This is a genomic window from Duganella sp. 1411, assembly GCF_017833525.1.
In the GTDB taxonomy this organism is placed as follows: domain Bacteria; phylum Pseudomonadota; class Gammaproteobacteria; order Burkholderiales; family Burkholderiaceae_D; genus Rugamonas.
In genome coordinates this window covers 340898-802270 of record NZ_JAFICD010000003.1, presented here as the reverse complement: position 1 = coordinate 802270, position 461373 = coordinate 340898, and the positions used below count along the sequence as shown (strand labels likewise).

Below are 461373 nucleotides of genomic sequence, written 5' to 3'. Positions count from 1 at the left end.
CCTTGCTCGACAAATTCGCGTTGGGGCCCTTGTCCCATTCGATGGGCAGGGCGTCCAGCGCCGACTTGGCGCGCCACCACGTATCGGCCACCACCGCCACCGCGCTGTCGCCGACCTTGAACACCTTCTTCACGCCGGGACGTTTTTCGATCGCGGCCGCGTCGAAGCTCTTGACCGTGCCGCCGAACACCGGGCAATCCTTGATCGCGGCGTTGAGCAGGCCTGGCATCTTGATATCCATGCCGTAGATTTGCGCGCCGGTGGTCTTGTCCACCGTGTCGAGGCGGGCCAGGCGCTTGCCGACCAGCTTCCAGTCCTTCGGGTCCTTGAGCATGACCTCGGCCGGCGGCGTCAGCTTCGACGCCGCCTCCGCCACCTTGCCGTAGCTGATCGAGCGTCCGCTCGCCTCGTGCGTGATCACGCTGACGGCGGCCACGCATTCGGACGACGGCACCTTCCACGCGTCGGCCGCCGCCTGCACCAGCAAGGTGCGCGCGGTGGCGCCGCCCTTGCGCACCAAGTCGTGCGATTCGCGGATGCCCCGGCTGCCGCCGGTGGAGAAGCTGCCCCACACGCGCTTGCGCGCCAGGTTCTGGCCCGGCGTCGGATACTCGGTGGTGACTTTGCTCCAGTCGGCGTCCAGCTCCTCGGCCACCAGCTGCGCCAGGCCGGTCAGCGTGCCCTGCCCCATCTCGGAGCGGGCGATGCGGATGATGATGGTGTCGTCCGGCTTGACGACCACCCACGCGTTCACCTCGGGAATGCCCTTGGAGGCGGGAGCGCCCTGCGCCGCCGCCTCGAACGGGATATGGAACGCCACCACCAGGCTGCCGGCGGCCGCGCCTTTCAAAAAGCCCCGGCGCGATACTGAATGGACCGCGGCGCTCATGCCTTGGCCCCTTCCACGTGCTGGATATTGAGGCCGGCGCTGTTCGGATCACCGCCCTTGACCACCACATGGATCGCCGCCCGCACCCGGTTGTAGGTGCCGCATCGGCAGATGTTGGTCATGGCCGCATCGATGTCGGCGTCGGTGGCCTTCGGCTTTTCGCGTATCAGCGCGGCGGCGGCCATGATCATGCCGGACTGGCAGAAGCCGCACTGCGGCACGTCCAGCGCGGCCCAGGCCTTCTGGATCGCGTGCGAGCCGTCCTTGGACAAGCCCTCGATGGTGGTGATCTTTTGTTCGGCGGTGACGGTGGACACGGGCCGCACGCAGCTGCGGGTTGGCTCGCCGTCGATATGCACGGTGCAGGCGCCGCACTGCGCCACGCCGCAACCGTACTTGGTGCCGGTCAGTCCCAGTTGTTCGCGTATGACCCACAACAGCGGCGTGTCCTCCTCCGCCTCGAATTCGCGTACCACGCCGTTGACGTTCAACTTGGCCATGCACTTCTCCCTGGATTTTCTTGGTTGCCCGAATACACCTGCGGTGATACTACACCCACTACATTAACTCTGCAGCAAGCACGGAATATTTCCATTTTTGACTTGGATCAAAGATTTTCATGCTCCGGATCAATAGACTTTGAAGCGTTACTTAACGACGACATCAAAGAGGAAGTGAAATGAGCAAGTCCAAGGCAATCGCAGCAGCAGTACTGGCCACCCTGAGCCTGACGGGTGTCGCAATGAGCAGCGCCGTGGCGCAGGAATCGCCGTGGCTGGTGCGCGTTCGCGCCGTCAATCTGAACACGGCCGACAAATCGGATCCTGTCGGCGGCGTCGGCGCCTCCGACCGCCTCACAGTCAGCGACAAGACCATTCCCGAAGTCGACGTATCGTACTTCTTCACGCCGAACCTGGCGGCGGAACTGGTGCTGACCTATCCGCAAAAGCACAACGTCTATCTGGACGGCGCCAACATCGGCTCCTTCAAGCACCTGCCGCCGTCGCTGCTGGTGCAGTACCACTTCACGCCGGATGCGCCGCTCAAGCCGTATGTCGGCGCGGGTATCAATTACACCACGCTTTCCAAGGTGCGTTTGCTCAATGGCCAGGGCAGCCTGGAACATGACAGCGTCGGGCTGGTGCTGCAGGCCGGTGTCGATTACGCCGTCGCCAAACAGTGGTCGATCAACTTCGACGTCAAGAAGGCGCAGATCCGCAGCGACGTGATGGTCGGCGGCGCCAAGGTCAGCCGCGTCAAGGTCGATCCGTTGATGATCGGGGTGGGTGTCGGTTACCGGTTCTAATGGTGTCGTGGGCGGCGCATGCATGGCCGATTACGCTACGCTAATCCGCCCTACGTGATTCCAGATTCATTCACATTCTCCGGTCCGCATTGGAGACACGTAGGGCGGATTAGGCGGTACGCCGTAATCGGCCATGATCCGCCAGCGGCCCATAACGTGATCACCGCCGCTCGCGAAACGCGGCGGTCATAAAATCCACAAATGCCCGCGTTTTCGCGGGCATCAGCTTTTGGCTCGTGAAATACAGCGAGATCACGCCGATATCCACATACCAATCGGGCAGCACGCGCCGCAACGCACCCGTCTCCAAATGCGACTCCAGATCGGTCGTCGCCAGCAACGCCACTCCCATGCCCATCAACGCCGCGCCGCAAATCCCATCCGGATCGTTGAGCACCACGCGCGCGCGCAAATCCGCCGGCATCGTATCCCCGCGCCGGTTGCGCATCTGCCACGGCTTGACCCTTCCACTTTGCGGCGAGCGCATGACGATGGCGTCGAACGCCGCCAGATCGGCCGGCGTGGCCGGCACCCCGCGCCCCTCCAGATACGCCGGCGACGCCACCGCCACGCCATGCACCGGCATCAACTCGCGCGCCACCACGCCGGGCGCGAGCTCGAAGCCGCCGCCGATCGCCGCGTCGAAGCCACCGGCCACCAGATCGACGCGGTGGTTGTCCATATTGACGTCCAGCGTCACGGACGGATAGCGCGCCATAAACGCCGGCATCAGCGGCAGCACGCACTTGCGGCCGAAGCCCGGCGCCATGCTCAGTTTCAGCACGCCGGCCGGTTCGCCCGCCTTGGCCGTCACCTCCGCGATCGCGCCCTGGATGCCGTCCAGCCCCGGGCCGACGGAATTCAAAAACCGTTCGCCGGCCTCGGTCAAGGTCAGGCCGCGCGTGGTGCGCTGGAACAGCCGCACACCCAGGTTGCGCTCCAGCTGCGCCACATTGCGGCTGACGGCGGCCGGCGTCAGCGCGAGGCGCCGCGCCGCCGCCGAAAAACTGGCCGATTCCGCGCTGCGGACGAAGGATTCAAGGTTGGACAGGGTTTCCATGGCGATACTTTCAACGTTTGGTTGAAGCTGATACTAACAAGCTACTACTACCGATAGCAAGTGGCGAAGGCCATACTGAACTCATCGAAACCAAACATTGAAGGGAAACACATCATGAACATCGCTATCATCGGCGCGGGCGCCATCGGTTCCGCCATCGCACGCAGCCTGTCCCGCGCCGGCATCGCCGCCAGCATCGCCAACAGCCGCGGTCCCGAGTCGCTGGCCGCGCTGCACCAGGAGCTGCCCGGCATCCGTCCGGTGACGATCGAGGAGGCCGCGCGGGCCGACGTGGTCTTCCTGGCCGTGCAGTGGGGCCGTATCCCGGAAGCGGTGCGCAATCTGCCGGCGTGGAACGGCCGCATCGTCATCGACGCCAACAACGCCCTCGAGGTGCCGTCGTTCCAGGCGGTCGATCTGGGCGGCCGCGCTTCGAGCCTGGTGCTGGCCGACCTGCTGCCCGGTGCCCGCGTGGTCAAGGCCTTCAACCATCTGGCGGCGGCGCTGCTGCAAAGCGATCCGCAAGCCGAGGGCGGACGCCGCGTGCTGTTCTACTCGGGCGACGACGCCGACGCCAAGAAGACCGTCGCCCAGTTGATCGAGCGGCTTGGTTTTGCCGGCGTCGATCTCGGCACGCTCGACGGCGGCGGACGCCTGGCGCAGTTCCCCGGCGGCCCGCTGCCGGTCCTCAACCTGGTCAAATTCGGCTAACGTTGCTGCACCACGACAGCGCATTCCTTTAAACGGCAAGGACGGGGTATATTGAAGACCATTGCCCCTGTGAACTAAAGGAATGCCGCCATGATGCTCGATCACCTCAAAATCGGCACGCGCCTCGGCGCCGGCTTCGCCATCGTCCTGGCGCTGCTGGTGGCCGTCGTCGTCCTCGGACTCAGCTCCATGGGCCGCATCGGCAGCCGCACCCACGACATCATCGAAGACAAGAACGTCAAGCTGGAAGCGGCCAACCACATGGTCAACAACGTGCGCAACATCACGCTGCATCTGACGAACGCCCTGGTGGTACCCGGCACGCCGGAGATGAACGCCGAGCTGCAGAAGATGGCCGAGGCGCGCAAGAGGTATGGCGATGCCAAAAAAATCCTGTCCGACCGCGCCACCGACGACAAGGAAAAAGCCATGCTGGCCAATCTGGACACGCTGATCAACGACGGCGCGGCCAAGAACAACAAGGTCATCGAACTGCGCAAGGACGGCGAGATCCAGGACGCCACCACCTATCTGACGCAGACGGCCGCACCCGCCATGCAGGGGGTGCTCAAGGCGCTCGACGAGATCCTGGCCTACGAAAGCGCGCAGGCCAAACAGGCCGGCCAGGAGGTCGAGGCGGTGCTGGGCACATCGAAGGCGCTGATCGTGGGCCTCGGCCTGCTGGCGGTGGCGCTGGGCGGCGCGGTGGCGTGGTTCATCACGCGCTCGATCACGGTGCCGCTCAACGCCGCCGTCGACCTGGCCGAGACGGTGGCCGCCGGCGATCTGTCGACCCGCATCGAGGTGCATGCCACCGACGAAACCGGGCGTCTGCTGGGCGCCCTCAAGGCCATGAACGACAGCCTGCTCAACGTCGTCGGCCAGGTGCGGCAAGGCACGGACACCATCACCGTGGCCTCCAACGAAATCGCCGCCGGCAATATGGACCTGTCCTCGCGCACCGAGCACCAGGCCAGCTCGCTGGAGGAAACCGCGTCGTCGATGGAGGAGTTGACGTCGACCGTCAAGCAGAACGCCGACAACGCGCGCCAGGCCAACACGCTGGCGCGCAGCGCGTCGGAGGTGGCCAGCAAGGGCGGCGCCATCGTCGCCCAGGTGGTCGACACCATGGGTTCGATCAACGCCTCGTCGCGCAAGATCGTCGACATCATCTCGGTCATCGACGGCATCGCCTTCCAGACCAACATCCTCGCGCTCAACGCCGCCGTAGAGGCGGCGCGCGCCGGCGAGCAGGGTCGCGGCTTCGCGGTGGTGGCGTCGGAGGTGCGCAACCTGGCGCAGCGCTCGGCGGCGGCGGCCAAGGAGATCAAGCAATTGATCTCGGCCTCGGTGGCCAACGTCGACGACGGCTCCAAGCTGGTCAACGAGGCCGGCCAGACCATGGGCGACATCGTGGACAGCATCCGCCGCGTGACCGACATCATGGGCGAGATCACTTCCGCCAGCCTGGAACAGACCACGGGCATCGAGCAGATCAACATCGCCATCACGCAGATGGACGAGGTCACGCAACAGAACGCCGCGCTGGTCGAGCAGGCGGCGGCCGCGTCGCAAAGCATGCAGGAGCAGGCCGAGGCGTTGGCCAGGGTGGTGGGCTTCTTCAAAACCGGCGCCGGGGCGGCGGTGGCGCGCTTGGAGGCGCCGGGGACGGCTATAATGTTGCACACTCGATAGCAGACCGGAAGCCAGCCCATGCGCAAGATACTGATCGTACTGATGTCCCTGATGCTGACGGCATGCGTCGACGATTCGGTGTCCTATTATCCGGAAAGCGGCAACCCGGAGCATGCGCTGACGGTGCATCGGACGCAGAAGTATTTTTGGAGCAGCGCCAGCAGCGTGGAGTTGATCATGCAGCATTTGCCCCAGTGTTTGCGGCGCATCGAGCTCGAGGACATGCCGGCCGACGATGTCGAGATCGAATTGCTGTCGGGCGGGGATAACGTCTGGACGTTGCGCTCGGGGAAGGACATGTGGCAGGTCGAGACGCAAACCTGCACGCAGTATCCGGATGTCAAAGGCGACGGCGGGGAATTGATCGGCGTGTTCCGCGTGGACGGGGGCAAGCTGGTGTTCGAGGCGGCGGTGCTGGAGCCGGCGCAGTAACACTATCCCCCGTTACATGCCGTTCTTGGGCCGCTGACGGCGCATACATTGGCGGATTACGCTGCGCTAATCCGCCCTACGTGTTTCCCGGAGGGATAAACATGTTTGCCCGAGGGTGAACATGTATCCCGCCGTGGTACTTACCGCGACAACGCCGCGCGGCGCGGCGCCGCTTTGAGCGCCGGGCGCGCCGCCGGACGGCCAATCACCGCGGCCTGCGGATCCTCGTTCAGCTTGAACCGGCTCACCAACTCGGCCAGATTGCCGGCCTGCTCCTGCATGCTGCCGGCCGCCGCCGCCGCTTGCTCGACCAGCGCGGCGTTCTGCTGCGTGACCGAATCCATCTCCGTGATCGCCGTGTTGACGTGGCCGATACCCGTGCTCTGCTCGCTCGAGGCGGCGGTGATCGCCGACATGATCTGCGTCACGCGCGAGACGCTGGCCACCACCTGGTCCATCGTCGTGCCGGCCTCCGCCACCAGCGCGCTGCCGGCGCTGATGCTGTCGACCGAGGCGTTGATCAGCTCCTTGATCTCCTTGGCCGCGCCGGCCGAGCGCTGCGCCAGGTTGCGCACCTCGGAGGCGACCACCGCGAAGCCGCGGCCCTGCTCGCCCGCGCGCGCCGCCTCGACGGCCGCGTTCAGCGCCAAGATGTTGGTCTGGAACGCGATGCCGTCGATCACCGAGATGATGTCGACAATCCGCGTCGCCGAGGCATTGATCGTGTCCATCGTCTGCACCACCTGCGAGACGACCTTGCCGCCCTTTTCCGCCACCGCCGAGGCCGACATGACCAGCTGGTTGGCCTGCACCGCGTTGTCGGCGTTCTGGTTCACGGTCGAGGTCAATTCCTCCATCGACGCCGCCGTCTCCTCCAGCGAACTGGCCTGCGATTCGGTGCGCGCCGACAAGTCCATATTGCCCGAGGCGATCTCGCTCGACGCGGTGGCGATGGTGTCGGCGCTGCGGCGGATCTCGCCGATGGTCTCGGCCAGCCGCGCCTGCATCGATTTCATCGCGTACAGGATGCTGGCGTTGTCGGAGGCGTGGGTCTTGATGGTCGTGCTCAGGTCGCCGCCGGCGATCTGCAGCGCCACCTGGCTGACGTAGTCCGGGTCGCCGCCGATGGTGTGGCGCAGGCTTTTGTTGACCCTGCTGACGATGGCCCACAGCAGCAGACACACGCCGGCCAGCACGCCGGCCGATTGCAGCAGCGAGGTGCGGAAGGCGGCGTCGATGTCATCCATGTACACGCCGGTGGTCAGGTCCCAGTTCCACGGCGCGTAATGCTGCACGCGGCTCATCTTGGGCACCGGCACGGTCGTGTTCGGCCGGATCCACCAGTAGCGCACGAAGCCGGCGCCGTCCGGCGAGGCGCCGGCCGCCTGGATGTCGCGGTACAGATAGGTGCCGTTCGGGTCCTTGAAATCGGCCATGTCCTTGCCGTCGTTTTCCGCCTTGAAAGGATTCATCAGCGAGACGGTGCCGGTGGTGATGGTGATGTAGCCGTCCTTGCCATAGCGCAGGCCCTTGATCAGCGCCATCGCCTGCTTTTGCGCCTCTTCCTTGGGCATGGTGCCGGCGGCGGCCTTGTCGCCGAACTGCTTCACAATGCTCAGGCCGGCGTCGTCGATGTGGCGCAATTCGTTGCTGCGTTCCTCGATGCGCACCGAGCGCATCTGGATCGTCTGGTACAGGAAAATCGCGGTGATGCAGAGCAGGCTGCAAATGAGCGGCACCCAAAGCTTCTGCTGGAAGGACAATTTGTTCATGATAGTCTCCTGTTTTCTACAGGAAACTATACCGAAAAATGTTAAATGCGGGGGCAGGATAGCGCTACCCTGTTGTTTATTTGGGAATGCCACGAGTGCCGGCCGATTTTCATCGCCGCGCACTCGTGTTGGGCGCTTTTTTGTCGGCCGTCGAGGCCGCTTTGGAGGCCGCCTTACTGGGCGCTGGCGCCCTTGACGGTCTTGGCGGCCAGTTGCGCCTTCACGTCGGCGTTTTTGACGCGCGGCGTCATGTAGCTGACGTCGTCGTAGGCCTCGTTGCGGTCCAGCTGGCCGGCGTCGCGGGCGGCGATGGTCTCGGCCACCACCTCGGCACGGCTGCGGGTGCTGGTCGACGCGGCCAGGAACGATTGATTGATGGTCGCCTCGTTCTGGTCCAGCTGGCCGGCGGCGCGCGCGGCGACCGTCTCGGCGATGACTTGTTCGCGGGTCAACTGGCCCGCCGGGCCCTGGGCCACAGCCGCGCCGGCGGCCAGCAGCAGGGAAACGGATGCGAGGATGGATTTGACGTTCATGTTATTGCTCCTTATCTGATTAGCGTAATGCTCCTGAGAGCGCTTATCGGCCGTGTGCTGCTGTGTTTGTCGATAAGTCATCTTAGTATTAAAAATTCGGATAAAAAAGCGCAATTTTCCGGTCAAATCCATCGGCTTATCCGATCAAACGGCGGCCATCAGCGTTTTTCGCTGTCGAGCACGGCCGTCGCGTGGGCGTTGTAGCGCTCGCCCGCGGCGGCGTCGGCCGGCACCGCTTTTTCCAGCCGCGCCAGGTCGGCCGCCGTCAGCCGCAGCGCGGTCGCGCCCAGCGCCTCGGTCAGGCGGGCCCGGGTGCGCGCGCCCACCAGCGGCACGATGTCCTCGCCCTGCGCCGCCACCCAGGCGATCGCCACCTGCGCCACCGACACGCCCAGCTCGTCGGCGATGGCGCGCACCTTTTCCACCAGGCCCAGGTTGTGGTCCAGGTTGTCGCCCTGGAAGCGCGGGCTGGCGCGGCCGCGGAAATCGGCCTCGCCGGCGCGCTGCTTGCTCCAGTGGCCGCTGATCAGGCCGCGCGACAGCACACCGTAGGCGGTCACGCCGATGCCCAGCTCGCGGCAGGTTTGCAGGATGCCGTCCTCGACGCCGCGCGAAATCATCGAATACTCGATCTGCAGATCGGCGATCGGATGGACGGCGTGGGCGCGGCGCAGGGTCTCGCTGCCCACCTCGGACAGGCCGATGTGGCGCACGCGGCCGGCCTTGACCAGCTCGGCGATGGCGCCGACGGTGTCCTCGATCGGCACCGCCGGGTCCAGCCGCGCGGGGCGGTAGATGTCGATATGCTCGACGCCCAGCCGCTTGAGGCTGTACGCGGCGAAGTTTTTGACGGCCGCCGGGCGGGCGTCGTAGCCGATCCAGTTGCCGTCCGGATCGCGCATCGCGCCGAATTTGACGCTGATATTGACGCGCTCGCGGCCGCCGGCGGCCAGCGCCTCGCGCAGCAGCAACTCGTTGTGGCCCATGCCGTAGAAGTCGCCGGTGTCGAGCAGGGTGACGCCGGCGTCGAGCGCGGCGTGGATGGTGGCCAGGCTTTCGGCGCGGTCGGCCGGGCCGTACAGGTCGGACATGCCCATCAGCCCCAGGCCCAGTTGCGAGACTTGCGGGCCGGTGCGGCCAAGTTTGCGTGTTTGCATGATGTAGCTCCAGAGAAGGTCAGCGGAGTAGTCATTATGCTATTATCGATAGCCATAATAAATATGCGCAAATCCATTACTTCATTCGAAAAAACATAACAATCATGGACCAGCTCAAGGGCATGCGCATCTTCCAGGCGGTAGCCGACTGCAAGAGCTTCACGCAGGCCGCCGAGCGCCTGAACCTGCCCAAGCCGACCGTCACCAACGCCGTGCAAGCGATCGAACAGCAGCTCGGCGTGCGCCTGCTCCAGCGCACCACGCGCAAGGTCAGCCTCACGGCCGAGGGCGCGCAGTACCTGGAGCGCTGCACCGCCCTGCTCAACGACCTCGAGGACATCAACGGCCTGTTCGCCGGCGACGGCCGGCTGCTCGGCGGCGCGGTGCGGGTCGAGCTGCCGGAGCGGCTGGCGCACCTGGTCGTCATCCCCGCGCTGCCGGATTTCTTCCGGCGCCACCCGGGCATCCAGGTGCGGCTGGGCTCGGGCGACCGCTACGCCGACCTGGTCGGCGAAGGCATCGACTGCGCGGTGCGCGGCGGCACCTTGCGCGATTCGACCCTGGTGGCGCGCCGCCTCGGCACCATGGAACAGATCAACCTGGCGTCGCCGGCGTATCTGGAGCGCCACGGCAGGCCGCGCACACTGGACGATTTACAACACCACCTCGCGGTGAATTTTTTCTCCAGTCAAACGGGGCGCGACATGGACTGGGAATACGTCGACGCCGACGGCATCGGGCGCACCTTGCCGATGCGCAGCCAGGTCTCCGTCAGCGGCACCGAGGCCTATATCGCCGCCTGCGTGGCGGGTTTGGGACTGATCCAGGTGCCGGGCGAGAGCGTCATGCCGCTGCTGGCGGCCGGCCGGCTGGAGCAGGTGCTGCCCGCGTGGCGGCCGGCGCCGATGCCGCTCAACATCGTTTATTCGCACAATCGCCACCTGTCGCCACGGGTGCGGGTGTTTGTCGACTGGTTAATTAGTGTCATTGGGCAACAAAATGTGTCAGAATGAGGCTATCGTCCCTTAACAAACCTAATTTTCATGAAACTGCCCCTGTCGACGGCGCTGCTGGCGTTGTACTCCTGCACCAGTCTGGCGGCCACGCCCCCCGCGCCGACGCCGGCGCGGATGCTGCAAGGCGCGCTGCAAAAGATCGACGGCGACAGCTGGCTCGAGCATGTGACCACGCTCGCCTCGGACGAATTCGAGGGGCGCGCGCCCGGCACGCGCGGCGAAACGCTCACCATCGACTATCTGCAGCAACAGTTCCGCAAACTGGGGCTGGAACCGGGCAACCCGGACGGCACCTATCTGCAACGGGTGCCGACGGTGGGCATCTCCAGCCACCCGACGATGAGCTACGCCAAGGACGGCCGCAGCACGCAGCTCATCTTCGGCGACGATTATGTGGCGTGGTCGGCGCGGGCCGAGCGGCAAATCGACGTCACCGACTCCGAGCTGGTGTTCGTCGGCTACGGCGTGCAGGCGCCGGAATACCACTGGGACGACTACAAGGGCGCCGATCTGAAGGGCAAGACCCTGCTCATGCTGATCAACGACCCGCCGCTGCCCGACCCCAAGCATCCCAAGCGGCTGGACCCGGCAGTCTTCGGCGGCAACGCGATGACCTACTACGGCCGCTGGGCCTACAAATATGAGATGGCCGCGAAAATGGGCGCGGCCGGCGCGCTGATAGTGCACGAAGCCAAGCCGGCGGCCTACCCGTACGAGGTCGTGCGCAACAGCTGGAGCCGCGAAAACTTCGCCATCTACGACAAGGCGCCGGACCCGGACTTTCCGGCCGTGCCGGGCTGGCTGCAGATCGACCGCGCGCGCGAGCTGTTCAAGGCCGGCGGCTACGATTTCGACGGCCTGAAAAAGCAGGCGCTGTCGCGCGACTTCAAGCCGGTGCCGCTGGGCGTCAAGCTCAGCGTAAGCGAGCTCAACGCCTGGCGCCAGGTCGACTCGCACAATGTCGTCGCCCGCATCGCCGGCTCCGATCCGCAGCTGAAGAACGAAGTGATCGTGTACAGCGCGCACTGGGACCACTTCGGCATCGATGAAACCTTGAACGGCCCGCGCACGCAGCAAATCTTCCATGGCGCGCTGGACAACGCCAGCGGCGTCGCCGCCTTGCTGGAAATCGCCAAGGCGTACAAGGCGCTGCCGGTCGCGCCCAAGCGCACGATCGTGTTCCTGGCGACCACGGGCAAGGAGCGGGGCCAGCTGGGCGCCAAATATTACGCGCGCAACCCGCTGTATCCGATCGACAAAACGCTGGTCAACATCAACCTGCAGGGCATGAATGTCTGGGGCCGCACGCGCACGGTGGAATTGCGCGGCATGGGCCAATCGACGGCGGACGACGTGGTCGTCAAGGTGGCGCGGGGCCAGGGGCGCAGCGTACGGCCGGACAGCAACGGCGAATACGGCAACTTCTACCGTGGCGACCAGATCGAATTCGCCAAGGCCGGCGTGCCGGTGGTGTATCTCAGCGACAGCCTCGACTTCATCGGCAAGCCGGCCGCGTACGGCCGCGAAAAGCTGATGCGTTACAGCACGCAGCAATACCACACGGTCAACGACGTGGTCGATCCGAAGTGGGACACGCGCGGCACGGTGGAGGACATCGCCTTGTTATTCCAGACCGGTTACCAGATCGCGCAAGGCAAGGACGCGCCGCAGTGGAAGCCCAATGCCGAGTTCAGGCGCAAATCCGGCGCCGACTCCGCGCGTTAGCCCTCGTGGGCGGACGCTTCCCTTGAATCCTTATACAAAATTTTGTATATTGGTGGGATGACTGATCCAAAGCCGGTAGAGTTTCGAGGACGTTCATTGGACGATTTGCGCGCCTTCCCTATCGAGGCCAGGCGTGAGGCAGGCTATCAGATAGATCTTCTACAACATGGCCAGGAACCAAACGACTGGAAACCTATGGCGAGCGTCGGGCCAGGTGTGAATGAAATTCGAATTCAAGATGCCGCAGGCGCGTTCCGTGTCGTCTATGTCGCAAAGTTTGCCGATGCCGTCTATGTGCTGCACTGCTTTCAGAAAAAAACACAGCAAACTCGCAAACAAGATATCGATCTGGCTGCGCAGCGCTACCGCGAACTCAAGATGGAGTTGGGGAAATGACCAAACAACAATTTGCCAGCGTTTGGGATGCCATTGAGGACACCCCGGTCGAGGCCGAGAACATGAAGCTGCGCTCTCAATTGATGGCCCAGTTAACAGACCATATCGCACGGACCGGTTTAAGCCAAACTGAGGCCGCCAAGCTCTTTGGCGTCACTCAGCCGCGAGTCTCCGATCTGATGCGCGGGAAGATCAACCTGTTTGGCATCGATGCCCTGGTGAACATGGCCGCCGCAGCGGGCCTAAGGGTTGAAATTCAGCTGCGGGATGCCGCCTGATTCAAACTATCGACTGAGCATGCATGGCCGATTACGCTGCGCTCTCAAGTCCTCCGGCAGGAGGACGCTCGTTCGATGGCCCCCGGGCGGATTGGCGGGCCTCGCCCGCTAATCCGCCCTACGTGATTCCGGTGTCCGCTAACTTAGCGGTCCGGCCAGCCATTTCTCATCGCGCAGCTTTTGGAGCTGCGCCAGATTGCGCTGTTGGTAGGCGTCCGCGCCGGCCGCGGCGATATCGGCCCGCAGGCCCTGCTCCGCCTGCTCGATGCGCTGCGCGTCTTGCGGCGTCAACTCCTGCAAACTATTGAGATACGTGACGCCCCACTGCAAGCGCGTCGCCGGCCCCACCGCCGCGTCCCTCGCCTGCCGATACCAGTCGAGCGCGCCCGCCGTGTCGCCGCGCCGCTTGGCGCCTGCCGCCAGACTCAGCATGAAGTAGTACGGCGAGTGTGAACGCGGCAACTCGGCCAGCAGCACCTGCTCCGCGCGCGCCGCCAAGCCGGCGTCGTTCAGCGCGCTGACCGCCGTGTTGACCAGGGTGTGCCGCTCGTAGGGATCGCTCGCCTCCGCCAGCGCCGCGTCGACCCGCTCCCGCACCTGCTCCTGCAAACCTTGCGACGCCGCGAGCAAGCGCGTCAGCCGCATTTGCAGCCGCGCCGCCGCCAGCCGGTCCGGCGCGCCGAGCCAGAAATCATCAGCCCAGCGCGCGGCCGCGCCGCTCAACACGGCGGCCAGCTCCTCGCGCCGGCTGGCGAACTTGATCAGGTTGACGCCGCTGTTGCTGAGAATATCCATGTTGGCGCGCGCCAGCCGCGCGTCCGAGAAAATCGCCATCAGCACCTCGGCGTTGGCCGCCGCGTCCACGCCCTTGCCGGCCGACGCCAGTTGCCCGTGCAGAGCCAGCCGCGCCGCCGCGTCGGCGTCGACACCATTGCAGGCGCGCGCCAGCGCCAGCAAGGTGGCGGCAAGATCGCGTCCGCCCAGCAGGCGGCCTTCGTCGGTGTCCCAGGAGTAGTGGCTCAGCAACGACCATTCGTCCGCGCCCAGCTTGCGCGCGCCGGACAAGGCGGCCGTCAACGCGGCGGCCGCGCCGGAGCCGGCCGCGTGCACGGCCAGCGCCGTGTCGAAGGCGGCGACGAATGATTCGCCGTCGAGCTCGCACGGCAGCCGCGTGATCTCGCCGCCGTCCGGCGCGAACAGCACCAAGGTCGGATAGCTGCGCAGCCCGTACCGCGCGGCCAGCGCCTGCGCGCCGGGCGTGTCGCCGTCCAGATGGCAGCACAGCGCAAACGCCGAGCGCCGCACGAATTCGTCGCGCGCGAAGATTTCGGCCTTGACGCGATTGCACGGCGGACACCACACCGCGCCCCAATACAGGAACAACGGCTGCCGCCGCGAGCGCGCCAGCGCGAACGCCGCCTCCAGGTCGCCGGCGTGCCGGACTTCATTCCATGCGATGCTCATCGTGTTGGACGGTGAGCGTTCAATAATTTGGCCGCGATCGACACGGTCACCGGCGAGGCGGGCCATTCGTCATCCGGCCCGAACCAGCGCGCGTCGGCGATTTCCGCCTGGTCGACGCGGATCTCGCCGTCCAGATAGTCGGCCGTGTAGGCGATCATCAACGAATGCGGGAACGGCCACGACTGGCTGCCGAAGTAGCGCAGGTTGTGCACCCGCAGTCCGACCTCCTCGTACACCTCGCGGTGGATCGCTTCCTCGATCGATTCGCCGGCCTCGAGAAAGCCGGCCAGCGCCGTGTAACGCCTGGCGGGCGAATTGGTGTGCATCGCCAGCAGCACCGAGTCGCCCTTGCGGATCAGCACCATCATCGCCGGCGAGATGCGCGGATAGGCGCTCATGCCGCAGTTCGGACATTGGTAGCAGCGCTCGCCGGTCAGTTGCCGGGTCGGCGTGCCGCAGGCGCCGCAGTAGCGGTGCGTGCGCGCCCATTCGGCCAGCTGGAACGCCCTTCCCGCCAAGCCCAGAAAACCATCGTCGACGGCGCCGAACAGCGAGCGCAGCCCGTGGTAGCCATGCTCGCCGTCCAGCGCCAGCGGCTGGTCCAGCCATGCCAATTGATAGTAAGCGCCTTCCCACTTGCCCAGCGGGTGCACCCGCTCCGGCGGCAGCCAGAGCGCGGCGACCGTGTCCGGGTCCGGCAAGCCCAAAGTGGCGTTGCGCAATAGCAACTCTCCGCGATGGAACACAAAAGTGCGCGCACGGTCGTGCGCTTCGGGCTGAATCAGGGGAATAAATGTGGCGGGCGTGAGCAGCATAGAGGGCACAAAAAAGGTTACGCGCGAGCCACTATCTTACAGTGTTTCTTATTTGCTTATTTTGCATGCCACGCCGTTCCGGCCGGCTGATGAAGAAAACAACGCTAAGTCATTGTTTTCAGGCCAAGATTTAGAGGACATTTGTGCTTCTTCTCACTCAATCGAGGTAATTGCCGGTAAGATATATTTCCGTAAGGAGATTAAATTATGCCATCGATAGTACCTGGATTGACCACCGACCAAATCGTCAGCCTGCAACCTAACCAGATTGCGCTGCTGACGACTGCGGAAATTGCTTTGCTGACTACAACACATATGTCCGTGTTGTCGACCCTGCAATTGGCCGCCATCGGGACCGCCCAGTTACGGGCGCTGTCGACCCAGAACCTGCAGGCGCTCAGCACCGAGCAGATCGGCTATGGCTTCACCACCCGGCAAATCCAGGCGCTGACCACCGGGCAAATGATCAGCCTGACCACCGATCAGCTGGTCCACGGCTTGACCACCGACCAGTTCGCCGCGCTGGCCACGGCGCAGGTCGCCGCGCTGACGACCGCGCAGGTGGCGCTGATCGAAGCCGATGACATCGCCGCGCTGCAAACCCGCCAGGTGGTCGCGCTGAACACCGCGCAACTGCGCGCGCTCGGCACCGCCCAGATCGCCGCGCTGACCTCCGGCCAGACCGTCGCCTTGCAAACCCGTCAACTGGCCGCGCTGACCAGCGGCCAGCTCGCCAGCATCGACACCGACGACATCGCCGCCCTGACCACGCAGCAGCTGGTCTCGCTCGGCACCGCCGCGCTGGGCGCGCTGACGACCGATCAGATGGCCGCGCTGCGCACCGCGCAGAGCAGCAGCCTGTCGACCGCGCAAATCGGCGCCCTCGGCAGCGACCAGCTGGCCGCGCTCGGCACCGCAGGCTTCGCCGCGCTCAAGACCGCGCAGATCGCCGCACTGACCACCAAGCAATTCACCGCCCTCGGCACCGACCAGATCGTGGCGCTGACGACCGCGCAAACCGCCGCGCTGACCACGCTGCAACTGAGCCAGATGAGCAGCGACCAACTGGCCGCGATGGAAACCCAGGACTTCGCCGCGCTCAAGAGCCAGCAACTGAACGCGCTCGGCACCGCCACCACGAGCGTCCTCAGCACCGACCAGATCGCCGCGCTGACGACCGCCCAGGTCGCGGCCTTGCGCAGCAACCAGTTGCGCGCGCTGAGCACCGACCAGATCGTCGCGCTGAGCACCCAGCAGGTCGCCGCGCTGACCACCGCCCAAGTCGCCGTGCTGACGACCGAGCAGGTCGCCGCGATCGAGACGCGCGACATCGCCGCCATGCGAACGGCGCAGGTCGCCGCGCTGACGACGGCCCAGCTCAATGCGCTGGCCACCGACCAGATCGCCGCGCTGACGACCGCGCAGGCGGCCGGCATGACCACGGCGCAACTGGCGTCGCTGGGCACCGCCTCGCTCGCCGCGCTGGAAACGCAGGACCTGGCCGCGCTGCGCACGCAACAAATCGCCGCGATCTCCAGCGACGGCATCGCCGCGCTGGGCAGCGCCCAGATTGCCGCCATGACGACCGCGCAGATCGCCGCGCTGAAGACGGCGCAACTGTCGGCGCTCGACACCGACCAGATCGCCGCGCTGGGCACGGCCCAGGCCAACGGCCTGACCACGCAGCACATGACGGTGTTGTCGACCTTGCAGCTGGGCGCGCTCAGCGCCGCCAACCTGGCTTCGCTCAAGACCGCGCAGATCGCCGCCATGGGCACCGGCCTGATCGCCGCCCTCGGCACCGACCAGATCGTCGCGCTGAAAACCGCGCAGGCCAGCGCCCTGAGTTCGCTGCAACTGTCCGCCCTGTCCAGCGACCAGCTGAACGCCATGGAAACGCAGGACCTGGCCGCGCTGCGCACCCAGCAGTTGGCCGGACTGAGCACCGCCAACATCGCCGCGCTCGACACCGGCCGGATCGCCGCGCTCACCACCGCCCAGATCGCCGCGCTGTCGACGCAGCAAGCCGCCGCCCTCGGCACCGATCAGATCGTCAGCCTGAGCACCGGCCAGAGCGCCGCGCTGACCAGCCGCCAGATCGCCGCGCTCGGCAGCAACCAGGTCGCCGCCATCGAAACGCGCGACCTGGCCGTCATGAAAACCAGCCAGATCGCCGCCCTGTCCACCGGCCAGTTCGCCGCGCTCACCACCGATCAGGTCGCGGGCCTGACGACGCTGCAAACGGCCTCGCTGCTCACCCAGCAGGTCGCCGCGCTCGGCAGCGACCAGGTCGCCGCCATGGAAACCCAGGATCTGGTCGCGCTCAAATCGCAGCAGGCCGCCGCGCTGTCGAGCACCGCGGTCGCCGCGCTGACGACGACCCAGTTCGCCGCGCTGGCCAGCACCCAGTTGAGCAACTTCACCAATGCCCAGCTCGCCGCGCTGACGACCGACCAGATCGTCGCGCTGACCACCGCCCAGACCGCCGCACTGAGCACGCGCGCCATCGCCGCCCTGTCGACCGACCAGCTCAACGCGCTGCAAACGATCGACTTCGCCGCACTGAAAACCGCGCAGATCGCCGCGCTGACCCCGGCCCAAGTGGCCGCGCTGAACACCGACCTGATCGTCGCGCTGACAACCCAGCAGGCCGGCGCGCTAACCGGCGTCCAGCTGCAGGCGCTCACCACCGACCAGTTGGCCGCGATGGAAACGCAGGACTTCGCCGCGCTCAAAACCAGCCAGTTGCTCAGCCTGGGCACCAAGGCCATCGCCACCCTGACCACCAACCAGATCGCCGCGCTGAAAACCGCACAAATCGCGCAACTGAGCTCGGACCAGATCCAGGTGCTCAGCTCGGCCCAACTGGGCGCGCTGACGACGGCGCAAGTGAACGCCCTCAGCACCGCCCAGGTCGCCTACCTGCTGACCGCGCAAGTGGCCGCGCTGACCACCGCCGACTGGGCGGCGCTCAAATCGACGCAATTGAACGCGCTCACCGCCGGCCAATTCGCCGCCGTCACCACCGACCAGATCATCGCGCTGACGACGGCGCAGGCCGGCGCATTGTCCACCCAACAACTGGCGCTGCTGTCGACCGAGCAACTGGTGGCGATGGAAACGCAGGACCTGGTCGCAATCAAGACGCAACAACTTGTCGGCCTCGGCACGTCCGTCGTGGCGGCGCTGACCACCGACCAGTTGCAATCGCTGAAAACCCAGCAAATCGCCGCGCTCAACAGCAAGCAGCTGGCGGCGCTGACGACCGACCAGATCGTCGCGCTGACCACCGCGCAGGCAAGCAACCTGACCACCGCGCAGATCGCCCAGCTGTCGAACGACCAGCTGCTGGCGATCGAGACCGACGACCTGGCCGCGCTGAAGACGGCGCAACTGGCCGCGCTGGCCACCAACCAGATCGCCCTGCTGAGCACCGACCAGATCGTCGCGCTGGCCACCGCACAAGTCGCCAGCCTGAGCACGCGCCAGTTGCAGGCGCTGCGCAGCGAGCAGATCGCCGCGATGGAAACGCGCGACCTGGCCGCGCTGAAAACCGCGCAACTGGCCGGCCTGAGCACGGCCAACCTGAACGCGCTGAGCGCCGACCAGGTGCAGGCGCTGACCACCGTCCAATTGAACGCGCTAAGCAGCGCGCAGCTGCAAGCGCTGAACAGCACGCAAATCGCCGCGCTGGGCACGGCGCAGGTGACCAGCCTGGCGACCACGCAAGTGGCCCTGCTGAGCAGCGCACAATTGCTGGCCCTGGGCACCGACGGCCTGGCGTTGCTGAAGACGGCGCAAGTGGCCGCCATCAAAACCGCCCAGATCGCCGCCCTCAACAGCGACCAGCTGATCGCGCTGACCACCGCGCAAGTGAGCGGCCTGTCCACGCAGCAAGTCGCCGCCCTCGGCAGCGACCAGTTGAACGCGCTGGAAAGCCAGGATGTCGCCGCCCTGCGGACCTTGCAGATCGCCGCGCTGGGCACCAGCCTGATCGCTAACCTGAGCACCGCCCAGGCGGCCGCGCTGACCAGCGTGCAAGTGGCGGGCCTCAGCACGGCCCAGTTGGTCGCGCTCGGCACCGACCAGTTGCAAACCTTCGCCACCGGCGACATCGCCGCGCTGAGAACGGCGCAAGTCGTGGCGCTGACCACCGCCCAGGTCGGCGCGTTGACCAGCGACCAGTTCCGCTCCATGACGGCCGCCCAGATGGCCGTGCTCACCAGCGAACAGTTCCGCGCGCTCGGCACCGACCAGATCGTCGCGCTAAACACCCTGCAAGCGAGCAACCTGACCACCGTCCAGGTGCGCGCGCTGACCGCCGGCCAGTTGGCCGCGCTGGAAACGCAAGACCTGGCCGCCTTCAAGACCCAGCAAGTGGCGGCCTTGGGCACCGAGCAATTCGTGCTGCTCAACAGCGACCAGATCGCCGGCCTGAGCGTCACGCAAGTGGCCAACCTGACCAGCCAGCAACTCGCCGCGCTGCTCACCGACCAGGTGCGCGCGCTGGAAACGCGCGACCTGGCCGCGCTGCGGACCGTGCAATTGCAGGCGTTCAACAGCGCCCAGCTCGAAGCGATCTCCACCGACCAATTGCAGGGCATGACCGCCGCGCAACTGGCGTCGCTGGGCACCTCGCAATTCCAGAGCCTGCTGACCGCGCAGATCGCCTCGCTGACCACGCAGCAGGTCGCCGCGCTGGCCACCGGCCAGATCGCCAGCCTGACCACCGATCAGCTGGCCGCGCTCAACACCGATGACATCACCGTGCTGAAAACCGCGCAGATCGGCGCGTTCAACACCGGCCACATCGTCCACCTCAGCACCGACCAGGTGACCGCGCTCACCAGCGCCCAAGTCGCCTCGATGTCGACCGCCCAGCTGTCGTCGCTGTCGTCCGACCAGATCCACGCGCTCAGCTCGGAAGACTTCGCCGCGCTCAGCGCCGCCCAGCTGGGCGCGCTCGGCGGCTTGAACAACCTGAGCACCGACCAGATCCAGGCCTTGACGTCGAACCAGATCGCCGGCCTGACCACGGCCCAGATCGCCGCGCTGAGCACCGACCAGATCGTGGCGCTGACCACGCGCCAGATCGGCGCGCTCAGCACCGCCGGCGTCGCCGCCCTCGGCAGCGATCAAGTGCGCGCGATCGAGCTCGAAGACCTGGCCGTCATGAAAACCGCGCAACTGAACGCGCTGAGCACCGAGCGCGTCTCCCAGTTGACCGTCGACCAGATCCAGTCGCTGACCTCGGCGCAGGTCGGCACGCTGGCGACCGCGCAGATCGCCGCGCTGACCACGGCGCAAGTGCAAGCACTGACCAGCGCCGACATACTGGCGTTCAAGACCGCGCAGATCCTCGCGCTCAGCACCGACCAGCTCGGCGCGCTCGTCATCGACCAGGTGCAGAACCTGTCGGCGGCCGTGCTCAACGCCTTGACCAGCACGCAGTTGCAGTCGCTCACCGCCGATCAGATCATCCAACTGACCACGCTGCAATACGCGCAACTGGCCACCGCGCAGGTGGCCGCGCTGAGTACGCTCCAACTGGGCGCCATCGAGCTGGAAGACCTGGCCGCGCTCAAGACCGCGCAGATCGCCGCGCTCGGCACCGGCCAGATCCAGTCCTTGACGGTCGACCGCGTCGCCGCGCTGACCACCTTGCAGACGCAGGCACTGAGCACCAACCAGCTGCTGTCGCTGACCACCGACCAAATCCAGGCGCTGACCAGCGTCGAGTTGCTCGCCCTTAAGACCTCGCAGATCGCCGCACTGGCCACCGACCAGCTCAACGCGCTGCTGGCCGACCAGTTGCAAAGCCTGGGTTCGGCGCAATTGAACGCGTTGACGACGGCCCAGTTCCACGCGCTCAGCAACGACCAGATCGTCCAGCTGACGACGCGCCAAGTCGCCCAGTTGGCGACGGCGCAGATCGCCGCGCTCAGCTCCGCGCAGATCGCCGCGATGGAGTTGGAAGACCTGGCCGCGCTGGTCAGCAACCAGATCGCCGCGCTGAGCACGCTGCAAATCAGCCAGCTCGGCCTCACGCAGATCGACAACCTGACCACCGCGCAAGTGGCCGCGCTCGGCAGCAACCAGCTGATCGCGCTCGGCACCGACCAGATACAGGCGATCGCCACCGACGACCTGCAAGCGCTGAGGACGGCGCAAGTGCAGGCGCTGACCACCACGCAACTGACCGCGCTGACGATCGACCAGCTGCAAAACCTCACCACCGCCCAGCTCAACGCGCTGACGTCGGCGCAGGCGGCCTCGCTGACCACCGACCAGATCGCCGCGCTGACCACGCTGCAGATAAACAACCTGGCCACGCGCCAGCTCGGCGCGCTCGGCAGCGAGCAGATCGCCGCCATCAGCACCGACAACTTCGCCACCTTGTCGAGCACGCAATTGGGCGCGCTCAACAGCGCCCAGTTCGGCGCGATCACGACCGACCAGATGGTCGCGCTGACCAGCCTGCAGACGGCCGCGCTGAGCACCGCGCAACTGGCCGCGCTCAGCAGCGACCAGCTCAACGCGCTGGAAACGGCCGACTTCGCCGTGCTGAAGACGGCGCAAATCGCCGCGCTGACCACCGCCAACGTCGCCGCGCTGACAACCGACCTGGTTAGTACCCTGGGCACCGCGCAAATCGGCGGCCTCGGCACGGCGCAGATCGCCGCCTTCAACACCGACCAGATCATGTCGCTGGGCACGGCGCAGGTTGGCGTGCTGAACACCCAGCAAATCGGCGTGCTCAGCACCGACCAGATCGCCGCGCTCAGCACGATGGACTTCGTCGCCCTGCACAGCAATCAGTTGGCGGCCTTCAACACCGACCAGATCGGCGCGCTGACCGCCGACCAGCTCAACGCGCTGTCGACCAGCGCCGTCACCGGCCTCACCACGCAACTGCTGGGCGCGCTGACGACCTTGCAATTAAGCCTGCTGGAAACCGCCCATGTGGCGGTGCTGACGTCGGCGCAATTGCCGTCGCTCAATTCCGCCCAGCTGGCCGCGTTCAATACCGACCAGTTCGCCGCGATCAACACCAGCGCCATCAAGAACTTGCTGGGTGCGCAATTCGCCGCGCTGACCAGCGACCAGATCGTCGCGTTGACCACCGATCAGGTGCGCGCGCTGACCAGCGTCCAGCTGACCGCGCTGGTCAGCGACCAGGTGGCCGCGTTGGAGACGGTCGACCTGGCCGCGCTGTCCACCGCGCAAGTCACCGCGCTCGGCACGGCCCAGTTGCAAGCGCTGCTGACCGACCAGGTGGCTTCGCTTGCCACCTCGCAAATCGCCGCGCTGACCACCGACCAGCTCGTCGCCGGCCTCAACACCGATCAGATCGCCGCGTTGACCACCGAACAAACCGCGTCGCTGGCCACCAAACAGGTGGCGGCGCTGACGACGGCGCAGATCGTCGCGCTGGAAACGGCCGACCTGTCGTCGTTCACCACGCGCCAGATCGTCGCGCTCACCAGCGGCCAGATCGGCGTGCTGAGCAGCGACCAGCTCAACGGCATGACGACGACCGAACTGGCCGCGCTCACCACCAGCCAGATCAATAGCGGCCTGAGCACGGCCCAGCTGGCCGCTTTGGACGCCGACCACATCGCGGCGCTGACCACCGCGCAACTGGTCTACGGCTTGAGCAGCGACAGCATCGCCGCGCTGACCACCGATCAGTTGGCGGCGCTGCGGACCGCGCAAACGTCAGCACTGGGCAGCGCCCAGGTGCAGGCGCTGACTACCGACCAAATCGTCGCGCTGAGCACCGCCCAGGCATCGACCCTGAGCACGCAGCAAGTGGCCGCGCTGGCGACCCAACAGATCGTCGCGCTGGAAACGGCCGACCTGGCGTCGTTCACCACACGCCAGATGGTGGCGCTGACCAGCGACCAGATCGCCGTGCTGAACAGCGACCAACTGAACAGCCTGACCACGACCGAACTGGCCGCGCTGACCACCAGCCAGATCAATAGCGGCCTGAGCACGGCCCAGCTGGCCGCGTTGGACGCCGACCACATCGCGGCGCTGACCACCGCGCAACTGGTCTACGGCTTGAGCGGCGGCAGCATCGCCGCGCTGACGACCGATCAGTTGGCGGCCCTGCGCACCGCGCAAACGTCGGCACTGGGCAGCGCCCAAGTGCAGTCGCTGACCACCGACCAGATCGTCGCGCTGAGCACCGCGCAGGCGTCGACCCTGACCACGCAGCAAGTCGCCGCGCTGACGACCCAACAGATCGTCGCGCTGGAAACGGCCGACCTGTCGTCGTTCACCACGCGCCAGATGGTGGCGCTGACCAGCGACCAAATCGCCGTGCTGAACAGCGACCAACTCAACAGCTTGACGACGACCGAACTGGCCGCGCTCACCACCAGCCAGATCATCAACGGCCTGAGCACGGCCCAACTGGCCGCGCTGGACGCCGATCACGTCGGCTCGCTGACGACGGCGCAACTGGTCTACGGCCTGAGCAACGACAGCATCGCCGCCTTGACGACCGACCAGATCGTCGCATTGCGCACCGCGCAAACGTCCGCACTAGGCAGCAGCCAAGTCCAGGCGCTGACCACCGACCAGATCGTCGCGCTGAGCACCGCGCAGGCATCGACCCTGACCACGCAGCAAGTGGCCGCGCTGACGACCCAACAGATCGTCGCGCTGGAAACGGCCGACCTGTCGTCGTTCACCACGCGCCAGATGGTGGCGCTGACCAGCGACCAGATCGCCGTGCTGAACAGCGACCAGCTCAACGGCCTGACCACGGCCGATTTGGCCGCGCTGACCACCAGCCAGATCAATAGCGGCCTGAGCACGACCCAACTGGCCGCGCTGGATGCCAACCACATCAGTTCGCTGACCACCGCGCAACTGGTCTACGGCCTGGGCAACGACAGCGTCGCCGCATTGACGACCGACCAGATCGTCGCATTGCGCACCGCGCAAACGTCGGTGCTGGGCAGCAGCCAGGTGCAGTCGCTGACCACCGACCAGATCGTCGCGCTGAGCACCGCACAGGCATCGACCCTGACCACGCAGCAAGTCACCGCGCTGACGACCGATCAGATCGTCGCGCTGGAAACGGCCGACCTGGCCGTCATGAGCACGCGCCAGATCGCCGCCATCAACTCGCTGCAGGTCGCCGCGCTGGCCACGGCGCAGCTCAATTCGCTGACCTTGGCGCAACTGGCCGCCTTCAGCACCAGCCAGCTGTCCAACGGCCTGCAAACGGCGCAGGTGGCCGCGCTCGACACCGCGCACATCGCCGCGCTGAGCACCGCGCAGTTGGCGTACGGCCTGACCATCGACACCCTGCAGGCATTGACCACCGACCAGATCCAGGCGCTTCTTACCGCCCAGATCGCCGCGCTGACGACCGCCCAGGCCTCCAGCCTGAGCACCGATCAGATCGCCGCGCTGGCCACGGCGCAAATGACCGGCCTGTCCACCGCGCAAATGCAATGGCTGACCGCCGACCAGTTGGCCGCGCTGAGCACCGCCCAGGTCGCAGCGCTCGACACGCAGGACGTCGCCGCGCTGACGGCCAGCCAGTTCATCGGCCTGAGCACCGCCCAGACCGTCGCGCTGACCACCAACCAGGTGCGCGGCCTGAAGACGGCGCAGGTCGCCGCCATCGACGGCGTCCAGATCGGCGCCTTCAGCACCGACCAGATCGGCGCGCTGAGCACCGCCCAGGCGGCCGCCCTCAGCGTCACCGCCGTGATGTCGCTGTCGACCGCGCAGATCGGCGCGCTCGCCACGGCCGATGTCGCCGCGCTGGGCACCTTGCAAGTTGCCAGCCTCGACGTCACGCAACTGCCTGGCCTGAACACGGCGCAGGTGCAGGCGCTCACCAGCGCCCAGCTGGGCGCGATGACGGCCGACCAGCTGTTCGCCATGAGCACCAGCCAGATCAGCGCGCTGCGCACGGCGCAGATCGGTTACCTCAACACCACGCAACTGTCCGCGCTGTCGAACGGCCAGATCCAGGCCCTCACGACGGACCAGGTGGCCAGTATCAAACTGAGCCAGGTCACCGCGCTGACGGTCGACCAGGTCGCCGCCTTCGACACCAACCAGTTGCAGGCGCTGACCACGGCGCAAATCCAGACGATGACGTCGACGCAACTGAACGCGCTGACCGGCACCCAGGCCGCCGCCTTGACCACCACGCAGATGGGCGCGCTCAAGAACGCCCAGATCGCCGCGCTGACGATCGACCAGATCAACGCCTTCACCCCGACGCAGCTGGCCGCCTGGACCACCAGCCAGCTCGGTTCGCTGACGGTGACGCAGATCGGCTACCTGTCGACCGCGCAGATCGCCGGCCTGACCAACACGCAGGTGGCCGGCCTCAAGGCGAGCCAGCTGCAGGTCTTCACGACCGACCAGATCGCCGCGTTCACGGCGGGGCAGATCCCGTCGCTGACCACGACCAACCTGACGGCGCTGAGCGTCGCGCAGGCGGACGCCCTCACCGGCGCCCAGGTGGCAGCGATGTCGGTCACGCAAACGATGGCGCTCAACGCCGGCTCGGTCAACTACGCCACGCCGCTGGTGCTGGACCTGGACGGCGACGGCGTGCGCACCTTGAGCATCGCGGCGGGCGTGCAATTCGACATCCGCGGCGACGGCAAGGCCGTCAACACCGGCTGGGTCGACAGTAAAGACGGCCTGCTGGCCCTGGACCGCAACGGCGACGGCCTCATCAACGACGGCGGCGAGCTGTTCGGCAGCGCCACGACGTTGGCCGATGGCAGCAAGGCGGGCGACGGCTACGCCGCGCTGGCCGCGCTCGACGGCAACGGCGACGGCCAGCTCAGCGCCGCCGACGACGCGTTCGGCGCGCTGCGCGTCTGGGTCGACGGCAACTCGGACGGCGTCAGCCAGGCCGACGAGCTCAAGACCTTGGCGCAACTGGGCATCGCCACGATCGCCACCGACGCCGCCAACGCGCTGACGCAGCAAAACGGCAACGTGATCGGCCTGACGTCGAGCTACACCGGCACCGACGGCAGCGTGCACGCCAGCGCCGACGTCTGGTTCCTGGCGCAAAAAGCGACAACTTCGGCAACACCAACTGCCACTTTGCAACAGCAAGTCAGTGGCCTGAGCAACGCCCTGTCCAGCTTCACCGCTGCCAATCCGGCAACAAGTGGCGCCACCAATGCGGCACAAACGCAACAGCTGACCGCGCTCGAAGCGGGGTCGGCGGGCGCGGAAAACAGCGTCCAGGCGATGACTGACGCACTGCGTCAATACCACGCGGGCCAGGGTCTGCAAGGCGCCGCCGGCGCGCTGACGAACACCCGCCGCGAGCCCGGCGGCCACAGCGCCACCAGCTGGTTTAGCGTCCCCAACCGCTAACCCCGCCCTGGGGTCAAGTCTAACATTCATACACGCTCACAGCCGTACCGTCGCGGTACGGCCGAGGCGGTGTCGGATTGTTAGACTTGACCCCAAAGGTTGTGATCGGTCGAGTAGGCGTGGTTTTACATTCTTGCTCCTGAGCCAAAAGTTGCCCCGTATCCAGCGACAAAAGGTATGATAGTGCCTACCTTTTATGGCTCCGCGGGCCGTTCGCCGCGTGCCGGACCGACCCAACTCTAAGCCCAGCCATGACCGCTCAAGCTCCTGCCGCACCCGCTCCTTCCGATACCAGCCCGCTGGGCAACGTGATGGCGCTGGCCACCACGGGCGCGCTTTCCATCGGCGACCTGTTCGGCGCCGCCGCCGTGCTGCAGGAGAGCGGCCAGCTGCCCGCCGCCATCGGCCTGTATCGCGCCTGGATCGCCCACACGCCGTCGCCGCTGGCGTACGCGGCCTGCTTCAACCTGGCCGTGGTGCTGTCCAATAGCGGCGACGACGCCGGCGCCGAGGCGGTGCTGCGCCAGGCGATCGCGCTCAATCCGAACTTCGTCGAGGCGCGCCTGAATCTGGGCACCCTGCTCGAACGCGTCGGCCGCCCCGACGAGGCGCTGGCGATGTGGAACTCGGTGCTGACCGACGTGCAGCCCGATATCAAGACCAATCCCACCCTGCACGTGCAGACGCTGAATAACCTGGGCCGCCTGCTGGAGATCCGCAAGCGCTACCCGGAGGCCGAGAAGATGCTGGCCCTGAGCCTGGGCGTCGATCCGCAGCAGGCCAACGTGATGACCCATTGGGTCCACCTGCGCCAGAAGCAGTGCGAGTGGCCCGTCTACAGCGGCCTGGAACACATCTCGGTCACTACCATGATCGACGGCACCTCCGCGCTGGCGATGCTGAGCGCCTCCGACGATCCTGCCCAGCAGCTGGCCGCCGCCCGCCGCTTCGTCAACGAGAAGGTCAACGCCGCCGTCGCCCCGCTGACCGGCGCCCATGGCTATGGCCACAGCCGCCTGCGCATCGGCTACCTGTCGTCCGACTTCTGCTCGCACGCCGTCTCCATCCTGACCGCCGAACTGTATGAGCTGCACGACCGCGCCAAGTTCGAGGTCTACGCCTTCAGCTGGAGCCGCGAGGACGGCTCGCCGATCCGCGCCCGCGTGGTCAAGGCGATGGACCATTACATCCGCATCGACGCGCTGACCGATGAACAGGCCGCGCGCACCATCCGTGCCCACGAAATCGATATCCTGGTCGACCTGCACGGCCTGACCCTGGGCGCGCGCCCGAACATCCTGGCCTTCCGCCCGGCGCCGGTGCAGCTGACGTATCTGGGCTTCCCCGGCAGCACCGGCCTGCCCGGCGTCGATTACGTGCTGGCCGACGAGTTCCTGATCACGCCGGAGATGGCCAAGCACTTCACCGAGAAGCCGCTGTACCTGCCCGACACCTTCCAGATCAACGATCGCCAGCGCGCCATCGCCCCCAAGCCGACCCGCGCCAGCGTCAACCTGCCGGACGACGCCTTCGTCTTCTGCTCGTTCAACAACAACTTCAAGTTCACGCCGGACATGTTCTCGACGTGGATGAACATCCTGCGCCGGGTGCCGAACAGCGTCCTGTGGCTGGTGGCCGATTATCCGGAGGTGCGCGAGAACCTGTACCGCTACGCCGAGGAGGCGGGCATCGACCGCAACCGCCTGATCTTCAACACCCGCGCCGTGCCGGCCGAGTACCTGGCGCGCTACCAGCTGGCCGACCTGTTCCTCGACACCTTCCCGTTCAACGCCGGCACCACCGCCAGCGACGCGCTGTGGGCCGGCCTGCCGCTGCTCACCTGCGCCGGCCACACCTTCTCGTCGCGCATGGCCGGCAGCCTGCTGCGCGCGGTCGACCTGCCGCAGCTGATCACCCATAACTTCGCCGACTACGAAGAGAAGGCCGTGGCGCTGGCCAACGATCCTAACCGCATCGCTTCGATGAAGCGCCAGCTGGTGGCCAACCGCATGACCTGCGCGCTGTTCGACACGCCGCGCTTCGTGCGCAACCTGGAGACGGTGCTGCAGCAGGTGGCCAAGCCGGCCGCGCCGCGCATGGCCGCGCCGCAGCACGCGGTGCGCCCGTCGGACGAGACGCCGGCGGAGCCGGTGCGCATCGACCAGATCCCGATCGTCAGCGTGTCCTACAATTCGCCGGACCTGATCGAGGCGCTGCTGCGCACCCTGCGCCAGTTCTACACCAACCGCGTCTACATCATCGACGGTTCCAACCCGGACGTGGCCGAGAAGATCCGCGCCATCACCGACGGCTTCGACAACGTCGAGTTCATCCCGTTCGGCTACAACATCCACCACGGTCCGGGCCTGAGCTGGGCGATCAACCATCTCGGCCTGTCGGGCGAGGTGCTGTTCCTCGACTCCGACGTCGAGATCCTCAAGGGCGGTTTCATCGAGTCCTTGCACAGCCATCTGCGTCCCGGCATGTACGGCGTCGGCACCATCCAGCCGGTCAACGAGCAGGGTTACGACCGCGCCGACGGCGCCGTGCGCTACCTGCATCCGGCCTGCATGCTGACCAATATCGAGGTGGTGCGCCAGTGGCCGATGCCGATCAAGCACGGCGCGCCGATGATTTCGACCATGCTGGCGATCCACCAGGCCGGCGCCCATCATCTGATCGAGAGCATCGAGTGGGTGCGCGAGGACTTCGCGCCCAAGCCGCCCAAGCGCAACTACATCAAGCATGACTGGCAGGGCACCGTGATCCGCACCGGCGGCTACCACTACGACCTGCCCAGCGCCACCACCGTGGTCAACACCGATCTGCTGCAGTTCATGCCGCCCGAGGCGCGCAAGATCGTCGAGGTGCATTGCCGCGACGGCGCCTTCGCCAAGGCCTACAAGGCGCGCAACGCGATCGTCGACTACACCGGCATCGAGGCCGATCCGGCACCGGCCCAGGCGGCCCGGCCGCATTGCGATTTCGTCTTCAACGTCGAGATCGAGCACGCCGGCCCCGATCTGTGGGACCACGTGCGCGGCGCCGATTGCTGGGTGCTCGACGAGGCGCTGGAGATGATCGACGATCCGTGGACCTTGCTGCAGAAGATCCGCACCAGCATCGCCCCGGGCGGCAAGATCGTCGCCACCATCCGCAACTTCCAGCACTGGAGCATCCAGGCGCGCATGAACGCCGGCGACCTGCGTTACGGCCCGGCGGGCCTGGAGAAATCGCGCAAGCGCATCTTCACGCGCGGCGCCATGCTGGAGATGTTCCAGCAGGCCGGCTTCCAGATCAGCGGCGGCAGCGCGCGCATCGTCGACGAACCGGCGCGCGAGAAGTACCTGCCGGCGATCCGCCTGATGGCCGGCGCCAGCGGCATCGATCCGGTGGTGGCGGTCGAAGACGCGCTGCCATGGCAGTACATCGTAACCGCAGTCGCCGCCTGAGCAGGGATCCCACAATGAGTTTGCCATTAGTTAGCATCGTCATCCCGTCGTACAAGACCGGCCATTTCGAGACCTGCCTGAAATCGGCGCTGGGCCAGAGCTATCCGAACATCGAGATCCTGGTCAGCGACAACTGCCCGACCGAGGCGATCAAGGACATGTGCGCCAAGTACAGCGGCCACCTGATCTACCAGCGCAATTCCGCGATCCGCGAGCAGAACGTGCTGACGGCGCTGTTCGCGGCCAAGGGCCAGTTGATCAAGCCCCTGTTCGACGACGACGTACTGCATCCGTTCTGCATCGAGCGCATGGTCGCGACCATGAACATGGACCCGGAGATCCAGCTGGTGTTCTCGGCCTCGCAGGTGATCAACGTCGACAACGAGCGCACCGAGACGCGCCGCCCGTATGAGGCCAGCGGCAGCATGCCGGCGCGCGATATGCAGCGCAGCATGGTGCTGGGCATGCGCAACTTCGTCGGCGAATTCAGCTCGATCATGTTCCGCCGCGAGCGGCTGTGGGAAATCGGCCGCCATCTGTTCAAGTATCACAACCACGATTGCACGCTGGGCCTGGCCGACGTCGCCGCCTACTTCAATCTGGCGCGCGACGGCAAGGTGTTCTACATCGACGAGGAGCTGTCCTACTTCCGCCACGACCGCCGCCTGGAATCGAACTCCAACCCCAACGCCAATCCCAACTTCGGCTACTGCTTCTCCGACTACATCGACCTGCTGATCGAGTCGTGCGACATCGGCATCGTCGCGCCCGAGGAGCTGGAGGTGATGGCGCCGACCGTCGACGACGTGGCGACGCGCCTGGGCGGCGTGTTCCCGATGATGGCCACTTCGCAGCAGCGCTTCCACGCCAAGGTGGCGGCCCACAAAGAGGGGGTGCGCCCATGATGGACCAATGCCGGCTGATCGACCTGCCGCCGCACCACGACGTGCGCGGCAACCTGTCGGTGATCGAGGGCGGGGTGCATATCCCGTTCGATATCAAACGCGTCTACTACCTGTACGACGTGCCGGGCGGATCGTCGCGCGCGGGGCACGGCCACATCGAGCTGCAGCAGCTGTTCGTGGCCATGTCGGGCAGCTTCGACGTCATCGTCGACGATGGCTTCGAGCGCAAGAAATTCCAGCTAAACCGGTCTTACTACGGGCTGTACGTGCCGGGCATGATGTGGCGCGAGGTGGAGAACTTCTCCTCCGGCGCGGTGTGCGTGGTGATGGCCTCGACGCTGTACGACCCCAAAGACTACTATCACGACTACGACGAGTTCGTGGCCGCGGCCAACCACCATAAGCGAGTGTCACCATGAGCGTTCCCTTCCTCGACCTGAAAGCCATCAACCTGTCGCAAGCCGAAGAACTGGAAGCGGCGTTCAAGCGCGTGCTGCACTCCGGCTGGTACGTGCTGGGCGCCGAAACGTCGGCCTTCGAAGCCAGCTTCGCCGCCTACTGCAAGAGCAAGCACGCCATCGGCGTGGCCAACGGCCTCGATGCGATCTTCATGATCCTCAAGGCCTACGGCGTCGGTCCCGGCGACGAGGTGATCGTGCCGTCCAACACCTTCATCGCCACCTGGCTGGCGGTCAGCGACTGCGGCGCGACGCCGATCCCGGTGGAGCCGACCGCCGACGGCTTCAATATCGATCCGGCCCGCGTGGAGGCGGCCATCACGCCGCGCACCAAGGCCATCCTGGCGGTGCACCTGTACGGCCAGACCGCCGACATGGCTCCGCTCAAGGCCCTGGCGGACAAGCATAATCTGAAGCTGATCGAGGACGCGGCGCAGGCGCACGGCGCGCTGTATCGCGGCGGCGTTGCCGGCCAGCTGGGCGACGCGGCGGCCTTCAGCTTCTATCCCGGCAAAAACCTGGGCGCGCTGGGCGACGGCGGCGCCGTCACCACCAGCGACGACGACCTGGCCGACAAGATCCGCACCTTGCGCAACTACGGCTCCAAGGTCAAGTATTACAACGAGGTGCCGGGCTATAACTCGCGCCTGGACGAGGTGCAGTCGGCGCTGTTGAGCGTCAAGCTGCCCAAGCTGAACGCCGACAACGCCCGCCGCCGCGCCATCGCCGCCATCTACGACCGCGAGCTGGCCGGCATCGAAGGCCTGGCGCTGCCGTTCGTGCCCGAGTGGGCCGAGCCGGTGTGGCATCTGTACGTGGTGCGCCACGCGCAACGCGACGCGCTGGCCAAGGCGCTGGCCGAACAGGGCATCGGCACCATCGTCCACTATCCGGTGCCGCCGCATCTGCAGCCGGCCTACGCCAGCCTCGGTTACGCCGAGGGCGCGTTCCCGCTGGCGGAGGCGATCCACCGCGAAGTTCTGAGCCTGCCGATCGGCCCGACCATGAGCGACGAGCAGGCGCTTGAAGTGGCGGCCGCCGTGCGTAAGTTCTGCGCCGTATGATCCATCCAAGCGCCTTCATTTCGGCCAAAGCCAAACTGGGCGCCGACGTCAGCGTCGGCCCCTTCACCATCATTCACGACAACGTGGAAATCGGCGACGGCTCCGTCATCGACGGCTACTGCGAGATCGGCTATCCGACCCCGCTGGCCGACGGCCAGCCGCTGGTGATCGGCAAGGGCGCGCGCATCCGCTCGCACTCGGTGTTCTACGAGGGCTCGCGCTTCGGCGACAAGCTGGTGACCGGCCACCGCGTGGTGGTGCGCGAGAAGACCGTGGCCGGCGTCGCCTTCCAGATCGGCACCATGAACGATATCCAGGGCGACTGCCAGATCGGCGACTACGTGCGCTGCCAGTCGAATGTCTTCATCGGCAAAACGTCCAAGGTCGGCAACTTCGTCTGGCTGCTGCCGTACGTGGTGCTGACCAACGATCCCCACCCGCCCAGCAATGTGCTGATGGGCGCCGAGATCGGCGACTACGCCGCCATCGCCGCGATGTCGGTGATCCTGCCCGGCGTGAAGGTGGGCGAGCGCGCGCTGGTGGCGGCGCACAGCAAGGTGCACCGCGACGTCGCCCCCGGCACGGTGGTCGCCGGCAATCCGGCCACCTTCCTGTGCGACGCCAGCAAGATCCGCCTCAAGGACGGCAGCGGCGCGCCGGCCTACCCGTGGACCACCCATTTCAAACGCGGCTACCCGGCGGACATCACCGACGGCTGGGACGCGGCGCCTTCGGCCTAGCCCTCTCCCGAACGCGCCCATGACCCGTCCACTGCACGCCGCCATGGCCGCCGGTAATCTGGCGGAGGCGGGTACGCTGGCGATGGCGCTCGCGGGACTGGGCGAGCTGACCGTCATGGACCTGATCAGCGTGGCCGGCCTGCTGGCCGCGCAGGGCAAGATCGAGCAGACCATCGCGCTGTACACGCTGTGGCTCAAACACTGCGATTCCCCCCTCGAGTATGTGGCCTGGTACAACCTGGCCGTGGTGCGCGCGCAGGGCGAGGACGACGCCGGCGCCGAACGCGCCTACCGCAAATCGCTCGCGCTGCGGCCCGGATTCACCGAGAGCCAGCTCGGTCTCGGCGTGCTGCTGGAGCGCAGGCGCCAGCCGGAAGCGGCGCTGGCCATGTGGCGCGAGGCGCTCGATCTGCTCGAGGCGGCGCCGCCCGGCGCGCCACCGGCGGCGGCCTCGCTGCAGGTGCGCCTGCTCAACCACATCGGCCGGCTGGCGGAGGCGCAAGGCGATCCGGCCCAGGCCGAGGACGCGCTGCTGCGCAGTCTCCAGCTCGATCCCAAACAACGACTGATCGTGCCGCGCTGGCTAGACCTGCGCTTGAAGTTGTGCGCGTGGCCGGTGCATGGCTTCGTGCCGGGCGTGAGCGAGACGGCGCTGCAGCACCACACGTCGGCATCGGCGATGCTCAGCCTGAGCGACGATCCGGCGCGCCAGCTGGCCACCGCGCGGCGCGAGGTGGCGGTCCACTTCCCGCCCGCGCCCAAGGCGTTGTCGGACCAGGATGGCTACGCGCACCGCAAGCTGCGCGTGGGCTACCTGTCGTGCGGCTTCGGCGCGCATCCGACCGGCCGCCAGATCGCCGACCTGCTCGAACTGCACGACCGCGATCAGGTGGAAGTGTATGGCTTTTGCTGGAGCGGCGAGGATCATTCGGCGCTGCGCCAACGCCTGCTGCGCGCCTTCGACCTGCATGTGCCGATCGGCCCATTGAGCGATGCGCAGGCGGCGCAGGCGATCCGCGCCCACGAGATCGACATCCTGGTCGACCTGCACGGCGCGCTGCCGGGAGGGCGGCCGGGCATCCTGGGCCACCGCCCGGCGCCGGTGCAAATCGGCTGGCTCGGACCGGCCGGTTCCAGCGGCAACGGCTGCGTCGATTACATTCTGGCCGACAGTTTCGTGCTGCCACCGGAACTGGCCGGCTACCATTCCGAAAAACCGCTGTATCTTCCGCACTGCTTCCAGCCGCAGGACCGCCGCCGCGCGCTTGCGCCGCCACCGGCGGCCGGCGCGCGCGCCGGGGCGGGGCTGCCCGACGACGCGTTCGTGTTCTGCTGCTTCGGCGCCGCCGCGCAGATCGTCCCCGAACGCTTCGCGACCTGGATGCGGATCCTGCACGCGGTGCCGGGCAGCGTGCTATGGCTGCAAACCGACAGCGAACAGGTACGCGACAACCTGCGCCTGGCCGCGCTGCAGCGCGACATTTCCAGCGACCGCCTGTGCTTTGCCGCGCCCGAATCCGGCGAGCGGCAACTGGCCCGCTACCAGTGCGCCGACCTGTTCCTCGACACCGGCCCGCACAACGCCGGCGCCGTCGCCGGCGACGCGCTGTGGGCCGGCCTGCCGCTGCTCACCCGCGCCGGCCGCACCTTCGCCAGTCGCGTGTGCGGCAGCCTGCTGCTGGCGGCCGGCCTGCCGGAGCTGATCGCGCGCACGGAAAAACAGTACGCGGCCAAGGCGATCCGCCTCGCCACCCATCCGAAGGAACTGGCCCGCCTGCGCAACCGCCTGAAAAAAAACCGCGCCGCCGCGCCATTGTTCGACACCCCGGCGCTGGCGCGCGACCTCGAACAGCTTTACCTGCGCGTGGCGCGCGGCACGCTCAAACGCCGCCGAAAAGCCGCGCGGCCGGCCGCCGGCGCCGCCGCGTCGCTGCCGCTGGTCAGCATCCTGATCCCGGCCGCCGCGCCGCCGCTGCTGGAGGCCACGCTGGCCTCGGCGCTGGCGCAAACCCACGCCAACTGCGAAGTGATCGTCAGCGACAGCAGCCCGCACGGCGCCTGCCACGCGCTGCTCAAGCCCTATCTGAAAGCGCACCGCCGCCTGCGCTACAGCCACGCGCCGGGCCTCGGCGCGCTCGATAACCTCAACCACTGCCTGGCGCTGGCCCTGGGCGAATACATCGCCGTGGCCCCGCCCGGCGACACGCTGGCGCCGGAAAAAATCGCCGTCATGCTGCCCTACTTCGTCGACCACCCGCAAGTGAACGTGGTGGCCTGCTGGCGCCAGCCGCTGGCGCCGGACGGCCAAGCGCTGCCGGCGGCGCCGCTGTTCGCCACCGACATCGTGATCGACGGCGTCTCGCTGGCCAACATGCTGCTCGGCGATGGCGGCGGCGCCGCCGCCGCGATGTGCGCGCCCGGCGCGCTGCTGCTCAAGCGCGGCACGCTGGGACACGCCTTCGGCCGTTATCGCGGAAGCGCCTATCCGCAACGCGCCGACGTCGCCACCACCCTCACCGCGCTGCACGCGGGCCACTGCATCTATCTACCGCGGGCGCTGTCCACCTTCCGGCCGGCGCCACCGGCGCCGGTGCCGGCGGCGGCCGCGCTGGACGCCGCGTTGGAGAGCCTGCGGCTGCTGGTCCAGGCCCGCGAGCAGGGCCACGACTTCGGCGCGCCCGGCGCCTTCCAGCAGCTGCTGTCGGCGCGTCTTTCCGAAATGAACACACTCATTTCCACACATCATCTACAGCTGGCGGCAAGCGCCGCCGACCGGCTCGACGCCCTGCAGCGCGCCATGCGTATCGGCTATCAGCTGCTGTTATCCCCATAGTGTGGTAAATCCCTCATCGCCGAGTCTGCGGCAGCAAAATGGCTGTGCTTTTCCTTTAAAATAGCCCGGGCGCAATAGATAATATGATCTGCGTCAACATCACAATCCGGGGATAGCATGAAAGCAGTCATATTGGCGGGCGGGCTGGGCACACGGCTCAGCGAAGAGACGACTGTCAAGCCGAAGCCGATGGTCGAAGTCGGCGGCAAGCCGATCCTGTGGCACATCCTGAAGAGCTATTCCGCGCACGGCATCAACGACTTCGTCATCTGCTGCGGCTACCGCGGCTACGTGATCAAGGAGTTCTTCGCCAACTACTTCCTGCACACGTCGGACGTCACCTTCGATCTGCAAAAGAACAGCATGGAGGTGCACGAGCGCCACGCCGAGCCGTGGAAGGTCACGCTGATCGACACCGGCGCCGACACCCTGACCGGCGGGCGCCTCAAGCGCGTGCGCCAGCACGTCGAAAACGACGAGGCGTTCTGCTTCACCTACGGCGACGGCGTGTCCGACATCGACATCGGCGCCTCGATCGCCTTCCACAAAAAACACGGCAAGCTGGCCACCATGACGGCGGTGCAGCCGCCGGGCCGCTTCGGCGCCATCGACATCGACGGCCAGCGCATCGTCAGCTTCAAGGAAAAGCCGCAGGGCGACGGCGCCTGGATCAACGGCGGCTACTTCGTGCTCTCGCCGAAGGTGATCGACTACATCGACGGCGACAGCACCACGTGGGAAAAGGAACCGATGGAGCAGTTGGCCGGCGAAGGCCAGCTGGACGCCTTCCACCACCACGGCTTCTGGCAGCCGATGGACACGCTGCGCGACAAGGTGCTGCTCGAAGACCTGTGGCAAAGCGGTAAGGCGCCTTGGAAGCGGTGGCCATGAACCCGTCCTTCTGGCGGGGCAAACGCGTATTCCTGACCGGTCACACCGGCTTCAAAGGCAGCTGGCTAAGCCTGTGGTTGCAGCAACTGGGCGCGCACGTCACCGGCTTCGCGCTGGAGGCGCCGAGCCAACCGAGCCTGTTCGACACCGCGCAAGTGGCCGCCGGCATGACCTCGATCATCGGCGACATCCGCGATGGTGCCGCGCTGCGCGACGCCATGCTCGAGGCCAGGCCGGAGATCGTCATCCACATGGCGGCGCAGGCGCTGGTGCGCTACTCGTACGCCAACCCGGTCGAGACCTACGCCACCAACGTCATGGGCCTGGTGAACTTCTTCGAGGCGGTGCGCAACACGCCCGGCGTCAAGGCGGTGGTCAACGTCACCAGCGACAAGTGCTACGAAAACAAGGAGTGGGCCTGGGGCTACCGCGAGAACGAAGCCTTCGGCGGCTACGACCCATACAGCAACAGCAAGGCCTGCGCCGAGCTGGTGACGGCCGGCTACCGCTCGTCGTTCTTCAATCCGGAAAAATACGCCGAACACGGCGTGGCGCTGGCCTCGGGCCGCGCCGGCAATGTGATCGGCGGCGGCGACTGGGCCGAGGACCGCTTGATCCCCGACATGGTGCGCGCCATCGCCGCCGGCAAGCCGGTGCGCATCCGCAGCCCGCACGCGATCCGCCCGTGGCAGCACGTGCTGGAGCCGCTGTCGGGCTACCTGACCCTGGCCGAGCACCTGTACACGCACGGCGCGGCCTACGCCGAAGGCTTCAACTTCGGCCCGCACGACATCGACGCCCGCCCGGTCGAGTGGATCATCGCGCGCCTGTGCGAGAGCTGGGGCGACGGCGCCGGCTGGGAGCTGGACCAGGCGCCGCAACCGCACGAGGCGCATTACCTGAAGCTCGATTGCTCCAAGGCCCGCAGCCGCCTGCAGTGGCAGCCGCGCTGGCACCTGGGCCACACGATCGACATGATCGTCGCCTGGCACAAGGCGCACGCCGCGAAGGCCGACATGCGCGCCTTCACGCTGGCGCAAATCGACACCTATCAAAACACCGCACATCTTTAAGCGCTTGCATAAGCGCATACAACCAAGGCCGCAATCATGAGTGAAGCACAAAGCAAAGAACAACTCCGCGAACAAATCATCAAGCTGGTGGGCCAGTACGGCGCGCTGGCCAGCGTGCCGAAGGCCTTCGAGCCCGGCGTGACGGTGATCCCGCCGGCCGGCAAGGTGGTCGGCGCGCCGGAAATGGAGCTGATGGTCGAGGCTTCGCTCGACGCCTGGCTCACCACCGGCCGCTTCAACGACCAGTTCGAGGCCAAGCTGGCAAAGCTGATCGGCGTGAACTTCCTCATCACCGTCAATTCCGGTTCGTCGGCCAACCTCGTCGCGTTCAACACGCTGACGTCGCCGAAGCTGGGACCGCGCGCGATCCAGCCGGGCGATGAAGTGATCGGCGTGGCCGCCGGCTTCCCCACCACCGTGAACCCGATCATCCAGTTCGGCGCCGTGCCGGTGTTCGTCGACGTGGAGCTGGGCACCTACAACATCGACGTCACCAAGCTGGAGGCGGCGATCTCGCCCAAGACCAAAGCCATCATGCTGGCCCACACCTTGGGCAACCCGTACAACCTGAAAGCGATCGTCGCGATCTGCAAAAAGTACAATCTGTGGCTGATCGAGGATTGCTGCGACGCCCTGGGCTCGACCTACGACGGCAAGATGGTCGGCACCTTTGGCGATATCGGCACCATGTCGTTCTACCCGGCCCACCACATCACGATGGGCGAAGGCGGCGCCGTGTTCACCAACAGCCCGGAACTGAAGATGATCGCCGAATCGTTCCGCGACTGGGGCCGCGATTGCTACTGCCCGCCGGGCAAGGACAACACCTGCGGCAAGCGTTTCTGCTGGAAGCTCGGCACGCTCCCGGAAGGCTATGACCACAAGTACACCTACAGCCACCTGGGCTACAACCTCAAGATCACCGACATGCAGGCCGCCTGCGGCCTGGCGCAGATCGAGCGCGCGCATGGCTTCATCCAGGCCCGCAAGGACAACTTCGCCTACCTGAAGGAGCGCCTGCAGTCGTGCGCCGAGTTCCTGATCCTGCCGGAAGCGACCGAGAACTCCGACCCCTCGTGGTTCGGCTTCCCGATGACGCTCAAGCCGGAGGCCAACGTCTCGCGCGTCGACCTGCTGACCTATCTGGACCAGAACAAGATCGGCACCCGCCTGCTGTTCGCCGGTAACCTGACGCGCCAGCCGTACATGGTCGGCCGCAACTACCGCATCTCCGGCGATTTGACCAACACCGACCGCGTGATGAACGACACCTTCTGGATCGGCGTCTTCCCCGGCCTGACCCGCGAGATGCTGGACTTCACCATCACCAAGCTGGAGGAATTCTTCGGCGTCGGTTTCTGAGGCGCGCCATGACCCACGCAACCCGCCATCCGATCGAGACAGCCGACATGGCCGCGATCGTGGCCACGCCGGGCCTGGACTGGGAGCCGCTGCGCGGACGCACCGTCTGCGTCACAGGCGCCTCCGGCTTCCTGCCGTCGTACATGGTCGAGACGATGCTGTACCTGAACGAGACGCGCGGCCTCGATATCCGCGTGCTCGCCATGGTGCGCAACCGCGCCGGCTTCGAGCGCCGCTACGCCCACCACCTGGGCGGCGGCGGCCGGCCCGACCTGGTCTGCATCGAACAGGACATCAGCGCGCCGTTCACGCTGGACGAAAAGCCGCACTACATCATCCACGCCGCCAGCCAGGCCAGCCCCAAATACTACGCGACCGATCCGGTCGGCACGCTCAGCGCCAACACGCTCGGCACGGCCGCGCTGCTGCAGCTGGCCCGCGCCAGCGCCAGCCTCGGTTTCCTGTACTTCAGCAGCAGCGAGGTGTATGGCGCCGCCGCCCGCGTGCCGACCGCCGAGGGCGACTACGGCGTGGTCGATCCGACCTCGGTGCGCGCCTGCTACGCCGAGAGCAAACGCATGGGCGAGAACATGTGCGTGTCGTGGAGCCACCAATACGGCGTGCCGGTCAAGATCGTGCGGCCGTTCCACACCTACGGCCCGCGCATGCTGCTCGACGACGGCCGCGTGTACGCCGACTTCGTCGCCTGCATCCTGCGCGGCGAGCCGATCGCCCTCAAAAGCGACGGCCTGGCCACGCGCTCGTTCTGCTACTCGGCCGACGCCGTTGCAGGCTTCTGGAAAGTGCTGTTCGACGGCGCCGACGGCCAGGCCTACAACATCGGCAACCCGGACGGCGAAATCAGCATGCGTGGCCTCGGCCAGCTGCTGGTCGGCCTGTACCCGGAAAAGGGGCTGACCCTGAGCTACGTCGAGCGCCCGCAAGGCGACAACTACCTGGCCAGCGCCGTGCAGCGCGGCGCCCCCGACATCGCCAAGGCCAGGGCGCTGGGCTGGAATCCGGCCACCTCGCTGGCCGACGGCTTCCGCCGCACCATAGAAAGCTATTTGTGATGACCGATACCTTCGACGCCGCCTCCACCACCGCACTGGCGCGCCGCATCCGCCTGCAATGCCTGCACATGTGCCACACCAAGCGCGCCTCGCACCTGGGCGGCGCCTTCTCCGTGGCCGACGTGCTGGCGGTGCTGTACGGCGGCGTGATGACGGCCGACCCGGCGCAACCGAAGTCGCCGCAGCGCGACCGCCTGTTCTACAGCAAGGGCCACGCCTGCACCGCGCTGTACGCGACCCTGGCCGAAACCGGCTACTACGACCGCTCCGCGCTCGACACCTTCACTGACAACGACAGCGACTTCACCTCGCACGTCAACCACAAGGTGCCCGGCGTCGAACTGTCGACCGGCAGCCTGGGACACGCGCTGTCGGTGGCCGCCGGCGTCGCGCTGGCCGGCAAGCGCCGCCAGGCCGCGTGGCACACCTACGCCATCGTCAGCGACGGCGAACTTGACGAGGGTTCGAACTGGGAGGCGATCCTGTTCGCGCCGCACCACCGGCTCGACAACCTGACCCTGGTGGTCGACTACAACAAGATCCAGAGCTTCGGCAGCACCGCCGAGGTGCTCAACCTCGACCCGCTGGCCGACAAGTTCAAGGCCTTCAACTGGGAGACCATCGAAGTCGATGGCCACGACCACGCCGCGCTGGCGGCCGCGCTGTCCAAGCAAGGCCGCAACGGCAAGCCGCGCGTGGTGATCGCCCACACCGTCAAGGGCAAGGGCGTGAGCTTCATGGAAAACCAGCTGGCCTGGCATTACAAGTCGCCGGACGCCGCGCAATTCGCCGCCGCGCGCGCCGAACTGCTGCAAGAGTCGAAGGATCAAGCATGAGAAACAGTTTTATCAAGGCCCTGATGGAGCAGGCGCGCCAGGACGAGCGCATCTTCCTGCTATGCGGCGACTTGGGCTACTCGGTGCTGGAGCCGTTCGCCGAGGCCTTCCCCGACCGCTTCATCAACGTCGGCATCGCCGAACAAAACATGGTCGGCCTGGCGGCTGGCCTGAGCCTCGAAGGCTACACGGTGTTTTGCTACTCGATCGGTAACTTCCCGACCCTGCGGGCGATGGAGCAGATCCGCTACGACGTCGCCTACCACGACACCAACGTCAAGATCATCGCCGTCGGCGGCGGCTACGCCTACGGCCCGCTGAGCACCTCGCACCACACCACCGAGGAGTTGGGCATGCTGCGCACCATCCCGAACATGGTGGTGACGGCGCCCGGCGACCCGGCCGAAGTCGACGCCATGACCGCCTTCATCGCCCAGCACCGCGGCCCATGCTACATGCGCCTGAATAAGGCCGGCGAACCGCGCCTGCACGCGCAGCCGCCGGCGCTGATGTTGGGCGGCATCGTGCCGGTGCGCGTCAATCATGGCGCCACCGCCGCCGTCTTCGCCACCGGCGACATGGTCGGCTACGCCGCGCGCTACCTGGAAAAGTCGGCGCCGCACATCGACCTGTACAGCTTCCCGTTCGTCAATCCGATCGACACCGCGCAGCTGGCGGCGCTGGCGGCCCGCTACACGCAGGTGGCCACGATCGAGGAGCACCAGGCCAACGGCGGCTTCGGCTCGGCCATCCTGGAACGCCTGCACGACCTGCTGTCCGACGGCGCGCTCGCGCGGCTGCCGGCGGTGCGCCGCATCGCCATCCCCAACGCCTTCGTCGGCAGCGCCGGCACGCAGGAATTCCTGCGCGAGAAAATGGGCCTGCGGCTCGACGACTGGCACGCCACCCTGTCCTGAAACCTTATTGAGAGTGCTGACATGATTTCCATCCAAACGACGTTGTCGCAATTCCAGCAAGGCGCGATCGACAAGCCAAGCTTCATCAAGACCATGTACGAGCAGCACCACGCGGTGCTATTCGACTACGCCGCCTACATCGGCCAGACCAACGTGCGCAAGATCGAGATCGAGGACGGCAAGGTCGTCATGACCTCGCGCGACCGCGGCATCCGCATCGCCTGCACGCCCGGCGACTACCGCGTGGCGCCGATGGAAACGCTCAACTTCTTCGACTACGAGAAGGAAGAGGCGACCATGATGGAAAACCTGGTGGCCGACGGCGACAACTTCTTCGACATCGGCGCCAACATCGGCTGGTACGCGCTCAACATCGCCGCCTCGCGCCGCGCCACCACCGTGTACGCGTTCGAGCCGATTCCGACCACCTACGGCCACCTGACCACCAACCTGGCCCTCAACGCCAGCGCCAACATCAAGCCGCACAACTTCGGCCTGTCCGAACAGGCGGGCGAGTTCACCTTCTACTACCCGCCGGAGGGCTCGGGCAACGCTTCGGCCGTCAACCTGACCGGCCGCGACGATGTGCGCACCGCGCAGTGCGAAGTGCGCACGCTGGACGCCTACACCGCCGAAACCGGCGTACGGGTCGACTTCATCAAGTGCGACGTCGAAGGCGCGGAACTGCTGGTGTTCAAGGGCGGCATCGAAACCATCGCCCGCGACAAGCCGATCGTGCTGTCGGAAATCCTGCGCAAGTGGTCGGCCAAGTTCGGCTACAACCCGAACGAGATCTTCGCGCTGTTCCGCGGCGTCGGCTACCAGGTCTTCACGGCCGAAGACGGGCGCCTGGTGGAATTCGGCGAGATGGATGAAAACACCATCCCGACCAACTACTTCTTCCTGCACCCGGAGGCGCACGCCGAACAGCTGCGCCGCTACCGCCGCGGCTAAGCCGGCGGTCTTCCCGAACAGCGCCAACACGGAGCGAAAATCACGCCTATGGAATCCAACCAGATCATCCTGTCGATCTGCATCCCCACCTACAACCGCGCGCCGTTTTTGCTGCAAACGCTGGAGAGCATCGTCAGCCAGCCCGCGTTCGCCGACGGCGACGAAATCGAGATCGTCATCTCCGACAACGGCTCGGAGGACGACACCGAACAGGTGGCGGCGCGCTTCGTCGCCGCCCATCCGGGCAAGATCCAGTACCACCGCCACGCCGAGACCATCTCGCCGGACCTGAACTTCAAGTTCGTCATGGAACAGGGACGCGGGCTGTACCTGAAGCTACACAACGACAACCTGTTGATCAACCCGGGCAGCCTGGCCGAAATGCTCAAGGTGTACCGCGCCACGGCCGACGAGATGCCGATCGTGTTCTTCACCAACGGGAATCACGCGCAGGGCAATGCTATCGAGGTGATCACCAACATGAGCGACTTCGTGCGCCGGGTGTCGTTCATCTCGACCTGGATCGGCGGCTTCGGTATGTGGCGCGCCGAGTTCCACGCCCTGCCCGACTTCGCCCGCAACCAGCACCTGCGGCTGGTGCAGACCGACGTGCTTCTGCGCTTGCTCAGCGTGGGCAAGCGCGCCATCGTGCTGTTCCAGCCGTATTTCAGCGGCGTGCCCACCGGCCGCAAGGGCGGCTACAAAAAGGGCGGCTACAACATCGCCGAGGTGTTCGGCAAAAACTACCTGACCCTGCTCAAACCCTACCTGGCCGCCGGCCAGTTGGACCGCGACACCTACGAGCTCGAAAAAAAGAAGCTGCTGATCCAGCACATCATCCCCTACTACTTCGATCCGGAGAACGATTACCAGAAGACCGGGTTCTTCGAGCATATGCAGGATTACGTCGACGACGATTACTTCTACGAGGCGATCCGGCACCTCGACACCGACGTGCCGCCGCGCGCGGCGCGGGCGCCGGCCCCCGTGCCGGTGCCGCCGGCGCCCGTGCCGGTGCCGCCGGCGCCGCAGCCGTCCTACGAGGAGCAAAAGCGCGCGTACTGGCGCGCGCTCAATGGCCACAACCACACCGACCTGACCTTGTCGGCCGGGCCGTTCGACTTCAGCCGGGTGACGGTGGGACGCCGCAGCTACGGTCCGCTGCGGGTGATCGCCTACGGCCATCCGGACGAGCGCCTGACCATCGGCAGCTTCGTCTCGCTGGCCGACGAGGTGACGTTCATGTTGGGCGGGAATCATCCTTACGAGGGTGTGTCGACGTTCCCGTTCCGGGTCAAGTATTTTGGCGAGTCGCTGGAATCGACCACCAAGGGCGCGATCGTGGTCGGCGACGACGTGTGGATCGGCATGCAGGTGTTGATCATGTCGGGCATCACCATCGGCCAGGGCGCGGTGATCGCGGCCGGCAGCGTGGTGACCAAGGATGTGGCGCCGTACACCATCGTCGGCGGCAATCCGGCGCGGGTGATCAAGCAGCGCTATGAGCCGGCGGTGGTGGAGAAGATGCTGAAGCTGGATTATTCGAAGGTCACCGACGAGGCGATCGTGCGGTGCCGGGAGATGCTGTACCAGCCAGTCACGGTGGAGAATGTCGACGCGGTCATCGCCGCTTTGATGGGCTGTTGAAGCAAGGCAGGTCGGGGAATGCGCACGCCGGCGGCGGCGCATGCATGGCGGATTACGCTTCGCTAATCCGCCCTACGTGTTTTAGAAGGTATTTCAGGTGGCGTTCCCCACCCATGATGTGCCGTCCCGGAGACACGTAGGGCGGATTAGGCGGAACGCCGTAATCCGCCATCACCATCACGGTTCGCGGATCGATTCGTCCAGCGCCCTGGTCAACGGATACAACAGATACGACATCACCGTCCGGTGGCCGACCACGATCTCCGCCGACACCGTCATCCCCGGCAGCAGCCGCGCGCCGTCGGTCATCTTCTTCAACCCGCCCGTGTACTGGATGCGGCTCAAATAATAAGCGTCCATGCCGCCGCCGTTCTTGTCGGCCGCGTCGCGCTTGAACGAATCCTGGCTGATGGTGCGCACCTTCCCCTCCAGCATACCGTGCTGCATGAACGAGAACGCGTCGACCTTCAGGTGCGTCTTGGCGCCCGGCTTGATGTAGCCGATGTCGAGCGAGTCGATCTGCACTTCCGCCTCCAGTTCCGCGCCCAGCGGCACCAAGGTAAACAAGGTCTCGGCCTCGCGCACGATCGAACCCACCGACAGCTTGCCGATCTCCAGCACCACGCCGTCGGCCGGCGCCACCATCTGGATCATCTTCAGGCGCTTGTCGGCCTTGGCCAGCTGCTCGTTGATGCCGTCGCGGTCGCGCGAGGCGCTCAGCAAATCCTCCATCGCCTTCTGCCGCCAGCTCTTGTCGAACGCCGAACGCTCCGCCTCGGCCGAGGCCAGCTCGCTGGCCAGCTCGATCGCCTTGTTGCGCTGCATGTCCATGTCGCGTTCGACGCCCAGGCGGCGGTCGCGCGCCTCCAGCAGGTGCATCTTGGCGCCGAACTGCTCGGCCATCAGCTGCTCCTGCATCGCCTCGACCTCGCGCAGCGCCTTGACGCGCTGCGCCAGGATCACCTGGTCATGCTTGTTGGTTTCCAGGCCGGCGCGCAGGCGCGCGATGTTCTGGTCCATCTTGGCCTTTTGCGCCGCGAAGTTGGCCTTGCGCTCGGCCGACAACTGCGACTGCAGCTGGGCGTCGGCGCTCGAGCCGCCGGTCACGCCAGCGCCGGGCTGACCCGACAATTCGGCGCGCAGGCCGGCGGCCTGGGTGTCCAGGCTTTGCAGGCGCACGCGCAGCTGCGATTCGTCGGCCGCGGTGAAGGTCGGGTCCAGCGTGGCCAGCACCTGGCCCTTCTTGACGATCTGGCCGACGCGCACGTCGATGCTCTGGATGATCGACGTCTCCAGCGGCTGCACCACGATGTTGGGCAGCGGGTTGACCAGGCGGCCGTGGGCGACGACGATCTTCTCCACCGGCGAGAAGCACGCCCACAGGATGAACGAGACGAACGCCAGCAGCATCACGTGCAGGGTGACGCGCACGAACCGGGGCAGCGGACCGCGCTCGATGGCGTCCGCATCCGGCAGGAACTCGATCTCGGTCTCGTCCTTGCCGCGGCGCTTGAAGCTTAAAGGTGACTTGTTTGCTGGTTCCATAGGTGCTGGTAAGTTTCGCTACGTGTAAGCAGTTCTTCGTGACGGCCCGCATCCATCAGGCTACCCTGTTGCATGACCATGATTTTGTCGGCGTTGACGAGGGTCGACAGGCGGTGCGAAATCATCACCACCGTGCGGCCGACGGCGATGCGCGACAGGTTGCTGATGAAAATGGCCTCGCTCTCCGGGTCCAGCGCGCTGGCCGCCTCGTCGAGGATCAGGATGCGCGGCCGCGCCACCAAGGTGCGCGCGATCGACAGGCGCTGCTTTTGGCCGCCCGACAGATTCGACGCGTTCTCCTCCAACACGGTGTCGTAGCCCATCGGCAGGCGTTCGATGAATTCGTCGGCGCCGGCCGCCACCGCCGCTTCGACCAGTTCCTCGAACGTGGCGTCGGGTTTGGTGACGGACAGGTTTTCACGCACGGTGCCTCGGAACAGGAAGTTCTCCTGCAGGACCACGCCGATCTGGCGCCGCAAGTGCGACAGCTCGATCTCGCGGGCGTCGATGCCGTCGAAGCGCACGATGCCCTCCTGCACCGGGTACAGGCCCTGGATCAATTTGGTCAAGGTGGTCTTGCCCGAGCCGCTGCGGCCGACGATGCCGACCACGGTGCCCTGCTCGATCGTGAAGCTGGCCTTGTTCAGCGCCATGGCCTGCGCGCCCGGATAGCGGAAGGTGACGGCGTCGAACTTGATCTCGCCCTCGAGCACCGGGCGCAGGCCGTTGGCGCCGGCGCGGCCTTCCGGCGCGCGGTTCATCACCTCGCCGAGCATCTTGACCGACAGCGCCGTCTCCTGGTACTCGTTGACCAGGCCCACCAGCGAAATCAGCGGTCCCGTGACGCGGCCCGACAGCATCTGGAAGGCGATCAGTCCACCGACCGACAAGGTCTGGTCGAACACGTCGGCGGCGCCGACGACGATCAGCATGACCGGCAGCAGCTTGCCGAGGAAATCGGTGAGCGCATTGCCGGCGATCGAGATCTGGCCGACGCGGAAGTGCATGGTGATCGCCTCGGCCGAGCGCTGGTCCCAGATGCGGCGCTGCGACGGCTCGATCGCCAGCGCCTTGACGGTGCGCATGCCGTGGATGGTTTCGACCAGCATGCCCTGGCGCTGGCCCTCGGCCGAATACAGCGCGTTGAGGCGGCGCTGGAAGGTCGGCACCATCGCCAGCACGATACCGGCGATCATCAGCGCGAACAGCAGCACGATCATCGCCAGCTTGAACGAATAGCTAAATAGAACAGGCACGAACACCAGCAGCGCGATCAGGTCGAGCGCGGTGAAGAACAGGCGTCCGGTCAGGAAGCTGCGGATTTTCTCCAGCTGCTGCATGTGGCGCGTGACCACGCCGGCGCTGGTGGTCTCGAAAAAGTCGATCGGCAGCGACAGCAGGTGGGCGAACACGCGCCGCGTCAGGCGCATGTCGATCTTGTTGGACGCCGCCAGGGTCAGGGTCTGGCGCAGGAAGCCGAAGGTGGCGTCGAACACCAGCGCCATGACGATGCCCACGGCCAGCACCTGCAAGGTCGTCACGCTCTGGTGCGTGAGCACCTTGTCGATCACCAGCTGGAAGAAGATCGGCGAGGCCAGCGCCAGCAGCTGCATGGCGATGGCGGCGATGAAGATGTCGCGGAAGGCGGCCTTCTGCTTGAGGATCTCGGGGATGAACCAGCTCAGCCCGAACGGCTGGTTGGGGTCGCTCAGCTTGTGCTGGCGTTTGATGAACAGCACGTCGCCGCCCCAGCGCTTCTCGAACTCGCCGCGCGCGACCATGACGACGGTGGCGTTGGCGCTGGCCGGGTTGAGCACGGCGACCTGGTCCTCGGCGCCCGGGTGGCCGACCGTGTCGGCCGGCTTGACGCCGACCACGATGATCATGTTGCCGTCGACCAGGCGCGCCATCAGCGGGAAGACGCCGCCCTGCGCCATCAGGCGCGTCCAGTTGAGCTTATCCTTCTTGGCTTTCAAACCGATATCCGCGGCGATGCGCAGCAGCGCGCCGTCGCCCGGTTCCTCCGCGCGCAGCGCGTAGTCATCGATCAGGCGCTCCGGATTGATTTGCAGACCGTGGTGCTGCGCGATGGCGGTCAGACACTGGATCGCGGTATGGGGAAATTTATCGTGCATAGGCCTGATTAATGGGAAAGAACTGGCTGGGCGTCCGGGCAAACCTTGCGTTCGCGCACTATCGTGCCAGCCTTCGGATTCTAACCCAGCGCAGAGCCCGCAAACGGCTTTTGTTGTTTAGAAGCACAAGCGGGTTTACCCCGCTGTTCGGCGCATCAAAAACCCGGCCCCCGCCGCGTCCTGCCGTCGTTGCCGGTTGGGGTCGGACCCCATGGGGTCCGACCCCGGTTGGCGGTGCGGGTTTGCAAAAAAAAACGGCAAGACCCGGAGGTCTTGCCGTCTTGGCGATGCAACTAGTTCGGCTTACTTGGCGGCCAGGATGCCCTGGTGATGCGCGCCTTGCAGGGCCTTCAGTCGCAACGTCTCTTCCGTCGAGGCCGAATTGCTGGTGGCGCTCAGCTTGTTGTCGTAGTTGCTGATCGCGCTGGCCATCGCCGCCGCCGCCGTGTTCGCGCTGGACGGTACTTCCAGCTTGGTCACGGTGGTCGACGCCGTCGCCGCGTTGAAGCTCGACATCGCCGAGGCCAGGCCGCTGACCGAGCTGGTCAGGTTGGTGCTGGCCGCGCCGGCGGCGAACCAGACGTCGGCCGCCGCATGCTTGGCGCCGTCGGTGGTTTCGTAGGTCGACGTGATACCGACGAAGTTGCCGTTGTTGACCGACACGTTCTGCTTGGCGTCGAGGTTCAGCTTGGCGATGTTCAGGTCGGCGAGCGACTTGAGTTCATCGGCCTGGCTGACGCCGTCGGCGTTGCCGTCCACCCAGACGCGCAGGTTGGAGAACTGCGCATCCTTGGCGTCGATGGTGCCGTCGCCGTTGGAGTCGAGCTCGCCCAGGGCCTGGTAGCCGGTGGTGGCTTTGCTGCCGCCGGCCAGCGTCGTGCCCGAGCCGAACAGCTCGGCGCCGCTGTCGATCACGCCGTCGCCGTTGCGATCGAGGGCCAGCAGGCCGTCGCCGCCGCCCACCCAGCCGGTGTTGACCTTCTCACCGGTGGCCAGCATGTCGAACTTGACGCCGGACGACACGCTCAGGGTGTCGATGCCGTTGCCGTTCAGATCGAGCACGATCGGCGTGAAGGTCTTCAGCGCGTTGACCTGGGCCGTGCTCATCGCGGCGACCTGGGCGCTGGTCAGTGCGTGGACCTGCTGCGTCGTGATCGAGGCGAACTGGTTGGTCGTCATCGCCACGATCTGGTCGGTCGTCAGACGCGAGAACTGGGCGGTGCTCAGCGCCGACATCGACGAGGTTTGCAGCGCGGCGATATCGGCCGTTTCCAGCGCCTGGACGCTGTTGGTCGACAGCGCCCGGATCTGCGCGGTGCTCAGCGCGTTGAGCTGGGCGCTCGACAACGCCACGGCCTGGTCGGTCGTCAAGCCGGAGGCGAACGCCGCCGTGCTCAGGGCCGCCACCTGCGCGGTGCTCAGCGCGGTGATCTGGTCGGTGGTCAACGCGGCGACCTGGACGGTGCGCAGCGCGGCCATCGCCGACGATTTCAGACCGACGATGTCTTGCGTCTCGAGCGCGGCCAGGCTGCTGGTGCTCAGCGCCGTCGCCTGCGACGAGTTCAGCGCGGCAACCTGGTTCGACGTCAGCGCCACGATCTGGTCGGTGGTCAAGGCGTTGCCGATCTGCGAGGTCGTCAGCGCCGTGATGCCGGCGGTCGACAGGCTGCTCACCTGGTCGGTGGTCAGCGCGCGGATCTGGGCGGTCGACAGGCCGGCGATCGCGCTCGATTTCAACGCGGCCAGGTCGGCCGTTTCGATCGCGGCGATGCCGTCGCTGGTCAGCGCCACCACTTGCTGGGTGTTCAGCGAAGCGGCTTGGGCCGTGGTCAGCGCGGCGACCTGGTCGGTGCTCAGGGCGCGGAACGACGCGGTGCTCAGCGCCACGGCCTGGCCGGTGGTCAACGTGGCCACCTGGGCGGTGGTCAGCCCGGCGATCTGCGACGAGCGCAGACCGGCGATGCTGGCCGTGGTCAGGGCGCCGATGTCGGCCGTCTCGATGGCGCCGAGGTTGTTGCTCGACAGCGCGCTCACCTGGGCGGTGGTCATGCCGGCGAACTGGCTCGACGTCAGGGCGACGATCTGGTCGGTCGTCAGGCCGTTGGCGATGTTGGCGGTGCTCAGCGCCACCAGCTGGGCCGTTGCCAGGGATTTGACCTGGTCGGTCGTCAGCGCGGCAACCTGGGCCGAGTTCAAGCCGGCGAACGATGCCGTCTTCAGCGCGGCCAGATCGGCCGTCTGCAGGGCGGCCACCGAATCGGTGCTCAGGGCGGCCACTTGCGCGCTGCTCAGGGCGTTCGCTTCGGCGGTCGTCAGCGCGACCACCTGGTCGGTCGTCAGCGCGCGGACCTGGTTGGTCGACAGGCCGGCGACGGCGGCGGTCTTCAGCGCGGCGAAGTCGGCCGTTTCCAGCGCGGCGATCGCGTCGGTGCTGAAGGCGGCCACTTGCTGGGTGCTCAGGGCGCCAGCCTGGGCCGAGGTCAGCGCAACGACCTGGTCGGTCGTCAGGGCGCGCACGCCGGCGGTGGTCAGGGCGCCAACCTGGTTGGTCGACAGGGTCGCGACCTGGTCGGTGGTCAGGGCGGCGATCTGGTTGGTCTTCAGCGCCGAGATGCCGGCGGTGCTGATACCACCGATGTCGGCCGTCTCGATCGCGGCGACGCTGTTGGTCGACAGCGCGCCGATCTGGGCGGTGCTCAGGCTGGCGAACTGGCTCGACGTCATGGCGACGATCTGGTCGGTCGTCAGACCGTTGGCGATGTTACCGGTGCTCATCGCTGCGAACTGGGCGGTCGCCAGGCCTTTGACCTGGTCGGTCGTCAGCGCGGCCACTTGGCTCGAGTTCAGGCCAGCGAACGATGCCGTTTTCAGCGCGGCCAGATCGGCCGTTTGCAGGGCGGCGACAGCGTCGGTGCTCAGGGCGGCCACTTGCGCGCTGCTCAGGGCATTGGCTTCAGAGGTCGTCAGCGCCACAACCTGGTCGGTCGTCAGCGCACGGATCTGGCTGGTCGACAGGCCGGCGACGGCGGCGGTCTTCAGTGCCGCGAAGTCGGCCGTTTCCAGCGCGGCGATCGCGTCGGTGCTGAAGGCGGCCACTTGCTGGGTGCTCAGGGCGCCAGCCTGGGCCGAGGTCAGCGCAACGACCTGGTCGGTCGTCAGGGCGCGGACGCCGGCGGTGGTCAGGGCGACCACCTGGTTGGTCGACAGGGTCGCGACCTGGTCGGTGGTCAGCGCGGCGATCTGCGCCGATTTCAGCGCCGAGATGCCGGCGGTGCTGATACCGCCGATGTCGGCCGTTTCGATCGCGGCGACGCTGTTGGTCGACAGCGCGCCGATCTGAGCGGTGCTCAGGCTGGCGAACTGGCTCGACGTCATGGCGACGATCTGGTCGGTCGTCAGACCGTTGGCGATGTTACCGGTGCTCATCGCTGCGAACTGCGCGGTCGCCAGGCCTTTGACCTGGTCGGTCGTCAGCGCGGCAACTTGGCTCGAGTTCAGGCCGGCGAACGAAGCGGTCTTGAGCGCGGCCAGGTCGGCGGTCTGCAGGGCGGCCACGGAATCGGTGCTCAGGGCGGCGACTTGCGCGCTGCTCAGGGCGTTCGCTTCGGCGGTCGTCAGCGCGACAACCTGGTCGGTCGTCAGGGCGCGAACCTGGTTGGTGGTCAAACCGGCGACGGCGGCGGTCTTCAGTGCGGCGAAGTCGGCCGTTTCCAGCGCGGCGATCGCATTGGTGCTCATCGCAACCACTTGCTGGGTGCTCAGGGCGCCGGCTTGGGCGCTGGTCAGCGCGACAACCTGGTCGGTCGTCAGAGCTGCGACACCGGCGGTGGTCAGCGCGACGACCTGGTTGGTCGACAGCGTACCGACTTGGTCGGTGGTCAGCGCGGCGATCTGCGCCGACTTCAGCGCGGCGATGCCGGCGGTGCTGATACCGCCGATGTCGGCCGTCTCGATCGCGGCGACGCTGTTGGTCGACAGCGCGGCGATCTGGGCGGTGCTCAGGCTGGCGAACTGCGCGGACGTCATGGCGACGATCTGGTCGGTCGTCAGGCCGTTGGCGATGTTACCGGTGCTCATCGCTGCGAACTGGGCGGTCGCCAGGCCTTTGACCTGGTCGGTCGTCAGCGCGGCAACTTGGGCGGAATTCAAGCCGGCGAACGAAGCCGTCTTCAGCGCGGCCAGATCGGCGGTCTGCATGGCGGCGACCGAATCGGTGCTCAGGGCGGCCACTTGCGCGCTGCTCAGGGCATTGGCTTCAGAGGTCGTCAGCGCGACAACCTGGTCGGTCGTCAGGGCGCGAACCTGGTTGGTGGTCAAACCAGCGACGGCGGCGGTCTTCAGTGCGGCGAAGTCGGCCGTTTCCAGCGCGGCGATCGCGTTGGTGCTCATCGCAACAACCTGCTGGGTGCTCAGCGCGGCGGCTTGGGCCGTGGTCAGCGCGACAACCTGGTCGGTGGTCAGGCCAGCGACACCGGCGGTGGTCAGGGCGACAACCTGGTTGGTCGACAGCGTACCGACTTGGTCGGTGGTCAGCGCGGCGATCTGCGCCGATTTCAGCGCGGCGATGCCGGCGGTGCTGATACCGACGATGTCGGCCGTCTCGATGGCGGCGATGCTGTTGCTCGACAGCGCAGCGATCTGGGCGGTGCTCAGGCTGGCGAACTGGCTCGACTTCATCGCGACGATCTGGTCGGTCGTCAGGCCGTTGGCGATGTTGGAAGTGCTCATCGCTGCGAACTGGGCGGTCGCCAAGCCGCTGACCTGGTCGGTCGTCAGCGCGGCAACTTGGGCGGAGTTCAGACCGGCGAACGAAGCGGTCTTCAGCGCGGCCAGGTCGGCGGTCTGCATGGCGGCCACGGAATCGGTGCTCAGGGCGGCAACTTGCGCGCTGCTCAGGGCATTGGCTTCAGAGGTCGTCAGCGCGACAACCTGGTCGGTCGTCAGGGCGCGAACCTGGTTGGTGGTCAAACCAGCGACGGCGGCGGTCTTCAGTGCGGCGAAGTCGGCCGTTTCCAGCGCGGCGATCGCGTTGGTGCTCATCGCAACAACCTGCTGGGTGCTCAGGGCGGCGGCTTGTGCCGTGGTCAGCGCGACAACCTGGTCGGTGGTCAGGCCGGCGACACCGGCGGTGGTCAGGGCGACAACCTGGTTGGTCGACAGCGTACCGACTTGGTCGGTGGTCAGCGCGGCGATCTGCGCCGATTTCAGCGCGGCGATACCGGCGGTGCTGATACCGACGATGTCGGCCGTCTCGATGGCGGCGATGCTGTTGCTCGACAGCGCGGCGATCTGGGCGGTGCTCAGGCTGGCGAACTGGCTCGACTTCATGGCGACGATCTGGTCGGTCGTCAGGCCGTTGGCGATGTTGGAAGTGCTCATCGCTGCGAACTGGGCGGTCGCCAGGCCGCTGACCTGGTCGGTCGTCAGCGCGGCAACCTGGCTCGAGTTCAAGCCGGCGAACGAAGCCGTCTTCAGCGCGGCCAGGTCGGCGGTCTGCATGGCGGCCACGGAATCGGTGCTCAGGGCGGCAACTTGCGCGCTGCTCAGGGCATTGGCTTCAGAGGTCGTCAGCGCGACAACCTGGTCGGTCGTCAGGGCGCGGATCTGGTTGGTGGTCAAACCGGCGACGGCGGCGGTCTTCAGTGCGGCGAAGTCGGCCGTTTCCAGCGCGGCGATCGCGTTGGTGCTCATCGCAACAACCTGCTGGGTGCTCAGGGCGGCGGCTTGGGCCGTGGTCAGCGCGACAACCTGGTCGGTGGTCAGGCCAGCGACACCGGCGGTGGTCAGGGCGACAACCTGGTTGGTCGACAGCGTACCGACTTGGTCGGTGGTCAGCGCGGCGATCTGCGCCGATTTCAGCGCCGAGATACCGGCGGTGCTGATACCGCCGATGTCGGCCGTCTCGATCGCGGCGACGCTGTTGGTCGACAGCGCGGCGATCTGGGCGGTGCTCAGGCTGGCGAACTGCGCGGACGTCATGGCGACGATCTGGTCGGTCGTCAGGCCGTTGGCGATGTTACCGGTGCTCATCGCTGCGAACTGGGCGGTCGCCAGGCCTTTGACTTGGTCGGTCGTCAGCGCGGCAACTTGGGCGGAGTTCAGACCGGCGAACGAAGCGGTCTTCAGCGCGGCCAGGTCGGCGGTCTGCATGGCGGCGACCGAATCGGTGCTCAGGGCGGCAACTTGCGCGCTGCTCAGGGCATTGGCTTCGGCGGTGGTCAGCGCGACAACCTGGTCGGTCGTCAGGGCGCGAACTTGGTTGGTGGTCAAACCGGCGACGGCGGCGGTCTTCAGTGCGGCGAAGTCGGCCGTTTCCAGCGCGGCGATCGCGTTGGTGCTCATCGCGACAACCTGCTGGGTGCTCAGCGCGGCGGCTTGTGCCGTGGTCAGCGCGACAACCTGGTCGGTGGTCAGGCCGGCGACACCAGCGGTGGTCAGGGCGACAACCTGGTTGGTCGACAGCGTACCGACTTGGTCGGTGGTCAGCGCGGCGATCTGCGACGATTTCAGCGCGGCGATGCCGGCGGTGCTGATACCGACGATGTCGGCCGTCTCGATGGCGGCGATGCTGTTGCTCGACAGCGCGGCGATCTGGGCGGTGCTCAGGCTGGCGAACTGGCTCGACTTCATCGCGACGATCTGGTCGGTCGTCAGGCCGTTGGCGATGTTACCGGTGCTCATCGCTGCGAACTGGGCGGTCGCCAAGCCGCTGACCTGGTCGGTCGTCAGCGCGGCAACTTGGGCGGAATTCAGGCCGGCGAACGAAGCGGTCTTCAGCGCGGCCAGGTCGGCGGTCTGCATGGCGGCCACGGAATCGGTGCTCAGGGCGGCAACTTGCGCGCTGCTCAGGGCATTGGCTTCAGAGGTCGTCAGCGCGACAACCTGGTCGGTCGTCAGGGCGCGGATCTGGTTGGTGGTCAAACCGGCGACGGCGGCGGTCTTCAGCGCGGCGAAGTCGGCCGTTTCCAGCGCGGCGATCGCGTTGGTGCTCATCGCAACAACCTGCTGGGTGCTCAGCGCGGCGGCTTGTGCCGTGGTCAGCGCGACAACCTGGTCGGTGGTCAGGCCGGCGACACCGGCGGTGGTCAGGGCGACAACCTGGTTGGTCGACAGCGTACCGACTTGGTCGGTGGTCAGCGCGGCGATCTGCGACGATTTCAGCGCGGCGATACCGGCGGTGCTGATACCGCCGATGTCGGCGGTCTCGATGGCGGCGATGCTGTTGCTCGACAGCGCGGCGATCTGGGCGGTGCTCAGGCTGGCGAACTGGCTCGACTTCATCGCGACGATCTGGTCGGTCGTCAGGCCGGCGGCGATGTTGGCGGTGCTCATCGCTGCGAACTGGGCGGTCGCCAGGCCGCTGACCTGATCGGTCGTCAGCGCGGCAACTTGGGCCGAGTTCAGGCCGGCGAACGAAGCCGTCTTCAACGCGGCCAGGTCGGCGGTCTGCATGGCGGCGACCGAATCGGTGCTCAGGGCGGCAACTTGCGCGCTGCTCAGGGCATTGGCTTCAGAGGTCGTCAGCGCGACAACCTGGTCGGTCGTCAGGGCGCGGATCTGGTTGGTGGTCAAACCAGCGACGGCGGCGGTCTTCAGTGCGGCGAAGTCGGCCGTTTCCAGCGCGGCGATCGCGTTGGTGCTCATCGCGACAACCTGCTGGGTGCTCAGCGCGGCGGCTTGTGCCGTGGTCAGCGCGACAACCTGGTCGGTGGTCAGGCCGGCGACACCTGCGGTGGTCAGCGCGACGACCTGGTTGGTCGACAGCGTACCGACTTGGTCGGTGGTCAGCGCGGCGATCTGCGACGATTTCAGCGCGGCGATGCCGGCGGTGCTGATACCGACGATGTCGGCCGTTTCGATGGCGGCGATGCTGTTGCTCGACAGCGCGGCGATCTGGGCGGTGCTCAGGCTGGCGAACTGGCTCGACTTCATCGCGACGATCTGGTCGGTCGTCAGGCCGTTGGCGATGTTACCGGTGCTCATCGCTGCGAACTGGGCGGTCGCCAGGCCGCTGACCTGATCGGTCGTCAGCGCGGCGACTTGGGCCGAGTTCAGGCCGGCGAAGGAAGCCGTCTTCAACGCGGCCAGGTCGGCGGTCTGCATGGCGGCGACCGAATCGGTGCTCAGGGCGGCCACTTGCGCGCTGCTCAGGGCATTGGCTTCGGCGGTGGTCAGCGCGACGACCTGGTCGGTCGTCAACGCGCGCACCTGGTTGGTGGTCAGGCCGGCGATGGCGGCGGTCTTCAGTGCGGCGAAGTCGGCCGTTTCCAGCGCGGCGACGGCGTCGGTGCTGAAGGCGGCCACTTGCTGGGTGCTCAGCGCGGCGGCTTGGGCCGTGGTCAGCGCGACGACCTGGTCGGTCGTCAGGGCGCGGACGCCGGCGGTGGTCAGCGCGACGACCTGGTTGGTCGACAGCGTGCCGACCTGGTCGGTGGTCAGCGCGGCGATCTGCGACGACTTCAGCGCCGAGATGCCGGCGGTGCTGATGCCGCCGATGTCGGCCGTCTCGATGGCGGCGACGCTGTTGGTCGACAGCGCGGCGATCTGGGCGGTGCTCAGGCTTGCGAACTGGCTCGACGTCATGGCGACGATCTGGTCGGTCGTCAGGCCGTTGGCGATATTACCGGTGCTCATCGCTGCGAACTGGGCGGTCGCCAGGCCTTTGACCTGGTCGGTCGTCAGCGCGGCCACCTGGCTCGAGTTCAGACCGGCGAACGAAGCGGTCTTCAGCGCGGCCAGGTCGGCGGTCTGCAGGGCGGCCACGGAATCGGTGCTCAGGGCCGCCACTTGCGCGCTGCTCAGGGCATTGGCTTCGGCGGTGGTCAGCGCGACAACCTGGTCGGTCGTCAGGGCGCGGATCTGGTTGGTGGTCAGGCCGGCGATGGCGGCGGTCTTCAGTGCGGCGAAGTCGGCCGTTTCCAGCGCGGCGATCGCGTTGGTGCTCATCGCAACGACTTGCTGGGTGCTCAGCGCGCCGGCTTGGGCGGTGCTCAGCGCGACGACCTGGTCGGTGGTCAGGGAGGCGACGCCGGCGGTGGTCAGCGCGACGACCTGGTTGGTCGACAGCGTACCGACTTGGTCGGTGGTCAGCGCGGCGATCTGTGCCGATTTCAGCGCGGCGATGCCGGCGGTGCTGATACCGCCGATGTCGGCGGTCTCGATGGCGGCGATGCTGTTGGTCGACAGCGCGCCGATCTGGGCGGTGCTCAGGCTGGCGAACTGGCTCGACGTCATGGCGACGATCTGGTCGGTCGTCAGGCCGGCGGCGATGTTGGCAGTGCTCATCGCGGCGAACTGGGCGGTGGCCAGGCCTTTGACCTGGTCGGTCGTCAGCGCGGACACTTGGCTCGAGGTCAAACCGGCGAACGACGCCGTCTTCAGCGCGGCCAGGTCGGCGGTCTGCATGGCGGCCACGGAATCGGTGCTCAGCGCGGCCACTTGCGCGCTGCTCAGGGCGTTGGCTTCGGCGGTCGTCAGCGCGACGATCTGGTCGGTCGTCAGCGCGCGCACCTGGTTGGTCGACAGGCCGGCGATGGCGGCCGTCTTCAATGCGGCGAAGTCGGCCGTTTCCAGCGCGGCGGTGGCGTCGGTGCTGAGCGAGGCGACTTGCTGGGTGGTCAGCGCGGCGGCCTGGGCGGTGGTCAGCGCGACGATCTGGTCGGTGCTCAGGGCCTTGATGGTGCCCGTGGTCATGGCGACGATCTGGTTGCTCGACAGCGTACCGACCTGGTCGGTGGTCAAGCCGGCGACCTGGTTCGATTTCAGCGCGGCGATGCCGGCGGTGCTGAGGCCGCCGATGTCGGCGGTCTCGATGGCGGCGATGCTGTTGCTCGACAGCGCGGCGACCTGGGCGGTGCTCAGGCTGGAGAATTGGGCCGACGTCATGGCGACGATCTGGTCGGTCGTCAGGCCGTTGGCGATGTTCGAGGTGCTCAGCGCCACGATGGTGGCGGTGGTCATGGCCTTGACCTGGTCGGTGGTCAGCGCGCCGACCTGGGTCGACGACAGCGAGGCGATCACGCTGGTCTTGAGGGCCGCGATATCGGCCGTTTGCAGCGCGGCGATGGCGTCGGTGCCCAGGTTGGACACTTGCGCGGTGGTCAGCGCGTTGGCGCCGGCGGTGGTCAGCGCGACGATCTGGTCGGTCGTCAGCGCCTTGATCTGGACACTGGTCAGGCTGGCGACGGCGGCGGTCTTGAGCGCGGCGAAATCGGCCGTCTCCAGCGCGACGATGCCGTCGGTCGACAGCGCCGCGACTTGCTGGGTCGACAGGGCGCCGGCCTGGTTGGTGGTCAGCGCGACGACCTGGTCGGTCGCCAGCACCTTGATCTGCGCGGTGCTCAGGCCGGCCAGCGCGTTGGTGCTCAGCGCGGCGATGTCGGCCGTCACCAGCGAGGTGAGCGCGTTGGTGGCGATGGCGCCAAGTTGCGAGGAACTAAGGACGGAAGCCTGGACAGTGGTCAACGCACCGATCTGGTCGGAATTGAGCCCCGCAAAATCGGCTGTTGAGATCGTGCTGAGCTGTTGAGTACTCAGACTTGCGATCTGTTCCGTGGTCAAACTGGTTACGACGCTCATTGCATTTCTCCTAAAGGGCGCTAATTCGATCTGTCCGAAAAAGCGGGATCGACGGCCCTACCCGTCGTGTCCTTGGCTTCCGTCAGTTGGCACATTTGCCGTTTTATAACTATGTATTTACTGCTAATCCGTTACTACAGGCGCAAAAAATCCCGCACACACATTCTTAACGTCAACAAAAGTGTCAACTTTAGCAAACGGTGGCGATTTGCCGCATTTCAACTTAAATTTCGTCAAAATTTGTATCGTGGACCGCCCTGATCAACATTGGATGGGCTTGGCGGACGACGATTCTGCTCCATTCGAGTACAAGGCGACCGGAGCGAATCTTTCACTAAACAAACTTGTTCCTACGGGGAATAAATATCAGGACCTTCTGAGCCAAGTATCTCAAGCGCCCCAAGCACTTGAAATCATTGGCTTTTTTTGTCCACCACCGGAGCTTGGGGGGCATCCGGAGGCAGCGTATTAGGAGCAAGTATAGCCGACTTAATTTCCAAGAAGAATTTATTTCGGCGAATGTATCTTGCCCGCAACCTGCCCAAAAGCAATATTCAGTCGCAATCAAACATATTCTTTTGATCATGTTGACTTGCTGAAAAGATATATAAAGATTGCCTCTGTGCAGGAAAATAGCGCACGATCTTAATTCGCTACGGAAATTTTGTTAAAAATCTTACTGTGGATTCATGACGGCAGCATGACGAGGAACAAGTGGTTACGAAAACGACGACGCCACGCCGCTGGGGTCGCGAACGGACCGTGGTGGGAGGAAGAAAAAAAAGGGGGGCGGCGCCGTCAGCGGGGGCCGGCGGCGCGCATCCGCCATGCCAAAACGGCAACGGTGGCGGCCAGCAGCGCCAGCGCGACCACGTTCAGCACCAGCGTGGCGCCTGAAAAACGCATGACCAGGCCGACGCTGACGCCGGCCTTGACACTGAATTGCGGGCCGCCGTCATGCGGAAAATAGCTGACCAGCTGCAGCGCGTAATAGAGTACGCCGCCGCACGGGCCGGTTTTCCAGCGTTTGAGCGACAGCACGGCGGCCAGAAATCCGAACAGGCCGACGCCGAACAACACCGGCAACTCGGCCGCCTCGCGCGGCCCGCCGAGCAAGCCCAGGGCAACGGCCAGGGTCAGCGCGCTATTGAGCAGCAGCACCCGCGCCACCCATGTTTCAAATTCCCGCATCCGTTTTCCTTGTCCGCTGTCAGCCGAAGCGCGCCTGATAGTCGCTCGGCACCACGCCCAGCTGCGCGGCGAAGGCGCGGCGCAGATTGTACTCGCTGCCGAAGCCGCTTTGGCTGGCGGCGCGCTTGACCGTCATGCCGGGCCGCTCGAGCAGGCCGCAGGCCGCCTCCATGCGCAGCCGCAGCAGCAGCTGCGCCGGCGACACGCCCGCCTCCTGCTGCAGCTTGCGGTGCAGCGAGCGCACCGACAGCGCGAACGCCGCCGCCATCTGCGCGACGTCGATCGGCTGCTTCAGGCGCGGACGCAGCCACGCCGTCAACTGCCCGTGCAAGCCCTGCGGGTCGGCCTGGGCCAGAAGCTCGGAGCTGAACTGGCGCTGGCCGCCGGGGCGCTTGAAGAACACCACCATGCGCTTGGCCACGCCCAGCGCGAACTGGCGGCCCATGTCCTCCCCCACCAGGCTCAGCGCCAGATCGATGCCGGCGGCGATGCCGGCCGAGGTGTAGATCGTGCCGTCCCTGATATAGATGGCGTCTTCCTGCACGGTGATGGCCGGGTGCCGGGCCTGCAGTTGCGCCGCGTCCTGCCAGTGGGTGACGGCGCGGCGCCCGTCAAGCAGCCCGGCGTGCGCCAGCACGAAGGCGCCGGTGCACACCGAGCAGCAGCGCGCGACGGCATCGGCGGCGGCCACCAGCCAGCGCACGGCGGCCGGCGCCAGCGCCGCGCCGGCGTCGTCCTCGACGCCGCGCGCGCCCGCCACGATCAGCGTCGATCCGGCCAGGCCGCCGGCCGGCAGCGGCTCGGTCAGCACCGTCACGCCCGACAGCGACGCGACCAAGCCGCCGTCCGGCGACACCATATGTATACGGTAGGGTGGCGGCAGGCCGGCGTCGCGCGCCTCGTCGTTCGCGGTGGAGAACACCTGGGCGGGGCCGGTGGCGTCGAGCAGCGCGAAGCGCGGCAGCACCAGCAGCCAGACATCGATGGCGGAAGCGGTTTTCATCCTGGCAGATATTCCACCATCAATGTCGTTTGTGTCAAGCGCCGAAGTGGGAAGATGCGCCTTCATCAGGAGGAACCCGCATGACCCGCACCATCGGCATCTATGTTTTCGACGACGTCGAGGTCCTTGACTTCGCCGGACCTTACGAAGTATTCACCTGCGCCACGCGGGTGGGCGGCAAGCTGGCGCCGGACGCGCCGCCGCCGTTCCGCGTGCGCACCATCGGCCGCACCTCGGCGCTGCTGCGCGCGCGCGCCGGCCTGGCCATCTTCCCGGAGGCCGATTTCGGCAGCGGCGGCGACATCGACGTGCTGATCGTGCCCGGCGGCGTGATCGACGCCGAACTGGCCAAGCCGGACGTCGTCGCCTGGATCGCCGCCGCCGCGCGCGACTGCGAACTGGTGGCCTCGGTCTCCACCGGCGCCTTCTTGCTGACGCAGGCCGGGCTGCTCGGCGAGCAGCAGGCCGCCCCGCGCGACGAACCGGCGGCCGGTCCGGAAGCGGCGTTTCCCGAGTTGCGGGTACAGGGCAAGCGGCGCTGGACCGGCAATGGCGCCATCGTCGCCGCCGGCGGTGGCTCGGTCGGCATCGACATGTCGCTGCATCTGGTCGAACGGCTGGCCGGCCGCGAGTTGGCGCTGGCCACCGCGCGGCAGATGGACTACAACTGGAGCTAGATATGCGGATAACGCGAGCGGGCGAGTACACCGGCGCGCTCGCCTGGGACGCGCAACTGATCGCCACGATGGGCGGGGCCACCGTGCGGCTGCACTGGACCGACCAGCCGTATCGCTGGCACGTCAACGACGGCGACGAGGTGTTCGCGGTGCTCGACGGCGAAGTGGCGATGCACTACCGCGAGGACGGCCGCGAACTGGTGGCGCACCTGCGCGCCGGCGATATCTTTTACGCCGGCGAGGGCGACGCCCATTGCGCCCACCCGGTCGGAGCGGCGCGCATCCTCGTCATCGAGCGCGCCGGCAGCGTTTAGCCTTCGCGTTTGCGGTGCGCCAGGCGATACAGCAGCGGCAGCACCAGCAACGTCAGCGCGGTCGACGACAGGATGCCGCCGATCACCACCGTCGCCAGCGGGCGCTGCACCTCGGCGCCGGTGCCGGTGGCGATGGCCATCGGAATGAAGCCCAGCGACGCCACCAGCGCCGTCATCAGCACCGGACGCAATCGTCCCAGCGCGCCCTCGCGTATCGCCTGCTCCACGCTGCGCCCCTGCTCGCGCAGCGCGCGGATGAACGAGATCAGCACCAGGCCGTTGAGCACCGCCACCCCGGACAGCGCGATGAACCCCACCGCCGCCGATATCGACAGCGGTATGCCGCGCAGCGCCAGCGCGGCGATGCCGCCCGTCAGCGCGAACGGAATCCCGCTGAACACCAGCAGCCCGTCCTTCAGGTTGCCGAACATCGCCAGCAGCAGCACCATCACCAGCAGCAGCGCCACCGGCACCACGACCTGCAGCCGCCGCGTGGCCGATTGCAGCTGCTCGAACTGCCCGCCCCACGCCGTCCAGTACCCGGCCGGCACCTTGACCTGGCTTTGCAAGGCCTGCTCCGCCTCGGCGACGAACGAGCCGATGTCGCGCCCGCGCACATTGGCGCTGATGACCACGCGGCGCTTGCCGTCCTCGCGGCTGATCTGGTTCGGTCCCGGCGCCACGCTGAAGGTGGCCACCTCCCCCAGCGGGATGAAGTTGGCGCCGCCGCCGGCTCCCACGCCCCGTTGCGTTGGCAGCGGCACCGGCAACCGCCGCATCACATCCAGGTCCTCACGCAGCGCGTCCGGCAGCCGCACCACGATGTCGAAGCGGCGGTCGCCCTCGAACATCGTGCCCGCCTCCCTGCCGCCGATGGCGGTGGCAATGGTCTCCTGCACGTCGCCCACATTCAGGCCGTAGCGCGCGGTCTTGCTCCGGTCGATCTCCACCGTCAGCATCGGCAGGCCGCTGGTCTGCTCGACCTTGACCTCGGTGGCTCCCGGCACCTTGCCCAGCGCGGCGGCGATGTTGGCGGCGGTATCGTTGAGGACCGCCGTGTCGTCGCCGAACAGCTTGACGGCGACGTCGCTGCGCACCCCGGAAATGAGCTCGTTGAAGCGCAGCTGGATCGGCTGCGAAAACTCGAACGCGTTCCCGGGCAGTTTTTCCACCGTCTCGCGGATCGCCGCCAGCAGCGCATCGCGCGACCTGCGCGGCTCGGGCCAGTCGGCTTCCGGCTTGAGCATGATGTAGCCGTCCGAGATATTCGGCGGCATCGGATCGGAGGCGATTTCCGCCGTGCCGGTGCGCGCGAAGATCCGTTCGATCTCGGGGAACTTTTGCTTTAGCGTTTGCTCGATCTGCTTTTGCATCTCCACCGATTGCGTCAGGCTGGTGCCGGGGATGCGCAGCGCCTGGATCGCGAAGTCGCCCTCGTTCAGGTTCGGCACGAACTCGCTGCCCAGGCGCGTCGCCAGCAGCAGCGACAGCGCCACCGAAATGCCGGCGAACGTCAGCACGACCGGGGTGTTGGCCAGCACCCGTTCCAGGATTCCGCTGTACCACGCGGTGATCTTGCGGTGCTCCTTCTCGACCACGTTGTCGCCGATGAACAGGGCCACGGCGGCGGGGATGAAGGTGATCGACAACAGCATCGCCCCCAGCAGCGCGATCACCACCGTCAGCGCCATCGGGTGGAACATGCGCCCTTCGACGCCGGTCAGCGCGAAGATCGGCAGATACACCACCATGATGATCAACTGGCCGAACAACAGCGGGCGGCGCGCCTCCCTGGCCGCCGCGTGGACCTCGTCGAAGCGCTCGGCGCGGGTCAGCTTGCGCCCCATCGTGGCCTGCGCGTGCGCCAGCCTGCGCACGCAGTTCTCGACGATGACCACCGCGCCGTCGACGATGATGCCGAAGTCCAGCGCCCCGAGGCTGAGCAGGTTGGCGCTGACCTTGTACGTGACCATGCCGGTGAAGGTGAACAGCATCGACAGCGGTATCACCATCGCCGTGATCAGCGCGGCGCGGATATTCCCGAGGAACAGGAACAGCACCGCGACCACCAGCACCGCGCCCTCGAGCAGGTTTTTCTTCACCGTGGCGATGGCCTTGTCGACCAATACCGTGCGGTCGTAGACGGTGATCGCCTGCACGCCGGCCGGCAGGCTGCGGTTGATGTCGACCATCTTCTTGTCCACCGCCTGCGAGACGGCGCGGCTGTTCTGGCCGATCAGCATGAAGACGGTGCCCAGCACCACCTCGCGGCCGTTGTCGGTGGCGGCGCCGGTGCGCAGTTCGCGGCCGATCCGCACCTCGGCCACGTCGCGCACCCGCACCGGCACGCTGTCGACGTTGCTGAGGATGATGTTGCGGATATCCTCCAGCGAGCGCACCTGGCCGGGCGCGCGCACCAGCAGCTGTTCGCCGCGCTTTTCGATATAGCCGGCGCTGGCGTTGCCGTTGTTGCGGTCCAGCGCCGTCACTACGTCCTGCAAGGTCAGGCCGTAGGAGGCCAATCGCTGCGGGTTGGGCGCCACCTGGTATTCCTTGGCGTAGCCGCCGATCGAATTAATCTCGGTCACGCCGGCGACGTTGCGCAGCTGCGGCTTGATGATCCAATCCTGGATCTCGCGCAGGTCGGTCGGCGTGTATGGGGTGCCGTCGGCCTTCTTCGCGCCCGGCTTGGCCTCCACCGTCCACAAATAGATCTCCCCCAGGCCGGTGGAGATCGGCCCCATGGCCGGCGCGATCCCGGCCGGCAGCTGCGCCCTGGCCTCCTGTATGCGCTCGTTGACCATCTGGCGCGCGAAGAAGATGTCGGTGCCGTCCTTGAAGATGACGGTGATCTGCGACAGGCCATAGCGCGACAGCGAGCGTGTCTGCTCCAGGTTCGGCAGGCCGGACATGACGGTCTCGATCGGGAACGTCACGCGCTGCTCGGTCTCCAGCGGCGAGTAGCCGGGGGCCGCCGTGTTGATCTGCACCTGCACGTTGGTGATGTCGGGTACTGCGTCGATGGGCAGCTTTTGATAGCTGTGGATGCCGAATCCGGCCATCCCCGCCACCGCCAGCATGACCAGCCAGCGCTGGACGATGGCAAATCGTATGATGCGTTCGAACATGATGTCGTCCCCCGCCTCAGTGCGCGTGCTCGGCGCTGTCTTTGCCCAGTTCCGCCTTCAGGACGAAACTGCCGGCGGCGGCGTAATGCGCGCCGGCGTCCAGGCCTTGCAGCACCTCGGTCAGTTTGCCGTCGCTGCGGCCCGGCACCACGGTTTGCGGCCGGAAGCCGCCTGCCACTTTGACGAAGACCACGGGCTTTTCCTCCAGCGTCTGGATCGCCTCGGCGCGCACCGCGACGGCGGCGGCGCCGCTCTGCCCGGACGGCACATCGACGTTGACGAACAGGCCGGGACGCCAGGCGCGGTCCGGATTGGCCAGCGCCACGCGCGCCTTGGCGGTGCGGGTCTGCTCGCCGAGCAGCGAGCCGACGTAGGTGATCTTGCCGGTGGCCTGCGCGTCGAAGGCGGAGGCCTTGACGCTCACCGTCTCGCCCACGCGCACCAGGTTCAGGTCTTTCGGCGGCACGGCCAGTTCCGCCCACACGGTCGACAGGTCGGAGATGGTGAAGACGTTGGCGTCCTCCTTGACCGCCTCGCCCAGCGCCAGGTGTTTTTCCATGACGATGCCGTCGAACGGCGCGCGCAGTTCCAGCCGGTTCAGGTCCGGGCCGGAGGCGGCGCCGGTGCCGAACGCGCTCAGTTTCTGGCGCGCGTTGCGCACCGCGATCTCGGCCTCGCTCATCGCCTGTTTGGCCTGCAGATAATCCTGCTCGGCGGAGATCTTGTCCTGCCACAGCCGGCGCTCGCGATCGAGCGTGGTGCCGGCCAGCTCCAGCCGGCGCTGCGCCGACAGCAGCTCGCTGCGCTGCTCGGACAAGCCGCTGCTGGCGATCACCGCCAGCACCTGCCCCTGCTTGACGCTCTGGCCCAGGTCCGCCATCACGGCGGTGACCACGCCGGACAACTTGGGCACCACATGCGCGGTGCGGTCCTCGTTGAAGCGGATCTCCCCCGGCAGCGTGATGGCGACGCTGATGTCGGCCGGCCCGGCGGCGGCGACGACGATGCCGGCCGCTTTGATCTGGGCGTCGTCGAGGGCGATTTTTTCGCGCTTTTCCGGCGCGCCGTGGTCGTCCTTGTGCGGCGCTGCCGCTTCCGAACCATGGGCATCCCGATTTTCCGGCGTTTCGGCGCCGCGTTTCGGCATCAGCATCCACGCCGCCAGCAGCACGCCGATGACCGCCATGACGGCGATCGCGATTTTTTGTTTTCTGGTGATGTTGTTCATATGGTCTTTCATGTCATTGGTCCTCGCCGAGGATGCGCACGATGGCGGAGCTGGCGCGATGCGCCGCCGCCAGGGCGTTCAGGTATTGGGATTTCGCTTCGAGCAGCGTGCGCTGGGCGTCGAGCACGTCGAGGAAGCCGAATTTTCCGTATTCGAAGCCGGTGCTGGCCGCCTCGTAGGCGCTTTGGGCGCCGGGCAGGATTTCGCCGCGCAGCGCCAGCGCCTGTTCTCGGGCGACGTCGAATTCCTCGCGCGCCTGCGCCAATTCCGCGTCCAGCCGCAGCGCGGTCGATGCCAGCTCGTCGCGCGCCTTGTCGACGCGGCGCGCCGTCTCCAGCACGTTGCCCTGGTTACGGTCGAACAACGGCAGCGGCACCGAGATGCCGAACACCGCCTGCGAGCGACCCAGCTCCTCCGAGCGCTTGCTGCCGACATTGAAGGTGACATCGGGCACGCGGCGGGTCAGCTCGACCTTGGCCAGCGCCTCGCGCTTGCCCAGCTCCGAGCGCGCCAGCGCCATGGCCGGCGCCCGCGCCAGCCGGTGGTGCAGCAAGGCCTGGTCGGGCAGCGACGGCAACGCATCGAGCTCGCCGTCGGCCTTCTCGAAGCGCGGCGCCGGATTGCCCCACATCGCCGCCAGCCGCTTGCGCGCGACCGCCAGCGTGCCGCGCGCGCGCAGCAGGTCCAGTTGCACGGTCGACGCGGCGACCTTGGCGCGCGTCTCCTCCACCGGCGACACCTTGCCGGCGACCACGCGCCGTCCGGTGGCCGCCGCCGCGCGCCGCGCCAGCTCGGACGCCTCCTGCGCCAGCCGCAATTGCTCCTGCGCCGCCAGCACCGCGAACCAGCCGTCGATGACATCGGCGCGGATATCCGCCTGGCGCGCGCCCAGCTGCGCCGACGCGCTATCGCGTTCGCGCAGGGCCGCCTGCACGCGCGCCTGCCGTTTGCCGCCCAGCTCCAGCGGCTGACTCAATAAAAAGGTGGTTTCGCGGGTGTCACGGCGGGTATCGACCCGCTCCACCGACAGCGAAGGATTGGGAAGCAAGCCGACCTGCCGGACCGCGCCGTCCACGGCCAGCAGCTCGTGGCGGGCGGCCGACAGGTCGGCGTTGGCGCCGGCGGCCAGCGCCAGCGCCGTCTCCAAGGTCAATGGCCCGGTGGGCTCGGGCACGGGGGATAGGGCCAGCGCGCACGCCGGCCATGCCGCCATAGATAGCGACAAAACATACTTGAACATCGAATTCTCCGGATAAATGGAAAAGAATTCGACGAGACGTCACCGTCGTCCGACAGAAAAATGAGGGGTGGGAGGTCTCGTCGCGCTAGGCGACGAGCGGCCAATTGGGCCGTTGGGGCCCATCGGAGATATAAGACAGATAATCGATCAATAGCGGCGCGGCGTGCGCCTGCGCGGCCGGCTGCACGACCAGGGCGCCGTCTTCCAGCACCGAAGCCTGCACCGCATGATGGCAAACTTCACAATCGCTGTGAACCTTGACAGGCTTGCCATGGTCGGGATCTTCATCCGACTGCGCCTGATGCTGGTGGCCGTGATGGCCGAAGTGGCTCACCTTGGCCGGCTCGTGCTGGCAATAGACGGCCGCCATCGACCAGGCGTACTGGATCGGCAGTATGGTCAGCAGCAGGATGAGCAATAGCTTTTTCACCAAGCTATTGTAGCAGCCCGCCGCCGGCCTTGCCTTGTCAGGCCTTTTTCAGCAGCTCGGGACGCAGCGGCATCTCGCGCACCCGTTTGCCGGTGGCCGCGAAGACCGCGTTGGTCAGCGCCGCGCCCACGCCGGCGGTACCCGGCTCGCCGATGCCGCCCGGCGCCTCGGTGCTGTTGACGATCTCCACCTCGATCGCCGGCGCCTCGCTCAGGCGCAGGATGCGGTAGTCGTGGAAGTTGGACTGCTCGATGCGCCCGTCCTTGAACGTGATGGCGCCGAACAGACCCGCCGTCAGGCCGTAGTTGATGCCGCTCTGGATCTGCGCGACGACCGTGTCCGGATTGACGACATGGCCGCAATCGACCACGCAGACCACGCGCTTGACGGCCACCTCGCCGTCGTCGTTGACGCTGACGTCGACCACCTGCGCCAGATAGGTGCCCCACGCGCGCATCAAGGCGATGCCGCGTCCGGAGCCTGGCGGCGATTTATCGCCCCAGCCGGCGCGTTGCGCTGCCAGTTTCAGCACGCGGGCCGCGCGCGGCTGCTTGTCGAGCATCGCCAGGCGATAGGCCAGCGGGTCCCGGCCGGCTTTGTCCGCCAGTTCGTCGATAAAGCTCTCCAGCACCGCCATGTTGCGGGTCGGGCCCACGCCGCGCCAGAAGCCGCTCGGCACCGGACCATCCTCGCGGGTGTACTCGGTGCGCATGTTCGGGATATCGTAGGAGAAGACATCCGAGCCTTCGACGTTATCGGTATCCAGGCCGTTTTGCAGGAACGACGGCGCGAACGTGGCCAGGTTCGACGGCCCCGCGATCTTGTGCGAAAACGCCACCGGCCTGCCGCTGGCGTCGAGCGACGCCGACACCGAATGCGCGTACAGGCCGCGCACCAGGTCGTGCTGGATATCCTCCTCGCGGCTCCACACCACCTTCAGCGGCCACTTGACCTGTTTGGCCAGCGCCGCGGCCTGCACCACGTAATCGGTGTACAGGCGGCGCCCAAAACCGCCGCCGATCAGGTGATTGTGCAGCGTGACCTTTTCCGGCGCCAGTCCCAGCGCCTTGGCGGCATCGTCGCGCGCGCGTGCCGGCACCTGCGAGCCGACCCAGATCTCGGCGCTGCCCTGCTTCGCGTCGTAATGGACGGTGCAGTTCATCGGCTCCATGGTCGCGTGGGCCAGCATCGGATTGACGTAGACGGCCTCCACCCGCTTGCCGTCGGCGGCGATGACCTTGAGCGCGTCGCCGTCGTTGCGCGCCACCTTGCCGGGCTTTTTCAGCGCCTCGAGCATGATGGTGCGGACGTCGTCGGTGGACAGTTTCGCGTATTGGCCCTCGTCCCAGGCGATGTCCAGCGCGGCCAATCCCTGCTTGGCGTACCAATAGTTATCGGCCACCACGGCCACCGCGTTATCGAGCTTGACGACATCGCGCACGCCGCGCAGCTTGCGCGCCTTCGCATCCTTGACGGATCTAAGCTTGCCGCCGACGACAGGGCTGGCCGCCACCACCGCCACCTTCATGCCCGGCACCACGGTATCGATGCCGAACAGCGCGGTGCCATCGGTTTTGCCCTTGGCGTCGAGGCGTTTGAGCGGCTTGCCGATCAATGTGAAGTCTTTCGGATCCTTCAGCGCGATCTTCTCCGGCACCGGCAGTTTGCCGGCCGCCTGCACCAGCCGGCCGTACTTGATGCGGCGGCCGCTGGCCGGGTGCACCACCTCACCGTGTTCGGCGTGGCAGCTGTCCGGCGCCACCTGCCACTGGTCGGCGGCGGCCTGGATCAGCACCATGCGGGCGGCGGCGCCGGTCTGGCGCATCGGCTCCCACATCAGGCGAATGGTGGTCGAACCGCCGGTGAACTGGTCGCCGAACGGCGCGCCATAGACCTTGGGATTGGGCGGCGCGTGGCGCAGCGCGATCTTATCCATGTCCACCTCCAGCTCCTCGGCGATCAGCATCGGGATGGAAGTATAGGTACCCTGCCCCATCTCGACCTTGGGCATGGTGAGGGTGATGGTATCGTCGGCGCCGATGGCGATGAAGGCATTCAGGTCCGCCGGCGCGCTGACCGCCTTGGCGGCGGTGGCGGCGGACGCCTCGTCCGGCAGGCTCCAAAAGCCTACCATCAGCCCCCCGCCGGCGGCGGCGGCGATTTTCAGGAAGCCGCGGCGCGACTGCTCGATCGACCCGATATTCAACGGTGCGTTCATGTCAGGCCCCCTTCAGCAGCGGTGACTTGGCGGCATCCTTGATCGCCGCGCGGATGCGGGTGTAGGTGCCGCAGCGGCAGATGTTACCGGACATCGCATTATCGATATCGGCGTCGGTCGGCTGCTTGTTGGTGGCCAGCAGCGCGGCGGCCGACATGATCTGGCCGGATTGACAGTAGCCGCACTGCACCACCTCGGCGGCGACCCAGGCCTGCTGCGCCGCCTTGCCGGCGGGGGTGGCGGACACGCCCTCGATGGTGGTGATTTTCTTGCCGGCGACGGCCGACACCGGCAGCACGCACGAACGCGTGGCCTCGCCGTCGACGTGGACGGTGCAGGCGCCGCACAGCGCCATGCCGCAGCCGAACTTGGTGCCCATCATATGCGCCTCATCGCGCAGCACCCACAACAGCGGCATGTCGCCGGGCACGTCGAACTCCCGGGTCTTGCCATTGATTTCGAACTTAACCATGCGCGGCTCCTAAATTGCAAAAGCCACACTATAGGCAGATATGTCCCCCCAACAATACTACCCAAAAGTGATACAAGCAAAAGCAACTCCAGGGTCAGGTCCACCATTTCTACACGAGCGGGTCCGTATCAGCCGAAAACCGTCGATTCGCCGCGATAGTGCTCAGTTCGTGTAGAAATGGTGGACCTGACCCCGGAGTATATTTTGGGGTGGAAGCGATTCCATTGCGAGCAGGTAACAACCTTGTCATATGACGTCATTACTCTATGGCCTTTTTACCTCTGACCATTGGACCTCCCTATGCATCTCGTTCCGTCGCGCCCCCTTATCCTCGCCATCAGCATCGCCGCCGCCCTGAGCGCTTGCGGCGGCTCCAGCAATGATCAGGCTTTGGTCATCCCGGCGGCGCCGGCCGACCAGGGCGCGGCCGACGTGGCGCCAGTGCCCGCCGTTACCGCCTTTGTCGATACCGTCGCCACCAACCAGCGCGGCGACGCCCGCTATGCGACCCTGGACACCAACGCCGGCGTGCGCGTGCTCGGCGGCATGCTGCAGATCTGGAAGCCGTTGACCGAAATCGTCGACGCCGGCCAGACCGCGCCCGCCGTCGCCGGCTTCCCGGCCGTCGTGACCTCGGCCTGGACCGGCGTGCCCAACGACGGCACCAACGGCGGCACCATCGTCAACCAGGCCGTGCACGCGGCCAATATCGATTACGTGGTCAGGGCCACCGCCAACCGCACCCCGGAACAGGCGCTGGCCGCCTATCTGGACGACCGCCGCAACAAGGGCTACAGCGTCAGCGACGCCATGGGCCCGCTGACGACCGCCTGGCGCGCCGCCGCCCAGCAGACCACCACCATCACGTCGATCCCGGCCGACGCCACCACCGTGCTGTATAACGACGGCGGCAACAACAACGGCGTCGGCGGCAGCGCCAATCCGAGCTTCGGCGCCGTCGTCGATTTCGTCAACATGGTCGGCGCCAACGGTTCGACCGAGCCGGCCAAACGCTTCTATAAATATGCGCGCCCTTACCGCTGGAGCAGCGCGGTGCAGGTGTTGCCGGCGCTGAACCCGGCCAAGAGCCCGACCCCGACCACCGACGGCGGCTTCACCAGCGGCCATTCGGCCGAGGGAGTGCGCAACGCGCTGGCGATGGCCTACGCGGTGCCGGAGCGCTTCCAGGAAATCATCAGCCGCGGCCTGGAGCTGGGCGAGTCGCGCATCCTGGCCGGCATGCATTCGCCGCTCGACGTGCTCAGCGGCCGCATCCACGGCGAGGCCGTCGTCGCCGCCAACCTGGTCGATCCGGCCAACGCCGCGAAAAAGGCGGCCGGCTACGCCCAGGCCCACAGCACTTTGATGGCCGCGACCTCGACCACGCCGACCACCTTCACCGCCTTCGCCCAGTCGGGCAGCGACCGCTTCTCGGACTACGCCACCAACAAGGCCAACTATCTGCGCCGCATGACCTATGGTTTCGCGCCGATCGCGCCGACCAACGTCGCCGCGTCCGTGCCGAAGGGCGCCGAGGTGCTGCTGGAGACCCGCCTGCCCTACCTGAGCGATGCCCAGCGCCGCGTGGTGCTGAAAACCACGGCCGTCGCTTCCGGCTATCCGGTGATGGACGATCCGGAAGGCTGGGGCCGGCTTAACCTGTTCGCGGCGGCCGACGGCTACGGCGCCTTCACCGGCAACGTGGTGCTGGTCATGGACGCGGCCAAGGGCGGCTTCAACGCGGCCGACCGCTGGCGCAACGATATCGGCGGCACCGGCAAGCTGGTCAAGCAGGGCAGCGGCGCACTGAAATTGGCTGGCAATAACAGCTGGACCGGCGGCACCGAACTGGCGGCCGGCACGCTCGAAGGTGTGTCGTCGACGGCCTTCGGCGCCGGCGATGTCTACGTCGGCGGCGGCACCCTGATCGCCAACGCGCCAGCCTCGCTGAAACTGGCCGGCAAGTACACGCAGCTGGCCGGCGCCACCACGCTGGAACTGAACGCGCTCGGCGGCGACCGCGGCACCATGACCGTGGCCGGCACCGCCACCATCGCCGGCGGCACCTTGCACATCAAGTTCCCCGGCGGCTACAAGCCGAAGTCGGGCGACAGCCTGATCGCGCTCAGCGCCGGCAGCCTCAAAGGCCACTTCACCACCATCACGGTCGATGGCTTCGCCAACGTGGCGCCGGTGTACGGCGCGACCACGTTGACATTGACGGTCAGTAACTAAACCTTTCGCTCTACCGGTATCATGGGGCATGATTCGTCATGCCCTTTTTTTATCGATTAGCGCGGAACTCCGATGAACGACAACGACCCGACATCGCACCCCCAGGGCGATTTTTTCAACGCCGACCGTTTCCATAACGATCTGCAGAATTTCAGCAAGCAGATCGCCGGCTGCGACAAACTGGTCCGCATGGCGAATATCAGCCTGAACCAGATCGATGCGCGCATCGCCGAGGCGGCGCGCATCGAGGCCAAGGCGGCCGCGATCGTCGACGCCGCCGCCCGGGAGGCGGGCCGGGTGGCGGCCGAATCGGCCAGCATCGCGGTGGCCGACATGATGGGCAAGATGGCGGCGGTGACCAAGGAGGCCGAACAGGTCGTCCAGGCGATCAACCGCAGCCGCGGACAAACCGGCTTGTGGATCGCGTTCTACATCGTTTGCACCTTGGTGATGTGCCTGCTCACGGCGTGGATTACGCAACGCATCGCCAAGTCATCGGCTATCACCCCGGAAATCACCGAGTCCATCGCGCTGGGCGAAAAGCACGAGGCGCTGCTGCGCAAGGCGACCGACAAGGAACGCAAGATGATCAACGAGATCATCGCCCGCAAGCCGAAGTCCAAGGAGCGTTAGATACCCGTCGGATATTTGACCGGGGTGGCGACGCTGGCTATGATTGAAGCATGGAAGAGTGGCTGATCAAGCTAGAAGAATTTGCCAGCGAAACGAGGGAACGGCTCGCGAAGATAGAGCTGCGCCTGGAACAAACGGCCACCAAGGCGGATATCGCGGACATACGCGCGGACATGCACAAATCAAGCATTGAGATTCTTCGGTGGATGGTCGCAACCTCTGTCGGCCTCTTCGTCGGTTTCGGAGGACTGTTTTTCGTCATGAACAACTCCACGAAGAACCCTGTCCCCATCGTCATTTACACACAGCCACCAGCCGTCACAAAATAATATCATTCCCCCGCTTGGTGATTATCAGAATTGCATCGGCACCGCGTCCACGGCACACTGATGCGATGAAAACACTCTTGCAAGCCGTGCTGATCACGGCAATCGGCTGCGCGGGCGCCCACGCGCAGCAAGTGGAAGTGGATGGCGGCAAGGTCGCCGGCATCCCGATGGCCGACGGCAGCAGCATTTTCTACGGCATCCCTTACGCCGCCGCGCCCACCGGCGAATTGCGCTGGAAGCCGCCCGCCCCGCGCGCGCCATGGTCCGGCGTGCTGGACGCCACCAAGGTCGCGCCGGCCTGCGTCCAGGGCGACACCGGCTGGAACAAGGATTTCCTGGCCACGATGCGCGAGGATTGCCTGACGGTGTCGATCCGCACGCCAGCGCCGATGGCGCGCGGCAAGGCCCGGCTGCCGGTGCTGGTCTACATCCACGGCGGCTCGAACGCCTACGCGGGCGCCGGCGACATGGCCGACGACGCCCTGCACCGCGAGGGCATCGTCGTCGTCAAGCTGCAATACCGGCTCGGCGCCTGGGGCTTCCTCGGCCTCGACGCGCTGCGCGACGAGAACCCGCACGGCGCATCCGGCAACTACGCGCTGCTCGACCAGCTCGCCGCGCTGAAGTGGGTGCGCACCAACATCGCCGCGTTCGGCGGCGACGCCGGCAACGTCACCATCACCGGCAACTCGGCCGGCGCGCTCGACGCGCTGCTGCTGACCATGTCGCCGCTGTCGCGGGGCCTGTTCAACCAGGCGATCCTGCAGTCGGCCGCCCCCGGCGCGCCGCGCACCGCGCGCCAGAACGAGGCGATTGGCAACGTCCTGCTCGACCGCCTGAAGCTGCCGCACGGCGCCGAGGGCCTGGCCAAGCTGAGGACGCTGCCGGCGGCGACCGTCGACGCCGCCGCCACCAACCTGCCGACGCCCGACGGCGTCGATCCGAGCTTTATCTGGGAACAGCAAATCGTCGACGGCCACGTGGTGCCGCTGCCGTACGCCGAGGCCTACGCCAAGGGCGCCGGCAAGGATATCCGCGTCATCATCGGCAGCAACAGCCAGGAACTGGGCGCGGACCGCAAGCCGGAAACGGTGCCGGCCTTGCTCGCGGCCGCCTTCGGCAAGCAAGCCCCGGCGGCCGCCGCGCTGTACCATGACGACGCCGCGCTCGGCAGCGTGCCGACGCAGTTGATGACGGACATGTGGTTCCGCTGCCCGGCGGCCTGGATGGCGCGGCGCATGGCCAACCCGGCGCGGGTGTGGCGCTATGAATTCGGGCTGGGCGCGCCCGGTTCGGGCAAGCCGCCGGAGCATACGTCGGAGATGGAGTACGTCTACCGCGCCACGCCGGCCAAGGCCTTGCCGGCCGACTGGCCGCCGCTGCAGCGCTATTGGGCCAACTTCATCCGCAACGGCGATCCGAACGGCGCCGGCCTGCCGCGCTGGCCGGCGGTGGGGCAAACATCGTGGCAGACGGCGGCGTACCTGGATTTCGCGCCGACGGGTATCGAAGCACGCGAGGGTTTGCGCGCCGCGCAGTGCAAGTTGATGTATCAGGAGCGGGATTACCCGCAGTCGGCGACGGTGCCGAATTAAGCGCCGGCGGTGCCGCACGCGGCGCAGGCGGCGCTTGGATGGCGGATTACGCTTCGCTAATCCGCCCTACGGCGCCGGGCTGTCCGCCACGTGCGTCGGACGTTTGCCCAGGCTGTCCTCCTGCGGGCCGGGCGCGTCGAGCACCGGCCGCAGGCGCGGCAGCGAATCCGGATAGTTGGCCGCCACGAAGGCGATGATCGCTTCGCGGATTTCGCAGCGCAGGTCGAAGGCGGTGCCGGAATCCTGCGCGCTGATCAGCAGCCGCAGCTGCATGCCACGGTCGTCGGCGTCCGTCACGTGCAGCACGCACACCCGCTTGTCCCAGCGCGACGACGCGTGCGTGATGCGCTCGAACTCGGCCCGTATCGCCGGCACCGGCACGCTGAAGTCCAGCCACAAAAACACCGTGCCCAGTATCGACGACGAGGTATGCGTCCAGTTCTCGAACGGGTTTTCAATGAACCATTGCAGCGGCACGATCAGGCGCCGTTCGTCCCAGATCCGCACCACGACATAGGTGCCGGTGATGCGCTCGACCCTGCCCCATTCGCCCTTGACGATCAGCACGTCGTCCAGGCGGATCGGTTGCGAAAACGCGATCTGCAGCCCCGCGATGAAGTTGCCCAGCACCGGCCGCGCCGCGATACCGGCCACCAGGCCCGCCACCCCGGCCGAGGCCAGCAGACTGGCGCCGAACTGCCGCGCACCCGGCAAGGTCAGCAACACAAACCCCAACCCCACCAGGCCGATGATGAAGTTGGCGCTGCGGGTGAGCACGGCCGTCTGCGTCAGCAGCCGGCGCGCGCGCAGGTTGTCGGCGGCATCGACCGGATTGACTTCGGTGATCGTGCGTTTAATGGAATTGACGCAGGCGATCGCCAGCCACGTCAGACAGATGATCAGCAGCACGCTGTTGATCCGGGAAATAGGCAGCAGCAACGGCATGTTTTCCGGCGCGCCCGTCAGCACCAGGCGCAGCGCGAACAGCGCCATGCACAGCTGGCTCGGACGGTAGCCGTACTTGATGGCGTTGGTCGTATAAGGGCGGTTACGCGCTATGCGGCGCAGCAGCATAATGCCCGCCCGATGCAACAGTAGAGCCACAGCAACAAAAATCAGCGCGCTGGCGCCCACTACTGCGGCGGCGCGCCACGGCCCTTCATGCATATCAGAAAAATAGTCGAGATCCATGGCGTGATTCTAGGGAACTTTCCAATGTTGCGGCGCGCCATTTGCCCGCATGCGTGCGCTAGCGAACAAAGTTTTTTCCCTCATGAATGAAACAATAGTGGAGCTGAGGTCGATTGCCACGCATCCCGAAAAATTGATGCAGCGGTTGTTTTTCTATCCTGCAATCACACCTTGAGGACTCTTCATGCTTTCACGCTCCGTTAAATTATCATTACGTTTCATGCTGCCCCTGGCAATATTGCTGGGGCTGTTCGCCTACATCGTCGTCCCGCTGATGGACAACCTGACCCTGCGCTGGTCGGTGCGCGATCTCGACAACCGCTCGCAACTGCTGGCCGCCACCCTGCAGGTGCCGCTGCGCGAGGATGTGCTGCTCAACGACAAGGCCCACATCAAAAAACTGTTCGACGGCGCCATCGAGGACGAGCGCCTGTTCGCGCTGGGCTTCTGCGATCCTTCGGGCAAGCTGCTGTACAAAACCTATACCTACCCGCAATCGCTGGGTTGCTGGGACAAGCCGGCCGACGGCAGCAAGCAAAAATCGCTGGTGCAACTGCCACGCGGCCCGGTGCACGTGGCCGACACGCCGATCGAGGACAACGGCACGGCGCTGGGCCGGCTGATCCTGGTGCACGACATGAGCTTCATCGAGCGCCGCAGCGCCGAAACCACCAAGTACGTGCTGATCTTCTTCGCCCTGCTGGGCGTGGCGATCGCCTTCCTGACCTTGCTGGTGTCGCACCTGAGCTGGCGCGGCTGGCTCGCCAGCCTGAACGACGTGCTGCGCGGCCAGCTGCTGCCGCGCGACGTGCAATCGACCGCGCCGGGCGCGCCGCCGCCGGCGCCACCGCCGGAAATGGAGCCGCTGATCGGCGAACTGCGCAGCCTGCTGGAGGAATACCACGAGGAACGCCAGAGCAGCAGCAGCGGCAACAGCGCCGAGTGGGCGCCGGAAAAACTCAAGGCCTTGCTGCAACAGGATCTGGCCGGCGACCAGGTGCTGGTGGTATCGAACCGCGAGCCCTACATCCACGAAAAAAACAAGGACGGCACGATCCGCGTGCGCCGTCCGGCCAGCGGCCTGGTGACCGCCGTCGAGGCGGTGATGAGGGCCTGCTCGGGCACCTGGATCGCGCACGGCGCCGGCAGCGCCGACCGCGAGACGGTCGACCGCAACGACCACGTGCCGGTACCGCCGAAAGATCCGAGCTACACGCTGCGCCGCGTGTGGCTGACGGAGGAAGAGGAAAAGGGTTACTACTACGGCTTCGCCAACGAAGGCCTGTGGCCGCTGTGCCATATCGCCCACGTGCGGCCGGTGTTCCGCTCGTCCGACTGGGACGAGTACGTCAAGGTCAACCGCCGCTTCGCCGACGCCGTCATCAAGGAGGCGCGCACCGACAACCCGGTGGTGCTGGTGCAGGATTACCACTTCGCATTGCTGCCGCGCATGGTGCGCGAGGCGCTGCCGAAGGCGACCATTATCACGTTCTGGCACATCCCCTGGCCTAACTCGGAATCGTTCGGGATTTGCCCATGGCGCGAGGAAATCCTCGAAGGCATGCTGGGCAGCACGATCCTGGGCTTCCACACGCCGTTCCACCGCAAGAACTTCCTCGACACCGTCGACCGCTATCTGGAAACCCGGATCGAGCCGGAGGCGTCGACCATTTCCTACGGCAACGAGCTGACCCAGGTCGAGGACTATCCGATCTCGATCGCCTGGCCCGACTATCCGGACACGCAGCCGGTGGAACAGTGCCGCACCGAGATCCGCCAGTTGCTGGGCGTGCCGGAAGACCACCTGCTGGCGTTCGGCGTCGACCGCCTCGACTACACCAAGGGCATCCTGGAGCGCTTCCAGGCGGTCGAGAGCATGCTGGAGCTGCATCCGGCCATGATCGGCAAGTTCAGCTTCGTGCAGATCGCCGCGCCGAGCCGCTCGGACCTGGAGGAATACATGAACTTCGAGCAGCGTGTGCGCAAGCTGGCCGCGCGCGTCAACGACCGCTTCGGCAGCGACGGCTATCTGCCGATCATCCTGAAGATCGAGCACCACGAGCAGGCCGAGCTGCAGCGCTACTTCCGCGCCTGCGAGGTCTGCATGGTGACCAGCCTGCACGACGGCATGAACCTGGTGGCCAAGGAATTCATCGCCGCGCGCGACGACGAACGCGGCGCGCTGGTGCTGAGCCAGTTCACCGGCGCCGCCCGCGAGTTGCACGAGGCGCTGATCATCAACCCGTACCACATCGAACAGGGCGCCGAGGCGCTGTACCGCGGCCTGACGATGCCGCCGGTCGAGCAGCGCGAACGGATGCGCAGCATGCGCGACCGCGTGCGCCGCTTCAACGTCTACCGTTGGGCCGGCCACATGCTGCTCGACGCCGCCCGTCTGCGCAAACGTGAAAAAGTGATGCAGAAGATCCGTTCCCACAGCCGCGGCAACCTGCGCCGGGTAGGTTAAAGAAAAAGATGATGACACTAGAAACGAATCCGGCGGGCCCTGATACGCTCGCCGACGGGCAAACCTTCGCGCTGGCCGACTGGCCCGATTGCAGCCTGTTCCTGGACTTCGACGGCACCCTGGTCGACCTGGCCGACACGCCCGACACGGTGGTGGTCGCGCCCGGCCTGGTGCAGGCGCTGGCCGCGCTGCGCGACAAGCTGGGCGGCCGCCTGGCCATCGTCAGCGGCCGTCCGATCGAGCAGATCGACGCCATGCTGGCGCCGCTCAAGCTGCCGGCGGCCGGCGTCCACGGCGCCGAGCGGCGCGCCGCCGACGGCGAGCTGCACTACATCACGGTGCTGCCATTGGACAACGCGCGGCGCCACCTGCAACCGCTGGTGGAGCAATATCCCGACCTGCTGCTGGAGGAAAAACGCGGTGCGCTGGCCCTGCACTACCGGCTGGCGCCCGAACTGAAGGCGCTGTGCGAGCAGACCATGCAGGCCGCGCTGGACGACAGCCCCGGCATGGTGCTGTTGCATGGCAAAATGGTGTTGGAGCTCAAACCGGCATCGAGCACCAAGGGCAGCGCGCTGGCCGCGTTCATGCAGGAGGCGCCGTTCAAGGGCCACCGGCCGGTGTTCGCCGGCGACGACACCACCGACGAAGCCGGCATCGCCTACGCCCAGCAAGCGGGCGGCATGGGCGTCAAGATCGGCGCCGGTCCGAGCGCCGCGCTGCGCCGCCTGGCCTCGCCGCAGCACTTGCGCGCGCAGCTGATGCAAGCGGCCACCACCCTGCCCCAAGGAGACGAACAATGACAAGCGAAACAAATTCCGCCGCACACACCAATCCGAACGAGCAGGCGCCCGGCAAACCGGTCACGCCCGAGGCGTCGCTCAACTGCGGCGTCATCGGCAATTGCTCGTACAACGCGCTGGTCGACCGCAGCGGCAACATCGTCTGGTGCTGCCTGCCGCGCTTTGACGGCGACCCGGTGTTCAACGCCCTGCTCGACAATTCCGAGAACGGCAGCGTCTGGAGCATCGAGCTGGAAAACTGCGTCAAGACCGAGCAGTTCTACGATCCCAACACGGCCGTGCTGCGCACCCGCCTGACCGACGCCGACAACCACGGCATCGAGATCACCGACTTCGCGCCGCGCTTCACCAGCCGCGACCGCATGTTCCGGCCGCTGATGCTGATCCGCCGCATCCGCATCCTCAACAGCGCGGTGCGCATCCGCGTGCGGCTGCGCCCGCGCTTCGAATGGGGCCGCGAGGCGCCCGAGATCACGCGCGGCAGCCACCACATCCGCTACGTCGGCCCGGACCAGACCTTGCGCCTGAACACCGACGCCTCGCTCAGCCACCTGCTGTCGGAGACCTGGTTCCTGGCCAACAGCTCGCTCAACTTCATGCTGGGGCCGGACGAAACGCTCAACGACGGCATCGAGGACGTGTGCCGCCGCTTCGAGAAGGAAACCGTCAACTACTGGCGCAACTGGAGCCGCCGCCTGGCGCTGCCGTACGAATGGCAGGACGTGGTGATCCGCGCCGCCATCACGCTCAAGCTGTCGCTGTACGAGGACACCGGCGCCATCATCGCCGCCATGACCACCAGCATCCCGGAAGCGCCCGGCAGCGCGCGCAACTGGGACTACCGCTTCTGCTGGCTGCGCGACGCCTTCTTCGTGGTGCGCGCGCTCAACAGCATTTCCGAGGTCGGCACGATGGAGGAATACCTGCGCTGGCTGAGCAACATCGTCGCCAGCTCCAAGGGCGGCCACATCCAGCCGCTGTACGGCATCGGGCTGGAGGAATTCCTGCCCGAGTCGACCGTCGACCACCTGCCCGGCTATCGCGGCCACCAGCCGGTGCGGGTCGGCAACCAGGCGCAGGAGCACTTCCAGCACGACGTCTACGGCAACGTGGTGCTGGGGGCGGCGCAAGCCTTCCTCGACCACCGGCTGCTGAACCGCGCCGGCGTGGCCGAGTTCGCGCATCTGGAGGCGGTCGGCGAGCAAGCCTTCCGCGTCCACGACCAGCCCGACGCCGGCATGTGGGAGCTGCGCACGCGGGCGCGGGTGCACACCTCGTCGATGCTGATGAGTTGGGCCGCGTGCGACCGCCTGGCCAAGATCGCCACCGTGCTGGAGCTGCCCGAGCGCGCCGCGCACTGGCAGGCGCGCGCCGAGCAGATCAAGGTGCCGCTGCTGCGCGACTCGTGGAGCGAGAAGCGCCAGGCGTTCTGCGAAAGCCTGGGCGGCGAGGACCTGGACGCCAGCGTGCTGCTGATGGCCGAGGTCAATTTCATCGATCCCAAGGACCCGCGCTTCGTCAAGACGGTGGAGGCGCTGGAAAAATCGCTGTGCGACGGCCCGTACATGCGCCGCTACGAGGCGCCGGACGATTTCGGCAAGCCGGAGACGGCGTTCAATATTTGCACGTTCTGGCGCATCGACGCGCTGGCGCGCATCGGCCGCAAGGCCGAGGCGCGCGAGATTTTCGAGACCATGCTCAAGGCGCGCAATCATCTGGGCTTGCTGTCGGAGGACACGCACCCGGTCACCGGCGAAATGTGGGGCAATTTCCCGCAGACGTATTCGATGGTGGGCTTGATCAATTGCGCGATGCGCTTATCGGCGCCTTGGGACAGCGTGGTGTAAGCGGGCGTTCCCGACGGCTCGCCGATGGCGGATTACGGCGTTCCGCCTAATCCGCCCTACGTGTCTCCTGATGTATGCATGCACCGCACACCGCCGAGACACGTAGGGCGGATTAGCGCAGCGTAATCCGCCAAGCGCCGCCAGCGGCCCATCGATGGCCAATCACGTCGCCTTCCCCAGCTTGTCCAGCACCGCCTCGATGGCGTCGAAATCGACCGGCTTGGTCAAATGCTCGACGAAGCCGGCATCCTTCGACATCGTGCGGTCGCTCTCCGCCCCCCACCCGGTCAGCGCCACCAGCGCCATGCCATCCAACGCCGGGTTTTTCCGCAACGCCTGCGCCAGCTCGTAGCCGTTCAAATTGGGCATGCCGATATCGATCAAGCCCACCTCCGGTATCCAATCCTCCACCACCTCCAGCGCCTCCACGCCGTCATTGGCCACGCGGATGCTGTGCCCCTTGAACTCGAGCAGGCTGGCCAGGGTCTGCGCGGCGTCGGCGTTATCGTCCACCACCAGGATCTTGAACGTATCGGTGCGCAGCGGCGCCGCCACGCCGACGGCGGGCAACGCATCCGCCTGCAACGGCACGCTTAACGGCAAACGAATGGTAAAGGTGCTGCCGCCGCTGTGCGTACCGCCGCTGGTGACGCCGATGCTGCCGTCATGCAGCTCCACCAGCCGCTTGACCAGCGACAGCCCGATCCCCAGCCCGCCGTGCGACAAATCCATGTTCCGCCCGACCTGGTTGAACATATCGAAAATGAACGGCAGCGACGCCTCCGGAATGCCGACGCCGTTGTCCTCGACCGAGATGACGATCTGGTCGCCGTCCCGCACCGCGCTCAAATCGATCCTGCCGCCGGCCGGCGTGTACTTGGCGGCGTTGTTCAGCAGGTTGCCCAGCACCTGCACCATGCGGGTCGGATCGACCATGACCTCCACCGCTTCGTCGGGCATGACGACATACAGCCGATGGCGGGCGCTCTCGATCAGCGGCGCGTTGGCCTCGACCGCCGCCGACATGATGCTCTGCAGCGACACGCGCTCCTTCTTCAGATCGATCTTGCCGCCGTTGATGCGGGCGATGTCGAGCAGGTCGTCGACCAGCCGCACCATGTGCGTGACCTGGCGGTCCATCATGTCGCGCATGCGCTCGACCATCTGCGGATTGCTGCCGCTCAATTTAAGGATATCGAGGCCGCTGCGGATCGGCGCCAGCGGATTGCGCAACTCATGCGCGAGCACCGCCAGGAACTCGGTCTTGCGGCGGTCCACCTCGGACAGGTCGGCCGCCAGCCGGCGCAGGCGCGCCTCGTTCTCCTTGCGCACGCTGACGTCGGTGAACAGCAGCGCCACCTTGCGGCTGTCGGCGTCGCCGACCCGGGTCGCGTAACCCTCGAACCAGCGTCCGCTCGACTGCGCCTGGTTCTCGAAGCGCACCGGCCGCCCCGTCAACGCCACCTGGGCGTAGGTGTCGATCCAGTACGAGCCGATGTGCGGCACCACCTGCTTGATGGTCTTGCCGACGACATCGCCCAGGCCGTAGATCGCGATGCCGGCCGGATTCATCTCCAGCACCCGGTAGTCGACCGCCACGCCGGCGTCATTGAAGATGACATCGATCACGCAAAAGCCCTGGTCCATCGAATCGAACAGGTTGCGGTAGCGCTCCTCGCTGCTGCGCACCTGCTGGTAGAGCTGGCGCAGGCGCTCGTCGTCGGCGCGCTCGCGGGCCAGCTTCTCGTTGAGCAGCGCCAGCTCGGCGTCGAGCGCGCGGCCGGCCACCGCCCGCACCTTGCCGCCGACGTACATGAAAAACACGCCGACCACGACGAACAGCCCCAGCGACAACTGATCGCGAAAGCTGCCGGCGTGTAAAGTGTCCAGCGGGAAAAGCGAGCAGCCGTAGAGGAAGCCCGTCAACAGGACGATGGCCGCCGGGCCGGTGCCCAGCACCGCCGCCGCCAGCGCGACCGATGGAATGAACAACAAAAAAGGAATCCGGTTGCCGACGATGGCCGCAACGCCGATCTGCAACATCAAGGCGAACAGCGCCAGGCCCGCGCCGATCAGATAGCGCGACGCGGTCGGAAGTTTCTTTGCGGAAATCAGCATCACGGGTCCTTGGTTACGCCTATCATACCAAGCGACAACCCCGATCAATAGACCGCCGCGACCGATAACACCCACGGGCCGCGTTTCTTCCCACGCATCTTGCGCCAGCACAAAGTTTTAGCGGTTTTAAATTATTGCTTTTTGACAGGTTCGGGCTTGGAGCCGTGCCGGACCTCGGTCGCCTGCTTGAGCGCGGCGGCGCAATCGACCGCCTCCACATTGCCGGGGTTAATCAGCGGCACCACGGCCGCCAGCGGATTGATGATGCCCAGCGCCACCGCCGCGCCGGCCTTGAGCGCCAGCGGGCCCTTGGCCACGCCGACGTCCGGATTGGCGAACGTGCCGCGCGCGTACAACGGCGTGCGCAGCGAGATGATGCGCACACCCTTGGTCTTCGGCTTGACGTCCAGGTTCAGGCGCTCGCTGGCGAGATCGACGGTGCCGGTGACATCGATAACGGCCTCGTCCGTGTCGACGACGAAGCGGCGCGTCTGCGCCTGGCCTTTTTCGACGACGAAATCGCTGGCCACGCAGTTCAGCTGCACCTGCTTGTCGCCGAACAGCTTGACGAAGACGGCGTTGGCGATGTTCAGGCCGGCCGCCTCCAGCACGAACTTGCTGACCGAGCCCTCGCTGACGGTGGCGCCCAGCTCGCCGCTGGCGGTGCCCAGCATCGCCGACACCGAGTTGCCGGTGCCGGCCAGCGCGGCGTCGCCGTTGACCTCGCCCACGCTGGCCTGCATCGATTGCAGTTTCGGGAACAGCTGGCGGATCTGCAGGTGGCGCGCGGCCATCTTCATCTGCGCCTGGATCGGCTGCTTGCCGCCGTCGAGCGTGATATTGGACGTGACGTTGCCGCCGGCCATGCCGAAGTTGAGCGGCGTCAACGTCAACACCTTGTTCTTCATGCGGATGTGGGTCTGGATGTCCTCGAGCGGGATGTCGTGCGTGCGCACCAGCTTTTTGCCGGTGAATTTGACGTCGGCGTCGAGCGCGTCCCACTTGGCGGTGTTGAATTGCTCCACCGGCAAGGCCTTGCCGGCCGGCTGGTTGGGCTTCTTGTCGCGCGCGGCCTTGTCGGCGTTGCTCTCGGCGCCGATGGCCGGCCCCAGGTCGGCCAGCCGCAGCTGGTTGGACGTCAGCGCGCCCGTCAGCAGCGGACGCGGCTTGCGCGGGCTGTAGCTCAGCGTGCCGTGCAGGTCGCTGCCGCCGACGGTGCCCGTGAAGTCGCGGTAGGTCCAGTTCCACACCGCGCCGTCCTTCTTGCCGCCCAGGCGGCCGGTGGTGGCGTAGGGCGGCGTCTCCGGCAGCAGCACGCCGGTCAGCGGGTACAGGTCGGCCATGCTGGCGCCGGCCAGCGACAGCTTCAGGTCGATGCCGGACAGCGAGCGCGGATCGGTCAGGGTGCCCTCGACGGCGATCTTGTTCTTGCCCAGCATGGCGTTGGCCTGGATCGGGAAGATATCGTGTTCGTCGCGCAGCGACAGCACGGCGCCGGTCTTGCCGCCGCCGGTGACCGGCGCGCCGTGATACGACCCGCCCAGTTCCACCCGCATGCCGTAATTCTTGCCGTCGGCGTCGCCGGGGTTGATGGTGGTGGCCGTGGCGCGCAAATCGAGCTTGATACCATCGTCCAGGTAGCGCAGGCTGCCCTCGCGGAACGCCAGGCGCCGGATGTCGACTTCCCATTTCGACGGGCCGTTGTCCTTGAAGGTCCAGGTGTTGCTGCCGTCGGCGCGGCGCTGGGCCGCCACTTGCAGCTTATCGAGTTCCAGATTGGTGATCACCACCTGTTTGTGCAGCAGCGGCAGCGCATGCAGCGCGACGACGACGTTGCCGGCGCTGGCCAGCCGCGGACCGGTGCTGGTCCACGCCGGATTGGCGACGTAGACGTCGCCGGCGCTGATCTCGGGGCGCGGCACGTAGCGGCGCCAGCCCGGCTCGGCGGGATCGCCCCGGCGCAGGCGCACGTCCAGATCGCCCCGGATGGCGAACTCGCGCCCGATCGTCTGCGACACCTTGTCGTTGATGTAGGGCCGGGCGCGGTTCCAGTCGAACGTCAGCACGAAGATGACGAGCGCCACCAGCAACACCAGCAGTGCGGCGAGGAAGTAATACAGGATGGTGAGGGGGCGCGATCTTCTCATGTGACCCATGCTACGCCCCGATCAGGCGGCGTTATGTGAAGTGTTCAACAAAACCGGCAAATCGGACGGCAGAGCGGCGCGGGCGCTGGCGGCGTAGCGCAGCAGGGTGTCGCCGAAGCCGCCGCTGGCCCGGGCGTTGCGGCGCGCGCTGGTCACCACGCGCGGCGCCGAGCTCCAGGCGAAACGCGCGCCGCAGCGCTCCAGCGCCGCCACCAGCGCCACGTCCTCGCTGCAGGCCAGCGGCTCGAAGCCGCCGGCGCGCAGGTAGGCGGCGGCCGCCACGCCCAGGTTGGCGCCGTGGATGTGGCGGTGGCCGTCGGCGTCGGTGTAGCCGCGCTGGAAATAGCGGCGCAACGTCTCGGCGTCGTCCCGATGCGGCGACCAGTCGTCGACGGCGACGGTGCCGCAGACGACGTCCACCTCCAGGCTCAATTGCGCCGCCAGCCAGGCCGGCGCCACGCGCGTGTCGGCGTCGGTGAAGGCCAGCCAGCGGGCGCCCAGGGCCAGCAGGCGCGCGGCGCCGGCGGCGCGGGCCGCGCCGACGTTGCGCGACGCGACCACCAGGCCCTCGATCACGCAGGCGCCGTCAGCGCCCGGGCGCCCGTGGGCCGCGTGGGCCGCGTGGCGCTCGACGATCGCGCGCGAACCGTCGCTGCAGCTGTCGAGCACCACCACCACCCGCACCGCCTCCCCGCCCAGCGCGGGATCGACGGCGGCGGCGCGCACCGCCGCCAGGCAGCGTTCCAGTTCGCGCTCCTCGTTATGGGCCGGGATGACCACGCCGATCATCAGGCCAGGCCCTCCTGCTGCGCCACCGAATCGGCGCTGGCGGACCAGACGTCGAGCAGGAAGTCGTCCTCGCTGTGGCGCAGCAGGCGATGCAGGCCCGGCGTCGCGTCGAACACGGTGTGCACGCTGTCGGTGTTCAGGCGGCGGTCGGCGAACGGCCGGCGCCAGTGGCACATGGCCAGCGTGCCGCCGTCGGCCAAGCCGGCCACGCAGCACTGCCGCAGGCGCAGCAAGGCCTGTTCGTCGAGGTAGTAGGCCATCTCGCTGATGACGATCAGGTCGAACGCGGCGCCGGCCGGCCACTCGTCCGGCATGCACTGCTGGCGGATCGTCACGCGCGCCGCGTCGCCGGGGTCCTCGCGCAGCAGCCGGCGGCGCGTCAGCGCGACCGCCTCGGCCGACAGGTCGCTGGCCAGCACGCGCTCGGCGCGCTGGGCCAGCGCCGCCGTCAGCTCGCCGTTGCCGCAGGCCGGCTCGAACGCGTTGCGGTAGCGTTGTCGCGGCAGGCACGCCAGCAGCAGGCCGCGCTTGCGCTGCTCGTACCAACGCTGGCGCACCTTCCACGGATCGGCGTCCTGCTGGTAAAGCTGCTGGAAATGCGCACGCGGGTCGAAGCCGGAGGGGAGTGAGGTCGTCATGTGAAATAGATTTCGTAAGGATGCAGCAGCCGCGCCAGCACGTGCGAAGGCAGAATGGCCGGCTGGCCGGTGGAGGGATCGCCATGCAGCTGGCTGGTGAAACAGCCGGCCGCCTCGCGCTTGCGCCGCAGTACATCCCCGCCCAGGTCGAGCCGGCGCGCGCGGCTCCACGGCAGTCTTGCATCGCCCGGCGCGGCCCAATGCCAGGTCCATACGGGCATTTCGATCAAGGTCGCGCGGCAGGCGCCGGCGGCCATCGCGGCGGCCAGGCCGCACGCCTCGTGGTCGGGATGACCGTCCTGGCGCCAGGTCGTGAAGACCACGTCGCCGGGCCGCAGCATTTGCTGCAACAGCGTTTGCAATTGGTCGATCGAGGCGCCCACCGCGCCATCGGGCAGCCGGGCGCGCACCATGCAAGGCGCGGGCCTGCCGCCCCCCTCGCCCAGGCCCAGCGCGTCCAGCGCCGCCTCGGTTTCGCGCGGGCGCAGGCGCGCCAGCTGTTCCGGCGTGAAGGCCGTCGAACCGGGATGGCTGGCCGCGCCGTCGGTCACCGCCACCAGCACCGTGCGGCTGCCTTGCGCCGCCAGCAGTTGCAGCAGGCCGCCGCAGGCCAGCACCTCGTCGTCCGGATGCGGCGCGACGATGACGGCGCGCCGTCCCGGCGGCACCAGCGCGGCGGACGATACCGGCGGCAGATCACACAGTCCGCCCCAGGCTTGCCAGCTGGCGTCGGGCGTGCCCTCGCCGGCGATATGGCGGGAGCCGGGGGCGTGAGCCGTCATAGCGCCCATGGCGACTCCTCCCGCGTGGACAGCATGCGGCCCAGCGCCGCCAGATCGCGCTCGGCGTGGCTCTGGCGCAGGAACACCGGCAGGTCGGCCGCCAGGCGGGCGAAATGGGCGTCGCGGCACAGTGGAGTGGCGCCCAGCGCGCGCGTGGCGTGCTGCAGCACCAGGGTGGCAGCCGCTTCGACGGCGAGCCGCGCGCGCAGCGCCAGCGCGCCGGCGTCCCCGGTGGGATCGGCGTCGATGGCGGCGGCGGCCTCGCGCAGCACGGCCGCCGCGCCGGCCAGCGCGACATCGACCGTGCCCAGTTGCGCCTGACGGTGCGGATCGGGCGCCTGGCGGGCGGCGCCGGCGCGCACGGCGGCCTGCAGATACACGCCGATGGCGCGCGCGGCGCCATACCAGCAGGCCGCGATGCCGGCGCCGCCGTGCCAGAATCCGGGGCGATCGACGTAGGCGCCGGACGCGCCGACGAGAGTGGCCTCGGCATCATCGAAGCTCACGTCGACGCTGGCGCTGCCGGCCATGCCGACGGCCTGCCAGCCGTCGGCGGTCACCGTCACGCCGGGTTGGTCGAGGGCGACGGCGGCCAGCCAGGGGCGCCCGTCGGCGTCCCAGCAGCTGACCAGCGCGTGGCTGACCGAGGCGGCGCCGGAGCACCATTGCTTGCGGCCCGACAGCCGCGCCGCGCCCGTCGCCGGGCGGCTCAGAGAGACACGGCCGTCGGGCGGCTCGGCGCACCACACGCCCCACAGCGCATCCGGCGGCGCCGGCGCGCCCAGTTCGGCCAGAATCGCCAGGGCGTCGGTATGGCCTTCGTAAAGTTTGAGCAGGCTCAGATCGTGACCGGCCACCTCCGCCAACGCGCGCCAGCGCTGCAGCGTCGCGCCCCGCCCCGGCAGCGGCAGGCGGTCCAGCCCCTCGGCCACGATGCGCCGCAGCACCTGGCCGGGAGCGCCCGCGTCGTCGCGTTCGCGCAGCAGCTGGCGCAGCGCGCGGGACGCGTCACGTGGCGCGGGCGGCGCGGGCGGCGAGGGAAGCGGTAAACTCGATAACAGGGCGGACATGGCCATCCATTCGGCACGGTAATATAAACGTACTCATCATGCGGCGACACTGTTGAGCTGTATGTTCGCTCGGACACAGTAGTCACAACTTCCGGCCACGGCGCAGGCCGGCGCCGCGCCGGGTAGAATGAACATCCGGCCCTGACCTTTCTTTGCGTCATTACTCTGATGAAACCGCGTGAAAATATTGATATCTGGCATGAGTTCCATCCCGCCGTGGCGGCCTGGTTCCGCGCCAGCTTCGCCGCCGCCACCGAGGCGCAGCAACGCGCCTGGCCGCTGATCCAGGGCGGCCGGACCACGCTGATCGCCGCGCCGACCGGCTCCGGCAAGACGTTGACGGCCTTCCTGGCCGCCATCGACGCGCTGGTGCGCGAGAGCGGCGAGGCGCCGCTGCCCGACCAGACCCGCGTGCTGTACGTGTCGCCGCTCAAGGCGCTGTCGAACGATATCCGCGTCAACCTGCTGGCGCCACTGGAGGGCATCGACCGCGAGCTGGCGGCGCTGCAGCTGCCGCCGCATGGCATCCGCGCCGCCGTGCGCACCGGCGACACCACCCAGGCCGAGCGCAACGCCATGCGCCGCAAGGCGCCGCACATCCTGGTGTCGACGCCGGAGTCGCTGTACGTGCTGCTCGGCTCCGACAGCGGACGCGCCATGCTGGCCGGCGTGCGCACCGTGATCGTCGACGAGATCCACGCCGTCGCCGGCGGCAAGCGTGGCAGCCATTTGTCGCTCAGCCTCGAACGGCTCGACGCCCTGTGCGAGCGGCCGCCGGTGCGGGTCGGCCTGTCGGCCACGCAAAAGCCGTTGTCGGCGGTGGCGCGCTTCCTGGCCGGCGCCAAGGACGGCAATCGCGGCGACTGCGCGGTGGTCGACATCGGCCACGTGCGGGCGCGCGACCTGGGGCTGGAACTGCCGCCGGTGCCGCTGGAGGCGGTCATGCCCAACGAGGTGTGGGAGCGCGTCTACGACCGGCTGGCCGAGCTGACCGCCCTGCACCGCACCACGCTAGTATTCGTCAACACGCGGCGCATGGCCGAGCGCATGGCGCGCCACCTGGCCGACCGCCTCGGCGCCGAACACGTGGCCGCGCACCACGGCAGCCTGGCCAAGGAATACCGGCTCGACGCCGAGCAGCGCCTCAAGCGCGGCGAGCTGCGCGTGCTGATCGCCACCGCCTCGCTGGAGCTGGGCATCGACATCGGCGACGTCGACCTGGTATGCCAGATCGGCTCCCCGCGCGGCATCGCCGCCTTCCTGCAGCGGGTCGGGCGCTCCGGCCACCACGTCGGCGGGCTGCCCAAGGGCCGCCTGTTCCCCACCTCGCGCGACGACTTGATCGAATGCGCGGCGCTGCTCGACTGCGTGCGCCGCGATGAACTCGACGCGCTGCGCATCCCGGTGGCGCCGCTCGACGTCATGGCGCAGCAGATCGTCGCCGAGGTGGGCGGGCGCGAATGGCGCGAGGACGACCTGTTCGAGCTGATACGGGGCGCCGCGCCCTACGCCGCGCTGGAGCGGGCGCGCTTCGACGCCGTGCTGCGCATGCTGACCGAAGGCTACACCGGACGCCAGGGCGTGCGCGGCGCCTACCTGCACCGCGACGCCGTCAGCGGCACCGTGCGCGCGCGGCGCGGCGGCCGGCTCACCGCCGTCACCTCCGGCGGCACCATCCCCGACAACGCCGACTTCACCGTGGTGCTCGAGCCGCAGGGCCACAACATCGGCACCGTGCACGAGGACTTCGCGGTCGAAAGCCTGGCCGGCGACGTTTTCCAGCTCGGCAACACCTCGTACCGCATCCAGCGCGTGGAGGCGGGCAAGGTGCGGGTCGAGGACGCGCACGGCGCCGCCCCCAACATCCCGTTCTGGCTGGGCGAAGCGCCCGGCCGCAGCGACGAGCTGTCGGCCGGCGTGGCGCGCCTGCGCGGCGAGATCGACCGCCTGCTGGGCGAAAAGGAAGGCGCCGCCGCCCTCGAGCACGCGGTCGACTGGCTGTTCGAGCACCTCGGCCTGAACGACGACGCGGCCGGCCAGATCGTCGACTACCTGGCCCGCGCGCGCTCGGCGCTGGGCGCGCTGCCGACCCGCGACACCTTGGTGATGGAACGCTTCTTCGACGCCTCGGGCGGCATGCAGCTGGTGCTGCACTCGCCGTACGGCAGCCGCATCAACCGCGCCTGGGGGCTGGCGCTGCGCAAGCGCTTCTGCCGCACCTTCAACTTCGAGCTGCAGGCCGCCGCCACCGAGGACGCCATCGTGCTGTCGCTGTCGGACACCCACAGCTTTCCGCTCGACGAGGTGTGGCGCTATCTGCGCTCGGCCAGCGCCGAGCATGTGCTGATCCAGGCGCTGCTCGACGCGCCGCTGTTCAACGTCCGGTGGCGCTGGAACGCCACCACCGCGCTGGCCCTGCCGCGCTACGCCGGTGGACGCAAGGTCGCGCCGCAGCTGCAGCGTATGCGCAGCGACGATCTGCTGGCCGCCGTCTTCCCGGACCAGGCGGCGTGCCTGGAGAACATCGTCGGCGAGCGCGAGCTGCCCAGCCACCCGCTGGTCGATCAAACGCTCGACGACTGCCTGCACGAGGCGATGGACAGCGAGGGCTGGCTGGCCCTGTTGCGCCGCATGGAGGCGGGCGAGGTGCGGCTGCTGTCGCGCGACCTGCCGGCACCGTCGCCGCTGGCGATGGAGATCCTCAACGCCCGGCCCTACGCCTTCCTCGACGACGCTCCGCTGGAGGAGCGCCGCACGCAGGCGGTCATCAACCGCCGCTGGACCGACCCCGCCTCCACCGACGACCTGGGCGCGCTCGACGCCGGCGCCATCGAGGCGGTGGCCGCCGAAGCGTGGCCGAACCCGCGCAACGCCGACGAGATGCACGAGGCGCTGATGTCGCTGGCCTGCCTGACGGCGCGGGAAGCGGCGGCCGGCGACGGCTGGAACGCGCTGCTGGCGGGGCTGGCCGCCGGCGGCCGCGCCACGCGACTGCGCAGCGGCGGCGCCGACCTGTGGGTGGCGCTGGAGCGGCTGGCGTGCCTGCGCGCGGCCTACCCGGACGCCGTCGCCACGCCGGCGCTGACGATCCCCGAGCGCCTGGCCGCCAACGACGGCGACGAGCCGTGGACGCGCGACGCGGCGCTGGTCGAGATCCTGCGCGCGCGCCTGAGCGGCTTCGGTCCGCGCCCGCTGGCGGCCATCGCCGCGCCGCTCGGCCTGTCCGAAGGCGACGCCGCCATCGCCCTGGCGCGGCTCGAAAGCGAAGGCTATGTGATGCGCGGCCGCTTTACCCCGGGCGTCGCCGACGAGGAATGGTGCGAACGGCACCTGCTGGCGCGCATCCACCGCTACACCATCAAGAGCCTGCGGCGCGAGATCGAACCGGTCGAACGGCAGGATTTCATGCGATTCCTGTTCGAGTGGCAGCACCTGGCCGAAGACGCGCGGCTGCGCGGCAGCGACTCGCTGCCGACCATCCTGGCGCAGCTGGAGGGCTACGAGGCCGCCGCCGGCGCCTGGGAAAGCGACCTGCTGGCGCTGCGCGTGCAGGACTACTCGATGCTGTGGCTCGACGACTTGTGCCGCGCCGGCAAGGTGGTCTGGACGCGGGTCGGCGCGCCGGCCAGCGCCGCCGGCGGCCCGGTGCGCGCCACGCCGCTGGTGCTGCTGCCGCGCCGCCAGCTCGGCCTGTGGCACGCGCTGCCGGCCGTCGCCGCCGAAGTGGAGGTGTCGCCGCGCGCCGCGCGCGTGCTCGAAGCGCTGCGGCGCGAAGGCGCCATGTTCTTCGACGAACTGTCGCGCGACGCCAGGCTGCTGCCGGTGGAGCTGGAAACCACGCTGGGCGAACTGGTGGCGACGGGGCTGGTCAACGCCGACAGCTACGCCGGCCTGCGCGCCATGCTGATGCCGGCGAATAAACGCGCCACGATGGACAAGCGGCGCCGCCGTGGCGCCGGCCCGACGATGGAGGAAGCGGGCCGCTGGGCGCTGGTGCGGCGCGCCGACGGCGTCACCATCACCGAGCGGTACACCGGGCTGGCGGTCGACGCAAGCGGCGACGATGCGGCCGCGCCACCGCCACCGCCGCCAACCGCGGCGCAAGCGCGCCCGCCTGCGCGCAAGCCGCGCACCGACCCGCAAACGCTGGAGCACATCGCCATGACCTTGCTGCGCCGCTACGGCGTGATGTTCTGGCGCCTGCTCGAGCGCGAGGCCGCGTGGCTGCCGCCGTGGCGCGAGCTGCTGCCGGTGTACCATCGGCTGGAGGCGCGCGGCGAGATTCGCGGCGGGCGTTTCGTCGCCGGCCTGTCGGGCGAGCAGTTCGCGCTGCCCGACGCGATTCCGCTGCTGCGCGAGATGCGCCGGCGGCCGCACGACGGCGGTTTCGTCTGCATTTCCGGGGTCGACCCGCTCAACCTGTGCGGCACCCTGCTGCCGGGCGACAAGGTGCCTGCGCTGGCCGGCAACCGCGTGCTGTTCCGCGACGGCCTGCCGGTGGCCACCATCGTCGCCGGCAAATTCCGCTACCTGCAAGCGCCCGACCCGGCCGAGCGCGAACTGCTGCACGCCCAGTTGGTCGCGCGGCGTTAAGCCGGGAAAATCCGGCCGCCGTCGGGCGGGCCTGTCTGTGCGGATGGCCACCTTGCCGGCGAAGCGTTGTGCGGTTCTAACGCTTTAATTTCCAATGCGAATTGTGCCAACCTGAACCGGGCGGGTTCGATACGATTGTAGATCGACACCTGCACGTATCAAGGACAACACATGGAATACTCGGACCTCAGCATCGCCATTCAGATCCGCACGCTCGCGGCGATCCGCCAAGCCGAAACCCTGCGCGCGCGCGGCCACATCGCGCCGGACAGCGCCGAGGCCAGGAAGTGGACGGAGGAAAACCCGCTGCTGACTTTCGTTCCGCAGGTCATACAGGAGCTAAGACAGATCACCGAAATCCTCAAGCAGGAGTACTGACCCCGCCGGGGCCACTGGCACAAGCGACAATCTAAAGCACGTAGGGCGGATTAGCGCAGCGTAATCCGCCAAGCGCCGTCGACGGCTCGTGGCGGATTACGGCGTCCCGCCTAATCCGCCCTACAAAATCGGTTTGAAGTGGAACATCAATCGACCGTTCGACGTGATATATTATTTTCACACGCAGTGGGTAGGAGCGAATCGTGTTTTCCGGCTTTATGTTCGCCACTGGAATCGAAAACAGCATTCCGACCGTCGACCACGGCAAAACCCGTGTCGATGAGATGGAAAAGTGCGGCCACTACCGCCACTGGCGCACCGATTTCGATCTGGTCCAGCAATTGGGCATCCGCGTTCTGCGCTACGGCGCGCCGCTGCACAAAACGTGGCTCGGGCCCGAACGCTACGACTGGTCGTTCGCCGACGAGACCTTTGAAGAACTGCGCCGCCGTAACATCATCGTCATCGCGGACCTGTGCCATTTCGGCGTCCCCGACTGGGTCGGCAACTTCCAGAACCCCGATTTCCCCGAGCTGTTCAGCGTCTACGCGAAGGCCTTCGCGGCGCGCTACCCTTGGGTCCAGCTCTATACGCCGATTAACGAGATGTCGATCTGCGCCCTGTTCTCCAGCCTGTACGGCTGGTGGAACGAGCAACTGACCACCGACCAGGGTTTCGTCGCCGCCCTCAAGCACATCGTCAAGGCCAACATCCTGGCCATGCGGGAAATCCTGCTGGTGCGGCCGGACGCCCTGTTCATCCAAAGCGAATCGAGCGAGTACTACCACGCCGAAAATCCGTACGCGATCGGCCCCGCCGAATGCCGCAACGCGCGCCGCTTCCTGTCGCTCGACCTCAACTACGGCCGGCGGGTCGATTCGCAGATGTACGAATACCTGCTCGACAACGGCATGACGCGCGAGGAATACCATTTTTTCCTCAACAATAACCTGAAACACCACTGCGTCATGGGCAACGACTATTACCAGACCAACGAGCACTATGTGGCGGCCGGCGGCACCACCTCCGCCGCTGGCGAGATCTTCGGCTACGCGCTAATCACGCGGCAGTATCACGACCGCTACCGCTTGCCCGTCATGCACACCGAGACCAATCTGAACCAGGGAGCGCGCGGCGACGAGGCGGTGCGTTGGCTGCGCAAGGAATGGGCGAATGTCCTGCGGGTGCGTAACGACGGCGTGCCCATCGTCGGCTTCACCTGGTATTCGTTGACGGACCAGGTGGACTGGGACACCGCCCTGCGCGAAAACAACGGCACCGTCAATCCGCTCGGCCTGTTCGACCTCGATCGCAACATCCGTCCCGTCGGCGCCGCCTACCGCGACCTGATCCAGGGCTGGCGCGCGGTATTGCCGACCCAGAGCGTGTGTCTGAAGGTACCCGTGGCGCTGCCGCTCGAGTATCCCGAGGGCGCCATGATCCCGTTGGACCATGGCCGGCGCCCGTACTTCGAAAGCAGCGAGATCGCCACCGCCGCGCCGAAGAATACCCAGTAGCGTTTTTTACGTGCGATTGATCGACACGCCGCCATCGGCCGTCAAGCAGGTGCCGGTGGTGAAGCTCGACGCGTCCGATGCCAGGTAGAGCGCGGCCTGGGCGATCTCCTCCGGCCGCGCCAGCCGCTTGAGCGCGTTCAGGCCCTCGACAAAGGCGCGCGCTTCCGGCGTGTCGCAGACGGCGCGTCCCATCGGGGTGTCGGTGCCGCCAGGAAGAAGCGCGTTGGCGCGGATGCCGCGCGTGCCGTATTCGACCGCGATCACTTGCATCAAGCCGACCAAGCCGGCCTTGCTGGCCGCGTACGCGCCCATGCCGGGAAAGCCGGCGCTATACCCGACAAAGGACGACGTGAAGATGAGCGAGCCGCCGCCGCGCTCCAGCATCGCCGGAATCTGGTATTTGGCGCCCAGGAAGGCGCTGGTCAGGTTGGTGGCCAGCACCGCGTCCCAGGTGGCGACCGGGATCTCGGCCGTCGGCGCGGCCTCGCCGACGGCGCCGGCGTTGTTGAAGGCGATATCGAGTCCGCCAAAGCGGCCCACCGCCACCTCCACCAGGGCGCGCGCCAGCTGCTCGTCGCGGACATCGCCGGCGACGGCGACCGCCGCGCCGCCATCACGCCCGATCTCGTCCACCAACGCGTCAAGGTCGGCCTGACGGCGCGCCGTCACCACCACCCGCGCGCCCTGCCGCGCGAACAATTTCGCCGCCTCGTAGCCGATGCCCGAGCTGGCCCCCGTGACGATCGCCACTTTTCCCGCTAACTGGTTCATGCTGTCTCCCTGTTGAATGGATCGAGCTGCCAGCTTAGGAGAGCGGTCGATGCGGGGCTATCCGTTTCTTGCTGCGCTTTCGTCGGCAGGCAGGCTTGCCGATGCCACGTACAGCATCGGATCGACGCGGCTGTCACGACCGGTTTCCACGTGGCCGGCGACGCGGCGCAGCCATTGCGGGTCGGCGTCGCAGGTGACGCTGAAATCGTACCAGCCGAAGCTGCCCGACAGATCACAGGGCACCAGCAAGGTCTGGGCGGCCACCACGCGGTGGCTGGCGGTCGCCGTGCCGTACGCGTTGTCGGTGATGGTGAAGCGGCACGCCTGCCGTCCCTCCAGGTTGGACAGCACCAAGCTGATATCGCCGCCCACCCGGTCGTAGCGCGTCAGCAGTTCCGGACGCGCGCCGCCGGCGATGGCCAACGCGCCCTTGAACCGCCGCAGGTAGCCGTTGGCGCCGTGCGCGCTGAGGTCATAGGCGGCGCCGGTCCAGTTCCAGCTTTCGTGGTCGATCGATTTGCCCGCTTCGACCGTGTAGTACCACGGGCCGTCCTTGCGCAGGCTGGAATACACAATAAACGCGGCACCGGCCTGGCCGCTGTTGGCGAAGCTCAGTTCAAACTGTTTGCCGCCGGCCAGGCGGCCCTGCACCGCCAGTTCATACGGCAGCGCGCAGGCCGGGCGCGGGCCGGCGCTGGCTGGATCGATCTCCTGGCGCGGCAAGGTTTGCACGGCCGGCGGCATCGGATACGGTTTGCCGGAGACGCGCCGGTCGGCCGCCGTCCTCGGCACGCTGGCCGGCCAGGCGCTGTTGGGCGTGCGGAAGTCGAAGGCGGACGTAAGGTCGCCGCAGACCGCGCGCCGCCACGGCGAGATCAGGTCGCATTGAACCTTGGCGCGGTCCTTGCCAAGGCCAGCCACCAGCCACTCCTCGAGGAAGCGCAGCTTGGAGGTGTGGTCGAACAGCTGCGAGCATACGCGCCCGCCTTTGCTCCACGGCGAAATCACCAGCATCGGCACGCGCGGTCCCAGTCCCATTGGCTCGCCTTTGTAGGTTTCGTGCCTGCCGATGTCGGACAAGGTGGTCTTGCCCATGCTGGCGTCAAGCGGCGCCAGGTCGGAAGGCACGTGGTCGAAGAAGCCGTCGTTTTCGTCGTACATCAACAGGAACACGGTCTTCGACCAGACCTGCGGATTGGCCACCAGCGCCGACAGCAGGCGCGCGGTGATGTTTTCGCCGGCGTTGGGCGAGTTGGGCGAATGCTCGGTGTAGTCGTTGGGGGAGCAGATCCAGGATACCTGCGGCAGGCGGTTGTTACGGACGTCGTCGGCGAACGCTTCGACCAGCCAATCGCCCTTGGTGCCGGCGGCGTTGGCGGCGGTGGACCCGGGCGCCAGCGCGCGGCCCTTGCGGTACAGCGGCGAGTTGGCGTCGAGGCGGCTGCCGTCGGCGTTGACGCGGAAGTTCCTGAAGTAGGCCAGGTAGTTGTCGCCGTAGTTGTCCCATTCCTGGTAGACCTTCCAGCTGACCTGGTTCGCTTCCAGCACTTCGGCGTAGGTGCGCCAGTTGGGCGCTGCGGCGATGACGCCGGGCGAGATGTTGTCCAGCGCTGGATCGCCGTTGAAGCGTTGGGCCGCGTCGACGTTATACAGCTTGCCCATGTTGTCGATCCAGCCCTGGTTGCTGCCGGTGAGCGAGTACAGGCGGTTTGGATCGGTGGCGCCGAACACGGAGCAGTGATAGGCGTCGCAAATGGTGAAGGCGTCGGCCAGCGCGTAGTAGAACGGCAGGTCGCCGCGATCGAAATAGCCCATCGTCTGCGGCGTCTTTTTTTGCACCCACGCGTCCCAGCCTTGCCAGGTGCTTTGCGATCCCTTCCACGAGTGATCGGTGCCGAGCGACAGCGCGCTGGTGTTGTTGGCGTCGAAGTGGAAGGGCAGCACGTGGCCGCCCTTGCCGTCCGGCTGGTACCACACCGGGCGGCCGTCCGGCAGCGTGATCGCGCGTGGGTCGTTGAATCCGCGCACGCCGGCCAGGGTGCCGAAGTAATGGTCGAAGGAGCGGTTCTCCTGCATGAAGATGACCACGTGTTCGACATCGGCCAGGGTGCCGGTGGCGTTGTTGGCAGGGACGGCCAGCGCCTGGCGAATCAGGTCGGGGAAGGTGGACGTGGCGGTCACGCCCGCGCCGGCGGCAGCGAGGCGGAGGAATTTACGGCGGCTGATGGACATCGAAGGCTCTCTGTGATCGGCGAGGACGTGCCGATCGCAAGATGATAGCCATAAAATATGACCGGATTATTTCAACGAAGCGCACATCTGGAGCACCACATCTCTGTCACACATCTAAAACACGTAGGGCGGATTAGCGAAGCGTAATCCGCCATGCATGCGTGTCGACGGCTCACGCAATGGCGGATTACGGCGTTCCGCCTAATCCGCCCTACGTGTTGCCGTATTTCCGTGGTCCTCCCCATCACCACCCGAACTTTAATTCCATGCCCAGGTAGTTGGCGCTGCGGCCGCCGGCCGCGCGCAGGCTGTCGCCGGCCTGGAAGTGCACCGCTTCCAGTGACGCCGTGACGTTCGGACTGACCACCCAATCAGTGCGCAGCTGCGCGTAGGCGCCCGTCCAGCGGTCTCCCTGCCCCGCCGTGCGCGGTACGCCCGCCATGCTTTGCACATACACCGCGTCGCCGGTGGTCTGGCGCCATTGCATGCCCAGCGCCGTCGTTACGCTGAGCGCCTTGACCGGCTTGACCGTCACCGATGGCTTCAGGTGAATCAGGTTGCTGTAGCCGGTCAGCCCCGCCAGCGAGAAATAGTAGCCGTTGGCGAACAGCGGATTGAAGGTGCCCAGCTTGCCGTCTCCCGCGTGCCTGTCGCCCGAAGCCATGTCGAACTGCACGCCGACGCGCGGACTCCACACCGTCTTCGCGAACGTGTAACCGGCGATCGAGCCGATCGCCCACGCCGAAACGCGCTTGGCACCGACCTCGCCGTGCTGCAGCATGCCTTCCACGTCGAAGTCGGCGTTGCCGCTCTTGCCGCTGTAGCGCATATCGTAAACATCGCGGCGCTCGTCGCCGGCGGCGTCGAGGAAGCGGGCGCCGTCGCGCCGGTAGCGCGAGTAGTAGCCCGACAAGTCGCCCGGTCCCAGGCCCTGCCGCTCCAGCCGGATGCCGTTCAAGGTCAAATGGCCGTTGGAGTAGTCGTCGAAGCTGTCGACGCTGCGGTTCTGCACCGGCTGCGTGACATAGCCGATCAGCCGCCACGGGCCGTGTTCCCAGTCGGCCCACACGCCGTCGAACGCTTGCCGCACGTTCGGGCCGTCGCGCACGGCGATGAAGCGCTGCAGGTCGAAGGCCATTTCCTGCCGCCCCGTGCGCACCTTGACGGCGCCGTCGGCGGTCGGCACCGACACGGTCATGAACAGCTGCTCGACATCGAGCTTGTCCTTGTCCGGCGGCGCGATCGATTTCTTCTGGAAGGCGCGGGCGTCGACCAGTTGGCCGAACACCTGCACATAGCGGCCCAGGCGCAGGTCCGCGTGCACGTTGGCGCGCTGGATCACGTAGCCATCCGCCTGCGCGGCGCCGGCGCCGAACAGCGGCGTGGCGATGTGCTCATAACGCTCGCGCAGGCCGCCGCCGAGCGACAGATAAGACAGCCCGTCCTCGCCGAGCGGGATGTATTTCAGGCCGTCGAGCGGCTGGCGCGGCAGGCACGGATCGGCCAGCACGCCCCAGTTCTCGTTCCAGCGGTTGAAGTTGACCGCCGGGCGCTTGACGTCGCACGCGGCCGGCGCCGCCGCGTCGGCGCCCGGCGCCAGAACCTGCGCACCGGCCGCGCCGCCGACGACCAGCGCCAGCACACCGCCGCATAGCCGCGATGCGTGCCTATTTGGCCGCATCGTGGATCTCGCTGATGTAACCGCCCGGGAACTGCAGCATTGCGCTGGCGTTGCCCTTGCTGGTCTTGTACGGCGGCGACAAAACCGTCACGCCATTGGCGGCCGCCTTGGTCAGGGTGGCCGCCATGTCGTCGACTTGATAGCCGGTGGTCTCCCGGCCGAATGGGAATGGCAATTTGCCGTCGCTGACGAACACCGTCATCTTGCCGAAGTTCGAGGTCAGGTGGACGCGGCGAATCTGCTCGCCGGCGCGGCCGATCTCGCCGCCGTCGACCTTCTCGTCGGCCACGATCTTCGCGTGCGCGAACTGCTTGAACTGGCCGATGAACTTGTCGGCCGAGACGCGCGAGACATACACGCGGTTGTCCGGCACCGAGTGCAGCGGCGCGTACGACGGCGCCTTGGTGTGCCAGTACAGCTGCATGTTGACGCCGCCGGCCCACTGGATCAGCACATCCTTGCCGATCGGGTCGTCGAACGGTTCGACGGTGACGTCGGCGCCCGCTTCCACCGCCGCCTTGGTGGCGTCGTTGATGTCGGTGACCAGGTAGCCGGTGCGCTCGGTGCCAAAGCCATATGGGATCGGGGTCTGGAAGGCGAACACCGACAGCATGCCGACCGGCGTTTGCACATATTGCGAGGCGGTCTTGCTCGGCGTCGGCGTGACGGTGAACACCGCACGCGGCGAGGCTTTGCCGCCGAAGGTGTTGACGAAACTGGTGACGAAGGCGTCGATATCGGCGTTCTGCACGTAGACGTGGGTGGTGTCGTACTGCGGCGCGACGGCGACGTCCGGCGCGGCGTGGGCCAGCGCCGGCAGCGTCAGGGCGAAGGCGATGGCATACGAGGCGATATGGGTGCGGATCGAAGGAAGTGGCATGGAAAGCTCCTGGAAATGGTGGCGGGCCGGGACAACCCGGCGCGGCTTGAGCGCGGTGTGCCCGGCGCTCCCGCATCCATTTCACTATACGCAGAGGCGGCGTATTTTTAACCTGCCATTAGCCCAGGTAATCCATCCACAATTGGGGTTGGCCCCGGCCGGCGCTAGCGCGCGTAGCTCACCTCGTATTGCTTGCCGCCCTCCAGCGTCATTTCGTAGGCCCCGTTGCCCAGGCTGCGAATGGCGCCCTGCCGGCTGCGCGGCGTCTTGCCGCTGTTGAAACGCAGCACACCCCGGCCGCCTACGGTCGCGACCTTGATGCGCGTGTCGCTGGCGTACACGGCGATGTCGCCTTGCGGCGTCGGCACCTTGCCTTCTATCCATTTGAGGCCGCCCAGCTTCGGTTCGACGACATAGCTGGCGTAGCCGGGACTGGTCGGCCGCACGCCCAGATAGTATTTCCCCAGCAGGTAGGCGGGACTGGCGCCCCAAGCATGGCACAAGCTCTTGCCGAACGCCTTGCCGTACATCGCGTAGTGCTCCACGCCCTTCTGCTTCGGATCGTATTGTTCCCAGAAGCACGTGGCGCCGTCGCGCAGCATGCCGCCCCAGTAATCCTTGATCTGCGTAGTGACGTAATCGTGCTGCCCGAGCTCGGCGAGCGCCGCCAGTTCGTAGAAGCGCATGTAGGGTGTGGTGATGGCCGGGACCTTGCCGCTCATCAGGGCGTTGCGCTTGACGGCCTCGCTTTGGGCGGCGTCCAGATAGCCGAACATCAGGGCGAACATATTGGGATGCCGGGTGACCATCTTGTTCACTTGCCCCTTCACGCGGCTGTGGACGAACACCTGTTGTTCCTTGTCCCAGAAGGTGGCCATGATCTTGGCCTTCAGCTCCGACGCCAGCTGGCGGTATTGCGCCGCCTTCCGCTGATCGTTCACGACTTCGGCGCTGGCGGCCATCGATTCCAGGCTGCGGGCGAACAGCAGCTGGATAACGCTCAGCTCGCCATCCTTGGGCATGTCCGCCCAATCGACGAACACCCAGTCGCCGGCCAGGCCTTCCAACATGCCGTTGGCGTTTCTGCGGCCGAGGACGAAGTCCATCAGCGTCACCATGCGCGGATAGATGCTTTTCACGAAGGCGGCGTCGCCCGTGTACTGGTAGTAGTCCTGGATGCCGATGAACCAGTACAAGGAGTAATCCAGAATGGTGTTAACGTGCATATCGACCGGATCGGCGCCCCGCAGCGCGCGCGTGGTTCTTTTCACCGTGTCGCCGTCGAAGAACGAGTAGTAATTCATCAGATAGGTCTGCACGGCGTCGCCCGACCACACCCAATGGTCGCGCTTGATGCCGTCGAGGAAGAAGGCGCGGGTGTTCAATTCCAGCGTACGGATCGACACGTCCCAGATCTTGTTCAACTCGTCGTCGGAGCTCTTGAAGGTGCCGCGCCGCGTCAGCGGCAGGTATTCATACAGCAGCGACACGTCGTCCGCGCTCATGCCCTCGGCCAGCTGGATGTTGACGTAGCGCAGCGCGCGCGAGCGGTTCGAGACGAAGTCGCCGTTGTGGCCGTCGACCGTGAAGTGGTCGAGCGTCTCGGATTTGTCCGGCGACAGCGCCTCCTCCTTCGATTCGCCATAGTAGAAAGAAACCTTGCCGCTGCCCTTGAGGTTTTTCAGTTTGACGAAGCCGATCGTTTCCTGTCCGAAATCCACCAGCATGGAGCGCCGGCCGCGCTCGATGCTGGCGGCGGACACCTCTTGGGTCGCCAGCTTGAAGCGGGACGGGGGCCGGTCGGCGGCGTCGAAATTCCAGCTACCGGCCAGCACCGCGTTGGCGTCCTCGGGCGGCCGGTTGGGCGCCGCCGCGACCGTCCAGGCCGCATCGGAATGGATGGTCTTTCCCTGCACGTAGATGGACGGCGGCGCCGCCGCGTTGTGCACCTGCACACTGATCAGGTGTTTGCCCGCCGGGACGACGATATGGCGCTGGTCGCCCTGGACGAACTGGCCGTCGATGACGGTCGCGTACGTGCCTTCGGCATCGACCGTGATCTCCTCCGGCGCGTCCAGGTTGACCCGCCGCGTGAAATGGATCAGCGGCTGGTGGCCATAAAGACGCCAGAACGGCATGAAATGGGCGTCGCGCTCGTTGCGCTGGACCTGCAACTGGTTGCTGAGCCAGATCTCGAAGTCGCCCGGATACCAGATCCACGTGGCGCGTTCGGCCGCCTGGGCGGCAAGGCAGGACAGCGAGATGACTATCCCGCAAATAATAGAAATCAAACGCATCGTCGTATCGCATCCTCATTGGCGGCAGAGCGACGAGTATAGCCAGATTCGGTTATCGATAATTTTGATCCCTGATGGCCGACCAAATAATCATCAACTTGAGCGGATCGCGGACTTGGCACGGGTGGCGCGGTACCGCGGCTAGTCCTTTTTGCACAATGAATAGAAATTTCAGGATAGATGCTGGCTTGGCGACGGCCCCCGCGTTAAGCTGACGGCCGGTTAAATGTTGCCACCCTGTCCTGACAAACTCACTACAAGGAATAAATATCTATGGCTGATAGTACCCGCCGCGCCCTGCTGGCCGCCGCCACCTTCACGGGCCTGGTATCGCTCGCCCCATTTAGTCTGGCATCGACGGCGCGGCCGTCCAAAGGCAAGGCGGGTTTGGCGCCGACACCGCCGATGGGGTGGAACAGCTGGAATTCCTTTGCCACCACCATCAATGAAGCCCAGGCGCTGGAAAATGCGCGGATCATGGCGGACAAGCTGCTGCCATCGGGTTACAACGTTTTCACCGTGGATATCCAGTGGTACGAACCTAACGCCAACAGTTATACCTACCGCGATAATGCCGAATTGAGCATGGATGAATACGGGCGCCTGCTGCCGGCGCCCAATCGCTTCCCGCGGGGATTCGCCGCGCTGGCCAACGATATTCACAAGATGGGAATGAAATTCGGTATTCACCTGATGCGCGGGATTCCACGCCAGGCGGTCAAGCGCAACACGAAAATCCTAGGCACGCCCTACCGCGCGCAGGACATTGCCAACGTCAATTCGATTTGCGAGTGGAATGGCGATATGTACGGCGTCGACATGACCAAGCCGGGCGCCCAGGCGTATTACGATTCCGTGTTCAAGCTGTACGCATCCTGGGGCGTGGACTTCATCAAGATGGACGACATGTCCCGGCCTTACGCCCTCAACTGGCCGGAGGTGGAGGCGGCGCACCGGGCGATCGGCGCGGCCGGGCGGCCGATGGTGCTGAGCCTGTCACCGGGCGAAATGGACCTGCGCTGGGCCGGCCACGTGCCGCGCTACGCGCAAATGTGGCGCATCTCCGACGACTTCTGGGACGAATGGAAGCTGCTGAAAGACCAGTTCGACCGCCTGGAGAACTGGAACCCCTTCATGGGCCCGGACTCGTGGCCCGATGCCGACATGCTGCCGCTGGGCCGGCTGGCGCTGGGCGAGCGCGACACCAAATTCACCCGCGACGAACAACAGACGCTGATGACCCTGTGGTCGATCGCGCGCTCGCCGCTGATCATGGGCGGCGACCTGCGCCACCTCGATCCATGGACGTTGGGCTTGCTGACGAACCCGGAAGTACTGGCGGTGAACCAGCGCAGCGCGGCCAACCGGCCGCACAAGGCGGAGCCAGGCACGCGCATCTGGAGCGCGCGTCCCGCCGATGGCAAGGGACTATATCTGGCGCTGTTCAACACGGCGGACCAGCCGGCGGAAATCGCCTTCGACCTGTCGCGCCTCGACTTGGGCGGCAAGCGCGTGGCTTGCCGCGATCTGTGGGCGCGGCGCGACTTGCCGGCGGTGACGGGCACGCTGCGCCAGACGCTGCCGGCGCACGGTTCGGTGTTGCTGCATCTCTCCGCCTGATAGGTCGCTTGCTGACCTGTCGGCGCCCAAGCGGCGTCGGTCAGGCGCCTTTTTGAACGTTCGAGGACGGCGATCGCGTGAGCGGGCGCGGTCGCGACGGATCACCGCCCCCAGAACACGTCTTCCTGATTTTGATCGCTGGAGAACAGCCGCACCTCGACGATCTTGCCGCCCTCGATGCGAATCAGGTCGACGCCCGGCTGCTTGAGCGTGATGCCATTCGCCTCACCAGCGAACTCCAAGGTGATGACCACCCAGTCACCATTGGCCATGTAGTGGTCCGCGCGGCTGATCGTGAACGTTCCGTTGGACACTGCCATCATCTTGCCCAGCATCGGTCCGACCACAGCCATGCCACGGTGCGTACCGGAAAACTGGTGGTTGCCGGGCTGGTGCCAAACCACGTCGGGCGAAATAATCCTGCCCAGTGTGGCTTGGTCGCCCGTTTGCACGGCCGTGATGTAGGTCTTGGCGATGTCGATGTTGTTCATGCTGTGCTCCTGTAGCTGCGGTTGTCGATGACGGTTATTATTGGACTTTGCCGGCTAAATTAAACGGTCGAACCTGGACAATGACTGATACTTTTAAGACATTCGCTGCCAAACGGGGGCCATACACGACGCAGAAGCCGGCTTACGCCACGTCGGCGGGCTCGAAGGCGGGCGGCGATATTCAACGTCTGGGCTATCGACCGCAAGCGCCTTACCAGCTCGATCTGGAAGTCTTCACCATGGCCGACTTGAGGCGTCGGGGCGGCAAGGAAGTGCGCGCCACGCATCGGTACGAATTCCATACCTTGGTGTGCGTCACGCAAGGCGTATGCACCCAGGTGGTCGACTTCGAGCCCGTCTCCTGTAAGCCGGGGTCGCTGCTTGTCGTGCGGTCGGGGCAGGCCCACAACTATGGGCGGGATGAGGATTGGGACGGCTGGAACGTTCTGTTCCGCCCGGAATTCGTCCTCCCCGTATCGACGACGCCTCGCGATCCCAGGCACGCGGTCGATCTGGTGAGGCTGCCGCAACACGTGCTCCTGAGCAGTCAGGAACTGCGGCAGGTGACGGACTCGATCCAGCAGATGGGCGAGGACACGGTGATCGACGCGCCGCTGGAAGATGCGCATGCCCTGCTGCGCCACCAGCTTCATGCGCTGTTGACGCGGCTGAGCATTCTGCACGGCAGGCAGCAGGCGCGGGAGCGGGTGAACTCTCCCGCGTCGCAGCGCTTCCAGCGTTTCCAGCAGCTGGTGGATGAGCGCTTCGTCCAGTGTCACCAGGTGGCTGACTATGCCAGCCAACTGGGCTACACGGAAAAGAGCCTGGCGCGTGCCGTGACGGCGGCGACGGGCATGAGCGCCAAAGCCTTCATCGCCGCGCGCATCAACCTGGAAGCGAAACGCCTGCTGGTGCATACGGCCATGTCCGTCGCCATGATCGCGGAGAAGCTGGGCTTCGAGGAAGCCACCAATTTCAGCAAGTTTTTCAAGCGGGAGGCCGGCTGCACCCCGGCGGAGTTTCGACGGCGGCAGCGGGATGCGAACTGACTGCCACCTCGGGCGCTATTTCTCGCCTTTTCTGCTAAGTTATAGGCCATTTAACAGCCCATCGGCCGCCAGAATGTCCGCAACTATTTGTTCTTCGATGGCATACACTCCACGTGCGGCTCTCCAGATCAATTTCTTCTCTTGAAGAGCAAGGAGCGCTTGTTGAACGCCGGGCACATCGATTCGTACCTCGTCCTCGATTTGTCCGGCTAACTGCAGACCTCTGCGATATAAGTCCATGGTCGACGCCTCAAACGGCGCGTAATTGCTCCCGGTTACCGCCATCACCCGCAAGACCACTTGTTGAATGGGGGTCAAACTGTGGATCGCCTTCCGTTGTACCTGACTAATTTCACTTGCCAACTGCCGTACTTCGTTTTCGAACATGTCCGGGCCGGTCTCCGCGCTGACTTCGAAATTGAACCGCAGCGTATCCGCCGCGGAACCCAGCAATTCAGGACGGTAACCCGCCTCAACAAACAGGGGCCAAATTTTTTCAGGGGACAGTGGGAACGGCAGCTCCGCTTTTTGACAAAACCACTCGATGAAATCTTTGCCAAGCATGGGGAAATTGACCATTGGCGCACCGTAAAATGCCTGGTCCTTACTGTTTCGAAGCATCGCCAGCTTGTCCCGATTTGATCCGGTGCAAACTACCCGCAAGCCATGGTGATGCGTGCTGTTCAATTCATCACGCGCAGCCTTCAAAGCGAACAAGGCGGCAATACCCGCGTCGGTCGTTATGGCGTGTTGCGCTTCGTCGATGATCAGGACGATCACCTGCCGCGTCTCATCAGACAGCGCCACAAGCGCGTCGGTCAAGGATACGTCCTTACCCACCCCGACGCGGTCGAGGTCGAAATTCATGGCGCTACCGATAGCGATCTTGCTTAACCCGGAGGCCTTCGCCAGGCGCATGACGACACCAGCCCTTGTGGCCAGCGCGGCGCGAATGGCAGTGACGATGACCGCTCCTGGATCTGTCGTCGGGTTTGCCCACAAATCAGCGTAGACGACAAGGGCGCCAGCGTGCTCAAAGGCCGGTCTCAGGTCTTCTCTGACGAATGTCGACTTGCCGGTGCGCCGTGGGGCCGCGAGAAACACCCCCGAACTGGCGGCGCTACCGACGGCGACAGTCAACACTTGCTTGGCTATCCGCTCCGCCAACGTTGGGCGGTGGAACAACTCTGGTGCGTGGGACATGATGGCATCTCCCGCTTTATAGACAATTATAAAATGATTATAGACCGATTATTTTTGCCCGCACTTTGACCCGCCTGACCGCTAACTCCATGTCATCCTCCAGTGTTAAACAGATTTGCATGGCATGTAACTTGTAGAGGATGATCAATTAAATTTTTAACTACCCAAAAAGCAAAAACCCCCGCAGAGCGGGGGCCTTTTGCCAAAACTTTACAAATTACGCTCTGGTGTAAGTCAGAACGGAATGTCGTCATCCATATCCGAGAAGTTCGGCGCCGGCTTCGGTGCCGGACGTGGCGCCGGAGCGGCCATCTGCGGACGCGGTGCCGGAGCCTGGCGCTGTGGTGGGGCATCGTAGCCGCCGCCGTCGTCCATGCCGCCGCCGTCGCCCATGCCTTGACGGCCACCCAGCATTTGCATCTGCTCGGCGATGATGTCGGTCGCGTATTTCTCTACGCCATCCTTGTCGGTGTATTTGCGGGTCTGCAGGCGGCCTTCAACGTAGACCGACGAGCCCTTTTTCAGGTACTGGCCGACGATTTCCGCCAGGCGGCCGAAGAACGAGATGCGGTGCCATTCGGTCTGCTCTTTCTGCTCGCCGGTGTTGCGGTCCTTCGATTTGTACGATGTCGCCACAGCAATGTTGGCGATCGCGTCACCGCTAGGCATGTAGCGAATTTCCGGATCGCGACCCAGATTGCCGACGATGATGACTTTGTTGACTGATGCCATGTATAAAACTCCTGAGTAACGACGGCCGCGCGGGGCGGGCTGTTTGTTATGTGCTAAAGGGCGATTATAGCATCGCCGGTGGCCCAAATCCGCGTCCTTGGCGGCTCATGGCGGATTACGGCGTGCCGCCTAATCCGCCCTACGTGGCTCCGTAGCCGATCCGCAACCGTTTGCTCGGTTCGGTAAGGCGGGTTGAAACGCCGCAAGAAAATACTGGTATTATATACAGTGTCAAGCCCCGAGCGCGCGATGTAGATCAAGCCCGGCGCATATATACCCAAACCCGGCTATAGTTACGGGTTGACTCTAAAGGCCAAATCAATGGAACAGATCCGCATCCGCGGCGCACGCACGCACAACCTCAAAAACATCAATCTCGACCTCCCGCGCAACAAGCTCATCGTGATCACCGGCCTGTCCGGCTCGGGCAAGTCGTCGCTCGCTTTCGATACGTTGTACGCCGAGGGCCAGCGCCGCTATGTCGAGTCGCTGTCGGCCTACGCCCGCCAGTTCCTGCAGCTGATGGAGAAGCCCGACGTCGATCTGATCGAGGGCCTGTCGCCGGCCATTTCGATCGAGCAGAAGGCTACCTCGCACAATCCGCGTTCGACCGTCGGCACCGTGACCGAGATCCACGATTATCTGCGCCTGCTGTACGCGCGCGTCGGCACGCCTTACTGCATCAACCATCCGGACCAGGCGCTGGCCGCGCAGACGGTCTCGCAGATGGTCGACGCGGTGCTGGCCATGCCCGCCGACACCAAGCTGATGATCCTGGCGCCGGTGGTGGCCAACCGCAAGGGCGAGCATTCCGACCTGTTCGAACAGATGCAGGCGCAGGGCTTCGTGCGCTTCCGCGTGCAGAGCGGCACCAACGACGCCAAGATCTATGAAGTCGACGATCTGCCCAAGCTGAAGAAAACCGAGAAGCACACCATCGACGTGGTGATCGACCGCGTGAAGGTGACCGCCGACATCAAGCAGCGCCTGGCCGAAAGCTTCGAGACCGCGCTGCGCCTGGCCGACGGCCGCGCCGTGGCGCTGGAAATGGACAGCGGCACGGAGCACGTCTACTCCAACAAGTTCGCCTGCAACACCTGCGGCTACTCGCTGCAGGAACTGGAGCCGCGCCTGTTCTCGTTCAATAACCCGATGGGCGCCTGCCCGGAGTGCGACGGCCTCGGTCACATCGAGTTCTTCGATCCGAAGCGCATCGTCGCCTTCCCTAACCTGTCGCTGGCTTCCGGCGCGGTCAAGGGGTGGGACCGCCGCAACCAGTTCTACTTCCAGATGTTGTCCAACCTGGCGGCGTACTATGAATTCGATCTGGACCTGCCGTACGAGCAATTGCCGAAGTCCGCGCAGGAAGTCATCCTGCACGGCTCGGGCAAGACGCAGATCCCGTTCACGTACGTGAATGAGCGCGGCCGCACCGTCGTCAAGGAGCACGCGTTCGAGGGCGTGGTCACCAATTTGGCGCGCCGCTACCGCGAGACCGATTCGATGGCAGTGAAAGAGGAACTGGCAAAGTTCATCAACGAGAAAAAGTGCCCGTCGTGCGACGGCGCGCGCCTGCGCATCGAGGCGCGCTACGTCAAGGTCGGCAGCGGCAAGCAGGAACGGGCCATCTACGAGATCGCCGAGAAGCCGCTGCGCGATACGCTGTCGTTCTTCGAGCAGTTGAAGCTCAAGGGCGCGAAGAAGGAGATCGCCGACCGCGTCGTCAAGGAGATCATCTCGCGCCTGCAGTTCCTTAACAACGTCGGCCTCGATTACCTGTCGCTCGACCGCAGCGCCGATACGCTGTCCGGCGGCGAGGCGCAGCGCATCCGCCTGGCGTCGCAGATCGGCTCCGGCCTGACCGGCGTGATGTACGTGCTCGATGAGCCGTCGATCGGCCTGCACCAGCGCGACAACGACCGCCTGATCGAGACCCTCAAGCACCTGCGCGACATCGGCAACAGCGTGCTGGTGGTGGAGCACGACGAGGACGCGATCCGCACCGCCGACTTCATCGTCGACATGGGCAAGGGCGCGGGCGTGCACGGCGGCGACATCATCGCCCAGGGCACGCTCAAGGACATCCTGAAGAACAAGCAGTCGCTGACGGCGCAGTATTTGAACGGCACGATGAAGATCGCGGTGCCGAAGAAGCGCCACATCGCCGATCCGGACAAGCAGCTGGTCATCACCGGCGCCACCGGCAACAATCTGAAGAAGGTCAACCTGAACCTGCCGGTCGGCCTGATGACCTGCGTGACCGGCGTTTCCGGTTCTGGCAAGTCGTCGCTGATCAACGATACGCTGTATCCGGCGCTGTCGCGCCACCTGTACGGATCGCAGACCGAGCCCTCGCCGCACGACTCCATCAGCGGCCTGGAACACTTCGACAAGGTGATCGCCGTCGACCAGGCGCCGATCGGCCGCACGCCGCGTTCCAATCCGGCGACCTACACCGGTTTGTTCACGCCGATCCGCGACCTGTTCGCGACGGTGCCGGTGGCCAAGGAGCGCGGTTACAGCGCCGGGCGGTTCTCGTTCAACGTCAAGGGCGGCCGCTGCGAGGCGTGCCAGGGCGACGGCGTGATCAAGGTCGAGATGCACTTCCTGCCGGACGTCTACGTGCCGTGCGACGTCTGCCACGGCAAGCGCTATAACCGCGAGACGCTGGAAGTCCAGTACAAGGGCAAGAACATCACCGAGATCCTCGACATGACGGTGGAGGACGCGCACGAGTTCTTCAAGCCGGTGCCGCTGATCGCGCGCAAGCTGCATACACTGTTGGACGTGGGCCTGGGCTACATCAAGCTCGGTCAGAGCGCGACCACCTTGTCGGGCGGCGAGGCGCAGCGCGTCAAGCTGTCGCTGGAGCTGTCCAAGCGCGACACCGGCCGCACGCTGTACATCCTGGACGAGCCGACCACCGGCCTGCACTTCCACGATATCGATCTGCTGCTGAAGGTGATCCACCGTCTGCGCGACCAGGGCAACACGCTGGTCATCATCGAGCACAATCTGGACGTGATCAAGACGGCCGACTGGATCGTCGACCTGGGACCGGAAGGCGGCGCGGGCGGCGGCAAGATCATCGCCGCCGGCACGCCGGAGGATGTGGCCAAGAACCCGGCCAGCGTCACCGGTAAGTATCTGGTGCCGCTGCTGAAGTAATACCGATAGCAAGGCGGGTCGTTCGACCCGCCTTTTTTTACGCCTGCGATTACTGGATGGCTGTCACGCGGGTCTGCTTCAACTTCTCCTCGCCGACCCAATCCTTGATGTGCTTTTCCAGCACATCCATCGGCAGCGCGCCGGCGCCCAGCACGTGGTCGTGGAACTTGCGGATGTCGAAGCCGGTGCCCAGCTCCTTGCGCGCGTAGTCGCGCAGCTCGAGGATCTTCAGCTGGCCGATCTTGTAGCCCAGCGCCTGGCCCGGCCAGACGATGTAGCGGTCGGTCTCGCTCTGCACATCGACCTCCTCGATGCCGGAATGGTCGTGGAAGAAGTCCACCACCTGCTGGCGGTTCCATTTTTTGTAGTGCAGGCCGGTGTCGACCACCAGGCGGATCGCCCGCAGCATCTCGTCCTGCAGATGGCCGTAGTAGCTATAGGGGTCCTTGAAGAAGCCCAGCTCCTCGCCCAAACGCTCCGAGTACAGCGCCCAGCCTTCGGTGTAGGCGGTGTAGTTGCCCTGCTGGCGGAACATCGGCAAGCCGTCGATCTCCTGCGCGATCGACAGCTGCATGTGGTGGCCCGGCACGCCCTCGTGCAGCGCGGTCGTTTCGATGCTGATGGTGGAGCGGTCCTTGAATTCGCCGGTGTTGACCATCACGCGGCCGGGACGCTTGCCGTCCGGCGAACCTGGCATGTAGGCGGCGGCGGAGGCGCCCTTCTCGCGGAACTCCTCGACCTTGATGATCTCCACTTTGGCCTTCGGCAGCACGCCGAACTGCTGCGGCAACTGGGTGTACATCTGGTCCGTGTATTTCTGATACAGGTCGATGATCTCCTGGCGCGATTTCGGATGCGTGACCGGGTTGGAGGCCAGCGCCTTGTTGAAGCTCTTCAGATCCTTGAAGCCGAGCTTTTGCGCCGTCTCCAGCATCTGCCCCTCGATGCGGGCGACCTCGGACAGGCCGAGTTGGTGGATCTCTTCCGGCGACATGTCGGTCGTGGTCGAATTTTTGGCCTTGAAGGCGTAGCGCTGCGCGCCCTCCGGCAGCGACCACATGCCCACTTCCTTGCGCCCGTGCGGCAGATATTGGGTCTTGGTGTAGACGGCCAGCTTCTTATACGCCGGATTGACGTGGGTGCGCACCGCCGCCAGCACTTCCTTGCTCAGGCGCGCCTTGTCGGCGGCCGAGAACTCCTTCGGGAATTTTTTCAGCGGCTCGGCGAACGGCGACTTGGCCGGCGCCATCGCCGCCACGTCCTCGCACTGCTTGACGATCTTCGGGATCAGGAATTGCGGCGGCATCAGCTGGTCGTTGACGCCCTTTTCCATCTGCGCGCGCGTCTCGTCGAACAGCTTGGGCAACGACCGCAGGCGCTTGATGTAATCCTCGTAGTCCTTGACGGTGTCGAACGGCAGCGCCGAAACGATCATCGGCGCGTCGATGTGGATGCCGGAGTTCTGCGCCAGCGGCATCTCCCAATCCTTGAAGCGGGCGCCGTCGACGTTCTGGCGCAGCTGGCGCACCATCAGTTCGCGGTTCAACTGCTCCTGCAGCGGGAAGCCGTTGGTGTCGACCGCCTCGAAGCGCTTGAGGAACTCGCCGTTGGTCTTGATATCGGCGTCGATGTTCGCCTGCGAAAAATCGGACCACTGGTCGTTATAGCGCTTGTCGCCCAGCAGCGACGCCCACTCGGGGCTGTTGCGCATCGTGTACTCCCACTGCTCCTCGATCAGGCTATTGAGCGCGGCGCGGCGGCCTTCGAGATCGGCCGTGTCAGCGCGGGCCGGACCAAGCAGCAGGGAAAACAGCAGCGCGCTGGCGACGCCGATGCGGGTGGTGGTCAGATTCATGTGGGACGATCCATAAAAAGTGTCGAGCATGCACTGTATGCGAACGGGCGCGGTGAACACCGCCGATTGAGACGGATTGTTGAAACTTGGGCATGAAACGCATTTTTGCGCGACAGCCGGAGCAGCGCGCACGTCATCGCTGGCGCAGCCGCGGCGCCTCGCCGGCCAGCTCGGCAACCTGGCGGAACACGTGACGGGGATGGCGGGCGATCAGCGCGTCGACATGGTTGAAGCCCCAGGCCACGGCGCCGAAGTCGACGCCGGCGTCGGCGGCCGCCTTGGCGTCGCGGATTTCGTCGCCGATCAACATCGCGTGTTGCGGCGCGATGCCGGTGGCGGCCAGCACCTTGCGCACCTTGGCCGCTTTGCCGAACAGCGAGGCGCCGCATTCGACGTGGGTGAACAGCGCGAGCAGCTCCGGCCCGAGGACGGCGCGCACATTGCCCGGCGAATTGGAGGTGACGACGGCCAGCACCACGCCCTGCGCGTGCAGGTCGCGCAGCGCCTGGTCGATGCCGGCGAACAGTTTGATGTTGGCGATGTCGTCGGCCATGCTGACGCGCATGAAGCGCGCGATCGCGGGCACTTTCCACAACGGGATCTCGTGATGCGCCATGATCTGGCGGGCATCCAATCCACGCAAAGCGCCCTGGCGCTCGCGGTCGAGGCGCTTAAAGCCGTGTTTGTCGGCGGCCCGGTCGAACACGCGCACGAAGCTGGGAAAGGTGTCGGCCAGCGTGCCGTCGAAATCGAAGATGATGAGCCTGCTGGACATAGGAAACACGTAGGGCGGATTAGCGTAGCGTAATCCGCCATGCACGAGCCGTCAACAGCTCATGCATGGCCGATTACGGCGTTCCGCCTAATCCGCCCTACGTGGTACAACTATTACGTTACGCTAAACGCTGCTCGAGCGCTGCTTTCACGGCCGTCAGTTCCTTCGGCAGGTGGTAGGCCAGCTTGGTGAACAGCTCTTCGTGCAGCTTGAGCTCTTCGCGCCAGGCGTCCTTGTCGATCGACGTGATCGTTTCGAACTCCTCCGGCGAGAACGGGATGCCGTCCCACTTCAGGTCGCCAAAGCGCGGGGTCGTACCGAAGATGTTTTCGATGCCGCCGGCGCTGCCTTCGATGCGTTCCAGCATCCACTTCAGCACGCGCATGTTGTCGCCGAAGCCGGGCCAGACGAAGTGGCCCTGGTCGTCCGTGCGGAACCAGTTGACGCAGTAGATCTTCGGCAAGGTGGCAGCGTTGACCTTGCCCAGCTTTTCGCCCAGGTTGAGCCAGTGCTGGAAGTAGTCGCTCATATTGTAGCCCATGAACGGCAGCATCGCGAACGGGTCGCGGCGCACCACGCCCATCTGGCCGGCGGCGGCGGCGGTCGTTTCCGAACCCATCGTCGCGGCCATGTAGACGCCTTCGACCCAGTTGCGCGCCTCGGTGACCAGCGGCACGGTGGTCGAGCGGCGGCCGCCGAAGATGAAGGCCGAGATCGGCACGCCGGCCGGATCGTCCCAGGCCGCGTCGATCACCGGGTTCTGCGTGGCGGCGACGGTGAAGCGCGCGTTCGGGTGGGCGGCCTTGGTGCCGGACGCCGGCGTCCAGTCCTTGCCCTGCCAGTCGATCAGGTGCGACGGCGCTTCCTTGGTCAGGCCTTCCCACCAGACGTCGCCGTCGTCGGTCAGCGCGACGTTGGTGAAGATGGTGTTCTCGCGCATCGAGGCCATGCAGTTGAAGTTGGTCTTTTCGTTGGTGCCCGGGGCCACGCCGAAGTAGCCCGCTTCCGGGTTGATCGCGTACAGGCGGCCGTCGGCGCCCGGCTTGATCCAGGCGATGTCGTCGCCGATGGTGGTCACTTTCCAGCCGTCGAAGCTGGTCGGCGGGATCAGCATGGCGAAGTTGGTCTTGCCGCAGGCCGAAGGGAAGGCCGCCGCGACATAGTGCTTCTTACCTTCAGGCGATTCGACGCCGAGGATCAGCATGTGCTCGGCCAGCCAGCCCATGCCGTCCTTGGCCGCGTCTTGGTGGCCCATGTTGGAGGCGATGCGCAGCGCGAAGCATTTCTTGCCCAGCAGCGCGTTGCCGCCGTAGCCCGAACCGTAGGACCAGATTTCGCGGGTCTCAGGATAGTGGACGATGTACTTGGTCGGGTTGCACGGCCAGGCGACGTCTTTTTGGCCGGCCTTGAGCGGCGCGCCGACGGTGTGCACGCACGGCACGAATTCGCCGTCGGTGCCCAGCACGTCATAAACGGCCTTGCCCATGCGCGTCATGATGCGCATGTTGACGGCGACGTAAGGCGAGTCGGACAGTTCGACGCCGATGTGGGCGATCGGCGAACCCAGCGGGCCCATCGAGAACGGCACGACGTACATCGTGCGGCCGACCATGCAGCCGTCGAACAGCGGATTCAACGTCGCGCGCATGTCGGCGGGCGCCATCCAGTTGTTGGTCGGGCCGGCTTCTTCCTTGGTGTTGGAGCAGATGTAGGTGCGGTCTTCGACACGGGCGACGTCGGTCGGGTCCGAGCAGGCGAGGTAGGAATTCGGACGCTTTTCCTGGTTCAGCTTTTTCATGGTGCCGGCGGCAACCATCTCGGCGCACAGGCGGTCGTACTCTTCCTGCGAGCCGTCGCACCAGTAGATGCGGTCCGGTTTGGTCAACGCGGCGATCTCGGCCACCCAATTGATCAGTTTTTGTTGTTTGATGTAAGCTGGGACGTTCAGTGTAGCAACGCCACCCATGACGGGCTGATTCATAGTACCTCCAATACAATTAAGAATTCTTGGCCATACGCTGGTCTCTACGCGGCAGGATCGTCGTCAGCTTGTGGCTTGCGCTCGGAAGCCCATTCGAAATGGGTCGGCGGGTCACGGCGGTCTTGTCGAAAGCGCCCGGTATCTGCACAGGCGCGCAACTCGTTGTGGTGGGGAGTTGTTCAATTTTTGAGCGATTGTACACCCGTCAATACGCGATTCAATCAAAAATGTAGGAGAATTGGTTGACTAAAGTAGTAAGCTATTCCGGTTCTTTCTGACACTGTTATTTCCCTACGAATTTCATTATAAAATCGGCTAACTCCCATGAAAATCGCTATTCTCGACGATTACCAGAACGCAACCGCCAATCTCGCCTGCTTCGATTTATTACGTGGACACGAGGTTAAAGTGTTCAACAACACAACAAAAGGGCTGGGTCAGCTGGCCATCCGGCTGGCGCCGTTCGACGCGCTGGTGCTGATCCGCGAGCGCACCGCGCTGAGCCGCGCGCTACTGGCCAAGCTGCCGAATCTCAAGCTCATTTCGCAGACCGGCAAGCTGGCCGGCCACGTCGACGTCGCCGCCGCGAGCGAGCTGGGCATCGCGATCGCCGAGGGCGTCGGCTCGCCGACCGCGCCGGCCGAGCTGACGTGGGCGCTGATCATGGCCGCCGCGCGCAAGATCGTGCCGTACGCGGCCAATTTGAAGGACGGGCTGTGGCAGACGGCGTCGGTCAACCCGCAATTGAACGGCCTGGGCGTGGTGCTCAAGGGCCGCACCTTGGCGATTTGGGGATACGGCAAGATTGGACAGTTGGTCGCCGGTTATGGGCGCGCGTTCGGCATGCGGGTGCTGGTGTGGGGCAGCCAGGCCAGCCGCGACAAGGCGGTGGCTGACGGCCACGCGGCGGCGGCGTCGCGCGAGGCGTTTTTCGAGCAGGCCGACGTGTTGAGCTTGCATTTGAGGCTGCATCCGGATACGCGCGGCATCGTGACGGCGGCCGATCTGGAGCGCATGAAGCCGACGGCGTTGTTGGTCAACACCAGCCGCGCCGAGCTGGTGGAGCCGGGGGCGCTGGAGCAGGCGCTGGGCAAGGGACGGCCGGGGTGCGCGGCGGTGGATGTGTTCGAATCGGAGCCGCTGGGGGCCGATGCGCCGCTGTTGCGCATTCCGACGGTGCTGGCGACGCCGCACCTGGGGTATGTGGAACAGGACAGTTACGAGCTGTATTTCCGGCACGCGTTCCAGAATGTGGTGGATTTCGCCAACGGGACTTGCGACAAGATTAACAACCCGGAGTACAAGGCCAACGCGCGCGGCTAATCCGTCTGCTCCGGCACTTCTGGCAATCCGGTCAGGTTGATGCGCGGCGTCGGCATCACGTGCACCTTGTTCCACAGGCCGGCCCAGCCGGGCGGCCAGCCGATCTCCGGTCCGGCGTACGGCGGCAAAGTCGCCCGCACCGGGATCACCGGCACCGATGGCATGTCCGTCAGCGGCCCGCCGTCGGGACGCTGCATGTCCAGGCTGTACATATACCCTGGCAACAACGCCTCGCACACGCTGTCGAACCACGCGGTGTGGTCGTCGTCGCGCCCCAGCGCCTGCGCCAGCCCCTGCGGATCGAACCTGGCCAGCGCGTGGATCAGTTCCTCGGTGCTGGCGCCGGGCATGTCGCCCCAGCCCATCACCGGATTGACGTTGTAGTCGGCCCCCGAGCCGTACCAGCCCTCGCGCCACGAGCGCTGCATCCAGTCGCGCTGGCCGGTGAACAAATGCCAGCGCCAGTGCAAGCCGGACGGCTTGGGCCAGGAATAAAGATAGAGCCTTTGATAACCAGCCTTGTGCAACGCCCGCACCACCGCCATCAGCCGCGCGTGGGGCATGCGGTCGGGCGGCGCGCGGCGGAACAGGATCGCCTCGCCGTCGGCGAACTGCACCTCGTCGGTCGACAGGTTCAGGTCGAGCGTGCGCGACTCGCTGCCGAAGCGGGCGGAAATCCAGCCGGTCAGCAAATTGACCGACGTGATGACGCCGTAGCCGCGATGGCGGTGAAAGATGACGGTTCCGGGAGCAAGGGCTTTCATGGTGTGCGGGCGGGCAAAAGAAACCAATATAGTCATAGTATGCCCAACTTTCCAGCCCGCCGCGCCCTCTTTTTTGCACGCCCGGGCAGCGCGGGGTTTGGGTTATGATGCAGGTCATTTTCCCTAGCTTGAGCTTTTATCATGACCCTGCGCATCCTCGCCACCGGCGGCACCTTCGACAAACATTACAACGAATTGAACGGCACCCTGGGCTTCGCCGACAGCCACGTGCCGGCGCTGCTGGCGCGCTGCCGCCTGACGGTCGACGTGGCGCTCGAGACCTTGCCGCTGATGGATTCGCTCGACATGGTCGACGCCGACCGCGAGCGCATCCTGGCCTCGTGCCGCGCCGCGCCGGAAAAGGCGATCGTCATCATCCACGGCACCGACACGATGCCGCAAACGGCCATGGTGCTGGGGCCAGCCGAACTGGACCGCGCGATCGTGCTGACCGGCGCCATGATCCCCTACGAGATCGCCGATTCGGACGCGCTGTTCAACCTCGGCTTCGCCTGCGGCGTGGCGCAAACCCTGCCGCCCGGCGTGTACGTGGCCATGAACGGCAAGATTTTCGCGTGGGATAACGTGCAAAAAAATAAAGCGGCCGGCGTGTTCCAGCCGCTGTAAATCGCGGACGAAAAAAATGCCGCGACCTCCTGCGAGGCCGCGGCATTTTTTTAGCCGAAAACCTTAGGCCTTCGCTTCGCCGCCCAGTGCCTCGACGACGTCGGCCATGAGCTTGTTCAGCTCGCCCGTCATCAGCATGAAATCGCCGTCGAAACGCTCGTCGTCGTTCTTGGTGCTCGACTCCTTTTCGGCGATCACGTCCAGCGGCTTGATGCCCTTGATCGCCAGCGATTCGGTGAGCACGAAGGAAATCTTGCTGTCCCACGTCATCGCCAGGCGCGTGCACTGCTTGCCGGCGGCGATGTGGCGGCGCACCTCGTCCGCCTCCAGCGTGTGGCGCACATAGCGCACGGCGGCCTTGCTTTCGCCGGTGGCGCGCAGCTCGGTGTCCATGTCGACCGTGAAACCGGCCGGCGCGTCGTCGGCCTGCAGCCATTCGGTCATCACGCCCACCGGCGAGCGCTGCACGCGCAGGCTTTCCAGCGGCAGCTTGTCGACCGCCTTGAGCAGCAGCTTGATTACTTCGTCGGCCTTGGCCGGGCTGGCCGCGTCGACCACCAGCCAACCATTGACCGGGTCGATCCAGGTCCAGACGTTGCTGCGGATCGAGAAGGCGCGCGGCAGCAGTTCGTCAGCGACGCGCTCTTTCAATTCCTTCATGGCTTTCTTGCCGGGGGCGAAACCTTGTGCTTCTTCCATCTCGGCCGCGCGGGCCTTGGCGACCTGGTTGATGACGGTCGATGGCAGCAGCTTTTTCTCGGTGCCCAGCAGAATCAGCATCTGCTTGTTCACCACGTGCACCAGACCGCCGTTCGGGCGTGGCGTGTCCCACCCCTGGCGCAGCAACTCGTTGCTGCTGGCTGGTACGAAGGAGTGGGGAGCGAGGGCGGCTTCCAATTGTTCAGGGGTATAGGCCCAAGGGGCCGGCAGACGGTAAATCTGAAGATTCTTGAACCACATGAGATATTTGCCTTGTTTCAGTATTGCCAGGGGAGCGTCATTTTACACGCTGACGGCGGCCCCCGGCCGATTGTGGTGGGATTGAAACTATGCGAACAGGTCGCCCTGCACGCCGCGCCGGGCGTGCACCGCCCCTTCCGGCGGCGGCGGCTCGAGCGTGCTGGCGCGCACGCCCAGCAGCCGCAGGCGCCGCTCCAGCGGCACCCGCTTGAGGCATTCGCGCGCCGCCTGCAGGATCGCGGCCGGGTCGGCCACCGGATGCGGCAGGGTGACGTTGCGGCTGACGATCTGGAAATCGTCGAAACGCAGCTTGATGCTGATGGTGCGGCTGACATAGCCCTTGCGCTTGAGGTCGTCCGCCAGCCGCTCGCACAGCGCCGTCAGGATGCCGGACAGGGCGCCACGGTCCTGGCGCGCGTGCAGGTCGCGCTCGAAGGTGGTTTCGCGGCTGATCGACTTGCTCTCCGAGCTGGTGGAGATTTCGCGGTGGTCGATGCCGCGCGCGGCGGCCGCCAGCCAGCCGGCGTAGTGGGTGCCGAAGTGGTCCTGCAACAGGCCGGCGTCGGCCTCGGCCAGTTGGCCGATGGTCTCGATGCCCAGCGCCGCCAGTTTCTCGGTGGCCTTGGGGCCGATGCCGTTGATCTTGCGTACGCCCAGCGGCCAGATGCGCGCCGGAATGTCGTCGAAGCCGAGGATGGTCAGGCCGTCGGGTTTTTCCAGGTCCGAGCAGATCTTCGACAGCAGCTTGTTGGGCGTGATGCCGATCGAGCACGACAGGCCGGTGGCGTCGCGCACGGCCTGCTTGATGCGCTGCGCCAGCGCGCGCGTCTCGCCCTCGACGCGGGTCAGGTCGATATAGATCTCGTCGATGCCGCGGTCCTCGAAATCGGGCGCGATCGACGCCACGGCGGCCTTGAACAGCCGCGAAAAATGGCGGTAGGCGTCGAAGTTGACCGGCAACAGGATGGCGTCGGGCGCCAGCTTGGCCGCCTTCATCATGCCCATGGCCGAGCCCACGCCCAGCGCGCGCGCCTCGTAGGTGGCGGTGGTGATGACGCCGCGCCCGACATAGTCGCGCAGGCGGGCGTAGCGGTGCGTGCCGTCCTCCTGCAACACCGGCTGGGCGTCGCGGCCGCCGCCGATGACCACCGGCAAGCCGCGCAGGTCCGGGTAGCGCAGCAGCTCCACGGAGGCGTAGAACGCATCCATGTCGAGGTGGGCGATGCGCCGTAAATCGTCAGTCATGTGCAAATGTCGCTAAGTTAAACCTTCTTTTGCCATACATGCATGCGCGATCGACGGCTCACCGATGGCGGATTACGGCGTACCGCCTAATCCGCCCTACGTGCCTCCACGGCCAAGGGGTGCCGATGGCCACCGGAAACACGTAGGGCGGATTAGCGCAGCGTAATCCGCCGTGCATGCGCCGTCCGGCGGCCCATCGGTGGCCAGCGACGGCAAATTACTGTGAATTCATACAGTATCCACGGAAATTGCTCAGCCCGCAAGTCCATAGCGCGCCCGGAACCACTCGGCGCTGGCCGCGTCGGCCGGGAAAAACGATTCCACCCGCAACTCGTGCACCGTCACATCGTGCGGCGTGCCCAAGGTGGCGATGGTGGTGAACAAATTGAGCTCGACGCCGTCCTTGCGTATCGTCACCGGCAAAAACGGCAGCGCGCGGCGGTCGAGGTTGGGCGCGGCGCCCTTGCCCGCGACGTCGGCGATGCCCGGCAGCGCCAGCAACTCGTTCAACAGCGCCGTGGCCTCGCTGCCGGGGCCGTCGCTCATCGCCTCGCGCTGTATCCAGTGCAGCAGGTCGGCGGCGACCTCGCGCCAGTTATGCAAGTGCCGGCGCACGCCGGCCGGATCGAGCATCAGCTTGAGCACGTTGAGCGAGCCGTCGGTGGGCACGGCCGCATCCGCCGGCAGGCCCAGCAGCCAACGCATCAAGCCGGCCGCCGGGACGTTGGCCATCGCCAGGTTCCACAGCCGGTCCACCACCAGCGCCGGATATGGCGCCTGCTGCGCCAGCATGAAATCGAGCGCCTGGCGCACCGCGTCCAGCTCCGGATCGGACAGCTTGCGCTCCTGGTAGGCGGGCGCGAAGCCGGCCGCCAGCAGCATGACGTTTCGTTGTCGCAAAGGGATCTCCAGCACCATGCCCAGCTTGAGGATCAACTCCTTGCTCGGCTGCGAACGCCCGCTTTCGAGAAAGCTGATGTGGCGTTGGGAGATCTCGCCCTCGGTCGACAGGCGCAACTGGCTGTAGCCGCGCTTGCCGCGCCAGTAACGCAGCGCCGCCGCGAAATCGCTGAAATACTGGTCCGGCGCGGCGGCTGTGTTCATGGCGTCTCCATCGATGGGTGATATATGCGCTTCAGGCCGGCACCGCGTTGAGGAAGCCCGTCACGCTGGCCAGACGGCCGTCGTCGGCCACGCGGGCCACGTCGGTGCCGTGCGCCACCGGGGCGGCGCCGGGCAGGCCCAGGGTCCACGAAAAGCGTACCACGTCGTTGTGGCCGTCGGGCGCGCCGTCCAGTTCGAAACGGTAGCCGGGGAACTGGCCCTGGGCGCCGGCGATCATGGCGTCGATGCCGTCGTGGCCGGCGCCGCGCATCATCGGATCGACATAGCTGGCGTCGACGCTGAAGGCGCGCGCCACCAGCGCGCGGCGGGCGGCGGCGTCGCGCTCGTTCCAGACGGCCAGGTATTGGGTGGCGATGTGTGCGGGGGTGGTGGTATGGGTCATGACGATCTCCTTAGTTGGTTGTGTCGAATCGACAGAACCCATTCTCCGGAGATCGGCATGGCGCGGCGATTACCTCCCAGGTAATCAACTCCGGCGCACGGCCGCCACCACCAGCACCGCGCCGGCCACCAGGCTGGCCGCCAGCAGATAGATGCCGTTGGCCGTGCTGTGGGTGGCGTCCTTGATGGCGCCGACCAGGTACGGACTGACAAAGCCGGCCAGGTTGCCAACCGAATTGATCAGCGCGATGCCGGCCGCCGCCGCCGCGCCGCCCAGCATGGCCGTCGGCAGGCTCCAGAAGATCGGGAAGGTGCTCAGGATACCGGCCGTCGCCACGCTCAGCGCCGCCATCGCGATGACGGTGTTGTCGCTGTAGACGGTGGCGACGATCAGGCCGAGCGCGCCGGCCAGCGCGGCGGCGGCCGCGTGCCAGCGCCGCTCGCCGCTGCGGTCCGAGTGGCGCGCCGCCAGCACCATCACCACCGCCGCGACCACATACGGGATCGCCGTCAGCAGGCCGATCGTCAGGACGTCGTCGACGCCGCTGTTCTTGACCAGCTGCGGCAGCCAGAAACTGACGCCGTACAAACCCATCACGAACAGGAAGTAGACCAGCGCCAGCAACCACACCTTGCCGTTGCTGAACACCTGCGCCAGCGGCATGTGCCGTTGCTGTTTGCCATCCTCGGCGATGGCTTGCTCCAGCTGTCGCTTGTCGTCCTCGCCGAGCCACCTGGCCGAGCGGATGCCGTCGTCCAGGTAGAACAGCGTCCACACGCCGATCAGCATCGACGGCACGCCCTCCAGCAGGAACAGCCATTGCCATCCGCTCAGGCCGTGTTGGCCCGCGAAGGTTTTCATGATCCAGCCCGACAGCGGCCCGCCGACCACGCCGGCCACCGCCACGCCGCTCATGAACAGCGCCACCATGCGCGCGCGCCGGTGCGCCGGATACCAGTACGTCAGGTACAGGATGATGCCGGGGAAGAAGCCCGCCTCGGCCGCGCCGAGCAAAAACCGCAGCACGTAGAAACTGGCGACGCTGTTGGTGAACATCATCGCCGACGAGATCACGCCCCAACTGATCATGATGCGGGCGATCCAGATGCGCGCGCCGGTGCGCGTCATCAGCAGGTTGGACGGCACCTCGAACAGGAAGTAGCCGACGAAGAAGATGCCGGCGCCGATGCCGTACACGGTGTCGCTGAAGCGCAGGTCGGCCAGCATCTGCAACTTGGCGAAGCCCACGTTGACGCGGTCCAGGTAGGCGGCCACGTAGCACAGGAACAGGAAAGGCATCAGCCGCCAGCTGACGCGGCGGTACAGGCGGTCGAGGGGATCGTTGCTGGCGGGGCGCATGGCGTCTCTTTGATTGTTAGTCGCGCGGCCATCTTGCCACCGCCGAAACCGGCTTGCGAGCAATTTCTCTAAATTATTTACAAAAGCCCTTGCGGAACCGATAAACCAGCTTGTAGAATACGGCCTCGTTCAGCAGTTGTCGCAGTTAAAAACAACGACTGATAAGTTTTCTGGGTGCTTAGCTCAGTTGGTAGAGCGGCGCCCTTACAAGGCGTAGGTCGGGAGTTCGACCCTCTCAGCACCCACCAGAGAAAACGATAAAACGAATTAGGAGTGGTAGTTCAGTTGGTTAGAATACCGGCCTGTCACGCCGGGGGTCGCGGGTTCGAGTCCCGTCCACTCCGCCAACATTCCTTAAGGGCCCGATCTTGATCGGGCCCTTATTCATTTCCGCTTCAGAAATATTGAGTATGATGGCGCGCGATGCATAACCATCTCCATCCCTATCTGCGCTTTCGCGCCCGCATGGCGCGGCACGCGCTGCTGCGCATCATCCCCAGCCTGTCCAGCTCACTGGAAATCATTTTGCTCGGCTTCGCCCCGGTGGTGGTCGGGCTGCTGGCCTGCATCGCGCTGCCGGGATTGTTCGCCGCCACGCTGCCGTGGCCGCAAGCGCTGGGCCTGGCCGCCGCGCAGGTGCTGGTGGCCACCATCCCGGTCTGGCTGCTGCGCAAGCATCTGCATCCGGCCGAGGTGACGCTGTGGAGCCGGCCGCTGCCGATCGGTCCAAGGCTGCGATGGGGCGCCGACGCCATGGTGGCCGGTTTCATCGTTGGCCCGGTGGCCGCGGCGTTCGCGGTTTCCACGGCGATCTGGTTTTATCAATGGCCCGACTGGTTGCGACCGGTCGCGCGCCAGGCGCTGGCGCTGACGGTGCTGACGCTGCTGCTGGCGTGGCTGCTGTCGACCTTGATCCTCGCGCACCGCGCGCGCATGCCCGCCGCGCGCAAGCCCGGCCGCGCCCGTCCCGCGCCCACCAGCTATGCGCCCGGCGCACCGCGCGCGTTGAAGGCGCTGTATCTTTGGCGTCAGCTGTTCTGGCTGCCGTTCTGGCGCGCCGACGATGTCGTCGGCATCCAGCAGACCTTGCTGTTGCTGGGCGCAGCCCTCAGCGTCGGCGTCTGGATGTGGCATCCGCCGCTGGTGCCGCCGGCCGTGTGGGGCGCCTGCGCGGCGCTGATGCTGATGCTGCTGACCGACCGTGGCGACAAGGCCGTGGCCGAGCAGATCGCGCGGCTGCGCCCGGTCGCCCTGGCCTGGCCGTTCGCGGCCGAGCGCCTGTTCCGCGCGGCCATGCTGCTGTCGCTGGTGCCGGGCGCTGGCGTGCTGGCCTGGTTCGCCGCGCTGACCTTGGGCCGCGCCGCCGGCGGCTACAGCGGCACCGTCGCCATCGTCTGGCTGGGCGCCGCCGCCATCGCGCAGATCGCCGTCGTCGCGCTGCGCGGCCTGAGCGCGCGCGGCCGCGTGGCGCTGGTGATCGGCGCCATCCTTGTCCTGACCGCCATTGGAAGCGAACTATGGAACTGAACCCCGTGCTGCAGATCGACCGCCTGACGTTTGAATACGCCAGCCATCCGCTGTTGCGCCAGTTTTCGCTGCGACTGGGCGCCGGCATCACCTGGCTGCGCGGCGAGAACGGCGCCGGCAAGACCACGCTGCTGAAGCTGGCCGGCGGCGCGCTGACACCGCACGGCGGCACCCTCCGGCTGGACGAACTCGAGATCCACGCGCAGCCGCTGGCCTACCGGCTGCGATGCCACTACTGCGGCGGCGACACGCCGCCACTGCCATGGCTGACCGTGCGCGAGATCCTCGACCTGCACCTGGCGCTGTACCCGGCCACCGACGCCGCCCTGCTCGACGCCGAGCTGCGCGCCTTCCACCTGTTGCCGACCTTGGACCAGCCGGTGACGACCTTGTCGCTGGGCCAGCACAAGAAGATGCAGCTGTCGCTGGCGCTGGCGCTGCCGGTGCGCCTGCTGCTGATCGACGAGCCGTTCAATGGTCTCGACGTCGACGCCGTCGCCTACCTGCGCCAGCAACTGTCGGCGCCGGCGCGGCTGGCGCGCCAGTGCATCGTGCTGACCAGCCATCTGGACCCGATGCTGCCGCTGGCGCACACCGTTGTGTTGTCGCCGCCGCTATGAATGTGTTTAATTTACAAAAATTTCCACAGCGGAAGGAATAATCGGGGTAAAACCGGCGACAATATCAGTTCGCCCGCGGCGCGTCGCCCACAACGATGCGCGCCCCCACCCCACTTTGGAGTTTTTGCCCGATGTTCGGCTTTTTCAGGTCCCCCACGTTGTCGCCGCGCTTGTTGCGTTTGAAGGATTCGGCGCTATTCGCCACGCTGACGCCGCTCGAGCTGAAGATCGTCGACGGCCTGATGCACGAGCGCCGCTACCTGGCCGACGAGATCATCTTCGACGAGGGCGAGGAAGGCCAGGCGCTGTATCTGGTGATGTCGGGCCGGGTGCTGGTCAGCCGCGAGGTCGGCGCCGGCCGCGAGGTGGTGGCCGAACTGTCGGCCGGCTCCTTCTTCGGCGACATGGCGCTGCTGGACAGCTCGCCGCGCAACGCCCAGACCCGCGCGCTGGAGAACTGCGAAGTGGCGGTGTTCTTCCGCGCCGACTTCATGGGGCTGATGGAAACGGACGCCGTCATCGGCTACAAGATCGCGCTGGCCCTGGCGCGCCACATCGGCCTGCGGCTGCGCGAGTGGATGGCCGGCGTGCCGCACGTCGAGGCCTTATGACGTTCATCCCCACCCAACAGCGGGCCGGGCCGGTCGTCTGGTGCGGCATCATCGCCGCCACCTGCGCGCTGCTGTTCCTGTTGCAGCAGATGCTGTTCCTGGCGATCCCCTTCCTGTTCGGCATCGTGCTGTACTACATCCTGCAACCGCCGATGCAGCGCCTGGTCCGTCTGGGCGTGAGCGTCAACGCCGCCATCATGACGGTCGGCGGCGTGTTCCTGCTGTTGCTGCTGGCCGCCATCTTCATCGCCGTGCTGTGGGATTCCGGCCCGTCCGACCCGTGGCAGGACATGCTGGGCAAATACATCACCGGCGGGCTCGAGTTCGTGCGCCAGACGATGCTGTCGCTCGAGCGCGAATTCCCCATCCTCAAACAGGTCAAGCTGGCGCGCACCGTCAACAGCCGGGTCAACTCGTTCACCGGCACCTTCGTGCAAAAGCACCTGACCGAGATCCTGGTATCGGTGGCGGCATGGCTACCGTCGCTGCTGCTGGCGCCGTTCCTGACCTTCTTCTTCCTGCGCGACGGCCTGCGCTTCAAGAAGTTCCTGGCGCGCGCGGTACCGAATGCCTTCTTTGAAAAGACGCTGTGCCTGTTGCACGAGGTCGACCAGACCGCGCACCGCTACTTCCAGGGCCTGGTCAGGCTGACCTTGATCGACACGGCGGTGCTGGCGCTGGGGCTGTGGACGATCGGCGTGTCGTCGCCGCTGGTGCTGGGGCTGATCGCGGCGGTGCTGGCGTGGGTGCCGTACGTCGGCTCCATCCTCGGCTGCGTGATGGTGGTGATGGTGGCCTCGACCGACGCGCCGGGCAATCCGTCGGTGGCCTATCTGGCGATCGGCGTGTTTATTTTGGTACGCCTGCTGGACGACTTCGTCTTCATGCCGCTGACGTTGGGGCGCAGCCTGCACATCCACCCGCTGATCACGGTGCTGATGATCTTCATCGGCGGCTATGTGGCCGGCGTGGCCGGGCTGATGCTGGTGCTGCCGCTGCTGGGCGTGGTCATGGTGGTCGGCGAGACGCTGGGGCGCTTGATTACCGACCCGCGGCTGCGCGCGCGGCACCGCAACGCCATCCATTTACGCACCAAGCAGGCCAGCGTCGATCTGGTGACGTAATGGCTTAACGGCGGGGTTGAAGTCTAACATTCAACGGCGGGGGTCAAGTCTAACATTCAGACACGATCCCAGCAGTAGGCTCGGCAAACTCCCCCATTTCGCGACTTCCCGGCACTTTGCTGATCAGGACGTGTATGAATGTTAGACTTGACCCCCACCCCCGCCCCGCCTGCCGCCGCCCTCCCCGCCGATTTCCATTGACTTTTGAATGAGAATCGTTATCATTCGTTTTTCAAATTTGAAATACCAGTAATCACAATCCCCAACCTCCCCACGTTTTCGGCTTACGACAGGAATCAATGAATACGCACCCACGCGCCCCTCAGCGGCTCAAACTCAATCAACTCGCCCTCTGCGTGGGAGTGGCGCTACCCCTGCTCGCCCAGGCGCAGATCGCGGACCAGAACGCCGCCGTCCTGCCGCAGGTCGAGGTCACCGCCGACAAGATGGGCGACACCACCGAAGGCACCGGCTCCTACACCACCGGCCGCGCCAAGACCGCTTTGCCACTGAGCATGTCCCTGCGCGACACGCCGCAGTCGGTTTCGGTGGTCACCCAGCAGCGCATCGAGGACCAGGGCCTGGTGTCGATCACCGATGTCATCAACAACGTCACCGGCGTCTCGGTCAACCAGTACGAAACCAACCGCGCCGGCTTCACCGCGCGCGGCTTCGACATCACCAACCTGCAAATCGACGGCATCCCGACCACCTGGGAGCAGCCGTGGAGCTCCGGCGAAGTGGCCGGCAGCCTGGCGATCTACGACCGCGTCGAAGTGGTGCGCGGCGCGACCGGCCTGATGACCGGCGCCGGCAACCCGTCGGCCGCCATCAACCTGGTGCGCAAGCGCGCCAGCAGCAAGGAGCTGACCGGCTCGGCCGAGATCGGCATCGGCCGCTACAACGAGCGCCGCGCGCTGGTCGACGTGTCGACCCCGCTGACCCAGGCCGGCAACGTGCGCGCGCGCGTGGTCGGCGAGTACCAGGAGGCGGACAGCTGGATCGATTACGCCAGCGACAAGAAAAAGACCATCTACGGCACCGTCGAGGCGGACCTGACGCCGAAGACCTTGTTGTCGGCCGGCTTCAGCCGCCAGGAGACCGACGCGAAGGGCCCGATGTGGGGCGGCTTGCCCTACTGGTACACCGACGGCTCGCACACCAACTGGGCCGTTTCGAAGACCTCGGCCGCCGAATGGGCCGGCTGGCCGACCTCGTACAACAACGGCTTCGTCAACCTGGAGCACAGCTTCGACAACGGCTGGAAGGTGCGCGCCACCTACAGCCACGGCGACCGCAAGAGCGACTCCCACCTGCTGTACCTGTCGGGCGTGCCCGAGCGCGTGACCGGCCTGGGCATGTTCGCGTTCTCCGGCTCCTACGTCACCCACACCAAGCAGGACGACGCCGGCCTGCATGCCAGCGGTCCGTTCGAGCTGGGCGGCCGCAAGCACGAGGCGGCCTTCGGCTACATGTATTCGAAGCAGAAGTTCAACGCCAACAGCCGCGCCGCCGATTTCGGCGGACAGTCGTCGGACGTGGGCGATTTCAACAACTGGAACGCGGCCGCCTACCCGACCCCGGCCTGGGGCCCGCAAACCTTCTACGAGGGCGGCGTCACCAAGCAGGAGGGCCTGTACGGCGTGGCGCGCTTCTCGCTGGCCGAGCCGCTCAAGCTGATCCTGGGCGCGCGCCTGACCAACTACCAGAAGGACGTCACCCTCAGCTACGCCGCGCCGTACACGATGAAGTACGACAAGGAAGTGACGCCGTACGCCGGCTTGGTCTACGACCTCAACGACACCTACTCGGCCTACGCCAGCTACACCGACATCTTCCAGCCGCAAAGCCAGAAGGACTTCGCCGGCGGCACGCTCGATCCGGTGGTCGGCAAGAGCTACGAGGCCGGCGTCAAGGGCGAGCATTTCGGCGGCCGCCTGAACACCTCGCTGGCCGTGTTCCGCATCAAGCAGGACAATCTGGCGCAGGAAGCCGGCCTGGTCATCCGACCGGGGCAGAGCGCGCCGGAGGCGTACTACGTTGGCGCCGAGGGCGCCACCAGCACCGGCTTCGAGCTGGAGGCGTCGGGCGAACTGGCGCGCGGCTGGAACGCCACCGTCGGCTACACGCAGTTCAAGGCGGAGGACGCCGCCGGCGCCGACATCAACAGCATCTATCCGCGCAAATTGTTCCGCGTCTACACCACCTACAAGGTGCCGGGCCAGCTGAGCGGCCTGACGGTCGGCGGCGGCGTCAACTGGGAAGGCCGCACCTACACGGTCGATCCGAGCGCGCCGGCCGGCACCAACGGGCTGATCGAACAGGATGCGTTCAGCCTGGTCAACCTGATGGCGCGCTACGACATCACCAAGCAACTGTCGGTGCAAGTGAACGTCAACAACGCGCTCGACAAGAAACACTTCGGCATGTTCGCCGCGTACGGCGCCATCACCTACGCCGCGCCGCGCACGGCGTCGGTGACGCTGAAGTACCGCTTCTGACCGATCGGCACGGAGCAACCCGCACGGCCAGGCGGGGTCGGACCCGGCGGGTCCGACCCCAAGAGGTAACGCGAGCGTATCGCTAACAGCATGTGGGGTTCGCCCCTAATTTTTTTGGAGCTCAGAAATGCGCGCCTTCTGGACTTTGGTTCACCGCTACGCCGGCCTGCTCACCGCCGGCTTTTTGTTTATCAGCGGCGTCACCGGCGCCATCATTTCGTGGGATCACGAGCTCGACGACGTGCTCAACCCGCACCTGATGGAGGCCCGCACGCCGGGCCCGGCGCAACCGTCGCTGGCCCTGGCGCGGCAGGTCGAGGCGCGCTACCCGCAGGTGCGCGTGTCGTATATCCCGTTGCACGCCGAAGCGGGCGCATCGCTCGCACTGGGCATCAGCGCGCGGGTCGACCCCGCCACCGAGAAACTGGCCGAGCCGGGCTTCAACCAGGTCTTTGTCGATCCCGTCAGCGGCGCCGAGCTGGGCAAGCGCGAGTGGGGTACCGTCTGGCCGATCACCAAGGAAACCTTCGTCTCCTTCCTGTACCGCCTGCATTACACGCTGCACATTCCCGAAATGTGGGGCATCGACCGCTGGGGCATCTGGCTGATGGGCGGCATCGCCATCGTCTGGATGTTCGACAGCTTCGTCGGCTTCTACCTGACGTTGCCGGTGCGGCGGCGTAGCGCCGGCGGCGCCGCGCGCGCGGTGGCCAGCGACGACATCGCCGGCGACAAACCGGCGCCGGCCGGCAAATCGTGGTGGCAGCGCTGGCAACCGGCGTGGCAGGTGCGCTGGCGCGGCGGCAGCAACAAGCTCAACTTCGACCTGCACCGCGCGTTCAGCCTGTGGACCTGGGCTCTGCTGTTCATCCTCGCCTTCACCGCGTTCTCGCTCAATTTATACAACGAAGTGTTCGCGCCAGTGATGAAAACGTTCTCCCAGGTGACGCCGACGCCGTTCGACACCCGGCCGATGGCCGACAGGCACCACCCGATCGAACCGCGCCTGGGTTACGCCGAGGTGATCGAGCGCGCCGGCAACGAGGCGCTGAAGCGCAACTGGGCGGAGCCGCCCGGCGCCGTGTTCTATTCGCAAGAGTTCGGCGTCTACGGCGTCAGCTTCTTCACACCCGGCAACGACCACGGCACCGGTGGCGTCGGCACCGCCGCGCTGTATTACGACGGCGCCGACGGCCGCCTGCTGGGCGAGCGCCAGCCGTGGAAGGGCACGGCGGCCGACATCTTCCTGCAGGCGCAGTTCCCGCTGCACTCGGGCCGCATCCTCGGCCTGCCGGGGCGGATCCTGATCTCGTTCATGGGCGTGGTCGTCGCCATGCTCAGCGTAACGGGCGTGATCATCTGGTGGCGCAAGCGCGCCTCGCGGGTGACGGTGGCGCAAAAACGCTCCGGCGTCCACCCTGGGGTCAAGTCTAACATCGCTACACGGCCTGGTCTGTAGGGGGGCTGCCAAGACCGAGCTCATGTAGCAATGTTAGACTTGACCCCGTACAAAAAAAAACCGGGAGCGCTCCCGGTTTTTTTTGTGGCCACTACCGCCTTTGCTTAGGCGGTCATCGCGTGCTTGTCCGCCGATTCCTCCACCACTTCCTCGTCATCCGAACGGATCAGGTGATCGAAGGCCGACAACGCCGCCTTCGCGCCCTCGCCGGTGGCGATGATGATCTGCTTGAACGGCACCGTGGTGACGTCGCCGGCGGCGAACACGCCCGGAATCGAGGTCTGGCCGCGGGCGTCCACTTCGATCTCGCCGTGGCGCGACAACGCCAGCGTGCCCTTGAGCCATTCGGTGTTCGGCACCAGGCCGATCTGCACGAACACGCCTTCCAGCTCGACCTTCTTGGCTTCGCCCGACACCCGGTCGTTGTAGCTCAGGCCGTTGACGATCTTGCCGTCGCCGTGGATCTCGGTGGTCGCCGCCGAGGTGATCACGGTGACGTTGGCCAGGCTGCGCAGCTTGCGTTGCAGCACCGCGTCGGCGCGCAGCTCGGCGCCGAACTCGATCAACGTCACGTGCTTGACCAAGCCGGCCAAATCGATCGCCGCCTCGACGCCGGAGTTGCCGCCGCCGATCACCGCCACGCGCTTGCCCTTGAACAGCGGACCGTCGCAGTGCGGGCAGTAGGCGACACCGTGGTTGCGGTATTCCTTCTCGCCCGGCACGTTGATCTCGCGCCAGCGCGCGCCCGTCGCCAGGATCACCGACTTGGCCTTCAAGGTCGCGCCGGTGGCGGTGGTGACCTCGATCAGCCTGCCCGGCACCAGCTTGGCGGCGCGCTGCGTGTTCATGATGTCGACGTCATATTCCTTGACGTGCTGCTCCAGCGCCACGGCGAATTTCGGACCGTCGGTTTCCTTGACCGAGATGAAGTTCTCGATCGCCAGGGTGTCGAGCACCTGGCCGCCGAAACGCTCGGCCAGCACGCCGGTCTTGATGCCTTTGCGGGCGGCGTAGACGGCCGCCGCGGCGCCGGCCGGACCGCCGCCGACGATCAGCACGTCGAACACGTCCTTCTTGCTCAGCTCGGCCGCCTGGCGGGCGCCGGCGTTGGTGTCGAGCTTGGCCAAGATCTCTTCGACGTTGGTGCGGCCCTGGCCGAAATGCTCGCCGTTCAGGAACATCATCGGTACCGCCATGATCTGGCGCGCTTCGACTTCCTTCGGGAACACGCCGCCGTCGATGGTGGTGACCTTGATGCGCGGGTTAATCACCGACATCGCGTTGAGCGCCTGCACCACTTCCGGGCAATTGTGGCAGGTCAGCGAGATGAAGGTTTCGAACGCGTAATCGCCGTCCAGGTTGCGGATCTGCTCGATGACGGCGTCGTCGAACTTGATGGTGTGGCCGCCGACCTGCAGCAGCGCCAGCACCAGCGAGGTGAATTCGTGGCCCATCGGGATGCCGGCGAAACGCACGCCGATATCGGTGCCGGGGCGGTTGATGCTGAACGACGGCTTGCGCTCGGCGTCGCCGCCGCGCTTGACCAGCGTGATCTTGTCGCTCAACAGGACGATCTCCTGGAGCAGTTCCTCCATCTCGCGGGCCTTGGCGCTGTCGTCCAGCGATGCGACGATCTCAATCGGTTGCACCACTTTTTCCAGGTAGGTTTTCAACTGGGCTTTGAGATTTGCATCCAACATGATTTTTCTTCCTTTTTACAAATATTTAGGCGTATGCCGGGCCGGACGCCCGGTCCGGCATCGCGGTAACTACTTGTGTGCTGCGTGTTTCAAGCTCAACCGTGCAACTTAGATCTTGCCGACCAGGTCCAGCGATGGGGTCAGGGTCGCTGCGCCTTCGGTCCATTTAGCCGGGCACACTTCGCCTGGGTGGGAAGCGACGTACAGCGCGGCTTTGACTTTGCGCAGCAGTTCGGACGCGTCGCGGCCGATGCCGTTGTCGTGCACTTCCATCACTTTGATCTGGCCTTCTGGATTGATGACGAAGGTGCCGCGCAGCGCCAGGCCTTCTTCTTCGATCATGACTTCGAAATTGCGCGACAGCGTGCCGGTCGGGTCGCCGATCAGCGGGTAGTTCACTTTCTTGATCGCGTCCGAGGTGTCGTGCCATGCTTTGTGCGCGAAGTGGGTGTCGGTCGACACGCCGTAGACGTCCACGCCCAGCTTGGCGAATTCAGGCTGGTGATCGGCCAGGTCTTCCAGTTCGGTTGGGCACACGAAGGTGAAGTCGGCCGGGTAGAACATCAGAACGGACCACTTGCCCTTCAGGGATTCGTCGCTCACGTCGATGAACTTACCGTTAGCGTATGCGGTTGCCTTGAATGGTTTTACTTGGGTATTGATCAGAGACATTGTGGTTTCCTCGTAGGGGTTGTGAATCATTGAGACGCCAGTGTAAGGCTTTTTAGCCCATATGCAAAATTGATTGTTCCAATAGTTTCAATTTGTTTTAACTATGATGCGGACATATGGGATAGCTATTATCGCCGTTCCGGCGGGCGGCCGTCCGCGCCACACTTTTCGGCACGCCAACACCCTGCGCGGGTGGAATGACAGAAAGACAAGGGAATTTTAGGAGGTGAGGTTCGACGCCGTCAGCGCCATGCAAGAACGCCGGAGGCGCCCCGTGCAGGGCCGGGAGGACGCCGCCTTACATCGCGGCGGTCTGGCTGCGCAATGGGTTCAGCTTTTCAAGGAATGCCACCAACAGAGAGCTGAGGCCGGCAGCGGAGTCGATTTTTCCGTGGTGGTCCAGCAGGTTCTGCCCAGACTGGGCATCGAGAATTTCAGCGTAAAAGTTGCCACTGTCCCAGCACGTGATGCGCCCCATGCGTACCGACGTGTCGAAATCAATTCTGGCAGCGGTATTCCCCGACACACTTCCCGGCGTCAAGTGAGCCTCAACTCCTGCCGGCAAGCCCGGGATCGCCTCCTGCGCCCAATAATAAAAAGTATTCAACATTCGAGTACCTCCATTAAAGCGTCTTGCTAGCCAAGTGCCGAAGATTAATGGCAGCTGGCATTTGGGGAAGCGGCCGACCATTGCGAGCGGCAACCCGACCTTCAAGCGACTGCGGACCTATGATCTTCGCCCAGCCACAGCCGGTGATTGCCAGACACGCTTCCGGCACGTCGAACTCCACGTAAACATCCCCTGCCCGCGCCTGACGTGAAAACGCATATAAGTCCGGGGGAAACAACACGTGGGTCGTGCCGCTGTAGCTTTCCTGCATCGTCCCCGAGTTCAACATCGCGTGGTATTCGAACGTCGACATCCAGCGGCCCACTGCGACGAGATTAATTGTAGTCCCGGTTTGCATTTTTAGGGAGTGCTATCGAAATGCGCTTCGATGAACTTTACCTATCCTCGCAGCCAGGACTATGACATCACGCAGATTTGCTCACGGGGTCCGGCGTTTCTGCCCCTCCAGCCAGGCGGCCGGGAGTTTCGCACGCAAGGGGTCGTCGGCCTGCAGGTCGGGCAACGGCGCCAGGCCGGCCCGGGACAATTCCTGGGTGATGTCGCGTCCCATGAAATAGCCACGCCGGTAGACGGCCGGCGTCAGCGCCCGGCCATCGGCCCTGGCGCCGACATCGGAAAACGACTTGTCCAGGTGCTCCTCGCCCTCGCCGAGCACGCCAAATTGCGGCGTGCTGGCATACCAGCCGATTGGCCGGGCGCGCGCTTCGTCGTTGCGCAGCGTGGTCAGAACGGAGACCTCGCGGCCGTCGAGTTTGACGGCTATCTGTTCAACCCGCGCCTGGCCCGCTTCCAGTCCGAGCGTCAACGGCACCGCGTTTTCATTCTCGTACGCGGCGGCGTTGGCGCCCACGGTCAGCGTGGCCAGCAACGCGGGCAGTGTCAAGATGCGGTGTTTCATCGGGGGCGGTTCTGCGGGGCGGGCGGCATCCGGTAGCGATACACGATGCAAGACACGATCAGTCCGCCTGCCGGCGCAGCAGCTGGTCGAACTCCTCGGCCGGCATCGGCTTGGCGAACAGGTAGCCCTGGCCGTAATCGCAACCGGCGGCCGCCAGCAGGTCGCGCTGCTCGGGCGTCTCCACCCCCTCGGCGATCACCTTCAGGCCCAGCTTGTGGGCCATGACGATGATCGCGCCCGACAGCGCCATGTCGCTCGACTCGGGCGCCAGGTTGCGCGTGAACGAGCGGTCGATCTTCAGGTAGTCGATGTCGAATTTCTTCAGGTACGACAGCGACGAGTAGCCGGTGCCGAAGTCGTCCAGCGCCACCTGGATGCCGGCGTCGCGCAGCTGCAGCAGCTTGTTGCTGACGGCCGTGTTGGCGTCGAGCAGCAAGCCCTCGGTGATCTCCACCACCACCGACTGCCCCGGCAGCCCGAGCGCGCGCAGGTGCGCCAGCCAGGCCTCGTAGCTGCCGTCCTCGCGCTGGAACTCCAGCGGCGACTGGTTGATGCTGACCTGGAAGTCGGCCTGGTGCTCGCGCCGCCAGCGCCGCACCCACTGCGCCGATTCGCGGAACACCCATTCGCCGATGTCGCAGATCAGTCCGCTCGCCTCGGCCAGCGGGATGAACTCGAGCGGGCTGACGACGCCGCGCTGCGGATGGTTCCAGCGGATCAGCGCCTCGGCCTTGTGCACGCGCCCGCTCTCGAGGTGCACGATCGGCTGGAAGTACAGCGCGAACTGGCCGCCGGCGAGCGCGCCGCGCAAGTCGTTGGTCAGGCGCATGCGGTTGAGCGCGGCCACCTGCAGCGCCGGCGTGAAGAAGCTGTAGCGGTTGCGCCCGGCCCCCTTGGCCGCGTACATCGCCTGGTCGGCGTGCTTGAGCAGGTCGTCGATGTCGCGCGCGTCGTCCGGATACAGGGTGATGCCGATGCTGGCCGACACGAACGCCTGCTCCTGCCCCAGCGCGAACGGCGCGCGCAGGCTGTCGAGGATCTGCTGGGCGATCAGCTCGACCCGCTCGGTCTGGCCCAGGGTCGACAGGATCACGGTGAATTCGTCGCCGCCCAGGCGCGCCACCGTGTCCGACTTGCGCACGCAGGCGCTGATGCGGCGCGCCGCGTCCACCAGCAGGATGTCGCCCTGGTGGTGGCCGAGCGTGTCGTTGACCTCCTTGAAGTGGTCGAGGTCGATGAACAGCACGGCCAGGCTGGAGCGCTCGCGCTGGCTCTTGACGATGTCGTGCGCCAGGCGGTCGTGGAACATGCGGCGGTTGGGCAGTTGCGTCAGCGCGTCGAAGTTGGCCTGCTGCCAGATCAGGGTCTCGCTGTGCTTCTTGGCCGTGACGTCCTCGATCATGCACAGGTGGTGCGGATGGCCGGCCGCCTCGGTGTCGAGCACGGTGATCGACATGTCGACCCAGGCCGTGTCGCCGTTGGGCCGGAACATGCGGCTGGTGGCCTTGAAGCCGCTCTGCCGCTGCGCCGCCAGCAGCGCCATCTGCGCCTTGATCTGGGCGGCGTCGTCCGGGTGGGCGATGTCGAGCCAGCGGCCGGCGCGCAGCTCCTGCTGCGAGCGGCCGACGATGTCGAGGTAGCGCAGGTTCAGGTCGCGGTACTCGTAGCTGACCGAGTCGACCAGCGCGATGCCCAGCGGCGAGGCCTCGAACATCGTGCGGAAGCGCTGCTCGCCCTTGCGGATGGCGTCGAGCGCGCGCTTGCGCTCGCGCGCCAGCAGGCTGAAATGGACCGCCGCCGCCAGCACCAGCGCCACCGCGACCGCGCCCAGCACCCGGTACAGCCACACCAGGCTGCCGCGCTTGTCGTCGCCGTCGTACAGGAAGCCGTCGAAGCTGACCGCCTTGGGCAGCATGCCCAGGCCGGCGTAGACGTCGGCGATGTGGCGCCAGCGCTCCGGGTTCATGTAGCCGATCTCGACGAGCACCGGCTGCACCAGCCCGACCATCTGGCGCGCCTCGTACAGCAGGTGGGCGCGGTCGTTGCGGCGCGAATACTTGTTCAGGATCAGGTCGGCGGTCTCCTCCTGGTGGCTCATCGCCCATTGCCAGCCGCGCATGCTGGCGGCGCGGAAGGCGCGCACCCGCGCCGGATGGCTGGCGATCTCGCGCTCGCTGGTGAACAGGTTGTCGCCGTAGAAGTCGATGCCGACCGCGCGCGGGCTGTAGAGGTCGTAGGGGAAGCCGAGCCGGTCGAACATGTCCGGCTCGTTGGTGGTGTAGACCGCCATGGCGTCGACCTTGCCGTCGATCAGGTCGTGCGGATCGAAACTGGGCGCGACGCGCTGGATGCTGCCGATCGGCACCCCCTCCTTGGCCAGGTAGGCCAGCAGTTCGTCGGTGTTGCCGGCCTCGTCGCTGAGCGAGCCGATCATGGCCCGCTTGCCGATCAGGCGGCGGATGTCGGGCTCGCCGCCGGACTGGCGCATCGCCAGCCCGAACGGCGAGTGCTGGAAGATCACGCCCAGCACCACCACCGGCTTGCCGGCCAGGCGCGCCAGCAGCAGGCTGCTGCCGGCCACGCCATACTCCGCCGTGCCGGACAGCACGTCCCGCTCGGCCTGGTTGCCGTCGACGCCCTCGAGGATGCGCACGTCGAGCCCGGCCTCGCGGTAATAGCCCTGTTCGAGCGCGGCGTAGTAGCCGGCGAACTGGAACTGGTGCAGATGCTTGAGGCGTAAGGTGACTTTGTCCTGCGCGCCGGCCGGCGCGGCCAGCAACAGCACGAGGAGGGAGAGGATGGCGCGTAGGCGGGATGGCACTAGGGGGTCCTGAAGCGAAAGAGCTAGGCAAATTGTAGCCGCTGCGCACGGCTTTCCGGTGCTTTATGACATCGCGGCGGCACAAAAAGCAACGGACGGCCGGGCCCGCGCCCGCCGTCCGCCATCACGCCGCCGGCGGCGTGGTCGTTATCCGCCTCAGTTCGGCACGTTGACCGGCACCGCCACGTACGGCGGGTTCTGGCCGTTGCCGACCTGGCCTTCCAGGTCGCGGCCCCAGCCCCACAGCGTGTCGTCCGATTTCAGGCCGAAGCTGTGCGCCATGCCGGCGGCCACGGATTTCCAGTTGCTGCCGGTGCCGACCTGCTGCGGAACGCCGGCGTCGGTGCCGCCCGTGCCCAGCTGGCCCTCGGTATTGGCGCCCCAGCTCCACAAGGTGCCGTCGTTGCGCAGGCCGAGGGTGTGCTGGGCGCCGGCCGCCACCTGCGACCAGTTGCTGTCGGTGCCGATCAGCGCCGGCGCCAGCAGATCGGTGGTGGTGTTGTTGCCCAACTGGCGGTGGCTGTTCTGGCCCCACGCGTACAAGGTGCCGGAGGTGGTGATCGCCACCGAGTGGAAGGCGCCGGCGGACACCGAGGTGTACTTCTGCGTGCCGATCTTGACCGGCGCCGGCACGTCGGTGCGGCTGGCGTTGCCGACCTGGCCGTACAGATTGCCGCCCCAGCCGTACATGTCGTTGGTGTCCTTCTGGATCGCCAGCGAATGGCTGTCGCCGGCCGCGATCGCCGACCAGAACAGCGCGCCGATCTTGGTCGGCGCCGCGCGGTTGCCGGTCAGCGTGGCGTCGCCCAGCTGCCCCTTGTCGTTGCGGCCCCACGCGTACAGGTTGCCGTTGGTCTTCAGCGCCAGCGCGTGCGCCTTGCCGGCCGCGACCACGCTCCAGTCCTTGGCCGTGCCGATCTGGGTCGGCACCGTCCGGTTGACCTGGGTACCGTCGCCGAGCTGGCCGTCCTGGTTGTAGCCCCATGCCCACAAGGTGCCGTCGGTGCGCACCGCCACGGCGAACTGGTCGCCTACGGCCACCTGTTTCCAGCTGCCGCCGCTGCCGGCCACCAGCACCGGCGCGTTGCGGTCGACGGTGCTGCTGTCGCCCAGCTGGCCCTTGATGTTCGAGCCCCAGCTGTACAGATTGCCGTCGGCCTTGCGCGCCACGGTCTGGTAACCGCCGGTGGACACGTTCATCCATGACGCCGTCACGGTGATGGCCAGCGAGCCGACCACCTTGTCGACGGTGGCCGTGACCGTCTCGGTGCCGACGCCCTTGGCCGTCACCGCGCCGTTGGTGGCGATTTGCAGCACGTTGGAGGAGACCGGCCCCCACACCAGGCCGCCCGCGGCGGTCAGCGCCTTCTTGCTGCCGTCGGAATAACTGCCGGTGGCGATCAGCGTTTTCGACGGCGCGCCGATGGCGATGGTGGTGGCGTTGTCCGGCGTGGTGACGGTGATGCTGCTCAGGGTCGCCGTGGACGGGGTGGACGGCGTGGCGGCCTTGTCGTCGCCGCCACCGCCGCCGCAAGCGGCCAGCACGGCGAACAGGGGCGCCAGCACCAGCGACGCGAATTTAAATTTTTTCATGATGTTCCAGTTTCACAGTGAAAGTCTGCGCTGCGGGACCGTCGGAGATGGCGGCCAGCTTCGACCAGTGTAATCGCCGGCGCGCGTCCCGCATCGCCCGAGCAGGCCCGAATTATCCGTGTAATTTGACCGATACCACTATTTAACAACATTTCCCTGTGGCATGTGCGAAAAAAAAGCGGATACCTCCGATGTATCCGCTTTTTGTCGACGTTGCGACGGCCGGTGTGGTCTATTTGCGTCCGCGCGGGGCGGCGGCGGGCGCGCGCGCCGGCTTGCCTCCCTTGGCCGGGGCGGCCGCCGGCTTCTTGACCTTGATGGTGTCGAGAATCGAGGCGCGCACCTTGGTCTCGAGCGACTGGCGCGCCGTCAGCGAACCGGTCAGCGCGTTGGCGCGCTGGCCCGGCTGCGGCGGCGCCGACGCGACGATGCCGGACCGGGCGCCCGGGGCGCGCTTGCCCTTGGCGGGCGCGCCCGAGCCCGGAAGAGGCAACGCCGAGGCCGGGCCGCGGCGGCCGTCGGTGCTCGGGTTGCTGGTGGCCTCGCCGGCGGACCAGCTCGGGATCAGGTGCTTGTCGCCGTTGCCGATCAGGTCGCCGCGGCCCATGGCCACCAGCGCCTCGCGCAGGATCGGCCAGTTCTCCGGGTCCTGGTAGCGCAGGAAGGCCTTGTGCGTGCGGCGGATCTTGCCGCTGCGGGCCGTCTCGACGGTTTCGGAATCGGCGGTCACCTTGCGCAACGGATTCTTGCGCGTGTGGTACATCGTGGTGGCCATCGCCATCGGCGTCGGCATGAAGGTCTGCACCTGGTCGAGCTTGAAGTTGTTCTTCTTCAGCCACAGCGCCAGGTTCAGCATGTCGAGGTCGGTCGTGCCGGGGTGGGCGGCGATGAAGTAGGGGATCAGGTACTGCTTCTTGCCGGCCTCCAGCGAGAAGCGGTCGAACATCTCCTTGAACTCGTCGTAGGCGCCGATGCCCGGCTTCATCATCTTCGACAGCGTGTTCTCTTCGGTGTGCTCGGGCGCGATCTTCAGCAGGCCGCCGACGTGGTGGGTGACCAGCTCCTTGACGTACTCGGGCGAGCGCACGGCGATGTCGTAGCGCAGGCCCGACGAGATCAGGATCTTCTTGACGCCGGGGATCGCCCGCGCCTTGCGGTACAGCGAGATCAGCTTGCTGTGGTCGGTGCCGAGGTTGACGCAGATCGACGGGTACACGCACGACAGGCGGCGGCAGGTTTCCTCGATCTTCGGGTCCTTGCAGGCCAGCCGGTACATATTGGCGGTCGGGCCGCCGAGGTCGGAGATGGTGCCGGTGAAGCCCTTGGTCTTGTCGCGGATGTGTTCGATCTCGCGCAGGATCGACGGCTCCGAGCGGCTCTGGATGATGCGGCCCTCGTGCTCGGTGATCGAGCAGAACGTGCAGCCGCCGAAGCAGCCGCGCATGATGTTGACCGAGAAACGTATCATTTCCCACGCCGGGATGCGCGCCTTGCCGTACGACGGATGCGGCGCGCGCGCGTAGTTCATGTCGTAGACGCCGTCCATCTCGTCCATGCGCAGCGGCAGCGGCGGCGGATTGATCCACACGTCGCGCTCGCCGTGCGCCTGCACCATGGCGCGCGCGTTGCCGGGGTTCGATTCCAGGTGGAACACGCGCGAGGCGTGCGCGTACATCACCGGATCGGCGCTGACGGTCTCGTACGACGGCAGCCGCACCACGGTCTTGTGGTGCTTTTCCTTTTCCATCGCCACCCGTTCCTCGCGGCTCATGATGCGGATGGTCTTGACCACTTCCACCGGTGCCGGCTTGGGTTCGACCATGGCCTCGTTGACCTCGGCCTCGGCGCCAGCCTCGGTCTTGGCTTGAGCGCCGCCGTTCTCGGTGGCGCACGACGAGGTGTTCTGCTGCACCATCATGTACGGGTCGACGTGCGGATCGACCTTGCCCGGCGTGTCCATGCGGGTGCTGTTGTTGACGCCCCATTCCTCGCTCGGCAGCCAGCCGGCCGGCACCATGAAGGCGGTGCCGCGCAGGTCGCGGATGGTCTTGATGTCCTCGCCGGCGGCCATGCGGTGGGTCAGGTCGACCAGCGCGCGCTCGGCGTTGCCGAAGATCAGCAGATCGGCCTTGGAATCGGTCAGCACCGAGCGCCGCACCTTGTCGGACCAGTAATCGTAATGGGCGATGCGGCGCAGCGACGCCTCGATCGAGCCGATCACCACCGGCGTGCCGGGGAAGGCTTCGCGCGCGCGCTGGGCGTAGACGGTGACGGCGCGGTCGGGCCGCTTGTTGGGCTCGCCGTTGGCGGTGTAGGCGTCGTCGGAGCGGATCTTGCGGTCGGCCGTGTAGCGGTTGACCATCGAATCCATGTTGCCGGCGGTGATGCCGTAGTACAGGCGCGGCTTGCCGAGCGCGCGGAAGGCGTCGGCCGAGGTCCAGTCGGGCTGGCTGATGATGCCGACGCGGAAGCCTTGCGCCTCCAGCAGGCGGCCCACCAGCGCCATGCCGAAGCTTGGATGGTCGATGTAGGCGTCGCCGGTGACCAGCACCACGTCGCACTCGTCCCAGCCGAGCGCGTCCATCTCGGCGCGGGACATCGGCAGGAAAGGCGCGGCGGCAGCGCGGGCAGACCGCTTGGGGACGGTCGCGAATAAATTGGTAGGGGAGATCATATCGGACAGCATTGTACCGGAAATGCCATCCCTCCGCTCACGGGGAGCGGAAAATTCTTTTAGTATTCAATCACTTGTGACGGAAGCACCACCCCGCACGGCGGCGAAGAGGGGTCGCATCCCGTACGGGGTACGACCCATCGTCTCGGGGTTGGGTGCAGCTCAATCACACGCCGATATTGGACAGCATGCGGCCCAGTTCGCGCAGCGCCGGCTCCAGTTTCGGATGTTCGGCGGCGAATTTGGCCGAGATTTCCTGCGAGCGCTCGGCCAGGCCGTAGGTGGTGGTGCCGCCGTCGGGCTGCTCCTCTTTGCCGCGCTCGAGCAGCGCCTGGATGTCGCCATCCAGTTGTTGTAGCAATTCCTGCAACTCGGCGTCGACCGGGCCGGCGTTGGCCAGGTTGGCCTGCAGGGTTTTGAGCGATGTTTTCAGATTACTGTCCATGATGCTATCCCTCGTTGTTCAATCGGCAAATTTGGTGGCCACGTACAACTCTTCGACCTTGGTCCTTGCCCACGGCGTCTTGCGCAAAAACTTCAGGCTGGATTTGACGCTTGGATCGCTGATGAAGCAATTGATATCGATCCGCTGGGCCAGCTGTTCCCAGCCGTAATGCTTGTGCAGACGGGTGACGATGGCTTCCAAGGTGACGCCGTGCAGTTCGTTGCTCATGTGTTGTATCTTACTCAAAAAATGAAAGGGCCGAAGCCGATTCTACACAAATCGGCTTCGGCCTCGGTGTTCCGGGTGGACAAAGCAAACCCGCAAGCATTGAGCGACAGGCATGCGTTACCGCCTAGGGGTCGGACCCCGTTGGGTCCGACCCCGCATGGGGGTGCGGGTTTGCCGACAATTACTTCTCGGTCAGGCCGCGGCGCTCCAGCAGCGGTTCGATCCTGGCGTCGCGGCCGCGGAAGGCGCGGAACATGTCCATCGCGTCCATCGTGCCGCCCTTCGACAGCAGCATCTTGCGGAAGTAATCGCCGTTCTTGCGCTGCATGCCGCCGTTTTCGTTGAACCATTCGACGGTGTCGGCGTCCAGCTTTTCCGACCACAGGTAGCCGTAGTAGCCGGCCGAGTAGCCGCCGGCGAACACGTGCGAGAAGTACGTGCTGCGGTAGCGCGGCGGCACCGGCGCGTAGTTGACCCCGGCCGCCTTCAGCGACGCCGCCTCGAAGCCCAGCACGTCCGTCGGAATCTGCGTCGCGCCCAGCTGGTGCCATTTCTGGTCCAGGATCGACGCCGCCAGGTACTCGGTGGTGCGGAAGCCTTCGTTGAATTTCTTCGAGGCGATCACCTTGTCGAGCAACTCCTGCGGCATGGCGGCGCCAGTCTGGTAGTGCTTGGCGTAGTTGGCCAGCACTTCCGGCTGGGTCGACCACATCTCGTTGACCTGCGACGGGAACTCGACGAAGTCGCGCGGCACGCGGGTGCCGGCGAAGCGCGGGTATTTAACGTTCGAGAACATGCCGTGCAGCGCGTGGCCGAACTCGTGGAACATGGTGCGCAGTTCGTCGTAGGTCAGCAGGGTCGGCTCGCCGTCGTTCGGCTTGGGAATGTTGAGGTGGTTGGCCACCACCGGCTGGGTGCCCATCAGCGACGATTGCGACACGTAGGCATTCATCCAGGCGCCGCCGCGCTTGTTGCTGCGCGCGTAGAAGTCGGCGATGAAGATGGCCAGCTGCTTGCCGTCGGCGTCGAACACGTCAAACACGCGCACGTCCGGGTGGTACACCGGCAGGTCCTTGCGCTCCTTGAACGACAGGCCGTAGACCTTGTTGGCGGCGAAGAACACGCCGTTGGTCAGCACGCTGTTCAACTCAAAATAGGGCTTGAGCTGGTTCTGGTCGAAGGCGAAGCGCTCGGCGCGCACCTTGTCGCTGTAGAACGACCAGTCGTGCGCGGCCAACTGGAAACTATTACCATTCGCGCCGTTTTCCTTGTCGATCACCTGCTGGATTTCGGCGCCTTCTTTTTTGGCGTTGGCGACCGCCGGGCGGGCGAATTCGGACAGCATCTTGTTGACCGCTTCCGGATCGTGCGCGGTCTGGTCTTCGAGCGCGTAGGCGGCGAAGCTCGGGTAGCCCAACAGCGCGGCCTTGTCGGCGCGCAGCTTGGCCAGTTGCAGCACCACTTGCGTGTTGTCGAACTTGCCGCCGTGGCTGCCGCGCGTCAGCGACGCCGCCATCAGGCGCTCGCGCGTGGCGCGGTTGGTCAGCACGGCCAGGTTGGCCTGGCCGGTGGTGTTGACCACCGGGATGGCGAACTTGCCCTCCAGGCCGCGCGTCTTGGCGACGGCGGCGGCGGCGTCGATCGCCTTGTCGCTCATGCCGGCCAGCTCTTCGCGGGTGTCGACGATCAGCGCCGAGGCGTTGGCTTCTTCCAGCACGTTCTGCGCGAAGGTGGTCTGCAGCTTGGCCAGCTCGGCGTTCATCGCCTTGAGCTTTTCCTTGTCGGCGGCCGACAGCTTGGCGCCGGCGCGCACGAAGTCGGTGTTGTAGCGCTCCAGCAGGTATTTGGACTCGGCGTCCAGGTGCAGCTTGTCGCGCTTGTCGTACAGCGACTTGATGCGCGCGTACAGCTTGCCGTTGAGGCGGATCGCGTCGCTGTGGGCCGCCAGTTTCGGCGACAGCTCGCGTTCCAGGGCCTTGAAGGTGTCGTTGGTGTTGGCGCCGGACAGGTTGCCGAACACGCTGGACACGCGCGACAGCAGCTGGCCCGATTTTTCCATCGCGACGATGGTGTTGTCGAAGGTGGCCGGCTTTTTGTTGTTGGCGATGGCGTCGACTTCGGCCGCCTGCTGGCGCATGCCTTCGGCGAACGCCGGCGCGTAGTCGTCGTTCTGGATCTTGTCGAACTGCGGGTAGCCGTATTGCAGCGGGCTGGCCTTGGCGAACGGGTTGGTGGCCGCCAGCAGCGAGGCCGGCTGGGCCGCGTGCGCGGTGGCGCAAATGGCGGCCACGCCGGCGGCGATGATCAGGTTGGTGCGATTCATGCTTTTCCTCGTTTTTACATTCTTTTTAACCCCGCACAACGGTCCGTCGCGGGGTCGCACCCCACGGGGTACGCCCCCTCTCGTGGGGTGCGGGTTGGACGTTACTTGCCGGTCAGGCCGCGGCGCTCCAGCAACGGCTCGATGACCGGATCGCGGCCACGGAAGTTGTGGAACAGATTCATCGCATCATCGGTGCCGCCGCGCGACAGCAGCTTGGCGCGGAACCAGTCGCCATTCTCGCGCTTCAAACCGCCCTTTTCCTTGAACCATTCGACGGTGTCGGCATCGAGCTTCTCCGACCACAGGTAGGCGTAGTAGCCGGCCGAGTATCCGCCCGAGAAACTATGCGAGAAGTACGTGGTGCGGTAGCGCGGCGGCACCGGCGCGAAGTCGACGCCCATGTCCTTGAGCGACTGCGCCTCGAAGGCCAGCACGTCGGTCGGGATTTGCGCCGGCGTCAGCTGGTGCCAGCGCTGGTCCAGCAGCGACGCGGCCAGGTATTCGGTGGTCATGAAGCCCTGGTTGAATTTCTTCGACGCGATCACCTTGTCCAGCAGTTCCTTCGGCATCGGCGCGCCGGTCTTGTAGTGCTTGGCGTAGTTGGCCAGCACTTCCGGCCACACGGCCCACATCTCGTTGACCTGCGACGGATATTCGACGAAGTCGCGCGGCACGCTGGTGCCGGAGAAGCGCGGATACTTCACGTTGGAGAACATGCCGTGCAACGCGTGGCCGAACTCGTGGAACGCGGTCTTGACCTCGTCGTAGGTCAGCAAGGTCGGCTCGCCGGCCGGCGGCTTGGGAATGTTGAGGTGGTTGGCCACCACCGATTTCGTGCCCAGCAAGGTCGATTGCGAGATGTATTCGTTCATCCACGCGCCGCCCTGCTTGTTGCTGCGGGCGTACATGTCGGCGATGAAGATGGCCAGTTGCTTGCCGTCGGCGTCGAACACGTCGAACACGCGCACGTCCGGGTTATACACCGGCAAGTCCTTGCGCTCCTTGAAGGTGATGCCGTACAGCTTGGTCGCGGCGTAGAAGACGCCGTTGATCAGCACGTTGTCCAGTTCGAAATACGGCTTGAGCTGGTTCTCGTCGAAGGCGAAGCGCTGCGCGCGCACCTTGTCGGTGTAGTAGGCCCAGTCGCCCGCCTCGATCTTGAAGCCGCCCTTGTCGGCGTCGACCACCGCTTGCAGATCGGCCGCCTCCTTCCTGGCGTTGTTGACGGCCGGCTTGGCCAGTTCGCCCAGCAGCTTGTTGACGGCGCCGGTGTCGTGCGCGGTCTGGTCTTCCAGCGAATAGGCGGCGTAGTTTTCGTAGCCCAGCAAGGTGGCCTTCTCGGCGCGCGCCTTGGCGATCTTCAGCACCACCTGGCGGTTGTCGAACTCGCCGCCGTTGGCGCCGCGCGCCAGCGAGACGGCCATCAGCCGGCTGCGCACCGCGCGGTTCTTGAGCACGGCCAGCGGCGGCTGGCCGCTGGTGTTGACCAGCGCGACGAGGAACTTGCCGTCCTTGCCCTTGGCCTTGGCGGCGGCCGCGGCGGCGTCGATCTCGGCGTCGCTCATGCCGGCCAGCTCCTCGCGGGTGTCGACCACCAGCGCCGAGGCGTTGGTTTCCTTCAGCACGTTCTGCGTGAAGGTGGTCTGCAAGGTGGCGATGACGCCGTTAATCGCCTTCAATTTTTCCTTGTCGGCGGCCGACAGCTTGGCGCCGGCGCGGACGAAATCGGTATGGTAGCGTTCCAGCAGATGCTTGGATTCGGCGTCCAGCTTCAGGCTGTCGCGCTTGTCGTACAGCGCCTTGACGCGCGCGTACAGCTTCGGATTCAGATAGATGGCGTCGCCGTGGGCCGCCAGCTTGGGCGACATTTCGCTGTCGATGGCATCGAGCTTGTCGTTGGTGTTGGCGCCCTGCAGGTTGCCGAAGGTGGTTTGCACGCGCGTCAGCAGCGCGCCGGATTTTTCCATCGCCACGATGGTGTTATCGAACGTGGCCGGCTTCTTGTTGTTGGCGATGACGTCGATTTCCTTCAGTTGCTGGCGCATGCCCTCGGCGTAGGCCGGCAGGAAATGCTCGTCCTTGATCTTGTCGAACGCCGGATAGTGGAACGGCAGCGTGCTGGCGGTGGCCAGCGGGTTGCCGGCCAGCGCGGCGGCCGGAGCGGCCAGAACTGTCTGGGAAAAGGCCAAACCGAGGGCGGCGGCAACAACAAGCATCTGAGGACGGGACATGATCTGCATCTTTCAATAAACGCCAGGAAAAATGCCGGCGCGGCGAAGCGCGGCACGCAAGCGCACGATCATATCAGGGTGACATGGCGGCAGTCACTGGCAAAAAATGCTGCACTGCACTTAAGTGGAAATCAGCTTTCATTACCGAAGAATACCTTGCGAAGGCGGCGTTTGCATCGTGAATTCACGTTTTGATGCAATTGCGGCCGTACAAACGCCTGCCATCGTTTGGTTGCCTCGGCGGCGTCAGAAGCGGTGGCGCAAGCCGACGGTGAACTGGCGATCGCCGATGCCCGGCTCCTCGCTGTTGCCCTCGGTGTAGCCGGCGCCGTTGTGGTTGCGTATCAACGCGTACGACGTGTAGATGTCGGTGCGCTTGGAGAAAGCGACCATGTACGCGAGCGCGTATTGCCGCGCGTCCTGGTTCAGCGCCGTGCGGTCGTTCTTGCGGATATAGGTCGCGACCACCGTGCTGACGCCGAACGGTGCCGACACGCCCAGCAGCAAGTCGGTGCTGTCGGCGGAGGCGGTCGGCGCGGGACCGGCGAAATTGACGGCGCCGCTGTTGAGCGGCGCGCTGTTCAAGCCCTGGTCGATGCCATAGCCAAAATACAGCTTGGCCGGGCCGAAATCGTAGTTCGCCCCCAGCAGCGTGTTGCGCGCCGAAGCGGTGTTTTTCACCGTCGCCGTGTCGTTGTTCTTGTTGTGGTAGGCCAGCCGGACGTTGACCGCGCCCTTGCTGTAGCCGACCGAGCCGCCCAACTGCCGGGCCGCGCCCTGGTCGCCCGCCACCTCGCCGGCGACATACATGGCGTCGGCGCTGAAGCCGTCGATGGTCGGCGTGCGGTACAAGACCGAATTGCCGGCGCGGAAGCCCGTCGATGACATCAGGTTGTTGGAGCGCGCGATGCCGTTGCGCAGCGGATCGACGATGGTGTTGAGGGTCGTGAACAGCGGCGTGTCCTGCAAACCGATGGAGACGGCGCCATAACGCGTGCCCAGGCCGACGATGCTGGTGCGGCCGAACAGCGTGCCGTTCTGGGTGGGGACGCCGGTGTCGGCGTGGATGCCGCCTTCGACGACGAAAAACGCCGACATGCCGCCGCCCAGCTCCTCCCTGCCCTTGAAGCCCCAGCGGCTTTGGGTGGCCATGCCGCTGGTGGCGCGGGTCGAGTTGCCGGCGATGCCGCCGCGGTCATGGGAAATGCCCATGTCCATCACGCCGTAGAACGTCACGTTACTTTGCGCAAATACCAAACCGTTGCAAGTGGCCAGGGCGAGCGCGCCCAATATGCGGATGCATTTTTTCATTGTAGGTCTCCAGATGGGAAAGGGCGCCGCCCGGCCGTGGTGTGCCGACGCCCGCGAGGATGGGTTCGACTAAGCCGGCTTGACGGCGGCGCGTGGTGCCGGGTCGGCGATCGGTTCGATCTTGCCGAGCACAAAGACGAACGAGACGATGCCCACCAGCAGGATCACACCGGCCACCGCGAAGGCGTTGGTGAAGGAATTGGTGGCGCCGACGATCATGCCGGTCACGATGGGCGCGGCCGCGCCCATCAGGTTGTTGGCGAAGTTCATGATGCCGCCGATGGTGCCGGCGCCGCCCTTGGGGGCGATCAGCGACGGCAGCGACCAGCCGACCGGCGCCGCCGACGCCAGGCCGCCGAGCGCGATCGAAATCCAGAAGATGGCCCACGCCGGATCGGTGGTCTGCGTGGCGCCGAACACTGCCAGCCCCAGCACCATGCCGCACACCAGCACGCCTTTGCGCACCGTCGATTCATCCTTGCCGCGCGAGATCAGGTGATCGATCAGCCAGCCGCCGACGAACAGGTCGGCCGCCGTCGCCACCGCCCACGGGATGGCGGCGAAACCGGCCGACTTCAGTATGCTCATGTGCATGGTTTGCACCAGGTAGCCGGGCAACCAGGTCAGGAACAGATAGAACGTGTAGCCATAGGCGGCGAAGCCGATGGTCAGGCCCCAGACCTTCGATTTGCTCAACAAATACCCCAGCATGTTGAGCGCGCCGCCATCGGCCGGCCCTTCCGGCGCGGCGCCGCCGTCCTGGATGTAGCGCAGCTCCTCTTTGCTCAGCTTGGGGTGCGCGCTGGGATCGCGGTACAGCACATAAAACGCGATGAAGTAGCTAAAGCTCAGCGCGGCGGTCAGGCCGAAGCCCCAGCGCCAGCCGAAGGTGACGATGGTCAGCGCCAGCAGCGGCACGCCGATGACGTTGGAGAACTTGGCGGCGGCATCGAAGATCGCCGTGGCCATGCCGCGTTCGTTGCGCGGGAACCAGTAGCCGGTGGCCTTGGCGCTGACCGGGAAGGCCGGCGCCTCGGCCACGCCGAGGATCAGACGGGCGACGAAAATGCCGGCGAAGCCGCTGGAGAAGGCGGTGATGGTGGCGGCCAGCCCCCACAGGAAGGCGCCCCAGCGGCCGACCGTGGTCGGGCCGAAGCGGTCGATCACCATGCCGACCGGAATTTGCATCAGCGAATAGGACCAGGCGAAGGCGCTGAACAGCAGGCCCAGCTGCACCGGCGTCAGATGGAACAGCTCCTGGATCTGCGGCGCGGCGACGGACAGGCCGATGCGGTCGATATAGTTGATCAGCACGCCCATGCCGAGCAAAGCGCCTATGCCCCAGCGCCGCCGTGGCACTTTGGTGGTGGTGATTGTTTTCATGTGGTCTCCGTGTCTGTGAGGGGAAGCTGGACGCTATTGCTGCGTTTTCAGGTGTTGCAAGATGAGGCTGACGAGCTGGTCGGGTGACAGCGTCAGGTCCAGGCGCAGGCCGTCTTCGTCGGCCTGCAACGGTTCGAGATCGCGCAACTGGCTGTCGAGCAGGGAGGTTGGCATGTAGTGGCCGCTGCGGGCCCGCATGCGGCCCTCGATGACGGCGCGCTCGCCGTCCAGGTGGGCGAAGCGCAATTGCGGGTCGGCCTGGCGCAGCAGGTCGCGGTAGCGGCGCTTGAGGGAGGAGCAGGACAACACCAGGCCCTCGCCGCGCCGTGCCGCCGCCAGGATTTTCCCTTGCAGCGTCAACAGCCAACCGGCGCGGTCGTCGTCGTCCAGCGGCATGCCGGCCGACATCTTGGCGACGTTCGCCTGCGGGTGGAAGGTGTCGCCCTCCAGGAAAGGCACGCCGAGCGCCGCCGCCAGACGGGCGCCGATTTCGCTCTTACCGCAACCGCTGACGCCCATGACGACCCAGCGATCGCCTGCGTTTGTATCCATGTCGACTCCATATTCGCTGCGCTTTGTTAGCGCTATCAGAAGCTGAAGTGTAGCCGCAAACGAGATTTTGTAAAGATTATTTCATGCTGCGCCGCACAATAATGCCCGTCTGAAGCTGATGCCAGCCGCTCCGCATTGGCTGTCTGCCGATTTTTAGGCGCCCGCCCCACGCCCGAGCCAAAGCTTACTCAGCGTAACAAAAAATAGCGATTTAAAAATTATTGGCGAAAAATGGTAGCGATAACATATACCGCTGTTAAAACAAAAGACCGCGCACGATAAACGGAAGGCGCTGATTATTGTTGCTTATGAATTAAGATAACGGTACTCAATTCCGGAAGAATTCCATGCCACGTACCTTGCTCGTTGCCGCTCTGCTCGCGGGCTGCGCCGCCGGCGCCGCAAACGCCGTCGTCTCCCCGGCCGCCTTCAACAAGGTGGCGCCGCCGCCGGGCCTGTACCGGATCGACAGCGACGGCACCCTGCGCATGCCCGACGCCGACGCCACCATCCGGCAAAAACAGGACGGCGCCAGCGGCGACGTCAGCGTCAGCGCCACGCAAAAGGGACAAGGCTACCAGCGCGACTTCAAGGGCGCCGGCGCGCAGACCTACTGCCTGCCGCCGCGCAGCGGCAAGGCGGCCATCCTGCCGCCCGAAATGGGGGCGGCGGCCTGCAAGAACATCGCGGAAAGCATCACCGACACCACCCTCGTCACCGAATCGCAGTGTTCGATCGGCAAGGTCAAGGTCACCATCCGCAAGCTCGGCAACGACACCTGGGAAGTTCTGCACGAGGGCGACATGAAAGCGTCGCCGGGCGGGGCGGACATGAACGCCATGCGGCCGATGCTGGAGAACGCGGCCAGGAACGCGCCCACGGCCGAGCAGCGGGCACAGGCCAAACAGCTGCTGGCCGATCTGCCGAGGCAGCAAGCGGCGATGCAGGCGGCGCTGGCCGAGACCAAGGCGGCGTTGATCAAGGAGCAGGCCAGCGCCACGTCGGCGGCGGAGAAGGCGGAGATCGGCAAGCAGTTGCAGGCGATGGAACAAGGCGGCCCGCGCATGCGGACCAGCAGCCGCACGCTGTGGACGCGCATCGGCGACAGCTGCGCCGCGCCGGCGCGTTAGTGGGGCGCTGGCGAACTAGGACCGCATCGCTGCCTCGATGCGGCGGTCGGGCAGGAACCACAAGATCGCCACCAGCACGAGCAGCGTGAACGAGACCCACACCGCCACGAACGCCAGCGGAACCGCGAGGAGATACAGCACCATCGACGCGATGCCCTTGCGGTCCTTGCCGACCGCCTTGGCCAGGATGCGGTCCTTGGGATTGCGCGCGATCAGCGTGTGTTCGAGGATGTAGTAGGCCACCGACGACATGAACAGCATGGCGCCATACAGCGCAACGGGCAATGGCGCGAAGTGGTTTTCGCCCATCCAGCCGGTCGCGAACGGCACCAGCGACAGCCAGAACATCAGATGCAGGTTGGCCCACAGCACGGCGCCGTCGACCACGGTGGAGGCGTGCAGCATGTGGTGGTGGTTGTTCCAATAAATGCCGACATAGATAAAACTCAGCACGTAGCTGAGGAATACCGGCACCAGCGGCTGCAACGCCGCCCAATCGGCCCCATGCGGCACCTTCAGTTCCAGCACCATGATGGTGATGATGATCGCGATGACGCCATCGCTGAATGCCTCCAACCTGCCTTTGCCCATCTGCTTCCCCTGTTTTTTTGTTATCCGATTTTACAGGATGGAGGATGCTCTGGCGGCGTCACACCCTCCCCCATTTGGCTACTGGCGAATCTCCGGCTAGACCAGTTGCGCCGCCGAAAAGTTCAACCGCGCGGCCGCCGGGTCGGCCGTAGCGTTCAGCGCTGCATCAATCGTGCGCTCTATGCCGCGCATACATGACGGCGTAAAGTGGTCACTACTGCGAAGGAGCCTATCGTGAACAGCAATCATCAGTCCCAGCAGGGCCAGCATGACATCGCCGAGCGAGTCGCCCATCTGGAAACGGCGATCGACTACCAGGGACAGGCCTTGTCGGGGCTGCGCGAGGAAATGCGTGCCGGCTTCGTCCGTACGGACGCGGAGTTCGTTCGTGTGCACGAGCAATTACTGAGGATACGCACCACGGACTTCCGCATCCTGTTGAGCGTCTGCCTGACCACCGCCCTTGGCACGGCTGGATTGATCATCAAGGTTTTTGGTCTGCTCCCATCGCCTTAAACCTCGATCCGACTACTGGCGAATCTCCGGTTCGACCAGCTGCGCCAGCAGCACCAGCGACTCTTGCCAGCCCAGATAGCACGCCTCCGTCGGGATCACGGCCGGGATGCCTTCCTGCACCACCTTCAGCTCCACGCCGCAGAACACCTCCCGCAGCGTGACGGTCGTTTGCATCTGGCCCGGCAGGTTGGGATCGTCGAACGTGGCCGTGTAGCGCAGGCGCTCGTTCGGCACCAGCTCGAGATATTCGCCGCCGAACGAATGGCTGTCGCCGGTGGTGAAGTTGGTGAACGACATCCGGTAGGCACCGCCCACCTTGGCATCCATCTGATGGACCTTCCCAATGAAGCCAAACGGCGGCAGCCATTTGGCCATGGCGTCGGCGTTCAGGAATGCGCGGTACACCCGGTCCGGGGTGGACTTGAGGACGCGTTGCAGTTGCACGGTATTGGTGGTCATGATCGATTCTCCTGAAGAAGTAGAGGACGGCCCTCAGATCATACGACGAAGCACGGGCGGCCGATTCGACAGCCGCCCGCATTTTTTTTCACACCTATTTCGCCAGCCATCCAAGGCTGTCGCCGGTGGCGCTGTGGATATAAAGCCGGTCGGCGGTTTCCGTCACGCCGGTGGTCAACGGCGAGGCGCCGCTCGGATCCTGCAAGTCATCGACCACCTTGCCGTCTTCGGTCAGCGCGATCACATGCCCGTACGGCTTGGGCACGGACCACAGGAAACGCGGAATCCGCAGCGCCAATTCGCGCAGGCGCGGCCGGCCGGCCATCGCGTCGAGGTCGTTGCGTTGCCCGGCAAGACCGAGCCAGATCCGGCCGCCTAGCCCCCGTGTCAGGTTGTCGGGGTAGCCGGGCAAATTATCGGCCAGTATGCGCGCTTGCGGCGACGGCCGGGCGAGGTCGAGCCGCTCGGCGCCCAATTCGATTTTCCACACACGGTATTTGCCGCTCTCGGCGACGAACAGGTGTCGCTGGTCGGCGCTGGGAACCAGGCCGTTGGCGAAGCTCAGGCCGCTGGCGACGACCCGCGTCGACGCGCTCGCCGGATCGTATTCGAGCACCCGTCCGGTGGACGACTGCTCCATGACGTCGAGCATGGCCGCCTCGACCGTTCCGCCCTGCCGCCCAGCGCTGAAGCGCTGGGACGCGTCGCTGAAATAAAACTTGCCGTTGCCCGCGACGGCGACCGCGTCGGCGAAGCCGATGGCTGTTCCGTCCACGGCGTCGGTCAGCAAGGTCACCTTGCCATCCGGCGCGACCGACAGCAAACCCTTGACGGCATCGGCGACGATCAGGTTGCCCCCCGCGTCGAAATCGAGGCCCAGCGGCCGGCCGCCGGTCGCGGCGAACACGGTCTGGCCGCCGCCGTCCTGGCGCATGCGCAGAATGTGGCCGCTGGCGACGCCGGTATACAGCATGCCGTCCGCGCCAACGACCACGTGTTCGGGCCCCTGCTCGGCGCCGAGGGATATCTTGTGCTGGCCCGCCAGCCTGTGGTTGACCGCGTGCGCACCCTGGTAGCCCGGCGCGGCCGGGGCGTTCCAGCTGACCGCGTGGATCGGCACGGGCCAAAACGCCAGATAGGCGGCGACGACCAGCAGGCTTAACATGGTGATCCGGATTTTTGCGCGCACATGGGGTCCAAGAGGTCGAAATAACGGCGATTAAACCACGCTGGACGCTGGCAAGACCAGCTTTAGCCGCTCAGGGTGCAGCCGCGGCCGCGCGCCTTGGCCAGGTACAGCGCGGTGTCGGCGCGGCGCAGCATCGCTTCGATGGTGTCCGCGTCCGACAGCCGCATGGCGATGCCGGCGCTGTACGACAACTCGAAATCGAGCCCCGGGGCGACATGCTCGGCCAGCCAGCCGCGCAGGCGCCGGTCGTAGGCCTGGACGGCGGCCAAGTCGGCGCTGTTCAACAGCACGCAGAATTCCTCGCCGCCGTAGCGGCAGAAGACGTCGCCAGCGCGGCTGACCGCCCGCAACGCCGCCGCGAACCGTTGCAGCGCCAGGTCGCCGGCGGCGTGGCCGCGCGTGTCGTTGAGCTGCTTGAAGTGGTCGAGGTCGAGCATGAGCACGCCCATCGGCCGCCGCTGGCGCACGCCCATCGCCAGGTCGATGCCGGCCTGCGCAAGCCAGGCGCGGCGGTTGAGCGCGGCGGTCAGGCCGTCGACCGTGGCCAGCCGCTGCAGTTCGCGCGCGGCCTCGTCGCGGTGGGCCAGCAGGATCGCCGCCAGCGACAGCACCACGGTGACGTTGGCCACCAGCGCGAACACCAGGTTGACCACGTGCGGGGCGAAGAAATGGGGAAAGTCGGCCGTGTAGAAGGCGCCCAGCACGCCGCGCCAGGCCGTCACCACCATCTGCGCCAGCAGCGAGATCACCAGCAACCAGCGCCAGCGGCCGACCGGCACCCGTGGCCGGCGGCACAACGCGGCCACCAGCAGCGCCATCTGCACCGTCAGCAGGCCGTTGGCCCAGCCGACCCGGAACGCGTAACTCGAAAAGCCGGCGCCGTAGCCGAGCGTGAGCAGCACCGCGATGACGGCCGGCGCGCGCGCGGTGGCCCGGCGCCCGCACCACAGGTCGAAGGCGACCGCGTTGAACGCCATGCCGCCGGCGATGCAGCCCATCGACAAGGTCGACAGCACGCGGTCGGCCCAGCCGCCCGGCGCGCACACGCTCGACAGCAGCAACAGCACCCAGCCGGCCGTCTGCAGCACGATGCCGGCCTGCGCCCGCCGCGCCGCACGGTTGACCTGTCCCATGAAATACGGCAACGCGACCGCCATCGTCAACATGTTGAGCGTCATCGCGATGAGCAGGGTGGAGACGTCGATGTGCATGAAAACCAGGCGGAGAGCGTGGCTGGATGCGGCCCACGGGGTCGTAGTATAACGCACAAGCACCCATGCCATTAGACAACTTCGTGGTCGTTAAGGCAAGCGCGGGGCGGTCGCCGACAATCCGCGCCATGGCGGGCTCGGCTACACTGCGGGCTACGCCCACACATGAAAGGATTATCGATGGAAAACTTCGCGGACTTGCTCGAGACGCTGACGCGGCAGGAGAAGGAACTGCAATTCACCGCGTTCGGCGGCGACACCGCGCTGGCGTTGGGCCTGAAGGTGGTCGAACTGGCCAAGGACAGGCAGAAGAGCGTCACCGTCAACGTCACCGTCAACGGCCAGGTGCTGTTCCACCACGCGATGCAGGGCGCGTCGGCCGACCAGGCCGACTGGATACGGCGCAAGAACAATGTGGTGAACCGTTTCGGCCGCTGCTCGTTCTTCATCGGCATCGACCACAAGCACCGCGGCGTGGCCTTCGACGAGATCAAGTATCTCGACCCGGCCGATTACGCGGCCCACGGCGGCGCCTTCCCGATCACGATCAAAAACGTCGGCATGATCGGCACGGTGACGGTGTCGGGCCTGCGCCAGGCGGAGGACCACGCGATCGCCGTCGAGGCCCTGCGCGCGGTGCTGGCCTAAACCCGCAACCCGCGATGCCCGGGGTCGTACCCATGCGGGGTACGACCCCTTGGGGTGCGGGTTTTCTTGGATCAGTAATGCGGCGGCGGCTCGTGCGCGGGCGCGCCGCCGCTGTTGCCATGGGCCTGGTCGCGCACGTGCTGGACCAGCGCCGCGCACATCTGCTCGAGCTTGTCGATCTGCTGCTGTTGCTCGTAGACGCGCTGGTTCAGCGACTCGACGATGTGTTCCTGGTGCGCCAGTTTGATTTCAATATCGATGAAGCGGTCTTCGGTGGTGCCCACGGCATACTCCCTGCTGGAAAGCATGCATTCTAACCGCCCCGGCGCTTATTTCAGGTAGACGCCGCCGCACACCACCATGTCCTCTTCCGGCACGCAGTACATGGTCTTCGGTTCGATCTTGCCGCTGGTCGGGTTGGTGAACTTGTAATCCTGCCAGAACGGCTTTTTCTTCTTGGCCAGCTCGATGCGCTCCTTGATGAAGAACTTGCCGTCGATGTCGCGGATCTCCATCAGGTTCTTGCCGATCATCTTGGGATTGGCGCCATGCGCGCGCACCGTGCCGTCGAGGCCGTAAATCACCACGTACAGGTCGCGGTCGGTGAACTGGCCGTCCTTCTTGTCCACTTCGGCGTAGGTTTTGTCGTTGCCGTTGGCCTTCCAGTATTTCAGGGCCTTGTGCACCATGGCCTCGGCTTCGGGCTTGGTGGCGAATTCGGCGGCGCGCGCGGCCGGCATCAACGCGCAGGACAGCAGGAGGACGGCAAGAAGTCGGGTACGCAAAATGTCACCTTTCAAGGTCGAAAACAGCGGGCCGAAAGCGGCTGTGCTTGATGCTATCACATTGCTCGCTGACAACGCGCGCTTATCGCGCCGCTACGGCTTCGCTTCCGGCTTGGGTGTGGCTAAAAGTTCCTTCATCCGTGCCAGCCGCTCCTTCGGCGTGATGATCTCGGATTCCACCGGCGCGGCGGTGCCGACGTCGAGCGCCATTTCCTTGATGAACCGCGACGGGTCGCAATGCACCTGCTCGCCGCCGCGCTTGCGCTTCTTGCACCAGGTGATCTGCAAGGTGCGCTGGGCGCGCGTGATGCCGACGTACATCAGGCGCCGCTCCTCCTGCACGCGGGCGGCGATGGTCTCGGCCGGCGCGTCCGGGTCGCCCTTGTGCGGCAGGATGCCCTCCTCGACGCCGACCAGGAACACGTGCGGATACTCCAGCCCCTTGGACGCGTGCAGGGTCGACATGCGCACCGCGTCCGGATCCTCGTCCTGGCCCTCGAGCATCGACATCAGCGCCACCATCTGCGTCAGCTCCAGCACGTTCTTCTCGTCGCCGTCGCGGTCCTTGCCGCCGCGGCCGCGCTCCTTGAGCCAGTTGACGAACTCCATCACGTTCTGCCACTTGCCCTGGGCCGCGCGCTCGTCGAACATGTCGTACAGATAGGACTCGTAGTTGATCGCCTCGAGCAGGTCGTCGAGCACCTGGGCGGCGTTGTCGCCGCTGCCGCTGGGTCCCGGACGGCTGGCGCGCGACTCCAGGTTGTTGATGAAGTTGCAGAAGTCGCGCAGCGGCCCCAACTGGCGATCGGTCAGCAGCGCCTCGATGCCGCCCTTGAACACCGCCTCGAACAGCGAGCATTGCCACTGGCCCGAGAAAGTGCCCAGGGTTTCCATGGTCGACTGGCCGACGCCGCGCCGCGGCGTGGTGACGGCGCGGATGAAGGCCGGATCGTCGTCGGTGTTGGCCAGCAGCCGCAGGTAGCTGATGATGTCCTTGATCTCGGCCTTGTCGAAGAAGCTCTGGCCGCCGGAGATCGTGTACGGGATGCGCTCCTTGCGCAGGCTCTGCTCGATGATGCGGGCCTGGTGGTTGCCGCGGTACAGGATGGCGTAGTCGGACCACTTGTTCTTGCGCTGGAAATGGTCGGCCGAGATCATGATGGCCACCTGCTCGGCCTCCTGGTCGTCGTTGGCCATGCCCAGCACGTTGATCGGCTCGCCCAGGCCGTGCTCGGACCACAGCGACTTCTCGAACAGCTTGGGATTGTTGCCGATCACCGCGTTGGCCGCCTGCAGGATGCGCGTGGTGGAGCGGTAGTTCTGCTCCAGCTTGATCACCTGCAGGTCGGGGAAGTCGGTCTGCAGCGTCTTGAGGTTTTCCACCGAGGCGCCGCGCCAGGCGTAGATCGCCTGGTCGTCGTCGCCGACGGCGGTAAACATCGGCTTCTTGCCCACGCCGGTGACCATCAGCTTGACCAGCTCGTACTGGCAGGTGTTGGTGTCCTGGTACTCGTCCATCAGCAGGTAGCGCAGGCGGCGCTGCCACTTGTCGCGCACCGGCTCGTTGCTGCGGAACAGCTCCACCGGCAGGCGGATCAGGTCGTCGAAGTCGACCGCCTGGTAGGCCGACAACGTCGCCACATAACTGGCGTAGATGCGCGCCGACTGCGCCTCGTCCTCGTCCTTGGCCTGCTGCAGCGCGATGGCCGGGTCGACCAGGCCGTTTTTCCACAGCGAAATGTCGGTCTGGATGCGGCGCACCACCTGCTTGTCGGTGGTGATGGCCAAATCCTGGATCAGCGAGCCGCAGTCGTCGCTGTCCATGATGGAGAAGCGGTCCTTGAGGCCGACGCCGTTGGCCTCCTGGCGCAGGATCTTGACGCCCAGCGAGTGGAAGGTCGACACCGTCAGCTGCTTGGCCTGCTTGGGCTGCTTGAGCAGCTTGGCGATGCGTTCCTGCATCTCCAGCGCCGCCTTGTTGGTGAAGGTCAGCGCGGCGATGGTGCGCGGGTCGTAGCCGCGGTCCTCGATCAGGTGGGCGATTTTCTGCGTGATCACGCGCGTCTTGCCCGAGCCGGCGCCGGCCAGCACCAGGCAGGGGCCGTCCAGATAGGTCACGGCCTCGCTTTGCGGGACGTTGAGGCCGAATTGTGGGGCTTTGGACATCGGGGGACGATCTGACGAGGAAATAGCCAGCCATTGTAGCAGTGCCGGGCGCGGCCGGCTGGCCGGCGCGGGGCCTTCATGACATTTGCGTTACCATGTTGACCTTGAGGCGCACGCGCGCCCGCTTTTACACGGTTGACCTATGAAATTCGAACATTTAATTGAGATTAACGACCCGCTGAACCCGTTGATCGACGCCTTGACCATCAAGCAACTTTGGACCGGCCTGGTGCTCAGCGCCGAATCGCCCAAGCTGTTCGTGCCGCATCTGGACGAATGCGTCATCGACGAGCGCACCGAGCACGGCTTCCGCCGCCGCCGCCGCTTCGGCGAGCTGGTGGTCGAGGACCACGTGGTGCTCGAACCGATGCGCCAGCTGCGCTACGAGGTCGCGCCGCAGCAGGACATCAGCCGCCAGAGCCTGACGGTGACCATCGAAACGCCGACCGCCGACACCTTGTACGTGCGCTTCCAGTACCAGGACGACCACGACGCCGCCACCGACGCGGCCAACGCCATGTACGACGAATTCCGCAAATCGGCCTACCAGGAGTCCGACATCGACATCATCCGCGTGCTGCGCGACCTGGCCGCGCAGGGCCGGCTCGACGCCATGCTCAATTAAAGCAATTAAACCGCCGCCGCCGGGCCCCAGATGCGCTCCATGCGCAGCGGCGGCCCGTTCAGCGCGGCCACCTGGGCATGGGTCAGCACCTCGCGGATCGCGTACACGCCGACCCGCGTATCGCGCTCCGGCGGCGGCTCCAGCGGCGCGCCGCGCGGGCCGAGCAGCGACACCACGTGCGGCGTGGTCGATTGCAGGCCGCGCCGCGCCACCACGGCGACCTCGCCATTGAGCAGGCGCACCCAGCTGCCGATCGGATAAATGCCCAGCGCGCGTATCAGCAGCGACGCCAGATTGGTGTGCAAGGTGGTCCGGGCCTCCAGCAGCATGTCGCGCAGCGCCGCGTTGGCCGCCATCGGCGGGCGGTAGCCGCGCTCCGACACGCGCGCGCAGTAGCGGTCGGCCATCGACACCAGCTTGGCCAGCGGCGGAATCTGCGCGCCGACCTTGCCGAACGGGTAACCGGTGCCGTCCTCGTTCTCGTGGTGGTGCAGCACGCAGTCGAGCCAGGCGTGGTCCGTGACGCCGGCCTGGCGCAGCAAGCGCTCACTGCGCTCCGGATGGGCCAGCATGCGGCCGCGCTCGGCCGCGTCGAACGGCGCGGCGCCGTCATGCCAGCGCTGGTGGTGCTCCAGCATGCCCAGGTTCATCGTCAGCGCGGCCAAAGTCACGGCCATGACGTCGGCCGGCGGGCGATCGCGCGCCAGCGCCAGCACGCGCGCGACGATGGCGGTGTTGATACAGTGGCGCAGCGGATACGGCGCCCCACGCTGGTGGTGCAGGATGCTGGCGGTGGCGATATCGACATTGAGCGAGATCGCGTCCCCCACCGTGGCCGCGATCCCTTCGAGCTTTCGGCGCGCGTCGGGCGGCGCCGCGCCCCCGGCGATGGCCGCCTGCAGCCCGTCCAGCGCCTGGCAGGCGCCGTCGAGCTTGCGCAGCACCGAAGCGGGTTCGGCCGATCCGGAAGACGCTTCGCTGTAGTCCTCGAAACTGCCGCACTCGATCAGATAGGCGATCTGGTTGGCGCTGGCGAGCATGTGTCCCTTACGTACCAGCAACGCGCCGCTGTTGCTGTAAACGTTCCACGGAATCGGCATTCCCAACTGTAAATCCGCCGCCGTGACCTTTCGTATCTTCATGTAATCTACAACAAATGTCGCAACTATCGAGATGGCAGCATACGGGTTCCTGCCGGAAATGTGTGACTTTTTTTGTATCGGTGTGTGACAATCCGCGCTGATGCGCTCATGGCGCCGGGGTGCAGTCGACGCAGGGGTCATCGTGCTTGGGCTCGTTCGCCAGCTGGTGCGCCAGGTCGCGCAGCGCCGTGCGCACGCCCTCCTCCACCACCGGATGGTAGAACGGCATGTCCAGCATGGCCGCCACGCTCAGTCCGGCCTGGGCGGCCCACGACAGCAGGTGGCCGACATGCTCGGCGCGCGGGCCGATCATCTCGGCGCCGAGGAAGCGGCCGCTGCGGAACTCGGCGTAGACGCGCAGCGTGCCCTTGTTTTGCAACATCACGCGGCTGCGGCCCTGGTTCTCGAACGACACCTGGCCAATCGCGAAGCGGCCCTTGTGCGAGGCGCACAACTCCCGGTGGCTGGCGCCGGCGGTGGCGATCTGCGGCTCGGTGAAGGCGATCGTCAGCGGCGTGCGGCGCAGGCCCGGCTTGACGTCCGGATAGCGCGCGGCGTTGTCGCCGGCGATGCGGCCCTGGTCGGCCGCCTCCGGCAGCTGCGGCCGCTCGTTGTCGGCGTCGCCGGCGATGAAGATCGGGCTGTCCTGGCATTGCATGGTGTACTTGTCGTACAGCGGGATGCCGTGGTGGTCGCGCTTGAGGCCGGTATGCTCCAGCCCCAGCTCGTGCACGTTCGGGCGCCGCCCCACGGCCGACAGCAGGTAGCTGAAGCGCTCGCTGCGCTGCTCGCCGTCCAGCCGCCTGCTGGTGACGACCAGCTGCTCGCCGTCCAGCGCCACGTCGGCCACCTTGGCGTTGTAGCGCACGTCGAGCTCGTCGCTCATGGCGCGCCGCGCCACCGCCAGCACCTCCGGGTCGCTCAGTTGGGCGATGCTCTCGGCGCGCGCGAACACGGTCACGCGCACGCCCAGCCGGTGCAGCGCCTGGCCCAGCTCCAGCCCGATGATGCCGGTGCCGGCGATGGCCACCGATTCCGGCAGCTCGTCCCAGTAGAACACGGCGTCGCTGCTGATGACGCGCGGGCCGGCCGCCGCCCACTCCTCCGGCACGATGGCGGTCGAGCCGGTGGCGATGACGAAGCGCTCGGCCTCGATCAGCGTGTGGTCGTCGACCTGCAAGGTGTGGGCGCCGACGAAGCGGGCGTGGCCGCGGATCTTGTCGGCGGCCGGATAGCCGTCGACCGCCTCGACGACGAAGCCGACAAACCGGTCGCGCTCGCTGCGCACGCGCGCCATGACGGCCTTGCCGTCGATCCGCACCGGCCCCGGATGGATGCCGAACGCCGGCGCCGCCGCCGCCGCGTGCGCCGCCTCGGCCGCCGCGATCAGCAGCTTGCTGGGCATGCAGCCGACGCGGGCGCAGGTGGTGCCGTAGGGGCCGCCCTCGATCAGCAGCGCCTTCCTGCCGCCGGCGGTGGCGGCGCGGTAGGCGGTCATGCCGGCGGTGCCGGCGCCGATCACGGCAACTTCAGTTTTGATAGTCTTCATGGGCGATCCGATTGGCTTTCTAATTTTACTTTGAGGCAAAAGAGCATTAGTATTACTTATTGTATTTCAATTTTATAAGTAATACTTATGGCTCCACTAGACTATCGCGCGCTGGCCGTGCTGGACGCTGTCGCCAGCCACGGCAGCTTCGAAAAGGCCGCCGTGGCGCTGGGCATCAGCCAATCGGCCGTCTCGCAGCGCATCAAGGCGCTCGAGGACGCCGCCGGCCGCCTGCTGATCGTGCGCGGCCAGCCGGCCGTGCCCACCGGACTGGGCCAGCGCCTGGTCACGCACCACCGCAACGTCAAACTGATGGAGGCGTCGCTCGATATCGATCTCGGCAACAAGGTTAGCATGCCGGAGATTTCCCTGGCGGTGGACGCCGCTAGCCTGGCCACCTGGTTCCCGCTGAGCCTGCAACCCTTGTTGTCGCCGCCGCGCTGCCAGCTCAACATCCAGCAGGCCGGGCGCGACCTGGCCCTGCATCTGGTGCGGGAGGGCAGCGTGTTCGGCAGCGTCGCCGCCGCCCAGCCGCCCGGCGAGCAGCCGGCCAACGGTCCGCAGGTCACGCCGCTGGGCACGATGCGCCACGTGTGCGTGGCGACGCCGGTGTTCGCCGGCCACTGGTTCGGCGACGGTTTTTCGGCCGACGCGGCGCGGCTGGCGCCGGCGGTGGTGTGCGACCGCGACATGATGGCCGGTTTCCTGCGCGAGGCGCTCGACATGGACGGCCCGTATCCGCACCATACGATGCCGCTGTCGCCGGCCAGCGGCGAGTGCATCCACGGCGGCTTGGCCTACGGGCTGATGCCGCTGTCGCAGGCGGCGCGGGCGCTGGCCGACGGCCGCCTGGTCGATCTGGCGCCGGGCCGGCAGGTCGACGTCGCGCTGAACTGGCACGCGTGGGCGCTCGACACGCCGTTCACGCGCGCGCTCAGCGAGCAGATCGTCGCCACCGCGCGGCGCGCCCTGCTGCAGTGAGGCGCGCCAACCCGCACTGCCAGCCGGGGACGTACCCCGCCGGGGTACGTCCCCTAAGTGGCGATGCTGGCGTCGAGGCACAAGGTAGCCGGGTTTAAACGCTTAGATATCGAGCGGATCGACCTCCAGCGACCATTTCACGCGGCTTTTCATCTCGCGCAGGGTCGCCAGCCACTCCTTCAGAAACGCCTGCAGCATCGGCCGCGACGCCGATTCGACCAGCAACTGCGCGCGGTCGACGTTGTGCACGCGGGTCATGCTCATCGGGATCGGATCGTTGATGGTGATGCCCGGATGCTCGACGCAATCGCGGGCGATGGTCAAAAACTCGATCGCGGTCGCCAGCTCGGGCGCCTCGGCCCGCAGCAGCGCCTGGAACAGATAGGGCGGCAGCGCGGCCTGCTCGCGCTCCTCCAGCAGCGCCGACGCGAAGTGGTCGTAATCGTGGTGCACCACCGCGCCGTACAGCGGATGCTGCGGATAGCGGGTCTGGATCAGCACCTCGCTGACGCTGCCGCCCTCGGTGCGCCCGGCGCGGCCGGCGCGCCCGGCCACCTGCATCAGCTGCGCGAACAGCCGCTCGCTGGCGCGGTAATCCTGCGAAAACAGCGCGGTGTCCGGATTGAGGATGCCGACCAGGGTCAGCCTCTTGAAGTCGTGGCCCTTGGCGACCATCTGCGTGCCGATCAGGATATCGACCTCGCCGCGGTGGACGGTGTCGAAGGCCTCCTGCGCGCTGCCCTTCTTGCGGGTCGAATCGGCGTCGATGCGCAGCACGCGCGCCTCCGGAAACAGCGCCTGCAGCCCCTCCTCGACGCGCTGGGTGCCGCGCCCCAGCGGTTGCAGGTCGACGTTGCCGCAGGTCGGGCAGTGGCGCGGGATGCGCAGCTCCAGGCTGCAATGGTGGCAGCGCAGCCGGTGCTCGGGGCGGTGCAGCACCATGAACGAGGTGCAGCGCGTGCATTCGCTGATCCAGCCGCACGATTCGCAGCAGATCACCGGCGCGTAGCCGCGGCGGTTGAGGAACAACAGCGATTGCTCGCCGCGCTCCATGCGCTGCTTGATGGCGGCGATCAGGCCCGCGGTCAGGCCGTCCTTCGGCTTGTCGCGCTCCATGTCGAGCAGCTTCACCTGCGGCAGCACCGCGTTCTTGACGGCGCGCTCGCGCAGTTCGAGCTTGCGGTAGCGGCCCGATTGCGCGTGGTGCCAGCTCTCGAGCGACGGCGTGGCCGAGCCGAGCACGATCGGAATGCCCAGCTGCCAGGCGCGCCACACGGCCAGGTCGCGCGCCGAATAGCGCAGCCCTTCCTGCTGCTTGTACGACGGGTCGTGCTCCTCGTCGATGACGATCAGCTTCAGGTTCGGCAGCGAGGCCAGGATCGCCAGCCGCGTGCCGAGCACGATGCGCGCCTTGCCCTGGTGCGCGGCCAGCCAGTGCAGCATGCGCTCGCCCTCGGACAGGCTGCTGTGCAGCGTCGCCAGCATCACGCCGGGGAAGCGCGCGCGGATATTACCCTCCAGCTGGGGCGTCAGGTTAATCTCGGGGACCAGGATCAGGATCTGGGCGTCCGCCTCGCGCGCCAGCACCTGGGCGCAGGCCTGCAGGTACACCTCGGTCTTGCCGCTGCCGGTCACGCCGTACAACAAGGTCGGGGTGAAGCCCGCCGCGCCGCCGATGGCGTCGGCGGCATGCTGCTGCGATGGATTGAGCGCCGGCATGTTGAGCGGCGTGCCGTCGTGCGGCGCGTCGAGCTTGGCCAACTTTTTGAGCGCCTTGTCCAGGGTCAGCGCGGTGGGCGCGCGCAGGTTCTTCGGCAATCCGGGCAAGGCCACCTCGCCCAGCGGACGCTGATAATAGTCGGCGGCGAAGCCGGCCAGCGCCAGCCACTGGGCCGACAGCGGCGCCAGTTGGCTACGGATCGCCAGCGCGTCCTTCAGTTTCCCGGCCGGCACGTCGGTGTCGGCGGCGACGCCGACGATCAGCCCCATCACCTCGCGCGGGCCGAACGGGACGAACGCCAGCTGGCCCACGCGCGGCTGTTCCGCCGCGTCGCAATACCAGCGGTAATCGAAAATGGCGTTCAACGGCGTATCGAGCGCCACTTGAAGAATGCAATGGTGAAAGAGGCCCTGCATAGTTCCAATCACATGAAAATCGGTGCCGCTGAAGTATCCACAGTTTTTGTGGATAACTTTGTGGACAAGAGAATCTTAATCGCCGGAAACGTATCACTTAACAGTTGGAAGCGACTGGAACGGGGCAAATATTAGAAATTTTTCCCGTTTAGAATCAAGCACTTAAAAAAACCCTCCTAGGAGACGCACAAAACCGTTTTTTTCTTCACAGCTGTGCATAAGTGAAGTATTTCGGATTAATTTTTAACGATTTCGGCGACTGCCCGGCGCTGTTTAATGGCCACCGGAAAGTACAACGTTCGGCCGATAACGACAAATTTTATACAGGGCGCGTCGATTCGGTTTGCGCGACGCTAACTTCGTTATCACGCACGCCACATTGCCTAAAAATCGTGCATTGCAACATAACCCTCATGCAAAACAACAACATTATGGCTAAGTCACGGTTTACTAAGTACTTTTATTTTTTATCCACAGTTTTTGTGGATAACTTTGTGGACAATGAAGAAATAAACTCGTGGAAGGCCGACTTATGGGTTTACAACCAGTACCCGCCCCTCTCTCGCAACCCTAAAATTACGCTTACAAATCAATGACTTGAAACAGGCTCCCCTGGGAAAAAAATAGTGCTGCCTGTTATTCTTGCACCAAAAAAAATTGTGCATAAGTCGGTTTGCTTTCCTGCGCGCACCAATGAAAAAGGGGCACGCCCCGTTGGAACGTGCCCCACGGGTTTGCGATGGATCAATACGCGCGCTGCGCCTTGCTGTAGGCGTGAACCGCCTCCACCATGGCCGCCACATTCTCCGGCGGCGTGAATTGGGAGATGCCGTGGCCCAAATTAAATACATGTCCATGGCCGTTTTCCGGCTTGCCGAAGGCGTCCAGCACTTTGTGCACCTCGGTGCGGATCTGATCGGGGCTGGCGAACAGGATCGCCGGGTCCAGATTGCCCTGCAGGCCGACCTTGTGGCCGACCAGTTTGCGCGCCTGCGTCAGGTTGACGGTCCAGTCCAGGCCGACCGCGTCGGCGCCGATGTCGGCGATCTGCTCGATCCAATGGCCGCCGCCCTTGGTGAAGACGATGGCGGGAATCTTGACGCCGTCCGGGTCTCCATCCCTGCGGCGTTTGAGCAGCGACACCACCTGCCGCATGTAATCGAGCGAAAACGCCTGGTAGGCGCCGTCGGCCAGCGCGCCGCCCCACGAATCGAAGATCATCACCGCCTGGGCGCCGGCGTCGATCTGGGCGTTCAGGTACTCGGCCACCGCCTTGGCGTTGATGGCCAGGATGTGGTGCATCAGGTCCGGACGGTTGTACAGCATCGTTTTGATGGTGTGGAACTCGCGCGAGCCCTGGCCCTCGACCATGTAGCAGGCCAGGGTCCACGGGCTGCCGGAAAAGCCGATCAGCGGCACGCGGCCGTTCAACTCGGTGCGGATCTGCGTGACCGCCTTGAATACATAGTCGAGCGAACCCAGTTCCGGCGCGCGCAGCGCCAGCACGTCGGCCTCGGTCTTGAGCGGCCGCTCGAACTTGGGGCCCTCGCCTTCGACGAAATACAGGCCCAGGCCCATGGCGTCGGGCACCGTCAGGATGTCCGAGAACAGGATGGCCGCGTCCAGCGGGAAGCGGTCCAGCGGCTGCAGCGTGACCTCGGTGGCGTAGTCGGGATTGGTGGCCAGGCCCATGAAGGAGCCGGCCTTCTGGCGCGTGGCGCGGTATTCCGGCAGGTAGCGCCCCGCCTGACGCATCAGCCATACCGGGGTGTGTTCGGTCGGCTGGCGCAACAACGCACGCAAGAAGGTGTCATTCTGAAGCGGAGCAAATTGTGGCATGAAAAGCAATCAAAAAGCGGGGAAAGGGCTATTATCGCACTCCGCGCCGATTTTTTTACACGGACGCTGGAAGATTGCGCGCCCTTTCTCTATCATCCTAGGTCCACCAACGCCCGTCCCATCGCCCCCCGGAGCCGCCATGACATCACCAGCACAGACCATCGCCGACTACGGCACCTGGCCATCGACCATCAGCGCCGCGCGCGTGGCCGCCGGCGCCACGCCGCTGTCGTCGCTGATGCTGGGCGGGGCCGACGGCGGCGATATCTTCTGGCTGGCCGGGCGCGCCGCCGAGGCGGGCCGCAACACGCTGCTGCGCCACCACGGCGCCGCCACCGACGAACTGACGCCGGCGCCGTTCAATGTCCGCAGCCGCGTGCACGAATACGGCGGCGGCGCCTACGCGGTCGACGGCGGCACGGTCTATTTTTCCCATTTCGCCGATAACCGCCTGCACCGGCTGGAAATCGGCGCCGACGACGAGGCCCTGCGCGCGCCGGTGGCGCTGACGGCGGCCGGCAAACAGCGCTTCGCCGATTTCGTGGTCGACCGGGCGCGCGCGCGGCTGATCGGCGTACGCGAGCTGCACGGCGAGGATGGCCATGGCGAGCCGTCCAACACGATTTGCGCGATCGGCACCGCCGACGGCGCGGAAACGGTGCTGGCGCAGGGCGCCGACTTCTATTCGTCGCCACGGCTGTCGCCGGACGGCCGCGCGCTGGCCTGGCTGACCTGGGACCACCCGCGCATGCCGTGGGAAGGCACCACCCTGTGGCTGGCGCAGTTCCAGGACGACGGCACGCTGGCGGCGCCGGTCCGCGTGGCCGGCGGCGCCGAGGAATCGATCTGCCAGCCGGAATGGTCGCCGGACGGCCTGCTGCACTTCGTCTCCGACCGCAGCGGGTGGTGGAACCTGTACCGCCAGTGCGCCGAACTGCGCATCGAGGCGCTGTGCCCGATGGAGGCGGAATTCGGCTCGCCCCACTGGACCTTCGGCAATTCGATGTACGGCTTCCGCTCGGCCTCCGAGATCGTCTGCACCTATATCGACAAGGGCGTGAGCCGGCTGGCGCGCTTGCTGCCGGCCAGCGGCAAGCTCGAACCGATCGCCAACCCTTACGAGGAAATCCGCGAACTGCGCGTGGCGCCCGGCTACATCGCCATGCTGGCGGGGGGGCCGTCGATCCCGCTGGAGCTGGCGCGCATCGACTTCACCGAGGAGGGCGTGGAAATCCTGGCGCAGTCGATCGCCGACCTGCCCGACGAGGACAACCTGTCGATCCCCACCAATATCAGCTACCCGAGCGCCAACGGCCGCACCGCGCACGCGTTCTTCTACGCGCCGCGCAACCGCGAGGTGCGCGCGCCGGAAGGCAGCAAGCCGCCGGTGATCGTCATCAGCCACGGCGGCCCGACCGGCATGACCGTCAACACGCTCAAGCTGGCGACCCAGTACTGGACTAGCCGCGGCTTCGGCGTGCTGGATGTGAACTACGGCGGCAGCACCGGTTTCGGCCGCGCCTACCGCGACCTGCTCAAGGGCCAGTGGGGTATCGTCGACGTCGAGGACTGCGTGGCCGGCGCCCGCGCGCTGGTCGAGCGCGGCCTGGCCGACAACGAGCGCCTGATCGTCCGCGGCGGCAGCGCCGGCGGCCTGACGACCTTGTGCGCGCTGACCTTCCACGATGTCTTCAAGGCCGGCGCCAGCTACTACGGCGTCTCCGACCTGCAAGGGCTGGACGACGACTCGCACAAGTTCGAATCGCGCTACACCTCCTACCTGATCGCGCCGCAGCCGGCGGCGCAAGCGCTGTACCAGGAGCGCTCGCCGATCAACCACACCGACAAGCTGGCGCGCCCGATGATCTTCTTCCAGGGCCTGGACGATAAGGTGGTGCCACCGCAGCAATCCGAGATGATGGTCGACGCGCTCAAGGCGCGCGGCGTGCCGGTGGCCTACGTGCCGCTGGAGGGCGAGGGCCACGGCTTCCGCAATGCCGAGAACATCGTGCGCACGCTGGAGGCGGAGCTGTACTTCTATCAGCGCGTTCTAAAGCTGAACCCCTTGAAGCTGAACCCCGGCCCGCACGATCCCTCGGCCCCGGCGCCGGTCCACATCGATAACCTGAAAGACTGATCCACGCATGGCCAACCCGAAGCTGCTTGCCGAATTCGACGCGCTCGAATTCAACGAAAAGATGATATTGGCGCTGCTCGCCCTGATCGGCGAGCCGGTCGGGCGCACCGCCATCCTCGATCATCTGAACAAGGCGCGCATCGAGGACCGGGACGGCCACCGCTACAGCGTCGGCACGCTGGACGAATCGATGCGCAAGCTGGAACGGCTGGCCTTCATCAGCGCCGTCACCGGGCGCGGCTTCGTCTGCAATCCCAAGCTGCGCTGGCCGGCCATGCGCGCCTCGATCGGCACCCACGCGCTGGACGACCTGTGCGAAGCCTACGACGAGCTGGTGCCGATGCGCCAGACCTGGAACAGCGTCGAGCCGCGCAGCTACCGCGCCGGCATGGCGCGCCTGCGCATGGGCCTTTTGCGCGGCCAGGCGCCGCAGCAGATCGAGCCAATCCTCGCCTTTTGCCTCGGCAGCTACGAGGCGGCGCAGCTGCACCCGATCATCGACATCTTCGGCCGCCCGTTCGAGCCGGGCATGCTGGCGCGCGTCCATCCACTGCTGCAGGACGACGTGCTGGCCGTGCTGCTGGAAAACGCCAGGCGCGAACTGCCGACGGTGTCGACGATCCGCGAATTCTGCGAGCAGCATCTGCAGCGCCGCCTGGCCGCCAAGGACGACATCGGCCCCGAGCTGCGCCTGGCGCTGGCGGAGGATGCCATCCTGTGCGGCCGCCTGGACGACGCCAAGCGCTATCTGGAACGCACCGGCGGCCCGCGCAGCCAGTTCCTGGCCAGCACCATCGTGCTGCTGCGCGGCGCCACCGGCGCGGCCCTGGCCGGCTACGAGGCGGCGCTCAAGCTGCTGCGGCGCGAAACCGGCAAGCGCAAGCACCTGTTCACCGGCATCGGCGCCTATTTGTACCTGCTGTCGATGCTGCGCAGCGAGGACCCCAAACAGCAAAAAGCGGCGGACGCCTACCTCGACATCGCGGTGCGCCTGCCGCCGAACTACGACGCCGCCATCCACCAGCAGATCGACATGCTGCGCCAGATCCGCGCCGGCACCATGCAAACCGACGTCGTCTCCGCGCTGCCGTGGGATCTCGGCCCGCAGACGCAGTTGTTCCAGTGCCTGCTGTATTTCTGGCTGTCGCTGCCGCAGCTGTCCGAGCGCCGCCTGGAATTGCAGGAGCTGTTCGAGAACGCCGAACGCGCCGGCTACCTGTTCATCGCGGCGCAGGCGGCCGCGCTGCTGGGCCACCTGGGCGACGTCGACCAGCAGCGCCACGCCAACGCCCTGCGCACGCGCCTCGGCATCCCCGATTTGACGGTGTGGTTCGAGCGCCAGGAAGCCTGGCAGCGCCAGTTGTCGGCGCTGATCAACCTGCAGCAGCCGGCGACGGCCGACACCACCGGCGCCTCGCGCCTGGTGTGGCAGCTGGCCTACGACAACCGCCACGGCCTGACCGACGTCGCGCCGGTGGAGCAAAAGCGCGATGCGCGCGGCTTGTGGAGCAAGGGCCGCGCGGTGGGCCTGAAGCGGCTGCGCTTCGAGCCCGAGCAGTTCGACTTCCTGACGCCGCAGGACATCCGCGTGTCGGAGGCGATTTCGGTGGCGCACCGCAGCTACCATTCCAGCGGCCTGGCCTACGAGATCGATCCGCAGCGCGCCGCCGTGTCGCTGATCGGCCACCCGCTGCTGTTCTGGGCCGACGCGCCCGACACGCGCGTGGAGATGCTGGCCGGCGAGCCGGAACTGCTGATCAAGAAAAGCCCGGGCAACCTGGAAATCCGCCTGCAGCCGCGCATCCCGGACGACAATTCCTCCGTCATCGTCAGCAAGGAGACGCCGACCCGCCTGCGCGTGGTCAACATCCTCGACGAGCACCGGCGCATCGCCGCCATCGTCGGCGACAGCCTGACGGTGCCGGCGCACGCCGAGCAGCAGGTGCTGCACGCGATCAGCTCCATCTCGTCCTTGGTGACGGTGCAGTCGGAGATCGGCGGCGCCGCGCCGGACATGCAGCAGGTGGAGGCCGACACGCGCCTGCACGTGCACCTGCTGCCTTACCAGCACGGCCTGAAGATGCAGATCCTGGTGCGGCCGCTGGCCAACGGCGCCTATTACGCGCCCGGCGCCGGCGCCGACAGCGTGATCGCCGACGTCGGCGGCAAGCCGGTGCAGGCGCGCCGCCAACTGATCGACGAACGCGACGCCGAGCGTGAGCTGATCGCCAAATGCCCGGTGCTGGAATCGGCCGAGCAGGATCACGGCGAGTGGCTGCTGGGCCAGCCGGCGCTGTGCCTGCAGCTGCTGGTGGAACTGCAGGAACTCAAGGCCGGCAGCATCGTCATCGCCTGGCCGGAGGGCGAGAAGTTCCGCGTCACCGCCAAGGTTGAGACCAAGCAGGTGCGCCTGGCCATCAAGAGCAACAAGGACTGGTTCGCCGCCAGCGGCGAGGTGCAGATCGACGAGGACAAGGTGCTGGACCTGCGCACCCTGCTCGAGCTGATGCAAAAGAACCAGAGCCGCTTCGTCGAACTGGGCGAGAACCGCTACCTGGCGCTGACCGAGGAACTGCACCGCCGGCTGCGCGAGGTGTCGGCCTACGGCGAGCTCACCGCCGACGGCGTGCGCCTGCATCCGCTGGCCGCGTTCGCGCTCGAGGAGCTGGCCGACGACGTCGGCGGCCTGAAGGCGGACAAGCTGTGGAAGGAGCACCTGCAGCGCATGGCGTCGCAGGCGGCGTTCGAGCCGCAGCTGCCCAGCACCTTGCAGGCCGAGTTGCGCGACTACCAGCTGGAGGGCTTCAACTGGCTGGCGCGCCTCGCGCACTGGGGCGTGGGCGCCTGCCTGGCCGACGATATGGGCTTGGGCAAAACCCTGCAGGCGATCGCGCTGATCCTGTCGCGCGCGCCGCGGGGGCCGACGCTGGTGATCGCGCCGACGTCCGTCTGCATGAACTGGATCAGCGAGGCGGCCCGCTTCGCGCCGACATTGAAGGTCAAGCTGTTCGGCGCCGGCGACCGCGCCGAGACCATGACCACGCTGCAGCCCTACGACGTGGTGGTGGCCAGCTACGGCCTGCTGCAGCTGGAATCGGCGCTGTTCGCCGGCGTCGAGTGGAACACCATCGTGCTGGACGAGGCGCAGGCGATCAAGAACGGCGCCACCAAGCGCTCGCAGGCCGTGATGGCGCTCAAGGGCGACTTCCGCATGATCGCCACCGGCACGCCGCTGGAGAACCACCTGGGCGAGTTGTGGAACCTGTTCCGCTTCATCAATCCGGGTCTGCTGGGCAGCATCGAGCAGTTCAACCTGCGCTTCGCCGCGCCGATCGAAAAGCCGCAGGACCACCGCGCCGAACTGGGCGCGCGCAACCGCCTGCGGCGCCTGATCCAGCCGTTCATGCTGCGCCGGACCAAGGCCCAGGTGCTGACCGAGCTGCCGTCGCGCACCGAGATCACGCTGGAGGTCGACCTGTCGAAGGAGGAGACGGCGCTGTACGAGTCGCTGCGCCGCGCCGCGCTGGAAAACCTGGCCGCCGTCGAAGGCCCGGCCGAGAAGAAATCGATCCAGATCCTGGCCGAGATCATGCGGCTGCGGCGCGCCTGCTGCAATCCGAACCTGATCGCGCCGGAGCTGGGCCTGGCCAGCAGCAAGCTGGCCGCGTTCGCGCACCTGCTCGAGGGACTGCTGGAGAACCGCCACAAGGTGCTGGTGTTCAGCCAGTTCGTCGACCACCTGTCGTTGATCCGCGCCCACCTGGACGCCAACGACATCAGCTATCAATACCTGGACGGCTCGACCTCGATGGCCGACCGCAAAAAACGCGTGGACGCGTTCCAGGCCGGCATCGGCGACGTCTTCCTGATCAGCCTGAAGGCGGGCGGGGTCGGCATCAACCTGACCGCCGCCGACTACGTGATCCACATGGACCCGTGGTGGAACCCGGCGGTGGAGGACCAGGCCTCGGACCGCGCCCACCGCATGGGCCAGCTGCGCCCGGTGACCATCTACCGGCTGGTGGCGCGCCACACCATCGAGGAGGGCATCGTCGACCTGCACCAGCACAAGCGCGACCTGGCCGACAGCCTGCTCGAGGGCAGCGACGTGTCGGGCCGCATGTCGGCCGGCGAAATGCTCGACATGCTGCAGGAAGGGTTGAAGAAATAGCGGTACGCCAAAGCACGCGGCGCGCCGTGAACTTTGCCGCGCGGGTCCCGTCTTACTCGCATGGCGCCGTCCGGCGCCACGTCTTGTAAGGGGAACCACGATGAAAACCATTGCAGAAGTCATGAGCCGGGACGTCACCAGCGTCTCGCCCGACGACACGATACGGCAGGCCGCCGAGATGATGGACGATCTCGACGTCGGCGCCCTGCCCGTCACCGAAGGCAACCGCCTGATCGGCATGATCACCGACCGCGACATCACGATCCGCGCCACCGCCGCCGGCCTCGGCCCCGAGGAGACGCTGGTGACCGAGGTGATGACCGAGGATATCTGCCACTGCTACGAGGACCAGCGCGTCGACGAGGTGATGCAGGACATGCGCGACATCCAGATCCGCCGCGTGCCGGTGGTCAGCCGCGACCAGCACACGCTGATCGGCATCGTCTCGCTGGCCGACCTGGCCGATCCGGACGCCGGCACCGATCCCGGGGAGACCGCCGGCACGCTGCGCGATATCTCGTCGCCGGGCGGCATGGGGCAATCGTCCCCGCGGCCTTAGCGGGCCGGGAAATTTGCCCGATTCGCCTGTTTTGTCTTGTATTGAACGCTCTCAAGCGGGCCGATTAGTGATAATCTCCAACGCTTCGACTTGGCCCGCTTGCCGCGGCGTGACGTGGACACGCGTGCCTTGTCAAAATCAACACAAGGCTGCAGACGATGATCAAGACAAAAATTGCACTGGCTGTGGTGATGGCGGCGATCGCCTTCGCTCCGGCCGGCGCGGCGACCACGAAGAAGGCCGCCAGCACCAGCACTAAAACCAAGGGCGCCAAAAGCGCCAAGAGCACCCACAGCGGCAAAAACAGCAAGACGACCCCAAATGGCGGCAAGCATGGCGCCAAGCACGGCGGCAAAGGCAAGGCCGCCGTCGCGGCCACGGCGGCAACGGCGGTGGTCGCCGCCCGGCCCGTCGTCGCGGCCGTGTCCGCGCGGCGCCAGGACCGCTCGTTCGACGCCCTCAGCAACCAGTTCCTCAACGCGCTGTGGCGCATCGATTCGGAAAGCGCGATCTACGCCGGCAAGTACGACACCGCCGCCACGCTGACCATCCCGGACCCGGCCACGCACACCAGGGAGCTGGCCTTCATCGACGACTGGAAGCAGCGCTTCGGCAAGGTCGACGCCGCCCAGCTGTCGCCCAAGCAGCGCACCGATCTGGCGCTGCTGATGAACAAGCTCGACGCCGACCGCTTCCAGCTGACCACCCTGCGCGAATTCGAATGGAACCCGGCCAGCTACAACGTCGCCGGTCCGCTCGACCTGATCCTGACGACCGAATACGCGGCCCAGCCGCAGCGCCTGCGCACCTTGCTCAAGCGCATCGCCGGCATTCCGGCCTATTACGAGGCGGCGCGCAACAACATCGTCAACCCGACCCGCGAACACACGCGCCTGGCGATCAAGCAGGCGCCCGGCGTGCAGACCGTGCTGACCGAGATCGACAAGGCGGCGCAGGCGTCGATCCTGACGCCGATCGAGAAGCAGCAGTTCACGCAGCGCGTCAACGCGGCGCTGACGGCGGTCGACGGCTATGTGGCCTTCCTGACCGAGATGGACAAGCTGATGGACACCAAGGGCCGCCGCACCTTCCGCATCGGCAAGGCCATGTATGAGCAGAAGTTCGCCTACGACATCCAGTCCGGCAGCACCGCCGAACAAACCTACCAGAAGGCGCTGGCCGCGCGCGAAGAACTGTTGGCCAATATGGAGCGCTTGTCCGACGAGATGTGGGACAAGTATCTGGCCGGCGTGGCCAAGCCGGCCGACCGCTACGCCAAGATCGGCATGATGATCGACAAGCTGTCGGCCAACCACGTGCGGCGCGAGGATTTCGTCAACGAGATCAAGCGCCAGATCCCGGTGCTGCAGGATTGGGTGATCAGCAAGAACCTGCTGACCCTGGACCGCAACAAACCGCTGGAAGTGCGCGCGACGCCGGCCTATCAGGCGGGCGTGGCCGGCGCCAGCATCGACGCGCCGGGACCGTACCGGCCGCAGGACCGCACCTACTACAACGTCACGCCGCTCGACGGCGCGACGGCGGAGGCGGCCGAGAGCAGCCTGCGCGAGTACAACCACTGGATACTGCAGATCCTCAACATCCACGAGGCGATTCCGGGCCATTACGCGCAGCTGGTGTACGCCAACAAATCGCCGTCCATCGTCAAGTCGATCTTCGGCAATGGCGCGATGGTGGAGGGCTGGGCGGTCTACGGCGAGCGCATGATGCTCGAATCGGGCTACGGCGACAATGCGCCGGAGATGTGGCTGATGTATTCGAAGTGGAACCTGCGCAGCGTGACCAACACCATCCTCGACTACAGCGTGCACGTGCTGGGCATGACGGAGGAACAGGCGCTCGATCTGCTGACGCGCCAAGCCTTCCAGACGCGCAGCGAGGCGGTCGAGAAGTGGCACCGGGTGCAGGTGTCGTCGGTGCAGCTGACCAGCTATTTCAGCGGCTACAGCGAGATCATGGAGTTGCGCGAGGAGCGCAAGAAGGCCTTGGGCGACAAGTTCGACCTGAAGGAATTCCACGAGCAATTCCTCAGCTACGGCAGCGCGCCGGTACGCGTGATCAAAGGCTTGATGGCGAAGTAGTCGCGAAGTAGTCGCGCGATATCGATGCAAACGGCGGGGCGCCGGCGGAGACGTCGGCGCCCCGTTTCGTTCAGCCGCCCATTGGCGCGCTTGCGGGTTCGCAAAGGGCTGGACCGAGGATTCGATACGATGGTCGCTTGGCCCATGGCGGGCCGGTTCTGCTACGATAAAAGCCGGGAGTGATCATGACCATGCCGATCAAATTCGATACCCTTGAGTACGCCAGAAAGTTGGTGGAAGCCGGCATCCCGGCCGACCAGGCCGATGCCCATGCGCAGGCGCTCAGCGACGCGCTGGCCACGGCGAGCGTCACGCCGGCCGAGTTGGTGCTGGTGAGAAGCGAGCTATTGGCGAGAATGGATATGCTGAAGAGCGAGGTGTATTCGCGCATCGACTTGCTGAAGAGCGAAATTTATGGACGACTCGATCTTTTGAAAAGCGAAATCGATGCGCGATTCGACCTCTTCAAAAGCGAAATCGATGCGCGGTTTGATCGTTTCCAAGGCGAAATCGATGCGCGATTCGCGAATGTTGATTCTCGATTCGCCAACATCGAGGCGCGCTTGGCCAACATCGAGGCGCGATTGGCCGACTTGGAGGCGCGCTTCGCCGACTTCGAAGCGCGATTCGCCGTCTTCAAGACCGAGCTTTACGCGTATATCGACGCCCGCCTCGAATCCAAACTGCGCCCGCTGCGCTGGCTGCTTGGCGTCGCGCTGGTGGCGCAGCTGGCCACGCTCGGGCTGGTCGGCGTGCTGTTGGCCCGCCTGCCGATCTGATCAGGACTGCTTCTCTTCCGGCGCGGTCGACATGCGCACGAACATTGGCGCCACCAGCAAGCCCAGCTCGAACAGCAGGCACATCGGAATCGCCAGCGAGAACATGCTGACCGCGTCCGGCGGCGTGACGATGGCGGCCACCACAAACGCGCCGACGATGGCGTAGGGGCGGATCTCCTTGAGCTTGGCCACGGTCACCAGCCCCATGCGCACCAGGATCACCACCACCACCGGCACCTCGAAGGTGGCGCCAAAGGCCAGGCACATCGACATGACGAAATCGAGATAGTTTTCGATATCGGGCGTGACCGCGATCGACTGCGGCGAAAACTCGGCGATGAACTGGAACACCCGGCCGAACACCAGGAAGTAGCAGAACGCCACGCCCGACATGAACAGCACCGACGACGAAATGACCAGCGGCGCGATCAGGCGCTTCTCGTGCGCGTACAGGCCGGGCGCGACAAACGCCCACAGCTGGTACAGCACCCACGGCAGCGCCAGGATGATGGAGATCACCAGGGTGACCTTCATCGGCACCAGGAACGGCGAGATGACGCCGGTGGCGATCATCTTCGAGCCCACCGGCAGCGAAGCGATCATCGGCCGCGCGATGAAATCGTAGATCTGCGACGGCCCCGGCCAGATCATCAGCGCCAGGCACACCAGCGCGATGCCGATCGACGCCTTGACCAGGCGGTCGCGCAGTTCGATCAGGTGAGAAATGAAGGTCTCTTCGCCGGCGTTCGGTGTAGTCATCAGTAGAAACTAGCGTTGGTGTTGCCGCGTGGACGGAAACGGGCGACGCGCGCGGCGCCGGAGGTGACATGCAGCTTGCCGCCGTGGCGCTGCTTGTACCAGGCGGGAATGGCGGAGCTGCGCACCACTTTCTTGCGGCGGAACTCGCGCGCCTTGCGCGCCAGGTCTTCGGTGCTGACGCTGCCGTAGGAGGACGTGTCCGGCGACGCGGCCGGCGTGTCGTGCCAGGCGTTCTCGACTTCGGAGATGTTCTGCGAAATCGAGTTTTCCACATCGCTCTTGATGGTCTGGGCCGCGTCCTGCACCGTCTTGTGCAGGTTTTTCAGCTCCTCCAGCTCGATTTCGCGCGAGACTTCGGATTTGACGTCGTTCAGATAGCGCTGGGCGCGCCCGTACAGGGTCCCGGCCATGCGCGCCACGCGCGGCAGCTTTTCGGGACCGATGACGATCAGCGCCACCACGCCGATCACCGCAAGTTTGGTAAGACCGAGATCGATCATAGGATATGCGCGTCAGCAGGCCGGGCCCGAGGGGAGCTCGGGAACCCGGACCGGCTTACAGCTTGTTTTTCTCTTTGGCGTCGACGTCGATGGTGCCCGGCGCGGCCGGCGTGGCGGGCTTGTCTTCGTCGCCCTTGACGCCATCCTTGAAGCCCTTGACGGCCTTGCCGATGTCGGAACCCATGTTGCCCAGTTTTTTGGTGCCGAACACCAGCATCACGATGACCAGCACGATCAGCCAGTGCCAAATACTAAATGAACCCATCATATTCCCCTTGCAAGGCGCGTGCGCCCAGATTATCCGTTGATACAAGAACCGCCTGCGACAGTATAAGCGAAGCGCCGCCCGTCATGTGGATGTCATGTGGCAAGCGATATAAGCGTCAGCGCTGGCCGCGCCACGGATGCGGGCCGCCGATGACGTGCAAATGCAGATGGTACACCTCCTGCCCGCCGTCCGGCCCACTATTGACCAGCGTCTTGTAACCGCCGCCGGGCGCGCCATCGGCATCATAGCTGACCGCGCAGCCGAATTCCTCTGCCAGACGGGGGGCGAGCGCCAGCATCTTGCCCAGCAGCGGCGCCTCGTTGGCGCTGCAATCGGACAAGGTCGAGATGTGCTTCTTCGGAATCACCAGCAAATGCACGGGCGCGGCCGGGTTGATATCCTTGAACGCGAGCAACTCGTCATCCTCGTACACGGCGGTCGACGGGATTTTCTTTTCGGCTATCTTGCAAAACAGGCAGTTTTCCACAGCGGCTCCATCAATGGTCGTATTTTCCGGCGTATTGTTCCGGCGTGTAGTTCCGGCGTGTAGTTCCGGCTCATTCCTTGCGCGCGGCTTTTTCGGCGATGCCGGAGACGCCCTCGCGGCGCGCCAGCTCGTCGAGCACCTGCCGCGGCGTCAGATCGAACTGGGCCAGCAGCACCAGCGTATGGAACCACAAGTCGGCCACTTCGTACAAGACCTTGTCGCCGCCGCCGCCGGCGTGGCGGGCGTCCTTGGCGGCCATGACGGTCTCGGTGGCCTCCTCGCCGATTTTTTTCAGGATGGCGTCGTCGCCCTTGGCGAACAGCTTGGCCACGTAGGAGGTGGCGGGGTCGCCGCCGTTGGCCGGCTTGCGTGACTCGATCAGCGCGGCCAGGCGGTCCAGTTGTGTGTCGCTCATGGGGTCTTCTTCGGTTTGGCCGCGTAAATGTCGGCCGGGTCTTTGAGCACCGGCTCGCTGTTCTGCCAGTCGCCGTCGAGCGCGTCGCCCTCGAACTTCTGGAAGAAGCACGAATGCCGGCCCGTGTGGCAGGCGATGCCGCCGGCCTGCTCGATCTTGAGCAGCACCACGTCCTCGTCGCAGTCGAGGCGGATCTCCAGCACCTTTTGCGTGTGGCCGGACTCCTCGCCCTTGTGCCACAGTTTTTTGCGCGAGCGGCTCCAGTACACCGCCTCGCCCAGTTCGACCGTCTTGGCCAGGGCCTCGCGGTTCATCCACGCGAACATCAGCACATCGTTGCTGCCGGCTTCCTGGGCGATGACCGGCACCAGGCCGTTCTCGTCCCATTGAATTTTTTTCAGCCATTTGGCCTTGGCGAGGCTGCTCGGGGTGGTCGACATCGTGCTATCCAGTGATCAATTAAACCAGGCGCATCGGAATGCCCTGTTGTGCCATGAAACGTTTGGCTTCCTGCACCGTGTGCTGGCCGTAGTGGAAGATGCTGGCCGCCAGCACCGCGTCGGCCTTGCCCAGCTTGACGCCGTCGGCCAGGTCCTGCAGGCCGCCGACGCCGCCCGAGGCGATCACCGGAATGCCGATGGCGTCGGACACGCCGCGCGTCAGGCCCAGGTCGAAGCCGGACTTGGTGCCGTCGCGGTCCATGCTGGTGAGCAGGATCTCGCCGGCGCCCAGCTGTTCCATTTTAACCGCCCATTCGATGGCGTCGATGCCGGTGGCCTTGCGCCCGCCGTGGGTGAACACCTCCCACTTGCCGGGCGCGACCTGCTTGGCGTCGATCGCCACCACGATGCACTGCGAGCCGTACTTTTGCGAGGTGTCGAACACCAGCTGCGGATTGGCCACGGCCGACGAGTTCATGCTGACCTTGTCGGCGCCGGCGTTGAGCAGGCGGCGCACGTCGGCCACCTCGCGCACGCCGCCGCCGACGGTCAGCGGAATGAACACCTGCGAGGCCACGGCCTCGATGATGTCGAGGATCAGGCCGCGGTTGTCGCTGGTGGCGGTGATGTCGAGGAAGGTCAGTTCGTCGGCGCCCTGCTCGTCGTAGCGGCGCGCGATCTCGACCGGGTCGCCGGCGTCGCGCAGCTCGGTGAAGTTGACGCCTTTGACGACGCGGCCGTCGGTCACGTCGAGGCAGGGAATGATGCGTTTAGCGAGCATGGCAGCCTTATTCTTCCTCGTCGTCGATGAGGTCGCCGCTGAGCTCGTCGGCGCGCAGCTGCGCCGAGGCCAGGTCGATCGTGCCCTCGTAGATCGAGCGGCCGCAGATGACGCCCTCGATGCCCTCGTCCTGCACCGCGCACAGCGCTTCGACGTCGGCCAGGTTGTGCAGGCCGCCGGAGGCGATGACGGGGATCTTGACCGCCTGCGCCAGCTTGACGGTGGCGTCGATGTTGACGCCGCCCATCATGCCGTCGCGGCCGATGTCGGTGTAGATGATCGACTCGACGCCGTAGGCCTCGAATTTTTTCGCCAGGTCGATCACCTCGTGGCCGGACATCTTGCTCCAGCCGTCGGTGGCGACCTTGCCGTCCTTGGCGTCGAGGCCGACGATGATGTGGCCCGGGAAGGCGCCGCAGGCGTCGTGCAGGAAGCCCGGCTCCTTGACGGCGGCCGTGCCGATGATGACGTAGCTGATGCCGGCGTCGAGGTAGCGCTCGATGGTGTCGAGGTCGCGGATGCCGCCGCCCAGCTGGACCGGGATCTCGTCGAGGTCGTTTTCCTCGGCGTACTCCTGCACCACTTTCAGGATCGCCTTGACGGCGCCCTCGTTCTTCGGCTTGCCCGCGAAGGCGCCGTTCAGATCGACCAGGTGCAGGCGGCGCGCGCCCTGCTTGAGCCAGTGCAGAGCCATGTCGGCCGGATCTTCGGAAAATACGGTGGCGAGTTCCATATCGCCTTGTTTCAAGCGAACGCAGTGACCGTCTTTGAGGTCGATGGCAGGAATGAGCAGCATGATGGTTTAAGTGTGAGAAGGTGAGAGGGAACGATCAATCGGCGATCAAGGATTCCAGTGAACGAAGTTCTTGTACAACTGCAGTCCGGTCGCGGCGCTTTTCTCCGGATGGAACTGTGTGGCAAAAATATTATCACGGGCGACGGCGCAGCTGAACGGCGCACCGTAGACGGTGGTGCCGACGGTGTGCGCGCCGTGCTCCGGCTGGGCGAAATAGCTGTGCACGAAATAGAAATAGCTGTTGTCGGCGATGTCCCGCCACATCGGGTGAGACGCGTTTTGCTGGACTTGGTTCCAGCCCATCTGCGGCACCTTGAAGCGCGAACCGTCCTCTTGCAGCTGGCCGTCGAGCTGGAAGCGCACCACCTTGCCCGGCAGCAGGCCCAGGCCGGCGGCGCCGCCCTCCTCGCTGACGTCGAACAGCATCTGCTCGCCGATGCACACGCCCATCAGCGGCTTGGTGCGGGCGGCCGCCATCAGCGCCTCCTGCACGCCCGATTCGCGCAGGCTGCGCATGCAATCGGGCATCGCGCCCTGGCCCGGCAGCACGATGCGGTCGGCGCTCTCGATGTCGGCCACTTCGCCGGAAATGAGCACGTTGGCGTCGGGCGCGACGGCGCGCAGCGCTTGCGCGACCGAGCGCAGATTACCCATACCGTAATCAACTACGACAATTTTTTTCATCATCTTGGTGTGTTGGCTGTTACAGGCTGCCCTTGGTCGACGGGATGGTGCCGGCGGCGCGCGGGTCCAGCTCGGACGCCATGCGCAGCGCGCGGCCGAAGGCCTTGAACACGGTTTCGCACTGGTGGTGGGCGTTGGTGCCGCGCAGGTTGTCGATGTGCAAGGTCACCAGCGCGTGGTTGACGAAGCCGCGGAAAAATTCCAAGGTCAGGTCGACGTCGAAGGTGCCGATCATCGCGCGCGTGAACGGGATGTGGTATTCGATGCCCGGCCGGCCCGAGAAATCGAGCACCACGCGCGACAGCGCCTCGTCCAGCGGCACGTAGGAGTGGCCGTAGCGGACGATGCCCTTGCGGTCGCCGATGGCCTTGGCCACGGCCATGCCCAGGGTGATACCGACGTCCTCGACCGTGTGGTGGTTGTCGATGTGGATGTCGCCGGTGGCCTCGACGTCGAGGTCGAACAGGCCGTGGCGGGCGATCTGGTCCAGCATATGGTCGAGGAAGGGCACGCCGGTGTTCAGCTTTTGCTTGCCGGTGCCGTCAAGGTTGATGGCAACGCGGACCTGCGTCTCGTTGGTGTTGCGGATGATTTCTGCGGTGCGGTTCATGAAGGGCTCGGGTGGCGATAATTTAAGCTACAAGCATTTAACTTGCAAGCGATGCAAGGGATGCCGACAGGGCATCCAGGAAGGCGGCGTTCTCTTCCGGCGTGCTGACCGTGACACGTAAACAATTGGCCATCACGGTATCCATTTTACTCATATTTTTAATTAATACCTTGTGAGACAGTAATTTCGCATAGGCATCATCGGCATTTGGCACCCGAATCAAGATAAAATTCGCCGCCGACGGAAACACCTCCACCCCCGGCATGGCGGCCAGCGCGGCCATCAGATCGGTCCGTGCGGCGCGCAAATCGGCGGCCTGCTGGTTCAGCACCTCCAGGTTGTCGAGCGCGAATTCGGCCGCCGTCTGGGTCAGCACGTTGATGTTGTAAGGAGGCCGCACTTTGTCCAGTTGCTCCAGCAATTTGGGCGCGGCCGACATGTAGCCGAGGCGGATGCCGGCCAAACCGAGCTTGGACACCGTGCGCATGACGATCAGATTGTCGAATTCCGGCAGCCGGTGCATGAAGGTTTGCTGGGCGAACGGCTCGTAGGCCTCGTCGACCACGGCCAGGCCGAAACCATCCAGGGCCTTGATGATCGTGACGATATCGTCGTCCGAGAACAGGTTGCCGGTGGGGTTGTTCGGGTAGGACAGGAACACCAGCGCCGGTTTGTGCTGTTCGATCGCGGCCAGCATGGCGGGCATGTCGAGCGTCATGTCGGCCTTGACCGAGACGCCGACGTAGTCCATGCCGGCGAACCGGGTCGAGCGGCCGTACATGACGAACGACGGCGTCGGCGAGATGGCGACGGCGCGGCGGTCCTGGCGCGCGCAGGCCATGCACAGGATCGAAATGAGCTCGTCGGAGCCGTTGCCCAGCATGACGTCGTAGCCGGCCGGGACGCCCAGCTTGGCGCGGATGCGCTGCTTGGTGCTTTCGTAGGAGGCCACCGGGTAGCGGTTCAGCGTGACGTCGGCCAGGCGCCGGGCCAGCTCGCGCGTCAGGTGCTCCGGCAGGTGGTAAGGGTTCTCCATCGCATCCAGCTTGATAAAACCGCTCGCGTCGGCGACATGGTAGCCGGGGACGGCGCGCACATCGGAACGGATGGTGTTGTTGATCAGGGTGTCGATGGAAGACATCTTACGTGGGCTCCTAGGGGGTGGTGGCGGTGCGTTTGACCGCGGGTTTTTTACTGCTGCGGGGGACGGGCTTTTTCTTTTCGGGCGGCGGCGGCGGCGCATCCAGCGCGGCGATGCGTTCGGCGATGATGGCGCAATAATCGGGGTTCAACTCGAAGCCGACGAAATCGCGTCCGCAGCGTTTGGCGGCGATCGCCGTCGTGCCGCTGCCCATGAACAGGTCCAGCACCACGCCGCCGGGCGGGCACGAGGCCTTGACCATGCGCTCGATGATCTCCAGCGGCTTTTGCGTCGGATGGTCGGCGCGCTCGGGATGCTCGCGGTGCAGGCGCGACACGCTCCACAAATCCTTGGGGTTGTAGCCCACTTCCAGCCATTTGGCGCCGACGAAGATCGAGCGCGAACGGGCTTTCTTGGTTTCGGCGTCGTACGGGATGCGCACCGCGTCGAGGTCGAAATAGTAATCCTTGCGGCGCACGAAAAAGCCGATGGTGTCGTGCACCGACGAATAACTGCGCACGCTGCCGCCCATCGACGGCACCCGGCGGTCCCAGATAATCTCGTTCATCATCGTCATGCGCTTTTTCAGCAGCACGAAAATCTCCGGCGAAAAGCGCCACGTCAGGAAGATGTACAGGCTGCCGTTCGGCTTGAGCTTGGGCAGCGCGGCGTCGATCCACTGCTCGGTCCAGCGCAGGTATTCGTCGACCGTCTGCTGGTCCGAGGCGTTGCCGTAGTCCTTGCCCAGGTTGTACGGCGGATCGGTCAGGATCAAATCGATGGAGCCGTCCGGAATGCGCGCCAGGCCGGCCAGCGCATCCTCGCAGAACACCTGGTTGATCCAGGCCTCGGTCATCGCGGCGTCTTCAAACGCAGTTCGGCGCTGCGGGCGTGCGCCTGCAAGCCTTCGCCGTAGGCCAGTTCGGCCGCGACCTTGCCCAGGGTTTGCGCGCCGGCCTCGCTGACCATGATCACCGACGAGCGCTTCTGGAAATCGTACACGCCCAGCGGCGACGAGAAGCGCGCCGTGCGCGACGTCGGCAGCACGTGGTTCGGGCCGCAGCAGTAGTCGCCCAGCGACTCGGACGAGAAGCGGCCCAGGAACATGGCGCCGGCGTGGCGGATCTTGTCGGCCCACTGCTGCGGGTTCTCGGCCGAGATTTCCAGGTGCTCGGCGGCGATGCTGTTGGCGATGGCGCAGGCTTCGTCCATGTCGCGCACCTTGACCAGCGCGCCGCGGTCGGTCAGCGAGGTGCGGATGGTCTCGTGGCGCGGCATCGTCGGCAGCAGCCGGTTGATGCTCTCTTCCACGCGGGCGATGTAGTCGGCGTCGGGGCATAGCATGATGGCCTGCGCCAGCTCGTCGTGCTCGGCCTGGGAGAACAGGTCCATCGCCACCCAGTCCGGATCGGTGGTGCCGTCGCAGACGATCAGGATCTCGGACGGACCGGCGATCATGTCGATGCCGACGATGCCGAACACGCGGCGCTTGGCGGCGGCCACGTAGGCGTTGCCGGGGCCGACGATCTTGTCGACCGGTTGTATCGTTTCGGTGCCGTGGGCCAGCGCGCCGACCGCCTGCGCGCCGCCGATGGTGATCACGCGGGTGACGCCGGCGATGGCGGCGGCGGCCAGCACCATCTGGTTCTTCACGCCGTCCGGGGTCGGCACCACCATGATGATTTCGCCGACGCCGGCCACGTGCGCCGGGATCGCGTTCATCAGCACCGACGACGGATAGGCGGCCTTGCCGCCCGGGACGTAGATGCCGACGCGGTCGAGCGGGGTGATTTTCTGGCCCAGCACCGTGCCATCCGGCTCGGTGTAGGTGAAGCCTTGCAGCTCCTGCTTCTGGCGCTCGTGGAACACGCGGATGCGCTGCGCGGCCACTTGCAGCGCCTCGCGCTGCGCCGCCGGAATCGACGCCAGCGCGGCCTGCAGTTCGCTTTCGGGAATGTCGAAGGCGGCCATGCTGGCGGCGCCGCCGTTCGGGATGCGGTCGAAGCGGTTGGTGTATTCCAGCACGGCGGCGTCGCCGCGCGCCTTGACGTCGGCCAGGATGCCGGCCACCGAGCGCTCGATGGCGTCGTCGGTGCTTGCTTCAAACGCCAGCAGCGTGTCCAGGGACTTTTTGAAATCGGCTTGGGTGGAATCGAGCTTGGTGATTTGAATCGGCATGATGGAATCCGTGGTTACAGCTTAGTTATAACTTCGAGGCGCGTTCGAACGCTTCGATGATCGGTTGCAGACGCTCGCGCTTGAGTTTTAACGCGGCCTGGTTGACGATCAGGCGCGACGAGATGTCCATGATGGCTTCGACTTCGACCAGGTCGTTGGCGCGCAGCGTGTTGCCGGTGCTGACCACGTCGACGATGGCGTCCGACAGGCCGACCAGCGGCGCCAGTTCCATCGAGCCGTAAAGTTTGATCAGGTCGACGTGCACGCCCTTCTTGGCGAAGTGCTCGCGCGCGGTCTGCACGAACTTGGTGGCCACGCGCAGGCGCGCGCCCTGGCGCACGGCGGTCTCGTAGTCGAAGCCGTTCTTGACGGCGACCGACATGCGGCAGGCGGCGATGTTCAAGTCGATCGGCTGGTACAAGCCCTCGCCGCCGTGCTCCAGCAGCACGTCCTTGCCGGCCACGCCGAAGTCCGCCGCGCCGTGCTGCACGTAGGTCGGCACGTCGGTGGCGCGCACGATGATGACGCGCACGTCGGGATCGTTGGTCGACAAGATCAGCTTGCGCGAGGTCTCGGGGTTCTCGGTGACGGTGATGCCGGCCGCTTCCAGCAGCGGCAGCGTGTCCTCGAAAATACGTCCCTTCGACAGCGCCAGGATCAGCTGCGAATTAGCTTGGAATGCACTCATGTTTTTACTTGATCCGTTTGATGTTGGCGCCGACGGCGGACAGCTTCACTTCCATCTGGTCGTAGCCGCGGTCGAGGTGATAGATGCGGTCGATCAGCGTTTCGCCGCGCGCGGCCAGCGCCGCGATCACCAGCGAGGCCGAGGCGCGCAGGTCGGTCGCCATCACCGGCGCGCCGACCAGCTGCGTCACGCCCTTGATGAAGGCGGTGTTGCCGTCGGTCTCGATGGACGCGCCCAGGCGGTTCATCTCCTGCACGTGCATGAAGCGGTTCTCGAAGATGGTCTCGGTCACGCGGCTCGGGCCCGAGGCGATAGTGTTGACCGCCATGAACTGCGCCTGCATGTCGGTCGGGAAGCCCGGGTACTCGGTGGTGCGGAAGGTGACCGGTTCCGGGCGCTGGTCCATCTGCGCGCGGATCCAGTTGTCGCCGACGGTCATCTTCAGGCCGACTTCGCGCAGCTTGTCGAGCGCCGCGTCCATGATGTCGACGCGGGTGTTGCGGATCGTGATGTCGCCACCGGTGGCGGCCACCGCGCACAGGAAGGTCGCCGCCTCGATGCGGTCGGAGATGACGGCGTGTTTGGCGCCGTGCAGGGATTCGACGCCCTGGATCACCAGGCGGTCGGTGCCGATGCCTTCGATCTTGGCGCCCATGGCCACCAGCAGGTTGGCCAGGTCGGTCACTTCCGGCTCGCGCGCGGCGTTTTCCAGCACGGTTTCACCCTCGGCCAGCGTGGCGGCCATCAGCAGGTTCTCGGTGCCGGTCACGGTGATCATGTCGGTGACGATGCGCGCGCCCTTGAGCTTTTTGCATTTGGCGTAAATGTAGCCGGCGTCGATGGTGATCTCGGCGCCCAGCGCCTGCAGGCCCTTGATGTGCTGGTCGACCGGGCGCGAACCGATCGCGCAGCCGCCCGGCAGCGAGACCTTGGCCTCGCCGAAGCGCGCCAGCAGGGGGCCGAGCACCAGGATCGAGGCGCGCATGGTCTTCACCAGCTCATACGGCGCTTCCAGCTTGCTGATGGCGGCGCCGTTGAGCGTGACGGCGTCGCCGTCCTGCTTGACCTGCAGGCCGGTTTCCTTCAGCAGTTTGAGCATCGTGGCGACGTCGTGCAGGTGCGGCACGTTGGTCAGTTCCAGATCGCCAGCGGTCAACAGGCCCGCGCACAGGATGGGCAGCGCCGCGTTCTTGGCGCCGGAGATGTTGATGTCGCCGTGCAGGCGGTTGCCGCCCTGGATGAGGAGCTTGTCCATGCTTATCCTTTGTATTCTTCAGGGGTGAGGGTTTTCATCGACAGCGCGTGGATCTCTTCGCGCATGCGGTCGCCCAGCGCGGCGTAGACGATCTGGTGGCGCTGGATCGGACGCTTGCCGGCGAACGCCGGCGAGACGATGATCGCCTGGAAGTGCTGGCCGTCGCCCTCGACCTCGAGGTGGGTGCATTCGAGGCCGGCGGAGATGTAGCCGTGGATCAGTTCTGGAGTGGTAGGCATGATGAATCCTTAAATATATTAGTGGCGCAGACCTTAGTGGCGTAGACGATAGCCGCTGCGCAGCAGACGAATGGCGGCCAGCGACAGCACCACCAGGAAGCCCGAGACGATGGCAAGGCTGGTCCATGGATTGGTGTCGGACTGGCCGAAGAAACCGTAGCGGAAGCCGTCGATCATGTAGAAGAACGGGTTCAAATGCGACACGGCCAGCCAAAACGGCGGCAGCGAGTGGATCGAGTAGAACACGCCGGACAGGAACGTCAGCGGCATGATCAGGAAGTTCTGGAACGCGGCCAGCTGGTCGAATTTCTCGGCCCAGATGCCGGCGATCAGGCCCATGGTGCCGAGGATGGCGGCGCCCAGCAGCGCGAACACGATGATCCACAGCGGCGCCGTGAACGACATGTGGGCGAACCAGGCGGTGACGGCGAACACGCCGAAGCCGACCGCCACGCCGCGCACCATCGCCGCCAGCACGTAGGCGGAGAAGATCTCCCAGTGCGACAGGGGCGTGAGCAGCACGAACACCAGGTTGCCGGTGATCTTGGACTGGATCAGCGACGACGACGAGTTGGCGAAGGCGTTCTGCAATACGCTCATCATCACCAGGCCGGGGATCAGGAACGAGGTGTAGCTGACGCCTTCATACACCTGCACGCGGCCTTCGAGCACGTGGCCGAAGATCAGCAGGTACAGCATGGCCGTCAGGATCGGCGCGGCGACGGTCTGCGTGGCCACCTTCCAGAAGCGCAGCGTCTCCTTGTAGACCAGGGTGCGGAAACCGCTCGAGATGAAGTTCATACGGTCCCCTTGTCCATGATCTGCAGGAAGATGTCTTCCAGGTCGGCCTGCTGCAACTGCATTTCGTCGATGACGGCGCCGGACTCGCGCAGGCGCGCCAGAATGGTCTCGACCTCCGAATATTCGTTGATGCGCAGGCTGTATTTGCGACCATGGTCGGACGCCTCCGGGTGCGTGACCAGGTGCTTGAGGTCTTCCGGCAGCTCGCCGTGCGCCATGTTGACGATCAGCTGCGAGCCGGAGATGCGGCGGATCAGCGCCGCCATCGTGTCGAGCGCGACGACCTTGCCGCTTTTGAGCATGGCCACGCGCTTGCACATGGCCTGCGCCTCCTCCAGATAGTGGGTGGTCAGCACCACCGTGTGGCCCTCGCGGTTCAGGCGCGAGATGAACTTCCACAGCGTCTGGCGCAGTTCGACGTCGACGCCGGCGGTCGGCTCGTCAAGCACGATGACGGGCGGCTTGTGCACCAGCGCCTGCGCCACCAGCACGCGGCGCTTCATGCCGCCCGACAGCGCGCGCATATTGGTGTCGGCCTTGTTGGTCAGGTCGAGGTTGTGCATGACCTCGTCGATCCAGGCGTCGTTGTTGGGCAGGCCGAAGTAGCCGGACTGCAGGCGCAAGGTTTCGCGCACGGTGAAGAACGGGTCGAACACCAGCTCCTGCGGCACCACGCCGAGCTTGCGGCGCGCCTCGCGGAAGTCGCCGGTGACGTCGTGGCCGTGGATGGACACCTTGCCGGCGTCGGGCCGGATCAGGCCGGCGATGATGGAAATGAGCGTGGTTTTGCCGGCGCCGTTGGGACCGAGCAGGCCGAAAAACTCGCCCTCCTCGATCGACAGGGAGACGCCGCCCAGCGCCTGCAGCGACTTGTAGCGCTTCTCGACATTCGTAATTTGGATCGCTGTCATTCTTGGACTTATCGGTTGTGCGGCGGCTGGTGCCGGCGCGAAAGCTCTAATGGTGCCTCGATGCAGATCAAGGCGGAAGGTAGACCAGGCGCCACGGCTCTTAGGCAGTGGCAACGTTCAATTATATTGGAAATCTGGTTCGGCAGAGCCGGACCGGGCAATTACTGGGGATGGTGCGGGCGGCGGGGTGGGGCGGGGGTCAATGATGGTGGAGCAGGTCGGCAGGCGCGTCGGCCTGGCCGGCGCAGGATTGCGCGGGGTCGCTTTGTTCGGGGAACACCAGCGCGCACACGCCGTACAGCTTGGTCAGGCTTTGCAGCGCCGGCGGCAGGTTTTTCAGTTCCAGCTTGACGCCGGCCTCGCCGGCGGCGCGTTGCCAGGCCAGCAAGACCGAAACGGCCACCGAATCGACCGTCAACACGTGGCGCAAATCAAACACCGTCTGGCCGGCCTTGATGGCGGCCAGGCCGCGCTCGAGCGCCGAGGTGGCGTTGAGCACGGTCAGGGACGTGAGCGATTGCAGGTTGTCGGTCGGTTCGGACATGGTCGTTATCTAGGTGAAAACGTTCGTGGAAACGTTATTTTGCCGTGGTTTTCAGGGGTTTGCTAGCCAGCGACTGGTTTTTCGCGGTCAGGGTCTTGATCAGGCCGTCGATGCCGCCCTTGCTGATCTCCGACGCGAACGTGCCTTTGTAGGTCTCGACCAGCCAGGCGCCCATGACGTTGATGTCATAGATCTTCCAGCCGGCGGCGGCCTTGGCGACGCGGTAGTTCAGCGTGATCGGCTCGCCGCGGGTCATGTTGACCTTGGAGCGCACTTCCACCTCGGTGTCCGACGCATCGGCGCGCAGCGGCTGGAAGTCCACCGTTTCGTTCTTGATCTGCGACAGCGCGCCCGAGTAGGTGTAGATCAGCAGGGTGCGGAACTGTTCCGACAGCTGCTTTTTCTGCTCCGGGGTGGCGTCGCGCCAGAAGCGGCCGGCGGCCAGCGAGGTCATGCGATCAGAGTCGACATACGGCAGGATCTTGGTCTCGACCAGCTGCATCACCTTCTTGGTGTCGCCCGCCTGGATCGCCTTGTCGGTCTTGGCCGTCTCGATGACGTCCTGGCTGATGCGCTTGACCAGCGCGTCCGGCGCTTCGTTGGCGGGGCCGGCGGCGTGGGCGTTGAACGCCAGCGCGACGGTTGCTACGGCAAACAGTTGTTTGAACAATTTCATCATTTATCTACCTATGTGGGTTCTTCGGGGTCACAGGCTGGCGTTGCTCGCAGCCGGCGTACCGGAGTTTAACTCCTTTGGGGCCGATTCGGATGACACGGTTGCCGAACTTTCTGCTGGCTTCGCTTCAGCGGCGGCCTGCGGCGAGGCCGGCTTGGCCTCCTCGACCGCCGGATCCTGCTGATCCTGCTGTTGAGGCTTGGCGCCGTCGCCGTCCGGATGGATCAGGCTCTCGCGGCGCTGCATGTAGCCGTCGCGGATGAACTCGTAGCGGTCCAGCGCGGCGTCCTCCAGCATGCTGGTGGCGTCGAGCAGGCTGGCGCGGGTGTCGACCAGGTTGACGCCGGTGCCGATGTTACGCAGGTAGACCGGGTCCTTGTACGACCAGATGTTGCCGGCGAAATCGGCCGGCAGCGCCACGGTGTCGCGCACCGTCGACGGGCCCAGGATCGGCAGCATCAGGTAGGGACCGGACGACACGCCCCAGGTGCCCAAGGTCTGGCCGAAGTCTTCCTTGTGCTTTTGCAAACCCGCCTCGGAGGCGATGTCGAACAGGCCCAGGATGCCCAAGGTCGAGTTCAGCGCGAAACGGGTGATGTCGCTCATGCCCGCTTCGCCCTTGCCTTGCAGCAAATTGTTGACGGCGGTCCAGGCGTCGCCCAGGTTGCCGAAGAAGTTGCCCACGCCGGTCTGCACGAACGATGGCGTGACGTCGCGGTAGACGGTGGCGACCGGTTTCAGCGCGTAGGTGTCGACCTTGTCGTTGAACGAGAACACGGCGCGGTTGTAGCTTTCGTACGGGTCGCGCGGGTTGGGACCGGCGCAGCCGGCCAGCATCAAGGTGACGCCCAGCGCCAGCGCGGCCTGACGCAAGTGTTTCGGGGTGCTAGACATTTATTCTTCCTTTTTTCCTTCGGCGGCCTTGCTGTAGATGAACTGATTGATCAGGTCTTCCAGCACGGCGGCCGATTGGGTTCGTGCGATTTTGTCGCCGGCGGCCAAGTTATTGGTGTCGCCGCCGGCCTCGATGCCTACGTATTGCTCGCCCAGCAGACCGGCCGTCAGAATCTTGGCGGAACTGTCCTTAGGGAATTTATAACCTTCTTCCATGTTCAAGGTTACCAGCGCCTGGTAACTCTTGTCATCAAACTTGATCTCGCCGACCCGGCCGATCACCACGCCGGAAGCCTTGACCGCCGCTTGCGGGCGCAGGCTGCCGATGTTGTCGAACTTGGCCGTGATCGGGTAGGTCTTGCCAAAGGACATGGAACCCATGTTGCCGGCCTTCAGTGCCAAGAACATCAGCGCGGCCACGCCGACGACGATGAACAGACCGACCCAGACATCCAGTGATTTACGTTGCATAGCTATCCTCGCTTAATACTACCAATTTTTCTTTAATTTGCTGTTTATTTGCTGAACATCAAAGCGGTCAGCATGAAATCGAGCCACCAGATCATCAGCGATGAGATCACGACCGTGCGCGTGGTGGCGCGCGCCACGTCTTCCGGCGTCGGCTGGGTCTGATAACCCTGGTACAGCGCGATAAAGGTGATGGCCACGCCGAACACCACGCTCTTGACGAAACCGTTGAAGATGTCTTTCCAGATATCGACGCCGCCCTGCATCTGCGACCAGAAGGCGCCGTCGTCGACGCCGATCAACTGCACGCCGACCAGCCAGCCGCCGAGCACGCCGACGGCGCTGAACACCGACGCCAGCAGCGGCACGGCGATCACGCCGGCCCAGAAACGGGGCGCCAGCACGCGCTGGATCGGGTTGACGGCCATCATCTCCATCGCCGACAACTGCTCGCCGGCCTTCATCAGGCCGATTTCCGCCGTCAGCGAGGTGCCGGCACGGCCGGCGAACAGCAGCGCGGTGATGACCGGGCCCAGTTCGCGCGTCAGGCCCAGCGCCACCAGCAGGCCGAGCGACTGCTCGGCGCCGTATTTATTCAGCGTGTAATAGCCCTGCAGGCCCAGCACCATGCCGACGAACAGGCCGGACAGGGTGATGATCAGCATCGAATAATTGCCGATGAAATGCAGTTGCTCGATCAGCAGGCGCGGACGGCGCAGCAGGCCGGGCGACAGGCCGATCATGTTGAGGAACAGGCGCGCGCCGTAGCCGATGCTCTCGATGTAATCGCGCAGCGGCGCGCCCAACTGGGACAACCAATTTCTTACAGTCATGCTTTACCCCCCAGGCCCAGATCGTCGGCCAGGGACTTGCCCGGATAGTGGAACGGCACCGGACCGTCGGCCTCGGCGTTGACGAACTGGTGCACGTAGGGATCGGTCGACACCATCATGTCGGCCGGCGTGCCGTGCGCAACAATCTTGCCCTGCGACAGGAAGTACACATAGTCGGCGATGGCGAAGCATTCCTTGACGTCGTGCGAGACCAGCACCGTGGTCGAGCCGAGCGCGGTGTTGAGGTTGCGGATCAGGTTGGCGGTGACGCCCATCGAGATCGGGTCGAGGCCGGCGAACGGCTCGTCGTACATGATCAGTTCGGGATCGAGCGCGATCGAGCGGGCCAGCGCCACGCGGCGCGCCATGCCGCCGGAGATCTCGGCCGGCTTCAATTTGGCGGCGTTGCGCAGGCCGACCGCGTGCAGCTTCATCAGCACAAGGTTGCGGATCAGCTCTTCCGGCAGATCGGTATGCTCGCGCAGCGGGAAGGCGACGTTTTCAAAGACGGTAAGATCGGTGAAGAGCGCGCCATGCTGGAACAGCATGCCCATTTTGCGCCGCAGCAGATACAAGCCGGCGGTATTCAACTTGTGCACAACCTGGCCCTGGACTTTCACCTGGCCTTTTTGCGGGCGGATCTGGCCGCCGATCAGTCGCAATACCGTCGTCTTGCCGCTGCCCGAACCGCCCATCACTGCGACCACTTTTCCACGTGGGAAGTCCATGTGGAGGCCCGACAAGATCGAGCGCCTTCCATAGGAAAAGTGTAAATCACGGATTTCGACAAGATTAGGCACGACTGAACTCATTATTTTGAATGCCGTATTGTAGTGCAGAAAGGTTAATCTCTGCTGGGAGAGGCCCGATTTCAGGCCGAGGGACCACCTGGGAATGGCAGATAATACAACACTAATGAATCCCAAGTCAGCAATTTACACCCGGCACGAAATGTTACATTGCTGCGGCGCGGTGCCAGTATGCGGGCAAGACTCTTACCGGATTCTGACTGACTGCTCACCCCCGGGGGGCCAGTGCCGCTAAGTTAAGGCGATTTTCGTAGGGCGGATTAGGCGGAACGCCGTAATCGGCCATCGATGAGCCGCCGATAACGCATGCATGGCCGATTACGCTGCGCTAATCCGCCCTACCTGGTTCCGATGTCCGCCTAACTTACAAAAAAACCGGGTAGCGCATGGGGATCGCCCACACGCTCCCGGCTGGGAACCAGACTGCTCCGTGCCTGCCGATTAACGTGGCAGGTCGGAATAGCCCATCAGGAACTCGTCGACCGCGCGCGCGCACTGGCGGCCTTCGCGGATCGCCCACACCACCAGCGACTGGCCGCGGCGCACGTCGCCGGCGGCAAACACTTTAGGCGCCGACGTCTTGTAGCAACCCTCGCCATCGGTGGTCGCCTTGGCGTTGCCGCGCGCATCCTTGTCGATGCCGAACGCGTCGAGCACGTTGGCGACCGGCGAGACGAAGCCCATGGCCAGCAGCACCAGGTCGGCCTTCATCTCGAATTCCGAGTTCGGCACTTCGCTCATCTTGCCGTCTTTCCATTCGACGCGGCAGGCGACCAGCTTCTCGACCTTGCCGCCCTTGCCTTCCAGACGCTTGGTGGCCACCGCCCAGTCGCGCTCGCAACCTTCCTCGTGCGACGACGAGGTGCGCAGCTTGGTCGGCCAGTACGGCCACACCAGCGGCTTGTTCTCTTGCTCCGGCGGCATAGGCATCAGTTCGAACTGCGTGACCGAGGCGGCGCCGTGGCGGTTCGAGGTGCCGACGCAGTCGGAACCGGTGTCGCCGCCGCCGATGACGACCACGTGCTTGCCGGTGGCCTTCAACTGGTCCTTGACCTTGTCGCCGGCGTTGACCTTGTTTTGCAGCGGCAGGAAGTCCATCGCGAAATGCACGCCCTTGAGCTCGCGGCCCGGGACCGGCAGGTCGCGCGGCTGCTCGGCGCCGCCGGCCAGGATGACCGCGTCAAATTCTTTTTCCAGGTCTTCCGGGAAAATCGTTTCCTTGGCCCAGTTGTTGACGTTGGCCGGGAAGTCCTTGCCGACCAACACGCTGGTGCGGAACACGACGCCTTCGGCTTCCATCTGCTTGATACGGCGGTCGATATGCGACTTTTCCATCTTGAAGTCGGGAATGCCGTAGCGCAGCAGGCCGCCGACGCGGTCGCTCTTCTCGAACACGGTCACGGCGTGGCCGGCGCGCGCCAGCTGCTGCGCCGCCGCCAGGCCGGCCGGGCCGGAACCGACCACGGCCACTTTCTTACCGGTCTGGTGGGCGGCCGGTTGCGGCACCACCCAGCCGTGTTCCCAGCCCTCGTCGATGATCTTGTGCTCGATCGACTTGATGCCGACCGGATCGTTGTTGATGCCGAGCGTACAGGCCGACTCGCACGGCGCCGGGCAGATGCGGCCGGTGAATTCCGGGAAGTTGTTGGTCGAGTGCAAGGTGTCGAGCGCTTCGCGGTAGTTGCCGCGATAAACCAGATCGTTCCAGTCCGGGATGATGTTGTTGACCGGGCAGCCCGTGTTGCAGAACGGGATGCCGCAATCCATGCAGCGCGCGCCCTGCACCTTGGCCTGCTCGTTGGTCAGGGTGATGACGAACTCGGAATAGTTCTTCAAACGCGCCGCCGGTGGCAGATAGCCCTCGTCCTGACGCTGGAATTCCATGAAACCGGTGATTTTACCCACGATAAATCCTTAAATATGTTCTGTCAGAGGCGGCGCTCAGGCGGCGATCGGCTGTACGGCGGCGGCTTCGTTCGCCACGTCCTCGGCCATTTCGGCCAGGGCGCGTTTGTATTCGCTCGGGAATACCTTGACGAACTTGCCGCGGCTGTCGGCCCAGTTGTCCAGCAACAGGCGGGCACGGGTGCTGCCGGTGTGCTTGAAGTGGCGCTCGATCAGGCGCTTGAGGATCACCTCGTCCGCTTCCGCGCCCTGGTCCTTGTGCTGGATGTGCCAGGTGGCCTTGTCCGCTTCCTGCTGCTTGGCGGTCAATACCGGCTCCAGCGACACCATCGCCGTGTTGCAACGCGACTCGAAATCGCCGTCCGGGTCGTACACGTAGGCGATGCCGCCCGACATGCCCGCGGCGAAGTTGCGGCCGGTGCCGCCCAGCACGACGACGGTGCCGCCGGTCATGTATTCGCAACCGTGGTCGCCGGTGCCCTCGACGATCGCCGTGGCGCCCGAGTTACGCACCGCGAAACGCTCGCCGGCCACGCCGTTGAAGAAGGCTTCGCCGCTGATGGCGCCGTACAACACCGTGTTGCCGATAATGATGTTGTTGACGGCCCAGCCGCGGAACTCGGTGTTCGGACGCACGATGATGCGGCCGCCCGACAAGCCCTTGCCGACGTAATCGTTGCCTTCGCCAACCAGGTCGATCGTGATGCCGTGCGCCAGGAAGGCGCAGGCGGACTGGCCGGCCGTGCCTTGCAGCTGGATGTGGATGGTGTCGTCCGGCAAACCGGCGTGACCGTAGCGCTTGGCCACTTCGCCCGACAGCATGGTGCCGACGGTGCGGTTGACGTTGCGCACCGGCGAGATGAACGAGACGCGCTCGCCCTTCTCCAGCGCGGCCTTGGCTTGCGCGATCAGCTTGTGGTCGAGCGCCTTGTCGAGGCCGTGGTCCTGCTCCATCGTGTGATAGATCGAGTGGCCGTCCTGCACTTCCGGCTGGTAGAAGATGGCGCTGAAGTCCAGGCCCTTGGCCTTCCAGTGCGTGATCGCCTTCGACTTGTCCAGCAGGTCGACGCGGCCGATCAGCTCGTCATAGGTGCGGATGCCCAGTTGCGCCATCAGCTGGCGGGCTTCCTCGGCGACGAAGAAGAAGTAGTTGACCACGTATTCCGGCTTGCCGGAGAACTTGGCGCGCAGCACAGGGTCCTGCGTGGCGACGCCGACCGGACAAGTGTTCAGATGGCATTTGCGCATCATGATGCAACCCTCGACCACCAGCGGCGCGGTGGCGAAGCCGATCTCGTCGGCGCCCAGCATGGCGGCGATGACGACGTCGCGGCCGGTGCGCATCTGGCCGTCGGCTTGCACGCGGATGCGGCTGCGCAGGCCGTTGAGCACCAAGGTCTGCTGCGTTTCCGCCAGGCCCAGTTCCCAAGGCGTGCCGGCGTGCTTGACCGACGACAATGGCGAAGCGCCGGTGCCGCCGTCGTGGCCGGCAACCACGACGTGGTCGGCCTTGGCCTTGGTGACGCCGGCGGCGACGGTGCCGATACCCACTTCCGACACCAGCTTGACCGAGATCGAGGCGCGCGGATTGGCGTTCTTCAGATCGTGGATCAGCTGCGCCAGGTCTTCGATCGAATAGATGTCGTGGTGCGGCGGCGGCGAGATCAGGCCCACGCCCGGCACCGAGAAGCGCAGGGTGGCGATGTATTCCGACACCTTATGGCCGGGCAGCTGGCCGCCTTCGCCGGGCTTGGCGCCCTGGGCCATCTTGATCTGGATCTGGTCGGCCGAGTTCAGGTAGGCGGCGGTGACGCCGAAACGGCCCGAAGCGACCTGCTTGATGCGCGAGCGCAGCGAATCGCCTTCCTGCAAGGCAATGTCGACCACCATCTGCTCTTTGCCCATGACCGAGGCCATGGTCTCGCCCTGCTTGATCTTGATGCCTTTGAGTTCCATCGTGTAGCGCGATGGATCCTCGCCGCCCTCGCCGGTGTTGGACTTGCCGCCGATGCGGTTCATCGCCACGGCCAGGGTCGCGTGCGCCTCGGTCGAGATCGAACCCATCGACATCGCGCCGGTGGCGAAACGCTTGACGATTTCCTTGGCCGGCTCGACTTCCTCCAGCGGGATCGCCTTGGTCGGGTCCAGCTTGAACTCGAACAGGCCGCGCAACGTCAGGTGGCGCTTGCTCTGGTCGTTGATGATCTGCGCGTACTCTTTATAGCTGGAGAAGTTGTTGCTGCGGGTCGAATGCTGCAGTTTCGCGATCGCGTCCGGGGTCCACAGGTGGTCTTCGCCGCGCACGCGGAAGGCGTACTCGCCGCCGGCGTCCAGGTGGTTGGCCAGCACCGGATCGTCGCCGAAGGCCAGGTTGTGCAGGCGCAGCGCTTCCTCGGCCACTTCGAACACGCCGATACCTTCGACGTTCGAGGCGGTGCCCTTGAAGTACTTGTCGACCAGCGACTTGTTCAGGCCAACGGCTTCGAAGATCTGCGCGCCGCAGTACGACATATAAGTGGAGATGCCCATCTTCGACATCACCTTCATCAAGCCCTTGCCGACGGCTTTGGTGTAGTTGTAGACGGCCTTCTCGCCGGACATGTCGCCCGGCATGCCGTGCGCCAGCTCGACCAAGGTTTCCATCGCCAGGTACGGGTGGATCGCTTCGGCGCCGTAGCCTGCCAGCAGCGCGAAGTGGTGGGTCTCGCGGGCCGAGCCGGTTTCAACGACCAGTCCGGTCGAGGCCCGCAGGCCCTTGCTGACCAGGTGCTGATGCACGGTCGATGTGGCCAGAAGCGCGGGGATGGCGACACGATCGGCGCCGATCGAGCGGTCCGAGACGATCAGGATGTTGTGGCCGGACTTGACGGCGTCGACCGCCTCGGCGCACAGCGAGGCCAGGCAGGCTTCGACGCCTTCCTTGCCCCAGGCCAGCGGGTAGCAGATGCTCAGCTCGTACGACTTGAACTTGCCGCCGGTGTGCAGGCTGATGCCGCGCAGGCGCGCCATGTCGTCGAAGCCCAGGATGGGCTGCGACACTTCCAGGCGCATCGGCGGGTTGACGTTGTTGGTGTCCAGCAGGTTGGGTTTCGGGCCGATGAACGACACCAGCGACATCACCATCGCTTCGCGGATCGGGTCGATCGGCGGGTTGGTCACCTGGGCGAACAGCTGCTTGAAGTAGTTGTACAGCGGCTTGAGCTTGTTCGACATCACGGCCAGCGGCGAGTCGTTGCCCATCGAGCCGGTCGCCTCTTCGCCGGCGGCGGCCATCGGCGCCATCAGGAACTTCAGGTCTTCCTGGGTGTAGCCGAACGCCTGCTGGCGGTCCAGCACGGACGCGACGGCTTTTTCGCCCGGCGCGGCGCTGTACTTGACGCGGTTGTGCGCCAGCTGGCTTTCGCTCAGCTTGATTTCGTTGAGCTTGATGCGCACGGCGTTGATCCACGCCTTGTACGGCTTGGCGTTGGCGTAGGTGTCTTTCAGCTCTTTATCGTCGATGATGCGGCCCGCTTCGAGGTCGATCAGGAACATCTTGCCCGGCTGCAGACGCCATTTCTGGATGATTTTCGACTCGGGAATCGGCAACACGCCCGATTCCGACGCCATCACCACCAGGTCGTCGTCGGTGACGATGTAACGCGCGGGACGCAAACCGTTGCGGTCCAGCGTGCCGCCGATGTAGCGGCCGTCGGTGAAGGCCATGGCGGCCGGGCCGTCCCATGGTTCCATCATCGCGGCGTGATATTCGTAGAACGCGCGGCGATTATCGTCCATCGTGCCGTGATTTTCCCACGCTTCCGGGATCATCATCATCATCGCCTGGGCGATAGGATAGCCGGCCATCAGCAGCAGTTCGAGCGCGTTGTCGAAGCAGGCGGTGTCCGACTGGCCTTCATAGATCAGCGGGAACAGTTTCTGCAGGTCTTCGCCCAGCACGGCCGATTTCATCACGCCCTCGCGCGCGCGCATCCAGTTGAAGTTGCCTTTGACGGTGTTGATCTCGCCGTTGTGGGCGATCAGGCGGTACGGGTGGGCCAGCGGCCATTCCGGGAAGGTGTTGGTCGAGAAACGCTGGTGCACCAGCGCCAGCGCCGACACGCAACGCGCGTCCTGCAGGTCTTTATAGTACACGCCGACCTGGTCGGCCAGCAGCAGGCCCTTGTAGACGATGGTGCGGGCCGACATCGAAGCGACGAAGAATTCCTTACCGTGCAGCAGCTTGAGCGCCTGGATGGCGTGGCCGGACGATTTGCGGATCACGTAGAGCTTACGTTCGAGTGCGTCGGTCACCATGATGTCGGCGCCGCGGCCGATGAAGATCTGGCGGATCACCGGCTCTTTGGCGCGCACGGTGGGCGACATCGGCATGTCGCAGTCGACCGGCACGTTGCGCCAGCCCAGCACGACCTGGCCCTCGGCGCGCACGGCGCGCTCGATTTCCTGTTCGCAAGCGATGCGCGAAGCGTTTTCCTTCGGCAGGAACACCATGCCCACGCCGTATTCGCCTGGCGGCGGCAGTTCGATACCTTGTTTGGCCATCTCGTCGCGGTAGTACTGGTCCGGGATCTGGATCAGGATACCGGCGCCGTCGCCCATCAGCGCGTCGGCGCCCACGGCGCCCCGGTGATCCAGGTTCTTCAGGATCAGCAAGCCCTGTTCAACGATGGAGTGGCTCTTGTTGCCCTTGATATGGGCGACGAAACCGACGCCGCAGGCATCGTGTTCATTGGAAGGATCGTACAGACCTTGGGCTTTCATGGGGCTTCTCCGCTGGCAATTAGGCTAATGGGAAATAGAGTAGTGCAATGCAGCGTAAAAGACAACCATAACAAATAGGGTCGGAGTCGAATTAATTTTTCAGGAGTTGCCGGAAATTTTAAATGGGGACAGAGTCAATGCGGGCCGATAAAGCCCGCACACCACGGGGGTCGGACCCATCGGGTCCGACCCCGCGACGGCTCAGGGTTCGGTTTTGATTTTGAAAGGGCGGCCCCGCTTCGCCGGCAGCACCTGGCGCTTGACCTTGTTTTGCAGGGCGGTCTTGAACTGCTCCGATCCCAGCGGCCAGCCCTTGAGCAGCGCCTTGCCGATCACGTCGATCTGCTCGGCCGTCAGGGGTGGCTCGCTCAGCGCCGTGTAGGCGGCCTCGCGCTGGAATGGCGTGTTGCCCAGCGCCCAGAACTGCGCGTGGTCGATGACCAGGCCGTCCGAGCGGATGCCCGCGTGGTGACAGTAGCTGGACCAGCGATAGTCCTCGGCGCGGCTCACCAGGCCGTTGCGGACCGGGTTGGATTCGATATAGCGGCTGCACAACATGAAGTATTCATCGGCGTCGATCAGCGAGGTTTTGTAGCGTCCGTTCCACAAAGTTCCCGTGCGGCTATATTTCTGGTTGAAGTAGGGCACGTAGTAGCGGCCGATCCATTGCATCATCTGGCCCAGGCCGCCCTCGTCGGACGGCGTCACCAGCAAATGCAGGTGGTTGGGCATCAGGACGTAGGCGTGGACGGCCACCTTGTGGTTTTTGGCGGCGGTGCGCAGCCAGCCGTGGAAAGCTTCGTAATCATCGGCATCGTGGAAGATCGGCTGGTCGTTGTTGCCGGTCTGGATCACGTGGTGCGGCTGGGAGGGGACGATCAGGCGGGGAAGGCGGGCCATATAAGCTAACGGTAAATCCGCTCGTGTTACACGTAGGGCAGATTAGGCGGAATGCCGTAATCCGCCAATGCGCGAGCCGTCGGGACGCATGCAGTGGCGGATTACGCTGCGCTAATCCGCCCTACGTGGATCTGATGTCAGTCGGGCGGCGGTGGGCGAAGCGCAGATTCTACACCACTCTGTCCCCGATTAATCACGCGCGCAGCAAAACCGGCGCCACTCTGTCCCTGTTTTTGCCGCCGGGGCTGGAAAGCTGGAACACGCTGACCACTTTCGCCAGCGCGCCGCTCTGGTCCTCCAGCGCCGCCGAGGCCGCCGCCGCCTCCTCCACCAGCGCCGCGTTCTGCTGCGTCACCTGGTCCATCTGGGCGATGGCGCGGTTGATCTGCTCGATGCCGGCGGTCTGCTCGACACTGGCGCTGGTGATCTCGCCGATGATGTCGGTCACGCGGCCGACGTTGGCGACGATCTCGCGCATCGTGCTGCCGGCTTCGGCCACCAGCCGGGCGCCGGTTTCCACCTTGTCGACCGAGTCGCCGATCAGGGTCTTGATTTCCTTGGCCGCCGCCGCGCTGCGCTGGGCCAGGTTGCGCACCTCGGACGCGACCACCGCGAAGCCGCGCCCCTGCTCGCCGGCGCGCGCCGCCTCGACCGCCGCGTTCAAGGCCAGGATGTTGGTCTGGAACGCGATGCCGTCGATGACGGCGATGATGTCGACGATCTTGTGCGCCGACGCGTTGATCTCCGTCATCGTGTCGACCACCTGCTCGACCACGTTGCCGCCCTTGACGGCCACCTCCGACGCCGACAGCGCCAAGGTGTGCGCCTGGCGCGAGTTGTCGCCGTTTTGCTTGACGGTGGCGGTCAGCTCCTCCATCGACGACGCCGTCTGCTGCAGCGAGCTGGCCTGCTGCTCGGTGCGGGCCGACAGGTCCAGGTTGCCGTGGGCGATCTCGCCGGACGCGGTGGCGATGGTGTCGGTGCCGCTGCGCACCTGGCCGACGATGTTGACCAGGCTGGCGTTCATGTCGTTCAGCGCGCGCAGCAGTTGGCCGGTCTCGTCCTTGCCGCGCACGTCGATCTTGCTGCTCAAGTCGCCGGCGGCGACGGTTTGCGCCACCAGCACCGCCTGGTGGATCGGGCGCGTGATCGACACCCCGATCACATAGGCGAACCAGGCGCCCAGCGCCAGCGCGCCGGCCGCCAGCGCCAGCAGGAAGCGCTGGCCGGAACGGAACTGCTGCTGCACGTCGGCGGCCAGCTCACGGCCGACATCGGCCTCGTACTTGCCGATCTTGGCCACGCTGCTCAAATAGGCGGCGAACTGCGGCTCGAGCCGGTCGTCGGCCAGGCGGCGGGCGGCGTCGATGTCGCCGCTGGTCTTGAGCTTGAACATGGCGTCGCGGCTGGCCGCGTAGTCCTTGCGCACCGACGCGACGGCCGCCAGCAGCGCCTTTTCCTCGTCGCTGACGAGCATCGGCTCGAGTTGCTGCTGGATGGCGTTGACGCGCGCGCGGGTGGCGGCGGCTTTTTCGGTGACGGCCGGCGATTCGGCCGTTTCGGTGTTGCGGGCGAAGGCCAGCACGCCGATGCCGCTGATGCCGATCTGGTTGTGCCATTCGGCCGTCAAGCGTTCCTTGACGCTGGCGCTGCCGACCATCTCCTCGGTCAGGTCGCCGACCGCCTGCAAGCGCCACACGCCGGCCATGGCCATGCCGACGATGAGCAGCATCACCAGCCCGAAGCCACCGGCCAGCCGCACCCCTATTTTCAAATCGGAAAAACGCATCGCAATACTCCTCAAAAACACAGTTTGAGGAACCATACTACGATGTCGATGCCTTAGAGAAACTCACCAATTCTCACAGCGGCCTGAGCTATATCAAATAAATCGTTTTGCTCAGGACAGCGCGGGGCGGAAAAATGGTTTTGCTCAGGACAAATTGAAACTTGCGGAAAGACTGTAGCCTTCGCCGTAAGCGCTGCGCAGCGGCAGATCCTGGCCCAGGCCGGTGCGCGCCTTCTTGCGCAGGCGGTACACCAGCATGTCGACGCGGCGGCCGGCGTCCGGGTCGTCGCCGCCGATGCCGGCCACGATGACCTGGCGCGGCACCGGACGGGTGTTGATCGTCAGCAGGTGCAGGAAGTTGCACTCCTTCTCCGTCAACGTGATGGCCAGGCCCTGCAGCTCGAGCTGGCGGGCGCTGACCTTCAAGGTCCACTTGCTCGGCAGCGGGATGGTTTCCTGCGGACCGACGCGGCGGTCCAGCGCCTCGATGTGCGCGGCCAGCTCGGGAAATTTGATCGGCTTGGTCAGATAATGGTCGGCGCCGAGGCGCAGGCCGAGGATGCGGTTGTCGAAGGCGACGCGGCCGGTCAGCACCAGCAGGCCGATCTGCGGATAAAGCTGTCGCATGCGCGGTATCACGTTGAAGCCGTCCTCGTCGGGCAGGCCCAGGTCCAGCACCACCACGCCCACATTTCCGTGGCTCAGGGCGGTCCACATATCGCTGGCGTTGTTGGTGATGTGCACTTCGTGTTGAAGCTCAATCAGGAACTCCGCCATTTCTTCGGCGTAGTCCAGATTGTCTTCCACGATGAGTATTTGCGTCATTGGTGCGCCATTGAATCGATTGTTGAGGGTCGCGCCCTGCTGCGTCAGCTTGCGTCCGAGGAATTATCACTGTTGCCACCCGGTCGCGCAAGGTTTTTCCCCGTGGCGGGCCCTACCGGAAGCCAAATCCGGAATTCGGCGCCGCTTTCAGAAACATTTCGGACGGTGACGGTCCCGCCGTGCACGTCGGCGATGGCGCGCGCCATGTACAGCCCGAGCCCGGACCCGGGCACGCCGCCGGCATTGCTACCGCGGAAGGACTTGGCGAAGATGTGCTCCAGTTCCGCCTGCGGCACGCCGGCGCCGGCATCGCGCACGAGGAACTCGACGCCGCCCTCCATGGCGGTTTTGCCCAGCAATTCTAACGGAGTATTGGCATCCGTGTACTTGACCGCGTTATCGATCAGAATTTCCAGGCAGAGACGAATGCCGGCCGGATCGCAGCGCATCCATTGCGGTAGCGCCTCGAGCCGCAGATCGACGCGGCCGCGGCGGGTGCGCGCCTGCTCGGCGACCTCGCGCAGCAGCGCGGCCGGCGAGATCTCGTCGGGCTGGCGCGCGCGGCCGATGCTGGCCATGCGCTCGGGCGACAGGTAGTCGTCGAGCAGCGCCAGCATGCGGTCGACCGCCGTCTGGATCTTGCGGTAGCGCTTGCGGGTGCCTTCGTCGTGGTGGGCGCCGGTCATCTCCAGGCGCTGCACGGCGCCGTCGATGGTCGACAGCGGCGTGCGGAATTCGTGCGACAGCATCGAGGCGAATTTTTTCTGCTGCTCGGCCAGTTCGCGCCGCGCGCTCAGGTCGCGCACCACGCCGACCACCGACACCGGCACGCCGGCGGCGTCGACAATCAGGGTCGAGGCGATTTCGACCGGCAGCACGCGGCCGTCGGCGTGCGCCAGCGCGGCCTCGCGCACCAGATGGAGGTCACCGTCGCCGGCCGCGTGGCGCGCCAGCCTGGGCGCCAGATCGCCCAGCAGCTCGGCGCCCAGCGCGCCGGCGTTGGCCAGCGTGTAGCCGAACTGGCGCTCGGCGGCGGGACCGAGCCAGGTCAGTTGCAAGGTGGCGCAGTCGGCCATCCAGCTCACTTCGTCGCTATGCTCGAGCAGCAGCCGGTAGCGCGCCGCGTTGGCCCGCGCCAGCGCCAATTCCGCCTGCAACTGGTCGACGGTCGGCACCCCTACTCCACCAGCGGCGCGAAGATCTGTTGCAGATCCTCTTGCGTGAGCGCCATCTTCTGCGACTCGCCCTCGGCCAGGATCGATTGCGCCAGATCGGATTTTTTCTGCTGCAGCACCTGGATCTTCTCTTCCAAGGTGCCCTTGGCGATCAGTTTATACACGAACACGGGCTTGTCCTGGCCGATGCGCCAGGCGCGGTCGGTGGCCTGGTTCTCGGCCGCCGGATTCCACCATGGATCGTAATGGATCACCGTGTCGGCCGCCGTCAGGTTCAGGCCGACGCCGCCCGCCTTCAGGCTGATCAGGAAGATCGGCACCGCGCCCTGCTGGAACGCCGCCACCTGCGCGCCGCGGTCCTTGGTGTCGCCGGTCAGCAGCGCGTACGGGATGTCGCGCGCCTCGAGTTCCTGCTCGATCAGCTCGAGCATGCTGGTGAACTGCGAGAACACCAGGATCTTGCGGTTTTCCTCGAGCAAATCCTCGACCATCTGCATCAGGTCGATCAGCTTGGCCGAGCCGGCCGTCTGCTTCTTCGACGGCAGCGACTTGACCAGGCGCGGATCGCAGCACACCTGGCGCAGCTTGAGCAGCGCCTCGAGGATGACGATCTGGCTGCGCGCCACACCTTTGCGGTCGATTTCGTCGCGCACCTTTTGGTCCATGGCCAGGCGCACCGTTTCGTACAGGTCGCGCTGGGCGCCGGTCAACTCGACCTTGCGCACCATCTCCGTCTTCGGCGGCAACTCCTTGGCCACGTTGTCCTTGGTCCGGCGCAGCAGGAAGGGCTTGATGCGGCGGTTCAGCAGCGCGCGCCGCATCGGATCGTCCTGGCGCTCGATCGGGTGGCGGAACACGCTGTTGAAGCCCTTCTCGTCGCCCAGCAGGCCGGGCAGCAGGAAATGGAACTGCGACCACAGCTCGCCCAGGTGGTTCTCCAGCGGCGTGCCGGACAGGCACAGGCGGTGGCGCGCGCGCAGCAGGCCGGCGCTTTGCGCGGCCTTGGAGCGGGTGTTCTTGATGTAGTGCGATTCGTCCAGGATGACCAGATGGAAATCATGCTCGCGCAGCTTTTCCTCGTCGCGCGGCAACAGCGCGTAGGTGGTCAGCACCAGGTCGGACTCGGCGATCTGGTCGAACTGCGCCATGCGGTCCTTGCCTTGCAGCAGCAGCACGCGCAGGCCGGGCGCGAAACGGGCCGCCTCCTCCTGCCAGTTGCCCATCAGACTGGTCGGCGCGATCACCAGCGCCGGCGCCGTCAGGCGGCCCGCCTCTTTTTCGATCAGGATGTGGGCCAGGGTTTGCACCGTCTTGCCCAGGCCCATGTCGTCGGCCAGGATGCCGGCGAAGCCGTATTCGCGCAGGAATTGCATCCACGACAGGCCGTCGGTCTGGTAGTCGCGCAAGGTGGCCTGCAGGCCGGCCGGCGTGGCGACGCGTTTCACCTCGCCGAACTGGTTCAGGCGCGCGCCCATTTCGCGCAGCGCGTCGCCGCCAGTCCAGTTCAGTTCGACGTTGCGGGCCAGCTCGTCCAGCCGCGCCGCGTCCAGGGTGGCCATGCGCAGCGAGGTCTTGATCTTGTCGCTGAAATACAGTTCGCCCAGGGTCGCCAAAATCGGCTTGACGCGCGCCCACGGCAGCGCCACGCGCGCGCCGTCGGCCAAGGTGGCCAGCATCTGGTCCTCGTCGCCGTGGCTGGCGATGGTTTTCGGATTGAAGTCGCCGGGCGCGTTGCGTATCAATTGCACCAGCACCGGCAGCAGCGGCACGCGCTCCTGGTTGACCATGATGCCCAGCTCCAGGTCGAACCAGGCGCGGCCGCCGTCGGCCGGGTCTTCCGTCACGTCGGCATACCAGTCGCCGACCTCGGTGACGTCGTAGCGGTACTTGGTGGTCTTCTCGACTTTCCAGCCCGCTTCGCGCAGCGCGGCGATGCCGTCGCGGGCGAAGCGTATCCACTCGGCCTGGCTGGGCAACAGCAAGCCGCCCTTGACGCTGCTCAGCGGCAACGCGGTGGGCGCGTGGAAATGGCGCTCGTTCAGCAACACCAGCGCCTGCTCCTCGGCGCCGGCGTCGCGCTGGATGATCTCGGTCACTTCGCCCTTCTGGCGCACCACGCGCTGCGACGGATCGAACGAGACGCGCTCGCCGTCATAATCGAACGACAGCACGGCGAAATCGTGCCAGCGCTGCAGCGAGCCGTCGGCCAGCATCGCCGCGTCCAGCGTCAGCACCGGGCGCGGCTTGACGTCGTCGCGCACCCGCTGCGGCAGCGGCTGCGGCAGCGGCATCAGCTGTTGCAGGCCGTGCGCCAGCAGCAACTGCGACACGCGCATCTTGTCGTTGGCCGTCAGCAGCGGCGCCTGCGCCACCAGCGCCTGCAGGTCGGCCAGCGGAATCGCGGCACCGCCCTGGTTCAGTTGCAGCACGCCGCACGACAGGTTGTCGATGTACCAAGGCGGATCGGTCGGCAGCATGTAGTCGACCTGGTCGGCGCCGCTGGCGGTCGGACGCGCGCCCGGCGGCGGCTGTACCTGCCAGCCCAGGCGCAGGCCCTTGCCCTCCTCGCGCCACGCCAGATTGGCTTCGCGCAACACGCCGCCCTTGAGCGGATACACCAGGCCGTTGCCGACGTCGGCCCACGAATTTGCCCACAGCAATTTATCCTGCTCGGCCAGCATCTGCAGCAGCGCCGCGCCGATCTTGCCGCGCGGCTCGGTGGCCGATCCCGTCTGCGAGTTCTGCCCGCTGCGCATGGCGACAAAGAAACGGATCAAATCCTCGTCGCCGGGCGCCAGGAAGGTGGGCGGCGCCGACAGCAGCGAAAACACCTCGCTCACCGGGGTGGCGGCGGCGACGTCGCCGTTCGAGCGCAGCCGCGCCTTGTACAAGCACAGCGCCACGTGGCGGCCGCCGCTGGTGGGCGCCATCACATAGATCAGGCGGTATTGGGTTTGTTTCGGATCGGAATCGACCGGGGGCGGGGTCAGCTTGGCCTTGGGGTGCGCGGCGGCATCGACCCGCTGCAGCCAGGTCGCCACCGCGTACGACAATTGGTTCGCGGGCGGCGGCGGCAGGCGCGTTGAAATAACCTGGGCAGCCGGGGCCGCTGGCTTGGCGGGAACCTCGTCGGTGGCGTCGTCGCGGGTAAAATCCATAGGTCGCATTGTTGTTCAAAGATGGTTCAAAAACGGCAACAGGCGATATTATCCGCCATACACGCGTTCGTGTTTGCGGATTCTTTACAAAAACCCGCGCGCTTATGTTTCCTGGGCCTCTTTCGACGCCCTTCATCGTGACCGATCGGCCATAACTTTGTCCATTTGGACTGTCAAGACTGGCACAATCGCGCCGATTGCGTATCATTCCGGGCTTGACCGCTAAGGAATGACCCACATGCTGCCTTCCATCGAACAACGTCTCGCCCTCGAACTCGCCGCCAAACCGGTGCAGGTCGCCGCCGCCATCGCCCTGCTGGACGAGGGCGCCACCGTGCCCTTCATCGCCCGCTACCGCAAGGAGGCCACCGGCGGCCTCGACGACATCCAGCTGCGCCTGCTCGAGGAGCGCCTGCGCTACCTGCGCGAGCTGGAGGACCGCCGCGCCGCCATCGTCGCCTCGATCACTGAACAGAACAAAATGACGCCGGCCTTATTAGATGCTGTCATGCATGCGGAAGACAAGACCCGGTTGGAAGACTTATATCTTCCGTACAAGCAAAAACGCCGCACCAAGGCCCAAATCGCCATCGAAGCGGGGTTGGCGCCGCTGGCCGACAGCCTGCTGGCCAACCCCGAACTGACTCCCGAAACGGAAGCCACCCGCTTCCTGCGCGAGCCGTTCACCACCGCCGACGGCAACAATCCGGGCGTGGCCGACGCCAAGGCCGCGCTCGACGGCGCGCGCCAGATCCTGATGGAACGCTTCGCCGAGGATGCCACCTTGCTACAATCGTTGCGCGAATACGTACAAGAGCATGGCATCGTTGAATCGAAAGTTATTGAAGGAAAGCAAGACGAAGGCGAAAAGTTCTCGGATTATTTCGATTATTCGGAAACCATCGGCACCGTGCCGTCGCACCGCGCGCTGGCGCTGATGCGCGGGCGCCGCGAAGGCATCCTCGACGTCACGCTGCGGCTCGACACCGAGGCCGAGAAGCCGAAATGGGACGCGCCGCACAACCCGTGCGAAGGCCGCATCGCCGCCCGCTTCGGCATCAAGCAGCAGGGCCGCCCGGCCGACAAATGGCTGGCCGACACGGCGCGCTGGACTTGGCGCGTGAAAAGCTTCATGCATCTTGAAAGCGAGCTGATGGGCGCGCTGCGCGAGCGCTCGGAACTGGACGCCATCAACGTCTTCGCCACCAACCTGAAAGCCCTGCTGCTGGCCGCGCCGGCCGGCCAGCGCGCCACCATGGGCCTGGACCCGGGCCTGCGCACGGGCGTCAAGGTGGCGGTGGTCGACGCCACCGGCAAGGTGGTCGACACCGCCGTCATCTACCCGCACCAGCCGAAGAACGACTGGGACGGCGCGCTGCACACTTTGGGCCGGCTGGCGGCCAAGCACAACGTCTCGCTGATCTCGATCGGCAACGGCACCGCCTCGCGCGAGACCGACAAGCTGGCGCAGGACCTGATCAAACAGCACCCGGAACAGAAGATGACCAAGATCGTCGTCTCCGAGGCCGGCGCGTCGGTGTACTCGGCGTCGGAATTCGCCTCGCGCGAGCTGCCGGACATGGACGTGTCGCTGCGCGGCGCCGTCTCGATCGCGCGCCGGCTGCAGGACCCGCTGGCCGAACTGGTCAAGATCGACCCGAAATCGATCGGCGTCGGCCAGTACCAGCACGACGTCTCGCAAACCCAGCTGGCGCGTTCGCTCGACGCGGTGGTCGAGGATTGCGTCAACGCCGTGGGCGTGGACGTCAACACCGCCTCGGCGCCGCTGCTGGCGCGGGTGTCGGGCCTGTCGACGTCGGTGGCGCAGGCGATCGTCTCGTACCGCGACGTCAAGGGCGCGTTCCCGTCGCGCGCCGCGCTCAAGGCGGTGCCGCGCTTGGGCGACAAGACCTTCGAACAGGCGGCCGGCTTCCTGCGCGTGATGGGCGGCGACAATCCGCTGGACGCCTCGGCGGTGCACCCGGAATCGTACCCGCTGGTGGAAAAAATCCTGGGCGACATCAAAAAGGATATCAAGGCCGTCATCGGCGAGACCGCGCTGATCAAGAGCCTGAACCCGGCCAAGTACGCCGACGACAAGTTCGGCGTGCCGACCATCACCGACATCCTCAAGGAGCTGGAGAAGCCGGGGCGCGATCCGCGTCCCGAGTTCACCACCGCCACGTTCAAGGACGGCGTCGAGGAAATCCGCGACCTGCGCCCGGACATGATTCTGGAAGGCGTGGTCACCAACGTGGCCGCGTTTGGCGCGTTCGTCGACATCGGCGTGCACCAGGACGGCCTGGTGCATATCTCGGCCTTGTCGAACACGTTCGTGAAGGACCCGCACACGGTGGTCAAGGCCGGCCAGGTGGTCAAGGTGAAGGTGCTGGAAGTGGACGAAAAGCGCAAGCGCATCGCCTTGACGATGCGGCTGACGGACAGCGCGCCGCAGCCGGGCGCGCAGCCGCAGCAGCGCGGCGACCGCGCCGACCGCAAGAGCATGGGCCAGCACCAGAAGCAGACCGCGCGGGCCGAACCGATCGGCGGCAGCATGGCGGCCGCCTTCGCCAAGCTGCGCGGCTAAACAAGCGTTGGCGTGGTTTTTCACCACCTTGGGTACGCTGCGCCCGCATTTCTTATAAAATGTCGGCATCTAACACCCATTCACACCGAGGCAGCTATGAGCGACGTACAAACCTGGATCAAAGAAACCGTGACCAACACCCCGGTGGTGCTGTTCATGAAAGGCACCGCCCAGTTCCCGCAGTGCGGCTTCTCCGGCCGCGCCATCCAGATCCTGAAAGCATGCGGCGTCGAAAACATCGCCACCGTCAACGTGCTGGAAGATCCGGAAGTGCGCCAGGGCATCAAGGACTACTCGAACTGGCCGACCATTCCGCAGCTCTACGTCAAAGGCGAGTTCATCGGCGGTTCGGACATCATGAACGAGATGTTCGAGTCCGGCGAGCTGAAAGCCCTGCTGGATGCCTGATCGCCCGCGGCCATTCGTGGCCCGGCGGATCATTCTCGCCATCACCGGCGCCACCGGCGCCGTGTATGGCGTGCGTCTGCTGCAACATTTGCAACACACCCCAGGCGTCGAGACGCATCTGATCGTGTCGGACGCGGCCGTCCTCACCTTGCATCAGGAAACCGGCCTGCAGCGCAAAGAGGTCGAAGCCTACGCCCACGTGGTGCACAAGGTGCGCGACGTCGGCGCCTCGATCGCCAGCGGTTCTTTTCAATCGGATGGCATGATCGTCGCGCCCTGCTCGATGAAGACGCTGGCGTCGGTGGCGCACAGCCTGTCGGACAACCTGATCGCGCGCGCGGCCGACGTGGTGCTCAAGGAGCGCCGCCGGCTGGTGCTGATGGTGAGGGAAACGCCGTTCAATCTGGCGCATTTGCGCAACATGACGGCGGTGACGGAGATGGGCGGTATTATCTACCCGCCGCTGCCGGGCTTTTATCACAATCCGCAAAGCATCGCGGAAATGGTCGACCACACCGTCGGCCGCGTCATCGACCTGTTCGGCATCGAGCACACGCTGGCCCCGCGCTGGAATGGTATGAAACCAGCCAGCCCGTCCAACGAAGATGCCACCGGTCCCGCCTAGCGTTTATCGAACTGCGACCCGCTGGCTTTTTTCAAATCCCTGGCTTCCTCCACCATGCGGCGGTGGGCGATGCGTTTGCGCATCACCTCGGCATGCTGGGCGGCCGTCATCGGCGGAGCGGTCATCAAATCTTTTAGTTGCGCGACGTTGCTGTAGTTACTTTTCATAGGACGGCTCAAAAGCTTGGCTCCGAAGTAAATGCTGCGATTCAGCGGCGCTGACTCCCCATTGTGCCTGAAATCCATGTCGAAACCATGACAATTCACAAAGGCACGGAAAAAAAAGCACCGCCCCGTTCCGAACAAAAACTGGCAAAACCATGAAACTAGTTTCACGCGGCAACTGCTCGAAACGCCGCCACAAACGGTCGACATTACTCCGTGCTAGTACGTAAATAACTACTTTTGGTAATTAACCCGTACCAGCATGCGAATAAATTCGCGCGCGATCTGCCGATGATGCTCGTCCAGGCGCTGTAAATCGGCGATCAGCTTGACGTCGGCCGACTCGAAGCGCGACACGCCGCCGCCGTTCTCGCCGGCCGGCGCGCCCGCCTCGGCGCCGCCGAAGCGCAGCCACTCGGCGGGCACGCCGAGCCACTGGGCGATCATGCGCAGCTTTTCCTGGGTCGGGATGGCCTCGCCCACCAGCCATTTGCGGGCCGCGTGGACTGTGATCGGTCTGCCATCAAACCGAATATTAAATTCCCGGGCGAGTCGCGTCGGGCTGTCGGGGGAGTAGTGAGCGTTCTTCAGGGCTTGTTGCAAGCGCTGACTAAAGCTTTCGCGTTCATTGGAAGAATTCATAGGTGCACTATTTCACGTTGCGTCATGAAAGTCAGTCTCTTGACGATGAGCAGTGATTGGGACGTGATGGGATCTTGAAACGGGCATTCTATCCTCTGAAAGTGCAGGCGCCGGCGGGCAGGGCGACCAAATTATATTCGGCAAGCCGCTGCAAAAGAGGCAACTTCCGCCCCGCTTTCATACCAATAGCATCGTTATTATTTTATCACTATTTTGACGTCGAAAAGCCTGGTCCTCACCGCCACTATACGCGCAGCTTATGATGCCGCCCACCCTTGTTTGGCGTCGCACGATACCTGCGCGCCACATTCGCCGCTGATCGCCGGCCGATGACGGCCACGGCGCGCCAGGCGCGCTACAATAGGCATGACGTTGACGTAAACGGAACACGAACGACCCACCACCGACCCGATGCCTACTTATACTATTACCGAACTGGCCCGTGAATTCGACATCACGGCGCGCGCCATCCGCTTCTACGAGGACCAGGGCTTGCTGAGCCCGTCACGCGAGGGCGCCGGCGGCCGCAGCCGCGTCTACACGCCGCGCGACCGCACCCGCCTCAAGCTGACCTTGCGCGGCAAGCGCCTCGGCCTGTCGCTGTCCGAAATCAAGAGCTTGGTCGACATGTACGAGACGCCGAAGGACACCAGCGCGCAGATGAACCGTTTCCTCGGCGTGCTGGCCCAGCATCGCCAAACGCTGGAGCAGCAGCGCGAGGATATCGAAATGTCGCTGGCCGAGATCACCGCCCACGAGGACGAGTGCAAACGCCTGCTGGCGGCCCAGGGCGAGGCCGGGCCGGCCTGACGATGCCGCCGCCGGCGACGCACTTTATGCCTACTTTACGTTTACGTAAACGTCACTCCGGCGTATGATTGAAGTTCACACCAGAAGAATGAGGATGACATGCTCCATCTCCCAGGCCTGACCTTTGACCACGGCGAAGACATCGCCGCCCTGCGCGAAGCCGTGCAACAATTCGCCGCCGCCGAGATCGCCCCGCGCGCGGCCGAGATCGACCGCAGCGACCAGTTCCCGATGGACCTGTGGCGCAAGATGGGCGAGCTGGGCGTGCTCGGCATCACCGTCGGCGAGGAATACGGCGGCGCCAACATGGGCTACCTGGCCCACATCGTGGCGATGGAGGAAATCTCGCGCGCGTCGGCCTCGGTCGGCCTGTCGTACGGCGCCCACTCGAACCTGTGCGTCAACCAGATCAAGCGCAACGGCACCGAGGAGCAAAAACAAAAATACCTGCCGAAGCTGATCTCGGGCGAGCACGTCGGCGCGCTGGCGATGTCCGAACCCAACGCCGGCTCCGACGTCGTCAGCATGAAACTGCGCGCCGACTTCAAGGGCGACCGCTGGGTCCTCAACGGCACCAAGATGTGGATCACCAACGGCCCCGACGCCGACGTGCTGGTGGTCTACGCCAAGAGCGACCTCGAGGCCGGCCCCAAGGGCATGACCGCCTTCCTGATCGAAAAAGGCTACAAGGGCTTCTCGGTGGCGCAAAAGCTCGACAAGCTGGGCATGCGCGGCTCGCACACGGGCGAGCTGGTGTTCGAGGATTGCGAGGTGCCGGTGGAAAACGTGCTGGGCGGCCTGGGCAAGGGCGTCAACGTGCTGATGTCGGGCCTGGACTTCGAGCGCACCGTGCTGTCGGGCGGTCCGCTGGGCATCATGCAGGCGTGCATGGACGCGGTCGTGCCCTACATCCACGACCGCAAGCAATTCGGCCAGGCGATCGGCGAGTTCCAGCTGATGCAGGGTAAGATCGCCGATATGTACTCGACCATGATGGCGTGCAAGGCCTATGTGTACGCGGTCGGCCAGGCCTGCGACCGCGCCACCACGCCGGAGGCGGTGCGCCAGCTGCGCAAGGACGCCGCCGGCGCCATCCTGTACAGCGCCGAGAAGGCGACCTGGATGGCCGGCGAAGCGATCCAGACGCTGGGCGGCAACGGCTACATCAACGAGTATCCGGTCGGCCGCCTGTGGCGCGACGCCAAGTTGTATGAGATCGGCGCCGGCACCAGCGAGATCCGCCGCATGCTGATCGGCCGCGAACTGTTCGCGGAAACGCGTTAACCCCTTACGCGTGCACCGACATGCCGGTGTCGCCACTTAGGGGTCGTACCCCGAGGGGTACGACCCCAGCCGGGGGTGCGGGTTTCGGCCGGCCGGACGAACAAGTTGCGCTAACGCGGGAGTCAGGGCGACCATGATCCAGGCTGCATTTCCAAAACTGCTGCGCTCGCAGATCGCGTTCGACATCGCGCGCACGATCCGCGACGGCTTCGACAAGCACTACCGGCTATTCCGCCAGACCAGCCGCCAGGCCAAGGCGCACTTCGAGCGCGGCGCTTGGCGCGAGGCCCAGCAGGCCGCGCGCGAGCGGATCGATTTCTACGACCGCCGCGTGCAGGAATGCGTGCAGACGCTGGAGGACGAATACAGCGACGCCGACCTGACCGACGAGGTGTGGCGCGAGCTCAAGCTGCACTACATCGGCATGCTGTCCGACCACAAGCAGCCGGAGCTGGCGGAAACCTTCTTCAACTCGGTCTGCTGCAACATCCTGCACCGCAGCTACTTCCACAACGAGTTCATCTTCGTGCGGCCGGTGGTCTCGACCGAGTACATCGAAACCGGCGAACTGGCGCCGACCTACCGCGTCTACTACCCGGGCACGGACGGGCTGCGCTTCACGCTCAAGCGCATCGTCACCAACTTCCAGCTCGACGCCAAATTCGACAACCTGGCGCGCGACGTCGAGCAGGTGGAGGCGCGCTTCCGGGAGCAGTTCGGCGCCGGGCGCACCGAGCCGAACAACCAGATCCAGGTGCTGTCGAGTCTGTTCTTCCGCAACAAGGGCGCCTACATCGTCGGCAAGGGCATCAACGGCAACAAGGAATACCCGTTCGTCGTGCCCATCCTGCACAACCGCGACGGCGAGCTGATACTCGACACCGTGCTGTTCGACCAGGAACAGATCACGATCCTGTTCTCGTTCACGCGCGCCTACTTCCTGGTCGACATGGAAGTGCCGTCCGCCTACGTGCAATTCTTGCGCACCTTGCTGCCGCGCAAGCCGCGCAGCGAGATCTACACCATCCTCGGCCTGCAAAAACAAGGCAAGACGCTGTTCTACCGCGACTACCTGCAGCACTTGAAGCACTCGTCCGACCAGTTCGAGATCGCGCCCGGCATCAAGGGCTTGGTGATGCTGGTGTTCGCGCTGCCGTCGTTCCCCTACGTGTTCAAGGTCATCAAGGATTTCTATCCGCCGCCCAAGGACACCACGCGCGCGCTGATCAAGGAAAAATACCTGCTGGTCAAACACCACGACCGTGTCGGCCGCATGGCCGACACCTTGGAGTATTCCAACGTCGCCTTCCCGCGCGAGCGCTTCACCGAGGAGCTGATCGCCGAGTTGAAACATTTCGCCCCGTCGCTGTACGAGGAGGAGGGCGAAAAGATCATCATCAAGCACCTGTACATCGAGCGCCGCATGGTGCCGCTGAACATGTGGCTGAGCAACGCCGACAAGGACGGCAACGACGCCCAGCTCGAACACGGCATCCTCGAATACGGCAACGCCATCAAGGAGCTGGTCGCCGCCAACATCTTCCCCGGCGACATGCTGTACAAGAACTTCGGCGTGACCCGCCACCAGCGCATCGTGTTTTACGATTACGACGAAATCGAATACATCACCGACTGCAATTTCCGCGACATCCCCGAGGCGCGCAACGAGGAGGAGGAGATGGCGTCGGAGCCGTGGTATCCGATCGGCAAGCACGACGTCTTCCCCGAACAGTTCGGCCGTTTCCTGCTGGGCAACGCCAAGATCCGCAAGTATTTCATGAAGCACCACGCCGACCTGCTGACGCGCGAATACTGGCAGGCGCGCAAGCAGCGCATCCTCGACGGCGTAGTCGAGGACGTCTATCCGTATCCGCAGCACATACGCTTCTTCCACGAAAACCAATCCAACATCCCGGCGGTATCGATCCCGGTGCCGCCCCCCTTTATGGAGACTCTAGAAAATGAATGATCCTATCGCGCATGATCCCGTCGTTATCGTGGGCGCAGCCCGCACCCCCATGGGCGCCTTCCAGGGCGACTTTTCCGGCAAGGCCGCGCACGACCTGGGCGCGGTCGCGATCGCCGCGGCGGTCGAACGCGCCGGCATCGACGGCAAGCTGGTCGAACACGTCTACTTCGGCAACTGCCTGATGGCCGGCCAGGGCCAGGCGCCCGCGCGCCAGGCGTTGCTCAAGGCCGGCCTGCCGGCATCGACCGGCGCCGTCACCTTGTCGAAGATGTGCGGCTCGGCGATGCAGGCCGCCATCTTCGCCCACGACCAGCTGGTCGCCGGCAGCGCCGACGTAGTGGTGGCCGGCGGCATGGAATCGATGACCAACGCGCCGTATTTGATCCCCAAGGCGCGCGGCGGCTACCGCATCGGCCACGGCATGATGTTCGACCACATGATGTACGACGGCCTCGAGGACGCCTACTCGCGCAACGAGAAAACCGGCGAAGGCCGCTCGATGGGCACGTTCGCCGAGGAATGCTCGGCCAAGTATGAATTCACGCGCGAGGCGCAGGACAACTTCGCCATCGAATCGGTCAAGCGCGCGCAGGCCGCCACCAACGAAGGCTGGTTCAAGTGGGAAATCGCCCCCGTCACGGTCAGCAGCCGCGCCGGCGACACCGTCATCGACAAGGATGAGGGTCCGCTGAAGGCCAAGATCGAAAAGATCCCGACCCTGCGCGCCGCCTTCAAGAAGGACGGCACCATCACGGCCGCCTCGTCGTCGTCGATCAACGACGGCGCCGCCGCGCTGGTGATGATGCGCGAATCGACCGCCAAGCGCCTGGGCGCGACCGTCATCGCCAAAATCCACGGCCACGCCACGTTCGCGCAGGAGCCCAACCTGTTCACCACGGCGCCGATCGGCGCGGTCGAAAAGCTGTACAAGAAAATCGGCTGGGCCAGCCGGGACGTCGACCTGTTCGAGATCAACGAGGCGTTCGCCGCCGTGCCGATGGCCGCGATGCGCGACCTCGACATCCCGCACAGCAAGATCAACGTGCACGGCGGCGCCTGCGCGCTGGGCCACCCGATCGGCGCCTCGGGCGCGCGCATCCTCGTCACACTGATCGGCGCGCTCAAGCGCACCGGCGGCAAGAAGGGCGTGGCCGCGCTGTGCATCGGCGGCGGCGAGGCGACCGCCATGGCCATCGAGCTGGTGTAATCGGATGGCGACCGCACTGATCATCGGCGCCTCGCGCGGCATCGGGCTCGAGCTCGTTAAGCAATACCTGGCGGACGGCTGGCGCGTGATCGCCACCGCGCGCAAGGCCGACGACTGCGCCGCGCTCGGCGCGCTGGGCGCCGAGCCGCACCAGCTCGACGTCACCAACGTCGAGGCGTGCGCCGGCATCGGCTGGAAGCTCGACGGCGAGGAACTCAACGTCGCCGTGCTCAACGCCGGCGTCTACGGCCCGCGCCACGACGGCTTTCCGTCGCAGGCCGATTTCGACACCGTGATGCACACCAACGTGCTGGCGGCGATGCGGCTGCTGCCGATCATCGCGCCGATGGTGGGCGCGGCGCGCGGCAAGCTGGCGGTGCTGTCGTCGAAGATGGGATCGCTCAGCGAGCGTGGCAGCCCGAGCGGCTCGCTGTACCGCGCCAGCAAAGCCGCGCTCAACTCGGTGCTGATCGACACGGCGCTGGTGTACGGCAAGCAGGGCGCCACCTGCGTGGCGTTCCATCCGGGCTGGGTGCGCACGGAGATGGGCGGCGAGGGCGCCGACATCTCGGTGGAGGAAAGCGCGGGCGGCATCCGCAAGACGCTGGCGGCGTTGCCGGCGTCGGAGCGGGCCGTCTACCGCAACTACGACGGCACGCCGATCGGCTGGTAACGGCGCAAAGATCGAAGGCGAACCCCGCACCGCCAACCGGGGTCGTACCCCGCGGGGTACGACCCCAACATCCCGGGTTGCGGGTTAAAACTATAAACAAGAGACGACATGATACTGACCGAAGAACACGAAATGATCCGCGACGCGCTGCGCACCTTCGCGCGCGAGCGGCTGGCGCCGCAAGCCGGGCGCTGGGACAAGGAGCACCACTTTCCCAAAGAGGAACTGAAGGAGCTGGCCGCGCTGGGGGCCTTCGGTGTCGCCGTGCCGGAGGAGTTGGGCGGCGCCGGCATGGATTACGTCTCGCTGGCGCTGGTGCTGGAGGAGATCGCGGCCGGTGATGGCGGCACGTCGACCATCATCTCGGTCAACAACTGCCCGGTGTGCAGCATCGCCATGATGTACGCTAACGATCGCCAGAAGGAGCAATGGCTGCGTCCGTTGGCGCAAGGCGACATGCTGGGCGCGTTCTGCCTGACCGAGCCGCACACCGGCAGCGACGCCGCCGCGCTGCGCACCACGGCCACGCGCGACGGCGGCGAGTACGTCCTCAACGGCGTCAAGCAATTCATCACCAGCGGCAAGTACGCGGACGTCGCCATCGTGCTGGCGGTGACGGACAAGGCCGCCGGCAAGAAGGGCATCAGCGCGTTCTGGGTGCCGACGTCGACGCCGGGCTACACCGTCGCCGGGCTGGAGCAAAAGATGGGACAGCACTCATCGGACACGGCGCAGATCCTGTTCGAGAATTGCCGCATCCCGGCAGAAAATCTGATCGGCGAAGAGGGGCAGGGCTACAAGATCGCGCTGTCGGGGCTGGAGGGCGGGCGCATCGGCATCGCCTCGCAAGCGGTGGGCATGGCGCGCGCCGCGTATGAAGCCGCGTTGGCGTACGCGCGCGAGCGCGAGAGTTTCGGCAAGCCGATCTACGAGCACCAGGCGGTGCAATTCCGGCTGGCCGACATGGCCACGCAAATCGAAGCGGCGCGGCAACTGATCCGCCACGCGGCATCGATGAAGGACGCCGGCCTGCCGTGTCTGAAGGAAGCGGCGATGGCCAAGCTATTCGCCTCCGAGATGGCGGAGAAGGTCTGTTCGGACGCCATCCAGGTGCACGGCGGCTACGGCTACGTCTCGGATTTCCCGGTGGAGCGTATATATAGGGACGTGCGCGTCTGCCAGATTTACGAAGGCACCAGCGACATCCAAAAGCTGCTGATCGCCCGCGCGCTGTAAAGCAACTCCGGGGTCAGGTCCACCATTTCTACACGGCCTGATCCGTTGAGCCCATAACTGCGCCGCGCCAACGGCCTACGCTTAAGCTCGTGTAGAAATGGTGGACCTGACCCCGGAGTATGGACGAAAAAAAAGCCCGTATCTCAACGGGCTTCGTTCCAATGTATTACCAATGCTTTAATCGTGCCGTCGTCCAGTGCTATCTGCAAAGTGACTTCAGCGTTTCTCGGACGCCCATGCTATCTGCGTGGTGCCTCCAACGTGTAAAACGACCAATGTATTCGAAACTACAACTCCAGGTGGCGCCATCTGTGATCCGCTCTTACACACATCAGATCACTACGCTTGCCTTGGATGTGGGACTGTTCACTTGGAAACCAAGAAACCTCAACCACGAACGTAGTGTAACACAGATGTTTGTGCGACGCACAAATTATTTCATTTCTGTCGCTTCGGTGGTCAACGGCGTCGGATTGCGGCGCGGCTTGTGGCGGCACGCCCGTTCGAATTCGGAGATGACCTGCGCGCCGAACAGCAGCAACGTCGCGCCGATCTCCAGGCTGAACATGACGATGATGGCCGTCGTCATCGAGCCGTACACCACATTGACCTGCGACAGGGTCGAGAAGTACCACACCAAAATGTGGCGCGCCGCTTCCCACAGCAGCGCCGCCGTCACGCCGCCGATCAGCGCGTGCGACAGCGATAGCCTGCCGACCGGCATCACCAGATAGATCGCCGTCAGCACCAGCACCTCGCCGCCCAGCCCCAGCATGTACAGCAGCGCGCCCGAGACGCCCTCCAGCGACCAGTCGTAGCCGAACAGGCGCACGCTTTCCTCGCCCATCACCTGCAGGCTGCCGGCCACCAGGGTCACCAGCAACATGCCCACGCCCAGCGACAGGATGAAGCAGTAGGGCATGATCGCCGAGATCAAATACCGCCGCCGCTTGATCTCCACCCGGTGCTTGAAGATGACCGACATGGCGTTTTCCAGCACCGTGAAGGCCAGCGAACTGAAGAAAATCATGCTGATCAGCAGCACGCCGCCGACCACGTCGCGGTGTTCGAGGAAGTGGCCGACCTCGGTGACGATCGGTTTCGATTGGCCCGGTACCAGGTAATTCAGATAGCGCCCGACCGTGTCCAGCAGCACGGTCTCGTCGATGACGTGCGACAGCGCCACCACCACCAGCATCAGCAGCGGCACGATCGACAGCAGCGAGTAATACGCCACCGCGCCCGCCAGCAGCAGGCCCTGGTTGGCGCGGAAGCCCTTGAGGCATTGCACCAGGAAGTCCATCGGGTGCATGAGCACGTAGGCCAGGCCCCGTCGATTGAGAAATTTCATTTATCCATTGTACGCGTGAGCTCAACGCGCAGTATGTGCGGCGACGTCCAGATAACGCCAGTTGGTCAATTCCACCGGATGGCGCGTGTAATTCCGCAGCCATGGCTGTTGCAGGTCGGCGGAGATCGGGTGTGTCAGCAGCACCCACGGCGTGTACGCGTGGATGAGCTGCGCCATTTCGTCGTACAGCCTGGTGCGCTCGGGCGTATCGTCCATGGCGCGGGTCCGTTCATAGCGCTGGTTGTAGGCCGGCAGATTGAAGCGCGCGTAATTCGGCCCCGCCTTGTTGGGACCGTACAGCAGTTGATAGAAATTGTCGCCGTCCGGGAAGTCGGCCACCCAGTTGGTTTCGAACATCATCACCTTGCCCAGCCGCGAGGCTTTGATGATCTCGGTCTTCTTGTCGCTCTTGAAGGTGACGTTGAGGCCGATCGCGTTCAGGTTCTTGCGCCACAGCTCGTCGCGCAGGCGGCCGACCATCGACGGCTCCGTATGCATCACCAGCGTCAGCGGCTTGCCGTCGGGCAGGGTGCGCCAGCCGCCGCGCCCCTTGCGGTAGCCGTAGCGGTCCAGCAGCGCGTTGGCCAGCGCCGGATCGTAGCCGACCGGGCTGTGATAATCCGGGTCGTAGCCGAGCACGTTCGGCGGCAGCGGCGTCTCGGCGCGCAGCGCCAGCCCCTTCTTCATGCGGGCGATGTCCTCGGCGCTGTCGTAGCTGAGCGCGATGGCGCGGCGCAGCGCCACCTTGTCCTTGCCGTAGCCGCCGATCAGCGGGTCTTCCATGTTCATCCACATGTAATATGTTTGCAGCACGGGGAAGGGCGACAGCACCAGCCCCTTGCGCGCCAGCTCGGGCTTCAAGGTCGGCCTGGCGTCGTCGGTCAGCACCATTTCCTTCATCGATTCGGGCAGTTGTTCGAGGAAATCGAATTCGCCGTTGAGGAAGCCGAGCACGCGCGACTGGTATTCCTCCATGATCTTGACGTCGACCCGGTCCACCAGCGGCAGGCGCCGGCCCTGGAACAACATCGGCCGGAAGTCGCGGTTGGCCAGCAGCGAGATCTGGTCGCTGCGCTTCCACGTGCCGATCCTGAACGGGCCGGTGCCGACCGGATGGTTGCCGACCTGCGCGCCGTACGCCTCGACCACTTCGCGCGCCACCACGCCGGTGGCCGGGATCGCCAGGTAGAACAGGAAGTTGGGATCGGCGGCGTTGAGCCGGATGCGCAGCGTGAACTTGTCCACCGCGCGCAGGCCGGCGATGTCGCCGTCGTAGCCGAAGCGCGCCTTGAGCGCGTCGTCGCCGACGATTTTGCCTTCCAGCAGGAAGCTCCACGGCGATTTGAGCGCAGGATCGTACAGGCGCTTGAGGCTGTAGACGTAATCCTGCGCCGTCACCTGCCGGCGCGCGCCCTTGAACGCGGGATCGTCGGTGAAGTAGACGTCCTGGCGCAAGTGGAAGGTGTAGGTTCGGCCGTTGTCCTCGACCGTCGGCATGGCCGCCAGCGTGTTGGCCTGCAGTTTGACGGGACGGGCCAGGTAATCGTAGCGCAGCAGCGGGTCGAACAGGTTTTCCAGCAGGCTGAGACTGGCGATATCGGAGGCGACCGCCGGATCGAGCCCGGTCTCGCCGGTGCTGAGGAAGGCGCGCAGCACCTTGGGCGCGGACGGCGCCGGCTGCGCCACGGGCTGCGCGGCCGGCGCGCCCAGGCCGACCACCAGCGCCAGCAAGGCGGCTGCGTAATTTTTCAGCATAACGTCCATTTCACACCGCGTACGTAAAGCGGCAGCTTATAACTTTTTCCGCTTGCCGACCCGCTATACTTTGCCTGTCGCCCACTGTTTCAAGAAAATCCGCACATATGTCGCTCAATTACATCTGGTCTGGCTTCTTCCTTGTCGGGTTTGCCGCCGCGCTGGCGCAGTTTCTGTTCATGGGCGACACGGAAATCTTCAAGCGCATCATCGACGGCACGTTCGAGTCGGCCAAGAGCGGCGTGATGGACATCGCGCTGCCGCTGGCCGGCGTCATGACCTTGTGGCTGGGCATCATGAACATCGGCGAGAAGGCCGGCGCCGTCAACCTGCTGGCGCGCCTGATCGCGCCGTTCTTCTCGCGCATCTTCCCCGGCGTGCCGAAGGAGCATCCGGCCACCGGCCACATGCTGATGAATTTCTCGGCCAACCTGCTCGGCCTGGACAACGCGGCCACGCCGTTCGGCCTGAAGGCGATGGAAAGCCTGCAAACGCTCAACCCCAGCAAGGACGAGCCGACCGACGCCCAGATCATGTTCCTGGTGCTGCACACCTCGGGCCTGACCCTGATCCCGGTGGCCATCATGGCGCAGCGCTCGATCCTCGGCGCGGCCGACCCGTCCGACATCTTCATCCCGTGCATGATCGCCACCTACGTCGCCACCGTCACCGGCCTGATCGCCGTGGCGATCCGCCAGCGCATCAACCTGTTCGACCGCGTCGTGCTGGGCTGGCTCGGCTGCAGCACCGCCGCCATCGCCGGCCTGATCTGGTATTTCACGCAGGTGCTGACCCGGCCCGAGATCGAACTGTTCTCCAAGGTCTTCAGCAACCTGGTCCTGATCGGCGTCATCGGCGGCTTCATCATCGGCGCGCTGTGGAAGAAGGTCAACGTCTACGAAGCCTTCATCGAGGGCGCCAAGGGCGGCATCCAGACCTCGCTGACGGTCATCCCGTATCTGGTCGGCATGCTGGTGGCCATCAGCGTGATCCGCAACGCCGGGCTGTTCGCCTTTGTCGTCGACGGCTTCAGCTGGCTGTTCGGCGCCTTGGGCTTCAACACCGATTTCGTGCCGGCGCTGCCGACCGCGCTGATGAAACCGCTCAGCGGCAGCGGCTCCAAGGCGATGATGATCTCCACCATGCAAACCTACGGCGTCGATTCCTTCGTCGGCCGCCTGGCCTGCGTGTTCCAGGGCTCGGCCGACACCACCTTCTACATCGTCGCGCTGTATTTCGGCTCGGTCGGCATCCGCAAGACGCGCTACGCGATCTCGTGCGGGCTGATCGCCGACTTCGCCGGCGTCATCGCCGCCATCGCGGTCGCCTACATCTTCTTCCATTGAACGGGTCTGTCATGTTTCGTCGTCTTACTTTAGCCGCCGCGCTTGCCGTGGGCGCCGTCCACGCCGCCGACCTGCCGGAGCCGGTCGCGCGGCTGATGCAAGCGGCGCAGATTCCGCCGCAAGCGGCCGGCATCGTCGTCATGCGCGGCGACACCACGCTGATCTCGCACAACGCCCAGCAAAGCATGCAGCCGGCATCGACGATGAAGCTGTTCACGACGCTGACGGCGCTCGAGCAACTGGGGCCGGTGTTCCGCGGACGGACGGAGCTGCTGACCAGCGCGCCCATCGTCAACGGCGCGCTGCAGGGCGACCTGATCCTGCGCGGCGGCGCCGACGCCGACTTCAACGAGGACGTGCTGGGCCACATGCTGCAAGCGCTGCGCAACCAGGGCATCAAAAGCATCAAGGGCGACATCGTGCTGGACCGGCAACTGTTCCAGCCCGCGCGGCCCGACCCCGGGCAACCGCAGTTCGACGAATATCCGTGGGCGTACTACAACGTCGCGCCGGACGCGCTGCTGGTCAACACCAACCTGCTGAAGGTGGAGATGCGCTCGGTCGGCGGCAAGCTGTCGCTAGCGATGATGCCGGAGATGGACAAGGTCGGCGTGCGCTCGGAGATGACCACCAGCGACGCGCCCTGTCCGGCGTGGGAGAACGGCTGGCGCAGCCCGGACTTCGCCCGCAAAGGCGACCGCATCGAAGTGGTGTTGCACGGCAGCTTCCCGCGCGACTGCGTCAAGTCGATCAGCGTCAACGTGCTCGACCCGCACGATTATCTGGAGCGCCTGGTGCGCACCACCTGGCACAAGCTGGGCGGCACGCTGAAGGGCGACGTGCGCGAAGCGAGCGCGCCGACGCCGCCGCCCGCGCGGACAGCGGCCGTCAACGCCGACACCGACGCCACCACCGCCGCGCCCACCGCGCCGCCGGCGGCCGTGCCCGCCCCGGCCACCACGCCGGTGCTGCGCCTGCTGGCCGAGCACGTCGCGCGCGCGCTGCCGGAAGTGCTGCGCGACACCAATAAAAACTCGGACAACACCTTGGCGCGCACCATCTTCCTCAGCCTGGGCAGCCTGGAGGCGGACCCACTGCTGGGCAGCCGGCCGCTGCCGCCGGACGCTGGCCAGGCCAGCACCGCCGCGCGCGCCGAGGCGGCGATCCGCGCCTGGCTGCAACGCCACGCCATCGACGGCAACGGCCTGGTGATCGACAACGGCTCCGGCCTGTCGCGCGCCGAACGGGCCACGCCGGCGCAACTGGCCGGCGTGCTGCGGGCCGGCCTGAAGAGCCTGTGGATGCCCGAGTTCCTCTCCAGCCTGCCGATCGCGGCCACCGACGGCACCATGCGCCGCCGCCTCAAGGACAGCCCGGCCGCGATGCGCGCGCGCATCAAGACCGGCAGCCTCAAAGGCGTGATCGCCGTCGCCGGCTACGTGCAGGACGCCAACAACGAGCCCGTCGTCGTGGTCGCCATGCTCAACGACGAGCACGTGGCCAACGGTGCCGGCCGCGCCGTGCTCGACGCGCTGATCGACTGGGTGGCGCGCTCGGGCGCCGCGCCCGGCGACAGCTACGTGCCCAATCCGCCCTCGGCCACCAGATAATCGATCAGCGCGCGCACCTTCAGCGCCAGATGCGGCCCGGGCATGTACACCGCGTGCACGGTGCCGGCGTACGGCTCGTCGAACGTCCAGTCGGCCAGCACCTGCACCGCGCGCCCCTGCGCCAGCGCCGCGCGTGCGGTGAAATCCGGCACCAGGCCGATGCCGCCGCCGGCCTCCACCACGCCCATCAGCGCCGCGCTGTTATTGATCGTCAAGCGCGACGGCACGCGGATGCTGACGATCTCCGCTTCGCCGCTCCCCTCGCGCCGCATGGTCCAGGCCGCGCCGAAGCGGGCGTAGCCGAGGTAATTGCAGCGATGCGCGGGCAATTCCTGCGGCGTGGCCGGCACTCCGTGCGCGGCCAGATAACCGGGCGACGCCGCCAGCAAGTAGCGCATCGGCCCCAGCGGCCGCGCCGCCAGCCCCGGCGCCAGATCGGCCGCGATGCGGATCGCCAGGTCGATGCCCTCCTCGATCAGATCGACGTTGCGGTCCACCAGCGACAGGCGCACGTCGACCTCCGGATAGCGGTCCAGAAACGCCGGCAGCAAAGGCGCCAACCACAGCTGCCCCAGCACCACCGGCGCGCTGATGCGCACCACGCCGTTGGGCCGCGCGCTGTAGCTGCCGGCCAGCGCGTGGATTTCGCGCGCCGTGTTCAGCATGCGCACGCAGGCGGTGTGCACCTGCTCGCCCAGCTCGGTCAGCGACACCGAGCGCGTGGTCCGCTGCAGCAGGCGTCCGCCCATGTACGCCTCCAGCCGCGACACGTGGCGGCTCACGGCCGACGTCGTCAAACTCAGGTGGCGCGCGGCGGCGGAAAACCCGCCGCTGTCGACCACTTGCGCAAAGATCGCCATTTCTTTCAGCATTTCCATCATCGCGCCGCCTCACCGTTGCACCTGCATCAATAATGCTTTGCATTTTAAGCCGATTGTGTATTTTTTAGACGGTTGGCATACTGAATCCATGCTATCGACTAGGAGTCATCATGAAACAACGTACTTTGGGCAGCCAGGGATTGACGGTCTCGGCGCAGGGCCTCGGCTGCATGGGCATGAGCAACACCTACGGCCCGGCCGACCAGACCGAGGCGGTCGCCACCTTGCACCGCGCGCTCGACCTGGGCGTCAACTTCTTCGACACGGCCGAGCAATACGGCCCCTACGACAACGAGGCGCTGCTGGGCCGCGCCTTCGAAGGCCGGCGCGGTGAGGTGATCCTCGCCACCAAGTTCGGCTTCGACATCCGCGACGGCAAGACGGTCGGCGTCACCAGCGACCCGGCCGGCATCCGCGACAAGGTCGAGGGCTCGCTGCGCCGGCTCAACACCGACTACATCGATCTGCTGTACCAGCACCGCATCGATCCGCTGGTGCCGGTGGAGGAGGTGGTCGGCGTGATGGCCGATCTGGTGAAGGAGGGCAAGGTGCGCTATCTGGGGCTGTCGGAGGCGGGCGTGGCCAATATCCGCCGCGCGCACGCGGTGCACCCGATCAGCGCGGTGCAGAGCGAGTATTCGCTGTGGGAGCGCAACCTGGAGGCGGAGGTGATCCCGGCGCTGCGCGAGCTGGGCATCGGGCTGGTGGCGTTCAGTCCGCTGGGACGGGGGTTCCTGGCGGGCAGCGCCAAGCGCGCGGAGGAATATCCGCCGAGCGACTTCCGTCATCTGGACCCGCGCCTGCAGGGCGAGAATTTCGACCGCAACATGCGGGCGGCGGCGATCGTGCGCGAGCTGGCCGAGGCGCGGCGGGTCACGCCGGGACAGATCGCGCTGGCGTGGGCGATGCACAGGGGCGACGACATCGTCACGATCCCCGGCACGCGCCGCCGCACGTATCTGGAGCAGAACGTGGCCGCCGCCGGGATCACGCTCGATGCCGGTGAGATGGCCATCCTCGACGACGCGCTGAAGCAGGTCGCCGGCCCGCGCTACAGCGAGGAGCGCATGGCGATGGTGGACCGGTAGAAATTACCGATGAAACACGTGGGGCCGTAATCGGTCATGGATGAGCCGCCAACGGGGCAAGCATGGCCGATTACGCTGCGCTAATCCGCCCTACGTGATTTAGATTGATTTAGATTGATTTAGAGTGATTTAGAGTGATTTAGGGGGATTGGGAAAGTTTACAACACGCGCGTATAGTCGCGCCGCACCAGTACCCGGTCGCCGCAGTCGAAGTGCCACCATTCGCTGTTGATGCCATGGAAGCCGGCTTGGAGCATGGCGTCGCGCAGCCAGCGACGGTTTTCTACCTGCTGAGCATTCAGCTCGCCCCGCGCCAGCAACTCCGCCTCCTTCGCCGGGTGCGAGCGCTCACTCAGGTCGTCGAAACCGGTCCCCATATCCAGCTCGCGCCCTTGCGCATCCAGCAAGGTGACGTCGAGCGCCATGCCGAACGAGTGGATCGAGCCGCGCCCCGGTTCGGCGATGTAGCCCAGCAGATCGGTACCCTGCAGTGCCTGCCATAGCTGCTCCTGCACCCGTTGCGGACGCAGGGCGTCAAGCACCAGCAGCGTATAGTCCGGACGGCGTTCGGTCAGCCATGCGACCGCCCGCTCCAGCGCCGCCGCAGCGTTCTTGTGCAGCCAGTTGCAATCGAGCGGGGAGTACAGATCGCGGCCGACAAAATTATCCGGCGTCGCATAGCGCAGGTCGACGGCGACGCCGGCGATGCTGTCCAACCGACGAAAATCGGGGTGGCCGGGGATCGCTTCGCAGTCGATGGTGGAACTCATGCCGGCGTCCCCGTTTGCTTATTGCGATTCGACCGGTTCGGTGGCCGGCGGCGGCGGAACGACCCCATCGGGCAGGGCCGGCACGGGTGTCGCCGGAACGGGTGCGACCGGTGCGGTACGCACCAGTACAGGCGCGGTCGGCATAGGCGGCGTCGGCGTGACGGGCGCGCGGGTGGCTGGCGTCGCCGATGGCGCGGCGCCCGGCGCGGGTACCTGCACCGGCAGCGGGCTGGTCAACACATCGAGGATGGCCGCCGTCTCCGCATCCGGCGTGCCGTCGAACAGCGACTGCCGGTACTTGGACTGGAACACCGCCAGCACGTTGCGCGTCGCCTGGTCGAATTGCCCCGTCTGCGGCACCGCATAGCCGTGCTGCGCCAGCTTGAGCTGGAACCACAGCACATCCGGCAACTGCTGCTGATACCCCGGCAGGCGCGCGGCCACCCGGCTCGGCTCCGGCCACGGGATCAAGCCGGCGTCGGCCAGCTGCTTCCACGGGAACAGCGGCCCCGGGTCCTGCTTGCGCTGCGGCGCGATGTCGTTGTGGCCGAGGATGTTTTCCGGCTTGATGCCATGCCGCTTGACGATATCCTTGAGCAGCACAATCAGCTGGTCGATCTGCGCCTGCTTGAACGGGTACCACACCCGGCCCTCCGGCGTGTCGGTGAAGCCGGGATTGACGATCTCGATGCCGATCGACGCCGAGTTGAGCTGGTTATAAATCTTCCAGCTGCTGATGCCGGCGTGGTTGGACTGGCGCGCCTCGTCGACCAGCGCGTAGAAGAAGGGCTGCTCGGTGTCGGTCAGCAGGTAGTGCGCGCTGACATCCTGCTGGGTCAAGATCTTGATCGAGCGCGGCAGGTCCGACACCGTGTAATGAAGAATGATGTACTTGACCCGGTCGCTCTGCCCGCGCGAGCTCAGGCTGCGGTCGATGCGCGGCTCGCTCGGCGGCGGCACGGTGGCGCAGCCGGCGAGCACCGCCATCAAGGTGGACAAAACGGTGAGCGGAACTATCTTCATGGGCGATCTCGGCAGCGATTCAATTGCGTGAGTTTAGAGCAATACGGGCCGCCGCGTGGTGCGCCTGTGTTTCACGCTGTATCAGCGGCAGCGCGGCCGGCAATGCCGCGCGCATCGCCTGCGCGATCAGCGGATGCAAGGTGGCGGCGCGGCCGCCCAAGGCGATCGGACGCGGCCCATAGCGGCGCACCAGCGCCAGCCCGATGCGCGCCAGCTCGCGGCCGGCCTGCTCGGCGATGCCGCGCGCGACCGGGTCGTCGTCCACGCTGGCGGCGACGGCCAGCGCCAGCCGCCCGATCGCGCCCCTGTCCTGGCCATAAATGAACCGGCGCGACGCGTCCCAGTCGCTGCCGCCGACGTGGTCGAACACGGCGCGCGCCATTGGCGAGCGCCGCCACGCGCCGGGCTCCTCGTCCTCCTGGCGCCAGATGTGGCGCATCGCTTCGCGCGCGATCCAGAAGCCGCCGCCGCCGTCGTCCAACGTCACGCCGCGTCCGCCAGCGCGGTGGAACGCGCCGTCCGCGGCTATCCACGCGGCGATCGAGCCGGTGCCGGCGTACACCAGATAGCCCTCGCCGGGCGCGAAGCTGTCCAGATAGGCGATTTCGATGTCGTTGCGCACGGTCACCGCCGCCGGCGCCACGCCCAGCAACTCGGCCAGCCATTGCGCCGGCAACGCGGCCGATCCGTCGAAGCCGGTCAGGCCGGCGCACACGGCCACGGGCCGGCCGGCGGCCAGCGCTTGCGCCGCCAACAGGGTCAAGATGCCGCGCACGGCGTCGCGTCCGGCATCGCTGGCCATTTGCAGCGCCGACATGCCGCCCACGCCACCCTCGGCGACGATGGTCCCGGCCGCGTCGGCCAGCGCCCAGCGGGTCCGCGTGCCGCCCGCGTCGATGCCCAGACCGAGATCGAGGGCGCCCACCGTCAGCTCCGCTTGTAGGCGCTGACGCGCGCGCTTTCGTTGCCAAGACGGTCGACCGCGCTGACGACCACCATTTCCGCCGCCGCGCCGGCGGCGTCGTCCGCCAACAGCAACACCGGGCGCGACGCCGGCGCCACCGCGAACCGCCATTCCGAGCCGTAACGGCTCCAGATCGCGTAATGCGACACCGGCTTGCCAGCGCCGGCGGCCAGGCGCACGCCGACGCCGGTCGTTTCGCGCCGGGCCTGGGCGGTGGGCGCCGCCGGCGCCTCCGCGCCCAGCCACGGCGTGGCCGGCGACAAGGCCGCCGTCTGATAGGCCTGCGCCTTGAGCTGGTCGGCGACGCCCTTGCGGTTCTCCATCAGCGCGGCGATGGAAAAGTGCAGGTGGCCGCGCACGCCGGCGCGGCTGCGCGTGACGCCGATCTGCTTGACGATCTCCTCCGGCGTGAAGGTCTTGGCGGTGTTGTCGATGCGGCTGGTGTACAGCCCCGGCCAGACGTGGCGCGCGCGCGGGTTCTGCGCCAGCCAGTAGTCGAGCAGCACGTCGAACGCCTGCGGCGCCTGCGCCACCGGCCAGTACAGCTGCGGCGCCAGGTAGTCGAGCCAGCCGTTGGCCAGCCACAGCTCGGCGTCCGCGTACAGCTTGTCGTACTGGCTGAAGCCGACGATGCCCGGCGGGCGCCGGTCCGGCCGGCCGATGCCGAACGGACTGATGCCAAAGCGCACCCAGCTCTTTTCCTTGTGGATGCCCAGGTACAGCGCCTGGATCAGCGCGTTGACGTTCTGGCGCCGCCAGTGCGGCCGGTCCAAGGTGCCGCCGCCCAGCAGATAGCGCTGCCACGACGGCTGGTCCGGGAATTCGAGCTCCTGCTTGCCACCGACGCCGCCATCGAGCGCCACGCCCTCGGGGCCGGCGGCGTTGGGCGTGTCGATCGGATACGGATAGAAATAATCGTCGATATGCACGCCGTCGATGTCATAACGGCGCACCACGTCGAGGATGACGTCGAGCGTGCGCTGCGAGGCGGCCGACTCGCCCGGGTCCATCCACAGATAGCGGCCGTAGGTCTTGACCGCTTCCGGATTGGTGTTGGCGATATGGTTGCGCGCCAGCGGCGACTTGGCCGTCGCGTGGCGGGCGCGGTAGGGGTTGAACCACGCGTGCAGCTCGAGCCCGCGCGCGTGCGCCTGCTCGATCCAGAACTGCAGCGGATCGTAGCCGCCCTTGGGCGCGCGGCCCTGCTGGCCGGTCAGGAACTCCGACCACGGCTCCAGCTCGGACGGGTAGATGGCGTCCGCGCTGGGACGCACCTGCAGCACGACCGCGTTCAGGTTCAGCGCCTTGCAGCGCTCCAGGATGGCGACCGCCTCGGCCTGCTGCTTCTCGGGACTCAGGTTGTTGCGGCTGGGCCAATCGATATTGGCCACGGTCGACACCCAGGCGGCGCGGAATTCACGCGGCGCCGGCGGCGGCATGTTCGGATCGAACGGCGGCGGCGGCGGCATCGGCGCCGGCCCCGATGTTGCGGGCGGGCGCGGCGGCGCCACCGGCGCGCCGTCCGCGGCGGGCGCCGTCGGCGTGCTGGAACAGCCCTCCAGCAAGGCCGCCATGACGCCGGCCACGCCGGCGGTCAACGTCAGCCGCTTCTTTGCATTAAAAACCAAAACCATTCCCCGATTCAGTTGAGCATCGTATTGTAATGCCGGGGACGCCCATTTCTTATTTCCTACCGAATTCGGGCTCGATGTCCACCAGCGCCGTCATCAAAAACGCCGGCAAGGTCGAGATACAGGCCCAGATGAAAAAGTTCTGGTAACCGAGATGGGCCTGGATCCAGCCGCTGACCATTCCCGGCAGCATCATGCCCAGCGCCATGAAGCCGGTGCAGATCGCGTAGTGGGCGGTTTTATGCTCGCCGTCGGCCACCAGGATCATGTACAGCATGAAGGCGGCGAAGCCGAAGCCGTAGCCGAACTGCTCCACGGCCAGGCAGGCGGAGATCAGCACTGTGCTGGTCGGCAACGCCGTCGCCAGGTAGACGAACACCAAGTCCGGCACGTGCATGATGACCACCATCGGCCACAGCGCGCGCTTGAGGCCGAAGCGCGAGATGACCACGCCGCCGGCCAGCCCGCCGAGCACCAGCGCGCACACGCCGATGGTGCCGTAGACCAGGCCGAACTCCGACGTGCTCAGGCCCAGGCCGCCCTTGTCGCGCGGATCGAGCAGGAACGGCGCCGCCATTTTCAGCAATTGCGCCTCGCCCAGGCGGTACAGCAGCAGAAAACCGAGGATCGCGCCTATGCCTTTTTTCTGGAAAAAGCTGCGGAAGGTGTGAATGAAATCGGCCCACAGCGCGCCGCCGCGGTGGCGCCGGTCCGTAGCGGGGCGCGGCAGGATCAGTTGATGGTATGCGCACAGCAGCAAAAACAGCGCCGACATCACGCCGAACACCACCGACCACGCCCACGCCGGATCGCCGCTGGACTGGATCAAGCGGCCGGCCAGGTAGACGATGCCGCCCTGGCCGGCGATCATCGCCAGCTTGTAGAACGCGCTGCGCACGCCGACGAACGCGGCCTGCTGGCCCTGCGAGGGCAAGCCCAGCATGTAATAGCCGTCGGAGGCGATATCGTGCGTGGCCGAGCTGAACGCCATCAGCCACAGCACGGCCAGGCTCATGGCGAAAAATTGCGGCAGGTGCAAGGTCAGCGCCACCGCCGCCAATGAAGCGCCGGTCAACAGCTGCAGCAAGACGATCCAGCGCCGCTTGGTGCCGACCAGCTCGACCAGCGGCGACCACAGCGGCTTGATCACCCACGGCAGGTACAGCCAGGCCGTGTAGAACGCCAGGTCGGTGTTGGACACGCCGAGGTTTTTATACATCACCGTCGACAGCATCATCACCGCCACGTAGGGCACCGCCTGGCTGAACGAGATGCTGGGCACCCAGCTCCACGGGTTGCGTTCTTGCGCTGGCTTCATACTTCCTTTCGCGGCGGCCGCTGCTGTTATGCTCACGGCGGTTACCATACGCACACAACCAACAGAACGCAACCGAACTCCGCCAAATCATGTACCTGCTGACCTTTTTCCTGATCTTCCTGTCCTACCCGCTGATGTTCCTGATGGTGACCATCTTCCTGTTCGGTCCGCTGAACATGTATCTCGGCTACCGCGCCTACCGGGGCACGGTGGCCCAGCGTCCCCTGCTGGGCATCGGCGGCAGACTGTGGGCCGCGCGGGCGCTGCTGGCGGCCACCGCCTCGTTCGCCCTGCAGTATTACATGGTCGCCACCGGGTACAAGGCCTGAGCGGGCAGGCCGCCGGCACCGACACGAGCCGTGCCCATCGGCAAAAAGCCGTGGGCCACTTTATACTACCGAAAGTTAAAAACACCAGGACAAGCATGCAACTCACCCAAGCCAGCCACGAAGACCTCGCCCCCATCGTCGATCTGGTCAACCAGGCCTATCGTGGCGCCGCCGCGCCCGGCTGGACCAGCGAAATCGAACTCATCAGCGGTCCCCGTATCGACCTGCAGTCACTCACCACGCTGGCCGCCGACGGCCCGGCGATGGTCATGGTGGCCAAGGACGGCGCCGAGCGGCTCGGTTGCGTGTCGCTCACGCCCGGCGACGACGGGCAATGGTATCTGTCGATGCTGGCGGTCAATCCGGCAACGCAAACGGGCGGCGTCGGCAAGGCCATCATGGCCGCCGCCGAGCAATTCGCCCGCGCGCGCGGCGCAACATCGGTCAAGATCTCGGTCATCAACCTGCGCGAGGCGCTGATCGCCTGGTACGAGCGGCGCGGCTACCGCAAAACCGGCGAGGTCGGCGCCTTCCCCTACGACGACCCCAGCGTCGGCACGCCGCTGCGCGACGACCTGGCGCTGGTGACGCTGGTCAAGCCGCTGGGGTAACCACCCCGGCCAGCGCGGCCCGCACGTCGCCTTGGGCGGCGTCGAGCAGCGCCTGCGCCGCCGCCACGTCCAGCTGTTTGAGCAACGCGACGATGGCCACCTTGACCTGGAAATGGCACTGCTCGAGCACGGCGCGCGCGGCGCCGGCGTCGGCGCCGGTGGCGTGCATGGTCAGCTGGATGGCGCGCTCGACCAGCTTGGTGTTGTTGGCCTGCACGTCGACCATCAGGTTGCCGTAGACCTTGTGCAGGCGCACCATCAGCGCGCTCGACAAGGTGTTGAGCACGATCTTCTGCGCGGTGCCGGCCTTGAGCCGCGTGCTACCGGAAATCACTTCCGGGCCGGTATCGAGCGTGATGCCGACGTCGGCGCCGGCCGCCAGCGGCGTGCCGGGGTTGTTGGCGATGCCCACCGTCAGGGCGCCCACCGTGCGCGCCGCCTGCAACGCGCCCAGCACATACGGCGTCGTGCCGGACGCGGCCACCAGCAACACCACGTCGTTAAAGCCCGGATACACCAGCCGCAGGTCGGAGGCGCCCTTGGCGCGGTCGTCCTCGGCGCCCTCGACCGCCTCGAACATGGCGCCGACGCCGCCGGCCAGCAGCGCGACGGCGCGCTGGTGCGGCCAGGAAAACGTGGGGAACAGTTCGACGCTATCGAGGATGCCCAGCCGGCCCGAGGTGCCGGCGCCGACATAGATCAGCCGTCCGCCGCCGGCGATGCGCGGCGTCATCGCCTCGACGGCCGCGACGATGGCGGGCGCGGCCGCCTGTACGGCGCGCACCGCGTGCGCCTGGTCGTCGACCAGCGCTTCGACCAAGGCGTCCACCGGGTACCGGTCCAGATCCGGGTGCTGCGTACTCGGGGTCTCGGTCTTCAGCATAAAGAAGGATAGGTGAAATAAAAAATCCACGTGATCCACGTAGGGCGGATTAGGCGGCACGCCGTAATCGGCCATCTTTGAGCCGCCGACGGCGCCAGCATGGCCGATTACGCTACGCTAATCCGCCCTACGTGATTGAACAAATTGAACAAATCATCACGTGGCGCGGCGCATCTCCGCGACAAAATCGTAATGATCACTATGACAATACGAATGGGTCAATTCCATCGCTTCGCCCGATTCCAGATAGGCGATACGCGTAATGTACAGCAGAGCCTGCCCTTCCGGCACGCCGAGTTGCCGCGCCAGCTCGGCCGACGCGTTCATCGCCCGGATATGCTGCAGCGCCCGCACCGGCGACTGGCCGATGCTGTCGAGATACTGGTACAGCGAGGCGCCCACCGCGTTCGGGTCGTTGAGCACGGTCTGCGGCAGCACGCTGACCTCGTAGGCCATGACGACGTCGTCGGCCAGCCGCAGGCGCTCGAGCCGCGCCACCTTCGAATACGGCGACAGGCCCAGGCTGAGCTGCTCCTCGGGCGTCGGCGTGACGATCGCGCGCTTGAGCCAGCGCGAGCCGGGCACGTGGCCGCGCTGCTGCAATTGCTCGGAAAAACTGGTCAGGTTCGACAGCGGCTGCTCGATGCGCGGCGCGATATAGTTGCCCGAGCCGCGGCGGCGCACCACCAGGCCCTGGTCGACCAGCTGGTCGATGGCCTTGCGCGCGGTCACCCGCGAGACGTTGAGCAACTCCGACAACGCCCGCTCGGACGGCAGCGCCTGGTCGACCTGATAGCGGCCGTTATGCACATCGTCGCTCAATTTCCGGGCAATCTGCATGTACAGCGGCGAACTGTCGTTGGCGTCCGCCTTGAATTCAAAACCACTCTGGCTCATTTGTTTCTCCTAACACCCCTAGTGTAATAGCGATATGGGAAATCCGTGCGCCCGCGCGGCGCGAAAACGCGATATTTAGTGCCGCCGGCGTAACTTGGGGCGCTGCGCAAGCGGCCTATTTGGCGGATAATGCTGGCTTGTCACACCAGCCCGTCCTTCCATCCATGTCCAAGAAGTCCGCCGCGCCAGCCGGCTGCCCCTGCGGCGGCCCGTCCTACGCCGCCTGCTGCGGCCCCTACATCGACGGCGCCGCCATCGCGCCCACCGCCGAGGCGCTGATGCGCTCGCGCTATACCGCCTACGGGCTGCGCAACGAGCCCTACCTGCTGGCCACCTGGCACAGCAGCACCCGGCCGGCCGAGCCGATCATGAGCGACGAAGAAAAATTGCAATGGCTGGGACTTGAGGTAAAATCTGCTTTACGTTTACGTCAACGTAAAGTAGAAGTTGCACCGGAAGCAATTAATCCGGACCGCGACACGGTCGAATTCGTCGCCCGCTTCAAGGTGAACGGACGGGCGCAGCGCCTGCACGAGATCAGCAACTTCGTGCGCGAGCCGGCCGAGGGCGGCCCGCGCTGGTTTTACGTTGACGGTAGTTTTCCCGAATAGCCAACACGACGCGTGCGAGACCACGCGCACAAAGGAAAAACAATGCCGCAGATCGAAAGCAAGCTCAATCCCCGCAGCGAGGACTTCAAGGCCAACGCCGCCGCCATGCAAGCCGTCGTCGACGACCTGCGCGCCAAGGTCGCGCACATCGCGGCCGGCGGCGGCGAGACGGCATCGGCCAGGCACGTCGCGCGCGGCAAGCTGCTGCCGCGCGACCGCGTGCAGATGCTGCTCGATCCCGGCACGCCATTCCTTGAACTGTCGCAGATGGCCGCCTACGGCATGTACCAGGACGCCAACGGCGCCGACGCCGCGCCGGCGGCAGGCATCATCACCGGCATCGGCCGCGTGGCCGGCCAGGAGTGCGTCATCGTCTGCAACGACGCCACCGTCAAGGGCGGCACCTACTACCCGATGACGGTCAAGAAGCACCTGCGCGCGCAGGAGATCGCCGACCAGAACAACCTGCCGTGCATCTACCTGGTCGACTCGGGCGGCGCCAATTTACCGAACCAGGACGACGTCTTCCCCGACCGCGACCACTTCGGCCGCATCTTCTACAACCAGGCCAACCTGTCGGCCAAGGGCATCCCGCAGATCGCCGTCGTCATGGGCTCGTGCACCGCCGGCGGCGCCTATGTGCCGGCGATGAGCGACGAATCGATCATCGTCAAGGACCAGGGCACGATCTTCCTCGGCGGCCCGCCTTTGGTGAAGGCGGCCACCGGCGAGGTGGTCACGGCCGAGGACCTGGGCGGCGGCGACGTCCACACGCGCCTGTCCGGCGTGGCCGACCACCTGGCGCAGAACGACCTGCACGCGCTGTCGCTGGCGCGCACCATCGTCTCGAATCTGAACCGCGTCAAGCCGCAGCAGGGCGCCTTGCGCGCATCCGAGGAGCCGAAGTACGCCACCGAGGAGCTGTACGGCGTGATCCCGGTCGACACCCGCAAGCCGTTCGACGTGCGCGAGGTCATCGCGCGCATCGTCGACGCCAGCGAGTTCGATGAATTCAAGGCGCGCTACGGCACCACCCTGATCTGCGGCTTCGCCCACATCTTCGGCATGAAGGTCGGCATCATCGCCAACAACGGCATCCTGTTCTCCGAATCGGCGCTCAAGGGCGCGCACTTCATCGAGCTGTGCGCACAGCGCAAGATCCCGCTGGTGTTCCTGCAAAATATCACCGGCTTCATGGTCGGCCGCAAATACGAAAACGAAGGCATCGCCCGCAACGGCGCCAAGATGGTCACCGCCGTCGCCACCGCCGCCGTGCCCAAGTTCACCGTCATCATCGGCGGCAGCTTCGGCGCCGGCAACTACGGCATGTGCGGCCGCGCGTTCTCGCCGCGCTTCCTGTGGATGTGGCCCAACGCCCGCATCTCCGTCATGGGCGGCGACCAGGCGGCCAGCGTGCTGGCCACCGTCAAGCGCGACGGCATCGAGGGCAAGGGCGGCACCTGGTCGGCCGACGAGGAAGCCGCGTTCAAGCAGCCGATCAAGGAGCAGTACGAGCACCAGGGCCACCCGTACTACGCCACCGCGCGCCTGTGGGACGACGGCGTCATCGACCCGGCCGACACCCGCATGGTGCTGGGCCTGGGCCTGTCCGCCGCGCTCAACGCCGAGATCCCCGACACCCGCTTCGGTGTCTTCCGGATGTGATGCCGGCCATGCGCGACCGTAACCGCCCCCTGCTGGCCGCACTGCTGTGCGCCCTGGCGTGCGGCCGCGCCGGCGCGCAGGCGCAAACGCAGGTGACCATGCTGCAGCCGTTGACCAAGCCGGCCGGCCCGCTGCTGCCGATTGTCGACAAGCGCATGGGCGAGCAGGTGGTGGCCGTTCCCGCGACCATCGGCGGCGACGCCATCACCTTGCAAACGACGATCTTCAAACCGCCGGGCAACGGCCCGTTCCCGGTGCTGTTCATGAACCACGGTAAATCCGGCGGCAGCGACGCCCACCTGCAGGAGCGCGCGCGCTACGTCGTGCTGTCGAAGCAGTTCGTCCGGCGCGGCTACGCGGTGGTGATCCCGATGCGGCTCGGCTTTGCCGGCTCGGGCGGCATCTACGTCAACTCGCACTGCCAGGCGGAGAAAAACGGCGACGACCAGGCCAACTCGCTGTTCTTCGCGATGCAGTACGCGATGAAGCAGCCGTGGGCGGACCAGGAACACGTGCTGCTGGCCGGCCAGTCGCACGGCGGCCTGACGGCGATCGCCGCCGGCAGCCACAATATCAGCGGCGTGCGCGGCGTGATCAATTTCGCCGGTGGCGTCAACAGCCGCTCCAAGTGCGATTGGCAGAGCGCGCTGGTCGACGCCTTCAAGGCCTACGGCGCGCGCGGCAAGGTGCCGACGTTGTGGTTCTACGGCGCCAACGACACCCATTTCGGACCGAAGCTGGCGGCCGACCTGTACGCGGCCTACACGGGCGCCGGCGGCAAGGCGGAGCTGATCGCCTTCGGCCCGTTCAAGAGCGACGCGCACGCGATGGTGCTCAGTCCCGAGGGTGTGCCGATCTGGCTGCCGGAGACCGAGCGCTTTCTCAAGACGATCGGCATGCCGACCGAAATCAAGTACGCAATCAAGGAGTAGGCATGGCTTTCACCACATTGGACATCGCACGCGAAGGAAAAACCGCCACCGTCACGCTGAACCGTCCGGACACGCGCAACGCCTTCAACGAGGAGACCATCGCCGAACTCACCGCCGCCTTCCTCGAGCTGGGCGCCGACGACGACCTGCGCGCCATCGTGCTGGCGGCGAACGGCCCGGCCTTTTGCGCCGGCGCCGATTTGAACTGGATGAAAAAAATGGCGGGCTACACGCACGCCGAAAACCATGCCGACGCGCTGCAACTGGCGCAGATGCTGCGCACCATCTACCTGTGCCCCAAGCCCGTGGTGGCGAAGGTGCAGGGCGATTGCTACGCCGGCGGCATGGGCCTGGTGGCCGCGTGCGATATCATCGTCGCCGTCGACGAGGCCAATTTCTGCCTGAGCGAAGTGAAACTGGGCCTGATCCCCGCGACCATTTCGCCCTACGTGATCAAAGCCATGGGCGAGAACGCATCGCGCCGCTACTTCCTGACGGCGGAACGCTTCTCCGCGCGCGAGGCGCTGCGCATCGGCTTCGCCCACGAGGTGGTGGCCGCCGACGCGCTCGACGCCAAGGTGGCGGACATCGTCAAGGCGCTGGTCAACAACAGCCCGCACGCGGTGCGCCAGGCCAAGGCGCTGGTACGCGACGTGGTCGGGAAAACCGTCGACGACGCGCTGCTGGCCGACACCGCCGAGCGCATCGCGCATATCCGCGCGTCGGAGCAGGGCCGCGAAGGCGTGGCCTCGTTCCTGGAAAAGCGCAAGCCGAACTGGCTGACGCATTAACGAATCGGAGTTTCTTTGCAAGACAATAAACAAAGCGAATGGGTGGCGCGCAGCCTGCGCAGCGTATGGCACCCATGCACGCAGATGCAGCACCACGAGACTATTCCCCTGATCCCGGTCAGCCGGGGCAAGGGCGCGTGGCTGTACGACCACGAAGGCCGCCGCTACCTGGACGCGATCAGCTCCTGGTGGGTCAACCTGTTCGGCCACGCCAACCCGCGCATCAACGCCGCGCTGAAGGGCCAGCTGGACACGCTGGAACACGCGATGCTGGCCGGCTTCACGCACGAACCGGTGATCGAGCTGTCGGAAAAGCTGTCGGCGCTGACCGGCCATGCGCTGGGCCACAGCTTCTACGCCAGCGACGGCGCCTCCGCCGTGGAAATCGCGCTCAAAATGAGCTTCCACTCGTGGCGCAACAACGGTAAATCGGCCAAGCAGGAATTCGTCTGCCTCAAGGGCAGCTACCACGGCGAGACCATCGGCGCGCTGGCCGTCACCGACGTCGCGCTGTTCAAGGACGCTTACGGTCCGCTGCTGCGCGCCTCGCAAACGGTGATGTCGCCGGACGCGCGCAACGCCAACGCCGCCGAGGGAGAGACGGCCGAAGACATGGCGCGCCGCGCCGCCGCCGACGTCGAACGCCTGTTCGTCGACAAGGCCGACAAAATAGCCGCCATCATCATCGAACCGCTGGTGCAATGCGCCACCGGCATGGCGATGCACGATCCGTTGTACCTCAAGCTGGTGCGCGAACTGTGCGACCGCCATCAGGTGCACCTGATCCTCGACGAAATCGCCGTCGGCTGCGGCCGCACCGGCACCTTCTTCGCCTGCGAGCAGGCCGGCATCTGGCCGGACTTCCTGTGCCTGTCCAAGGGTATCAGCGGCGGCTACCTGCCGCTGTCGCTGGTGATGACGCGCGACGACATCTACCAGGCCTTCTACAGCAGCGACGTCACGCGCGGTTTCCTGCACTCGCACTCGTACACCGGCAACCCACTGGCCTGCCGCGCGGCCCTGGCGACGCTGCAAATCTTCGACGAGGACGATGTCCTCAACGCCAATAAGGCGAAGGCCGCGCGCCTGACGGCGGCGCTGCAACCGCTGGCGCAACACAAGCGGGTGCGCAACTTCCGCCAGCGCGGCATGATCTGGGCCTTCGACGCCATCGACGCCACGCCGGACTTTTCGCGCCGCTTCTTCGCCACGGCGGTCGAGCACGAACTGCTGATGCGCCCCATCGGCGCCACCGTCTACATGATGCCGCCGTATATCCTCAACGACGACGAGATCGACGGCCTGGCCGCCAACACGCTGGCCGTGTTCGACAAAACCATGGCGGGCTGACGATGAAGCTGATGAATCAACTCACCCAACAACTGCGCGCGCTCGACGAGCAGGACCTGACGCGCAAGCGCCGCACCGTCGACACGCCGTGCGGACCGCGCGTGACGGTCGACGGCCGCGAGTTGCTGGCCTTCTGCAGCAACGACTACCTGGGCCTGGCCAACCATCCGCGCCTCAAGCTTGCGCTGCAGGAGGGCGCGGCGATCCACGGCGTCGGCAGCGGCGCCTCGCACATGATCAGCGGCCATGGCCGCGCCCACGCGATGCTGGAGGAGCGGCTGGCCGAATTTGTCGGCGGCCACCTGGAGTCGGCGCGCGCGCTGACCTTCTGCACCGGCTACATGGCCAACCTGGCCATCATCACCGGCTTGACAGCCGCCGACCGCGAGGCCGAGATCTTCTCCGAATCGCTCAACCACGCCTCGCTGATCGACGGCGCGCGGCTGTCGCGCGCCCGGGTCCGGGTCTATCCGCACGCCGACCTGGAAAAACTGGGCGCGATGCTCGAGGCCAGCAACGCCGCTACCAAGCTGGTAGTGACGGACAGCGTCTTCAGCATGGACGGCGACCTGGCGCCGCTGCCGGAGCTGCTGGCGTTGTGCGAACAACACGGCGCCTGGCTGGTGATCGACGACGCCCACGGCTTCGGCGTCCTCGGCGACCATGGCCGCGGCGCGCTGGAGCACTTCAATCTGCGCTCGCCGAACCTGGTCTACATGGGCACCCTGGGCAAGGCGGCCGGAGTCGGCGGCGCCTTCGTGGCCGCGCACGAGACGGTGATCGAGACGCTGATCCAGAAGGCCCGCCCCTACATCTTCACCACCGCCACGCCGCCGGCGCTGGCGCACGCCCTGCTGACCAGCATAGAGCTGATCGAGGGCCAGGAGGGCATAAAACGGCGCGCTCACCTCGGTGCATTGGTGGCACAATTGGACGATGGCCAGGTTGGGCTCAAACTTCATCGCTGGCAGCGTTTGCCGTCGACGACGGCGATCCAACCTATCCTGATCGGCGATAATGCCGAGACCATGCGCGCCGGCGCGGCCCTGTACGAGCAGGGGCTGTGGGTCGGCACCATCCGCCCGCCAACCGTCGCACCAGGCACCTCGCGCCTGCGCGTGACGCTGTCGGCGGGCCATAGCAGCATGGAAGTCGCGCGGCTGATCGCCGCCCTTAATGTATTGGCATTGGAAAGGACGTCAGATGAGTCTCGATGATCCCGTCATAGCAGTCGATATCCCGTCGGACGCGCCGGCGGCCGTCGACGAGACCGAATCGCAGGCGCAGCCGGCGGTCCTGGCCAACGGCTTGCCGCCGCGCTTTTGCTGTTTCGTCACCGGCACCGACACCGAGATCGGCAAGACGCTGGTGTCGTCGGCGATGCTGCACGCGCTGGTCAAGGCCGGCGTGCGCGCCTGCGGCATGAAGCCGGTGGCCGCCGGCGCCGAGCTGCGCGACGGCGAATGGCACAACGACGACTGCGACCAGCTGGCCGCGGCCGGCAACGTCCACCTGCTGCCGACCATCACCACGCCGTTCCTGCTCAAGGAGCCGGCCGCGCCGCACATCGCCGCCGCACTGGAAGGCGTCGTCATCTCGCCGGTGCCGATCCTGGCGGCCTACGTCGAAATCAACGCCGCCTCCGACGCCGTGGTGGTCGAGGGCGTGGGCGGCTTCCGCGTGCCGCTCAACGACGAATTCGACACCGCCGACCTGGCCGAGCAGCTCGACCTGCCGGTGGTGCTGGTGGTCGGGCTGCGGCTCGGCTGCATCAGCCACGCGCTGCTGACGGTCGAGGCGATCGAGGCGCGCGGCCTGACCGTGATCGGCTGGGTCGCCAACGAAACCCAGGCCGACATGGCCTTCGCCGACGAAAACGTCGCCGCGCTGGCACAACGCATCGACGCGCCGCTGCTGGGCCGCATCCCGCGCCTGCAGCAGCCCAGCGCCGAGGCGGCGGCCGCCCATATCGATTTTACCGAGCTGCCCAACTGGCCAACTCAGAACAAACTTTGAACGAAGAAGGAAACCCGATGTCCCTGACCACCCTCCAAGAACCTAAAACCGTTTCCCTGCACCGCCCGACGGCCGCGATTACCCTGCCGCCGGCGGCGACCTGGCCGCTGGAAGATGTGATGGCGCTGTTCGACCTGCCGTTCAACGACCTGATGTTCAAGGCCCAGCAAACCCACCGCGTCAACTTCCCGGATGGCGACGTCGAACTGGCCACGCTGCTGTCGATTAAGACCGGCGGCTGCGAAGAGGACTGCGGCTACTGCCCGCAGGCGGCGCGCTACGACACCGGCGTCGAAGCCAAGAAGATCCTCGACATCGACACGGTGCTCGACGCCGCCCGCCAGGCCAAGGACAACGGCGCCACCCGCTTCTGCATGGGCGCCGCCTGGCGCAGCCCGAAGGAGCGCGACATGGACAAGGTCGAGGAGATGGTGCGCGAAGTGAAGGCACTCGGCCTGGAAACCTGCGCCACCCTGGGCATGCTGGAGGAAAGCCAGGCGCAGCGCCTGAAGGACGCCGGCCTCGATTACTACAACCACAACCTCGACACCGCGCCCGAGTTCTACGACAACGTCATCTCGACCCGCGAATACCAGGACCGCCTGGACACGCTGGGCCGCATCCGCGAGGCGGGCCTGAAGGTCTGCTGCGGCGGCATCGTCGGCATGGGCGAGACGCGCCTGCAGCGCGCCGGCCTGATCGCGCAGCTGGCCAACCTGAATCCGTATCCGGAATCGGTGCCGGTCAACCACCTGGTGCAGGTCGAGGGCACGCCGCTGTACGGCATGGACCCGCTGGACCCGTTCGAATTCGTGCGCACCATCGCCGTCGCCCGCATCACGATGCCGAAGGCGCGCGTGCGCTTGTCGGCGGGGCGCCGCCAGATGGGCGAAGCGGTGCAGGCGATGTGCTTCATGGCCGGCGCCAACTCGATCTTCTACGGCGACAAGCTGCTGACGACCGAGAATCCGGAAGCGGAGGACGACCGCAACCTGCTGGCCAAGCTGGGCCTGAAAACCCGCGGCGCCGTGCTGGAATCGGCGCCGAAGGAAAAGTGCGGCTGCTAACCCGCAAAGCTGGGCGGGGTCGTACCCCGAGGGGTACGACCCCAGGGTTGGCCGGGGGTTAAAAAACAAAGAATAGAGAGAGACAACCATGTTCACCAAAATCCTGATCGCAAACCGTGGCGAGATCGCCTGCCGCGTCGCCGCCACCGCCCGCCGCATGGGCATCAAGACCGTCGCCGTCTACTCGGAGGCCGACGCCGACGCCAAACACGTCGCCGTCTGCGACGAGGCGGTGCTGATCGGCCCCGCCGCCGCCAAGGAGAGCTACCTGTGCGGCGACAAGATCATCGCCGTCGCCAAGGCCACCGGCGCGCAGGCGATCCACCCCGGCTACGGCTTTCTGTCCGAGAACGCCGACTTCGCCGACGCCTGCGCCGAAGCCGGTTTGGTCTTCATCGGCCCGCCGGCGTCGGCGATGCGCGCGATGGGCTCCAAGTCCGCCGCCAAGTCGCTGATGGAAAAAGCCCACGTGCCGCTGGTGCCGGGCTATCACGGTGAACAGCAGGACGCCGACTTCCTGCACGCGCAGGCCGACAAGATCGGCTACCCGGTGCTGCTCAAGGCCTCGGCCGGCGGCGGCGGCAAGGGCATGCGCGTGATCGAGAACTCGGCGCAGTTCAAGGATGCGCTGGCGTCGTGCAAGCGCGAGGCGATCAGCTCCTTCGGCGACGACAAGGTGCTGGCGGAGAAATACCTGCAGCGCCCGCGCCACATCGAAATCCAGGTCTTCGCCGACACGCTCGGCGACTGCATCTACCTGTTCGAGCGCGATTGCTCGGTGCAGCGCCGCCACCAGAAAGTGCTGGAGGAGGCGCCCGCGCCGAACATGACGGCCGAACGCCGCGCCGCCATGGGCGAGGCGGCGGTGGCCGCCGCCAAGGCGGTCGGCTATGTCGGCGCCGGCACGGTGGAGTTCATCGCCAACCAGGACGGCTCGTTCTACTTCATGGAGATGAACACCCGCCTGCAGGTCGAGCATCCGGTCACCGAGATGATCACCGGCACCGACCTGGTGGAGTGGCAGCTGCGCGTGGCCGCCGGCGAGCCGCTGCCGAAGCAGCAGCACGAGCTGACCATCAACGGCCACGCCATCGAAGCGCGCATCTACGCAGAGAATCCGGAGAAGGGCTTCCTGCCGTCGATCGGCACCCTGCGCCACCTGGCCACGCCGGACGCGGTGTCGTTCGAGCTTGGCGGCGCGGCCGGCACGCCCGCCGGCGTGCGCATCGATTCCGGCGTGCGCGCCGGCGACGCCATCTCGCCGTTCTACGACCCGATGATCGCCAAGCTGATCGTCTGGGGCGCGGACCGCAAGCAGGCGCTGGCCCGCATGGCGCAGGCGCTGTCCGAATACCAGGTGGCCGGCCTGGCGACCAACATCGCCTTCCTCAAGCGCCTGGTCGAAGGCCAGGCCTTCGCCACGGCGGACCTGGACACGGGCCTGATCGAGCGCAATCACGACGCCTTGTTCCCGGCGCCGCAAGCCGCGCCGGACAGCGCGCTGGCGCTGGCCGTGGTGTCGCTGATCGCCGCCGAAACACAGGGCGCCGCCCAACAATCGCGCGCCAACCCGGCCGACCCGTGGGGCCAGGCGCTGGGCTGGCGCATGAACCAGCCGTACGTGCGCGCGCTGTCGTTCAGCGACGAATTCGCCAGCGACAAACCCTACACGGCCTACGTCAGCTACCGCGCCGACGGCTGGCTGTTCAGCGTGGGCGCGGGCGCGCAGCCCGAGGTGCTGGCCCTGACCTCGCGCGACGGCGACGGCTACAGCATCAAGCTGGGCGCGCGGGCCGTGCACGGCGCGGTGCGCCGCGACGGCGACGTGCTGCACGTCTTCACCGGCGGCGCCCATCACCAGCTGACCTACAACGACCCGATGGCCCACGCCGGCGAGACGGAGGCCGAAGGCGGCCGCCTGACCGCGCCGATGCCGGGCAAGGTGGTCGCGGTGCTGGCCGCCAAAGGCCAGGAAGTGAAAAAAGGGGACGCCCTCGTCATCATGGAAGCCATGAAAATGGAACACACCATCGCCGCGCCGCACGATGGGGTGGTCGATGACATCCTATACGGCGTCGGCGACCAGGTGGCCGATGGCGCACCGCTGCTGGCGTTCAAGACGGCGTAAAAGGAAGATCGGGAAGATCAGGGAGATCATCATGCGCATTCTTTTACATCGAGCGGACGGCAAGACCGAGCCGTGGATCAAGGACTTCACCAAGTTCCTGCCCGAGGCGGAATTCGAGATCTGGCACGCCGGCGAACCAAGCCAGCCGTGCGACTACGCGGTGGTGTGGTCGCCGCCGGAGGCGATGCTGCCGGAGCTGGCGCAGGTCAAGGCGATCTTCAACACCGGCGCCGGCGTCGACGCGCTGCTGCGCTTCGGCGACGCCATTCCGCGCGAGGTGCCCATCATCCGCCTGGGCGACGCCGGCATGGCGGTGCAGATGGCCGAATACGTCACGTACTCGGTGCTGCGCTATTTCCGCCGTTTCGACGAATACGAGGCGCAGGCGCGCGCCGGCCTGTGGGCGCCTTTGCCGCAGCATAACCGGGGCGACTTCGCCATCGGCGTGCTGGGCATGGGCGTGCTGGGCAAGCGCGTGCTCGAAGCGCTGGCGCCGTTCGGCTTCCCGCTGCGCGGCTGGAGCCGCACCGAAAAAGCCATGCCCGGCGTGCAGTGCTACCACGGCGCCGATGGCCTCGACACCTTCCTGCGCGGCAGCCGGGTATTGGTCTGCATGCTGCCGCTGACGCCCGACACCAGCAACCTGGTCGACCGCACCAACATGTGCAAGCTGCCGGCCGGCGCCTTCGTCATCAACGTCGCGCGCGGCGCCCACATCGCCGAGCCGGATCTGCTGGCGCTGATCAAATCCGGCCACATCGCCGCCGCCACGCTGGACGTGTTCCGCAACGAGCCGCTGCCGGCGCAGCACCCGTTCTGGCAGGAGCCGCGCATCACGATCACGCCGCATATCTCGGCGCTGACCTTGCGCCGCGAAAGCGTGCAGCAGATCGCCGAAAAAATCCGCAAGCTCGAAAATGGCGAACCCGTCGCCGACATCGTCGACCGCAACCAAGGATATTAAAGATGAACAGTTTGCCCCGGCAGGTCAAAATCGTCGAAGTGGGGCCGCGCGACGGCCTGCAAAACGAAAAAGCCAGCGTGCCCGCAGCGGTCAAGATCGAACTGGTGAACCGCCTCACCAGCGCCGGCTTCCGCAACATCGAGGCGGCGTCGTTCGTCTCGCCCAAGTGGGTGCCGCAGATGGCCACCAGCACCGAGGTCATGGCCGGCATCGACCGCAAGAGCGGCGTGATCTACTCCGCGCTCACGCCCAACATGCAAGGCCTGACGGCGGCGCTGGCCGCGCGCGCCGACGAGGTGGTCATTTTCGGCTCGGCGTCGGAGGCGTTCTCGCAAAAGAACATCAACTGCTCGATCGCCGAATCGATCGCCCGCTTCGAGGACGTGGCCAAGGCGGTCAAGGACAACGGCCTGCGCCTGCGCGGCAGCATCAGCTGCTCGTTCGGCTGCCCGTACCAGGGCGACGTGCCGCTCGACGCGGTGGCCGACGTGGTGGGCCGCATGCGCGACCTGGGTTGCGACGAGATCGACATCGCCGACACCATCGGCGTGGCCACGCCGCGCAAGACGCAGGCGGTGATGGAGCGCGCGATCCGCGAGTTCCGCGTCGACGCTCTGGCGGGGCACTTCCACGACACCTATGGGCAAGCGCTGGCCAACATCTACGCCAGCCTGGAGGTGGGCATCTCGATCTACCACTCGTCGGTATCGGGGCTGGGCGGCTGTCCGTACGCCAAGGGCGCGACCGGCAACGTCGCCACCGAGGACGTGCTGTACATGATGCAGGGGTTGGGAATCGAGACCGGCGTCGACCTGGACATCGTGGTGGATGCGGGGCAGTTCATCTCGCATTTCCTGGGACGCAAAGGCGCCAGCCGCGCCGGCAACGCGATCGCCGCCAAGCGGGCCAATTGAGGCGACGCCGCGCATTACATCTGGCGGAACTGCCGCGTACAAGCCTCGCTGACGGCCAACTTCTCCGGCCGTCCCTTCAAATGAATCTCCATGGCCGCCCCATCGCGGTCGATGCGCTCGATCGCCTCCAGGTTGACGATCGCGCCGCGATGCACCTGCGCGAACTGCCCCGGATCGAGCTGCTCGATCAAGCTTTTGAGCGGCACGCGTATCAACGCATCCCCCGTGGCCGTCACCACCCGCGTGTACTTGCCATCGGACGTAAAGAACTGCACATCCGCCACCATCACCAGCCGCACCGAATTGCCGATCGACGCCTTGATCCACTTCAAATACACCGGCGCCGCCGCCTTGCCGAACAGCTGCCGCCACACCTCCGGCGCCACCACACGCCCTTCGCGGCTTTTCAAACGCTTCACCGTCTGCAGCAAGCGCGCCGCCGAAAGCGGCTTGACCAGATAATCCGCCGCCCCTGCATCAAAGGCCTTGAGCGCATGCTCGGCATACGCCGTCACAAACACGATCTGCGTCGATTCGGGCACATGCAGCGCCACCTCCAGACCATTCAAGCCGGGAATCTGGATATCGAGGAAAACCACGTCCGGCCGCAGCGCCTCCAGCATCGCCACCGCCTCGATGCCGTTTTCCGCCCGCCCGACGATCTCCAGCTCGGGCCACAGCATCGCCAGCTGGTCGGCCAGCTCCGCGCGCAGCAGCGGTTCGTCCTCGACGATCAAGGCGCTGGTCATGCCGCCTCCCGCGCCGGTAGCGGCACCGACAGCGTCGCCTCCACGCCGCCATCGGCCGGCGCGGCCACCGCCAGCGACGCCCGCTCGCCATACAGCAGCTGCAAGCGTTCGTGGATGTTGGCCAAGCCGACTCCCTGGCCCGGCTGGTCGCTCAGCCCCGCGCCGTTGTCGCGCACCGTCAGCCGCAACGCGCCGCCGTCGATGGCGGCGGAAATCAGCAGATCGCCGGGGCGGGTGGCGCTTTCCAGGCCGTGCTTGATGGCGTTCTCCACCAGCGAAATCAGCATCGCCGGCGGAAACGGCAGCGCCCGCACGGCGTCGTCGGCATCGATACGGAAGCGCAGCCGCTCGCCCATCCGTATCCGCATGATGGACAGGTAATCGCCGGCCAGCGCCAGCTCGCGTCCCACGGTGGAGGAGACGGAACGCATGTCCGGCAGCGCGTTTTGCAGATAGCCGACCAGGTGATCGAGCATCAGCTGCGCCGCTTCGCCGTCGGTGCGGATCAGGTATTTCAGGTTGGCCAGGGTATTGAACAAAAAATGCGGCTCCACCTGCGCCTGCAGCGCCGACAGCTTCGCGCTCAGCGCCGCGCGTTGCAGTTCGTGCTCGCGCCGGGCCAGTTGCAACGTGTGGTGGCGGCGCTTGACTTCGACATGCAGATGGTGGGCCACCGTCTGCACCGCACCCCATGGCTCGCCCCGCTGTACCTGGAAGAACTCCAGGCCGAAGCGCCGCCGGACCTCGATTTGCGTCGGCTGTCCGGGTTCGCCGGTCACCAGCACTTCCATGCGCCGCCACAGCCATAAGGTGCGTGGCGGCGCGATCCGTATCCGGCCCTTGAACTGCTGGTGCGAAAACGACGCCGGGCCCGGATAACCCAGCGCCAGACCGAGTGTCAGGCCGGACAGGGTTTCGGCGCACAACTCAAAAGTGCCGAGCGTATCGAGCGGGGAGCTCACCGTCATCCGGGGCCGCGAGGAGATCATCTCCGGCGTCAGCGCCGTGCCGGCCTCGCGCAGCGTGCCGAGGTAGCTCGAGGCCATGGCGATGAGCGCCGGGAAGACGAGGATGAAGTCGATCAGGGGCAGCAGGTAGAACCAGTTGACGCCGGCGGGGATATAGCCCTGCGACCACCAGGCATAGACGACCGGAACCGTCACGCACAGGCCGCACACCAGCACGGCCGCCAGCGCGTGCCGCAGCAGCGTTTGCAAATAATACCTGCGTACCAGCGACGCGTCGTGCTCGACGAGCGGCACCCTGGTGTTAAACGGCAATTTGAACGACATCATGGCGGCACCTCCGTTTGGACTGAAGGCATTCTAACCAGCAGCCCAAGGTGCCGGAGGCATATGCGACCGGGGGCCGGTTTTGCGGGATGAATCCGGCTTTCAAAAGGAAAAACCCCCGTTTGACGTTGCCATCAAACGGGGGTTTTAGATACTGGTCGGAGTACAAGGATTCGAACCTTGGACCCCCTGGTCCCAAACCAGGTGCGCTACCGGGCTGCGCTACACTCCGAAGAAGCAAGATAATACAAGCTGCCCCAGCATCCGTCAAGTGCCCCTATGACATTCATTATGTACCACGGCCGATTTTTTTCAATGTAAGATCGAAGGCTATGCATAACTTAGCTAAAAAACCATGAACGCGACCCTTGATGAGTCCGTCCGGCCGCGGCGGCCGGGCATGGTCTGGGGCGTCGCTGTTTCGGTGGTTTTGCATGCGTTGCTGATCTTTGGATACCGGTCGAGAACGCCCGAGGCGCCGCCGCCGAGGGAGGCGATGACGGTTTGGCTGGCGCCGCCGCCCAAGCCGCCGGCGCCGGTGGTCGTCGAGCTGAAGCCGCCGCCGGTCGAGCCGGCTCACCCGCGCGAGCGGGATAAAAAGGTGGTTCGTGCGGATAAGCCGGCGCCGAAGCCCGCCGCCGAGGAGGCGCCGTCGCAAGCGATCACTTTACCGGCGCCGGCCGCCAATGTGCCTGATCCGCTGTATCCGCAGCAAGCACAGCAACAGGCCAAACAGTTTGATATGAACGCGGCGCTGAAGACGGCGCGTAAAGTAGCGAACGAGAAAGACCCGGCGCGCGCGGGGTTGCCGGTGGCGCAGTTGGACGATCATCCGCTTTACCCGGAACAGAAGGCCAGCGAGCTGGCGACCAAGATGGAAGGGGCCAAGCGTAAAGATTGCCTGGCCCAGCCTGGTAATCTGCTGACGCCTTTATTTTGGTTGTTGGATAAGAAGGATCATGGGTGTAAGTTTTGAGTATCGTTCAACCCGCACGGCGGCGAACAGGGGTCGTACCCCACGGGGTACGACCCCGGCCTTTTCGGGTTGCCGCGCGGCTCAATCATCTTTTAACTGCAAGGCACGGTCGTACAGCGCGTTTTTCTTGCGGCCGGTGATCTGCGCCGCCAGGTTCGCGGCTTGCTTGACCGAGCATTCGGTCAGCAAGATCTTCAAAATCCGTTCCGCCTCGACATCTTGCTCGTCCTCGGCCGCCGGCGCGCCGGCCAGCAACACGACGAACTCGCCCTTTTCGCGGTGCGGATCGGCCTTGATCCACGCTTCGGCCTCGGACAGCGGGCAGCGGTGGATTTCCTCGAACATCTTGGTCAGCTCGCGCGCGAACACCACCTCGCGCTCCGGCTCGAACACGGCCGCCAGCGCGACGGCGCAGTCGAGGATGCGGTGCGGCGCCTCGTAGAACACCATCGTCGCCGTCACCGCGCGCAATGTGCCGAGGAAATTCTCGCGCTGCTTGGCCTTGGCCGGCAGGAAGCCGACGAAATAGAACTGATCGTTGACCAGCCCGCTGGCCGACAAGGCGGTCACCGCCGCCGACGCCCCCGGCAACGGCAACACGCGCAATCCGGCCGCCCGCACCGCGTCGACGATGCGCGCGCCCGGGTCGGACACGCCCGGCGTGCCGGCGTCGGACACCAGCGCGATGCGCTCGCCGGCCCCCAGGCGCGCGATCAAGGTCTCGGCCACCTCGCGCTCGTTGTGCTGGTGCGCGGCGATGAGCGGCTTGTGCAGCCCGAAACGGGTCATCAGTTGCGCCGTGTTACGGGTGTCCTCGCAGGCGACCGCGTCGACCAGGTTCAAAACGTGCAACGCGCGCAGCGTAATATCGGTCACATTGCCGATCGGGGTCGCCACGATATACAAGGTTGCGCTAGGATAGGCCTGGTGCGCCGTTTCACCCAGCACGGGTAGGGTGGAGATGGCGCGGGTTTCTTGGTCGGTCATTGGGGGTCGAATGAAAAGTATGAGGTTGTCGCTGCGGTCCGCGGCGATTACGACGATTGCGGCGGTGGCGGTGGCGGCGTTGAGCGCGTGCGGCAGCACGCCGATTCCGCCGATGGCGCCCATTATAAGCCCAAGCGCGCCGCCGCCCGCCCCGGTCCAGCCGCTGCCCAAGCCGCCGCCCGAACCGCCGCTGCCGGCGGCCGAAACCTTCGCCATCGACCTGCCGGGCGGCGCCGCCGCCGGCAACCGCGCCGACCAGGCCCGGCCGGACGAGCGCGCGGCCGACGAGCGCGCCTTGCCGTCCAACGCCCCGGTCAACATGGCGCTGCTGCTGCCGCTGCGCTCCGAAACGCTGGGCGCGGCCGCCGAATCGCTGCGCGCCGGCTTCATGGCCGCCTGGGAGCGCGACCGCGACAACGTCACCGTCACCGTCATCGAAACCACCGACGTGCCGCAGGACATCCTGTCGACCTACGCCAGCGCGTCCGAGCGCGAGGACATCATCATCGGCCCGCTGGCGCGCTCGGCGGTGGCGGCGGTCGCGGCCAGCCCGCTGGTGAGCAAGCCGACCATCGCGCTGAACTATCCGGAAGGCTACGGCAGCGCCGGCGCCGCGCCGCTGCCGCCGAAGATGCTGGCCATGGGCCTGTCGATCGAGGAGGAGGCGCGCCAGGCCGCCCAGTGGGCCGCCGCCGAGCATCCCGGCGCCAGCGCGCTGATCCTGACCACCAGCTCGGCGTGGCAGCGCCGCGTCGCCGCCGCCTTCGCCGGCCAGTGGCAGCGCCTCGGCCAGCCGGTGCGCATGGTCGAGCTGAACGCGCCCAACGGCTACCTCAGCGATCCGGACCTGGTGCAACTGCGCGCGCGCCTGGCGCAGGACCCGCCCGGCCTGCTGTTCTCGGCGATGGGCGCCGACCAGACCCGCCAGCTGCGCGGCGCGCTGGGCGCCCCGCTGACGACCGAGCCGACCAATCCGGTGATCAGCACGGCCGACGCCATGCCGGCCCAGCCGCCGGTGCCGGTGAGCGCGTTCGGTGCGCTGCCGGTGTACGGCACGTCGGCGCTCAATCCGGGCGCGACGCTGGCCTTCGCCGGCCCCGAGCTCGACGGCGTGCGCCTGCTCGACCTGCCTTGGCAGGTGCAGCGCGACCACCCGGCCGTGATGGTCTACCCGCACCCGGTGCAGGCCGGCACGGCCGACATGGAACGGCTGTACGCGCTGGGCATCGACGCCTACCGCGTGGCGCGCGAGATCAGCCGCCATCCGGCCGGCCGCTTCCATGTGGACGGCGTGACCGGCCGCCTGACGGTCGATTTCGGCCAGGGCGCGGCCAGCTTCGAGCGCGTCGAACAGCCGGCCATCTACAAAAACGGCGTGCCGCAGGCCGTCGCCAAATGAGATCGCCATGTCGCCGCCACGGCAACGCCCCGGCCCCGGCGGCGGCAAGCAGGCCAAACAACCCACCGAGCAGCAGCGGCTGGGACGGCTGGGCGAGGACCGGGCGCTAAGCCACCTGGTGGAACAGGGCCTGGCCCTGGTCGAGCGCAATTTCCTGTGCAAGGTCGGCGAAATCGACCTGATCATGCGGCACAACGGCGGCCTGGTGTTCGTCGAGGTGCGGCGCCGGGCGGCGGCCGGCTTCGGCGGCGCGGCCGCCAGCGTCACCCCGGCCAAGCGGCGGCGCCTGATCAACGCGGCCCAGTATTACCTGCTGCGCTACCCCAGCCCGCCGCCGTGCCGCTTCGACCTGGTGGCCATCGACGATGAAATATTGTCATGGATACAAAACATTCTTGAGTTGTAAGCATTTTTAACAGAGCTTGTCCGGCTCGTTGAGGGACTGCACTATAATCAGCACACTATGAATAATCAACGCATCCTGGCGCACTTCCACGAAAGTGCCGAAATCAAAATCCAATCCGCCACCGTCCTCGCGCCGCATCTGGCGCAGGCGATCGACCTGATGTTCTCGGCGCTGTCGAACGGCAACAAGATCCTGGTGTGCGGCAACGGCGGCTCGGCTGCCGACGCCCAGCACTTCGCCGCCGAACTGGTGGGACGCTTCGAGCGCGAACGCTTCCCGCTGCCGGCCATGGCCTTGACCACCGACACCTCGATCCTGACGGCCGTGGCCAACGACTACAGCTACCGCGAGATCTTCTCCAAGCAGGTGCAGGCGTTCGGCCAGGCCGGCGACATCCTGCTGGCGTTCTCGACGTCGGGCAACTCGGCCAACGTGATGGCGGCCATCGAAGCGGCGCTCGAGCGCGAAATGCGCGTCGTGGCGATGACCGGCAAGGGCGGCGGCGCCATCGGCAAGATGCTGACCGACGCCGACGTCCACATCTGCGTGCCGGCCGACCGCACCGCCCGTATCCAGGAAGTCCATCTGGTGTCCATACACTGTATCTGCGACGGCATCGACGTCGCGCTATTCGGAGGAGATGTGAATGACTAACCCAGGTGCCATCTGGCGCAGGATCCAGCGCCCGCTGGCCATGAGCGTGCTGTGCGCAACGATGATGACCTCGCTGACGGGCTGCATCGCGCTGGTCGCCGGCGGCGCCATCAGCGGCACGCTGGCGGCGTCGGACCGCCGCACCTTCGGCGCCCAGACCGAGGACACCACGATCCAGATCAAGGCCTCGAACAAGCTGCGCAACGTCGTCGGCGACGCCGGCCACACCAACGTCAACAGCTTCAACCGCCGCGTGCTGCTGACCGGCGAAGTGCGCGACGAAACGATGAAAGCGGCCGCCGAGCGCGAAGTGCGCGGCGTCGAGGGCGTGCTGTCGGTCATCAACGAGCTGGAGATCGCCGGCCCGTCGAGCTACACCTCGCGCTCCAACGACACGCTGATCACCACCAAGGTCAAGGCCAGCCTGGTCGACGCCAAGGATATCTCGGCCAACTCGTACCAGGTCGTCACCGAGCGCGGCACGGTCTACCTGCAGGGCCGCGTGACCCAGCGCGAAGGCCAGATCGGCGCCGACATCGCCCGCGGCGTGAGCGGCGTGACCAAGGTCGTCAAGGTGTTCGAATACATCTCCGAGGACGAGTACAAGCAATACCAGTCGACGCCGGCCCCGGCGGCGGCCCCGGCCAGCACCGACAGCGGTGGCGCCACCACCCACTCGGTGCAGTAAACCGGGCATGGCGGGCGCCGTCGGGGATACCGGTCTATAATGACCTCATCCCCCACGGCGCCTGAATCGATCATGCAAGATACTACGCTCACCTCCCCCGTTTCCCCCGCTAAAACCTCGTCGCCGGGCTGGATCAAGCCGGTGCTGGCCGCCGTGGTGATCGCCGCGATCGGTTTTGGCGGCTACGTCTCGCTGGCCAAGCGGCCGGTTGCGCCGAACGTCGGCTTCGTCACCATCCAGGGCGAAAAAATCACCCCCGACAGCCTGCGCGGCAAGGTCGTCATGGTCAATTTCTGGGCGACGTCGTGCACCACGTGCGTGGCCGAAATGCCCCAAATGGTCGACACCTACAACAAGTTCAAGCCGCAGGGCATGGAGTTCGTCGCCGTGGCGATGAGCTACGATCCGCCGAACTACGTCGTCAACTACGCCGAAACGCGTCATTTGCCGTTCAAGGTGGCGCTGGACACGGACGGCTCGGCCGCCAAGGCCTACGGCGACGTCGCCATGACGCCGACCACCTTCGTCATCGGCAAGGACGGCAAAATCCTCAAGCGCTACCTGGGCAAGCCCGATTTCGACGAGCTGCACAAGCTGCTGGCGACATCGCTGAAGAGCTAAACCGCCGCGCGCTGGCATGGCGCTTGCATGCTCCATGGGCAAACCAACCCGAGGAGCCGTCATGGACCGCCAGCAAGTCACGCAAAAAATCCTGTCCGTTAAAGTCGCGCGCAACATGCGCTGGAGCGACATCGCCGAACAGATCGGCCAGAGCAAGGAATGGACCACGGCCGCGCTGCTGGGGCAGATGACCTTCGACCGCCAGCAGGCCGACATCGCGCAGCGGCTGTTCGATTTGACCGACGAGGAAGCGGCGTGGCTGCAGATCGTGCCGTACAAGGGCTCGCTGCCATCGGCGGTGCCGGCCGATCCGCTGATTTATCGCTGGTACGAGATCGTCAACGTGTACGGCACCACCATCAAGGAATTGATCCACGAGGAATTCGGCGACGGCATCATGAGCGCGATCGATTTTTCGATGGATATCCAGCGCGAGGCCGATCCGAAGGGCGACCGGGTGCAGGTGGTTTTGAGCGGCAAGTTCCTGCCGTATAAATCCTATTGATCAAAACCCCGCCTGCGCCGACAGATACACGCCGCGCTGCTTCTTCGGATTGAAAATGGTGATGTCGCCCAGCTCCGCGTACGCCGCCGTCACCGAAAAATGCTTGGTCGGGAACCAGGCCACGAACGCGTCGTAATACGCCTTCTCGTCATCGACGCCCAGGTTGTGCGGCTTGCGCCGGTACTCGGCGCCCACCGCCAGCTTCCGCGTGACAAGATACGCGGCCGAGATCTCGGGCATCAGGCGCCGGCTGTCGCGCAGGTCGCCGCCAAATCCCAGCAAACCCATTTGATTCGCCTTGGTGGACCGCAAGGTGGCGTTGAGCAGCAAACTTTGCTCGAACAGGATCTTGGTGGCGGCGACATAATAATCGTAGCCGCGATCATCCCCGGCGCCGAGCTGCGTCACATTGGTCACGCCAAGCGCGCCAAGTCCCCGCACCCCCTTGTTCTTCTTGTACATCGCGCCGACGGCGATCTGCGGCAGCCAGCGATCCTGGTCATACACGGCGTCTCCGGCGACCTTCACCTTCACGCCGACGATATCCTGCTCGATCGCCAACTGGTCGAGCGGCGCCAGGCGGCCCTTGAATTCCTGGTTGGCCAGCGAAATCTCCACCCGGTCCGCGATCCCCACCGCCACGCCATAGCTGGTCAACTTGTAGTCCTGGGTTTTCAGATAGGTGTAGTGCGCGTTCGCGCCCCAGCTATCGCGCGTGCCGTAGCCGGAGATCAGCGCCCACGGCACGATGCCGCCACCACCCGCGCCTTCGACCTGGCTGACGCCACCGGTGGCGAGGAACTTGCCCATGTCCGGCATGGCCTGCGCGCCGGCGCCGGCGCACACCGAAGCCGCCGCCACCGCCGCCAGGATGTTTTTCAGATGATGATGGTTCACTCGGATGCTCCCGGCCAGATTATTGGGTCACGATGACACGCTGCATCGGCGCCAGCTTGGCAATCAGCTTGTTCGCCACGCTATTGGGCACCTGGTTGCGCTCCATGGCGATCTGCAGGTCTTCGGTCAACGCGTTGAACATGGCGTTGGTGACTTTCAAATCCTGGTGCACGGTCGCCATGTCGCGCACCGTGCCGACGCCGTCCATCGTCTTGTCGCGGTATTTGCCGGTGTACTTGCACGGGCCGCCGGCGAACTCGCAGAACTGCTCGCGCAGGCGCGCGTTGAGCTGCTCCATGTCGAAGTCGGCGAAGCTGTCCTTGATGCGCGGATCGGCCAGCAGCAGCGGAATGAACGTGTCGACGATCTTCCGGATGCCTTCCTTGCCACCCAGGCCCTGATACACCGCGTCGTCGGTGTACGGCGTTTGCGCGGACGCCGGCGCACACGCCAGCGCCCATCCCAGCACGGAGCCGGCCGCTGCCAGCTTGAAGAATTTGATCATCTCTATCCCCAAAAATGGCGAAGCGCACCGGCGTAATTTATCAGCTATTTTGGGAATAAAACCATCTGCGTGCAGCGGAACAACGCTATCGTTTTACCAGTGGCCTGGCTGGTCACCACCGCGTCCCACACCTGCGTGGTGCGGCCCAGATGGACCGCCTTCGCGGTCGCCACGACCACGCCGTCGCGCGCGGTGCCGAGGTGGTTCGACTTCAGCTCGATGGTGGTGAAGTTTTGCGCGCCTTCCGGCAGGTGGGCGAAACAGGCGTAGCCGCAGGCGGTATCGGCCAGCGTGACCACGCTGCCGGCGTGCAGGAAGCCATTCGGCGCCAGGTGCTTGGCGGCGACGTCGAACTGCGCCACCAGCTCGCCCTCGCGCACGGCCGTGATGACGATGCCGAGGTGGGACGGCAGCGTCTCCGAGCCGAACTGGTTGAAATACTCGGGGGTAAATTTAACGCTATCCATTGCCAACCTTTCAGTTTTCGATTGTAGCTGGCAATGATAACAATTTTTGCAACTTTAAGCGCGTCCCATCCGGTAGAAGAGCTTACAAAAACGCGCTTACGCTGACGTTAAAACGGGCCGCCAGTTTCTTCGCTAAAACCTTACTTATCTCGCGACGACCAGCCAAAATATCACTAATCAAAGTAGGCGAAGCGACATCCCGTAAATCTTTTTGCTTCAGATCGTTTTCCTCTATCAAATATCTAAGTACTTCTTTTGGCTCCGCATCCGGCACTGCCACGTGCTCGTCCTCCCACCGCTGAATCAATTCCATCGTTAATTCAAGCATTGAGAAAAGCGGATGACTTTCATCATCTCCTACTTCGTCGGCCAGCGCATCGGTCAAGGCGTGGACGCGTTTAAAGTCAGCCTGATTCCGTATCGGCCGTAACATCGCGTGTTGCTGTAACGCTGACCATGCTTTTGCAAGCTCAGGCATCGCACTGCTCGATTGGTCCTGCATGTTTATTTTCCTCGATTTTCTTTCGTCCACTTATCGTACTCACGGTGTGTCCCCACTAGTCGTACGTACACCTTCTGGGTGTCATAGAAAATCATAAGCGAACTTCGGCGGGAGGGAGATTACGTGTTCGCGGATGGGGCCACGCCCAACATCCGCGAAGCTACTAAGTCACATCACGCGCACCCAGGCGCCTTTGTACAGGATAGGACCGGTGGGGCCGTTCGGATTGGGCGAACCACCCTTCGGTTCCAGCGACACCGCCAGCAGCGCGACGTCATCGCCGATGGCGCTACCGGTCAGCGCCAGCTTGACCTCGCCGCGATCGGCCAGCACGCCGAGCGAACGCGGATTACCCTGCTTGGGCACGGCCCACAGCTGCAGCGTCTTATCCGACGGCACCGGCGCGTTGCCCACCAGGCGCACCGTCAGCGCCTTGCGGCCGGTGTCGCCGGTCAGCACCAGCGCGGTCTGCGACTTGTCGTCGGTCAGCGTGGCGACGTAATCGAGCGACGGCGCGTCCAAGGTGCGAGTGGTAATGACCACCACCAGCAGGGCCGCCAGCGCCGTCGACACCACGCCCAGCGAGCGCCAGAACGTCACCGACTCGTTGCGCCAGAACTGCCAGGCCGCGTGCGTGCGCTTCAGGTTCAGGCGCCGTTCGATATTGGTCCACACCTGCCGCCGCGGCGCCTGCGCACTCGAGAACTCGGCCAGCGGCGTCAGACGGTCCGCCCACTCCTGCGTGGTGCGGCGCAGCGCCGCGTCGTCGTGCATATAGCCTTCGAAGCGGCGCCGCGCGCCGCCCTTGAGCGTGCCGAGCACATATTCCGCCGCCAGCTTCTCGCGCAGCGGCGCGTTGTCGCGGATATTCATGATCGCTCCCGCTTCGTCAGGCAGGTCTTCAGGCGCTCGAGGCCACGGCGTATCCAGGTCTTGACGGTGCCGATCGGCAGCGCCATCTGCGCCGCCACCTCGCTGTGCGACAGGTCGTGGAAGAACGCCAGGCCGATCACCTGGCGGTGCAGCCCCTCCAGCGCCGACATGCAGTAGGCCAGTGCCTTGGCGTCGCTGCTCATTTGAAGCGCCTCGATCGGCGTGGCGCCCGGATCTTGCAGTGCATTGATGACCTCGCTGTCAAACTGTTCCCCATCGATTTCAACGCTCACATCGCTGCGGCGCAGGAGATCGAAAGCCTTGTTGCGCACGATGGTGGTCATCCACGTCATCGGCGCCGCCAAATGGCTTTGATAACTGCCGGCGTTGTTCCAGATCGCGACGAAACTCTCCTGCAACACCTCTTCGGCCAGTTCGCGCTTGGTCAATATACGCAGCGCGAAGCCAAACAGTTTCGACGATGTGGCGTCGTAGAGTGAGCGGAAAGCGACGGCGTCGCGGTTGGCGGCGCCTTGCAGCCACGCGCGTAATTGCTGGGGATCGAGTGTGGAAACGTCGGACACTGCTCGCCTTGAAAGTGATGATGCATTGATGAAAAACAAATTGGGCGTGTGAAAAATACCATACTCCCGCGTCCGCACGAACAAAAATTATCGGGTCAAATTGTTGAATCCGAACCGCGTCCGGCCCCGTACATAGTGTCCAAGCAGGAAAAACTTACTCGGAGACGCGATGGGGATTAAACGCAACATGGCGGCGATCATGGCCCTTGCCGTGCGCGGCGGCGCGGCGCTGGCGGCCGACGACGCCGACGGCACCGACGTCGCGGCGGCGGCCGCGATGAGCCGGGTGACGGTGTTGGCCCATTACGACAACGCGGTCGGCACCTCGGACGCCGCCAGCCAGGGCACGGTGACGTCCAACCTGATCGCCAGCCGCGCCGCGCTGCGCACCGGCGAACTGCTCGAATTCGTGCCCGGCATGATCGTCACGCAGCACAGCGGCGACGGCAAGGCCAACCAGTACTTCCTGCGCGGCTTCAACCTCGACCACGGCACCGACTTCGCCACCTATGTCGACGCGATGCCGGTCAACCTGCGCAGCAACGCCCACGGCCAGGGCTACTCCGACCTCAATTTCCTGATCCCCGAGCTGGTGCAGCGCATCGATTACAAGAAGGGCGGCTACTTCGCCGACGAGGGCGATTTCGCGGCGGCCGGCGCGGCGCACATCCGCCTGGCGGACCGGCTGCCCGAGGGCACCGCCAGCCTGACCGTGGGCCGCTACGGCTACCGGCGCGCGCTGCTGGCCGACTCGTTCGCAGTCCCCTCGGCGGCCGGCGGCACGATTCTGTACGGCATGGAACTGGGCCGCAACGACGGTCCGTGGCAGACGCCGGAGCAAGTGCGTAAGTACAACGCCGTGCTGCGCTACAGCCACGGCGACGCGCAGGACGGCTACAGCGTCACCGCGATGGCTTACCGCAACCGCTGGAACGCCACCGACCAGGTGCCGCAACGCGCGGTGCGGGACGGCCTGATCGGCCGCTTCGGCACGCTCGACGCCAGCGACGGCGGCGACACCGCGCGCACCAGCGTGTCGTGGGACATGCACCGGCGCGGCGACGGCCGCATCACCGAGGCATCGGCCTATCTGGTGCGGTCCAGCCTGGACCTGTACAGCAACTTCACCTACCTGCTGGCCGATCCGGTCGACGGCGACCAGTTCCAGCAGAGCGAGCGCCGCACCATGGGCGGCTTCAACGCCAGCCAGACCTGGCTCGACAAAATCGGCGGCGTCGACATGCGCAACAAAGTCGGCCTGCAGACGCGCTACGACCATGTGTCGCCGATCGGCCTGTACGCCACGCGCGAACGCGAAAAGCTCGCCACCGTGCGCGAGGACCGGATCAAGGAGGCCAGCGCCGGCCTATATCTGGAGAACACCAGTTACTGGCTGCCGGCGTTCCGCACCGTCGCCGGTCTGCGCTACGACGCCTACCGCTTCGACGTCAACGGTCGAGACGTCAGTGCCAACAAGGCCTCGCCCAAGCTGTCGCTAATTTTCGGGCCATGGGCCGGTACTGAATACTTCATCAACTACGGCGCCGGCTTCCACAGCAACGACGCCCGTGGCGTGCTCGCGCCTGCGGCCGCCACGCCGCTGGTGGGCACGCGCGGCGCGGAACTGGGCATGCGCAGCGAATTGGTACGCGGCCTGCAAAGCTCCCTGTCGCTGTGGACGCTGGACATCGACTCCGAACTGGTGTTCGTCGGCGACAGCGGCGACACGGAGGCGAGCCGCCCCAGTCGCCGCAGCGGCATCGAATGGAGCAACCACTACATCGCCGCGCCATGGCTGCTGTTCGACCTGGACCTGTCGGCCTCGCGCGCGCGCTACCGCCGCGACGACCCGGCCGGCAACCACGTTCCCGGATCGCTCGACAAGGTGGCCTCGTTCGGCGTGACGTTCAAGGACCTGGGGCGCTGGTTCGGCGGCGCCGAGTTGCGCTACTTCGGACCGCGGCCGCTGATCGAGGATGACAGCGTGCGCTCGGCATCGACGGCGCTGGCCTATGGCCGCATCGGCTACAAGCTCAATCGGCGCACCAAACTGACGCTCGACGGCTTCAATCTGTTCAACCGCCGCGCCAGCGACATCGACTACTACTACGCCTCGCGCCTGCCGGGCGAGCCGGCCGAAGGCGTCGACGACGTCCATTCGCATCCGGTCGAGCCGCGCACCTGGCGTTTGACGCTGTCGCACAGCTTCTGAAAATCTTTTCAAAAAAATCTGAATCCGGCGCCATCGGCCCCGCGTATATGACCGTGCAGTCCAATCAGATCAACCAGTTGGGGAGAACCGAGAATGCAAACTATCTTTAAGCAAGCGTTGTGCGTGGCCGTGCTAGGCACCTTGGCGGGCGCCATCGCACCGGCGGCCATGGCGTCCAGCCACCGCGAGGCACCGTTCGTGACGCAAAGTCCCAAAGTCGACGCCACCGACTTCTATATGTTCCGCAGCTACGAAAGCGGCCGCGCCAATTTCGTCACCCTGATCGCCGACTACGTGCCGCTGCAGGATGCCTACGGCGGCCCGAACTACTTCGCCATGGATCCGAACGCGCTGTACGAGATCCACATCGATAACAACGGCGACGCCAAGGAAGACCTGACGTTCCAGTTCCGCTTCACCAACACCAACAAGGACACCAAGCTGTCCGTCGGCGGCAAGGATGTCTCGATTCCGCTGGTGATCAACGGCGGCGCCATCGCCGGCGTCAATGCGCCCGGCGCCAACGTGCGCGAGACCTACACCGTCAACGTCATCCGCGGCGACCGCCGCACCGGCACCAAGGCCGCCGTGACCAACGTCGCCGGCGGCGCCGTGTTCGACAAGCCGCTCGACAACATCGGCAACAAGTCGATCCCCAACTACGCCGCCTATGCCGCCGCCCACGTCTACAGCGTCAACATCCCCGGCTGCGCCACCCCGGCGCGCATGTTCGTCGGCCAGCGCAAGGACCCATTCGTCGTCAACCTGGGCGAGACCTTCGATCTGGTCAACATCAAGGCGCCCGCAACCGAGTTTTCCGCCGGCGCCGAAAAGGGCGCCAAGGACGACCTGGCGACCAAGAACGTCACCGCGATCGAGCTGGAAGTGGCGGCATCGTGCCTGACCGCGGCCGCCGGCACCGACCCGGTGATCGGCGGCTGGACCACGGCCAGCCTGCGCCAGGGACGGCTGTTGAACCCGACGCCGAATTCGAGCTCGCCGTCGAAGGAGGGCGGCGCCTGGACCCAGGTATCGCGCCTGGGCGCGCCGCTGGTCAATGAAGTGGTCATCGGCCTTAAAGACAAGGACACCTTCAACGCCAGCAAGCCATCGGGCGACGGCCAGTTCGCCACCTACGTCACCAATCCGACCTTGCCCGCGCTGATCGAAATCCTGTACGGCAGCGCCGGCGCCAAGGCACCGACCAACTTCCCACGTAACGACCTGGTGGCGGCCTTCCTCACCGGCGTCAAAGGCTTGAACCAGCCGGCCACGGTCACCGCCTCTGAAATGCTGCGCCTGAACACCTCGACGCCAGCCGTCGCTATGGGCGCGCAAAACCGCCTCGGCGTCATCGGCGGCGACAACGCCGGCTTCCCGAACGGCCGCCGTCCGGGCGACGACGTGGTCGACATCGCGCTGCGCGTGGTGATGGGCAAACTGTGCACCCTGAGCCTGGGCTGCGTCCCGGCCGACGCACCGGCCGGCGGCCTGCACTTCACCGACGGCGCCTACCTGGACGACAGCTTCTTCAATGCCTCGTTCCCGTACCTGAAAACGCCGATCGCCGGTTCGCCGCAGATGTAAGGGGGACGACATGAGATCCCTGAAATATCTAAGCCTGGTATGCGTGCTGGTACTCAGCGCCTGCGGCGGCAGCGACAACGTCAACCCGGCGCCAACGACGCCGCCTGTCACGCCGCCGGTGACGCCACCGGTCAGCATGGTGGACGCCTTCTTCGCCAAGGTGATGGCCATCATCGGCGACGGCGGCGAGACCACCACCGAGCCCGAGGCGACCGATACCGTCGCCGTCACCACGCCGGATGACACGGAACCGGCGACCGTGAAGTAAGCGGCGACAAGGGCGGACGCCACACGGTCCGCCCTTTCCGCGTTGTGAGGTTCCCATGAAAACAATAATCATCATCGCGCTGGCGTTATCGGCCATCGCGGCGCGGGCGGCGCCCTACATTCCGTCCGATGGCAAGCAAGTGATCGAAACGCTGCCGCGTCGCGGCGACCCGGTGCAGCAGCAATTGCGCAGCCTGCGCGCCGAATTGAACGCCAGGCCGACCGACATCGCGCTGGCCACCGACGTCGCGCGCCGCTACATCGCGCTGGGCCGGCGCGAAACCGATCCGCGCTATCTGGGTTACGCGCAGGCGGCGCTGGCGCCATGGTGGGCGCAGGCCGCGCCGCCGCCGCAGGTGCGCCTGCTGCGCGCGACGCTGCTGCAAAGTACCCATCAATTCGGCCCCGCGCTGGAGGACCTGAAGGGCGTGCTGGCGGCGCAGCCGGACAACGCGCAGGCCTGGCTGACGCAAGCGACCGTGCAAACGGTGCGGGGCGACTACGCCGGCGCCACCGCCAGCTGTGCGCACTTATCGAGCTTGTCGATAGAACTGATCACCGTCACCTGCATCGCCAACGTCGGAACGGTCACGGGGCGCAACGCCAAAAGCGAACAACTGCTGGACCTGACGTTGGAGCGCAGCGCCAACGCGCCGGCGGAACTGCGGGAGTGGGCATTGACCCTGCTGGCGGAGATGGCGCAGCGGCGCGGCGACGCCACCGTGGCCGAGGCGCGCTACCGGCGTGCGCTGGCGATGACGGCGAACGACAGCTACCTGCTGGGCGCCTACGCAGACTTTTTGCTGGAGCAAAAGCGGCCGGCCGAGGTGCTGACGCTGTTGCGCGATCAAGCGCGCATCGACGCGCTGCTGCTGCGCCGTGCGCTGGCGCTGAGGCAGCAGGGCGGGCAAGCCGGCGCGCTGGCCGCCGACGTCAAGGAACTAGCGGCACGTTTCGACGCGGCGGCGCTGCGCGGCGACACCGTGCACCAGCGCGAGCAGGCGCGCTTTGAGTTGCTGCTGCGCGGGGATGCGTCCACCGCGCTGACGCTGGCGCGCAAGAACTGGTCGGTGCAAAAAGAGCCGGCCGATATCCGTATCTATCTGGAGGCGGCAGCGGCAGCGCGCGACGCCGGAGCCGCCAAGCCAGTCATCGACTGGATGAAGCAGCATGGAATCGAAGATGTCGCCGCGCAGCGCATGATGCGCCAACTAAGCAACGGAATCAACGGAACCAACGGAACCAACGGAAACACGTAGGGCGGATTAGCGAAGCGTAATCCGCCATGCATGCGCCGCCAGCGGCTCAAAGATGGCGGATTACGGCGTTCCGCCTAATCCGCCCTACGTGATTCAGATTTAATTCAATTTAACGGTATTAAAAACATGATGGCACGTCTGATCTTATTCCTGTCGCTGCTATGCGGCGCCATGTCGCCGGCACACGCGCACAAACCGAGCGACAGCTATCTGTCGCTGACCGCGCAAGGCGAACGCCTGACCGGCCAGTGGGACATCGCGCTGCGCGACCTGGACTTCGCCATCGGCCTCGATCAGGATGGCGACGGCAAGCTGACATGGGACGAGATCCGCGCGCGCCACGCCGCCATCGGCGCCTACGCGCTCGAACGTCTGAAGCTGTCGACCGACAAAGGCCCATGCGCCTTCAACATCGCCGACCAACTGATCGACAACCACACCGACGGCGCCTATAACGTGCTGCGTTTCGCCGTCGCCTGCCCGACGCCAATGACCCGGCTGACCATCGACTACCGCCTGTTCGCCGATCTCGATCCACAACACAAAGGCCTGCTGCGCCTGACGCACGACGGCATAACCTCGACCGCGATCTTCGACCCGCAACACGCGCGCCAGACGCTGTCGCCGACGGCGCCGGACCGCTGGCACCAATTCGCCACCTACGTCAAGGAAGGCGTGTGGCACATCTGGATCGGCTACGACCACATCCTGTTCTTGCTGTCGCTGCTGCTGCCGGCGGTGCTGCTGGCCGCGCCGTCGGACAATCTGCGCGGCGCCTTCATCGACGTGCTCAAAGTGGTGACCGCGTTCACGCTGGCGCACTCGCTGACGTTGACGCTGGCCAGCCTGTCGCTGATCGCGCTACCGTCGCGCTTTGTCGAATCGGCCATCGCCGCCTCGGTGATCCTAGCGGCGGTCAACAATATCTACCCGCTGTTCCGGGGCCGGCGGCCGGTCGCCGCGTTCGCGTTCGGCTTGATCCACGGCTTCGGCTTCGCCAGCGTGCTGATCGATCTGGGCCTGCCCAAAACGTCGCTGCTGGCAAGCTTGTTCGGATTCAATCTGGGCGTCGAGCTCGGGCAATTGTGCATCGTGGCACTATTCCTCCCGCTCGCATTTACGCTGCGAAACACCATGTTCTACCGGCGCCTGTTGACCGGCGGCTCGGCCGCGATCGCCTTGGTGGCAATGGTCTGGTTGGTCGAGCGCGCGTTCGACATGCAAATGTGAAGGAACACGCGCGATATTGAGCCACCTCGCATTCGTTGTCTTTTTGTTCAGCTACGATCATGGCATTTTCACAATCGAGAGAACAGAAAATGTGCGGAATATGGGGCATGATCAACAACGGCGCGCCGCAATGCGACAACTCGGTCGCATTGGCCGCCGCCTTTCGCTATATCGACGGACGCGGACCGGACGCGCGCGGCGCCAGGCAAATAGCCTATCGCGGCCGCGCCGTCACGCTGGCCCACAGCCGGCTGGCGGTGATCGAACTGTCGGCGCTGGGCGCGCAGCCGATGGTCGATGCCGACTCCGGCTGGTCCATCGTCTACAACGGCGAAATCTACAACTACCGCGAGATCCGTGCAACGCTCAACGGCGCCGGGCAAGCGTTCAACGGCGGCAGCGACACCGAGGTCTTGCTGCGCGCGTGGGCGCTGTGGGGACTGGGCGCCTTGTCCCGCCTCAACGGCATGTTCGCCTTTGCCGCGCTGAATGAAAAGACCGGGGAGCTGTGGCTGGTACGCGACCGCTTCGGCGTCAAGCCGTTGCTGTGGGGACGCTGCCCGAACGGCGACATCGTATTCGGCTCGTCGGTCGCCAGCGTCGCCAGCATGGTCGGCACCGACATCGACACCGCCTACTGCGCGCGCGGCGTGCGCTACAAGGCCTACGAGACCGCGCAATCGGGCTCGCCGTACAAACACGTGAACGCGGTGGCCGCCGGCTGCTGGATCAAGTTCCAACTGTCGCCCGAGCGCATCAACGTCAGCGAAGGCCGCTGGTATTCGCTGCGGGACGCGGTCGCGCAACGGCAAGCGGCGATGGCGGACAGCAGCGACGCCGACCTGCTCGAAGAATGCCGCCAGCTGTTCGACAGCGCCGTCCAACTGCGCTTGCGCAGCGACGTGCCGGTCGCGGTCTCGTTAAGCGCGGGGCTGGACTCGGCGTCGATCGCCTGCATGATGCAGCGCCACGGCGCCCGCACGCACGCGTTCTCGTTCGGCGCGCCGTCCGAGCCGGCCTCCGAAGGTCCCGGCACGCAATCGCTGGCCAAGGCCGCCGGCATCGACGTCACCTATGTCTGGCCCCGTTACAGCAGCTGGGACTTGTACGAGATGCTGGAAAAGACGATGGCCTTCCAGGAGGCGCCGTTTTCGGGTCTGAGCCCGATCGCGCAAAACGCAGTGTTCCGCGCCGTCGGCGACGCCGGCTTCAAGGTGCTGCTTGGTGGGCAGGGCAGCGACGAGATTTTCGCCGGCTACCGCAAGTTCATCGTCATCGCGCTGCGCGAGGCGCTGCGACGGCGCGAGGCGGCGGGCGCGCTGCGGCTGATGTATTCATTGGCGCTGATGCTGGCGCACGAGGCCAGCCAGGCGCGCATGTACTGGCAAAACCTGGGCCGCTACAAGGACAAGGCCAGCGCCTTCCGCCTGCTCGATTGGGAGGCCGGCGCGCACAACCTGTGGGGCGAGGCCGGCATGTCGCTGGCGGACCGGCAGATCGAAGATATCCAGCAATGGAGCCTGCCCACCTTGCTGCGCTACGAGGACCGCAACTCGATGGGTTACGGCATCGAGACGCGGCTACCGTTCATGGACTACCGGCTGATCGAGTTCGCGCTGGCGCTGCCCACGCGGATGAAGATCGCCAACGGCTACGGCAAATGGCTGCTGCGCGGCGCGGCCAAGGGACTGGTGCCCGACGTGGTGCGGCTGAATCGAAAAAAGCGCGGCTTCGACGTCACGCAGAACTGGATCACGCAGGGCATCGGCGCCAGCCTGCGCGGGTTCATCTTCGACCATTCCGCAGCGTTGCGGGGCGCGCTCAAAACCGGCGAACAGCTCGACAAGCTGTTGTCCAACGAATCGCTCGCGCAGGACCCCGACCTGCTCGATGAGGCACTGCTGCTGGCGTGGCTGGTCGATCCGACGCGCCTGCCGCGCCATCACGCCCGGCCATCCAGAATGGCGGCATAGCACCGGAACCGCGGCATGAAAAAAATCTGCCATTTCTCGTCGGTGCATCCGGGACTCGACATCCGCATCTACCGCAAACAATGCGTGTCGCTCGCGCAGGCGGGCTTCGACGTACACCTGGTCATCGGCGCCAACGAAGCCCAGATAGCCGAAGCGGCCGGCGCCGGGGTCACGATCCACCCGCTCGCGCCGCTGGCCGGCGGCCGCCTGCGGCGCATGGCGACGCAGACATGGCGCTGCTACCGCACCGCCCGGGCGCTGAACGCGGACGTCTATCACTTCCACGATCCCGAGCTGATTCCGTATGGCTTGCTGCTTAGCTGGCAGGGCCGGAAAGTCATCTACGACCTGCACGAGGATCTGCGGGCGGACATCCACTCGAAGCAATGGATACCGGCGCCGCTGCGGCGCGTCATCGGCGCGGCGGCGCGCGGCGTGGAGCACTTCGCGGCGCGGCGTTTCGCCGCCATGGTCGCGGCCACGCCGTACATCGGCGCGCTGTTCGATAAAAGCGCCGCGCGGGTGGCTGTGATCCACAACTACCCCACCATCAACGAGCTGGCCGCCGCGGCATCGACGACGGTGACGGCGATCCCGCGCGACAGCGTTTGCTACGTCGGCGCGATCAATGAGATGCGCGGCATCCGGCACATCGTCCAGGCGCTCGAGATGGCGCCGGTCCGGCTGCTGCTGGCCGGCGTGTTCGACCCGCCGGCGCTGCGCGTGGAACTGAAGGCTTACCGGGGCTGGCGCCAGGTCGAGGAATACGGTTTCGTCGACCGTCGCGAGGTGGGGGAGATCATGGCGCGCAGCGTGTGCGGGCTGGTGACGTTGAAGCCGGAGCCGAATTTCGTCAATTCGCTGCCGATCAAGCTGTTCGAATACATGTCGGCCGGGCTGCCGGTGATCGCCTCGGACTTTCCGCTATGGCGCGGCATCATCGAGGAGGCCGAATGCGGCATCTGCGTCGATCCCGAGAACCCCAACGCGATCGCCAAGGCGATCAACTTCCTGCTGATGCATCCGGACGTGGCCGACGAGATGGGCCGCAACGGCCGGCGCGCGGCCGAAAGCAAATACCGCTGGGATAGGGAAGGCGATAAGCTGGTCGCGCTGTATGGCGATATTCTGGAAACACGTAGGGCGGATTAGGCGGAACGCCGTAATCGGCCATGTATGCGCCGCCGGCGGCGCATACATGGCGGATTACGCTTCGCTAATCCGCCCTACGTGGATCCGTGGCAGCATGGCCAATGTGGCCAACCGGCCAAAGTCCTTAGGCCGACGCCAGCACGTTGTGCGCCTGCTCGTCCGCATGGTACGAGCTGCGCACCATGGCGCCGACGGCGGCGTGCTTGAAGCCCATCTTGTAGGCCTCTTCCTCGAACATCTTGAACACGTCCGGGTGCACATAGCGGCGCACCGGCAGGTGGCTGTTCGACGGCGCCAGATACTGGCCGATGGTCAGCATGTCGATGTTGTGCTCGCGCATGTCGCGCATCACTTGCAGGATCTCTTCGTCGGTCTCGCCCAGGCCGACCATGATGCCCGACTTGGTTTTGACTTCCGGATACAGCTCCTTGAACTCCTTGAGCAGCTGCAGCGAGTGCATGTAATCCGAACCCGGACGCGCTTCCTTGTACAGGCGCGGCACCGTTTCCAGGTTGTGGTTCATGACGTCCGGCAGGCCGTCCTTGAAGATGTCCAGCGCCTTCTGCAGGCGGCCGCGGAAGTCCGGCACCAGCACTTCGATCTGGGTCTTCGGCGACAGCGCGCGCGTGTTCTGGATGCACTCGACGAAGTGGCCGGCGCCGCCGTCGCGCAAGTCGTCGCGGTCGACCGAGGTGATCACCACGTAGCTCAGGCGCAGCTCGGCGATCGTGCGCGACAGGTTGCCCGGCTCTTCCTTATCCAGCGGGTCGGGACGGCCGTGGCCGACGTCGCAGAACGGGCAGCGGCGCGTGCACTTGTCGCCCATGATCATGAAGGTGGCCGTGCCCTTGCCGAAGCATTCGCCGATGTTCGGGCAGCTCGCCTCTTCGCAGACCGTGACCAGCTTGTTCTCACGCAGGATGTCCTTGATCTCGTAGAAACGGGTCGAGGCCGACGCGGCCTTGACGCGGATCCACTCCGGCTTCTTCAGACGCTCAACTTGCTCGATCGGCACGATCTTGATCGGGATGCGCGCGGTCTTGCTGGCGCCTTTTTGCTTTTCGCTCGGGTTGTAAGCGGGGGCAATGCTGGAGGTGGTCTCAGTGGTCATTTGGCTGCGTGCCCTCGCGGGCATAGTTTGGTTGTTCGTGTGGTGCTGGTTCTACAAGGGCCAGGACGCGTATCAGCTCGTCGGCCAACTGCTGTTGCACGTCCGACAATTGCGCCTGGGCGCCGACGGACCGCATATCGACTGTCTCCAGCCCGGCATAGCCGCAAGGATTAATCCAGGAAAACGGGGCCAAATCCATCGCCACATTCAGCGACAGCCCATGGTAGGTGCAGCCGTTGCCGCGCACTTTCAAGCCGAGCGCGGCGATCTTGGCGCCCCGCTTCGGCCCGCCGGCCATGTAGATGCCCGGCGCGCCTTCGACGCGCTCACCGACGAGATTATACGCCCCTAACACATTGATGATCGCTTGCTCGATTTTATGCACGAATTGCCGGGCGTACAGCTTGCCGCCGGGCTTGTTGCGGCGCAGGTCGATCAGCAGGTAGATCACCACCTGGCCGGGGCCGTGGTAGGTCACTTCGCCGCCGCGGTCGGTCTGCACCACGGGGATCGCGGCCGCGCCCGCCAGCAGGTGGCCACGGTCGGCGCCCAGGCCCAAGGTGAAGACGGGCGGATGCTCGACGATCCACAGTTCGTCGCGGGTGTCCGGCGTGCGCGCGTCGGTGAAGGCGCGCATCGCGGCGAAGGTGCTGTCGTAGTCGGCGAGGCCGAGGTGGCGGATCAGCGCCGGCTCGGGGTGGGTAGGGGACGTCATGCCGCCATTATAAATCACGCGGCCAAGCGGGGCTGACGGCGGCTTATCCCGGCTGGTGCCGCGCCAGCCATTGCTGGATCGACGGCCGCCGCCACTGGGCGGCGGCGTAATCCTTCAGCTTTTGCGGCACCTCGTCGCCGTTGAAGATCAGCCGGTTCAGCATCATGGTCAAATCGACATCGGCGATCGACCACGCGCCAAACAGGTTTTCGCCCTGCACCAGCTGATCGGCGACGTGGATCAGCTTGTCGGCGGCGGCCCGGCCGGCCTCGCTCAGCGGGGCGCTGGCCTTGCCGAAAAACACCGTCTCGGTGTCGCGCTCGACCCGCACCGGCAGCAGATCGCTGCGCAGCCACGCCTGCAGCTGCCGCGCCCGCGCGCGCTGGCGCCGGTCCGCCGGATACAGCGCCAGGTATTCGGGCGCCGGAAAACTTTCCTCCAGGTACTCGGTGATCGCGCTCGACTCGGTCAGCACGAAATCGCCCTCGACCAGCGCCGGCACCCGGGCGGTGAGGGCGCGCCCGGCGTAATCGCCGCGTTTTTGATGGCCGGCCTCCAGATCGACCGTCTGCACGGTGAACGGCACGCCTTTTTCAGTCAGCGCCACAAAGGCGGACAGGGCGTAAGGGCTGGTGAACAGGCTATCGGTGTACAGGATGAAAGACATGGCGGCTCCGGCTTGGGTAGATTTATTCACATGGTAGACCTTGCCGTAGCGCCTGTATAACGTTATATTTTCGTGATTCTAGCTAATTTTATTCACATAGTTATCCACAGCATGCCGACCTGATGAGCGCCAGCCGCCGCCTGCCCAATTTTTCCGCCTTGCGCGCCTTCGAGGCGGCGGCGCGCCACGAGAACTTCTCGCGGGCGGCGGAAGAGTTGCACCTGACGCATGGCGCGATCAGCCATCAGGTGCGCGCGCTGGAGCAGGAATTGGGCCGGCAACTGTTCGTACGCAACGGCCGGCAGGTGAAAATAACTAGCGATGCGCTCAAATTTGCCCAGTTTTTAGGCAAATCCTTCGCCGATATCGCCGTCGCGGCCGACGCGATGCGCGCCGCCAGCATCAACCAGCGGCTGACGGTGACGTCGATCCCCTCGTTCGCGGCGCGCTGGCTGGCGCCCAGGCTGGGCCGCTTCATCGACTTGCATCCCGATATAGAGGTGGTGTTGCAGTCGAGCGGGCAACTGCAGGATCTGGCGCGCGACGGCATCGACGTCGGCATCCGTTTCGGCCGCGGCAACTATCCCGGCATGGTGGTGGAGCGCTTGATGGGCGACGTCTACTATCCGGTAGTGAGTCCCCACTATCGCGGCGGAGAGCTGCCCGCCGAGCCGCAGCAGTTGCCGCTGCAAACACTGCTGCGCTCGGTCGAGCCGTGGTCGCCGTGGCTGCGCGCGGCCGGGGTCGACATGCCGGAGCCGTCGGGCGGGGTGATGTTCGAGGATTTGTCGATGCTGATACGCTCCGCCGCCGACGGCAACGGGGTGGCGCTGGTGCGCCATGTGGTGGCGATGCAGGAGATCGCCTCCGGGCAACTGGTGCGGCTGTTCGATATCGCCACGCCTTGCCCGGATGAGTATTTCTTCGTCGCGCCGATGGCCTCGGCCGGCAGGCCGCAGGTGGTGGCGTTCCGCGACTGGCTGCTGGAAGAGATCGCCGCCTTCCAGCGCCAGCAACTTAAATGACTTACATCACGATCTTGACCATCGGGTGCGCCGACAGTTCCGAATACAGCGCGTCGAGCTGCTCGCGGCTGACGGCGCGCACGGTCACGGTCAGGCCGGTGTAGTTGCCCTTGGCCGAGGGCCGCACTTCCATCTTGCCTTCGTGGAAGTCCGGGTCGTGCTTTTGCACCACCAGCACGATGGTCGGGGCGAAATCGATATGAGTCGGCCCCATCACCTTGATCGGGAAGTCGCTCGGGTATTCGATGAGGGACTCTGACGGCGGGATCGCTTGCATATTCATTCCAATCAAAAATAAAGACCGGCGGCATCAACACGACGCCGCCGGGCTCTATTGTAGCCAATTCGCTGGAACTCCAGCGTGGCTTACGATTTGCTCATCTCCAGCGCGGCGGGCGCGGCCGCTTGCTGGCCGGACAAGCGCTGCAGCCGCGCCAGCGCCGATTCGCTGCCCAGGCCGGGCTGGCTCATCGATTTGCGGATCGCCTCGAGCTCGGCCGCCTGCTCATACGGACGCTGGCCGATGTCGGTGACGATCTTCAGCCCGGCCGCCTCGTTGCTGATGGTCTGGGCGCGGCGGGTCAGCGCGTTCAGCGCGCTCGAATTGCCGCGCATGCCCGACAGCCCGGCCAGCTGGGCCTGGCGCTCGGCGCGCAGCTCCTGCAAATCCTGCTGGGCGCGCGCGCTGGCCAGCGCCTGCATCGCCTTCTTCGCCATCGAATCGAACTCGGCCAGCTGCTTGGACAGCGCGTCGACGATGGTTTGCAGCTCGTCCATGTACTGGCGGGCGTCGGCCTCCTCCTGCAGCTCCTGCGGCAGGCGCTGCTTGTTCGCCTCCAGCTCGTCGCAGAACAAGGTGATCGTCGCCTCCGAGATCTTGCCCGAGGCCAAGCGATCGGCCAGGGTGCCGGCGGCCTGCTCGTCGGTGGCGATCAGCTGGCGCAGCTTGACGACGTCGGCCGCCTCCTTGTCGAAGGCGCCGCGCGCGGCCGCCAGTTTTTGCGCGGTGGCGCGCAGGCTGTCGGCCAGGCGGTCGCGGTCGGCCTCGGTCGCCGTCTCCGGATCGAAATTGGCGATCGCCTCGGACACGCGGTCGCCCAGGGCGCCAAAGTGTTTGGAAATCAGGCGCGCGGTCAAACCCCAGCCATTCGAGTTGCTCATGTCGGTCTTCCTTCTAGAAATGACGTTAAAAATGCGCATCATTGGATAACGATGCGTTCCTGCTCAACCGGGATGCCGATGACGAAGTCGACGTGGATCCCGCGTTTCGACGCGTCGCCGTTGACGCTGCTGATGACCTCGGTAGTGATCAGCAAATACTCGTGGCCGCCGTTGCGCAGCCGGCGCACGTACGGCATGAAATACATTTCCTGGCGCAGGCCGAGGCTGCCGCTCGGATTGTCGATCCGCGTTTCGGTGCCGGAGAACGGCGCGATGAAATCCTCGTCGCCGCCGGCGTCGCGCCAGTAATCGACGCCCTCGTCCTGGCCGAACACCAGCTCCAGGTCGGCCTCGTCCAGGCCGACGTCGCCCAGCTGCGCGCGCCACAAGGTGTAGCTGCGGTCGCCCAGGCCGGCGTTGGCCAGGCCCATGTAGGCCTCCTGGTCCTCCACCGTCTCCGGCACCACGCGCGCCAGCTGGGTGCAATACATCACCTCGGTCACCTTGCCCCATGCGTCCTGGTACACCTGCAAAAACTTTTCCTTCTCGCTCGCCTCGCCGGTGTCCAGGTAGTAGCGGTACAGGCCGCCCGTCTGCTTGAGGCGGATTTGCGAGACGGCGACGATGCGGTTGTCGTCGGCGTCCGGCGGCGCGATCAGCGAACCGTTGGCGAGCGCGCCCAGCAGCGGGGCCTGCTGCAGCCGCACCAGGCTGCCGATGCGCGCGCCCAGCGGCAGATCCTGATCGGTGCGGGGCGCGTCGGCGCCGCCCAGCTTGGCCACGCTGTTGCGCAGGTAGTTATAGGCATCGGTCCAGCTCATCTCAATTCCTCTCAAATGAATAATGGGGCTGCCTGGCCGCGCGCAGCTTGCGCACCTTGCGCGCCGCGAACACGGCCGCCCAAGCGATCCCGCTCAACAGGCCCAGCCAAGCGAACCAGCGTAGTACGCTCGCGCCGAACGATGGTTGAGGCGGCGCAGGCGTGCGCGCATTGGCCGCCGGCGGATCGCCCAGGCCGGGCATGCCGGTCAGCTGGCCGTCGCGGTTGACCGCCGGCGCCGGCGCGCTGCCGGCCGTGGTCATGGTCGTGGTCGTGGTCGCGGTCGTGGTCGGATAGGCGACCGGCTGGTTGGCCTGGCTCATCGCCCGGCCCAGCATGAACCCCAGCACCCCGTGCATCAGGCCGCTGGACGGCTGCTGCACGATCACCTGTTGCGGATAGCCGGGCGGCGGCGGCGCGGCGGCGGGCGCGCGGGCGTCGAGCGGCGCGGGCGCGCCGGGCCGCATCGGCGTATCGTTCAGCGGCGGCAGTGGCGCTGGCGCGGCAGCGGCGCGGCGCTGGTCCAGATTCTTCAAGGCCCGGGCTTGCGCGGCGCTGCGGTCGAGGTCGCGCGAGGCCGCCGACGTGTTGGTATCGGCCGCGCCGCTGCGGGGATAGGCCGACGCGGGCGAGCCGGGCGCCTTGCCGAACGCGCCGGGACCGCTCTGGCGGTTGGCCGGCGGCGCCGACGGCCGGCTGCTGGCGGTGTTGCCCTTTTGTGAAGAAAATCCACTTTTGTACGACGACGATGTGCCAGAATAAGGCTTGGCCTCGGCACGCGCGGGGACGCTGGCGCCCAGCGCGATGCAAAAGCTCAGCAACAGTGCGGATCGAAGGGGCTTCATGATGTCTTTTCACAAAGAAGTTGAATAAAAGTCAGCATAGCGCCGCGCGACGGCGGATGCATCGGTAATAAAAGGCACGCTTCACCATGACACGCAAATACCTGGACATGAACCAACACGACGCGCTCTACAAGGTGGCGCGCAGCTATCCCGGCGGCATCGACGCGCTCGCGCAAGCGATGGGCATCTCGGTCAACGTCCTGCGCAACAAGCTGGCGCCGACGATCGCCTCGCACTACCCGTCGTTCGAGGAAGTGTCGGCGGTGGTCGACCATTGCCACCGCGCCGGCGTGGCCGACGCCCACCTGCCGCTGCACGCGCTGCTGACGCGGCACGGCATGGCCGCGTTCGTCGTACCGCTGCCGGACAACATCGGCGACGACGACCTGTCGCAAACGGTGTGCAAGGTGATGAGTCAGGTGGGATCGGTCGCCGAGGCGGTGTCGACGGCGCTCATGGACGGCAAGGTCACGGCCGCAGAGGCTGATTTGATCGAGCGCGAATTCCAGGGAGCGCTGTCGGCGCTGGGAGAATGGCGCGCGCGCCTGCGCCTGAAGGCGGCCCGCAACGCCGGCTAAGCTCCAGGGTCAGGTCCACCATTTCTACACGAGCTGGACCTTTGGTTGGCGAATTTGGTGCTACGGCCTAGTCTGTGTAGAAATGGTGGACCTGACCCTGGATCTGGGGGGCACTATTGAAGGTTGTGCGACGGCCGGTTGCCACGCTCGCGGCCCTGGCCTTGCCCTTCGTTGTTGCGCCTTTCCGGCTCGCGACGCGGCTCGCTGCGCGGCGCCGGCTGGGCCTGCGGCTGGTGCATCTGCGGCTGAGCCTGGGGTTGCGCCTGCGGCGCCGGTTGCGATGGCCGCTGCGGTGGCGGCTGGAACTGTTGCGGCTGGGGTTGCGGCGGCGGCCGGAACTGCTGCGGCTGCGGCGCCTGCTGTGCAGGTTGCGGCTGCTGCGGCTGGAACGCCGGCCGGTGTTCCCTCTGCTCGCGCTGGTCTTCACGCTGACGCCACTGCCGGCGACCATTGTCGTCGTCGCGGTTGAAGTGGTCGCGGTTCGGGTTGACCTGCACCGCCGGCGCCGGCATTCCCCCCGGTTGCGGCGACGACACCGGCGTCCTCGGACGGTAACCCGGGCGCAACTCCATCGCCACATCGTTCGGATTGATCGTCTGCGCCGGGGCGTTCGGCGTACCGAACTGCCCGGGGGCGAGCGTGGTGGTGGTCGGCGCCCGCCCCGGTCCCGGCACGGGCTGCGGCTGCGGCGGCGCGGTGATCACCCGCCCCGGCTGCTGCTGGCCATTGTTGCGCTCGAAACGGTCGTTGCGCTCGCCGCGCACATAACGGTCCGGCCGGTCCGGCCGGCCATCGCCGTCGCGATCCGGCCAACGCCGGTTGGGCTCGCCCACGCGCGCACCCGGCGCCGGCGGCGGCGGTGCCACCGCCACCGCGTTCTTGACCAGGTTCTGCGGCGGAATCACCACGCCGCCGCGATTGACCGGCACCGTGTGGCGCCCCTCGAATTGCTCGCGTGGCAGCATCGTCACGCCGTCGCGGCGATCCGGGTTGGCGCCGTGAGGCCGGTACGGCTTGCCGTTGTAGTTCCACGTCATGCGCGCCTCGTAATTGTTCGAGACCCGGTAGTGCGGCACGTAACGCTCGCGCGGCGACAGCGGGAACCAGCCCAGGCCCGGCCCGCGATGCTGATGCGTGAAGCCGTCGCCGCCGACCCAGCCCACCAGCGCCGGCGCCCACACCGGCCGGCCCGCCGGACGCCCCGGCGCCCAGCACCAGCGGCGGTTGACCATCACCCAGCGGCCGTAGTGTGACGGCGCGTAGCCCCATGGCGCGTTGTCGACCCAGGTCCAGCCCCACGGCGCCAGCCAGGTCCAGCGGCCGTCGCGGTACGGCGCCCAGTCGACGGCGACATTGCGCGGCGCCCACAGCGGGCCGTATTCGACGCTCTCGGTCCAGCTGCCGTTGCGGTCCAGCTCCTCGTAGCCGGTGATGCCGGTCGATACGTAGCGGGACGTCACCACCGCCTCCGACTGGCGGTCGCGCTCGTCGGCCCAGGCGTCGAAGCCGTCGCGGCGCGCCACGCCGGTGCGCACGTCGGAACCGCTGACGTCGACCTGGCGGCCGCTGCCGACCACCAGCGAGGAGCCGGCGCCCTCGACGCGCGCGCTGCCGGCCAGCACGCTGACCTGGCTGGTGTCGGCCACGCGCTCGGCATCGACCCGCACCAGGCCCGGCTCGAGCAGCGTGACGCGCGCCTGCGGCGTGGTCAGCTCGAAGTCGCGCAGCAGCTCGGGGCTGCGCACGCGAATGCTGACGCTGCCGTAGTTGAGGCGCAGCCGCAGCAAATCCTCGTCCATGTCGGTGACTTCGAGATCGGAATCGCCATCGACCCGCACCGCCGTCGAGCCGACCCGGAATTCGGTGCGCGCGCCGCTGGCGGTGTTGATGTGGTTGGCGCCGGTGACGGGCCAGTTCAGCGAGGCGGCGACCGGTTCGTCATTGCCCTCGTCGCCGCCCACCAAGGTCACCTGCCCCTGGACGGCCGAAATCCGTCCGACGACGGCGGGCGGGTCGGCCAGCGCGAGCGTGCTGAAGCCCGCCAGCGCGGCCAGCACGACGGATGAAATGATCTTGCGGCTCATGGCAGCGCTCCTCTATTTGATCGTGACATAACGCCGCGCGCCGCGAATTCGACTACCGGGGTTACAAATGATTGCAAATTAAATCATGCTTTACGCGGCCGCGCCGCCCCGTTTGACGAAGAACAGCGCCGCGCCCACGCCCATCAGCAGGCCACCGAACACGCGGTTTTGCTTCTTGACCGCGCGGGCGTCGCGGAAAAAGCGCTGCATCGACGACGCCAGATACGCATAACTGTGCATGACCACCAGGTCGATCGAGCACATCGTCGCGGCCAGGATCAGCAATTGCGGCAGCAGCGGCGCGTGCTGATTAATAAACTGCGGCAATACCGCCACCATGAAGATGATGCCCTTGGGATTGGTGGCGTTGGTCAGGAAACCCGTCAAAAAGCGCTTTTTGACCGACGGCACGATCATTTCGGCCTGGCTTTGCTGCGCGCCGATGGTCACCTTGGCGCGCCACTGGCTCAGCCCGAGATAAATCAGGTACAGCGCGCCCACCGTCTTGACGACGCTGAACGCCAGTTCCGACGCCAGCAACAGCGAGCCGACGCCCGCGCCGGCGATGAAAAACACCAGCAGCAGGCCGGTTTGCAGGCCGAAAATGGTGCTGCTGGCGCGCCGCACGCCATACGACAATCCGTGCGACATCGACAACACCGCGCCCGAGCCGGGCGAGACGGCGATGATGCAGGCGGCAATGAAAAAACCCATCCAGGTGGCAAAGCTCATATGCGTTCCATAGTCCAGGTCGCGGCACGGCGCCGCGAGGCAACGCACATTGTAGCCCTGAAGCTATATCCGGGCACGCCGGGCCTGGGTTAATATTGCCCCTTCAACATTGCCTCTTCAACACGGACCCCACATGACCTATTTGACACCCCCGCCCCCGCAAGGGAGCCGCTGAGATGGCCGGCACCAGCCTGCTGGCGCTGATCGACGACATCGCCTCCATCCTCGACGACGTCGCCCTGATGAGCAAGGTGGCGGCCAAGAAGACCGCCGGCGTGCTCGGCGACGACCTGGCGCTGAACGCGCAGCAAGTGGCCGGCGTGCGCGCCGAGCGCGAACTGCCGGTGGTGTGGGCGGTGGCGCTCGGTTCGCTCAAGAACAAGGCGATCCTGGTGCCGGCCGCGCTGGCGATCAGCGCCTTGCTGCCGGGCGCGATCACGCCGCTGCTGATGGTCGGCGGCCTCTACCTGTGCTTCGAGGGCTTCGAAAAGATCGCCCACGGCATCCTGCACAAGGAGGAGGACGCCCGGCACAAGCAGGAGCTGGCCGCCGCGCTCAGCGATCCGGCCGCCGACATGGTGGCGATGGAAAAGGACAAGATCAAGGGCGCCGTGCGCACCGACTTCATCCTGTCGGCCGAGATCATCGTCATCGCGCTGGGCACGGTGGCGGGCGAGCCGTTCGCGCAGCAGGCGCTGGTGGTGGTCGGCATCGCGCTGCTGATGACGGTGGGGGTGTACGGCATCGTCGCGGCGATCGTCAAGATGGACGACGCCGGCCTCTACCTGAGCGAGCGCGGCAACGGCGCCGTGCGGGTGTTGGGGCGGGTGCTGCTGTCGGCCGCGCCCAAGCTGATGAAGCTGTTGTCGGTGGTCGGCACGGCCGCCATGTTCATGGTCGGCGGCGGCATCCTGGTGCACGGCACGCCGGGCACGCACGACCTCGTCCACCACGCCACCGAGATCGCGGCGGCGGTGCCCGCGCTGGGCCCGGTGCTGGGCTTCGTCACCCCCAGCGTGATCGACGCCGTGGCCGGCGTGCTGGCCGGCGCGCTGGCGCTGGTGGTGGTCACCATCGGCGGCAAAATGTTGCGCTCATTCAAGAAGTCCGCCTGACGCATCTGTTACGATGGACGGGCGCGCGCCAACCGGGCGCCGCCTTCCCCAAACCCGCAAGGAGTATTCATGGCTCAGCCCCAACTCGGTCCCACCCCCGCCTTCGTCGCCGCCTCCTGGATCGCCCTGCTGGCCGGCGCCTCGGCCTTCATGATCGGGCTGTGGAACGCCGGCATGCAGCTCAACGAAAAAGGGTATTACTTCACGATCCTGATGTACGGCCTGTTCGCCGCCGTGTCGCTGCAAAAATCGGTGCGCGACCGCGCCGAGGGCACGCTGGTCAGCGGCCTGTATTTCGGCCTGTGCTGGCTGTCGCTGGCGCTGACGATGCTGTTGCTGACCGTCGGCCTGATCAACGCGACCTTGACCTTGAGCGAAAAGGGTTTCTACGCGATGGCATTTTTACTGAGCCTGTTCGGCGCGGTGGCGGTGCAGAAAAACGTCCGCGATATCAGCGCCGTCAAACGCGCCAACGAGCAACCCGGCATCCAGTAACCCCCACGGGGTTTAGTCGGCGCTCAGCGTGACGCTGCGTTGCGACGGCCAGCTCCAGGCGCCCGCCAGCCGCCAGTCGCGCTTTTCGCCTTCCACCAGCACCACCCAGCGGCTGCGCTCGAGCATCGGCAGATTGATCTGGAAGGCGCCGAATTCGTCCGGTTGCACCACCAGCTGGATGTCCTTGGCCGGCAAGGTCGCGTGCGACAGCCGTACGAACAGCCGCTCCGTCTTGCCGTGATCGTCGCTGTCGCGCCGTAGCTGCCCGGCCAGCATGCCCTGCGTGGCGTCGTAGCCGATCGACATCGACAAGCCCAGCGCGCTGGCCGCACGGTCGCGCCGCAAGTCCTGGTTGATGGCCTTGCCCTGCTTGTAATAGTCGCCCACCACCAGCGCGTCCTGCCGGGTGAAGGCCAGGTAGCCGGTGTAGCTGCCGGCGACGATGGCGATCGCCGGTCCGGCCATCAGCAGCCACGGCCAGCGCTGCCTCCACCACGGCGTCACCGTGGCATGCGATATCGATACGTTCATGGCGTTCTCCTTAGCGCGGTACGATGAATACCGCGTCTTCCTTCACGTGCAGCGACGGTTCGTCGACCGAGGTCAGTTCGACGGCGATCTTGTTCGAGCCGGGATGGGCGGCGCCGTGCGCCGTGCGCAGCCGGATCGGATAGGCCTTGGTCTCGGTGGCGTCGACCCGCACCAGGTCCGGCGTCACCTGCGCCAAGGTGGCGATGCCGCTGACGCGGATCCGGTACGTCTGCGCCCGCTCCGAGGTGTTCATGATCTGCAGCCGGTAGACGTTTTCGATCATGCCGTCCTCGACCTCGCGGCCCATGGCGCCGCGGTCGCGGATCACGTCCAGCTTGAGCGGCACCCGCAGGTACAGCGCGCTGCCGACGGCGGCGACGATCAGCGCCAGGATGGCGGCGTAGATCCGCACCCGGGGACGCAAGGTGCGCCGGCGGATTTCGGTCGGCGTGTAGTGCATGGTCATGGCGCGCTCGGTGCTGTAGCGGATCAACCCGCGCGGCAGGCCGACCTTGTCCATCACGCCGTTGCAGGCGTCGACGCAGGCGGCGCAGCCGATGCATTCATATTGCAGGCCGTTGCGGATGTCGATGCCGGTCGGGCACACCTGCACGCACATCGAGCAGTCGATGCAGTCGCCGCCGCGTTGCCCCTCCTTCTCCTTTTCCTTCTTCTTCGACAGCGGCATGCGCGGCTCGCCCCGCTCGCCGGCGTAGGTGATGATCAAGGTGTCGCTGTCGAACATCGAGCTCTGGAAGCGGGCGTACGGGCACATGTATTTGCACACCTGCTCGCGCATCCAGCCGGCGTTGCCGTACGTGGCGAAGCTGTAGAACACCACCCAGAACCATTCCCACGGGCCGAAACTCAAGGTCAGCACCTCGCCGCCGAGCATCTTGATCGGCGTGAAGTAGCCGACGAAGGTGAAGCCGGTCCACAGCGCCACCGCGCCCCAGGCCAGGTGCTTGGCGCTCTTCTTGGCGAACTTGGACGCCGACGGCGGCTGCCGGTCGAGCGCCATGCGCGCGCTGCGCTTGCCTTCGATCTTACGCTCTATCCACAGGAAGATTTCGGTGTACACCGTCTGCGGACAGGCGAAGCCGCACCACACCCGTCCGGCCACCGCCGTCGCCAGGAACAGCAAATAGGCGCAGATGATCAGCAGCGCGGCCAGGTAGATGAAGTCCTGCGGCCACAACACCAGGCCGAAGATGTAGAACTTGCGCGCGCCCAGGTCGAACAGCAGCGCCTGGCGGCCGTTCCATTGCAGCCACGGCGTGCAGTAGAAGGCCAGCTGCGTCAGCCAGACGAACAGCCAGCGCAGCCGGGCGTAGCGGCCGGAGGCCTCGCGCGGGTAGATTTCCTCCCGCGCGGCGTACATGTGGACGACTTGTGGTTCAGGCGAGTTCATGACATCGAGGGTTTGGTTTATTTGTCAGCGGCGGGCGCGGCGGCGACGGCCGGGACCGGAACCGCCTCGGGCGCGTTGACGTCGTTCGACAGGCTCCAGACGTAGGCCGCCAGCACGTGCACCTTGGCGTCGCCGAGGAAGTCCTCGAACGCCGGCATGGTGGCGGTGCGGCCCTTGCGGATGGTTTCCATCACCGTCTCGGCGCTGCCGCCGAACAGCCAGATCTTGTCGGTCAGGTTGGGCGCGCCCAGCACCTGGTTGCCGGTGCCGCCGGCGCTGTGGCAGGCCATGCAGGCGCCGAACTTGCCCTTGCCGAGCACGGCCTTGATCGGATCGGCGGTCGAGCCCGACAGGCTCAGCACGTAATGGGCGACGTTTTCCACGTCCTTGTCCGAGCCCAGCGCGGCGCCCATCGGCGGCATCATGCCCATGCGCCCGTGCAGGATGGTTTCCTTGATGGTCTCCGGCGCGCCGCCGAACAGCCAGTCCTTGTCGGTCAGGTTGGGGAAGCCCTTGTTGCCGCGCGCGTCAGACCCGTGGCATTGCGCGCAGTAGGTCAGGAACAGGCGCTGGCCGATGGCGTGCGCCTTCGGATCGGCGGCCACCTTTTTCAGGTCCTGCTTCTGGTATTGCGCGAACAACGGCCCGTAGTCGGCCTCCGCCTGCTTCAGTTCGGCCTGGTACTGGCCCGACGACTTCCAGCCCAGCTTGCCGGCGTAGGTGCCCAGGCCGGGATACAGGAACAGGTAGGCCAGCGCGAAGATGATGGTGATGTAGAACAGCCACATCCACCAGCGCGGCATCGGCGTGTTCAGTTCGGTCAAGTCCTCGTCCCACACATGGCCGGTGGTGCCGATCTTGCCGTCCTTGTCCTTGGCCAGCTTGACCTTGGACTGCGAGAACAGCAGGATGCCGCAGCCGGCGATGCCGAGCAAGGTCAGCACGACGATGTACAGGTCCCAGAATCCGTTGGTGAAATCAGCCATGGCCGTTCTCCTCGTCATCGAACGGTAAGTGCGCCGCCTTGGCGAAGTCGGCCTCCTTGTTGGCGATGAACGCCCACCACAGGATGCCGACGAAGGTGATGAAGGAAATCACCGTCATCACGCTGCTGGCGCGGTCAAACAGGGTCTCGATAGCCATGCTAGTTCCTCGTCTTGATTAATGTGCCCAGGCCTTGCAGATAGGCGATCAGGGCGTCTTCTTCGGTCTTGTCCTTGAGCTCGGCCGGCGCGGCGGCGATCTCGGCGTCGGTGTACGGATCGCCCAGGCGCTGGAGCGCGCGCATCTTCGGCACGATGTCGGCCGGCACCAGCGCGGTCTTGGCCAGCCACGGGTAGTTCGGCATGTTCGATTCCGGCACCACGTCGCGCGGGCTGGCCAGGTGGGTGCGGTGCCATTCGTCGCTGTAGCGCCCGCCCACCCTCGCCAGGTCGGGCCCGGTGCGCTTGGAGCCCCACTGGAACGGCCGGTCGTAGACGAACTCGCCGGCGACCGAGTAGTGGCCGTAGCGCTCGGTCTCGGCGCGGAACGGCCGCACCATCTGCGAGTGGCAGTTGTAGCAACCTTCGCGCACGTAGACGTCGCGTCCGGCCAGGCGCAGCGGCGAATACGGCTTCAGGCCCGCGACCGGCTCGGTGGTCGATTTCTGGAAGAACAGCGGCACGATCTCGACGGCGCCGCCGACGCTGACCACCAGGGTCACCAGCGCGATCAGCAGCCAGGGATTCTTCTCGATCCAATCATGTGAAAATTTCATCTTGTACTCCGATATCAGGCGTGGCCGGCGGCCAGCGCGGGAATGCGCGCGGTCGCGGTCTCGCGGTTACGCAGGGTCATCCAGGTGTTGTAGCCCATCAGGCACATGCCGCCCAGGTACAGCAGGCCGCCGCCGAAGCGCACCACGTAGTACGGATAGGTGGCCTTGACGCCTTCGACGAAGGTGTAGGTCAGCGTGCCGTCCGGATTGACCGCGCGCCACATCAGGCCCTGCATGACGCCGGCGATCCACATGGCGGCGATGTACAGCACGATGCCGATGGTGGCGACCCAAAAGTGCAGGTCGATCAATTTGGTGCTCCACATCTTTTGCTGGCCGGCCAGGCGCGGCAGCAGGTAGTAGATCGAGCCCATCGTGATGAAGCCGACCCAGCCGAGCGCGCCGCCGTGCACGTGGGCGATGCCCCAGTCGGTGTAGTGCGACAGCGAGTTGATGGTCTTGATCGACATCATCGGACCTTCGAAGGTGGCGATGCCGTAGAACGACAGCGAGACGATCATGAACTTGAGGATCGGGTCGGTGCGCAGCTTGTGCCAGGCGCCCGACAGGGTCATGATGCCGTTGATCATGCCGCCCCACGACGGCGCCAGCAGCACCAGCGAGAACACCATGCCGATCGATTGGGTCCAGTCCGGCAGGGCGGTGTAGTGCAGGTGGTGCGGGCCGGCCCACATGTAGGTGAAGATCAGCGCCCAGAAGTGCACGATCGACAGCCGGTACGAATACACCGGACGCTCGGCCTGCTTAGGGATGAAGTAGTAGACCATGCCCAGGTAGCCGGCGGTGAGGATGAAGCCGACCGCGTTGTGGCCGTACCACCATTGGATCATCGCGTCCTGCACGCCCGAGTAGGCGGAGTACGATTTAAAGGCCGAGGCCGGCATGCTGATGCCGTTGACCACGTGCAGCAGGGTCACGGCGATGATGTAGGCGGCGAAGAACCAGTTGGCGACGTAGATGTGCTTGACCTTGCGCTTGATCAGCGTGCCGAAGAACACGATCGCGTAGGCGATCCACACCACGGCGATCAGGATCGTGATCGGCCACTCGAGCTCGGCGTATTCCTTGCCGCGCGTCAGGCCCATCGGCAACGTCACGACCGCGCTCAGGATCACCGCCTGCCAGCCCCAGAAGGTGAAGGCGGCCAGCTTGTCGGAGAACAGCCGGACCTGGCAGGTGCGCTGCACCACGTAGTACGAGGTGGCGAACAGGCCGCAGATGCCGAAGGCGAAAATGACGGCGTTGGTGTGCAGCGGCCGCAGGCGGCCATAGGTCAGCCAGGGGATGTCCAGGTTCAGCGCCGGCCAGGCCAGTTGGGCGGCGATGATCACCCCCACCAGCATGCCGACGATGCCCCAGACTACGGTTGCGATCGCAAATTGCTTGACGATCTTGTAGTTGTAGTTCTGTGCCAGGTCCACGAAGTTCTCCCATAGAACGCTTGATGATGTATGTCAAGGTTACTTTTCTGGGCTTCAAAAAACCTTGATGTGGATCAAAATTTTCCGGATGGATCTTTTTCGGGGTCGCTTATGTTTGCGGCCGAGTCGTCGTCCTGCAACACCCGCAGCGCCGGGCCGACCAGGTCGTCGAACTGGCCGTCGTCGGCGGCGTTGAAGAACACCCACAAGGCGACGAATACCATCAGCACGCTGAGTGGAACGAGCAAGAATAAGGCTTCCATCACATTTCCTTTTTGCCACGCCCACGCAGCCGCAGCGCGTTGAGCACCACCACGGCCGAGCTGGCCGCCATGCCGACGCCGGACAGCCACGGATTGAGCAGCCCGACCGCCGCCGCCGGGATCGCCAGCAGGTTGTACAGGCTGGCCCAGGCCAGGTTCTGGCGGATCACGATCATCGTTTGCCGCGCCACGCGCGCGCTGTCGGCCACGGCGCCCAGCCGGCCGCACAGCAGCACCGCGTCCGCGTGCGCCTGCGCCAGCGCGGCGCCCTCGCCCATCGCGAACGAGACGTCGGCCGCGCTCAGCACGGCGGCGTCGTTGATGCCGTCGCCGACCATCGCCACCACCGCGCCCTTCATTTGCAGCTGCCGCACGAAGGCCAGCTTCTCGTCGGGCAGATAGCCGCCGACCGTGGTGCCGATGCCGAGCTGGTCGCCGACGCGGCGCGCCAGCACGTCGTGGTCGCCGCTGAGCAGCACAACGGTCTTGCCGGCCTGGCGGAAATAGTCGACGGTGGCCTGGGCGTCGGCCCGCAAGCCGTCGCGCAACTGAAAACAGGCCAGCCACTGGCCGTCGGCGCCCAGGTACACCGGCGTGGCGCCGTCGGCCACCGCGTGCGGCGGCGCCGAGCCGCTGATCCCGGCGACGAAGGCGGCGTTGCCGAGCCGGTAGCGGCGGTTGTGCACGCTGCCTTCGACGCCGCGTCCCGCCGCTTCCGTCAGCGCGTCCGCGTGCCAGTCGACGCGCGCGCCGCCGCCCGCCTCCATGGCGGCGGCGACGATGGCGCGCGCCAGCGGATGGGCGCTGCCGGCGTCGAGCGCGGCCGCCACCTGCAGGCAAAAGTCGGCGCGCATCGCCCCCAGCACTACCGTCTCCCGCAGCAGCGGGCGGCCGTGGGTCAAGGTGCCGGTCTTGTCGAACACCACGTGGGTGGCGCGGTGCAGCGTTTCCAGGGTTTGCGGGCCGCTGACCAGCACGCCCTGGCGCAGCAGGCGGTCGGTGGCGGCGGCCAGCGCCGTCGGCGTGGCCAGCGACAGCGCGCACGGGCACGACACCACCAGCACCGCGATGGCGATCGGCCAGGCGCGCGCGGCGTCGCCGTCGAGCTGGTACCAGAAGGCGAACGCGGCGACCGCGAACAGCAGCAGCCCGGCGACGAACCAGGCGGCCACCTTGTCGGCCCACAGCGCGATGCGCGGCTTGTCGCGCCCGGCGCGGTCGATCAGCTTGACCAGGTTGGACATGGTGCTGTCCTGCGCGCGCCGCGTCACCCGCGCCAGCACCGGCGCGCCGGCGTTGAGGGCGCCGCCGGGCAGGGCGTCGCCGACGCCCCTGGCCACCGGCGCGCTCTCGCCGCTCAGCAGCGACAGGTCGAGCGTGGTGGCGCCGTCGACGATGACGCAATCGGCGGCCACCGCCTCGCCCGGCTTGATCAGGATGACGTCATCGACCGCCAGCGCCGCCGCGTTGACCAGGCTCGGTTCGCGGGTGGCGGGATAATCGGCCAGCAAGGTCGCCGACGCCGGCAGCGCGTGCTGCAGCCGTTCGAGCGCGGCGCCGGCCTTGCGGCGCGCGCGCAGTTCCAGGTAGCGGCTGCACAGCAGCAGGAAGATGAACATCGTCACCGAGTCGAACCACACCTCGCCCCGGCCGCGCACGGTGGCCAGCACGCTGGCGCCGAACGCGGCGGCGATGCCCAGCGCCACCGGCAGGTCCATGCCCGGCGAGCGCGCCTTCAGGCCGGCCCAGGCGCCGCGCCAGAACGGCTGCGCCGAATAGCAGATCGCCGGCAAGGTCAGCAGCAGGCTGGCCCAGCGCATCAGCGACGCCATGTTGTCGTCCAACGTGCCGTCCTCGGCCAGATAGGCCGGCGCCACGTACATCATCACCTGCATCATCGACAGTCCGGCCACGAACAGCTGGCGGCCCAGCGTGCGGGCCGATTTGCGCTGGCCCTCGCCGTGGCGGCCGGCGTCGTACGGATAGGCGCTGTAGCCGATCGCGTGCAGCGCGCCGAGGATGTCGGCCGGACCGCACTCATCTGAACGCCAGCGCACGTACAAGCGCTCGGTGGCGACGTTGAGCTGGGCGCTGGCCACGCCGGGCAGGCGCGCCAGCCGGCTTTCGATCAGCCACACGCAGGCGGCGCAGCGGATGCCGTCGACGGCCAGCGTGGTTTCGCGGCTGTCCTCGTCGAGCGCGAAGCGGGGATCGGCGTTGTCGTACAGTTGCAGCTCGGGCGGCAGCAGTTGCGCGCCCTGCGCCGTGGCGGCGAAGGCCGAGCGGTCGCGGTAATAGGATTGCTGGCCGAGATCGACGATCGCCTGCGCCACGGCGGCGCAGCCGGGGCAGCACATCGCGTGGTCGGCGCCGTCGATGCGCACGGTCCACGCGGGCGGGGCGGAGGCCGGCACCGGCAGGCCGCAGTGGAAGCAGGCTGCGGGCGCGGCGGCGGCAGCGGGGGCCGAGATCACGGGTGCGGTGTCAAGCATACGATATCCACCCAGCCCGGGGTCAGGCCGCCGGCCGCGCGGGCGATGCCGAACAGGCCGAAGGCCAGCACCAGCAGCCCGCACACGATGCGCACCGGGCGTTGTTGCAGCACGCGGCGCAGGCGCGCGCCCAGCAGGCCGAGGCCGGTCAGCATCGGCAGCGTGCCCAGGCCGAAGGCCAGCATCACGGCCGCGCCGCCGGCGGCGTCGCCGCTGAGCATGGCGGTCAGCAGCACGCTGTAGACCATGCCGCACGGCAGCCAGCCCCACAGCGCGCCCAGCGCGAACGCCTGGTGCGGGCGGTCGGCCGGCATCAGGGTGCGCATCGCCGGCGCCATCCACGGTTGCGCGCGTTGCCACACCACGCGGCCGGCCTGTTCCAGCCTGGTCAGGCCGTGCCAGGCGTTCATCAGGTACAGGCCCAGCGCGACCAGCATCAGATTGGCCAGCCAATAAAAACCCAATTGCAGGCCGGCCAGCTTCGCCAGGCTTTGCGCGCCGCCGGCCAGGCCGCCGGCCAGCGCGCCGGCCAGCATGTAGCTGCCGATGCGCCCGGCGTTGTAGGCCAGCACCCGCGGCAAGGCCTGCGCGACCGGTTGCGCGCGCGGTTGTGCGCGAAATGCCGCCGCGCCGCCGGCGAAACGGGCCGCGCTGTGGATCGGGATGACGTTGCGCGGCAGCGGGGCCGCGGTGGCGCCGCCGCCGCTGGCCGTGATGGCGCCGACGATGCCGCCGCACATGCCGACGCAATGGACGCTGCCGGCCAGTCCGACCAGGAAAACGGGCAGCAGGTGGGCGGTCATCATGGCGTCAGATGGTTTTCGAGTAGCGCAGCGGTTGCGCGGCGTCGGCGCGCGCCAGCGCCAGGTAGCGGTCGAACACCATGCAGATATTGCGGATCAACAGGCGGCCCTTGGGCGTCACGCTGATCCAGTGCGCGTCGACGGTGAGCAGGCCGTCCTCCTCGAACGCCTTCAGTTGCTCCAGCTCGGTCGCGAAGTACAGCGGGAAGCGGATCGGATAGGCCTGCTCCAGCGACGAGATCGACAGCTCGAAATTGCACATCAGTTTCTGGATGACGATGCGGCGCAGCAGGTCGTCGGTGTCGAGCTTGATGCCGCGCGCGACCGGCAGCACGCCGCCGTCGAGTTTTTCGTAATACGCCTCGAGCGTCTTCTCGTTCTGGCTGTAGGTGGCGCCGACGGCGCTGATGGCCGACACGCCGCAGGCGATCAGGTCGGTCTCGGCGCGCGTCGAATAGCCCTGGAAATTGCGCTGCAGCCGGCCCTGGCGCTGGGCCACGGCCAGCTCGTCGTCCGGCTTGGCGAAATGGTCCATGCCGATGTAGACGTAGCCGGCCGCGCACAGGCGTTCGATGCACAGCGCCAGCAGCTCGAGCTTGACGGCGGCGCTGGGCAGGTCGGCGTCGAGGATGCGGCGCTGCGGCTTGAACAGGTGCGGCAGGTGCGCGTAGTTGTACAGGGCGATGCGGTCCGGGCTGGCGTCGACCACCTTGGCCAGGGTGCGCTCCATGCTGGCCACGCTTTGCTTCGGCAGGCCGTAGATCAAGTCGATGCTGACCGAGCGGAAGCCGGCGGCGCGCGCGGCGTCGATGACGGCGCGCGTCTCGGCCTCCGGCTGGATGCGGTTGACGGCCTTTTGCACGTCGGGGTCGAAATCCTGCACGCCCAGGCTGAGGCGGTTGAAGCCCTGCGCGCGCAGGCTGTGCACGCGCTCGGCGCTGACGGTGCGCGGATCGATCTCGATCGAGTACTCGCCCACCGCGTCGGGCGCGAAATCGAAGTTCTCGCGCAGGTGCGCCATCAGGTCGCCCATCTGGCGGTCGCTCAGGTAGGTCGGCGTGCCGCCGCCGAAGTGCAGCTGCTCGATCTGGCCGATGCCGGCGAACAGCCGGCCCTGCATGTCGAGCTCCTGCTTCAGGTAGCCGAGGTAGGTGGCGGCCTTGCCGTGGTCCTTGGTGACGATCTTGTTGCAGCCGCAGTAGTAGCACACCGTGTCGCAGAACGGAATGTGGATGTACAGCGACAACGGCCGCTGGCTGCGGCGCATGCGCAGGCCGGCCACCGCCTCGAGGAACTGGCCGTAGCCGAAGTCGGTCGAGAAGCGGTCGGCGGTCGGATACGAGGTGTAGCGCGGTCCCGACTGGCTCAGTTTGCCGATGATGGCGGCGTCGAATTCGACGCTGGGGAAGGCGGTGACGATACCGGCGTGGTTTGGGCTGGTGTACATGGCGGCGACCGTCCTTACGCGGCCAGGCGCGCGGCCGGCGCGGCTTTGCGGGCCGGCGCGCCGCCGCGGGTGCCCGTCCGCAGGCCGGCGCGCGCCGGCATGGCGCGGCCGAACTGGAACAGGCTGACCGCCTGCGTCAGGCCGCCGGCCTCGAGCGCCAGGCTGGCGGTGGCGGCGGCCGCCTGCTCGACCAGCGCGGCGTTTTGCTGCGTGACCTGGTCCATGTGGGCGATCGCCGAGTTGACCTGGTCGACGCCGATGCTCTGCTCGCGCGAGGCGACCGAGATCTCCTCCATGATGGCCGTCACCTGGCGCACCGAGGCCACCACCTCCTTCATGGTGGCGCCGGCGCGGTCGACCTGCACCATGCCGGCGTCGACCTTGCCCACCGAGATTTCGATCAGGTGCTTGATGTCCTTGGCGGCGGTGGCGCTGCGCTGGGCCAGGTTGCGCACCTCGCCGGCGACGACCGCGAAGCCGCGGCCCTGTTCGCCGGCGCGGGCCGCCTCGACGGCGGCGTTGAGCGCCAGGATGTTGGTCTGGAAGGCGATGCCCTCGATCAGGCCGATGATGTCGACGATCTTGCGCGACGACGTGTTGATCTCGTCCATCGTGGCGATGACGTCGGCGACGATCTCGCCGCCCTGCACCGCCACGGTCGAGGCGTTTTGCGCCAGCGCGTTGGCCTGCGCCGAGTTGTCGGCGTTTTGCTTGACCGTCGACGAGAACTGCTCGACGCTCGACGCGGTCTCCTCCAGGCTGGCCGCCTGGGCCTCGGTGCGGCCCGACAGGTCGGCGTTGCCGGCGGCGATCTGGCGCGTGGCCACGGCCATCGTCTCGACATTGACGCGGACGTCGCGGATGGTGGCGATCAGGTTGCTGTTCATTTGCTGCAGCGCGCGCAGCAGTTGGCCCACCTCGTCGGTGGCCTCGGTGTCGAAGCTGCCCGACAGGTCGCCGGCGGCGATCGCGCGGGCGCCGTGCAGGGCCCGGTCGAGCGGACGCAGCACCGACACGCGCAGGGTGTACCACAGGAACACGTTGATCAAGAGGCCGACGAAGGTGGCGCCGAAGATGGCGTAGCTGTGGCCGCCGCCGCCGCTCATCAGGGCGGCCGCGCAAACGATCACCTGCAGCACGTTGACCACGCTGGTGGCCAGCCACACGCGCATGGCCAGCGACACATGGCCCAGCCGCGCCAGCAGGTGGCCGGCGCCGGGCCGGATCACCTGGCCGTTCTTGATGCGGATGCCGTGGCCGGGCTTGGCGCGCATGTCGCGGTAGGCCTGTTCGGCGGCGGCCACCTGCTCGCGCGCGGCCTTGACCCGCACCGACATGTAGCCGACCGTCCTGCCGTTCTCGCGGATCGGCGTGATGTTGGCGCGCACCCAATAGTGGTCGCCGTTCTTGCAGCGGTTCTTGACGATGCCGGTCCACGGCGTGCCCGCCTGGATCGAGGCCCACAGGTCGGCGAACGCCTCGGCCGGCATGTCCGGATGGCGCAGGATGTTTTGCGGCGCGCCCAGCAGCTCGGACGCGTCGTAGCCGCTGATCTGCGTGAAGTAGGGATTGACGTAGGTAATGTTGCCCTTTAAGTCAGTTTTGGACACGATGGCCTGGTCGTCGAGGACGTCCACTTCGCGGTTGGTCACGGCTTTGGGTTGGTTGTCGCGCATCACGTAGCTCCGGCTGGATTATTGCTCTATCACAATAGATGCATCCAGTGTACGGAGTCGTCGCGCAAAATTTATTGATGTAGATCAAAATTGCCCGGATTGGGGGACGGCACCTCAGCCCACGGTCAGCGGGCGCAGCGGGCCCACCGCGTAGCCCTGGGCGTAATCGACGCCCAGTTCGCGCACCACCGCCAAGGTGCTGTCGTCCTCGACGTATTCGGCCACGGTGCAAATGCCCATCACGTGGCCGACCTCGTTGATCGCCTTGACCATGGCGCGGTTGACATCGTTGCTGGCGATGTCACGGATGAACACGCCGTCGATCTTGAGGTAGTCGACCGGCAGCGCCTTCAGATAGGCGAACGACGACAGGCCGCTGCCGAAGTCGTCGAGCGAGAAGCGGCAGCCCAGCGCCTTGAGCCGGGTCATGAAGTCCTGCGCCTTGACCAGGTTGGCGATGACGGCCGTCTCGGTGATCTCGAAGCAGATCTGCTGCGGCGCCACGCCGTGCTGGGCGAACTGCGCGAGGATGTAGTCGTGCAGGCCCTCGTCGCCCAGCGAGGTGCCCGACAGGTTGATCGAGTACCGCCCCGGCAACGGCACCGGCTGCCCGGCGCCGTTGCCGGCGCCGGCCACGTGGCGGCACACGGCGCTGATTACCCAGCGGTCGATCGCCGTCATCATGTCGTAGCGTTCGGCGGCCGGGATGAAGGCGCCGGGCAGGATCAGCTCGCCGTGGCCGGACTGGATGCGGATCAGCACTTCGTCGTGCGCCTCGGCGCGCTGGCCGAGGCCGACGATGGGCTGGGCGTACAGCCGGAAATACTGGTGCTCGAACGCCTCGTTCAGGCGCGACACCCATTGCATCTCGCCCTGCCGGCGCGCCAGGCGCAGGTCCGATTCCTGGTACATGTGCACGCGGTTGCGGCCGCGCTCCTTGGCCAGGTAGCAGGCCTGGTCGGCGGCGATCAGCAGCTCGGTCATCGATTTGCTGTTGTGGTTGATCTCGACGACGCCGATGCTGACCCCCAGCTCGAACGTGCGGCTGTCCCACACGAAGCGGAAGTTCTTGACCGACTGGCGGATGCCGTCGGCCACCAGCAAGGCCTGGTCCGGCGGGCAGTGCGGCAGCAGCACGCCCAGCTCGTCGCCGCCGAGGCGCGCCAGGATGTCGCTGTCGCGCATCTCGGTCTGCAGCATCTTGGCCAGCAGCTGCAGCAGCAGGTCGCCGGCGCTGTGGCCGCAGGTGTCGTTGACGATCTTGAACTGGTCCAGGTCCATGTACAGCAGCGCGTGCACATGGCCCTCGTCCTTGGCGCTGTGCAGCGCGTTGGCGATCTGCAGCTCGAACTCGCGCCGGTTGATCAAGCCGGTGAGCATGTCGTGGCTGGCGTTCCACGACAGCTGCTTGCTCAGCTTGCGCTCGTGGCTGACGTCGCGGAACACCACCACCACACCCAGCAGCTCGCCGGTGTCGGACCAGATCGGCGCGGCCGATTCCTCGACGGCGATGCGGCGCCCCTCGCGCGTGATGAGCTGGTTCTGCGACGGCATGCTGATGGTCTGGCGCAGCCGCAGGCATTGCAGCGCCACGTGCTCGGCCAGCGGCGCGTCGTTGTCGTCGATCAGCGGCAGGGTGGTGGCGATGTCGAGGCCGTGCGCCTCGTCGTTGCCCCAGCCGGTCAGCTGCTCGGCGATGCGGTTCAGGTACTGGGTCTTGCCGTGTTCGTCGGTGGTGATGACGCCCTCGCCGACCGAGCGCAGCGTGACGGCCGCCAGCTCGCGCTCGCGCGCGGCGTCCTGCTCGATGCGTTTGCGCTCGGTGATGTCCCAGACGATGCCGAGCGTGCCGGTGGGTTGGTCGTGCTCGTCCAAAAACACGTGCGCCTTGGCCGCCAGCCAGTGCTGGCTGGCGTCGTGCCAGACGACCCGGTATTCGACGTCGTAGCCGGAGCCGCAATCGACCGCCTCCTGCATCGTGTTGAGCAGGCGGTCGCGGTCCTCGGGGTCGACGAATTGCAGGAACTGGGTGAACGGCTGGGCCAAATCGCCGGGGGGGAGTCCCAACAAGCCGGTGCCCCAGCCGACCCAGTTGACGATGCTGTCGATCACTTTGCCATTGCTGATGTGCGAATCCCAGATGGCCATGCGCGCGGCGTCCAGCGCCATGCGCAAGTGACGCTGAATGATATCCATACTTAACTTGCTCCAAAAACTATAGGCTTGTCGCCGTTGGAGCACACACGAATGGAAAAGTTCGATAAACGATGGACAAAATTTGGACCCGGGCGCGCCCATCGGGTTTCGCGAGAACTAGGCGCCCTTCCTGGACCAAGCAAACTACAATTTTTTACGACACCCAAAGGCTCGCTGAGTGCGAGGACGCCAATCGAGGCGCTGGCCGACGGCGATCTGGACGCGGTCCTGAAAGCCGCAGCAGGTTTCCGAGAGCTCTAGCTTGAAAAGCGACGACGCTTTTAGTGGCAGGTCTGCGTGCCGGCCGTGATGGCCTTGAGCATGGGCGGATCGAGCAATTCGATCTCGCGGTTGCTCACGCGCAGCAGGCCTTCCTTCTTGAACTTCGACAGCAGGCGGCTGATGCTTTCGATCGTCAGGCCCAGGTAGTTGCCGATCTCCTCGCGCGACATGCGCAGCTGGAAGGTGTTGGGCGAGTAGCCGCGCGCCTCGTAGCGCGACGACAGGTTGACCAGGAAGGCGGCGAAACGCTGGGTCGCCTGCATGTTGCCCAGCAAGAGCATGACGCTTTGCTCGCGCGTGATCTCCTGGCTCATCATCCGGTGGAAGTGGCGCAGCAGGGTCGGCATGTCGGCCAGCAGCTGTTGCAGGCTGCCGAACGGGATCTCGCACACCTCGCTGTCCTCCAGCGCCACGGCGGTGCAATGGTGCAGGTCGGTGCTGATGGCGTCCATGCCCAGCAGCTCGCCGGCCATCTGGAAACCGGTGATCTGCTCGGCGCCGTCGCGATTGACCTGGTAGGTCTTGAAATGCCCCAGCCGGATCGCGTACAGGTTCTGGAACGGGTCGCCGATGCGGAACAGCACCCCGCCGCGCGCGACCTTGCGGCGGCGGCCGATGATTTCGTCGAGCCGGTCCATGTCCTCGTTGCCCAGCCCCATCGGCAGGCACAGCTGGTGCATGCTGCAATTGGCGCAGCTTGCCTTGAGGATGTCGATCGTGGTGCCGGGCAGTATCAGGGAGGGAAGATCTCTTATCATGCCCCCAGTGTAGACCATTAGTCGCTATTTTTGGCGATACCGCACCCGGCGGATCAGGTATTCGGTGCGCCGCTGTGGCATTTTGACCGCCCGCGCCCGTCCCGAACCCAATTTCGCCCACGACGAAAATTTAACTTGCGCGCTATCGAATTGTTCGCTATAGTTCAACTCAAGCAAGTAGCACACTACTTAATCGCTCACAACAAACCATTGAAAGGAATTACCATGAAACGCACGCTGATCGCCTCCGCCCTGCTGGCCGCCACCGCCTTGACCGCCCACGCCGCCACGCCGGCCGCCGACACCACCGTGGTGCTGGTGCACGGCGCCTTCGCCGACGGCTCCAGCTGGGAAAAAGTCATCCCGCTGCTGCAGGCCCAGGGCTTGAAGGTGGTGGCCGTGCAAAATCCGCTGACCTCGCTGGCCGACGACGTCGCCGCCGCCAAGCGCGTGATCGACGCCCAGACCGGCAAAGTGGTGCTGGTGGGCCACTCGTGGGGCGGCACCGTCATCACCGAGGCCGGCACCAGCGACAAGGTCAAGGCGCTGGTCTACGTGGCCGCGTTCGCCCCGTCCGAGGGCCAGGCCACCAGCGAGCTGGGCAAGGACTACGCGGTGCCGCCCGGCATCGCCACGCTGCAGGCCGACGCCGGCGGTTTCCTGTGGCTGCCGGCGGCGTCGGTGGCCGCCAACTTCGCCCAGGACGTGCCGCCGGCCACCGCCGCGCTGATCGCCGCCACCCAGGGCCCGATCGCCGCCCAGGCCTTCGCCGACAAGACCACCGTCGCCGCCTGGAAAAACAAGGCCAACTATTACATCGCCGCCGCCGACGACCGCATGATCGACCCGGCCCTGCAGCGCGCCTTCGCCGCCAAGCTCAAGGCCACCACGACCACGTTGAAATCGAGCCACGTGCCGATGGTGTCGCAGCCGCAAAAAGTGGCCGACGTGATCATCGCCGCCGCCCAGCGTTAATCCTGTTGCCAAGGTCGGCCATTGATAGGAGAATTCCCGAGCATCCCGGTAGTTTCCCGATTCATGTCCGACCCGCCCGACAAGGATGAAATGAAGCCACTTGGCATCAAGGCTAAAGTAGCGCTGGCGACCAGCATCACCTCGATCCTGATGATCGCGCTGGTGACCGTGGTCCAGATGCAACGCATGAAGGCGGATTTCACCAAGGTGCTGTTCACCCAGCAAACGGCGCTGATCACCCGCACCGCCGAGGAGCTCGACGACAAGCTGACCATGCTGCTCGACATCATCGCGCTGTCGGCGCGCCAGCAGCCGGTCGACATCGCCGGCTCGACCGAGCGGCTGCGCGCCTACTACCAGGACCGCGCCGTGCTGGCGCTGTTCGACGACCTGCTGGTGCTCAGCCCGCAGGGCGTGGTGATCGCCGACGCCCCGATCCAGCCGGGCCGGGTCGGCATCGACGCCTCCGACCGCGCCTACTTCCGCACCGTCATGCGCACCCGCAAGCCGCTGATCGCCGAGCCGGTGGTCGGCCGCTCGCACGGCCAGCCGATCGTGCAGATGGTGGCGCCGGTGCTCAACGCCCGGGGCGAGGTGGTGTGCGTGCTCAACGGCGTGCTGCGCCTGTACAAGGACAACCTGCTGGGCCACCTGCGCACCGCCCGGGTCGGGCGCAGCGGCTACTTTTTCGCCCTCACCCGCGGCGAGCATCCGGTCTACGTGCTGCATCCGGACGCCAGCCGCCTGCTGCAGCCGCGCCAAGCCGGCGCCAACGCCGCCACCACGCGCGCGCTGCGCGACGGCTTCGAGGGCACCGTCGACAGCATCAACGGCAGCGGCGAGCGCGCCCTCAACAGCTACAAGGCGCTCAAGTCGGTCGACTGGATCCTGGCCGCGTCGCTGCCGGCGCAGGAGGCGTTCGAGCCGTTCGACGGCGTGCTCTCGCGCGTGCTGCTGTGGAGCGGGCTGGCCTCGGTCCTGGCCGCGCTGCTGATCTTCTGGCTGACGTTGCGGCTGCTGGCGCCGCTGATCCAGCTGCGCGACGCCATCGTCGCGCTGCGCGGCGACGCCACCCATTTCGCCCCGCTGGCGGTGCGCGCCGACGACGAGGTGGGCCAGCTGACCAGCGCCTTCAACAACCTGATGCGCGAGCGCCTGGCGGCCGACGCGCGCCTGCAAAGCCTGGTCGAGTTCGCGCCCAACGCGATCGTCGTGGTCGGCGTCGACGGCCGCATCGAAACCTTCAACCGCGAGGCCGAGCGGCGCTTCGGCTACGCCCGCGACGAGATCCTCGGCCAGCCGCTCGAGACCTTGGTGCCGGCGGCGCTGCGCACGCAGCACGCGGCGCACCGGGTCAAGTTCTTCGCCGACCGCCTCAGCGCCGAGCCGGTGCGCATGGGCGGCGGCGCCCCGCTGCAGGGCCTGCGCCGCGACGGCAGCGAGTTCCCGCTCGAGATCAACCTGAGCGCGGTGCGCACCGACCAGGGCACCAAGGTGCTGGCGGTGATCGCCGACGTCACCGAGCGGCGCCGCCTGCAGCTCGAGCTGGAGGCGCGCGCGCACGAGCTCGAGCGCGAGCGCGACCGCGCCGAGGCGGCCAACCGCGCCAAGAGCGAGTTCGTGGCCAACATGAGCCACGAGATCCGCACGCCGATGAACGCGGTGCTGGGCATGGCCTACCTGCTGGGCAACACGGCGCTGACCCCGCAGCAGCGCAAGTACCTGAACATGGTGCGGGTGTCCGGGCAGTCGCTGCTGGGCATCCTCAACGACGTGCTCGACTTTTCCAAGATCGAGGCGCGCCACATGGAGCTCTCGCCGGTGGAGTTCGCGCTGGACGACACCATGAATTCGCTGGCGACGATGATGACGATGAACGCCGGCGACAAGGAGCTCGAGCTGGCCATCAGCGTCGAGCCGTCGGTGCCGACGCGGCTGCGCGGCGACTCGATGCGGCTGCAGCAGATCCTGGTCAACCTGGCCGGCAACGCCATCAAGTTCACCGAGCAGGGGGAGGTGGTCGTCAGCGTCGAGCTCGAGGCGCGCGACGAGCGCGGCGCGCTGCTGCGCTTCGAGGTGCGCGACACCGGCATCGGCATGACCGAGGCGCAGCTGGCGCAGTTGTTCAACGCCTTCTCGCAGGGCGACCAGAGCATCACGCGGCGCTTCGGCGGCACCGGCCTGGGGCTGGCCATCACCAAGCGCTTGATCGAGCTCATGGGCGGGCAGATCGCCGTCCACAGCGCGCCGGGGCGCGGCTCGACCTTCTTCTTCAGCCTGCCCTTCGAGGTGTTGCCGGAGCGGCCAGAGGAGCGCCGCAAGCCGGCGCTGGGCGACCTGCGCCTGCTGGTGGCCGACGACAGCCGCACCAGCCGCGAGCTGATCGCCAAGCTGATCCGCGCGTGGGGCTGGCAGGCCGACGAGGTCGACTCCGGCGCGGCCGCACTCGAGCGCTTCCGGCGCGGCCTCGAGACGGGCCGGGCCTACGACGTGGTGCTGGCCGACTGGCACATGCCCGGCATGGACGGGCTGGCCACGGCCAAGGGCATCCGCGCCGCCGCGCCCGACAAGAAGCAACCGATCGTGGTGATGGTCAACGCCTTCGCCCGCGACCGCATGGAGGAGATCTCCAACGCGCCCGAGGCCGACGTGGTGCTGGTCAAGCCGATCACCAGCTCCAACCTGTTCGACGCGCTGCACCAGGCGCTGGTGACCAAGGCCGACGCCGGCGTGCGCTCGGCGGCCGAGCAGGGCATAGACGGCAGCCTGGGCGGCGCCCACTTCCTGCTGGTCGAGGACAACCTGCTGAACCAGGCGGTGGCGCGCGGCATCCTCGAGCTGGCCGGCGCCACGCTCGACGTGGTCGACAACGGCCGCCAGGCGGTCGACCGCATGAGCGCGCACCCGGACCGCTACGACCTGGTGTTGATGGACATGCAGATGCCGGTGATGGACGGCTTCACCGCAACCCGCCTGCTGCGCCAGGAATTGCGGCTGGACCTGCCGATCATCGCCATGACGGCCGGCGTGCTCGAATCGGAGCGCGAGCGCAGCATCGAGGCCGGCATCACCGATTTCATTCCCAAGCCGATCGAGGTCGAGGAAATGCTGGCGGTGCTGCGCAAGCACCTGCCCGGGACGACGGCGAGGGCGGCCGCGGCGGCGGAACCCGTGGCGCCGGCCTTGGCGCCGGCGCCGGCGCCGGTCAAGCTGGTGGCGTCGCCGCCGCCCCCGGGCGAGGCCGGCGCGTTCAACATCGACAGCCTGATGCGCGTGATGGGCAAGGACGCCAAGGGCCGCGCGGTGATGGTCAAGATGGTGCGCGGCGCCATCGACACCGGCATGGCGCCGGTCGAGCAGGCCGGCCAAGCGCTGCGCGAGGGGCGCCCGCGCGACGCCGCCCGCCTGTTCCACGGGCTGCGCGGCGCCGTCGGCGTGCTCGGCGCCCGGCGCCTGATCCAGGCCACCATCGACGCCGAAACGGCCATCAACGAGCAGCGCGACGAGGAGCTGGCGCGGCACGTCGACGCCGTGCGCGCCGAGCTCGAACAAACGCTGGCCGAGGCGCGCGATTGGCTCGAGCGGCAACCCTCCTGAGGCCGGCATCCGCCCGCGCCGCCGTTGCACATTCCTAACATCTAAATAGTATTGATAACAATTCGCATTTACGTTCACGGCGATTATTGTTACAATCTCACAAATTTGTAAAGATTAGCCGGCAGCCAGACGCGTCTCGACGCGGGCCGCAGCGCCGCCGCCCTTCGATTTGGATGAAAGAATAGCAATGATCAAGAGTCGCAAACACGCGCAGTCGCGTTTCAACCAACACATGAGCGCGGCGCTGGCCGTGATGCTGCTGCCGGTGGCCGCCCACGCGGCCGACGCCGCCGACCCGGTGGTGGTCGCCGGCGCGCCACAAACCATGGCCGAGGTCAAGGTGCAGGGCACCCTCGAGGGCATCAAGGCCGACAAGGCCTCGTCCGTCAAGTACACCGAGAAGCTGGTCGACACCGCCCAGACCATCACCGTCATCAAGAAGGAACTGATCGAGCAGCAGGGCGCCGTCACCCTGACCGAGGCGCTGCGCAACACCCCCGGCGTGGGCGCCTTCTTCCTGGGCGAGAACGGCAGCACCAACACCGGCGACGCCATCTTCATGCGCGGCTTCGACGCCTCCGGCAGCATCTACGTCGACGGCGTGCGCGACGTCGGCTCGATCTCGCGCGACACCTTCAACATCGAACAGATCGACGTGCTCAAGGGCCCGGCCGGCACCGACAACGGCCGCAGCTCGCCGACCGGTTCGATCAACCTGGTCAGCAAGCAGCCGTTGCAGGAAAACGCCTACCTGGGCTCGGTCACCGTCGGCAGCGGCAAGCAAAAGCGCGCCACGGCCGACCTCAACCAGGTGCTCGACGCCGACAGCGGCACCGCCCTGCGCGTCAACCTGCTCGACCAGGACAGCGGCAACCCGGCGCGCGACGTCGTCAAGAACAAGCGCTGGGCGGTGGCGCCGTCGGTGGCGTTCGGCCTGAACGGCCCGACCCGCGTCTACCTGAACTACCTGCACGTCAAGCAAAACAATATTCCGGACGGCGGCGTGCTGACCATCGGCATGCCCGGCTACAGCGCGCCGGTGCCGACCACCGGCACCCCGGCCGTCATCGCCGCCGAGCGCGCCCGCCTGGCGCCGCTCAACAACGCGCCGCGGGTCGATTCGAGCAACTTCTACGGCTCCACCTACGACCACGACGACGTCACCGCCGACATGGCCACCGTGCGCATCGAGCACGACTTCGCCAACGGCATCAAGCTGCAAAACACCACCCGCTTCGGCAAGACCGACCAGGATTATCTGCTGACCTCGTTCATGGCCACCGCCGCCAACCTGGTGCTGCCGAGCAGCGACCCGAACAGCTGGCAGATGCGCCGCACCAACCTGACGTTCCGCGACGCCAGCAACAAGATCTTCACCAACCAGACCACCGCCACCGGCGAGTTCGCCACGGGCGCGCTCAAGCACACGGTGGTCGGCGGCCTCGAGGTCACCACCGAGAAGCAGACCACCTACACCTGGGCCGCCACCAACGGCACCGGCCTGCCGATCACCACCATCTACCATCCGGACCCGGCGCTGTGGTTCAACCTGACCTACGGCCGCAACGGCGCCGAAAGCCACGGCACCACCGACACCCAGAGCGCCTACGTGTTCGACACCATCAAGATTGGCGACAAGTGGATCCTGAACGGCGGCGTGCGCTTCGACCACTACACCACCGAGTACAACGCCGTCGCGCTGCAGGCGGCCGTGACGCCGCCGGCGGTGCAGCCGCTGCCGGTCGGCACCAAGATCCCGACCTCGCTCAAGAAGAGCGACAACCTGATCAACGGCAAGCTGTCGGCGCTGTACAAGATCACCCCGGAGAGCAGCGTCTACGGTCTGGTGGCGACGTCGAAATCGCCGCCGGGCGGCACCAACTTCTCGCTCAGCGCGGCCGCCAACAGCAGCGCCAACGTCAACTACGATCCGCAGGAGACCACCAACTACGAGCTGGGCGGCAAGTGGGACTTGCTCAAGCAGAAGCTGTCGCTGTCGGCCGCGCTGTACCGCACCGACGTCAAGAACGAGGTCGAGGTCGATCCGACCAACCCGGCGGTCTACTACCAGAACGGCAAGAAGCGCGTCCAGGGCATCGAGCTGGGCGTGACCGGCGAGATTACCCGCGGCTGGATCGTCAGCGCCGGCTACACCCGCATGTCGACCAAGGTCGAGCAGGGCAAGGTGGTGACCGCCAGCGGCGAGAACCAGCTGAGCTACACGCCGAAACAGGCGTTCACGTCGTGGACCGCGTACACCCTGCCGTTCGGCCTGCAGATCGGCGGCGGCCTGCGCTACTCCGGCAAGCTGCTGCGCGGCACCGACGGCGCCGTCGGCACGCCGGCCTATGTCGATTCGTACTGGGTGGCCGACGCCATGGCGTCGTACCCGATCAACAAGCACGTCGACCTGCGCCTGAACGTCTACAACCTGGCCGACAAGGAGTACGCCGCGGCGATCAACAAGTCGGGCTACCGCTACACGCCGGGCGCGCCGCGCTCGGCCAGCCTGACGGCCAACATCAAGTTCTAAACAGGACGGCGCCTTAGCCCGATCTGTCCGGCCCCGCCCCCACCGGCGGGGCTTTGTTTTTTCCAGACCACCCGTTGAAGGAGTTTCGATCATGATGTTGCACATCCCTGGCGTGTTGAGCCGCGAACAAGTGGCGGCCATGCGCGCCCGCCTGGACGCCTCGGACTGGGTCGACGGCCGCGCCACGGTCGGCGCCCAGGGCGCCCAGGTCAAGCAGAACCGGCAGTTGGCGGAGACCTCGCCGCTGGCGCTGGAACTGGGGCGCACCGTGCTCGAGGCGCTGGCCGGCAACGCCTTGTTCTTCGCCGCCGCGCTGCCGCTGCGCACCATTCCACCGATGTTCAACAGCTACGCCGGCGGCGAACACTACGGCGCGCACGTGGACGGCGCGCTGCGCCGCGTGGCGGGCTCGGGCCAGTGGGTGCGCACCGACGTCTCGTCGACCCTGTTCCTGAGCGATCCGGACGACTACGACGGCGGCGAGCTGATCGTCACCGACGCGTACGGCGAACACGAGGTCAAGCTGCCGGCAGGCGACCTGATCCTGTACCCGTCGACCAGCATCCACCGGGTCGAGCCGGTCACGCGCGGGGCCCGCGTGTGCTCGTTTTTCTGGACGCAAAGCATGGTGCGCGACGACATGCGGCGCGGCATGTTGCTCGAGCTGGACCAGAACATCCAGAGCCTGCGCGCGCGCCTGGGCGACTGCGCCGAACTGGTCGGCCTGACCGGCCATTACCACAACCTGTTGCGCCAGTGGAGCGAGGTGTAGGCGCGATGTGACCGGGCGGCTACACATTCGCAAGTTCGCAACGGTTCCGCCTCCGGCAATATAAAAAAGTCTAGCAATTTTGAACACACTGACTACACTTCCAGTTCACGGGTGGCCGGGCTAGCGCGGGCGCGCTGCGGCGCGGCCCCCCGCGATCGCGTTCATCTCGTCGATCTCGTCGATCTCGTCTATTCACGGAGGACTTCATGGTCAGTGTTCAAGGCACCCGCTCACAATCCCATTCCCGTTACAGCCGCCTGCGCACCGGGCTGCGCCTGATACCGCTGCTGTGCGCGGCGTGGGCCGGCAACGCGGCGGCCATCGACCTGATCTACCAGGGGCCGCCGGGCGGCAGCGGCCTGGCCGGCGCCGTGCCCGGCGCGGCCGGCGGCAACGGCCTGACGGCGCCACCGGCCCAGCAAACGGCGTTCAGCGTCGACTTCACCAACTCGCTGACCGTCACCGGCGGCCGCGGCGGCGACGGCGGCAACGGCGCGGCCGGCAACGCCAGCGTGATGGGCGGCAACGCCGGCCTCGGCGGCGACGGCGCCGCCACCCTGGCCGACATGTCGACCACCTTGTCGGCCGGCCCGGCCGTGCTGACCGTGGTCGGCACCGGCGGCCGGGGCGGCAACGCCGGCCTGCCGGGCGCGGGCGCCGGGGCCGGCGCTCCGCCCGGCGGCCTGGGCGCCGTCGGCGGCAAGGGCGGCGCCGCCGTCGCCAACGCCACCGTGAGCACGGCCGGCAGCGCCGGCGTGCAGGCGGCGGCCACGGCCACCGGCGGCGAGGGCGGCCTGGGCAGCGCCGGCTTCGCCAGCGGCGACGGCGGCGCCGCCACCAGCAACACCCGTGCCGGCGGCAGCGGCAGCGCGCCGATGCTGCTGGCGTCCAGCGCGACCGGCGGCGCGGGCGGGGCCGCCACGTACGAAGGCGCGCACGCCGGCGCCGGCGGCGCGGCCAGCGCCACCAACGGCTTGAGCGGGACCGGCTCGGGCGTGCTCGACCTGACCATGGTGACCACCGCCACCGGCGGGCGCGGCGGCGACGCCAACCTCGACTTCACGGCCGTTCCCCACGGCTACGGCGGCGACGGCGGCGCGGCCTCGGTCAGCCACAGCGCGGCCTATGCCGGCGACTTCCTGAACCTGTCGCAGACGGCCACCGGCGGCGCCGGCGGCGGCACCAGCTTCGGCTTGGGCGGCCGCGGCGGCGACGCCGCGTCGACGATCTCGCTGTCGTCCGGCACCGCGTGGCTGGTCGACGTCGCCGGCAGCGCCATCGGCGGCCAGGGCGGCTCCAGCGCGGGCAATCCGTTCGATCCCGGCACCGAGGCGGGCACGCCCGGCAGCGGCGGCAACGCCAACAGCCAGCTGTGGCTGAGCGCGTCGCCGGGCAGCTGGAACGCCCAGATCACCGGCACCAGCACGGCCATCGCCGGCAAGCCCGGCGACGGGCTGTTCGCGCAATCTGGCGGCACGGCCGACGCCGTGTCCACCGTCTACGGCGGCGGCCGGGTCACCAGCGTGGCCGACGCCACCGGCCAATACGGCGCCGGGGGCGGCGGCTATGGCAACGCCCAGGCCATCGCCGGCTCCAACTACATCGCCGTCGCCCGCGCCAACGCGGCCGGCGGCGGCGCCTTCTACACCTCCGGCGCCGGCGCCAGCGCCACCGCCGTGGCCAGCGCCAGCTACTACGCCAGCGCCGACGCGGTGGCCAACTCCGGCAGCGGCCGGGTGGGGGCGATGGAAGCGGCCTGGGCGAGCGCGCAGGCGATCGTGACGCGCATCGCCGGCGACCCCTCGCCGGCGGTCCCCGGCCAGCCGTCCGAGGCGCGCGCGCACGCGTTGGCCAGCGCCATGGGCAGCACGGTCGAGGCGCGCAGCACCTACACCGACTACGGCCGCGGCGCCGCCGTCACCACCCGCGCCGGCAACGGGCAGCCGACCGCGCTCTACATCCCCGAGGCGGGCACCGCCGCCAACGTCGGCGGCGCCGCCTACGCCCCGTGGGCGCCGCAGGACGAGGTCAGGTCGGCGGTCTACTCGTACGCCAGCGCCTTGCCCACGGCGGCCTCGGTGGCGCCGCTGATCGCCTCGTCGGCCGAGGTGGCGGCGGCGTTCGCCAACGCCGACACGCTGGCCGCCGGCACCATGGCGGCCGCGTTCTTCCCGATGACCGCGAGCGCCGAACTGAGCTTGCCGTTCGCCTCCGGCGAGCACCTGTTGCTGGGACTGGTGCGGCCGTTCTTCTCGCCCGGCTTCGACAGCGGCTTCAGCCTGTCTGTCGCCAACGGCGGCGTCTCGCTGTACTCGGGCAGCTTCACCACGCTGGCCGAGGCGGCGGCCGTGTTCAACGGCCATGTGCTCGACCTGGGCGTCATCAACGCCAACACGCTCAACCTGCTGCTGACCTTCACGCTCGACAGCGGCATCTACGGCTTCAGCTATCTGGTCGGCCAGGGCGGCGCGCCGACGGCGGTGCCGGAGCCGGGCAGCTGGATGTTGCTGATGCTGGGCCTGGCGCTGCTGGCGTGGCGCGCCGGCGCGTTCAAGGGCGCGCGCCTCGGCCCGGCGCGCCGCCTGGGCGGTGTTTGAGCGCGTTTGATCTAGCACAAGCCTCGAAGGGCGGGACGGCGAAGACTATAACGACGTCAGTTCTTCGAGGAGCGTAGCGATGTTTAAACTTAGCAAACTCAGTCCGTCCATCACCGACATGATCCGCCTGGATCACACCCACGTCATGCTGTCCTTCCACCAGTACACCGCCGACGCCAAGCCGCGCGTCAAGAAGGCGTTGACGGAAACCATCTGCACCGCGCTGGAGATCCACGCCGCGCTGGAGGAGGAATGCTTTTATCCGGTCATGCGCGAGCTCGACAGCGCCGACAGCGTGATCCAGAAAAGCGTACCGGAGCACAACGAGATGCGCCAGCTGATCGCCGCGCTGCGCGCCGACAAGACCACCGGCGCCGAGCACGACCGCGTGCTGCTGGAACTGATGCAGAAAGTCATACACCACGTGGCCGACGAGGAAACCGTGCTGCTGCCGCGCGCCGAACGCCTGCTCGACAAGGACCGCCTGAGCGAGCTGGGCGCGCAAATGACGCGGCGCCGTCTGCAGCTGGCCGCGCCGAAGGCCGGCACCCTCGTCGCCAGCAGCGTGATCGGCTTTTCCGGCAGCACCACGGCGCTGGTGCTGGCGGCGGCCGGCGGCCTGCTGGCGGGCCGCTATCTGTCGTCCAGGACAAGCTGACGCCGCGCATCCGCGGCGCGGCGCCACGTACAAAAAACCACGTTCGCCGCGCGCGCGGCTTACATGCCGCAAGTGACCCGCCGCCCCGCATACGCCCTTATGCCACAAGGGCGTATGCGAAACGCCCCGCGCCCGCCGCCGCCCGGCGGCAAGCTTGCCGCGCGCCCGCCACGCACCAGTCCGGAAAATACTTGCCACGCGTAACGCGAACGTGACATGATAAATATCAGACTTTGATTTAGTTGTAGCGCATTTCAAAAGGGAATGTGGTCGCTATGGTGTTGGATTTGTCCTCACGCCCGCAACGGGCCTGGCACGAGATGGCTTGCAACTCCCAAGCCCGATCCGACGACGAGCCGAAACGCCGCTTGTATATCGCTAGCCTCCACGGCGCTTCCCCGCTGACGCATTTTCGCTTGTCCACGAACCATCGCCCGCGCGCCGTGCGCGCGGCGGCGATGCATCCGCTTTAGGAGAAATTATGTTTGCAAACATGAAGGTGGCGGTCCGGCTCGCGCTGGGATTCGGCGCGGTGGTGCTGTTGTTGCTGGTGCTGTCGCTGGTCAGCATGCAGCGCATGGCGGCCATGGACGAGGACAGGGACCTGATCATGGAGGACCGCTATCCGAAGGTGCTGCTGGCCAACGAGGCGGCCATGCGCACGCTCGACAACGGCCGCCAGATGCGCAGCATGCTGCTGGCCAGCAGCGACGAGGAGCGCGAGAAATACCGCGCCATCGCGGAGGGCAACCGGGTCAAGGTGGGCGAGGCGCTGGCCAAGCTCGACAAGCTGTTGACCCTGCCCAAGGCGCGCGTGATGTTCAAGGAAATCACCGACAAGAACAGCCAGCTCAATCCCGCGTACAACGAGATGTACGAGCTGATGAAGAGCGATCCCAAGAAAGCGGTGGTCTATCTGAAGGAGCAGTTCGCCGTCGTCAATAGCGGCTACCTGGCGTCGCTCGAGGCGCTGGTCAAGTTCCAGAACGAGCTGATGGACCAGGAGCGTGTCACCGCCAACGCCAACTACGAGACCACGCGCACCACGATCGTCACGCTGTCGGTGGCGGCGGTGCTGGCGGCGGTGGTACTGGCGTGGCTGATCACCGCCAGCCTGGTCAAGACCCTCGGCGGCGAGCCGAGCTACGCGGCCGAGGTGATGCGGCGCATTTCCGACGGCGACCTCAGCGGCGAGGTGCAGACCAAGCCGGGCGACCGCGGCAGCCTGCTGCTCAACGTCAAGCAGATGGTGGGCAAACTGAAGCAAGTGATCGACGGCCAGCGCTCGGTGGTGGAGGCGGCCAACCGCGGCAACTTCGCCGCGCGCATCGACCTCAACGGCCTGCAGGGCTTCCAGCGCGAGATGGGCGAGGGCTTGAACCAGCTGGCCACCACCACCGGCGCCAGCATCGACGACGTGGTGCGGGTCATGGGCGCGATGTCGGAAGGCGACCTGACGCAGACCATCGACAAGCCGTACGAGGGCGCGTTCGGCGAGCTGAAAAAATATGCCAACAACACCGTCGCCAAGCTGGCGCAGGTGGTGGCCGAGGTCAACGCCAACGCCGAGGGGCTGGCGGCCGCCTCCGAGGAGGTCAGCGCGACGGCCAACTCGCTGGCGCAGGCGGCCAGCGAGCAGGCCGCCGGCGTCGAGGAGACCTCGGCGTCGGTCGAGCAGATGACGGCGTCGGTGGCGCAAAACACCGACAACGCCAAGGTCACCGACGCCATGGCCAGCCGCGCGGCGAGCGAGGCCACCGAGGGCGGCGAGGCGGTGCGCTCGACGGTGTCGGCGATGAAGCAGATCGCCGCCAAGGTGCTGATCATCGACGACATCGCCTACCAGACCAACCTGCTGGCGCTGAACGCGGCCATCGAGGCGGCGCGCGCGGGCGAGCACGGCAAGGGCTTCGCCGTGGTCGCGGCCGAGGTGCGCAAGCTGGCCGAGCGCAGCCAGATCGCCGCGCAGGAGATCGGCGAGGTCGCCACCAGCAGCGTCAGCCTGGCCGAGCAGGCCGGCCAGATGCTGGGCGCGATGGTGCCCAACATCAAAAAGACGTCCGAGCTGGTGCAGGAGATCACGGCGGCGTCGGAGGAGCAGTCGTCGGGGCTGGCGCAGATCAACGGCGCCATCGCCCAGCTGAGCCAGACCACGCAGCAAAACGCGGCCGGCTCGGAGGAGCTGGCGTCGACGGCCGAGCAGATGAGCAGCCAGGCCGAGGAGCTGCAGCAGGCGATGAGCTTCTTCAAGATCAGCCATGGCGGCGGCACCGCCAGGAGCGTTGCGCCACGCCAGCAACCGCGGACCACCGCGCGCAGCACGCTGACGGCGCGCCACGTCGACCTGGCCGGCGTGGCGCCGGACGAATCGAAGTTCGTCAAGTATTAAACGGACGCCGCGCCACGGAACCAAGGAACCACGGAGCCACGTAGGGCGGATTAGCGCAGCGTAATCCGCCATCGGCGAGCCGCCGACGGCGCATCGCTGGCCGACTAGGCCCGCTTCGGTATCTCCAGCCCCCTGGCCACGGCCGGCCGGGCGACGAACGCCTCCAGCGCGCGCGTCACGTGCGGGAAGTCGGCGATGCCCACCAGCTCGCCGGCGCCATAAAAGCCGACCAGGTTGCGCACCCACGGGAAGATGGCGATGTCGGCGATCGTGTACTCGTCGCCGACCACCCAGCGGCGCGTCGCCAGCTGCTCGTTGAGCACGCCCAGCAGGCGCTTGGCCTCGGCCACGTAGCGGTCGCGCGGACGCTTGTCCTCGTAGTCCTTGCCGGCGAACTTGTGGAAGAACCCGACCTGGCCGAACATCGGACCGATGCCGCCCATCTGGAACATCAGCCACTGCAGCGCCTCGTAGCGCCCGGCGGTGTCGGCCGGCAGCAAGCGGCCGCTCTTGGCCGCCAGATAGATCAGGATCGCGCCCGATTCGAACAGCGCCAGCGGCTTGCCGTCCGGCCCGTCCGGGTCGAGGATGGCGGGGATCTTGTTGTTCGGATTGAGCGACAGGAATTCCGGCGACAGCTGGTCGCCGGTGTCGAAATTGACCAGGTGCGGCTCGTACGGCAGCCCGGTTTCCTCCAGCATGATCGAAACCTTGACGCCGTTCGGGGTTGGCAGCGAATATAGCTGGATACGGTCGGGGTGGCGCGCCGGCCATTTTTTGGTGATGGGGAAGGTGGAGAGATCGTTCATGTGTGCCTTTCAACTATGCGTCCCACAAAATACCAGAAATCATGAATCCAGGTCCGACGCCGGCCGCATCGATGGCGCCCGGCGCGGGCGCGCACGCCGGGCGCGGCGCCATCAGCGGTGCGTCGCCGCCCTCCCGCTTCTGCTAAGGTTTCAGTCTGGCCGCGGCACCTGGCGCCGCGCTTTCCCGTTCGATGAGGAGGAGACAACATGGAGCGATTCCTGATCGTCTATCGCGGCGCTCCCGGCGGCACGTCGGCGGCCGCGCAGCACGACGGCGGACGCTGGTCGGCCTGGTTCGACGCGCTCGGCGCCGCGCTCATCGACCGTGGCGGCGTCACCCACAACAGCGTCGAGGTCAGCAGCCGGCTGCTCGGCCCCAAGCTGTCCGGCAGTTCGCTGGCCGGTTACTCGCTGGTGGCGGCCACCGATTTCAACGACGCCGTCCGGCTGGCCGAGGAGTGCCCGATTTTCGACGAACACGGGTGGGTGGAAATCGCGCGGCTGACGGGCGCGCCGCCCTGATGCGCCCCGACCCCGCGCCACACGTTCCCGCCTTCATGCGTTATGTCACCGGCGCGCTGTTGGCCGCGACCATCGGCTTGCTGACGTGGCATCACTACGGGATGGAAAGGGTCATCGAACTGTCCGACCGTAAAAAGACCCCGCTGGAAGTGTCGGACGACCGCGGCAGCGGCGGCGGCAGCGTCGCCACGCTCGAACGCGGCGGCGGCGTGTTGCGCATGCGCTGCCAGCTGACGCACAAGATCGATTGGCCCCACTGCAAATACATGTTTTTCGTCGGCCAGGGCACCAAGGGCCTGGACCTGTCGGAGTTCGACTCGGTCAGCATCGACGCGCGCTACAGCGGCCCGGGGCGCCACGCGCTGCGCGTCATGTTGTTGAACTTCGAACCGAACTTCTCGACCTTGGACGACTGGATGTCGCTCAAAGTGAACGAACTCGAATTCACGGTGCCGACGCAGGGCGTGACGCAAATTCCGCTGAACGTGTTCCACACGGCCACCTGGTGGGTCGATTGGAAGAAAGTGCCGCTCGAGGAGTCCGGCATGCGCATCGACAACGTCACGCGCGTCGAACTGCACACCGGCGCCACCGGCGACGCCGGCGAACACGTCGTCGAGTTGCGCGCGCTGCGCTTCCACGGCAAATGGATCAGCCAGGGCCGGCTCTACATGCTGCTGATGGGCGCGTGGATACTGTGCGCGGCCGGCTGGCCGCTGATGGCGTCGCTGCAGCTGCGCCGCCAGCTGCGCCACAGCAGCAAGCGCTTGAGCTTGCTTAGCGAGGTCAACCGCGCGCTGCAGCTGGAGGCGCGCGAGCTGGTCGAGCAGGTCAACACCGACCCGCTGACGGGCGCGCTGAACCGCCAGGGGCTGCGCGCCGCGCTGATGAGCACGCCCGCCATCCTGGCCGCGCCGATGTCGGTGGTGTTCGCCGACATCGACCACTTCAAGCACATCAACGACGAGCACGGCCACGACGCCGGCGACGCCGTGCTGCGCCAGTTCGCCGCCGTGATCACGGCCGGCATCCGCTCCAGCGACAAGCTGGTGCGGTGGGGCGGCGAGGAGTTCCTGATCATTTGCTCGGGCACCGGCGCCGAGCAGGCGCGCGTGCTGGCGGAGAAATTGCGCGTCGGCCTGAAGAACACGCGCTGGTCCACCGGGCACGGCATCACCGCCTCGTTCGGCGTGGCCGAGCTCACGCCGAACGACGACATCGGCGACGCCATCAAGCGCGCCGACGAGGCGCTGTACGTGGCCAAGGACAGCGGCCGCGACCGGGTGGTGGTCGACCTGCCGGCGGTCGACCTGCTGACCGACGGCAAAGCCGGCAAGGCGGCCGAGCCGCGCTAGCGGACAGTAGGGAAAGAAACCGGAACGGTCCGGCACGGGAACCCGGCGTGGCCGCTATCGCTTGCGCCAACGCAGGCCAGCCCCTACACTCGACCCAACTCCATGACCCCGCCGCCCCCATGCCAGCATCCCACCTCCGTGAAACCCTGTTGTTCCTGGCGCTGGCCGGCATCCTGGTGCCGGCGCTGCAGCGGCTGCGCGTCAACCAGATGCTGGGATTCCTGGTGGTCGGCATCTTTTTCGGTCCCCACGGCATCGGCGACTGGGCCGGCGGCGTGCCGTGGCTGGCGCTGGTGACGTTCCAGGACGTCGAGCGCATCAAATCGCTGGCCGAGCTGGGCATCGTGTTCCTGATGTTCATGATCGGGCTGGAGCTGTCGCCGACGCGGCTGTGGGCGTTGCGGCGCGACGTGTTCGGCACCGGCGCGGCCCAGGTCGGCATCACCGCCGGCGCGATCGGCCTGATCGCCTTCCTGTTCGGCAACCCGCCGGCCGCCGCCATGGCGGTCGGACTGACGCTGGCGATGTCCAGCACCGCCGTCGCGGTCGAGCTGATGAACAAGCAGCACACCTTGAAAACCGCGCTGGGCCAGAAGTGCTTCGCCATCCTGATGCTGCAGGACCTGGCCGTGGTGCCGGCGCTGATCCTGGTCGAAGGCCTGGCCGGCGGCGCGGGGCAGGCGCTGGGGTGGGCATTGGCGATTGCCGTCGCCAAGGCGGCCGCCACCATCACGCTGCTGTACGTGATCGGACGGCGCGTCGCCAGGCCCTTGCTGGCGTCGCCCGCCGTCCAGCGCCAGCCGGAGGTGTTCGTCGCGCTGATCCTGTTGCTGGCGCTGGGCATCGCCGCCCTGACGGCGGCCAGCGGCTTGTCGCTGGCGCTGGGGGCGTTGCTGGCCGGCCTGCTGCTGGCCGACACCGAGTTCCAGTACGAGGTGGAGATCATCGTCGAGCCGTTCAAAGGGCTGCTGATGGGGCTGTTCTTCATGGCGGTGGGGATGCAGGTCGACCTGCGGCTGGCGGCCCAGTTCCCGCTGCTGCTGCCGGCGTCGGTGCTGGGGCTGCTCGTGGTGAAGGCGCTGGTGGTGACGGTGTTGCTGGCGCGGCTGGGATGGGCGCCCGCGCTGCAGGCCGGGCTGCTGCTGGGCCACGGCGGCGAGTTCGCCTTCATCATCCTCGCCTACGCCGTCAGCACGCGGCTGCTGACGCCGGAGGCCAGCCAATTCCTGCTGCTGGTGGTCAGCCTGAGCATGCTGCTGGCGCCGGCCGCCGCCGCGGCGGGCGCGGCGCTGGCCAAGCGCGCGGCGGCCGGCGCCGACGCCGCCCAAGCGCCCGGCCAGCCGCGCGCCGCCAGCCGGCTGGGCGGGCACGTCATCATCGGCGGCTTCGGCCGGGTGGGACGGTTGATCGCCGACGTGCTCGACAAACAGGGCATCGCCTACGTCGCGGTCGAGCGCGACCGCCATCTGGTCGAGCGCGCCAGAAGCCAGCGCCACGGCGACCGCGTCTTCTCGGGCGACGCCTCGTTGCCCGAGCTGTTGCGCCGGCTGGGCGTCAACGACGCCGTCTGCGTGGTGCTGACCATGGACGATCCGCGCGCGGCGCTGCACGCGGTCGGCGCGCTGCGCCGGCACTATCCGCAACTGTGCCTGGTGGCCCGGGCGCGCGACGAAAAACACGCGCTGGCGCTGAAGAAGGCCGGCGCCACCGAGGTGGTGTCGGAGGCGGTCGAGTCGGGCTTGCAACTGGCCGGTTTCGCGCTGGGCGCGGCCGGCATGACCTTGGGCGCGGCCGGCTTCCACACCGCCCAGGAGCGCGCCGACCGGCTGGCCCGGATCGACGACGGGCCGGCCGGCGCGGCGTGAACTATACTCGCCGTCTTTTCCCGGTTGTTCCGGGTGGATAACCCCGCGCAGCCCGCATTTGAAAAGCCGACATGCTCAAAATCTCCGGTAACGACACCCCCGCCCGCATCCGCCGCAGCCAAACCCTGGCGCTGGTGCTGCTGGTGGTGTGCGGCGTCATCAACTACCTCGACCGCGCCACCCTGGCGGTGGCCAACGAATACATCCGCGCCGACCTCGGCCTCTCGCTCGGCCAGATGGGCCTGCTGCTGTCGGCGTTCTCGTGGAGCTACGCGCTGTGCCAGCTGCCGGTGGGCGCGCTGGTCGACAAGGTGGGGCCGCGCTGGCTGCTCGGCGGCGGCCTGGTGCTGTGGTCGCTGGCGCAGGCGGCCGGCGGCCTGGCCTCCACCTTCGGCTGGTTCGTGCTGGCGCGCATCGCGCTCGGCATCGGCGAGGCGCCGCAGTTCCCGGCGGCGGCGCGGGTGGTCAGCAACTGGTTCCCGCCCCGTTCGCGCGGCGCGCCGACCGGCGTCTACAATTCGGCCTCGCCGCTGGGCGTGGCGCTCGCGCCGCTGTGCCTGACGCCGCTGATCGCCGCCACCAGCTGGCACTGGGCCTTCTTCGCCACCGGCGCGCTGGGCCTGGTGGCGGCGCTGGTGTGGGTGGCGCTGTACCGCGATCCGGTCGCGGCAAGCATGAACGCCGCCGAGCGCGCCTATCTGGATGGCGGCGGCGCCGGCGCCGGCGCGGCCACGACCAGCTTTGCCGCCTGGTGCGCGCTGTTCCGCCACCGCACCACCTGGGGCATGATGCTCGGCTTCTTCGGCTCGGTCTACCTGAACTGGGTGTACCTGACGTGGCTGCCGGGTTATTTGCGCACCGAACGGCATATGGACCTGGCGTACGCCGGCCTGGCGGCCTCGATCCCGTTTATTTGCGGCTTCGCCGGCGCCTTGCTGGCCGGCTGGGCGTCGGACCGCGTCGCCCGCCGCGCCGCCTCGCCGGTCTCGGGCCGGCGCAACGCGGTGGTGGTGGCCACGCTGGGCATGGTGGCGTTCACGATACCGGCCGCGCTGGCCGACAGCAACGTCGTCGCCGTCGCCTGCATCTCGATCGTCATCTTCCTGGCCAACGCCTCGTCGGCCAGCGCGTGGTCGCTGGCGACGGTGGCGGCGCCGCCCAGCCGCATCGCCTCGCTCGGCGCGATCCAGAACTTCGGCGGCTTTCTGGGCGGCGCGCTGGCGCCCGTGCTGACCGGCTACATCGCGCAAACGTGGTCGTTCGTGCCGGCGCTGCTGACCGGCGCCGCCATCGCCTTCGCCGGCGCCATGTCGTACCACTTTTTGGTGGTGCGGACTATCCCCGAGGATCACGCGGCCTGAAAAAGCGATTGCGCGGCGCCGCCGGATGAATATACAATCCATATACACTTCGTATATAGGATTAAATATGGGCATCGTCAACATCGACGACAATCTGCACGACCAGATCCGCAAAGCCAGCGGCGTCGGCTGCCGTTCGATCAACGCGCAGGCGGCGTTCTGGATCAAGATCGGCATGTTGTGCGAAATGAATCCGACACTGAGCTTCAACGAGATCGTCGCCGGGGAGCTGCGGGCGGCCGGGGTCGGCGTCGACCTCGACACGCAGACGTTCAGGAGCGCGCTGGGATGACCAAGCGGCCGGAGGAAATCGCCCTGATGGCGGAATCGGGCAAGTTGCTGGCCAGCGTGTTCGGCCACCTGGACCAATTCAGCCTGATCGGCATGTCGACCATGCAGGTCAACGACATGGTCGACAGCTTCATCGTCAACGAACTGAGCGCGCGTCCGGCCAGCAAGGGGCAGTACGGATTCGCCTATGCGCTCAATTCGTCCCGCAACAGCGTGGTGTGCCACGGCGTGCCGTCGGCCACGGATATCCTGCGCGACGGCGACATCGTCAACTTCGACATCACGCTGGAAAAGAACGGATTCATCGCCGATTCCAGCAAGACCTACTTCGTCGGCGAGGTGTCGCCGATGGCCAAACGGCTGGTGCAGGTGACCTATGAGGCCATGTGGAAGGGCATCAAGGCGGTCCGTCCGGGCGCCAGGCTGGGCGACGTCGGCCATGCGATCGAGCGCCACGCGCGGCGCCACGGCTACTCGGTGGTGCGCGAGTATTGCGGGCACGGGATCGGCCGGGAAATGCACGAACCGCCGCAGGTGCTGCATTGGGGCAAGCCGCAGACCGGACTGGTGTTACAGGAGGGCATGGTGTTCACCATCGAACCGATGCTCAACGAAGGCCGCCGCACCGTGCGGACCGAGGACGACGGTTGGACCGTCGTGACGACGGACGGCAAGCTGTCCGCGCAGTTCGAGCATACAGTGGCCGTGACGCGACACGGCGTGCAGGTGTTGACGTTGCGGCCCGAGGAACGCGCGCCGCACTAAAAGCAAAGGTGTTGCCATTGAATCCCGCCGCCGACGCCATTGTCGACCTCTACGAACGCCACGCCGCCACCTGGGTGGAGGCCCGCCTGCGTGAACGCGAACTATTCGAACGTGGATGGCTCGACCGCTTCACCGCAGACATCCCCAAAGGCGCGGCCGTGCTTGATCTTGGCTGTGGCGCGGGCGAACCGATCGCCAGGTATTTGAGCGTGCGCGGCCACGCGGTGACGGGCGTCGATTCATCCGCCGCGATGGTGGCCATGTTCAGGGCATGCCTGCCGCACCAACGGGCGCGGGTCGCCGACATGCGAACCTTACGCCTCGAACAGCGGTTTCAAGGCATCCTTGCCTGGGACAGTTTTTTCCACCTGAATCACAAAGACCAGCGCGGCATGTTCGCGGTTTTTCGGGCGCACGCCGCGCCGCGCGCGATGCTGATGTTCACCAGCGGGCCGGCGCATGGCGAGGCGATGGGAAGCCTCGAAGGAGAGCCCTTGTATCACGCCAGCCTCGATCCGGCGGAGTACCGGCAACTGCTGGAGAACGAAGGTTTCGCCGTCCTCGCCAACGTCGCCAACGACCAAAGCTGTCGCGGCCGCACGGTTTGGCTCGCCCAATTGCAGTAGGCCGGGGCGGGGCGCGCAGGCCGCATAAACTTTTCGCGCGGGATCCGCTCGCGCCGACGCTGCATTCACGCGACATCAGGCAAAAATTGCCTGTGTCCATATGGGTATATGGATATGGGTTGTCTCCGCTCAAAACCGCATCGCCGTGCCTGAACAACGATGGCGAGGCGCCACCATACGCCGTGGCGAAGGAGAAATCTATGCCATTCGTGTATCGTGAAGTAGAGCAGCTCTGGCACCAGCCCCTTGCCGGCTCGGGTAGCTGCGTCGATATGGAAGGGCGACAAGGGCCGTCCCTATATCGAACGCCGGCTGATCAGGATACCGCCCCCGCACAAGCAGCGTAAAGCGGACGGCACGTTTATGACCCCGAGCGACAACGCCCTCGCTTTTTATGTGATTGAGCGATGAACCGTCGTGGATTTCCTGTTGTGCTTGCGCTTGGGGCAAGCTGCTTGTTCGGCATGCCGCTTGCGAGCGGCGGCACCGAGCAGCGCTTCGACTGCCCGCTCTGGCTCACGCCGGACGCCTTCAAGGCCGATCGCCCGCCAGCAGGATGGACGGCCGTGATGCCGCAAGAATGGCGACTGGAAGGCGCCGGATTGCTGCATGGCGCACCGGACGAGTCCGGCTACCTCAAGCCATACGACGCGAAAATCTCGAAGAACGGCGATCGGGAAACCGGGGTCACGCGCTGGAAGCTCGACCTGCCGCACCCCTACGAGACTTGGCTGTACTGCGGCTACGGTCCGCTGCAGCTCTTCAAACGCATTCCGGTCGATGCTACCGAATGCACTGCAACGTCCAAGACCGAACGCGGCGCTTTTGTCGAAACCGTGTTCGTTTGCAAGTAGCCGGCATGGCTTGTCGTTACAGGGAAAACTCGAAGGTGAGGTAGTCCTTGTCCAGCTCCCAGCCATTCGACCGATACAGCTGTTGCGCGCTTTCGTTGTCGACCGCCGTGGACAGCGTCAGCGCCAGCGCGCCGTACTCCCTGGCGACCACTTTCGCCTTGTCCAGCAAGGCCTTGCCGCGCCCCGTGCCGCGCGCCTGCGGGACCACATACAAGTCGTTCAGGATAAATTTCTTGCGCATCGATACGGAAGAGTAGATCGGATAGAGCTGCGCGAAGCCGACATTCGCGCCGGCTTCGTCGCGCGCCAGCAGGATCACCGATTGCTGGTGAATCATCCGTTCCGACAGGAAGCGTTTGGCCGCTTCCGGATCGGATGGCTTGCCGTAGAAAACGCGGTACTCGTTAAACAATACCGCCGCTGCGTCGATGTCGAAAATGTTGGCTATTTCAATATTCATTCACGGGTCTCCATTTAGTTGTCAATTATACCATGACGTGATGTGCATTGTTGCCGCCACGCACGGAAGCACCGATGGAGACCCCGACGTTAGCCATGCCGCTCCGGCGCCGCATGCTTGTCATGATTGTGGGCGCTTTGCTCATGCTTCTCCACATGCTTGACCGGATGTTGCTCGACAGGGCGGGGATGCGCGTTATGCGCAGCCAGCACGTCCTGGTGCATCGCCTGGGGCTGCACATGGCTAGGATGATCGGCTTCGCGGTTCGGCAACGGCGCGTGCTGCATGCCGGGCTCCGCGCGCGGGGCTGGCGGGAGGTGCGTCAGGGCGGCGCTTCTTTCTTGCTCCATGTGCTCGCGCATCGCATCGGCGTGCGGCCGCTCCATCTGCGCCTGGGCTGGCATTCGGTCGACTCGGCGCTCTTCATGTGGGGGTTTCATCGCTTCAGGCGGCGCCATCTTCGCGGCCGACGATGCGTGCGCCACTGGTGGCGGCTGGTGCAGGTCGCGCTGAGCCATTGGTGGCGTCGGCGCGTTGTGCGGCACCGCCGCCAATTGATTCAAGTGAGGAGCTGCGGCGGCGTGCATCGGCTGTGCCGGCGTGGCAGGCATCGGACGTGAGCCGGGAACGGCATCGCGCTGCGTGAAGTGCGGCATGCTCATCATCCCGCCCTGGCGCTGCGACGGCGGATTGGCCGCCATCGCAGCCACATGGGCAGGGGGAACTGGCGCGGCATTGGGCGCGAAGTGCGGCGCGTTCATCATGGCTGCGGGTCGTGGCGCGGCATTGTTGATGGCGAAGTTTTGCGTGCGGTTGACAACGTTGTTGACGTTGTTGGTGGTCCGATAGTTGTTGTTGGTAACGTTGATGTTATTCACATGATTCACGACCGTCACCGATTTCGAAATATAAGTCGAATTGTTGTACACCACCGCAGGGCGATGCCAGCCGCCATCGTAGCCGCGATCCGGAGCGGGCCCGCCCCAGTTGACGCCCCACGCATTCCAGCCCCAGTCATGATGATGGCTTACCGCCGCGCCCACCAGCACGCCTATGCCGAACGATAACGCGCCGGTCGTCACCAGCGTCTCGGTGCTGTAGGCAGGTTGATGATAAGTCCAGCCCGGGTACACCGGCATTGGCGCGCCATAGACGACGGTCGGATTGTACTGCGGCACATAGACGACATCCGGCTGCGCCGGCTCGATGACGATGGTTTGCGGCGGCGGCGGTATGACCGCCGGCCCCGAGTAGACCACCGGTTCCGACGGCGACTCCGTGATGTAGGTCGTTGCCGGCGCAGTATGGACAACGGTCGAGACCCTCAGGTGCGGTGACGTTTTCAGGTTGCCGGACTGCTGGGCGCGCGAGCGCAGCACCTGGATCGCGTTCATCACATCGTTCGGATCGTTGACATAGGCCTCGCCCAGCGCTGTCGTCCACTGGATGTTATTTGCCATTTGGCCCAGCACGCTGGGGAAGGTGGTCAGCGATTTGACGCTGACGTCCCACGGCTGGCTGGCCTCGGCCGCCTGCAGCGGCTCCCCCTTCAACGATGGGTTCTGGGCCAGCCACTGGTTGGCGGCGGAGATCTGGTCCGGATACGTCGCGCCGGCCAGCACCTGGCCGACCAGCTTGTCCGGGAAGAGGGCGATCGGCGCGACCATCTGCGACAGCTGATCGGCAGTCGGCGGCGTGTACGGCGCCGGCTGCGGAGATGTCGCGGTGGGCGCCGCGCTGGTCTGCTGCGGTGTATCGCCGGGCTTGTTGCAACCCGCGAGAACCAGCAGGCTCAGTATCAACGACGACGACACCGCAGTTTTAAAATGCCTCGCATGAGCGCCCATAATCGACATCCTTCCTTGCTGAAAAGTATGAATGTAGATTAACAGGCGACCGCAGTTGAAGCTGTTACGGGTTGTAACGTGCGCGGGCTAGGCCCCGAGGTGGAAGCGCTTGAAGACGTTTTCCGATTGTTTGCATTTTTCTTCTGGATGCCTCATATTTAAGCTCCGATTTAATCGCCTCAACGCGAAGGAGATGTGATGGCCGAGCTCAAAGTACAGTGCTTCACCGTGTCGCTCGACGGCTACGGCGCGGGCCCGGACCAGAGCCTGGAGAAACCGATGGGTAAGAACGCGGAGGAACTGCACAATTGGTTCCGCGGCACCCGTACCTTCCAGCGCATGCTGGGAGACGAAAGCAAAGGAACGGACGGCCCTGACGAGGATTTCGCCGCGCGCGGCTTCGAGAACATCGGCGCCTGGATCCTGGGCCGGAATATGTTCGGTCCGATCCGTGGAGAGTGGCCGGACGATAACTGGAAGGGCTGGTGGGGCGATGAACCGCCGTACCACGTTCCCGTGTTCGTGCTGACCCACCACGCGCGCGCGCCGCTGGAGATGAAAGGCGGGACCACCTTCTATTTCGTCACTGACGGTATCGAGTCCGCCTACGCTCAAGCGATGAAAGCCGCGAACGGCAAGGACGTGCGGTTAGGCGGTGGCGTGGCCACCGTTCGTGAGTATCTGCAGGCCGGCCTGGTCGACGAGATGCATCTGGCGATCTCGCCTGTGCTGCTCGGATCGGGTGAATCGTTGTTCGCGGGACTGGACCTGGCAAGCTTGGGATTCCGCTGCACCGAACATGTGCCGACGCAAGCTGCGACGCATGTCGTGCTGCGGAAAAACTAAGCCATCGCCACGATCTGACATGGTGAAAATTCTGGGACTATCCGGCAGCCTGAGGGCTGCCTCCGTCAACACCGCGATGCTCAACGCGATGGCCCAAGTGGCGCAAGAGGGCATCCACTTCAGCCTGTATGCCGACCTGGCATCGGTTCCCTTGTTCAATCCGGATCTGGAAGGCCACGAAGCGCCTTCCGTGCACGCGCTGCGCGCCGCGCTGCGGGAGGCCGATGCCGTCGTAATCGCCAGCCCGGAATACGCGCACGGCGTGACCGGCGTCATCAAGAACGCGCTCGACTGGATCGTCGGCTCAGGAGAGCTTGTCGACAAGCCCGTCGGGTTATTGATCGCCTCGTCACGATCCCTCTATGCGCCGGAAGCACTGCGCAAGACATTGGTGGTGATGGGTGCCCAAGTGGTCGAGGGCGCGTATCTAGCTGTTCCCATCAACAACAGCCATGCAAGCGACGCCGATATCCTGGCGATTCCCGACGCGGTCGCCGTGCTGCTTGACGTGCTCGACGTTCTTGCCGCTGCGGTGCAGGCGCGATCGGAGACTGCACCGCTGGAAGCCTGATACCGGGAAGCCTCGGTATTCGTCAGATTGACTCAGTGCAGCCGACATCATTGCCCTGCGCATCCGTCCAGGCAGGATATTGCCCATCTGCTCCTTCAGCGAACTACTGATTCATTTGCTGCGGCGTGAGCGCGAGCGCGCGCTGCTGCTCTTGCGACGGGAGGCCGAGCGGCTGGGCGGCCTGTGGCTGGATTTTTTTGTCTCACCGGCTTGGGCGCGCTGTTTGTTGACGATGCGCGAGGCGACCTCTTCTTCCCGGCCTTTGTAGCGCCCCTCTTTTTTGAATTTCCGCTCGATCTTTTTGTACTCGCGCTCGCGCTTTGGACTGGCACCGGTGGGCATGGCGTTCTCCTTTTTCAAAATGGACTTTCAGGATACTTTTTGGCGCTGCGGCTGTATGCGAAGTTCCGCACAGTCCGCAACCGAAAAAGCACGAAAGATGGTTACTCACCATTGAAGAAAGGACCTACGATGACCGCTCCCAACTCTTCGCGCCGCGCACTGGTCGGCGCCGCCGCCACCGGCCTGATGGGCGCCGCCCTGGCGCCCGCGCGCGCCCAAAGTGGCAACGCCAGTGGCGCCGACATGCCGCCCAAAGATCCCGTCACCGCCTATCCAGCCCCGCCATTTCCCAAGCAGCAACAACCATGGCCCGGCTTGACCAGCAAAATGAATCCGCGCCCGGACCATGGCGAAACCAGTTACAAGGGATCGGGGCGGCTCAAAGGCCGCAAGGCCTTGTTGACCGGCGGCGATTCCGGCATCGGCCGCGCCGCCGCCATTGCCTTCGCGCGCGAAGGCGCGGACGTTGCCATTAATTATTTGCCGGCCGAGGAAGCCGATGCGCGCGAAGTGGTGGCGTTGATCCGCGCCGAAGGCCGCAAGGCAGTCGCCATTCCCGGCGACATCAAGGATGAGGCTTTCTGTAAAAAGCTGGTGGCCGACGCCGCACGCGAGCTGGGCGGGCTGGACATTCTAGTCAACAACGCCGCCCGCCAATTCTCGCGCGACTCCATCCTGGACATGACCACCGCGCAGTTTGACGAAACCTTCAAGACCAATGTCTACGCGATGTTCTGGATCACCAAGGCGGCCGTGCCGCTGCTCAAGCCGGGCGCGACCATCATCAACACCACGTCGGTCAACGCCTATGAGCCAAGCGAAAACCTGATCGATTACGCCGCCACCAAGGGCGCGATCATGATCTTCACCAAAGGCCTGGCCAAGCAACTGGCGCCGAAGGGCATCCGCGTCAACGCGGTGGCGCCGGGACCGTTCTGGACGCCTTTGCAGGTGACCGGCGGTCAGCCGGTGGACAAGTTGCCGGAATTCGGCGCCGATACGCCGTTGAAGCGGCCAGGCCAGCCGGCCGAACTGGCGGGCATCTATGTGCTGCTCGCGTCCAATGAGTCGAGCTATTCCACCGGCCAAGTGTACGGCGCCGTGGGCGGCAGAGGCGGACCTTGATCCGTGGCGCCCCGGCGGTCATTGCGGACCGGCTTGCTGCCTGGCGCGACTGCTCACGCGCCAGGTCGCGGGTAAGATGGCTTCGCGAGCTTAGCGAAGCTCATAAAAGTACGACACCTAAGCTAACGCTACTGACAACTTCAGTCCCGCTCGACTTCGACGCCTTTGCACTCTCATAGACATAAGGCTTGATCAGTCCCAAACCATCCTCCAGCGGTGATCGCAACAATGCTTTGCACCCCAACTATCTCTGGAGACATCATGGCAATTGACGTGTACTTGCAAATCGACGGCATCAAGGGCGAATCGACCGATTCTGCGCACCAAGGATGGATAGAACTAACCTCGGTCCATATGGGGGTCGCACAACCCCGAAGTGCCACCTCATCAACAGGGGGCGGCCACACCGCCGAGCGCTGTGAACATCGCACCCTGTCATTCTCCAAGCTTGTCGACATGGCGTCACCTATCCTGATGCAAACCTGCTCTACAGGCAAGACCATCCCGAAGGCAAAGCTCGAATTCATGCGGGCCGACGGCGAAGGAAAACCTGTGAAATATTACGAGGTCGAACTGGAGAACGTCATGATCGCCAACATGGACCAGTTGATGAACGAAGGTGACATTTTGCATGACGCTATCGGAATACGCTTCTCCAAGGTGAAATGGAAATACACCCAACAGAAGATTGGCGGCGGCATGGGCGGCAACACGGCTGGCGGCTGGGATCTCTCCAGCAACAAGTGCGCCTGAAGGAGTAGGCTATGTCTAAGGGAGTTCCAATTCAGCCGAGGAGTTCAAAGGGCTTCATCATGCTGCCCCAAGCGCCAGAGGATGCAGGATATTACGTGTACGGGAATGTGAACAACATGCCGGGGACCGGACCACTGGCGCAGTACGCCCACCCGAACCTGATGTCACTGATTTTTTACATCGAGCGCGAGTGGCAGGCGATCGATGACCGGAAATTCGGAATCGGAAACATCAGCCTGGCTGATGGAAGTAGATTCGATCACGCCACCCATCGTAAGGGCATTGAAATGGATTGCCGCCCGGTTCGGAAGGATAAGATGGTTGGACAAGCGGCTCGCTGTTCGCGCTTCGATGCCATCTATGATCGCGATGCAACACTCAGGCTGATATGCCTCTTTGCTGAACACCCGATGGTCAACCTCATTTACTTCAACGACGACGTGATCCAGCAGGCCATCGGCGGCGGCATCGTGACATCGTCCCTCGGCCACAGCGACCACTTCCATGTTCAAATCAAGGAGATGTTATGAACGCCCGCCTACTCATCCTGATCAGCATGCTGACGCTGTTCACGGTATGCCAAGCCGCCGAGAAAGAACCGCAAGGCCGATATTTGGCTACGCCACTTAAAGGCGATTACTATGTCTATGGCGGAACACTGTCGGAGAAGCTGCCGCCGACAGCAAAAGACCGGAAGGTGTCATTTATGTTCAGCGGCGAGCTGGCGAAAGATTTGTTCAGTCAAATTGGCTCGGACGTGAAACATGCGTGCACCGCGACAGCCGGCTATCATGAAAGACGCAAGGGCGATCTCGTTTGTATCCTTGATGAAGGTGAGTACAGTTGTTATTTGGGGCTCGATGTGGCGACAGGAAAAAGCACCAATGGAGTGATCTGTTGAATTCCCCCAGCTCCAGATGAACAGATTCAGCCTGTTGATGATGCTACCGAAGCACGGCAACGTCCAAGACCGAACGCGGTGGTTTTATTAAAACCGCGTTCGTTTGCAAGTAGCGGACACTTGCTCGGCCTGCACTTAAATTGGGATTACATTAGTTGAAAATTTTAGATAATTGGCTCGCGCCATCAGGTACTCGCACGCTATTTTGGGGTGTTGTGGCTTCGGCACCCCTGACGGTGGATTTGTCCTGGTTTGGAAAAATCATAGTCTATCGATGAAGCACCTTGGGTACATTGAAACCCAGCGAGTTCTTCGAGCGAGTTCTTCGAGCTATGTTAAAGACCTGCCATTCAAATAACGTCTGCAGTGTGCAACTTGACTTATCAAAGGCAGAGCGCAACGAAGGGCCGACAACATTCGATTGGCTCGTTGAGATAATCAAAGATTATGGACCGGGTGGCTCTGAGCAAGAAGACGGTGTTGAACTAGTTTTGGAGTGAATTTTCCGGGAGGTGCCGCGCCGCCAAGAGCAGCCACTCGTGCCAAGCGAAATTTCTGAAAATATAAGTCTTAAAAGAGCAGTGGTCCGAATTGCGAATTCATTCGGAGCTACTCCAGGACCGTAACCAGTTGTTCTTTATGTTGGACATCCGCATGCACGAATTCGAACCGCATCACAACCTCGACCTTGATGCGGCAGCTGCAAAGGAGTCTGCCGCGAAGCTGAACGCATTTCGTAATAGACTTATCCAAGAACGCTGGCTCAGTACTCTGATCCTGAGCATCCATCTGGAACTCGAGGCAATGATGGAGGCGCTTATTCGCGAGGCAAAGTTGAAGCTTGGGAAGCGTGCATCTTCGCGAGACGCGACGTTCTTTGCAAAGGTCTCTCAGTGTGAGGTGCTCACACTGCTTGACATCAAGGTCATCAGCTGCCTAAGAGCAGTGAACAAACTCAGGAATGAATTAGCACACAATCTTGATAACAAACCTAGCAGCGAGAGCGTCTTTCGCTTCATCGAATCAATGTCGGCGATGCATCCGCTTTCCGTTTCCGACGGAACCAACCAGCCAGCTAGGAGCCTGGGGACCTTCAATTCAATTCGTGAGCATTTCACTGGGACTGAAGCCGAGAATCTCGAGGAGCTCGTCTTTGTTTCTCTAATGATGCTGCGAGTGACTCTTCTCAGGACACTCGATGAGTCAAGAGGATAATGACGTCTCGTGTGGCGCGCGGGTCGAATGAAAATACTAATGGGTTGTTGCGGCAGTATTTTCCAAAGGGCCTGGACCTGTCCACTTATCCGCTGGATAAACTAGACGAGGTAGCCAGAAGGTTGAACGAATGCCCTAGAAAGATGCTCAACTACCAGACACCGGCTCAACGATTTGACCGATGTGTTGCGTTGACCGATTGAACCCACAGGCGGAAGCCGCCTGTCATCTGACGCGTTGTGTCAGGTCAGGTCGGAGCTAGTACAGATAACCATAGTTCGGCTGGTCTGCATCAGTAGAGAAGACTTTCAATGGATGCACGCGGCTGAAAATACTAGGATCTCGCTTCTGTGTGCGGCAACCCGGTATCAGTTTCAGGCTAGAAAAATGTTAGTACGCGGAGCTCTTTTTCATCCGGCTTGTATTCGAGTCCAACTAACCTCCGAGCCGGAGGACCACTCGGTCTTTTCAACTCGATCATGAGGTTGAACTTCATTACCTTATGCTGTTCGAGATGCTCGAGGTTGTAGATATAGCTGGAATTGACCTTCGATTGGATCAGCGCTGCTATCTCATCTCTATCGGCGTTTCCCAGCCCTGCCGAGTCGAGTTTTCCTTGCTTTGCTTTTTGCAGATAGCCGAGCTTGGCCTCGTCAAGAACGACGGTGAAATCGCGGAGCTGCATAACGTTGTCGGAAATCGCATTTAGGGCCATTTCCGAATCCTCCTTGAAGGCCGAAAAAACCGGCCTCTCGATCTTGTACGACAGGTAGATGCCGAAGTAGTTCGACTGAAGGCTCGCTATCTTGTACCCAAATTTCTCCAAGGGGTACATCGTGATGTTGATGTCCTCACTGTTCGGGCGATCATCCTCATGCCCAAGGATAATCGTATTGCCGTGCTTCAGGAAGAAATTGACCATGCTGAACGAGAGGATGGTTTTCGCACGGACCCGGTGGATGTTGGGATATAACCGAGATATGCGGGGTATCTTGTGAGTTTCGTATGAAGGTGCAATAAGGCGGGAGCGGATAAATTGTTGACGTAGACCGCATAAAGGAGCGTGGAATGGCGGAATTCAAAAGAGCGGGATAGAAGCATTGACTCTTGCAGCACTTCGAATGCCAGTTTCTGATCTGTGCAGAGAATGTCCCCACAAAGGACGCTTTGCGTTACGCGCCTGTCCAGAAGCGGAAGGAGGTGGGATAACACCTCTCGACCGTAGGCCATTGAGTCGATTTCTGTAGAGTCGAAGACGAAGGCAGCTTCGTGCTTGTCAGCCTTGGGTACCAACGCGGATCGGAGCGAGGCGTAGTCGATGCCCTTTGATGCGAGGATTCTGACAGTGTCCCCGTGCATGTGAAGAATTTCCCTCTGCATTTCCGGTGCGCCGACATCGAAGAAGTCCCGGATAATCCCTAGCATCAGGTGGCCACGGGCGTTGATGGTATGGATCGGTTGCATTGGCGTTCTCTTTTGCGTGTATCGATTTGTATGTCTGCAGTGGCGACTGGCGTGTGATTTGTAGAAGTGCCGCAAAGCTAGTTGGCCATTTCGTGTTTTTGAAATATCCTAGCTCCTTTCTGTATTCCATATATATGGGCGTCCTGCTTGCTCCACTCGATCATGTGTATGTAGGCGATGTCCGTCCAGTGCCCACGCTTTCCCTCAGTCGGCCGATCGGTGGCGATGCCGACCACAGTCGAGACTCCCGGGCAGCGCCCCCGCACGACTAGGCAACGGAGGGCAAGTTCACGGGAGCGGAGCTCCCTGTCCGCTGAGTCGCCCCTAGGAAGACGAAGGCCGTGCTGTTGGCCGCGATGATGGACCGTGCTGCGATCTTTTCCCCCTCGGGGCCTAGGTAGGCAATCAACGAATCGGCGAGGTTTGCACGGTGGCAGCGTGGCTGCACGGCCATTGCGACTAACGCGAGCTCATTTTTCGTGACCTGCTTGTTATGCATGTAGAACATGCCGTCAGTAAGGAGGTCGTCCGCGTAGTGCTCTATGAGGCGATCCCATGCGTATGACGACCTTAGGTCGGCGTTCCTGGCCGCGTATTCGGCAGAAGCGACGATCTCCTTCCATATGTCCCGGGTAATTATCGCCACATCTGGTATGGTGCCGTCGGCGCCGATCATGCTAAAGGAGGGACCATTCTGGATGTAGAGCCCGAGAAGGTCCTCCGGTCCGCCGCCGTCGAAAACCGGTTTCACTCCGCGCACGGCAAGAGCTTCAACGGCGGACAAGTAGCACACGAAGTCGGTAATAGTATCTAGTTCGCTGAAAGCCGCCGCAAGCACCTGCTCGTCGAGTACGTGCACGAAGCCGTTTCCGAAATCGCCCCACTGCAACGGAACTTGTCCCCTTGAGCCAAGGGAAACGGAAATACGTTGGTATTTGCGCCGCTCGTTCGGAGGAAGCGCGATTTCCCCGCCGTCGCTCCGGAATATGCTTTCAGCGGAACGGAGCCATCGCTCGGCCCCCAGATCTGCTGTACGGACTTGTCAATTAGCGCTGCTGGTCCAGCGCTTCCACCCGGTAGCGTCGCCGGTTTCCCTATATTCGATTTCTTTGACCGAGATCACTATCACGTGATCGCCGCAAACTACCAGGCAATCACAGAGCTCTTTCCCCTTCTTTCTCAGCGGATTCGGATGGGTCCAGAGTTGGAGGAACGCTCGCTCACATAGCCATGCGACGAACTGCTCGGACTGGGTTAGACCTGCTGTCATTCCGTACTCCGGTCAGGTATTGAAGCCTTGTAATGCTTGAGAAGCGCCCCAGGAATTAGGTAAAGGTTCTGATTCGCACGGGTGCAGGCAACGTAGAGCTTGTTTCGGGTACTGGCCGGAAGCGTTGTTAGCTTGCCTTTCGCGTACGCCTTCGCGACGTTGTCGGGTAGGACCACGCAGACGTCGTTGAAATGGTCGAGTCCCTTCGACGCTCCCCAGTTCAGCGAATGGCACTTATACTTGCTGCTCTCGCTGTAGAAGAGCTTTACAGTCTCATCGTCCAAGAACAGCTCGTCGGCTCGTCGCTGCTCAGATACTAGCTCGACCATTGCCTCCTGCCTGCCCTGCGCCTGCATTTCTATTCCCAGCTGGGACTTCACGAAATCGCAAATCGCGGGCGCGCAGCGATGGCTCTTGGCCAGTGATTTGTCGTCGACTGCGATGTCCATCTTCTGGAAGCGCTCACGATACTTCGCATAGTCGTCGTGCAGCGTTTTGTTGGTGGCTCCGTCTCTGCTCGTGTCGAAGGTGTGCTGGTAGAAATCACCGACTAGGAGCACGTCAACGTCCGAGGCGGAGGCGACGGCGGACAGGAGGTTGAAATCGTGTCCTGCAAAATCCTGTACTTCGTCTACCAAGAGCGAGTCAAAGTACTTTTCCATACGGGCCACAATATCAGGAATAGCATTACGTTTCTCTAGAAACAGGGCCAGCCTGCCGTAGTAGATCCTGCGTGCTCCATCAAGGTAGTAATCTGCCGAGTCTCTGGAGAATCTCAGAGTCCGGGCCGGAGGAGTGTCCCAGTTGAGTCCACGGGTCTTCATCACCATCGCGAAGAGTGGGCGGTAGCAAAACGAGTTCAGGAAGGAAAAATATGTAGCTAGCTTTATGTTTGGTGGTATGTAGCCGAACTTCTGGATGACTCTGGAGCGGAGGTTGGCCAGGTTGTTATCGGTGAAGGTCAGGATCAGGTATCTTTCTTCCTGCGTAAGGCTCTCGATGAGCATCCGCGTCTTTCCCGAACCCGCGACGGCGAATACTACGTTCTTACCCATTCGATGGCCTTTTGGATGTAGGGCGGGGTAGCCAGGACTGCCTCTTTTTTGTCGAGGAGCTCGAAGGCCGCGTCGGCCTTGTTTTTTAGCATGTAGTCCTGCACTGGCAGAGACTTTCGTCCGCGGGCGAACAGTTCGTCGCATGCGGCGGTGTTGTCTTCGTACATGCAGATCTCGAAGGTTCTGCGTGCGTTCGATGGGTCGGCGAACACCTCAACATGGCCCAGGCCAGCGAAGCTAGAATAGCTGTCGATGCAGTTCTTCTGGTGATCGCCGTCGTTGTCACGGATAACCGCCGTCTTTATTTCCAGCGCCTTTGCGAGCTCAAGGTAGCGCTTAAAGCTCGTGCCGCCCACCGATATCACGTGTACGTCATCCTGTTCGGGCGTACGCCCCCATGTGACCTTCTTGTAGAAAGCTTCCATAAGGATGAATTCCGCATCACCTTCGACGAGGATGACCTTCTTCGAAAGGATAAACTCAAGCACGCTGTTATCTGGAGCCTTCATAAAGAAGTCGGCCGTGCCGACCGATAGGCCATTCAAAAGAAGGGGGATGCCCGAGCTACTGTTCAGCATGACCACCTTCCGCAGATCTAGGCGTGTGCAGATCAGACTGCTGTGAGTCGCGAGGAAAATCTGCTTGGTCTTCGACTCCCGGATGCTCTGTATGAGTTTCTTGGTGTTCAGATGGCTCAGGTGGTTCTCCGGTTCCTCCAGTAAAATAGCGTCCAGCGTGTAGGTACCGGCGTTTTTCTTGAGCGCGAATTCGGTCTTGATCAGACATTGTTTCCCCTTCCCTTTGTTCTCAATGGGGATGTCGCCCTCGGTGATGACCAGGTCTGTTTCCAGGTTGGACTTTGCATTGTTGCGCACGGTGAACTTGTAGTCGCTGAGGGTGTCGTTGAGCTCGGCGAGGATGTCAGTCCTAAACAGCGTTTTGTGTTTCCGATACTCGTTCTGGAACTTGTACTTCTGCAGAGCGCTGGCGTGGGCGCCGTACATGGACTTGGTGTACTCCCTGGTGGCGTATTCATGGTTGATCTGGGAGCTGTCGATCAGCAGGTGCCGGATGTACTTCGAGTAGCCGGAATAGGGCTGGTCCGCGAAGGTTAAGAACCTGACGGCGTAGTATTCAAACGGGAAGTTCTCGCCGGGCTGCGCAAGGATGTCAGCAATTTCCTTGCCGAATTCGTCCATGGGAGCGCAGACCATCCGTAGGCCGTCGCATTGCTTGCCAAGCGAGTTGTTTTTGCCGTTAAGCTCGGGGTTTCCCTGGTCGCTGAGGTAGATTTCCACGAACATGGTGGGTAGCTTCCCGACGGATCTGGCTCCTTCTGAGAAGAACCTGGCGAGGATGTCGATGTTGAGGAGGCTCTCGATCCCCGCCGAATCCACTTTGCTGCGGCTTCCGCTCAGCGCCAAGTCGAGCGCTGTCAGTATCGAACTCTTTCCGGCTTCGTTGTCGCCGATGAGGATGTTCATTTCACTATCGAAGTCCACCTCGAACTGTTCAAATTTCTTGAAGTTGGATAGCCGGATTTTTTCAATTGTTTTCATGGAATGGTATGGTTGGAGTAGAGCCGATTGCAGTTTCCGCTTGCCGCGGCACCGGGTAGATGGAAACGGGCATCATGCTCAAGCCCGCGCGGGCTGTTGAGCCGGCAGTAGTTCTCCTAGTTCTGGAAAGAGGAATTCCACCACGGCGCGGCATCTTTCGTGTGGTGTGAACGGCGCTGGATCGCTGACGTAGTCCTTCCGCGCCGTGGCAAGCTTGTGCGTGAACTTACGGTTGGTATCCTGCCGGTTGAGCAGGTCCGAGTTGCCGAATGCCCTGATCGCGCGCATGAACCATTGCAGATCGCGCTTGTGGCTGCTTATGATTCCGTGGGCGACTGCGACTAGAGTTCCTCTTCGGTCGCAGATCGCGAGGCCGTGTTTTGCGCAGTAAAGGACCTTCAGGGTCGTGAAGTAATCCCAGATGTATGGTGTTGCCTCGACGCCGAGGACTTGCAGGCGCCGCTGGAAAGCCCTCCATTTCCCGGAGGCCTCGTCCTCTTTGTCGAGGGGGCCTTCGGCCAGCCACCAGTTCTCGATCTCTGCGCGGAGCGCATCTGCTGCGGAGCGCGGCTCCAGGGCGCTCCTTGCGGCGGCGAAGTCGAACCAGAACGCTCGTTGAGTCTCTGGGTGCAAGGTGAGAGAGTGGAAGGGCAGGAGTTTCCGGTGGAGGCCGGAAAGTCCACCGTCATTCATTGGTTGAACCCAAACGCATTCGACGAGGAACTCTTTAGCTTCGATTGAAGACTCTACGGTTTTTTGGTTAACTACGAAGGCGTTCAGATTGTTGCTGAAGAAGATGTCATCTTCCGTGAGACGCCGATACTCCTGTTCGAATTCGGCGAAAATCCAAAATAGGAGCGCGCCTTCTGCTTGATAGAAAATCCGCCTGGCGGCAATCACTGACAGTGGTGTGGTAGAGAGCTGAATCTCGAATGCCACACGGATATTGCCGTAGTGCGCCGTGATATCTGGCTTCCGCCATTGCGAAAGCACGGTTCCCTTCCAACGTGCTTCTTGGCAGATCGAGTCGAAGCGTCCGTCGAGAGTCAGGCATTGTGTTATCCAGTCCTTCATCCGCAAGTGCAGCTTGCTTTCCTTGGCGCCGTTGTACTTTCGGGCGTCGATCTCGTTCTGGTTTAGTTCCCCCGAAGTGTTAGCCGGGCAGTTCCCATCTTGCTCACGGTGCTTGAAGAAGAAGCGCCGCCTGTTGGGGCTTGAGCAAACGTGCACAGCGACGCCGCAGATGGAGCACCGGTACAGTGGGTCGGATTGCAAACGCATCCTTACCCTCATGCGAAGGTCCATCAGAATCGTGATGTCCTTTCCGAAGATGTCGCGGACAGCTCGGTGCTGTCCCGTTTCCATACACATCACTTCTCGGATTTCCGGGTCTTCAACTACGAGCCACTCGTTCGTCTCAGGCTGCTCTTGCTTACGTCTAGGATGGACGCGCAGTTGCCGGTCGACTGCGGGATCAAAGGGGGAAAAATCCGAATTTCGAATTTGGTTTGTTGGCTTCATTGGACGCGAAAGCTTGCTTTCTAAAGATAGATCATGCCGCCGCGATGGCGTCCTGGTCTCGATTAACGCAGACTACGTTGGCTAATACAGAATTAGCTTTTAAGTGCCAGAAGTTTTTTTGAAGCAAGAGTCTCCTCTTCTGCCAACGCGTCGAAGCCTCACCAATTTTGCCACTGTCGAGTAGATATTGCCAATGGTCAATCTGGAGCCTTCGATAAGGGAAAAACGATCCCCCTTCCCCTTGTAGATCAGGGAGTTATGAAAAGCGGCTGGCTCGCCCACCATGTTGTTGCAACTCGCATTTCGCTAGTTTCGTGCGATTACATTTTCTGTTCCCGCGATCAGGGCATGGATTTACGCTAATGTGAGCGGTTTAAGTAAATCGGCAGGTACTTTGCAAGTAGAATGCTTGGAGCTGCAGCTGCCCGAAGGCTAGAACCAGCTGCATATGCTTGGCTTTACCGAAACGACCCAGCTTGGCTGAAAGAGCAGCACGTTTTGTTTGAAAATTGTGATCGAATGGTAACCATGCGGATGTCAGATTGAGACGGGCCGATGAGCGTTATGCACACGGATTGAAATTAGCGCTGATTAAACAAGTTTCGCGCGGTAGTATCCATCATAAGTACTTGGATCACGTTTGCGCCTGGCCTTCGGAGGGTATTCCTCACGCCTATGAGCTGGCCTCGGACGATGTCGCTATTCATGCGAATACGAATTTACAGCCATCGCAAATTGGCGAGGGCTTGTTTTATAATAGATAAGCCACTTTGATTTGCGCTCTTTGCGCATTAAGCAGCGTACGCTTGACTGACGGAGAGCATAGATTTTTGACCGCGAGAGGGTTTCTGACCTACATCGAGGCTGTGATACTGTGGCCTGCTATGGCGGAGGCGCTGCTGCCATATTATATATATTCAGAAATTTAATCTATTCAGTTAGCTGTTAAAGGGGGTGTATCGTCATATCCGGTATTTCATCCGCTGTTACCATTCAACTTTTCGACGTGTCTGTTGGCTATGAATAATCCCAAGTTGCACTTTCAAAAATTACAATATGGCAATCGTTCTGCTCCTGCTGGGGCCGATGTCATCTATTTGAATCCCAACAATTGGGACGATTTCGGCTTTAAGACTCAGTTTGCGGTCACTTTATGTCGAAGTGACGGTGATAGGAAATATATTGGAGAAGTGAAGATTGGATTTGTAGATCAGCCCGAAGGCTGGACGGCACACACTATGCCAGAAATATTTGAGGTGCTTCCACATGAATTTTTTTCAGTTGGACAAAGTGAAGACTTCTACGCAAATCTAATGGAGCTGACCGAGGCAGAGCGGATTACCATTACGGCGGGCTTACGAGATGTTGCTGCTGAAGCTATTCCAATAGATGTACTGGAAAACCAAAAGGTATTTCATACATCCCTATTGCGCGGTGTGAGCTATTCGTCGATTGGCGGGCAATTCAGACGGATTCTCGAAGGCGGTGCGCTGCAGACTCCATACGACTTTGTCTACAAGGTTATGCAGGACAACGAGACTGCTGGTATTGAACTGCAATTTACGGTAGAAACCGAGGTGAAGCCCTCCACCAATATTCACGTCCTAATAGGAAGGAATGGAATAGGCAAGACGTCCTTGCTCAATGGAATGATTTCTGCGTTAGTGAAGAACCATCCAATTCGCCGTGGATCTGGGGTTTTCTGGGACATTTCAAAGCCAAGTGGTGCTCTACAAATTGACAACGATTTTTTCACCGCCCTTGTATCTGTTTCATTCAGCGCCTTTGATCCATTTACGCCACCTCCGGACAACAACGATCCGACTCAGCATATCAAGTATTCCTATGTGGGATTGAAAACCGTAAACGTCGATGGCTCTGAGCCTTGGAGTGAACACAAGGAAATGGAGCACTTTGCAGATGACTTTGTAGAAAGTTTGGGAAATTGTCTTCGTTTTGAACAGGTTAAGAAAAGGTGGGTGCGGGCTATTCGCTTCCTAGAGTCTGATGAAAACTTCGCGGAGATGAATCTGACCCGTCTGGCTGAAGAGGGAGGATACAACCAACTGCATGACATAAAAGATACGTTATTCAAGAAGATGAGCTCAGGCCACGCAATTGTGTTGCTGACCATGACAAAGTTAGTAGAACGAGTGGAGGAGAAGACTCTTGTACTCATGGATGAGCCGGAGAGTCACCTCCACCCCCCCTTACTGTCTGCATTTACGCGAGCATTGGCTGACCTGTTGACCAATAGAAATGGCGTAGCTATCATCGCGACTCATTCCCCTGTCGTACTCCAAGAAGTTCCCAAACGTTGCGTTTGGAAACTTCGACGAAACAGGCTTATCGCCAATGCAGATCGCCCTGTAAGCGAGACATTTGGCGAGAACGTAGGTGTCCTTACTAGAGAGGTCTTTAACCTTGAAGTAGATAAGTCGGGATTTCATAATCTTCTTGCAAAAAGCGTTGCCGATGGGGGAACCTTCGATGCCATCGTCGCTGAGTATCGAGGCCAAATTGGCTTCGAAGGGCGAGCAATTCTACGGTCACTTATCGCCACACGCGACAGCGGAGTTTAATCAATGCGAGTAATGGCTCGTCCCGCTACTTCAGCTAGCGACACCCTCACATTGTGCGTGAGCGGAATTGTGAACGCCTCTTTGCGGGAGAGAATTTTGGAGCTCGCTCCCACTTTCGCTCTCGCCGGTTCAAATTATTCCGCTGCGGGAATCACTGGTGAACTCTACAGTTTTCCTGTAAATAACCAACCAAACGAAGAAATAGTAATCGGCCGCGTGAGGAAAGACGAACTGAAGGATATGTATTCCTACTATCTAGTCGAGAAATCTAAACCGGGCCGTTCTGTATACGACTTGATACTGTCATCAGCGCCCAATGGGATATGCCCACTTTGTGGCGTGGGGCATGCGGTAACGCTCGATCACTTTCTTCCAAAAGCAAAGTTCCCGATTTTTTCGATACTGCCGCTGAATCTCATTCCCGCATGTCGTGACTGCAATACTGGCAAGTTGACCGCCTACGCAAAAACGTTTGGTGAGCAATCTTTGCACCCCTACTTTGACCATGGAAAATATATTGACGATCAGTGGTTGTTTGCAAGGGTAGAACAAACTGTGCCAGCATCTATAAGATTTTTCGTGGCTCCGCCAGCGAACTGGCCAGATGGCGACAAGGAACGCGTTCTGTCGCATTTCATGTCACTAAAACTCGGTGAACGATTTTCAGTCCTGGCTGCAGGCGAACTTGCTAGCATAAACGCTATGCTAAAGGCCTATATCGTAGGGATCGGACCATACGCGGTCAGAGAGTATCTAAATGCATGTACGATGGCCGAACTTAGCCTGCACAAGAATTCTTGGAAGGCCGCCATGTTCTTGGCGCTTGCCGGTAGTAATTGGTTTTGCCAAACCGGCTTTCAACTAGAGTAGGGGCCCTTTGATTTCGTTCCAAGGTATTTAGGTGACCGGAAAACAGACCCCAGACCAGGCTGCTGCTTCAGGTGGCAATGAATCGGAAGGTGCTCCAAGCTCTCGGGTTTATTTCCATAATAGTCCGGCCTCCAACTTACTAGCGCTGCACTTGCGATATTGGGGCGTCAGTAGTAAGCTCAGACCAGCAAGGTGGGATTGGCCCTTACTCAGAATTTGCGCCTAAGCTATGACGTTGAAAATCAAATCGCCCTTCATAATTGCAATGATTTTTTCTTGAGCCAAACGACGATGCAAGTCTTGCGCAACTGCAAATGAAATGCCTTTTGTTGGCGCAATTAACAACGGCCGCCCATCGACTTCTGGCCAATCATATTCAGCAATTTTCTCGCGTAACCATTTTGCTTTCTCGAAAATTTTGTCCAAGTGGTCGTAGCTAATTTCATGTACTTCGACGTAGATTGCACCTTGTTTGAGGAGGCCGATGTAGTAGTCCCAGCGACTTCCATTGGGATCAATTTTCGCGAAACACTTATCTATATCGACCGATTCAACCACGACCATGCCGTCTAAGCAAATCTTGTTTTGGTCCGCTTTTTTAAGCGCATCTAGCCCGTCATGAACGATGATCATCGCACCAGCGAGGGCAGTCTTCCTTCGAGTTACCATTAAAGGCCCCGGGCAACGGCACGCGAAACAAGAGCACTGAGGTTCGTGATTCCGCCCCAACCGGCTGCAACCGGATCATTGCTATTAATATCAAAGGCAGATATATCCGTACATTTATGCTTAAATTGCTCGTACGTCATGGCATACGCTTGGATACTCTTTCCAAGTAGAGACGTTGCCATTGGCTTGAGGACTGGACTATCGATGTTCAATGCCTCCAAGACCGCCTTAAGCCGCCGAGGAGATTTACTCTTTTGCAGAGTCTTGATCGCCCAGATGAGTTCAAGGACGTAAGGCGAATGCGTTGATATGCATACCTTGTATCCGCGGTGCATGAGTTCGAAAGCAAGTAACATAACGGAGTTGATAGCGAACGGGTGCAGACCCATTTCCGGCTCCTCGATCACTGCCCACTTGTAGGCTTGGTGAGCCGAAACTTTACCCGCTGGCAGTAGCTGATACAGGCCAAGCAGGAGGGGAGCAAACTCTCGCTGTCCAGCTGACCATTCGAGGAACGGAAGTTCGACCGAAGTACCCTTCGTATGCCCAGGATACCGTATGACGAGTCTTTTTCGTCCTCCAGCCGAATTTAGTAATAGCTGCCCACCATGAAAGATTGAGTTTTCGATGCTATTTCTAATAGGAGCTTTCAACCGGTCCGTCTGGGGGAAGATTGTGGCGCCGTTTCGCCCGACGCCACGGCTAAATTGCTCTAGTACGTTTTGACTAAACTGACGAACCACATAGGGGTCGCCACCCTCAAAACTACTAAAAGGGCGCGGCCATCCGCCAGCCATAGTCATCACACGCTGCGCAGGGACAAAGAATACGCTGGGGTCTCGCAACGCCGTGCGCTGTGACTTGTCGCTCAGTAAGGACTTCCCGTCCCAGAGTATGTTCGTACTATTCCCGAAAGTGTCTAGATACCCCTCACCAAGATACGCTGAGAGCAGGCCAAACTTCTTCGTACGGTCCCAATCCACACCATTTTCGCGCAAATGCCTGGCAATCACAGGACGGTCTATAGCGAACTTCAGCAATTGCAAGACCAAACTCTTCCCCGTAGCCTGCGGACCAACCAAAATTGTAAGGTCGCCAAATTTGATCTTCGCGTCGGTTATTTGCGCAAAGTTGTGGATGTCTAGGGTTGGCAAAGGACTCCTCCGGCATTAAATGCGAGTAAAGTAATGGGAACTGATCTAACGAAAAACGCTTAATGACAAATTTTGAAAAATCAGAGAAAACAACTTGGAAAATAAATGAAAATTTCATCCTATTATCTACTGTGAACGAACCTTATAGCAAAATTCTGTTCGCTTGGGGGCCACATCCTTGCAACATATACTATTCATTGTTCTTCCTTCGAGCCGCTCTCGAGTTGCCAATACTTCGCGACGCTGCGTAACCAAAACTCGAATTTCTCTGATGGGATACCGTACGCCAGACACACCGTTTCAAGTGTCGATCCGTCGATAAATGCGCGCCGCGCAAGTTGAAGAGGTAGATCTGGGTCTCGCGAACTAGGCTTCATCTCTTCCTGGTGGGCAGACTGTAGCCGGACTTCGATTTCGTCGGCAGATCCGAAAAGGATTGACAAGGCAAGCGCACACGTTGGCCCGGGGTATGCCACATGTTTGTCCTTGCACGATCCGTCCAAGCGGCCGATGTAAGTGCCTTGAGTTTTATTGGCAATTTCCGGCCAAAAGCGTTCTACCCAATCTTGCGGAAGCACGTCTTTCGCTAAGTCGCTTAAGAGCCGCCTTTTCCCAGCCTGAGAAAACCGTAGCCCACGTTGGCGACAGCCTTCTTGGATGACTTTGTTCAGCGCTATGCTGCTATAGGCGGTGTTTCGGTTGAGCCATCGTCTTAGCAATTCCGCATAACGGCCGAGCACCGAATTTGGAGCAATTTCTAATGGAGCCATGCACAGATTACCCTCATGCAGCTCGACTGCGTCGGCCGGCAGCAATTCAAAGGTAGATAGCGGGAACCGTATGAGTGGAATCTGGTGCTCTAAACACCAGTCCACTGTGTGCATGTTGTGCACTCGGCGCCAGTAGCTCGGCTTGTCTGTGTCTATGGCATCCTTTACGCACCTGATGCATGACCGCGCTTCAACCTTCGGACGAAAGGAGATATTGGAGCTAGCTACATGCGATGAAACAACACTCTCCTCGCGCTTCGTACCTGCATGAGCTGAGATCGCTCGCTGAAGCGGCAGAAGGGTGTGCCCGAACGCAATCTGATGCGGAGTGCTCCAGAAATGTTCGGCTAGCACGTGGAGCGTTGGTGTCGAATCTGGCAGCCCATGCACAAGGCGTAGCCCCTGCAATAAATTTGCTTCTCCGGTGCAGCCATTTATGACGCAGAGACGGCCGACAACTCCGGCCAAGAGTTCATCTGGTTGACGGTGAGTGATATTCATCGAGTGATTTTCGCATCCTTTCGTGCGTGATCGCTACGCAAACGTGCCGGATTCAGAAATCGCTAACAGATTGGATAAGATCGCAATTCCCGCCATCGTATCGAGGGACGATACTAGTCGTATACTCTTAAAAGCTCCTACAGGATTGCTCAGCCATTTCCCGAGCCAGGCGGCAGGATCAAACCTCGCATCTAGGTTATTTCGTTGTACGATTGTATCGATCTGACCGATTAGTGCCATGAGTCTGAGAATGCGCTCTGAAGCGTCGGAGCTAAAGCGACTAGATCCACTCGGTACACGAAGATCCTTGCACAACGCTTGTACTGGAATTTTGAGATCGGCGGCCAACTCGCCGAGCTCAGCCTGCTCAACGCCAACATGGATGGCGGCAATGCGTTCCAATGGCTGGGCCAGATATGCGCGAGCATACTGTTTCATCACAATCTCCAAGAGTCGCGCGGCACGGCCGTGGGCATGGGAAGTTGTACTTCTGCTTCTGCACAGATCATACGCGACCTGATCAGGAATGGGAGTCTGGGCGCTATGCCGAACGACGCGGTTTATCGACTTCCGACGGACTTTCCGAGTCAATGCAAATGCAGTGGTCACAGAGCTACTAGTCCGACCAACTTTGCCGATAACATCGATGTCTGTAGAATCAAGGACTTGATCTCCAGAATCCTGACCAACTTTATTGTTTCAAGTCACCTGCTACCGATCTCCTACTCGACTGTGACCGACTTCGCCAAATTTCTCGGCTTATCCACATCCGTCCCCCTGGCCAGCGCCGAATGGTACGCCAGCAGCTGCAACGACACCACGTGCAAGATCGGTGACAGCAAACCATAGTGCTCCGGCAAACGAATCACGTGCACGCCTTCACCAGGCGTGATGCGCGAATCGACGTCGGCGAACACGTACAGCTCACCGCCACGCGCGCGTACTTCCTGCATGTTCGATTTCAACTTCTCGATCAGCGCGTCGTTTGGTGCGATGGTGACGACCGGCATTTCCTCGGTGACCAAGGCCAGCGGGCCGTGCTTCAGCTCCCCGGCCGGATACGCCTCGGCGTGGATATACGAAATCTCCTTAAGCTTGAGCGCGCCCTCAAGCGCGATCGGGTAGTGCATGCCGCGCCCCAGGAACAGCGCGTTCTCTTTACGCGCAAAATCATCGGCCCAGGCGATGATCAACGGCTCCAGCGCCAACACGGCGGAGATCGCAACCGGCAAGTGGCGCATCGCTTTCAGATGCTGCGCTTCCTCGGCGTCGGTCAAGCGGCCATTGATCTGCGCCAGCGACAAAGTCAGCAGGAACAACGCGGCCAGTTGCGTGGTGAAGGCCTTGGTCGAGGCGACGCCAACCTCCACGCCGGCACGCGTGATATAGGCCAGCTTGCACTCACGCACCATGGCGCTGGTGGAGACGTTGCAGATCGTCAGCGTGTGCTCCATGCCCAAGCTGCGCGCATGTTTCAGCGCGGCCAAGGTGTCGGCCGTTTCGCCGCTTTGCGAGATCGTAACAACCAGCGTGTTGGGGTGCGGCACGCTGTCGCGGTAGCGGTATTCGCTGGCGATTTCGACGTTGACCGGGATCTTGGCGACCGATTCGATCCAGTATTTGGCCGTCAGGCCCGAGTAGTAGCTGGTGCCGCAGGCGAGGATCAGCACGCGGTCGATCTGCTTGAAGACGTTGTAGGCGCCGTCGCCGAACAGCTCCGGCATGATGCCGGTGACGCCTTCGAGCGTGTCGCCGATAACGCGCGGTTGCTCGAAGATTTCCTTTTGCATGTAGTGGCGGTACGGACCCAGCTCGGCCGCGCCGGTGTGCGCCTGCACGGTTTTGACTTCGCGCTGCACCGGCTTGCCGTTGACGTCGACGATCCAGGTGCGGCCCAGTTGCAGGTCGACCACGTCGCCTTCTTCCAGGTAGATGATCTGGTCGGTGGTGCCGGCCAGCGCCATGGCGTCGGAGGCGACGAAGTTCTCACCCTGGCCAATGCCGACGATCAGCGGCGAACCCTGGCGCGCGGCCACCACGCGGTGCGGCTCCTCGCGGCAGAAGACGGCGATCGCGTACGCGCCGTGCAGGCGTTTGACGGCGTGCTGGACGGTGTCGAACAGGTCGCCGTTGTACATGTGGTCGACCAGGTGGGCGATCACTTCGGTGTCGGTCTGGCTTTGGAAGACGTAGCCGAGCGCGGTCAGTTCGGCGCGTAGCTCGTCGTGGTTTTCAATGATGCCGTTGTGGACCAGCGCGATGCGCGCCTGGTCGGCCGACGGCGAGAAGTGCGGGTGGGCGTTGTGCGAGGCCGGGGCGCCGTGCGTGGCCCAGCGCGTGTGGGCGATGCCGGTGAAGCCTTTCATGTGCGCTTCGTCGATCTGCTTTTCCAGGTCGGCCACGCGCGAGGTGCTGCGCGAGCGTTGCAGTTGGCCGTCGACGTGCAGGGCGACGCCGCAGGAGTCGTAGCCGCGATATTCCAGGCGCTTGAGGCCTTCGATCAGGATAGGGGTGATGTTGCGTTGCGCTACCGCGCCGACGATGCCGCACATAGAAACCTCTGCTATTAAGTTAGGAGGCCATCGTAGAGCAGCCTCGGTGAAATATGCTTTCTTATTGCCGTATATTCTGAAATAATCTTTCATCACTTAGATATCGTGAAATATTATTTCATTTGGATGGATTATTTTTATGGATGAGATAGATCGTCGCATTCTCAATCTGCTGCAGGTTGATGCGTCACAAACCAATAGCGAGCTGGCGCTGGCCGTCCATGTGTCGCCGCCGACCTGTTTGCGCCGGGTTAAACAGTTGACCGAGAGCGGGGTCATCCAGCGGCAGGTGGCGATCGTGGCGCCGGAGAAGGTCGGGCCGAGCTTGACGGCGATTGTGGAAATCTCGCTGGATGTTCAGGCGGCCGAGCGCATGGCGGAGTTCGAGGCGCGCGTGGCGGGGGAGGAGACGGTGTTGCAGTGTTACCGGGTGGCGCCGGGGCCGGATTTCGTGCTGATTGTGCAGGTGGCGGATATGCCTGCTTATCATGCGCTGGCGCATCGGTTGTTCGCGACGCAAGCCAATGTGCGGAATGTGAAGGCGTATTTTTCCACGTTTAGGAGCAAATTCGAGACGCGGATTGCGGTGTAGGGCGGATTAGCGCAGCGTAATCGGCCATCGATGCGCCGTCGGGATGCATGCATGGCCGATTACGGCGTTCCGCCTAATCCGCCCTACGTGGTTATTCAGTCATTTATACGGTGGTTGTGCACAGCTTTGTTCACAGCTCGTTTCTGACTCCGGGACTTTTCCCTTGGTTTGCACAGCTTGTTCAGGGGTTTTGCGACCGCTTATACCCAAGCTTATCCACAGTAAAAAGTTATCCTGCGTTATCCATGTGATTTCCCACAGGTTTATCCACAATGTCATCACCATTGTGGCGGGATGCGGCTTTGCGGACTACCCTTGCTCATTTGAGCGAAGTTGTCCTGGCGTTGTCCCTGGCTTATACCCGGCTTCTTAAGGGCTTATCAGCAGGCTTCTCCACATCCTTATCCACAAATAAAAAAGCCGGGTTAGTTATCCCGGCTTGTTCTGGTGGATGTCCACACGTTTATCCACATCACCTCATTTTGGCTTCTTGACCGGGCGGCTCCAGTTCTTGATCGTGATCTGGCGCGGACGCGAAATCGTCAGCTTGCCGGCCGGCGCGTCCTTGCTCAGCGTGGTGCCGGCGCCGAGGGTGGCGCCCTTGCCGACGGTGACCGGGGCGATCAGCTGACTGTCGCTGCCGATGAAGGCGTCGTCCTCGATGACGGTGCGCGATTTGTTGACGCCGTCATAGTTGCAGGTGATCGTACCGGCGCCGATGTTGACGCGCGAGCCGATCGTGGCGTCGCCAATGTAGGCCAGGTGGTTGGCCTTGCTGTGCGCGGCGACCTGGCCGTTCTTGATTTCGACGAAGTTGCCGACGTGGACGTCCTCGGCCAGCACCGTGCCCGGGCGCAGGCGCGCGTAGGGGCCGATGATCGAGACTTCGCCCACCACCGCTTCTTCGATGTGGCAGAAGGGCTTGATCTGGGCGCCGGCCAGGATGCGGGCGTTGACGATGACGTTGTGGGCGCCGACGCGCACGCCGTCGCCCAGTTCGACCTTGCCTTCGAACACGCAGCCGACGTCGATGGTGACGTCGCGGCCGCAGATCAAGTCGCCGCGCACGTCGATGCGCGCCGGGTCCATCAAGGTCACGCCCTGTTCCAGCAGTTTGAGGGCGATGTTGCGCTGGTGGATGCGCTCAAGCTCGGCCAGCTGCACTTTGCTGTTGACGCCGGCCACTTCCCACTGCGCCGACGGTTGCGCCGAGACCACCGCCACGCCATCCGCCACGGCCTGGGCGACGATGTCGGTCAGGTAGTACTCTCCTTGCGCGTTGTTGTTCTTGAGCGCGCCCAGCCAGCGCTTCAGGTGCGCGGTCGGCGCGACCATGATGCCGCTATTGATTTCCTTGATGGCGCGCTCGGCGTCGGTGGCGTCCTTTTGTTCGACGATGCGGACAATGGCGCCGTTTTCACGGACGATGCGGCCCAATCCGAACGGATCGTCCTGCTCGACCGTCAAGATGCCAAGCTTGTCGTTGCCGGCGACGTCGACCAGCGCCCGCAGCGAGGCGGCCGTGGTCAGCGGCACGTCGCCGTATAGCACCAGCGTCGGCACGCTGTCGTCCAGCTCGGGCAGCGCTTGCATGACGGCGTGGCCGGTGCCCAGCTGCGGCTCCTGCAGCGCGGTGGCGACCTGTTCCGGCTGCCTGGCCAGCAGTTCCTGCACGGCAGCGCCCCCATGTCCGTAAATAACGCATAATCGGCTGGCAGAGAGGCTGCGCGCGGTATCGAGCACATGCGAGAGCAAGGGCTTGCCGGCCAGTGGATGCAAAACCTTCGGCAGCGCGGATTGCATGCGTTTGCCCATACCCGCGGCGAGAATAACGACGTTCATAAGAAGCCAGATAGAGTGAGTGAGTAAATGCAAAAGTCTAACATGTCCCAAAACGGCGCCCGATCGCTGAGCCGCCTTTTCCTGATCGCGCTCATGACCGTGCTGGCCGCGTGCAGTTCGCTGCGCCTGGCCTATAACAATGGCGACACGTTGCTGTACTGGTGGCTCGACGGCTACGTCGATCTGACCTCCGATCAAAAAGGCTGGGTGCAAACGGAGATCGACAAGCTGTTCAGCTGGCACCGCAAGACCCAGTTGAACGATTATGTGCACATCCTGCAGACGGGCCAGAAGCAGCTTGCCGGCAACCCGACCATCGCCGACCTGCAGGCCGATTACGACGATATCAAAGACCGCACGCAAAAGCTGCTGCTGAAGGCGGCGCCGGAACTGGCCGAGCTGGCGCGCTCGCTGCAGCCGGATCAGATCGCGAACCTGGAAAAGAAGTTCGCGTCCAACACCGAGGAGTTCCGCAAAAAGAACATGAAGGGCGACCGGGAGGCCCAGCAAAAATTCCGCTACAAGAAATCGATGGAGCAGTTCGAGCTGTGGTTCGGCAGGTTTTCGTCCGAGCAGGAGGCGCAGATCCGCAAGGCGTCGGACGCGCGCCCGCTGGACAACGAAATCTGGCTCAACGAGCGCAAACGCCGCCAAAACGCGATCCTGGCGCTGGTGCGCAAAGTGCAGCAGGAGAAGTTGAGCAAGGAGGCGACCATTCCTCTCATCAATGCGCTGATCAAGGAATCCTTCAACCGCCTGGACAATTCGGAGCACAAGCAGTTCTTCGAGGCATCGGAGCAGGGCAGCCTGCAGCTGATCATGACGGTGATCAAGCTGGCCACGCCGGAGCAGAAGGCGCACGCGCAAAAGCGCATGCAGGGCTGGATCAACGACTTCCGCAGCCTGATGGCGGAGGCCCGCTGACCGGCGCCGGCAAGCCCGTATGGTATAGTGGCCCCTGTTGAATCAATGACTTAGAACACAGCCACATGCCAAAGAAGCCAGCCAGCAAAGCCGCAAAACCCGCCAAAGTCCCGGTCCACGGTCCCCAGCACAGCAACCAGGTGCGCATCATCGGGGGGATGTGGAAACGCACTCCGCTGCCGGTGTTGAGCGCGCAGGGCTTGCGGCCGACGCCGGACCGCGTGCGCGAGACGGTGTTTAACTGGATCAACCATCAGCGCGACGCCAACTGGGCCGAGGCGCAGGTGCTGGATTTGTTCGCCGGCAGCGGCGCGCTGGGTTTCGAGGCGGCCAGCCGGGGCGCGAAGTCGGTCATGATGATCGACTCCAACGTGCCGGTGGTGCGGCAGCTCGATGAGATCAAGACCAAGCTGAAGGCGGATAACGTGCAGATCATGCGCGGCGACGCCTTGGCGGTGGCGCAGTCGGCCGCCGCGCGCGGCCAGAAGTTCGATCTGATCTTCCTCGATCCACCATATCAGCAGGAGTTTTTGGAGCGCTGCCTGCCGCAGTGCACAAGAATTTTGAGCGAGGGCGGCCTGGTCTATGCCGAGTCGGGCGCGGCGCTGGAATTCGAGCCGGGCGCGGCGCCCGATTGGATGGCGCCGTGGGAAATCCTCCGCGCCGACAAGGCGGGAATGGTATTCTTCCATTTACTTAAGCTGCGGGAATCGGTGGCTTAATAACAACTCAGTTGCTATTTTGTTGCTAGCAATTGGGCCGAAACTGCCCGATATTAAGGCAAACCCCGTTTTTCAGGCATAATGCGCGTTCTATATTGGTGCACTGCAGGGAGCCGCAATGGTAGTAGCCGTTTATCCGGGAACTTTCGATCCGCTGACCCGTGGTCATGAGGATCTGGTGCGTCGCGCATCGGGTCTGTTCGACACGCTGGTGGTCGGCGTCGCCGACAGCAAGAACAAGAAACCTTTCTTTTCACTGGAAGAACGCCTGACCATCGCCAACGAAGTGCTGGGCCATTATCCGAACGTGAAGGTGGAAAGTTTCTCCGGGCTGTTGAAGGATTTTGTGCGCGAGCACGACGCGCGCGTCATCGTCCGCGGCCTGCGCGCCGTGTCCGACTTCGAATACGAGTTTCAAATGGCGGGCATGAACCGCTATCTGCTGCCGGATGTCGAAACGCTGTTCCTGACGCCGTCCGACCAGTACCAGTTCATCTCCGGCACCATCGTGCGCGAAATCGCCGTGCTCGGCGGGGATGTCTCCAAGTTTGTTTTCCCATCGGTCGACCGCTGGCTGCAAAAGAAAATCGCAGCCACGCAAACCGAATAAGCGAGTTCCGCCATGGCCTTAATGATCACCGACGACTGTATCAATTGCGACGTGTGCGAGCCCGAGTGCCCGAACGACGCCATCTACATGGGCGCGGAAATTTACGAAATCAATCCGGACAAGTGCACCGAGTGCGTCGGCCATTTCAATGAGCCGCAATGCCAGCAAGTGTGTCCGGTCAGCTGCATCCCCTTCAATCCCGCCTGGCGCGAGACCGAAGAGCAGCTGCGCGCCAAATACGAGCACCTGCAGGCCGCCAAGGCCTGAGCGCTATGCGGCGCCGACAATTCCTCCACAGCCTGGCGGCCGCCGCCGTCCTGGCCGCCGGCGTGCATTTGCCGGCCTGCGCCGCCATCGAGGTGGCCGGCGTCAAGTTCGACGACAGCGTCACCGTGGCCGGCAAGGAACTCAAGCTCAACGGCGCCGGCCTGCGCACCAAGGTCATCTTCAAAGTCTACGCGGCCGGCCTGTATCTGGCCGAAAAGAAAACCACCGTGTCCGACGTGCTGGCCGCCACCGGTCCGCGCCGCGTCAGCATCACCATGCTGCGCGAGATCAGCTCGGATGACTTCGGCAAGTCCTTCATGGAAGGCATGAGTTCCAACACCGACAAAGCCGAGCGCACCCGCATCCTGCCGCAGACGATGAAGTTCGGCGAGGTGTTCGCGCAGATCCAGACGCTGAAAAAGGGCGACCAGATGCTGCTCGACTGGCTACCCGGCGAGGGCACGCAGTGCTATCTGAACGGTAAAAAGCTGGGGGATTCGATGCCGGACCTGGCGTTCTACAACGCCGTGTTGCGCATCTGGCTGGGCGACAAGCCAGTGGACAGCTCGCTCAAGCCCGCCCTGCTGGGCGAGCGCTAAAACCCAACCCGTATCCTTTAGCGATATGCTTGCCTTACCGCTTAAGGGTCGGACCCCGTACGGGGTCCGACCCTGCTTGGCCGTGCGGGGTTACAACCTCAGCATCAGGCGCGCGAAGCCATCGCGCGCAGCTCGGCGGCATGGCTGGCACCGCATTCGCTGGTGTTGAGCATACGCTTGAGCATCATCGCGTCGCGCATCTGGCGGCGCTGCAGGCGTTCTTCCTTGGTCAATTTCGGCTTTACCACCAGCACGGCGGCGCGCGCGCAGCCCAGCAGCAGCGGCTTGAACAACACCAGCAGGCCGATAGCGACAACGATGGCCGACGACAACTGTATAGCGGTAACGAACGAAAAATCTTGCAGTACTGCGATGATGGTAGACATGATAGAGCGGTGCATTTAGAATCAATGTAACTATAGTGCAGCGCAGCATAAGTATCCAATTTACTTCCACGATAACAATTATTCGTTTTGTGAATGGGAAAGCTTATCCTTGACGAGAAATGTGTATTTCTCGATACTGTCTTATCCTATTTTCATACTACCTGAGCCAACATGAGCTTTTTGACGCTGGACTTGAATTTGTTACGCGTCTTCGACGCCGTGATGACAGAACAAAATCTGACACGCGCGGCCGGCCATCTGGCCATGACCCAACCCGCCGTCTCGAACGCGATCAAGCGACTGCGCGAAAGCCTGGGCGACGAATTGCTGATCCGCACCGCCTACGGCGTCAAGCCGACGCCGCGCGCCGAATCGCTGTGGCCGTCCGTGCGCAGCGCGCTGGCCAGCCTGGAGGCGGCCGTGGCGCCGGAAACCTTCGACGTCTCGGCCGCGCACGCGACCTTCCGCATGGCCATGGCCGACGCCACCGCCGCCTTCTGGCTGCCGTCGCTGATGCGTTCGATCGAAAGGGAAGCGCCCGGCGTCAACGTGCGCATGGTGCCGTTGACCACGCGCGAACCGCGGCCGATGCTGCTGCGTGGCGACATCGACCTGGCGGTCGGCTTCTTCCCCGGCGTGGCGGCGCAGCTGTCGTACGAGACCGGTTCTCCGATCCGCCACGAGCGGCTGTACTCGGGACATTACGTCTGCGTGATGCGGCGCGACCATCCGCTGGCCAAGGTCGAGCTGAACCTGGATAACTATTGCAAGGCCAATCACTTGCTGGTGAGTTTCTCGGGCCGCGCGCATGGCTTGGTCGACGAGGCGCTGGCGCAGATCCAGCGCGAGCGGCGGATTCTGCTGACGGTCAATCAATTCTTCACGGCCGGGCGCGTGGTGGCCAACTCGGATCTGATCACGGTGCTGCCGCGGCATTTGATCGCCTCGACCGGCATGACGGACGCGCTGATCGCCAAGGAATTGCCGTTCCAGTTGCCGGCGGTGCACCTGGACATGCTGTGGCACGAACGCGATGCGCGCAGCCCGGCGCACAAATGGCTGCGCATGCACCTGGAAGGCATGAACCAGGTCGCGGCAAGAACGGCCCCAGGCAGCTCGCCGAAGAAAGACACCGCTTAAATACCTCGGAGACACGTAGGGCGGATTAGCGCGCAGCGCGTAATCGGCCATGCGTGCTCCGTTGGCGGCTCAAAGATGGCCGATTACGGCGTTCCGCCTAATCCGCCCTACGATCCTCGTTCGCTCAGCCGCTGAAATACGCGGCTCGGTCCAAATCCTCCAGCAATCCCGGATGTTCCTGCCTCCACCCCAATCCTTGCCGCGTCAGCGCGCTCGACGCCAGCCAATCGCTGCCAAAGAACCTCCCCAGCCAGCCGAAATGCCCGGCCACCTGCTCGTCCGCTATTCCCACCACCGGCAAATCCAACCACCGACCGATCACCTCGGCGATATGCCGCGTCGCCACACCTTCCTCCGCCACGCCGTGATAGGCCGTCCCCGCCACGCCGCTTTCCAGCGCCAGCCGGTACAGCCGCGCGGCATCGCGCCGATGCACGGCGGGCCAGCGATTCGCTCCATCCCCGATATACGCCGACACCCCTTGTTTGCGTGCGATGCCGATCAACGCCGGCACAAAGCCGTGATCGCCGTCACCATGCACCGACGGCGGCAGCCGCACCACCGACGCCCGCACGCCGCGCCCGGCCAGCGCCAGCGCCGCTACTTCGGAAGGAACGCGATGCGCGCCGGCCGAGCCCGGCATGGGCGCATCATTTTCCGCCACGAGCCGGCCCGGCGGCAGCACGCCGATGGCCGACGTCACCACGAACGGCTTGCCGGAGCCCGCCAACGCGGCGCCGATGGCCTCGATCGCCGCCAGATCGATCCTGGCGGACTCGGCCATGTTAGAGAAATCGTGGATGAACGCCGTGTGCATCACGCCGTCGCAGGCCTTCGCCGCCGCCGCCAGGGTGGCTGGCGCCGATAAATCGCCGCGATGCGCCTCGGCGCCGGCCAGCGCCACCCTTGCGGCGGCGTCGTCGCCGCGCACCAGCGCCAGCACCTGGTGCCCGGCCTGAATCAAATCCTCCACCACGGCGGAACCGACAAAGCCGGTCGCTCCGGTGACAAATACCCGCATGATCATCTCCTTCGATAGCTAAGGCAGCCATGATAGAAGGGAGAAGAAATCCGATCCATGCTATAAAGTCCATGTTATCTTCGCGTTCGTCCAAAAATGGATCCACTTTCCGATGTCCTGGCGCTGCTCAAGCCGCGCAGCTATGTCTCCGCCGGCTTCGACGCCGGCGGAGACTGGGCGGTCCGCTATCCGTCCAATGTCGGCATCAAGTGCTATTCGATCGTGTCGGGCCAGTGCTGGCTGGCGGTCGACGGCGTCGCCGAGCCGACGTTGTTGACGGCCGGCGACTGTTTCCTGCTGCCCGGCGGGCGGCCGTTTGTCATGGCCAGCGACCTGTCGTTGCCGCCGACCGACTCGGCCGAAGTATTCGCGGCGCCGCGCGTGGCCGGCGTCATCCGCCACAACGGCGGCGGCGCTTGCCTGATGGTGGGCAGCCGCTTTTTCCTCGAGCACAGCCACGCCGGCATCCTGCTGGCCATGTTGCCGCCGGTGGTGCACCTGCGCCGGGAGCCGGATCAGGAGGCGTTGCTGTGGTCGGTCAAACGCATGATGCGCGAATTGCACGAACAACGGCCCGGCAGCGCGCTGATGGCCGAGCACTTGGCGCACATGATGCTCATCCTGGCTCTGCGGCTGCATATGGAGGAGGGCGCGAAAGGCAGCGGCGCGGACGCCGGCGTGGGCTGGCTGTTCGCGCTGGCGGATCGGCAGATGGGGGCGGCGCTGAGCGCCATGCATGCGCAACCGGCGCAGCGCTGGACGCTGGAGGCGCTGGCGCAGCGCGCGGGCATGTCGCGCTCGGCGTTCGCGCTCAAATTCAAGACGATGGTGGGGGCCTCGGCGATGGAGTACCTGACGCGCTGGCGGATGCTGCTGGCCGGGGACAAACTGCTCCATTCCGGCGCGCCGATTTCGGTGATCGCGCCGTCGCTGGGCTACGAGTCGGAGAGCGCCTTCAGCACCGCCTTCAAGCGCGTGATGGGCAGTTCACCGCGCGAGTACGCGCGCAAGCAAGGCGCGTGAACCCGTCGCGGCGGATTCGTGCGCCCTCAATGCTTGGTGCTGGAGCGGTAGCCGATGCGGAAGCCGCCCCAATGCTTGCCGTTCACATAGATCGGCGCCGACAGGTCGTGCATCACTTCCCCCGTGTCGCGCTTGTAGGTTTGCAGCAGGAACGCCTTGGTGTTCGAGCCGCAGCGCTTGCCCGTGCGATCGCTGAAAATCCGCTTGGTGCGGTTGTTGACGATATCGACGTCGTAGTTGCCCGTCAGCGGCTGCGAAAACTTCTTGTTATGGGTGGGGAAATAGCCGTTGTTATCCACAGCACCGGCGTAAGCCAGCTGCGGCATGGCCACCAGCAGCGCCTCCTGCAATGAAGGCAGCACGCGATCCGTAAAATCATCGAACCTCGTCTTGTGCTTGGGCGGATCGGTGTTCGGGATCGGCGTATAGGTGCGGTCGAACAGCGCGTCGCGCGTGATCTTGCCGGACGAAATCGCCGCCTCGAAGATCCTGCCCACTTCCTGCGCCGCCCGCTGCGCGGCTTGGCGGATGGCGTCGTGCGAGGTGGCGATCGACGATTCGCCCAGCGCGCCGGTGATGACTTCGGCCCGCTCGGCCAGCGCCATCGCCGAACTGGCGGCGCGCGGCAATTCCTTCTCGGTGGATAACAGGCTGTCGCGGATGCTGGCGATCGCCGCGGCGATCTCCTCGGTGGTGGCGACGTGCTCGCGCGAGGCGCGGGCGATCTGGCCGATCTCCTCTTCCGACACGCCGGAGGAACGCTCGATATTGCCCAGCAAGCCGTGCACCTTCTCGACGTTGCCGGCCGCCTCGCTGACCTGCACCGCCAGCGAGGTCATGCCGGTGGCGGCTTGCTCGGCCTGCTGGTTGATCTCGCGCACCATGGTGCTGATCTCGTCGGTCGCTTCCTTGGTGCGCAAGGCCAGCTGGCGCACCTCGCTGGCGACGACGGCGAAACCGCGTCCCTGTTCGCCGGCGCGCGCCGCCTCGATGGCGGCGTTAAGCGCCAGCAGGTTGGTGCGGGCGGAAATCTCGCTGATGGCCTCGGTGAAGCCGTAGATTTTGCGGGAGTTGGTTTGCAGGCTGGTCATGACGGACGCCGCCGTCTGGGCGTCCTGGCGCGCGGTGCGGATGCGCTGCAGGCCGTTGTCCGCCTCGCTGCGGCCGGCCACGGTTTCGCCGCGCACCTGGGCGGCGATCTTGGCGGCGCGCTCGGCGTTGGCGGCGATGCGCTCGGTGGTGGCGGCGTTTTGCGCCGAACTGTGGACGATGGTGCCGGCGGTGCCGACGTCGAGCTCAATTTTCTTCTTGACGGAATCGACGAAGTACGATGTTTCCGCCGCGCCGATCATGATGGCGTCGATTTCCTCGCCCACGGTTTGGGCGAAGCGGCGCACGCCGCCCTCTTCATCATTCTGTCGCGCCGCCCACCAGGAGATCAACGCGCCGGCCAGCGCCGCCGGCGCGGCCGTATAAATCAATGCGGCCTTGTCGCCCGCAGCCAGATTGAACAAGTAAGCCAGACAGGTCCCGCCCGCCGTAGCACCCAACAACCATAATCCACGTTGCACCAACTTCTGCTGCAAAAGCTTCATTTGCCCCCCGTTGTACCGACACCTGCGCGTTCGCGACTAATTTTATTTCCTACATACTACTTTATCGGTAACTTGGTGGTATTCTTAACTTCTTCCATCACGGCATAGGTGTGGGTTTCCCGCACACCTTTTTGGAGCAGGGTTTTACCCAGGAATTCGCGGTAGGCGGCCATGTCCTTGACCCGGGCCTTGACCAGGTAATCGAAACCGCCGGCGACCATGTGGCATTCCAGCACTTCCGGAATCACCTGGACGCTGTGTTTGAAGGCGTCGAAGACTTCGGGCGTCGTGCGATCGAGCACGACTTCGATGAAAACGAGCAGGGAAACGTCGAGCAGCTGCGGGTTCAGCTGCGCGGTGTAGCCCATGATGTAGCCGGACTCGTGCAATTTGCGCACGCGCTCCAGGCAAGCGGCCGGTGACAGGTTCACGCGCGCCGCCAGCTCCACGTTGCTGATGCGGCCATCGCTTTGCAACTCCATCAAGATTTTTTTGCTGATCTTGTCTAACATTTCCGGGGACTCCCAAATAAATATTATTTGGTTAAATTGTCTCACTAAAAACAATCTATTGCTAGTCCCCTGTAATACCAGAATTAATCCAGAAGAAATCACTTTACAATCGAATCATCAGCAGTTCACGATTCGAGACCACGATTCACCCCAATTTCACGCTCTCAAGCTACCCGCTTGCAGAGCGTGTTTTTGTAAGTGGGCGCGCCTAAATTTCTATTCTGAGAGTCCTTCATGCAAGCAGCAGATCCTAGCGGTTTTACCCCTTTCGCAGCCTTACAAGCAGAAATCCTGCGCGACCCGATTCCATTGCGCGCAGCAGTGACGGCGGCCTATCGCCGCGATGAAGTGAGCGCTGTTGAATGGTTGTTGGATCAAATCAAAAACAACGATGCCGCCAGCCTGCAGCAGGCCCAGCAACTGGCCCATAAACTGGTCAGCTCGGTGCGCGAGCAACGCACCCGCGCCTCCGGCGTCGACGCGCTGATGCACGAGTTCTCGTTGTCGTCGGAAGAGGGCGTGGCGCTGATGTGCCTGGCCGAAGCACTGTTGCGTATTCCCGACAACGCCACCGCCGACCGCCTGATCGCCGACAAAATCAGCAAGGGCGACTGGCGCAAGCACCTGGGCGAATCGCCGTCGCTGTTCGTCAACGCCGCCACCTGGGGCTTGCTCATCACCGGCAAGCTGGTCGGCACCAACAGCGAAACGGGCCTGGGCTCGGCGCTGACCAAGCTCATCTCCAAGGGCGGCGAGCCGCTGATCCGCAAAGGCGTCGACCTGGCTATGCGCATGCTGGGCAATCAATTCGTCACCGGCCAGACCATCGGCGAGGCGATCAAGAACGGCCAGTCCAACGAGGCGCGCGGCTACCGTTATTCATATGACATGCTGGGCGAGGCGGCGCTGACCGAGGCCGACGCCAAGAATTACTACGCCTCCTACGAAACGGCGATCCACGCGATCGGCAAGGCCTCGAACGGCCGCGGCATCAAGAACGGCCCCGGCATTTCGGTCAAGCTGTCGGCGCTGCACCCGCGCTACAGCCGTGCCCAGCGCGCCCGCGTGATGGAGGAACTGCTGCCGCGCGTGCGCCAGCTGGTGCTGCTGGCCAAGCATTACGACATCGGCCTGAACATCGATGCGGAAGAGGCCGATCGTCTGGAATTGTCGCTGGACCTGATGGAGGCGATGGCCCACGATCCGGAGCTGGCCGGTTTCGACGGCATCGGCTTCGTCGTGCAGGCGTATCAAAAGCGCTGCCCGTTCGCCATCGATTTCCTGATCGACCTGGCCAAGCGCAGCGGCCGCAAATTCATGGTGCGCCTGGTCAAGGGCGCGTACTGGGATGCCGAAATCAAGCGCGCCCAGGTCGACGGCATGAGCGGCTACCCGGTCTACACGCGCAAGGTCTACACCGACGTCTCCTATCTGGTGTGCGCGCAAAAACTGCTGGGCGCCACCGACGTGATCTATCCCCAGTTTGCCACGCACAACGCGCAAACCTTGTCGACGATCTACACCTGGGCCAAGCGCGACGGCGTCACCGACTACGAATTCCAATGTCTGCACGGCATGGGCGAATCGCTGTACGACCAGGTCGTCGGCAAGGACAACCTGGACAAGCCGTGCCGCATCTACGCGCCGGTGGGCACCCATGAAACCTTGCTGGCCTACCTGGTGCGCCGGCTGCTGGAGAACGGCGCCAACTCGTCGTTCGTCAACCAGATCGTCGACGAAGCGATACCGATCGACTCGCTGATCAAGGACCCGGTCGCGCAGGCGCGCGAGCAGGGCGGCCGGCCGCACGCCGGCATTCCGCTGCCGCAGGACATGTTCGGCGCCGAGCGCAAGAACTCGGCCGGCTTCGACTTGGCCAACGAGGACGTGCTGCGCAATATTTCAGCAGCGCTGGCCGTGCCGCGCACCTGGTACGCGGCGCCGCTGCTGGCCGGCGGCGTCAGCGTCGGGCAGCCGGTGCAGGATGTCAGCAACCCGGCCCAGCACAGCGATATCGTCGGCAAGCTGGTCGAAGCGACCACCACCGACGTCGACAGCGCGCTGATCAGCGCCAGCAATTTCGCGATGGACTGGCAAACCACCGAACCGTCCGCACGGGCCGCCGCGCTGAACCGCGCCGCCGACCTGTTCGAAGCGAACGCGATGGAGCTGATGACCCTGGCGATCCGCGAAGCCGGCAAATCGCTGCCGAACGCCATTGCAGAACTGCGCGAAGCGATCGACTTCCTGCGCTATTACGCGGCCGAGGTCGCCGGCTCGACCAACACCCTGGCGCTGGGCCCGGTCACCTGCATCAGCCCGTGGAACTTCCCGCTGGCCATTTTCACCGGCCAGGTGGCCGCCTCGCTGGCGGCGGGCAACGTGGTGCTGGCCAAACCGGCCGAGCAAACGCCGCTGATCGCCCACCGCGCGGTCGAGCTGCTGCATGCAGCCGGCATTCCGCGCGCCGCGCTGCAATTCCTGCCCGGCCGTGGCGAGGTGGTCGGCGCCGCGCTGACCGCCGATCCGCGCGTCAAAGGCGTGATCTTCACCGGCTCGACCGAAGTGGCGCAGCTGATCAACCGCACGCTGGCCAAGCGCGCCGCCGCCGAAAACATTGACATTCCGCTGATCGCCGAGACCGGCGGCCAGAACGCGATGATCGTCGACTCGTCGGCGCTACCGGAGCAGGTGGTGCAGGATGCGATCTCGTCTGCTTTCGACAGCGCCGGCCAGCGCTGTTCGGCACTGCGCGTGCTGTTCCTGCAGGAAGATATTGCCGACAAAACCATCAAAATGCTCAAAGGCGCGATGCTCGAGCTGAAGGTGGGCTGCCCGGATCGCTTGGTCACCGACATCGGCCCGGTCATCGACGCCGAAGCGCAGCAAAATCTGCTGGCGCACATCAACAAGCTCAAAGGCACGGCGCTGAATTACTTCTCGCTGGATCTGCCGTCGAATGTGATCACCGCCGGCACCTTCGTCCCGCCGACGGTGCTGGAGATCCGCTCGCTGTCGGAGTTGACGCAGGAAGTTTTCGGTCCGGTGCTGCACGTAATCCGCTACAAGCGTGCCGATCTGCCGAAGCTGGTCCAGCAAATCAACGAAAGCGGCTACGGCCTGACCCTGGGCGTGCACTCGCGCATCGATGAAACGATCGACTACATCAGCTCGAACGCCCACGTCGGCAATATCTACGTCAATCGCAACATCGTCGGCGCGGTGGTGGGTGTGCAACCTTTCGGCGGCGAAGGCAAATCCGGCACCGGCCCGAAGGCCGGCGGTCCGCTGTACCTGAAGCGCCTGCAACGGGGAGCGAGCGCCTCGCCTCAACCTCAGCATCAACGCCAGGCGACACCGGCGCTGGACGCGCTCACCGCCTGGGCGCAGAAACACGGCCGCGACGCCATCGCCAAGCTGGCCGATCAATACAGCCGCACGACGATGCTGGGCACTCTGACGGCTTTGCCAGGCCCCACGGGCGAGCGCAACACGCTGGCGCTGGTGCCACGCGGCACGGTCGTATGCGCGGCGGGCACGCAAGACGGGCTGCTGAACCAGCTTGCCGCCGTCCTCGCGACCGGAAACATCGCGCTGATCGCGGGCGACACGGCCAAGCTGCTGCCAGGCGATTTGCCGGCGTCGGTCAAGGACCGCATCAAATCGATGGCGAATTTGAGCGACATCGAAGGCGATTTCCAGATCGCGCTGGTCGAATCGATGCTGGCCGGCAGCTTGCACAGCCAATTGGCGGCCCGTAGCGGGGCGCTGGTGAGCCTGATCGACACCACCGGGGACGGTGCCATCCCCCTGTGGCGTCTGCTTGCTGAGCGGGCTCTGTGCGTCAATACGACGGCGGCGGGCGGCAACGCCAGCCTGATGACCCTCGAAGCGTAAAAAACTAGCAGTGACCTTGAGGGGGCCGGGATCAAACCCGGCCCTTTTTACATCCGGGGTCAGGTCCACCATTTCTACACGGGCTTAACTTCCGAGGGGGTCAAGTCTAACATTACGACACGAGCTGAGGCGAAAACGGACAAAACCGCAGGCCCAAGAGGGCACACGCTTGAGCACGTGTATGAATGTTAGACTTGACCCCCAGGGTTATCCGGGTGGCAGAAGTTGTGGATAACTTCGAACGCGTAGCGCGATGCTACGGTTTTGATGAAATGCATGAAGTCGACAGCGGCGTCATCGTTGGCGTTGTCCGAGATCGTGCGGATCACCGCAAACGGTATGCCGAGCTCGAAACACACTTGCGCGACCGCCGCTCCTTCCATTTCCACTGCCAGTAAATCAGGCAGTTCAGCCTTGATGGCCTGGATTTGCGCCAGTTTTCCTATGAACTTGTCGCCGCTGGCGATCAATCCACGATGCACACGCGTGGTTTTGGCTGCGGCGTTGGCTAATCTTTCCGTCAACGCGACGTCCGTGGCGAAGCGCGAGAGGCCCGTTAGCGGGATTTCGAACTGGGGAAACAGTGGGCTGGCATCGAAATCATGCTGGACTAATGCTTCCGCAACGACGATGTCCCCTACTTTGACGTTTTTATCCCCGCTTCCAGCAACTCCCGTGAAGACGATGTGGGTAACTCCGAACTTTTCCACAAGGATTGCGGCTGTCATGGCCGCTGCAACCTTGCCTATACGCGATAGGACGCACACAGCGTCGATTTCCCACAGTTTCCCGGTCGTGTACTCCCGCATGCCATGGATGTGCTTGTAGGGGCCTTCAAAGGCTTCTATCAGCCCATGCTGTTCTTCAGCCAACGCACTAATGATGCCTAAACGCATACTTTTTCCTTGATTTTCGAGTGGAGGCTGTGGACTTCCTGCGACTTCTCCACAGTGCTAAGCCAAAAAAGGTCGATTTTAAGGCGTTTTTTTCTGTGTAAACGGGTCTTTGCCCACGAAGAGGGCCTCAGATTTCGTCAGAAATCTGCCGTTTTTGGGGTTTTCGGGTCGGTTTTTGCTTTTTCGGGTTTAGTAGTTTACAAAGATATATATAAAAAATAGTAGTAGTAGTAAACGGGCGTTTAGCTGTGGATAAGTTCTGTATACGTTTACGAATCATTGGTTTACGCGAAAGATAAGCACTTGCATAAGCGCTGTACCAGTTTCGGAGCAATTCTGTATAAAATGGCGGCCCTTGGATAACTTCGTGCTTACTCACAACTCATCCTGTGGATATCCAGTAAGTTATTCACAAGCGGCACGGTTTTTCAGGGTTTTCTGAGCTTTTCAGCAACATCAACAACGGCCACCAGCCCAAAATTTTCCAGGAAGCACGTAGGGCGGATTAGCGCAGCGTAATCCGCCGAGCTCCGTCGACGGCTCAACGATGGCGGATTACGACCTTCGGTCTAATCCGCCCTACGTGTCTGCATGACAAGTTTTGTTTTGCAGGTCATATCTCTCTTCATCGCTCCTTCCGGTTTTTGATAACAAACCGGGTTGGGCGCTTGCGCCCTGGTTTTGGGGTTTTCGTCGAGCCGCGCGATCTATGGTTTACTCTAAAGATGTATATATAAAAATAGTAGTAGTTGTTAACGTAGACACTTTTCTGTGGATAAGTCCTCATTTTGGATTAAAATCAGGCGTTTACGAACTTCATAAGCAGGCTCAGAAGCCGTGTATGACAAAAGAACTGTTTTGGGATAAGAAAACAGCTCCCCGGAAATTTTTTGTTTACTCACATATCGTGCCTGTGGATATCCATAGACTTATCCACAGGGGTAAACATCCTTTAGAGTGAGAAATCTGATGAATCTGACATCCGTTTTTCCGCATCCCATCATTCAAGGACCTACCGCCGGCGGCAGCAATACGCCGGCCCAGGTCGCCGCCGTGTCCAACGCCGGCGCGCTGGGATCACTGGCCTGTTCCTTACTTTCCCCCGCCGCGATCCGTGAGCAGACCGCCCAGATCCGCGCATTGACCGATAAGCCGTTTTGCCTCAATTTCTTCGTTCTGGAAACACCACAGCCTGATCCGGCCGAAGTGGCCAGGGCCGTTGAATGGCTGAAACCGCTCTGGTCGTCGCTGGGTTGGACCGAGTTCCCCACGCCAGCCAAATGGTGCGAAGACTTCGCCGCCCAGTTTGAAACGCTGATCGAACTCCGTCCGGCCGTCGCCAGTTTTACGTTCGGCCTCCTGAGCGCCGAACAAATTCAGCGTTTGCATGACGCCGGCATTCTGGTTATCGGCACCATCACCCATGCCGAGGAGGCGATCGCCTGGCAGAACAGAGGCGCCGATGCGGTGATCGCTTCCGGCACCGAGTCGGGTGGCCATCGCGGCACCTTCATCGGTCGCCAGGAAGATGCGAAATTGACGACCTTCGAGCTGCTGCCGACGATCGTGGCGGCGGTAAATATTCCCGTCATCTCCGCCGGCGGCATCATGGACGGCGCCGACATCAAGCGCGCGCTGGGCATGGGCGCGCAGGCGGTGCAGATGGGAACCGCCTTCCTGGTGACCGATGAATCGTCAATTAATCCACACTACAAACAACGGTTGTTGTCCGCGGGCGAACATCCGACCAGACTCACGCGCACGTTTTCCGGCCGTTACGCGCGCGGATTGGTGAACCGCCTGATGCGTGAGCTGGAAGCTGTGGAGTCGCAATTGCCGGCATATCCCATCCAAAACGCGCTAACGACGCCGATCCGCGCCGAAGCCGCCAAACGCGGCGATACCGAACTGATGTCGCTGTGGTGCGGGACCGGCGTTGCGCGCGCGCGGCCGATGCCGGCGGCCAAACTCGTTGAAACATTGCTATCGGAGATGAACGCAGCGTAGACTAAGCCCGCACGCCGCCGAGAGAGCCCAAACGCCCCGGCATACCGATCCATTCTTGGAGGAGCAGTTTTTGGAATCAGCAGGCGACTACGATTACATCATCATTGGGGCGGGCTCGGCCGGCTGCGTCCTGGCAAACCGCCTGAGCGCGGACAGAGAAGTCGATGTCCTGCTGATCGAGGCGGGTGGCAGGGACGATTATGTGTGGATACATATCCCCGTCGGTTATTTGCATTGCATCGATAATCCCCGTACCGACTGGATGTTCCGCACCGAGGCCGACGCCGGTCTCGGCGGACGCAGCCTGCTTTATCCGCGCGGCAAAGTGCTCGGCGGAAGTTCATCCATCAACGGCATGATCTACATGCGCGGCCAGGCCGGCGACTACGACCGCTGGGCCGATCTGACGGGCGACGCCAGCTGGCGCTGGGACGCAGTGCTGCCGCTGTTCAAAAAAAGCGAGGATTACTACGGCGGCGCTTCCGATAACCACGGTGTCGGCGGTCCGTGGCGCGTGGAAAAACAGCGTTTGTCCTGGCAGATACTGGACGCGTTCCGCGATGCCGCCGAGGAAGCCGGCATCGCCAAGGTCGACGATTTCAATCGCGGCGACAACGCCGGCTGCGGTTACTTCGACGTCAATCAAAAGCGCGGCATCCGTTGGAATACGGCGAAGGCGTTCCTGAAGCCGGTGTCGGGCCGGCCCAATCTGACGGTGATGACCGGCTGCCACGTGGAACGCTTGCAGATCGAAATGACCGACCGGGGTCCGGTGTGCAATGGCGTTATCTTCAGCGGCGGCGGCACCCGCTATCGCGCGAAGGCGGCGAAAGAAACCGTTCTGGCCGCTGGTGCCGTTGGTTCGCCGCAGATTTTGCAGTGCTCCGGCATCGGCTCGGCCGCGAAGCTGCTTCACCATGGCATCGCGCCGCTGGCGGACCTGCCGGGCGTCGGCGAAAACCTGCAGGACCATCTGCAATTGCGCATGGTCTACAAGCTCGGTGGTGGCGCCCGCACCTTGAATACGATGGCGTCGAATTGGTTCGGCAAAATGAAGATCGGCCTCGAGTACGCGATGTTCCAGAGCGGGCCGATGTCGATGGCGCCGTCGCAGCTGGGCGCGTTCGCCCGTTCCGACGCCAATCAAGCGTCGCCGAATCTGCAATACCACGTCCAGCCTTTGTCGCTGGAAAAATTCGGCGACCCTTTGCACGCCTTCCCAGCCTTCACCGCCAGCGTGTGCAACCTGCGGCCGACCTCGCGCGGCCACGTGCACATCGCCGGCGCCGATTCGTACGCGCCACCGAAGATTTCGCCGATGTATTTGAGCACCGCCGAGGACCGCCAGGTGGCGGCCGCGGCGCTGACTTTAACGCGCCGTATCGTCGCCTCGCCGGCGCTGAAAAAGTTTACGCCGGAAGAATACAAGCCCGGAATCCACTATCGCACCGAGGAGGAATTGGCGCGGGCGGCGGGCGATATCGGCACCACCATCTTCCATCCGGTCGGCACCTGTAAGATGGGCCGCGCCGACGATCCCACCGCCGTCGTCGATAGCGAATTGCGTGTCATCGGCGTCGCCGGTCTGCGCGTTGTCGACGCATCCATCATGCCCTTTATCACGTCCGGCAACACTAATTCCCCGACGATCATGATCGCCGAAAAAGCTTCAGAAATGATCCGTTCAGCCCGGAAATAAAGGGCTCGCCTGTTAGCGTTAGATCAAAAGTAAGTAGTAGTTATACTGTATTGTTAGCTAATTTTTTACTCTGTATGATCTAAAAAAATTTAGTACCTTGAACCATAAAAGCAAGGGAGACAGGATGTCCGGCGTTATCTTGGAAACAAAGAACTTGACCAAGCAGTTCAGAGGTTTTACCGCGGTCAACGATGTCAATCTCAAAGTGCAGCGCGGTCACATCCACGCGCTCATCGGTCCCAACGGTGCCGGTAAAACCACATGCTTCAATCTGTTGACCAAGTTTCTGGTGCCGACTTCGGGCCAGATCCTGTTCAACGAAAAAGACATCACGGCGGCCAAACCGGCGCAGATCGCCCGCATGGGCGTGATCCGGTCGTTTCAGATTTCAGCGGTCTTTCCCCATCTCACGGTGCTGCAAAATGTCCGCATCGGATTGCAGCGGCAGCTCGGGACGAGCTTCCATTTCTGGCAGAGCGAACGCGCGCTGCGCACGCTCAACGACCGCGCCATGCAGCTGCTGGCCGAGGTCGACCTGACCGAGTTCGCCGACACCGTCACCGTCGATATGCCTTACGGGCGCAAGCGCGCTTTGGAAATCGCCACCACCCTGGCGATGGAGCCGGAGCTGATGCTGCTCGACGAGCCGACCCAGGGCATGGGCCACGAGGACGTGCACCGCGTAACCGACCTGATCAAAAAAGTCTCGGCCGGCCGCACCATCCTAATGGTCGAACACAATATGAAAGTGGTGTCCGGCATTTGCGACAAGATTTCGGTGCTGCAGCGCGGCGCCATGCTGGCCGAGGGCACGTACGCCGAGGTCTCGCGCAATCCGCAGGTGATGGAAGCGTACATGGGCACCGAAGCCGCGGTGCTGGAAGGAGCCCACTGATGACGGCCGCTTTGGAAATATCGAATCTGCAAACCTGGTACGGCGAGTCGCACATCCTGCACAACGTCAACCTGAAAGTGCAGCCCGGCGAAGTCGTCACGCTGCTGGGCCGCAACGGCGCCGGCCGCACCACCACCTTGCGCGCCATCATGGGATTGACCGGCGCCCGCAAAGGCTCGATCAAGATCAACGGCGTCGAGGCGATCGGTTTCCCGACCCATAAAATCGCCCACCTCGGCGTCGGCTATTGCCCCGAGGAGCGCGGCATCTTCGCCTCGCTGTCGACCGAGGAAAACCTGCTGCTGCCGCCGCAGTTGTCGACCGGCGACAAGGGCATGTCGATCAAGGAAATCTACTCGATGTTCCCGAACCTGGAGGAGCGCAAGCACAGCCAGGGCACGCGCCTGTCGGGCGGCGAGCAACAAATGCTGGCGGTGGCGCGCATCCTGCGCACCGGCGCGCGCCTGTTGCTGCTCGATGAAATTTCCGAGGGCCTGGCGCCGGTCATCGTGCAGGGCCTGGCGCGCATGATCACCACCCTCAAATCGAAGGGCTACACCATCGTCATGGTGGAACAGAATTTCCGGTTCGCGGCGCCGCTGGCGGACCGGTTTTATGTGATGGAGCACGGTCAGATCGTCGAGACCTTTGTTTCATCCGAATTGAGCGACAAGATGCCGGTGCTCACCGAGCTGCTTGGCGTGTAGAAGATTATTCCAACGTTCTGTGACTATACAAATCTAATCACGCGACTTTTCGAACGGAGACAAAATGAAACTCAAAGCTATTACCATCGCAGCCAGCGCCGTGTGCGCGCTGGGTCTGTCCTTCGCCGCGCAAGCCCAGGTGTCCGGCGACACCATCAAGATCGGCATGATCACCGACATGTCCGGCTTGTACACGGATATCGATGGCGCCGGCGGCGCCGAGGCCATCAAGATGGCGATCGCCGACGCCGGCGTCGTCCTTGCCGGCAAGAAGGTGGAGTTCATCTCCGCCGACCACCAGAACAAGGCCGACATCGCCGCCTCCAAGGCGCGCGAATGGTTCGACCAGCAGGGCGTCGACATGCTCATCGGCGGCACCAACTCGGGCGCCAACCTGGCCATGGCCAAGGTCGCCGCGGAAAAGAAAAAGGTCTTCATCTCGATCGGCGCCGGCTCGGCCCGCTTGACCAACGAGGAGTGCACGCCGTACACCGTGCACTACGCCTACGACACCATCGCGCTGGCGCGCGGCACCGGCGGCGCCATCGTCAAGCAGGGCGGCAAGAGCTGGTACTTCCTGACCGCCGACTATGCCTTCGGCCAGTCGCTGGAGAAGGACACGGCGGACGTCGTCAAGGCGGCCGGCGGCAAGGTGATGGGTTCGGTCAAGCATCCGCTGTCGGCGTCGGACTTCTCGTCGTTCCTGCTGCAGGCGCAGTCGTCGGGCGCGCAGATCCTCGGCCTGGCCAATGCCGGCGGCGATGCGATCAACGCGATCAAGGCCGCCAACGAGTTCGGCATCACCAAGAAGATGAAGCTGGCCGGTTTGCTTATCTTCATCAACGACGTCCATTCGCTGGGCCTGAACCTGACGCAGGGCATGTACCTGACCGACGGCTGGTACTGGGATCAAAACCCGGAAACGCGCGCCTGGGCCAAGCGCTATTTCGACAAGATGAAGAAGGAGCCGTCGATGCTGCAGGCGGCCGACTACTCGGCCGCGTCCAACTACCTGAAGGCGGTCAAGGCGGTCGGCACCGACGACTCCGACAAGGTCATGGCCTATCTGAAGGCCAACAAGATCAACGACATGTTCGCCAAGAACGGCGTGATCCGTCCGGACGGCCGCATGGTGCACGACATGTACCTGATGGAGGTGAAAAAGCCGTCCGAATCGAAATATCCGTGGGATTACTACAAGGTCGTGGCCACCATTCCCGGCGACCAGGCGTACGCCACCAAGGCCGAAACCAAATGCAGTCTGTGGAAATAAGCTGAGTTGTACACAGGACAGGCACGCCGCCGCCCCGCGCGGCGTCGCGCCTGTCCGTTCCTTGTTTTTGTCCTCGTGTTCCGCCCCGCCGCTCGGCCGGGCGCTCTTTAGACTGTGATCTCATGGAAATTTTCGGCGTTCCCTTGCCCGCGATGATGAGCCAGCTTTTGCTGGGGCTCGTCAACGGCTCCTTCTATGCGATGTTATCGCTCGGCCTGGCCGTGATTTTCGGCTTGCTCAACGTGATTAACTTTTCGCACGGTGCCCTGTACATGATGGGCGCGTTCGTCGCCTGGATGGGGATGACCTATCTCGGTTTGAACTACTGGACCATGCTGGTGCTGGCGCCGCTGCTGGTGGGCGTGTTCGGCATCCTGATCGAAAAGACGATGCTGCGCCACCTGTACAAGCTCGACCATCTTTACGGACTGCTTTTGACTTTTGGTATCACCCTGCTGGTGGAGGGCGTGTTCCGCTCGTTCTACGGCGTCTCCGGCCAGCCGTTCCAGGTGCCGGACGCGCTCGCGGGCGCGACCGATCTCGGCTTCATGGTGATGCCGAACTACCGCGCCTGGGTGGTGGTGGCGTCGCTGGTGGTCTGCCTGGCCACCTGGTACGTGATCGAAAAGACCAAACTGGGCGCCTATTTGCGCGCCGGCACCGAGAATCCGAAGCTGGTCGAAGCCTTCGGCGTCAACGTTCCGCTGATGGTCACGCTCACCTATGGCTTCGGCGTCGCTTTGGCGGGCTTTGCAGGGGTGCTGGCGGCCCCGATCATCCAGGTGCAGCCCCTGATGGGTCAGAACCTGATTATCGTCGTATTCGCCGTTGTGGTGATCGGTGGCATGGGGTCGATCATGGGCTCCATCCTCACCGGCCTCGGGCTGGGCGTGATCGAGGGCCTGACCAAGGTGTTCTACCCGGAGTTTTCGTCGACGGTGGTGTTCCTGGTGATGGTCATCGTCCTGCTGCTTCGTCCAGCTGGTTTGTTCGGTAAAGAAAAGTAAGAGGGCACAGATGAATAGAAATCTCGGTTATATCCTGGCCTTCGCCTTCGCGCTGGTGGCGCCGTTCGTCGGCTATCCGGTGTTCCTGGCCAAGCTGCTGTGCTTTGCGCTGTTCGCCAGCGCCTTCAACCTGCTGATCGGCTTCACCGGCCTGCTGTCGTTCGGCCACGCGGCCTTCTTCGGCGGCGCCGGCTACGTGGCCGGCAACGCGCTCAAGGCGTGGGGCTGGCCGGTCGAGCTGGGCATGCTGGCCGGCCTGGCCGCCGGCGCCGCCATCGGCCTGGTCATGGGCGCGCTGGCGATCCGCCGCCAGGGCATCTACTTTTCGATGATCACGCTGGCGCTGGCGCAGATGGTGTTCTTCGGCGCGCTGCGGGCGCACGAGTTCACCGGCGGCGAGGATGGCTTGCAAGGTATTCCACGTGGAAAATTCCTCGGCGTGGTCGACCTCACCAACGACACCGCGCTGTATTACTTCGTGCTGGGGATCTCGGTGCTGGCGTTCATGCTGATCGTGCGCACCGTGCATTCGCCGTTCGGCCAGGTGCTCAAGGCGATCAAGGAAAACGAGCCGCGCGCCATCTCGCTCGGTTACGACGTCGACAAGTACAAGCTGCTGGCGTTCGTGCTGTCGGCTGGGCTGTCCGGCCTGGCCGGCGCCACCAACGTGCTGGTGCAGGGTTTCGAGACGCTGACCGACGTCCACTGGACCATGTCCGGCCTGGTGATTCTGATGACCCTGGTCGGCGGCATGGGCACCCTGGCCGGTCCGATGCTTGGCGCGATCATCATCATCGCGCTGGAGAACAAGCTGGGCGACGTCGGCATTTTCCTGACGCAGTCCACCGGCATCGAATGGTTCAACACCATCGGCGAGGCGGTCAACATGGTGGTCGGCTTTATTTTCATCGTCTGCGTGTTGTTATTCCGCCGCGGAATCATCGGCGAAATCGTCGCTAAGTTCGGCAACAAAAAGCCGGCATGATGTAGCACAGACGCCGGACGTTCTGTCCGGCGTTTTTCCCAAATCAAGAGTAAATTTTTATCTGGCCTCGGGCTGGAGTGGGGGTAGTACGTCCGTAGTTGATACTTTCTTGAAGAAAGAGGATGACAATGCATACGAAGAGAATCGTGCTGGCGCTGGCCGGCATCGCACTGACCGCTTGCGGCCATCACCGCCATGATGAGCCGGAAATCATTAACGAGCGTCCGAGTTATCTCGGCACCATCACCGCCAAAACCTACGACGGCGTCAGCGACGATTTGCTGACGGGCGGGCTGGGCGTGAGCGGCTTGATCGCCGCGGCGCCGGCCTATGCCGATCCCTTGAACCCGACAGCGGCCGAATTGCGCCGCAACGCCATCTGGGCCAATTACCGGGCCATCCAGGACATCAACCCCGCTGCCGGCTTCAGCAGGCTGTACGGCCCGAACGTGGACGCCGCGGGCGTGCCCACCACCGGCGAGGGCAAGGTCGCCGGCAGCGAGTTCATCGCCTACACCGACGATGGCAGCGGCAACCAGAACGTCACGCTGATGGTGCAGATACCGGCCAGCTTCGATGTCAACAACCCCTGCATCATTACCGGCACGTCGAGCGGTTCGCGCGGCATCTACGGCGCCATCGCCACCTCCGGGGAATGGGGCCTGAAGAACAAGTGCGCGGTCGCCTATAGCGACAAGGGCAGTGGAACCGGCCTCTACACCTTCGACGATGACAGCGTGAACCTGCAGAACGGCGTGCGTGCCACCCGCACGGCGGCCGGCAAGAACTCCAATTTCACGCCGAATATCAGCGACGCCGACCGCGCCGCCTTTGCCGCAAACAAGCCCGGGCGGGTCGCGTTCAAGCACGCGCACTCGCAACAGAATCCGGAAAAGGATTGGGGCAAGTACACGCTGCAGGCGGTCGAGTTCGCGTTCTACATGCTGAACGAGCAGTACGCCATGTACTCCAGGGACAACACCCGCCACGTGGTGCGCTTCACGCCGACCAACACCATCACGATCGGCTCCAGCGTCTCCAATGGGGCCGCCTCCGCCTTGCTGGCCGCCGAGCAGGACACCAGGGGCCTGATCGACGGCGTGGCCGCCACCGAGCCGCAAATCCAGCCCAAGACCGCGACCGGCTACTCGATTCGCCAGAACGGCGTGCCGGTGACAGGGCAGGGCAAGATATTGATCGACTACTCGACCTACGCGGCGCTGTACCAGCCTTGCATCGCCTCCACGGCGGCGGCGCCGGGACGTTGCACGGCGCTGGTGGCCAAGGGCCTGTTGACCGGCGCCGACCTGGCCGCGCAGCAGGCCGATGCGCTGGCGAGGCTGCGCGCGTACGGCTGGCTGCCGGACTCCGACGTGTTGCAGGCCGCGCACGCGCTGACCAACGTGCTGGTCGCGGTGACGTACACCAACGCCTACGGCCGCTTCTCGGCCACCGACCAGGTGTGCGGATTCACGTTCGCGCCGACCGACGCCACCGGCTCGCCGGTGCCGTTCACGCCGGCGCAGCGGGCGGCCAGCTTCGCCACCCAGAACGGCATCATCGGCACGCCGATCTACGAGGCGTCGGTGGGCGGTCCCAAGGCATACAACCTGGGCGTATCGCCCAGCACCAACCTGGCCGACCAGTCGCTCGACGGCTTCCTGTGCCTGCGCGCGCTGGCGACCGGTATCGATCCCGTCAACGGCAACGCCTTGACCGGAACGCTGGCGGAGCAGAGCGCGCGCGTGCGGGCGGGCGCGGCGGAAGTGGCGGCGACCGGCAACCTGCACGGCAAGCCGGCGATCATCGCCGCCGGCCGCCGGGATACACTGATGGTGGTGAACTTTAACTCGCGCGCCTATCTGGGGTTGAACGCGGTGGCCGAAGGAAGCGCGAGCAAGCTGCGCTACGTCGAGGTGACGAACGGCAACCACTTCGACACGCTCACCAGCGTGTTCCCGCAGTATGTGATCCCGCTGAACGTCTACCTGTTCCGCGCGCTCGACGCGATGATGGCCCACCTGCGCAATCCGACCGTGCCGTTGCCGCCTTCGCAAGTGGTGCGCACGACGACCCGGCCGGACGCGACGACGCCGCTGACGGCGGCCAACCTGCCGCCGATCTCGCTGGCCCCGGCCCCGGGCGACGTCATCTCCGTCAGCGGCACCACGGTGGACGTGCCGCAGTAGGTTGAACGGCTATAACGCGGCCGCGTAAATCGCCCTCGCATCGTCGCGCGTGACGGTGCGGGGGTTGTTCCCCAACAGGCGGGTCTGGAGCATGGCGTCGTCCGCCAATTGGTCCAGATCCGCTTCCTTGATGCCCACCTGCTGCAAAGTCCGCTGTATTCCCGTGATGGTCGCTATTTGTTGCATCGCAACAACCAAGGCTTCCGCGCGCGCCTCTTCACTGCCGCTCACTTCCGGCACGACAATCTCCGCCAGCTCCGCATACAGGCCCGCCGCCGCCGGCAGGTTAAAGCGCAGCACGTGCGGCAGCACCAGCGAATTCGACAGTCCATGTGGCACGTGGAACGTGCCGCCGATCGGATAGGCGAGGGCATGCACCGCCGCCACCGGCGCGTTGGAAAACGCCTGGCCGGCCAGCATCGCACCCAACAGCATGGCCTGCCGCGCGGCCAGGTTGCGGCCGTCCTCGCAGGCGGCGATCAGGTTGGCCGACAGTAGCCCCAACGCTTTGCGCGCGAGGATGTCGGACAGCGGGTTCTTTTTGTGGCGGCTGGTGTAGGCCTCGATGGCGTGGACCATGGCGTCGATGCCGGTGGCGGCGGTTACCGCCGGCGGCAGGCCGAGGGTCAGCTCCGCGTCCAGCAGCGCCATGTCGGCATACAGCTGCGGCGCGACCACGCCCATCTTGGTGGTGGCGCCGGTGGTGACGATGGCGATGTTGGTGACCTCGGAGCCGGTGCCGGCGGTGGTGGGGATTTGCACCAGCGGCAGCCGTCCGCCCTTGACGTTGCCGATGCCGTAAATGGCACCGATCTGCTGGTCGCCGCCGGCCAGCACGGCGATCAGTTTGGCGACGTCCATCGAGCTGCCGCCGCCCAGGCCGATGACGATGTCCGTACTGTATTGGCGGGCGGCGGTGACGGCGTCCAGCACGGTTTGTTCGGGTGGATCGGCAACCACGTTGGAGTGGATGGCGACCTGGATGCCGGCTCGTTGCAGGCTGGCGGCGGGAGCGTCGACCAGTCCGGTTTTAAGGAAGCCCGGGTCGGTGACGAGCAGGGCGCGTCTGGCGGTGGGGAAGCGTTGGGCGATATGCTCGCCCAGCCTGCCGGCGGCGCCCAGTTCGCAGACGATGTGGGCGACCGTGCTGAAAGTGAATGCGGGGAAATCGTTCATGGCTTTGGTCCGTGACGTGGTGGATTTCACGTGAAAGCTTACAGGATGGAGCGCCAGTTGTGCGCAGGCCGTTAGCCCGTACAGCGGACAGAGGGGTCGTACCCCGTACGGGGTACGACCCCGGCGGTTTGCGCTTTGCGGGTTGGCGGATCGAGCACGGCCGCCACCGCCACCATGAATTTCTTCCGTACAATATGGCTTTTGTTTGTTGGGATAGACTGGGTCATGGTTGAGTATGCGGTGTTGGGTGTGGCGGCGTTTAGCGCGGGGTTGGTCGATGCGGTGGTCGGAGGCGGGGGTCTGATACAACTGCCGGCGATGTTTTCGATCTTTCCCAATATGGCGCCGGCGACGATTATCGGCACCAACAAGTTGGCCAGTATCTGCGGCACCAGCGTGGCGGCCGTCAGCTATGCCCGCCGCGTCGCCATCGCCTGGACGGTCGCCGCGCCGGCCGCTTTCGCCGCGTTGATCTTCTCCTTCTTTGGCGCCTACACCGTCACCAAGGTGTCGCCGGATTTCTTCCGCACCGTGCTGCCGATCGTCCTGCTCGCCGTGGCCATTTACACGTTTGCCCGGAAAGACTTCGGCAGCGTGCACGCGCCGCTGCACACCGGCCGTAAGGAACAAACGCTGGCGCTGCTGATCGGTTCCGGCATCGGCTTCTACGACGGCTTCTTCGGCCCGGGCACCGGCAGCTTCCTGGTGTTCCTGTTCGTGCGGATCTTCGGCTTCGATTTCCTCGGCGCGTCGGCTGTAGCCAAGATTGTCAACGTTGCCTGCAACCTGTCGGCGCTGGTGTGGTTCGGCTACAGCGGCCACCTGATCTGGCAGTTGGGCGCGATGATGGCTGTATGCCAGATCGCCGGCTCCATCATCGGCACCCGGTTGGCGATGAAACACGGCAGCGGTTTCGTCCGCCGCTTGTTCCTGGTGGTGGTGTCGATACTGATTGTGAAGACGGGATACGATGCCTGGATACGCTGGTAATTGTTTCACGTGAAACGTTGAGGCACCAAACGGGATGCTTGTTTGACGACAAGCATCCCTTTTTTTCATTGTTTCACGTGGAACAATGATGCCAACAAGACGAAAATATTTTGCCTAAAAAAGTCGCAGCTCTTAAAAGACTTTATAATCTGAGCTTGATCCCTTCGCTTTTACCCATTCCATCATGTTATTTCCAACTAATTTCGACGTCATCGTCGTCGGCGGTGGTCACGCCGGCACGGAGGCGGCCCTCGCTTCCGCCCGCATGGGGCAGAAGACTTTGCTCTTGACGCACAATATCGAGACCCTGGGCCAGATGTCGTGCAATCCATCCATCGGCGGCATCGGCAAAGGCCACCTGGTCAAAGAGGTCGACGCCATGGGCGGCGCCATGGCCATCGCCACCGATGAAGCGGGCATCCAGTTCCGCATTTTGAATTCGTCCAAAGGCCCGGCGGTACGCGCCACGCGCGCCCAGGCCGACCGTATTTTGTACAAGGCGGCGATCCGTTCGCGCCTGGAAAACCAGCCCAACCTGTGGCTGTTCCAGCAGGCCGTCGACGACCTGATGGTGGAGGGCGACCGCGTGGTCGGCGCCGTCACCCAGATCGGCCTGAAGTTCCTGGCGCCCGCCGTCGTGCTGACGGCCGGCACCTTCCTCGACGGGAAGATCCACGTGGGCCTGCAGAACTACTCAGCGGGCCGTGCCGGCGATCCGCCGGCGATCTCGCTGTCCGCCCGCCTGAAGGAATTGAAGCTGCCACAGGGCCGTTTAAAGACCGGCACGCCGCCGCGCATCGACGGCCGCAGCATCGATTTTTCGCTGATGACCGAGCAACCGGGCGACCTCGATCCGGTGCCGGTGTTCTCGGTGATGGGCAACGCCGCCATGCATCCGGCGCAAATGCCGTGCTGGGTCACGCACACCAACAACAAAACCCACGACATCATCCGCGCCGGTTTGGACCGCAGCCCGATGTACACCGGCGTCATCGAAGGCGTCGGCCCGCGCTATTGCCCGTCGATCGAGGACAAGATCCACCGCTTCTCGGCCAAGGAATCGCACCAGATTTTCCTCGAACCGGAAGGCCTGACGACCAACGAATTCTATCCAAACGGCATCTCCACCAGCCTGCCGTTCGACGTCCAGATCGAGCTCGTGCGCTCGATGAAGGGCATGGAAAGCGCCCACATCCTGCGTCCCGGCTACGCCATCGAATACGATTATTTCGACCCGCGCGGCTTGAAAGCCTCGCTGGAAACCAAGGCTGTCAGCGGCCTGTACTTCGCCGGCCAGATCAACGGCACCACCGGCTACGAGGAAGCGGCGGCCCAGGGCATGCTCGCCGGTATCAACGCGGCGCTGCAAACCCAGGGCAGGGAAGCCTGGACGCCGGCCCGTTCCGAGGCCTATCTGGGCGTGCTGGTCGACGATCTGGTCACGCAGGGCGTGCTGGAACCGTACCGCATGTTCACCAGCCGCGCCGAGTATCGCCTCAGCCTGCGCGAGGATAACGCCGACATGCGCCTGACCGAAATCGGCCGCCAACTGGGCTGCGTCGGCGACGCGCAGTGGGAAGCGTTCGAGAAAAAACGCGAGGCCGTCGCGCTGGAACTGGAGCGTCTGCGTTCCACGTGGGTGAATCCCCGCATCCTGGAAGCGGCCGAATCGGAGCGCGTGATCGGCCAGGCGATCGAGCGCGAGTACTCGCTGGCGGACCTGCTGCGCCGTCCCGGCGTCGAGTACGAGAAGCTGATGAGCCTGTCCGGCATCGACGGCCGCGAGCTCGCCGGCCCCGGCGTGAGCGACGACGCGGTGCGCGAACAGGTCGAAATCCAGCTCAAATATTCGGGCTATATCGACCGCCAGACCAAGGAAGTGGAGCGCCATGAGCACTACGAAAACCTGAAATTGCCGGAAGGTTTCAGCTACCTGGACATCACTGCGCTGTCGGTGGAAGTGCGCCAGAAGCTGCACGCGCAGCGTCCGGAAACGCTGGGCCAGGCCTCGCGCATCTCCGGCGTGACGCCGGCGGCGATCTCGCTGCTGCTGGTGCACCTGAAAAAAGCCGGTTTCGGCGGCTTCCTGAATGACAAAAATGCGCAGAAAGACGAGGCAGTTCAATGAAGGTGTTTGACCGTGTAGTTGTCGCGGATGTTTTAAAACAAGGCATCAAGGATCTGAAGCTGGACTTGGCGGACGACCAGGTGGAGAAGTTGCTGGACTATCTGGCGCTGCTGAACAAGTGGAATTCGGTCTACAACCTGACGTCGGTGCGCGATCCGATGCAGATGGTGACCCTGCATTTGCTCGATTCGCTGGCCGCCGTACCGGCCTTCGCGGGCGCGGCCAACGTGCTGGACGTGGGCGCCGGCGGTGGATTGCCGGGCATGGTGCTGGCCATCAGCCGGCCGGACATGAAGGTGTCGATGATCGATACGGTGCACAAGAAGACCGCGTTCCTGAACCAGGTGAAGGCGGAGCTGGGGCTGTCCAACGTGACGGTGTACACCAAGCGCGTCGAGCAGCTGGAAGTGAAGACGAAATTCGACGTCATCACCTCGCGCGCCTTTGCCGACTTGTCGGACTTTGTCGACTGGTCGGGGCACCTGCTGCAAGAGGGCGGGCGGTTCATAGCGCTGAAAGGAACGGCGCCGGAGGAGGAAAGAGAACGGCTTCCGGAGCCATGGAAAGTGCGGAAACTGGAGCCTTTGACGGTGCCGGGACTGGAGGCGGAACGCCATCTGGTGTTCATCGAGGCAGAAACTGTATAAACCGTTTATATCGTATAAATCGTTTATACCGTATAAACAGTATAAATCGTTTATATCGTATAAACAGTATAAATAAATAATTCGAAACCGAACTTCCGAGACCCTGGCGTCCGAAACTAAAAAGAGATCGACAAGAACTACATGGCAAAAATTTTCTGCGTAGCGAATCAAAAAGGTGGAGTTGGCAAAACAACAACCACCGTCAACCTGGCCGCCGGATTGGCAAAGCTGAACCAGCGCGTGCTGCTGGTGGACCTGGACCCGCAGGGCAACGCCACGATGGGCGCGGGCATCAACAAGGCGGGGCTGCCCGCGTCGACCTATGAGGTGATGCTGGGCGAGTCCGACGTCGCCGCCGCGCGCCAGCGCTCGGAGCCCGGCCAGTTCGACGTGTTGCCGTCGAACCGCGAGCTGGCCGGCGCCGAAGTCGAGATGGTGTCGCTCGATAACCGCGAGCGCCGCTTGAAGGATGCGCTGACCGCCGTCGACAAGGAGTACGACTTCATCCTGATCGACTGCCCGCCGGCGCTGTCGATGCTGACCTTGAACGGCCTGTGCGCCGCGCACGGCGTCATCATCCCGATGCAGTGCGAGTACTACGCGCTCGAAGGTTTGTCCGACCTGGTCAACACCATCAAGAAGGTGCACGCCAACCTCAATCCGGACTTGAAGATCATCGGCCTGCTGCGCGTGATGTTCGATCCGCGCATGACGCTGTCGCAGCAGGTGTCGGCGCAGCTCGAGCAGCACTTCGGCGACAAGGTCTTCAAGACCATCATTCCGCGCAACGTGCGTCTGGCCGAGGCGCCGTCGTACGGCGTGCCCGGCGTCACGTTCGACCCATCGTCCAAGGGCGCGCAGGCGTATATCGCCTTCGGCGCCGAGATGGTCGCGCGCATCAAAAAAATGTAACGTAAAGATTCCCACATCATGGCAACCAAAAAACTCAAGGGCCTCGGTCGCGGCCTCGAAGCGCTGCTCGGCGGCGACGGCGATCTGACCACGGCGGACGCCAACACGCCGTCCGAATTGAACGTCACGCAAATGCAGGCCGGTAAGTATCAGCCGCGTACCCGCATGGACGAGGGCGGCCTGCAGGAGCTGGCCGCGTCGATCAAGAGCCAGGGCATCATGCAGCCGATCCTGGTGCGTCCGGTCGGCACCAATAAACTGACCGGCGAAATCAAGTACGAGATCATCGCCGGCGAACGCCGTTTCCGCGCTGCGCAAATCGCCGGCCTGGAGGTGCTCCCCGTTTTGGTGCGCGACGTCGACGACCAGGCCGCCGCCGCGATGGCGCTGATCGAGAACATGCAGCGCGAGGATTTGAATCCGCTGGAGGAGGCGCAGGGCATCCATCGCCTGATCACCGATTTCAGTTTCACGCACGAGCAGGCGGCCAGCGCCGTCGGCCGCTCGCGCAGCGCCGTGTCGAACTTGTTGCGTTTGATGAATCTGGCATCGGCCGTGCAGACCATGCTGATGGCCGGCGATATCGACATGGGCCACGCCCGCGCGCTGCTGGCCGTCGATGCCGCTTCGCAAATCAATCTCGCCAACATGGTCATCGCCAAACGGCTGTCGGTGCGTGAAACCGAGAAACTGGTGGCCAGGACTTTGGAAGAGCAGAAGGCGTCGCCGACCGAGGCGCGCCAGAAAGAGAAGTCCGGCGACATCGTGCGCCTGGAGGAGGAGCTGTCCGACAAGCTGGCCACGCCGGTGGTGTTCAAGATGGGCACCAAGGGACGCGGTCAGATGATCATCGATTTTGCCGACCTCGACATCCTGGATGGTGTATTGGCAAGATTAAGAGCATAACCCGGGTAGGGCGGGGTCGGACCCCGTCGGGTCCGACCCCATTCCGGCGAGGCCGCCGGGTTTGGGGATTTTTGCCGGAAGATCAATAATCCGCCAAACATCCAACTGGTTCCAAAGTGGTGCAAAGCCATCGGAAATGTTTATAAAAGCGTCTCTTTCGCGCACAAAATGCTCTGGTGCGGTGCAGCAATGTTTGACGTGATACATGAAAGACACATATAATCACGCGTCTTTGGGTTTTATCGGCTTTTTTTGGAGCTCGGCACGTGAGTAAATCAACGAGTATTTCCAAGCCGGTGTTTAAAGTCGTCGCCCTCCAGTTGGCCATAGTCACTGGATTCGCCTTGCTCGCCTGGAACTTGGGCGGAGTACTCAAAGCTTGGTCGGCCGCCTATGGCGGAGCAATCGCAGTCATCGGGAGTCTGATGTACGCGATGATTGTTGCGGGCGGAACAAATGACCCCAAAAAAGCTTTCCGGTCGCACGTGCGGGCCGAAGTAGTGAAAATATTTATCACGGTAGTGCTGTTTGTTTTGGCACTGGCGCTGTTTCAGTCGGCCTCTTGGTTATGGCTGATCTTGGGTTTCGCGGTGGCAACCTTAGCGTACTGGTTCTCACTGCTAGCAATTTAATCACCAAAATCTAAACTTTTATGACCACAGAAAACGCTGCAGGAGCGCATCAAGGTGCGCCGACCTCAATTGAGTATATCCAGCACCACCTGACTCACCTGAAAAACACCGATGGCACGATCAACCTGGACACGTTCTGGGTTTCGGCCATTTTGGGCCTGATTTTCCTCGGCGTGTTCTATATGGCGTCGCGCAGGGCCACCTCCGGCGTGCCGGGCAAGCTGCAAAACTTCGTCGAAGCCGTGATGGAACTGGTCAACGAAGTCGTCAATTCGGCCTTCCACGCCAAGAGCAAGGTCATCGCCCCGCTGGCGATCACCATTTTCTGCTGGGTTTGGCTGATGAACGCGATGGACTTCCTGCCGGTCGACCTGCTGCCCAAGCTGCTCGGCTACGCCGGCGTCCATTACCTGCGCGTCGTGCCGACCGCCGACGTCAACCACACTTTCGGCATGTCGTTCGGCGTCATGCTGTGCATTATTGGTTTCTCGATCAAAGCCAAGGGTCTCGGCGGCTGGGGTAAGGAGTTGTTCACGGCACCGTTCCACGCCCATGGCTTCATGGCCATCGTGCTGGCGCCGATCAACTTCATCTTCCAGATGATCGAGTTGCTGGCCAAGCCACTGTCGCTGTCGCTGCGACTCTTCGGCAATATGTACGCCGGCGAGCTGCTGTTCATTCTGATCGCTCTGCTGCCATGGTGGGCGCAGTGGCTGCTGGGTGGTCCTTGGGTTATCTTCCACATCCTGGTGGTGACCCTGCAAGCGTTTGTGTTTATGGCGTTGACGGTTGTCTATCTGAGCCTTGCGGTTGAGAAGCACTAACAACAAATCGTTTTATCTTTTTTAGTATCTGTAGTCTTTTTTAAAATCTTAGGAGAAATTTCAATGCAAGCTCTGATCGCACAAGTACAAAGCATGACCGTTCTGGCCGCAGCAATCATCATCGGTCTGGCCGCTATCGGCACCGCACTCGGTTTCGCAATTCTGGGCGGCAAATTCCTGGAAGCGTCGGCCCGTCAACCAGAACTGATGCCACAACTGCAAACCAAGCTGTTCGTTATCGCTGGTCTGCTGGATGCGATCTCGATGATTGGCGTCGGCGTTGCTCTGCTGTACACCTTCAGCAACCCATTCCTGGCTGCCGTTCTGTCCGCTGCTCAGTAATCCGCTCCACCCTAGGAGAAACTTTTAGTTAGGAGCAAAGGTATGGACATCAATATGTCTCTCATCGGTCAGATGATCACCTTCGCGGTGCTGGTCTGGGTCTCGATGAAGTTCGTATTTCCATCGCTGAACGCAGCGTTGGATGAGCGTGCCAAGCGTATCGCTGACGGTCTGGCCGCGGCCGACCAGGGCCAGGCTGCGATGGTTGTCGCTGAAAAGCGCGCCGCCGAAGCACTGACCAGTGCACGCGAAGAAGCTTCGCAACGTGTTGCCGACGCCGAAAAGCGCGCGCAACTGGTCGCAGAAGAAATCAAAGCGAATGCACAAGCCGAAGCGGACCGCATCATTGCGCAAGCCAAGGCAGATGCCGATCAGCAACTGGCCAAGGCGCGCGACACGCTGCGCGCTCAGGTGGCTGACCTGGCTGTGAAGGGCGCCGAGCAAATCTTGAAGCGCGAAGTCAACGCCTCGGCCCACGCCGATCTGTTGTCGCGCCTGTCTGTCGAGCTGTAATCATGGCAGAAAACGCAACCGTCGCCCGTCCCTACGCGGAAGCTTTGTTCCGCGTAGCCCAAGCAGGTAAGGAATCGTTCAGCCTCGCGGCGTGGTCCGATCTGGTGGCCGAACTGGCCCAGATCGGTGGCCACCCCGAGGTGCAAGCATTCGCCCGCAACCCGAAGACCTCGGCAAGCGACGTGAGCGCCGCCATTACGGCCCTGGTGAAGTCGCCGTTGAACCCGGAAGCGAAAAACTTCCTGGCGATGCTGGTCGACAACGGCCGTATCAGTCTGCTGCCGGAAATCGGCGCGCAATTCCAGGCGTTGAAAAACGCCACGGAAGGCGCCGCGGACGCCGAGATCACCAGTGCCTTCGAGCTGAGCGCCGCGCAAGTGAGCGAACTGGTCGCGACGCTGGAAAAGAAATTCAGCCGCAAGCTGAACCCGGTCGTGACCGTGGATCCGGCGTTGATCGGTGGCGTGCGCGTGGTGGTTGGCGATGAAGTGCTGGACACTTCGGTCCGCGCCAAGCTGTCGCAGATGCGTATGGCACTGGCCGCCTAAGGCGCAAGCCGGCGGACACGCTTAGAACAGATTCTTCCCCTCGCGCAAGCTGAGAGAAACACTTTTAGGAGTTAGTATGCAACTCAACCCATCTGAAATCAGCGAGCTGATCAAGAGCCGTATCCAAGGCCTTGATGGCGGCGCTGAAGTACGCAACCAAGGCACGGTTATTTCCGTCGCCGACGGTATCGTCCGCATCCACGGCCTGTCGGACGTGATGCAGGGCGAAATGCTGGAATTCCCTGGTAACACCTTCGGTCTGGCGATGAACCTGGAGCGTGACTCCGTCGGCGCCGTGATTCTGGGTGCCTACGAGCACATTTCCGAAGGCGACACGGTCAAGTGCACCGGCCGCATTCTGGAAGTGCCGGTCGGTCCTGAACTGAAAGGCCGCGTGGTCAACGCGCTGGGCCAGCCGATCGACGGCAAGGGCGCCATCGACGCCAAGCTGACCTCGCCGATCGAAAAGATCGCACCGGGCGTTATCGCCCGTGAGTCCGTCTCGCAGCCGATGCAGACCGGTCTGAAATCGATCGACGCGATGGTACCGATCGGCCGCGGTCAGCGCGAGCTGATCATTGGCGACCGCCAGACCGGTAAATCGGCCGTGGCCGTTGATGCGATCATCAACCAAAAAGGCCAGGGCGTGACGTGTATCTACGTCGCCATCGGTCAAAAAGCCTCGACCATCAAAAACATCGTGCGTTCGCTGGAAACGCACGGCGCGCTGGAGTACACCATCGTGGTCGCCGCGACCGCGTCGGAATCGGCCGCGATGCAATACATCTCGGCCTACTCGGGCTGCACGATGGGCGAATACTTCCGCGACCGCGGTGAAGACGCCCTGATCGTCTACGATGACTTGTCGAAGCAAGCCGTTGCCTACCGTCAGATCTCGCTGCTGCTGCGCCGCCCACCAGGCCGCGAAGCGTATCCAGGCGACGTGTTCTACCTGCACTCGCGTCTGCTGGAACGCGCAGCCCGCGTGAACGCCGACTACGTGTCCGCCTTCACCAACGGCGCCGTCACCGGCAAGACCGGTTCGCTGACCGCACTGCCGATCATCGAAACCCAGGCCGGCGACGTGTCGGCGTTCGTTCCAACCAACGTGATTTCGATTACCGACGGTCAGATCTTCCTGGAAACTTCGCTGTTCAACTCGGGCATCCGTCCTGCGATCAACGCCGGTATTTCGGTGTCGCGCGTCGGTGGCGCCGCTCAGACCAAGGTCATCAAAAACCTGTCCGGCGGTATCCGTACCGACTTGGCGCAGTACCGTGAGCTGGCCGCGTTCGCGCAGTTCGCCTCGGACCTGGACGAATCGACCCGCAAACAGCTGGACCGTGGCGCGCGCGTCACCGAACTGCTGAAGCAGGCGCAATACTCGCCGCTGTCGATCTCGCTGATGGCCGCTTCGCTGTTCGCCGTCAACAAGGGCTACCTGGACGACGTGCCGGTCAAGAAAGTACTGGCGTTCGAAGCCGGCCTGCACGCCTACCTGAAGACTAAGCAAGCCGATCTGCTGTCCAAGATTGAATCGTCGAAGCAACTGGACAAGGACGGCGAAGCAACGTTGGCCTCCGCGGTTGCCGACTTCAAGAAATCCGGCGCATTTTAAGCGGCACGGCGGTCCAGCTTAGGCTGAGACCGCCTTCAGCGCAGAAGGAGTAAGGACTCATGGCAGCAGGCAAAGAGATACGAGGCAAGATCAAGAGCGTAGAGAATACGAAGAAGATCACCAAGGCGATGGAAATGGTTGCCGCATCGAAAATGCGCAAAGCGCAGGACCGTATGCGCGCCGCCCGTCCCTACAGTGAGAAGATTCGCAATATCGCCGCTAATCTGGCTACCGCTAATCCGGAATACACGCACGCGTTCCTGGCAACAGAACAAAAGGAAACGGCCAAGAAGGTTGGTTTCATCATCGTCACCACGGACAAAGGTCTGTGCGGCGGTATGAACACCAACGTCTTGCGCATGGTGACGTCGAAAACCCGTGAGCTGGAAACGGCCGGCAACAAGATTGCCGCGGTAGCCATCGGTAACAAGGGGTTGGGGTTTTTGAATCGCGTGGGCGTCCCTGTCGTTGCGCAAGTAACGCAGATCGGCGACACGCCGCACCTGGAAAAACTGATCGGACCGGTCAAGGTCATGCTCGAGAAATTCCAGAACGGCGAGGTCGACGCCGTCTACCTGTGCTACACCAAGTTTATCAACACGATGAAGCAAGAGCCGGTGGTGGAGCAGTTGCTGCCATTGCCAGCCGCTAAGATGCAAGCCGACGCGGGTAATCACAACTGGGATTACATCTACGAGCCGGACGCAGCGAGCGTGATCGATGAATTGCTGGAGCGCTATATCGAAGCGCTGGTGTACCAGTCGGTGGCGGAAAACCTGGCGTCCGAGCAATCGGCGCGTATGGTGGCGATGAAGTCGGCAAGCGACAACGCCGGCAGTGTGATCGGCGAATTGAAGCTGATCTACAACAAGACACGCCAAGCCGCGATTACCAAAGAACTCTCCGAAATCGTCGCCGGTGCGGCAGCGGTTTAAACGAATTAAACTATATAGAAGGAACGAACATGGCTGATGGCAAAATCGTTCAGTGTATCGGCGCTGTGGTGGACGTTGAGTTTCCCCGCAACGCGATGCCTAAGGTATTTGATGCCTTGAAAATGGAAGGCTCCGAGCTGACCCTGGAAGTACAACAACAGCTGGGCGACGGCGTGGTCCGTACGATTGCTCTGGGTTCGTCCGACGGCCTGCGCCGCGGCATGATGATCCAGAACACCGGCAAGCCGATCATGGTGCCGGTGGGCAAAGCGACCCTGGGTCGCATCATGGACGTGCTGGGCAACCCGATCGACGAATGCGGCCCGGTCGCCCACGACCAGATCGCCTCGATCCACCGCACCCCGCCTGCGTACGACGAACTGTCGCCATCGCAGGACCTGCTGGAAACCGGCATCAAGGTTATCGACCTGGTCTGCCCGTTCGCCAAAGGCGGTAAGGTCGGTCTGTTCGGTGGCGCCGGCGTCGGCAAGACCGTGAACATGATGGAACTGATCAACAACATCGCCAAAGCGCACTCGGGTCTGTCCGTGTTCGCCGGCGTGGGCGAGCGTACCCGCGAAGGTAACGACTTCTACCACGAGATGGCCGATGCCAAAGTGGTCGATCTGGAAAACCCAGAGAACTCCAAAGTGGCGATGGTCTACGGTCAGATGAACGAACCACCAGGCAACCGTCTGCGCGTCGCGCTGACCGGCCTGACCATGGCCGAAGCGTTCCGTGATGAAGGCAAGGACGTTCTGTTCTTCGTCGACAACATCTACCGCTTCACCTTGGCCGGTACCGAAGTGTCGGCACTGCTGGGCCGTATGCCATCGGCGGTGGGTTACCAGCCGACCCTGGCCGAAGAGATGGGCCGTCTGCAAGAGCGCATCACCTCGACCAAGACCGGTTCGATCACCTCGATCCAGGCCGTGTACGTTCCAGCGGATGACTTGACCGACCCGTCGCCAGCGACCACCTTCGGTCACCTCGATTCGACCGTCGTTCTGTCGCGTGACATCGCCTCGCTGGGTATCTACCCTGCGGTCGACCCACTGGACTCGACCTCGCGCCAGCTGGACCCGCTGGTCGTCGGCCAGGAGCACTACGACACCGCGCGCGCCGTGCAGGGCACCCTTCAGCGCTACAAGGAACTGCGCGACATTATCGCGATTCTGGGTATGGACGAACTGGCACCGGAAGACAAACTGCTGGTCGCCCGCGCCCGTAAGATGCAGCGTTTCCTGTCGCAGCCGTTCCACGTTGCTGAAGTGTTCACCGGCGCGCCTGGTAAATACGTTTCGCTCAAGGACACGATCAAGGGCTTCAAAATGATCGCCTCGGGCGAACTCGATCACCTGCCGGAACAAGCGTTCTACATGGTCGGCACGATCGAAGAAGCAATCGAAAAAGCCAAGAAACTTAACTAATTGTTGAGCTAATCGTTGAGCGCGGTCCCGCTCCGGCGGGGCCGCAGCTAACCCGACAGGACACACATGGCAAATACTATTCACGTTGACGTGGTTTCCGCCGAGGAGTTGATCTACTCCGGCGAAGCCGAATTCGTCGCGTTGCCGGGCGAACAGGGCGAACTGGGGATTTATCCCAAGCACACGCCGCTGATCACCCGCATCCGTCCGGGCGCGGTCCGCATCCAGGTACCAGGTCAAGCTGAGGAAGAATTTGTCTTCGTCGCCGGCGGCCTGCTGGAAGTGCAGCCGGGCGCCGTGACGGTGCTGGCCGACACCGCGATTCGCGGCAAGGATCTGGACGAGGCCAAAGCGGTCGCGTCGAAGAAACGTGCCGAGGAAGCGCTGGCGAACAACACCTCCGGTATCGACTACGCGAAAGCGCAAGCCGAACTGGCGGCCGCGATCGGCCAACTGGCCGCGATCGCCAAACTGCGCGCCAAGCACTAAGCAACGCATCCGCAGCACAGCAAAAAAAGGCAGCCCAGGCTGCCTTTTTTTATGGGGCTCAGGCTTCTTGCGTCTGTTTAGCGACCGCAATCAACGCTTCGGGATGGTTGAGGGCGATGGCGATCAAGGTACGCCCCGCACCGTGAGGTTGTTTGCGCTCTTGCTCCAGATCCTCCAGCGCACCGGTAGTGATTCCCAGTAACGCTGCGAATTGTTCCGGCGTGAGCCCTGTGTTTTCACGGGCTGCGATCAGCGGCGAGTACACCACGCGTCCCAGACCCGCCTTCATTTCTTGACCCGCTTGCAGCAACTCGGCGCCCAGGTCGCGGGTAGCTTCGAAAGCGGCCAGCTCCTCGTCGCTGAGAGGTAATTTTTTATTCGTAGACACGACGAATTTCCTTAAGTATTGCGCTCGACAGATTGGAGGTGTCCGCTTTGGCGTACAACGTTAGCAGAATTACTTCACCGACCGCAGTGCGCGTGAAGTAGACGACCCTGACACCGCCCGACTTACCAGAACCTGCTCGCCCCGCCGCACTTTGCGCACACCACCGGTCGCTGGCGCCACTTTCCCGGCATTCGGATGAGCCGCGATGAACGAAGCGAAAGCGCCGCGTTCTTCCTCGCTCCGGTAGAGAGGCCAGCGGCTTTGGAACAGAGGCGTTTCGATGACGGTAAACATCAAGCGACTGTATCTTCAGGAAGTATAGTCGTTTTGGGGCCGCGTCAAATATCAACGAAGTTTTTGAATAGACCATGATGTCCCGGCCGTCACCGCCAGCGTACAAGAGGACGCCCCAAGTGCCGGCCGATCGGCGTGGTTGGTTGGGATCAGGGCGCGTGGCAATGCGCGCGCGGCAAGCGCGCGGTGAACACGGTGCCGCCGGTTTCACTGGACGTCACGCCGATCGTGCCGTCATGCTCCTTGGTGATGGCCTGCGCGATGAACAGGCCAAGGCCGAGGCTGGTCTTGGGGCGGGCGTCGTGGCCGGCCTCCGGCTCCAGTTGCACCAGCGGTTGGAAGATGGAGCGCAGCGATTCGGCCGGGATTACCGGCCCGACATTGCTGACCGTCAGCGTGATGGCGTCGCCGTCGTCCTTGGCGACCAGGGTGACCGGCGTGCCCTTGTCGCTGTGCTGCGCCGCGTTGATCAGCAGATTGGTCACCAGTTGCAGCAAGCGGACATTGTCGAACTCGCCGCGCAGGTCGCCCTCGGCGCGGAACACCACGCTGGCGTTCGGATACATCGCCTGGGCGTCGGCCACCGCCGTCTTGCACACCTCGGCCGCCTCGAGCATCGCGCGCACCGTCGGCATGCCGGCGCCCATCTGCAGGCGGGCAAAGCCCAGCAGGTCGGTCACCATCGCGCTCATCAGCATGGCGCTGCGCTTGGTGCGCTCGGCCAGCGCCGGGATTTGCTCGGGCGGCGTCTGTGGCCGCCCCAGCAGGTCGCCCACCAGCGACACGGTCGCCAACGGCGCGCGCAGATCGTGGCCCAGCACCGCCAGGAACAGGTCGCGGGTGCGGTCGTCGCGTTCCGAGTAGGTGACGATCGATTCGGCCAGCGCCTGGTCGATCGCCTCGTTGAAACGCACCATTTGATTGATGGTGTCGTCCGACATCCGCGACACCTGCGGCAGCCAGAGCCGCAGCACGGTCGCCCGCAGCGCCCGGAACTCCGAGCTCAGCTGCAGCAGCGAGAAATTGCTGGCGTGCCGCAGCCGCCCGTGGATGGCGGCCGCGCTTTCCTCGGCGTCCAGGTCGACCTCGTCGCCCTGGGATTTCTCGTACTGTTCTTGCTGGCTCTGGTGCGTCTCGATATCGAGCGCGATCGCGTTGAGGATCTGCTCGGCGTGGTCGGTCAACGCCAGCTTGGTCATTTCGCCGTCGGGCGGGGCGGTTTTGGCCGCGAACGTCGTCCATTCGGTCAGGATGGCGCGCATGTTGTCGCGGATAAAGTTGGAGATGCTCATACCGCGGTGGCTTTCTAGGGGTAAAGCGTGGCGCTTCCGGGGAGCCGGCGGCGGTGGTGGATACCAGTTTAACCGATTCCACGCCCCCCGCCGGAATGGATTGACGACGCCGCCGTGCTTGGCTCAGCCGCGTTTGCCTTTCGCACGCACTTGCGCGGCCCGCTGCATGACTTTCCACTTGGCCACCTCGGCGATGCGGTCCCGCGCGGTTTGCTGGCCGCGCCGGGCTTCACGCAACAGCTTGTGGTAATTGCGCAGGCGGTCGGCGTCGATCACGCCCTGCACGGCGCAGCCCGGTTCACCGCTGTGGCGGCAATCGCGGAACTGGCAGCGCGCCGCCAGCGCGTCGATGTCGTCGAACGCCGCCGTCAGGCCGGCCTCGTCGGTGTCGGGGCGCCAGCTGCGCAGCCCGGGCGTATCGATGATGCAGGCGCCGCCGGCGCAGCGGTGCAGCGAGCGCGAGGTCGTCGTGTGGCGGCCGCGCCCGTCGCCCTTGCGCACGCCGCCGGTCTGCCGGCCGGCCTGCGCGAGGGTGTTGGTCAAGGTCGACTTGCCGGCGCCGGACGTGCCCAGCATCACCAGCGTCTGTCCTTGTTCCAGCCACGGCGCCAATTGGCGCGCGGCGTCGTCGCTGGTGGCGTCGACCGCCAGCAGCGGGATGCCGGCCGGCAGGCGCTGGCGCAATTGCGCCATGCGTTGCGGCACGTCGTCGCCGATATCGGCCTTGCTCAGCACCACCACCGGCTGCACGCCGGCGCTCTGCGCGATCGCCAAGTAGCGTTCCAGGCGGCGCGGGTTGAAGTCGTGGTCGAGCCCCATCACCAACAGCGCCGTGTCGACATTGCTGACCAGGCTTTGATGGCGGCCGTCGTTGCCACGGCGGGCGATGTGGGTGGTGGGCGGCACCAGCGCGCACAGCCAGCGTTCGTCGTGCGCGCGCATGGCGCAGAGCACCCAGTCGCCGACGGCCAGATGGGCATCATGCAGCGCCGGCAGCGCGCGGGCGCGGAATTCCTCCCGTCCATCATGGACGGTGATCCAGTCGCGCTGGATTTCGGTGATGCGCGCCAGTTGGGCGTCGTCGGGGTATTGGTGCAGCTGGGCCGCGATGGTTTGGGTCAGGCCGATCTGGCGCAGCAGGGCGAAGTCGATCTCTATCATGGTGTGTGTTTTCCTGTAGGCGAGCAGAATCCTTCGCGCAGATGCGGGAAGGAACGGATACGGGAAAGTCAGCTGCGCGTTTCCGCGCGGATCAACACTATGACGGAGGGAGTTCCGGGGAATCAGGCAGCCGACAGGAGGGCAAGGTCAAAAGTGCGCATGAAAAGTCTCCTGTGGATGAATGGGATGTTAATTTTGGCATAACTCCGGGGTCAGGTCCACCATTTCTACACGAGCTCATGGGGTGGTGGCGGAGCTTGGCGGATTACGCTGCGCTAATCCGGCCTACGTGGACTCTTTGCAACTGCGGCGGTAGTCGGCCGGCGGCTTGCCCACCAGTTTTTCGAAGTCCGTCGTGAAATGGGCCTGGTCGTAGTAGCCCAGCGCTTGCGCCAGCGCGGCCAGGTCGACGTCCGTGCCGTTGGCGAGCTGGTCGGCGGCGTCGAGCAGGCGGTTGCGGCGGATGACCCACTTCGGGCTGGCGCCCACATAATCCTTGAACAGCATCTGCAACCTGCGCACGCTGATGTCCAGCCGATCCGCGAGCTGCTGCACCTGCGTGACGTCGGGATGCTCTTTGATCGCCTGAAATATCCCGCCGATGCGCTCGATTTGTGGATCGTTCGGCGGCATCGCGCGTCGCAGAATGGCGCTGGCGGCGGCCACCGTGCCCGCGTCGTCGTGCGCGCCGAGAACGGCACGTTCCGCCTCGGCGTCGTCGCAGTCGAACAGCGCCGATAACGGCAGTTCCCGGTCCGTGATGGACTGCACGGGCCCGCCGAGAAATCCGCGAAACGCGCCCGGCCGGAAGCGTGTGCCGAGCACGCGGCCGCTGTCGCGCAGCGTGTATTCAAAGGCGCCCGTCATCACGCCGAACACGCCGCTGCGGCCGTTGTCGAACACCACATGGATGCACGGCGAGGGCAGCGTGCGCTGCACGTGGACCACGCCTTGCGGCAACTGCCACGCAACCAGCCAGAAGTATTCGACGAACGGCGCCAAGTCCGGCTCGGGCAGATAGCGTTCCAGACGGAATACCTTGCCGACCGCACCAGGATGTACTACACCTTTGTAGCGGTCGTCGGCCGCCAGCTTGATCGTCATATCGTGTTCGCGTTTTTACAAGACCACCATGATAGCAGCGGCTATCTTGGTGTTTTCCCCACCAATCACAGGAGACGCCCATGACATCGCAAATCACTTTATACCACTGCCCGCACTCCCGCTCCACCAGCGCGATCATGCTGCTCGAGGAGCTGAAAGCGCCATACCAGCTGCATGTGATGAACATGAGGAAGGGCGAGAACCGCGAGCCCGCCTACCTGTCCGTCAACCCCATGGGCAAAGTGCCGGCGATCCGCCATGACGACGCCATCATCACCGAACAGGTGGCGATCTACATCTATCTCGCCGACCTGTTCCTGGATGCCAAGCTGGCGCCCGCGATTGGCGATCCGCTGCGCGGCCCCTATCTGCGTTGGATGGCCTTCTACGGCAGCTGCTTTGAGCCGGCGTTGATCGATCGCTGGCTGAAACGCGAAGTTGAGGACAAGAAGACGACGGGTTACGGGAACTTCGACGATGTCTTCAGCGCACTGATGGGCCAGCTCTCAAAGGGCCCCTATCTGCTCGGCGAACGCTTCACCGCCCTCGACGTACTGTGGGGCGGGGCGCTGACGTGGATGGTCGCCTTCGATCTGCTGCCCAAGCGCCAGGAAATCACCGATTACGTCGCCCTCGTGCAGAGCCGCCCGGCGGCGGTATTCGCCAAGCAGAAAGATCAGGAGCTGGCCGCCGCCCAAGCCGATTGAGCGACATGACGGCGGGTGTTGCACGCCTGCCGCATCGCCCTTATTTGTGGAAAATATTTGTAATGTTTTGCAAGCTGGACGACCGGCGCGGCCCCGTGCTGGCGGGCGCTCGCCGCCGCTACGTAAAGAAGTGTAAGCCCGCGGGCCGGCGGGTTTCAGCATTCACCATCAAAATCAAGCACTTGGAAGTTTCTCCCCGCCAGCGGCGAACCGCTGGCGTCGGACTCATGCGGCTGTTAGCATGAAATATCGACAATCGGAGAAAACTATGCAGCTGACCCGCCAGAACAGTGACAGCCACCCCGTCGGCGCGACACGCGACGTCGTGACCGCGATGCTGTTCGTCGGCCTGATGTTCTTCATCCTTGGCTTCGTCACCTGGCTGAACGGCTCGCTGGTTCCCTTCCTCAAAATCGTCTGCGGCCTCAACAGCTTTCAGGCGCTGTGGGTGACCTTCGCCTTCTACATCGCCTACACGGTCATGGCGCTGCCGTCGGCCGCCATCCTCAAAAGGATGGCCTACAAAAAGGGCATGACGATCGGCCTGGGCGTGATGGGCGTCGGCGCGCTGCTGTTCATCCCGGCCGCGCAAAGCACGCACTACGCGCTGTTCCTGGCGGCGCTGTTCACCTTGGCTAGCGGCATGACGCTGATGCAAACCGCCATCAACCCCTACATCGTTTGCATCGGCGCGCGCGAAAGCGCGGCGATGCGCATCAGCATCATGGGCCTGTTCAACAAGGGCGCCGGCGTGGTGGTGCCGCTGGTGTTTTCCCATCTGATGCTCGACGGCATAGGCGGCTTTTCCGACGCCGCCATGGCGGCCATGGACGCGGCCGGCCGGGACGCGGCGCGCGCGACGCTGTCGCAGCGGCTGGTTTTCCCGTATGCCTGCATGGCCGTGGCGCTGTTCGCCATCATGGTGCTGGTGCACTTTTCGCGGCTGCCCGATATCCCGGCCGAGCCGGAGACCGCCGACCTGCCCGTCAACCGCGCCGGCGTGCTGCAGTTCCCGCAATTGGTGCTGGGCGTCATCGCGCTGTTCTGTTACGTCGGCGTGGAAGTGATCGCCGGCGACACCATCGGGCTGTACGGCCGCGACCTGAAGGTGGCCAACTTCGGCATCCTGACCTCGTACACGATGGGTTGCATGGTGCTCGGCTACCTGATCGGCGTGGTCGCCATTCCGCGCTACCTGTCGCAGCAAAAGGCGCTGGTGTGCTCGGCGATTGCCGGCCTCGTCTTCACCGCCGGCGTGGTGACCAGTTCTAGCAGCTCGCACGGCCTGTCGCACGTACTGCTCGGCTGGGCCGGCGTGCCGGCGGTGCCCGACACCGTCATGTGCCTGGCGCTGCTCGGCCTGGCCAACGCGCTGATGTGGCCGGCGATCTGGCCGCTGGCCTTGCAGGGGCTGGGCAAGTACACCGCCAGCGGCTCGGCCTTGCTGGTGATGGCGATCTCCGGCGGCGCGGTGATGCCGATGTTGTATGGCCGTCTGGCGGACGCCGGCAATTCGCAGACCGCCTACTGGCTGATGTTGCCCTGCTACGCATTGATCCTCTTCTACGCCGTCAAAGGCCACACGATACGCGCTTGGCGCTAGTTGTTGCTAGTTGTTGTCCAGGCCATGTTGTTGCTAATTTCCAATTTATTTTTGGTTACCGGCGTGCTGTGCGACCTATCCTGCTTGTAATCGGGTATTGTTACTTTTGCCTTGCAATGGGTAGAAGTGCAAAACTAATTCCAAATAGGAAATGATATGAAAACAGCATTGGGTTTGCTGGCGCTGCTGGGATTGGCCGGCTGCGCGTCTGGAATGGGGGAGGGCCGGCAGGCATTGCAGACTTCGGCGGCTGTTCCGCACAGCGCGATCGCCGAGGTGCCCGGCATGTTGAAAATCGCCGATGTGCCGTTGAAACCGATGACCGCCAGCCAGAGCGCGGCCAGGATGAACTGATCCGTCAGTACCCGGGCGGCGCGCGCCGGATCGTCTTGATCTCGCGGGAGGCAGGGTTCAACGCGCTTTCGATGATGGTGAGCGCTAACTCAGGCTGCGCGCTGCCGCACATGAAGATGTCGGCCGCGGCAAAGCCGCACTCCGGCCAGGTGTGGATCGAGATATGCGATTCGGCCAGCAACACCACCCCGGTCACGCCCTGGCCTTCGCCAAATCCGTGAAAGTGGCTGTGCAAAACATGGGCATGCGCCGCCTCGGCCGCCGCCCGCAGCAAGCGCTCCAACGCCTCGCCATTGCATAATTTTTCAGCATCGATGCCGTTCAGGTCGGCCAGCAGGTGGAGGCCGGCCGGCTGGTGGACCGCCGGCGGCGTCACAGTCGCGCCCGGTAGCGGTTCGCGCTTCACTTGTGGCCCCCGCCGCCGGAGCCGCCGCCAAAACTGCCGCCGCCGCCGCCCGTGTGCGAACTCCAGGTGCTGCCCCGGTACCCGCTGCCGCCACCGCCGCCGAGCCGCGTCCAGCTGTTGCAGGAGGTGAGGACGGTGACGACGAGCGCATAAATGAAAAATTTCGTCATGATTTGTCGTTGCTATCTAAAAAAGTCGCCGGCAGGTAGATCGCCAGCGCGCCGATCGCATTCATAAACCACGTGCCGGAAAAATTCGTCAGCAGCGGTATCGCGTTGATCACCAGCATGAATCCGATGATGTACTTGGCGGCGTTGCGGTAGCGGTTGTTGACGAACGGTTTGTTATCCGCCGTCTTCGCCGGCGTCGCCCGGCCGTGGAATTGCTCGCCGAACCAGGCCTTCAGCTGGTCCACGGCCACCGGCGCGGAGCGCGACCATGTCATTTCCTGGTCGCTGGTCTCGCACGCCAGCCGGATCTGGCCGGCCTGGAATTCCTCGACGTGGGTGCGGTCGCCGACGGCCACGCGCCAGTTGAAGGCGCCGGCGGCGAAGGTGACATGCGAGCCGTAGTCGTACAGGCGCTCGTACTGCGCGTTTTCCACGGCCACGCTTTGCTGCCCCGGCGCGTACACGACCGGCCACTCCGACATCACGGTCGCGCCGGACCAGCCCTCGTCGGTCTCCACCAGCCACGAGAAGCCGGCGCGCGCGCCGTACATCAGGTACTCGGTCCACTCGGTGCCCTCGTCGTCCATGCGCCGCATCATGCCGATGATGGTGAAGTCCTGTTTGTTGATGTTGGCGGTGGCGCCGAGATCGATGGTCGGCCGCGCGGCGGTCACCCGTTCGCCCGCTGCCAGCACGATCGCCTCCGGGCTGGCCGCGTCGATTTTGGTCTGGCACGCGGGGCAGACCAGCGTGGTCGTCACGCCCGGCAGATATTTGATGGCGCTGCCGCACGAAGGGCAATCGAGCGCATCGAGCTTGCCCCGATAGCGGCGCGCCGAACGCTGGATCGCGTCGTCGTCGCGCAGCAGCTGCATGCGCAGGCTGTCGAGCGTGACGGCGGCGCCGGTATAAATCACAGGGCGCGGCGAGTCCGAATAATCGAGGGTGATGAATTCCGCGCCGCGCCGGAAATCGGCGACCTTGCTCTGATAGCCCTCGCCGACCTTGAACGGCAGCTCGCCCTGGCCGCCGATGCAATCGGCCACGCGGACCTCGGCGGCGATGTAAGGCGCACCGTTGATGCCGTAGCTGGCGCCGGGCCGCAGCCGTTCGAACTCCGGTACGTTGATTTCGTGGGGCGTGATGCCGTTGCCCTTGTATTCGGCGGTGATCGTGTAGATGCCGGACGAATCGCCCAGCCAAGAAGTGGCGCCGTCGTCGAACAGCAGATACCACTCGTTCCACATGCCGGCCGAATAGCGCAGCTGGATGCGGCCGACGACGTTGAACTGCCGCTTACCGAGAACGCCGGAGGCGCCGATCTGGATCGGCGAATAGTCCTCCAGCACCGAGGACATCTTGCCCAGGTCCTTGACCGAGTCGGCGTCTTTGAGCACGCTGGTGCCGCAGAATTCGCACACGGCCATGACCGAGGCGTGCGAGCGGAATTTGACCTCCGCGCCGCAGCTGGGACAGGAAACGATTTGCATGTGTCCTTATCAGCCGATCAGTTTTTTCAGCAGTTCGGCCTTGGTGCTGTCGTAGTCGGCGGCCGAGATCAGGCCCTTGTCGAGCAGTCCTTTGAGCTTTTCCAAACGCGCTTCGATGGAATCCTCGGCCGGCGCGGCCGGTGCCGCCGGCGCGGCCGGTGCCGCCGGCGCGGCCGCTGGCGCGCCGCCCATGGTCTGGCCCAAGGCCTGTCCCATCACCTGGCCGACCGTCATGCCGGCGCCCAGGCCGGCGCCGATGCCGGCCAGGCCGCCTTCGTTCGACGCCGCCATCGGAATCGCGCTGGCCACCTGGTAGCGGGTGAAGCCGGCCATTTTGTCGGCGCTCATGCCGCCCTTCATGCCGGCGGAGATGCGCTCGTCGAGCGCGGCCTGCAGCTCCTCCGGCAGGCTGACGCTGGCGACGTTGAATTCATCGAGGCCGATGCCGTAGCGGCCGAACGCGGTCGTCAGATCGCCCTTGACCTGCTGCGCCATCAGCGCCTGGTTGGCCGCCATGTCGAGGAAGGGCACCTGCGCGCCGCCCAGCGAACTGGCCATGGTCGCCATCAGGATGCCGCGCAGCTGGTCCTCGACCTCGTCGCGGGTGTAGGCTTCGCGCGTGCCGCTGATCTCCTTGAAGAACAGGCGCGGATCGGCCACCCGGTACGAATACATGCCGAAGGCGCGCACGCGCACCATGTCGAAGTCCTTGTCGCGGATCGTGATCGGTTGCTGCGTGCCCCATTTGCGGCCGGTCTGCACCCGGGTGCTGAAAAAATAGACGTCCGACTTGAACGGCGAATCGAACAGCTTGTCCCAGTTTTTCAGGTTGGTCAGCACGGGCAGGGTCTGCGTGGTCAGCTTGTGGGTGCCGGGGCCGAAGACGTCGGCGACCTGGCCCTCGTTGACGAACACCGCCATCTGCGACTCGCGCACCACCAGCACGCCGCCGTTCTGGATCTCGAAATCCTGCATCGGATAGCGCCAGGCCAGTACGCCGTCGACTTCCTCGTTCCACTGCAGTACGTCGATAAACTGCTTCTTGATAAAGCTGCCGATGCCCATGATGGTCCTCGCTCTGTTGGGTAAAACTACACTTGAATTAGGAAATGCAGGCGCCGTTGATAACGCCGATGGAAATGGAGATCGCGCCCAGCAGGCCGCCGAACGCGCCGTTGTTCCCCTCGATCTGGTCCTTCGACATGTTCAGCACCCGCGTGGTGATGGCATACGCCAGCACCTGCACCAGCATCGCGCCGAAGGCCCAGGCGAAGAACTCCTGGTAGTTCGCAGTATGCATCAGCGCCGAACCGACGGTGATTGAAAAACCGATCAGCGCACCGCCGAGCGATAGCGCGGCCGCCTGGTTGCCCTGGCGGATCAGCAGCACCTCGTTGGCCGGCGTCACGCGCGTGTAGACGACAAAAAACGCCGCCAGCAGCAAGGCGGCCAATAAAAGGTGAATCAGATAGTTTAGGATGGCGGGCACGGCGCGCTCTCAGTGGGGTAAAGTGTTGAACCTGTGGTTAAGATACTAACGCTGAAGCATATTAGTGCAAAAGAGCCAAATGAACAAAAAGATTCTTATATTGTCCGTGTTTGTGGTCGCTTCATGTGGCCTTGCTTACGAATTAATCGCCGGCGCCCTGTCCAGCTATCTGCTGGGCGATTCGATCCTGCAGTTCTCCACCGTGATCGGCTGCTACCTGTTCGCCATGGGCGTCGGCGCCCACCTCTCCAAATATGTGCTCGACGAGGATGTGCTGGCGCGCTTTGTCGACATCGAACTGGCGGTCGGCCTGGTCGGCGGCATTTCGGCCGCGATCCTGTTCCTGACTTTTTCGTGGATGGCGGCGCCGTTCCGCACGATGCTGTACGTGATGGTGTTTTTGATCGGCGCCTTTGTCGGCATGGAGGTGCCGCTGGTGATGCGCGCGCTGAACGCGCGCCAGACGGGTTTCAGCGAAATCGTCAGCAAGGTGCTGACCTTCGATTACCTGGGCGCGCTGGCGGTGTCGCTGCTGTTCCCGCTGGTGCTGGCGCCGACCCTGGGCCTGGTGCGCACCGGTTTTCTGTTCGGGATGCTCAACGTCGGCGTCGCCCTGTGGACAATTCGGACCTTCCGCACAGAGCTCAAGAACGTCACCGGCCGCATGCTGCGCGCCTCGGCCGTGATGTTCGTGCTGGTGTGCGGCTTCGCCTCCGCCGACAAGCTCACCTACTGGGGCGAGCATGGCCTGTTCGGCGACGAAATCGTCTTCGCCACGACCACGCCCTACCAGCGGCTGGTCGTCACGCGCTGGAAGGACGATCTGCGCCTGTACATCAACGGCAACCTGCAGTTCTCGTCGCGCGACGAGTACCGCTACCACGAGGCGCTGGTGCATCCGGTGCTGCAGCCATTGCCGTGGGCGAAGCGGGTGCTGGTGCTGGGCGGCGGCGACGGCCTGGCGCTGCGCGAGATACTGCGCTATCCGAACATCGAGCATGTCACCCTGGTTGATCTGGACCCGGCGATGACGGGCGCCTTCGCCAGGCGCGAAGAGCTGGTCAAGCTCAATGGCGGCTCGCTGACCGACAAGCGGGTGAAAGTCGTCAATGCCGACGCGGCCCTGTGGCTGCGCGATAACGACGACATGTTCGACGCCATCATCGTCGACTTCCCCGATCCATCCAGTTTCGCGCTGGGCAAGCTGTATTCGGTGCCGTTCTACGGCATGGTGCGCAAACACCTGGCGGCCAACGGTTTGATGACGGTGCAATCGACGTCGCCGTTCTTCGCGCCGCACGCTTACTGGACCATCGACGCCACCTTGCGCGAAGTCGGCATGAAGACCTATCCGTACCACGCTTACGTGCCGTCGTTCGGCGAATGGGGCTTCATTCTCGCCACGCCCCAGGCGCAGTACCAGCCGCCCGCCGAGTACCGTTTGCCGATGCGCTACCTGAACGCCGACACCACGCGCGAGATGTTCATCTTCCCGCCGGATATGAAGCCGCTGCCGATGGCGCCGAACCGGCTCAACACGCAGTCGCTGGTGCACGAATTCGAGCAGGACTGGCGCCGGGTGATACGCTGATGCTGCGCCGATCCTTTCTCGTGTGGGCCGGCGCCACCGGCCTGGCGGCGGCGGGTAGCGTGGCCGGCTTCCAGCGCTGGCAGGAGATCACGCCGGCGGTGCATTACCCGGGCCGCGACGAAGGCCACTTTCTGCGCGACCGCCGCGCGTTGCCACCGCCGTCGCAAGTTGTCCACACCGATGTCGCCATCCTCGGTTCCGGCATCGCCGGGCTGACCGCCGCGTGGAAGCTCAAAAAGCTCGGCAAGGCCGACATGCTGATGATCGACGGCCCGCAACCGCACGGCAACGCCGCCGGCGGCGCGTTCGGCGACCTGGAATATCCGACCGGCGCCCACTACCTGCCGCTGCCGTCGCCGGAGTCGGTGCACGTGCGCGAGATCCTGGCCGATCTGGGCATCATCCAAAAAGACCCGATGGGCGAGAAGCCCTATTACGACGAGCGCTTCATCCTGCACGCGCCGGAGGAACGGCTGCTGTACAAGGGCCAGTGGCAGGAGGGCTTCATGCCGACCGAGGGCGTGCCGCAATGGGAGATCGACGAGCACACGCGCTTCTTCGCCGAAGTGGAGCGCTTGCGGCGGACGCACGGCGCCGACGGCCGGCGCGTGTTCGTCTTCCCGACGGTGATGTCGTCGGAGGACCCGCAGTGGCAGGCGCTGGACCGCATCACGCTCAAGCAATGGCTGGAGCAAAGCGGCTACCGCTCGCCGACCCTGCACTGGTATCTGAACTACTGCTGTCGCGACGACTACGGCACGCGCTACGATAAGGTTTCGGCTTGGGCCGGCCTGCATTACTACTGCAGCCGCTGGGGACAGGCCGCCAACGCCGGCAACGGCGCCTGGCTGACATGGCCGGGCGGCCTGCAACCGCTGGCCACGGGCATCGAGCGCGCCTCGGGCGTCAAGCGCATGGCCGGCACCGTGGTGTCGCTGAAGAAGACGGCGGATGGCGTCGAGGCCTTGTGCTTCAAGCTCGAAGGCGGCAAGCCGTCGACCTATCTGGTGCGGGCGCGCAAGGCTATCTGCGCGATGCCGGTGTATGTCGCCGCGCGGGTTGTGGATAACATCGCCGCCTACGGTTTCGATCCGGCCAGGCATATCCCCGAATATGCGCCGTGGATGGTCGCCAACTTCCTGCTCAAGCGTTTTCCGCGCGAGCTGCAGGAGGGACCGCACTCGCCGCCGCTGTCGTGGGATAACGTCGTCTACAGCGAGCCGGGATTGGGCTTTGTCGTCTCCACCCATCAGGATATCCGCGTGCGGCCGCCGGAAAAGACCGTCTTCAGCGCCTACGTCGCGCTATCGGACCGCAAGCCGGCCAGCGCCCGCCACTGGATGATGGACGCCAAGCCGGAGGAACTGCTGGCGCTGGCCAGCGCAGACCTCAAAACGGCGTACGGATCGCAGTTCGCGTCCTGCGTCGAGCGGGTCGACATCACCTTGCGCGGCCACGCGATGGCGGCGCCATTGCCCAACTTCCGCGCCAACGCCGGCATGAAGGCCTTGCGCGAGGCCGACGGCCCGATTTTGTTCGCGCACGCCGACCTGTCGGGCTTCTCGGTGTTCGAGGAGGCGGCATGGTGGGGCTACCGCGCAGCCGAACTGGCGGCGAAATGATATTCTAGCTAAACCATATAAACCGAATCGACGCCATGACCCATAACGCCCGCCAGCACTTCCGCGCCTCCGCCAAGCAAAAACTGCGCGAGGAGGACGCCGGCGACCACGCCTTCTCCAGCCGCGCCGCCAATCCCGAGTTGAGCAAATCCAAGGGCAAGGCGCTCGACATCAAGCGCACCGACGCGCTGATCAAGCGCATCTCCGCCTTGCAAAACATGCTGTACGCGCAGCGCAAGCAGAAGGTGCTGCTGGTGCTGCAGGGGATGGACACCTCCGGCAAGGACGGCACGGTGCGCGCCATGTTCAGCGGCGTTAGCCCCATGGGCGTGAGCGCGGCGGCCTTCAAGGCGCCGACCGACGAGGAACTGGCCCACGACTACCTGTGGCGCGTGCACCAGCACGTGCCGGTCAAGGGGCAGATCGCCATCTTCAACCGCAGCCACTACGAGGATGTGCTGATCACCAAGGTGCAGGGCATGATCGATGACAAGGAGTGCAAGCGCCGCTACGCGCAGATCCGCGATTTCGAGCGCATGCTGGCCGAAACCGGCACCGTCATCGTCAAGGTATTCCTGCACATCTCCAAGGAAGAGCAGCGCGAGCGCCTGCAGGAGCGTCTGGACGATCCGGACAAACAGTGGAAGTTCGCCCCCACCGATATCGAACAGCGCAAGAAATGGGGCGAGTACCAGCGCGCCTACGAGCAGGCCATCCGCGAAACCGACCGGCCACACGCGCCGTGGTACATCGTGCCGGCCAACTCCAAGACGCACCGCAACCTGGTGATCGCCAGCCTGCTGCTGGAGACGCTCGAGGGCATGGACCTGAGCTTCCCGCCGCCGCACCCGGACCTGTCCTCGTTCACCGTAGTGTGAGAGGCAAACCCTCACCCCGGCCACCGGGGTCGTACCCAGCGGGGTACGACCCCTTCGACCGCGGTGCGGGTTAAAATCCGGCATCCCGTCAACGTAAAAACACGTCCGCGCGGTCTGTGGCATAGTCATTCTTTGCATGAGGAGGACTACCGATGCTGCAACTGAAAGACCCCACACTGCTGCGCCAGCAAGCCTACATCAACGGCGCCTGGAGCGACGCCGACAACGGCGAGACCCATCCCGTCACCAATCCCGCCACCGGCGAGCAAATCGGCACCGTGCCGCGGATGGGCGCGGCCGAAACCAAACGCGCCATCGACGCCGCCAACGCCGCCTGGCCGGCCTGGCGCAAGAAGACCGCCAAGGAGCGCGCCGCCATCCTGCGCAAGTGGAATGACCTGATCCTGGAAAACACCGACGACCTGGCGCTGCTGATGACGGCCGAGCAGGGCAAGCCGCTGGCCGAGTCGCGCGGCGAGGTGGCCTACGGCGCCTCGTTCATCGAATGGTTCGGCGAGGAGGCCAAGCGCGTGGCCGGCGAGACGCTCGCCTCGCCGTGGCCCGACCGCCGCCTGCTGGTGACCAAGGAGCCGATCGGCGTGTGCGCCGCCATCACGCCGTGGAACTTCCCGATCGCGATGATCACCCGCAAGGCCGGCCCGGCGCTGGCGGCGGGCTGCCCGATGGTGCTCAAGCCGGCCGAGTCGACGCCGTACTGCGCGCTGGCGCTGGCCGAGCTGGCCGGGCGCGCGGGCGTGCCGCCCGGCGTGTTCAGCGTGCTGACCGGCTCCTCGAAGGAGATCGGCGGCGAAATGACGTCCAACCCCATCGTGCGCAAGCTGACCTTCACCGGCTCGACCGCCGTCGGCCGGCTGCTGATGGAGCAGAGCGCGCCGACGATCAAAAAACTGTCGCTGGAATTGGGCGGCAACGCCCCGTTCATCGTGTTCGACGACGCCGACCTCGATGCCGCCGTCGAAGGCGCGATCGCCTCCAAGTACCGCAACGCCGGCCAGACCTGCGTGTGCGCCAACCGCCTGTACGTGCAGGACGGCGTCTACGAACAATTCGCCAAGAAACTGGTGGCCGCCGTCGAAAAGCTCAAGGTCGGCAACGGCGTCGAGGAAGGCGTGACGCAAGGCCCGCTGATCGACGAGAAGGCCGTCGAAAAAGTCGAGCAGCACGTGGCCGACGCGCTGTCCAAGGGCGGGCGTCTGCTCACCGGCGGCAAGCGCCACGCGCTGGGCCACAGCTTCTTCCAGCCGACCGTCATCGCCGACATCAACAGCGACATGATGGTCGCCACTGAGGAGACCTTCGGGCCGCTGGCGCCGCTGTTCCGCTTCAAGACCGACGAGGAAGTCATCGCGCTGGCCAACGACACCGAATTCGGCCTGGCCAGCTATTTCTACTCGCGCGATATCGGCCGCATCTGGCGCGTGGCCGAGGGGCTGGAAAGCGGCATGGTCGGCGTCAACACCGGCTTGATCTCCAACGAGGTGGCGCCATTCGGCGGCGTCAAGCAATCCGGCCTGGGGCGCGAGGGCTCGCGCCACGGCATCGACGAGTACCTGGTGGTGAAGTACATCTGCCTCGGAGGCATTTAACGGGAGGCGGCCGGGCATGCGTGTGATGGCGATTTCGCATGCCCTTCCGGCAAGTTGCGGCGGTTTGGCATAGAATGATTTTTTTACTCTTTTCGGCCCCCACCATGTCCAAGACAATTGCCCAGTTGTGCTTAGTTTCCTCGCTGACCTTGTTGGCGGGCGCGTCCGCGTTCGCGCAAGCCCCCGCCGTCGCGGCGGGAACCGCGCCGGCGGCGACGGCGGCGCCGGCCAATTGCCCGGCCATCCTCAAGCAAACCTTCAAGCGTTTGCAGGACGAGGCGCCGCAGGACCTGTGCCAGTATGCGGGCAAGGTGATTTTGGTGGTCAATACCGCGTCGTACTGCGGTTTCACCAACCAGTACGAGGGCCTGGAGGCGATGTACGCCAAGTACGGCAGCAAGGGGCTGGTGGTGCTGGGCTTCCCGTCCAATGACTTCGGCCAGCAGGAACCCGGCAGCAGCAAGGAGATCGCCGATTTCTGCTACAACACCTACGGCGTCAAGTTCCCGATGTTCGCCAAGTCGGTGGTGTCGGGCAAGGAGCCGAATCCGCTGTTCGCCAACCTGATCAAGGCGACCGGCAAGGCGCCGGCCTGGAATTTCCACAAGTACCTGATCGACCGCAACGGCAAGGTTGTGGATAACTTCGGCAGCAAAGTCAAACCGGACGACAAGCAACTGGTCGGCGCGGTGGAAAAAGCGCTGGCGATGTAATTAGTTCGGCCCGGTGGCGAGGGTGAATCCCTCGTCGAGCCAGCCGGTGATGCCGCCGGCCATCAGCTTGACCGGGCGCCCCAGGCGCGCCAGCCGCACGGCGGCGCGGGCCGCGCCGTTGCAGTGCGGGCCGGCGCAATAGACGACAAACAGCGTGTCCTCGGGAAATTCGGCCAGCTTGGAGCCGATGATCTTGCGGTGCGCCAGATCCAGCGCGCCGGGCACGTGGCCGGCCGCGTACTTCTCCGTGCCGCGCACATCCAACAACACGAAATCGGGCTTGCCGCCGGCGAGCGCGTCGTGCACGTCCCAGCAATCGGTTTCGTAGGCGAAGCTCGCTTCGAAGTGGGCCAGGGCGGCGGGGCTGGCGGCGGCCGGAATGGCGGCGACGAGGGATTTTTCGGTCATTTGGGATCTCCTTTTCGATGACGGTTTTATGGGGCGGAACGTCGTGATCGGCCTTTGCGTGGGCCAACGGGGCGCGGGCATGGCGGATTACGCTTCGCTAATCCGCCCTACGTGGTTCCGTGTTGGTTTCGTGTTTCATTGGTGATTGACGCTATTGTGGGCGTGCGCTGCCATCGCCGGCAGTGGCGCATCGGCCATTCTGCGTTAAGATTGCGCCATGAAAAAACATCTCGTTGTCGCGCTGGCTTACGACCGGCTATGCACCTTCGAGTTCGGCTGCACGGTCGAACTGTTCGCCCTCGAGCGTCCGGAGCTGGACGTCGACTGGTACGACTTCGCCGTCTGCGCCGTCGAGCCGGGGCCGATCCGCGCGGCCGGCGGCATCACCGTGCAGGCGCCGTACGCGCCGGAATTGCTGGCGCTGGCCGACACCATCGTCATCCCCGGCTGGCGCGACGCCGACGAAGCGCCGCCGTCGGCGCTGCTGGACCTGATCCGCGCGGCGCACCGCCGGGGCGCGCGCCTGTGCTCGATCTGTTCCGGCGTCTTCGTGCTGGCCGCCGCCGGCGTGCTGGACGGCCAGCGCGCCACCACGCACTGGCGCTACGCCGACAAGTTGGCGCTGCGCTATCCGCGCATCGACGTGCAGCCGGACCATCTATATGTCGACACGGGCCAGGTCATCACCGCCGCCGGCTCGGCCGCCGGGCTCGACATGCTGCTGCACGTGGTGCGGCGCGACCACGGCGCCCGTATCGGCAATCTGGTGGCGCAGCGGCTGGTGGTGGCGCCGCACCGCGAGGGCGGCCAGGCGCAGTTCCTGCCGCGGCCGATGGCGCAAGGCGAGCAGGGCAGGCTGTCGAAGCTGATGGACTGGCTGCGCAGCCACCCGGAGCTGCCGCACACGGTGGCCAGCATGGCCGAACGCGCCGCGATGAGTCCGCGCACCTTGCAGCGGCAGTTCCAGCAGGCAACGGGATTGGGCGCGGTCGAATGGCTGATCCGCGAGCGGGTGGCGATCGTCAAGGAAATGCTGGAGGTGCCGGACGTGCCGCTGGCGCAGATCGCCGAGAAGGCCGGCTTCGGCTCGGAGGAATCGTTGCGGCATCATTTCCGCCGGCTGGCCGCGACCACGCCGGGCGCCTATCGAAAACGCTTCGGTGACGTTAATCGCCAATACCTTGATACCGCCTAAGGTGTATCGCTTGTCATCGGCCGTTTAGTTGACTAATCTGGTTGTTCAACTAATAACCAGGAGACAGTCATGGCATATGTCGATGGATTTGTGATTCCGGTACCGAAAGAGAACGTCGAAGCGTACAAAAAAATGTCATTGGCCTGCGGCGCCGTGTGGAAGGAGTACGGCGCGTTGGAGTTCCGCGAGAACATCGGCGACGATGTGCCGCCCGGCAAGGTCACGTCATTCCCGATGAGCGTGCAGCTGAAGGAAAACGAGGTGGTGGCGTTTTCCTGGATCGTCTACGAATCGCGCGCCAAGCGCGACGAAATCAACGAAAAAGTCATGAAAGACCCGCGCCTGGCCGAATACATGGACCCCAAAACCATGCCCTTCGACGGCAAGCGCATGATTTACGGCGGCTTCGAGATGATCGTCGATCTTTAAAGCGTCGCCTTCATCGCGCCGCGCAGGGCGTTGCAGACGACGATGTCCTGCGCCCGCTCCAGCATGGCCCGCGTGATCACCGCCTCGCCCGCGTTCCATTCCGGATCGTCGAGCAGCACGGCGCGCATCACGCCGGGCAGCACGCCGCACGCGAGCGGCGGCGTCAGCCAGCGGCCGTCGACGCGCACGAAGACGCTGCTGCGTCCGCCCTCGGTCAGCTCCCCGCGCTCGTTGAAGAACAGCGTGTCGAAGGCGCCTTGGGCCTCGGCGTCGCGCCAGGCGTTGTCGTAGCGGGCGCGGATGCTGGTTTTATGCCGCAGGAACAGGTCGCCCGAGGCGGTGGCGTCGTCGGCCAGCAGCACGCGCACCGGTTGCGTCAGCGGCGCCAGCGGCGCGTGCTGCACCGAGAACGCGCCCGATGGCCCCAGCGCCAGCCGCAAGCGGTAGGCGCCGCCGGCCGGCGGCGGCTGGTGCGCGTCGTCCGCCAGCATGTGGCAGGCCGTGTCCAGATAGGCATTGGCCGCCGCCGCGTCCCACGCGTAGCCGAAGTAGGCGGCCGACGCGGCCAGCCGCGCCAGGTGCCGCGCGCGGTGGCGCACGCCGACCTGGGGCGTGGCGTACATCGTTTCGAAGATCTCGAAGTCGTTTTTCAGGCCGGTGAGGAAGCGCGCCTTCAGCTGGCATTCCGCGTATTCGGCGGCGGCGTCGCTGTCGAAGACGATGCCCGCGCCCACGCCCATCTCGCCCCGGCACACGCCGGCGAGGCCGTCCGGCGCCTGCAGCGCCAGCGTGCGTATCGGCACCGACATGCAGAAGTCGCCGACCTTGCCCTCCTTGCCCGGGTCGAACCAGCCGATGGCGCCGGTGTAGATGCCGCGCGGGTCGGGTTCCAGCTCGCCGATGATTTCCATCGTGCGGCGCTTGGGCGCGCCGGTGATCGAGCCGCACGGATAGAGCGCGTCGAAGATGTCGCCCAGCGTGGCGTCGTCGCGCAGGTCGGCGGTGATGGTCGACGTCATTTGCAGCACGCTGCTGTAGCGGTGGACCTCGAACAGTGCGGGTACCTTCACGCTGCCGGTGCGGGCGATGCGCGCGATGTCGTTGCGCAGCAGGTCGACGATCATCAGGTTTTCGGCGCGGTTCTTCGGATCGGCGGCCAGCACGGTGGCGCGCAGGATGTTCTCGGCCGCCTGCGCCGGCGGCGCGGCCGGCGCGGTGCCCTTCATCGGCCGCGCCGTCAGCACGCCGTCCTGGTGGCGCACGAACAGCTCCGGCGACAGCGACAGGATGGCCGAGCCGTCCTCTAGTCCCACCAGCGCGCCATAGGGCACCGGCTGCCGTCCGCGCAGCAGCGCGTACAGCGCGTGGATGCCGCCGAAGGCGTCGAAGCGCAGCCGGTAGGTGTAGTTGACCTGATAGGTGTCGCCGGCCTCGATGTAGTCGTGGATGCGCGCCAGCGCGGCGTCGAAGGCCCGGCGGTCGATGTTGGCGCGGATGTTGGCGACGCCGGCCGGCCGGTCGACCGGGAACGAGCGCGCCGCCAGCCAGTCGCGCACTTCGGCGTTGGTCAGCCGCGCGCAGTGCTTGAACAGAAGGATTTGCGCCAGCGGCGCCAGCGGCGTGGCCGCCGGCGCGGTGGCGGAGGCGCCGATATCGAGCAGTTTCGCGCCCAGCTCATAGGCGCACAGGGTGACGGCGTATTCGCCGCGCGCGAGCGCCGCCCGCATCTGTTCGAGCACTTGCGGCCATTGGCCGATGTCGTGGCAGCGCAGCGTGCCCAGATGGCCGGTGTACAGGCGCGAACGGGCGTCCGACTCCGGCGCGTCTTCGGGTGCGCCGGGGCTGGCATCGTCCAGCAGTGCGAAACATTCGGCGTTCATTGGTCCATTTACGATAACAGCAGCGCGATCTGCAGCGGCGCGTCCTGCGACGGGTTGTGCTTGAATCCACTCTTGGCGTAGCGGTGCCAGCGTCCGATGACAAAGCTGGTCAGCATGCCGGCGCGCGCCTGCACCTCGTTTTCGTGCGCCTGGCCCTCGGCCACCGATTGCCGCAACGCCTGTTTGAGCGCCAGGTCGACGCGGTCGTAGAACTGGTTCATGCGCAGTTGCAGGCGCTCGTCCTCGTTCACCAGCGCCTCGCCGATCAGCACCCGCGTCATGCCCGGATTCTGGCTGGCGAATTGCAGCAGCATGGCGACGATGTCGCGCGCCTGCGTCTGGCCGTCGCCCTGGCGTTCGGCGATCTGGTTGATCAGGCCGAAGACGGTGGACTCGATGAATTCGATCAGCCCCTCGAACATCTGCGCCTTGCTGGCGAAATGCCGGTACAGCGCGGCCTCGGAAAACTCGAGCTTGCGCGCCAGCGCGGCCGTGGTGATCTTGTCGCCCTTGGGCTGTTCCAGCATCTCCGCCAGCGCTCGGAGGATTTCCATGCGGCGCTGGCCCGGCGGTGTGCTTGCCATGTGATCTCGCGGGTAGGTGTCGGTAAAAGAGGTGGATCAGCGCAGATGATGCAGGCGCGCCGGCAGATTCCTGACAGATTTTACTTTGACATCGACATAAGCGGGGCGAATTAACCTTTTTTGAGGATGCGCCAGGCCGGCCGTGTCGCCGATGGTCAGGTACTGGGTGATCCACGCGGTGCGCATGCCGAGCGAGTGGGCGCTGCGCAGATTGGCCAGCGTGTCCTCGACCAGGATGCAGCGCTCGGGCGTGAGGCGATGGCGGCGCATCAGCTTGCGCAGCATCAGCTTGGATGGCTTGGGACGCATCTGGCGGTGCACCGTCATCGACTCGACCGACACGTGGTGGCCGAATTCGCGCTGCAGGCCCAGATGGCGCAGCACCTGTGTCGAATAGCGGTGCGGCGCGTTGGTCAGCAGGATTTTGCGCCCGGGCAGGCGGCGCATCAGCTGGCGCAGTCCGCGCTCGGCGCGGATCATCTCCGTTAGGCCGGCGATGGCGTGGGTCTCGTGCAGAAAGTGGGCCGGCAGCACGCCGTGGTGCTTGACCAGTCCCAGTATCGTCGCGCCGTAGCGGCGCCAGTACATGGTGCGCGCGGCGTTGACGGCGTCCTCGCCGGCCGGCGTCACGCCGTCGCCCAGCACCCTGGCGATGTAGACGTTCATGTTCGCCATGATCGCCGGGAAGATGGCGTGGGAGGCGTTGTGCAGTGTGTTGTCGAGATCGAACAACCACACTGGTGAGTTACGGGTAATATTCACGGGAGACCATTCAACAAAGGAAGCCATGCGACGCCAGATTATAGTGATGTTCTGCAGTTTGTTCTGCTTTGCCCTCGGCCCGGCGTGGGCGGCGGACCAGATGGCGGGCCAGGAGCGGGCGCCCAACCGCGGCGCGCTGTTCAAGGTGCGCAACGGCGAACATGCGCTATACCTGTTCGGCACCATCCACGTCGGCTCGAAGGATTTTTTTCCGCTCGAGCCGCGCGTGGCCGGCGCGTTGAAGCAGGCGCCGGTGCTGGCGCTGGAAATCGATCCCCTGGGCGATCCGCAAAAACTGGCGCTGGCGGTGCGCAAGTTCGGGCTGGTGGGTCCCGGCGCGGCGGCGCCGGCCCTGTCGCCGGAATGGCGGCGGCGCCTCGACCGCCTGCTCAAGCAGTACAAGATCGAACCGCAGACCGTGGCGGCGATGAAGCCATGGCTGCTCGCCAGCGTGCTGACGGTGAGCGAATTCGCCAGCCAGGGTTATGACGCCGAGCAGGCTGTCGACGCGCACCTGGCCAGGCAGGCGCACGAGCGGGGACAGAAAGTGGTCGAACTGGAATCGCCCGACGCCCAGATGGGCCTCTTCGGCAACCTGCCGGCGGCCGAGCAGCTGCTGTTCCTGCAGGAGACCATCGCCGGCATCGAGGACAAGGAGCAGGCCAACCAGGCGCGCGAGATCGCCGAGGCCTGGCGCAACGCCGACATCAAGGCGCTCGACGCGCTGGCCGCCAAGGCGGAGCAGGACGACAGCTTTTCCGGCCGCTTCGTGCAGAAGGTGCTGCTGGACGGGCGCAATCCGGCGCTGGCCGACGGCATGGCCAAGCTGATGGCGCGTGAAAACAACAGTGTGGCGGCGATCGGCGTGCTGCATTTGATCGGCAAGGGCAGCGTGCCGGAACTGCTGCGCCAACGCGGCATGACGGTGGAGCGTATTTATTGAATTACAAGTGGGAGGTGCTGCGGGGAGGGGTACTGCGGAAGGGTGGTGCGAGAAGCGATGGTGCCCTTTACGTGGATTGAACACGTGGCCTCTCCCTTACCAAGGGAGTGCTCTACCACTGAGCTAAAAGGGCGTACTGGTATGACGATGCACTCAAAAACGCGGCTAAAAGTGCATCGCCGTTTTTTCAGTGAGACCGGATCATAGTTCCAAAAGCCTGTTCGGTCAACACTTCGAGCAATAAAGAGTGTTCAATTCGCCCGTCGATGATGTGGACCGTGTTGACGCCGGACTTCGCCGCGTCCAGCGCTGATGAAATTTTAGGCAGCATGCCGCCGGAAATCGTCCCGTCGGCGAACATCTCGTCGATCTCGCGCGCCGACAGGTCGGTCACCAGATTACCCTGTTTGTCCTGAACGCCGGCGATGTTGGTCATCATGATCAGCTTTTCGGCCTTCAGGATTTCCGCGATTTTGCCGGCGACGACGTCGGCGTTGATGTTGTAGGCCTGGCCATCCTGGCCGAAACCGATCGGCGAAATGATGGGGATGAAGGCATCGTCCTGCAGCGCCTTGACGACGGCCGGGTTGATGGCGTCGATCTCGCCGACGAAGCCGATGTCGAGGAACTGGCCCGGGTTCTCCTTGTCCGGCATCGCCATCTTCTTGGCGCGGATCAGGCCACCGTCCTTGCCGGTCAGGCCCACGGCCTGGCCGCCGTAGTGATTAATCAGCATCACGATGTCCTGCTGGACTTCGCCGCCGAGGACCCACTCCACCACTTCCATGGTTTCCTCGTCGGTGATGCGCATGCCCTGCACGAAGGTGCCCTGCTTGCCGATTTTTTTCAGCGCGTTGTCGATTTGCGGACCGCCGCCGTGCACCACGACCGGATTCATGCCCACCAGTTTGAGCAAAATGACATCACGGGCGAAGCCGTGCTTCAGGCGCTCGTCGGTCATCGCGTTGCCGCCGTATTTGATGACGATGGTCTTGCCATGGAAATTACGGATGTAGGGCAGGGCCTCAGCCAGGATCTGCGCCTTGATCTGCGGGGAGACCGCGGTCAAGTCGTCATTCATGCCTAAGTTAAGGTTAGTCAGTTGGGTCATGGCGAGTCCGGTTAAAAATTTTGTGCAATTTTACAGCCTGGGGCTGGGATCAGTTAGGCATTATAGGGCTATCCGGTTGTATTTTCCGAGATCATCCGATACGCTGACCCGCATGACCAGCCAACTTGCCGCCATATGAGTACCTGCTCGCGTTGTGGTGCCCAATTCTCGTGCGCGATGGCCGATGCCGATCCCGCCAAGGCCGCCGAGCCGTGTTGGTGCACGTATTTGCCGGCGTCGGTGCCGGTGCCGTCGGCGCCGGGCGCCAGTTGCTGGTGCCCGGAATGCCTGAAGCAGCACATCGCCGAATCACGTAGGGCGGATTAGGCGGAACGCCGTAATCCGCCATCGTTGAGCCGTCGACGGCGCATGCATGGCGGATTACGCTTCGCTAATCCGCCCTACGTGGATCCGAAGCCTAGCTGACGTTACGGAAGAAGCGCAGCATCTCGCGGCTGGCGTCCGGGCCTTTGGCGTCGGTGTACGTGCCATGCGCGCTGCCGCCGGACCACGCGTGCCCCGCGCCGTGCACCACCCAATGCTCGCCCAGCGGCGTGCCGTCGGCCTTGGTGTGCGTCGTCTGCGTATAGCGGTGGCCATTCGGCACGCTGCCCGACTGGATCGACGGCGATCCCTTGTGGCTGTGCAGGCGCTGCTCGATCACCTGCTCGCCGTTGCGCGGGTTGACCGTGGTGTCGTTATCGCCGTGGAACACGATGATCGGCTGCGAACCGTTGCCCGCCTTGCGCGAGGTGCTGGCGCCGCGCTTCATGGCGCTCAGCGCCGACGGCAGATCCTGCGCCGACGCAAACGGCAGGCCCGAATGCACGCCCACCGCCGCGAACAGCTCCGGATACAGCGTGCCGACGATGACCGCCATCGCGCCGCCGGCCGACAGTCCGGCCACGTACACCTGGCGCTCGTTGACCGGATATTCGTCGATGATCTGCTGCGCGATGCCGGCGATGATGGACGGCTCGCCCTGGCCGTGCTGCTGGTCGATGGCGTTGAACCAGTTCCAGCACTTCGAGTGGTTGGCGCCGGAGGTCTGCTCCGGATAGGCGACGAAGCAGCCCATCTCCTCGGCCACCTGGTTCATCTGCGTGCCGGCGGCGAAATCGTCGGGATTCTGCGTGCAGCCGTGCAGCATCACCAGCAGCGGCATGGCCTGGCCGGTGTAGGTGGACGGCACATACAGCTTGTAATTACGGGTGCCGGCGTGGTTGGTATAGCTGCCGCTGATGAACTTCGCGCCCTCCGGCAGCGGCGCGGCCGGCGTTGTATTCATCATCGAACCGAAGTCCATGCTGAAATTACTCTGCAGATTGGCTTGCAGATCGATCTTGATGCCCATGCGGTTCAGCATGTCCTGCGCGTATTCGGTCGGATTCGTGGCCGGGTTGGGGGGGCTGGCCGGCGCGCTGTCTTGCTGCGGGGGCGCCGCCGACTCGGCGCGCGGTTGCGCCGCATCCGGGGTTGAGCGCGGCGCCACGTATTCGGGTGGCGGGTTAATGTCACGCATATGGGGTTGCGATGCCGGTTGGGATGCCGACGCCGATGCCGGCTGCGGCCCGGCGGCGCGTTGCTGCTGCTGTTTTTGCTGCAGTTCGACCATGCTTTCCATGGCCTTCCGCACGGCCGCCGTGGCGCCTTTGTTGATAAGCTTTTGCGCGGCACCGCGCACGCTCGACATGAATGGTAGTTTCATAGCTGTCCTTTAGTGGATTCGTTGGGCTAATGCGGTTTTGATCACCGCGCTGGCGTGGAGCGAACCGAGTACGAAAATCGAATCGATGGTCGCCAGCGCCAGTTCGACCGAAACGTCGCTGGCAATGCTGGCCAAACCAAGTACCTGTATCTGCAGCCGCTGGCCGGCCGCCTGCACCGCTTCAAGATCGGAGCGGGTGTAGTGTTGCATTCCGAGCACCAGGCTTTTTCGCGCCACCGTTTGTTTCACCACGTCGGCGTGCTCGTTTAACTGATTGCGGATCGCCGTGCGGATCAAATCGGTGCGATTGGAGTAAAACCCCTCCTGCACCAGCAAATCGATCTGCCCCAGGTCGATCGGACCGAGGTTGATCGTGATCTTTTCCGACTCGGCGGTCTTCAGTTTTAATTCTTGCTTAGCCATACGTCTCCATCCGGTTACCATCTACATGGATGGTAGTATAGGCTTCGCAGTCCCCAAGTCAAGCGCGTTCGGTTCATAATGTGGCCATGAGTGATCCAACTAACTTAGCCGCGCCCCCAGCTCCCGAATCCGCCACACCCGTGCCGTCGCCGTGCGTCAGCCTGTGCAAGATGGACGCCGAGCGCCGTTATTGCATGGGGTGCCTGCGCACCATCGACGAGATCGTCAACTGGTCCAAGGCGGACGACGACTACAAGCGCGGCGTCTGGGCCGAGATCCGCGAGCGCGAGCTGACTGTCCGTTTCGACGACGATTTCCTGGCATGAAGGCGCTGCCGGCCTCGATCCAGGTGTTCGAGCGGGGCTGGCTGTCCTCCAACAACGTGCTGTTGTCGGGGCGCGACGACACGGCGCTGATCGACACCGGTTATCTGACCCACGCGCCGCAAACGCTGGCGCTGGTGCGCCACGCGTTGCAAGACCGTCAACTTGATCAGGTGATCAACACCCATCTGCATTCCGACCATTGCGGCGGCAACGCCACGCTGCAGGCCCATTACGGCAGCCGGGTCGCCATTCCGGTCGCCGAGGCGGACAAAGTGGCGAACTGGGATGTCGACGCGCTCAGTTTCAAGGCCACCGGCCAGCGCTGCGAACGATTCAGCTTCGACGCCACCATCGCCCCCGGCGACGTGCTGACCTTGGCCGGCATGGAATGGCAGGCGCTGGGCGCGCCGGGGCACGATCCGCATTCGCTGATTTTTTACTGTCCGAGTGAGCGCGTGCTGGTGTCGGCCGACGCGCTGTGGGAGAACGGCTTCGGCGTGATCTTCCCGGAGCTCGATGGCGAATCGGGGTTCGCCGAGGCGCGCGCCACGCTCGATGTCATCGCGGGCCTGGATGTGCGGCTGGTGATACCGGGCCACGGCAGGCCGTTCGACGATGTGGCGGGCGCGCTGGCGCGGGCCAGGTCGCGGTTGGCGTATCTGGAGGCCGACCCGGTGCGCAACGCGCAGAACGCGATCAAGGTGCTGCTGAAGTTCTTGCTGCTCGAGCGGCAGCGGATCGCGCTGGCCGAGGTGCCGGCGTTGTTGGTGGCGATGCCGGTGTTCGAGACCGCCAACGCGCGCTTTCTGAAGCAGACGCCGGAAGCCTTGGGCGCATGGGCGACCAGCCAATTGGTGCGGGGTTTGGCGGCGCGCGTTGAGGGTGAGTACTTACTTAATACATGAGCCGCTGGCGGAGCCTGGCGGATTACGCTGCGCTAATCCGCCCTACGTGACTCCCCGGCAATCTTTCGGGCGCCGATCCCGGTTCTGATTTCGACCAACCCGTGATCCACGGTAGGGCGGATTAGCGCGCAGCGCGTAATCCGCCGCGCGCCGCCACCGGCCCCGGAAAACTTCTAGAGCCCACCACCTATTTTTGGCACGATCGTACTATTTCCGGTCTATAATCCCCGAGACCTTACACTCCGATCAACTTACGTCAGCGAGTTCGCCATGGCCCTGCCTGCAGCGTTGCAAAATCTTTCACTTCCCGTTATCGCCTCCCCGATGTTCATCGCCAGCGGCCCCGCGCTCGTGGCGGCGCAGTGCAAGGCCGGCATCGTCGGCTCCTTCCCGGCGCTGAACGCGCGGCCGGCGGAAATGCTCGACGTCTGGCTGACCGACCTGCAAAACGAACTGGCCGACTACCAGGCCGCCAACCCGGGCAAGCGCGTCGGCCCGATCGCCGTCAACCAGATCGTCCACCAATCGAACGACCGCCTCGCGCACGACGTGGAAGTCTGCGTCAAGCACCAGATCCCGATCATCATCTCGTCGCTGCGCGCGCCGCCGAAGGAGATGCTGGACGCGATCCACAGCTACGGCGGCATCGTCATGCACGACATCATCTCGATCCGCCACGCCGAAAAAGCGCTGGAAGCGGGCGTCGATGGCCTGATCCTGGTCGCCACCGGCGCCGGCGGCCATGCCGGCACGTTGTCGCCGTTCGCGCTGGTGGGCGAGGTGCGCAAGTTCTTCAACGGCCCGATCGCGCTGTCCGGCGCCATCGCCAGCGGCGACGCGATTTTGGCCGCGCAGGCGATGGGCGCGGACTTCGCCTACATCGGCTCGCGCTGGCTGGCGACCAAGGAATCGAACGTCAGCGACGCCTACCGCGACGCCATCGTCGAATCGGCCGCCGCCGACATCGTGTATTCGAACCTGTTCACCGGCGTGCATGGCAACTACCTGAAGAAATCCATCGTCAACGCGGGCCTGGACCCGGACGCGCTGCCGCAGGCCGACAAGAGCGCGATGAATTTCGGTTCCGGCAGCGCCAAGGCGTGGCGCGACATCTGGGGCGCCGGCCAGGGCGTGGGCCTGATGGACGACGTGCCGACCACCGCCGAGATGGTGGCGCGCCTGAAGGCCGAATACGACGCGGCGCGCGCGCGTTTGGCTCTGTAACTGGTGCTGGCGGCAGTTGTCGCCAGCGCCGGATGCCAGCCGAATGACGATGGCACGGCCATCAAAAACAATTATAATAAATCCAATATTGCCATAAATATTGGATCGAACGATGAAGTTGCGCACCCTGTCCCAGTCACTCTCCCTGTCGCTGTCGCTGGCGCTGCTATGCTGCGCGGCCAGCGTGTCGGCGCAAGCGCCGATCAACGAGGCCGCCAGCGCGCTGACGCAGGAAGGCGATAAGTTGATGACCCAGCGGAAGTACGCGGACGCGGTGCGCAGCTATTACGCGGCCGGCAAGGCCGATCCGGCGTCCTCGCAGCCGACGTCGAGACTCGCCAGTCTTATTTACACCTTGTCGGTTGCCGCCGATGCCGATAAAAAAGCGGCCATGCGCGCGCAGGCCGAGGGCTTGGCGCAACAGGCCTTGAAGCTCGATTCCCGAGACCCCATCGCGCAGGAGGTGCTGCGGTTGCTGGCCGAGGAAAAGCCGGCGCCGCTGCACGCGCCGACGCCGGAAGCGGCCAGGCTGTCGTCCGAGGCGGAACAGCTGTTCGTCGCCGGAAAATTCGACGAGGCCCGCGAAAAATATATGCTCGCGGCGAAGGCCGATCCGCTCTATTCGGCCCCCTGGATTTATGCCGGCGATTGCTACTACGCGCAGAAAAAATGGCCGGAGGCCGAGCAGATGTTCCGCAAGGGCGTGACGATCGAGCCGCTCAATGGCCAGGGCTGGCGCTTCCTGGCGGACGCGCTGCTCTCGCAGGGCAAGCGCGAAGCCGGCGAGGAAGCGCTGTTCAACGGCATCGCCGCGCAACCGAGCCAGATGCCCAACTGGGACAAACTGGCCCGCGTGCGCGCCGCCGCCGGCACGCCGCTCAAGCCTCTGGGACTGGTGCGCAAGGCCAGCGCCACGCTCGACGCGGCCACCGGCAAGCCGACGGTGAATCTTGATTCGACGTTCAGCGGCGGCCCCGGGGAGCAGAAAACGGCCGATGGCGGGGCTTGGCTGATGCTGGGTCTGAAGGAAGCGAACATCCGCGTCAAGGACCGCGACGACCATACCGCCAGCACGCCGTTCGCGATCGAGCTGGCGACGTGGGAGGGGGCGATGAAAGCGGCCACTGAGATCGTCGCCAATGGCGGAGAGGCGCTGACCGATCCAGGCCTGGTCGCGATGCAGGAGCTGGCCAAAGCGGACCAGCTGGAGGCGGGCTTGCTGATCTTGCGCTACAAGGAATCCTACCGCCCCGAGTTCGAGGCGTGGAAGACCGCGCATCCCAACGGTATCCGCAAATTCGTCGATACGTGGGGATTGCAGCCGTAGGGCGGGGCCGTTGCCCTACGATTCCGTTTGGATCGCCCACAGGCCGGGCAGATTGCGCCAGTAGCCGTAAGCGTCCATGCCGAATCCGACCACGAAGCGGTTCGGGATCGTGATGCCGACGATGTCCGCCTTGACCGGCTTGGGCTTGCCGATCGCCTTGTCGGCGAAGACGGCCAGCACCACTTCGGCCGCGCCCATGTCGAGCAGGCGCTGTTTGACGTGGGCCAGCGTTTCGCCTTCGTCCAGGATATCGTCCAACACGATGACCACGCGGCCGGCCACGTTCGAGCGCGGCACCACTTTCCACACCACTTGTCCGCCCTGGTCGTCGTCGCCGTAGCGGCTGACGTGGATGTAGTCGAATTCGAGCGGGAAGGTCAGCTGCGGCAGCAGATTGCCGGTGAAGACCACCGCGCCGCCCATCACGCCCAGCACCAGCGGGAACTCCTCGCTGTCGGGGCGATTGAAGCGGGCGTTGAGGGTCTCGGCCATCGCGGTGACGGCGCCGTCGACGGTCTCTTTGTTGAACAGTTCTTCCGCGTTCTCCAGCAGGGCGCGGGCGCGGTTGTGGTGGAAGTCTTGCATGGTCTTCTTCGGCTTTTAAAAACATGTGGGAAGAACGCTATTATCCGCCATATCCCCGCAGGCCGCTCACCGTTGCTATCCTGCCACAGGATTTGCCGCAGCCCTACGTGTAATCGCGTATGTCATCGATCACCCTGCCGTCGCCGGGCAGGCTGCCGATGGCGGCGAAGCGCACCTCGCCGCGTAGCTTGGTCAGTTCCCTGATCGATTCGACGATGGCCGCGCCGCTGGCGGCGCCGGGATCGGCTACTTCGCAGTGCAGGGTCATCACGTCCTGCGCCATGCGCCCGGAAATCACCAGCCGCGCCTTGACGATCTCCGGATGGCGACGCGTCACTTCGTGCACCTGCGACGGGTGGACGAACATCGCGCGCACCTTGGTGGTCTGGTCGGCGCGGCCCATCCAGCCCTTGATGCGGGTGTTGGTGCGGCCGCATGGCGAATCGGCCACGCCGGTCAACACCGCCGACAGGTCGCCGGTGGCGAAGCGGATCAGCGGGTAGTCGGGATTGAACACTGTGACCACCACTTCGCCCACTTCGCCGGCCGCCACCGGCTCGCCGCTGCCGGGACGGACGATTTCCAGGATCACGTCCTCGTCGAGCACCATGCCGGGATGGCGCACGTCGCCGCTGCGGGTTTCGAAGGCGATGCTGCCGATGTCGGCGGTGGCGTAGGTTTGCAGCACGTGCGGCACGCCGTTGTCGGCGAACCATGCGCGCAGCGATTCGGGCAGCGCCTCGGCGCCCATCAGCGCCTGAGTCATGCTGCTGATGTCGGCGCCCATCTCCTGCGCCTTTTCGATGATGATCTTCAGGAACGACGGCGTGCCGACGTAGGTGTCCGGCCGCAGCGCGCTGATCGCCTGCACCTGCATTTCGGTCTGGCCGCTGCCGGCCGGGATCACGCCGCAGCCGATGCGCGCGGCGCCGCCTTCGACCATGAAGGCGGCCGGCGTGAAGTGATACGAGAAGCAGTTTTGCAGCAGGCCGCCGGCCCGCACGCCGGCCGCGTACATGGGACGGCCGAAACGCCACCAATCCTGGCCTCTGCCCTCGGGATCGAAGATGGGGCCGGGCGACATGTACAGGCGTGACAGCTGTCCCACCGGCGTCGTATTCAGGCCGCCAAAGGGAGGCTGCAGCTTTTGCAGCGCGTGCAGTTCGGATTTGCGCGTCACCGGCAAGGTCGCCAGCGCCTCGCGGCTGGTGATGTCGGCCGCGTTCACGTCCCGCAGGATGCGCGACCACCCGGCGGCAGCCTTCGCCCGCGCCACCAACTGGGGCAGGCGCGCCATCAGTTCGCGCTCGCGTTGTTCGGGCGGGCGTGTTTCCAGGCTGTCCAGGGTATCCGTCATGATTGCTGTCCTCCGATTTCGCGCTGCAGTTTTTTGGTCAGTTTGGCGAAGACCAGTTCATGCGCGCGTTTCAGCAACGCGGCCGCTTCGGCGTCGCTGAGGGTTGCGAGGTCTTCGACGTACACCCACTTGGCGCGTGCCAGATACGGCGCCGGGATGATGCCGGGGCGGTCGGTCAGTTCCAGGAAGCGGTCGTCGTCGACCTTGAAGCTGATGCCCTTGGCGTCGTCGGCGCGCGTGACGGCGAACATCTTGCCGCCGACCGAGAACACCAGATTGCTTTCCCATTTGATGTCTTCCGTGGCGCCGGGCAGGGAAAGGCAAAGCGTCCTGGCTTTTTTGATATTCATGCGTGCGTGTCCTCAAGCCAGCCAGCGTTTGCGGCGGCGGTAAAATTTCATGTCGCGGAAGCTCTTGCGGCCGGCGCCGGACACGCCCAGGTAGAACTCCTTGACGTCCTCGTTGCTGGCCAGGTCCGCGGCCGCGCCTTCCATGACGACGCGGCCATTTTCAAGGATGTAGCCGAAATCGGCGTAGCGCAAGGCGATGTTGGTGTTTTGTTCCGCCAGCAGGAAGGAGACGTTTTCCTTGCCGTTCAAGTCCTTCACGATGCCGAAGATTTCGTCGACGATTTGCGGCGCGATGCCCATCGACGGCTCGTCCAGCAAGATCATCGACGGCTTGGCCATCAGCGCGCGGCCGATCGCGCACATCTGCTGCTCGCCGCCGGAGGTGTAGCCGGCCTGGCTGGCGCGCCGCTCCTTCAGGCGCGGGAAGTAGTGGTACACCTTGTCGAGCGACTCCTTGAGCTGCGCGCGCGACAGGCTGCGCGTGTAGGCGCCGGTCAGCAGGTTTTCCTCGATGGTCAGGTGGCCGAAGCAGTGGCGTCCCTCCATCACCTGCGACAGGCCGCGCTTGACCAGCTCATTGGGCGTCAACTGGTCGACGCGCTCGCCCTTGAAGTGGACGTCGCCCTTGGTGACGTCGCCGCGCTCTCCCCGCAGCAACGTGGAGATGGTCTTCAGGGTGGTGGACTTGCCGGCGCCGTTGGCGCCCAGCAGCGCCACGATTTTCCCTTGCGGGACCTGCAGCGAGACGCCTTTGAGCACCAGGATCACGTGGTCGTAGATCACTTCCACGTTGTTGACGGAGAGGTAGGGCGTCATTTTGCGCAGGCCGGCGTGATTTTTTTCTCGGCCGCGTAGGCCGCGGAGCTTTCTTCCAGCAGCTTGTGGGTCAGCGCCTTGTCGCCGACCACCCAGTTCGGCGTGATGGCGTTCCACTTCTTGCCGTCCCACTGCTGGACCTTGACCGCGCCGGAGCCCTCGTGATCGTCGCAGCTGGTCTTCACCACCGGCAGCATGCCGAGCGCGCCGATGGCCTTCTGCCGCGCCTCGTCGAGGTTCAGGTGCTCCAGGCCCCAGCGCATTTGCTCGCCGCTGACCGCCTTGCCCTTGCCGAACTTCTCCTGCGCGGTGCGCATCGCCTCCACCCACAGGATGGCGGCGCTGACGCCGCGCATGTGGTACACGGAGCCGATGCGGTTGCGGTCCGCCAGATTGCCTTTGCCCGCTTCGTAAAGCTTCTTGTTGATCTCGTCCATCACCGGGTAGCTGCCCGGCGTGTTGAAGGTCATCGCGCTGTAGCCTTTGGCCGCGTCGCCGGCGGGTACGGTGTCTTCCTCCGATCCGGCCCACCAGACGCCCAGCATTTTCTCGCGCGGGAAGCCGTTGCGCTGCGCGGTCTTGATGGCCACCGCGTTCATCGAACCCCAGCCCCACAGGATCACATGATCCGGTTTGGCCTGGCGGATTTGCAGCCATTGCGACTGCTGCTCGGTGCCGGGCGGCGTGACGGGGATCTTGATCAGTTCAAAGCCGTATTGTTTGGACAGCGCCTCCAGCACCGGCAAGGGTTCCTTGCCGAAGGCCGAGTCGTGGTACAGGTGGACGATCTTTTTACCTTTGAGTTTGTCCAGGCCGCCGTTCTTGTCGCCGAGGTATTTGATCATGCCGGCGGCCTGGTTCCAGTAGCTGGTGATCAGGGGGAAGACGTAGGGGAAGACTTTGCCGTTGGCGGCGTCGGAACGCCCGTAGCCGATCATCGTCATCGGGATTTTATCGGTCGGCAGGCGGTCGAGCACCCCGTAGGCGACGCCGGTGGACAGCGGTTCGACCAGCGTGGCGCCGCCGTTCTTGGTTTTTAGCCGCTCGTAGCATTCGACGCCGCGCGACGGGTTGTATTCGGTTTCGCATTCCTCCCAGGCGATCTTGACGCCGTTGACGCCGCCCGACAGGTTGACCAGGTTGAAGTAGTCGATGATGCCGCCGTAGAAGCCGGAGCCGCCCGCCGCATAAGGGCCGACGCGATAAGAGGGCAGGGCGATGTATTGCTCGCCGGCCGGCTGCGCCAGCGCGGGCGCGACGATCGCCGCGATTGTCAGTCCGAGTACGAGAGATTTGATGCTTTTCATTTTTTTGTCTCCTCTTGGGTACTACGCTGGTAGATTGCGATAACTTGGTGCGTTCAGTGCGGGAAGGGCCACAGACGCAGTTTCTCTTTACCGATTTGCCACAGACGCGCCAGGCCATGCGGCTCGACGATCAGGAAAAATATGATCAACGCGCCGAACACCATCAGCTCCAGGTTGGAGGCCACGCTGTTGGGCAGCGACAGGCCGTGCGCCAGGATGTTGAGCAGCACCGGCAGCAGCACGATGAAGGCCGCGCCAAGGAAGGAGCCGAGGATCGAACCGACGCCGCCGATGATGATCATGAACAGGATGCGGAACGACAGATCGAGGTTGTAGGCCTCCGGCTCCACCGTGCCGAGGTAGGCGAAGGCGTACAGCGCACCGGCCACGCCGCAGTAGAACGAGCTGACGGCGAACGCCAGCAGCTTGGTGCGCATCAGGCGGAAGCCGATCACCTCGGCCGCCACGTCCATGTCGCGCACCGCCATCCAGGAGCGGCCGACGTTGGAGCGCACCATGTTCTTGGCCTGCAGCGCCATCACCGCCACCACGCCCAGCACCAGCAGGTACTTGCGGTCCGGCGTATCGAACTGATAGCCGAGGATGACGATCTTTTGCGCGGTGATGACGCCGGAGGCGCTGTAATTGGTCAGGTAGGGGATCTTGGTCAGGCACCAGACCACGAAGAACTGTGTGGCCAGGGTCGACGCGGCCAGGTAGAAGCCGCGTATCCGCAGCGACGGCAGGCCGAAGGCGATGCCGACCGCCGCCGCGCTCAGGCCACCGAGCACGAACGCCACCAGCACCGGCAGGCCGGGAATGCGGGCGATGAAGTTATAGGAGGCGAAGGCGCCCACCGCCATGAAGGCGGCGGTGCCGAGCGACAGCTGGCCCGCGTAGCCGGTCAGGATGTTCAGCCCCAGCGCGGCGAGCGAGAAGATCAGGAACGGAATCAGGATCGCCGACAACGCGTACGGCGACGCCACCAGCGGCACCACCACGATCGCCACGGCCAGCAGCGCCAGCATGGCCACGCGGTCCTGCAGAATGGGGAAAATCTGGCTGTCGGCCTGATAGCTGGTCTTGAATTGTCCTGCTTCGCGGTAGAGCATGTGCGCCTCTTAAATTCTGCGGATGATTTTTTCGCCGAACAGGCCTTCCGGCCGCACCAGCAGGAACATCAGCGCCAGCACGTACGGGAACCAGCCCTCGATCCCGCCGCCGACCAGCGGGCCGATATACACCTCGGCCAGTTTTTCCGACGCGCCGATAATCAGGCCGCCGACGATCGCGCCCGGCATCGACGTGAAGCCGCCGAGGATCAGCACCGGCAGCGCCTTCAGCGCCACGAAGGTCAACGCGAACTGCACGCCATTGCGCGCGCCCCACAGCAGCCCGGCCACCAGCGCGACCACGCCCGCCACCGCCCACAGCACCGCCCAGATGCGCTGCAGCGGAATGCCCACCGCCAGCGCGGCCTGGTGATCGTCGGCGACGGCGCGCAGCGCGCGGCCCACCTTGGTCCTGGAGAACAGCAGCGCCAGCGAAGTGACAAGGACGCCGCACACCGCCGCCGCCATGATGTCGAACTGCGACACCAGCAGGTTGTAGTGGTCCATCAGGTACTGCGACGGCACGTCCTCGATCGGCAGCTCCAGCTTGCGCACCTGCGCGCCCCACATCAGTTGCGCCAATCCCTCGATGAAGAAGGCCAGGCCGATGGTGGCCATGAACAGCGTGATCTCGGGCTGGTTGACCAGCGGGCGCAGCACCACTTTTTCGATCGCTATCCCCAGCAGTATCATCACCACGATCGTCAGCGGTATCGCCACCCACAGCGACACGCCGAATTTGTCCATGATGCCGACGCAAGTCAGCGCGGCGAAGAACACCATCGCCCCCTGCGCGAAATTGAATACGCCGGAGGCTTTGTAGATCAGCACAAAGCCGATCGCCACCAGCGCGTACATGACGCCGGACAGCAGGCCGCCGATCAGCACCTCGAAGAAGAAGTTGATGTTCATGAATGGGCGACTCCGAGGTAGGCGTTGATGACATCCTGATTGCTGCGCACCTCGTCGGGCGTGCCGTCGCCGATCTTGCGGCCATAGTCGAGCACCACCACGCGGTCCGAGATATCCATCACCACGCCCATATCGTGCTCGATCAGCACGATGGTGGTGCCGAATTGGTCGTTGACGTCGAGGATGAAGCGGCACATGTCCTGCTTCTCTTCCACGTTCATGCCGGCCATCGGCTCGTCGAGCAGCAGGATTTCCGGCTCGGCGGCCAGCGCGCGCCCCAGTTCCACGCGCTTTTGCAGCCCGTACGGCAGGCGGCCCACGGGCGTCTTGCGGATCGCCTGGATCTCCAGGAAATCGATGATCTCCTCGGCCTTGACGCGGTGCGCGATCTCCTCGCGCCGCGCCGGGCCCCAGTACAGCGCCTGCATCAGGAAGTTGGACTTCATCTTGAGGTTACGGCCGGTCATGATGTTGTCGAGGACCGTCATCCCCTTGAACAGCGCGATATTCTGGAAGGTGCGCGCGATGCCCGATTTGGCGGCGGTGTGGCAGTCCATATTCTTGCGGTGCCGGCCTTGGTAGACGATCTCTCCCTGCTGCGGGCGGTACACGCCGTTGATCACGTTCAGCATGGAGCTTTTGCCGGCGCCGTTCGGGCCGATGATGGCGCGGATTTCGTGCCGCTTCACGTCGAAGGAGATATCGGTCAGCGCCTTCACGCCGCCGAACGACAGCGAGATGTTTTTCAGGTCGAGTATCACGTCGCCGATGACGCGGCGCCCGCTGTCCATGTTTGTCAAAGCGTCCGCGCCGAAGTGGGCGTCTGGTTCGTTCATTTGCATGGTCGCACTCTCCGTCATGCCGCCGCTTGGACCGCGGGGAAGGTCTTGCAGCGCTCTATCTTCAGATCCGCCGCCACCAGGCCCGTGCGGCCGTCTTCAAACTTCACCTGCGTCTCGATGTATTGCGACGCCTTGTCGCCGTGGAGCGCGTCGATCAGCACCGCGTATTTTTCGGCGATGAATTTGCGCCGCACCTTGCGCGTTCGCGTCAGTTCGTCGTCGTCGGGATCGAGCTCCTTGTGCAGCACCAGATAGCGGTGGATCTGGGTATCGCCCATCATCGGCTCGGCGGCGAGATCGGCGTTGACCTGCTCGATGCAGTCGCGTACCAGGCCGTAGACCTGCGGATGCGCCGCCAGGTCCGTGTAGCCGGAATAAGCGATGCCGCGCCTTTCGGCCCAGTTGCCCACGGCCTCGATGTCGATGTTGATGAAGGCGCAGACCTCGTCGCGTCCATGGCCGAACACCACCGCCTCTTTGATAAACGGGAAGAACTTGAGTTTGTTTTCGATGAAGTTGGGCGCGAAGATGGCGCCATTGTTCATCCTGCCCACATCGGCGGCGCGGTCGATGATTTTCAGATGGCCTTCGTGGTCGAACAAACCGGCGTCGCCGGTGTGGAAGTAGCCCTGCGCGTCGATCGCCTCGCAGGTGGCGTCGGGGCGTTTGTAGTAGCAATCCATCAGTGTTGGCGATTTCACCAGCACTTCGCCGTTGTCCGCCAGTTTGACCTCCACGCCGGGCGCCGGCAGGCCGACGCTGTCGAATTTGATCTGGCCGTCCGGCTGCAGGCAAATGTAGGCGCAGGTTTCGGTCGAGCCGTAAAACTGCTTCAGATTGACGCCGATGGAGCGATAGAAGCGGAACAGATCCGGTCCTATCGCGGCGCCGGCCGTGTAGGCGACCCGCACGCGCGACAATCCGAGCACGTTCTTCAGCGGTCCATAGACCAGAACCCGGCCCAGCGCATACGACAGGCGCTCGGTCAGCGGCACCGGTTTGCCGTCCAGGATCGCCGCGCCGCTGCGGCGCGCCACCGCCATAAAGTGGCGGAACATGGCGCGTTTGACGGCGCCGGCGTCCTCCATCCGTATCATCACCGTAGTGAGCATGTTCTCGAACACGCGCGGCGGAGCGAAGTAGTAAGTAGGGCCGATTTCGCGCATGTCGGTCATGACGGTGTCGCCCGATTCGGGGCAGTTGACGGTAAAGCCGGCCGTCATCGCCTGCGCGAAGGAGAACAGGCAGTCGCCCACCCACGCCATCGGCAGATACGACAGGATGTCCTCGGCGTCGGTGAGGTTCTCGAAATTGACGCCGCCGGTGCCGGCCGCGATCAGCGCGGCGTGGGTCTGGCACACGCCTTTCGGCTTGCCGGTGGTGCCGGAGGTGTAGAGGATGATGGCGTTGTCGCCGCCTTTGCCGGCATCGACGGCGGCGTCGAACATGCCGGGATGGGTTCTGTCCCACTCGCGCCCCAGTTCCTGCAGGCGGGCGAAGGAGAGCAGTCCCGCTTGACGGTAGTGGCGCATGCCGCGTTCGTCGTCGTAGGCGATGTGGCGGATGTGCGGGTAAAGCGTTTGCAATTCCATCAACTTGTCGACCTGCTCCTGGTCTTCGACGATGGCGTAGTGGATTTCAGCGTTTTCGAGCACGTAGGCCATGTCGGTGGCCGGAGCGTCCTGGTAGAGCGGCACCGGCACGCCGCCGAGACACTGCGCCGCCAGCATCGCCCAATAGAGGCGCGGTCGGTTGTCGCCGATGATGGCCAGGTTCATGCCGCGTTCGAACCCCAGCGCCGCCAGTCCGCAGGCCAGCGCGCGCACTTCATCGTTTACCTGCGCCCAGTTCCAGCTTTGCCAGATGCCCAGGTGTTTTTCGCGGAACGCGGGTTTGCCCGGTCTGACCTGGCCGTGCGCGAGCAGGCGGCGAGGAAAAGTCTCGTGATCGTCTTGCACCAGTTGTCTCCGGTTGCTTTTCTTGTACTTGTGTACAGCTTCTTGTGTGATGATATTAGCCTGCAACAAAGACCTGTGTTGTCGTTTCGATGACAATTGACCGACTTTTCTATGGTGCGACGCAATAATGCCTGATCAACCTCCACCCTCCCTCAAGGAAGCTTTGCGGTCGGCGATCTGGGCGCAAAGCCTGACGCCGGAACAAATGGCGCGCGTCGAGGCCGATACCTTTGAAACCTTTGTGCCCAAGGGTGGTTATGTTTGCCGCAAGGGGGAGATGGTCGAGAATTGGCTCGGTATTATCGACGGCATGGTCAAGATGAATAACTTCTCGCGCTCCGGTAAAAGCGTGAGTTTCACCGGCGTGCCGGCTGGCGGCTGGTTTGGCGAAGGCTCGATATTAAAGAACGAGATTCTGAAATATGACGCGATGGCATTGCGCGATGCCCGTATCGCGCGCATGCCGGCCGCGACATTCATGTGGTTGCTGGATTCGAGTTTGCCTTTACGCGCTTCTTGCTAATGCAATTGAACGAGCGCCTCGGACAATTCATCGGCATGGTGGAAAACGACCGGCTGCTTAATCCCGATACCCGGGTTGCCCGATGCCTGGCGTCGATGTTTAATTCCCACCTTTATCCAGGACTGGAAAAACTGATTCAAATATCCCAGGAAGAATTAGGGCTTCTTTCGGGCGCGTCGCGCCAGCGCGCGCATCAGGCTTTGCACCTGCTGGAGAAACAAGGCTTGCTGCGCGTCGATTACGGCGGCATCCGCATACTCGATCTGGAAGGACTGCGGCGCTACGAATCCTGACGTCCCGTGCCGAAAATTGGCGAATACACGCCAATAATTAGCATGACCGGACCGTCAGTGTTCATCCTTAGGCTGCTGCCGCCAAGCCGGCCGCTATCGATAATCACGTCGTCTATCCTATTGTTCGTCCCCCCTCGCTGAAGATAAAGATAATCCGGATCTGGCTGGATTCCCGCATATCTTTCGGCGCTGGGCTCGCACAACATCGTTCGCCGACGCTGTTGGTAGCGCCTAGTAAAAAAACACAATTCTCAATATTGCATATTGATTAGAAACAAGGGAAAATGCATTGTGATATTAAAGTCAGTAACCGACGTCGGTCCAGAATAACTTAATCAGGAAAGGGCTGAGTAAATGCCAGCTAGTATCAAGCCTAGTGCAGTCCATGTCGCCATCATCGTGGATCAGAACGGCATCTGCGGGGCAAAAAATACCATCAAGTCGGCTTTATTAAGCTCTGCGCAAATATCGATTAACGTTATCGACATAGGAATAACGGAGGCGCAGGCGCAGGAATTGCGGGGGATTTCTCCCCACATAACTATTGCCGATGTGCCGGCCCGGTTCCGGTCCTGGCTCGAGAACTTCTCGCTGAGGGGATATCCCCATGTGAGCAAGGCGGCGTATACAAAGCTTCTTATGCATCGCATCCTTGCCGATGTAAATAAGCTGATTTATCTCGATAGCGACACCCTAGTGATTGACGATCTTGGCAAGCTTTTTGAAGTAGATTTCGGAGAGAATCACCTTGGCGCCACTTGGACAGCCACACAGGTGCTAGCCGGAAAAGTGCGTCTTGGCCTGCAACAGCGCTACTTTAATTCTGGTGTCTTGTTGTGTGATTTAGAAAAGTGGCGTAAAAGCAACATCGAAGACGAATTTCTAGCTTGGTATCAAAAAAACAATCACAAGATGAAGTTCAACGACCAAGAAGTTCTGAATGGTGTTTTTGATAAGAGTAATTTGGAAATTGGAAAAAAGTGGAATGTTTCACAAAGGGAAGTTTTCTTTGAGTCACAGGAACTAGGCATAGACGTGGAGGATGTCGGTGTTTTGCATTTCAATGGTCCTATTAAGTACTGGCATCCCGCGTATGGGAAAGAAATAAAATACAACGCGGGATTGTTTTTAAAGGCCAAAGCCCTTTTGTCGGACATCGGCTTTGAACTGGCGACCATCTAGGCGCCTCACTCCTCCGTGGCCGCCGGCGTGACGGTGGCTCCCATTTTTCTCAATAGTGCAACCACGCCATTTGGTCCGCCCAGATGCGCCGTGCCGATGGCTACCACGTCGCATTCGTTACGGCCCAGCGCGCGCGCATACATATTGTTGGCCATGCCTTGATTCCGTATGCGCAGAGTGATGCGATCAAAAAGGTCGAACAACTTGTCGTTGGGACCGAATGCGGCGCGCATTTCCTGATACGCGGCGTCATAGTCGGTCGATTTGGCGTATTGCTGCGCCATGTGGCTGGCCATGTCACGCAAGCAATCTTTGCATTTCGAGAGCTCAACGCTCATGCGTAGGTACTCTGTCCACTCCTTTTCTGTGATGCGGGAGATGGCTTTGGGCACTGCATCCAGATCCTCGATGGAGGCGACTTTCGCATCGCGTTGTCCGGCTAACGCCAGCAAGGCGGCGTCGATCGAGTAGCCTGGTTGCAGGGGTAACGGCGGAGCCAGCTGTTCAGATGGGGGTAATAACCACAGAAACGTCGCCAGTGCCTGGTCGGAAAAATTGTTCAGCTTGTCGGCGATCAGAGGATTCCAGGCGAGCGCGCGGGTGATGTTGTCGGCGAGCTGTTGACCATGCCGTTGAGCTATTGTGCGACCTGTGGCATTAAGCATGGTGGCCCGCCAGGCCCGCCTGGCGGCCTCTTTTTCGCTGGGCGATGCCTCCAGACATAAGCTCTTCGCGCCCGACATCACTTGCTCGGCTTGTTTGGTATAAATATTTGAAGGCGCAAGATGATTGCTACCTACTAACAGTATCTGCCCCCGTTCGGTGCTGACCCTCAACACGGGAAAAACCCCCGTTTCCGCATGCGTCGTCGTTGCGATCAGGGACAGCGCGCCGATCGTGATGGCGAGTCTAAGCGTTCTCATTATAACTTTCCAAATTGGGATTTCATGTACAGGAGTGGGCGTGGTGCCTGGGCGAAAATATGGCCGGTGGCGCCCTGGCATTGGAGGGCGACACGTTTGCATCGGCTACATCGCCACTACTTCTCGATAGGGATTGGAGCGGGGTTCCAAGCGGATTTCCGACGCCGGTTTCGGGCATTCCGCGTTCCATCTGCGAAACCACTTTGCGAACTCTTGCAACCCTGTTTCGAGGGAAACACTCGGCGTAAAGTCTATCCACTGTTGCAATTTACTTACATCCGCGTAGGTAGCCGACAGGTCGCCCGGCTGCATGGGAAGGAACTGCTTGTTGGCGACGACGCCCAGAGCATTTTCCAGTATGCCGATAAACTCCATCAGTGGGCGCGGGTTGCTGTTCCCGACATTGAAGACAGCGTGCGGCGCTTGCGTACCACCCGGTTGAGGCTTGAACAGCAGCCGCACGACGGATTCGACAACGTCATCGATGTAGGTGAAGTCGCGCGAGAGCTGGCCCTGTGCGAACACTGGTATTGTTTGCTGCGCCATCATCTTATCCGCAAAACTGAAGTACGCCATGTCCGGCCTGCCCCACGGGCCATAAGCGGTGAACAGGCGCATGCCAGTCATGGCCAGTTGATAAAGGCTGCTGTACGAATGGGCCATCAATTCGTTCGACTTCTTGGTGGCGGCATAGAGGGAAATAGGTGTGTCGGTCACGTCATCTTCGCAGAATGGCACCTTGGCATTCGAGCCGTAGACGCTGCTGCTGCTGGCATAGACGAAGTGCTCGATCTGGTGTGTGCGACATGCCTCCAACATTTGACCGAACGCAACCAAATTGGACTGCACGTAGGCCTGTGGTTTTTTCAGCGAATAGCGAACCCCCGCTTGCGCGGCCAAGTGGACGACCAGTGTCGGCGCGGCGCTGGCAAACAGTGTTTGAACCTGCCTTTCATCACCCAACTCGATGTCACGACACTCCACGCCAAGTGGTGTGAGCAACGCTGCTACCCGTTCATGTTTCAGGCGGGGGGGGTAATAGTCATTGAAATTATCGCAACCCACCACACGATGGCCCATCGTGGCCAAGCGGGCAGAAACAGCGCTACCTATAAAACCGGCTGCGCCTGTGACTAAAACGTTTGCCATTAAATTGTCCCCACTTAGTAGTAATAATAGGCAGCCCGAATAGGTGCACTCCTTCGGCCACATCGCAATATGGTTTGTAGATTGGCCGTTTTCAGGGATGTGAATACTGTATATTTGCATTGTCAAAAATAACACACAAATATCATTTCGAAAATATTTTTATTCGGAACTGTTGCGAGATCATACAGGGTAAAGTTGCGCAAATTCTATCAAAATGTCACAACGGAAAATATTTCTAAATTACTAGCTATTTGATAGGAATTGATGATAAATTGCGATCCAATAACATAATTCGCTGGGTACGTAGCGCTGCGCGAGGGAGTGTTCATTCGCGCACTTGGATTTGAAGCTCGACAGAAAAACATGAAAATTGCTTACATTAGAAATACGTTTCCCAAACCGACCGAGACATTTATTCTTGAGGAAATTTTATATCTGAAGCGCGCGGGGCACGAGGTCCGCATTATTTCAAACTGGTCAGACCTGTCTAATCTGAACGGCAAAATCATCGATGAGGGCTTGTTGGGGAATGTCGTATGTTTTGGCTTGAAAAAGATTGCACTGTCCGAGCAATTGAACATTGCGTTGCGTTTTCTGTGGGCGAGCAGAGGTAAGCATTATCGGAATTTCTTCTGGTTTAACTTCATAAAAGACCGGGACGTCGATGCCGAACTGAAGCGTATTTTCACGAAGAAATTTTCGGGCTTGTCTTTTTTCGAAAAAACAAAAAAACAGGTCGCTGAGCGTTGGGAAATTTTCATTGATGGAATTCGTAAAAATAATATTTCCGTTTCGAAAAGCGAATATGTCCTGAAATACCAGACTTTTTCGCCAGATCATATCCATTGCCCTTTTCTGTTCGCCTGGGATGTGGACGCTTTGGCACAGCTGCACGCCGCGTTGCCCCGTGTGCCTTACACCGTTACGCTGCGGTCGCGCGATATCTATCTGGAAAAGGCCGATCCGAGGTATTTGTCCCGAAGAAACAAAATAATAAGGGAAGCCAGCAAGATATTCACGATTTCCGAATTCAACAAGAAAACATTGTCTTCGATGTTTTCTTTTCAGGGCGAGATGCAGGTTGTGCACAGCAGTATTGACGCCCTGCTTTTCACTGTGGATCCGGCGATAGTGGTCAAGGAAAATCAGCTGATATGTGTTGCCAGGCTGGTGCCGAAAAAGGGACTGGAAGTGCTGATCGAGGCGTGCGCGCTGCTGCGGGCCAGTGGGCAACCTTTCCAGCTGTCTATCGTTGGCGGTGGGGTGCTCAGGAGTGTTCTTTTACAGCAGATCGAATCGGCGGGTTTGAGCGATGTCGTGCACATAGTCGGGCCTTTCCGTCACAAGGTGATCAAGGACATGCTGAACGAGTCGGAAATTTTTGTGTTGCCGTGTGTGGTAGCGTCCGATGGCGATCGCGACATACTGCCGAATAGCCTTAAAGAGGCGATGGCGATGGAACGGCTGGTGGTCACTTCAGATGTCTCGGGTATCGACGAATTGGTTTGCGATGGGATAGACGGCTTGCTGGTGGCACCGAACGATCCAGTCGCCCTGGCGGAAAAGATCAGGTTTGGATTAAGAAACAAGGAATTTGCCCGGATCGCCGGAAGAAAAGCGCGCAACAAAATATTGCAAGGCTTTGATATTAACGGCGAGGGGCGAAAATTCGAGCAGGAGATATCGCGACTGGTAAGCCACGCCGCGCCGGCTATTCACTCGCATGCGTAATGTGTTAATTAAGGAAGCTTGTGACGGGGACGAAAAGGAGTAGCGCCATAAGGGCTTTTCCGTGGATGCGTGGTGATGCCGATGCGATCATCCTATTCATGTGAAGCCGAAAGAATTGGTTCGACGATGTTTTTTGACATCGTGCCAATACGGCATTGGACGCGTATCCATGCCGATCGAACCGCCTATAGACGGCGGTTTTGTTAACTTTAAAGGGAGATGTGCATGCGTAGTATTGAAATTGAAGAAATGGATTTTATCGCTGGTGGCTATGACTACGGCTCGAACGACGACATGCAGACGGTTGTTATCACCGGCTCGCAACAAGACGTTCAAAACGCAAAGGACGAGTATGCGTTCGCCAATAATTTTGCAAACGGCGTGGGCGCCTTTGCCGGCACCGCTGCCGGTATGGTAGTCGGCACCGCTTGCGAGGTATTAACCGCCGGTGCGGGTACGCCAGTTTGTATCGCTGTTGGTGGTATCACCGGTAACTATGTCAACGGCACCGTTGCCGACGGCGCCAAAGCTACGCTGCTCAACGGCCGCTAATAGTTAGAGCGTTCAGCCGCGCTTTCCTGTTGTCTTCGGGGGGCGCGGCTGTCGCTTTGTGCAGCACATTAATCGACAAAGTAAATCGACCGGTGAGCAAGATTCACCGCGACGCGGGCCTACTAACGCTACCAACGAACTAAACTTGAACGCCGATTTTAAGCAAGCCGTATTAGAGAGGCTGCAATTAGGGTTTCGTAAAAAACTCCCGATGCAGCATCAGACCGAGGCAAGTGAATGCAGCTTGGCGTGTCTGGCCATGGTCGCCTCCTATCACGGCTTTTCCACAGACGTTGCGACTTTGCGCAAGCGGTTTCCGCTGTCGTTGAAGGGCGCCACGCTAACGCAATTGGTCGAGATCGCCGGCGGGCTTGATCTCGTTCCGCGCCCGTTGAGACTTGAGATGCACGAGCTCGGCCACCTGCAACTGCCCTGCATACTGCATTGGAATCTGGATCACTTCGTCGTGCTCAAAAAGGTCACGCGCACCGGAATCGTGGTGCACGACCCGGCCAGAGGTGTCCGCAGCCATACATTCGCCGAGGCGGCGCAGAGGTTCACAGGGGTAGCTGTCGAGCTGGCGCCGAGCCATGGCTTTCAGCCGCGCACGGAGCGGAGAACCGTCAAGTTGCGGGAGATGATGGGTACGGTAACCGGGCTCAAGCGCTCGTTGACGCAGATCGCGATCCTGGCCCTGGTGCTGGAGGCCTTTACGCTGATCGCTCCCTTCTTTAATCAATGGGTGATCGACCAGGCGATCGTGGCGGCCGACGTCGATCTGCTCGTGACATTGGCGATAGGTTTTGGTGTTTTGAAGATCATCAGTGTGGCGGTCGAGGTCGTCAGAGGCTACGCGATCCTCGTTATGAGCACCACGCTGAACGTGCAATGGCTGGCCAATTTATTCAGCCACATGTTGAAATTGCCGATCGATTACTTCCAGAAGCGGCATATGGGTGATGTCGTGTCGCGCTTTAATTCGATCCATTCCATCCAGTCGACATTGACCACCAGTTTCGTCGGGGCCATCCTCGACGGGATCATGACTGTGGGCACGCTGATAATGATGACGATCTACAGTCCGTTCTTAAGCTGCATCGGCCTCGTCGCTGTCGTGTCGTACATCATCCTGCGATTTGCGCTATATGCGGCGCTGTTGTCCGCAACGGAAAGTTCGATCGTGCACGACGCACGGCAGCAAAGCCTGTTCATGGAAACGATCCGCGGCATACAAAGTATCCGGCTGTTTCTTAAAGAAAAAGATCGCACCGTGCGCTGGTTGAATGCGGTGGTCAGTCAAAAAAATGCCTCGCTGCGGACCCAGCGGCTCGGCCTCATGTTTGGCGGCGGAAATAGTCTGCTGTTTAAAATCGAGGAAGTCATTGTTGTCGCGTTCGGCGCGAAATTGGTGATCGACGGATTGTTTTCGATAGGCATGCTGTTCGCCTTTCTGTCTTACAAAGAGCAATTTTCGACCCGGGTCACCAGTTTTATCGACAAGCTCTTTGAACTGAAGATGCTCAAATTGCAAGGCGAAAGGCTGGCGGACATTGCCTTGGCTGAACCGGAGTATGTACCGGTCTCGGTGCGCAGCGATCTGCACGCTATCGAACCTGCCATCTCGGTGGAGGACGTAACTTTCGCTTATGGCGCCGGCGAGAAACCGGTCCTCGCCAATGTAAGCTTCCAGATCGGCGCCGGCGAATCCGTGGCCATCACCGGACCGTCGGGATGCGGCAAATCGACGCTGATGAAGTTGATGTTGGGGATACTTCATCCGCAAAAGGGCGTGATCCGCATAGGTGGAATACCGCTGAACGAGTTGGGCCCGGGTAATTATCGGAAGCTGGTCGCGACGGTGATGCAGGAAGACACCTTGTTCGCCGGATCCATCGGGGACAACATCAGTTTTTTTGCCACGGACGCCGACCAGGACTGGATTGAAGAATGCGCCAAGATGGCGTCGCTACACAAGGAAATCGAGATGATGCCGATGGGTTACAACAGCCTGGTCGGCGACATGGGATCGCTGCTTTCCGGCGGCCAAAAACAGCGTTTGCTGCTGGCGCGGGCGCTCTACTATCGGCCGAAGATTTTGTTCCTCGATGAGGCCACCAGCCAACTGGATATCGCCAATGAAAAGAAGATATCGAAAGTCGTAAAAAAACTCTCGCTGACGCGCGTCATCGTCGCCCACCGGAGCGAAACCATTGCAAGCGCCGATCGCGTGATCGTGATCGGACAAAAGAGCGACGAAGTAACTGTGCCGACCGCGCCGACCAGCGCGGCGAGCGATGTCAACCTGGTGTCCTGATGCGCCCCCTGATCAAAGATAAATTATTTCGGCAAGAAGTGATTGATGCCAAAAGAGAGAAATGGCTGGGAGAGATTCTGCTGGTCAGACCTCTTGGCATTACCTTTTTCACGACGTTCGCATCGCTTATCGTGGTGGCTATCGGTTTGGTGCTATGGAAAGGCGAGTACACCCGGAAGGAGAAGGTCACCGGCCGGCTGGTCTCTTCCCAAGGCATCGTCAAAATTTATGCGCCCGTCGCCGGCACCGTGGTGAAAAAACTGGTTCGGGAAGGCGATACTGTTTCAAAAGGGCAGATCCTTTACATCGTCTCGACAGAGCTCAATACTGTCAACGGCGGCGTTCAGGACGCGATCGCGGAAAAGATTGCGAGTAAAAAAAGGATGCTGTCGATCGAGCTCGAGGCGCAGCGGCGGGTGTTGAAGGAAGAAGAGTCGGCGTTGAGTCAAAAGGTGTTGGATGTATCGGCGCAGCTGCAGAGCGTCGAGCGGGAAATCACCACGCAGACTAGGCGTGCCCAGCTGAGCGAAGAGAATCTGGTGCGATACCGGGATCTGTCTACGTCGAAATTCATCTCGTCGGCGCAACTGTCGGAGCGGGAGCAGGATAAGCTCGATCAGGACGCCCGTCTGCAGAGTCTTCGCCGTACGCAGATGTCCCTGGGGGCCGACCTTGCGTCCGTGAAAAGCGCATTGAAGAACGCGCCCTTAAGCGCGGCGAACAAATTGTCCGCGATAGAACGGGGAATTTCCGACACCGAGCAACAAGGTTACGAAAACGATGCGCGCCGTGAAATCGCGATCACCGCACTCCAGGATGGTCTGGCGACGGCGCTGTCCGCCGAGACTGGACAAACCGTGACGCCGACTATCCCCATGTTGAGTATTTTGCCTACCAACAGTGAGTTTGAAGCCTATTTGTACGTGCCCAGCCGCGCGATCGGCTTCATGCACGAAGGCGCGCGAGCCTTGATACGTTACCAAGCTTTTCCTTACCAAAAATTTGGACAATACGGCGCGACGATCAAAACGATCTCCCGTTCGGCGTTGCCGCCGGGCGAGTTGCGAATACTTAACATGGCCCCTGAAGAATTTTACCGGGTGATTGTTTCCCTGGACGAGCAGCACGTGATGGCTTACGGGAAGAAAACCAATCTGCAAGACGGGATGGCGCTCGATGCCGACGTACTGCTCGATACCCGAAAATTATACGAATGGTTGTTAGAGCCGCTGTATAGCATCACCGGAAAGTTATAAATCAGTGCGACATATTGTTATTTGTTGGGAGCTGGGCGAAGGCTTGGGCCATCTGGTGTCGATGTCCAAAATAGTCGAAGAGCTGACGAGGCAGGGATACAAGGTCACCTGCATATTGAAAGATATCACCATGGCCCATAAAATTCTGGGCCGCTTCAGAACGGAATGGCTGGCCGCGCCGCGCATCTATTTGCGGAACCCGATACCCGCCCCCATCAACCATGCCGAGGTGCTGTTCAACACAGGCTATCGCGACGCCGACAGTATCGCGTCCTTGCTGATCGGCTGGCGCACCATTTTTTCTGCCTTAAAGCCGGACCGCATCATCTGCGAATATGCCCCCACTGCGGGGTTGGCCGGCAAGGCCTTGGGCATCGATGTCATCTGCATTGACAGCGGATTCTCGACGCCGCCTCTGCGCGTCCGCCCCGACGATCGTTTGCCGCCGATCCGCCACACCCCGTCTGTCACCGAGGATCGCCTGAGAGAATCCGAGCTGAATGTGCTTGGCATGGTCAATCGCGCGCGCTGGATGGTGGGGGACGCCGAACTTGTCCGCTTTTCCGACATTTTCAACTCGAAGGTGCTGTATAGAAATTGGACTGAGTTCAATCATTTCGGCATGCATTCCCCCGAGCTGCATATGGGGCAGATTTTCGGCGATAGCGGCGGCGTGCGGCCAGAGTGGCCCGCCAATGGACTACCCCGGGTCTTTGCCTACCTAAAGCCGAATCATCCGGAAAGCCTGCCGGTATTGCGCGCCGCGTTGGCTTGCGGTTATCAGGTGGTGGCATATCTACCTGGCTTTCCGGATAGCGTGCTAAGCGAGTTATGCCAAAACCCCCGGATAATGGTCAGCCCCTTGCCGTTTAACCTCAACGAGCTACCGGAGGATATACAACTCGGTATCTGGCACAGTGCCACCGGCGGCATTGCGCGCTGTCTGGATAAGGGCATGCGAATGATCTTCCTGCCTATGCATCCCGAGCAATACTTAGCCGCGATGGCCGTGAGGGGGGCTGGTCTTCCCGCATATGTCAGCGTGAATCCGGAAGCATGGCCTGCTGTGTTTCAAGAGATTCAGACGTGGCCGCGCCATCGCCTCAACAATTGCTGGAAGCCGGCCGATATCGAACAACTCGCGCACCGCCTGGTCAATTCATAGCGCTAAACCTGATCGTATCGCGATAGACCTGCCGCGCTATTTCTGACAATATGCATGTGGGACGGCGGAAACGATTCTCGCTGGACAATACTTTGATAAGGACATGATTTGAAAACCGATACACACGCCGAGGCTTTTTCTGATTTGTCGAAGGAAGTTCGAATTAAAGCTCTGCTCCAAGAGTTCTCCGAGGGCAGCACTAAGATGCGGGGCATCATGATTGCGATAGCGGTGGGCGTGCCGATAAGTATGCTGCTGGAATTGCCACGCACCACATCGGCGATTTTGGCCGGCTGCATCTGCCTCATTATTTACACCGTCTATGATAACCACCTGTGCAGGCGTCGTCTGGGCCGGCTGATGCAGATTTTGGCGGAATAGCCGGCTGCCTCGGACTGGGCGCCTGATTGAACGGCGACCACCAGCCGCGCCGGGCGATCGTGGTATTCGCGGTATCATAGCGACAAGCTATGCCGCAGTGGCGGCGCACCGGATTCGACCTACCATGGATATTACAGACACCTCCCACGTCATCGAGCGCCTGGCGCTGTTGCGGGCGGCGATGCGCCGGCACCGGGTCGACGCGCTAATGGTGCCGTCGGCCGATCCCCACCTGTCCGAATACCTGCCGGCCCGCTGGAAGGGGCGCGAGTGGCTGTCCGGCTTCACCGGCTCGGTCGGCACCTTCGTCATCACCGCCGATGTCGCCGGCGTCTGGACCGACGCCCGCTACTGGACCCAGGCCGAGCGGGAGCTCGACGGCACCGGCATCGCGCTGATGAAGCTCACCTCCGGCGCCAGCGTGCAGTATGTCGACTGGCTGGCCGCCAATTTGCAACCCGGTCAAACCTTGACCGTCGACGGCGCGGTGCTGGGCCTGGCGATCGCGCGCCTGCTGCGCCAGGCGCTGGACGCCAAGGATGTGGCCTTGCGCACCGATCTCGATCTGCTCGACGACATCTGGAGCGACCGTCCCGCGCTGCCGGCCGCGCCGGTCTACGAACACCAGCCGCCGTACGCGTCGAAGAGCCGCCAGGACAAGCTGGCCGAATTGCGCGACGCCATGCGCCAGCTGGGCGCCGACCGGCACCTGATCTCCACGCTGGACGATATCGCCTACCTGTTCAACCTGCGCGGCGCCGACGTCAATTTCAATCCCGTGTTCCTGGCGCACGCGCTGATCACGTCGACCCGCGCCACCATGTTCGTCGGCGACGGCAAAATCCCCGCCGAACTGATTCAACAACTGGCGCGGGAGGATATCCATGTCGCGCCCTACGCCGCCGCCGCCGGCGCGTTGGCCGACTTGCCGCTCGGCGCCACACTGCTGATCGATCCGCGCCGCATCACCCACGGCAGCCGCCAGCGCGTGCCGGCCGGAGTGCGGGTGATCGAGGCGGTCAACCCGACCACCTTCGCCAAATCGAAAAAGAGCGGGCAGGATGCAAGCCACGTGCGCGCGACGATGGAACAGGACGGCGCCGCGCTGTGCGAGTTCTTCACCTGGCTGGAACAGACGCTGGCCGATCCGCGCCGCGCGCCGCTGACCGAAGTGGACATCGACCGCCACATCACGGCGGCGCGCGCACGCCGGCCGGGCTTTATCAGTCCGAGTTTCGCCACCATCGCCGGCTTCCGCTCCAACGGCGCGATCATGCATTACCGCGCCACCGAGGCGCAGCACGCGGTGATCGAAGGCGACGGCCTGCTGCTGATCGATTCCGGCGGCCAGTATTTGGGCGGCACCACCGACATCACGCGCGTGGTGGCCGTCGGCGACATCACCGCCGAACATCAACGCGACTTCACGCTGGTGCTCAAGGGCGTCATCGCGCTGTCGTCCGCGCGCTTCCCGCGCGGGACCAAATCCCCGATGCTCGACGCCATCGCCCGGGCGCCGCTGTGGGCCGAAGGGCTCGATTTCGGCCACGGCACCGGCCATGGCGTCGGCTATTTCCTCAACGTGCACGAAGGCCCGCAGTCGATTTCGCAATCGGCGATGCCGGAGCCGCACACCGCTATGGAACCAGGCATGATCACATCGATAGAACCGGGCCTTTACCGCCCGGGCAAATGGGGCATCCGGATTGAAAACCTGGTGCTCAACCAACCCGCCGGCCAGACCGAATTCGGCGACTTCCTCCAGTTCGAGACGCTGACCCTGTGCCCGATCGACACCCGCTGCATCGAACCGTCGCTGCTGCGTGACGACGAGAAGCGCTGGCTCAACGACTACCACGCCACGGTGCGCACGCGTTTGCTGCCGCTGTTGTCCGGCGACGCGCTGGCCTGGCTGGAAAACCGCACGGTGGCCTTATGAGCGGCCGCGCAACCCGGGCCACGTCGGCCGTCGACCGCCTCAAGGTCCGCAGCGGCAATGCCAAGTATTCGATGTCGCGCACCGGCAGCGGCCACTTCTTCCTGACCGAGGGCCCCGGCCTGCCGCCGCTGTGCGCGCCGCTGGAGCTGGACGACTTTGTCGCCTTCGTCAACGGCATCTCGCCCGGCCCGCCGCGGCGCGTCAGCAAGCTCGATATCGCGTTTGAAAAGCAGCTCACAAAAAAAGCACCTCCTAAATAAAGGCTCGCCATGCCCGCCATCGATTTCCTGAGCGCCTACTGGTCGCACACCGAACTGGCGACCAACGCCGTGATCTTGTTGAATCTGTTGGGCGCGTTGGCTTTGGGTCTGCTGGTCGGCTACGAACGCTCGTACCACGGCCGCGCGGCCGGCATGCGCACCTATGGCCTGGTGTGCATGGCCTCGGCCGCGCTGACCGTCATCGGCGGCTATCCGGGGCACTGGTTCGGCGGCCACGTGTCGCAATACCTGATCAACTCCGACCCGACCCGCATCGTGCAGGGCATCGTCACCGGCATCGGCTTCCTGGGCGCCGGCGTCATCATGCGCGAAGGCTTCAACATCAGCGGCCTGACGACGGCGGCGTCGATCTGGGCCTCGTCGGTGATCGGCGTGATGGTGGGGATCGGCTTTTACCTGGGCGCGATCGGCCTGGCGATACTGTGCGCAAGCTCGATGATTTTCCTGACCCGGGTGGAGGCCTGGCTGCCGTCGCGCCACGCGATCGCGATCACGATGCGCTTCAAGGCCGGCTACATGCCGCAGGAGCCGGCGCTCAGGTCGATGGCGCTGCAGCGCGGTTACGAAATCGCCGGCGGCTCGCTGATGATCGGCAGCGACGGCGGCCAGCAGGAATGGCGCTTCGTCGCCATCGCGTTGAGCAAGCGCAGTGGCGCGCCGATGGCGGTGCTGTCGGCGGAACTGGCCGCGTTCGACGGCATCCACAGCTTCCAGCTATCGCACGCGAGGAACTAAGACCATGCACGAACAAGCCCAAGCCGTCTTCGATTTCTGGTTTCAGCCGGGGGCGGGCCAGGCGGCCGACGCGCCGCGCCGCGAATGGTTCCAGAAGGACGACGCCTTCGACCGTGAAATTCACAGCCGTTTCGGCGCGCTGATCGAGCGGGCGCTCGCCGGCGGCCTGCTGGAATGGGACGCCGACGGTCCGCAGGCGCGGCTGGCGCGCATCCTGTTGCTCGACCAGTTCACCCGCAACGTCCACCGCGGCACGCCGCTGGCGTTCGCCGGCGACGCGCTGGCGCTGCGCGCGGCGCGGGCGATGGTCGACGACGGGCAGGACCTGGCGCTGCCGCCGTTGCAGCGCTCCTTTGTCTACCTGCCCTTCGAGCATGCCGAGGACATGGCGATGCAGGAGCAGGCCGTGGCGCTCTACACGCGCATGGAGAACGACGAACGCGATGCGGCGCCGGCGGCCACCGTCAAGGGCATCGCCGGCATGCTCGATTACGCGCGGCGCCACCGCGAGGTGATACGCCGCTTCGGCCGCTTCCCGCACCGCAACGCGATTCTGGGGCGCGCTTCGACCGCCGAGGAGGAAGCCTACCTCGGGCAGCCGGGATCGGGGTTCTGATGACGCCGACGTTCAATCTGATCGGCGCCGGGCACGTGGGGCGGGTGCTGGGGCGCCTGTTCGCGCGCCACGGCTGCTTCAGCATCCAGCAGGTGCTGACGCGCTCCGTCTCGTCCGCGCGCGACGGCGTGGCTTTCATCGGCGCCGGCGACGCCGTCGAGCGCTACGATCAACTGCAACCGGCGGCGCTGCACGTGCTGGCCGTCGGCGACGACCAGATCGGCGCCGCCTGCGCCGCGCTGGCCGACGCCGTGCCGCTGGCCGGCAGCGTGGTGTTCCACTGCAGCGGCGCGCTGGCGTCGGACCAGCTGCGGGCGGCGCGCGAGGCCGGCGCGCTGGTCGCCAGCGTGCACCCGATCCGCAGCTTTGCCGACCCGTTGGCGGTGGTGGCGCAATTTGCCGGCACGTTCTGCGGCGTCGAAGGCGACGCCGGCGCGCTGGCGCTGCTCACGCCGGCCCTGCGCACGATAGGCGCGCAACCGGTGCCGATCGAGGCCTCGGCCAAAACCGTGTACCACGCGGCGGCCGTCTTCGCCAGCAACTACCTGGTCACGGTGCTCGACGCCGCGCTGCGCGCCTACCAGGCCGCCGGCATCCCCGAGCCGGTGGCGCGGCAAATGGCGCAGCCGCTGGCGTCCGAATCGATGGCCAACGTGTTCCGGCTGGGCGCCGCCGCCGCGCTCACCGGCCCGATCGCGCGCGGCGACATGGCGACAGTCGAACGCCAGCAGCGCGCCGTGGGCGGCTGGGACCCCGCCACCGGCGAACTCTACCAAGCGTTGGTGGCGCCGACGGCCGCCCTGGCGCGCAGAAAACCTCGGGCCTAAACCGCCGCGACACCGCCATCGACAAAAAGTTCATGTCCGGCGACAAAGCTGCTCTCGCTTGACGCCAGGAAGAGCACCGCCCGCGCCACCTCGTTCGGTTGCGCCAACCGCCCGAGCGGAACGCTTTGATTGAGCGCCTTTTCGACTTCCGGTTGCGCGTCGAGGTAGCTCCGTATCAGGCGTGTCTCGGTTCCACCGGGCGAGACCACGTTCACGCGGATGCCCCGTTCCTTCAGGTCGTTCGTCCAGCTTCGGGCGAACGAGCGCACCGCCGCCTTGCTGGCGTTGTAAAGCGACTGGCCTGGCAAGCCTTTACTGCCGGCGATGGAGCCGTTGAGGACGACAGCGCTTCCCGCCGCCATCAGCGGTAGCGCTTTCTGCACAGTGAACACCACGCCTTTCACATTGACGTTGAAGATCGCGTCGAAATGCCTATCGTCGATCGCATCGAGTGGCGCGACCTCGTAGACGCCCGCATTGGCGAACACGACATCGACCTTTTGGTGGTCCTGTTGGATTTGTTCGTACAGCCGGGCGACATCGGCTGCGTTGGCGGCGTCACCTCGCACGCCGACCGCCCCGTGGCCGATTTCTTTCACGGCCTCGTCGAGCAGCTCTTGCCGGCGCCCTGTGATGTATACGTGCGCACCTTCGATGGCGAAGAGTTTCGCCGTTGCGAGGCCGATGCCGTCGCTGCCCCCGGTGATCACCACGACTTTGTTTTCGAAACGTTTATTCATTTCTCATACCCTTTTTTGATAAGTGGAGGATTGCTCCACTTATAATATGGAGGTATCCTCCGTTTGACAAGCAAAAGAGGAAACAAATTGAGTGATGAACCCGCCCTCCGGGCTGACGCGCAGAAAAACCGCGAACTGATCCTCTCTGCCGCCGAGGAGCTTTTCCTCGAAAAAGGAGCGGGTGTTCCGCTGGAGGAAGTCGCCAAGCGCGCCGGCGTCGGTATCGGCACGCTTTACCGTCGCTTTCCCACGCGTGAGGCGTTGTTGGCCGCTACCAGCAACGAGCGTTTCTTGTCGCTGGCGGAGACCAGCCGGGCGCGCGACCCGGATCTGGCGCCGGGCGAAGCGGTGCGCGCTTATCTTGAAGAGCTTGCAAGGAACACGAGCACGTATCAGAGCCTTGCCGCGTCGATCGGGACGGTTATCCAGTGCGGGACGCCCGGATGCAATGCGATCACGGCGGAAGGGCGGCGGCTGCTGCAGCGCGGACAGGAAGCAGGCGCCATCCGCCGCGATGTCACTTACGAGGATTTCATTTACGTGGTAACCGCCATTTCCATCGCAATCGAAAACGACGGGTCATCGAAAACGCGTATTGGACACTTGGTGGATTTGTTCTTAAATGGCATCAGCGTCAGTGGTTCGGATTAGCCACCGATAGACGCCTCGACACATATCTCCTTGCAAATTACTGCTTAACAACTATATTTTAGACATGGTTACCCACCGTCCGGCCCGTCCGTGGCCGGGCGTTGCAGTTTTATTGGTACGAATTCACAAATAAGTGGCGGGATTTGTCGACAAACGCGGCAATTCGCAATAAGCTTGTTTCTCAGAATGTTTTCTTTGAGAATCAAGAAGTACACAATACAACACGTCAGCAGGACTGCAGCCGGCGCCAATTGGATAAGGGTGAGAACATGTTATTTTTGAAAAGTACGACCGTCACGAAGGCGCCAGGCATTTACGACGTCGATATCGCCGCCAAGCCGCCAGGCAAGACCTTCGGCGTCTTCATGGCCACCGATCCGGACAATCCACCGACCGAAGTGCTGACCGCGTTGGCCGCGATGGGCTTCAAGAACACCTACAGCGGCGGCTACACCCACAAGGACCGCGGCAAGGTGCTGGACCTGCACTTCCAGAAAGACGGCACCGACCTGTTCCAGGGCTGGAAGGCCGAGGAGATGGAAGCGAACATGGCCGCCATCACCGCGCTGTTCGGCGGCATCGGCATCACCATCGCGCCGCGCGTGATGACCCTGGCCGAAGCCTACGCCTAAGCCACCACCTCGATGTGATACAGGGCCCACGGGCACGCGCCGAACCGCTCCGGCAGCGGTTTGCCGGCCATGTCGGGCACCTTGTCGGCATCGTAGATCGCCCATAGCGGGCCGAGCCCGCCCAGCGCCATCGCCGCCCCGTCCAGATGCGTGGCGACGATGTAGCGCTGCGCGCGCGCCTGCGCCACCGTGACGGTGGCCGCGTAACCATCCACCGCCCGCAGCACCAGCTTGCCGTTGTCGCCGAGCGCGCCGCCGGCCGCCTTGACCACGTCCAGCAGCAGCGGCCCGCTCAGCGCGTGCACCTTGGCGTCGTATTCCAGGGTCGGCTTGATGGCCACGGCGGGCAGCGCGGCCAGCGCGGCGAAGGTGAACGCGTGCGCCTTTTCAAAACTCAACTTTTGCTTGAACATCATCTGGTCGCGCACCGGATCGAATTTGCCCCGGTTGGGCTTGCCGATGGCGCCGGTGACGGTCAGCAGGGCGGGGCCGGCGGCCGCGGTGGACGTGGCGGCGGCGGCCGGCAAGGCGGCGGCCAGGCCACCGGCGACGGCGCTGCCCACGACGTTGCTCATAAACTGGCGTTTTTTCATGCGGGATTCTCCTCGATCGCGTAGTGCCGGTATCATACCGCGCATGGACTTATTTGCCGACGACGCCGCCCTGACACCGATCCCGATCGAGGATGGCGAACTGTGGTTTCAACAACGCCTGGCGCTGGACTGGCCGCCGGAAGAAGTCATGCGGCGCCTGCTCGACGAGACCGGCTGGCGCCACGAACAGGTGCAAGTCTGGGGTAAGCTGCACATGCAGCCGCGCCTGACGGCCTGGCATGGCGAGGCGAGTTACCGCTATTCCGGCAAGACCTTCCATCCGCTGCCGTTCACGCCGCTGCAACTGCACATCAAAGAGGCGGTCGAGCGCGCCACCGGCCGGCGCTTCAACAGCGTGCTGCTGAACTATTATCGTGACGAGCGCGACAGCATGGGCTTCCACGCCGACGACGAGCGCGAGCTGGGACCGGAGCCGGCCGTCGCCTCGGTCAGCTTCGGCGCGCCGCGCACTTTTATCCTCAAGCACCGGCGCCTGCCGAAGACGGTCAAGCTGGCGCTGGGCGACGGCTGCCTGCTGCTGATGGCGGGAACGTTGCAGCAACATTGGCTGCACGGCATCAACAAGGAGCGCACCCCGCGCGGGCCGCGCATCAATCTGACCTTCCGCATGATCGCCTGAGCGGGGCCCTTATCTGGGTACGGGCGGGCCCGCCACAAGGCGCCGCAGAGAACTTCTTAAGGACCTTAAGCCTCGCTTAAGTTTGGTGAAGGCTGCATTATACCATGAAACATATGGCTTACACTTGGTCACACTTATTACTAATTCGGTCGTGACGGACGATGGCTGGAGTGCTATCTTGAACACATCGCAATTCAAAGAACTGCGATCCCAAGCAATACCACTTCTAATCATTTTGCTGAAAGATCGAAATCATGAAAAAAATTCTGTTCGCATTAGTCGCTTCCGCAACCGCCCTGAGCGCCACCTCCGCCTTCGCCGATGACGCGGGCACCGGTTACATCGGTGCCGGCGTGGTCGGCAGCCGTTACGAGTACAACGCCCCCGGCGCCGTGAGTAGCGACAACCACAGCGGCTACAAGGCCGGCGGCAAGGTCTACGGCGGTTACAACATCGACCAGACCTGGGCGGTGGAAGCGGGCTACACCGACTTCGGTAAAAAATCGTACAACTACACGGCCAACGGCCTGCCAGGCGGCATCCACACCGATGCGCACTCCTACTATCTGGCCGGCAAGGGCACGTGGCCTGTGAACCAGCAAATCGCGCTGTTCGGCAAGCTGGGCGTTGCCCGCAACACCAACAAGGTGAGCACCAGCGGTATCTCGTCGGTGGGCGGCGACAACGACAAGACCGCGCTGTACGCGTCGGTCGGTGCCGAGTACGCGATCAACAAGAACGTCAAGGTCTCGCTGGAGTATGAAAACTACGGCAAGAACGACATCGATACCGGTCGCAAGGCTGGTGCCGTGACGGCCGGTCTGCGTTACGCGTTCTAAGCGATAGCAATAAAAAAAGGCCACCGCGAGGTGGCCTTTTGTCGTTTACACCGTCAGCGGCTTGTAACGAATACGCTTCGGCTTGGCGCCTTCTTCGCCCAGGCGTTTCTTCTTGTCGGCTTCGTATTCCTGATAGTTGCCGTCGAAGAAGGTCACCTGCGAGTTGCCCTCGAACGCCAGGATGTGCGTGGCGATGCGGTCCAGGAACCAGCGATCGTGCGAGATCACCAGCACGGAGCCGGCGAACTCGAGCAGCGCGTCTTCCAGCGCGCGCAGGGTTTCGACGTCCAGATCGTTCGACGGTTCATCGAGCAGCAGCACGTTGCCGCCCTTGAGCAGGGTCTTGGCCAGGTGGAGGCGGCCGCGTTCGCCGCCGGACAGGTTGCCGACGATCTTCTGCTGGTCCGAACCCTTGAAGTTGAAGCGGCCCAGGTAGGCGCGCGACGGCATGTCGAAGCGGCCGACGGTGAGCATGTCGGCGCCGCCGGAGACGTCCTCGAACACGCTCTTGCTGTCGCTCAAGGTGTCGCGGCTCTGGTCGACCAGCGAGATGCGCGCGGTCTGGCCGATCGCCACTTCGCCGCTGTCGGGCTTGTCCAGGCCGGCCACCATCTTGAACAGCGTCGATTTACCGGCGCCGTTGGGGCCGATGATGCCGACGATGGCGCCCGGCGGGATCGTGAACGAGACGTTGTCCATCAGCAGACGGTCGCCGAAGGCCTTCGAGACGTTTTTAAATTCGATGACTTCATTGCCCAGACGCTCGGCCACCGGAATGAAGATCTCCTGGGTCTCGTTGCGCTTCTGGTATTCGTACTCGCTCAGCTCGTTGAAGCGGGCCAGGCGGGCCTTGGACTTGGCCTGGCGCGCCTTCGGATTCTGGCGCGACCATTCCAATTCCTTGGCCAGCGCTTTTTGACGCGCCGATTCGGTTGATTCTTCCTGCTTCAGGCGGTTGGCCTTCTGGTCCAGCCACGACGAGTAGTTGCCCTTCCATGGGATGCCGTGGCCGCGGTCCAGTTCCAGGATCCATTCGGCGGCGTTGTCGAGGAAGTAGCGATCGTGGGTGATGCCGACCACGGTGCCGGGGAAGCGCAGCAGGAACTGCTCCAGCCACTCGACGGACTCGGCGTCGAGGTGGTTGGTCGGTTCGTCGAGCAGCAGCATGTCGGGCTTGGACAGCAGCAGCTTGCACAGCGCCACGCGGCGCTTCTCGCCGCCCGACAGCACGCCGATCTTGGCGTCCCATGGCGGCAGGCGCAGCGCGTCGGCGGCCATTTCCAGTTGCAGGTTCAGGTTGCCGCCGTCGGAGGTCGAGATGATCGCCTCCAGACGGGCTTGCTCGGTGGCCAGCGCGTCGAAGTCGGCGTCCTCTTCGGCGTAGGCGGCGTACACGGCCTCCAGCTTGGCTTGCGCCTCGAACACTTCGCCCAGGCCCGATTCGACTTCCTGGCGCACGGTTTTTTCCGGATCGAGCTGCGGTTCCTGCGGCAGGTAGCCGATGTTCAGGCCCGGCATCGGCACGGCTTCGCCCTGGATGTCGGTGTCGATGCCTGCCATAATTTTCAGCAAGGTCGACTTACCCGATCCGTTCAAACCCAGCACGCCGATTTTTGCGCCTGGGAAGAAGGACAGCGAAATATCTTTCAGAATCTGGCGCTTGGGCGGGACGATTTTGCCCACGCGGTTCATGGTGTAGACGTAATTTGCCATTCAGGGGGGAGCTTTCAAGAGAGTAAGTGATAATCCGTAACCAGCATTATAGGCGCAGCGGACAGCGCCGGACACATTGCGCGCGCACCCGGACACGCCGTTTCAGCAAATTCAAGGACTTAGCGGTGGCATGACTTTTGCAAACCACGGCTGTTCCTTCTTCCGACCCGTAGCCCATGAAAAATACGTTTTGCGCACTGTTGTTGTTGATTGCGTCGGCCGCCGCCACGGCCGCTCCGGCGTCCTTGCCGGCGCCGCGCGACCTCCCGTTCAAGGGCGACATGACGTTGAGCGTCGACGCCACCGATCAAGTCCATAAAATCCTGCGCGTGCGCCAAACCATCCCGGTCCAGGGCAAAGGGAAGATGGTGCTGATGTATCCGCAGTGGGAGACCGACAGCCACTCGGCCACGCAGCAACTGACCGGGCTGGCCGGGCTGATCGTCACAGCCGGCGGCCGGCGCGTCGAATGGCTGCGCGATGGCGGCGACCCCTACGCCTTCCACGTCGACGTCCCGCACGGCGCGCGCGAACTGGAGGTGGAATTCCAGTTCCTGTCGCCGACCGCCGGCAACGTGCTGATGAGCCCCGACATGTTGACCCTGCCGTGGCAAAAAGTCGCGTTGTATCCGGCCGGCTGGTTCATCCGCAACATCGCCGTGCGCGCCGAACTGAAGCTGCCGGCCGGCTTCCAGTACGCCACCTCGCTGGAGACGGCGGCAGTCCGCGACCAGCTGGTGTCGTTCAAGCCAACCACCTTCGACGACCTGGTCGACGCGCCGGTGCACGCGGGGCGTTACTTCAGGCGGGTCGACCTCGCGCCCGGCGCCGCCCGCCCCATCCACCTGAACATGATCGGCGACAACGAGGCCGCGCTGGCCATTCCCCCCGCCATGCTGGACAAATACCGGGCGATGGCCACGGCGCTGCCGGCGCTGTTCCGCTCGCAGCACTACCGCCACTACGACTTCCTGCTGACCTTGTCCGATATCCTGCCCGCCGGCGGTGGGCGCGAACACCAGGAATCGAGCGAGAACGCCCTGGCGCTGGACTTCTTCACCCGGCCGGACGCGCACCTGCCGATGGCCGACCTGATCGTCCATGAATACGCGCACTCGTGGAACGGCCGCTTCCGCCAGCCGGCCGACCTGTGGTCGCCGACGCTGAACCAGCCGGTGCGCGGCAGCTTGCTGTGGGTGTACGAGGGGCAGACCGAATTCTGGGGCCGCGTGCTGGCCGCGCGGCTCGGCTTGCGCACCCGGCAGCAGACGCTGGACGCGCTGGCCGTCGATGCCGCCAACGCCGCCGCCCGCGCCGGGCGCCAGTGGAAATCGCTGCAGGACAGCACCAACGACGCGCTCTACATGCCCGGCCGCCAGATGCAATGGCGCGACTGGCAGCGGCGCGAGGATTACTACGGCGAAGGGGTGCTGCTGTGGCTGGACGTCGACATGCTGCTGCGCGAGCGCACCGGCGGCCGCGCCGGACTGGCGGACTTTGCCGGCGCCTTCTTCGGCGCGAACAACGCGCTGGCGACCAGCACCTACACCTTCGCCGACGTCTGCAGGACGCTCAACGCCATCGCGCCCTACGACTGGTCCGGCTACTTCACCGCGCGCCTGCGCGCCCACGACGACAGCCACTTGCTGGACGGCCTGGCGCGCGCCGGCTACCGCCTCGTGTACACGGACGAGGCGACCGAATACTTCGTGCAAAACGAGGATTTCAACGTCGGCGGCATGGACTTGAGCGCGTCGCTGGGGCTGACCGTCGGCAAGAAAGGCGTCGTCAAGACGGTGGCGTGGGAGGGGCCTGCCTTCCGCGCCGGCGTCGGCATCGGCGCCAAACTGACCCAGGTCGGCGGGCTGCCCTACAGCGACGACGCGCTCAAGCAGGCGATCAAGGCGGCAGCGGCCAGCGGGCGGCCGATCGCGCTGGGCTTCGACGCCGACGGCCGCTCGCAGACCGTGCTGATCCCGTACTACGGTTCGTTGCGCTATCCGCGCCTGGAGCGCATCCCCGGCAAGCCCGATCAGCTGGAGCGCTTGTTGGCCCCCAGCCCTTCGGCCACATAGAGCGCCAGCGCGAACGGCCGGCCGTCGTTTTTACTGTTGGTGCAGCACCAGCTGCGCCGGGCGGCGGAAGCCGGTCCAGACCGCGCCGAAGGCGACGCTGCACGCCAGCGTGACCAGCACCATCGGCGCGGCCGTGCCGTTCGACAGGCAACTGGTGACGAAGCTGCACACGGCCGTCAGCGCCATCTGGACGAAGAAGAACAGCCCCGAGGCCGATCCGGCCACCGCCGCGTAGGGCTGTAGCACGCCGAATTGGCACGCCGGAATGGCGATGCCGACCGACAGCATGATCAGCAGGAACGGGCCGACGATGGCCGGCAGCGCCAGCGGAAACAGCGTTGTCGCCACCATCAGCAACCCCGCGCCGGCCAGGTTCAGGCCGACCGCCCAGGCGATCAGGCGGTCGGCCGGATGCCGCGCCGACAGGCGCCGGAACAGGTTCGAGCCGATCACGTAGCCGGTGACCGTCAAGCCGAACACCAGCGCGTACGCGGTCGGCGACAGGCGCATCGTTCGTTGCAGCAGCACCGACGATTCGGCGATGAACGGGAAATAGGTGCAATAGACGAAGCTGATCGCCAGCGCGTAGCGCAGGAAATAGGCGTCGCCGAGCAGGCGCCGGTACACGCGCAACGGATGTTCGGTGGCGCCGCCGCGCTGCGCGGGCGGCAGGGTTTCGGGCAGCAACAGGCCGATCAGCGCCAGCGACAGCGTCGCCAGCAGGCCGAGGCCGATGAACACCCAGCGCCAGCCCAGCGCCGCGTCGATCACGCTGCCGGCCAGCGGCGCGACGATGGGCGAGAGCGCCATGCCCATCGAAATCCGGCTCAGCATGGCGGCCTGGGTGCCCTTGTCGAATTTGTCGCGCACCATCACGCGTCCGACCACCGTGCCGCTGCAGCCGCCCAGCGCCTGGAACATCCGGGCCACGATGATGACGGCGGCGTTGTCGGCCGCGGCGCACACCGCCGTGGCCACCAGGTACAGCAGCGTGCCCCAGATCAGCACCGGCCGGCGGCCGACGCGGTCGCACAGCGGGCCGCAGACCAGCATCGAGACGGCGTAGCCGACCATGTACAAGGTCAACGTCAGTTGCAGTTGCGCGTCGGACGCCCCCAGCGCGTCGGCCATCGCCGGCAGCGAGGGCAGATAGGCGTCGATGGTCACGCGCGGCAGGCACACCAGCAGCAGCAGGATGGCGGTCCAGGCCCAGGGTTTGAGGGTTTTATTGGAGCACGGCGGGCGAAACAAGGTCATGGCGGGCAGGGCGAGTTGACAATTTTTCCAGTCTAGGGGGATTGTGGTCTAATAATAAGTACCGTTTATCAGATTATTTATTGGACCACTATGGCGAGAGGAAAAGCCGGATTCGCCCTCGATCTGCCGCGCCCGGCGGCGTTGCTGGACGCCTCCGCGGCCGGGCAGGGCGAGAGCAAGCAGGAGATCGTCTACGCCACCTTGCGCGAGGCCATCCTCGGCCGCCTGATTCCGGCCGGCGGCCGCTTGCCGGCCAGCCGCGCGCTGGCGCAGCGCTGGGGCTTGTCGCGCGGAACGGTGGAACTGGCCTACGACAGGCTGTGCTGCGAAGCCTATGTGTCGAGGACGCCGGGCTCGGGCACGCGGGTCAGCGCCGTGGTGCCGGACCGCTACCTGGTGGCCGCCGCGATTGCCGTGCCCGGTCCGCCGCCGCCGCGCCGTCCGGCCGCCGCGCCGGCCGCCGAGGGCGGCGCCGAGCCCGGCGTGCAGGTCGGCGTGCCGTTCGTGGCGCGGATGGCCGATCCCACGCTGTTTTCGCTGCCGGCATGGTCGCGCCACCTGGCCGGCGCCCTGCGCGGCGCCGGCCCCGAATTGTTATGCTCGGCCGATCCGCGCGGCGTGGCGGCGTTGCGCGAGCAGATCGCCGATTACCTGCGCAAGTACCGCGGCATTCCCTGCGACGCCGGCGATATCGTCGTGCTGACCGGCATCCGCCACGCGCTCGACCTGGTGGCGCGCACCCTGCTGCGCCCGGGCGAGAAGGTGTGCGTCGAGGATCCGGGCTATCCGGCGGCGCTGCGGATTTTCGCCCGGGCCGGCGCCGTCGTCGCCCCGGTCCCGGTCGGACCGGAGGGGTTCGAATGCGCGCAATTGCGGCGCCACCCGGACGCCCGGCTGGTCTACGTCACGCCCGCGCACCAGTCGCCCGTCGGCGTGACGATGTCGGCCACGCGCCGGCTGGAACTGCTGGACTGGGCCGACCGCAGCGGCGGCTGGATCATCGAGGACGACTACGACAGCGAGTTCAATTACCTGAGCGCGCCGCTGGCCGCGCTGAAATCGCTCGACAAGGCGCGCCGGGTGATCTATTGCGGCAGCTTCAACAAAACCTTGTTCGCCGGGCTGCGGGTCGGTTTCGCCGTGGTGCCGCCGCAGCTGCGCGAGCCGCTGCTGGCGCTGTGGCAGACCACCGGCCGCTCGGTCGGCGTGACGGAACAATTGGCGCTGGCGTCCTGGCTGGCGGACGGGGCGTTCGTGCGCCATCTGCGCTCGGCGCGCCGCGCCTACCAGGAGCGGCGCGACGCGATCCTGGCACTGCTGGCGGCCGAGGCCCCGGGGCGCTACGGCGTCAGCGGCCAGCACGCGGGGTTTCATTTCGTGCTATGGCTGCCGCCCGGCAGCGACGAGGCGGCGTTTTGCGCGCGCGCCGCCGCCATCGGCCTGAATCTGGAGGGGATGGGCGGACGCTGCCGCGAAGTGGTGTTGCCGCCGGCCGTCATCGTCGGCTACACGGCGCTGACGATGGCCCAGGCGCGCTACGGCGCCCAGTTGCTGGCCGGACTGCTGGCCGCTACGCCGCCCGCCGGTTGACGCGGCCGGCCCACAGCCCCTCGGCCACGTACAGCGCCAGCGCGCCCCAGATGATGACAAAGCCGAGCAGCCGGGCCGGCGGGAACGCTTCGTGGAACACCCACACGCCCAGCAGCGCCTGCATGGTCGGCGACAGGTATTGGATCAGTCCGAGCGCGGCCATCGGTATCCGGCGCGCGCCGGCGGCGAACAGCAGCAGCGGCACGGCGGTGATCGGCCCGGCCGCCGCCAGCAGCCAGCGGGTGCTGTCGAACTCGCTGTTGACGAAGCTGTTCTGGCCTTGCACGGTCAGCCAGACGACGTAGCACAGCGCCAGCGGGAACAGGATGATCGTTTCCAGCGACAGGCCCTCGAGCGCGGCCAGCGCCGCCGTCTTGCGCAGCAGCCCGTAGGCGCCGAAGCTGATGCCTAAAATTAAGGCGATCCACGGCACCTGGCCGGCCGACCACGTCAGCCACAGCACGCCGCAGGCCGCCGCCGCGATCGCGACCCATTGCGCGCGCCGCAGTTTTTCCTTCAGCACCAGCACGCCCAGCAACACGTTGATCAGCGGATTGATGAAGTAGCCCAGGCTGGCGTCGATGACGTGGCCGTTGTTGACCGACCAGATGTACACGAACCAGTTGGCCGACAGCAATACGGCGCTGGCGATGAAGCTGCCCAGGATGCGCGGCTGGCGCAGGGTTTGCGGCAGCCACTTCCACTGGCGCCGCGCGGTCAGCACCAGGGCCAGGAACAGCAGCGACCACAGCATGCGGTGCGCCAGCATCTCCATCGGCGGCACCTCGGCCAGCGCGTGGAAATACAGCGGAAAGATTCCCCAAAAAAAGAACGCGAGGGTGGCATAGACGATACCTGGGTTCATGGTGCGCAGCGGCGTAACGGCGGGCCGACATTATCGCCCAATTAGGACGGGCCCGCTGGCCGGTGGACAAGCACGGCGTTCCGGGAGCGCGCCAGACTCGCGCTCCCGGCCACAGCAGCGTACACTTGCGCTATTGACTAATTGGAATGCCCGCGTATGCCAAAATCTCCTTGCCTTTTGCAAATAGTTATCCTATTGTGCAATGCACCAAAACAACCTCAGGTGCAATCTTGACCGAGCAACACAAGAAAAGCAGCGTCGCCGCCCTCACGCTGGCGGCCGTCGGCATCGTCTACGGCGACATCGGTACCAGCCCCCTCTACACCCTGAAAACCATCTTCGATCCCGAGCACGGGCTGGCGTTGAACGAGTTCAACCTTCGGGGCATCATCTCGCTCATTTTCTGGGGCTTGACGATGATCGTCTCGCTCAAATACGTGACCCTGGTGCTGCGCGCGGACAACCGCGGCGAGGGCGGCATCATGGCGCTGATGGCGCTGGCGCTGAACTCCGTCACCAAGGCGGCGCCGCGCTGGCACTTCCCGCTGATGCTGCTGGGCGTGTTCGGCGCCACCATGTTCTACGGCGACAGCGTCATCACGCCGGCCATCTCGGTGCTGGGCGCGATCGAGGGCCTGGAGGTGGCCGCGCCGGGGCTGGAACAGTACATCGTGCCGCTGACGATCATCGTGCTGGTGTCGCTGTACGCGGTGCAGCACCTGGGCACGGCCGGCATCGGCCGCTGGTTCGGACCGATCATGGTGATCTGGTTCGCCGCGCTGGCCGTCATGGGCGTGATCAACATCGTCGCCGCGCCGCAGATTTTATACGCGCTCAATCCGATGAACGCCTTCCACTTCATGCTGCAAAACCGCATGATCGCGTTTGTCGCGCTGGGCGCCGTGGTGCTGGCCTTCACCGGCGCCGAGGCGCTGTACGCCGACATGGGCCACTTCGGCAAAAAACCGATCCGCGCGGCCTGGTTCCTGGTCGTGTTCCCGGCGCTGGCGCTGAACTACCTGGGCCAGGGCGCGCTGCTGCTGACGCATCCGGACGCGGTGTCCAACCCGTTCTTCAACCAGCTCGGGTCGTGGAGCGTCTACCCGCTGGTGGTGCTGTCGACGATGGCGGCGGTGATCGCCTCGCAGGCGACCATCTCCGGCACCTTCTCGATGACCAAGCAAGCCATCGCGCTGGGCATGCTGCCGCGCATGCGCATCCAGCACACGTCGGCCAGCGAAATCGGCCAGATCTACATCCCGGCGGTCAACTGGCTGCAGCTGGTGGTGGTGTTGATGGCGGTGGTGGGCTTCGGCTCGTCCGACAAACTGGCCGGCGCCTACGGCATCGCCGTCACAGCCACGATGCTGTGCACCACCGTGCTGACGTTCTTCGTGATCCGCTACCGCTGGCACCTGCCGCTGTGGCTGTGCTTCAGCGCCACCGGCTTCTTCATCATGATCGACATCCTGCTGTTCTCGGCCAGCACGCTCAAGCTGTTCCACGGCGGCTGGTTCCCGCTGCTGCTGGCGATCATCCTGTTCACCGTCATGCTGACCTGGAAGCGCGGGCGCGAGCTGGTGTTCAAGAACCTGCAAAAGCACGCCATTCCGCTGGAGGAGTTCCTGTCGTCGCTGTTCGTGGCGCCGCCCACGCGGGTCTACGGCACCGCCATTTTCCTGCGCGGCGAAAGCGACGGCGTGCCGCACGCGCTGCTGCACAACCTGTCGCACAACAAGGTGCTGCACGAGCGGGTGGTGTTCTTCACCGTGCACATCGTCGAGGAGCCGTGGGTGTCGGAGGACGAGCAGGTCAAGGTGATCGACCTCGGACACCAGTGCTACCAGGTCAATGTGTTCTACGGCTTCAAGGACGAACCGGACATCCCGAAGGTGCTGGCCCAGTGCGAGTGTCTGGGACTGCCGTTCGAGATGATGGAAACATCGTTCTTCATCGCCCGCCAGACGGTCATCTCGACCCCCGGCCATGGCATGGCGCCATGGCGCGAGCATCTGTTCGTGACGATGTCGCGCAACGCCCGCGGCGCCGCCGACTACTACCAGATTCCGCCCAACCGCGTGATCGAACTTGGCACGCAAGTGGAAATTTAAGCACACAAACGGCGCTAAAAGATGTAACCGAATGTAGTGCTTGGGGCGGGTGGGCCGGGGTCTGCTAAACTTCTGCTCCTAAAAGCTTGCATGAACACGAACTATTCATCAAAGGTCACCATGAAATCGAAGTTTCAAATTAGTGTTGCTGTTGCCTGCCTGGCGATTTTGACGGCCTGCGGTGGCGGTTCGAAAAAATCCGATCCGGTCGTCGTGCCGCAGCCGGCGTACGCGGTCAAGGATGTCACCGTCGGTGTCGGCACCGACAGCAGCACGCTGGCGGAAAAAGGCGACCTGGTGGCGGTGGCCTACACCGGCTACCTGTACGACTCCACCAAGGCCGACGGCATCGGCGCCAAGGTGGAAAGCTCGATCGACACCAACACCACCGCGCCGCCGTTCACGCTGGGCGTCGGCGGGGTCGTGCCGAACGGCTGGGACCTGGCCATCGCCGGCATGCGCGTGGGCGGTGTGCGTTTGGCCACGCTGCCGGCCAACCTGGCGTATGGCGATCTTTCGCGTCTGGCGCAGACGGTCGCGGGTTATTCGTATGCTGCGATGCCGGCCAATTCGCCGCTGGTCTATGAACTGCGGCTGGTGAACGTCACTAAACTCGTCAAGCAGCCAAGCGTCCCCGCGCCGACCGATTTGAAGATTGTGGAAGTGACTGCCGGTACCGGCGCCGTTGCGGCAAACGGCAAGAGCGTCACCGTTCGCTACACCGGCTGGCTGTATGACGGCACACGCGACAACTTCAAGGGAACGCGCTTCGATCCGGCCACCCCGGGGGACACCGCTTACAGCACAACGACCTTCACCATCGGCGACGGCACTATGGTTTCCGGCTTTAATACCGGTACTCAAAACATGCAGGTGGGTGGCAAACGCACCGTGTTCATTCCGCCGGCGCTGGGGTACGGCGCGACCGGAAAGGGTAGCGTTCCGCCCAACGCGAACATGGTCTTCGACATCGAGCTGATGTCGGTTAATTGATCTGCGCTATCCCGAAATAAAAATGGCAGCCAATGAAATGGCTGCCATTTTTTTCGCCTCGACTACTTAGTCTCGCAGCGCCTGCGCGGGGGAGATGCGCATCGCCGCCAGCGTGTGGCGCGCGGTGGCGGCCGCCGCCACCAGCAGCGCGGCTGCCAACGCCGCCGCCGGCGCCCAGCCACCCAGCGGCGTGCGTTCGACGAACGGCGCCAGGTAGCGTTCAATCCCCAGCACGGCCGGCGGCAGTCCGATCAAGGCCGCCACTGTCGTCAACAGCAGGAATTCACGCCCCACCAGCGTGCCGATGGCCCTGCGACCGGCGCCGTGCAGCTTGCGCAGCACGATCTCGCGTGCGCGCCGCTGCACGCTGTTTGCCGCCAGCGCGTAGATGCCGAACGCCGCCAGCGCGAACACCAGGACGGTGGCGCCGGCCAGCATGCCGGCCAGGCGCAGATCGTCCGCGTAAGCCTGGGCGTGGTAGCCGCCGGCGCGCTGTATCGTCGGCGGCGAAGTAGGGAAGTAGCGCGTGGCTGTGGCGGCGATCGCCCCCACCAGCGCATCCACCGCGCCGGGCGCCGACGGCGTGCCGCGCATCCGTACCGTCAGCAGGCGGCCGCCGTTATCGGGCATGTAGATCAACGGCCGCGCCGGCTCGCGCAGCGTATGCCAGCGTATGTCCGGCGCCACGCCGACGATGCGCCAGTTGCTGCCGTTGATGCGCTGGCCCAGCGCCTGCTCCATCGAGCTCCATCCCAGCGCCGTCACCGCCGCCTGGTTGACGACGACGTTGCGTTCGTCGGCGCCGTCGACGCCGCTGTCTGCCTTGTCGAAGCGCTGGTCGAACAGCCGGCCGGCGAGCGCGGAAAGGCCGTAGACGTCGAAGAACTCGGTGCCGACCGATTCGATCGGCATCGCGGCGGCGCTGCCGTCCACGCGCTTGACCGTCGCGCTGCCGCGCGTGCCGGTGCCGTCGTCGCGGCCCGGCACATTGCGGCTGTCGGCCACGCCCGCCACCTGCGGCAGCCGGGCCACGGCGTCGCGAAAGGCGCGCGCCCCCTTGTCCTCCATGCCGGCGCTCATTTCCACCACCAGCAGCGGCGCCGGATCGAAGCCCGGCGACACTTTGCCGGCGAATTGGGTCTGCCACAAGATCGCCAGCGCCAGGCTGCCGGTCGCCATCGCCGTGGCGAACTGCAAGGCCGTCAGCGCGCGCCGCAGCCAGGCGCCGCCGGCCGTCTCGCCGCTACGCTGGGCCAGTGCCGCTCCCATGTCGACGCCGCGCGCCAGCCAGCCCGGATACAGGCCCGCCAAGGCACCCACCAGAGCGCCGAACAGCAGGCACGCCGCCGTCGACAGCGGCGTGAAGATGCCGTCCAGCCGGCGTTGCAACAACTCGGAGCACAGCGGCAGCAGCAGCCACGCCAGCAGCATGCCCAGCGCGGCGGCGGCCAGCGACAGCAGCACCGATTCGGCCATGAACTGCGTCAGCAGCCTGCTCGTGGTGGCGCCGAGCACGCGGCGCATGGCGATCTCGCGCTGGCGGCGTAGCGTGCGTATCGTCGCCAGGTTGACGTAGTTGACCACCGCCAGGCCGAGGATCAGCAGGCCCGCCGCTCCCATCGCCAGCACCAGCCGCATGTCGCCGCGCGGGCCGGTGCCCATGGTGTTGGCGACGCTGCGGTCGAAGTAGGCGTCGGCCAGGGGGCCGAGGGCGATATCGACCATCTTGCGTCCGCCCAGCGCGAGCTTCATCTCCGGCGTGGCCATGCTTTGCCATGGCGCCTGGTCGATCACCTGCTGCAGCGCCTTTTGCAGTGCCTCGGCGCTGACGCCCGGACCGGTCTTGACGTAGATGCGGCCCTCGATGCCCATCCAGTTCGACAGCGCGCGCTGGCGCTCCTGGTCCGGCCACAGCGCGCTGCCGATGCCGACCATCGCGCCGAACTGCAAGGTGCTGTTGCCGGGCCGGTCGTCCAGCACCGCCCGCACCTGCAAGGTCTGGCCGTCGATTTCCACAATGCGGCCCAGGGCGGCGGCGGTGCCGAACAGGCGCAGCGCGGTTTGCCGCGTCACCGCCAGCCCGTCGGGCATGGTCAGGGCCTGTGTCAGATCGCCTTCACGCGCGCGCAGGCCGGCGATGCGCTCGAACGCCGGATCGACCGCGGTGACCTCCAATTCCGTCGGCCGGCCGGCCAGCCGCGCCATGGTCTTGTGCGGCCACCACACGCTGGCCTCCAGCGGCAGGCCGCTGCGCAGCGCCACCTCGCGCAGCGCGAACGGCGTGTACTCCATCCATTGCGGCTGGGGGATGAAGTTGAGCCGATGCTTGATCACATAAACGCGTTCGCGCTCCGGCACGTCGCGGTCGTAGCCGAACGAGTAGTACACAAACCCAAGCAGCAAGAAGCAGACGGCGAAACCTGTCGCCAGTCCCAGCAGCTCGACGGTCGACTGGAACGGTTGGCGCACCAGCAGCCGCCAACCGACGCGAAAATCACTTTGCCTCATTTGCAACTCCCTTTATTTAGTCTCGTAATGCCATCGCGGGCGACATGCGCACCGCCGCCAGCGTGCCACGCAACGTCGACACCAACGTCACCAGCAGCGCGGTCAGTATCCCGGCAAGCAGGGTCCAGCCGCCGATCGGCGCGCGTTCGATGAACGAGGCCAGGTAGCGCTGGATCACCAGCGTGGCCACCGGCAGGCCGATCGCCGCGCTGATCGCCACCAGGATCAGCGCTTCGCGTCCGACCAGCCTGGCGATGTCGCGCCGTCCCGCGCCGAACAGCTTGCGTAGCACGATCTGCCGGCCCAGCCGGCGCACGTTGTACGTCGACAGCACGTACACGCCGAAGCCGGCGATCATCACGGCGATGGCGCTCGCCAGGCCAAGCAGCTTGGCAAGCCGCAGATCGTCGCCGTAGTTCAGTGCGAAGTAGCTGCGCGCCTGGCGGATTGCCACCACGTCGTTCGGGAAGTAGCGCGCGGCCAGCGCGTGGGTCGCGCCTCCGAGTTGGCCCAGGTCGCCGCGCGCGCGCAGCGTCAGCGTGCTGTTTTGCTGGCTGGTGAAGTACAGGTAGGATTTGGGCGTGTCGCGCAGGCTGTCATAACGCAGATCGGGCGCGATGCCGACGATCGTCGCGGTCACCTTGCCGTCGCCGCTGTCGGTGGTGAGTAGCTGGCCGACGGCGTCGGCCGGGTCGGCGAAGCCCAGTGCGCGCGCGGCGCGGGCATTGAGCAGCACCGATTGGAAGCCGCCCTCGTCCTTGTCTGTCTTATCGCTGAACAGGCGCCCGGCGACCGGCCGCAGTGCGTGGACATCGAAGAAGTCGGCGCTGATCGAGCGGATCGACAGGCTGCTCCAGCGTCCTGACTTGCGCGTGACCTTGATGTTGGCGCCGGCGAATTGGCGTCCGATCGGATCGAGCGATGTCGCCACGCCGTCGACGCCCGGCAGGTGTTTGAGCGCCTCGCGCAGACCGCGGGCGGCCGGATTGGAGGTGTCGGCTGGTAGTTCCAACACCAGCAGCGGGGATGGGTCGAAGCCAGGGCTGGCCTGGCTGGCGTGGTGCGTTTGCCAGGCCACCGCCAGCGTGACGGCGACCAGCCCCATGGCGGTGGAAAACTGCAGCACCGTCAGCACGCGCCGCAGCCATAGCGCGCCCGAAGTTTCGTCGCCACCGCGTCCCGCCAGCGCTTGCGGCGGCCTGACGCGCAGCGCCACCCATGCCGGGTAGGCGCCCGACAGCAGGCCGATCGCCGTCCCCAGCGCCAGGTTGACCAGTAGCGTGATGGGCGTGAACAGGCCGTCGAGCCGGCGGTCGACCAGGTCGGCGAACAGTGGCAGCATCACCCAGGCCAGCAGCAAACCCAGCGCGGTTGCCGTCATCGCCACCAGTAGCGATTCGGCCAGGAATTGGCGGAGCACGCGCATGCCGTCGGCGCCGAGCACCTTGCGCACGGCGATTTCGCGCTGGCGCCGCAGCGCGCGCACGGTAGCCAGGTTGGCGTAGTTGATCGCCGCCAGCGCGAGGATCAGCAGCGCCACCGCCGTCAGGCCCAGCATGGCGCGCATGTCGCCATGCGGACCGCTGTTCGGCGTGTTGGCGGTGTCGGCGTCGAAGTACATATCGGGCAGCGCGCCCAGGGCCATGTCGCGCACTTTTCGGCCAACTGTTTTTTCCTCCAGCTCGGCGGCTTGCTCGCGCGTGTACGGCGAGTCGTCGGTGGCCCGCTGCAAATGCCGCCGCAGGGCCTCGGCGCCGACGCCGGGCTTGAGCCGCACATAGATCTTTGCGCCGTTGATGTAACCCCACGACGACATCAGCACCTTGCGTTCGGCGCTGTCCCACGCCCCGGTATCCATGCCCGCCAGCGCCCCGTAGCTCAAGGTGCTGTTGGACGGCCGGTCGGCGACCACCGCCGCCACCGTGTAGGGCTTGCCGCCGATGTGCACCATCCGGCCGACGGCGTCGGCGCCGCCGAACAAGCGGGTCGCGCTGCTGGTCGTCAGGGCCAGGGTGTCGGGCCGGCTCAAGGCCTGACGCAGGTCGCCGGCCAGCGCCCGCACGCCGAACATCGCGGGGAAATCGGCATGGACCGCCGCCAGCTGGATCGATTGCGGCAGGGCGTTGGTCTTCATCCCCACCGGCAGCGGCACCACGGCGGTGACGCCGTCGGTCATGCCGCTGGCGCGGGCCGGTTCGAGGAAGGCGAGCGGCACCGACTCGGTCCACGTCGGCTGCTGGAAGGTGTTGTTGCGCATTTTGACCAGGAATATCCGGTCGCCTTGCGGCACGTCCCGGTCGTAGCTGAACGAGTAGCGCACAAATCCCAGCAGCAGGAAACAGCTGGCGAAACCGACCGCCAGGCTCAGGACCACGGCGGCCGAGTAGCCGGGTTCCCCGACCAGCAAGCGCCAGCCGATGCGAAAATCGCGCAGGTTCATGAAGGATGATCCTGACGCTTAAGCGGCCTGCAGGGCGTCGACCATGATGCGGCCGTCGAGCAGGTTGATGGTGCGCGAGGCCTGCGCGGCGTGCTCCGGCGAGTGCGTCACCATCACCACGGTCGTGCCCTCGGCGTTGATCTCGCGCAGCAGGCGCATGACCTCGTCGCCGTGCGCGGTGTCGAGGTTACCGGTCGGTTCATCGGCCAGCAGCACGGCGGGACCGGCCACCAGCGCGCGCGCGATCGCCACGCGCTGCTGCTGGCCGCCGGACAGCTGCGACGGCCGGTGCGCGGCCCGGTGGCCGACACCCAGCTTGTTGAGCATCGCGGTCACGCGTTCGCGCCGCTCGCGCGCCGGGGTGCCGTTGTATTCGAGCGCCAGTTCGACGTTTTCGAACACGGTCAGCTCCTCGATCAGGTTGAAGCTTTGGAAAATGAAGCCGATGCGGCCGCGCCGCAGCTGGTTCAGCTTCGATTCGCTCCAGCCGGCGACGTTGCGGCCCTCGAACCAGTATTCGCCGTGATTGGGCGAATCCAGCAATCCCAGGATGCCCAGCATCGTCGATTTGCCGCAGCCGGACGGCCCGGTGATGGCGACGTATTC

Annotated in this window: 390 protein-coding genes, 4 tRNA genes and 3 pseudogenes (2 of these 397 only partly in view); 194 read left to right on the top strand and 203 right to left on the bottom strand. The window is 64.7% G+C overall.

The window, feature by feature from the left end; translation table 11 throughout:
• A protein-coding gene (locus tag JOD97_RS20570; protein ID WP_209722433.1) for a molybdopterin cofactor-binding domain-containing protein crosses the window boundary here: on the bottom strand, positions 1-889 show its 5' portion. It extends 1295 nt beyond the left edge of the window; 889 of the gene's 2184 nt are visible here — the first part of the coding sequence; its start codon is at positions 887-889; the stop codon falls past the left edge of the window.
• A complete protein-coding gene (locus JOD97_RS20565; protein ID WP_209722431.1) occupies positions 886-1389 on the bottom strand; it encodes a (2Fe-2S)-binding protein in 504 nt (167 codons plus the stop codon). Before JOD97_RS20565 ends, JOD97_RS20570 begins: the two co-directional genes overlap by 4 nt.
• Positions 1390-1568: 179 nt before the next feature.
• Here JOD97_RS20565 and JOD97_RS20560 point away from each other — a divergent pair, with 179 nt between their 5' ends.
• Entirely contained in the window at positions 1569-2195 is a 627-nt protein-coding gene (locus JOD97_RS20560; RefSeq protein WP_209722427.1) for an OmpW family protein, read from the top strand.
• A 160-nt stretch (positions 2196-2355) separates the two neighbouring features.
• Here JOD97_RS20560 and JOD97_RS20555 read toward each other — a convergent pair whose 3' ends face one another.
• Positions 2356-3255, bottom strand: a complete 900-nt coding sequence (locus JOD97_RS20555) for a LysR family transcriptional regulator (RefSeq protein WP_209722424.1) — start codon at positions 3253-3255, stop codon at positions 2356-2358.
• Positions 3256-3369: 114 nt separating this feature from the next.
• Here JOD97_RS20555 and JOD97_RS20550 point away from each other — a divergent pair, with 114 nt between their 5' ends.
• From JOD97_RS20550 to JOD97_RS20540, 3 genes are all read left to right on the top strand, one after another.
• Complete coding sequence (locus tag JOD97_RS20550) at positions 3370-3966, top strand: NADPH-dependent F420 reductase (RefSeq protein ID WP_209722420.1); 597 nt, start codon at positions 3370-3372, stop codon at positions 3964-3966.
• 90 nt (positions 3967-4056) lie between these two features.
• Positions 4057-5661, top strand: coding sequence for a methyl-accepting chemotaxis protein (locus JOD97_RS20545; RefSeq protein ID WP_209722415.1), 1605 nt, complete (start codon positions 4057-4059; stop codon positions 5659-5661).
• An 18-nt stretch (positions 5662-5679) separates the two neighbouring features.
• Complete coding sequence (locus JOD97_RS20540) at positions 5680-6093, top strand: hypothetical protein (protein WP_209722412.1); 414 nt, start codon at positions 5680-5682, stop codon at positions 6091-6093.
• 140 nt (positions 6094-6233) lie between these two features.
• Here JOD97_RS20540 and JOD97_RS20535 read toward each other — a convergent pair whose 3' ends face one another.
• The 3 genes from JOD97_RS20535 to JOD97_RS20525 all read right to left on the bottom strand — a co-directional run bounded on the left by JOD97_RS20535 (position 6234) and on the right by JOD97_RS20525 (position 9555).
• Positions 6234-7865 carry a methyl-accepting chemotaxis protein gene (locus tag JOD97_RS20535; protein WP_209722409.1) on the bottom strand — a complete coding sequence of 544 codons (1632 nt, stop codon included), beginning with the start codon at positions 7863-7865 and terminating at the stop codon, positions 6234-6236.
• Between the two features lie 173 nt (positions 7866-8038).
• Positions 8039-8398, bottom strand: coding sequence for a DUF4148 domain-containing protein (locus JOD97_RS20530; protein ID WP_209722406.1), 360 nt, complete (start codon positions 8396-8398; stop codon positions 8039-8041).
• Between the two features lie 158 nt (positions 8399-8556).
• The gene (locus JOD97_RS20525) at positions 8557-9555 is read right to left on the bottom strand and encodes an aldo/keto reductase (RefSeq protein WP_209722403.1); all 999 of its coding nucleotides are present in this window, start codon (positions 9553-9555) and stop codon (positions 8557-8559) included.
• Between the two features lie 104 nt (positions 9556-9659).
• On the opposite strand from JOD97_RS20525, the gene JOD97_RS20520 reads away from it, so the two are divergent.
• Genes JOD97_RS20520 through JOD97_RS20505 form a run of 4 tightly spaced genes read left to right on the top strand, consistent with a single transcriptional unit; the run spans position 9660 to position 12970 of the window.
• Positions 9660-10568 carry a LysR family transcriptional regulator gene (locus JOD97_RS20520; protein ID WP_209722400.1) on the top strand — a complete coding sequence of 303 codons (909 nt, stop codon included), beginning with the start codon at positions 9660-9662 and terminating at the stop codon, positions 10566-10568.
• Positions 10569-10598: 30 nt separating this feature from the next.
• Positions 10599-12296, top strand: coding sequence for a M28 family peptidase (locus JOD97_RS20515; protein WP_209722397.1), 1698 nt, complete (start codon positions 10599-10601; stop codon positions 12294-12296).
• Positions 12297-12353: 57 nt separating this feature from the next.
• A complete protein-coding gene (locus JOD97_RS20510) occupies positions 12354-12692 on the top strand; it encodes a type II toxin-antitoxin system RelE/ParE family toxin (RefSeq protein WP_209722394.1) in 339 nt (112 codons plus the stop codon).
• Positions 12689-12970 (top strand): helix-turn-helix domain-containing protein, encoded by a 282-nt coding sequence (locus tag JOD97_RS20505; protein ID WP_209722392.1) that lies wholly within the window; start codon positions 12689-12691, stop codon positions 12968-12970. Before JOD97_RS20510 ends, JOD97_RS20505 begins: the two co-directional genes overlap by 4 nt.
• 138 nt (positions 12971-13108) lie before the next feature.
• Here JOD97_RS20505 and JOD97_RS20500 read toward each other — a convergent pair whose 3' ends face one another.
• Positions 13109-14434: a thioredoxin family protein gene (locus JOD97_RS20500; protein ID WP_209722389.1), complete on the bottom strand. Its 1326-nt coding sequence runs from the start codon at positions 14432-14434 to the stop codon at positions 13109-13111.
• Positions 14431-15249 (bottom strand): NAD(+) diphosphatase, encoded by an 819-nt coding sequence (gene nudC, locus JOD97_RS20495; protein ID WP_209722386.1) that lies wholly within the window; start codon positions 15247-15249, stop codon positions 14431-14433. Before nudC ends, JOD97_RS20500 begins: the two co-directional genes overlap by 4 nt.
• Before the next feature lie 207 nt (positions 15250-15456).
• Here nudC and JOD97_RS20490 point away from each other — a divergent pair, with 207 nt between their 5' ends.
• The 15 genes from JOD97_RS20490 (at position 15457) to JOD97_RS20420 (ending at position 44833) form a co-directional block, all read left to right on the top strand.
• The gene (locus tag JOD97_RS20490; protein WP_229264582.1) at positions 15457-26628 is read left to right on the top strand and encodes a hypothetical protein; all 11172 of its coding nucleotides are present in this window, start codon (positions 15457-15459) and stop codon (positions 26626-26628) included.
• A gap of 251 nt (positions 26629-26879) precedes the next feature.
• On the top strand, positions 26880-30080 hold the full coding sequence (locus tag JOD97_RS20485; RefSeq protein WP_209722383.1) for a tetratricopeptide repeat protein: 3201 nt from the start codon (positions 26880-26882) through the stop codon (positions 30078-30080).
• 14 nt (positions 30081-30094) lie between these two features.
• Entirely contained in the window at positions 30095-30985 is an 891-nt protein-coding gene (locus JOD97_RS20480; protein ID WP_209722380.1) for a glycosyltransferase, read from the top strand.
• Complete coding sequence (locus tag JOD97_RS20475; protein ID WP_209722377.1) at positions 30982-31404, top strand: FdtA/QdtA family cupin domain-containing protein; 423 nt, start codon at positions 30982-30984, stop codon at positions 31402-31404. The genes JOD97_RS20480 and JOD97_RS20475 overlap by 4 nt, the downstream gene beginning before the upstream one ends.
• Positions 31401-32507, top strand: coding sequence for a DegT/DnrJ/EryC1/StrS aminotransferase family protein (locus JOD97_RS20470; RefSeq protein ID WP_209722375.1), 1107 nt, complete (start codon positions 31401-31403; stop codon positions 32505-32507). The genes JOD97_RS20475 and JOD97_RS20470 overlap by 4 nt, the downstream gene beginning before the upstream one ends.
• Entirely contained in the window at positions 32504-33247 is a 744-nt protein-coding gene (locus JOD97_RS20465) for an N-acetyltransferase (RefSeq protein WP_209722372.1), read from the top strand. The genes JOD97_RS20470 and JOD97_RS20465 overlap by 4 nt, the downstream gene beginning before the upstream one ends.
• A 19-nt stretch (positions 33248-33266) precedes the next feature.
• Positions 33267-36080, top strand: coding sequence for a glycosyltransferase (locus JOD97_RS20460; RefSeq protein WP_209722369.1), 2814 nt, complete (start codon positions 33267-33269; stop codon positions 36078-36080).
• A gap of 117 nt (positions 36081-36197) precedes the next feature.
• Entirely contained in the window at positions 36198-36971 is a 774-nt protein-coding gene (rfbF, locus tag JOD97_RS20455) for a glucose-1-phosphate cytidylyltransferase (RefSeq protein WP_209722366.1), read from the top strand.
• Complete coding sequence (gene rfbG, locus JOD97_RS20450; RefSeq protein WP_209722363.1) at positions 36968-38044, top strand: CDP-glucose 4,6-dehydratase; 1077 nt, start codon at positions 36968-36970, stop codon at positions 38042-38044. The genes rfbF and rfbG overlap by 4 nt, the downstream gene beginning before the upstream one ends.
• A 36-nt stretch (positions 38045-38080) precedes the next feature.
• Positions 38081-39406, top strand: a complete 1326-nt coding sequence (rfbH, locus tag JOD97_RS20445; protein ID WP_209722360.1) for a lipopolysaccharide biosynthesis protein RfbH — start codon at positions 38081-38083, stop codon at positions 39404-39406.
• Positions 39407-39414: 8 nt separating this feature from the next.
• Positions 39415-40479 (top strand): NAD-dependent epimerase/dehydratase family protein, encoded by a 1065-nt coding sequence (locus tag JOD97_RS20440; protein WP_209722357.1) that lies wholly within the window; start codon positions 39415-39417, stop codon positions 40477-40479.
• Positions 40479-41315, top strand: coding sequence for a transketolase (locus tag JOD97_RS20435; protein WP_209722739.1), 837 nt, complete (start codon positions 40479-40481; stop codon positions 41313-41315). Before JOD97_RS20440 ends, JOD97_RS20435 begins: the two co-directional genes overlap by 1 nt.
• Positions 41312-42232 carry a transketolase family protein gene (locus JOD97_RS20430; protein ID WP_209722354.1) on the top strand — a complete coding sequence of 307 codons (921 nt, stop codon included), beginning with the start codon at positions 41312-41314 and terminating at the stop codon, positions 42230-42232. The genes JOD97_RS20435 and JOD97_RS20430 overlap by 4 nt, the downstream gene beginning before the upstream one ends.
• Positions 42233-42253: 21 nt before the next feature.
• Complete coding sequence (locus tag JOD97_RS20425; RefSeq protein WP_209722350.1) at positions 42254-43186, top strand: FkbM family methyltransferase; 933 nt, start codon at positions 42254-42256, stop codon at positions 43184-43186.
• Between the two features lie 48 nt (positions 43187-43234).
• Positions 43235-44833 carry a glycosyltransferase gene (locus JOD97_RS20420; protein ID WP_209722347.1) on the top strand — a complete coding sequence of 533 codons (1599 nt, stop codon included), beginning with the start codon at positions 43235-43237 and terminating at the stop codon, positions 44831-44833.
• A 177-nt stretch (positions 44834-45010) separates the two neighbouring features.
• Here the strand turns inward: JOD97_RS20420 and JOD97_RS20415 are convergent, their stop codons facing one another.
• From JOD97_RS20415 to JOD97_RS20395, 5 genes are all read right to left on the bottom strand, one after another.
• Positions 45011-46378: an HlyD family type I secretion periplasmic adaptor subunit gene (locus JOD97_RS20415; RefSeq protein ID WP_209722343.1), complete on the bottom strand. Its 1368-nt coding sequence runs from the start codon at positions 46376-46378 to the stop codon at positions 45011-45013.
• A complete protein-coding gene (locus JOD97_RS20410; protein ID WP_209722339.1) occupies positions 46351-48513 on the bottom strand; it encodes a peptidase domain-containing ABC transporter in 2163 nt (720 codons plus the stop codon). The genes JOD97_RS20415 and JOD97_RS20410 overlap by 28 nt, the downstream gene beginning before the upstream one ends.
• Before the next feature lie 303 nt (positions 48514-48816).
• Positions 48817-59091: a heme utilization protein gene (locus tag JOD97_RS20405; protein ID WP_229264581.1), complete on the bottom strand. Its 10275-nt coding sequence runs from the start codon at positions 59089-59091 to the stop codon at positions 48817-48819.
• 798 nt (positions 59092-59889) lie between these two features.
• Positions 59890-60282, bottom strand: coding sequence for a hypothetical protein (locus JOD97_RS20400; RefSeq protein WP_209722335.1), 393 nt, complete (start codon positions 60280-60282; stop codon positions 59890-59892).
• Between the two features lie 19 nt (positions 60283-60301).
• Positions 60302-61285, bottom strand: a complete 984-nt coding sequence (locus tag JOD97_RS20395) for a GlxA family transcriptional regulator (protein WP_209722332.1) — start codon at positions 61283-61285, stop codon at positions 60302-60304.
• Between the two features lie 80 nt (positions 61286-61365).
• On the opposite strand from JOD97_RS20395, the gene JOD97_RS20390 reads away from it, so the two are divergent.
• On the top strand, positions 61366-61962 hold the full coding sequence (locus JOD97_RS20390) for a DJ-1/PfpI family protein (RefSeq protein ID WP_209722329.1): 597 nt from the start codon (positions 61366-61368) through the stop codon (positions 61960-61962).
• Positions 61963-61964: 2 nt separating this feature from the next.
• A complete protein-coding gene (locus tag JOD97_RS20385) occupies positions 61965-62276 on the top strand; it encodes a cupin (RefSeq protein WP_209722327.1) in 312 nt (103 codons plus the stop codon).
• On the opposite strand, the gene JOD97_RS20380 is transcribed toward JOD97_RS20385, so the two are convergent.
• The 6 genes from JOD97_RS20380 to JOD97_RS20355 form a co-directional block, all read right to left on the bottom strand.
• Entirely contained in the window at positions 62273-65404 is a 3132-nt protein-coding gene (locus tag JOD97_RS20380) for a CusA/CzcA family heavy metal efflux RND transporter (RefSeq protein ID WP_209722325.1), read from the bottom strand. The two genes, JOD97_RS20385 and JOD97_RS20380, sit on opposite strands and share 4 nt — an antisense overlap.
• Positions 65405-65420: 16 nt before the next feature.
• The gene (locus JOD97_RS20375) at positions 65421-66644 is read right to left on the bottom strand and encodes an efflux RND transporter periplasmic adaptor subunit (protein ID WP_229264580.1); all 1224 of its coding nucleotides are present in this window, start codon (positions 66642-66644) and stop codon (positions 65421-65423) included.
• A 1-nt stretch (position 66645) separates the two neighbouring features.
• On the bottom strand, positions 66646-67872 hold the full coding sequence (locus JOD97_RS20370; protein ID WP_209722320.1) for a TolC family protein: 1227 nt from the start codon (positions 67870-67872) through the stop codon (positions 66646-66648).
• Positions 67873-67957: 85 nt separating this feature from the next.
• On the bottom strand, positions 67958-68302 hold the full coding sequence (locus JOD97_RS20365; RefSeq protein WP_209722317.1) for a hypothetical protein: 345 nt from the start codon (positions 68300-68302) through the stop codon (positions 67958-67960).
• Positions 68303-68339: 37 nt separating this feature from the next.
• Entirely contained in the window at positions 68340-70520 is a 2181-nt protein-coding gene (locus tag JOD97_RS20360) for a xanthine dehydrogenase family protein molybdopterin-binding subunit (RefSeq protein ID WP_209722314.1), read from the bottom strand.
• 1 nt (position 70521) lies between these two features.
• A complete protein-coding gene (locus tag JOD97_RS20355; RefSeq protein ID WP_209722311.1) occupies positions 70522-70992 on the bottom strand; it encodes a (2Fe-2S)-binding protein in 471 nt (156 codons plus the stop codon).
• A 300-nt stretch (positions 70993-71292) separates the two neighbouring features.
• Here JOD97_RS20355 and JOD97_RS20350 point away from each other — a divergent pair, with 300 nt between their 5' ends.
• The 4 genes from JOD97_RS20350 to JOD97_RS20335 all read left to right on the top strand — a co-directional run bounded on the left by JOD97_RS20350 (position 71293) and on the right by JOD97_RS20335 (position 75784).
• On the top strand, positions 71293-73227 hold the full coding sequence (locus JOD97_RS20350; RefSeq protein WP_209722307.1) for a phosphatase PAP2 family protein: 1935 nt from the start codon (positions 71293-71295) through the stop codon (positions 73225-73227).
• Positions 73228-73299: 72 nt separating this feature from the next.
• The gene (locus JOD97_RS20345; protein WP_209722304.1) at positions 73300-73860 is read left to right on the top strand and encodes a hypothetical protein; all 561 of its coding nucleotides are present in this window, start codon (positions 73300-73302) and stop codon (positions 73858-73860) included.
• Between the two features lie 50 nt (positions 73861-73910).
• Entirely contained in the window at positions 73911-74189 is a 279-nt protein-coding gene (locus JOD97_RS20340) for a hypothetical protein (RefSeq protein WP_209722302.1), read from the top strand.
• A 65-nt stretch (positions 74190-74254) separates the two neighbouring features.
• On the top strand, positions 74255-75784 hold the full coding sequence (locus JOD97_RS20335) for a carboxylesterase/lipase family protein (protein ID WP_209722300.1): 1530 nt from the start codon (positions 74255-74257) through the stop codon (positions 75782-75784).
• A 66-nt stretch (positions 75785-75850) separates the two neighbouring features.
• Here the strand turns inward: JOD97_RS20335 and JOD97_RS20330 are convergent, their stop codons facing one another.
• Positions 75851-76975: a mechanosensitive ion channel family protein gene (locus JOD97_RS20330; protein WP_209722297.1), complete on the bottom strand. Its 1125-nt coding sequence runs from the start codon at positions 76973-76975 to the stop codon at positions 75851-75853.
• 184 nt (positions 76976-77159) lie between these two features.
• Here JOD97_RS20330 and JOD97_RS20325 point away from each other — a divergent pair, with 184 nt between their 5' ends.
• Genes JOD97_RS20325 through JOD97_RS20315 form a run of 3 tightly spaced genes read left to right on the top strand, consistent with a single transcriptional unit; the run spans position 77160 to position 82092 of the window.
• Positions 77160-79442: a trehalose-6-phosphate synthase gene (locus JOD97_RS20325; RefSeq protein WP_209722293.1), complete on the top strand. Its 2283-nt coding sequence runs from the start codon at positions 77160-77162 to the stop codon at positions 79440-79442.
• Between the two features lie 8 nt (positions 79443-79450).
• The gene (gene otsB / locus JOD97_RS20320; RefSeq protein ID WP_229264579.1) at positions 79451-80245 is read left to right on the top strand and encodes a trehalose-phosphatase; all 795 of its coding nucleotides are present in this window, start codon (positions 79451-79453) and stop codon (positions 80243-80245) included.
• Positions 80242-82092: a glycoside hydrolase family 15 protein gene (locus JOD97_RS20315; RefSeq protein WP_209722290.1), complete on the top strand. Its 1851-nt coding sequence runs from the start codon at positions 80242-80244 to the stop codon at positions 82090-82092. Before otsB ends, JOD97_RS20315 begins: the two co-directional genes overlap by 4 nt.
• A 162-nt stretch (positions 82093-82254) precedes the next feature.
• On the opposite strand, the gene JOD97_RS20310 is transcribed toward JOD97_RS20315, so the two are convergent.
• From JOD97_RS20310 to JOD97_RS20285, 6 genes are all read right to left on the bottom strand, one after another.
• Positions 82255-84210 (bottom strand): ATP-binding protein, encoded by a 1956-nt coding sequence (locus JOD97_RS20310; RefSeq protein WP_209722287.1) that lies wholly within the window; start codon positions 84208-84210, stop codon positions 82255-82257.
• Between the two features lie 131 nt (positions 84211-84341).
• Positions 84342-86357 carry an AsmA family protein gene (locus JOD97_RS20305; protein ID WP_209722285.1) on the bottom strand — a complete coding sequence of 672 codons (2016 nt, stop codon included), beginning with the start codon at positions 86355-86357 and terminating at the stop codon, positions 84342-84344.
• Positions 86358-86378: 21 nt separating this feature from the next.
• The gene (locus JOD97_RS20300; RefSeq protein ID WP_209722281.1) at positions 86379-87146 is read right to left on the bottom strand and encodes a glycosyltransferase family 2 protein; all 768 of its coding nucleotides are present in this window, start codon (positions 87144-87146) and stop codon (positions 86379-86381) included.
• Positions 87146-87784 carry a bifunctional 2-polyprenyl-6-hydroxyphenol methylase/3-demethylubiquinol 3-O-methyltransferase UbiG gene (locus JOD97_RS20295; protein WP_209722278.1) on the bottom strand — a complete coding sequence of 213 codons (639 nt, stop codon included), beginning with the start codon at positions 87782-87784 and terminating at the stop codon, positions 87146-87148. Before JOD97_RS20295 ends, JOD97_RS20300 begins: the two co-directional genes overlap by 1 nt.
• Positions 87781-88566, bottom strand: a complete 786-nt coding sequence (locus tag JOD97_RS20290) for a PIG-L deacetylase family protein (RefSeq protein WP_209722276.1) — start codon at positions 88564-88566, stop codon at positions 87781-87783. The genes JOD97_RS20295 and JOD97_RS20290 overlap by 4 nt, the downstream gene beginning before the upstream one ends.
• Positions 88563-89636: an acyl-CoA dehydrogenase family protein gene (locus tag JOD97_RS20285; RefSeq protein ID WP_229264578.1), complete on the bottom strand. Its 1074-nt coding sequence runs from the start codon at positions 89634-89636 to the stop codon at positions 88563-88565. The genes JOD97_RS20290 and JOD97_RS20285 overlap by 4 nt, the downstream gene beginning before the upstream one ends.
• Before the next feature lie 168 nt (positions 89637-89804).
• Between JOD97_RS20285 and JOD97_RS20280 the strand changes: the two genes are divergently transcribed.
• The 3 genes from JOD97_RS20280 (at position 89805) to JOD97_RS20270 (ending at position 96124) form a co-directional block, all read left to right on the top strand.
• Positions 89805-94229: a DEAD/DEAH box helicase gene (locus tag JOD97_RS20280; protein ID WP_209722261.1), complete on the top strand. Its 4425-nt coding sequence runs from the start codon at positions 89805-89807 to the stop codon at positions 94227-94229.
• Positions 94230-94400: 171 nt separating this feature from the next.
• Complete coding sequence (locus tag JOD97_RS20275) at positions 94401-94607, top strand: hypothetical protein (protein WP_209722259.1); 207 nt, start codon at positions 94401-94403, stop codon at positions 94605-94607.
• A gap of 203 nt (positions 94608-94810) precedes the next feature.
• Entirely contained in the window at positions 94811-96124 is a 1314-nt protein-coding gene (locus JOD97_RS20270; RefSeq protein ID WP_209722256.1) for a family 1 glycosylhydrolase, read from the top strand.
• Between the two features lie 6 nt (positions 96125-96130).
• Here the strand turns inward: JOD97_RS20270 and JOD97_RS20265 are convergent, their stop codons facing one another.
• The 5 genes from JOD97_RS20265 to JOD97_RS20245 form a co-directional block, all read right to left on the bottom strand.
• Positions 96131-96895, bottom strand: a complete 765-nt coding sequence (locus JOD97_RS20265) for an SDR family oxidoreductase (protein ID WP_209722253.1) — start codon at positions 96893-96895, stop codon at positions 96131-96133.
• 57 nt (positions 96896-96952) lie between these two features.
• Positions 96953-99127: a phosphocholine-specific phospholipase C gene (locus JOD97_RS20260; RefSeq protein WP_209722250.1), complete on the bottom strand. Its 2175-nt coding sequence runs from the start codon at positions 99125-99127 to the stop codon at positions 96953-96955.
• Between the two features lie 244 nt (positions 99128-99371).
• A complete protein-coding gene (locus JOD97_RS20255; RefSeq protein WP_209722248.1) occupies positions 99372-100808 on the bottom strand; it encodes an alginate export family protein in 1437 nt (478 codons plus the stop codon).
• The gene (locus tag JOD97_RS20250) at positions 100795-101688 is read right to left on the bottom strand and encodes a glyoxalase (RefSeq protein WP_209722245.1); all 894 of its coding nucleotides are present in this window, start codon (positions 101686-101688) and stop codon (positions 100795-100797) included. The genes JOD97_RS20255 and JOD97_RS20250 overlap by 14 nt, the downstream gene beginning before the upstream one ends.
• 164 nt (positions 101689-101852) lie before the next feature.
• Positions 101853-103985 carry an amylo-alpha-1,6-glucosidase gene (locus JOD97_RS20245; RefSeq protein WP_209722242.1) on the bottom strand — a complete coding sequence of 711 codons (2133 nt, stop codon included), beginning with the start codon at positions 103983-103985 and terminating at the stop codon, positions 101853-101855.
• A 273-nt stretch (positions 103986-104258) separates the two neighbouring features.
• Between JOD97_RS20245 and JOD97_RS20240 the strand changes: the two genes are divergently transcribed.
• On the top strand, positions 104259-105605 hold the full coding sequence (locus JOD97_RS20240) for a glycoside hydrolase family 27 protein (RefSeq protein ID WP_209722239.1): 1347 nt from the start codon (positions 104259-104261) through the stop codon (positions 105603-105605).
• 101 nt (positions 105606-105706) lie between these two features.
• Here JOD97_RS20240 and JOD97_RS20235 read toward each other — a convergent pair whose 3' ends face one another.
• Complete coding sequence (locus JOD97_RS20235; RefSeq protein WP_209722235.1) at positions 105707-106096, bottom strand: nuclear transport factor 2 family protein; 390 nt, start codon at positions 106094-106096, stop codon at positions 105707-105709.
• Between the two features lie 80 nt (positions 106097-106176).
• Here JOD97_RS20235 and JOD97_RS20230 point away from each other — a divergent pair, with 80 nt between their 5' ends.
• Entirely contained in the window at positions 106177-107145 is a 969-nt protein-coding gene (locus JOD97_RS20230) for an AraC family transcriptional regulator (RefSeq protein WP_209722231.1), read from the top strand.
• Between the two features lie 39 nt (positions 107146-107184).
• Here the strand turns inward: JOD97_RS20230 and JOD97_RS20225 are convergent, their stop codons facing one another.
• Positions 107185-108348 (bottom strand): ATP-binding protein, encoded by a 1164-nt coding sequence (locus tag JOD97_RS20225; protein ID WP_209722229.1) that lies wholly within the window; start codon positions 108346-108348, stop codon positions 107185-107187.
• A gap of 234 nt (positions 108349-108582) precedes the next feature.
• Positions 108583-109080, bottom strand: a complete 498-nt coding sequence (ssb, locus tag JOD97_RS20220) for a single-stranded DNA-binding protein (RefSeq protein WP_209722226.1) — start codon at positions 109078-109080, stop codon at positions 108583-108585.
• A gap of 321 nt (positions 109081-109401) precedes the next feature.
• Between ssb and uvrA the strand changes: the two genes are divergently transcribed.
• Positions 109402-112248 carry an excinuclease ABC subunit UvrA gene (uvrA, locus tag JOD97_RS20215; RefSeq protein WP_209722223.1) on the top strand — a complete coding sequence of 949 codons (2847 nt, stop codon included), beginning with the start codon at positions 109402-109404 and terminating at the stop codon, positions 112246-112248.
• Between the two features lie 49 nt (positions 112249-112297).
• Here the strand turns inward: uvrA and JOD97_RS20210 are convergent, their stop codons facing one another.
• From JOD97_RS20210 to JOD97_RS20200, 3 genes are all read right to left on the bottom strand, one after another.
• Positions 112298-114103, bottom strand: a complete 1806-nt coding sequence (locus JOD97_RS20210; protein WP_209722219.1) for a DUF885 family protein — start codon at positions 114101-114103, stop codon at positions 112298-112300.
• Between the two features lie 133 nt (positions 114104-114236).
• Positions 114237-114878: an HAD hydrolase-like protein gene (locus tag JOD97_RS20205; RefSeq protein ID WP_209722216.1), complete on the bottom strand. Its 642-nt coding sequence runs from the start codon at positions 114876-114878 to the stop codon at positions 114237-114239.
• Between the two features lie 118 nt (positions 114879-114996).
• Positions 114997-116859, bottom strand: coding sequence for a phosphoenolpyruvate carboxykinase (GTP) (locus JOD97_RS20200; RefSeq protein ID WP_209722213.1), 1863 nt, complete (start codon positions 116857-116859; stop codon positions 114997-114999).
• Between the two features lie 324 nt (positions 116860-117183).
• Here JOD97_RS20200 and JOD97_RS20195 point away from each other — a divergent pair, with 324 nt between their 5' ends.
• Positions 117184-118182: a D-2-hydroxyacid dehydrogenase family protein gene (locus tag JOD97_RS20195; RefSeq protein ID WP_209722211.1), complete on the top strand. Its 999-nt coding sequence runs from the start codon at positions 117184-117186 to the stop codon at positions 118180-118182.
• Here the strand turns inward: JOD97_RS20195 and JOD97_RS20190 are convergent.
• Positions 118179-118946: an L-asparaginase gene (locus tag JOD97_RS20190; protein WP_209722208.1), complete on the bottom strand. Its 768-nt coding sequence runs from the start codon at positions 118944-118946 to the stop codon at positions 118179-118181. The two genes, JOD97_RS20195 and JOD97_RS20190, sit on opposite strands and share 4 nt — an antisense overlap.
• A 141-nt stretch (positions 118947-119087) precedes the next feature.
• On the opposite strand from JOD97_RS20190, the gene JOD97_RS20185 reads away from it, so the two are divergent.
• Positions 119088-119573: an asparaginase domain-containing protein gene (locus JOD97_RS20185; protein ID WP_209722205.1), complete on the top strand. Its 486-nt coding sequence runs from the start codon at positions 119088-119090 to the stop codon at positions 119571-119573.
• 63 nt (positions 119574-119636) lie between these two features.
• Here the strand turns inward: JOD97_RS20185 and JOD97_RS20180 are convergent, their stop codons facing one another.
• From JOD97_RS20180 to JOD97_RS20160, 5 genes are all read right to left on the bottom strand, one after another.
• On the bottom strand, positions 119637-120533 hold the full coding sequence (locus tag JOD97_RS20180; RefSeq protein WP_209722202.1) for a recombination-associated protein RdgC: 897 nt from the start codon (positions 120531-120533) through the stop codon (positions 119637-119639).
• A gap of 87 nt (positions 120534-120620) precedes the next feature.
• Positions 120621-121778 carry a DNA polymerase IV gene (dinB, locus tag JOD97_RS20175; protein WP_209722199.1) on the bottom strand — a complete coding sequence of 386 codons (1158 nt, stop codon included), beginning with the start codon at positions 121776-121778 and terminating at the stop codon, positions 120621-120623.
• Positions 121779-122030: 252 nt separating this feature from the next.
• Positions 122031-122882, bottom strand: a complete 852-nt coding sequence (locus JOD97_RS20170) for a helix-turn-helix domain-containing protein (protein ID WP_209722187.1) — start codon at positions 122880-122882, stop codon at positions 122031-122033.
• Positions 122883-122913: 31 nt separating this feature from the next.
• Positions 122914-123285, bottom strand: a complete 372-nt coding sequence (locus JOD97_RS20165) for a nuclear transport factor 2 family protein (protein ID WP_229264577.1) — start codon at positions 123283-123285, stop codon at positions 122914-122916.
• An 84-nt stretch (positions 123286-123369) separates the two neighbouring features.
• The gene (locus tag JOD97_RS20160; RefSeq protein WP_209722181.1) at positions 123370-124644 is read right to left on the bottom strand and encodes an MFS transporter; all 1275 of its coding nucleotides are present in this window, start codon (positions 124642-124644) and stop codon (positions 123370-123372) included.
• A 172-nt stretch (positions 124645-124816) separates the two neighbouring features.
• On the opposite strand from JOD97_RS20160, the gene JOD97_RS20155 reads away from it, so the two are divergent.
• The 8 genes from JOD97_RS20155 to JOD97_RS20120 all read left to right on the top strand — a co-directional run bounded on the left by JOD97_RS20155 (position 124817) and on the right by JOD97_RS20120 (position 132486).
• Positions 124817-124892, top strand: a tRNA-Val gene (locus JOD97_RS20155).
• Between the two features lie 22 nt (positions 124893-124914).
• Positions 124915-124991, top strand: a tRNA-Asp gene (locus JOD97_RS20150).
• Between the two features lie 76 nt (positions 124992-125067).
• The gene (locus JOD97_RS20145; protein ID WP_229264576.1) at positions 125068-126171 is read left to right on the top strand and encodes a hypothetical protein; all 1104 of its coding nucleotides are present in this window, start codon (positions 125068-125070) and stop codon (positions 126169-126171) included.
• Positions 126162-126791: an ATP-binding cassette domain-containing protein gene (locus JOD97_RS20140; protein WP_209722178.1), complete on the top strand. Its 630-nt coding sequence runs from the start codon at positions 126162-126164 to the stop codon at positions 126789-126791. Before JOD97_RS20145 ends, JOD97_RS20140 begins: the two co-directional genes overlap by 10 nt.
• A 131-nt stretch (positions 126792-126922) precedes the next feature.
• Positions 126923-127402, top strand: a complete 480-nt coding sequence (locus tag JOD97_RS20135) for a Crp/Fnr family transcriptional regulator (RefSeq protein WP_209722175.1) — start codon at positions 126923-126925, stop codon at positions 127400-127402.
• Positions 127399-128526: an AI-2E family transporter gene (locus JOD97_RS20130; protein WP_209722172.1), complete on the top strand. Its 1128-nt coding sequence runs from the start codon at positions 127399-127401 to the stop codon at positions 128524-128526. Before JOD97_RS20135 ends, JOD97_RS20130 begins: the two co-directional genes overlap by 4 nt.
• Positions 128527-128825: 299 nt before the next feature.
• On the top strand, positions 128826-131027 hold the full coding sequence (gene fhuE, locus JOD97_RS20125; RefSeq protein WP_209722169.1) for a ferric-rhodotorulic acid/ferric-coprogen receptor FhuE: 2202 nt from the start codon (positions 128826-128828) through the stop codon (positions 131025-131027).
• 127 nt (positions 131028-131154) lie between these two features.
• Entirely contained in the window at positions 131155-132486 is a 1332-nt protein-coding gene (locus JOD97_RS20120) for a PepSY domain-containing protein (RefSeq protein ID WP_209722166.1), read from the top strand.
• 104 nt (positions 132487-132590) lie between these two features.
• Here JOD97_RS20120 and ahpF read toward each other — a convergent pair whose 3' ends face one another.
• From ahpF to JOD97_RS20045, 15 genes are all read right to left on the bottom strand, one after another.
• Positions 132591-134186, bottom strand: a complete 1596-nt coding sequence (ahpF, locus tag JOD97_RS20115) for an alkyl hydroperoxide reductase subunit F (protein WP_209722163.1) — start codon at positions 134184-134186, stop codon at positions 132591-132593.
• 108 nt (positions 134187-134294) lie between these two features.
• On the bottom strand, positions 134295-134858 hold the full coding sequence (gene ahpC, locus JOD97_RS20110) for an alkyl hydroperoxide reductase subunit C (RefSeq protein ID WP_209722160.1): 564 nt from the start codon (positions 134856-134858) through the stop codon (positions 134295-134297).
• Between the two features lie 298 nt (positions 134859-135156).
• On the bottom strand, positions 135157-135468 hold the full coding sequence (locus tag JOD97_RS20105) for a hypothetical protein (RefSeq protein WP_209722157.1): 312 nt from the start codon (positions 135466-135468) through the stop codon (positions 135157-135159).
• 13 nt (positions 135469-135481) lie between these two features.
• A complete protein-coding gene (locus tag JOD97_RS20100) occupies positions 135482-135781 on the bottom strand; it encodes a hypothetical protein (protein WP_209722154.1) in 300 nt (99 codons plus the stop codon).
• Positions 135782-135907: 126 nt separating this feature from the next.
• On the bottom strand, positions 135908-136387 hold the full coding sequence (locus JOD97_RS20095) for a hypothetical protein (protein ID WP_209722152.1): 480 nt from the start codon (positions 136385-136387) through the stop codon (positions 135908-135910).
• Between the two features lie 58 nt (positions 136388-136445).
• Positions 136446-139208, bottom strand: coding sequence for an EAL domain-containing protein (locus tag JOD97_RS20090; RefSeq protein ID WP_373999898.1), 2763 nt, complete (start codon positions 139206-139208; stop codon positions 136446-136448).
• Between the two features lie 156 nt (positions 139209-139364).
• Entirely contained in the window at positions 139365-140801 is a 1437-nt protein-coding gene (locus tag JOD97_RS20085; RefSeq protein ID WP_209722149.1) for a hypothetical protein, read from the bottom strand.
• A gap of 232 nt (positions 140802-141033) precedes the next feature.
• Positions 141034-143400 (bottom strand): YgiQ family radical SAM protein, encoded by a 2367-nt coding sequence (locus JOD97_RS20080; protein ID WP_373999905.1) that lies wholly within the window; start codon positions 143398-143400, stop codon positions 141034-141036.
• A gap of 241 nt (positions 143401-143641) precedes the next feature.
• The gene (locus tag JOD97_RS20075; RefSeq protein ID WP_209722144.1) at positions 143642-143920 is read right to left on the bottom strand and encodes a DUF4404 family protein; all 279 of its coding nucleotides are present in this window, start codon (positions 143918-143920) and stop codon (positions 143642-143644) included.
• Positions 143921-143938: 18 nt separating this feature from the next.
• Positions 143939-144148 (bottom strand): VF530 family DNA-binding protein, encoded by a 210-nt coding sequence (locus JOD97_RS20070; RefSeq protein WP_209722142.1) that lies wholly within the window; start codon positions 144146-144148, stop codon positions 143939-143941.
• 181 nt (positions 144149-144329) lie between these two features.
• The gene (locus JOD97_RS20065; protein ID WP_209722140.1) at positions 144330-146471 is read right to left on the bottom strand and encodes a M3 family metallopeptidase; all 2142 of its coding nucleotides are present in this window, start codon (positions 146469-146471) and stop codon (positions 144330-144332) included.
• A 101-nt stretch (positions 146472-146572) separates the two neighbouring features.
• On the bottom strand, positions 146573-148702 hold the full coding sequence (locus JOD97_RS20060) for a M3 family metallopeptidase (protein WP_229264575.1): 2130 nt from the start codon (positions 148700-148702) through the stop codon (positions 146573-146575).
• Positions 148703-148948: 246 nt separating this feature from the next.
• On the bottom strand, positions 148949-150013 hold the full coding sequence (locus tag JOD97_RS20055; RefSeq protein ID WP_209722138.1) for a porin: 1065 nt from the start codon (positions 150011-150013) through the stop codon (positions 148949-148951).
• Between the two features lie 69 nt (positions 150014-150082).
• The gene (locus JOD97_RS20050; protein WP_209722136.1) at positions 150083-151396 is read right to left on the bottom strand and encodes an MFS transporter; all 1314 of its coding nucleotides are present in this window, start codon (positions 151394-151396) and stop codon (positions 150083-150085) included.
• Between the two features lie 33 nt (positions 151397-151429).
• A complete protein-coding gene (locus tag JOD97_RS20045) occupies positions 151430-151915 on the bottom strand; it encodes a gluconokinase (RefSeq protein WP_209722714.1) in 486 nt (161 codons plus the stop codon).
• 380 nt (positions 151916-152295) lie between these two features.
• Here JOD97_RS20045 and JOD97_RS20040 point away from each other — a divergent pair, with 380 nt between their 5' ends.
• A complete protein-coding gene (locus JOD97_RS20040; RefSeq protein WP_209722134.1) occupies positions 152296-153078 on the top strand; it encodes a hypothetical protein in 783 nt (260 codons plus the stop codon).
• Between the two features lie 15 nt (positions 153079-153093).
• Here JOD97_RS20040 and JOD97_RS20035 read toward each other — a convergent pair whose 3' ends face one another.
• Positions 153094-153669: a TMEM175 family protein gene (locus JOD97_RS20035; RefSeq protein WP_209722131.1), complete on the bottom strand. Its 576-nt coding sequence runs from the start codon at positions 153667-153669 to the stop codon at positions 153094-153096.
• Between the two features lie 234 nt (positions 153670-153903).
• On the opposite strand from JOD97_RS20035, the gene JOD97_RS20030 reads away from it, so the two are divergent.
• Positions 153904-154185, top strand: coding sequence for a hypothetical protein (locus tag JOD97_RS20030; protein WP_209722129.1), 282 nt, complete (start codon positions 153904-153906; stop codon positions 154183-154185).
• A gap of 12 nt (positions 154186-154197) precedes the next feature.
• On the opposite strand, the gene JOD97_RS20025 is transcribed toward JOD97_RS20030, so the two are convergent.
• The 3 genes from JOD97_RS20025 to JOD97_RS20015 form a co-directional block, all read right to left on the bottom strand.
• A complete protein-coding gene (locus tag JOD97_RS20025; protein WP_209722127.1) occupies positions 154198-154644 on the bottom strand; it encodes an SRPBCC family protein in 447 nt (148 codons plus the stop codon).
• Positions 154645-154738: 94 nt separating this feature from the next.
• Positions 154739-155809 carry an SMP-30/gluconolactonase/LRE family protein gene (locus JOD97_RS20020; protein ID WP_209722125.1) on the bottom strand — a complete coding sequence of 357 codons (1071 nt, stop codon included), beginning with the start codon at positions 155807-155809 and terminating at the stop codon, positions 154739-154741.
• A gap of 86 nt (positions 155810-155895) precedes the next feature.
• Positions 155896-157044, bottom strand: a complete 1149-nt coding sequence (locus JOD97_RS20015; protein ID WP_229264574.1) for a GGDEF domain-containing protein — start codon at positions 157042-157044, stop codon at positions 155896-155898.
• A 180-nt stretch (positions 157045-157224) separates the two neighbouring features.
• On the opposite strand from JOD97_RS20015, the gene JOD97_RS20010 reads away from it, so the two are divergent.
• Entirely contained in the window at positions 157225-157692 is a 468-nt protein-coding gene (locus JOD97_RS20010; protein ID WP_209722123.1) for a heme-degrading domain-containing protein, read from the top strand.
• A 71-nt stretch (positions 157693-157763) separates the two neighbouring features.
• Here JOD97_RS20010 and JOD97_RS20005 read toward each other — a convergent pair whose 3' ends face one another.
• The 3 genes from JOD97_RS20005 to JOD97_RS19995 all read right to left on the bottom strand — a co-directional run bounded on the left by JOD97_RS20005 (position 157764) and on the right by JOD97_RS19995 (position 160643).
• A complete protein-coding gene (locus JOD97_RS20005) occupies positions 157764-157976 on the bottom strand; it encodes a SlyX family protein (RefSeq protein ID WP_209722121.1) in 213 nt (70 codons plus the stop codon).
• Between the two features lie 45 nt (positions 157977-158021).
• Positions 158022-158477, bottom strand: coding sequence for a cache domain-containing protein (locus JOD97_RS20000; RefSeq protein ID WP_229264572.1), 456 nt, complete (start codon positions 158475-158477; stop codon positions 158022-158024).
• A 93-nt stretch (positions 158478-158570) separates the two neighbouring features.
• A complete protein-coding gene (locus JOD97_RS19995) occupies positions 158571-160643 on the bottom strand; it encodes a UvrD-helicase domain-containing protein (RefSeq protein WP_209722119.1) in 2073 nt (690 codons plus the stop codon).
• A 142-nt stretch (positions 160644-160785) separates the two neighbouring features.
• Between JOD97_RS19995 and JOD97_RS19990 the strand changes: the two genes are divergently transcribed.
• Complete coding sequence (locus tag JOD97_RS19990; protein ID WP_209722116.1) at positions 160786-161268, top strand: AtaL-like protein; 483 nt, start codon at positions 160786-160788, stop codon at positions 161266-161268.
• Positions 161269-161273: 5 nt separating this feature from the next.
• Here the strand turns inward: JOD97_RS19990 and JOD97_RS19985 are convergent, their stop codons facing one another.
• Together JOD97_RS19985 and JOD97_RS19980 are read right to left on the bottom strand one after the other, a co-directional pair.
• Positions 161274-162410 carry an HD-GYP domain-containing protein gene (locus JOD97_RS19985; protein WP_209722114.1) on the bottom strand — a complete coding sequence of 379 codons (1137 nt, stop codon included), beginning with the start codon at positions 162408-162410 and terminating at the stop codon, positions 161274-161276.
• 106 nt (positions 162411-162516) lie between these two features.
• Positions 162517-163959 (bottom strand): dihydrolipoyl dehydrogenase, encoded by a 1443-nt coding sequence (locus JOD97_RS19980; RefSeq protein ID WP_209722112.1) that lies wholly within the window; start codon positions 163957-163959, stop codon positions 162517-162519.
• An 87-nt stretch (positions 163960-164046) separates the two neighbouring features.
• Here JOD97_RS19980 and JOD97_RS19975 point away from each other — a divergent pair, with 87 nt between their 5' ends.
• Positions 164047-164940, top strand: coding sequence for an ArgP/LysG family DNA-binding transcriptional regulator (locus tag JOD97_RS19975; protein WP_209722110.1), 894 nt, complete (start codon positions 164047-164049; stop codon positions 164938-164940).
• Positions 164941-165042: 102 nt separating this feature from the next.
• On the opposite strand, the gene JOD97_RS19970 is transcribed toward JOD97_RS19975, so the two are convergent.
• Together JOD97_RS19970 and hemE are read right to left on the bottom strand one after the other, a co-directional pair.
• Entirely contained in the window at positions 165043-167076 is a 2034-nt protein-coding gene (locus tag JOD97_RS19970; protein WP_209722107.1) for a primosomal protein N', read from the bottom strand.
• 744 nt (positions 167077-167820) lie between these two features.
• Positions 167821-168915 carry a uroporphyrinogen decarboxylase gene (hemE, locus tag JOD97_RS19965; RefSeq protein WP_209722105.1) on the bottom strand — a complete coding sequence of 365 codons (1095 nt, stop codon included), beginning with the start codon at positions 168913-168915 and terminating at the stop codon, positions 167821-167823.
• Positions 168916-169054: 139 nt separating this feature from the next.
• On the opposite strand from hemE, the gene JOD97_RS19960 reads away from it, so the two are divergent.
• The 5 genes from JOD97_RS19960 to JOD97_RS19940 all read left to right on the top strand — a co-directional run bounded on the left by JOD97_RS19960 (position 169055) and on the right by JOD97_RS19940 (position 178663).
• The gene (locus tag JOD97_RS19960) at positions 169055-171052 is read left to right on the top strand and encodes a S9 family peptidase (protein ID WP_209722104.1); all 1998 of its coding nucleotides are present in this window, start codon (positions 169055-169057) and stop codon (positions 171050-171052) included.
• Between the two features lie 7 nt (positions 171053-171059).
• Positions 171060-175223, top strand: a complete 4164-nt coding sequence (locus JOD97_RS19955) for a DEAD/DEAH box helicase (RefSeq protein ID WP_209722101.1) — start codon at positions 171060-171062, stop codon at positions 175221-175223.
• A 100-nt stretch (positions 175224-175323) separates the two neighbouring features.
• Positions 175324-175782 carry a CBS domain-containing protein gene (locus JOD97_RS19950; RefSeq protein WP_209722099.1) on the top strand — a complete coding sequence of 153 codons (459 nt, stop codon included), beginning with the start codon at positions 175324-175326 and terminating at the stop codon, positions 175780-175782.
• A 158-nt stretch (positions 175783-175940) separates the two neighbouring features.
• On the top strand, positions 175941-177884 hold the full coding sequence (locus JOD97_RS19945) for a DUF885 domain-containing protein (RefSeq protein WP_209722097.1): 1944 nt from the start codon (positions 175941-175943) through the stop codon (positions 177882-177884).
• A gap of 185 nt (positions 177885-178069) precedes the next feature.
• On the top strand, positions 178070-178663 hold the full coding sequence (locus tag JOD97_RS19940; RefSeq protein ID WP_209722095.1) for a DUF1640 domain-containing protein: 594 nt from the start codon (positions 178070-178072) through the stop codon (positions 178661-178663).
• On the opposite strand, the gene tatC is transcribed toward JOD97_RS19940, so the two are convergent.
• The 31 genes from tatC to JOD97_RS19785 all read right to left on the bottom strand — a co-directional run bounded on the left by tatC (position 178664) and on the right by JOD97_RS19785 (position 210353).
• The gene (tatC, locus tag JOD97_RS19935; RefSeq protein ID WP_209722092.1) at positions 178664-179422 is read right to left on the bottom strand and encodes a twin-arginine translocase subunit TatC; all 759 of its coding nucleotides are present in this window, start codon (positions 179420-179422) and stop codon (positions 178664-178666) included.
• Positions 179422-179922, bottom strand: coding sequence for a Sec-independent protein translocase protein TatB (tatB, locus tag JOD97_RS19930; RefSeq protein WP_209722089.1), 501 nt, complete (start codon positions 179920-179922; stop codon positions 179422-179424). The genes tatC and tatB overlap by 1 nt, the downstream gene beginning before the upstream one ends.
• A 55-nt stretch (positions 179923-179977) precedes the next feature.
• Positions 179978-180187, bottom strand: coding sequence for a Sec-independent protein translocase subunit TatA (tatA, locus tag JOD97_RS19925; protein ID WP_209722086.1), 210 nt, complete (start codon positions 180185-180187; stop codon positions 179978-179980).
• 118 nt (positions 180188-180305) lie between these two features.
• Positions 180306-180677 (bottom strand): histidine triad nucleotide-binding protein, encoded by a 372-nt coding sequence (locus tag JOD97_RS19920; RefSeq protein WP_209722084.1) that lies wholly within the window; start codon positions 180675-180677, stop codon positions 180306-180308.
• A 70-nt stretch (positions 180678-180747) separates the two neighbouring features.
• Positions 180748-181092, bottom strand: a complete 345-nt coding sequence (locus JOD97_RS19915) for a phosphoribosyl-ATP diphosphatase (RefSeq protein WP_209722081.1) — start codon at positions 181090-181092, stop codon at positions 180748-180750.
• The gene (gene hisI / locus JOD97_RS19910) at positions 181089-181532 is read right to left on the bottom strand and encodes a phosphoribosyl-AMP cyclohydrolase (protein WP_209722078.1); all 444 of its coding nucleotides are present in this window, start codon (positions 181530-181532) and stop codon (positions 181089-181091) included. The genes JOD97_RS19915 and hisI overlap by 4 nt, the downstream gene beginning before the upstream one ends.
• Positions 181533-181551: 19 nt before the next feature.
• On the bottom strand, positions 181552-182313 hold the full coding sequence (gene hisF / locus JOD97_RS19905) for an imidazole glycerol phosphate synthase subunit HisF (RefSeq protein ID WP_209722075.1): 762 nt from the start codon (positions 182311-182313) through the stop codon (positions 181552-181554).
• 7 nt (positions 182314-182320) lie between these two features.
• Positions 182321-183109, bottom strand: a complete 789-nt coding sequence (hisA, locus tag JOD97_RS19900) for a 1-(5-phosphoribosyl)-5-[(5-phosphoribosylamino)methylideneamino]imidazole-4-carboxamide isomerase (protein ID WP_209722071.1) — start codon at positions 183107-183109, stop codon at positions 182321-182323.
• Positions 183110-183154: 45 nt separating this feature from the next.
• On the bottom strand, positions 183155-183793 hold the full coding sequence (hisH, locus tag JOD97_RS19895) for an imidazole glycerol phosphate synthase subunit HisH (RefSeq protein WP_209722705.1): 639 nt from the start codon (positions 183791-183793) through the stop codon (positions 183155-183157).
• Positions 183794-183812: 19 nt separating this feature from the next.
• A complete protein-coding gene (gene hisB, locus JOD97_RS19890) occupies positions 183813-184403 on the bottom strand; it encodes an imidazoleglycerol-phosphate dehydratase HisB (protein ID WP_209722068.1) in 591 nt (196 codons plus the stop codon).
• A 37-nt stretch (positions 184404-184440) separates the two neighbouring features.
• Entirely contained in the window at positions 184441-185544 is a 1104-nt protein-coding gene (gene hisC / locus JOD97_RS19885; RefSeq protein ID WP_209722065.1) for a histidinol-phosphate transaminase, read from the bottom strand.
• A 13-nt stretch (positions 185545-185557) separates the two neighbouring features.
• On the bottom strand, positions 185558-186400 hold the full coding sequence (locus tag JOD97_RS19880) for a site-specific DNA-methyltransferase (RefSeq protein ID WP_209722062.1): 843 nt from the start codon (positions 186398-186400) through the stop codon (positions 185558-185560).
• Positions 186397-187722, bottom strand: coding sequence for a histidinol dehydrogenase (hisD, locus tag JOD97_RS19875; RefSeq protein ID WP_209722059.1), 1326 nt, complete (start codon positions 187720-187722; stop codon positions 186397-186399). Before hisD ends, JOD97_RS19880 begins: the two co-directional genes overlap by 4 nt.
• A gap of 25 nt (positions 187723-187747) precedes the next feature.
• Positions 187748-188410, bottom strand: a complete 663-nt coding sequence (gene hisG / locus JOD97_RS19870; protein ID WP_209722055.1) for an ATP phosphoribosyltransferase — start codon at positions 188408-188410, stop codon at positions 187748-187750.
• A gap of 4 nt (positions 188411-188414) precedes the next feature.
• Positions 188415-189665: a UDP-N-acetylglucosamine 1-carboxyvinyltransferase gene (gene murA, locus JOD97_RS19865; protein WP_209722052.1), complete on the bottom strand. Its 1251-nt coding sequence runs from the start codon at positions 189663-189665 to the stop codon at positions 188415-188417.
• Between the two features lie 2 nt (positions 189666-189667).
• Entirely contained in the window at positions 189668-189904 is a 237-nt protein-coding gene (locus tag JOD97_RS19860) for a BolA family protein (RefSeq protein ID WP_209722049.1), read from the bottom strand.
• A 33-nt stretch (positions 189905-189937) separates the two neighbouring features.
• The gene (locus tag JOD97_RS19855; RefSeq protein ID WP_209722046.1) at positions 189938-190705 is read right to left on the bottom strand and encodes an ABC transporter permease; all 768 of its coding nucleotides are present in this window, start codon (positions 190703-190705) and stop codon (positions 189938-189940) included.
• The gene (locus JOD97_RS19850) at positions 190702-191616 is read right to left on the bottom strand and encodes an ABC transporter ATP-binding protein (RefSeq protein WP_209722044.1); all 915 of its coding nucleotides are present in this window, start codon (positions 191614-191616) and stop codon (positions 190702-190704) included. The genes JOD97_RS19855 and JOD97_RS19850 overlap by 4 nt, the downstream gene beginning before the upstream one ends.
• 199 nt (positions 191617-191815) lie before the next feature.
• On the bottom strand, positions 191816-192160 hold the full coding sequence (locus JOD97_RS19845) for a lipid asymmetry maintenance protein MlaB (RefSeq protein ID WP_209722041.1): 345 nt from the start codon (positions 192158-192160) through the stop codon (positions 191816-191818).
• Positions 192161-192194: 34 nt separating this feature from the next.
• Complete coding sequence (locus JOD97_RS19840) at positions 192195-192836, bottom strand: phospholipid-binding protein MlaC (RefSeq protein WP_209722701.1); 642 nt, start codon at positions 192834-192836, stop codon at positions 192195-192197.
• Between the two features lie 30 nt (positions 192837-192866).
• Complete coding sequence (locus JOD97_RS19835; RefSeq protein WP_209722038.1) at positions 192867-193730, bottom strand: VacJ family lipoprotein; 864 nt, start codon at positions 193728-193730, stop codon at positions 192867-192869.
• Positions 193731-194201, bottom strand: a complete 471-nt coding sequence (gene mlaD, locus JOD97_RS19830) for an outer membrane lipid asymmetry maintenance protein MlaD (protein WP_209722034.1) — start codon at positions 194199-194201, stop codon at positions 193731-193733.
• A 44-nt stretch (positions 194202-194245) separates the two neighbouring features.
• A complete protein-coding gene (mlaE, locus tag JOD97_RS19825; RefSeq protein WP_209722031.1) occupies positions 194246-195031 on the bottom strand; it encodes a lipid asymmetry maintenance ABC transporter permease subunit MlaE in 786 nt (261 codons plus the stop codon).
• Positions 195028-195831, bottom strand: coding sequence for an ABC transporter ATP-binding protein (locus JOD97_RS19820; protein WP_209722026.1), 804 nt, complete (start codon positions 195829-195831; stop codon positions 195028-195030). Before JOD97_RS19820 ends, mlaE begins: the two co-directional genes overlap by 4 nt.
• A 450-nt stretch (positions 195832-196281) precedes the next feature.
• Entirely contained in the window at positions 196282-197745 is a 1464-nt protein-coding gene (locus JOD97_RS19815; protein ID WP_209722023.1) for a glutamate synthase subunit beta, read from the bottom strand.
• Positions 197746-197781: 36 nt separating this feature from the next.
• Positions 197782-202506, bottom strand: a complete 4725-nt coding sequence (locus JOD97_RS19810) for a glutamate synthase-related protein (RefSeq protein WP_209722020.1) — start codon at positions 202504-202506, stop codon at positions 197782-197784.
• 201 nt (positions 202507-202707) lie between these two features.
• The gene (locus JOD97_RS19805) at positions 202708-203406 is read right to left on the bottom strand and encodes a transposase (protein WP_209722018.1); all 699 of its coding nucleotides are present in this window, start codon (positions 203404-203406) and stop codon (positions 202708-202710) included.
• Between the two features lie 193 nt (positions 203407-203599).
• Complete coding sequence (locus JOD97_RS19800) at positions 203600-205195, bottom strand: methyl-accepting chemotaxis protein (RefSeq protein ID WP_209722016.1); 1596 nt, start codon at positions 205193-205195, stop codon at positions 203600-203602.
• A 144-nt stretch (positions 205196-205339) separates the two neighbouring features.
• A complete protein-coding gene (locus JOD97_RS19795) occupies positions 205340-206020 on the bottom strand; it encodes a response regulator transcription factor (RefSeq protein ID WP_209722014.1) in 681 nt (226 codons plus the stop codon).
• 44 nt (positions 206021-206064) lie between these two features.
• Positions 206065-207195, bottom strand: coding sequence for a HAMP domain-containing sensor histidine kinase (locus tag JOD97_RS19790; RefSeq protein WP_209722012.1), 1131 nt, complete (start codon positions 207193-207195; stop codon positions 206065-206067).
• A gap of 2 nt (positions 207196-207197) precedes the next feature.
• Positions 207198-210353 carry a DEAD/DEAH box helicase gene (locus JOD97_RS19785; RefSeq protein ID WP_209722010.1) on the bottom strand — a complete coding sequence of 1052 codons (3156 nt, stop codon included), beginning with the start codon at positions 210351-210353 and terminating at the stop codon, positions 207198-207200.
• A gap of 238 nt (positions 210354-210591) precedes the next feature.
• Here JOD97_RS19785 and JOD97_RS19780 point away from each other — a divergent pair, with 238 nt between their 5' ends.
• The 3 genes from JOD97_RS19780 to JOD97_RS19770 all read left to right on the top strand — a co-directional run bounded on the left by JOD97_RS19780 (position 210592) and on the right by JOD97_RS19770 (position 213973).
• A complete protein-coding gene (locus JOD97_RS19780) occupies positions 210592-212940 on the top strand; it encodes a Tex family protein (protein ID WP_209722008.1) in 2349 nt (782 codons plus the stop codon).
• A 96-nt stretch (positions 212941-213036) separates the two neighbouring features.
• Entirely contained in the window at positions 213037-213348 is a 312-nt protein-coding gene (gene grxD / locus JOD97_RS19775) for a Grx4 family monothiol glutaredoxin (protein WP_008443113.1), read from the top strand.
• Positions 213341-213973, top strand: a complete 633-nt coding sequence (locus JOD97_RS19770; RefSeq protein WP_209722006.1) for a UbiX family flavin prenyltransferase — start codon at positions 213341-213343, stop codon at positions 213971-213973. The genes grxD and JOD97_RS19770 overlap by 8 nt, the downstream gene beginning before the upstream one ends.
• Here the strand turns inward: JOD97_RS19770 and JOD97_RS19765 are convergent.
• Entirely contained in the window at positions 213970-214308 is a 339-nt protein-coding gene (locus tag JOD97_RS19765) for a hypothetical protein (protein ID WP_209722763.1), read from the bottom strand. The genes JOD97_RS19770 and JOD97_RS19765 overlap by 4 nt on opposite strands.
• 63 nt (positions 214309-214371) lie before the next feature.
• Positions 214372-214620, bottom strand: coding sequence for a hypothetical protein (locus JOD97_RS32745; protein ID WP_229264570.1), 249 nt, complete (start codon positions 214618-214620; stop codon positions 214372-214374).
• Between the two features lie 570 nt (positions 214621-215190).
• Here JOD97_RS32745 and JOD97_RS19755 point away from each other — a divergent pair.
• The 6 genes from JOD97_RS19755 (at position 215191) to JOD97_RS19730 (ending at position 221958) form a co-directional block, all read left to right on the top strand.
• Positions 215191-215589 carry a MerR family DNA-binding transcriptional regulator gene (locus tag JOD97_RS19755; RefSeq protein WP_209722002.1) on the top strand — a complete coding sequence of 133 codons (399 nt, stop codon included), beginning with the start codon at positions 215191-215193 and terminating at the stop codon, positions 215587-215589.
• Between the two features lie 99 nt (positions 215590-215688).
• The gene (locus JOD97_RS19750; protein ID WP_209721999.1) at positions 215689-216873 is read left to right on the top strand and encodes an isovaleryl-CoA dehydrogenase; all 1185 of its coding nucleotides are present in this window, start codon (positions 215689-215691) and stop codon (positions 216871-216873) included.
• 133 nt (positions 216874-217006) lie between these two features.
• Positions 217007-218842 carry a bifunctional isocitrate dehydrogenase kinase/phosphatase gene (aceK, locus tag JOD97_RS19745; RefSeq protein WP_209721994.1) on the top strand — a complete coding sequence of 612 codons (1836 nt, stop codon included), beginning with the start codon at positions 217007-217009 and terminating at the stop codon, positions 218840-218842.
• On the top strand, positions 218835-220049 hold the full coding sequence (locus JOD97_RS19740) for an acetyl-CoA C-acyltransferase (protein WP_209721991.1): 1215 nt from the start codon (positions 218835-218837) through the stop codon (positions 220047-220049). Before aceK ends, JOD97_RS19740 begins: the two co-directional genes overlap by 8 nt.
• A 4-nt stretch (positions 220050-220053) precedes the next feature.
• Positions 220054-220722, top strand: a complete 669-nt coding sequence (locus JOD97_RS19735; RefSeq protein ID WP_209721988.1) for an SDR family oxidoreductase — start codon at positions 220054-220056, stop codon at positions 220720-220722.
• 108 nt (positions 220723-220830) lie between these two features.
• The gene (locus JOD97_RS19730; protein WP_209721985.1) at positions 220831-221958 is read left to right on the top strand and encodes an acyl-CoA dehydrogenase family protein; all 1128 of its coding nucleotides are present in this window, start codon (positions 220831-220833) and stop codon (positions 221956-221958) included.
• 433 nt (positions 221959-222391) lie between these two features.
• Here JOD97_RS19730 and JOD97_RS19725 read toward each other — a convergent pair whose 3' ends face one another.
• Complete coding sequence (locus tag JOD97_RS19725; RefSeq protein WP_209721982.1) at positions 222392-223309, bottom strand: YihY/virulence factor BrkB family protein; 918 nt, start codon at positions 223307-223309, stop codon at positions 222392-222394.
• Between the two features lie 21 nt (positions 223310-223330).
• Complete coding sequence (locus JOD97_RS19720; RefSeq protein WP_209721977.1) at positions 223331-225064, bottom strand: ABC transporter substrate-binding protein; 1734 nt, start codon at positions 225062-225064, stop codon at positions 223331-223333.
• Between the two features lie 107 nt (positions 225065-225171).
• On the opposite strand from JOD97_RS19720, the gene JOD97_RS19715 reads away from it, so the two are divergent.
• Positions 225172-226410, top strand: coding sequence for a nucleoside recognition domain-containing protein (locus JOD97_RS19715; protein ID WP_209721973.1), 1239 nt, complete (start codon positions 225172-225174; stop codon positions 226408-226410).
• Positions 226411-226421: 11 nt separating this feature from the next.
• Positions 226422-228020: a D-alanyl-D-alanine carboxypeptidase/D-alanyl-D-alanine-endopeptidase gene (locus tag JOD97_RS19710; protein WP_209721969.1), complete on the top strand. Its 1599-nt coding sequence runs from the start codon at positions 226422-226424 to the stop codon at positions 228018-228020.
• Here the strand turns inward: JOD97_RS19710 and JOD97_RS19705 are convergent.
• Positions 227987-228898: a LysR family transcriptional regulator gene (locus JOD97_RS19705; RefSeq protein WP_373999904.1), complete on the bottom strand. Its 912-nt coding sequence runs from the start codon at positions 228896-228898 to the stop codon at positions 227987-227989. The genes JOD97_RS19710 and JOD97_RS19705 overlap by 34 nt on opposite strands.
• A gap of 113 nt (positions 228899-229011) precedes the next feature.
• Here JOD97_RS19705 and JOD97_RS19700 point away from each other — a divergent pair, with 113 nt between their 5' ends.
• Positions 229012-229989 carry an aldo/keto reductase gene (locus JOD97_RS19700; protein ID WP_209721966.1) on the top strand — a complete coding sequence of 326 codons (978 nt, stop codon included), beginning with the start codon at positions 229012-229014 and terminating at the stop codon, positions 229987-229989.
• Positions 229990-230147: 158 nt separating this feature from the next.
• Here the strand turns inward: JOD97_RS19700 and JOD97_RS19695 are convergent, their stop codons facing one another.
• The 5 genes and pseudogenes from JOD97_RS19695 to JOD97_RS19675 all read right to left on the bottom strand — a co-directional run bounded on the left by JOD97_RS19695 (position 230148) and on the right by JOD97_RS19675 (position 235695).
• Positions 230148-230759, bottom strand: a complete 612-nt coding sequence (locus JOD97_RS19695) for a M15 family metallopeptidase (RefSeq protein ID WP_209721964.1) — start codon at positions 230757-230759, stop codon at positions 230148-230150.
• A 231-nt stretch (positions 230760-230990) separates the two neighbouring features.
• Positions 230991-231782, bottom strand: a pseudogene (locus JOD97_RS19690) (N-acetylmuramoyl-L-alanine amidase); the annotation flags it as partial.
• A 19-nt stretch (positions 231783-231801) separates the two neighbouring features.
• Positions 231802-232707, bottom strand: a complete 906-nt coding sequence (locus tag JOD97_RS19685; RefSeq protein WP_373999897.1) for an N-acetylglucosamine kinase — start codon at positions 232705-232707, stop codon at positions 231802-231804.
• A gap of 2 nt (positions 232708-232709) precedes the next feature.
• On the bottom strand, positions 232710-234380 hold the full coding sequence (locus JOD97_RS19680; protein WP_209721956.1) for a glycoside hydrolase family 10 protein: 1671 nt from the start codon (positions 234378-234380) through the stop codon (positions 232710-232712).
• A 49-nt stretch (positions 234381-234429) separates the two neighbouring features.
• Complete coding sequence (locus JOD97_RS19675; RefSeq protein WP_209721953.1) at positions 234430-235695, bottom strand: MFS transporter; 1266 nt, start codon at positions 235693-235695, stop codon at positions 234430-234432.
• An 89-nt stretch (positions 235696-235784) separates the two neighbouring features.
• On the opposite strand from JOD97_RS19675, the gene JOD97_RS19670 reads away from it, so the two are divergent.
• On the top strand, positions 235785-236024 hold the full coding sequence (locus tag JOD97_RS19670; RefSeq protein ID WP_209721950.1) for a hypothetical protein: 240 nt from the start codon (positions 235785-235787) through the stop codon (positions 236022-236024).
• A 95-nt stretch (positions 236025-236119) separates the two neighbouring features.
• Complete coding sequence (locus tag JOD97_RS19665) at positions 236120-236635, top strand: GNAT family N-acetyltransferase (RefSeq protein ID WP_209721938.1); 516 nt, start codon at positions 236120-236122, stop codon at positions 236633-236635.
• Here JOD97_RS19665 and murQ read toward each other — a convergent pair.
• Together murQ and JOD97_RS19655 are read right to left on the bottom strand one after the other, a co-directional pair.
• Positions 236619-237518 (bottom strand): N-acetylmuramic acid 6-phosphate etherase, encoded by a 900-nt coding sequence (gene murQ / locus JOD97_RS19660; RefSeq protein WP_209721936.1) that lies wholly within the window; start codon positions 237516-237518, stop codon positions 236619-236621. The genes JOD97_RS19665 and murQ overlap by 17 nt on opposite strands.
• A 156-nt stretch (positions 237519-237674) precedes the next feature.
• Positions 237675-238415, bottom strand: a complete 741-nt coding sequence (locus tag JOD97_RS19655; RefSeq protein WP_209721933.1) for a GntR family transcriptional regulator — start codon at positions 238413-238415, stop codon at positions 237675-237677.
• A 164-nt stretch (positions 238416-238579) separates the two neighbouring features.
• On the opposite strand from JOD97_RS19655, the gene JOD97_RS19650 reads away from it, so the two are divergent.
• The 11 genes from JOD97_RS19650 to JOD97_RS19600 all read left to right on the top strand — a co-directional run bounded on the left by JOD97_RS19650 (position 238580) and on the right by JOD97_RS19600 (position 250853).
• Positions 238580-239026: a YchJ family protein gene (locus tag JOD97_RS19650; protein WP_209721930.1), complete on the top strand. Its 447-nt coding sequence runs from the start codon at positions 238580-238582 to the stop codon at positions 239024-239026.
• A 42-nt stretch (positions 239027-239068) separates the two neighbouring features.
• Positions 239069-240691, top strand: coding sequence for a carboxyl transferase domain-containing protein (locus JOD97_RS19645; protein ID WP_209721927.1), 1623 nt, complete (start codon positions 239069-239071; stop codon positions 240689-240691).
• Positions 240692-240699: 8 nt separating this feature from the next.
• Positions 240700-241623: a dienelactone hydrolase family protein gene (locus JOD97_RS19640; protein ID WP_209721925.1), complete on the top strand. Its 924-nt coding sequence runs from the start codon at positions 240700-240702 to the stop codon at positions 241621-241623.
• 2 nt (positions 241624-241625) lie between these two features.
• Entirely contained in the window at positions 241626-242414 is a 789-nt protein-coding gene (locus JOD97_RS19635; RefSeq protein WP_209721915.1) for an enoyl-CoA hydratase/isomerase family protein, read from the top strand.
• A gap of 15 nt (positions 242415-242429) precedes the next feature.
• The gene (bioA, locus tag JOD97_RS19630; protein ID WP_209721912.1) at positions 242430-243764 is read left to right on the top strand and encodes an adenosylmethionine--8-amino-7-oxononanoate transaminase; all 1335 of its coding nucleotides are present in this window, start codon (positions 242430-242432) and stop codon (positions 243762-243764) included.
• A 2-nt stretch (positions 243765-243766) separates the two neighbouring features.
• Positions 243767-244981: an 8-amino-7-oxononanoate synthase gene (gene bioF / locus JOD97_RS19625; RefSeq protein WP_209721909.1), complete on the top strand. Its 1215-nt coding sequence runs from the start codon at positions 243767-243769 to the stop codon at positions 244979-244981.
• Complete coding sequence (gene bioD, locus JOD97_RS19620; protein WP_209721905.1) at positions 244968-245780, top strand: dethiobiotin synthase; 813 nt, start codon at positions 244968-244970, stop codon at positions 245778-245780. Before bioF ends, bioD begins: the two co-directional genes overlap by 14 nt.
• Positions 245781-245797: 17 nt before the next feature.
• Entirely contained in the window at positions 245798-246847 is a 1050-nt protein-coding gene (bioB, locus tag JOD97_RS19615; RefSeq protein ID WP_209721902.1) for a biotin synthase BioB, read from the top strand.
• 88 nt (positions 246848-246935) lie between these two features.
• Positions 246936-248975, top strand: coding sequence for an acetyl/propionyl/methylcrotonyl-CoA carboxylase subunit alpha (locus tag JOD97_RS33290; RefSeq protein WP_209721899.1), 2040 nt, complete (start codon positions 246936-246938; stop codon positions 248973-248975).
• A gap of 31 nt (positions 248976-249006) precedes the next feature.
• The gene (locus tag JOD97_RS19605; RefSeq protein ID WP_209721897.1) at positions 249007-249939 is read left to right on the top strand and encodes a glyoxylate/hydroxypyruvate reductase A; all 933 of its coding nucleotides are present in this window, start codon (positions 249007-249009) and stop codon (positions 249937-249939) included.
• A 2-nt stretch (positions 249940-249941) separates the two neighbouring features.
• Positions 249942-250853, top strand: a complete 912-nt coding sequence (locus JOD97_RS19600) for a hydroxymethylglutaryl-CoA lyase (RefSeq protein ID WP_209721894.1) — start codon at positions 249942-249944, stop codon at positions 250851-250853.
• 14 nt (positions 250854-250867) lie between these two features.
• Here JOD97_RS19600 and JOD97_RS19595 read toward each other — a convergent pair whose 3' ends face one another.
• The 3 genes from JOD97_RS19595 to JOD97_RS19585 form a co-directional block, all read right to left on the bottom strand.
• The gene (locus tag JOD97_RS19595) at positions 250868-251602 is read right to left on the bottom strand and encodes a LytTR family DNA-binding domain-containing protein (protein ID WP_209721891.1); all 735 of its coding nucleotides are present in this window, start codon (positions 251600-251602) and stop codon (positions 250868-250870) included.
• Positions 251599-252897: a sensor histidine kinase gene (locus tag JOD97_RS19590; protein ID WP_209721887.1), complete on the bottom strand. Its 1299-nt coding sequence runs from the start codon at positions 252895-252897 to the stop codon at positions 251599-251601. Before JOD97_RS19590 ends, JOD97_RS19595 begins: the two co-directional genes overlap by 4 nt.
• Positions 252898-253049: 152 nt before the next feature.
• A tRNA-Pro gene (locus JOD97_RS19585) sits at positions 253050-253126 on the bottom strand.
• A 123-nt stretch (positions 253127-253249) separates the two neighbouring features.
• Between JOD97_RS19585 and JOD97_RS19580 the strand changes: the two genes are divergently transcribed.
• Positions 253250-253870, top strand: coding sequence for a hypothetical protein (locus JOD97_RS19580; RefSeq protein WP_209721884.1), 621 nt, complete (start codon positions 253250-253252; stop codon positions 253868-253870).
• An 81-nt stretch (positions 253871-253951) separates the two neighbouring features.
• Here the strand turns inward: JOD97_RS19580 and rsmI are convergent, their stop codons facing one another.
• Positions 253952-254857 (bottom strand): 16S rRNA (cytidine(1402)-2'-O)-methyltransferase, encoded by a 906-nt coding sequence (rsmI, locus tag JOD97_RS19575; RefSeq protein ID WP_209721881.1) that lies wholly within the window; start codon positions 254855-254857, stop codon positions 253952-253954.
• 112 nt (positions 254858-254969) lie between these two features.
• Between rsmI and JOD97_RS19570 the strand changes: the two genes are divergently transcribed.
• The 6 genes from JOD97_RS19570 to cynS all read left to right on the top strand — a co-directional run bounded on the left by JOD97_RS19570 (position 254970) and on the right by cynS (position 259130).
• Positions 254970-256256, top strand: a complete 1287-nt coding sequence (locus JOD97_RS19570; protein ID WP_209721878.1) for a penicillin-binding protein activator — start codon at positions 254970-254972, stop codon at positions 256254-256256.
• A gap of 7 nt (positions 256257-256263) precedes the next feature.
• Positions 256264-256662: a YraN family protein gene (locus JOD97_RS19565; protein WP_209721875.1), complete on the top strand. Its 399-nt coding sequence runs from the start codon at positions 256264-256266 to the stop codon at positions 256660-256662.
• Positions 256663-256719: 57 nt separating this feature from the next.
• Complete coding sequence (locus tag JOD97_RS19560; RefSeq protein WP_090324362.1) at positions 256720-257316, top strand: phosphoheptose isomerase; 597 nt, start codon at positions 256720-256722, stop codon at positions 257314-257316.
• Complete coding sequence (locus JOD97_RS19555) at positions 257309-258004, top strand: BON domain-containing protein (protein ID WP_209721872.1); 696 nt, start codon at positions 257309-257311, stop codon at positions 258002-258004. The genes JOD97_RS19560 and JOD97_RS19555 overlap by 8 nt, the downstream gene beginning before the upstream one ends.
• A gap of 72 nt (positions 258005-258076) precedes the next feature.
• The gene (locus JOD97_RS19550; RefSeq protein WP_209721869.1) at positions 258077-258625 is read left to right on the top strand and encodes a peroxiredoxin; all 549 of its coding nucleotides are present in this window, start codon (positions 258077-258079) and stop codon (positions 258623-258625) included.
• Positions 258626-258686: 61 nt separating this feature from the next.
• Positions 258687-259130, top strand: coding sequence for a cyanase (gene cynS, locus JOD97_RS19545; protein ID WP_209721866.1), 444 nt, complete (start codon positions 258687-258689; stop codon positions 259128-259130).
• Here cynS and JOD97_RS19540 read toward each other — a convergent pair whose 3' ends face one another.
• The 7 genes from JOD97_RS19540 to JOD97_RS19510 form a co-directional block, all read right to left on the bottom strand.
• Positions 259131-259949, bottom strand: a complete 819-nt coding sequence (locus JOD97_RS19540) for a DUF3034 family protein (RefSeq protein WP_209722695.1) — start codon at positions 259947-259949, stop codon at positions 259131-259133. It abuts the gene before it with no gap.
• A 97-nt stretch (positions 259950-260046) separates the two neighbouring features.
• Positions 260047-260532 (bottom strand): group 1 truncated hemoglobin, encoded by a 486-nt coding sequence (locus tag JOD97_RS19535; RefSeq protein ID WP_209721863.1) that lies wholly within the window; start codon positions 260530-260532, stop codon positions 260047-260049.
• Between the two features lie 44 nt (positions 260533-260576).
• Complete coding sequence (locus JOD97_RS19530) at positions 260577-260999, bottom strand: PaaI family thioesterase (protein ID WP_209721860.1); 423 nt, start codon at positions 260997-260999, stop codon at positions 260577-260579.
• A gap of 82 nt (positions 261000-261081) precedes the next feature.
• Complete coding sequence (locus JOD97_RS19525; protein WP_229264569.1) at positions 261082-261501, bottom strand: type II toxin-antitoxin system HigA family antitoxin; 420 nt, start codon at positions 261499-261501, stop codon at positions 261082-261084.
• 2 nt (positions 261502-261503) lie between these two features.
• Positions 261504-261596, bottom strand: a complete 93-nt coding sequence (locus JOD97_RS33285) for a type II toxin-antitoxin system HigB family toxin (protein ID WP_209721857.1) — start codon at positions 261594-261596, stop codon at positions 261504-261506.
• A gap of 73 nt (positions 261597-261669) precedes the next feature.
• The gene (locus JOD97_RS19515) at positions 261670-262374 is read right to left on the bottom strand and encodes an anti-sigma factor domain-containing protein (protein ID WP_209721855.1); all 705 of its coding nucleotides are present in this window, start codon (positions 262372-262374) and stop codon (positions 261670-261672) included.
• Positions 262371-262958, bottom strand: coding sequence for a sigma-70 family RNA polymerase sigma factor (locus JOD97_RS19510; RefSeq protein ID WP_209721852.1), 588 nt, complete (start codon positions 262956-262958; stop codon positions 262371-262373). Before JOD97_RS19510 ends, JOD97_RS19515 begins: the two co-directional genes overlap by 4 nt.
• A gap of 169 nt (positions 262959-263127) precedes the next feature.
• On the opposite strand from JOD97_RS19510, the gene JOD97_RS19505 reads away from it, so the two are divergent.
• The 7 genes from JOD97_RS19505 to JOD97_RS19475 all read left to right on the top strand — a co-directional run bounded on the left by JOD97_RS19505 (position 263128) and on the right by JOD97_RS19475 (position 272638).
• Positions 263128-265170, top strand: coding sequence for a TonB-dependent receptor (locus JOD97_RS19505; protein ID WP_209721849.1), 2043 nt, complete (start codon positions 263128-263130; stop codon positions 265168-265170).
• 93 nt (positions 265171-265263) lie between these two features.
• On the top strand, positions 265264-266757 hold the full coding sequence (locus JOD97_RS19500) for a DUF4331 domain-containing protein (protein ID WP_209721846.1): 1494 nt from the start codon (positions 265264-265266) through the stop codon (positions 266755-266757).
• Positions 266758-266767: 10 nt separating this feature from the next.
• Positions 266768-267025: a hypothetical protein gene (locus tag JOD97_RS19495; protein ID WP_229264568.1), complete on the top strand. Its 258-nt coding sequence runs from the start codon at positions 266768-266770 to the stop codon at positions 267023-267025.
• A 55-nt stretch (positions 267026-267080) separates the two neighbouring features.
• Positions 267081-268283: a hypothetical protein gene (locus tag JOD97_RS19490; RefSeq protein ID WP_209721843.1), complete on the top strand. Its 1203-nt coding sequence runs from the start codon at positions 267081-267083 to the stop codon at positions 268281-268283.
• A gap of 126 nt (positions 268284-268409) precedes the next feature.
• Positions 268410-269513 carry a HupE/UreJ family protein gene (locus tag JOD97_RS19485; RefSeq protein ID WP_209721840.1) on the top strand — a complete coding sequence of 368 codons (1104 nt, stop codon included), beginning with the start codon at positions 268410-268412 and terminating at the stop codon, positions 269511-269513.
• A 59-nt stretch (positions 269514-269572) separates the two neighbouring features.
• Positions 269573-271486: an asparagine synthase (glutamine-hydrolyzing) gene (gene asnB, locus JOD97_RS19480; protein WP_308937246.1), complete on the top strand. Its 1914-nt coding sequence runs from the start codon at positions 269573-269575 to the stop codon at positions 271484-271486.
• Positions 271487-271501: 15 nt separating this feature from the next.
• Entirely contained in the window at positions 271502-272638 is a 1137-nt protein-coding gene (locus JOD97_RS19475) for a glycosyltransferase family 4 protein (protein ID WP_209721834.1), read from the top strand.
• A gap of 124 nt (positions 272639-272762) precedes the next feature.
• Here the strand turns inward: JOD97_RS19475 and lipA are convergent, their stop codons facing one another.
• From lipA to yfcF, 3 genes are read right to left on the bottom strand one after another with little or no spacing between them, the layout of a single operon-like run.
• Complete coding sequence (lipA, locus tag JOD97_RS19470) at positions 272763-273749, bottom strand: lipoyl synthase (protein WP_209721831.1); 987 nt, start codon at positions 273747-273749, stop codon at positions 272763-272765.
• Positions 273739-274464, bottom strand: a complete 726-nt coding sequence (gene lipB, locus JOD97_RS19465) for a lipoyl(octanoyl) transferase LipB (protein ID WP_209721828.1) — start codon at positions 274462-274464, stop codon at positions 273739-273741. Before lipB ends, lipA begins: the two co-directional genes overlap by 11 nt.
• 43 nt (positions 274465-274507) lie before the next feature.
• Positions 274508-275131 carry a glutathione transferase gene (gene yfcF, locus JOD97_RS19460; protein ID WP_209721825.1) on the bottom strand — a complete coding sequence of 208 codons (624 nt, stop codon included), beginning with the start codon at positions 275129-275131 and terminating at the stop codon, positions 274508-274510.
• A gap of 122 nt (positions 275132-275253) precedes the next feature.
• Between yfcF and gcvA the strand changes: the two genes are divergently transcribed.
• The gene (gcvA, locus tag JOD97_RS19455; RefSeq protein ID WP_209721822.1) at positions 275254-276156 is read left to right on the top strand and encodes a transcriptional regulator GcvA; all 903 of its coding nucleotides are present in this window, start codon (positions 275254-275256) and stop codon (positions 276154-276156) included.
• 1 nt (position 276157) lies between these two features.
• Here gcvA and JOD97_RS19450 read toward each other — a convergent pair whose 3' ends face one another.
• The 4 genes from JOD97_RS19450 to JOD97_RS19435 form a co-directional block, all read right to left on the bottom strand.
• Positions 276158-276433: a DUF493 family protein gene (locus tag JOD97_RS19450; RefSeq protein WP_209721819.1), complete on the bottom strand. Its 276-nt coding sequence runs from the start codon at positions 276431-276433 to the stop codon at positions 276158-276160.
• Between the two features lie 89 nt (positions 276434-276522).
• Positions 276523-277317 carry a hypothetical protein gene (locus JOD97_RS19445; RefSeq protein ID WP_209721816.1) on the bottom strand — a complete coding sequence of 265 codons (795 nt, stop codon included), beginning with the start codon at positions 277315-277317 and terminating at the stop codon, positions 276523-276525.
• 38 nt (positions 277318-277355) lie between these two features.
• Positions 277356-278138, bottom strand: coding sequence for a DUF2491 family protein (locus JOD97_RS19440; protein WP_209721814.1), 783 nt, complete (start codon positions 278136-278138; stop codon positions 277356-277358).
• A 1-nt stretch (position 278139) separates the two neighbouring features.
• Positions 278140-278982 carry a hypothetical protein gene (locus tag JOD97_RS19435; RefSeq protein ID WP_209721811.1) on the bottom strand — a complete coding sequence of 281 codons (843 nt, stop codon included), beginning with the start codon at positions 278980-278982 and terminating at the stop codon, positions 278140-278142.
• An 86-nt stretch (positions 278983-279068) separates the two neighbouring features.
• On the opposite strand from JOD97_RS19435, the gene JOD97_RS19430 reads away from it, so the two are divergent.
• A complete protein-coding gene (locus tag JOD97_RS19430; protein WP_209721809.1) occupies positions 279069-279560 on the top strand; it encodes a phage regulatory CII family protein in 492 nt (163 codons plus the stop codon).
• 113 nt (positions 279561-279673) lie between these two features.
• On the opposite strand, the gene JOD97_RS19425 is transcribed toward JOD97_RS19430, so the two are convergent.
• Together JOD97_RS19425 and JOD97_RS19420 are read right to left on the bottom strand one after the other, a co-directional pair.
• The gene (locus JOD97_RS19425; protein WP_229264567.1) at positions 279674-281644 is read right to left on the bottom strand and encodes a DUF6600 domain-containing protein; all 1971 of its coding nucleotides are present in this window, start codon (positions 281642-281644) and stop codon (positions 279674-279676) included.
• Positions 281645-281734: 90 nt separating this feature from the next.
• Positions 281735-282376: a LysE family transporter gene (locus JOD97_RS19420; RefSeq protein WP_209721806.1), complete on the bottom strand. Its 642-nt coding sequence runs from the start codon at positions 282374-282376 to the stop codon at positions 281735-281737.
• A gap of 176 nt (positions 282377-282552) precedes the next feature.
• Between JOD97_RS19420 and JOD97_RS19415 the strand changes: the two genes are divergently transcribed.
• Both JOD97_RS19415 and yiaA read left to right on the top strand, forming a co-directional pair.
• Positions 282553-283491 carry a DUF808 domain-containing protein gene (locus JOD97_RS19415; RefSeq protein WP_209721803.1) on the top strand — a complete coding sequence of 313 codons (939 nt, stop codon included), beginning with the start codon at positions 282553-282555 and terminating at the stop codon, positions 283489-283491.
• 69 nt (positions 283492-283560) lie between these two features.
• On the top strand, positions 283561-283986 hold the full coding sequence (gene yiaA / locus JOD97_RS19410; protein WP_209721801.1) for an inner membrane protein YiaA: 426 nt from the start codon (positions 283561-283563) through the stop codon (positions 283984-283986).
• Positions 283987-283998: 12 nt separating this feature from the next.
• On the opposite strand, the gene JOD97_RS19405 is transcribed toward yiaA, so the two are convergent.
• The 13 genes from JOD97_RS19405 to fnr all read right to left on the bottom strand — a co-directional run bounded on the left by JOD97_RS19405 (position 283999) and on the right by fnr (position 299046).
• On the bottom strand, positions 283999-284517 hold the full coding sequence (locus JOD97_RS19405) for a FixH family protein (protein WP_209721798.1): 519 nt from the start codon (positions 284515-284517) through the stop codon (positions 283999-284001).
• A gap of 10 nt (positions 284518-284527) precedes the next feature.
• Positions 284528-285928, bottom strand: a complete 1401-nt coding sequence (gene ccoG, locus JOD97_RS19400; protein ID WP_209721795.1) for a cytochrome c oxidase accessory protein CcoG — start codon at positions 285926-285928, stop codon at positions 284528-284530.
• Between the two features lie 17 nt (positions 285929-285945).
• Positions 285946-286914, bottom strand: a complete 969-nt coding sequence (ccoP, locus tag JOD97_RS19395) for a cytochrome-c oxidase, cbb3-type subunit III (RefSeq protein ID WP_209721792.1) — start codon at positions 286912-286914, stop codon at positions 285946-285948.
• Positions 286907-287071 carry a cbb3-type cytochrome c oxidase subunit 3 gene (locus tag JOD97_RS19390; protein ID WP_209721789.1) on the bottom strand — a complete coding sequence of 55 codons (165 nt, stop codon included), beginning with the start codon at positions 287069-287071 and terminating at the stop codon, positions 286907-286909. The genes ccoP and JOD97_RS19390 overlap by 8 nt, the downstream gene beginning before the upstream one ends.
• A gap of 1 nt (position 287072) precedes the next feature.
• On the bottom strand, positions 287073-287687 hold the full coding sequence (gene ccoO, locus JOD97_RS19385; RefSeq protein ID WP_209721787.1) for a cytochrome-c oxidase, cbb3-type subunit II: 615 nt from the start codon (positions 287685-287687) through the stop codon (positions 287073-287075).
• A 14-nt stretch (positions 287688-287701) separates the two neighbouring features.
• Positions 287702-289129, bottom strand: a complete 1428-nt coding sequence (gene ccoN, locus JOD97_RS19380) for a cytochrome-c oxidase, cbb3-type subunit I (protein ID WP_209721784.1) — start codon at positions 289127-289129, stop codon at positions 287702-287704.
• A 74-nt stretch (positions 289130-289203) separates the two neighbouring features.
• Complete coding sequence (ccoS, locus tag JOD97_RS19375) at positions 289204-289392, bottom strand: cbb3-type cytochrome oxidase assembly protein CcoS (RefSeq protein WP_209721781.1); 189 nt, start codon at positions 289390-289392, stop codon at positions 289204-289206.
• On the bottom strand, positions 289392-291884 hold the full coding sequence (locus tag JOD97_RS19370) for a heavy metal translocating P-type ATPase (RefSeq protein WP_209721778.1): 2493 nt from the start codon (positions 291882-291884) through the stop codon (positions 289392-289394). Before JOD97_RS19370 ends, ccoS begins: the two co-directional genes overlap by 1 nt.
• Positions 291863-292690, bottom strand: coding sequence for a sulfite exporter TauE/SafE family protein (locus JOD97_RS19365; protein WP_229264566.1), 828 nt, complete (start codon positions 292688-292690; stop codon positions 291863-291865). Before JOD97_RS19365 ends, JOD97_RS19370 begins: the two co-directional genes overlap by 22 nt.
• 4 nt (positions 292691-292694) lie before the next feature.
• Positions 292695-294134, bottom strand: coding sequence for an oxygen-independent coproporphyrinogen III oxidase (hemN, locus tag JOD97_RS19360; RefSeq protein WP_209721775.1), 1440 nt, complete (start codon positions 294132-294134; stop codon positions 292695-292697).
• 14 nt (positions 294135-294148) lie between these two features.
• A complete protein-coding gene (locus JOD97_RS19355; RefSeq protein ID WP_209721772.1) occupies positions 294149-295810 on the bottom strand; it encodes a PAS domain-containing methyl-accepting chemotaxis protein in 1662 nt (553 codons plus the stop codon).
• Positions 295811-295924: 114 nt separating this feature from the next.
• Positions 295925-298006, bottom strand: coding sequence for an EAL domain-containing protein (locus JOD97_RS19350; RefSeq protein ID WP_209721770.1), 2082 nt, complete (start codon positions 298004-298006; stop codon positions 295925-295927).
• Between the two features lie 281 nt (positions 298007-298287).
• Entirely contained in the window at positions 298288-299046 is a 759-nt protein-coding gene (gene fnr, locus JOD97_RS19345) for a fumarate/nitrate reduction transcriptional regulator Fnr (RefSeq protein ID WP_209721767.1), read from the bottom strand.
• Positions 299047-299271: 225 nt separating this feature from the next.
• On the opposite strand from fnr, the gene JOD97_RS19340 reads away from it, so the two are divergent.
• The 7 genes from JOD97_RS19340 (at position 299272) to JOD97_RS19310 (ending at position 312567) form a co-directional block, all read left to right on the top strand.
• The gene (locus JOD97_RS19340; protein ID WP_209721765.1) at positions 299272-300021 is read left to right on the top strand and encodes an alpha/beta fold hydrolase; all 750 of its coding nucleotides are present in this window, start codon (positions 299272-299274) and stop codon (positions 300019-300021) included.
• A 90-nt stretch (positions 300022-300111) separates the two neighbouring features.
• A complete protein-coding gene (locus tag JOD97_RS19335; protein WP_209721762.1) occupies positions 300112-303618 on the top strand; it encodes a response regulator in 3507 nt (1168 codons plus the stop codon).
• 187 nt (positions 303619-303805) lie between these two features.
• Positions 303806-306151, top strand: coding sequence for a catecholate siderophore receptor Fiu (locus JOD97_RS19330; RefSeq protein WP_209721759.1), 2346 nt, complete (start codon positions 303806-303808; stop codon positions 306149-306151).
• Positions 306152-306242: 91 nt separating this feature from the next.
• The gene (locus tag JOD97_RS19325) at positions 306243-306923 is read left to right on the top strand and encodes a Fe2+-dependent dioxygenase (RefSeq protein WP_209721744.1); all 681 of its coding nucleotides are present in this window, start codon (positions 306243-306245) and stop codon (positions 306921-306923) included.
• 206 nt (positions 306924-307129) lie between these two features.
• Positions 307130-309520, top strand: a complete 2391-nt coding sequence (locus tag JOD97_RS19320; protein WP_209721741.1) for a PEP-CTERM sorting domain-containing protein — start codon at positions 307130-307132, stop codon at positions 309518-309520.
• A 79-nt stretch (positions 309521-309599) separates the two neighbouring features.
• Positions 309600-310178 (top strand): hemerythrin domain-containing protein, encoded by a 579-nt coding sequence (locus JOD97_RS19315; protein ID WP_209721738.1) that lies wholly within the window; start codon positions 309600-309602, stop codon positions 310176-310178.
• 481 nt (positions 310179-310659) lie between these two features.
• Positions 310660-312567 carry a methyl-accepting chemotaxis protein gene (locus JOD97_RS19310; RefSeq protein WP_209721735.1) on the top strand — a complete coding sequence of 636 codons (1908 nt, stop codon included), beginning with the start codon at positions 310660-310662 and terminating at the stop codon, positions 312565-312567.
• 104 nt (positions 312568-312671) lie between these two features.
• On the opposite strand, the gene JOD97_RS19305 is transcribed toward JOD97_RS19310, so the two are convergent.
• Complete coding sequence (locus JOD97_RS19305) at positions 312672-313376, bottom strand: glutathione binding-like protein (RefSeq protein ID WP_209721732.1); 705 nt, start codon at positions 313374-313376, stop codon at positions 312672-312674.
• 207 nt (positions 313377-313583) lie between these two features.
• On the opposite strand from JOD97_RS19305, the gene JOD97_RS19300 reads away from it, so the two are divergent.
• The 8 genes from JOD97_RS19300 to JOD97_RS19265 all read left to right on the top strand — a co-directional run bounded on the left by JOD97_RS19300 (position 313584) and on the right by JOD97_RS19265 (position 321015).
• On the top strand, positions 313584-313898 hold the full coding sequence (locus JOD97_RS19300) for a hypothetical protein (RefSeq protein ID WP_209721729.1): 315 nt from the start codon (positions 313584-313586) through the stop codon (positions 313896-313898).
• Positions 313898-315253, top strand: coding sequence for a GGDEF domain-containing protein (locus tag JOD97_RS19295; protein WP_209721726.1), 1356 nt, complete (start codon positions 313898-313900; stop codon positions 315251-315253). Before JOD97_RS19300 ends, JOD97_RS19295 begins: the two co-directional genes overlap by 1 nt.
• Before the next feature lie 119 nt (positions 315254-315372).
• Positions 315373-317118 carry a cation:proton antiporter gene (locus JOD97_RS19290; RefSeq protein WP_209721723.1) on the top strand — a complete coding sequence of 582 codons (1746 nt, stop codon included), beginning with the start codon at positions 315373-315375 and terminating at the stop codon, positions 317116-317118.
• 71 nt (positions 317119-317189) lie between these two features.
• Positions 317190-318479, top strand: a complete 1290-nt coding sequence (locus JOD97_RS19285; RefSeq protein WP_209721720.1) for an MFS transporter — start codon at positions 317190-317192, stop codon at positions 318477-318479.
• 67 nt (positions 318480-318546) lie between these two features.
• Positions 318547-318771, top strand: coding sequence for a ParD-like family protein (locus tag JOD97_RS19280; RefSeq protein ID WP_209721715.1), 225 nt, complete (start codon positions 318547-318549; stop codon positions 318769-318771).
• Entirely contained in the window at positions 318768-319535 is a 768-nt protein-coding gene (gene map / locus JOD97_RS19275) for a type I methionyl aminopeptidase (protein ID WP_209721712.1), read from the top strand. The genes JOD97_RS19280 and map overlap by 4 nt, the downstream gene beginning before the upstream one ends.
• Before the next feature lie 17 nt (positions 319536-319552).
• A complete protein-coding gene (locus tag JOD97_RS19270) occupies positions 319553-320161 on the top strand; it encodes a trans-aconitate 2-methyltransferase (RefSeq protein WP_229264565.1) in 609 nt (202 codons plus the stop codon).
• A gap of 407 nt (positions 320162-320568) precedes the next feature.
• Positions 320569-321015 carry an STY0301 family protein gene (locus tag JOD97_RS19265; protein ID WP_209721709.1) on the top strand — a complete coding sequence of 149 codons (447 nt, stop codon included), beginning with the start codon at positions 320569-320571 and terminating at the stop codon, positions 321013-321015.
• Positions 321016-321031: 16 nt separating this feature from the next.
• Here the strand turns inward: JOD97_RS19265 and JOD97_RS19260 are convergent, their stop codons facing one another.
• Positions 321032-321475 carry a GNAT family N-acetyltransferase gene (locus JOD97_RS19260; RefSeq protein ID WP_209721706.1) on the bottom strand — a complete coding sequence of 148 codons (444 nt, stop codon included), beginning with the start codon at positions 321473-321475 and terminating at the stop codon, positions 321032-321034.
• Between the two features lie 89 nt (positions 321476-321564).
• Positions 321565-323322, bottom strand: coding sequence for a DUF3300 domain-containing protein (locus JOD97_RS19255; protein WP_209721703.1), 1758 nt, complete (start codon positions 323320-323322; stop codon positions 321565-321567).
• 198 nt (positions 323323-323520) lie between these two features.
• Between JOD97_RS19255 and JOD97_RS19250 the strand changes: the two genes are divergently transcribed.
• Complete coding sequence (locus JOD97_RS19250; RefSeq protein ID WP_209721700.1) at positions 323521-324168, top strand: dihydrofolate reductase family protein; 648 nt, start codon at positions 323521-323523, stop codon at positions 324166-324168.
• Positions 324169-324187: 19 nt separating this feature from the next.
• Entirely contained in the window at positions 324188-324739 is a 552-nt protein-coding gene (locus JOD97_RS19245; protein WP_209721697.1) for an NADPH-dependent FMN reductase, read from the top strand.
• A gap of 111 nt (positions 324740-324850) precedes the next feature.
• Here JOD97_RS19245 and JOD97_RS19240 read toward each other — a convergent pair whose 3' ends face one another.
• A complete protein-coding gene (locus JOD97_RS19240) occupies positions 324851-325081 on the bottom strand; it encodes a hypothetical protein (RefSeq protein ID WP_209721694.1) in 231 nt (76 codons plus the stop codon).
• A gap of 129 nt (positions 325082-325210) precedes the next feature.
• Here JOD97_RS19240 and JOD97_RS19235 point away from each other — a divergent pair, with 129 nt between their 5' ends.
• The 6 genes and pseudogenes from JOD97_RS19235 to JOD97_RS19210 form a co-directional block, all read left to right on the top strand.
• Positions 325211-326206 carry an SDR family oxidoreductase gene (locus JOD97_RS19235; RefSeq protein WP_209721691.1) on the top strand — a complete coding sequence of 332 codons (996 nt, stop codon included), beginning with the start codon at positions 325211-325213 and terminating at the stop codon, positions 326204-326206.
• Positions 326207-326467: 261 nt separating this feature from the next.
• Positions 326468-326959 (top strand): type VI secretion system tube protein Hcp, encoded by a 492-nt coding sequence (locus JOD97_RS19230; RefSeq protein ID WP_209721688.1) that lies wholly within the window; start codon positions 326468-326470, stop codon positions 326957-326959.
• Between the two features lie 11 nt (positions 326960-326970).
• Positions 326971-327489 carry a hypothetical protein gene (locus JOD97_RS19225; protein WP_209721685.1) on the top strand — a complete coding sequence of 173 codons (519 nt, stop codon included), beginning with the start codon at positions 326971-326973 and terminating at the stop codon, positions 327487-327489.
• Entirely contained in the window at positions 327486-327860 is a 375-nt protein-coding gene (locus tag JOD97_RS19220) for a hypothetical protein (RefSeq protein WP_209721682.1), read from the top strand. The genes JOD97_RS19225 and JOD97_RS19220 overlap by 4 nt, the downstream gene beginning before the upstream one ends.
• A gap of 654 nt (positions 327861-328514) precedes the next feature.
• Positions 328515-329075 carry a hypothetical protein gene (locus tag JOD97_RS19215; RefSeq protein ID WP_209721679.1) on the top strand — a complete coding sequence of 187 codons (561 nt, stop codon included), beginning with the start codon at positions 328515-328517 and terminating at the stop codon, positions 329073-329075.
• Between the two features lie 17 nt (positions 329076-329092).
• Positions 329093-329278 (top strand): annotated as a pseudogene (locus JOD97_RS19210) (transposase); the annotation flags it as partial.
• A 176-nt stretch (positions 329279-329454) separates the two neighbouring features.
• On the opposite strand, the gene JOD97_RS19205 reads toward JOD97_RS19210, so the two are convergent.
• The 6 genes from JOD97_RS19205 to JOD97_RS19180 all read right to left on the bottom strand — a co-directional run bounded on the left by JOD97_RS19205 (position 329455) and on the right by JOD97_RS19180 (position 335944).
• Positions 329455-329997, bottom strand: a complete 543-nt coding sequence (locus JOD97_RS19205; RefSeq protein ID WP_209721676.1) for a hypothetical protein — start codon at positions 329995-329997, stop codon at positions 329455-329457.
• Positions 329979-330539: a hypothetical protein gene (locus JOD97_RS19200; RefSeq protein ID WP_209721673.1), complete on the bottom strand. Its 561-nt coding sequence runs from the start codon at positions 330537-330539 to the stop codon at positions 329979-329981. The genes JOD97_RS19205 and JOD97_RS19200 overlap by 19 nt, the downstream gene beginning before the upstream one ends.
• Positions 330540-330807: 268 nt before the next feature.
• On the bottom strand, positions 330808-331398 hold the full coding sequence (locus JOD97_RS19195) for a hypothetical protein (protein WP_209721670.1): 591 nt from the start codon (positions 331396-331398) through the stop codon (positions 330808-330810).
• Between the two features lie 407 nt (positions 331399-331805).
• Positions 331806-332864 (bottom strand): AAA family ATPase, encoded by a 1059-nt coding sequence (locus JOD97_RS19190; protein WP_209721667.1) that lies wholly within the window; start codon positions 332862-332864, stop codon positions 331806-331808.
• A complete protein-coding gene (locus tag JOD97_RS19185) occupies positions 332849-334423 on the bottom strand; it encodes an ATP-dependent endonuclease (RefSeq protein ID WP_209721664.1) in 1575 nt (524 codons plus the stop codon). Before JOD97_RS19185 ends, JOD97_RS19190 begins: the two co-directional genes overlap by 16 nt.
• Positions 334424-334501: 78 nt before the next feature.
• On the bottom strand, positions 334502-335944 hold the full coding sequence (locus JOD97_RS19180) for a DUF6035 family protein (RefSeq protein WP_209721661.1): 1443 nt from the start codon (positions 335942-335944) through the stop codon (positions 334502-334504).
• Between the two features lie 1019 nt (positions 335945-336963).
• On the opposite strand from JOD97_RS19180, the gene JOD97_RS19175 reads away from it, so the two are divergent.
• Together JOD97_RS19175 and JOD97_RS19170 are read left to right on the top strand one after the other, a co-directional pair.
• The gene (locus JOD97_RS19175) at positions 336964-338526 is read left to right on the top strand and encodes an AAA family ATPase (protein WP_209721658.1); all 1563 of its coding nucleotides are present in this window, start codon (positions 336964-336966) and stop codon (positions 338524-338526) included.
• Positions 338527-338595: 69 nt separating this feature from the next.
• Positions 338596-339396, top strand: a complete 801-nt coding sequence (locus JOD97_RS19170; protein ID WP_209721656.1) for an HNH endonuclease — start codon at positions 338596-338598, stop codon at positions 339394-339396.
• A gap of 222 nt (positions 339397-339618) precedes the next feature.
• Here JOD97_RS19170 and JOD97_RS19165 read toward each other — a convergent pair whose 3' ends face one another.
• The 5 genes from JOD97_RS19165 to glmS all read right to left on the bottom strand — a co-directional run bounded on the left by JOD97_RS19165 (position 339619) and on the right by glmS (position 345042).
• On the bottom strand, positions 339619-340029 hold the full coding sequence (locus JOD97_RS19165; RefSeq protein ID WP_209721653.1) for a hypothetical protein: 411 nt from the start codon (positions 340027-340029) through the stop codon (positions 339619-339621).
• 35 nt (positions 340030-340064) lie between these two features.
• Positions 340065-341219 carry an AAA family ATPase gene (locus JOD97_RS19160; RefSeq protein ID WP_209721650.1) on the bottom strand — a complete coding sequence of 385 codons (1155 nt, stop codon included), beginning with the start codon at positions 341217-341219 and terminating at the stop codon, positions 340065-340067.
• A gap of 194 nt (positions 341220-341413) precedes the next feature.
• A complete protein-coding gene (locus JOD97_RS19155) occupies positions 341414-342490 on the bottom strand; it encodes a TniQ family protein (RefSeq protein ID WP_209721647.1) in 1077 nt (358 codons plus the stop codon).
• 33 nt (positions 342491-342523) lie between these two features.
• On the bottom strand, positions 342524-342928 hold the full coding sequence (locus JOD97_RS19150; RefSeq protein WP_209721644.1) for a hypothetical protein: 405 nt from the start codon (positions 342926-342928) through the stop codon (positions 342524-342526).
• Between the two features lie 284 nt (positions 342929-343212).
• Positions 343213-345042: a glutamine--fructose-6-phosphate transaminase (isomerizing) gene (gene glmS, locus JOD97_RS19145; protein ID WP_209721641.1), complete on the bottom strand. Its 1830-nt coding sequence runs from the start codon at positions 345040-345042 to the stop codon at positions 343213-343215.
• Between the two features lie 139 nt (positions 345043-345181).
• Between glmS and JOD97_RS19140 the strand changes: the two genes are divergently transcribed.
• On the top strand, positions 345182-345634 hold the full coding sequence (locus JOD97_RS19140) for an Lrp/AsnC family transcriptional regulator (RefSeq protein WP_209721638.1): 453 nt from the start codon (positions 345182-345184) through the stop codon (positions 345632-345634).
• Positions 345635-346111: 477 nt separating this feature from the next.
• On the opposite strand, the gene glmU is transcribed toward JOD97_RS19140, so the two are convergent.
• Positions 346112-347476, bottom strand: a complete 1365-nt coding sequence (gene glmU, locus JOD97_RS19135; protein WP_209721635.1) for a bifunctional UDP-N-acetylglucosamine diphosphorylase/glucosamine-1-phosphate N-acetyltransferase GlmU — start codon at positions 347474-347476, stop codon at positions 346112-346114.
• Positions 347477-347518: 42 nt separating this feature from the next.
• Between glmU and JOD97_RS19130 the strand changes: the two genes are divergently transcribed.
• The 5 genes from JOD97_RS19130 to JOD97_RS19110 all read left to right on the top strand — a co-directional run bounded on the left by JOD97_RS19130 (position 347519) and on the right by JOD97_RS19110 (position 350598).
• A complete protein-coding gene (locus JOD97_RS19130) occupies positions 347519-348400 on the top strand; it encodes a DUF6279 family lipoprotein (RefSeq protein WP_209721632.1) in 882 nt (293 codons plus the stop codon).
• A 65-nt stretch (positions 348401-348465) separates the two neighbouring features.
• The gene (gene rsmD, locus JOD97_RS19125) at positions 348466-349122 is read left to right on the top strand and encodes a 16S rRNA (guanine(966)-N(2))-methyltransferase RsmD (protein ID WP_209721630.1); all 657 of its coding nucleotides are present in this window, start codon (positions 348466-348468) and stop codon (positions 349120-349122) included.
• Positions 349123-349240: 118 nt separating this feature from the next.
• Complete coding sequence (gene coaD / locus JOD97_RS19120; protein WP_209721627.1) at positions 349241-349732, top strand: pantetheine-phosphate adenylyltransferase; 492 nt, start codon at positions 349241-349243, stop codon at positions 349730-349732.
• Positions 349733-349744: 12 nt separating this feature from the next.
• Entirely contained in the window at positions 349745-349999 is a 255-nt protein-coding gene (locus tag JOD97_RS19115; RefSeq protein WP_090324202.1) for a YfhL family 4Fe-4S dicluster ferredoxin, read from the top strand.
• Positions 350000-350004: 5 nt separating this feature from the next.
• Positions 350005-350598 (top strand): chalcone isomerase family protein, encoded by a 594-nt coding sequence (locus tag JOD97_RS19110; protein ID WP_209721624.1) that lies wholly within the window; start codon positions 350005-350007, stop codon positions 350596-350598.
• A 104-nt stretch (positions 350599-350702) separates the two neighbouring features.
• On the opposite strand, the gene JOD97_RS19105 is transcribed toward JOD97_RS19110, so the two are convergent.
• Positions 350703-350984 carry a hypothetical protein gene (locus JOD97_RS19105; RefSeq protein ID WP_229264564.1) on the bottom strand — a complete coding sequence of 94 codons (282 nt, stop codon included), beginning with the start codon at positions 350982-350984 and terminating at the stop codon, positions 350703-350705.
• A gap of 171 nt (positions 350985-351155) precedes the next feature.
• Between JOD97_RS19105 and JOD97_RS19100 the strand changes: the two genes are divergently transcribed.
• Entirely contained in the window at positions 351156-352124 is a 969-nt protein-coding gene (locus JOD97_RS19100; RefSeq protein ID WP_209721618.1) for a LysR family transcriptional regulator, read from the top strand.
• Positions 352125-352248: 124 nt separating this feature from the next.
• On the opposite strand, the gene JOD97_RS19095 is transcribed toward JOD97_RS19100, so the two are convergent.
• A complete protein-coding gene (locus JOD97_RS19095; RefSeq protein WP_209721615.1) occupies positions 352249-353145 on the bottom strand; it encodes an SDR family oxidoreductase in 897 nt (298 codons plus the stop codon).
• Between the two features lie 96 nt (positions 353146-353241).
• Between JOD97_RS19095 and JOD97_RS19090 the strand changes: the two genes are divergently transcribed.
• The gene (locus JOD97_RS19090; RefSeq protein WP_209721612.1) at positions 353242-354168 is read left to right on the top strand and encodes an AraC family transcriptional regulator; all 927 of its coding nucleotides are present in this window, start codon (positions 353242-353244) and stop codon (positions 354166-354168) included.
• Positions 354169-354194: 26 nt separating this feature from the next.
• Here JOD97_RS19090 and JOD97_RS19085 read toward each other — a convergent pair whose 3' ends face one another.
• Complete coding sequence (locus JOD97_RS19085; RefSeq protein ID WP_209721609.1) at positions 354195-355763, bottom strand: methyl-accepting chemotaxis protein; 1569 nt, start codon at positions 355761-355763, stop codon at positions 354195-354197.
• A 56-nt stretch (positions 355764-355819) separates the two neighbouring features.
• Positions 355820-356275, bottom strand: coding sequence for an Lrp/AsnC ligand binding domain-containing protein (locus JOD97_RS19080; protein WP_008443393.1), 456 nt, complete (start codon positions 356273-356275; stop codon positions 355820-355822).
• A 234-nt stretch (positions 356276-356509) separates the two neighbouring features.
• Here JOD97_RS19080 and putA point away from each other — a divergent pair, with 234 nt between their 5' ends.
• Positions 356510-360172, top strand: a complete 3663-nt coding sequence (gene putA / locus JOD97_RS19075) for a trifunctional transcriptional regulator/proline dehydrogenase/L-glutamate gamma-semialdehyde dehydrogenase (protein ID WP_209721606.1) — start codon at positions 356510-356512, stop codon at positions 360170-360172.
• A 188-nt stretch (positions 360173-360360) separates the two neighbouring features.
• Here the strand turns inward: putA and JOD97_RS19070 are convergent, their stop codons facing one another.
• Positions 360361-361068, bottom strand: a complete 708-nt coding sequence (locus JOD97_RS19070) for a 5'-methylthioadenosine/adenosylhomocysteine nucleosidase (RefSeq protein ID WP_209721603.1) — start codon at positions 361066-361068, stop codon at positions 360361-360363.
• 969 nt (positions 361069-362037) lie between these two features.
• Between JOD97_RS19070 and JOD97_RS19065 the strand changes: the two genes are divergently transcribed.
• The 8 genes from JOD97_RS19065 to JOD97_RS19030 all read left to right on the top strand — a co-directional run bounded on the left by JOD97_RS19065 (position 362038) and on the right by JOD97_RS19030 (position 371830).
• On the top strand, positions 362038-363075 hold the full coding sequence (locus tag JOD97_RS19065) for a nitronate monooxygenase family protein (RefSeq protein WP_209721600.1): 1038 nt from the start codon (positions 362038-362040) through the stop codon (positions 363073-363075).
• A 70-nt stretch (positions 363076-363145) separates the two neighbouring features.
• Positions 363146-364774 carry a GMC family oxidoreductase gene (locus JOD97_RS19060; RefSeq protein WP_209721597.1) on the top strand — a complete coding sequence of 543 codons (1629 nt, stop codon included), beginning with the start codon at positions 363146-363148 and terminating at the stop codon, positions 364772-364774.
• Positions 364775-364898: 124 nt separating this feature from the next.
• Positions 364899-365669 carry an ABC transporter ATP-binding protein gene (locus JOD97_RS19055; protein ID WP_209722680.1) on the top strand — a complete coding sequence of 257 codons (771 nt, stop codon included), beginning with the start codon at positions 364899-364901 and terminating at the stop codon, positions 365667-365669.
• Positions 365669-366376 (top strand): ABC transporter ATP-binding protein, encoded by a 708-nt coding sequence (locus JOD97_RS19050; RefSeq protein ID WP_209721594.1) that lies wholly within the window; start codon positions 365669-365671, stop codon positions 366374-366376. Before JOD97_RS19055 ends, JOD97_RS19050 begins: the two co-directional genes overlap by 1 nt.
• 64 nt (positions 366377-366440) lie before the next feature.
• Complete coding sequence (locus tag JOD97_RS19045; RefSeq protein WP_209721591.1) at positions 366441-367649, top strand: ABC transporter substrate-binding protein; 1209 nt, start codon at positions 366441-366443, stop codon at positions 367647-367649.
• A 122-nt stretch (positions 367650-367771) separates the two neighbouring features.
• Positions 367772-368656, top strand: coding sequence for a branched-chain amino acid ABC transporter permease (locus JOD97_RS19040; protein WP_209721588.1), 885 nt, complete (start codon positions 367772-367774; stop codon positions 368654-368656).
• A 10-nt stretch (positions 368657-368666) separates the two neighbouring features.
• Complete coding sequence (locus JOD97_RS19035) at positions 368667-369641, top strand: branched-chain amino acid ABC transporter permease (RefSeq protein ID WP_209721585.1); 975 nt, start codon at positions 368667-368669, stop codon at positions 369639-369641.
• 128 nt (positions 369642-369769) lie between these two features.
• Complete coding sequence (locus JOD97_RS19030) at positions 369770-371830, top strand: 3-hydroxybutyrate oligomer hydrolase family protein (RefSeq protein ID WP_209721582.1); 2061 nt, start codon at positions 369770-369772, stop codon at positions 371828-371830.
• Positions 371831-371839: 9 nt separating this feature from the next.
• Here the strand turns inward: JOD97_RS19030 and JOD97_RS19025 are convergent, their stop codons facing one another.
• On the bottom strand, positions 371840-373006 hold the full coding sequence (locus tag JOD97_RS19025) for an iron-containing alcohol dehydrogenase (RefSeq protein ID WP_209721580.1): 1167 nt from the start codon (positions 373004-373006) through the stop codon (positions 371840-371842).
• Positions 373007-373231: 225 nt separating this feature from the next.
• On the opposite strand from JOD97_RS19025, the gene JOD97_RS19020 reads away from it, so the two are divergent.
• The 14 genes from JOD97_RS19020 to JOD97_RS18955 all read left to right on the top strand — a co-directional run bounded on the left by JOD97_RS19020 (position 373232) and on the right by JOD97_RS18955 (position 385920).
• Entirely contained in the window at positions 373232-373996 is a 765-nt protein-coding gene (locus JOD97_RS19020) for a TSUP family transporter (protein ID WP_209721577.1), read from the top strand.
• Positions 373997-374180: 184 nt separating this feature from the next.
• Positions 374181-376124: a tRNA uridine-5-carboxymethylaminomethyl(34) synthesis enzyme MnmG gene (gene mnmG / locus JOD97_RS19015; RefSeq protein ID WP_209721574.1), complete on the top strand. Its 1944-nt coding sequence runs from the start codon at positions 374181-374183 to the stop codon at positions 376122-376124.
• The gene (rsmG, locus tag JOD97_RS19010) at positions 376121-376771 is read left to right on the top strand and encodes a 16S rRNA (guanine(527)-N(7))-methyltransferase RsmG (protein WP_209721571.1); all 651 of its coding nucleotides are present in this window, start codon (positions 376121-376123) and stop codon (positions 376769-376771) included. Before mnmG ends, rsmG begins: the two co-directional genes overlap by 4 nt.
• A 141-nt stretch (positions 376772-376912) precedes the next feature.
• Entirely contained in the window at positions 376913-377683 is a 771-nt protein-coding gene (locus JOD97_RS19005) for a ParA family protein (protein WP_209721568.1), read from the top strand.
• An 18-nt stretch (positions 377684-377701) separates the two neighbouring features.
• Entirely contained in the window at positions 377702-378589 is an 888-nt protein-coding gene (locus JOD97_RS19000; protein ID WP_209721565.1) for a ParB/RepB/Spo0J family partition protein, read from the top strand.
• Positions 378590-378855: 266 nt separating this feature from the next.
• On the top strand, positions 378856-379221 hold the full coding sequence (locus JOD97_RS18995) for an ATP synthase subunit I (protein WP_373999895.1): 366 nt from the start codon (positions 378856-378858) through the stop codon (positions 379219-379221).
• Between the two features lie 20 nt (positions 379222-379241).
• The gene (gene atpB, locus JOD97_RS18990; protein ID WP_209721562.1) at positions 379242-380045 is read left to right on the top strand and encodes a F0F1 ATP synthase subunit A; all 804 of its coding nucleotides are present in this window, start codon (positions 379242-379244) and stop codon (positions 380043-380045) included.
• Positions 380046-380120: 75 nt separating this feature from the next.
• Entirely contained in the window at positions 380121-380387 is a 267-nt protein-coding gene (gene atpE, locus JOD97_RS18985) for a F0F1 ATP synthase subunit C (RefSeq protein ID WP_371857200.1), read from the top strand.
• 42 nt (positions 380388-380429) lie between these two features.
• A complete protein-coding gene (locus tag JOD97_RS18980) occupies positions 380430-380900 on the top strand; it encodes a F0F1 ATP synthase subunit B (RefSeq protein ID WP_090324147.1) in 471 nt (156 codons plus the stop codon).
• Between the two features lie 2 nt (positions 380901-380902).
• Positions 380903-381448, top strand: coding sequence for a F0F1 ATP synthase subunit delta (locus tag JOD97_RS18975; RefSeq protein ID WP_209721559.1), 546 nt, complete (start codon positions 380903-380905; stop codon positions 381446-381448).
• Between the two features lie 76 nt (positions 381449-381524).
• A complete protein-coding gene (atpA, locus tag JOD97_RS18970; protein WP_209721556.1) occupies positions 381525-383066 on the top strand; it encodes a F0F1 ATP synthase subunit alpha in 1542 nt (513 codons plus the stop codon).
• A gap of 59 nt (positions 383067-383125) precedes the next feature.
• Entirely contained in the window at positions 383126-384001 is an 876-nt protein-coding gene (gene atpG / locus JOD97_RS18965; protein ID WP_209721554.1) for a F0F1 ATP synthase subunit gamma, read from the top strand.
• 29 nt (positions 384002-384030) lie between these two features.
• Positions 384031-385431, top strand: coding sequence for a F0F1 ATP synthase subunit beta (gene atpD / locus JOD97_RS18960; RefSeq protein WP_090324137.1), 1401 nt, complete (start codon positions 384031-384033; stop codon positions 385429-385431).
• A gap of 66 nt (positions 385432-385497) precedes the next feature.
• Complete coding sequence (locus tag JOD97_RS18955; RefSeq protein ID WP_209721551.1) at positions 385498-385920, top strand: F0F1 ATP synthase subunit epsilon; 423 nt, start codon at positions 385498-385500, stop codon at positions 385918-385920.
• Positions 385921-385978: 58 nt separating this feature from the next.
• Here JOD97_RS18955 and JOD97_RS18950 read toward each other — a convergent pair whose 3' ends face one another.
• The 4 genes from JOD97_RS18950 to JOD97_RS18935 all read right to left on the bottom strand — a co-directional run bounded on the left by JOD97_RS18950 (position 385979) and on the right by JOD97_RS18935 (position 390159).
• Positions 385979-386308 carry a transcriptional regulator gene (locus JOD97_RS18950; RefSeq protein ID WP_209721548.1) on the bottom strand — a complete coding sequence of 110 codons (330 nt, stop codon included), beginning with the start codon at positions 386306-386308 and terminating at the stop codon, positions 385979-385981.
• Positions 386309-386751: 443 nt separating this feature from the next.
• A complete protein-coding gene (locus JOD97_RS18945) occupies positions 386752-387894 on the bottom strand; it encodes a sensor histidine kinase (RefSeq protein ID WP_209721546.1) in 1143 nt (380 codons plus the stop codon).
• 123 nt (positions 387895-388017) lie between these two features.
• Positions 388018-389055 carry a ribosome small subunit-dependent GTPase A gene (rsgA, locus tag JOD97_RS18940; protein WP_209721543.1) on the bottom strand — a complete coding sequence of 346 codons (1038 nt, stop codon included), beginning with the start codon at positions 389053-389055 and terminating at the stop codon, positions 388018-388020.
• Positions 389056-389340: 285 nt separating this feature from the next.
• A complete protein-coding gene (locus JOD97_RS18935; protein WP_209721540.1) occupies positions 389341-390159 on the bottom strand; it encodes a helix-turn-helix domain-containing protein in 819 nt (272 codons plus the stop codon).
• Between the two features lie 80 nt (positions 390160-390239).
• Here JOD97_RS18935 and JOD97_RS18930 point away from each other — a divergent pair, with 80 nt between their 5' ends.
• From JOD97_RS18930 to JOD97_RS18920, 3 genes are all read left to right on the top strand, one after another.
• Positions 390240-390866: a glutathione S-transferase family protein gene (locus JOD97_RS18930; RefSeq protein ID WP_209721537.1), complete on the top strand. Its 627-nt coding sequence runs from the start codon at positions 390240-390242 to the stop codon at positions 390864-390866.
• 268 nt (positions 390867-391134) lie between these two features.
• A complete protein-coding gene (locus JOD97_RS18925; protein ID WP_209721534.1) occupies positions 391135-392469 on the top strand; it encodes a sugar MFS transporter in 1335 nt (444 codons plus the stop codon).
• Between the two features lie 156 nt (positions 392470-392625).
• Complete coding sequence (locus JOD97_RS18920) at positions 392626-392823, top strand: hypothetical protein (RefSeq protein ID WP_209721531.1); 198 nt, start codon at positions 392626-392628, stop codon at positions 392821-392823.
• A gap of 4 nt (positions 392824-392827) precedes the next feature.
• Here JOD97_RS18920 and speD read toward each other — a convergent pair whose 3' ends face one another.
• The 5 genes from speD to JOD97_RS18895 are packed head-to-tail and all read right to left on the bottom strand — an operon-like array spanning position 392828 to position 396378.
• Positions 392828-393229: an adenosylmethionine decarboxylase gene (speD, locus tag JOD97_RS18915; protein WP_209721528.1), complete on the bottom strand. Its 402-nt coding sequence runs from the start codon at positions 393227-393229 to the stop codon at positions 392828-392830.
• On the bottom strand, positions 393226-393399 hold the full coding sequence (locus JOD97_RS18910; RefSeq protein ID WP_209721525.1) for a hypothetical protein: 174 nt from the start codon (positions 393397-393399) through the stop codon (positions 393226-393228). The genes speD and JOD97_RS18910 overlap by 4 nt, the downstream gene beginning before the upstream one ends.
• Entirely contained in the window at positions 393396-394889 is a 1494-nt protein-coding gene (locus tag JOD97_RS18905) for a DUF4178 domain-containing protein (protein ID WP_209721522.1), read from the bottom strand. The genes JOD97_RS18910 and JOD97_RS18905 overlap by 4 nt, the downstream gene beginning before the upstream one ends.
• A 9-nt stretch (positions 394890-394898) precedes the next feature.
• On the bottom strand, positions 394899-395954 hold the full coding sequence (locus tag JOD97_RS18900; RefSeq protein WP_209721518.1) for an SPFH domain-containing protein: 1056 nt from the start codon (positions 395952-395954) through the stop codon (positions 394899-394901).
• A 37-nt stretch (positions 395955-395991) separates the two neighbouring features.
• Complete coding sequence (locus tag JOD97_RS18895; protein WP_209721515.1) at positions 395992-396378, bottom strand: DUF350 domain-containing protein; 387 nt, start codon at positions 396376-396378, stop codon at positions 395992-395994.
• 79 nt (positions 396379-396457) lie between these two features.
• Between JOD97_RS18895 and JOD97_RS18890 the strand changes: the two genes are divergently transcribed.
• From JOD97_RS18890 to JOD97_RS18870, 5 genes are all read left to right on the top strand, one after another.
• Positions 396458-397969: a polyamine aminopropyltransferase gene (locus tag JOD97_RS18890; protein WP_209721512.1), complete on the top strand. Its 1512-nt coding sequence runs from the start codon at positions 396458-396460 to the stop codon at positions 397967-397969.
• Entirely contained in the window at positions 397969-399591 is a 1623-nt protein-coding gene (locus tag JOD97_RS18885; RefSeq protein WP_209721509.1) for an NAD(P)/FAD-dependent oxidoreductase, read from the top strand. The genes JOD97_RS18890 and JOD97_RS18885 overlap by 1 nt, the downstream gene beginning before the upstream one ends.
• Before the next feature lie 35 nt (positions 399592-399626).
• Positions 399627-400469: a PPK2 family polyphosphate kinase gene (locus tag JOD97_RS18880; protein ID WP_209721506.1), complete on the top strand. Its 843-nt coding sequence runs from the start codon at positions 399627-399629 to the stop codon at positions 400467-400469.
• Between the two features lie 152 nt (positions 400470-400621).
• A complete protein-coding gene (gene gabD / locus JOD97_RS18875; RefSeq protein WP_209721503.1) occupies positions 400622-402076 on the top strand; it encodes an NADP-dependent succinate-semialdehyde dehydrogenase in 1455 nt (484 codons plus the stop codon).
• Between the two features lie 104 nt (positions 402077-402180).
• Positions 402181-402789 (top strand): glutathione peroxidase, encoded by a 609-nt coding sequence (locus tag JOD97_RS18870; protein WP_229264563.1) that lies wholly within the window; start codon positions 402181-402183, stop codon positions 402787-402789.
• Here the strand turns inward: JOD97_RS18870 and JOD97_RS18865 are convergent, their stop codons facing one another.
• Positions 402790-403197: a rhodanese-like domain-containing protein gene (locus JOD97_RS18865; protein WP_209721500.1), complete on the bottom strand. Its 408-nt coding sequence runs from the start codon at positions 403195-403197 to the stop codon at positions 402790-402792. It lies immediately after the preceding gene.
• Between the two features lie 217 nt (positions 403198-403414).
• Between JOD97_RS18865 and ftrA the strand changes: the two genes are divergently transcribed.
• A complete protein-coding gene (gene ftrA, locus JOD97_RS18860; RefSeq protein WP_209721498.1) occupies positions 403415-404392 on the top strand; it encodes a transcriptional regulator FtrA in 978 nt (325 codons plus the stop codon).
• A 69-nt stretch (positions 404393-404461) separates the two neighbouring features.
• Positions 404462-404821 (top strand): DUF1428 domain-containing protein, encoded by a 360-nt coding sequence (locus tag JOD97_RS18855; RefSeq protein ID WP_209721494.1) that lies wholly within the window; start codon positions 404462-404464, stop codon positions 404819-404821.
• Here the strand turns inward: JOD97_RS18855 and JOD97_RS18850 are convergent.
• Genes JOD97_RS18850 through JOD97_RS18840 form a run of 3 tightly spaced genes read right to left on the bottom strand, consistent with a single transcriptional unit; the run spans position 404818 to position 408074 of the window.
• A complete protein-coding gene (locus tag JOD97_RS18850) occupies positions 404818-406701 on the bottom strand; it encodes a chorismate-binding protein (RefSeq protein ID WP_209721491.1) in 1884 nt (627 codons plus the stop codon). The two genes, JOD97_RS18855 and JOD97_RS18850, sit on opposite strands and share 4 nt — an antisense overlap.
• An 8-nt stretch (positions 406702-406709) precedes the next feature.
• Complete coding sequence (gene slmA / locus JOD97_RS18845; RefSeq protein ID WP_209721489.1) at positions 406710-407285, bottom strand: nucleoid occlusion factor SlmA; 576 nt, start codon at positions 407283-407285, stop codon at positions 406710-406712.
• A gap of 36 nt (positions 407286-407321) precedes the next feature.
• Entirely contained in the window at positions 407322-408074 is a 753-nt protein-coding gene (locus JOD97_RS18840) for an HAD-IA family hydrolase (protein WP_209721486.1), read from the bottom strand.
• On the opposite strand from JOD97_RS18840, the gene JOD97_RS18835 reads away from it, so the two are divergent.
• Complete coding sequence (locus JOD97_RS18835; RefSeq protein ID WP_229264562.1) at positions 408073-408990, top strand: TraB/GumN family protein; 918 nt, start codon at positions 408073-408075, stop codon at positions 408988-408990. The genes JOD97_RS18840 and JOD97_RS18835 overlap by 2 nt on opposite strands.
• A gap of 58 nt (positions 408991-409048) precedes the next feature.
• On the opposite strand, the gene JOD97_RS18830 is transcribed toward JOD97_RS18835, so the two are convergent.
• Both JOD97_RS18830 and argB read right to left on the bottom strand, forming a co-directional pair.
• Positions 409049-409123: transfer RNA gene (locus tag JOD97_RS18830), tRNA-Thr, on the bottom strand.
• A 54-nt stretch (positions 409124-409177) separates the two neighbouring features.
• A complete protein-coding gene (argB, locus tag JOD97_RS18825; RefSeq protein ID WP_090324085.1) occupies positions 409178-410071 on the bottom strand; it encodes an acetylglutamate kinase in 894 nt (297 codons plus the stop codon).
• Between the two features lie 165 nt (positions 410072-410236).
• Here argB and JOD97_RS18820 point away from each other — a divergent pair, with 165 nt between their 5' ends.
• Entirely contained in the window at positions 410237-410428 is a 192-nt protein-coding gene (locus tag JOD97_RS18820) for a cysteine-rich CWC family protein (RefSeq protein ID WP_209721483.1), read from the top strand.
• A gap of 91 nt (positions 410429-410519) precedes the next feature.
• Here JOD97_RS18820 and JOD97_RS18815 read toward each other — a convergent pair whose 3' ends face one another.
• On the bottom strand, positions 410520-411809 hold the full coding sequence (locus JOD97_RS18815; protein ID WP_229264561.1) for a PHB depolymerase family esterase: 1290 nt from the start codon (positions 411807-411809) through the stop codon (positions 410520-410522).
• A gap of 9 nt (positions 411810-411818) precedes the next feature.
• Positions 411819-412232 carry a CopG family transcriptional regulator gene (locus tag JOD97_RS18810; protein WP_209721480.1) on the bottom strand — a complete coding sequence of 138 codons (414 nt, stop codon included), beginning with the start codon at positions 412230-412232 and terminating at the stop codon, positions 411819-411821.
• A gap of 86 nt (positions 412233-412318) precedes the next feature.
• Here JOD97_RS18810 and JOD97_RS18805 point away from each other — a divergent pair, with 86 nt between their 5' ends.
• The 4 genes from JOD97_RS18805 (at position 412319) to JOD97_RS18790 (ending at position 416014) form a co-directional block, all read left to right on the top strand.
• Positions 412319-412558, top strand: a complete 240-nt coding sequence (locus tag JOD97_RS18805) for a DUF1289 domain-containing protein (RefSeq protein WP_209721477.1) — start codon at positions 412319-412321, stop codon at positions 412556-412558.
• Positions 412555-413463: an MBL fold metallo-hydrolase gene (locus JOD97_RS18800; RefSeq protein ID WP_209721474.1), complete on the top strand. Its 909-nt coding sequence runs from the start codon at positions 412555-412557 to the stop codon at positions 413461-413463. Before JOD97_RS18805 ends, JOD97_RS18800 begins: the two co-directional genes overlap by 4 nt.
• Before the next feature lie 270 nt (positions 413464-413733).
• Positions 413734-414687, top strand: a complete 954-nt coding sequence (locus tag JOD97_RS18795) for a nitronate monooxygenase family protein (RefSeq protein WP_209721471.1) — start codon at positions 413734-413736, stop codon at positions 414685-414687.
• A gap of 112 nt (positions 414688-414799) precedes the next feature.
• Positions 414800-416014 carry a tetratricopeptide repeat protein gene (locus JOD97_RS18790; protein ID WP_209721468.1) on the top strand — a complete coding sequence of 405 codons (1215 nt, stop codon included), beginning with the start codon at positions 414800-414802 and terminating at the stop codon, positions 416012-416014.
• Between the two features lie 15 nt (positions 416015-416029).
• On the opposite strand, the gene JOD97_RS18785 is transcribed toward JOD97_RS18790, so the two are convergent.
• The 9 genes from JOD97_RS18785 to JOD97_RS18745 form a co-directional block, all read right to left on the bottom strand.
• Positions 416030-416599, bottom strand: coding sequence for a hypoxanthine-guanine phosphoribosyltransferase (locus tag JOD97_RS18785; protein ID WP_209721465.1), 570 nt, complete (start codon positions 416597-416599; stop codon positions 416030-416032).
• 103 nt (positions 416600-416702) lie between these two features.
• Entirely contained in the window at positions 416703-417956 is a 1254-nt protein-coding gene (locus JOD97_RS18780; protein ID WP_209721462.1) for a phenylacetate--CoA ligase family protein, read from the bottom strand.
• Positions 417953-418306 carry an MmcQ/YjbR family DNA-binding protein gene (locus JOD97_RS18775; protein WP_209721447.1) on the bottom strand — a complete coding sequence of 118 codons (354 nt, stop codon included), beginning with the start codon at positions 418304-418306 and terminating at the stop codon, positions 417953-417955. The genes JOD97_RS18780 and JOD97_RS18775 overlap by 4 nt, the downstream gene beginning before the upstream one ends.
• 12 nt (positions 418307-418318) lie before the next feature.
• Positions 418319-419122 carry an ABC transporter ATP-binding protein gene (locus JOD97_RS18770; RefSeq protein ID WP_209721445.1) on the bottom strand — a complete coding sequence of 268 codons (804 nt, stop codon included), beginning with the start codon at positions 419120-419122 and terminating at the stop codon, positions 418319-418321.
• Positions 419119-420429, bottom strand: a complete 1311-nt coding sequence (locus tag JOD97_RS18765) for an ABC transporter substrate-binding protein (protein ID WP_209721442.1) — start codon at positions 420427-420429, stop codon at positions 419119-419121. The genes JOD97_RS18770 and JOD97_RS18765 overlap by 4 nt, the downstream gene beginning before the upstream one ends.
• Positions 420430-420482: 53 nt before the next feature.
• Positions 420483-421541, bottom strand: coding sequence for a branched-chain amino acid ABC transporter permease (locus JOD97_RS18760; RefSeq protein WP_209721439.1), 1059 nt, complete (start codon positions 421539-421541; stop codon positions 420483-420485).
• A 9-nt stretch (positions 421542-421550) separates the two neighbouring features.
• Positions 421551-422447: a branched-chain amino acid ABC transporter permease gene (locus tag JOD97_RS18755; protein ID WP_209722664.1), complete on the bottom strand. Its 897-nt coding sequence runs from the start codon at positions 422445-422447 to the stop codon at positions 421551-421553.
• A 2-nt stretch (positions 422448-422449) separates the two neighbouring features.
• Positions 422450-423289: an ABC transporter ATP-binding protein gene (locus JOD97_RS18750; RefSeq protein ID WP_373999894.1), complete on the bottom strand. Its 840-nt coding sequence runs from the start codon at positions 423287-423289 to the stop codon at positions 422450-422452.
• Between the two features lie 20 nt (positions 423290-423309).
• Positions 423310-425256, bottom strand: a complete 1947-nt coding sequence (locus JOD97_RS18745) for an AMP-binding protein (RefSeq protein ID WP_229264601.1) — start codon at positions 425254-425256, stop codon at positions 423310-423312.
• Between the two features lie 124 nt (positions 425257-425380).
• On the opposite strand from JOD97_RS18745, the pseudogene JOD97_RS18740 reads away from it, so the two are divergent.
• Together JOD97_RS18740 and JOD97_RS18735 are read left to right on the top strand one after the other, a co-directional pair.
• Positions 425381-426069 (top strand): annotated as a pseudogene (locus JOD97_RS18740) (Crp/Fnr family transcriptional regulator).
• Positions 426070-426423: 354 nt separating this feature from the next.
• The gene (locus JOD97_RS18735) at positions 426424-427251 is read left to right on the top strand and encodes a glycosyltransferase family 8 protein (protein WP_209721429.1); all 828 of its coding nucleotides are present in this window, start codon (positions 426424-426426) and stop codon (positions 427249-427251) included.
• Between the two features lie 5 nt (positions 427252-427256).
• Here JOD97_RS18735 and JOD97_RS18730 read toward each other — a convergent pair whose 3' ends face one another.
• Positions 427257-428174 carry a TraB/GumN family protein gene (locus tag JOD97_RS18730; protein WP_209721425.1) on the bottom strand — a complete coding sequence of 306 codons (918 nt, stop codon included), beginning with the start codon at positions 428172-428174 and terminating at the stop codon, positions 427257-427259.
• A gap of 105 nt (positions 428175-428279) precedes the next feature.
• Complete coding sequence (locus JOD97_RS18725; RefSeq protein ID WP_209721422.1) at positions 428280-429323, bottom strand: NAD-dependent epimerase/dehydratase family protein; 1044 nt, start codon at positions 429321-429323, stop codon at positions 428280-428282.
• Positions 429324-429686: 363 nt separating this feature from the next.
• On the opposite strand from JOD97_RS18725, the gene JOD97_RS18720 reads away from it, so the two are divergent.
• From JOD97_RS18720 to JOD97_RS18670, 11 genes are all read left to right on the top strand, one after another.
• Complete coding sequence (locus JOD97_RS18720) at positions 429687-431054, top strand: glycosyltransferase family 4 protein (protein ID WP_209721419.1); 1368 nt, start codon at positions 429687-429689, stop codon at positions 431052-431054.
• A 225-nt stretch (positions 431055-431279) separates the two neighbouring features.
• Positions 431280-431606 carry a hypothetical protein gene (locus tag JOD97_RS18715; protein ID WP_209721416.1) on the top strand — a complete coding sequence of 109 codons (327 nt, stop codon included), beginning with the start codon at positions 431280-431282 and terminating at the stop codon, positions 431604-431606.
• Positions 431607-431751: 145 nt separating this feature from the next.
• Positions 431752-433920: a peptidase domain-containing ABC transporter gene (locus tag JOD97_RS18710; RefSeq protein ID WP_229264559.1), complete on the top strand. Its 2169-nt coding sequence runs from the start codon at positions 431752-431754 to the stop codon at positions 433918-433920.
• Positions 433920-435176 (top strand): HlyD family secretion protein, encoded by a 1257-nt coding sequence (locus JOD97_RS18705; protein ID WP_209721413.1) that lies wholly within the window; start codon positions 433920-433922, stop codon positions 435174-435176. The genes JOD97_RS18710 and JOD97_RS18705 overlap by 1 nt, the downstream gene beginning before the upstream one ends.
• A gap of 61 nt (positions 435177-435237) precedes the next feature.
• Positions 435238-436341 carry a hypothetical protein gene (locus tag JOD97_RS18700; RefSeq protein WP_209721410.1) on the top strand — a complete coding sequence of 368 codons (1104 nt, stop codon included), beginning with the start codon at positions 435238-435240 and terminating at the stop codon, positions 436339-436341.
• A 108-nt stretch (positions 436342-436449) separates the two neighbouring features.
• Positions 436450-436722: a hypothetical protein gene (locus JOD97_RS18695; protein WP_209721406.1), complete on the top strand. Its 273-nt coding sequence runs from the start codon at positions 436450-436452 to the stop codon at positions 436720-436722.
• A 124-nt stretch (positions 436723-436846) separates the two neighbouring features.
• Complete coding sequence (locus JOD97_RS18690) at positions 436847-438661, top strand: aminopeptidase P family protein (protein ID WP_209721403.1); 1815 nt, start codon at positions 436847-436849, stop codon at positions 438659-438661.
• Positions 438658-438921 (top strand): hypothetical protein, encoded by a 264-nt coding sequence (locus JOD97_RS18685; RefSeq protein WP_209721400.1) that lies wholly within the window; start codon positions 438658-438660, stop codon positions 438919-438921. The genes JOD97_RS18690 and JOD97_RS18685 overlap by 4 nt, the downstream gene beginning before the upstream one ends.
• A 9-nt stretch (positions 438922-438930) precedes the next feature.
• On the top strand, positions 438931-439677 hold the full coding sequence (locus JOD97_RS18680) for an MgtC/SapB family protein (RefSeq protein WP_209721397.1): 747 nt from the start codon (positions 438931-438933) through the stop codon (positions 439675-439677).
• Between the two features lie 4 nt (positions 439678-439681).
• Positions 439682-440293, top strand: coding sequence for a DUF924 family protein (locus JOD97_RS18675; protein WP_209721394.1), 612 nt, complete (start codon positions 439682-439684; stop codon positions 440291-440293).
• The gene (locus tag JOD97_RS18670) at positions 440293-441120 is read left to right on the top strand and encodes a Rossmann-like and DUF2520 domain-containing protein (protein ID WP_209721390.1); all 828 of its coding nucleotides are present in this window, start codon (positions 440293-440295) and stop codon (positions 441118-441120) included. Before JOD97_RS18675 ends, JOD97_RS18670 begins: the two co-directional genes overlap by 1 nt.
• On the opposite strand, the gene JOD97_RS18665 is transcribed toward JOD97_RS18670, so the two are convergent.
• Positions 441117-441860, bottom strand: a complete 744-nt coding sequence (locus tag JOD97_RS18665) for an SDR family NAD(P)-dependent oxidoreductase (protein ID WP_209721387.1) — start codon at positions 441858-441860, stop codon at positions 441117-441119. The two genes, JOD97_RS18670 and JOD97_RS18665, sit on opposite strands and share 4 nt — an antisense overlap.
• 87 nt (positions 441861-441947) lie before the next feature.
• Here JOD97_RS18665 and JOD97_RS18660 point away from each other — a divergent pair, with 87 nt between their 5' ends.
• Both JOD97_RS18660 and JOD97_RS18655 read left to right on the top strand, forming a co-directional pair.
• Positions 441948-442511 (top strand): TetR/AcrR family transcriptional regulator, encoded by a 564-nt coding sequence (locus tag JOD97_RS18660; RefSeq protein ID WP_229264558.1) that lies wholly within the window; start codon positions 441948-441950, stop codon positions 442509-442511.
• Between the two features lie 269 nt (positions 442512-442780).
• Positions 442781-443143, top strand: a complete 363-nt coding sequence (locus JOD97_RS18655; RefSeq protein ID WP_209721382.1) for a hypothetical protein — start codon at positions 442781-442783, stop codon at positions 443141-443143.
• Here the strand turns inward: JOD97_RS18655 and JOD97_RS18650 are convergent.
• A complete protein-coding gene (locus JOD97_RS18650; protein ID WP_209721379.1) occupies positions 443140-443736 on the bottom strand; it encodes a molybdopterin-dependent oxidoreductase in 597 nt (198 codons plus the stop codon). The two genes, JOD97_RS18655 and JOD97_RS18650, sit on opposite strands and share 4 nt — an antisense overlap.
• Before the next feature lie 43 nt (positions 443737-443779).
• On the opposite strand from JOD97_RS18650, the gene JOD97_RS18645 reads away from it, so the two are divergent.
• Positions 443780-444376: an alpha-ketoglutarate-dependent dioxygenase AlkB gene (locus tag JOD97_RS18645; protein WP_209721375.1), complete on the top strand. Its 597-nt coding sequence runs from the start codon at positions 443780-443782 to the stop codon at positions 444374-444376.
• A gap of 254 nt (positions 444377-444630) precedes the next feature.
• Positions 444631-445215: an outer membrane beta-barrel protein gene (locus tag JOD97_RS18640; RefSeq protein WP_209721373.1), complete on the top strand. Its 585-nt coding sequence runs from the start codon at positions 444631-444633 to the stop codon at positions 445213-445215.
• Between the two features lie 45 nt (positions 445216-445260).
• On the opposite strand, the gene ettA is transcribed toward JOD97_RS18640, so the two are convergent.
• Positions 445261-446928: an energy-dependent translational throttle protein EttA gene (gene ettA, locus JOD97_RS18635; RefSeq protein WP_209721370.1), complete on the bottom strand. Its 1668-nt coding sequence runs from the start codon at positions 446926-446928 to the stop codon at positions 445261-445263.
• A 176-nt stretch (positions 446929-447104) separates the two neighbouring features.
• Between ettA and JOD97_RS18630 the strand changes: the two genes are divergently transcribed.
• On the top strand, positions 447105-449003 hold the full coding sequence (locus JOD97_RS18630) for a M61 family metallopeptidase (protein ID WP_209721367.1): 1899 nt from the start codon (positions 447105-447107) through the stop codon (positions 449001-449003).
• Between the two features lie 30 nt (positions 449004-449033).
• Here the strand turns inward: JOD97_RS18630 and JOD97_RS18625 are convergent, their stop codons facing one another.
• The gene (locus JOD97_RS18625) at positions 449034-450260 is read right to left on the bottom strand and encodes a multidrug effflux MFS transporter (protein WP_209721364.1); all 1227 of its coding nucleotides are present in this window, start codon (positions 450258-450260) and stop codon (positions 449034-449036) included.
• 90 nt (positions 450261-450350) lie between these two features.
• Here JOD97_RS18625 and JOD97_RS18620 point away from each other — a divergent pair, with 90 nt between their 5' ends.
• The gene (locus tag JOD97_RS18620) at positions 450351-451850 is read left to right on the top strand and encodes a PLP-dependent aminotransferase family protein (protein WP_209721361.1); all 1500 of its coding nucleotides are present in this window, start codon (positions 450351-450353) and stop codon (positions 451848-451850) included.
• Here the strand turns inward: JOD97_RS18620 and rarD are convergent.
• Complete coding sequence (gene rarD, locus JOD97_RS18615; protein WP_209721358.1) at positions 451831-452715, bottom strand: EamA family transporter RarD; 885 nt, start codon at positions 452713-452715, stop codon at positions 451831-451833. The genes JOD97_RS18620 and rarD overlap by 20 nt on opposite strands.
• 230 nt (positions 452716-452945) lie before the next feature.
• Between rarD and JOD97_RS18610 the strand changes: the two genes are divergently transcribed.
• Both JOD97_RS18610 and JOD97_RS18605 read left to right on the top strand, forming a co-directional pair.
• A complete protein-coding gene (locus JOD97_RS18610) occupies positions 452946-454826 on the top strand; it encodes a potassium transporter Kup (RefSeq protein ID WP_209721354.1) in 1881 nt (626 codons plus the stop codon).
• A gap of 120 nt (positions 454827-454946) precedes the next feature.
• Entirely contained in the window at positions 454947-455819 is an 873-nt protein-coding gene (locus JOD97_RS18605; protein WP_209721351.1) for an FKBP-type peptidyl-prolyl cis-trans isomerase, read from the top strand.
• A gap of 66 nt (positions 455820-455885) precedes the next feature.
• Here JOD97_RS18605 and JOD97_RS18600 read toward each other — a convergent pair whose 3' ends face one another.
• The 3 genes in view from JOD97_RS18600 to JOD97_RS18590 are tightly spaced (at most 18 nt apart) and all read right to left on the bottom strand, a layout consistent with a single transcriptional unit that may run on beyond the window.
• Entirely contained in the window at positions 455886-458327 is a 2442-nt protein-coding gene (locus tag JOD97_RS18600) for an ABC transporter permease (protein WP_209721348.1), read from the bottom strand.
• Positions 458328-458343: 16 nt separating this feature from the next.
• Positions 458344-460767, bottom strand: coding sequence for an ABC transporter permease (locus tag JOD97_RS18595; protein WP_209721344.1), 2424 nt, complete (start codon positions 460765-460767; stop codon positions 458344-458346).
• 18 nt (positions 460768-460785) lie between these two features.
• A protein-coding gene (locus JOD97_RS18590) for an ABC transporter ATP-binding protein (protein ID WP_209721339.1) crosses the window boundary here: on the bottom strand, positions 460786-461373 show its 3' portion. The gene runs 93 nt beyond the window's last position; 588 of the gene's 681 nt are visible here — the last part of the coding sequence; its start codon lies beyond the right edge, outside the window; its stop codon occupies positions 460786-460788.

Bases quoted from the DNA above. Each gene is read 5' to 3' on its own strand.
- JOD97_RS20565 (WP_209722431.1), bottom strand. From the start codon at position 1,389: ATGGCCAAGTTGAACGTCAACGGCGTGGTACGCGAATTCGAGGCGGAG.
- JOD97_RS20560 (WP_209722427.1), top strand. From the start codon at position 1,569: ATGAGCAAGTCCAAGGCAATCGCAGCAGCAGTACTGGCCACCCTGAGC.
- JOD97_RS20555 (WP_209722424.1), bottom strand. From the start codon at position 3,255: ATGGAAACCCTGTCCAACCTTGAATCCTTCGTCCGCAGCGCGGAATCG.
- JOD97_RS20550 (WP_209722420.1), top strand. From the start codon at position 3,370: ATGAACATCGCTATCATCGGCGCGGGCGCCATCGGTTCCGCCATCGCA.
- JOD97_RS20545 (WP_209722415.1), top strand. From the start codon at position 4,057: ATGATGCTCGATCACCTCAAAATCGGCACGCGCCTCGGCGCCGGCTTC.
- JOD97_RS20540 (WP_209722412.1), top strand. From the start codon at position 5,680: ATGCGCAAGATACTGATCGTACTGATGTCCCTGATGCTGACGGCATGC.
- JOD97_RS20535 (WP_209722409.1), bottom strand. From the start codon at position 7,865: ATGAACAAATTGTCCTTCCAGCAGAAGCTTTGGGTGCCGCTCATTTGC.
- JOD97_RS20530 (WP_209722406.1), bottom strand. From the start codon at position 8,398: ATGAACGTCAAATCCATCCTCGCATCCGTTTCCCTGCTGCTGGCCGCC.
- JOD97_RS20525 (WP_209722403.1), bottom strand. From the start codon at position 9,555: ATGCAAACACGCAAACTTGGCCGCACCGGCCCGCAAGTCTCGCAACTG.
- JOD97_RS20520 (WP_209722400.1), top strand. From the start codon at position 9,660: ATGGACCAGCTCAAGGGCATGCGCATCTTCCAGGCGGTAGCCGACTGC.
- JOD97_RS20515 (WP_209722397.1), top strand. From the start codon at position 10,599: ATGAAACTGCCCCTGTCGACGGCGCTGCTGGCGTTGTACTCCTGCACC.
- JOD97_RS20510 (WP_209722394.1), top strand. From the start codon at position 12,354: ATGACTGATCCAAAGCCGGTAGAGTTTCGAGGACGTTCATTGGACGAT.
- JOD97_RS20505 (WP_209722392.1), top strand. From the start codon at position 12,689: ATGACCAAACAACAATTTGCCAGCGTTTGGGATGCCATTGAGGACACC.
- JOD97_RS20500 (WP_209722389.1), bottom strand. From the start codon at position 14,434: ATGAGCATCGCATGGAATGAAGTCCGGCACGCCGGCGACCTGGAGGCG.
- nudC (WP_209722386.1), bottom strand. From the start codon at position 15,249: ATGCTGCTCACGCCCGCCACATTTATTCCCCTGATTCAGCCCGAAGCG.
- JOD97_RS20490 (WP_229264582.1), top strand. From the start codon at position 15,457: ATGCCATCGATAGTACCTGGATTGACCACCGACCAAATCGTCAGCCTG.
- JOD97_RS20485 (WP_209722383.1), top strand. From the start codon at position 26,880: ATGACCGCTCAAGCTCCTGCCGCACCCGCTCCTTCCGATACCAGCCCG.
- JOD97_RS20480 (WP_209722380.1), top strand. From the start codon at position 30,095: ATGAGTTTGCCATTAGTTAGCATCGTCATCCCGTCGTACAAGACCGGC.
- JOD97_RS20475 (WP_209722377.1), top strand. From the start codon at position 30,982: ATGATGGACCAATGCCGGCTGATCGACCTGCCGCCGCACCACGACGTG.
- JOD97_RS20470 (WP_209722375.1), top strand. From the start codon at position 31,401: ATGAGCGTTCCCTTCCTCGACCTGAAAGCCATCAACCTGTCGCAAGCC.
- JOD97_RS20465 (WP_209722372.1), top strand. From the start codon at position 32,504: ATGATCCATCCAAGCGCCTTCATTTCGGCCAAAGCCAAACTGGGCGCC.
- JOD97_RS20460 (WP_209722369.1), top strand. From the start codon at position 33,267: ATGACCCGTCCACTGCACGCCGCCATGGCCGCCGGTAATCTGGCGGAG.
- rfbF (WP_209722366.1), top strand. From the start codon at position 36,198: ATGAAAGCAGTCATATTGGCGGGCGGGCTGGGCACACGGCTCAGCGAA.
- rfbG (WP_209722363.1), top strand. From the start codon at position 36,968: ATGAACCCGTCCTTCTGGCGGGGCAAACGCGTATTCCTGACCGGTCAC.
- rfbH (WP_209722360.1), top strand. From the start codon at position 38,081: ATGAGTGAAGCACAAAGCAAAGAACAACTCCGCGAACAAATCATCAAG.
- JOD97_RS20440 (WP_209722357.1), top strand. From the start codon at position 39,415: ATGACCCACGCAACCCGCCATCCGATCGAGACAGCCGACATGGCCGCG.
- JOD97_RS20435 (WP_209722739.1), top strand. From the start codon at position 40,479: ATGACCGATACCTTCGACGCCGCCTCCACCACCGCACTGGCGCGCCGC.
- JOD97_RS20430 (WP_209722354.1), top strand. From the start codon at position 41,312: ATGAGAAACAGTTTTATCAAGGCCCTGATGGAGCAGGCGCGCCAGGAC.
- JOD97_RS20425 (WP_209722350.1), top strand. From the start codon at position 42,254: ATGATTTCCATCCAAACGACGTTGTCGCAATTCCAGCAAGGCGCGATC.
- JOD97_RS20420 (WP_209722347.1), top strand. From the start codon at position 43,235: ATGGAATCCAACCAGATCATCCTGTCGATCTGCATCCCCACCTACAAC.
- JOD97_RS20415 (WP_209722343.1), bottom strand. From the start codon at position 46,378: ATGGAACCAGCAAACAAGTCACCTTTAAGCTTCAAGCGCCGCGGCAAG.
- JOD97_RS20410 (WP_209722339.1), bottom strand. From the start codon at position 48,513: ATGCACGATAAATTTCCCCATACCGCGATCCAGTGTCTGACCGCCATC.
- JOD97_RS20405 (WP_229264581.1), bottom strand. From the start codon at position 59,091: ATGAGCGTCGTAACCAGTTTGACCACGGAACAGATCGCAAGTCTGAGT.
- JOD97_RS20400 (WP_209722335.1), bottom strand. From the start codon at position 60,282: ATGCGGGAATTTGAAACATGGGTGGCGCGGGTGCTGCTGCTCAATAGC.
- JOD97_RS20395 (WP_209722332.1), bottom strand. From the start codon at position 61,285: ATGAAAACCGCTTCCGCCATCGATGTCTGGCTGCTGGTGCTGCCGCGC.
- JOD97_RS20390 (WP_209722329.1), top strand. From the start codon at position 61,366: ATGACCCGCACCATCGGCATCTATGTTTTCGACGACGTCGAGGTCCTT.
- JOD97_RS20385 (WP_209722327.1), top strand. From the start codon at position 61,965: ATGCGGATAACGCGAGCGGGCGAGTACACCGGCGCGCTCGCCTGGGAC.
- JOD97_RS20380 (WP_209722325.1), bottom strand. From the start codon at position 65,404: ATGTTCGAACGCATCATACGATTTGCCATCGTCCAGCGCTGGCTGGTC.
- JOD97_RS20375 (WP_229264580.1), bottom strand. From the start codon at position 66,644: ATGAAAGACCATATGAACAACATCACCAGAAAACAAAAAATCGCGATC.
- JOD97_RS20370 (WP_209722320.1), bottom strand. From the start codon at position 67,872: ATGTTCAAGTATGTTTTGTCGCTATCTATGGCGGCATGGCCGGCGTGC.
- JOD97_RS20360 (WP_209722314.1), bottom strand. From the start codon at position 70,520: ATGAACGCACCGTTGAATATCGGGTCGATCGAGCAGTCGCGCCGCGGC.
- JOD97_RS20355 (WP_209722311.1), bottom strand. From the start codon at position 70,992: ATGGTTAAGTTCGAAATCAATGGCAAGACCCGGGAGTTCGACGTGCCC.
- JOD97_RS20350 (WP_209722307.1), top strand. From the start codon at position 71,293: ATGCATCTCGTTCCGTCGCGCCCCCTTATCCTCGCCATCAGCATCGCC.
- JOD97_RS20345 (WP_209722304.1), top strand. From the start codon at position 73,300: ATGAACGACAACGACCCGACATCGCACCCCCAGGGCGATTTTTTCAAC.
- JOD97_RS20340 (WP_209722302.1), top strand. From the start codon at position 73,911: ATGGAAGAGTGGCTGATCAAGCTAGAAGAATTTGCCAGCGAAACGAGG.
- JOD97_RS20335 (WP_209722300.1), top strand. From the start codon at position 74,255: ATGAAAACACTCTTGCAAGCCGTGCTGATCACGGCAATCGGCTGCGCG.
- JOD97_RS20330 (WP_209722297.1), bottom strand. From the start codon at position 76,975: ATGGATCTCGACTATTTTTCTGATATGCATGAAGGGCCGTGGCGCGCC.
- JOD97_RS20325 (WP_209722293.1), top strand. From the start codon at position 77,160: ATGCTTTCACGCTCCGTTAAATTATCATTACGTTTCATGCTGCCCCTG.
- otsB (WP_229264579.1), top strand. From the start codon at position 79,451: ATGATGACACTAGAAACGAATCCGGCGGGCCCTGATACGCTCGCCGAC.
- JOD97_RS20315 (WP_209722290.1), top strand. From the start codon at position 80,242: ATGACAAGCGAAACAAATTCCGCCGCACACACCAATCCGAACGAGCAG.
- JOD97_RS20310 (WP_209722287.1), bottom strand. From the start codon at position 84,210: ATGCTGATTTCCGCAAAGAAACTTCCGACCGCGTCGCGCTATCTGATC.
- JOD97_RS20305 (WP_209722285.1), bottom strand. From the start codon at position 86,357: ATGAGAAGATCGCGCCCCCTCACCATCCTGTATTACTTCCTCGCCGCA.
- JOD97_RS20300 (WP_209722281.1), bottom strand. From the start codon at position 87,146: ATGATCGGCGTGGTCATCCCGGCCCATAACGAGGAGCGCGAACTGGAA.
- JOD97_RS20295 (WP_209722278.1), bottom strand. From the start codon at position 87,784: ATGACGACCTCACTCCCCTCCGGCTTCGACCCGCGTGCGCATTTCCAG.
- JOD97_RS20290 (WP_209722276.1), bottom strand. From the start codon at position 88,566: ATGACGGCTCACGCCCCCGGCTCCCGCCATATCGCCGGCGAGGGCACG.
- JOD97_RS20285 (WP_229264578.1), bottom strand. From the start codon at position 89,636: ATGTCCGCCCTGTTATCGAGTTTACCGCTTCCCTCGCCGCCCGCGCCG.
- JOD97_RS20280 (WP_209722261.1), top strand. From the start codon at position 89,805: ATGAAACCGCGTGAAAATATTGATATCTGGCATGAGTTCCATCCCGCC.
- JOD97_RS20275 (WP_209722259.1), top strand. From the start codon at position 94,401: ATGGAATACTCGGACCTCAGCATCGCCATTCAGATCCGCACGCTCGCG.
- JOD97_RS20265 (WP_209722253.1), bottom strand. From the start codon at position 96,895: ATGAACCAGTTAGCGGGAAAAGTGGCGATCGTCACGGGGGCCAGCTCG.
- JOD97_RS20260 (WP_209722250.1), bottom strand. From the start codon at position 99,127: ATGTCCATCAGCCGCCGTAAATTCCTCCGCCTCGCTGCCGCCGGCGCG.
- JOD97_RS20255 (WP_209722248.1), bottom strand. From the start codon at position 100,808: ATGCGGCCAAATAGGCACGCATCGCGGCTATGCGGCGGTGTGCTGGCG.
- JOD97_RS20250 (WP_209722245.1), bottom strand. From the start codon at position 101,688: ATGCCACTTCCTTCGATCCGCACCCATATCGCCTCGTATGCCATCGCC.
- JOD97_RS20245 (WP_209722242.1), bottom strand. From the start codon at position 103,985: ATGCGTTTGATTTCTATTATTTGCGGGATAGTCATCTCGCTGTCCTGC.
- JOD97_RS20240 (WP_209722239.1), top strand. From the start codon at position 104,259: ATGGCTGATAGTACCCGCCGCGCCCTGCTGGCCGCCGCCACCTTCACG.
- JOD97_RS20235 (WP_209722235.1), bottom strand. From the start codon at position 106,096: ATGAACAACATCGACATCGCCAAGACCTACATCACGGCCGTGCAAACG.
- JOD97_RS20230 (WP_209722231.1), top strand. From the start codon at position 106,177: ATGACTGATACTTTTAAGACATTCGCTGCCAAACGGGGGCCATACACG.
- JOD97_RS20225 (WP_209722229.1), bottom strand. From the start codon at position 108,348: ATGTCCCACGCACCAGAGTTGTTCCACCGCCCAACGTTGGCGGAGCGG.
- ssb (WP_209722226.1), bottom strand. From the start codon at position 109,080: ATGGCATCAGTCAACAAAGTCATCATCGTCGGCAATCTGGGTCGCGAT.
- uvrA (WP_209722223.1), top strand. From the start codon at position 109,402: ATGGAACAGATCCGCATCCGCGGCGCACGCACGCACAACCTCAAAAAC.
- JOD97_RS20210 (WP_209722219.1), bottom strand. From the start codon at position 114,103: ATGAATCTGACCACCACCCGCATCGGCGTCGCCAGCGCGCTGCTGTTT.
- JOD97_RS20205 (WP_209722216.1), bottom strand. From the start codon at position 114,878: ATGTCCAGCAGGCTCATCATCTTCGATTTCGACGGCACGCTGGCCGAC.
- JOD97_RS20200 (WP_209722213.1), bottom strand. From the start codon at position 116,859: ATGAATCAGCCCGTCATGGGTGGCGTTGCTACACTGAACGTCCCAGCT.
- JOD97_RS20195 (WP_209722211.1), top strand. From the start codon at position 117,184: ATGAAAATCGCTATTCTCGACGATTACCAGAACGCAACCGCCAATCTC.
- JOD97_RS20190 (WP_209722208.1), bottom strand. From the start codon at position 118,946: ATGAAAGCCCTTGCTCCCGGAACCGTCATCTTTCACCGCCATCGCGGC.
- JOD97_RS20185 (WP_209722205.1), top strand. From the start codon at position 119,088: ATGACCCTGCGCATCCTCGCCACCGGCGGCACCTTCGACAAACATTAC.
- JOD97_RS20180 (WP_209722202.1), bottom strand. From the start codon at position 120,533: ATGTGGTTCAAGAATCTTCAGATTTACCGTCTGCCGGCCCCTTGGGCC.
- dinB (WP_209722199.1), bottom strand. From the start codon at position 121,778: ATGACTGACGATTTACGGCGCATCGCCCACCTCGACATGGATGCGTTC.
- JOD97_RS20170 (WP_209722187.1), bottom strand. From the start codon at position 122,882: ATGAACACAGCCGCCGCGCCGGACCAGTATTTCAGCGATTTCGCGGCG.
- JOD97_RS20165 (WP_229264577.1), bottom strand. From the start codon at position 123,285: ATGACCCATACCACCACCCCCGCACACATCGCCACCCAATACCTGGCC.
- JOD97_RS20160 (WP_209722181.1), bottom strand. From the start codon at position 124,644: ATGCGCCCCGCCAGCAACGATCCCCTCGACCGCCTGTACCGCCGCGTC.
- JOD97_RS20145 (WP_229264576.1), top strand. From the start codon at position 125,068: ATGCATAACCATCTCCATCCCTATCTGCGCTTTCGCGCCCGCATGGCG.
- JOD97_RS20140 (WP_209722178.1), top strand. From the start codon at position 126,162: ATGGAACTGAACCCCGTGCTGCAGATCGACCGCCTGACGTTTGAATAC.
- JOD97_RS20135 (WP_209722175.1), top strand. From the start codon at position 126,923: ATGTTCGGCTTTTTCAGGTCCCCCACGTTGTCGCCGCGCTTGTTGCGT.
- JOD97_RS20130 (WP_209722172.1), top strand. From the start codon at position 127,399: ATGACGTTCATCCCCACCCAACAGCGGGCCGGGCCGGTCGTCTGGTGC.
- fhuE (WP_209722169.1), top strand. From the start codon at position 128,826: ATGAATACGCACCCACGCGCCCCTCAGCGGCTCAAACTCAATCAACTC.
- JOD97_RS20120 (WP_209722166.1), top strand. From the start codon at position 131,155: ATGCGCGCCTTCTGGACTTTGGTTCACCGCTACGCCGGCCTGCTCACC.
- ahpF (WP_209722163.1), bottom strand. From the start codon at position 134,186: ATGTTGGATGCAAATCTCAAAGCCCAGTTGAAAACCTACCTGGAAAAA.
- ahpC (WP_209722160.1), bottom strand. From the start codon at position 134,858: ATGTCTCTGATCAATACCCAAGTAAAACCATTCAAGGCAACCGCATAC.
- JOD97_RS20105 (WP_209722157.1), bottom strand. From the start codon at position 135,468: ATGTTGAATACTTTTTATTATTGGGCGCAGGAGGCGATCCCGGGCTTG.
- JOD97_RS20100 (WP_209722154.1), bottom strand. From the start codon at position 135,781: ATGTCGACGTTCGAATACCACGCGATGTTGAACTCGGGGACGATGCAG.
- JOD97_RS20095 (WP_209722152.1), bottom strand. From the start codon at position 136,387: ATGAAACACCGCATCTTGACACTGCCCGCGTTGCTGGCCACGCTGACC.
- JOD97_RS20085 (WP_209722149.1), bottom strand. From the start codon at position 140,801: ATGAAAAAATTTAAATTCGCGTCGCTGGTGCTGGCGCCCCTGTTCGCC.
- JOD97_RS20080 (WP_373999905.1), bottom strand. From the start codon at position 143,400: ATGTCCCGCGCCGAGATGGACGCGCTCGGCTGGGACGAGTGCGACGTG.
- JOD97_RS20075 (WP_209722144.1), bottom strand. From the start codon at position 143,920: ATGGACAGTAATCTGAAAACATCGCTCAAAACCCTGCAGGCCAACCTG.
- JOD97_RS20070 (WP_209722142.1), bottom strand. From the start codon at position 144,148: ATGAGCAACGAACTGCACGGCGTCACCTTGGAAGCCATCGTCACCCGT.
- JOD97_RS20065 (WP_209722140.1), bottom strand. From the start codon at position 146,471: ATGAATCGCACCAACCTGATCATCGCCGCCGGCGTGGCCGCCATTTGC.
- JOD97_RS20060 (WP_229264575.1), bottom strand. From the start codon at position 148,702: ATGTCCCGTCCTCAGATGCTTGTTGTTGCCGCCGCCCTCGGTTTGGCC.
- JOD97_RS20055 (WP_209722138.1), bottom strand. From the start codon at position 150,013: ATGAAAAAATGCATCCGCATATTGGGCGCGCTCGCCCTGGCCACTTGC.
- JOD97_RS20050 (WP_209722136.1), bottom strand. From the start codon at position 151,396: ATGAAAACAATCACCACCACCAAAGTGCCACGGCGGCGCTGGGGCATA.
- JOD97_RS20045 (WP_209722714.1), bottom strand. From the start codon at position 151,915: ATGGGCGTCAGCGGTTGCGGTAAGAGCGAAATCGGCGCCCGTCTGGCG.
- JOD97_RS20040 (WP_209722134.1), top strand. From the start codon at position 152,296: ATGCCACGTACCTTGCTCGTTGCCGCTCTGCTCGCGGGCTGCGCCGCC.
- JOD97_RS20035 (WP_209722131.1), bottom strand. From the start codon at position 153,669: ATGGGCAAAGGCAGGTTGGAGGCATTCAGCGATGGCGTCATCGCGATC.
- JOD97_RS20025 (WP_209722127.1), bottom strand. From the start codon at position 154,644: ATGACCACCAATACCGTGCAACTGCAACGCGTCCTCAAGTCCACCCCG.
- JOD97_RS20020 (WP_209722125.1), bottom strand. From the start codon at position 155,809: ATGTTAAGCCTGCTGGTCGTCGCCGCCTATCTGGCGTTTTGGCCCGTG.
- JOD97_RS20015 (WP_229264574.1), bottom strand. From the start codon at position 157,044: ATGCACATCGACGTCTCCACCCTGCTCATCGCGATGACGCTCAACATG.
- JOD97_RS20010 (WP_209722123.1), top strand. From the start codon at position 157,225: ATGGAAAACTTCGCGGACTTGCTCGAGACGCTGACGCGGCAGGAGAAG.
- JOD97_RS19995 (WP_209722119.1), bottom strand. From the start codon at position 160,643: ATGTCCAAAGCCCCACAATTCGGCCTCAACGTCCCGCAAAGCGAGGCC.
- JOD97_RS19990 (WP_209722116.1), top strand. From the start codon at position 160,786: ATGAAATTCGAACATTTAATTGAGATTAACGACCCGCTGAACCCGTTG.
- JOD97_RS19985 (WP_209722114.1), bottom strand. From the start codon at position 162,410: ATGAAGATACGAAAGGTCACGGCGGCGGATTTACAGTTGGGAATGCCG.
- JOD97_RS19980 (WP_209722112.1), bottom strand. From the start codon at position 163,959: ATGAAGACTATCAAAACTGAAGTTGCCGTGATCGGCGCCGGCACCGCC.
- JOD97_RS19975 (WP_209722110.1), top strand. From the start codon at position 164,047: ATGGCTCCACTAGACTATCGCGCGCTGGCCGTGCTGGACGCTGTCGCC.
- JOD97_RS19970 (WP_209722107.1), bottom strand. From the start codon at position 167,076: ATGCAGGGCCTCTTTCACCATTGCATTCTTCAAGTGGCGCTCGATACG.
- hemE (WP_209722105.1), bottom strand. From the start codon at position 168,915: ATGCCACAATTTGCTCCGCTTCAGAATGACACCTTCTTGCGTGCGTTG.
- JOD97_RS19960 (WP_209722104.1), top strand. From the start codon at position 169,055: ATGACATCACCAGCACAGACCATCGCCGACTACGGCACCTGGCCATCG.
- JOD97_RS19955 (WP_209722101.1), top strand. From the start codon at position 171,060: ATGGCCAACCCGAAGCTGCTTGCCGAATTCGACGCGCTCGAATTCAAC.
- JOD97_RS19950 (WP_209722099.1), top strand. From the start codon at position 175,324: ATGAAAACCATTGCAGAAGTCATGAGCCGGGACGTCACCAGCGTCTCG.
- JOD97_RS19945 (WP_209722097.1), top strand. From the start codon at position 175,941: ATGATCAAGACAAAAATTGCACTGGCTGTGGTGATGGCGGCGATCGCC.
- JOD97_RS19940 (WP_209722095.1), top strand. From the start codon at position 178,070: ATGACCATGCCGATCAAATTCGATACCCTTGAGTACGCCAGAAAGTTG.
- tatC (WP_209722092.1), bottom strand. From the start codon at position 179,422: ATGACTACACCGAACGCCGGCGAAGAGACCTTCATTTCTCACCTGATC.
- tatB (WP_209722089.1), bottom strand. From the start codon at position 179,922: ATGATCGATCTCGGTCTTACCAAACTTGCGGTGATCGGCGTGGTGGCG.
- tatA (WP_209722086.1), bottom strand. From the start codon at position 180,187: ATGGGTTCATTTAGTATTTGGCACTGGCTGATCGTGCTGGTCATCGTG.
- JOD97_RS19915 (WP_209722081.1), bottom strand. From the start codon at position 181,092: ATGAGCGACACACAACTGGACCGCCTGGCCGCGCTGATCGAGTCACGC.
- hisI (WP_209722078.1), bottom strand. From the start codon at position 181,532: ATGTCGACCACCCCGAGCAGCCTCGCCAAGGCCAAATGGCTGAAAAAA.
- hisF (WP_209722075.1), bottom strand. From the start codon at position 182,313: ATGCTCGCTAAACGCATCATTCCCTGCCTCGACGTGACCGACGGCCGC.
- hisA (WP_209722071.1), bottom strand. From the start codon at position 183,109: ATGCTGCTCATTCCTGCCATCGACCTCAAAGACGGTCACTGCGTTCGC.
- hisH (WP_209722705.1), bottom strand. From the start codon at position 183,793: ATGAAAAAAATTGTCGTAGTTGATTACGGTATGGGTAATCTGCGCTCG.
- hisB (WP_209722068.1), bottom strand. From the start codon at position 184,403: ATGAACCGCACCGCAGAAATCATCCGCAACACCAACGAGACGCAGGTC.
- hisC (WP_209722065.1), bottom strand. From the start codon at position 185,544: ATGTCTTCCATCGACACCCTGATCAACAACACCATCCGTTCCGATGTG.
- JOD97_RS19880 (WP_209722062.1), bottom strand. From the start codon at position 186,400: ATGACCGAGGCCTGGATCAACCAGGTGTTCTGCGAGGATGCGCTGGCC.
- hisD (WP_209722059.1), bottom strand. From the start codon at position 187,722: ATGCCGATTCAAATCACCAAGCTCGATTCCACCCAAGCCGATTTCAAA.
- hisG (WP_209722055.1), bottom strand. From the start codon at position 188,410: ATGAGTGCATTCCAAGCTAATTCGCAGCTGATCCTGGCGCTGTCGAAG.
- murA (WP_209722052.1), bottom strand. From the start codon at position 189,665: ATGGACAAGCTCCTCATCCAGGGCGGCAACCGCCTGCACGGCGACATC.
- JOD97_RS19860 (WP_209722049.1), bottom strand. From the start codon at position 189,904: ATGCCTACCACTCCAGAACTGATCCACGGCTACATCTCCGCCGGCCTC.
- JOD97_RS19855 (WP_209722046.1), bottom strand. From the start codon at position 190,705: ATGAACTTCATCTCGAGCGGTTTCCGCACCCTGGTCTACAAGGAGACG.
- JOD97_RS19850 (WP_209722044.1), bottom strand. From the start codon at position 191,616: ATGACAGCGATCCAAATTACGAATGTCGAGAAGCGCTACAAGTCGCTG.
- JOD97_RS19845 (WP_209722041.1), bottom strand. From the start codon at position 192,160: ATGTCCGAACCGACCGACAACCTGCAATCGCTCACGTCCCTGACCGTG.
- JOD97_RS19840 (WP_209722701.1), bottom strand. From the start codon at position 192,836: ATGAAATTGTTCAAACAACTGTTTGCCGTAGCAACCGTCGCGCTGGCG.
- JOD97_RS19835 (WP_209722038.1), bottom strand. From the start codon at position 193,730: ATGTCTAGCACCCCGAAACACTTGCGTCAGGCCGCGCTGGCGCTGGGC.
- mlaD (WP_209722034.1), bottom strand. From the start codon at position 194,201: ATGCAACGTAAATCACTGGATGTCTGGGTCGGTCTGTTCATCGTCGTC.
- mlaE (WP_209722031.1), bottom strand. From the start codon at position 195,031: ATGACTGTAAGAAATTGGTTGTCCCAGTTGGGCGCGCCGCTGCGCGAT.
- JOD97_RS19810 (WP_209722020.1), bottom strand. From the start codon at position 202,506: ATGAAAGCCCAAGGTCTGTACGATCCTTCCAATGAACACGATGCCTGC.
- JOD97_RS19805 (WP_209722018.1), bottom strand. From the start codon at position 203,406: ATGGCCCGCCTTCCCCGCCTGATCGTCCCCTCCCAGCCGCACCACGTG.
- JOD97_RS19800 (WP_209722016.1), bottom strand. From the start codon at position 205,195: ATGCGTTTTTCCGATTTGAAAATAGGGGTGCGGCTGGCCGGTGGCTTC.
- JOD97_RS19795 (WP_209722014.1), bottom strand. From the start codon at position 206,020: ATGACGCAAATACTCATCGTGGAAGACAATCTGGACTACGCCGAAGAA.
- JOD97_RS19785 (WP_209722010.1), bottom strand. From the start codon at position 210,353: ATGGATTTTACCCGCGACGACGCCACCGACGAGGTTCCCGCCAAGCCA.
- JOD97_RS19780 (WP_209722008.1), top strand. From the start codon at position 210,592: ATGCTGCCTTCCATCGAACAACGTCTCGCCCTCGAACTCGCCGCCAAA.
- grxD (WP_008443113.1), top strand. From the start codon at position 213,037: ATGAGCGACGTACAAACCTGGATCAAAGAAACCGTGACCAACACCCCG.
- JOD97_RS19770 (WP_209722006.1), top strand. From the start codon at position 213,341: ATGCCTGATCGCCCGCGGCCATTCGTGGCCCGGCGGATCATTCTCGCC.
- JOD97_RS19755 (WP_209722002.1), top strand. From the start codon at position 215,191: ATGCCTACTTATACTATTACCGAACTGGCCCGTGAATTCGACATCACG.
- JOD97_RS19750 (WP_209721999.1), top strand. From the start codon at position 215,689: ATGCTCCATCTCCCAGGCCTGACCTTTGACCACGGCGAAGACATCGCC.
- aceK (WP_209721994.1), top strand. From the start codon at position 217,007: ATGATCCAGGCTGCATTTCCAAAACTGCTGCGCTCGCAGATCGCGTTC.
- JOD97_RS19740 (WP_209721991.1), top strand. From the start codon at position 218,835: ATGAATGATCCTATCGCGCATGATCCCGTCGTTATCGTGGGCGCAGCC.
- JOD97_RS19735 (WP_209721988.1), top strand. From the start codon at position 220,054: ATGGCGACCGCACTGATCATCGGCGCCTCGCGCGGCATCGGGCTCGAG.
- JOD97_RS19730 (WP_209721985.1), top strand. From the start codon at position 220,831: ATGATACTGACCGAAGAACACGAAATGATCCGCGACGCGCTGCGCACC.
- JOD97_RS19725 (WP_209721982.1), bottom strand. From the start codon at position 223,309: ATGAAATTTCTCAATCGACGGGGCCTGGCCTACGTGCTCATGCACCCG.
- JOD97_RS19720 (WP_209721977.1), bottom strand. From the start codon at position 225,064: ATGCTGAAAAATTACGCAGCCGCCTTGCTGGCGCTGGTGGTCGGCCTG.
- JOD97_RS19715 (WP_209721973.1), top strand. From the start codon at position 225,172: ATGTCGCTCAATTACATCTGGTCTGGCTTCTTCCTTGTCGGGTTTGCC.
- JOD97_RS19710 (WP_209721969.1), top strand. From the start codon at position 226,422: ATGTTTCGTCGTCTTACTTTAGCCGCCGCGCTTGCCGTGGGCGCCGTC.
- JOD97_RS19705 (WP_373999904.1), bottom strand. From the start codon at position 228,898: ATGGAAATGCTGAAAGAAATGGCGATCTTTGCGCAAGTGGTCGACAGC.
- JOD97_RS19700 (WP_209721966.1), top strand. From the start codon at position 229,012: ATGAAACAACGTACTTTGGGCAGCCAGGGATTGACGGTCTCGGCGCAG.
- JOD97_RS19695 (WP_209721964.1), bottom strand. From the start codon at position 230,759: ATGAGTTCCACCATCGACTGCGAAGCGATCCCCGGCCACCCCGATTTT.
- JOD97_RS19680 (WP_209721956.1), bottom strand. From the start codon at position 234,380: ATGGTTTTGGTTTTTAATGCAAAGAAGCGGCTGACGTTGACCGCCGGC.
- JOD97_RS19675 (WP_209721953.1), bottom strand. From the start codon at position 235,695: ATGAAGCCAGCGCAAGAACGCAACCCGTGGAGCTGGGTGCCCAGCATC.
- JOD97_RS19670 (WP_209721950.1), top strand. From the start codon at position 235,785: ATGTACCTGCTGACCTTTTTCCTGATCTTCCTGTCCTACCCGCTGATG.
- JOD97_RS19665 (WP_209721938.1), top strand. From the start codon at position 236,120: ATGCAACTCACCCAAGCCAGCCACGAAGACCTCGCCCCCATCGTCGAT.
- murQ (WP_209721936.1), bottom strand. From the start codon at position 237,518: ATGCTGAAGACCGAGACCCCGAGTACGCAGCACCCGGATCTGGACCGG.
- JOD97_RS19655 (WP_209721933.1), bottom strand. From the start codon at position 238,415: ATGAGCCAGAGTGGTTTTGAATTCAAGGCGGACGCCAACGACAGTTCG.
- JOD97_RS19650 (WP_209721930.1), top strand. From the start codon at position 238,580: ATGTCCAAGAAGTCCGCCGCGCCAGCCGGCTGCCCCTGCGGCGGCCCG.
- JOD97_RS19645 (WP_209721927.1), top strand. From the start codon at position 239,069: ATGCCGCAGATCGAAAGCAAGCTCAATCCCCGCAGCGAGGACTTCAAG.
- JOD97_RS19640 (WP_209721925.1), top strand. From the start codon at position 240,700: ATGCGCGACCGTAACCGCCCCCTGCTGGCCGCACTGCTGTGCGCCCTG.
- JOD97_RS19635 (WP_209721915.1), top strand. From the start codon at position 241,626: ATGGCTTTCACCACATTGGACATCGCACGCGAAGGAAAAACCGCCACC.
- bioF (WP_209721909.1), top strand. From the start codon at position 243,767: ATGAAGCTGATGAATCAACTCACCCAACAACTGCGCGCGCTCGACGAG.
- bioD (WP_209721905.1), top strand. From the start codon at position 244,968: ATGAGTCTCGATGATCCCGTCATAGCAGTCGATATCCCGTCGGACGCG.
- bioB (WP_209721902.1), top strand. From the start codon at position 245,798: ATGTCCCTGACCACCCTCCAAGAACCTAAAACCGTTTCCCTGCACCGC.
- JOD97_RS33290 (WP_209721899.1), top strand. From the start codon at position 246,936: ATGTTCACCAAAATCCTGATCGCAAACCGTGGCGAGATCGCCTGCCGC.
- JOD97_RS19605 (WP_209721897.1), top strand. From the start codon at position 249,007: ATGCGCATTCTTTTACATCGAGCGGACGGCAAGACCGAGCCGTGGATC.
- JOD97_RS19600 (WP_209721894.1), top strand. From the start codon at position 249,942: ATGAACAGTTTGCCCCGGCAGGTCAAAATCGTCGAAGTGGGGCCGCGC.
- JOD97_RS19595 (WP_209721891.1), bottom strand. From the start codon at position 251,602: ATGACCAGCGCCTTGATCGTCGAGGACGAACCGCTGCTGCGCGCGGAG.
- JOD97_RS19590 (WP_209721887.1), bottom strand. From the start codon at position 252,897: ATGATGTCGTTCAAATTGCCGTTTAACACCAGGGTGCCGCTCGTCGAG.
- JOD97_RS19580 (WP_209721884.1), top strand. From the start codon at position 253,250: ATGAACGCGACCCTTGATGAGTCCGTCCGGCCGCGGCGGCCGGGCATG.
- rsmI (WP_209721881.1), bottom strand. From the start codon at position 254,857: ATGACCGACCAAGAAACCCGCGCCATCTCCACCCTACCCGTGCTGGGT.
- JOD97_RS19570 (WP_209721878.1), top strand. From the start codon at position 254,970: ATGGCGCCCATTATAAGCCCAAGCGCGCCGCCGCCCGCCCCGGTCCAG.
- JOD97_RS19565 (WP_209721875.1), top strand. From the start codon at position 256,264: ATGTCGCCGCCACGGCAACGCCCCGGCCCCGGCGGCGGCAAGCAGGCC.
- JOD97_RS19560 (WP_090324362.1), top strand. From the start codon at position 256,720: ATGAATAATCAACGCATCCTGGCGCACTTCCACGAAAGTGCCGAAATC.
- JOD97_RS19555 (WP_209721872.1), top strand. From the start codon at position 257,309: ATGACTAACCCAGGTGCCATCTGGCGCAGGATCCAGCGCCCGCTGGCC.
- JOD97_RS19550 (WP_209721869.1), top strand. From the start codon at position 258,077: ATGCAAGATACTACGCTCACCTCCCCCGTTTCCCCCGCTAAAACCTCG.
- cynS (WP_209721866.1), top strand. From the start codon at position 258,687: ATGGACCGCCAGCAAGTCACGCAAAAAATCCTGTCCGTTAAAGTCGCG.
- JOD97_RS19540 (WP_209722695.1), bottom strand. From the start codon at position 259,949: ATGCCGGACATGGGCAAGTTCCTCGCCACCGGTGGCGTCAGCCAGGTC.
- JOD97_RS19535 (WP_209721863.1), bottom strand. From the start codon at position 260,532: ATGATCAAATTCTTCAAGCTGGCAGCGGCCGGCTCCGTGCTGGGATGG.
- JOD97_RS19530 (WP_209721860.1), bottom strand. From the start codon at position 260,999: ATGGATAGCGTTAAATTTACCCCCGAGTATTTCAACCAGTTCGGCTCG.
- JOD97_RS19525 (WP_229264569.1), bottom strand. From the start codon at position 261,501: ATGCAGGACCAATCGAGCAGTGCGATGCCTGAGCTTGCAAAAGCATGG.
- JOD97_RS33285 (WP_209721857.1), bottom strand. From the start codon at position 261,596: ATGATTTTCTATGACACCCAGAAGGTGTACGTACGACTAGTGGGGACA.
- JOD97_RS19515 (WP_209721855.1), bottom strand. From the start codon at position 262,374: ATGAATATCCGCGACAACGCGCCGCTGCGCGAGAAGCTGGCGGCGGAA.
- JOD97_RS19505 (WP_209721849.1), top strand. From the start codon at position 263,128: ATGGGGATTAAACGCAACATGGCGGCGATCATGGCCCTTGCCGTGCGC.
- JOD97_RS19500 (WP_209721846.1), top strand. From the start codon at position 265,264: ATGCAAACTATCTTTAAGCAAGCGTTGTGCGTGGCCGTGCTAGGCACC.
- JOD97_RS19495 (WP_229264568.1), top strand. From the start codon at position 266,768: ATGAGATCCCTGAAATATCTAAGCCTGGTATGCGTGCTGGTACTCAGC.
- JOD97_RS19490 (WP_209721843.1), top strand. From the start codon at position 267,081: ATGAAAACAATAATCATCATCGCGCTGGCGTTATCGGCCATCGCGGCG.
- JOD97_RS19485 (WP_209721840.1), top strand. From the start codon at position 268,410: ATGATGGCACGTCTGATCTTATTCCTGTCGCTGCTATGCGGCGCCATG.
- asnB (WP_308937246.1), top strand. From the start codon at position 269,573: ATGGCATTTTCACAATCGAGAGAACAGAAAATGTGCGGAATATGGGGC.
- JOD97_RS19475 (WP_209721834.1), top strand. From the start codon at position 271,502: ATGAAAAAAATCTGCCATTTCTCGTCGGTGCATCCGGGACTCGACATC.
- lipA (WP_209721831.1), bottom strand. From the start codon at position 273,749: ATGACCACTGAGACCACCTCCAGCATTGCCCCCGCTTACAACCCGAGC.
- lipB (WP_209721828.1), bottom strand. From the start codon at position 274,464: ATGACGTCCCCTACCCACCCCGAGCCGGCGCTGATCCGCCACCTCGGC.
- yfcF (WP_209721825.1), bottom strand. From the start codon at position 275,131: ATGTCTTTCATCCTGTACACCGATAGCCTGTTCACCAGCCCTTACGCC.
- gcvA (WP_209721822.1), top strand. From the start codon at position 275,254: ATGAGCGCCAGCCGCCGCCTGCCCAATTTTTCCGCCTTGCGCGCCTTC.
- JOD97_RS19450 (WP_209721819.1), bottom strand. From the start codon at position 276,433: ATGCAAGCGATCCCGCCGTCAGAGTCCCTCATCGAATACCCGAGCGAC.
- JOD97_RS19445 (WP_209721816.1), bottom strand. From the start codon at position 277,317: ATGAGCAACTCGAATGGCTGGGGTTTGACCGCGCGCCTGATTTCCAAA.
- JOD97_RS19440 (WP_209721814.1), bottom strand. From the start codon at position 278,138: ATGAGCTGGACCGATGCCTATAACTACCTGCGCAACAGCGTGGCCAAG.
- JOD97_RS19435 (WP_209721811.1), bottom strand. From the start codon at position 278,982: ATGAAGCCCCTTCGATCCGCACTGTTGCTGAGCTTTTGCATCGCGCTG.
- JOD97_RS19430 (WP_209721809.1), top strand. From the start codon at position 279,069: ATGACACGCAAATACCTGGACATGAACCAACACGACGCGCTCTACAAG.
- JOD97_RS19425 (WP_229264567.1), bottom strand. From the start codon at position 281,644: ATGAGCCGCAAGATCATTTCATCCGTCGTGCTGGCCGCGCTGGCGGGC.
- JOD97_RS19420 (WP_209721806.1), bottom strand. From the start codon at position 282,376: ATGAGCTTTGCCACCTGGATGGGTTTTTTCATTGCCGCCTGCATCATC.
- JOD97_RS19415 (WP_209721803.1), top strand. From the start codon at position 282,553: ATGGCCGGCACCAGCCTGCTGGCGCTGATCGACGACATCGCCTCCATC.
- yiaA (WP_209721801.1), top strand. From the start codon at position 283,561: ATGGCTCAGCCCCAACTCGGTCCCACCCCCGCCTTCGTCGCCGCCTCC.
- JOD97_RS19405 (WP_209721798.1), bottom strand. From the start codon at position 284,517: ATGAACGTATCGATATCGCATGCCACGGTGACGCCGTGGTGGAGGCAG.
- ccoG (WP_209721795.1), bottom strand. From the start codon at position 285,928: ATGAACTCGCCTGAACCACAAGTCGTCCACATGTACGCCGCGCGGGAG.
- ccoP (WP_209721792.1), bottom strand. From the start codon at position 286,914: ATGGCTGATTTCACCAACGGATTCTGGGACCTGTACATCGTCGTGCTG.
- JOD97_RS19390 (WP_209721789.1), bottom strand. From the start codon at position 287,071: ATGGCTATCGAGACCCTGTTTGACCGCGCCAGCAGCGTGATGACGGTG.
- ccoO (WP_209721787.1), bottom strand. From the start codon at position 287,687: ATGAAATTTTCACATGATTGGATCGAGAAGAATCCCTGGCTGCTGATC.
- ccoS (WP_209721781.1), bottom strand. From the start codon at position 289,392: ATGGAAGCCTTATTCTTGCTCGTTCCACTCAGCGTGCTGATGGTATTC.
- JOD97_RS19370 (WP_209721778.1), bottom strand. From the start codon at position 291,884: ATGCTTGACACCGCACCCGTGATCTCGGCCCCCGCTGCCGCCGCCGCG.
- JOD97_RS19365 (WP_229264566.1), bottom strand. From the start codon at position 292,690: ATGATGACCGCCCACCTGCTGCCCGTTTTCCTGGTCGGACTGGCCGGC.
- hemN (WP_209721775.1), bottom strand. From the start codon at position 294,134: ATGTACACCAGCCCAAACCACGCCGGTATCGTCACCGCCTTCCCCAGC.
- JOD97_RS19355 (WP_209721772.1), bottom strand. From the start codon at position 295,810: ATGCGCGACAACCAACCCAAAGCCGTGACCAACCGCGAAGTGGACGTC.
- JOD97_RS19350 (WP_209721770.1), bottom strand. From the start codon at position 298,006: ATGGATATCATTCAGCGTCACTTGCGCATGGCGCTGGACGCCGCGCGC.
- fnr (WP_209721767.1), bottom strand. From the start codon at position 299,046: ATGATAAGAGATCTTCCCTCCCTGATACTGCCCGGCACCACGATCGAC.
- JOD97_RS19340 (WP_209721765.1), top strand. From the start codon at position 299,272: ATGAAACGCACGCTGATCGCCTCCGCCCTGCTGGCCGCCACCGCCTTG.
- JOD97_RS19335 (WP_209721762.1), top strand. From the start codon at position 300,112: ATGAAGCCACTTGGCATCAAGGCTAAAGTAGCGCTGGCGACCAGCATC.
- JOD97_RS19330 (WP_209721759.1), top strand. From the start codon at position 303,806: ATGATCAAGAGTCGCAAACACGCGCAGTCGCGTTTCAACCAACACATG.
- JOD97_RS19325 (WP_209721744.1), top strand. From the start codon at position 306,243: ATGATGTTGCACATCCCTGGCGTGTTGAGCCGCGAACAAGTGGCGGCC.
- JOD97_RS19320 (WP_209721741.1), top strand. From the start codon at position 307,130: ATGGTCAGTGTTCAAGGCACCCGCTCACAATCCCATTCCCGTTACAGC.
- JOD97_RS19315 (WP_209721738.1), top strand. From the start codon at position 309,600: ATGTTTAAACTTAGCAAACTCAGTCCGTCCATCACCGACATGATCCGC.
- JOD97_RS19310 (WP_209721735.1), top strand. From the start codon at position 310,660: ATGTTTGCAAACATGAAGGTGGCGGTCCGGCTCGCGCTGGGATTCGGC.
- JOD97_RS19305 (WP_209721732.1), bottom strand. From the start codon at position 313,376: ATGAACGATCTCTCCACCTTCCCCATCACCAAAAAATGGCCGGCGCGC.
- JOD97_RS19300 (WP_209721729.1), top strand. From the start codon at position 313,584: ATGGAGCGATTCCTGATCGTCTATCGCGGCGCTCCCGGCGGCACGTCG.
- JOD97_RS19295 (WP_209721726.1), top strand. From the start codon at position 313,898: ATGCGCCCCGACCCCGCGCCACACGTTCCCGCCTTCATGCGTTATGTC.
- JOD97_RS19290 (WP_209721723.1), top strand. From the start codon at position 315,373: ATGCCAGCATCCCACCTCCGTGAAACCCTGTTGTTCCTGGCGCTGGCC.
- JOD97_RS19285 (WP_209721720.1), top strand. From the start codon at position 317,190: ATGCTCAAAATCTCCGGTAACGACACCCCCGCCCGCATCCGCCGCAGC.
- JOD97_RS19280 (WP_209721715.1), top strand. From the start codon at position 318,547: ATGGGCATCGTCAACATCGACGACAATCTGCACGACCAGATCCGCAAA.
- map (WP_209721712.1), top strand. From the start codon at position 318,768: ATGACCAAGCGGCCGGAGGAAATCGCCCTGATGGCGGAATCGGGCAAG.
- JOD97_RS19265 (WP_209721709.1), top strand. From the start codon at position 320,569: ATGAACCGTCGTGGATTTCCTGTTGTGCTTGCGCTTGGGGCAAGCTGC.
- JOD97_RS19260 (WP_209721706.1), bottom strand. From the start codon at position 321,475: ATGAATATTGAAATAGCCAACATTTTCGACATCGACGCAGCGGCGGTA.
- JOD97_RS19255 (WP_209721703.1), bottom strand. From the start codon at position 323,322: ATGGGCGCTCATGCGAGGCATTTTAAAACTGCGGTGTCGTCGTCGTTG.
- JOD97_RS19250 (WP_209721700.1), top strand. From the start codon at position 323,521: ATGGCCGAGCTCAAAGTACAGTGCTTCACCGTGTCGCTCGACGGCTAC.
- JOD97_RS19245 (WP_209721697.1), top strand. From the start codon at position 324,188: ATGGTGAAAATTCTGGGACTATCCGGCAGCCTGAGGGCTGCCTCCGTC.
- JOD97_RS19240 (WP_209721694.1), bottom strand. From the start codon at position 325,081: ATGCCCACCGGTGCCAGTCCAAAGCGCGAGCGCGAGTACAAAAAGATC.
- JOD97_RS19235 (WP_209721691.1), top strand. From the start codon at position 325,211: ATGACCGCTCCCAACTCTTCGCGCCGCGCACTGGTCGGCGCCGCCGCC.
- JOD97_RS19230 (WP_209721688.1), top strand. From the start codon at position 326,468: ATGGCAATTGACGTGTACTTGCAAATCGACGGCATCAAGGGCGAATCG.
- JOD97_RS19225 (WP_209721685.1), top strand. From the start codon at position 326,971: ATGTCTAAGGGAGTTCCAATTCAGCCGAGGAGTTCAAAGGGCTTCATC.
- JOD97_RS19220 (WP_209721682.1), top strand. From the start codon at position 327,486: ATGAACGCCCGCCTACTCATCCTGATCAGCATGCTGACGCTGTTCACG.
- JOD97_RS19215 (WP_209721679.1), top strand. From the start codon at position 328,515: ATGCACGAATTCGAACCGCATCACAACCTCGACCTTGATGCGGCAGCT.
- JOD97_RS19205 (WP_209721676.1), bottom strand. From the start codon at position 329,997: ATGGTCAATTTCTTCCTGAAGCACGGCAATACGATTATCCTTGGGCAT.
- JOD97_RS19200 (WP_209721673.1), bottom strand. From the start codon at position 330,539: ATGCAACCGATCCATACCATCAACGCCCGTGGCCACCTGATGCTAGGG.
- JOD97_RS19190 (WP_209721667.1), bottom strand. From the start codon at position 332,864: ATGGGTAAGAACGTAGTATTCGCCGTCGCGGGTTCGGGAAAGACGCGG.
- JOD97_RS19185 (WP_209721664.1), bottom strand. From the start codon at position 334,423: ATGAAAACAATTGAAAAAATCCGGCTATCCAACTTCAAGAAATTTGAA.
- JOD97_RS19180 (WP_209721661.1), bottom strand. From the start codon at position 335,944: ATGAAGCCAACAAACCAAATTCGAAATTCGGATTTTTCCCCCTTTGAT.
- JOD97_RS19175 (WP_209721658.1), top strand. From the start codon at position 336,964: ATGAATAATCCCAAGTTGCACTTTCAAAAATTACAATATGGCAATCGT.
- JOD97_RS19165 (WP_209721653.1), bottom strand. From the start codon at position 340,029: ATGATCATCGTTCATGACGGGCTAGATGCGCTTAAAAAAGCGGACCAA.
- JOD97_RS19155 (WP_209721647.1), bottom strand. From the start codon at position 342,490: ATGAATATCACTCACCGTCAACCAGATGAACTCTTGGCCGGAGTTGTC.
- JOD97_RS19150 (WP_209721644.1), bottom strand. From the start codon at position 342,928: ATGAAACAGTATGCTCGCGCATATCTGGCCCAGCCATTGGAACGCATT.
- glmS (WP_209721641.1), bottom strand. From the start codon at position 345,042: ATGTGCGGCATCGTCGGCGCGGTAGCGCAACGCAACATCACCCCTATC.
- JOD97_RS19140 (WP_209721638.1), top strand. From the start codon at position 345,182: ATGGATGAGATAGATCGTCGCATTCTCAATCTGCTGCAGGTTGATGCG.
- glmU (WP_209721635.1), bottom strand. From the start codon at position 347,476: ATGAACGTCGTTATTCTCGCCGCGGGTATGGGCAAACGCATGCAATCC.
- JOD97_RS19130 (WP_209721632.1), top strand. From the start codon at position 347,519: ATGTCCCAAAACGGCGCCCGATCGCTGAGCCGCCTTTTCCTGATCGCG.
- rsmD (WP_209721630.1), top strand. From the start codon at position 348,466: ATGCCAAAGAAGCCAGCCAGCAAAGCCGCAAAACCCGCCAAAGTCCCG.
- coaD (WP_209721627.1), top strand. From the start codon at position 349,241: ATGGTAGTAGCCGTTTATCCGGGAACTTTCGATCCGCTGACCCGTGGT.
- JOD97_RS19115 (WP_090324202.1), top strand. From the start codon at position 349,745: ATGGCCTTAATGATCACCGACGACTGTATCAATTGCGACGTGTGCGAG.
- JOD97_RS19110 (WP_209721624.1), top strand. From the start codon at position 350,005: ATGCGGCGCCGACAATTCCTCCACAGCCTGGCGGCCGCCGCCGTCCTG.
- JOD97_RS19105 (WP_229264564.1), bottom strand. From the start codon at position 350,984: ATGTCTACCATCATCGCAGTACTGCAAGATTTTTCGTTCGTTACCGCT.
- JOD97_RS19100 (WP_209721618.1), top strand. From the start codon at position 351,156: ATGAGCTTTTTGACGCTGGACTTGAATTTGTTACGCGTCTTCGACGCC.
- JOD97_RS19095 (WP_209721615.1), bottom strand. From the start codon at position 353,145: ATGCGGGTATTTGTCACCGGAGCGACCGGCTTTGTCGGTTCCGCCGTG.
- JOD97_RS19090 (WP_209721612.1), top strand. From the start codon at position 353,242: ATGGATCCACTTTCCGATGTCCTGGCGCTGCTCAAGCCGCGCAGCTAT.
- JOD97_RS19085 (WP_209721609.1), bottom strand. From the start codon at position 355,763: ATGAAGCTTTTGCAGCAGAAGTTGGTGCAACGTGGATTATGGTTGTTG.
- JOD97_RS19080 (WP_008443393.1), bottom strand. From the start codon at position 356,275: ATGTTAGACAAGATCAGCAAAAAAATCTTGATGGAGTTGCAAAGCGAT.
- putA (WP_209721606.1), top strand. From the start codon at position 356,510: ATGCAAGCAGCAGATCCTAGCGGTTTTACCCCTTTCGCAGCCTTACAA.
- JOD97_RS19070 (WP_209721603.1), bottom strand. From the start codon at position 361,068: ATGCGTTTAGGCATCATTAGTGCGTTGGCTGAAGAACAGCATGGGCTG.
- JOD97_RS19065 (WP_209721600.1), top strand. From the start codon at position 362,038: ATGAATCTGACATCCGTTTTTCCGCATCCCATCATTCAAGGACCTACC.
- JOD97_RS19055 (WP_209722680.1), top strand. From the start codon at position 364,899: ATGTCCGGCGTTATCTTGGAAACAAAGAACTTGACCAAGCAGTTCAGA.
- JOD97_RS19050 (WP_209721594.1), top strand. From the start codon at position 365,669: ATGACGGCCGCTTTGGAAATATCGAATCTGCAAACCTGGTACGGCGAG.
- JOD97_RS19045 (WP_209721591.1), top strand. From the start codon at position 366,441: ATGAAACTCAAAGCTATTACCATCGCAGCCAGCGCCGTGTGCGCGCTG.
- JOD97_RS19040 (WP_209721588.1), top strand. From the start codon at position 367,772: ATGGAAATTTTCGGCGTTCCCTTGCCCGCGATGATGAGCCAGCTTTTG.
- JOD97_RS19035 (WP_209721585.1), top strand. From the start codon at position 368,667: ATGAATAGAAATCTCGGTTATATCCTGGCCTTCGCCTTCGCGCTGGTG.
- JOD97_RS19030 (WP_209721582.1), top strand. From the start codon at position 369,770: ATGCATACGAAGAGAATCGTGCTGGCGCTGGCCGGCATCGCACTGACC.
- JOD97_RS19025 (WP_209721580.1), bottom strand. From the start codon at position 373,006: ATGAACGATTTCCCCGCATTCACTTTCAGCACGGTCGCCCACATCGTC.
- JOD97_RS19020 (WP_209721577.1), top strand. From the start codon at position 373,232: ATGGTTGAGTATGCGGTGTTGGGTGTGGCGGCGTTTAGCGCGGGGTTG.
- mnmG (WP_209721574.1), top strand. From the start codon at position 374,181: ATGTTATTTCCAACTAATTTCGACGTCATCGTCGTCGGCGGTGGTCAC.
- rsmG (WP_209721571.1), top strand. From the start codon at position 376,121: ATGAAGGTGTTTGACCGTGTAGTTGTCGCGGATGTTTTAAAACAAGGC.
- JOD97_RS19005 (WP_209721568.1), top strand. From the start codon at position 376,913: ATGGCAAAAATTTTCTGCGTAGCGAATCAAAAAGGTGGAGTTGGCAAA.
- JOD97_RS19000 (WP_209721565.1), top strand. From the start codon at position 377,702: ATGGCAACCAAAAAACTCAAGGGCCTCGGTCGCGGCCTCGAAGCGCTG.
- atpB (WP_209721562.1), top strand. From the start codon at position 379,242: ATGACCACAGAAAACGCTGCAGGAGCGCATCAAGGTGCGCCGACCTCA.
- JOD97_RS18980 (WP_090324147.1), top strand. From the start codon at position 380,430: ATGGACATCAATATGTCTCTCATCGGTCAGATGATCACCTTCGCGGTG.
- JOD97_RS18975 (WP_209721559.1), top strand. From the start codon at position 380,903: ATGGCAGAAAACGCAACCGTCGCCCGTCCCTACGCGGAAGCTTTGTTC.
- atpA (WP_209721556.1), top strand. From the start codon at position 381,525: ATGCAACTCAACCCATCTGAAATCAGCGAGCTGATCAAGAGCCGTATC.
- atpG (WP_209721554.1), top strand. From the start codon at position 383,126: ATGGCAGCAGGCAAAGAGATACGAGGCAAGATCAAGAGCGTAGAGAAT.
- atpD (WP_090324137.1), top strand. From the start codon at position 384,031: ATGGCTGATGGCAAAATCGTTCAGTGTATCGGCGCTGTGGTGGACGTT.
- JOD97_RS18955 (WP_209721551.1), top strand. From the start codon at position 385,498: ATGGCAAATACTATTCACGTTGACGTGGTTTCCGCCGAGGAGTTGATC.
- JOD97_RS18945 (WP_209721546.1), bottom strand. From the start codon at position 387,894: ATGAGCATCTCCAACTTTATCCGCGACAACATGCGCGCCATCCTGACC.
- rsgA (WP_209721543.1), bottom strand. From the start codon at position 389,055: ATGATAGAGATCGACTTCGCCCTGCTGCGCCAGATCGGCCTGACCCAA.
- JOD97_RS18935 (WP_209721540.1), bottom strand. From the start codon at position 390,159: ATGACGATCAAGCTGGCGGCCGACGACCGCTACAAAGGTGTAGTACAT.
- JOD97_RS18930 (WP_209721537.1), top strand. From the start codon at position 390,240: ATGACATCGCAAATCACTTTATACCACTGCCCGCACTCCCGCTCCACC.
- JOD97_RS18925 (WP_209721534.1), top strand. From the start codon at position 391,135: ATGCAGCTGACCCGCCAGAACAGTGACAGCCACCCCGTCGGCGCGACA.
- JOD97_RS18920 (WP_209721531.1), top strand. From the start codon at position 392,626: ATGAAAACAGCATTGGGTTTGCTGGCGCTGCTGGGATTGGCCGGCTGC.
- JOD97_RS18910 (WP_209721525.1), bottom strand. From the start codon at position 393,399: ATGACGAAATTTTTCATTTATGCGCTCGTCGTCACCGTCCTCACCTCC.
- JOD97_RS18905 (WP_209721522.1), bottom strand. From the start codon at position 394,889: ATGCAAATCGTTTCCTGTCCCAGCTGCGGCGCGGAGGTCAAATTCCGC.
- JOD97_RS18900 (WP_209721518.1), bottom strand. From the start codon at position 395,954: ATGGGCATCGGCAGCTTTATCAAGAAGCAGTTTATCGACGTACTGCAG.
- JOD97_RS18890 (WP_209721512.1), top strand. From the start codon at position 396,458: ATGAACAAAAAGATTCTTATATTGTCCGTGTTTGTGGTCGCTTCATGT.
- JOD97_RS18885 (WP_209721509.1), top strand. From the start codon at position 397,969: ATGCTGCGCCGATCCTTTCTCGTGTGGGCCGGCGCCACCGGCCTGGCG.
- JOD97_RS18880 (WP_209721506.1), top strand. From the start codon at position 399,627: ATGACCCATAACGCCCGCCAGCACTTCCGCGCCTCCGCCAAGCAAAAA.
- gabD (WP_209721503.1), top strand. From the start codon at position 400,622: ATGCTGCAACTGAAAGACCCCACACTGCTGCGCCAGCAAGCCTACATC.
- JOD97_RS18870 (WP_229264563.1), top strand. From the start codon at position 402,181: ATGTCCAAGACAATTGCCCAGTTGTGCTTAGTTTCCTCGCTGACCTTG.
- JOD97_RS18865 (WP_209721500.1), bottom strand. From the start codon at position 403,197: ATGACCGAAAAATCCCTCGTCGCCGCCATTCCGGCCGCCGCCAGCCCC.
- ftrA (WP_209721498.1), top strand. From the start codon at position 403,415: ATGAAAAAACATCTCGTTGTCGCGCTGGCTTACGACCGGCTATGCACC.
- JOD97_RS18855 (WP_209721494.1), top strand. From the start codon at position 404,462: ATGGCATATGTCGATGGATTTGTGATTCCGGTACCGAAAGAGAACGTC.
- JOD97_RS18850 (WP_209721491.1), bottom strand. From the start codon at position 406,701: ATGAACGCCGAATGTTTCGCACTGCTGGACGATGCCAGCCCCGGCGCA.
- slmA (WP_209721489.1), bottom strand. From the start codon at position 407,285: ATGGCAAGCACACCGCCGGGCCAGCGCCGCATGGAAATCCTCCGAGCG.
- JOD97_RS18835 (WP_229264562.1), top strand. From the start codon at position 408,073: ATGCGACGCCAGATTATAGTGATGTTCTGCAGTTTGTTCTGCTTTGCC.
- JOD97_RS18840 (WP_209721486.1), bottom strand. From the start codon at position 408,074: ATGGCTTCCTTTGTTGAATGGTCTCCCGTGAATATTACCCGTAACTCA.
- argB (WP_090324085.1), bottom strand. From the start codon at position 410,071: ATGAATGACGACTTGACCGCGGTCTCCCCGCAGATCAAGGCGCAGATC.
- JOD97_RS18820 (WP_209721483.1), top strand. From the start codon at position 410,237: ATGAGTACCTGCTCGCGTTGTGGTGCCCAATTCTCGTGCGCGATGGCC.
- JOD97_RS18815 (WP_229264561.1), bottom strand. From the start codon at position 411,809: ATGAAACTACCATTCATGTCGAGCGTGCGCGGTGCCGCGCAAAAGCTT.
- JOD97_RS18810 (WP_209721480.1), bottom strand. From the start codon at position 412,232: ATGGCTAAGCAAGAATTAAAACTGAAGACCGCCGAGTCGGAAAAGATC.
- JOD97_RS18805 (WP_209721477.1), top strand. From the start codon at position 412,319: ATGAGTGATCCAACTAACTTAGCCGCGCCCCCAGCTCCCGAATCCGCC.
- JOD97_RS18800 (WP_209721474.1), top strand. From the start codon at position 412,555: ATGAAGGCGCTGCCGGCCTCGATCCAGGTGTTCGAGCGGGGCTGGCTG.
- JOD97_RS18795 (WP_209721471.1), top strand. From the start codon at position 413,734: ATGGCCCTGCCTGCAGCGTTGCAAAATCTTTCACTTCCCGTTATCGCC.
- JOD97_RS18790 (WP_209721468.1), top strand. From the start codon at position 414,800: ATGAAGTTGCGCACCCTGTCCCAGTCACTCTCCCTGTCGCTGTCGCTG.
- JOD97_RS18785 (WP_209721465.1), bottom strand. From the start codon at position 416,599: ATGCAAGACTTCCACCACAACCGCGCCCGCGCCCTGCTGGAGAACGCG.
- JOD97_RS18780 (WP_209721462.1), bottom strand. From the start codon at position 417,956: ATGACGGATACCCTGGACAGCCTGGAAACACGCCCGCCCGAACAACGC.
- JOD97_RS18775 (WP_209721447.1), bottom strand. From the start codon at position 418,306: ATGAATATCAAAAAAGCCAGGACGCTTTGCCTTTCCCTGCCCGGCGCC.
- JOD97_RS18770 (WP_209721445.1), bottom strand. From the start codon at position 419,122: ATGACGCCCTACCTCTCCGTCAACAACGTGGAAGTGATCTACGACCAC.
- JOD97_RS18765 (WP_209721442.1), bottom strand. From the start codon at position 420,429: ATGAAAAGCATCAAATCTCTCGTACTCGGACTGACAATCGCGGCGATC.
- JOD97_RS18760 (WP_209721439.1), bottom strand. From the start codon at position 421,541: ATGCTCTACCGCGAAGCAGGACAATTCAAGACCAGCTATCAGGCCGAC.
- JOD97_RS18750 (WP_373999894.1), bottom strand. From the start codon at position 423,289: ATGAACGAACCAGACGCCCACTTCGGCGCGGACGCTTTGACAAACATG.
- JOD97_RS18735 (WP_209721429.1), top strand. From the start codon at position 426,424: ATGCCAGCTAGTATCAAGCCTAGTGCAGTCCATGTCGCCATCATCGTG.
- JOD97_RS18730 (WP_209721425.1), bottom strand. From the start codon at position 428,174: ATGAGAACGCTTAGACTCGCCATCACGATCGGCGCGCTGTCCCTGATC.
- JOD97_RS18725 (WP_209721422.1), bottom strand. From the start codon at position 429,323: ATGGCAAACGTTTTAGTCACAGGCGCAGCCGGTTTTATAGGTAGCGCT.
- JOD97_RS18720 (WP_209721419.1), top strand. From the start codon at position 429,687: ATGAAAATTGCTTACATTAGAAATACGTTTCCCAAACCGACCGAGACA.
- JOD97_RS18715 (WP_209721416.1), top strand. From the start codon at position 431,280: ATGCGTAGTATTGAAATTGAAGAAATGGATTTTATCGCTGGTGGCTAT.
- JOD97_RS18705 (WP_209721413.1), top strand. From the start codon at position 433,920: ATGCGCCCCCTGATCAAAGATAAATTATTTCGGCAAGAAGTGATTGAT.
- JOD97_RS18700 (WP_209721410.1), top strand. From the start codon at position 435,238: ATGTCCAAAATAGTCGAAGAGCTGACGAGGCAGGGATACAAGGTCACC.
- JOD97_RS18690 (WP_209721403.1), top strand. From the start codon at position 436,847: ATGGATATTACAGACACCTCCCACGTCATCGAGCGCCTGGCGCTGTTG.
- JOD97_RS18685 (WP_209721400.1), top strand. From the start codon at position 438,658: ATGAGCGGCCGCGCAACCCGGGCCACGTCGGCCGTCGACCGCCTCAAG.
- JOD97_RS18680 (WP_209721397.1), top strand. From the start codon at position 438,931: ATGCCCGCCATCGATTTCCTGAGCGCCTACTGGTCGCACACCGAACTG.
- JOD97_RS18675 (WP_209721394.1), top strand. From the start codon at position 439,682: ATGCACGAACAAGCCCAAGCCGTCTTCGATTTCTGGTTTCAGCCGGGG.
- JOD97_RS18670 (WP_209721390.1), top strand. From the start codon at position 440,293: ATGACGCCGACGTTCAATCTGATCGGCGCCGGGCACGTGGGGCGGGTG.
- JOD97_RS18665 (WP_209721387.1), bottom strand. From the start codon at position 441,860: ATGAATAAACGTTTCGAAAACAAAGTCGTGGTGATCACCGGGGGCAGC.
- JOD97_RS18655 (WP_209721382.1), top strand. From the start codon at position 442,781: ATGTTATTTTTGAAAAGTACGACCGTCACGAAGGCGCCAGGCATTTAC.
- JOD97_RS18650 (WP_209721379.1), bottom strand. From the start codon at position 443,736: ATGAAAAAACGCCAGTTTATGAGCAACGTCGTGGGCAGCGCCGTCGCC.
- JOD97_RS18645 (WP_209721375.1), top strand. From the start codon at position 443,780: ATGGACTTATTTGCCGACGACGCCGCCCTGACACCGATCCCGATCGAG.
- JOD97_RS18640 (WP_209721373.1), top strand. From the start codon at position 444,631: ATGAAAAAAATTCTGTTCGCATTAGTCGCTTCCGCAACCGCCCTGAGC.
- ettA (WP_209721370.1), bottom strand. From the start codon at position 446,928: ATGGCAAATTACGTCTACACCATGAACCGCGTGGGCAAAATCGTCCCG.
- JOD97_RS18630 (WP_209721367.1), top strand. From the start codon at position 447,105: ATGAAAAATACGTTTTGCGCACTGTTGTTGTTGATTGCGTCGGCCGCC.
- JOD97_RS18625 (WP_209721364.1), bottom strand. From the start codon at position 450,260: ATGACCTTGTTTCGCCCGCCGTGCTCCAATAAAACCCTCAAACCCTGG.
- JOD97_RS18620 (WP_209721361.1), top strand. From the start codon at position 450,351: ATGGCGAGAGGAAAAGCCGGATTCGCCCTCGATCTGCCGCGCCCGGCG.
- rarD (WP_209721358.1), bottom strand. From the start codon at position 452,715: ATGAACCCAGGTATCGTCTATGCCACCCTCGCGTTCTTTTTTTGGGGA.
- JOD97_RS18605 (WP_209721351.1), top strand. From the start codon at position 454,947: ATGAAATCGAAGTTTCAAATTAGTGTTGCTGTTGCCTGCCTGGCGATT.
- JOD97_RS18600 (WP_209721348.1), bottom strand. From the start codon at position 458,327: ATGAGGCAAAGTGATTTTCGCGTCGGTTGGCGGCTGCTGGTGCGCCAA.
- JOD97_RS18595 (WP_209721344.1), bottom strand. From the start codon at position 460,767: ATGAACCTGCGCGATTTTCGCATCGGCTGGCGCTTGCTGGTCGGGGAA.